Source organism: Ulvibacterium sp. (assembly GCF_965248315.1).
GTDB lineage: Bacteria > Bacteroidota > Bacteroidia > Flavobacteriales > Flavobacteriaceae > Ulvibacterium.
Genome location: NZ_CBDFIX010000002.1, coordinates 175,515 through 636,887 on the forward strand (window position 1 = coordinate 175,515; position 461,373 = coordinate 636,887).

At 41.3% G+C, this 461,373-nt stretch carries 421 protein-coding genes, 1 tRNA gene and 2 pseudogenes (2 of these 424 running past the window's edge); 223 read left to right on the top strand and 201 right to left on the bottom strand.

Annotation, left to right across the window (positions count from 1 at the left end; genetic code table 11):
* Together ACP2AF_RS02285 and ACP2AF_RS02290 are read left to right on the top strand one after the other, a co-directional pair.
* On the top strand, positions 1–174 hold the final stretch of the coding sequence (locus tag ACP2AF_RS02285; RefSeq protein ID WP_425234624.1) for an NAD(P)-dependent oxidoreductase. It extends 711 nt beyond the left edge of the window; the window shows 174 of its 885 coding nt (coding positions 712–885); the start codon falls outside the window, past its left edge; its stop codon occupies positions 172–174.
* Positions 175–184: 10 nt separating this feature from the next.
* Positions 185–958, top strand: coding sequence for a hypothetical protein (locus ACP2AF_RS02290; protein WP_425234625.1), 774 nt, complete (start codon positions 185–187; stop codon positions 956–958).
* A gap of 51 nt (positions 959–1,009) precedes the next feature.
* Here ACP2AF_RS02290 and ACP2AF_RS02295 read toward each other — a convergent pair whose 3' ends face one another.
* On the bottom strand, positions 1,010–2,062 hold the full coding sequence (locus ACP2AF_RS02295) for an N-acetylmuramoyl-L-alanine amidase family protein (protein WP_425234626.1): 1,053 nt from the start codon (positions 2,060–2,062) through the stop codon (positions 1,010–1,012).
* 309 nt (positions 2,063–2,371) lie between these two features.
* Between ACP2AF_RS02295 and gap the strand changes: the two genes are divergently transcribed.
* The 3 genes from gap to ACP2AF_RS02310 all read left to right on the top strand — a co-directional run bounded on the left by gap (position 2,372) and on the right by ACP2AF_RS02310 (position 4,938).
* Positions 2,372–3,364 carry a type I glyceraldehyde-3-phosphate dehydrogenase gene (gene gap, locus ACP2AF_RS02300; RefSeq protein WP_425234627.1) on the top strand — a complete coding sequence of 331 codons (993 nt, stop codon included), beginning with the start codon at positions 2,372–2,374 and terminating at the stop codon, positions 3,362–3,364.
* A gap of 139 nt (positions 3,365–3,503) precedes the next feature.
* Positions 3,504–4,691, top strand: a complete 1,188-nt coding sequence (locus ACP2AF_RS02305; RefSeq protein WP_425234628.1) for a cation:proton antiporter — start codon at positions 3,504–3,506, stop codon at positions 4,689–4,691.
* Entirely contained in the window at positions 4,684–4,938 is a 255-nt protein-coding gene (locus tag ACP2AF_RS02310) for a glutaredoxin family protein (RefSeq protein ID WP_425234629.1), read from the top strand. The genes ACP2AF_RS02305 and ACP2AF_RS02310 overlap by 8 nt, the downstream gene beginning before the upstream one ends.
* A 20-nt stretch (positions 4,939–4,958) precedes the next feature.
* Here the strand turns inward: ACP2AF_RS02310 and ACP2AF_RS02315 are convergent, their stop codons facing one another.
* From ACP2AF_RS02315 to ACP2AF_RS02330, 4 genes are all read right to left on the bottom strand, one after another.
* Entirely contained in the window at positions 4,959–6,227 is a 1,269-nt protein-coding gene (locus ACP2AF_RS02315) for a POTRA domain-containing protein (RefSeq protein ID WP_425234630.1), read from the bottom strand.
* 109 nt (positions 6,228–6,336) lie between these two features.
* Complete coding sequence (locus ACP2AF_RS02320) at positions 6,337–7,338, bottom strand: glycoside hydrolase family 113 (protein WP_425234631.1); 1,002 nt, start codon at positions 7,336–7,338, stop codon at positions 6,337–6,339.
* 49 nt (positions 7,339–7,387) lie between these two features.
* Positions 7,388–8,260 carry a hypothetical protein gene (locus ACP2AF_RS02325; RefSeq protein ID WP_425234632.1) on the bottom strand — a complete coding sequence of 291 codons (873 nt, stop codon included), beginning with the start codon at positions 8,258–8,260 and terminating at the stop codon, positions 7,388–7,390.
* 85 nt (positions 8,261–8,345) lie between these two features.
* Entirely contained in the window at positions 8,346–9,062 is a 717-nt protein-coding gene (locus ACP2AF_RS02330) for a DUF547 domain-containing protein (RefSeq protein ID WP_425234633.1), read from the bottom strand.
* Positions 9,063–9,298: 236 nt separating this feature from the next.
* Here ACP2AF_RS02330 and ACP2AF_RS02335 point away from each other — a divergent pair, with 236 nt between their 5' ends.
* The 19 genes from ACP2AF_RS02335 to ACP2AF_RS02425 all read left to right on the top strand — a co-directional run bounded on the left by ACP2AF_RS02335 (position 9,299) and on the right by ACP2AF_RS02425 (position 29,082).
* A complete protein-coding gene (locus tag ACP2AF_RS02335; protein ID WP_425234634.1) occupies positions 9,299–10,645 on the top strand; it encodes an NAD(P)/FAD-dependent oxidoreductase in 1,347 nt (448 codons plus the stop codon).
* Between the two features lie 74 nt (positions 10,646–10,719).
* The gene (locus tag ACP2AF_RS02340; RefSeq protein WP_425234635.1) at positions 10,720–12,303 is read left to right on the top strand and encodes a 4Fe-4S binding protein; all 1,584 of its coding nucleotides are present in this window, start codon (positions 10,720–10,722) and stop codon (positions 12,301–12,303) included.
* 6 nt (positions 12,304–12,309) lie between these two features.
* Complete coding sequence (locus ACP2AF_RS02345) at positions 12,310–12,795, top strand: toxin-antitoxin system YwqK family antitoxin (protein WP_425234636.1); 486 nt, start codon at positions 12,310–12,312, stop codon at positions 12,793–12,795.
* Positions 12,795–13,484, top strand: coding sequence for a glycosyltransferase family 2 protein (locus tag ACP2AF_RS02350; protein WP_425234637.1), 690 nt, complete (start codon positions 12,795–12,797; stop codon positions 13,482–13,484). Before ACP2AF_RS02345 ends, ACP2AF_RS02350 begins: the two co-directional genes overlap by 1 nt.
* A gap of 1 nt (position 13,485) precedes the next feature.
* Positions 13,486–14,970, top strand: a complete 1,485-nt coding sequence (locus tag ACP2AF_RS02355; RefSeq protein WP_425234638.1) for a cellulose synthase family protein — start codon at positions 13,486–13,488, stop codon at positions 14,968–14,970.
* A 265-nt stretch (positions 14,971–15,235) separates the two neighbouring features.
* A complete protein-coding gene (locus ACP2AF_RS02360; RefSeq protein ID WP_425234639.1) occupies positions 15,236–16,612 on the top strand; it encodes a mannosyltransferase in 1,377 nt (458 codons plus the stop codon).
* Positions 16,613–16,817: 205 nt separating this feature from the next.
* On the top strand, positions 16,818–17,438 hold the full coding sequence (locus ACP2AF_RS02365) for a GNAT family N-acetyltransferase (RefSeq protein WP_425234640.1): 621 nt from the start codon (positions 16,818–16,820) through the stop codon (positions 17,436–17,438).
* On the top strand, positions 17,435–18,625 hold the full coding sequence (argG, locus tag ACP2AF_RS02370) for an argininosuccinate synthase (protein ID WP_425234641.1): 1,191 nt from the start codon (positions 17,435–17,437) through the stop codon (positions 18,623–18,625). Before ACP2AF_RS02365 ends, argG begins: the two co-directional genes overlap by 4 nt.
* The gene (gene argC, locus ACP2AF_RS02375; protein WP_425234642.1) at positions 18,618–19,592 is read left to right on the top strand and encodes an N-acetyl-gamma-glutamyl-phosphate reductase; all 975 of its coding nucleotides are present in this window, start codon (positions 18,618–18,620) and stop codon (positions 19,590–19,592) included. The genes argG and argC overlap by 8 nt, the downstream gene beginning before the upstream one ends.
* A gap of 53 nt (positions 19,593–19,645) precedes the next feature.
* On the top strand, positions 19,646–20,446 hold the full coding sequence (gene proC, locus ACP2AF_RS02380) for a pyrroline-5-carboxylate reductase (RefSeq protein WP_425234643.1): 801 nt from the start codon (positions 19,646–19,648) through the stop codon (positions 20,444–20,446).
* A gap of 117 nt (positions 20,447–20,563) precedes the next feature.
* Positions 20,564–21,691 carry an aspartate aminotransferase family protein gene (locus ACP2AF_RS02385; protein ID WP_425234644.1) on the top strand — a complete coding sequence of 376 codons (1,128 nt, stop codon included), beginning with the start codon at positions 20,564–20,566 and terminating at the stop codon, positions 21,689–21,691.
* On the top strand, positions 21,688–22,884 hold the full coding sequence (locus tag ACP2AF_RS02390; protein WP_425234645.1) for a glutamate-5-semialdehyde dehydrogenase: 1,197 nt from the start codon (positions 21,688–21,690) through the stop codon (positions 22,882–22,884). The genes ACP2AF_RS02385 and ACP2AF_RS02390 overlap by 4 nt, the downstream gene beginning before the upstream one ends.
* 15 nt (positions 22,885–22,899) lie before the next feature.
* Positions 22,900–23,664 carry a glutamate 5-kinase gene (proB, locus tag ACP2AF_RS02395; RefSeq protein WP_425234646.1) on the top strand — a complete coding sequence of 255 codons (765 nt, stop codon included), beginning with the start codon at positions 22,900–22,902 and terminating at the stop codon, positions 23,662–23,664.
* The gene (locus ACP2AF_RS02400) at positions 23,661–24,599 is read left to right on the top strand and encodes an acetylornithine carbamoyltransferase (RefSeq protein WP_425234647.1); all 939 of its coding nucleotides are present in this window, start codon (positions 23,661–23,663) and stop codon (positions 24,597–24,599) included. Before proB ends, ACP2AF_RS02400 begins: the two co-directional genes overlap by 4 nt.
* Before the next feature lie 10 nt (positions 24,600–24,609).
* Positions 24,610–25,359 (top strand): SDR family NAD(P)-dependent oxidoreductase, encoded by a 750-nt coding sequence (locus ACP2AF_RS02405; RefSeq protein WP_425234648.1) that lies wholly within the window; start codon positions 24,610–24,612, stop codon positions 25,357–25,359.
* 14 nt (positions 25,360–25,373) lie between these two features.
* Positions 25,374–26,153 carry an acetylglutamate kinase gene (argB, locus tag ACP2AF_RS02410; RefSeq protein ID WP_425234649.1) on the top strand — a complete coding sequence of 260 codons (780 nt, stop codon included), beginning with the start codon at positions 25,374–25,376 and terminating at the stop codon, positions 26,151–26,153.
* Between the two features lie 2 nt (positions 26,154–26,155).
* Entirely contained in the window at positions 26,156–27,223 is a 1,068-nt protein-coding gene (locus ACP2AF_RS02415) for a M20 family metallo-hydrolase (protein ID WP_425234650.1), read from the top strand.
* Positions 27,224–27,305: 82 nt separating this feature from the next.
* Positions 27,306–28,586, top strand: coding sequence for an argininosuccinate lyase (argH, locus tag ACP2AF_RS02420; RefSeq protein ID WP_425234651.1), 1,281 nt, complete (start codon positions 27,306–27,308; stop codon positions 28,584–28,586).
* Between the two features lie 139 nt (positions 28,587–28,725).
* A complete protein-coding gene (locus ACP2AF_RS02425) occupies positions 28,726–29,082 on the top strand; it encodes an endonuclease domain-containing protein (RefSeq protein WP_425234652.1) in 357 nt (118 codons plus the stop codon).
* Positions 29,083–29,228: 146 nt separating this feature from the next.
* On the opposite strand, the gene ACP2AF_RS02430 is transcribed toward ACP2AF_RS02425, so the two are convergent.
* The 5 genes from ACP2AF_RS02430 to ACP2AF_RS02450 all read right to left on the bottom strand — a co-directional run bounded on the left by ACP2AF_RS02430 (position 29,229) and on the right by ACP2AF_RS02450 (position 34,279).
* Positions 29,229–30,074: a pseudouridine synthase gene (locus ACP2AF_RS02430; RefSeq protein ID WP_425234653.1), complete on the bottom strand. Its 846-nt coding sequence runs from the start codon at positions 30,072–30,074 to the stop codon at positions 29,229–29,231.
* An 88-nt stretch (positions 30,075–30,162) separates the two neighbouring features.
* Positions 30,163–31,122, bottom strand: a complete 960-nt coding sequence (locus ACP2AF_RS02435; RefSeq protein WP_425234654.1) for a carbon-nitrogen hydrolase family protein — start codon at positions 31,120–31,122, stop codon at positions 30,163–30,165.
* Positions 31,119–32,024 (bottom strand): geranylgeranylglycerol-phosphate geranylgeranyltransferase, encoded by a 906-nt coding sequence (locus ACP2AF_RS02440; RefSeq protein WP_425234655.1) that lies wholly within the window; start codon positions 32,022–32,024, stop codon positions 31,119–31,121. Before ACP2AF_RS02440 ends, ACP2AF_RS02435 begins: the two co-directional genes overlap by 4 nt.
* A gap of 62 nt (positions 32,025–32,086) precedes the next feature.
* On the bottom strand, positions 32,087–33,025 hold the full coding sequence (locus tag ACP2AF_RS02445; protein WP_425234656.1) for a mevalonate kinase family protein: 939 nt from the start codon (positions 33,023–33,025) through the stop codon (positions 32,087–32,089).
* A gap of 153 nt (positions 33,026–33,178) precedes the next feature.
* A complete protein-coding gene (locus ACP2AF_RS02450) occupies positions 33,179–34,279 on the bottom strand; it encodes a diphosphomevalonate/mevalonate 3,5-bisphosphate decarboxylase family protein (protein ID WP_425238001.1) in 1,101 nt (366 codons plus the stop codon).
* Positions 34,280–34,371: 92 nt separating this feature from the next.
* Between ACP2AF_RS02450 and ACP2AF_RS02455 the strand changes: the two genes are divergently transcribed.
* Positions 34,372–34,845 carry a TspO/MBR family protein gene (locus ACP2AF_RS02455; RefSeq protein ID WP_425234657.1) on the top strand — a complete coding sequence of 158 codons (474 nt, stop codon included), beginning with the start codon at positions 34,372–34,374 and terminating at the stop codon, positions 34,843–34,845.
* Positions 34,846–34,984: 139 nt separating this feature from the next.
* On the opposite strand, the gene ACP2AF_RS02460 is transcribed toward ACP2AF_RS02455, so the two are convergent.
* From ACP2AF_RS02460 to ACP2AF_RS02470, 3 genes are read right to left on the bottom strand one after another with little or no spacing between them, the layout of a single operon-like run.
* Positions 34,985–35,527, bottom strand: a complete 543-nt coding sequence (locus ACP2AF_RS02460; protein WP_425234658.1) for a DUF1697 domain-containing protein — start codon at positions 35,525–35,527, stop codon at positions 34,985–34,987.
* Between the two features lie 4 nt (positions 35,528–35,531).
* A complete protein-coding gene (locus ACP2AF_RS02465; protein WP_425234659.1) occupies positions 35,532–36,809 on the bottom strand; it encodes an NAD(P)/FAD-dependent oxidoreductase in 1,278 nt (425 codons plus the stop codon).
* Entirely contained in the window at positions 36,809–37,564 is a 756-nt protein-coding gene (locus ACP2AF_RS02470; protein ID WP_425234660.1) for a glycerophosphodiester phosphodiesterase, read from the bottom strand. Before ACP2AF_RS02470 ends, ACP2AF_RS02465 begins: the two co-directional genes overlap by 1 nt.
* A 193-nt stretch (positions 37,565–37,757) precedes the next feature.
* Between ACP2AF_RS02470 and ACP2AF_RS02475 the strand changes: the two genes are divergently transcribed.
* On the top strand, positions 37,758–38,174 hold the full coding sequence (locus ACP2AF_RS02475) for a hypothetical protein (protein ID WP_425234661.1): 417 nt from the start codon (positions 37,758–37,760) through the stop codon (positions 38,172–38,174).
* A gap of 61 nt (positions 38,175–38,235) precedes the next feature.
* Here ACP2AF_RS02475 and ACP2AF_RS02480 read toward each other — a convergent pair whose 3' ends face one another.
* From ACP2AF_RS02480 to ACP2AF_RS02495, 4 genes and pseudogenes are all read right to left on the bottom strand, one after another.
* The gene (locus tag ACP2AF_RS02480; protein WP_425234662.1) at positions 38,236–40,101 is read right to left on the bottom strand and encodes an alpha-amylase family glycosyl hydrolase; all 1,866 of its coding nucleotides are present in this window, start codon (positions 40,099–40,101) and stop codon (positions 38,236–38,238) included.
* 146 nt (positions 40,102–40,247) lie between these two features.
* Positions 40,248–42,569 carry a glycoside hydrolase family 65 protein gene (locus ACP2AF_RS02485; RefSeq protein ID WP_425234663.1) on the bottom strand — a complete coding sequence of 774 codons (2,322 nt, stop codon included), beginning with the start codon at positions 42,567–42,569 and terminating at the stop codon, positions 40,248–40,250.
* Between the two features lie 119 nt (positions 42,570–42,688).
* Positions 42,689–43,363 (bottom strand): annotated as a pseudogene (pgmB, locus tag ACP2AF_RS02490) (beta-phosphoglucomutase).
* Between the two features lie 102 nt (positions 43,364–43,465).
* A complete protein-coding gene (locus tag ACP2AF_RS02495) occupies positions 43,466–44,503 on the bottom strand; it encodes a LacI family DNA-binding transcriptional regulator (protein WP_425234664.1) in 1,038 nt (345 codons plus the stop codon).
* Positions 44,504–44,854: 351 nt separating this feature from the next.
* Here ACP2AF_RS02495 and ACP2AF_RS02500 point away from each other — a divergent pair, with 351 nt between their 5' ends.
* The 7 genes from ACP2AF_RS02500 (at position 44,855) to ACP2AF_RS02530 (ending at position 61,530) form a co-directional block, all read left to right on the top strand.
* Positions 44,855–47,875: a SusC/RagA family TonB-linked outer membrane protein gene (locus ACP2AF_RS02500; protein WP_425234665.1), complete on the top strand. Its 3,021-nt coding sequence runs from the start codon at positions 44,855–44,857 to the stop codon at positions 47,873–47,875.
* Positions 47,876–47,885: 10 nt separating this feature from the next.
* On the top strand, positions 47,886–49,475 hold the full coding sequence (locus ACP2AF_RS02505) for a RagB/SusD family nutrient uptake outer membrane protein (protein ID WP_425234666.1): 1,590 nt from the start codon (positions 47,886–47,888) through the stop codon (positions 49,473–49,475).
* A gap of 253 nt (positions 49,476–49,728) precedes the next feature.
* Complete coding sequence (locus tag ACP2AF_RS02510) at positions 49,729–53,052, top strand: VCBS repeat-containing protein (RefSeq protein WP_425234667.1); 3,324 nt, start codon at positions 49,729–49,731, stop codon at positions 53,050–53,052.
* Positions 53,030–53,623, top strand: coding sequence for a hypothetical protein (locus ACP2AF_RS02515; RefSeq protein WP_425234668.1), 594 nt, complete (start codon positions 53,030–53,032; stop codon positions 53,621–53,623). The genes ACP2AF_RS02510 and ACP2AF_RS02515 overlap by 23 nt, the downstream gene beginning before the upstream one ends.
* Positions 53,592–56,930 carry a VCBS repeat-containing protein gene (locus tag ACP2AF_RS02520; RefSeq protein ID WP_425234669.1) on the top strand — a complete coding sequence of 1,113 codons (3,339 nt, stop codon included), beginning with the start codon at positions 53,592–53,594 and terminating at the stop codon, positions 56,928–56,930. Before ACP2AF_RS02515 ends, ACP2AF_RS02520 begins: the two co-directional genes overlap by 32 nt.
* 3 nt (positions 56,931–56,933) lie before the next feature.
* On the top strand, positions 56,934–60,215 hold the full coding sequence (locus ACP2AF_RS02525) for an FG-GAP-like repeat-containing protein (RefSeq protein ID WP_425234670.1): 3,282 nt from the start codon (positions 56,934–56,936) through the stop codon (positions 60,213–60,215).
* 109 nt (positions 60,216–60,324) lie between these two features.
* Positions 60,325–61,530 carry a hypothetical protein gene (locus ACP2AF_RS02530; protein WP_425234671.1) on the top strand — a complete coding sequence of 402 codons (1,206 nt, stop codon included), beginning with the start codon at positions 60,325–60,327 and terminating at the stop codon, positions 61,528–61,530.
* A 3-nt stretch (positions 61,531–61,533) separates the two neighbouring features.
* Here ACP2AF_RS02530 and ACP2AF_RS02535 read toward each other — a convergent pair whose 3' ends face one another.
* The 4 genes from ACP2AF_RS02535 to ACP2AF_RS02550 all read right to left on the bottom strand — a co-directional run bounded on the left by ACP2AF_RS02535 (position 61,534) and on the right by ACP2AF_RS02550 (position 68,078).
* Positions 61,534–63,339 (bottom strand): hypothetical protein, encoded by a 1,806-nt coding sequence (locus ACP2AF_RS02535; protein WP_425234672.1) that lies wholly within the window; start codon positions 63,337–63,339, stop codon positions 61,534–61,536.
* A gap of 10 nt (positions 63,340–63,349) precedes the next feature.
* A complete protein-coding gene (locus ACP2AF_RS02540) occupies positions 63,350–64,495 on the bottom strand; it encodes a DUF4249 domain-containing protein (protein WP_425234673.1) in 1,146 nt (381 codons plus the stop codon).
* 62 nt (positions 64,496–64,557) lie between these two features.
* On the bottom strand, positions 64,558–67,320 hold the full coding sequence (locus ACP2AF_RS02545) for a TonB-dependent receptor (protein WP_425234674.1): 2,763 nt from the start codon (positions 67,318–67,320) through the stop codon (positions 64,558–64,560).
* Entirely contained in the window at positions 67,317–68,078 is a 762-nt protein-coding gene (locus ACP2AF_RS02550) for a hypothetical protein (protein ID WP_425234675.1), read from the bottom strand. The genes ACP2AF_RS02545 and ACP2AF_RS02550 overlap by 4 nt, the downstream gene beginning before the upstream one ends.
* A gap of 267 nt (positions 68,079–68,345) precedes the next feature.
* Here ACP2AF_RS02550 and ACP2AF_RS02555 point away from each other — a divergent pair, with 267 nt between their 5' ends.
* The 5 genes from ACP2AF_RS02555 (at position 68,346) to ACP2AF_RS02575 (ending at position 75,517) form a co-directional block, all read left to right on the top strand.
* Positions 68,346–69,830 (top strand): xylulokinase, encoded by a 1,485-nt coding sequence (locus ACP2AF_RS02555; protein ID WP_425234676.1) that lies wholly within the window; start codon positions 68,346–68,348, stop codon positions 69,828–69,830.
* 3 nt (positions 69,831–69,833) lie between these two features.
* Positions 69,834–71,159: a xylose isomerase gene (gene xylA / locus ACP2AF_RS02560; RefSeq protein ID WP_425234677.1), complete on the top strand. Its 1,326-nt coding sequence runs from the start codon at positions 69,834–69,836 to the stop codon at positions 71,157–71,159.
* Between the two features lie 201 nt (positions 71,160–71,360).
* Positions 71,361–73,013, top strand: a complete 1,653-nt coding sequence (locus tag ACP2AF_RS02565) for a sodium/sugar symporter (RefSeq protein WP_425234678.1) — start codon at positions 71,361–71,363, stop codon at positions 73,011–73,013.
* A gap of 307 nt (positions 73,014–73,320) precedes the next feature.
* Positions 73,321–74,673 (top strand): vanadium-dependent haloperoxidase, encoded by a 1,353-nt coding sequence (locus ACP2AF_RS02570; protein WP_425234679.1) that lies wholly within the window; start codon positions 73,321–73,323, stop codon positions 74,671–74,673.
* Positions 74,666–75,517: a hypothetical protein gene (locus ACP2AF_RS02575; protein ID WP_425234680.1), complete on the top strand. Its 852-nt coding sequence runs from the start codon at positions 74,666–74,668 to the stop codon at positions 75,515–75,517. The genes ACP2AF_RS02570 and ACP2AF_RS02575 overlap by 8 nt, the downstream gene beginning before the upstream one ends.
* A gap of 7 nt (positions 75,518–75,524) precedes the next feature.
* Here ACP2AF_RS02575 and ACP2AF_RS02580 read toward each other — a convergent pair whose 3' ends face one another.
* Positions 75,525–78,248, bottom strand: a complete 2,724-nt coding sequence (locus tag ACP2AF_RS02580; RefSeq protein WP_425234681.1) for a ShlB/FhaC/HecB family hemolysin secretion/activation protein — start codon at positions 78,246–78,248, stop codon at positions 75,525–75,527.
* Between the two features lie 12 nt (positions 78,249–78,260).
* Entirely contained in the window at positions 78,261–79,235 is a 975-nt protein-coding gene (locus ACP2AF_RS02585; protein WP_425234682.1) for a metallophosphoesterase, read from the bottom strand.
* 57 nt (positions 79,236–79,292) lie between these two features.
* Here ACP2AF_RS02585 and ACP2AF_RS02590 point away from each other — a divergent pair, with 57 nt between their 5' ends.
* Entirely contained in the window at positions 79,293–80,498 is a 1,206-nt protein-coding gene (locus tag ACP2AF_RS02590; RefSeq protein WP_425234683.1) for a Pycsar system effector family protein, read from the top strand.
* Here the strand turns inward: ACP2AF_RS02590 and ACP2AF_RS02595 are convergent.
* Positions 80,495–82,876, bottom strand: a complete 2,382-nt coding sequence (locus tag ACP2AF_RS02595) for a GAF domain-containing protein (RefSeq protein WP_425234684.1) — start codon at positions 82,874–82,876, stop codon at positions 80,495–80,497. The genes ACP2AF_RS02590 and ACP2AF_RS02595 overlap by 4 nt on opposite strands.
* Before the next feature lie 114 nt (positions 82,877–82,990).
* On the opposite strand from ACP2AF_RS02595, the gene ACP2AF_RS02600 reads away from it, so the two are divergent.
* On the top strand, positions 82,991–83,887 hold the full coding sequence (locus tag ACP2AF_RS02600; RefSeq protein ID WP_425234685.1) for a metallophosphoesterase: 897 nt from the start codon (positions 82,991–82,993) through the stop codon (positions 83,885–83,887).
* A 21-nt stretch (positions 83,888–83,908) separates the two neighbouring features.
* On the opposite strand, the gene ACP2AF_RS02605 is transcribed toward ACP2AF_RS02600, so the two are convergent.
* The 3 genes from ACP2AF_RS02605 to ACP2AF_RS02615 form a co-directional block, all read right to left on the bottom strand.
* Positions 83,909–84,637, bottom strand: coding sequence for an energy transducer TonB (locus ACP2AF_RS02605; RefSeq protein WP_425234686.1), 729 nt, complete (start codon positions 84,635–84,637; stop codon positions 83,909–83,911).
* 397 nt (positions 84,638–85,034) lie between these two features.
* Entirely contained in the window at positions 85,035–86,684 is a 1,650-nt protein-coding gene (locus ACP2AF_RS02610; RefSeq protein WP_425234687.1) for a Gfo/Idh/MocA family protein, read from the bottom strand.
* Positions 86,681–87,175 (bottom strand): DoxX family protein, encoded by a 495-nt coding sequence (locus ACP2AF_RS02615; RefSeq protein WP_425234688.1) that lies wholly within the window; start codon positions 87,173–87,175, stop codon positions 86,681–86,683. Before ACP2AF_RS02615 ends, ACP2AF_RS02610 begins: the two co-directional genes overlap by 4 nt.
* 314 nt (positions 87,176–87,489) lie before the next feature.
* On the opposite strand from ACP2AF_RS02615, the gene ACP2AF_RS02620 reads away from it, so the two are divergent.
* The 4 genes from ACP2AF_RS02620 to ACP2AF_RS02635 all read left to right on the top strand — a co-directional run bounded on the left by ACP2AF_RS02620 (position 87,490) and on the right by ACP2AF_RS02635 (position 91,312).
* Entirely contained in the window at positions 87,490–88,332 is an 843-nt protein-coding gene (locus ACP2AF_RS02620; RefSeq protein WP_425234689.1) for an alpha/beta hydrolase, read from the top strand.
* A gap of 22 nt (positions 88,333–88,354) precedes the next feature.
* Entirely contained in the window at positions 88,355–89,767 is a 1,413-nt protein-coding gene (locus ACP2AF_RS02625; RefSeq protein WP_425234690.1) for a BNR-4 repeat-containing protein, read from the top strand.
* 78 nt (positions 89,768–89,845) lie between these two features.
* Complete coding sequence (locus ACP2AF_RS02630) at positions 89,846–90,589, top strand: SGNH/GDSL hydrolase family protein (protein ID WP_425234691.1); 744 nt, start codon at positions 89,846–89,848, stop codon at positions 90,587–90,589.
* A gap of 66 nt (positions 90,590–90,655) precedes the next feature.
* Complete coding sequence (locus tag ACP2AF_RS02635; RefSeq protein ID WP_282162103.1) at positions 90,656–91,312, top strand: hypothetical protein; 657 nt, start codon at positions 90,656–90,658, stop codon at positions 91,310–91,312.
* A gap of 123 nt (positions 91,313–91,435) precedes the next feature.
* Here ACP2AF_RS02635 and ACP2AF_RS02640 read toward each other — a convergent pair whose 3' ends face one another.
* Entirely contained in the window at positions 91,436–93,622 is a 2,187-nt protein-coding gene (locus ACP2AF_RS02640; protein WP_425234692.1) for an acylase, read from the bottom strand.
* 230 nt (positions 93,623–93,852) lie between these two features.
* Between ACP2AF_RS02640 and ACP2AF_RS02645 the strand changes: the two genes are divergently transcribed.
* From ACP2AF_RS02645 to ACP2AF_RS02780, 28 genes are all read left to right on the top strand, one after another.
* A complete protein-coding gene (locus ACP2AF_RS02645; protein ID WP_425234693.1) occupies positions 93,853–94,302 on the top strand; it encodes a SoxR reducing system RseC family protein in 450 nt (149 codons plus the stop codon).
* A 4-nt stretch (positions 94,303–94,306) separates the two neighbouring features.
* Positions 94,307–95,197 (top strand): Fe-S cluster domain-containing protein, encoded by an 891-nt coding sequence (locus ACP2AF_RS02650; protein ID WP_425234694.1) that lies wholly within the window; start codon positions 94,307–94,309, stop codon positions 95,195–95,197.
* Positions 95,190–96,518, top strand: a complete 1,329-nt coding sequence (rsxC, locus tag ACP2AF_RS02655) for an electron transport complex subunit RsxC (RefSeq protein WP_425234695.1) — start codon at positions 95,190–95,192, stop codon at positions 96,516–96,518. Before ACP2AF_RS02650 ends, rsxC begins: the two co-directional genes overlap by 8 nt.
* A 6-nt stretch (positions 96,519–96,524) precedes the next feature.
* Positions 96,525–97,535 (top strand): RnfABCDGE type electron transport complex subunit D, encoded by a 1,011-nt coding sequence (locus ACP2AF_RS02660; protein ID WP_425234696.1) that lies wholly within the window; start codon positions 96,525–96,527, stop codon positions 97,533–97,535.
* 2 nt (positions 97,536–97,537) lie between these two features.
* On the top strand, positions 97,538–98,137 hold the full coding sequence (locus tag ACP2AF_RS02665; protein ID WP_425234697.1) for an RnfABCDGE type electron transport complex subunit G: 600 nt from the start codon (positions 97,538–97,540) through the stop codon (positions 98,135–98,137).
* A 315-nt stretch (positions 98,138–98,452) separates the two neighbouring features.
* Positions 98,453–99,058, top strand: coding sequence for an RnfABCDGE type electron transport complex subunit E (locus tag ACP2AF_RS02670; RefSeq protein WP_425234698.1), 606 nt, complete (start codon positions 98,453–98,455; stop codon positions 99,056–99,058).
* A 2-nt stretch (positions 99,059–99,060) separates the two neighbouring features.
* Positions 99,061–99,636 (top strand): electron transport complex protein RnfA, encoded by a 576-nt coding sequence (locus ACP2AF_RS02675; RefSeq protein WP_425234699.1) that lies wholly within the window; start codon positions 99,061–99,063, stop codon positions 99,634–99,636.
* A 137-nt stretch (positions 99,637–99,773) separates the two neighbouring features.
* Positions 99,774–100,235: a mobile mystery protein A gene (locus ACP2AF_RS02680; RefSeq protein ID WP_425234700.1), complete on the top strand. Its 462-nt coding sequence runs from the start codon at positions 99,774–99,776 to the stop codon at positions 100,233–100,235.
* Positions 100,226–100,822, top strand: a complete 597-nt coding sequence (locus ACP2AF_RS02685; protein WP_425234701.1) for a mobile mystery protein B — start codon at positions 100,226–100,228, stop codon at positions 100,820–100,822. Before ACP2AF_RS02680 ends, ACP2AF_RS02685 begins: the two co-directional genes overlap by 10 nt.
* A 35-nt stretch (positions 100,823–100,857) precedes the next feature.
* Positions 100,858–101,022 (top strand): Rnf-Nqr domain containing protein, encoded by a 165-nt coding sequence (locus tag ACP2AF_RS02690; protein ID WP_425234702.1) that lies wholly within the window; start codon positions 100,858–100,860, stop codon positions 101,020–101,022.
* Positions 101,023–101,166: 144 nt separating this feature from the next.
* Positions 101,167–101,724: a hypothetical protein gene (locus ACP2AF_RS02695; RefSeq protein WP_425234703.1), complete on the top strand. Its 558-nt coding sequence runs from the start codon at positions 101,167–101,169 to the stop codon at positions 101,722–101,724.
* Between the two features lie 52 nt (positions 101,725–101,776).
* A protein-coding gene (locus tag ACP2AF_RS02700; protein ID WP_425234704.1) for an IS3 family transposase occupies positions 101,777–102,915 on the top strand; the annotation gives its coding sequence in 2 pieces (ribosomal slippage) (positions 101,777–102,038 and positions 102,038–102,915; 1,140 coding nt in all).
* A 542-nt stretch (positions 102,916–103,457) separates the two neighbouring features.
* Positions 103,458–104,330, top strand: coding sequence for a hypothetical protein (locus tag ACP2AF_RS02705; protein ID WP_425234705.1), 873 nt, complete (start codon positions 103,458–103,460; stop codon positions 104,328–104,330).
* Between the two features lie 201 nt (positions 104,331–104,531).
* Positions 104,532–105,644 carry a DUF2891 domain-containing protein gene (locus ACP2AF_RS02710; RefSeq protein WP_425234706.1) on the top strand — a complete coding sequence of 371 codons (1,113 nt, stop codon included), beginning with the start codon at positions 104,532–104,534 and terminating at the stop codon, positions 105,642–105,644.
* Between the two features lie 113 nt (positions 105,645–105,757).
* On the top strand, positions 105,758–107,386 hold the full coding sequence (locus tag ACP2AF_RS02715; RefSeq protein WP_425234707.1) for an FAD-dependent oxidoreductase: 1,629 nt from the start codon (positions 105,758–105,760) through the stop codon (positions 107,384–107,386).
* A gap of 149 nt (positions 107,387–107,535) precedes the next feature.
* On the top strand, positions 107,536–107,964 hold the full coding sequence (locus tag ACP2AF_RS02720; RefSeq protein WP_425234708.1) for a hypothetical protein: 429 nt from the start codon (positions 107,536–107,538) through the stop codon (positions 107,962–107,964).
* Between the two features lie 155 nt (positions 107,965–108,119).
* On the top strand, positions 108,120–109,022 hold the full coding sequence (locus ACP2AF_RS02725) for a carboxylesterase family protein (RefSeq protein WP_425234709.1): 903 nt from the start codon (positions 108,120–108,122) through the stop codon (positions 109,020–109,022).
* Between the two features lie 97 nt (positions 109,023–109,119).
* Positions 109,120–109,695, top strand: a complete 576-nt coding sequence (locus ACP2AF_RS02730; protein WP_120710439.1) for a Crp/Fnr family transcriptional regulator — start codon at positions 109,120–109,122, stop codon at positions 109,693–109,695.
* Between the two features lie 74 nt (positions 109,696–109,769).
* Entirely contained in the window at positions 109,770–110,570 is an 801-nt protein-coding gene (locus ACP2AF_RS02735; protein ID WP_425234710.1) for a type 1 glutamine amidotransferase domain-containing protein, read from the top strand.
* A 524-nt stretch (positions 110,571–111,094) separates the two neighbouring features.
* A complete protein-coding gene (locus tag ACP2AF_RS02740) occupies positions 111,095–112,300 on the top strand; it encodes an FG-GAP repeat domain-containing protein (protein WP_425234711.1) in 1,206 nt (401 codons plus the stop codon).
* Between the two features lie 180 nt (positions 112,301–112,480).
* Positions 112,481–113,248 carry a class I SAM-dependent methyltransferase gene (locus ACP2AF_RS02745; RefSeq protein ID WP_425234712.1) on the top strand — a complete coding sequence of 256 codons (768 nt, stop codon included), beginning with the start codon at positions 112,481–112,483 and terminating at the stop codon, positions 113,246–113,248.
* A gap of 43 nt (positions 113,249–113,291) precedes the next feature.
* On the top strand, positions 113,292–113,831 hold the full coding sequence (locus tag ACP2AF_RS02750) for a GNAT family N-acetyltransferase (protein ID WP_425234713.1): 540 nt from the start codon (positions 113,292–113,294) through the stop codon (positions 113,829–113,831).
* A gap of 11 nt (positions 113,832–113,842) precedes the next feature.
* Positions 113,843–115,042, top strand: coding sequence for a DUF3500 domain-containing protein (locus tag ACP2AF_RS02755; RefSeq protein WP_425234714.1), 1,200 nt, complete (start codon positions 113,843–113,845; stop codon positions 115,040–115,042).
* A 74-nt stretch (positions 115,043–115,116) separates the two neighbouring features.
* On the top strand, positions 115,117–115,551 hold the full coding sequence (locus ACP2AF_RS02760) for a cupin domain-containing protein (protein WP_425234715.1): 435 nt from the start codon (positions 115,117–115,119) through the stop codon (positions 115,549–115,551).
* 23 nt (positions 115,552–115,574) lie between these two features.
* Positions 115,575–115,940 carry a DUF1801 domain-containing protein gene (locus tag ACP2AF_RS02765; RefSeq protein WP_425234716.1) on the top strand — a complete coding sequence of 122 codons (366 nt, stop codon included), beginning with the start codon at positions 115,575–115,577 and terminating at the stop codon, positions 115,938–115,940.
* Between the two features lie 173 nt (positions 115,941–116,113).
* On the top strand, positions 116,114–117,457 hold the full coding sequence (locus ACP2AF_RS02770) for an FAD-dependent oxidoreductase (RefSeq protein WP_425234717.1): 1,344 nt from the start codon (positions 116,114–116,116) through the stop codon (positions 117,455–117,457).
* A 105-nt stretch (positions 117,458–117,562) separates the two neighbouring features.
* Positions 117,563–118,006, top strand: coding sequence for a hypothetical protein (locus ACP2AF_RS02775; protein ID WP_425234718.1), 444 nt, complete (start codon positions 117,563–117,565; stop codon positions 118,004–118,006).
* Between the two features lie 35 nt (positions 118,007–118,041).
* Entirely contained in the window at positions 118,042–118,614 is a 573-nt protein-coding gene (locus ACP2AF_RS02780) for a YdeI/OmpD-associated family protein (RefSeq protein ID WP_425234719.1), read from the top strand.
* A gap of 76 nt (positions 118,615–118,690) precedes the next feature.
* Here ACP2AF_RS02780 and ACP2AF_RS02785 read toward each other — a convergent pair whose 3' ends face one another.
* Positions 118,691–119,704 (bottom strand): 2-oxoacid:ferredoxin oxidoreductase subunit beta, encoded by a 1,014-nt coding sequence (locus tag ACP2AF_RS02785; protein WP_425234720.1) that lies wholly within the window; start codon positions 119,702–119,704, stop codon positions 118,691–118,693.
* A 2-nt stretch (positions 119,705–119,706) separates the two neighbouring features.
* Entirely contained in the window at positions 119,707–121,578 is a 1,872-nt protein-coding gene (locus ACP2AF_RS02790; protein ID WP_425234721.1) for a 2-oxoacid:acceptor oxidoreductase subunit alpha, read from the bottom strand.
* A 136-nt stretch (positions 121,579–121,714) separates the two neighbouring features.
* Between ACP2AF_RS02790 and ACP2AF_RS02795 the strand changes: the two genes are divergently transcribed.
* From ACP2AF_RS02795 to ACP2AF_RS02810, 4 genes are all read left to right on the top strand, one after another.
* Positions 121,715–122,068 carry a 4Fe-4S binding protein gene (locus ACP2AF_RS02795; protein ID WP_425234722.1) on the top strand — a complete coding sequence of 118 codons (354 nt, stop codon included), beginning with the start codon at positions 121,715–121,717 and terminating at the stop codon, positions 122,066–122,068.
* Positions 122,069–122,362: 294 nt separating this feature from the next.
* Positions 122,363–125,893, top strand: coding sequence for a pyruvate:ferredoxin (flavodoxin) oxidoreductase (nifJ, locus tag ACP2AF_RS02800; RefSeq protein WP_425234723.1), 3,531 nt, complete (start codon positions 122,363–122,365; stop codon positions 125,891–125,893).
* A 40-nt stretch (positions 125,894–125,933) separates the two neighbouring features.
* Positions 125,934–126,311, top strand: a complete 378-nt coding sequence (locus ACP2AF_RS02805) for a HEPN domain-containing protein (protein WP_425234724.1) — start codon at positions 125,934–125,936, stop codon at positions 126,309–126,311.
* Positions 126,312–126,483: 172 nt separating this feature from the next.
* Complete coding sequence (locus tag ACP2AF_RS02810) at positions 126,484–128,223, top strand: ABC transporter ATP-binding protein (RefSeq protein WP_425234725.1); 1,740 nt, start codon at positions 126,484–126,486, stop codon at positions 128,221–128,223.
* A 49-nt stretch (positions 128,224–128,272) separates the two neighbouring features.
* Here ACP2AF_RS02810 and ACP2AF_RS02815 read toward each other — a convergent pair whose 3' ends face one another.
* From ACP2AF_RS02815 to ACP2AF_RS02855, 9 genes are all read right to left on the bottom strand, one after another.
* Entirely contained in the window at positions 128,273–128,605 is a 333-nt protein-coding gene (locus ACP2AF_RS02815) for a 2Fe-2S iron-sulfur cluster-binding protein (protein ID WP_425234726.1), read from the bottom strand.
* A gap of 190 nt (positions 128,606–128,795) precedes the next feature.
* Positions 128,796–129,035: a NifU family protein gene (locus tag ACP2AF_RS02820; RefSeq protein WP_282162071.1), complete on the bottom strand. Its 240-nt coding sequence runs from the start codon at positions 129,033–129,035 to the stop codon at positions 128,796–128,798.
* A complete protein-coding gene (locus ACP2AF_RS02825; protein WP_425234727.1) occupies positions 129,032–130,177 on the bottom strand; it encodes a P-loop NTPase in 1,146 nt (381 codons plus the stop codon). The genes ACP2AF_RS02820 and ACP2AF_RS02825 overlap by 4 nt, the downstream gene beginning before the upstream one ends.
* Positions 130,178–130,309: 132 nt before the next feature.
* Complete coding sequence (locus tag ACP2AF_RS02830; RefSeq protein ID WP_425234728.1) at positions 130,310–130,858, bottom strand: LacI family DNA-binding transcriptional regulator; 549 nt, start codon at positions 130,856–130,858, stop codon at positions 130,310–130,312.
* Positions 130,859–131,156: 298 nt separating this feature from the next.
* The gene (locus ACP2AF_RS02835; protein ID WP_425234729.1) at positions 131,157–131,501 is read right to left on the bottom strand and encodes an MGMT family protein; all 345 of its coding nucleotides are present in this window, start codon (positions 131,499–131,501) and stop codon (positions 131,157–131,159) included.
* Positions 131,491–132,126: a LysE family transporter gene (locus tag ACP2AF_RS02840; protein WP_425234730.1), complete on the bottom strand. Its 636-nt coding sequence runs from the start codon at positions 132,124–132,126 to the stop codon at positions 131,491–131,493. The genes ACP2AF_RS02835 and ACP2AF_RS02840 overlap by 11 nt, the downstream gene beginning before the upstream one ends.
* 3 nt (positions 132,127–132,129) lie before the next feature.
* Complete coding sequence (trmB, locus tag ACP2AF_RS02845; RefSeq protein ID WP_425234731.1) at positions 132,130–132,798, bottom strand: tRNA (guanosine(46)-N7)-methyltransferase TrmB; 669 nt, start codon at positions 132,796–132,798, stop codon at positions 132,130–132,132.
* Between the two features lie 178 nt (positions 132,799–132,976).
* Positions 132,977–134,041, bottom strand: coding sequence for a sensor histidine kinase (locus ACP2AF_RS02850; RefSeq protein WP_425234732.1), 1,065 nt, complete (start codon positions 134,039–134,041; stop codon positions 132,977–132,979).
* Positions 134,041–134,730: a response regulator transcription factor gene (locus tag ACP2AF_RS02855; RefSeq protein ID WP_425234733.1), complete on the bottom strand. Its 690-nt coding sequence runs from the start codon at positions 134,728–134,730 to the stop codon at positions 134,041–134,043. The genes ACP2AF_RS02850 and ACP2AF_RS02855 overlap by 1 nt, the downstream gene beginning before the upstream one ends.
* A gap of 288 nt (positions 134,731–135,018) precedes the next feature.
* Between ACP2AF_RS02855 and ACP2AF_RS02860 the strand changes: the two genes are divergently transcribed.
* The 5 genes from ACP2AF_RS02860 (at position 135,019) to ACP2AF_RS02880 (ending at position 143,242) form a co-directional block, all read left to right on the top strand.
* Positions 135,019–137,931 carry a TonB-dependent receptor domain-containing protein gene (locus tag ACP2AF_RS02860; RefSeq protein WP_425234734.1) on the top strand — a complete coding sequence of 971 codons (2,913 nt, stop codon included), beginning with the start codon at positions 135,019–135,021 and terminating at the stop codon, positions 137,929–137,931.
* 37 nt (positions 137,932–137,968) lie between these two features.
* Positions 137,969–141,013, top strand: coding sequence for a beta strand repeat-containing protein (locus ACP2AF_RS02865; RefSeq protein ID WP_425234735.1), 3,045 nt, complete (start codon positions 137,969–137,971; stop codon positions 141,011–141,013).
* Positions 141,014–141,295: 282 nt separating this feature from the next.
* Positions 141,296–141,604 (top strand): T9SS type A sorting domain-containing protein, encoded by a 309-nt coding sequence (locus ACP2AF_RS02870; RefSeq protein ID WP_425234736.1) that lies wholly within the window; start codon positions 141,296–141,298, stop codon positions 141,602–141,604.
* A 239-nt stretch (positions 141,605–141,843) separates the two neighbouring features.
* Positions 141,844–142,167 carry a T9SS type A sorting domain-containing protein gene (locus tag ACP2AF_RS02875; RefSeq protein WP_425234737.1) on the top strand — a complete coding sequence of 108 codons (324 nt, stop codon included), beginning with the start codon at positions 141,844–141,846 and terminating at the stop codon, positions 142,165–142,167.
* Between the two features lie 94 nt (positions 142,168–142,261).
* Positions 142,262–143,242: an acyl transferase gene (locus tag ACP2AF_RS02880; RefSeq protein WP_425238002.1), complete on the top strand. Its 981-nt coding sequence runs from the start codon at positions 142,262–142,264 to the stop codon at positions 143,240–143,242.
* A gap of 5 nt (positions 143,243–143,247) precedes the next feature.
* On the opposite strand, the gene ACP2AF_RS02885 is transcribed toward ACP2AF_RS02880, so the two are convergent.
* Together ACP2AF_RS02885 and tyrS are read right to left on the bottom strand one after the other, a co-directional pair.
* Positions 143,248–143,601 carry a hypothetical protein gene (locus ACP2AF_RS02885; protein ID WP_425234738.1) on the bottom strand — a complete coding sequence of 118 codons (354 nt, stop codon included), beginning with the start codon at positions 143,599–143,601 and terminating at the stop codon, positions 143,248–143,250.
* A gap of 66 nt (positions 143,602–143,667) precedes the next feature.
* The gene (tyrS, locus tag ACP2AF_RS02890; protein ID WP_425234739.1) at positions 143,668–144,963 is read right to left on the bottom strand and encodes a tyrosine--tRNA ligase; all 1,296 of its coding nucleotides are present in this window, start codon (positions 144,961–144,963) and stop codon (positions 143,668–143,670) included.
* Between the two features lie 104 nt (positions 144,964–145,067).
* On the opposite strand from tyrS, the gene ACP2AF_RS02895 reads away from it, so the two are divergent.
* The gene (locus tag ACP2AF_RS02895) at positions 145,068–146,075 is read left to right on the top strand and encodes an NAD-dependent epimerase/dehydratase family protein (RefSeq protein WP_425234740.1); all 1,008 of its coding nucleotides are present in this window, start codon (positions 145,068–145,070) and stop codon (positions 146,073–146,075) included.
* On the opposite strand, the gene ACP2AF_RS02900 is transcribed toward ACP2AF_RS02895, so the two are convergent.
* The 3 genes from ACP2AF_RS02900 to ACP2AF_RS02910 are packed head-to-tail and all read right to left on the bottom strand — an operon-like array spanning position 146,056 to position 148,550.
* On the bottom strand, positions 146,056–146,484 hold the full coding sequence (locus tag ACP2AF_RS02900) for a DUF4296 domain-containing protein (protein WP_425234741.1): 429 nt from the start codon (positions 146,482–146,484) through the stop codon (positions 146,056–146,058). The two genes, ACP2AF_RS02895 and ACP2AF_RS02900, sit on opposite strands and share 20 nt — an antisense overlap.
* 1 nt (position 146,485) lies before the next feature.
* Complete coding sequence (locus ACP2AF_RS02905; RefSeq protein WP_425234742.1) at positions 146,486–147,820, bottom strand: dihydroorotase; 1,335 nt, start codon at positions 147,818–147,820, stop codon at positions 146,486–146,488.
* A 1-nt stretch (position 147,821) separates the two neighbouring features.
* Entirely contained in the window at positions 147,822–148,550 is a 729-nt protein-coding gene (locus ACP2AF_RS02910) for a polyprenol monophosphomannose synthase (protein WP_425234743.1), read from the bottom strand.
* Positions 148,551–148,680: 130 nt separating this feature from the next.
* On the opposite strand from ACP2AF_RS02910, the gene ACP2AF_RS02915 reads away from it, so the two are divergent.
* The 3 genes from ACP2AF_RS02915 to ACP2AF_RS02925 are packed head-to-tail and all read left to right on the top strand — an operon-like array spanning position 148,681 to position 151,757.
* Positions 148,681–150,348 carry an ArnT family glycosyltransferase gene (locus ACP2AF_RS02915; protein ID WP_425234744.1) on the top strand — a complete coding sequence of 556 codons (1,668 nt, stop codon included), beginning with the start codon at positions 148,681–148,683 and terminating at the stop codon, positions 150,346–150,348.
* Entirely contained in the window at positions 150,348–151,004 is a 657-nt protein-coding gene (locus ACP2AF_RS02920) for a DUF4271 domain-containing protein (protein WP_425234745.1), read from the top strand. Before ACP2AF_RS02915 ends, ACP2AF_RS02920 begins: the two co-directional genes overlap by 1 nt.
* 6 nt (positions 151,005–151,010) lie before the next feature.
* Positions 151,011–151,757, top strand: coding sequence for a uroporphyrinogen-III synthase (locus ACP2AF_RS02925; RefSeq protein WP_120710403.1), 747 nt, complete (start codon positions 151,011–151,013; stop codon positions 151,755–151,757).
* A 74-nt stretch (positions 151,758–151,831) separates the two neighbouring features.
* Here ACP2AF_RS02925 and pckA read toward each other — a convergent pair whose 3' ends face one another.
* Together pckA and ACP2AF_RS02935 are read right to left on the bottom strand one after the other, a co-directional pair.
* The gene (pckA, locus tag ACP2AF_RS02930; RefSeq protein ID WP_425238003.1) at positions 151,832–153,442 is read right to left on the bottom strand and encodes a phosphoenolpyruvate carboxykinase (ATP); all 1,611 of its coding nucleotides are present in this window, start codon (positions 153,440–153,442) and stop codon (positions 151,832–151,834) included.
* A 36-nt stretch (positions 153,443–153,478) separates the two neighbouring features.
* On the bottom strand, positions 153,479–153,865 hold the full coding sequence (locus ACP2AF_RS02935) for a DUF423 domain-containing protein (protein WP_425234746.1): 387 nt from the start codon (positions 153,863–153,865) through the stop codon (positions 153,479–153,481).
* A gap of 86 nt (positions 153,866–153,951) precedes the next feature.
* Here ACP2AF_RS02935 and ACP2AF_RS02940 point away from each other — a divergent pair, with 86 nt between their 5' ends.
* Positions 153,952–155,325: a saccharopine dehydrogenase family protein gene (locus ACP2AF_RS02940; RefSeq protein ID WP_425234747.1), complete on the top strand. Its 1,374-nt coding sequence runs from the start codon at positions 153,952–153,954 to the stop codon at positions 155,323–155,325.
* A gap of 125 nt (positions 155,326–155,450) precedes the next feature.
* Positions 155,451–155,921, top strand: a complete 471-nt coding sequence (locus tag ACP2AF_RS02945; RefSeq protein ID WP_425234748.1) for an Lrp/AsnC ligand binding domain-containing protein — start codon at positions 155,451–155,453, stop codon at positions 155,919–155,921.
* Here the strand turns inward: ACP2AF_RS02945 and ACP2AF_RS02950 are convergent.
* The 4 genes from ACP2AF_RS02950 to ACP2AF_RS02965 form a co-directional block, all read right to left on the bottom strand.
* Positions 155,918–156,349, bottom strand: a complete 432-nt coding sequence (locus ACP2AF_RS02950; RefSeq protein WP_425234749.1) for an N-acetyltransferase family protein — start codon at positions 156,347–156,349, stop codon at positions 155,918–155,920. The genes ACP2AF_RS02945 and ACP2AF_RS02950 overlap by 4 nt on opposite strands.
* A gap of 74 nt (positions 156,350–156,423) precedes the next feature.
* Positions 156,424–157,119, bottom strand: a complete 696-nt coding sequence (locus ACP2AF_RS02955) for a zinc metallopeptidase (RefSeq protein WP_425234750.1) — start codon at positions 157,117–157,119, stop codon at positions 156,424–156,426.
* A 159-nt stretch (positions 157,120–157,278) separates the two neighbouring features.
* Positions 157,279–157,533 (bottom strand): SemiSWEET family sugar transporter, encoded by a 255-nt coding sequence (locus ACP2AF_RS02960; protein ID WP_425234751.1) that lies wholly within the window; start codon positions 157,531–157,533, stop codon positions 157,279–157,281.
* Between the two features lie 67 nt (positions 157,534–157,600).
* Positions 157,601–160,702, bottom strand: a complete 3,102-nt coding sequence (locus tag ACP2AF_RS02965) for a leucine--tRNA ligase (RefSeq protein WP_425234752.1) — start codon at positions 160,700–160,702, stop codon at positions 157,601–157,603.
* A gap of 111 nt (positions 160,703–160,813) precedes the next feature.
* Between ACP2AF_RS02965 and ACP2AF_RS02970 the strand changes: the two genes are divergently transcribed.
* From ACP2AF_RS02970 to ACP2AF_RS02990, 5 genes are all read left to right on the top strand, one after another.
* Positions 160,814–161,692 (top strand): cell division protein FtsX, encoded by an 879-nt coding sequence (locus ACP2AF_RS02970; protein ID WP_425234753.1) that lies wholly within the window; start codon positions 160,814–160,816, stop codon positions 161,690–161,692.
* Between the two features lie 8 nt (positions 161,693–161,700).
* On the top strand, positions 161,701–161,970 hold the full coding sequence (locus tag ACP2AF_RS02975) for a DUF3098 domain-containing protein (RefSeq protein ID WP_425234754.1): 270 nt from the start codon (positions 161,701–161,703) through the stop codon (positions 161,968–161,970).
* 2 nt (positions 161,971–161,972) lie between these two features.
* Positions 161,973–162,767 (top strand): undecaprenyl-diphosphate phosphatase, encoded by a 795-nt coding sequence (locus tag ACP2AF_RS02980; RefSeq protein WP_425234755.1) that lies wholly within the window; start codon positions 161,973–161,975, stop codon positions 162,765–162,767.
* Between the two features lie 45 nt (positions 162,768–162,812).
* Positions 162,813–163,526: a tRNA pseudouridine(55) synthase TruB gene (gene truB, locus ACP2AF_RS02985; protein ID WP_425234756.1), complete on the top strand. Its 714-nt coding sequence runs from the start codon at positions 162,813–162,815 to the stop codon at positions 163,524–163,526.
* A 74-nt stretch (positions 163,527–163,600) separates the two neighbouring features.
* Positions 163,601–164,332: a hypothetical protein gene (locus tag ACP2AF_RS02990; protein ID WP_425234757.1), complete on the top strand. Its 732-nt coding sequence runs from the start codon at positions 163,601–163,603 to the stop codon at positions 164,330–164,332.
* Here the strand turns inward: ACP2AF_RS02990 and ACP2AF_RS02995 are convergent.
* From ACP2AF_RS02995 to ACP2AF_RS03025, 7 genes are all read right to left on the bottom strand, one after another.
* The gene (locus ACP2AF_RS02995) at positions 164,309–164,932 is read right to left on the bottom strand and encodes a thioredoxin family protein (RefSeq protein WP_425234758.1); all 624 of its coding nucleotides are present in this window, start codon (positions 164,930–164,932) and stop codon (positions 164,309–164,311) included. The two genes, ACP2AF_RS02990 and ACP2AF_RS02995, sit on opposite strands and share 24 nt — an antisense overlap.
* Before the next feature lie 188 nt (positions 164,933–165,120).
* Entirely contained in the window at positions 165,121–165,417 is a 297-nt protein-coding gene (locus tag ACP2AF_RS03000) for a hypothetical protein (protein WP_425234759.1), read from the bottom strand.
* 64 nt (positions 165,418–165,481) lie between these two features.
* Complete coding sequence (locus tag ACP2AF_RS03005) at positions 165,482–165,844, bottom strand: hypothetical protein (RefSeq protein WP_425234760.1); 363 nt, start codon at positions 165,842–165,844, stop codon at positions 165,482–165,484.
* Between the two features lie 223 nt (positions 165,845–166,067).
* Positions 166,068–167,438 carry a TolC family protein gene (locus ACP2AF_RS03010; protein ID WP_425234761.1) on the bottom strand — a complete coding sequence of 457 codons (1,371 nt, stop codon included), beginning with the start codon at positions 167,436–167,438 and terminating at the stop codon, positions 166,068–166,070.
* Between the two features lie 38 nt (positions 167,439–167,476).
* Entirely contained in the window at positions 167,477–168,832 is a 1,356-nt protein-coding gene (locus tag ACP2AF_RS03015; RefSeq protein ID WP_425234762.1) for an HlyD family secretion protein, read from the bottom strand.
* A 5-nt stretch (positions 168,833–168,837) separates the two neighbouring features.
* Complete coding sequence (locus tag ACP2AF_RS03020; protein WP_425234763.1) at positions 168,838–170,505, bottom strand: peptidase domain-containing ABC transporter; 1,668 nt, start codon at positions 170,503–170,505, stop codon at positions 168,838–168,840.
* A gap of 3 nt (positions 170,506–170,508) precedes the next feature.
* A complete protein-coding gene (locus ACP2AF_RS03025) occupies positions 170,509–171,183 on the bottom strand; it encodes a TetR/AcrR family transcriptional regulator (RefSeq protein ID WP_425234764.1) in 675 nt (224 codons plus the stop codon).
* A 156-nt stretch (positions 171,184–171,339) separates the two neighbouring features.
* Between ACP2AF_RS03025 and ACP2AF_RS03030 the strand changes: the two genes are divergently transcribed.
* Positions 171,340–171,735, top strand: coding sequence for a hypothetical protein (locus tag ACP2AF_RS03030; RefSeq protein WP_425234765.1), 396 nt, complete (start codon positions 171,340–171,342; stop codon positions 171,733–171,735).
* A 17-nt stretch (positions 171,736–171,752) separates the two neighbouring features.
* A complete protein-coding gene (locus ACP2AF_RS03035) occupies positions 171,753–172,142 on the top strand; it encodes a hypothetical protein (RefSeq protein ID WP_425234766.1) in 390 nt (129 codons plus the stop codon).
* 167 nt (positions 172,143–172,309) lie between these two features.
* On the opposite strand, the gene ACP2AF_RS03040 is transcribed toward ACP2AF_RS03035, so the two are convergent.
* Positions 172,310–173,233, bottom strand: a complete 924-nt coding sequence (locus ACP2AF_RS03040; protein WP_425234767.1) for a LysR family transcriptional regulator — start codon at positions 173,231–173,233, stop codon at positions 172,310–172,312.
* A 119-nt stretch (positions 173,234–173,352) separates the two neighbouring features.
* Here ACP2AF_RS03040 and ACP2AF_RS03045 point away from each other — a divergent pair, with 119 nt between their 5' ends.
* Genes ACP2AF_RS03045 through ACP2AF_RS03070 form a run of 6 tightly spaced genes read left to right on the top strand, consistent with a single transcriptional unit; the run spans position 173,353 to position 177,962 of the window.
* Positions 173,353–174,786: an NADP-dependent isocitrate dehydrogenase gene (locus tag ACP2AF_RS03045; protein ID WP_425234768.1), complete on the top strand. Its 1,434-nt coding sequence runs from the start codon at positions 173,353–173,355 to the stop codon at positions 174,784–174,786.
* Entirely contained in the window at positions 174,749–175,120 is a 372-nt protein-coding gene (locus ACP2AF_RS03050; protein WP_425234769.1) for a hypothetical protein, read from the top strand. Before ACP2AF_RS03045 ends, ACP2AF_RS03050 begins: the two co-directional genes overlap by 38 nt.
* A gap of 36 nt (positions 175,121–175,156) precedes the next feature.
* Entirely contained in the window at positions 175,157–176,119 is a 963-nt protein-coding gene (locus tag ACP2AF_RS03055) for a sodium-dependent bicarbonate transport family permease (RefSeq protein ID WP_425234770.1), read from the top strand.
* A 38-nt stretch (positions 176,120–176,157) separates the two neighbouring features.
* A complete protein-coding gene (locus ACP2AF_RS03060) occupies positions 176,158–176,721 on the top strand; it encodes a DNA-3-methyladenine glycosylase I (RefSeq protein ID WP_425234771.1) in 564 nt (187 codons plus the stop codon).
* A gap of 25 nt (positions 176,722–176,746) precedes the next feature.
* Positions 176,747–177,295 carry a hypothetical protein gene (locus ACP2AF_RS03065; protein ID WP_425234772.1) on the top strand — a complete coding sequence of 183 codons (549 nt, stop codon included), beginning with the start codon at positions 176,747–176,749 and terminating at the stop codon, positions 177,293–177,295.
* Between the two features lie 43 nt (positions 177,296–177,338).
* Complete coding sequence (locus ACP2AF_RS03070) at positions 177,339–177,962, top strand: DUF2490 domain-containing protein (protein ID WP_425234773.1); 624 nt, start codon at positions 177,339–177,341, stop codon at positions 177,960–177,962.
* Here ACP2AF_RS03070 and aat read toward each other — a convergent pair.
* The 5 genes from aat to ACP2AF_RS03095 all read right to left on the bottom strand — a co-directional run bounded on the left by aat (position 177,945) and on the right by ACP2AF_RS03095 (position 182,186).
* A complete protein-coding gene (gene aat, locus ACP2AF_RS03075) occupies positions 177,945–178,613 on the bottom strand; it encodes a leucyl/phenylalanyl-tRNA--protein transferase (protein WP_425234774.1) in 669 nt (222 codons plus the stop codon). The two genes, ACP2AF_RS03070 and aat, sit on opposite strands and share 18 nt — an antisense overlap.
* Positions 178,614–178,632: 19 nt before the next feature.
* Positions 178,633–180,012, bottom strand: a complete 1,380-nt coding sequence (locus tag ACP2AF_RS03080) for a short-chain fatty acid transporter (RefSeq protein WP_425234775.1) — start codon at positions 180,010–180,012, stop codon at positions 178,633–178,635.
* Positions 180,013–180,096: 84 nt separating this feature from the next.
* Complete coding sequence (locus ACP2AF_RS03085) at positions 180,097–180,474, bottom strand: DUF3127 domain-containing protein (protein ID WP_425234776.1); 378 nt, start codon at positions 180,472–180,474, stop codon at positions 180,097–180,099.
* Between the two features lie 39 nt (positions 180,475–180,513).
* Positions 180,514–181,338, bottom strand: a complete 825-nt coding sequence (locus ACP2AF_RS03090) for a hypothetical protein (protein WP_425234777.1) — start codon at positions 181,336–181,338, stop codon at positions 180,514–180,516.
* Positions 181,314–182,186 (bottom strand): flavin reductase family protein, encoded by an 873-nt coding sequence (locus tag ACP2AF_RS03095; RefSeq protein WP_425238004.1) that lies wholly within the window; start codon positions 182,184–182,186, stop codon positions 181,314–181,316. Before ACP2AF_RS03095 ends, ACP2AF_RS03090 begins: the two co-directional genes overlap by 25 nt.
* Positions 182,187–182,304: 118 nt before the next feature.
* Between ACP2AF_RS03095 and ACP2AF_RS03100 the strand changes: the two genes are divergently transcribed.
* Both ACP2AF_RS03100 and ACP2AF_RS03105 read left to right on the top strand, forming a co-directional pair.
* Complete coding sequence (locus ACP2AF_RS03100) at positions 182,305–183,453, top strand: sensor histidine kinase (RefSeq protein WP_425234778.1); 1,149 nt, start codon at positions 182,305–182,307, stop codon at positions 183,451–183,453.
* Positions 183,454–183,455: 2 nt separating this feature from the next.
* A complete protein-coding gene (locus tag ACP2AF_RS03105) occupies positions 183,456–183,812 on the top strand; it encodes a hypothetical protein (RefSeq protein ID WP_425234779.1) in 357 nt (118 codons plus the stop codon).
* Here ACP2AF_RS03105 and ACP2AF_RS03110 read toward each other — a convergent pair.
* Positions 183,802–184,191 carry an HIT family protein gene (locus tag ACP2AF_RS03110; protein ID WP_425234780.1) on the bottom strand — a complete coding sequence of 130 codons (390 nt, stop codon included), beginning with the start codon at positions 184,189–184,191 and terminating at the stop codon, positions 183,802–183,804. The two genes, ACP2AF_RS03105 and ACP2AF_RS03110, sit on opposite strands and share 11 nt — an antisense overlap.
* 33 nt (positions 184,192–184,224) lie before the next feature.
* Positions 184,225–184,701: a transcription elongation factor GreA gene (greA, locus tag ACP2AF_RS03115; protein WP_425234781.1), complete on the bottom strand. Its 477-nt coding sequence runs from the start codon at positions 184,699–184,701 to the stop codon at positions 184,225–184,227.
* Positions 184,702–184,835: 134 nt separating this feature from the next.
* On the opposite strand from greA, the gene ACP2AF_RS03120 reads away from it, so the two are divergent.
* The gene (locus tag ACP2AF_RS03120; RefSeq protein ID WP_425234782.1) at positions 184,836–185,273 is read left to right on the top strand and encodes a Rieske (2Fe-2S) protein; all 438 of its coding nucleotides are present in this window, start codon (positions 184,836–184,838) and stop codon (positions 185,271–185,273) included.
* A 9-nt stretch (positions 185,274–185,282) separates the two neighbouring features.
* Here the strand turns inward: ACP2AF_RS03120 and ACP2AF_RS03125 are convergent, their stop codons facing one another.
* Positions 185,283–186,275 (bottom strand): Gfo/Idh/MocA family protein, encoded by a 993-nt coding sequence (locus ACP2AF_RS03125; protein ID WP_425234783.1) that lies wholly within the window; start codon positions 186,273–186,275, stop codon positions 185,283–185,285.
* A 50-nt stretch (positions 186,276–186,325) separates the two neighbouring features.
* Positions 186,326–188,524, bottom strand: a complete 2,199-nt coding sequence (locus ACP2AF_RS03130; protein ID WP_425234784.1) for a TonB-dependent receptor — start codon at positions 188,522–188,524, stop codon at positions 186,326–186,328.
* A gap of 393 nt (positions 188,525–188,917) precedes the next feature.
* On the opposite strand from ACP2AF_RS03130, the gene ACP2AF_RS03135 reads away from it, so the two are divergent.
* On the top strand, positions 188,918–191,389 hold the full coding sequence (locus ACP2AF_RS03135; protein ID WP_425234785.1) for an ATP-binding response regulator: 2,472 nt from the start codon (positions 188,918–188,920) through the stop codon (positions 191,387–191,389).
* On the opposite strand, the gene ACP2AF_RS03140 is transcribed toward ACP2AF_RS03135, so the two are convergent.
* From ACP2AF_RS03140 to ACP2AF_RS03175, 8 genes are all read right to left on the bottom strand, one after another.
* On the bottom strand, positions 191,364–192,737 hold the full coding sequence (locus tag ACP2AF_RS03140) for a sigma-54-dependent transcriptional regulator (protein ID WP_425234786.1): 1,374 nt from the start codon (positions 192,735–192,737) through the stop codon (positions 191,364–191,366). The genes ACP2AF_RS03135 and ACP2AF_RS03140 overlap by 26 nt on opposite strands.
* A gap of 336 nt (positions 192,738–193,073) precedes the next feature.
* A complete protein-coding gene (locus ACP2AF_RS03145) occupies positions 193,074–193,376 on the bottom strand; it encodes a hypothetical protein (RefSeq protein ID WP_425234787.1) in 303 nt (100 codons plus the stop codon).
* 435 nt (positions 193,377–193,811) lie between these two features.
* Complete coding sequence (locus ACP2AF_RS03150; protein ID WP_425234788.1) at positions 193,812–194,132, bottom strand: hypothetical protein; 321 nt, start codon at positions 194,130–194,132, stop codon at positions 193,812–193,814.
* A gap of 221 nt (positions 194,133–194,353) precedes the next feature.
* Positions 194,354–195,904: a DUF4301 family protein gene (locus tag ACP2AF_RS03155; protein ID WP_425234789.1), complete on the bottom strand. Its 1,551-nt coding sequence runs from the start codon at positions 195,902–195,904 to the stop codon at positions 194,354–194,356.
* On the bottom strand, positions 195,901–196,464 hold the full coding sequence (locus tag ACP2AF_RS03160; RefSeq protein ID WP_425234790.1) for an AAA family ATPase: 564 nt from the start codon (positions 196,462–196,464) through the stop codon (positions 195,901–195,903). Before ACP2AF_RS03160 ends, ACP2AF_RS03155 begins: the two co-directional genes overlap by 4 nt.
* Positions 196,419–197,057 (bottom strand): nicotinamide riboside transporter PnuC, encoded by a 639-nt coding sequence (pnuC, locus tag ACP2AF_RS03165; protein ID WP_425234791.1) that lies wholly within the window; start codon positions 197,055–197,057, stop codon positions 196,419–196,421. The genes ACP2AF_RS03160 and pnuC overlap by 46 nt, the downstream gene beginning before the upstream one ends.
* Entirely contained in the window at positions 197,041–197,301 is a 261-nt protein-coding gene (locus ACP2AF_RS03170) for a thiamine-binding protein (protein ID WP_425234792.1), read from the bottom strand. Before ACP2AF_RS03170 ends, pnuC begins: the two co-directional genes overlap by 17 nt.
* Positions 197,302–197,345: 44 nt before the next feature.
* A complete protein-coding gene (locus tag ACP2AF_RS03175) occupies positions 197,346–197,975 on the bottom strand; it encodes a 4'-phosphopantetheinyl transferase family protein (RefSeq protein ID WP_425234793.1) in 630 nt (209 codons plus the stop codon).
* Positions 197,976–198,058: 83 nt separating this feature from the next.
* On the opposite strand from ACP2AF_RS03175, the gene ahcY reads away from it, so the two are divergent.
* The gene (gene ahcY, locus ACP2AF_RS03180; protein ID WP_425234794.1) at positions 198,059–199,375 is read left to right on the top strand and encodes an adenosylhomocysteinase; all 1,317 of its coding nucleotides are present in this window, start codon (positions 198,059–198,061) and stop codon (positions 199,373–199,375) included.
* 152 nt (positions 199,376–199,527) lie between these two features.
* Here ahcY and ACP2AF_RS03185 read toward each other — a convergent pair whose 3' ends face one another.
* The 3 genes from ACP2AF_RS03185 to ACP2AF_RS03195 all read right to left on the bottom strand — a co-directional run bounded on the left by ACP2AF_RS03185 (position 199,528) and on the right by ACP2AF_RS03195 (position 201,999).
* Positions 199,528–200,061: a hypothetical protein gene (locus ACP2AF_RS03185; protein ID WP_425234795.1), complete on the bottom strand. Its 534-nt coding sequence runs from the start codon at positions 200,059–200,061 to the stop codon at positions 199,528–199,530.
* Positions 200,062–200,165: 104 nt separating this feature from the next.
* A complete protein-coding gene (locus tag ACP2AF_RS03190; RefSeq protein WP_425234796.1) occupies positions 200,166–200,921 on the bottom strand; it encodes a LytR/AlgR family response regulator transcription factor in 756 nt (251 codons plus the stop codon).
* Between the two features lies 1 nt (position 200,922).
* Positions 200,923–201,999, bottom strand: a complete 1,077-nt coding sequence (locus tag ACP2AF_RS03195) for a sensor histidine kinase (RefSeq protein ID WP_425234797.1) — start codon at positions 201,997–201,999, stop codon at positions 200,923–200,925.
* Between the two features lie 246 nt (positions 202,000–202,245).
* Here ACP2AF_RS03195 and ACP2AF_RS03200 point away from each other — a divergent pair, with 246 nt between their 5' ends.
* Together ACP2AF_RS03200 and ACP2AF_RS03205 are read left to right on the top strand one after the other, a co-directional pair.
* A complete protein-coding gene (locus tag ACP2AF_RS03200) occupies positions 202,246–204,630 on the top strand; it encodes a TonB-dependent receptor (RefSeq protein ID WP_425234798.1) in 2,385 nt (794 codons plus the stop codon).
* A gap of 163 nt (positions 204,631–204,793) precedes the next feature.
* The gene (locus ACP2AF_RS03205) at positions 204,794–205,633 is read left to right on the top strand and encodes an SDR family NAD(P)-dependent oxidoreductase (protein ID WP_425234799.1); all 840 of its coding nucleotides are present in this window, start codon (positions 204,794–204,796) and stop codon (positions 205,631–205,633) included.
* Here ACP2AF_RS03205 and ACP2AF_RS03210 read toward each other — a convergent pair.
* From ACP2AF_RS03210 to ACP2AF_RS03235, 6 genes are all read right to left on the bottom strand, one after another.
* A complete protein-coding gene (locus ACP2AF_RS03210) occupies positions 205,619–206,629 on the bottom strand; it encodes a phytase (RefSeq protein ID WP_425234800.1) in 1,011 nt (336 codons plus the stop codon). The two genes, ACP2AF_RS03205 and ACP2AF_RS03210, sit on opposite strands and share 15 nt — an antisense overlap.
* A gap of 72 nt (positions 206,630–206,701) precedes the next feature.
* Complete coding sequence (locus ACP2AF_RS03215; RefSeq protein WP_425234801.1) at positions 206,702–209,566, bottom strand: TonB-dependent receptor; 2,865 nt, start codon at positions 209,564–209,566, stop codon at positions 206,702–206,704.
* 422 nt (positions 209,567–209,988) lie between these two features.
* Positions 209,989–211,584, bottom strand: a complete 1,596-nt coding sequence (locus tag ACP2AF_RS03220) for a tetratricopeptide repeat protein (RefSeq protein ID WP_425234802.1) — start codon at positions 211,582–211,584, stop codon at positions 209,989–209,991.
* Between the two features lie 131 nt (positions 211,585–211,715).
* Entirely contained in the window at positions 211,716–211,976 is a 261-nt protein-coding gene (gene rpmA, locus ACP2AF_RS03225; RefSeq protein WP_425234803.1) for a 50S ribosomal protein L27, read from the bottom strand.
* Between the two features lie 25 nt (positions 211,977–212,001).
* The gene (rplU, locus tag ACP2AF_RS03230) at positions 212,002–212,562 is read right to left on the bottom strand and encodes a 50S ribosomal protein L21 (protein ID WP_425234804.1); all 561 of its coding nucleotides are present in this window, start codon (positions 212,560–212,562) and stop codon (positions 212,002–212,004) included.
* A gap of 135 nt (positions 212,563–212,697) precedes the next feature.
* Positions 212,698–213,153, bottom strand: coding sequence for a DUF4199 domain-containing protein (locus ACP2AF_RS03235; RefSeq protein WP_425234805.1), 456 nt, complete (start codon positions 213,151–213,153; stop codon positions 212,698–212,700).
* 166 nt (positions 213,154–213,319) lie between these two features.
* On the opposite strand from ACP2AF_RS03235, the gene ACP2AF_RS03240 reads away from it, so the two are divergent.
* Positions 213,320–214,639 carry a M16 family metallopeptidase gene (locus tag ACP2AF_RS03240; RefSeq protein ID WP_425234806.1) on the top strand — a complete coding sequence of 440 codons (1,320 nt, stop codon included), beginning with the start codon at positions 213,320–213,322 and terminating at the stop codon, positions 214,637–214,639.
* A 1-nt stretch (position 214,640) separates the two neighbouring features.
* Positions 214,641–216,704: a M16 family metallopeptidase gene (locus ACP2AF_RS03245; RefSeq protein ID WP_425234807.1), complete on the top strand. Its 2,064-nt coding sequence runs from the start codon at positions 214,641–214,643 to the stop codon at positions 216,702–216,704.
* Between the two features lie 57 nt (positions 216,705–216,761).
* Here ACP2AF_RS03245 and ACP2AF_RS03250 read toward each other — a convergent pair whose 3' ends face one another.
* Positions 216,762–217,514, bottom strand: coding sequence for a head GIN domain-containing protein (locus ACP2AF_RS03250; RefSeq protein ID WP_425234808.1), 753 nt, complete (start codon positions 217,512–217,514; stop codon positions 216,762–216,764).
* 158 nt (positions 217,515–217,672) lie between these two features.
* On the opposite strand from ACP2AF_RS03250, the gene ACP2AF_RS03255 reads away from it, so the two are divergent.
* The 3 genes from ACP2AF_RS03255 to ACP2AF_RS03265 all read left to right on the top strand — a co-directional run bounded on the left by ACP2AF_RS03255 (position 217,673) and on the right by ACP2AF_RS03265 (position 219,677).
* The gene (locus ACP2AF_RS03255; protein WP_425234809.1) at positions 217,673–218,053 is read left to right on the top strand and encodes a hypothetical protein; all 381 of its coding nucleotides are present in this window, start codon (positions 217,673–217,675) and stop codon (positions 218,051–218,053) included.
* An 83-nt stretch (positions 218,054–218,136) separates the two neighbouring features.
* Positions 218,137–219,162 carry a transporter gene (locus ACP2AF_RS03260; protein ID WP_425234810.1) on the top strand — a complete coding sequence of 342 codons (1,026 nt, stop codon included), beginning with the start codon at positions 218,137–218,139 and terminating at the stop codon, positions 219,160–219,162.
* Positions 219,163–219,248: 86 nt separating this feature from the next.
* Positions 219,249–219,677: a hypothetical protein gene (locus ACP2AF_RS03265; protein ID WP_425234811.1), complete on the top strand. Its 429-nt coding sequence runs from the start codon at positions 219,249–219,251 to the stop codon at positions 219,675–219,677.
* 38 nt (positions 219,678–219,715) lie between these two features.
* Here ACP2AF_RS03265 and gldD read toward each other — a convergent pair whose 3' ends face one another.
* The 4 genes from gldD to mutY are packed head-to-tail and all read right to left on the bottom strand — an operon-like array spanning position 219,716 to position 223,162.
* Complete coding sequence (gene gldD, locus ACP2AF_RS03270; RefSeq protein ID WP_425234812.1) at positions 219,716–220,273, bottom strand: gliding motility lipoprotein GldD; 558 nt, start codon at positions 220,271–220,273, stop codon at positions 219,716–219,718.
* On the bottom strand, positions 220,263–221,591 hold the full coding sequence (locus ACP2AF_RS03275; RefSeq protein ID WP_425234813.1) for a gliding motility-associated protein GldE: 1,329 nt from the start codon (positions 221,589–221,591) through the stop codon (positions 220,263–220,265). Before ACP2AF_RS03275 ends, gldD begins: the two co-directional genes overlap by 11 nt.
* 25 nt (positions 221,592–221,616) lie before the next feature.
* Positions 221,617–222,087: a single-stranded DNA-binding protein gene (locus ACP2AF_RS03280; protein ID WP_425234814.1), complete on the bottom strand. Its 471-nt coding sequence runs from the start codon at positions 222,085–222,087 to the stop codon at positions 221,617–221,619.
* Between the two features lie 28 nt (positions 222,088–222,115).
* Positions 222,116–223,162, bottom strand: coding sequence for an A/G-specific adenine glycosylase (mutY, locus tag ACP2AF_RS03285; RefSeq protein WP_425234815.1), 1,047 nt, complete (start codon positions 223,160–223,162; stop codon positions 222,116–222,118).
* Positions 223,163–223,289: 127 nt separating this feature from the next.
* Here mutY and ACP2AF_RS03290 point away from each other — a divergent pair, with 127 nt between their 5' ends.
* From ACP2AF_RS03290 to ACP2AF_RS03300, 3 genes are all read left to right on the top strand, one after another.
* Entirely contained in the window at positions 223,290–223,580 is a 291-nt protein-coding gene (locus ACP2AF_RS03290; RefSeq protein ID WP_120710341.1) for an HU family DNA-binding protein, read from the top strand.
* Positions 223,581–223,839: 259 nt separating this feature from the next.
* Complete coding sequence (locus ACP2AF_RS03295) at positions 223,840–225,387, top strand: Rne/Rng family ribonuclease (RefSeq protein ID WP_425234816.1); 1,548 nt, start codon at positions 223,840–223,842, stop codon at positions 225,385–225,387.
* Positions 225,388–225,437: 50 nt separating this feature from the next.
* Entirely contained in the window at positions 225,438–225,923 is a 486-nt protein-coding gene (locus ACP2AF_RS03300; protein ID WP_425234817.1) for a regulatory protein RecX, read from the top strand.
* Positions 225,924–225,982: 59 nt separating this feature from the next.
* Here ACP2AF_RS03300 and ACP2AF_RS03305 read toward each other — a convergent pair whose 3' ends face one another.
* From ACP2AF_RS03305 to bioA, 6 genes are all read right to left on the bottom strand, one after another.
* The gene (locus tag ACP2AF_RS03305; RefSeq protein ID WP_425234818.1) at positions 225,983–226,792 is read right to left on the bottom strand and encodes a cupin-like domain-containing protein; all 810 of its coding nucleotides are present in this window, start codon (positions 226,790–226,792) and stop codon (positions 225,983–225,985) included.
* A gap of 129 nt (positions 226,793–226,921) precedes the next feature.
* A complete protein-coding gene (gene bioB, locus ACP2AF_RS03310) occupies positions 226,922–228,016 on the bottom strand; it encodes a biotin synthase BioB (RefSeq protein WP_425234819.1) in 1,095 nt (364 codons plus the stop codon).
* 245 nt (positions 228,017–228,261) lie between these two features.
* Entirely contained in the window at positions 228,262–229,704 is a 1,443-nt protein-coding gene (locus tag ACP2AF_RS03315; RefSeq protein WP_425234820.1) for a flotillin family protein, read from the bottom strand.
* A gap of 4 nt (positions 229,705–229,708) precedes the next feature.
* Entirely contained in the window at positions 229,709–230,290 is a 582-nt protein-coding gene (locus ACP2AF_RS03320; RefSeq protein WP_425234821.1) for a hypothetical protein, read from the bottom strand.
* Positions 230,291–230,354: 64 nt separating this feature from the next.
* Entirely contained in the window at positions 230,355–231,527 is a 1,173-nt protein-coding gene (locus tag ACP2AF_RS03325) for a beta-ketoacyl synthase N-terminal-like domain-containing protein (protein WP_425234822.1), read from the bottom strand.
* A gap of 14 nt (positions 231,528–231,541) precedes the next feature.
* Positions 231,542–232,816, bottom strand: a complete 1,275-nt coding sequence (gene bioA, locus ACP2AF_RS03330) for an adenosylmethionine--8-amino-7-oxononanoate transaminase (protein WP_425234823.1) — start codon at positions 232,814–232,816, stop codon at positions 231,542–231,544.
* Positions 232,817–232,875: 59 nt separating this feature from the next.
* Here bioA and ACP2AF_RS03335 point away from each other — a divergent pair, with 59 nt between their 5' ends.
* Entirely contained in the window at positions 232,876–234,363 is a 1,488-nt protein-coding gene (locus ACP2AF_RS03335) for an ArnT family glycosyltransferase (protein WP_425234824.1), read from the top strand.
* Here the strand turns inward: ACP2AF_RS03335 and bioD are convergent.
* Genes bioD through ACP2AF_RS03350 form a run of 3 tightly spaced genes read right to left on the bottom strand, consistent with a single transcriptional unit; the run spans position 234,355 to position 236,517 of the window.
* The gene (bioD, locus tag ACP2AF_RS03340) at positions 234,355–234,972 is read right to left on the bottom strand and encodes a dethiobiotin synthase (protein ID WP_425234825.1); all 618 of its coding nucleotides are present in this window, start codon (positions 234,970–234,972) and stop codon (positions 234,355–234,357) included. The two genes, ACP2AF_RS03335 and bioD, sit on opposite strands and share 9 nt — an antisense overlap.
* Positions 234,973–234,974: 2 nt before the next feature.
* On the bottom strand, positions 234,975–235,355 hold the full coding sequence (locus tag ACP2AF_RS03345) for a DUF2007 domain-containing protein (RefSeq protein ID WP_425234826.1): 381 nt from the start codon (positions 235,353–235,355) through the stop codon (positions 234,975–234,977).
* On the bottom strand, positions 235,348–236,517 hold the full coding sequence (locus ACP2AF_RS03350) for an aminotransferase class I/II-fold pyridoxal phosphate-dependent enzyme (RefSeq protein ID WP_425234827.1): 1,170 nt from the start codon (positions 236,515–236,517) through the stop codon (positions 235,348–235,350). Before ACP2AF_RS03350 ends, ACP2AF_RS03345 begins: the two co-directional genes overlap by 8 nt.
* 35 nt (positions 236,518–236,552) lie before the next feature.
* Here ACP2AF_RS03350 and ACP2AF_RS03355 point away from each other — a divergent pair, with 35 nt between their 5' ends.
* Positions 236,553–237,083, top strand: a complete 531-nt coding sequence (locus tag ACP2AF_RS03355) for a GNAT family N-acetyltransferase (RefSeq protein ID WP_425234828.1) — start codon at positions 236,553–236,555, stop codon at positions 237,081–237,083.
* A gap of 72 nt (positions 237,084–237,155) precedes the next feature.
* Here the strand turns inward: ACP2AF_RS03355 and ACP2AF_RS03360 are convergent, their stop codons facing one another.
* The 6 genes from ACP2AF_RS03360 to ACP2AF_RS03385 form a co-directional block, all read right to left on the bottom strand.
* On the bottom strand, positions 237,156–237,434 hold the full coding sequence (locus ACP2AF_RS03360) for a F0F1 ATP synthase subunit epsilon (protein WP_425234829.1): 279 nt from the start codon (positions 237,432–237,434) through the stop codon (positions 237,156–237,158).
* Between the two features lie 71 nt (positions 237,435–237,505).
* Positions 237,506–239,014 carry a F0F1 ATP synthase subunit beta gene (gene atpD / locus ACP2AF_RS03365; RefSeq protein WP_425234830.1) on the bottom strand — a complete coding sequence of 503 codons (1,509 nt, stop codon included), beginning with the start codon at positions 239,012–239,014 and terminating at the stop codon, positions 237,506–237,508.
* Positions 239,015–239,183: 169 nt separating this feature from the next.
* The gene (locus tag ACP2AF_RS03370; RefSeq protein ID WP_425234831.1) at positions 239,184–241,943 is read right to left on the bottom strand and encodes a TonB-dependent receptor; all 2,760 of its coding nucleotides are present in this window, start codon (positions 241,941–241,943) and stop codon (positions 239,184–239,186) included.
* Positions 241,944–242,142: 199 nt separating this feature from the next.
* Positions 242,143–243,990 (bottom strand): glutamine--fructose-6-phosphate transaminase (isomerizing), encoded by a 1,848-nt coding sequence (gene glmS / locus ACP2AF_RS03375; RefSeq protein ID WP_425234832.1) that lies wholly within the window; start codon positions 243,988–243,990, stop codon positions 242,143–242,145.
* Between the two features lie 173 nt (positions 243,991–244,163).
* Positions 244,164–246,059, bottom strand: a complete 1,896-nt coding sequence (locus tag ACP2AF_RS03380) for a DUF4270 family protein (protein WP_425234833.1) — start codon at positions 246,057–246,059, stop codon at positions 244,164–244,166.
* Positions 246,060–246,065: 6 nt separating this feature from the next.
* A complete protein-coding gene (locus tag ACP2AF_RS03385; protein ID WP_120710323.1) occupies positions 246,066–246,875 on the bottom strand; it encodes a glycogen/starch synthase in 810 nt (269 codons plus the stop codon).
* A gap of 104 nt (positions 246,876–246,979) precedes the next feature.
* Here ACP2AF_RS03385 and panC point away from each other — a divergent pair, with 104 nt between their 5' ends.
* The 5 genes from panC (at position 246,980) to radA (ending at position 251,840) form a co-directional block, all read left to right on the top strand.
* Complete coding sequence (panC, locus tag ACP2AF_RS03390) at positions 246,980–247,825, top strand: pantoate--beta-alanine ligase (protein ID WP_425234834.1); 846 nt, start codon at positions 246,980–246,982, stop codon at positions 247,823–247,825.
* A 13-nt stretch (positions 247,826–247,838) separates the two neighbouring features.
* Entirely contained in the window at positions 247,839–248,189 is a 351-nt protein-coding gene (gene panD / locus ACP2AF_RS03395; protein WP_425234835.1) for an aspartate 1-decarboxylase, read from the top strand.
* A 2-nt stretch (positions 248,190–248,191) separates the two neighbouring features.
* Positions 248,192–249,157, top strand: coding sequence for a lysylphosphatidylglycerol synthase transmembrane domain-containing protein (locus ACP2AF_RS03400; protein WP_425234836.1), 966 nt, complete (start codon positions 248,192–248,194; stop codon positions 249,155–249,157).
* A gap of 27 nt (positions 249,158–249,184) precedes the next feature.
* Positions 249,185–250,318, top strand: coding sequence for an alpha/beta hydrolase (locus ACP2AF_RS03405; protein WP_425234837.1), 1,134 nt, complete (start codon positions 249,185–249,187; stop codon positions 250,316–250,318).
* Positions 250,319–250,478: 160 nt separating this feature from the next.
* Positions 250,479–251,840, top strand: a complete 1,362-nt coding sequence (radA, locus tag ACP2AF_RS03410) for a DNA repair protein RadA (RefSeq protein ID WP_425234838.1) — start codon at positions 250,479–250,481, stop codon at positions 251,838–251,840.
* A 3-nt stretch (positions 251,841–251,843) separates the two neighbouring features.
* On the opposite strand, the gene ACP2AF_RS03415 is transcribed toward radA, so the two are convergent.
* Both ACP2AF_RS03415 and ACP2AF_RS03420 read right to left on the bottom strand, forming a co-directional pair.
* Positions 251,844–252,884, bottom strand: coding sequence for an NADP(H)-dependent aldo-keto reductase (locus tag ACP2AF_RS03415; RefSeq protein ID WP_425234839.1), 1,041 nt, complete (start codon positions 252,882–252,884; stop codon positions 251,844–251,846).
* Positions 252,885–252,953: 69 nt separating this feature from the next.
* Positions 252,954–253,718: an exodeoxyribonuclease III gene (locus tag ACP2AF_RS03420; protein WP_425234840.1), complete on the bottom strand. Its 765-nt coding sequence runs from the start codon at positions 253,716–253,718 to the stop codon at positions 252,954–252,956.
* 130 nt (positions 253,719–253,848) lie between these two features.
* Here ACP2AF_RS03420 and ACP2AF_RS03425 point away from each other — a divergent pair, with 130 nt between their 5' ends.
* The 6 genes from ACP2AF_RS03425 (at position 253,849) to ACP2AF_RS03450 (ending at position 261,667) form a co-directional block, all read left to right on the top strand.
* Positions 253,849–254,367, top strand: coding sequence for a hypothetical protein (locus tag ACP2AF_RS03425; RefSeq protein WP_425234841.1), 519 nt, complete (start codon positions 253,849–253,851; stop codon positions 254,365–254,367).
* A gap of 30 nt (positions 254,368–254,397) precedes the next feature.
* Complete coding sequence (locus ACP2AF_RS03430) at positions 254,398–256,476, top strand: TonB-dependent receptor family protein (RefSeq protein ID WP_425234842.1); 2,079 nt, start codon at positions 254,398–254,400, stop codon at positions 256,474–256,476.
* Between the two features lie 281 nt (positions 256,477–256,757).
* On the top strand, positions 256,758–257,756 hold the full coding sequence (locus ACP2AF_RS03435) for a LacI family DNA-binding transcriptional regulator (protein ID WP_425234843.1): 999 nt from the start codon (positions 256,758–256,760) through the stop codon (positions 257,754–257,756).
* Positions 257,753–258,739 carry a nucleoside hydrolase gene (locus tag ACP2AF_RS03440; RefSeq protein WP_425234844.1) on the top strand — a complete coding sequence of 329 codons (987 nt, stop codon included), beginning with the start codon at positions 257,753–257,755 and terminating at the stop codon, positions 258,737–258,739. The genes ACP2AF_RS03435 and ACP2AF_RS03440 overlap by 4 nt, the downstream gene beginning before the upstream one ends.
* Before the next feature lie 11 nt (positions 258,740–258,750).
* Positions 258,751–260,079, top strand: a complete 1,329-nt coding sequence (locus ACP2AF_RS03445; RefSeq protein ID WP_425234845.1) for a hypothetical protein — start codon at positions 258,751–258,753, stop codon at positions 260,077–260,079.
* A 10-nt stretch (positions 260,080–260,089) separates the two neighbouring features.
* Positions 260,090–261,667: a ThuA domain-containing protein gene (locus ACP2AF_RS03450; RefSeq protein WP_425234846.1), complete on the top strand. Its 1,578-nt coding sequence runs from the start codon at positions 260,090–260,092 to the stop codon at positions 261,665–261,667.
* Between the two features lie 116 nt (positions 261,668–261,783).
* Here ACP2AF_RS03450 and katG read toward each other — a convergent pair whose 3' ends face one another.
* The gene (gene katG / locus ACP2AF_RS03455; protein WP_425234847.1) at positions 261,784–264,006 is read right to left on the bottom strand and encodes a catalase/peroxidase HPI; all 2,223 of its coding nucleotides are present in this window, start codon (positions 264,004–264,006) and stop codon (positions 261,784–261,786) included.
* A 225-nt stretch (positions 264,007–264,231) separates the two neighbouring features.
* Between katG and ACP2AF_RS03460 the strand changes: the two genes are divergently transcribed.
* Both ACP2AF_RS03460 and ACP2AF_RS03465 read left to right on the top strand, forming a co-directional pair.
* Positions 264,232–264,834 carry a hypothetical protein gene (locus tag ACP2AF_RS03460; protein WP_425234848.1) on the top strand — a complete coding sequence of 201 codons (603 nt, stop codon included), beginning with the start codon at positions 264,232–264,234 and terminating at the stop codon, positions 264,832–264,834.
* 150 nt (positions 264,835–264,984) lie between these two features.
* A complete protein-coding gene (locus ACP2AF_RS03465; protein WP_425234849.1) occupies positions 264,985–265,764 on the top strand; it encodes a DUF6090 family protein in 780 nt (259 codons plus the stop codon).
* A gap of 87 nt (positions 265,765–265,851) precedes the next feature.
* Here the strand turns inward: ACP2AF_RS03465 and ACP2AF_RS03470 are convergent, their stop codons facing one another.
* On the bottom strand, positions 265,852–267,393 hold the full coding sequence (locus ACP2AF_RS03470) for a glycine--tRNA ligase (protein ID WP_425234850.1): 1,542 nt from the start codon (positions 267,391–267,393) through the stop codon (positions 265,852–265,854).
* Positions 267,394–267,430: 37 nt separating this feature from the next.
* On the bottom strand, positions 267,431–268,327 hold the full coding sequence (locus ACP2AF_RS03475; RefSeq protein WP_425234851.1) for a hypothetical protein: 897 nt from the start codon (positions 268,325–268,327) through the stop codon (positions 267,431–267,433).
* A gap of 38 nt (positions 268,328–268,365) precedes the next feature.
* On the opposite strand from ACP2AF_RS03475, the gene ACP2AF_RS03480 reads away from it, so the two are divergent.
* Both ACP2AF_RS03480 and ACP2AF_RS03485 read left to right on the top strand, forming a co-directional pair.
* Positions 268,366–269,070, top strand: a complete 705-nt coding sequence (locus tag ACP2AF_RS03480) for a ComF family protein (RefSeq protein ID WP_425234852.1) — start codon at positions 268,366–268,368, stop codon at positions 269,068–269,070.
* Between the two features lie 39 nt (positions 269,071–269,109).
* A complete protein-coding gene (locus tag ACP2AF_RS03485) occupies positions 269,110–270,726 on the top strand; it encodes an Ig-like domain-containing protein (RefSeq protein WP_425234853.1) in 1,617 nt (538 codons plus the stop codon).
* Here ACP2AF_RS03485 and ACP2AF_RS03490 read toward each other — a convergent pair.
* From ACP2AF_RS03490 to ACP2AF_RS03500, 3 genes are read right to left on the bottom strand one after another with little or no spacing between them, the layout of a single operon-like run.
* Positions 270,713–271,486: an amidohydrolase gene (locus ACP2AF_RS03490; protein ID WP_425234854.1), complete on the bottom strand. Its 774-nt coding sequence runs from the start codon at positions 271,484–271,486 to the stop codon at positions 270,713–270,715. The genes ACP2AF_RS03485 and ACP2AF_RS03490 overlap by 14 nt on opposite strands.
* 5 nt (positions 271,487–271,491) lie before the next feature.
* Positions 271,492–272,115, bottom strand: a complete 624-nt coding sequence (locus tag ACP2AF_RS03495; protein WP_425234855.1) for an NUDIX hydrolase — start codon at positions 272,113–272,115, stop codon at positions 271,492–271,494.
* Entirely contained in the window at positions 272,112–272,594 is a 483-nt protein-coding gene (locus ACP2AF_RS03500) for an ankyrin repeat domain-containing protein (RefSeq protein WP_425234856.1), read from the bottom strand. Before ACP2AF_RS03500 ends, ACP2AF_RS03495 begins: the two co-directional genes overlap by 4 nt.
* A gap of 231 nt (positions 272,595–272,825) precedes the next feature.
* Between ACP2AF_RS03500 and ACP2AF_RS03505 the strand changes: the two genes are divergently transcribed.
* From ACP2AF_RS03505 to ACP2AF_RS03515, 3 genes are all read left to right on the top strand, one after another.
* A complete protein-coding gene (locus tag ACP2AF_RS03505) occupies positions 272,826–275,021 on the top strand; it encodes a PAS domain-containing sensor histidine kinase (protein WP_425234857.1) in 2,196 nt (731 codons plus the stop codon).
* Positions 275,022–275,032: 11 nt separating this feature from the next.
* Entirely contained in the window at positions 275,033–275,443 is a 411-nt protein-coding gene (locus tag ACP2AF_RS03510) for a response regulator (protein ID WP_425234858.1), read from the top strand.
* 169 nt (positions 275,444–275,612) lie between these two features.
* Positions 275,613–276,218, top strand: a complete 606-nt coding sequence (locus ACP2AF_RS03515; protein ID WP_425234859.1) for a DinB family protein — start codon at positions 275,613–275,615, stop codon at positions 276,216–276,218.
* A gap of 102 nt (positions 276,219–276,320) precedes the next feature.
* Here the strand turns inward: ACP2AF_RS03515 and ACP2AF_RS03520 are convergent, their stop codons facing one another.
* Together ACP2AF_RS03520 and ACP2AF_RS03525 are read right to left on the bottom strand one after the other, a co-directional pair.
* Positions 276,321–277,673, bottom strand: coding sequence for a DUF5689 domain-containing protein (locus ACP2AF_RS03520; protein WP_425234860.1), 1,353 nt, complete (start codon positions 277,671–277,673; stop codon positions 276,321–276,323).
* 41 nt (positions 277,674–277,714) lie between these two features.
* A complete protein-coding gene (locus ACP2AF_RS03525; protein ID WP_425234861.1) occupies positions 277,715–280,405 on the bottom strand; it encodes a carboxypeptidase-like regulatory domain-containing protein in 2,691 nt (896 codons plus the stop codon).
* Between the two features lie 144 nt (positions 280,406–280,549).
* Between ACP2AF_RS03525 and ACP2AF_RS03530 the strand changes: the two genes are divergently transcribed.
* Positions 280,550–281,614: an endonuclease/exonuclease/phosphatase family protein gene (locus ACP2AF_RS03530; protein ID WP_425234862.1), complete on the top strand. Its 1,065-nt coding sequence runs from the start codon at positions 280,550–280,552 to the stop codon at positions 281,612–281,614.
* A gap of 19 nt (positions 281,615–281,633) precedes the next feature.
* Here ACP2AF_RS03530 and ACP2AF_RS03535 read toward each other — a convergent pair whose 3' ends face one another.
* The 10 genes from ACP2AF_RS03535 to uvrC all read right to left on the bottom strand — a co-directional run bounded on the left by ACP2AF_RS03535 (position 281,634) and on the right by uvrC (position 296,268).
* Positions 281,634–282,227 carry a 3-keto-disaccharide hydrolase gene (locus ACP2AF_RS03535; protein WP_425234863.1) on the bottom strand — a complete coding sequence of 198 codons (594 nt, stop codon included), beginning with the start codon at positions 282,225–282,227 and terminating at the stop codon, positions 281,634–281,636.
* Between the two features lie 145 nt (positions 282,228–282,372).
* Entirely contained in the window at positions 282,373–282,813 is a 441-nt protein-coding gene (locus ACP2AF_RS03540) for a hypothetical protein (protein ID WP_120710296.1), read from the bottom strand.
* 88 nt (positions 282,814–282,901) lie between these two features.
* A complete protein-coding gene (locus tag ACP2AF_RS03545) occupies positions 282,902–285,487 on the bottom strand; it encodes a TonB-dependent receptor (protein ID WP_425234864.1) in 2,586 nt (861 codons plus the stop codon).
* Positions 285,488–285,659: 172 nt separating this feature from the next.
* Positions 285,660–287,300, bottom strand: a complete 1,641-nt coding sequence (gene pgi / locus ACP2AF_RS03550) for a glucose-6-phosphate isomerase (RefSeq protein ID WP_425234865.1) — start codon at positions 287,298–287,300, stop codon at positions 285,660–285,662.
* 96 nt (positions 287,301–287,396) lie between these two features.
* Positions 287,397–288,680, bottom strand: coding sequence for a peptidoglycan DD-metalloendopeptidase family protein (locus ACP2AF_RS03555; protein WP_425234866.1), 1,284 nt, complete (start codon positions 288,678–288,680; stop codon positions 287,397–287,399).
* 1 nt (position 288,681) lies between these two features.
* Complete coding sequence (locus ACP2AF_RS03560) at positions 288,682–289,650, bottom strand: tryptophan 2,3-dioxygenase family protein (RefSeq protein ID WP_425234867.1); 969 nt, start codon at positions 289,648–289,650, stop codon at positions 288,682–288,684.
* Positions 289,651–289,658: 8 nt separating this feature from the next.
* The gene (locus ACP2AF_RS03565; RefSeq protein WP_425234868.1) at positions 289,659–290,438 is read right to left on the bottom strand and encodes a DUF3108 domain-containing protein; all 780 of its coding nucleotides are present in this window, start codon (positions 290,436–290,438) and stop codon (positions 289,659–289,661) included.
* Between the two features lie 319 nt (positions 290,439–290,757).
* The gene (gene hppD, locus ACP2AF_RS03570) at positions 290,758–291,900 is read right to left on the bottom strand and encodes a 4-hydroxyphenylpyruvate dioxygenase (protein WP_425234869.1); all 1,143 of its coding nucleotides are present in this window, start codon (positions 291,898–291,900) and stop codon (positions 290,758–290,760) included.
* A 293-nt stretch (positions 291,901–292,193) separates the two neighbouring features.
* Positions 292,194–294,458: a patatin-like phospholipase family protein gene (locus tag ACP2AF_RS03575; RefSeq protein ID WP_425234870.1), complete on the bottom strand. Its 2,265-nt coding sequence runs from the start codon at positions 294,456–294,458 to the stop codon at positions 292,194–292,196.
* Between the two features lie 22 nt (positions 294,459–294,480).
* Positions 294,481–296,268 carry an excinuclease ABC subunit UvrC gene (uvrC, locus tag ACP2AF_RS03580; protein WP_425234871.1) on the bottom strand — a complete coding sequence of 596 codons (1,788 nt, stop codon included), beginning with the start codon at positions 296,266–296,268 and terminating at the stop codon, positions 294,481–294,483.
* Between the two features lie 519 nt (positions 296,269–296,787).
* On the opposite strand from uvrC, the gene ACP2AF_RS03585 reads away from it, so the two are divergent.
* A complete protein-coding gene (locus ACP2AF_RS03585) occupies positions 296,788–297,357 on the top strand; it encodes a 5-formyltetrahydrofolate cyclo-ligase (protein ID WP_425234872.1) in 570 nt (189 codons plus the stop codon).
* Here the strand turns inward: ACP2AF_RS03585 and ACP2AF_RS03590 are convergent.
* The 3 genes from ACP2AF_RS03590 to ileS all read right to left on the bottom strand — a co-directional run bounded on the left by ACP2AF_RS03590 (position 297,354) and on the right by ileS (position 302,083).
* The gene (locus ACP2AF_RS03590) at positions 297,354–297,998 is read right to left on the bottom strand and encodes a lipoprotein signal peptidase (protein ID WP_425234873.1); all 645 of its coding nucleotides are present in this window, start codon (positions 297,996–297,998) and stop codon (positions 297,354–297,356) included. The genes ACP2AF_RS03585 and ACP2AF_RS03590 overlap by 4 nt on opposite strands.
* 294 nt (positions 297,999–298,292) lie before the next feature.
* The gene (locus ACP2AF_RS03595) at positions 298,293–298,676 is read right to left on the bottom strand and encodes a TraR/DksA family transcriptional regulator (protein WP_120710286.1); all 384 of its coding nucleotides are present in this window, start codon (positions 298,674–298,676) and stop codon (positions 298,293–298,295) included.
* 5 nt (positions 298,677–298,681) lie between these two features.
* Complete coding sequence (gene ileS, locus ACP2AF_RS03600; protein WP_425234874.1) at positions 298,682–302,083, bottom strand: isoleucine--tRNA ligase; 3,402 nt, start codon at positions 302,081–302,083, stop codon at positions 298,682–298,684.
* 188 nt (positions 302,084–302,271) lie between these two features.
* Between ileS and ACP2AF_RS03605 the strand changes: the two genes are divergently transcribed.
* Positions 302,272–302,613, top strand: a complete 342-nt coding sequence (locus ACP2AF_RS03605; protein WP_425234875.1) for a hypothetical protein — start codon at positions 302,272–302,274, stop codon at positions 302,611–302,613.
* 52 nt (positions 302,614–302,665) lie between these two features.
* Here the strand turns inward: ACP2AF_RS03605 and ACP2AF_RS03610 are convergent, their stop codons facing one another.
* The 4 genes from ACP2AF_RS03610 to ACP2AF_RS03625 all read right to left on the bottom strand — a co-directional run bounded on the left by ACP2AF_RS03610 (position 302,666) and on the right by ACP2AF_RS03625 (position 308,659).
* On the bottom strand, positions 302,666–305,095 hold the full coding sequence (locus ACP2AF_RS03610) for a TonB-dependent receptor plug domain-containing protein (RefSeq protein WP_425234876.1): 2,430 nt from the start codon (positions 305,093–305,095) through the stop codon (positions 302,666–302,668).
* A complete protein-coding gene (gene recO / locus ACP2AF_RS03615; RefSeq protein ID WP_425234877.1) occupies positions 305,079–305,798 on the bottom strand; it encodes a DNA repair protein RecO in 720 nt (239 codons plus the stop codon). Before recO ends, ACP2AF_RS03610 begins: the two co-directional genes overlap by 17 nt.
* 132 nt (positions 305,799–305,930) lie before the next feature.
* Positions 305,931–307,274 carry an NADP-specific glutamate dehydrogenase gene (gene gdhA / locus ACP2AF_RS03620; protein WP_425234878.1) on the bottom strand — a complete coding sequence of 448 codons (1,344 nt, stop codon included), beginning with the start codon at positions 307,272–307,274 and terminating at the stop codon, positions 305,931–305,933.
* A 227-nt stretch (positions 307,275–307,501) separates the two neighbouring features.
* Positions 307,502–308,659, bottom strand: coding sequence for a cystathionine gamma-synthase (locus ACP2AF_RS03625; protein ID WP_425234879.1), 1,158 nt, complete (start codon positions 308,657–308,659; stop codon positions 307,502–307,504).
* An 81-nt stretch (positions 308,660–308,740) separates the two neighbouring features.
* Here ACP2AF_RS03625 and ACP2AF_RS03630 point away from each other — a divergent pair, with 81 nt between their 5' ends.
* Positions 308,741–309,484 (top strand): DUF3298 and DUF4163 domain-containing protein, encoded by a 744-nt coding sequence (locus ACP2AF_RS03630; protein ID WP_425234880.1) that lies wholly within the window; start codon positions 308,741–308,743, stop codon positions 309,482–309,484.
* Between the two features lies 1 nt (position 309,485).
* On the opposite strand, the gene ACP2AF_RS03635 is transcribed toward ACP2AF_RS03630, so the two are convergent.
* A complete protein-coding gene (locus ACP2AF_RS03635) occupies positions 309,486–309,947 on the bottom strand; it encodes a DinB family protein (protein WP_425234881.1) in 462 nt (153 codons plus the stop codon).
* A 65-nt stretch (positions 309,948–310,012) separates the two neighbouring features.
* Between ACP2AF_RS03635 and ACP2AF_RS03640 the strand changes: the two genes are divergently transcribed.
* The 4 genes from ACP2AF_RS03640 to ACP2AF_RS03655 all read left to right on the top strand — a co-directional run bounded on the left by ACP2AF_RS03640 (position 310,013) and on the right by ACP2AF_RS03655 (position 312,639).
* Positions 310,013–310,333, top strand: coding sequence for an ArsR/SmtB family transcription factor (locus tag ACP2AF_RS03640; protein WP_425234882.1), 321 nt, complete (start codon positions 310,013–310,015; stop codon positions 310,331–310,333).
* Positions 310,334–310,544: 211 nt separating this feature from the next.
* Positions 310,545–311,243, top strand: a complete 699-nt coding sequence (locus tag ACP2AF_RS03645) for an aspartate/glutamate racemase family protein (protein WP_425234883.1) — start codon at positions 310,545–310,547, stop codon at positions 311,241–311,243.
* 149 nt (positions 311,244–311,392) lie between these two features.
* On the top strand, positions 311,393–311,746 hold the full coding sequence (locus ACP2AF_RS03650; RefSeq protein ID WP_425234884.1) for an arsenate reductase family protein: 354 nt from the start codon (positions 311,393–311,395) through the stop codon (positions 311,744–311,746).
* Entirely contained in the window at positions 311,743–312,639 is an 897-nt protein-coding gene (locus ACP2AF_RS03655; protein ID WP_425234885.1) for a DMT family transporter, read from the top strand. Before ACP2AF_RS03650 ends, ACP2AF_RS03655 begins: the two co-directional genes overlap by 4 nt.
* Before the next feature lie 23 nt (positions 312,640–312,662).
* Here the strand turns inward: ACP2AF_RS03655 and ACP2AF_RS03660 are convergent, their stop codons facing one another.
* The 5 genes from ACP2AF_RS03660 to ACP2AF_RS03680 form a co-directional block, all read right to left on the bottom strand.
* Positions 312,663–313,304, bottom strand: a complete 642-nt coding sequence (locus tag ACP2AF_RS03660) for a GntR family transcriptional regulator (RefSeq protein ID WP_425234886.1) — start codon at positions 313,302–313,304, stop codon at positions 312,663–312,665.
* Positions 313,305–313,428: 124 nt separating this feature from the next.
* On the bottom strand, positions 313,429–314,652 hold the full coding sequence (locus ACP2AF_RS03665) for a DUF763 domain-containing protein (protein ID WP_425234887.1): 1,224 nt from the start codon (positions 314,650–314,652) through the stop codon (positions 313,429–313,431).
* A gap of 62 nt (positions 314,653–314,714) precedes the next feature.
* Positions 314,715–315,188 (bottom strand): acyl-CoA thioesterase, encoded by a 474-nt coding sequence (locus ACP2AF_RS03670; RefSeq protein ID WP_425234888.1) that lies wholly within the window; start codon positions 315,186–315,188, stop codon positions 314,715–314,717.
* A gap of 243 nt (positions 315,189–315,431) precedes the next feature.
* The gene (locus ACP2AF_RS03675; RefSeq protein ID WP_425234889.1) at positions 315,432–315,911 is read right to left on the bottom strand and encodes a thioredoxin family protein; all 480 of its coding nucleotides are present in this window, start codon (positions 315,909–315,911) and stop codon (positions 315,432–315,434) included.
* Between the two features lie 88 nt (positions 315,912–315,999).
* Positions 316,000–318,354, bottom strand: a complete 2,355-nt coding sequence (locus ACP2AF_RS03680; protein WP_425234890.1) for a TonB-dependent receptor — start codon at positions 318,352–318,354, stop codon at positions 316,000–316,002.
* 357 nt (positions 318,355–318,711) lie between these two features.
* Between ACP2AF_RS03680 and ACP2AF_RS03685 the strand changes: the two genes are divergently transcribed.
* Positions 318,712–319,098 (top strand): Fur family transcriptional regulator, encoded by a 387-nt coding sequence (locus ACP2AF_RS03685; protein WP_425234891.1) that lies wholly within the window; start codon positions 318,712–318,714, stop codon positions 319,096–319,098.
* Between the two features lie 351 nt (positions 319,099–319,449).
* On the top strand, positions 319,450–319,968 hold the full coding sequence (dcd, locus tag ACP2AF_RS03690; RefSeq protein ID WP_425234892.1) for a dCTP deaminase: 519 nt from the start codon (positions 319,450–319,452) through the stop codon (positions 319,966–319,968).
* Between the two features lie 101 nt (positions 319,969–320,069).
* Here dcd and ACP2AF_RS03695 read toward each other — a convergent pair whose 3' ends face one another.
* Positions 320,070–321,956: a metallophosphoesterase gene (locus ACP2AF_RS03695; protein ID WP_425234893.1), complete on the bottom strand. Its 1,887-nt coding sequence runs from the start codon at positions 321,954–321,956 to the stop codon at positions 320,070–320,072.
* A gap of 513 nt (positions 321,957–322,469) precedes the next feature.
* Here ACP2AF_RS03695 and ACP2AF_RS03700 point away from each other — a divergent pair.
* The 7 genes from ACP2AF_RS03700 (at position 322,470) to ACP2AF_RS03730 (ending at position 329,689) form a co-directional block, all read left to right on the top strand.
* The gene (locus ACP2AF_RS03700) at positions 322,470–323,063 is read left to right on the top strand and encodes a DinB family protein (protein WP_425234894.1); all 594 of its coding nucleotides are present in this window, start codon (positions 322,470–322,472) and stop codon (positions 323,061–323,063) included.
* A gap of 98 nt (positions 323,064–323,161) precedes the next feature.
* Positions 323,162–323,875 carry a hypothetical protein gene (locus ACP2AF_RS03705; protein WP_425234895.1) on the top strand — a complete coding sequence of 238 codons (714 nt, stop codon included), beginning with the start codon at positions 323,162–323,164 and terminating at the stop codon, positions 323,873–323,875.
* Positions 323,876–324,622: 747 nt separating this feature from the next.
* Positions 324,623–326,026: a YfcC family protein gene (locus tag ACP2AF_RS03710; RefSeq protein ID WP_425234896.1), complete on the top strand. Its 1,404-nt coding sequence runs from the start codon at positions 324,623–324,625 to the stop codon at positions 326,024–326,026.
* 1 nt (position 326,027) lies between these two features.
* Entirely contained in the window at positions 326,028–327,194 is a 1,167-nt protein-coding gene (gene argE / locus ACP2AF_RS03715) for an acetylornithine deacetylase (RefSeq protein ID WP_425234897.1), read from the top strand.
* A gap of 103 nt (positions 327,195–327,297) precedes the next feature.
* Positions 327,298–328,575 carry a dipeptidase gene (locus ACP2AF_RS03720; protein WP_425234898.1) on the top strand — a complete coding sequence of 426 codons (1,278 nt, stop codon included), beginning with the start codon at positions 327,298–327,300 and terminating at the stop codon, positions 328,573–328,575.
* Positions 328,576–328,593: 18 nt separating this feature from the next.
* The gene (locus ACP2AF_RS03725; RefSeq protein ID WP_425234899.1) at positions 328,594–329,103 is read left to right on the top strand and encodes a DUF6702 family protein; all 510 of its coding nucleotides are present in this window, start codon (positions 328,594–328,596) and stop codon (positions 329,101–329,103) included.
* Between the two features lies 1 nt (position 329,104).
* Positions 329,105–329,689 (top strand): HupE/UreJ family protein, encoded by a 585-nt coding sequence (locus ACP2AF_RS03730; RefSeq protein WP_425234900.1) that lies wholly within the window; start codon positions 329,105–329,107, stop codon positions 329,687–329,689.
* 122 nt (positions 329,690–329,811) lie between these two features.
* On the opposite strand, the gene ACP2AF_RS03735 is transcribed toward ACP2AF_RS03730, so the two are convergent.
* Complete coding sequence (locus tag ACP2AF_RS03735) at positions 329,812–330,153, bottom strand: winged helix-turn-helix transcriptional regulator (RefSeq protein ID WP_425234901.1); 342 nt, start codon at positions 330,151–330,153, stop codon at positions 329,812–329,814.
* 89 nt (positions 330,154–330,242) lie between these two features.
* Between ACP2AF_RS03735 and ACP2AF_RS03740 the strand changes: the two genes are divergently transcribed.
* Both ACP2AF_RS03740 and ACP2AF_RS03745 read left to right on the top strand, forming a co-directional pair.
* Positions 330,243–330,656, top strand: coding sequence for a GNAT family N-acetyltransferase (locus ACP2AF_RS03740; RefSeq protein WP_425234902.1), 414 nt, complete (start codon positions 330,243–330,245; stop codon positions 330,654–330,656).
* Positions 330,657–330,696: 40 nt separating this feature from the next.
* Positions 330,697–331,860, top strand: a complete 1,164-nt coding sequence (locus ACP2AF_RS03745; protein WP_425234903.1) for a phosphatidylserine decarboxylase — start codon at positions 330,697–330,699, stop codon at positions 331,858–331,860.
* 158 nt (positions 331,861–332,018) lie between these two features.
* Here the strand turns inward: ACP2AF_RS03745 and ACP2AF_RS03750 are convergent, their stop codons facing one another.
* The 4 genes from ACP2AF_RS03750 to ACP2AF_RS03765 all read right to left on the bottom strand — a co-directional run bounded on the left by ACP2AF_RS03750 (position 332,019) and on the right by ACP2AF_RS03765 (position 333,995).
* On the bottom strand, positions 332,019–332,417 hold the full coding sequence (locus ACP2AF_RS03750; RefSeq protein WP_425234904.1) for a DoxX family protein: 399 nt from the start codon (positions 332,415–332,417) through the stop codon (positions 332,019–332,021).
* Positions 332,418–332,427: 10 nt separating this feature from the next.
* A complete protein-coding gene (locus ACP2AF_RS03755; protein WP_425234905.1) occupies positions 332,428–332,973 on the bottom strand; it encodes an NADPH-dependent FMN reductase in 546 nt (181 codons plus the stop codon).
* On the bottom strand, positions 332,966–333,454 hold the full coding sequence (locus tag ACP2AF_RS03760) for a hypothetical protein (protein WP_425234906.1): 489 nt from the start codon (positions 333,452–333,454) through the stop codon (positions 332,966–332,968). Before ACP2AF_RS03760 ends, ACP2AF_RS03755 begins: the two co-directional genes overlap by 8 nt.
* Before the next feature lie 67 nt (positions 333,455–333,521).
* On the bottom strand, positions 333,522–333,995 hold the full coding sequence (locus ACP2AF_RS03765) for a Crp/Fnr family transcriptional regulator (protein ID WP_425234907.1): 474 nt from the start codon (positions 333,993–333,995) through the stop codon (positions 333,522–333,524).
* Between the two features lie 264 nt (positions 333,996–334,259).
* On the opposite strand from ACP2AF_RS03765, the gene ACP2AF_RS03770 reads away from it, so the two are divergent.
* Entirely contained in the window at positions 334,260–334,481 is a 222-nt protein-coding gene (locus tag ACP2AF_RS03770; protein WP_425234908.1) for a hypothetical protein, read from the top strand.
* 147 nt (positions 334,482–334,628) lie between these two features.
* Here the strand turns inward: ACP2AF_RS03770 and ACP2AF_RS03775 are convergent, their stop codons facing one another.
* The 6 genes from ACP2AF_RS03775 to ACP2AF_RS03800 all read right to left on the bottom strand — a co-directional run bounded on the left by ACP2AF_RS03775 (position 334,629) and on the right by ACP2AF_RS03800 (position 342,355).
* A complete protein-coding gene (locus tag ACP2AF_RS03775; protein WP_425234909.1) occupies positions 334,629–336,245 on the bottom strand; it encodes a carboxylesterase/lipase family protein in 1,617 nt (538 codons plus the stop codon).
* 108 nt (positions 336,246–336,353) lie between these two features.
* Positions 336,354–336,653, bottom strand: coding sequence for an AtuA-related protein (locus tag ACP2AF_RS03780; protein WP_425234910.1), 300 nt, complete (start codon positions 336,651–336,653; stop codon positions 336,354–336,356).
* Between the two features lie 4 nt (positions 336,654–336,657).
* Entirely contained in the window at positions 336,658–337,989 is a 1,332-nt protein-coding gene (locus tag ACP2AF_RS03785) for an acyclic terpene utilization AtuA family protein (RefSeq protein ID WP_425234911.1), read from the bottom strand.
* Positions 337,990–337,992: 3 nt separating this feature from the next.
* Positions 337,993–339,276 carry a CitMHS family transporter gene (locus ACP2AF_RS03790; RefSeq protein WP_425234912.1) on the bottom strand — a complete coding sequence of 428 codons (1,284 nt, stop codon included), beginning with the start codon at positions 339,274–339,276 and terminating at the stop codon, positions 337,993–337,995.
* A gap of 3 nt (positions 339,277–339,279) precedes the next feature.
* The gene (locus ACP2AF_RS03795) at positions 339,280–340,314 is read right to left on the bottom strand and encodes an alpha/beta hydrolase (RefSeq protein ID WP_425234913.1); all 1,035 of its coding nucleotides are present in this window, start codon (positions 340,312–340,314) and stop codon (positions 339,280–339,282) included.
* Positions 340,315–340,423: 109 nt separating this feature from the next.
* Positions 340,424–342,355 (bottom strand): glycoside hydrolase family 3 protein, encoded by a 1,932-nt coding sequence (locus ACP2AF_RS03800; protein WP_425234914.1) that lies wholly within the window; start codon positions 342,353–342,355, stop codon positions 340,424–340,426.
* A gap of 90 nt (positions 342,356–342,445) precedes the next feature.
* On the opposite strand from ACP2AF_RS03800, the gene ACP2AF_RS03805 reads away from it, so the two are divergent.
* Complete coding sequence (locus tag ACP2AF_RS03805) at positions 342,446–343,222, top strand: NUDIX hydrolase (RefSeq protein WP_425234915.1); 777 nt, start codon at positions 342,446–342,448, stop codon at positions 343,220–343,222.
* An 85-nt stretch (positions 343,223–343,307) separates the two neighbouring features.
* Here the strand turns inward: ACP2AF_RS03805 and ACP2AF_RS03810 are convergent, their stop codons facing one another.
* Positions 343,308–344,741 carry a nucleoside hydrolase-like domain-containing protein gene (locus ACP2AF_RS03810; protein WP_425234916.1) on the bottom strand — a complete coding sequence of 478 codons (1,434 nt, stop codon included), beginning with the start codon at positions 344,739–344,741 and terminating at the stop codon, positions 343,308–343,310.
* A 998-nt stretch (positions 344,742–345,739) separates the two neighbouring features.
* Positions 345,740–346,828 (bottom strand): Gfo/Idh/MocA family protein, encoded by a 1,089-nt coding sequence (locus ACP2AF_RS03815; protein ID WP_425234917.1) that lies wholly within the window; start codon positions 346,826–346,828, stop codon positions 345,740–345,742.
* A 150-nt stretch (positions 346,829–346,978) separates the two neighbouring features.
* Between ACP2AF_RS03815 and ACP2AF_RS03820 the strand changes: the two genes are divergently transcribed.
* Positions 346,979–347,953 carry an NAD(P)H-dependent flavin oxidoreductase gene (locus ACP2AF_RS03820; RefSeq protein WP_425234918.1) on the top strand — a complete coding sequence of 325 codons (975 nt, stop codon included), beginning with the start codon at positions 346,979–346,981 and terminating at the stop codon, positions 347,951–347,953.
* A gap of 3 nt (positions 347,954–347,956) precedes the next feature.
* Here the strand turns inward: ACP2AF_RS03820 and ACP2AF_RS03825 are convergent, their stop codons facing one another.
* Together ACP2AF_RS03825 and ACP2AF_RS03830 are read right to left on the bottom strand one after the other, a co-directional pair.
* Complete coding sequence (locus ACP2AF_RS03825; RefSeq protein WP_425234919.1) at positions 347,957–349,615, bottom strand: FAD-dependent oxidoreductase; 1,659 nt, start codon at positions 349,613–349,615, stop codon at positions 347,957–347,959.
* Between the two features lie 6 nt (positions 349,616–349,621).
* Complete coding sequence (locus ACP2AF_RS03830; RefSeq protein WP_425234920.1) at positions 349,622–349,897, bottom strand: UBP-type zinc finger domain-containing protein; 276 nt, start codon at positions 349,895–349,897, stop codon at positions 349,622–349,624.
* Positions 349,898–350,031: 134 nt separating this feature from the next.
* Between ACP2AF_RS03830 and ACP2AF_RS03835 the strand changes: the two genes are divergently transcribed.
* The 4 genes from ACP2AF_RS03835 (at position 350,032) to ACP2AF_RS03850 (ending at position 352,950) form a co-directional block, all read left to right on the top strand.
* The gene (locus ACP2AF_RS03835) at positions 350,032–351,036 is read left to right on the top strand and encodes a bestrophin family protein (RefSeq protein ID WP_425234921.1); all 1,005 of its coding nucleotides are present in this window, start codon (positions 350,032–350,034) and stop codon (positions 351,034–351,036) included.
* Positions 351,036–351,998 carry a YheT family hydrolase gene (locus ACP2AF_RS03840; RefSeq protein ID WP_425234922.1) on the top strand — a complete coding sequence of 321 codons (963 nt, stop codon included), beginning with the start codon at positions 351,036–351,038 and terminating at the stop codon, positions 351,996–351,998. The genes ACP2AF_RS03835 and ACP2AF_RS03840 overlap by 1 nt, the downstream gene beginning before the upstream one ends.
* A 75-nt stretch (positions 351,999–352,073) precedes the next feature.
* Positions 352,074–352,556, top strand: a complete 483-nt coding sequence (locus ACP2AF_RS03845; protein WP_425234923.1) for a c-type cytochrome — start codon at positions 352,074–352,076, stop codon at positions 352,554–352,556.
* 256 nt (positions 352,557–352,812) lie between these two features.
* On the top strand, positions 352,813–352,950 hold the full coding sequence (locus ACP2AF_RS03850; RefSeq protein ID WP_425234924.1) for a hypothetical protein: 138 nt from the start codon (positions 352,813–352,815) through the stop codon (positions 352,948–352,950).
* 120 nt (positions 352,951–353,070) lie between these two features.
* Here the strand turns inward: ACP2AF_RS03850 and ACP2AF_RS03855 are convergent, their stop codons facing one another.
* Positions 353,071–354,300, bottom strand: coding sequence for an endonuclease/exonuclease/phosphatase family protein (locus tag ACP2AF_RS03855; RefSeq protein WP_425234925.1), 1,230 nt, complete (start codon positions 354,298–354,300; stop codon positions 353,071–353,073).
* Positions 354,301–354,564: 264 nt separating this feature from the next.
* On the opposite strand from ACP2AF_RS03855, the gene ACP2AF_RS03860 reads away from it, so the two are divergent.
* The 5 genes from ACP2AF_RS03860 (at position 354,565) to ACP2AF_RS03880 (ending at position 358,275) form a co-directional block, all read left to right on the top strand.
* Positions 354,565–355,302, top strand: coding sequence for an ATP-binding protein (locus ACP2AF_RS03860; RefSeq protein WP_425234926.1), 738 nt, complete (start codon positions 354,565–354,567; stop codon positions 355,300–355,302).
* Between the two features lie 18 nt (positions 355,303–355,320).
* Complete coding sequence (locus ACP2AF_RS03865; RefSeq protein WP_425234927.1) at positions 355,321–356,106, top strand: alpha/beta hydrolase family protein; 786 nt, start codon at positions 355,321–355,323, stop codon at positions 356,104–356,106.
* Positions 356,107–356,209: 103 nt separating this feature from the next.
* Positions 356,210–357,559, top strand: a complete 1,350-nt coding sequence (locus ACP2AF_RS03870) for an amidohydrolase family protein (RefSeq protein ID WP_425234928.1) — start codon at positions 356,210–356,212, stop codon at positions 357,557–357,559.
* 48 nt (positions 357,560–357,607) lie between these two features.
* Positions 357,608–358,033 (top strand): VOC family protein, encoded by a 426-nt coding sequence (locus tag ACP2AF_RS03875; RefSeq protein ID WP_425234929.1) that lies wholly within the window; start codon positions 357,608–357,610, stop codon positions 358,031–358,033.
* A gap of 92 nt (positions 358,034–358,125) precedes the next feature.
* Positions 358,126–358,275 (top strand): hypothetical protein, encoded by a 150-nt coding sequence (locus tag ACP2AF_RS03880; protein ID WP_425234930.1) that lies wholly within the window; start codon positions 358,126–358,128, stop codon positions 358,273–358,275.
* 41 nt (positions 358,276–358,316) lie between these two features.
* Here ACP2AF_RS03880 and ACP2AF_RS03885 read toward each other — a convergent pair whose 3' ends face one another.
* Complete coding sequence (locus ACP2AF_RS03885) at positions 358,317–359,849, bottom strand: SulP family inorganic anion transporter (protein ID WP_425234931.1); 1,533 nt, start codon at positions 359,847–359,849, stop codon at positions 358,317–358,319.
* 158 nt (positions 359,850–360,007) lie between these two features.
* Here ACP2AF_RS03885 and ACP2AF_RS03890 point away from each other — a divergent pair, with 158 nt between their 5' ends.
* Positions 360,008–360,364 (top strand): YciI family protein, encoded by a 357-nt coding sequence (locus ACP2AF_RS03890; protein ID WP_425234932.1) that lies wholly within the window; start codon positions 360,008–360,010, stop codon positions 360,362–360,364.
* Between the two features lie 13 nt (positions 360,365–360,377).
* Here ACP2AF_RS03890 and ACP2AF_RS03895 read toward each other — a convergent pair whose 3' ends face one another.
* The gene (locus tag ACP2AF_RS03895) at positions 360,378–361,352 is read right to left on the bottom strand and encodes a phytanoyl-CoA dioxygenase family protein (protein WP_425234933.1); all 975 of its coding nucleotides are present in this window, start codon (positions 361,350–361,352) and stop codon (positions 360,378–360,380) included.
* A 152-nt stretch (positions 361,353–361,504) separates the two neighbouring features.
* On the opposite strand from ACP2AF_RS03895, the gene ACP2AF_RS03900 reads away from it, so the two are divergent.
* A complete protein-coding gene (locus ACP2AF_RS03900) occupies positions 361,505–362,359 on the top strand; it encodes an AraC family transcriptional regulator (protein ID WP_425234934.1) in 855 nt (284 codons plus the stop codon).
* 67 nt (positions 362,360–362,426) lie between these two features.
* Here the strand turns inward: ACP2AF_RS03900 and ACP2AF_RS03905 are convergent, their stop codons facing one another.
* Positions 362,427–363,338 carry a nicotinic acid mononucleotide adenyltransferase gene (locus ACP2AF_RS03905; RefSeq protein WP_425234935.1) on the bottom strand — a complete coding sequence of 304 codons (912 nt, stop codon included), beginning with the start codon at positions 363,336–363,338 and terminating at the stop codon, positions 362,427–362,429.
* 147 nt (positions 363,339–363,485) lie between these two features.
* On the opposite strand from ACP2AF_RS03905, the gene ACP2AF_RS03910 reads away from it, so the two are divergent.
* Entirely contained in the window at positions 363,486–364,487 is a 1,002-nt protein-coding gene (locus tag ACP2AF_RS03910) for an NAD(P)H-dependent glycerol-3-phosphate dehydrogenase (RefSeq protein ID WP_425234936.1), read from the top strand.
* Positions 364,488–364,501: 14 nt separating this feature from the next.
* Here the strand turns inward: ACP2AF_RS03910 and ACP2AF_RS03915 are convergent, their stop codons facing one another.
* Positions 364,502–365,254, bottom strand: coding sequence for a LytR/AlgR family response regulator transcription factor (locus ACP2AF_RS03915; RefSeq protein ID WP_425234937.1), 753 nt, complete (start codon positions 365,252–365,254; stop codon positions 364,502–364,504).
* A 125-nt stretch (positions 365,255–365,379) separates the two neighbouring features.
* On the opposite strand from ACP2AF_RS03915, the gene ACP2AF_RS03920 reads away from it, so the two are divergent.
* Entirely contained in the window at positions 365,380–366,705 is a 1,326-nt protein-coding gene (locus ACP2AF_RS03920; RefSeq protein ID WP_425234938.1) for a serine aminopeptidase domain-containing protein, read from the top strand.
* On the opposite strand, the gene ACP2AF_RS03925 is transcribed toward ACP2AF_RS03920, so the two are convergent.
* From ACP2AF_RS03925 to ACP2AF_RS03940, 4 genes are all read right to left on the bottom strand, one after another.
* Positions 366,702–368,366, bottom strand: a complete 1,665-nt coding sequence (locus ACP2AF_RS03925; protein ID WP_425234939.1) for a glycerol-3-phosphate dehydrogenase/oxidase — start codon at positions 368,364–368,366, stop codon at positions 366,702–366,704. The genes ACP2AF_RS03920 and ACP2AF_RS03925 overlap by 4 nt on opposite strands.
* Positions 368,367–368,480: 114 nt before the next feature.
* Positions 368,481–369,959, bottom strand: a complete 1,479-nt coding sequence (gene glpK, locus ACP2AF_RS03930) for a glycerol kinase GlpK (protein WP_425234940.1) — start codon at positions 369,957–369,959, stop codon at positions 368,481–368,483.
* Positions 369,960–370,160: 201 nt separating this feature from the next.
* Complete coding sequence (locus ACP2AF_RS03935; protein WP_425234941.1) at positions 370,161–370,469, bottom strand: antibiotic biosynthesis monooxygenase family protein; 309 nt, start codon at positions 370,467–370,469, stop codon at positions 370,161–370,163.
* A 68-nt stretch (positions 370,470–370,537) separates the two neighbouring features.
* Complete coding sequence (locus ACP2AF_RS03940) at positions 370,538–370,894, bottom strand: hypothetical protein (protein WP_425234942.1); 357 nt, start codon at positions 370,892–370,894, stop codon at positions 370,538–370,540.
* Between the two features lie 83 nt (positions 370,895–370,977).
* Here ACP2AF_RS03940 and ACP2AF_RS03945 point away from each other — a divergent pair, with 83 nt between their 5' ends.
* The 5 genes from ACP2AF_RS03945 to ACP2AF_RS03965 all read left to right on the top strand — a co-directional run bounded on the left by ACP2AF_RS03945 (position 370,978) and on the right by ACP2AF_RS03965 (position 374,931).
* Positions 370,978–371,559 carry a CvpA family protein gene (locus tag ACP2AF_RS03945; protein ID WP_425234943.1) on the top strand — a complete coding sequence of 194 codons (582 nt, stop codon included), beginning with the start codon at positions 370,978–370,980 and terminating at the stop codon, positions 371,557–371,559.
* A gap of 195 nt (positions 371,560–371,754) precedes the next feature.
* Entirely contained in the window at positions 371,755–372,261 is a 507-nt protein-coding gene (locus ACP2AF_RS03950) for a CAP domain-containing protein (protein WP_425234944.1), read from the top strand.
* Between the two features lie 110 nt (positions 372,262–372,371).
* On the top strand, positions 372,372–372,911 hold the full coding sequence (locus tag ACP2AF_RS03955) for a 3-hydroxyanthranilate 3,4-dioxygenase (protein ID WP_425234945.1): 540 nt from the start codon (positions 372,372–372,374) through the stop codon (positions 372,909–372,911).
* A 3-nt stretch (positions 372,912–372,914) separates the two neighbouring features.
* Positions 372,915–373,277, top strand: a complete 363-nt coding sequence (locus ACP2AF_RS03960; protein WP_425234946.1) for a DUF1304 domain-containing protein — start codon at positions 372,915–372,917, stop codon at positions 373,275–373,277.
* A gap of 100 nt (positions 373,278–373,377) precedes the next feature.
* Complete coding sequence (locus tag ACP2AF_RS03965; RefSeq protein ID WP_425234947.1) at positions 373,378–374,931, top strand: aldehyde dehydrogenase family protein; 1,554 nt, start codon at positions 373,378–373,380, stop codon at positions 374,929–374,931.
* Between the two features lie 201 nt (positions 374,932–375,132).
* Here ACP2AF_RS03965 and ACP2AF_RS03970 read toward each other — a convergent pair whose 3' ends face one another.
* On the bottom strand, positions 375,133–375,267 hold the full coding sequence (locus ACP2AF_RS03970) for a hypothetical protein (RefSeq protein WP_425234948.1): 135 nt from the start codon (positions 375,265–375,267) through the stop codon (positions 375,133–375,135).
* Between the two features lie 755 nt (positions 375,268–376,022).
* Between ACP2AF_RS03970 and ACP2AF_RS03975 the strand changes: the two genes are divergently transcribed.
* A complete protein-coding gene (locus tag ACP2AF_RS03975; protein WP_425234949.1) occupies positions 376,023–376,526 on the top strand; it encodes a hypothetical protein in 504 nt (167 codons plus the stop codon).
* Positions 376,527–376,574: 48 nt separating this feature from the next.
* Here ACP2AF_RS03975 and ACP2AF_RS03980 read toward each other — a convergent pair whose 3' ends face one another.
* The 4 genes from ACP2AF_RS03980 to ACP2AF_RS03995 form a co-directional block, all read right to left on the bottom strand.
* Positions 376,575–377,570 (bottom strand): acyl-ACP desaturase, encoded by a 996-nt coding sequence (locus ACP2AF_RS03980; protein WP_425234950.1) that lies wholly within the window; start codon positions 377,568–377,570, stop codon positions 376,575–376,577.
* 61 nt (positions 377,571–377,631) lie between these two features.
* The gene (locus ACP2AF_RS03985; protein ID WP_425234951.1) at positions 377,632–378,366 is read right to left on the bottom strand and encodes a metallophosphoesterase; all 735 of its coding nucleotides are present in this window, start codon (positions 378,364–378,366) and stop codon (positions 377,632–377,634) included.
* The gene (locus ACP2AF_RS03990; RefSeq protein ID WP_425234952.1) at positions 378,363–379,445 is read right to left on the bottom strand and encodes a DNA helicase PriA; all 1,083 of its coding nucleotides are present in this window, start codon (positions 379,443–379,445) and stop codon (positions 378,363–378,365) included. Before ACP2AF_RS03990 ends, ACP2AF_RS03985 begins: the two co-directional genes overlap by 4 nt.
* Before the next feature lie 30 nt (positions 379,446–379,475).
* Positions 379,476–380,615 carry an SPFH domain-containing protein gene (locus tag ACP2AF_RS03995; RefSeq protein WP_425234953.1) on the bottom strand — a complete coding sequence of 380 codons (1,140 nt, stop codon included), beginning with the start codon at positions 380,613–380,615 and terminating at the stop codon, positions 379,476–379,478.
* Positions 380,616–380,976: 361 nt separating this feature from the next.
* On the opposite strand from ACP2AF_RS03995, the gene ACP2AF_RS04000 reads away from it, so the two are divergent.
* A complete protein-coding gene (locus ACP2AF_RS04000; RefSeq protein WP_425234954.1) occupies positions 380,977–383,526 on the top strand; it encodes an adenosylcobalamin-dependent ribonucleoside-diphosphate reductase in 2,550 nt (849 codons plus the stop codon).
* A gap of 171 nt (positions 383,527–383,697) precedes the next feature.
* Complete coding sequence (locus ACP2AF_RS04005) at positions 383,698–384,642, top strand: carbohydrate kinase family protein (RefSeq protein WP_425234955.1); 945 nt, start codon at positions 383,698–383,700, stop codon at positions 384,640–384,642.
* 46 nt (positions 384,643–384,688) lie between these two features.
* On the opposite strand, the gene ACP2AF_RS04010 is transcribed toward ACP2AF_RS04005, so the two are convergent.
* From ACP2AF_RS04010 to ACP2AF_RS04020, 3 genes are all read right to left on the bottom strand, one after another.
* Positions 384,689–385,825 carry an ATP-binding protein gene (locus ACP2AF_RS04010; RefSeq protein ID WP_425234956.1) on the bottom strand — a complete coding sequence of 379 codons (1,137 nt, stop codon included), beginning with the start codon at positions 385,823–385,825 and terminating at the stop codon, positions 384,689–384,691.
* A gap of 148 nt (positions 385,826–385,973) precedes the next feature.
* Positions 385,974–386,726: an SDR family NAD(P)-dependent oxidoreductase gene (locus ACP2AF_RS04015; protein WP_425234957.1), complete on the bottom strand. Its 753-nt coding sequence runs from the start codon at positions 386,724–386,726 to the stop codon at positions 385,974–385,976.
* A gap of 10 nt (positions 386,727–386,736) precedes the next feature.
* On the bottom strand, positions 386,737–387,612 hold the full coding sequence (locus tag ACP2AF_RS04020; protein WP_425234958.1) for an aldo/keto reductase: 876 nt from the start codon (positions 387,610–387,612) through the stop codon (positions 386,737–386,739).
* Positions 387,613–387,769: 157 nt separating this feature from the next.
* Here ACP2AF_RS04020 and ACP2AF_RS04025 point away from each other — a divergent pair, with 157 nt between their 5' ends.
* The 14 genes from ACP2AF_RS04025 (at position 387,770) to pheS (ending at position 403,590) form a co-directional block, all read left to right on the top strand.
* Complete coding sequence (locus ACP2AF_RS04025; protein ID WP_120710224.1) at positions 387,770–388,771, top strand: AAA family ATPase; 1,002 nt, start codon at positions 387,770–387,772, stop codon at positions 388,769–388,771.
* Between the two features lie 95 nt (positions 388,772–388,866).
* The gene (locus tag ACP2AF_RS04030; protein WP_425234959.1) at positions 388,867–389,733 is read left to right on the top strand and encodes a DUF58 domain-containing protein; all 867 of its coding nucleotides are present in this window, start codon (positions 388,867–388,869) and stop codon (positions 389,731–389,733) included.
* Positions 389,734–389,758: 25 nt separating this feature from the next.
* On the top strand, positions 389,759–391,396 hold the full coding sequence (locus ACP2AF_RS04035; protein ID WP_425234960.1) for a BatD family protein: 1,638 nt from the start codon (positions 389,759–389,761) through the stop codon (positions 391,394–391,396).
* Positions 391,397–392,395: a vWA domain-containing protein gene (locus ACP2AF_RS04040; RefSeq protein WP_425234961.1), complete on the top strand. Its 999-nt coding sequence runs from the start codon at positions 391,397–391,399 to the stop codon at positions 392,393–392,395.
* A 57-nt stretch (positions 392,396–392,452) separates the two neighbouring features.
* Positions 392,453–393,505, top strand: coding sequence for a vWA domain-containing protein (locus tag ACP2AF_RS04045; RefSeq protein ID WP_425234962.1), 1,053 nt, complete (start codon positions 392,453–392,455; stop codon positions 393,503–393,505).
* Between the two features lie 98 nt (positions 393,506–393,603).
* Positions 393,604–394,434 carry a tetratricopeptide repeat protein gene (locus ACP2AF_RS04050; protein ID WP_425234963.1) on the top strand — a complete coding sequence of 277 codons (831 nt, stop codon included), beginning with the start codon at positions 393,604–393,606 and terminating at the stop codon, positions 394,432–394,434.
* The gene (locus ACP2AF_RS04055; RefSeq protein WP_425234964.1) at positions 394,434–396,215 is read left to right on the top strand and encodes a BatD family protein; all 1,782 of its coding nucleotides are present in this window, start codon (positions 394,434–394,436) and stop codon (positions 396,213–396,215) included. The genes ACP2AF_RS04050 and ACP2AF_RS04055 overlap by 1 nt, the downstream gene beginning before the upstream one ends.
* Positions 396,216–396,220: 5 nt before the next feature.
* Complete coding sequence (locus ACP2AF_RS04060; RefSeq protein WP_425234965.1) at positions 396,221–396,979, top strand: tetratricopeptide repeat protein; 759 nt, start codon at positions 396,221–396,223, stop codon at positions 396,977–396,979.
* 59 nt (positions 396,980–397,038) lie between these two features.
* Positions 397,039–397,335, top strand: a complete 297-nt coding sequence (locus ACP2AF_RS04065) for a hypothetical protein (protein ID WP_425234966.1) — start codon at positions 397,039–397,041, stop codon at positions 397,333–397,335.
* Between the two features lie 81 nt (positions 397,336–397,416).
* A complete protein-coding gene (locus tag ACP2AF_RS04070) occupies positions 397,417–399,009 on the top strand; it encodes a SulP family inorganic anion transporter (RefSeq protein ID WP_425234967.1) in 1,593 nt (530 codons plus the stop codon).
* A 5-nt stretch (positions 399,010–399,014) separates the two neighbouring features.
* Positions 399,015–399,824 carry a universal stress protein gene (locus ACP2AF_RS04075; RefSeq protein WP_425234968.1) on the top strand — a complete coding sequence of 270 codons (810 nt, stop codon included), beginning with the start codon at positions 399,015–399,017 and terminating at the stop codon, positions 399,822–399,824.
* Positions 399,825–399,888: 64 nt separating this feature from the next.
* The gene (locus ACP2AF_RS04080; protein ID WP_425234969.1) at positions 399,889–400,518 is read left to right on the top strand and encodes a carbonic anhydrase family protein; all 630 of its coding nucleotides are present in this window, start codon (positions 399,889–399,891) and stop codon (positions 400,516–400,518) included.
* Positions 400,519–400,612: 94 nt separating this feature from the next.
* Positions 400,613–402,478 carry a SulP family inorganic anion transporter gene (locus ACP2AF_RS04085; protein ID WP_425234971.1) on the top strand — a complete coding sequence of 622 codons (1,866 nt, stop codon included), beginning with the start codon at positions 400,613–400,615 and terminating at the stop codon, positions 402,476–402,478.
* 92 nt (positions 402,479–402,570) lie between these two features.
* Positions 402,571–403,590 (top strand): phenylalanine--tRNA ligase subunit alpha, encoded by a 1,020-nt coding sequence (gene pheS, locus ACP2AF_RS04090; protein WP_425234972.1) that lies wholly within the window; start codon positions 402,571–402,573, stop codon positions 403,588–403,590.
* A 63-nt stretch (positions 403,591–403,653) separates the two neighbouring features.
* Here the strand turns inward: pheS and ACP2AF_RS04095 are convergent, their stop codons facing one another.
* From ACP2AF_RS04095 to ACP2AF_RS04105, 3 genes are all read right to left on the bottom strand, one after another.
* Complete coding sequence (locus ACP2AF_RS04095; protein WP_425234973.1) at positions 403,654–404,151, bottom strand: YciI family protein; 498 nt, start codon at positions 404,149–404,151, stop codon at positions 403,654–403,656.
* Positions 404,148–404,624, bottom strand: coding sequence for a CYTH domain-containing protein (locus ACP2AF_RS04100; RefSeq protein ID WP_425234974.1), 477 nt, complete (start codon positions 404,622–404,624; stop codon positions 404,148–404,150). Before ACP2AF_RS04100 ends, ACP2AF_RS04095 begins: the two co-directional genes overlap by 4 nt.
* Positions 404,625–404,726: 102 nt before the next feature.
* Entirely contained in the window at positions 404,727–405,671 is a 945-nt protein-coding gene (locus ACP2AF_RS04105) for an ROK family protein (protein ID WP_425234975.1), read from the bottom strand.
* A 482-nt stretch (positions 405,672–406,153) separates the two neighbouring features.
* On the opposite strand from ACP2AF_RS04105, the gene dinB reads away from it, so the two are divergent.
* The 3 genes from dinB (at position 406,154) to ACP2AF_RS04120 (ending at position 408,704) form a co-directional block, all read left to right on the top strand.
* On the top strand, positions 406,154–407,254 hold the full coding sequence (gene dinB / locus ACP2AF_RS04110; protein WP_425234976.1) for a DNA polymerase IV: 1,101 nt from the start codon (positions 406,154–406,156) through the stop codon (positions 407,252–407,254).
* 75 nt (positions 407,255–407,329) lie between these two features.
* Positions 407,330–407,893 carry a TetR/AcrR family transcriptional regulator gene (locus tag ACP2AF_RS04115; protein WP_425234977.1) on the top strand — a complete coding sequence of 188 codons (564 nt, stop codon included), beginning with the start codon at positions 407,330–407,332 and terminating at the stop codon, positions 407,891–407,893.
* Positions 407,894–407,954: 61 nt separating this feature from the next.
* The gene (locus tag ACP2AF_RS04120; protein WP_425234978.1) at positions 407,955–408,704 is read left to right on the top strand and encodes an SDR family NAD(P)-dependent oxidoreductase; all 750 of its coding nucleotides are present in this window, start codon (positions 407,955–407,957) and stop codon (positions 408,702–408,704) included.
* 67 nt (positions 408,705–408,771) lie between these two features.
* On the opposite strand, the gene ACP2AF_RS04125 is transcribed toward ACP2AF_RS04120, so the two are convergent.
* From ACP2AF_RS04125 to ACP2AF_RS04135, 3 genes are all read right to left on the bottom strand, one after another.
* Positions 408,772–409,161, bottom strand: a complete 390-nt coding sequence (locus ACP2AF_RS04125) for a cupredoxin domain-containing protein (protein WP_282161884.1) — start codon at positions 409,159–409,161, stop codon at positions 408,772–408,774.
* An 81-nt stretch (positions 409,162–409,242) separates the two neighbouring features.
* A complete protein-coding gene (locus ACP2AF_RS04130; RefSeq protein WP_425234979.1) occupies positions 409,243–409,791 on the bottom strand; it encodes a carboxymuconolactone decarboxylase family protein in 549 nt (182 codons plus the stop codon).
* Between the two features lie 306 nt (positions 409,792–410,097).
* Positions 410,098–410,946 carry a helix-turn-helix domain-containing protein gene (locus ACP2AF_RS04135; RefSeq protein WP_425234980.1) on the bottom strand — a complete coding sequence of 283 codons (849 nt, stop codon included), beginning with the start codon at positions 410,944–410,946 and terminating at the stop codon, positions 410,098–410,100.
* A 203-nt stretch (positions 410,947–411,149) separates the two neighbouring features.
* On the opposite strand from ACP2AF_RS04135, the gene ACP2AF_RS04140 reads away from it, so the two are divergent.
* Positions 411,150–411,671: a PAS domain-containing protein gene (locus ACP2AF_RS04140; protein ID WP_425234981.1), complete on the top strand. Its 522-nt coding sequence runs from the start codon at positions 411,150–411,152 to the stop codon at positions 411,669–411,671.
* A 74-nt stretch (positions 411,672–411,745) separates the two neighbouring features.
* Here the strand turns inward: ACP2AF_RS04140 and pyk are convergent, their stop codons facing one another.
* The 5 genes from pyk to ACP2AF_RS04165 all read right to left on the bottom strand — a co-directional run bounded on the left by pyk (position 411,746) and on the right by ACP2AF_RS04165 (position 416,118).
* Positions 411,746–413,188 (bottom strand): pyruvate kinase, encoded by a 1,443-nt coding sequence (gene pyk, locus ACP2AF_RS04145; protein ID WP_425234982.1) that lies wholly within the window; start codon positions 413,186–413,188, stop codon positions 411,746–411,748.
* A gap of 4 nt (positions 413,189–413,192) precedes the next feature.
* Complete coding sequence (locus ACP2AF_RS04150) at positions 413,193–413,657, bottom strand: IPExxxVDY family protein (protein ID WP_120710198.1); 465 nt, start codon at positions 413,655–413,657, stop codon at positions 413,193–413,195.
* Positions 413,658–413,751: 94 nt separating this feature from the next.
* A complete protein-coding gene (gene rnc, locus ACP2AF_RS04155; protein WP_425234983.1) occupies positions 413,752–414,492 on the bottom strand; it encodes a ribonuclease III in 741 nt (246 codons plus the stop codon).
* An 8-nt stretch (positions 414,493–414,500) separates the two neighbouring features.
* Positions 414,501–415,751: a beta-ketoacyl-ACP synthase II gene (fabF, locus tag ACP2AF_RS04160; protein ID WP_425234984.1), complete on the bottom strand. Its 1,251-nt coding sequence runs from the start codon at positions 415,749–415,751 to the stop codon at positions 414,501–414,503.
* A 133-nt stretch (positions 415,752–415,884) separates the two neighbouring features.
* Complete coding sequence (locus ACP2AF_RS04165; protein ID WP_047247024.1) at positions 415,885–416,118, bottom strand: acyl carrier protein; 234 nt, start codon at positions 416,116–416,118, stop codon at positions 415,885–415,887.
* 163 nt (positions 416,119–416,281) lie between these two features.
* Between ACP2AF_RS04165 and ACP2AF_RS04170 the strand changes: the two genes are divergently transcribed.
* The 4 genes from ACP2AF_RS04170 to ACP2AF_RS04185 all read left to right on the top strand — a co-directional run bounded on the left by ACP2AF_RS04170 (position 416,282) and on the right by ACP2AF_RS04185 (position 420,478).
* Complete coding sequence (locus ACP2AF_RS04170; RefSeq protein WP_425234985.1) at positions 416,282–416,851, top strand: phosphoribosylglycinamide formyltransferase; 570 nt, start codon at positions 416,282–416,284, stop codon at positions 416,849–416,851.
* Positions 416,851–417,486 carry a viroplasmin family protein gene (locus tag ACP2AF_RS04175; RefSeq protein WP_425234986.1) on the top strand — a complete coding sequence of 212 codons (636 nt, stop codon included), beginning with the start codon at positions 416,851–416,853 and terminating at the stop codon, positions 417,484–417,486. The genes ACP2AF_RS04170 and ACP2AF_RS04175 overlap by 1 nt, the downstream gene beginning before the upstream one ends.
* Before the next feature lie 122 nt (positions 417,487–417,608).
* Complete coding sequence (locus ACP2AF_RS04180; RefSeq protein ID WP_425234987.1) at positions 417,609–418,535, top strand: PfkB family carbohydrate kinase; 927 nt, start codon at positions 417,609–417,611, stop codon at positions 418,533–418,535.
* 44 nt (positions 418,536–418,579) lie between these two features.
* Complete coding sequence (locus ACP2AF_RS04185) at positions 418,580–420,478, top strand: amidophosphoribosyltransferase (RefSeq protein WP_425234988.1); 1,899 nt, start codon at positions 418,580–418,582, stop codon at positions 420,476–420,478.
* 894 nt (positions 420,479–421,372) lie between these two features.
* Here ACP2AF_RS04185 and ACP2AF_RS04190 read toward each other — a convergent pair.
* Complete coding sequence (locus tag ACP2AF_RS04190) at positions 421,373–421,981, bottom strand: superoxide dismutase (protein ID WP_425234989.1); 609 nt, start codon at positions 421,979–421,981, stop codon at positions 421,373–421,375.
* 115 nt (positions 421,982–422,096) lie between these two features.
* Here ACP2AF_RS04190 and ACP2AF_RS04195 point away from each other — a divergent pair, with 115 nt between their 5' ends.
* From ACP2AF_RS04195 to ACP2AF_RS04210, 4 genes are all read left to right on the top strand, one after another.
* Positions 422,097–425,189 carry a UvrD-helicase domain-containing protein gene (locus tag ACP2AF_RS04195; RefSeq protein ID WP_425234990.1) on the top strand — a complete coding sequence of 1,031 codons (3,093 nt, stop codon included), beginning with the start codon at positions 422,097–422,099 and terminating at the stop codon, positions 425,187–425,189.
* 12 nt (positions 425,190–425,201) lie between these two features.
* Positions 425,202–426,395, top strand: coding sequence for a glycine C-acetyltransferase (gene kbl / locus ACP2AF_RS04200; protein WP_425234991.1), 1,194 nt, complete (start codon positions 425,202–425,204; stop codon positions 426,393–426,395).
* A 113-nt stretch (positions 426,396–426,508) separates the two neighbouring features.
* The gene (locus tag ACP2AF_RS04205) at positions 426,509–427,849 is read left to right on the top strand and encodes an OmpA family protein (RefSeq protein ID WP_425234992.1); all 1,341 of its coding nucleotides are present in this window, start codon (positions 426,509–426,511) and stop codon (positions 427,847–427,849) included.
* Between the two features lie 73 nt (positions 427,850–427,922).
* On the top strand, positions 427,923–430,673 hold the full coding sequence (locus tag ACP2AF_RS04210; protein WP_425234993.1) for a PD-(D/E)XK nuclease family protein: 2,751 nt from the start codon (positions 427,923–427,925) through the stop codon (positions 430,671–430,673).
* Positions 430,674–430,675: 2 nt separating this feature from the next.
* On the opposite strand, the gene ACP2AF_RS04215 is transcribed toward ACP2AF_RS04210, so the two are convergent.
* From ACP2AF_RS04215 to ACP2AF_RS04225, 3 genes are all read right to left on the bottom strand, one after another.
* The gene (locus ACP2AF_RS04215; protein ID WP_425234994.1) at positions 430,676–431,389 is read right to left on the bottom strand and encodes an SDR family oxidoreductase; all 714 of its coding nucleotides are present in this window, start codon (positions 431,387–431,389) and stop codon (positions 430,676–430,678) included.
* A gap of 100 nt (positions 431,390–431,489) precedes the next feature.
* Positions 431,490–431,566 (bottom strand) — tRNA-Ala (locus ACP2AF_RS04220).
* Positions 431,567–431,618: 52 nt separating this feature from the next.
* Positions 431,619–432,416 (bottom strand): universal stress protein, encoded by a 798-nt coding sequence (locus ACP2AF_RS04225; RefSeq protein ID WP_425234995.1) that lies wholly within the window; start codon positions 432,414–432,416, stop codon positions 431,619–431,621.
* 50 nt (positions 432,417–432,466) lie between these two features.
* On the opposite strand from ACP2AF_RS04225, the gene ACP2AF_RS04230 reads away from it, so the two are divergent.
* From ACP2AF_RS04230 to ACP2AF_RS04260, 7 genes are all read left to right on the top strand, one after another.
* Positions 432,467–432,967 (top strand): GNAT family N-acetyltransferase, encoded by a 501-nt coding sequence (locus tag ACP2AF_RS04230; protein ID WP_425234996.1) that lies wholly within the window; start codon positions 432,467–432,469, stop codon positions 432,965–432,967.
* A 15-nt stretch (positions 432,968–432,982) separates the two neighbouring features.
* Entirely contained in the window at positions 432,983–434,317 is a 1,335-nt protein-coding gene (locus tag ACP2AF_RS04235) for an MATE family efflux transporter (RefSeq protein ID WP_425234997.1), read from the top strand.
* 21 nt (positions 434,318–434,338) lie between these two features.
* Entirely contained in the window at positions 434,339–435,106 is a 768-nt protein-coding gene (locus ACP2AF_RS04240) for an enoyl-CoA hydratase/isomerase family protein (RefSeq protein ID WP_425234998.1), read from the top strand.
* Positions 435,107–435,127: 21 nt separating this feature from the next.
* Positions 435,128–436,348 carry a PHP domain-containing protein gene (locus tag ACP2AF_RS04245; protein ID WP_425234999.1) on the top strand — a complete coding sequence of 407 codons (1,221 nt, stop codon included), beginning with the start codon at positions 435,128–435,130 and terminating at the stop codon, positions 436,346–436,348.
* 339 nt (positions 436,349–436,687) lie between these two features.
* The gene (locus ACP2AF_RS04250; protein WP_425235000.1) at positions 436,688–437,113 is read left to right on the top strand and encodes a hypothetical protein; all 426 of its coding nucleotides are present in this window, start codon (positions 436,688–436,690) and stop codon (positions 437,111–437,113) included.
* Positions 437,114–437,174: 61 nt separating this feature from the next.
* Positions 437,175–437,636 (top strand): 6-pyruvoyl trahydropterin synthase family protein, encoded by a 462-nt coding sequence (locus ACP2AF_RS04255; RefSeq protein ID WP_425235001.1) that lies wholly within the window; start codon positions 437,175–437,177, stop codon positions 437,634–437,636.
* Between the two features lie 39 nt (positions 437,637–437,675).
* The gene (locus tag ACP2AF_RS04260; protein WP_425235002.1) at positions 437,676–438,449 is read left to right on the top strand and encodes a UDP-2,3-diacylglucosamine diphosphatase; all 774 of its coding nucleotides are present in this window, start codon (positions 437,676–437,678) and stop codon (positions 438,447–438,449) included.
* 1 nt (position 438,450) lies between these two features.
* Here ACP2AF_RS04260 and recJ read toward each other — a convergent pair whose 3' ends face one another.
* From recJ to ACP2AF_RS04275, 3 genes are all read right to left on the bottom strand, one after another.
* Positions 438,451–440,142, bottom strand: a complete 1,692-nt coding sequence (recJ, locus tag ACP2AF_RS04265) for a single-stranded-DNA-specific exonuclease RecJ (RefSeq protein ID WP_425235003.1) — start codon at positions 440,140–440,142, stop codon at positions 438,451–438,453.
* Between the two features lie 230 nt (positions 440,143–440,372).
* Positions 440,373–440,720, bottom strand: coding sequence for a four helix bundle protein (locus ACP2AF_RS04270; RefSeq protein WP_425235004.1), 348 nt, complete (start codon positions 440,718–440,720; stop codon positions 440,373–440,375).
* A 35-nt stretch (positions 440,721–440,755) separates the two neighbouring features.
* Positions 440,756–441,181, bottom strand: coding sequence for an OsmC family protein (locus ACP2AF_RS04275; protein WP_425235005.1), 426 nt, complete (start codon positions 441,179–441,181; stop codon positions 440,756–440,758).
* Between the two features lie 115 nt (positions 441,182–441,296).
* Here ACP2AF_RS04275 and ACP2AF_RS04280 point away from each other — a divergent pair, with 115 nt between their 5' ends.
* The 3 genes from ACP2AF_RS04280 to ACP2AF_RS04290 are packed head-to-tail and all read left to right on the top strand — an operon-like array spanning position 441,297 to position 442,985.
* Positions 441,297–441,899, top strand: a complete 603-nt coding sequence (locus ACP2AF_RS04280; protein ID WP_425235006.1) for a carboxymuconolactone decarboxylase family protein — start codon at positions 441,297–441,299, stop codon at positions 441,897–441,899.
* Between the two features lie 21 nt (positions 441,900–441,920).
* On the top strand, positions 441,921–442,487 hold the full coding sequence (locus ACP2AF_RS04285; protein WP_425235007.1) for a Crp/Fnr family transcriptional regulator: 567 nt from the start codon (positions 441,921–441,923) through the stop codon (positions 442,485–442,487).
* A gap of 45 nt (positions 442,488–442,532) precedes the next feature.
* Positions 442,533–442,985, top strand: coding sequence for a DoxX family protein (locus ACP2AF_RS04290; protein WP_425235008.1), 453 nt, complete (start codon positions 442,533–442,535; stop codon positions 442,983–442,985).
* On the opposite strand, the gene ACP2AF_RS04295 is transcribed toward ACP2AF_RS04290, so the two are convergent.
* Positions 442,986–443,558, bottom strand: a complete 573-nt coding sequence (locus ACP2AF_RS04295; protein ID WP_425235009.1) for a uracil-DNA glycosylase family protein — start codon at positions 443,556–443,558, stop codon at positions 442,986–442,988. It abuts the gene before it with no gap.
* 138 nt (positions 443,559–443,696) lie between these two features.
* Here ACP2AF_RS04295 and ACP2AF_RS04300 point away from each other — a divergent pair, with 138 nt between their 5' ends.
* Positions 443,697–444,272, top strand: a complete 576-nt coding sequence (locus tag ACP2AF_RS04300; RefSeq protein WP_425235010.1) for a DinB family protein — start codon at positions 443,697–443,699, stop codon at positions 444,270–444,272.
* Between the two features lie 67 nt (positions 444,273–444,339).
* Positions 444,340–444,924 carry a Crp/Fnr family transcriptional regulator gene (locus ACP2AF_RS04305; protein ID WP_425235011.1) on the top strand — a complete coding sequence of 195 codons (585 nt, stop codon included), beginning with the start codon at positions 444,340–444,342 and terminating at the stop codon, positions 444,922–444,924.
* A 3-nt stretch (positions 444,925–444,927) separates the two neighbouring features.
* On the opposite strand, the gene rsmI is transcribed toward ACP2AF_RS04305, so the two are convergent.
* Complete coding sequence (gene rsmI, locus ACP2AF_RS04310; RefSeq protein WP_425235012.1) at positions 444,928–445,599, bottom strand: 16S rRNA (cytidine(1402)-2'-O)-methyltransferase; 672 nt, start codon at positions 445,597–445,599, stop codon at positions 444,928–444,930.
* A 74-nt stretch (positions 445,600–445,673) separates the two neighbouring features.
* On the bottom strand, positions 445,674–446,363 hold the full coding sequence (locus ACP2AF_RS04315; RefSeq protein WP_425235013.1) for a hypothetical protein: 690 nt from the start codon (positions 446,361–446,363) through the stop codon (positions 445,674–445,676).
* Positions 446,364–446,468: 105 nt separating this feature from the next.
* Here ACP2AF_RS04315 and ACP2AF_RS04320 point away from each other — a divergent pair, with 105 nt between their 5' ends.
* From ACP2AF_RS04320 to arfB, 7 genes and pseudogenes are all read left to right on the top strand, one after another.
* Positions 446,469–447,113, top strand: coding sequence for a thymidine kinase (locus tag ACP2AF_RS04320; protein WP_425235014.1), 645 nt, complete (start codon positions 446,469–446,471; stop codon positions 447,111–447,113).
* Positions 447,106–448,215 carry an alanine racemase gene (alr, locus tag ACP2AF_RS04325; protein WP_425235015.1) on the top strand — a complete coding sequence of 370 codons (1,110 nt, stop codon included), beginning with the start codon at positions 447,106–447,108 and terminating at the stop codon, positions 448,213–448,215. The genes ACP2AF_RS04320 and alr overlap by 8 nt, the downstream gene beginning before the upstream one ends.
* Positions 448,216–448,300: 85 nt before the next feature.
* The gene (mscL, locus tag ACP2AF_RS04330; RefSeq protein ID WP_425235016.1) at positions 448,301–448,705 is read left to right on the top strand and encodes a large conductance mechanosensitive channel protein MscL; all 405 of its coding nucleotides are present in this window, start codon (positions 448,301–448,303) and stop codon (positions 448,703–448,705) included.
* Between the two features lie 195 nt (positions 448,706–448,900).
* The gene (locus ACP2AF_RS04335) at positions 448,901–449,890 is read left to right on the top strand and encodes an aspartate-semialdehyde dehydrogenase (protein WP_425235017.1); all 990 of its coding nucleotides are present in this window, start codon (positions 448,901–448,903) and stop codon (positions 449,888–449,890) included.
* A gap of 138 nt (positions 449,891–450,028) precedes the next feature.
* Positions 450,029–452,178: pseudogene (locus ACP2AF_RS04340) on the top strand (prolyl oligopeptidase family serine peptidase).
* A gap of 87 nt (positions 452,179–452,265) precedes the next feature.
* Positions 452,266–453,240, top strand: a complete 975-nt coding sequence (locus tag ACP2AF_RS04345) for an ABC transporter ATP-binding protein (RefSeq protein WP_425235018.1) — start codon at positions 452,266–452,268, stop codon at positions 453,238–453,240.
* A gap of 5 nt (positions 453,241–453,245) precedes the next feature.
* The gene (gene arfB, locus ACP2AF_RS04350) at positions 453,246–453,650 is read left to right on the top strand and encodes an alternative ribosome rescue aminoacyl-tRNA hydrolase ArfB (protein ID WP_425235019.1); all 405 of its coding nucleotides are present in this window, start codon (positions 453,246–453,248) and stop codon (positions 453,648–453,650) included.
* 4 nt (positions 453,651–453,654) lie between these two features.
* Here arfB and ACP2AF_RS04355 read toward each other — a convergent pair whose 3' ends face one another.
* From ACP2AF_RS04355 to pdxA, 10 genes are all read right to left on the bottom strand, one after another.
* Entirely contained in the window at positions 453,655–454,026 is a 372-nt protein-coding gene (locus ACP2AF_RS04355) for a SnoaL-like domain-containing protein (protein ID WP_425235020.1), read from the bottom strand.
* 242 nt (positions 454,027–454,268) lie between these two features.
* Entirely contained in the window at positions 454,269–454,724 is a 456-nt protein-coding gene (locus tag ACP2AF_RS04360) for a 3-oxoacyl-ACP synthase (RefSeq protein ID WP_425235021.1), read from the bottom strand.
* Between the two features lie 71 nt (positions 454,725–454,795).
* On the bottom strand, positions 454,796–455,443 hold the full coding sequence (locus ACP2AF_RS04365) for a hypothetical protein (protein ID WP_425235022.1): 648 nt from the start codon (positions 455,441–455,443) through the stop codon (positions 454,796–454,798).
* Positions 455,444–455,722: 279 nt separating this feature from the next.
* The gene (locus ACP2AF_RS04370) at positions 455,723–456,835 is read right to left on the bottom strand and encodes an NAD(P)/FAD-dependent oxidoreductase (protein ID WP_425235023.1); all 1,113 of its coding nucleotides are present in this window, start codon (positions 456,833–456,835) and stop codon (positions 455,723–455,725) included.
* A 36-nt stretch (positions 456,836–456,871) separates the two neighbouring features.
* Entirely contained in the window at positions 456,872–458,224 is a 1,353-nt protein-coding gene (accC, locus tag ACP2AF_RS04375; RefSeq protein ID WP_425235024.1) for an acetyl-CoA carboxylase biotin carboxylase subunit, read from the bottom strand.
* A gap of 78 nt (positions 458,225–458,302) precedes the next feature.
* Positions 458,303–458,794 (bottom strand): acetyl-CoA carboxylase biotin carboxyl carrier protein, encoded by a 492-nt coding sequence (accB, locus tag ACP2AF_RS04380; protein ID WP_425235025.1) that lies wholly within the window; start codon positions 458,792–458,794, stop codon positions 458,303–458,305.
* An 18-nt stretch (positions 458,795–458,812) separates the two neighbouring features.
* The gene (locus ACP2AF_RS04385; RefSeq protein WP_425235026.1) at positions 458,813–459,808 is read right to left on the bottom strand and encodes a beta-ketoacyl-ACP synthase III; all 996 of its coding nucleotides are present in this window, start codon (positions 459,806–459,808) and stop codon (positions 458,813–458,815) included.
* Positions 459,809–460,091: 283 nt separating this feature from the next.
* Positions 460,092–460,289 carry a 50S ribosomal protein L32 gene (gene rpmF / locus ACP2AF_RS04390; RefSeq protein ID WP_425235027.1) on the bottom strand — a complete coding sequence of 66 codons (198 nt, stop codon included), beginning with the start codon at positions 460,287–460,289 and terminating at the stop codon, positions 460,092–460,094.
* An 8-nt stretch (positions 460,290–460,297) separates the two neighbouring features.
* Positions 460,298–460,828 (bottom strand): YceD family protein, encoded by a 531-nt coding sequence (locus ACP2AF_RS04395; protein WP_425235028.1) that lies wholly within the window; start codon positions 460,826–460,828, stop codon positions 460,298–460,300.
* Between the two features lie 162 nt (positions 460,829–460,990).
* A protein-coding gene (gene pdxA / locus ACP2AF_RS04400; protein WP_425235029.1) for a 4-hydroxythreonine-4-phosphate dehydrogenase PdxA crosses the window boundary here: on the bottom strand, positions 460,991–461,373 show its final stretch. 664 nt of this gene lie beyond the right edge of the window; only the last 383 of its 1,047 coding nucleotides appear in the window; its start codon lies off the right edge, out of view — the gene reads right to left on this strand; its stop codon occupies positions 460,991–460,993.

Genomic DNA, 461,373 nt, shown 5'->3' on the forward strand with positions numbered 1-461,373 from the left:
CAAAAAGATTTGCATTTGGCTTCGCTAACGGCCTACGAACTCAACGTAGCCATGCCTTCGCTCAACACCACTAAGGAAATCTTTGCCCAGGCCAAACAAAATGGATATGGGGAGAAAGATTTTTCGTCCATATACGACTACTTGAAAACTAACAACGCAAATGACAACTTTTAAATTTTTTCCAATGAAAGCAAAAACAGTTCTCACCTATTTTTTAATGATACTATTTGCCCTATCCACCAGAGCTCAGGACGCCAAACAATTAGTATCCGATATGATGGAAACCGTAGGCGGAAAAGCCAATTTTTATAAGTTGAAAAATGTAACCTATGATTATGAATACGTAAATCCTAAGGCTCCCATGACTTTGAAAAGTCATGAAACCTATATATTCCATAAAGAAAAATCGCATGCCGCTTATTCTGTAAATACGGTAACGGCCCCCAATGGCCAAAAGGTTGTTGAAGGTTATGATGGTACCAGCGCCTGGGTTACCATGGACGGAAAACTATCGGACAACGAGCAAGCCAATAACTTTGCCCGTTTTATGCGCAAAACCAATTACTATTGGTTTTCCATGTTCTTTAAACTATTGGACGATGGGGTAAACCATGAGTATTTGGGCTCGAAAACGGTAAACGGAAAGGCCTATGACAAGGTCAAAATCACTTTTGGCAACAACGTGGGCGACGCACAAGACATTTATGTGCTATTCATCAATAAGAAAACCAAGTTGGTAGACCAGTTCCTATTTACGGTGATGAGCTTTCAAATGGCCGAACCGCAGCTAATGGTCATGGAATATGAAACAATCGATGGCATTCAAATTGGCAGTAAAAGAAAGTATATAGAGGCTGATTGGGAAGGCAATATAAAGGGGAAGCGCTGGGTAACTACCAATTGGACAAACATCGCCTTCGATACGGATGTGGATACAACCTTATTTGAGCGACCGTAAGATTACAACAAATACCTGTCCGGTTGTTTGGGGCCGGATAGGTCTTTTTGGTTATTCCCCCTCATAATCCAGCAAAATGCCTTCGGAAATCCATTTGGCCAGCGCTTGCCTGTTATCGGGATCCAAAATTCTGCGCTGGTCCTTTTTATTACGGATATTACCGATTTCGATATAGGCCATGGCTGGGTGTGTTTTCTTTACCATGTACAACGAAGTGCGGTCCCCAAAAGTACCGGAATAGGTGCGATTCGGCTGGAACTTCTTATACTTTGCCTGAAATGTGGTATGGATACTCTCCGCAAGCTTCTTTCCATTTTTGCTCTTCTCGTGGTGATAGAAAAACACATCGATGTTCTGTCCCTTACTACGACTATCCACGTGGGTTACAATCAAACGCTGGTATTTTCCCTTGTTTTTTAAATACAGTTTGTTAACGGCTTCTACGCGTTGTTTCAATCGGGCCACCTGGTTCAACGGAATGGTCTCTTTGGGATAATTCACCTCGTCCCTATCGATTTCCAGAATACGATCATCCCGGATGCCATCATCGGGATCACGTATAATAATGTGTACCGTTGCCCCATGCGCTATTAATTCCCTGGCCAACCTAAGGGTAATATCATAGGCGTACTCATCCTCGGCAATCGACTTCCCCCGATACACGGCCATGGCCCCGGGATCAGGCCCCCCATGGCCGGAAACCAAATAATAGACTGTTCCTTTTAAACGTTCACTTTTGGGAAGTACCAAGGCATATTTCTTACCAAAGATGGAATACTCCTTCCCTTTGATTTCCTTAATTTTTGTAGATTGCTTTTGTATGGAATCCACAACCGATACCGTATCCATAGGTAGTTGAGGAATTTTATAGCTTCTCCCTTCATACAAATGAACACTGTCCCGCAGGTTATCCATGTTTAACGCGATAAAATCGTCATAGGCTTCATAAGGATTCATGCCTTGTTTTCGTAACAGGGAAAGAATCCCGTCCCCTTTTTGGGCCACAATGGTAGGTAGGGAATCTTGGCCATAGACACAAAGAATCCCCCCGCACAAAATGAACAACAAGGGAAGAAGACCATATCGTTTCGTAAGGAAAATCATCACTATTTTACCTTTTCCAAATAAAAAAATCAAAAACAATGCCTAAAAAGGCCGACACTTTACAAAATTAAACAACGTAAAATGCCTTGAAACTGCAAGAAGAAAGATTTGTCAACGATTTATTTAACAACACTACTGTAAATCCTAGTTTGAAAATATAGACTAATTGCATTGAAGATATCCCTTTCAAATTCCTTAACCATTTCATTGCATTCCAAGCTTTGAAACAAGAACACATTCCTGTAATTTATCTCCTGTTTTTCTGACTAAAGGTCTAGAAAAAAACATACTAATCCTAAGAACATAAAAATGAGAATTGCAATTAATGGTATGGGGCGCATAGGTCGTGCCGCCCTAAAGATTATCAACGAAACCCCGGGACTCGAGGTTGTGGCGGTAAATGACATCGTTCCCATAGAAAACACGGCCTATTTATTAAAATACGACACAGTTTATGGAGTTTACGAAAAAGAAGTTTCGCACAAGGGCGATGTACTCGTAGTTGATGGGCAGCAAATCCAGTATACATCCATCAGGACTCCTGAAGAACTTCCCTGGGCAGCGCAAAAGGTAGATTTGGTAATCGAGAGCACAGGGGTCTTTACCCTGGGCGAGGATGCCGAAAGGCACATTAGGGCCGGGGCCAAAACGGTAGTCATATCGGCGCCGACAAAAAGTACTGACACCCCAACGGTGGTCCATGGCGTAAATTCACAGGATGGAAGTACCAATGTATTTTCATGTGCCAGTTGTACCACAAACAATATCAGTCCCGTTGTAGAGGTATTGGGCAGAAGGATAGGCATCAAAAAAGCCATTATGACCACGGTGCACGCCTATACCGCATCACAGGGTATTGTGGATGCCCCATCCAAAAAGAACTTTAGGATGGGAAGGGCTGGTGCCCAAAACTTGATCCCGACAACCACAGGAGCTGCCATAGCCACAACAAAGGCATTACCGGAATATGCCGGAAAGTTTGATGGGGTAGCTATTCGGGTTCCTGTTCCGGTAGGTTCCATTTCGGATATGGTCTTCGTAACGGAAAGACCGGTCACCGCAGAAGAGGTCAATCAAATTCTAGAGGAAGAAGCAAAAACGGAGCGTTATAGGCACGTTTTGGATACAACCACAGATCCCATAGTGTCTTCTGACATCATTAAAAGTCCCTATGCCTCTACCGTAGATTTAAGCATGACCCGTGTTGTGGATGGCGACTTGCTAAAGGTAATGACCTGGTATGACAATGAATGGGGGTTTACCAATCAGATGATCCGTCAAATTTTGGAACTAAAAGATTGATGCAATATGCTAAAAAAGCCGGCCTAGGCCGGCTTTTTGTCACCAACGTAATATAGTGTCGCTTATATTTGTGTTTTACGCCCTTTTTGAACTGTAGACGATTCTCATTCTGGGCAATACACCAAATTGATCGGTATATATGCAACATCATATTCTTATTAATATCTGTGCCATTTTTGGGGTGGCCACAGCTGTAATCATTATTTGTAAATTTCTCAAGGTACGTTATATCATCGGTTATTTGATTACCGGTGTACTTCTAAGCCCCAATACCAGCAAGTATTTCGCCGACATGGAAGAGGTGGAAGTCTATGCCGAAATCGGTATTATTCTACTATTGTTTACCGTGGGTCTCGAATTTTCGTTCACCAACCTAAAACGGATTAAAAATTATGTGCTTATTGGTGGAGCCTCACAGGTGTTTTTTACCATTATCCTTACCTCGATATTGATTTGGGCCTTAATGCGACCTTCTGTGGAGGAGAGTATTTTCTGGGGGTTTTTATATGCTTTGAGCAGTACCGCAATTGTGGTAAAGGTACTTCAGGACAATAACAAGATCAATACCCCACATGGGAAATTTATACTGGCCATTTTACTATTTCAGGATATTATGATAGTTCCCCTGATGTTGTTTACCCCCATTTTGGCAGGGGCTGGTGGAAATGTAGGCGAGGAGTTGTTATGGCTATCCGGCAAGTTGATTCTTATGGGAGGAATATCCTACGTTCTGGCCCAATTTGTCATTCCTTTCTTTTTAAAAACGGTAATGAAAATCCAAAGTCAAGAGGTGTTTTTAATCGCGACGGTGTTTATTGTGACGGGAATTGCTTTGCTTACGGAAGAGCTGGGGCTATCCCTGGCGTTGGGCGCATTTATAGCAGGACTCATCATAGCGGAAACCGACTATAACCGAATGGCCATTTCCTGTTTTTTGCCCTTTAGATATGTATTTATGAGCTTTTTCTTTATTTCCATGGGAATGTTGTTGGACTATCAGATTTTTTTAACCGATACCTTGTGGATTATCTTCTGGTTCTTCTTTGCCCTTTTGGTCAAGGCCGTAGCCGGCATATTGGCGGTAAAGGTCATGAAACTGGAATGGAAGACCGCAATTGCAGTTGGGTTTTCCATTGCGCAGATCGGGGAATTTTCATTTGTCCTGGCGCAGAGTGGTCTAGAGTATGAGTTGATCAGCCAGAACAACTACCAAATATTCCTCGCGGTCTCCATCTTGTTGATGTCATTTACACCATTTATCGTGTCCAATGCGGAAAAGATTCCCCAATTGATATCGAACCCTTTAAAACTTAAATCCGATGCCTGATCTAAAACTCTACGGGGCCGATTGGTGTATGAAATCGGCGAATCTTAGAAATTATTTACAATCCATTTGGGTTGAATTTGAGGACTTCAATGTAGAGACCAACGCGGAAGCCGAAGAAACCGTACGTGCCTTGTATAATGGCGCATTAAAGTTTCCAACGGTGACCTATGGAACGGAATTCCTTAAAAACCCTACTACCGGTGAGCTGAAAACGTTTTTGGAAGAACATGGGTTGCTGGATCCTTAAGGCCAAGCACCGTAGTCCCATCAAAAATACTGTCCAATACCAAAGACCACCCCCCGGGAAGCTTCCTTGGTAATCCCATACCCATAATCAATTCTAAAAATAGCATTGAAAATACGTTTGTGGATAAAGCGAAGTCCTACCCCAGGGTAAATCCGGATGTTCTGATTGTCCCCAAAATCGCTAAAATCGCCTCCAGGATTTCGCCAAGAGCCCCCATCGATAAAGACATTGCTTTGAAGTACAAACCAGTCCTTGTCTATCAATGTATGTCTGTACTCAGTGTTGAGCACAATAGCTCCGGTACCTCGATCAATGATGTTTCCTACTCCTCTAATATTCAAATTATTATCTACGGTAAATGGAGCGAAAGGCGTATTCACATTACTGGCCAATCCCAAACGTAGGCGGTTGGCCCAGTTGCCCCTTTCGCCCACCCTATGGAAATACACAAAATCATTGAACCCAATCAAAAACTCGGGAAGGTTAATATCCGTACTACCCACATATTGAAAGTTAAGCGTACTTCTAAACCCGGATAAATATTGGTAATAGTATTGTACGTTGTCAAAATTATAAATGAGTTTGAATAAATGCTTGTCCACCGTAAGAGCCTGTGGCACTTCAGGGCTTGTTGCGCCAAAAAGATATTCGTAATCCTCCGTAAACAGACTAAACCCCAATTCCAAACGATGCTTAAAATTGGGTTCGTAGAGTCCCAAGATTTCAAAACCCTTATTGTTGTATCGATAATCGGCGGTATCGTCCTCGAAAAAAACAGGCTCCTGGGTGGTAAAATTGTTATAATTGAAGGCCAACCCAAACCTTTTGCTAAAAAGGTAGGGAGCCCTAAAACTTAATCCATAGGAACTAAAAATATCGTACTGATAGAATCCGCCCAAGGTAATGTTCCGTCCCAAAAAATTAAATTCCTGCAATCCAATCCGAAAGGCAAATTCATCATTGGTAGAGGTATATACATTGGCAAATGGAATCAATGTAAAGTTTTCCCTTATGTTATAGAAAACATTGTGTCTACCATCGTCCGAAGAAAAAACCTGATAATAGGCATGAGATACAGAGGGCAAGCGTTTTAAGCGGGTCATATCCCGCTCCATCGTTACTGAATCCAAAACCATCCCCGGTCGTAAGGCAATCAATTTTTTGATAAAATCCGGCTTGATCCGTTTTGTTCCCTGAATCTTTACATCGGCCACAATATTTTCTTGTGCATAGGCTGAGGTAAGTACAAAAAAAAGCCAAAGTAAGGGAAACCGGACCCTAAGTCTCATGCAGCCAGTGTTTATAACGCAAAAGTAGGGAATCAGTGTCCCAAAAATATCACAATATCAGGTTTTCAGAATTAATTTGTGAGCGAACAAAATCCTTGAAATATATAGCCTAATACATTTTGTAAAAGTCCCGAAGCACAATTTGGGCAGGTTTATTCTGTGGTGTAAAACGGTTGTCCTTTCCTCCACCGACTTCCTTGTGCCTAATGAACCATTTCCACACATAGCCCCCGGCGAACCAATCCTCCTCCCAAAATTCTTCTAGAATGGCCTTGGTAGCATTCACCTGTGCCTCCAAATTGACCTTTTCCTCATTGTGATCCACCAACCAAGGTTTTTTGGCCGTATAGTCCATACTCCGATATCCATACTCCGTAAATAAAACGGATTTTTGCTTTTGATCAGCTAGCCCAGAGATGGCTGTTTTCCATCTTTTCCATCCTTGTTTCAACTGCTCAATGGTAGGGGATTTTTCTTCTGAAAGCGGAAAATAGGCGTCGATACCAATATAATCCAATTGCTCCCAAAAAGGAACTCTTGGATATTCATCCCAATTGGCGGCGTAGGTGAGTTTGCCGGAATATTCCTCTCTAATTTCACCGATTAGCTTTTTCCAATAATCCGGTCGATTTTTTACAAATTGCTCCAACTCTGTCCCAATGCAAAAAATAGATACTTGGGTCTCTTCCGCCAACTTGGCGTAACTTAGGATAAATTTTTTATAGGATGCTTCCAATGTTTTCCAATCCTCCTCCGATTTCATTTTTAGGGTACCTGTATATTCCCCGCGCCAAATCCAGATTTGAGGCTTGAGCATTATCTTTACCCCATTCTTTTTCAACAATCCAATATACTGTTTAGCACCCAGTTTGGTTTCTCCGAACCATTGCCGGTCCGTATCAAAAATCACTTCGGGCGAATGTATGTCCCTTGTAAAAGCAAAAGGCATGACAGCAGCATGGTTGGCGTTAATCTTCAGTACTTCCTCTACATGTTCCTGGGCCACCTCCTCCCGGGAGGCCACAAAACTTACCCCATTTATTTTTTCCTTAATCTGACTTGAACAGGAAAACTGGAGAAAACACAAAAAAAGAAGTCCTAATTTTTTCATCAAAAGATGGCATTAAGACTTCTAAAATACGGTATTTACCGCAATGTGTTTAAAAAATGGCCCGCAATCCTATGTTAAAGGTCTCTCCCAAGCCAGTATCGCTACCTCTAACAAAGTTGGTGTACAGAAGTTCCACGTTAAGCGCATCGGTAAGTTGATATTTTGCCCCTCCCCCCAAGGCCGTAAAGTCTTGTGAAAAATCACTCCCCAAATCCAACAACTGTGAGTGTTGAGCCAGAACCAGGACCGTAAACTTACTACTTGGAAAATAGCTTAGAAAAACACCGGGGGTAAGCCTTAGGCTATTATTGGCAAAACTTTTATCGGCATCACCAAAGTTGAGCTCGGAATTGATCTCGGAAAAAATCTGCCATCCGTTTCCGGGAAAGGTATAATCATAAAACAAGCGGTTTTGCCATATAAACCCATTTTGGTCCAAGAACACCCCATTTTCTACTTCATTATCCACTAAAGGAATAAAAAAGGAGCTCTGGATACTGAAATTACTGACCGAGGCTATGGGCACAAATTTGACCGAAGGAGCAATGGAGGTAAACCCGGAACGTGCCGAACCTTCCTCCCCATCAAACTGAAAAACCTCCAAGGCTCCCCGGCCTCCAACGACATTGGAACGGAATTCAAATATGGCCCCAACATTCCATCTTTTATTCTGTCCTACACCGGTGTAAACTTCCAAAGTAGAGGTAAAGAACGTATTTCTTGGGATATCACCCGTAAATGTATCCTCAGTTTCCGTGTAAAGATTGTTGAACCACTTAAGGTCCCATTGTCCCTTCCCAATCAATTTTGAAGGGGTATATTGTTGAATATTGCTCTGTTGTGGCGGGTCATCTTGGGCAAATGTCGCCAAAGAGATAGTTGCCAGTGCCAATAAGGCAACCCATTTTTTAATTGATTTCATAACGATTGTTTTTAATTTATGGAATAGTTATTTCTGGGCGAATTTGTTGTTCGCTTGAATACGTATATAAATTGATGGATATTATTTATTGAATTTCGTTCAATGTCCAATCATAGGGATAGTAGGATATTTTTGCCTTCTCCGGCAGCTTTTCCATCCGATAGGTATCGATGAAATCCGAAAGCTTTTGTCCATTTCGGGTGAAGTCTCCCTTATACCATTCAAAAATCTGAGAGATCTTAACCTTGTTTTTGTTTACCCTGATAAAATTGGGATCATTCAAAGCTTTCTTGGTCTGTTGCCCCAATTGGGAATCCAACTTGGATGGCAAATACGCCTCGGCTATAATTGGCGGACACCCCAGGCCGGCACATACCAAGACAAAGTGAAAACGTGGTTCCGAGGGAAAGTTACCCCGTAACAGTTTGTTCTCCATATCATTTAAGGTAATGTTCTTACCTCCTATGTTGCGTTCGGATTTATCAAAAAACCCGGGAATGTCCAAAGGCGATTTTAGTGGGTAATTTTCAACAATACCTTTAATAACATGTAAATTGTATCCATTGATCCAAAAGGCTTGATAAATATCGGACTGATCCTTGGAAATAGATATTCCTTCGGCCATTTTTAGTAGTGTATCAAGTTGTGAAGGGTCTTTTTTAAGTTTTTTATAATCTACCCTTCCATTCTGTACATATTCTTTGAAGAATACATCGGCCTCGGAAAAAAAAGCTGTGGTAGTTTGAGCCAGGGCCACAATGGTTGAAAGCGTAAAAATCGATATTAAGACTAAGCGTTTCATAGAATCAATTTTGTTAATGCAATGTTGGCGCTTAGGTCGGTGCGTTTTTAACATCCCTACAAAGAACCCCAAATTTTATGATTTATTTAAGGATTTGACTCACAAAGGCTTGCATGTTCGAAATGGCCATCCCATCCTTACAAATAGGGTTCGTATTTAAACTCTTTCTAAATTAATACTACCGATTAAGTTCTTATTTTTAGAAACGACCTAACTCGCAAATCCAATACAATCCTATGGAGCATATTGTAATTATTGGCAACGGAATTTCCGGTGTTACGGCTGCAAGGCATATCCGAAAAAAATCCGATAAAAGAATCACCATAGTTTCTACGGAGACAGACTATTTCTTTTCCCGTACCGCGCTCATGTATGTATATATGGGCCATATGAAGTTTGAGCATACCCAGCCCTATGAAAATTGGTTTTGGGAGAAGAATCGGATACATCTGGTAAAAGGTTATGTGGAAAAGGTAGATCATGCAAGCAAGAACTTGGTATTAAAAACCGGGGAGGACATTGCTTATGATAAACTTATTATTGCTACAGGATCTAAGCCCAATAAATTTGGCTGGCCGGGACAGGATCTTAAGGGCGTTCAGGGACTGTATTCCAAACAAGATTTGGATGCACTGGAAGTGAGTGCCCCAAATAAGGATGTTTGCAAGCGTGCTGTAATTGTAGGTGGTGGTCTTATCGGAATAGAATTGGCTGAAATGCTGCGCTCAAGGGATATTCCGGTTACTTTTTTGGTAAGGGAAACTAGCTTTTGGAACGGGGTACTTCCCAAAGGGGAATCTCAAATGCTTAATGAACATATTGCAGAACATCATATAGATCTGCGTTTGGAGACAAACCTCGTCGAGATACTCGCGGACGAAAATGGAAATGCCAGGGCCGTTACCACGGACAAAGGAAATACCATAGAATGTAATTTGGTAGGGCTTACTGCGGGAGTATCTCCTAATATCGAGTTCTTAAGGGATTCAGGAATTGAATTGGGCAGGGGTGTAAAGGTCAATCGCTATTTGGAGACCAACATTGCCGATGTTTACGCCATCGGAGATTGTGCCGAACAGCATGAGGCCATCGGGAACCGGAGACCCATAGAGGCCGTTTGGTATACAGGTCGGATGATGGGGGAAACGGTGGCTCAGACCATTTGTGGCAATAAAACGCAATACAGTCCCGGGCATTGGTTCAATTCCGCCAAATTTCTGGACATTGAATACCAGACGTATGGTTGGGTATTTAGTGAGAGAGGAATGAAGGAATATGAACAGCATTTTCACTGGAGACATTCACAGGAGAAAATTTGCATCACTATTGCATTTCATAAGGAAACCGGAATGTTTTTAGGCATCAATACCTTCGGGATTCGCATGCGACATGAGATTTTTGATAGGTGGCTCACCGAAAAACGTAATGTGGATTACGCGATGGAACATCTAGCCGATGCAAATTTCGATCCTGAATTTTATGCCAATTATGAACAGGAAATAATATCCAAGTTCAATTCGGATTTTGGAAAATCAATAGCGTCAAAAAAGAAAAGTTTAAAACGAATATTCGCGATGGGTTGATTGTTTTTGGTGAACGATTGGCCATTAAGCCGACGCGTCCCAAAAACCCAACTATAAATTAAGCAACAACACATATGAGCACTTACGATAAAAGCATGGCCCTTACAGGACAACCGCCAAAGGCACTGAACACAGGCCAAAAATTGGCAACCCTTTTAGGAATGTCAGGATTGGGCATTCTTGTCCTTACCCTATTCAATATAGATTTTCCCAATAAAGGATTGTGGTTGACCATTTCCCTGTCCGCAATATTTATTGGGGTGTTTTGGTTTTCCCAGGCGGCTTATGCCAATAAGCTCAAAGGCATTAAAAATGATGGTGTATGGTTTAAATCGGTCTCAAGCAGGGGGCTTTGGGGCTGGATGGCCGGAATTGCCCTTACAGGCTTTTATATAGTTCTTTATTTTTATCCGCAGTATTTGGGGCTGGTAAAAGATGGAGAGAATACCGGGGTTATTGCTTTATTTGATCCTTTGAGTAAATTGTTAAGCGGTAACCCGGCAAGTCAATGGTTTGTTTATGGTACGCTGTATACTGTGGCCATTTTGGCTTTCGGCATTAAGTTCATCTGGAAATACCGTCACAACCGGTATGAAAAAATTAGAACCATAAGCGTTATGTTCTTCCAGACCGCTTTTGCCTTTCTTATTCCCGAGATCATGGCAAGGCTCAATGGAAATATTCCGTATTACGATCTAAAGAATATGTGGCCGCTTAACTACTATAATTTTGAGCGGTACCGTATAAATGGCTTTATAGATTCAGGAGACATCGGCATGGCCATGCTTATTTTTGGAATACTTTCAATTTTTGTGATTTCCCCCATTTTGACCTTTAAATATGGAAAACGTTGGTATTGCTCCTGGGTTTGTGGTTGTGGCGCATTGGCTGAGACTGCCGGAGACTCTTTTCGGCACCTGAGCGACAAATCCAAGATGGCTTGGAAAGTAGAGCGTTGGGTGGTACATAGCGTTGTGGTTTTTGTAACCCTTATGACCACTGCCGTAATCTACTCATATCTAGGCAACGATACCAGTAAATATTGGCTGACCAAAAGTGTTTTCCTAAGCGGTGTGGCATTGATATTGACCGCGGTATTCGTCTGGGTGATGTTCTATAAACGGGAACAACTGCAAAAAGATGCCAAATATGGTGCCATCGGTTATTTTGTTATTATTATGGCATTGATCGGGCTTCATTTTTTCAGTGGTGACGGAAACATTTTTCTTTTCAAATCCGAAACCCTTCGTAAAACCTATGGTTTTTTGATTGGAAGTATCTTCTCTGGGGTTATTGGCACTGGGTTTTATCCCATTTTTGGAAATCGGGTCTGGTGCCGTTTCGGTTGCCCTATGGCCGCAATTTTGGGCTTTCAGCAAAGATTGTTCTCAAGGTTTAGAATAACCACCAACGGAGGACAGTGCATTTCCTGCGGTAACTGCTCCACCTATTGTGAAATGGGCATCGATGTTCGGGCTTATGCCCAAAAAGGAGAGAACATCGTGCGTTCCAGTTGCGTAGGTTGTGGTATTTGCTCCGCGGTATGTCCCAGAGGTGTGCTAAAGTTGGAAAACGGACCACAGAAGGGCCGTATCAATCCTACCGAGGTTTTACTAGGCAACGATGTGGATTTAATGGATTTGGTAAATCAAAAATAAAGTGTCATGCTTGCCAAGTTCGTCGTTTTAACTTCTATTATCTTCATATTCGGGAACACCACCAAAACTACCTCCCTATATCACAAAGAGTATTATGAAACCGGGGAAATAAAATCAGAAGGCTGGTTGGAGAATGATGAGAAAACAGGTTATTGGAAGTTTTACCATTCCAACGGGAGGCTTTCCGAAGAAGGACATTACAAAAACGATAAGAAGGAAAAATACTGGTATTTCTACACTAAAAATAACATTAGAAGAAAAGAAGGGCATTATAAGAACGGAAAAAAGGCCGGTTGGTGGTTGTTTTATGACCAAAAAGGAAAAATAGACCATAAATGCCAGCTAAGCAACGGAAGGAAAAATGGATATTGTCTTAAATATAAAAACGAAAAGTTAGCCTCAGCGGAAAAGTATAAAAACGGTGAAAAAATTAAAGAATGGTTTGATTTTAGTAGTTTTAATCGCGAAAACAAACTTTCCGATTTACGCTAATGACCAATATTAAGGTTATCATCCCTGCCTTCAACGAAGCTGATTCCATTACTCAGGTAATTTCTAAAATCCCAGATACAGTTTCCGAGGTTATTGTAGTCAGTAATAATTCCACGGACGATACCATTAAAAATGCCAAAAAAGCGGGCGCTACTGTTCTTTCTGAAAGCCGAAAAGGCTATGGTTATGCCTGTTTGTGCGGAATGGACTATGTGGCAAAGCAATCCAAACGACCTGATATTATCGTATTTATCGACGGAGACTATTCCGATTACCCGGAAGAACTGGATAAATTAGTGGTTCCTATTCTAGAAAAAGATATCGATTTTGTAATAGGTGCGCGGGTTAAACGACTTAGGGAAGAGGGCAGTATGACACCACAACAAGTTTTCGGCAATTGGCTGGCTACCTTCCTGATGAAATTGCTCTTTAGGGCAACATTTACGGACCTTGGACCGTTTAGGGCTATAAAGTATGATAAGTTATTAACACTGGAAATGGAGGACAAGACCTATGGTTGGACAGTGGAAATGCAGCTAAAGGCTCTAAAAAAGAAATTAACATATGTCGAAGTACCAGTACGTTACAAGAAAAGAATCGGAGTTTCCAAAGTATCAGGTACCGTAAAAGGTAGTATATTTGCGGGCGTAAAAATATTGGGTTGGATATTTAAGTATAGCATTAAATAATATGGGACTAGTAATTGCTTACATCATTATCACCATTTACAGTATCGCACTGTTGTTGATTTTCTTCTACAGCTTGGCCCAGTTGAATCTTCTGGTCAATTATTTAGGGCATAAGAAGCGGAACCAGGAAGCCCCAAAATTCAATCTTCTAGATCCCCGGGAGATTCCATTTGTTACCATACAACTTCCCATATATAATGAAGAATACGTTGTGGAACGTCTGTTGGAGAACATTGCAAAAATCGAATACCCCAAAAGCAAGTTGGAAATTCAGGTTTTGGATGATTCCACGGATGATTCGGTCAACGAAACAGCTGCCAGGATAAGTGCACTTCAAGAAACCGGATTGGACATCCAGCATATACGTCGGGAGAACCGAGAGGGTTTTAAGGCTGGAGCTTTAAAGGAAGGATTAAAAATTGCCAAAGGCGATTTTATTGCCATATTCGATGCGGACTTTCTTCCTTCAGGGGATTGGCTTAAAAAAACCGTAGTTTACTTCAAGGACCGCGAAATAGGAGTAGTACAGACCCGTTGGGGACACATTAACCGGGATTATTCTACACTTACACGCATTCAAGCTTTTGCCTTGGATGCCCACTTTACTTTAGAACAAGTAGGACGTAATGCAAAAGGGCATTTCATCAATTTCAATGGCACTGCCGGCATTTGGCGAAAGGAATGTATTTTGGATGCCGGAAACTGGGAAGGTGATACCCTGACCGAAGATTTGGATTTAAGTTACCGTGCCCAATTAAAAAATTGGAAATTTAAATATTTGGAAGATGTGGAGACTCCGGCAGAGCTTCCGGTGGTTATTAGTGCAGCCCGTTCACAGCAATTTCGTTGGAACAAGGGTGGTGCCGAAAACTTTAGAAAATCCGTCTGGAGTGTTATTTCCGCTAAGAACATTTCATTAAAAACAAAATTTCATGGTGTGATGCACTTGTTGAACAGCTCCATGTTCCTATGTGTCTTTTTAGTATCCATATTGAGTATTCCCACAATGTATATCAAAGAGATATTCCCCCAGTTTGATTGGGTATTTTCTGTTTTAAGCTTCTTTGTATTAAGTACAGTAATCCTATTCATCTGTTATTGGTTTACCTACAAAAGCATTCAGGGAAGCAGCTTTGATAATTTTGTGGACTATATAAAACTGTTCTTTACCTTCTTCTCCGTGGCACTTGGATTTTCGTTACACAATTCCATGGCCGTTTTGGAAGGACACATGGGCAAACGAAGTGAATTTGTACGTACGCCCAAATTTAATATCAATAGCATTGCCGATAGCTGGAAGGGCAACAAATACCTTGCAAAAAAATTATCCCCCAATATGATTTTGGAATTTGCCCTAATGGTCTACTTCCTATTCGGCATGTACAGCGCAATTCCCTTAAATGATTTTGGGCTCTTCCCATTTCATTTCATGCTCTTCTTGGGCTTCGGATTCGTCTTTTTTAAATCGCTTACGGCAAAGGCTTAAAACCCGCCACCCTTAAAACTTTTGTAGCCCATAATTTTTGGGATTACTAGCTTCCTCAATTCGATTTATCAATAATCCACGTTTTGAGCATATCAATTCCCAAAACCAGGGGAGTTTTTAAGCATTGGTCTTCACACAAAAACGTTACAAGGTCAACTGGAACTAAAAATCTCAAAAGCGCAAACTAAACTTCCCACAGAGTTTAAACATTCAATTTTATTCCCTAATTTTCGGTGTTTTGCAACAACCGAACAGCCAAGCTTCCATGCCCAACCAAATCATTACATATTGGAAACTCCATAAAGTGCCCATTGTACTGGCCTTGCTGAGTTTGGCTCTTTACTATACGTTCGCGCACCATCTGGTGCGTTCGGACTTCATGAAGCTCCTTACACTTTTTGCTGCGCTGTTCTTCCTGTCCTTTAAACTTATTCAATTCGAAAAATGGAATTTTAAGTTCCTCCTCACAGTCGGCATATTGTTTCGCTTGATTTTCCTATGGGCCGAGCCCAATTTGTCCCAGGATTTTTACCGTTTTATTTGGGATGGGCAATTGGTGGGCCATATGCTCAATCCATATTTGGAAGTTCCTGACACACTTATAGGTCAAAAAGATCTGGCCGTTGCCAATGCCAAGGAACTACATCAAGGAATGGGTGGCCTAAGTGCACGGCACTTTAGCAACTACCCTCCCCTGAATCAGCTTATTTTTGCTTTGGCCGCTCTTTTGGGAGGCAAAAGTATCTTGGGTTCGGTTATGGTGATGAGGATGGCAATCATTTTGTCCGATGTTGGTGTTTTCTATTTCGGACGAAAACTGCTCAAGAATTTAAACCGCTCTCCACATCTTATATTTTGGTATTTTTTAAATCCCCTTGTTATCATAGAGCTTACTGGAAATCTCCACTTTGAGGGTGTGATGCTTTTCTTTTTCGTTTGGGCCCTATATTTGCTTTCTGTCGGAAAATGGATATGGGCCACTATTCCCTATGCCCTTTCTATCTCGGTAAAATTGGTGCCCTTGCTATTCCTACCCCTATTTCTAAAACATTTGGGATTAAAAAAAGGTATTTCGTTTTATGGACTAATTGCAGTAACAACAGTCATTTTACTTGCCCCATTTTATACTTCGGAATTCTTTGCCCACTATTCCGATTCCGTTGGTCTTTGGTTTTCCAATTTCGAATTCAATGCCGGACTTTACAATGGAATAAAATTGGTGGCGGTACAATTTTTTGATGCCAAACCTTGGGAATTGGTAAAGGTTTATGGAAAAATTACACCCGTGGCCATAATTGTCATAGCGCTTCTATTTACCTTCTTGGCCAACAACCAAAAACTACAAGTTCTCGTTACTAGTATGTTATGGATTTTGGGATGTTATTACCTGCTCTCCACAACCGTGCATCCTTGGTATTTGGTTTTTTTGGTCTTCTTGGTCATTTTTACCGAATATCGCTTTGCTCTGGTATGGTCCGCAGTGGCCATATTAAGCTATTTTGCCTATTCCAAGACCCAATTCAAGGAAAACTTATGGTTACTTGCGATCGAATATTTTGCGGTATATGGATTTTTGGCTTACGAAATATTCAAGCTTAATGGGATAAAACAGATTTTCCACAAAAATTCATCGGTGAATTAGACAGTTTCAATATTATTTGTACATTTGATTCTCTTATGAACGAACACACATACATAGTAGAAATCAAGGGCCTTACAGCTCAAGCACGTCCGTTCTTTCCACGCCGTCGCCCGTAAGGGTGCAAATAGACTATGGAAATAGGTGAGTCCATTTCCGCAAAATCCAACAATCATTTTTCTAATATTTATGTTTTAACCGAATAGCAATGGAAATTGTTATTGCGAACGCATCACATTTTAAATACGCACAAATTATAAGCGATACCATATCGGAATCCGCCCAGGTGCGAGGTACAGGCATTGCCAAACGAACCCCCGAATATATTATAAAACGCCTGGAAAACGGGAATGCGGTAATCGCATTGGATGGGGTAAAATTTGCCGGCTTTTGTTATATAGAAGTCTGGGGCGATAAGAATTTTGTGGCGAATTCAGGGCTCATAGTACATCCTGATTATCGAAATCAAGGGCTTGCCAAGACCATCAAAAAGGAAATTTTTGAACTTTCGAGAAAGAAATTTCCCGAGGCCAAGATATTTGGAATTACAACGGGTTTGGCCGTAATGAAAATGAATTATGAACTGGGCTACAAGCCGGTGACCTTCTCTGAACTTACCGATGATCCCGATTTCTGGAAAGGTTGCCAAACCTGTAAGAATTTTGACATCCTCACCCGGACCGAACAAAAAATGTGTCTCTGTACCGGGATGTTATATGACGCCTCGGCTGACCAGAAACCCTCGAAAAAGGAAAAAGTAAATAGCAAGGCATTTAAACGATTAAAAAGTATAAAGGAGCAATTGTTCCTTAAAAAGAAGCAAAAATGAAAAAGTTAGTTTTAGCCTATAGCGGCGGATTGGACACTTCCTACTGTGCCAAGTATCTATCCAAAGAAAAAGGTTTTGAGGTACACGCGGTCAGTGTTAATACGGGCGGGTTTTCCAAGGAAGAGATAAAAAGTATTGAGGAAAAAGCTCTGGAACTCGGTGCTACCTCCTATACCTCCATTGATGCCGTCCAAACCTTCTACGAAAAAGTAGTGAAGTATCTCATTTTTGGGAATGTATTGAAGAACAACACCTACCCCCTATCCGTTAGTGCAGAACGGATCGTACAGGCCATAGAAATCGTAAAACACGCAAAAAAATTAGGTGCTAATTATATTGCACATGGCAGCACAGGTGCAGGAAATGATCAAGTGCGTTTTGATATGATCTTTCAGATCATGGCACCAGATATCGAAATCATAACCCCTATTCGGGACAACAAATTGGCACGAGAAACGGAAATTGAATATTTGAAACAAAATGGTGTGGATTATCCATGGGAAAAGGCCAAATATTCAATTAACAAAGGCCTTTGGGGTACTTCAGTGGGAGGTGACGAAACCCTTACCTCCAATAAACCCCTACCAGATTCTGCCTATCCGAGTCAACTACAGGAAAAAACTCCAGTAGAAGTAAAATTAACCTTTGAAAGGGGAGAATTGGTCGCCATTGATGGTCAACAGGATACTCCTGTAAACAATATCACAAAGTTGGAGGACATGGCATCAAAATATGCCATTGGGAGAGATATTCACGTGGGCGATACCATTATTGGCATCAAAGGTCGTGTAGGATTTGAAGCTCCAGCCTCGCTCATTATTATCAAAGCCCATCATCTGTTGGAAAAGCATACCTTAAGCAAGTGGCAACAATTCCAAAAAGAACAGCTAGGCAATTTTTATGGCATGCTTTTGCATGAAGGAAATTATTTAGACGAGGTAATGCGAAACATTGAAGCCTTCTTGACCGATACGCAGAAGAACGTTTCAGGTGATGTATTCATTTCCCTATATCCATTCCAATTTAGACTGAACGGAATTTCCTCTCAACACGATTTAATGAACGCCTCCTTTGGAAGTTACGGGGAGATGAACAAAGGCTGGACTGCAGATGACGCTAAAGGTTTTATTAAAATTCTTTCCAATTCCGGGAAAATAGCGAACCATGTAAACAAGGACTATGATTAAGGCAGGAATTATTGGTGGATCGGGCTATACCGGTGGTGAACTTATTCGAATTTTACTGAACCATCCCGAGATTGAAATTGATTTTATATACAGCACCACAAGGGCGGGCAAACAAGTTACAAACGCACATCCCGACCTACTGGGGTTGACCCAATTGGAGTTCACCGGCAAGGTAAACTTAGATGTTGATCTAGTTTTCCTATGTCTAGGTCATGGCAACTCTACCAAATTCCTAAAGGAGCATCAATTTTCCGAGGATACGAAAATCATAGACCTGAGCAATGATTTTAGATTACAGGCCGATGCCGTTTTGGATGGAAAGGAATTCGTATATGGCCTGCCCGAATTGAAGAAAGAAGAAATACAAAAAGCCAAATATATTGCCAATCCCGGCTGTTTTGCCACGGCCGTTCAATTGGCGCTTTTACCTATGGCGCAATCCGATTTTTTACAAAATGATGTTCATATCAACGCTATGACTGGAAGCACCGGAGCAGGCGTAAGTCCCTCTGCAACTTCCCATTTTAGTTGGCGCAACAATAACATAAGTTGGTACAAACCCTTTACCCATCAGCATTTGGGGGAAATTAATGAAAGTCTGAATTCCTTTGAAAATAGCGTTGGCGAATTGTTCTTTTTGCCCAACAGGGGCAATTTTACCAGAGGCATTTTGGCTACAGCCTATACCTCTTTTGAAGGAAGTGAAGCTGAAGCCATTGAACTTTATCAAAATTTTTATGCAGATGCAGTATTTACCCATGTCGCCTCAGACCCCATTCATTTAAAACAAGTGGTGAACACCAACCAATGTCATATCCATTTGCATAAGTATAAAAGTACACTTTTGATTACCTCGGCCATTGATAATTTACTAAAAGGAGCATCGGGCCAGGCCGTACAGAACATGAATTTAATGTTCGGTTTTCAGGAACCTTTGGGATTGCAGTTAAAAGCTGGCGTATTTTAATCCAAATTTGAGATGAGTTTGAACCAACCAATAAAAGAATAAATTCTAAAAGCATGAAAATAGCCATTATAGGAGCAGGAAATCTGGGGTTGTCCATAGCCAAGGGCGTGCTAAATACCAACGGCGCAACTACCATGTATCTTACCAAACGGAACACTGCAGAAATCAAGGATTATGAAAAGTATGGGAATGTCACCATCACAACCGATAATCGCGAGGCCGTTAAAAATTCGGACGTACTCATTTTGGCGGTACAGCCCAGCCAATTGGAGAAGATTTTAATGGACATTAAAGATCTTCTAACCGAGAACCACGTAGTCATATCTACAATTACGGGTTTTGGCATTTCCCAAATGGAAAGTATTATAGGTGAGGATAAGTATATTATCCGTAGCATGCCCAATACGGCCATTTCAGTGGGTCAGTCCATGACCTGTGTCTGTAGCAACGGAATGGGACAAAAACGAATCGATTTGGCCAAGGCCATCTTTAACCGTATGGGGCATACCATGGAGATTCCCGAAAAGCAAATGCAGGCCGCTACGGTAATCTGTGCCAGTGGCATCGCCTTTTGGATGCGCTTGATAAGGGCAACGACCCAGGGAGCCATTCAATTGGGTTTTGATGCCAAGGAGGCACAGGAACTGGCAATGCATACCTGCAATGGGGCAGCAAGCTTATTAATTGCATCCGGGAGCCACCCAGAAGCTGAGATAGACAAGGTGACCACTCCCAAGGGGTGTACCATACAGGGGCTTAATGAAATGGAACATCAAGGACTCAGTTCCTCGTTGATACAGGGCATTGTAGCTTCCTACGAAAAAATTAGCAGAATCAAGGAAGGACAACTTTGAAGTACGAGGTTTGAAATACAGAAACTAAAAAAACACAAATATCAAAATCAAATACCAAGGTATTCTTGACCAAGCCTTTATGAACCTGGATTTGAGTTTGAATTTGAACTTTATACTATGAAATTATTTGACGTATATCCGCTATATGAGGTTACTCCCGTTTCCGCCAAGGGAATTGTAGTAACGGATGACAAAGGTAAGGAGTATTTGGACTTTTATGGGGGGCATGCCGTGATTTCCATTGGGCACACACACCCCCATTATATAAAACGGCTTAAAAATCAATTGGATCAAATCGGGTTTTATAGCAATTCCATCAAAAATCCATTGCAAGAGGAATTGGCCGAAAAGCTAGGACGACTTTCAGGTTGCCCAGATTATAATTTGTTCATGTGCAACTCTGGTGCAGAGGCCAACGAAAATGCACTGAAAATGGCCTCCTTTCAAACCGGGAAATCCAGGGTCATAGCCTTTACCAATAGTTTTCACGGTAGGACCTCAGCGGCTGTGGCGGCAACGGACAACCCTAAAATCAACGCTCCGATAAATCAACAACAGAAAGTAACTTTTTTGTCTTTCGAAGATACGGAGGCCTTTAAAAAAGAAATCGAGAAAGGCGATGTATGTGCCGTAATTCTAGAGGCCATTCAAGGAGTTGGGGGGCTCGATGAACCTTCTACCCAATTTTATCAAACCATTGCCCAGCTCTGTAAAGAACATCATACGATATTGATTGCGGATGAAGTACAATCCGGTTTTGGACGTAGCGGAAAATTCTTTGCGTTTCAACATCATGGCATTCAACCGGACATCATAAGCATTGCCAAAGGTATGGGCAATGGGTTCCCTGTAGCGGGTATATTGATTCATGAAAATATAAAGGCATCCTATGGAATGCTGGGCACCACTTTTGGCGGTAATCATTTGGCTTGCGCCGCAACATTGGCCGTTCTGGAGGTATTGGAAAATGAAGAATTGTTGGAAAATGCAAGTGTTCTGGGGAAATATTTTACCGAAAAAGCCATGACCCTCCCCCAGGTAAAACGGGTAAAAGGCCAAGGACTAATGTTGGGCCTTGAATTTGATTTTGAAGTAGCCGACCTTAGAAAGCGATTGATTTTTAATCAACATATGTTTACAGGGGGCGCAAAGGATAGATTTGTACTTCGGTTTCTGCCTGCCCTTAACGTAACCCAAGAACATTTGGATATTTTTTTCAAAGCATTAAAAGCAGAACTGGAATGAGCTTAATTTTGGATATTGAAAAACGAAACGCCGTTTTGGCGACCATGGCAGACTTACTGAAGCAGGAAAGCGAAACCCTTCTTACGGCCAATGCAAAGGATATGGCCAGTTTTGCCGATGGGGATATCGCCATGCACGATCGGTTAAAGGTGAATGATACCAAGATAGGGGAAATGTTATTGTCCTTAAAGCAACTGGAAGAGTCCGATGATCCTTTGGGCATTGAACGTTATCGATTTACCCATGAAAATGGGATGCAGGTAAGCAATAAAACAGCACCTTTTGGGACCGTCCTAATCATTTATGAGTCTCGTCCGGATGTCACCATCGAAGCGGCGGGAATTGCTTTTAAATCCGGAAACCGGATTTTATTAAAGGGAGGTAAGGAGTCCCTGAACAGTAACTTGGTTTTGGTCGATCTATGGCACAAGGCATTGAAGCAAAACGGGGCAGATACAAATTGGGTGGATTATTTACAATTTGATAGAACCCAGACGCAGGCCTTTTTGGAAAACCCCACCCAAAATGTAGATTTGATCGTTCCCCGTGGCGGTGAAAGATTAATCGCTTTTGTAAAACAACATGCCACCTGTCCGGTAATCGTAAGTGGTAGGGGCAATAATTTTGTATACATACACAAGGATGCAGATTTGGATATGGCCATGGACATCATTATCAATGCCAAGACAACAAAAATATCCGCATGCAATGCTTTGGACAAAGTCCTCATCAACGCTGAACTTCCGAACAGGGAAGTATTTATAAAGCAATTGCTCATTGCCTTGGGGAAAAGCGATGTGGAAATTCTAGGCGATGATCATCTTGCCCAATTTGAAGGGGTTTCTAAAATTGAGAACGAGTCCATTTGGCATGAGGAGTTTCTTGATTACAAAATAGTTCTGGGCGAAGTACCTCATCTTGAAGAAGGAATCATCAAGATAAATCGCTATAGTGGTGGACATTCGGCTTCAATCATTACCCAGAGTAATGAGGAGGCCGAAATCTTTATGAATAGTGTGGATTCCGCAGCGGTTTATCACAACGCATCCACCCGTTTTACGGATGGGGGACAATTTGGACTGGGAGGCGAGCTCGCCATTAGCACGGACAAGTTACACCAAAGAGGCCCGATCGGCTTACAACACCTTGTGTCCAATAAATGGTATGTACGAGGTAACGGACAAATACGATAGCGTAAAAAGAAGACTATGGGCAAAAAGCGAATCCTATTAAAAATAGGGACCAATACCTTGACCAAGGAAACCAATCAGATTTCCCGTGGAAAAGTGGAGGATATCGGGAGGCAAATAGCAACTTTAAAGGATGATTATGAATTCATTGTCGTGAGTTCAGGAGCCATTGCCGCGGCCAAACAATTCGTGAAATTGGAGCACAATGGAGCGGAAATTAATGTAAAACAGGCTTTGGCTGCTATTGGTCAACCTCACTTAATGCGAATCTTTCAGGAGAATTTTAGGGAGTTGGGGCTATTTACCTCACAATGTTTGTTATCGTATTCGGATTTTGAAAATCCGGATGCCAAGGCCAATATCAAAAACACTATAAACGTATTGGTATCCAATAACTTTATTCCCATAATCAATGAAAATGACACGGTAGCCGCAGACGAGATCCAATTTGGCGATAATGATAAATTGGCCGCTTTAACGGCGGCGTTACTTCAGGTAGATCTGCTCATTATCGCTACCAACACCAATGGCATCTATACCAAAGTATCCTTGGAAAATGATACTCCGGAGACCATAGCTTCCGTATCCGGAATCGGTACTTTAAAACAGGAAATCAGCACGTTAAAATCGACACACGGCACTGGTGGTATGCATTCAAAAATAGAAGCGGCCACCATAGCACAGCATTCGGGCATCGAGACTTGGATCGTAAACGGACTAAAGGACAATTTTATAACGGATTCCTTAAAAGGAATCGGAAACTTTACCAAAATTAAACAATGAGACATTTCCTTTCCATAACTGAAATCGATTCCCTTTCCAGTCTAGTGTCCGAGGCAAGGACCCTGAAAAAAAGCCCTTTCGCGTCCAAGGACTTGGGTAGGAACAAGACTCTTGGATTGTTGTTCTTCAACAACAGTCTTAGGACACGTTTAAGCACCCAAAAAGCGGCTTTGAATTTGGGAATGGATGTAATGGTCATGAATTTTGGGAAAGAAGGATGGGCACTGGAATATCAAGATGGTACTATTATGGATCAAGGGACTTCCGAGCACATCAAGGAAGCGGCCCAAGTAGTTTCCCAATACTGTGATGTAGTTGCCATTAGAGCTTTTGCCGGTCTAAAGGACAAGGAGAAGGATGAAGCGGAATTGGTCCTGAACGGGTTTGCAGCCTATGCCTCGGTTCCCATACTAAATATGGAAAGCTCCTTAGGGCACCCCTTACAGGCTTTGGCGGATGCCATTACCCTGGCCGAACACAGTAAGATTGCTAAACCCAAGGTGGTACTTTCATGGGCACCACACCCCAAGGCCTTACCCCACGCAGTAGCCAATTCCTTTGTAGAAATGATGCGGCAACAACAAGCGGAATTCATTATAACGCATCCCAAAGGTTATGAATTAAATCCAGCAATTACGGATGGTGTCCAAATAGAATACGATCAAAACAAAGCTTTGAAGGATGCCGATTTCGTGTATGTTAAGAATTGGAGCAGTTATTTGGAATATGGGCGGGTATTACAACAAGGTCCGGACTGGATGATTACCCAGGAAAAACTGGGTAAGGCAAAATTTATGCATTGCCTTCCGGTGCGGAGGAATGTGGTAGTGGAAGATGCGGTTTTGGACGGCCATCAGTCCTTGGTCGTAGAACAGGCCAATAATAGAACTTATTCGGCACAAATCGTTTTGAAAAAAATTCTGGAAGAAATTTAAGGAATAAAAAATGCCACATAAACTACAGGACAAAGTCTGTATCATTACCGGGGCCACAAGCGGAATGGGGAAATCCATAGCAGAGACCTTTTCTGAAGAAGGGGCAAAACTTGTTCTTTCAGGGCGGAATACGGAAAGAGGAAATGCATTGGCCACAGAGCTCAAGGAAGCTGTTTTCATCCCAGGTGATGTAAGTGAGCCTCCCTATAATGAAAAATTGGTGCAGGCTGCCATTAATAATTTCGGAAAATTGGATGTGCTTTCCATCAATGCGGGAATTCTGGGCTTGGGCAATGTGGTTGAACTGGATTTGGCAGAATGGCAAAAAACGTTGGACACCAATCTTAGCGCTATTTTTTACTTATCCAAATACGCCATTCCCCATTTGTTAAAAGGAGAGGGCAATATACTAATCAATTCCTCCATTGCGGCCTTCAAAAGCTTTCCCAATCACCCAGCTTATTGTGCTTCAAAAGCCGCATCATTGGCCTTAATGAAACAAATGGCCGTTGAATATGGGCCTAAAATTAGGGTCAATGCTATTTGTCCCGGACCGGTAGATACCCCATTATTGTGGGATTCGGCCAAGGCTTTTGAAGACCCCGAAACTGCTGTGGAAAATGCCGGCAAGACTACCCTTTTGAATCGATTGGGTACTCCTGAGGATATTTCAAAATTGGCCCTTTTCCTGGTTTCCGAGGATTCTTCCTGGATTACGGGCAGTGCAATGACTATTGATGGAGGCATTCTAAATACTTAACTTGAATCGAGAATATGAAATCCAAACTGGCGATCGTAAAAATTGGGGGTAATGTCATAGAAAACAAGGAAGAACTTTCCGCTTTTCTAAACCTGTTCGCCAAAATGGAGGGTCCTAAAATCTTGGTACACGGAGGCGGAAAGAAAGCGACCCAGATCCTAAAAAAAATGGGGATAACCCCAAAAATGGCCGGAGGAAGGAGAATCACCGATGCAGAAAGTCTAGAGGTGGTTACCATGGTGTATGGAGGTCTTACCAATAAAACGATTGTGGCACAACTTCAGGCATTGGCCTGTAATGCCATTGGGCTAAGTGGTGCGGATGCCGATGCAATCCGTGCACATAAAAGACCTGTAAAGAATATCGATTATGGTTTTGCAGGGGATGTGGATGATGTAAATACCGAGTCGATTTCAAATTTGTTAATCTCGGGGTTTGTTCCCGTTTTCTGTGCGCTTACCCATAATGGCAAAGGGCAGTTGTTGAATACCAATGCCGATACCATTGCTTCGGAAATTGCCATAGGAATGGGCCATGGCTATGAGACTACCCTTTACTATTGCTTTGAAAAGAAGGGCGTACTGTCGGATATGGCCGACGACAATTCGGTTATTAAAACCATTGATTCCAAAACCTATATGGAGTTGCGGGAAAAAGACATTATTTCCGAGGGTATGTTGCCCAAACTGGAAAATTGCTTTCATGCACTTCAAAAGAATGTTTATAAAGTCTGTATTGGTGATATTTCTATGATCGATTCGGAACCTGATCTTTATACTACCTTAACCTTATAAATATGGAGATATCCAAACTTACCGAAAAAGCAATAGCCCTATTAATGAAGTTGATATCCATTCCTTCTTTTTCAGGAGAGGAGGAAGGTACGGCTTCCGCATTGGAAGCTTGGTTTACCTCTTTTACTATTCCTTTTGAACGTGATAACAATAACGTTTACGCAAAAAATAAACATTGGGATAATTCTAAGCCCACTTTGCTCTTGAACTCCCACCACGATACCGTAAAACCAAATTCTGCCTATACCAAAGATCCTTTCCACGCCCATATAGAAAATGGAAAATTATACGGGCTGGGTAGCAATGATGCCGGAGGAGCTTTGGTCTCATTGTTGGCAACGTTTGCTTATTTCTATTCCATGGAAGGACTGTCCCACAATCTTTTGATGGTCGCCTCGGCGGAGGAAGAAAATGCGGGGCAAAATAGTTTACGGGGATTACTTCCCAATCTTCCCAAAATTGATGTAGCCATTGTTGGTGAGCCCACCTTAATGGATCTGGCCATTGCAGAAAAAGGCTTGGTAGTTTTCGATGCATCCATCCAAGGAACCCCGTCCCATGCCGCACACCCCAACGACAACAACTCAATTTACAATACCATCCCAGTATTGGAATGGTTTAAAAATTATAGGTTCAAAAAAGTTTCTGACGCTCTGGGTGAGACGAAAATGACGGTAACCCAGATCAATGCTGGAAATCAGCATAATGTTGTTCCAGGCCATGTAGACCTGGTCATTGATGTTCGGGTCAACGATGCCTATAGCAATCAGGAAATCGCAGATATTCTGATTAAGGAAGCTCCTTGTGAACTTAAGCCACGTTCATTGCGCTTAAATTCCTCGGCAATTGATAAAAACCACCCTTTGGTACAATCGGGAGTTGCGTTGGGACGGAAAACCTATGGTTCGCCTACCTTGTCCGATCAAGCGGCATTAAGCTGTCAATCCATGAAATTGGGCCCTGGTGATAGTACGCGTTCCCATTCGGCGGATGAATTTATTTATGTACAGGAAATTGAGGAAGGAATTGACCTGTATATTCAAATTTTGGAAGGATTTTTAAGAAACTAAACTCAAATACAAGTATCAAATACAAAATACAAGAAAACTGTATTTGAACTTGACGTTTGAACTTGAATTTGATACTTTAAATATGAAACTCTGGGATAAAGGTTTTAGTACCGATAAGAAAATAGACCTATTCACTGTAGGCAATGATCGGGAATTGGATTTGGTATTGGCAAAGTACGACGTTATTGCCTCCAAGGCCCATGCCAAGATGCTGGGCAAAATAGGGCTGTTGACCGATACGGAAACGAAAGCACTGATTACTGAACTGGATACCATTGCAAAAACTATTGAAGAGGGTTCCTTTACAATCGAGGATTCCTTTGAGGATATGCATTCCAAAATTGAATTTTTACTCACCGAAAAACTGGGGGATACCGGAAAAAAAATCCATACGGCCCGATCTCGAAACGATCAGGTTTTGGTAGCCATGCATCTCTATCTGAAGGATGAACTTACCACGATTAAAGGTCAGACTAAGGTGTTATTCAACCTTTTATTAGATCTGGCCGAAAAACACAAGGAAGTTTTGTTGCCGGGCTATACACACTTGCAGATTGCCATGCCTTCTTCTTTTGGACTTTGGTTTTCCGCCTACGCAGAAACGCTGATCGACGATCTGTATTTTATTGAGGCCGCCTACAAAATAGTTGATCAAAATCCGTTGGGGAGTGCCGCGGGCTATGGTAGTTCTTTTCCTCTAGATCGAAGTTTTACCACAGAAGAAATGGGTTTTGAAACCTTAAAGTACAATGTGGTGGCTGCCCAAATGGGTCGAGGAAAAGTAGAAAAAGCCACTGCTTTTGGTATAGCGAGCATCGCCTCTACCCTGTCCAAATTGGCCATGGACATTTGTCTATACATGAGCCAAAATTTTGACTTCATTTCTTTTCCGGATGAATTGACGACGGGAAGCAGTATTATGCCGCACAAAAAAAATCCGGATGTCTTTGAGTTGGTACGGGCCAAATGCAATAAGATTCAGGCCATTCCCAATCAACTGGCCCTAGTTATCAATAATTTGCCCAGTGGGTATCATAGGGACCTGCAATTGGTTAAGGAAATCACAGTTCCGGCCGTACAGGATACGAAGGCTTGTCTTGAGATATTGACATTTAGCTTAAAGGAAATCAACGTCAATACCCATATTCTGGAAGACCCCAAGTATGACTACCTCTTTAGTGTGGACACCCTAAATGAACTGGTACAGGACGGAATGCCCTTTCGAGACGCCTACAAAAAGATGGGGCAAGAAATTGAATCGGGAAACTTCAAACCCAAACGGGACATTTCGCATTCCCATGAAGGTAGTTTAGGGAATTTGTGTTTGGAGGAAATCCGGGCGAAGATGGAAAAAATCCTGTAACCAAATAGCCTAAACTCCTTTCCCTAGTTCGGCAAAGCACTGACGGAAAGGGTGGAAAAACCATCCCTTCCGTCTTCCAAATCATGGATTTGGAATCCACCTTCCCTTGATTAAGGGAAGGAACCGTAAAACTTGTAATTTGAAGAAGCATAATAAACCAGAGCTAAGGAATCGTCGCAAGGAACTAAGGCAAAATCTGACCCTTGCCGAAGCTTTTCTTTGGAAATATTTGCAACACAAAAAATTAGCCGGTCGCAAGTTTAGACGTCAACATAGTATTGGCAATTATATCGTTGACTTTTATTGTGCCTCGGAAAGGCTCATTGTTGAGCTTGATGGAGAAGTTCATAATAATTCCGTCGCAGCGGAAAAAGACGAAAAAAGAACGAAATATCTGGAAAACCTAAACTACAGGGTCATCCGATTTGAGAACAAAATGGTCTTTGATCATTTGACTTCAGTACTCCAGGAAATACAGGATAATTTCAAAAAATAAAGGTAAGAGCTCCTTTCCCTGGTTAGGGAAAGGTGTCAGTGCTTTGCGCTGACGGAAAGGGTGGAAAAACCATCCCTTCCGTCTTCCAAATCATGGATTTGGAATCCACCTTCCCTTAATCAAGGGAAGGAGCCCCAATTAAGTACTCATTTAATCATCCCCAAATTAATTACCTCTTGCTCTGTTAAATACCGCCAATGCCCCCTAGGTAAATCCTTTTTGGTCAAAGGGCCATAGATTACCCTATCCAATTTTACAATTTCATAGCCCAGTTCCTCAAAAATCCGGTGTACAATATTGTTGCGTGTACTGAAGATTTCAATACCTACCTGATTTTTAGGAGCATTCTCCACAAAACTGATATCATGTACCCGTACGATTTTTTCATCTATGGTCATTCCCTCCTGTATCTTCTTTAAGTCAATACTTCGCAGGTTTTTATTCAATTCTACATGATAAATTTTACGGAGTCCATTTTTGGGACTATTCAAACGCAAGGTCAGATCAGTGTCGTTGGTGAACAATAAAAGTCCGGTGGTTTCCTTCTGTAATTTTCCGACAGGTAAAAGCTCCGATTTTGAGGCATTGGAGATAAGTCCCAATACCGTCCGCTTTCCTTTTTCATTTCGGGTAGTGACCGTAAAATCCTTCGGTTTGTTCAGCAGCACATATTCTTTTTTGACTGGATTAAGCAAACGGCCATCAAAACGTACCTCATCACTTAATCGTACTTTATGGCCCATTTCAGTAATAGGTTTTCCGTTTACGGTAACATTTCCAGAAGCAATGTAAACATCCGCTTCCCTACGGGTACATACCCCCGAGTTGGCCACATATTTGTTTAAACGGATTAAATCCGGATTTATAGGTTGTCTTTGCGAACCGTTCTTTTTGATAGGTGCACTAACTCTTGGCTTGCTTTTCTTTTTATTTGTCCATCCCTGTTTACTACTTTGAGATTTTCTACCTCTATTGAAATCCGATTGGCCCATAAACTCTAATTTGGGCAAAGGTAGTGCTTTCCTCTACTATTCGTTACAGATACAATGAAGTAATCTATCCATAAAAAGTCGTTTGTCTTTATGAAGTATTCCTGTCCCTAAACACTACTGCAGATTGTCTTTCCCTATTCACAATCAATTTGGTTACATCCGGGCGGGAGTAATGCCCTGATGGGTCAAAATTCTGGCGTTCCTCATATACCCGGTTAAAATCCAAGGTTTCAATTATAAGGCCCTCTATACGTAAAACGGGTTCAACAATCCAGTCTCCATTAGGGGCGGCAATGCAAGAGCCACCATTGGCCAAGATTTCTGGAGCCTTTTCCAGTATTTTTTCAAGATGGGGTGTACGTTCGGGAAAATCTTTCCTCCCCATCAAAGAAGAGACACTAATTACATAACTTCTGGATTCCCTTGCAATAAAACGTGTTATATCCTTTGTATTATGATCATTACCCGGCCAAACCGCAATGTGCAAATTTTCACCTTGTGCATATAGTGCCGTTCTGGGCAGGGGCATCCAATTCTCCCAACAATTGAGCCCGCCTACGGTAAATTGCTTCAACGGATGTACTTGCAGTCCATTACCATCACCCGGAGCCCAGGTTAAACGCTCATCATAGGTGGGCTGTAATTTTCTATGTACGGATTTGATCTCTCCTTGGGCATCAATGTAGACCAAGGAACAGTATAGACTATGACCACCACGATCTTTGGCCCGCTCTATTACCCCTAAATATAGAGACATGTGATTATCCTTGGCCAATTTACAAATAGACCCTAACTCCTCCATTTGAACGGCATTTCTCATGTAATGGGCATGCAGTTCCTTGTTCACCTTGGAATCCCAAGTGGCACCATCGGTCAATGCCAACCAAAAAGGGTATCCCGGTAGCAGAGCTTCACCAAAAATCAGTAATTCTACCTGTTCTTTTGCAGCCTGTAGAATGGTTTGCTCAACTTTTTGAAGAGTTGCCTCCTTATCCAACCAAATAGGAGCAATCTGGGCCATGGCAACTTTCAAAAGGTTGTCTATCATAAAATCCGGTTTAATACAAGGTCAATATCTATGAGCAATATACTGAAGACACCAGCAATAATAATAAATTTCAGGATGTTATGAAGCCCAACATAATGCAGCTTGGTTTTTGCTCTCCATAGCATTCCCAAAAACAGAATCATCAGAAATATAGAGCCGATGAAGTAGAGATACATATATCCGACATCAAAAAAATAGATAAGTAAAATAGCAGGTAACAAGGTAAGCAAGATCAAAATACTAATTAGAGCCTTGGAAACCCTTGTTCCGTATAAAATGGGAATGGTACGGTAATTCTGGGCTACATCACCAGCCATATTCTCCAAATCCTTGATCATTTCACGAGCCAGAATCAATAGAAAGAGGAACATGGCATGGACAAAAATACTAGCTTCAAAATTTTTGTAATACACAAATACCACAAAAAATGGAGCTATGGCCAAAGTCGCCGAAACGAAATTACCTATAAACGGCACCCGTTTTAGTTTGTGGGAATAAAACCAAATACCAAAAATATAGGCAGAAAAAAAGAATACCGCTCTAAATGAAACATAGCTTGCCGCAAATACGGCCAAAAAATTAAGCACAAAATAAGTGGTCAACTTAAATCGTTGGCTTACCAAACGATCCAGCATACTTTTCCTTGGTTTGTTGATAAGGTCTTTCTCGGCATCATAAAAGTTGTTTATGATATAGCCTGAAGCGATGACCAATGCAGAGGCCAGAACGATGGCAAAAAGATTGAAATCAAAAATAACTTTGCGCAAAGGGAGGTCCGGGGATAAAATATAAATCGAGGCCAAGTACTGGGCCAGCCCTATCATTAAAATGTTGTAACCCCGCACAACGGAGAACAAACTCAATAACTTTAATAGTAAGAGCTTGTTTCGTCTATTAAGCATGTTTTGGGATTTTGCACTAAACCAGCGCCAAAATATCGTATGGAATCCGAATAAATTTGGTACTAGAAGTTGTATACCACTTCCAAATTGTAACCTTTCAAAGCTTTTTTAGCCTTCTCTATATCTTGGGTAAAGCCCAAGATATAACCACCACCACCTGAACCACAAAGCTTTAAATAATAGGCATTGGTCTCAATTCCCTGTTTCCAAAGTTGATGGAATTTGGCCGGAATCATGGGTTTAAAATTGTCCAAGACTACATGGGACAATTGCTTTAGGTTTTTAAAAAGGGATTTTACGTTCCCATTGATAAAATCCTCCACACAGGCATCCGTATGTTTTATAAATTGGTTCTTAAGCATATTCCTAAAACCTTCCTGCTTCATTTTCTCCATGAACAACTGTACCATAGGCGCGGTCTCGCCTGTAGAACCACTGTCCAAGAGAAACACAGCTCCTTTGCCCTTTTTGTTTTGTGAAGGAATACTGGTCGATTCTATATTGTCTTTTGAATTTATCAGGATTGGAAGACTCAAATAACTATTCAGGGGATCAAGGCCGGATGATTTACCATGAAAAAATGACTCCATTTTTCCAAATATGGTCTTCAATTTCAACAGCTTTTCCCTAGTTAGGTTCTCCAAAACTGTAATCTTATGTTCTGCGTATTTGTCATAAATGGCCGCAACCAAAGCCCCGCTGCTACCTACACCATAGCCTTGGGGGATAGAACTATCAAAATACATTCCCGCATTTACATCGTTCTTCAACGCATCAAAATTAAAGGAAACCAGGTCAGGGCTATTTTTGGTCACCATCTCCAAATAACCTGTAAACTCTCTAAGGTTCTGATTGGATTCCTTGGCGGTTACAGATGGATTATCATCCGTCTTTAGAGCACCTTTAAAGAAGTTATAAGGAATGGAAAGCCCTTTGGAATCCTTTATAATGCCATATTCCCCAAAAAGGAGAATCTTGGAATAAAACAGCGGTCCTTTCATTTAGTAACTTAAATAATGAATGTTTAACATCACAAATTATCTTTTTTTGTTCAGTCAAATCTTCATAAAGATAAACATTATCAACTATGAAATCAAAACTCCTCGTCTTTACGACGTTATCCGTCGTTAAAGAACGTTGTTTATCAATATTAATTATCCATTGGCGGTTTTTAATTTTTTCGCACCAAATCCAATTCGATCACAAATATACTGCTCCTTTTCACAAAATACAATCAGCTCATTTTTAATAAATTGATGGACTTTTTCTTTTTCAAATTCGGGATATAACACATGGACATTGGCTCCGGCATCCAATGTAAAGCATAGATGACTTTTGGATTTCTTTCTAAACTCCCATATTTTATTGATGATTTCCAACGTATTGGGCTTCATCAACACAAAATAAGGTTCACTGGTCATCATCATAGCATGTAAGGTTAAAGCCTCGCTTTCCACGATATTGATAAATTCCTTCAGATTTCCATCAGCAAAAATCGGTTTCAGCTTGGCTATATTTTGATGTGCTTGTTCAAAACGTTGAACAGCGTAGGGGTGACCTTGCATCAAATTGTGTCCTACAGTACTGCTCACCTGTTTTTTACCCTTGTCTACCAGCAAAATGGTATCATGATAGTTTTTGAAAACCTTGTGTACCTCAAACGGATATAGTATTCCATATATATCCGAACTTCCTTGAACCTCCGAATGCGCACCCCATTGAATAAGGTCTCCCTCAATACTCCTACAAGCACTTCCCGACCCCAACCTGGCCAGAAAGGAAGCTTTTTGATACAAGAAATTCGTATCCATTTCAGGGTCAAGTTGTTTTTCCAGGTCCATAAGGCAAAGAGAGAGGGCCGCCATTCCACTTGCAGATGAAGCTATCCCACTGCTATGGGGAAAGGAATTAGAGGTTTCTATTTTAAAGTGATAGTCCTTCAAAAAAGGGAGATAGTACTCAGTACGCTTAAAAAATGACTCTATTTTAGGTCTAAAATCATCTTTGGGCCTACCTTCAAAAAAAAGCTCGAAGGAAAAACCTGATCCTTCACTGTCTTTGTTTTTTATATAGGAAAGTGTGGTAGTCGTGCTACAGGCATCCAATGTAAAACTCAGGGAAGGGTTGGCAGGAATCTGATTTTCCTTCTTACCCCAATATTTTACCAAAGCGATGTTACTAGGTGCTTTCCATGTTACCTTCCCCCTCTCACTCTGAGAAGTATAACCTTTGGGAACAAAGTCGTTTTCTATCACGGACATCTTGTTTTGCGCAAAGATAGTTTTTAGCCTCCTTTCAACATGGGCAATTAAAATAAATCGCTATTTTAGGGGAATACCCAACTAAATTGAAAAGAAAACTAGTACATATTGGTATAGCCGTTTGTGCTTGCCTTGTGATTGGCTTCCTATCCAGCTTTGCCACCCAAAGTTCGGTAAACGACTGGTACCTCACCTTGGAAAAACCTAGCTTCAATCCCCCCAATTGGATTTTTGCCCCGGTTTGGACCCTGTTATACGTTCTAATGGGCATTGCAGCAGGACTTGTATGGGCCAAAGGGCTTCATCATCTTTGGGTGAAAACGGCATTGTACCATTTTGGATTTCAATTGTTGCTTAACGGTGCATGGAGTATTGTCTTCTTCGGATTGAAAAATCCTTTTTGGGCCTTGATCGTGATTTTGTCCTTGCTCATTCTATTGGCCCTTACCATAAGGTGGTTTAAAGTAGTAAGTAAATTAGCAGCATATTTATTAATTCCCTACTTCTTATGGGTGTGTTTCGCTACTTTGCTGAATTATAAAATTTGGGAATTGAACTGATGTCCGGTGCTTCGACTACGCTCTGCACGACAAGTCCGATGTCCGATGTCCGATGTCCGATGTCCGATGTCTGATAAAAGTAAAAACCTGGATTTGGAAAATGCTAAAAGCCCTTTTGTTTGTCCTAAACTTCCTAGGTTTACCCTTTTACCATCTCCAACAATTTCAACATAGTTCTATAATTTCTGGTTGTGGCCTGTACCTTCAATTTTCTCTCAAGAAGGTTATTGTCCAATTTTGCTTTGCCGTAGCCATTTTTGCACCATAGATAAACACAACTATCGGTAATCCTAAATTCTTGATTTTCAAACGTCTCTTGTGCAAGAGATTCCACAAGGATTTGTTCAGGAACACTTTTCAACAATACGAAATAGAGTCGGTTACCTTCCAAGGTTATTGCATCCTTAAAAGGATTTTCTTTAACTATCCTTTCCAAATCAGTTTTGGATTTAACCAAAATAGGTACATCAAATCCAAAATGTTCCCGAATTTCATCTCCAATTATATCTTCCAAGTTTCGGATACTTGCATCTTTGGCTTGAAGAACAATATTGCCGCTCTGGATATAAGTAGCTACATTTTGAAAACCGAGTTTTTCAAGCAGCGTTCGTAAAGCGTCCATTTTCATTTTCTTTTGGCCGCTAACATTTATACCCCGCAATAAGATGATATAAGTATACATTGGTTTATTTACCTATAATTCCCTGGGCCGCAATAAAAGCTCCGGTCCAAGCATTTTGAAAGTTGAATCCACCTGTAATGGCATCCACGTTTATCACTTCTCCAGCGAAATAAAGATTGGGCAAAACTTTGCTTTCAAAGGTTTTAAAATTGATTTCTTTTAAGTCTATCCCTCCGGCAGTCACAAACTCTTCCTTAAAGGTACTCTTTCCTTCGACCAAAAACTCGCATTCGGTGAGTTGTTCCGCCAACAGTTGCAATTGTTTCTTGGAAGCATCGGCCCATTTGGTATCACCATTTAATCCGGACGCTCTTACCAAATTAGTCCACAGGCGACGGGGAATATCCACGGCCTTTGTACGAAGTACGGTCTTTTTTGCTTCCATATCCTTAATTTCCAGCAATAAAGGTAGCACAGCGCCTTTATGATAATCGGGCAACCAATTGACCCTGATTCTAAATCGATAACCATATTCATTTAAAATCCTTGCCCCCCAAGCCGATAATTTCAAGATGGCTGGGCCGCTCATTCCCCAATGAGTAATCAATAAAGGGCCCTCAGAAACCAAAAGAGCCTCATCCGATACCTCGCTGCTCAGTTTTATTGTGATTTTCGGGTTAAATGTTCTTTTCAATAGCTCTACCTTGGCGTAGGTACTGACACCGGGTATGCCGGAAATGCGCTCATCCTTTATATTGAATGTAAAAAGCGAGGGTACGGCAGGTTCCAAAGTATGTCCCAAGTTTTCCAATAACTTCCATATTTTAGGATTACTCCCAGTGGCTACAAGTATTCTTTTAGATGTATACTTTCCTTTTATGGTGGTTACCTCCCAAGCTTTTTCGTCATTCTCTAAATTAAGGGGTACTATATCGGTCACTGCACTATGTTTCAACACTTTTACTCCCAAACGTTCCGTTTCTCTTTGAAAAAACTCAATGATGGTTTGTGAGGAATCCGTTATGGGAAACATTCGGCCATCCGGTTCAATTTTCAATTGGATACCTCTTTCCTCAAAAAAAGCTACCGTATCTCCCGTACCATGTTTGTGAAAGGGCCCCAGTAGTTCTTTACTTCCACGGGGATAGCTATTTACCAGTTCATTAGGGTCGAACTCCGCATGGGTTACATTGCACCTGCCCCCACCCGAAACCTTTACTTTGGAAAGTACCTCTTTTCCCTTTTCCAGGATAACGATTTTTAAGTCAGGAGCAGATTCCGCAATTTGGATGGCGGCATAGAACCCGGCAGCTCCACCACCTATAATGATAACGTCATACATTAATTTACGCGCTCTGGATAATTGGTTATAATTCCATCGACACCTATTTGTTTCATTCTAGCAATGTCTTCAGGTTCGTTAACGGTCCAAGGATAGACCTTGAAGCCCGCATTTTGGATTTCCTTGGTAATTTCAAGATTCAATTCCCGATAATTGGGGTTAATGGCCTCAGCATTCAATTCTTTGGCAATAGGTAGGCCATCCAATGGATTATCCGAGGTAAGTATGGCTATGGGGATTCTCGAATTGAGTTCACGCGTTCTTTTGAGCTCACCCCAACGAAAGCTGGATATGATAAAATTATCCAGCACCCATTCTTTTTGTTCTACATAGTGATTGACTATAGCATTTACCGAATCGGCCGTATCCGCTCCTTTTAACTCTATATTTAAGCGGACTTTGTTGTTGATAATTTCCAAAACATCGTGTAACAAGGGAATTTTATGATTGCCTTGGACTATAAGCTTTCCAAGCTCTTCTATTTCGTATTCCTCGATATTGCCTCCTCCATTCGTAAGACGATTTACCGTGTCGTCATGGAACACAACGGTCTCGCCACTAGTAATTTTGAATACATCTATTTCAATCATGTCAACACCTAGATCCAGGGCCTTTTGTATGGAAGCTAGGGTGTTTTCAGTCTCATGGCCCATAGCTCCCCTATGGCCAATGACCAACGGCTCTTTCATATCATTGCAACTTTGTAGTACAATTATCAACACCAATATCGCGATAAATCGGCTACCATTTTTCATAAACCTCCTTTTGGCACAAATATACTACCGTACACTTAGAATCCATAAAAAGAATCCTAAGGAAAAAGCAAAAATGACTTCTTGAAAATACTGGTAAATCACACAAAATCAATTACATAAACAGCATTTAATACTTCCTATTTCAGATTTTTCAATATATTTAGTGTACAACAACCAATTAAAAATCAAAATTATGTTTACAAAAACTAATTTAATTTCGACGATTGTAGCCGCTATATGGTCCTTCATGGGCGGCTTTCTGTTCTGGGGTATTTTAGCGGAAGATTTCATGAACAACCATTTGGGTACGGCCACCGGTGTTGGCAAGGAAATGCCTGATTTTGGACTTTTGGCCTTTGGTTGCCTTGTCCAAGCCTTTGCCTTTTCCAGCATCTTTAGGAATTGGGGTTCTGATAGTTATTCTCCAATGGACGGTCTAAAGTATGGCATTTGGGCAGGTATTTTAGTAGGATTTGGGGATGGACTTATCAATCATGCCACCACCAACTTTCTGGACATGACCGGATCTTTGGTAAACGGATTTATCTATATTGTTTTCTATGCCGTTATGGGGCTTTTGGTAGGTTTGATCTACAAAAAAGTGAAATAGCTGAATATTTACTTCTTACAAACGTAAAGGTCTCTTAAGGAGGCCTTTATTGATTGCAAAATCATTCAACTCTAAAGATATAAGATTGCAACGGGTCTAGTGAAACGTCCAATTTACCTATCCCGTCCACTACTTTTAGGGTATGGGTACTTCCGTACAACATATCAATAACTTCATGGCCTCCCTCTTCCAAGTCCCATTCTTGAACAATTTCCGACGGAATTTTAAGCTGAAAAACACGGGAATCGTGAGCCTCAAAATTTGAAACTACAATCAGTCTTTCGGAATCGGACCATCTTACATAGGACAATACTCTATGGTCATATCCTTCCGAGTTTTCCTTGTTATAGAAATGGATATCCTGATATTCGCCCATAAGGGCTGTGCTATTAATGGTAAAGTTTAGCAATCTTTTGTAAAAATCGCGCAATGCACGCTCATCTTCCGATAATTGTCCTCCGTCAAATTTTTTGTCGTTTACCCAACGTTGGTGGTGGGGCACTCCGATGTAATCAAAAATAGAGGTCCGTGTAGGACTGCCAAAGCCCGCATTTTCCTGGGCGGGCTCACCAACTTCCTGACCAAAGTAAATCATTAGGGGCGCCGAAGTCATTGTTGCGGACACGACCATGGCCGGTCTTCCTTTTTGAGCATCTCCGGCAAAATCGGGGCTGGCGATACGCTGTTCATCATGGTTTTCAAGAAAATGCAATAAATGGTGCGCTATATCGGCCGTTCCTTTTTTTACTACCGGAATATGATCCGTCCAACCATGGCCCTGCATAATATGCTTGAGCGAGTCATACATCTCTACCTTGTCATAGAGATAATCCATCTTCCCTTTATGGATATAATCGCGATACAATTGCGGATTGTATACTTCCGCCAGTAGAAATGCGTCCGGATTTCTAACTTTAATATGACTGTTCATATAGCTCCAAAATTCGACTGGAACCATTTCGGCCATATCAAATCGAAATCCATCAACGCCCATATCCAGCCAATATAGGGCAATGTCCTTAAACTTCACCCAAGAATCCGGAACGTCCTTATCCTTCCAAAATTGAAAATGTGCCGTATGGTCTTTGGATCCAAAATCCTGCGGCAGTACATCAAAATCATAAGATCCATCCGGGCGTACGCCATAATTAATTTTAATGGTCTCATACCAATCATTAAAATGGGGCTGGGCCAACCGTGAGCCATTTCCAGTCCATTTGGCAGGAACTTCCTCAAAATGCCCATCAGCCAATGGATGATAATCGCCACCTAGAGGCAGGTATCCATTTTCCCATCTTGGGGCCTTAAAAACACTGTCAGGTATGTAATAAAAATTATTGTTGCGCTTGTATTCCAACGAGGTGTCATCTGAAACTCCAAAAGGCTCTGACCCCTCAGGTGTAGACCTACCTTCATAATTGCGGGCTACATGGTTGGGAACAATATCGATCAACAACTTAAGCCCAGCTTTATGCGTACGATTGATCAGTGCCTTGAACTCTTCCAACCGCTTTTCTGGATTTTCCGCCAGATCGGGATTTACATTGTAATAGTCCTTTACGGCGTAGGGTGATCCAGCGCGACCTTTTACCACGTCAGGGTCGTCATTTGATATGTTGTATTTCTTATAATCTGTCGCCAAGGCGTGGTGGGGAATACCGGTATACCATATATGGGTTACTCCCAAGTCTTTGATTTCTTTCAACGCCCGTTCCGTAAAATCTCTGAACTTGCCCACACCGTTTTCTTCCAAAGTACCCCAAGGTTTGTTATTGGTGCTTGTATTGCCAAACAGACGTGTAAAAACCTGGTAGACTACCTCCTTTTTTGTTTCTGTCTTTTCCTGGTGCATATGCTCTGGCTGTTTTTGCTCATGCTTGCAGCCCCACCCCATAAAAACCAGGATAAGGATCAAACAATTTTTCATGTGTTTAAAATTTTTAACCAACTGAAAATAAGCTGTCTTAAAATTTAAGAACCCGTGCAACCCTGCATGCGGCAGGCGGGCACTCGTTGCACTCGTTCTCTCATGAATTTATTTTAATCGTACACAGAGTGTAGTTATTGTGAGTTTTAAACAAGTTGATTTTCGAAAGTGGTTTCGGTATTAGGTGAGACTACCAATCGCTCCCCGTTAACGCGAAGGGACATGTCTTCCTTACCTTCCAAAACAAATTTGACTTCCTTTTTGGTTATGGTAACCTTAAGAATTCGATGCCTAAAGTTGATTTTGAAGGAATACCCTTCCCATTGTTTCGGTATCCGAGGCGTGAAGGACAATTTGTCGTCTACAATCCGCATCCCACCAAAACCTTCCACGATACTCATCCAAGTACCCGCCATTGAGGTAATATGGAGGCCTTCCTTCACCTCTTTGTTATAATCGTCCAAATCTAGACGTGATGTCCGAAGATAAAATTGGTACGCCTGTTCCATACGATTCAATTTGGCTGCCTGAATACTATGTACACAAGGGGATAAGGAGGATTCATGTACGGTAAAAGGTTCGTAAAAATCGAAATGCTTTTCGAGCTCTTCCGAGGTAAATTGATCTTCAAAAAGGTAAAATCCCTGAAGTGTATCGGCCTGTTTAATGTAAGGGGATCTTAAAATTCGGTCCCAACTCCATTTTTGATTGATAGGTCTTTGGGACTTGGGCAACTCGGCAACCGTAATCAACTCCTTGTCCAAGAACCCATCTTGCTGAAGAAAAATTCCGTGCTCTTCGGAATATGGAAAGTACATGTTCTTTGCCACCAGTTCCCATTCGTCGGTTTCCGCATCCTTTAACTTGGTAAGGCCAATTATCCTATCATAATCATCCGGGTATCCTTCCTTTACCTTTTGTAATTGTTCCAGGGTATAGTTGATACACCATCTGGCAATATAATTGGTATACCAATTATTATTAACATTATTCTCATATTCGTTTGGCCCGGTTACGCCTAATATTACATACTTTTGTTTTTGTTCGGAAAAATTAGCGCGCTGGTGCCAAAAACGTGCAATGCCAATCAAAACTTCCAATCCCATTTCGGGAATATAACTATAGTCTCCGGTAAAGCGGAAATAATTATAAATGGCAAAGGCTATGGCTCCGTTCCTATGGATTTCCTCAAAGGTTATTTCCCATTCATTGTGGCATTCCTCACCGTTCATAGTAACCATGGGATAAAGGGCCGCTCCATCACTAAACCCTAATTTTTGGGCATTCTCAATAGCCTTCTCCAGATGATTATATCTGTATTGTAAAAGATTACGGGCTACTTTCTGATCTTTTGTAGCCATATAAAAAGGGATACAATAGGCCTCCGTATCCCAATAGGTACTTCCGCCATACTTTTCACCGGTGAATCCCTTTGGACCTATGTTTAGGCGCGAATCCGTACCGAGATAGGTCTGGTTCAAATGAAAAATATTGAATCGTATGCCCTGTTGTGCTTTTATATCCCCCGAAATGGTAATGTCGCTCATTTCCCATATTTTGAACCAAGCCTTCCTTTGCTTATCCAATAATGCCTCAAACCCTAGATCAGTAGCCTTTTTCAAAACACGCTTGGACGCTTGGACCAATTCCTCAGGTTTATGGTTTGTAGAAACAGTATATCCCCCAAACTTAACCAGGGATGCACTTTCCCCTTTTTTTACTTCTTGAACGTATTCATGACCTACCCAGAGTTCCTTCTTAACTTCCAACGGAGCAAAATCTACTTTTTTTCCTTCGTGGTACAGCTGTGCTTCCATAAAGGTACAGGTAGCAAAATGGGTCTTCATGGTATGTGCTTCGATAAAAGCCTGATTGCCTTCGGATACAACATTCGTAGTATTCCAGAACTTATCGTCCCAATTGCTATCCTCATTGGTAATGCCACTATCCAAATATGGATTGAAGGTAATCTTCAGGTCATTGTCAATAGGGGAAATTTCAAATTTTATGGCCCCCACCTCGTCCAAGTCAAGGCTTAGAAATCGCGTGACTTTTACATCTATAGTTTCATCACCGGAGGTTACTGCCCTAAAAGACCTTTGGTACCAACCCTCCTGCATATTAAGTTCCCTACGGAAATCATCTACCTTTTTACAAGTATTCAAATCAAAAGGCTCCCCATTTAGAAGTACATTTATCCCGATCCAATTGGGGGCATTCAATACTTTTGCAAAATATTCGGGATACCCGTTTTTCCACCAACCGACCCGGGTCTTGTCCGGATAATAGACACCGGCAATATAACTTCCCTGAAAAGTAGGGCCCGAATAGTGTTCCTCAAAATTGGCACGCTGCCCCATAGCCCCGTTTCCTATACTGAACAAACTTTCGGATGCCTTTACATTTTCCTTATCAAACCCTTCCTCTATGATAGACCATTCATTTGGTCTAATATAATCTTGATTCATTTTTTACATTCTTTTCCTATTTGTTATTGGGTATGTAGCATGAAATTTAAACAGTTCAGGGGGAATTGTCCATTATCTAAAGTGCAACCCGTATAATTTGGACCGATAAACTTAGCTAGTTAATCATTGTTTGATGCTCCTTCCAACAAGGTGTTTAAAAAATCATCATCAATTTCTGTGAAATCGATAAAATTGAATTTGGCATTGGAAAGTATTTCGGCATCTCCAATACCAATACTAATCATTCCTGCACTGTTCGCAGCCTCTATTCCTGCCAAGGCGTCCTCAAACACCACACAATGTTCTGGTTTTGTGCCCAATTTTTCGGAAGCTATGATAAAAACCTCAGGATCGGGCTTTGCCTTGGATACTTCATTGCCATCCACAATCGTATCAAAATACGATAATAAGTTTACTTTTTCCAAAATAGGTTTGGCATTTTTACTTGCAGACCCAAGGGCCATAGGAATATTATTGGTCTTTAGGAATTGTAAGACCTTAGGAACATTGGGCAATATTTCGGTTTCGTCCATAGTGTCTATATAAGCCAAGTAATCCTCATTTTTCTCTAGAAGCCAGGCATTGAACTGTTCCTCCGAAGCTTCTACACCGCCCATTTCCAAAAGGATTTCCAAACATCTTTTGCGGCTTACCCCTTTAAAACGCTCATTATCCTACTTGGTAAATTCTATACCTAACTCGTCCGCCAAATTCTTCCATGCCAAATAGTGATACTTAGCTGTGTCTACGATTACACCATCCAAATCGAAGATAAATCCAGGGGTATTGTTCATGGGTTTAGTTTTTTAGTTGGTTGCTAAAATAACTTAGAAGTTTGGTTCTGGGTTTATTCGGCACATGAAGTTTACGTAATTTTAGCGTATAAAAGATTGCCATTAGCCATTTATGGTGGAATCCCTTTCTATTAAGGTTGCTTCAATAACCTTGGTTTGGAATACCTCCTCTTCATCATCTTCATTTTCCTGCTCCACCCGTTCTATTAACATTTTTGCTGCTATTTCCCCCATTTGCTGTCCATGTTGTGCCACTGTAGTTAAGGTAGGGCTCGCATATTTGGAGAGTATTCCATCGGTAAATCCGATAAAAGAGATATCCTTGGGAATTTTTAACCCCATGTCCTGTGCCACCCGCATACAATGGACCGCAAACATTTCATTAACGCAAAATGCAGCATCCACTTTCTCTTTTTCAAAAAAAGCTTGGATGGGCACTTTGTCCATGCCCAAATAGGTATAGGGTAATTTTATAATGAGACTTTCATCAATTGCCTTATTTCTTTCCTCCAATGCATCAAAATAACCCCTTGCGCGTTTATTACTTACGTTTAGGTAGTTGTCCGTTGTCACCAGGGCGATTCTCTTTCTTCCCTGATCCAGAAGTTTGTCTACCGCTTGCCTTGCAATTTCCCTATCGTTTATCAAAACCTTGTCACAAGCCACCTCATCTGCAATACGATCAAAAAGTACTAATGGAATACCTTGTTCCGTAACCTCCTTTAAATGATTGTAGTCGTTTTTAAGTTGGGTCTCTGCAGACAAGGCCATTATAAAACCGTCCACACTACCGTTGGCCAATAGCTCCATATTAATGACTTCCTTATCGAAGGATTCGTCGGAAACGCATACGATTACATTGTATCCTTTTTGATTGGCATATTGCTCTATCCCTCTAAAGACCGTTGTAAAAAAATGGTGGACAATCTCCGGAATAATAACGCCAATATTCTTCGTACGCTTATTCTTAAGGCTAATGGCCACATTATTGGGCTTGTAGTTATAAAGCTTTGCAAAGGCCTGGACTTTCTCTTTGGTATCCCTGCTTATCTCCTCGCTATTTTTTAAGGCCTTCGAGACCGTGGAAATGGAAACCTCCAGTTCCCGGGCAATATGCTTAAGTGTAATTTTTCGTTTCAAAATGCAGCTTTAATTCCGTTAAAAAAAGAAAAATAATCATTAAAGATGCAACTCTTAAAGAAATGTTATTTTTTAACAATAACATCTTGGAAATAGACTTATTCTTAAAAACAGGGCAAAAAACAAAATATGCTATATTTGACAAAAATTGCGGTTTTATCACTATTTTTGGTCAATACTACGAATAGTATAATTTAACAAAGCATTATTTAAGATTGTAATATTTTAAAAAAGTTATTAACACGAAACCGTTTTCGTAGGGCTTGATTTTGTTATGATAGGATATTAACAACTATTTTACATATTTTTAACTTTCGATTATAAATTAACTCAACTTAAAATTAGCTATTTATGAAGATTACGCTATTAAGAAGCCTTGTAATGGCTGGGGCACTTTTGTGCTTTGGTTTATCGCAGGCACAGGAAGTATCCGGTACGGTTTCCGATGCCGTTGGTCCCTTACCCGGGGCCAGTGTCGTGGTAAAGGGAACGACCAACGGTACACAGACCGATTTTGACGGTAATTATACCATAGACGGATTGGATGATGATGCAATTTTGGTCTTTAGCTATATAGGCTATAGCAACCAAGAAATTCCCGTTGCCGGGCAAACTACCATTGAGGTAGTTCTACAAGAAGATGCCCAAGCATTGGATGAGGTGGTCATTGTAGGTTATGGTAGCCAGGCAAAAAAGGAGATTACCTCTTCGGTGGTCAGTGTCAGTACCGAAGACTTTAACCAGGGGGTCGTCCAAGAGCCGACCCAGTTGTTACAAGGTAAGGTTGCCGGTCTAAGTGTGGTAAACCGGGGTGGAAATCCTAACCAAGAACCCGTTATCCGGTTAAGGGGTATCTCCACGGTTGGGGGTAACCAACAACCTTTGGTCGTCATTGACGGTATCCTGGGAGGTTCCCTGAATAGTGTGGATCCCGCGGATATTGAGAACATTACCGTATTAAAGGATGGTTCTGCTGCGGCTATCTATGGTTCCCGAGGTTCTGCCGGGGTAATCGTGGTCACTACCAAAAGAGGAAAGGCCGGGCAACCTTTGCGGGTTTCCTATAATGGTCAGCTTGGAGTCTCTACCATAGCCAATCAAATCGAGATTATGGATCGTGGTGAGTTTTTGGCCGTAGGTGGTAATGATTTGGGCAGTGATACCGATTGGAGGGATGAAGTTACCCAAACGGGAATTGCCCAAGTTCATAATATAGCAGCCTCCGGTGGAGGGGAAAGCTTTAATTACAGGGTAGCTGCAAACATTAGGGATACCGATAATATCCTAATTAACTCCGGATTTCAGCAATTTAACTTCCGTACCAATTTTACGGGATTATTATTCGATGACAAATTAAAAATTGACGTTAATGCCGCCTTTACGCAACGGGATTCGCAAATCGGCTTTAACGAGGCTTTGCGTTATGCCACCAGTTACAACCCAACGGCTCCCGTTTTTGGAGATGATGCACCTTTCCCTTTTAACTCTGCCCAATTTGGAGGGTACTTTGAGACCTTAGGGCTCTTTGACAGTTTCAACCCGGTAGCCATAGCGGAACTGAATCGCAATGACCGCTTTGCCACTACTTTGAACTATGGGGTAAATTTGAATTATCGAGTTACGGACAACCTTACGGTAAACCTAAATTATGCGGCTCAGAATATTAAAGAGGATGCCAACATATACTACCCAACCACAGGATATTGGAGAGGTAATGCCTTAAGCCCTACCCGTAGGGGGCGTGCCGATTTTGGGAATTCGGAACGTCGGTTTAGACTTCTGGAAGGTTATGCAGCCTATACCAATAGCTTTGCGGATAAATTTAATTTTACAGTCACGGCGGGATATTCCTTTCAGGAAAACGATTTCAACTATAACTACTTTCAAATCGGAGATTTTCCTGCAGGGGTCGATTTTGATTTCAGCAACAATATCAATGCCGCCCAGGACCTTTTGGAAGCGGGTCGTATTGAAGCTGATAGCGGAAGAGAGGATGGCGATCGTATCATCCGTTTCTTTGGTCGCTTGAACATGACCTATGATGATGCCATCTATTTTGATGCCTCCATTAGCCGTGAGGGATCAAGTCGCTTTGGTACCGAAAATCAATGGGGTATCTTCCCTGCCGTTGGTGCCGGGGCCGATTTAAATAAGTACTTGGAATTGCCCAATGTCAATTTGCTAAAGGTCCGTGCCGGTTGGGGACTTACGGGAGCCATCCCACCAGCGGTTGGTTTGTACCAACAGATATTCAATGTACAGAATGGGGCTGATGGACAAAGTGGCGCTGCCACTACCCAAGACAATGGGCGAGCCGCCAATCCCGATTTAAAATGGGAAGAAAAATCGGAGTTCAACTTTGGGGTAGAATTTGCGATGGACCGCTTTGGGGCCACAGCGGATTACTTTATACGGGATATTCGGGACTTCGTGACTTTTGCCAATGTGGATGCTGCCGAGAACAACGGGTTTGATCGGCGTTGGCAGAATTCTGGGCAACTAGGGGTTACAGGTTTTGAGCTATCTGCCAATTATGATGTGATTCGGAATGATAAATTGACCTATAACACGGGGGTAATCTTTACCCATAACAAGAATACTTTGGAGGAGAATCCCCAAGGTGATCAAGTGGATGGAAACCTAGGAGCCCCTGGGCAAAACAATACTAATGTTATTCGTATTAAGGAAGGTGAGGAAGTTGGCCAAATTTGGGGTCCTGTATTCTCTGGAAATGTGGATGCCAATGGTACACCTATCTTATTGGACATCAACGGCGATGGGGAACTGGTGACTGGTCAAGGTAGTGCCTTGGATGATAACGCGGATTTCCGAGTACTGGGGAACGGTATTCCCGATTTTGAAATCGGTTGGACCAACCAAGTAACCTTCGGAAACTGGGACGCCAATGTTTTCTTTAGGGCGGTCGTTGGTCATAGTCTGGTCAATAGTTTCCGTGCCTTCTATGAGCCTATTATCGGTTCCCAGGCCTCTTATAACTTTGTAAATACCAAATTGCAACGGGATGATATTAGAACTGCCCAGTTTAGTGACTATTATGTAGAAAAAGCTGATTTCCTACGTTTGGACAATATGTCCATAGGCTATAACTTTGACCTCAAGGAAACCAGTTACATCAAAGGGTTACGGTTGTCCTTGGCAGCACAGAACCTTTTTACCATCACTGGTTATAGCGGTGTAGACCCAGAGCCTTCCTTACAAGATGGTGGTTTGCCTGCAGGTGAACTTCTAGGGGATGATCCTGATGATCAGATTGATGAAATACAGGCTAATCCATTAATTGCAGGGATAGAGCGACGGGAAGCGTATTTTACCTCAACGACCATAACCATTGGATTGAATGTTAACTTTTAAAAAAAATACTATGAAACGAATCTTTAAATTAACACTGGTCAGTACGGTATTCATTGCCTTCTCCTGTACGGATCTCGATGACGAATTGGAGGATACCCTCACGGAGGAATTTTCTGTGGATGGAATAGACACCAGCGGAGGAGGAGGAGATGGAGGACCCCTCTTATCTGCCTTTGCGAGATTGCGCGCAGGTGGTGCGGGGAATTCTGGGCATTTCGCTTTACAGGGTGTGCCTGGAGATGATATGGCGGTACCTCAAAAAGGAGGTGACTGGTTTGATGGTGGTATTTGGATCGACTTACACCGTCATACCTGGAATGCAGCGAATGACCGTATCAACGAAGGTTGGAACGATGCTTATGGTGGTATCGGTGAATGTAATATTGCTTTGGATGGTGGTACATTAGATGCCAATCAGACTGCTCAATTAAGAGCTCTGCGCGCTTACTTTTACTACAGATTGTTGGATTTATACGGAAGGGTAAAACTTATTACCACCGCAGGTGGGGATGCCCCCCAGTCCGATCGTGGTGCAGTCTTTGATTTCGTAGAGAGCGAATTGTTGGCTGCTTTAGGTATTTCAGCGGTTACGGCAAGTATGGATCTTTCCGCAAGTGCATTGACTACAGATGTAAATCCTTATCGAATCAACCAATTTGCAGCTCTTGGGCTTTTGGCCAAACTGTATTTGAATGCCGAAGTATACACGGGAACCCCCCGTTATGAAGAAGCGGATTGGGCGGCCACTTATGTAATAGATAACGGCCCGTACCAGTTATGTGCCGCCGGATGTACTACTGCTAACCGGGCCAAGCGACCAGATGTGGAGACCGATCCAGAAACTTTGGAAGGATATGCCGCAATATTTGCCACCGACAATGAAAGTAATCCGGAAATCATTTTTTCCATAGAGTATGCTTCTGTAGGAGGGGGTGGAATGAACTTTGCCCAAATGACCCTGCATGGCCCAAGCCAGTTAACATTTGGTCTGGATGCTGCCCCTTGGAACGGCTTTGTGACACTTGAAGAATTTTATAACAGCTATGAGGCTGGAGATTTACGTAAAGAGGCCAACTTTTTGGTAGGACCACAGACCGATTTCTCCGGAAATCCGTTAATCGACTTTGCCGCTGACGACGACGACCTTCAAGTAAATTATACTCCGGCAATTAATGAATTGGAACCCAATGCATTGCGACAAGGCGGAGCCCGAATGAAGAAGTTCAGTTTTGAAGTTTTAGGTAGACAGGATATGAACAATGACTATCCCATACTTAGACTTGGAGATATCCACTTGATGCGTGGCGAAGCTAGGGCTCGAGCCGCAGGGGACTGGAATCTTTCCTTGCCCGATGTAAATGCGATACGAACAAGAGCAGGAGTTTCTACTTTGGGAAGTATTGATGCTGACGAATTCTTGGCCGAGCGAGGTCGGGAAATGTTCCAAGAATCCAGCCGAAGGACCGATTTGATTCGCTTTGGTAAATTCCAGGATTCCTGGTGGGAAAAAACCAATGCTGACGCATTTAGAAATTTGTTCCCGATTCCTGTAAATCAAATCAATGCAGCACCAGATTTGACGCAGAATCCAGGGTATTAATATCAACTGGGATTATTTATAAGTTTAAGGGTTGTTCTTTATGGGCAACCCTTTTTGCTAAAACCTTTTTTCATTAGTCCAAATACGTAAAATAAATTGGGTATAACTTGCCTTGCATACCATAGGCATGCAAACCGACAGGCAGGCCTACTCCGACCTTCTATCGGAATCCATGGTTTATACACCTTTGGATGCGTATCTTTGCAGAACCATTTTTTTCCAGTTTTAAGCCTTTAAAGAGCGTGTTTATTAGATGAGGCAGTTTATAATATTCGGAATCCTTTTGTTATTTATCTCTTGTGGGAATGAAGACCAAAAGTCAGAAGTAGAGACTCCTCTATTTGTGCTTAAGGACACAACCATTGGAATTTCCTTTGAAAATACATTGATCTACGACGAGGAATTTAACCCATACTTGTACCGTAATTTTTACAATGGTGGAGGGGTGGCCATCGGGGACATCAATAATGATGGGTTGGAGGATATCTATTTTACCGGGAATATGGTAGATAATAGATTATTTTTAAATAAGGGCAACTGGCAATTTGAGGACATTACTGAAAACGCAGGTGTCGCCTGTCCTGGTGTTTGGTCTACAGGAGCTACGTTTGTGGATGTAAATGGCGATGGTCTTCTAGATTTGTATGTCTGCAAATCCGGAAAGCCGGAAGGCAGCAATAGACATAACGAACTTTTTATAAACAGGGGTACAACAGACCTGCCCGACGGTCAGGCGGGATCAGGACAGGTAACCTTTATCGAATCTTCCAAAAAGTATGGGTTGGATATTGAGGGGCTCTCCGTACACGCCGCTTTTTTTGATTACGATAAGGATGGGGATTTGGATGCCTATATCCTGAACAATTCGCTTCGTTCCGTGGGTGCATTTGACTTGATTAAAGACCAACGGACCATTCCCGATGAAAGTGGTAGCGGAAACAAATTTCTTAGAAACGACAATGGAGTTTTTACCGAAATTACTGAGGAAGTTGGAATTTATAGTAGTAAGATAGGGTTTGGCTTAGGAATTACCTTGGGCGATTTCAACCAGGACAATTGGACGGATATTTTTATATCCAATGATTTTTTTGAAAGAGACTATCTCTATATCAATGATACATTAGGAGGGTTCACAGAAGAGTTGGAAAACTATTTTCAATCCATCTCCATGGGTTCTATGGGTGCGGACATGGCCGATTTGGACAACGACCTTCTGTCCGAACTCATTGTTACCGAAATGTTGCCCGAAAATCTTGAGCGCCAAAAAACCAAGACTCTTTTTGAATCCTGGGACAAATATACCATGGCTCGAGAACAAGGCTATTTTCATCAATTCCCTCGTAATACCCTTCAAAAAAACCTTGGAGGCGAACAGTTTTTGGAAACTGGAAGATTGGCGGGTGTATCCGGTTCCGAATGGAGCTGGGGAGCCCTTTTATTTGACATGGACAACAATGGCCTAAGGGATGTCTTTATCAGTAACGGCATTTATAAGGATTTGCTAGATCGCGACTATTTGGCCTATCAGGCTAATGAGGAGGCCATAAAAAACAGAATTCAAAAAAATGAAAAAAATGTAATAACCACCTTAATCGACGCCATTCCTTCCCAAGCCGTGCCAAATGCCGTCTATGCCAATCAGGGAAATCTAAAATTCCAAAAAACTAGCTATGAATGGGGCTTGGGCACTCCTAGTTTTAGCAATGGAAGTGCCTATGGCGATTTGGACAACGATGGCGACTTGGACTTAGTGATAAACAATGTGAACATGCCTTCCTTTGTATATGAGAACACCACAGATACGCTCGCGAACAGAAGCATTACCTTAAAACTAATGGATTCCACCGGTCGCATGCCAGTAATTGGTACAAAAGCCACCATCAAATATGGGAACGACCAATATGCCCATGGCGAAAATTACGTGTCAAGGGGTTTTCAAAGCAGCGTTCCGTACGGCGTCCATTTTGGAGTCGGAAACAAGGAAAAAGTAGATTCCCTTTGGATCCAATGGCCCGATGGAAAAATTTCAACGTATACGAATCTTGCCACCAATAAAGCATACTCTTTTAAGCAGCCCGTACATCTTGGAATGTATCCGCCAACACCTTCTTTTGATGCTATAGCTCCAACAATACTAGAAGAAGTTTCGCCATTTTTCGATTTTAAACATAAGGAAAACAATTATGTAGACTTCAACAATGAACGGTTACTTACCCAGATGAGCAGTAACGAGGGCCCGGCCTTTGCCAAGGCCGATATCAACAAAGATGGAAAGCTTGATTTTTTCGTAGGAGGTGCTAAAAATCAAACGGGAAGGCTATTCATTTCCTCCCGAACAGGATATCACCAAATGGATGCCCCTTTTGGAGAGGACTCCAATTCCGAGGATACGGATGCTTTATTTTTTGATGGTGATAATGATGGAGATTTAGACCTTTATGTCTGTCATGGCGGTAAGGCTTTTTCGCCCTATTCCGTAGCCCTCAATGATGCCTACTATAAAAATAATGAGGGTGCCTTTGTCAAATCCAAAACTAGCCTTCAATTTCCAAAGACCCTAAGCTCGTCCACGGTGGCGGCTTCGGACTATGACCAGGATGGGGATATGGATCTTTTTGTTGGGGAACGCTATAAAACCAATCTCTATGGATTGCCGGGTACCGGTTATCTTCTCGAGAACAATGGGAAAGGGGAATTCACAACCTTAGAGGAAGAAGGTTTCATCAATTTAGGCATGATTACCAATGCCCATTGGAGCGACCTGAACAATGACGGTTGGGAGGACCTTGTAGTACTTGGCGAATGGATGCCCGTAAAGATTTTCTTGAATGAAAAAGGCAAATTAGTAGATAAGACCGAAGCATACGGAATGGGAGATTCTTCCGGGCTCTGGACATCCTTGGAAGTGGCCGATATTGACCGTGACGGGGATATGGATATCGTTGCCGGAAATATTGGACAAAATAGTTTTTTAAGACCAAATATGAAGATGTTTGTCCATGACTTTGATGGCAATGGATTTCAAGAACAGATCATATGTCAGTTTTCAAATGGCAAGTATTATCCCATTGCGGATAAAGATGAGTTAATCTCCCAAATACCGGATCTCAAGAAAAAATTGCTGTATTATAAGGATTATGCCAAGGCAGATATCTCTTCCATATTCACGAAAGAGCAACTAAAAAACGCTATCTCTTTTGATCTTAAAATGATTGAAAGTACTGTTTTCATTCATGAAAATGAAAAGTATTTCCCCACAAGACTCCCAAGTGAAATTCAATATGCCCCGGTATACACAATCACGTCTACCGATATAAATGAAGACGGCCATATCGATCTTTTCTTTGGAGGCAATCAATATTTGGTCAAACCTCAGTTTGGAAGGTATGATGCTTCAACAGGATGGGCTATCTTTGGACCCTATACCAATACTAACAATCCTCCCGAAGTGTTTCCGTTGAGAATCAAAGGACAGATTAGAAATCTAGAATGGATAGACACGGGCACTAAAAAAGTGTTAATAGCTTCGATAAATAATGGAAAAACCAGATTTTATGAGTTCAAAAATGATCGCTAAAGTATTTGGCACTTTCATTTTCATGGTACTTATGGGTTGCTCCGAAAGTAAGTACACAAGTATGGTAAAAAAGGAACTTGCCAGTGGCGTAATCCACGACTCCCTTTTTCTTGGGCTTCGGTTGGGGCAAACCCGGAAGGATTTTTTTGAAATCTGTTGGAATTTGAATCGAGAGAAAAAGGTGACCCACAGCGAAATTTTCCCATTTGTCAAATACCCTTTGCCTAAAAAGACAACGTCCGATCCAGAAAAGGACATGACTATGCTCTTCTATGGCGATTTTGATGAAGGAAAGACCATTATGACCGGAATGAAACTTCAATTCTATTATGACGCTTGGGCGATATGGAGCAAACCCTTACAATCCGATCAATTGCTTTTAGCGGTCAAGGACTCCTTGGAAAAATGGTATCCCGGAAATGATTTTATTCGGGTTTCCCTCAAAAAGGACTCGACCGAGTTATTGGTAAAGGTGGACGGAAACCGTAGGATAACCATTAAACCTTTGGATGACAACCGAATAGTAAAGGCTAAAATAGATGACCTTAGATATGTTTTGGATAAGGAATAAAAAAAACGCTTCAACAGGAAAATTTGCACAATTGGGCATAGTACCGATGCTATTATGTATTATAACATCTTGTACCTCGGAAACTGCTATTAAGAATCAAACCGAGCCAAAAAAAGTTTTTCAATTGCTTGATGAATCTGTTACAGGTATCGATTTTACCAACAAACTAGCTTATGACAATGAGTTCAACGTTTACAAATACCGTAATTATTACAACGGTGGCGGTGTTGCTATTGGGGACATTAACAATGATAGCCTTCCGGATATTTATTTTATCGCCAATCAAGAAAAGAACCGACTCTTTCTGAACAAAGGGAATTTTAAATTCGAGGACATCACGGATCGATCTATGGTAGGAGGAACAAAACCTTGGTCTACAGGAGTAGCAATGGTAGATATTAATGCAGATGGTTATCTTGATATCTATGTCTGCAATTCCGGTGATTTAAATGGGGAAAATAAACAAAATGAACTTTTTATAAATCAAGGAGATACAACCTTCAAGGAAATGGCCGCCGAATACAATTTAGATGACAAAGGCTTTTCCACACATGCCTCATTTTTTGATTACGACAAGGATGGGGATTTGGATGCCTATATCCTGAATAACTCCTATAAGGCCATTGGAGGTTTTGATCTAAAGCTGAACCAACGGAATAAAAGGGACGTTCTAGGGGGCGATAAATTAATGGAGAACATAGACGGTAAGTTTGTGGATGTAAGTGAAAAGGCCGGTATCTATGGTAGCGTTATAGGTTTTGGTTTAGGGGTTACCGTCGGTGATGTAAATAATGACGGATGGGAAGACATTTACGTATCCAATGATTTTTTTGAACGGGATTACCTCTACATCAATAATCAGGATGGTACATTTTCCGAGCAGCTCGAAAATCAGATTACGGCTACAAGTGTAGCTTCCATGGGTGCGGATATGGCAGACATTAACAATGATGGTCACAACGATATTTTTGTCACCGAGATGCTTCCTTCGGACTATGATCGCCTTAAAACGGTAACTACTTTTGAGGATTGGAACAAATACCAATTGAACCTCAAAAGCGGGTATTACCACCAGTTCACAAGAAACACCTTTCAACTGAACAATGCTAACAATTCGTTTAGCGAAATTGGGCGGTTAAGTGGTGTCGAGGCTTCCGACTGGAGTTGGGGCGCCCTTATATTTGATATGGACCATGACGGTTTTAAGGATCTGTTTATAGCGAATGGGGTTTATAGAGACCTTACTGATCAGGACTACCTCCTATACCTTTCCAACGAGGAAATTTTAAAATCTATGATCAGCAATGATACTATCAATTATGCAAAGTTGATAGAGATCATTCCCTCCAACAAAGTGAAAAACCATGCCTATAAAAATTTAGGTAAACTTAATTTCGAGATTTACGAGCAATCAGGTCTATTACAAGAGAGCTTTTCAAATGGAGCAGCCTATGGGGATCTGGATAATGATGGGGATCTGGATCTGGTAGTGAACAATCTCAATATGGAGTCCTTTGTCTATCAAAATACCACTATGGATTCTGGACAGGTACATTATCTCAAATTTGACTTAAAAGGGGAAAATAAAAATACAAATGCCATCGGTTCAAAAATAAAAATCGAACCTTATTCCATTGCAATAGAAAACCAGCCGGTACGTGGTTTTCAATCGAGTATGGATATTCGTACCAATATTGGGCTAAAGACCGATGACCCTGTTGCCGTTACCATAACCTGGCCTTCGGGCAAGATTACCAAGCTGAATGATGTTAATGTTAATCAAACTTTGACGCTTTATGAAAAGGAGGCTGGAACAATAGAAAGAAAAAACACGGAAGCTGTTAAGAAGATATTCGAAAAATTGGATTGGGATAACGGCTACGAGCATCGTGAAAATCGTTTCGTGGATTTTGATAGGGATCGTTTGCTCAACCACATGTGGAGCACGGAAGGGCCAAAGGTTTCCATGGCCGACGTAAACAAAGATGGCCGAAAAGATTTGTTCATTGGCGGATCTAAGGGCAACCCGGCTACATTATTCCTAGGAACCCAGGATAAACCAATCCAAAAAATAACCAATGATTTTGATAAGAACAGTGAATCCGAAGACATGGGCAGTTTATTCTTCGATGCGGACAACGATGGGGATCTAGATCTCTATGTATGCAGTGGTGGTATTGAGTATTCCCAGTTTTCGGCTGATTTCTCAGACCGTCTTTATTTGAACGATGGTGCCGGAACTTTTACCCTATCCAAACAACAACTTCCCGTTAAGGGATCATTCCATAGTACTTCCATTGTACGGGCTGCAGACGTGGACGGTGATGGAGATCAGGACCTCTTTGTGGGCGAACGGATAATTCCCCTTAAATATGGTTCGCCTTGTTCGGGGTTTTTACTCCAAAATGATGGTCAGGGAAACTTCACGGAGGTTACTGGTCAACAAGCCCCGGAACTGGAGGGAATAGGGATGATTACCGATGCCCAATTCCAAGATTTGGATGCCGATGGTGATCAAGATCTAATAGTAATCGGTGAATTTATGGGAATTGAACTATTAGTAAATGAAAAAGGAAGGTTTAGTAGAAAAGCCAATAACAAGCTTGCAGATTTAAAGGGATGGTGGAACACCATTCACTCAGCAGATTTGGACAATGATGGGGATATGGATTTCATATTGGGCAACCATGGTCTTAATAGCCGATTCGAGGCAAGTGCTGAAAATCCGATAACCCTATACTCCAAGGATTTTGATGGCAACGGCTTTACAGACCCCATTCTTACTTTCCGTAGGGACGATGGAAAAGATTACCCCTATGCACTTCGACATAACTTAATAGAACAGATGAAAGTCCTCAACAAGAAATTTCCCAACTACCAATCCTTTAAAAATGCATCCATTACAGACATGTTCTCACCTCAAGAAATGGAGGGGGCCTACCGTTTGGAGGCGAACATTCTTTCATCCGTAGTATTAACAAATGAAGGGGATTTCAATTTCAAGGTTCAGGAACTCCCCATAGAGGCGCAGTTTTCGACTACTTATGCGATCACAACCCATGACTTTGACAAGGACGGAGATCAAGATATTGTTCTGGGAGGAAACCTATACAACGTAAAACCCGAAGTGGGTCGGTATGACGCCTCCTACGGTGTTTATTTGGAAAACTTGGGAGCCATGAAATTTATAAATCGGGAGAGCGGAAACGGTTTTAACGTAAAGGGAGAAATCCGTGATATGGTGATAGATGGTCAACAACTCATTGTCGCTAGAAATAGGGACTCTTTGGTTCTTTTTAAATTTTAAGACATGAGATACGCACTAGGTGTTTTCGTCATAACTTTCCTACTTTTAGTGGGTTGCTCGGAAACTAAAAAAGAGGTTCCTACCGAAAGAGCGGCGATTTATTTCCACAGCGTTCCCTCGGACAGTAGCGGTGTGGATTTTTCAAATAATCTGCACCATAATGATGACCTTAATATCATTGAATATCTCTACTACTACAATGGAGGTGGGGTGGCCATCGGCGATATAAACAATGATGGTCTAGAGGATATCTATCTGTCCGCAAACCAAACTCCGGACAGGCTCTACCTAAATCTAGGAAATCTAAAGTTCAAGGATATAACCGAAGAAGCGGGCATGGTATTGGACTCAACTTGGTCTACCGGTGTGACTATGGAAGATATCAATAATGATGGATTTCTAGATATTTACGTTTCTAAAGTCGGAGATTATAAAAATCTTAAAGCACATAATTTGCTCTATATCAATAATGGCAATAATTCCTTTACGGAATCGTCGTCTCAATATGGTCTTGATTTTTCAGGGTTTTCCACTCAGGCTTCTTTTTTTGATTACGACAACGATGGTGACATGGATATGTACCTGATGAACCACTCCATCCACACCCCCAGAAGTTATGGCAACATAAGCATTCGGCAACAAAAGGATTCACTTGCCGGCGACCGATTCTTCGAAAATACTTTGAATGAAGGCAAGGCAAACTTCATTGATGTCACAGATGAATCGGGCATCTACAGCAGTGCCTTAGGATATGGATTGGCCATTACTACTGCTGATATCAACAAAGACGGTTTCATGGACATTTATATAGGCAACGACTTTCATGAGGACGATTATCTTTATATCAACCAAGGAGATAGAACTTTTAAGGAATCAAGGGATGCATCTCTAAACCATACCGCCCGATTTACAATGGGCGTGGATATAGCCGACATAAACAATGATCTGCTTCCTGATATTTTCACCTTGGACATGATGCCTTTTGATCATGAAATTTTCTTGAAATCCGGAGGAGAAGATTCCGATAAAGTAAGCCAAATCAAAAATAATTTTGGTTTCGGCACCCAATATGCGAGAAATACACTTCAGCTAAACAGGGATAACCAATCTTTCTCTGACATAGCTTTGATGACGGAAACCTACGCCACAGATTGGAGTTGGTCCCCATTGATCCAGGATTTTGATAATGATGGCCTTTTGGACATTTACGTAACCAATGGCATTTACAAACGCCCCAATGACCTCAACTACATCAATTATCTGAGCAATGTAGATTTTGCGAAATATGACCAGACCAAGCAAAATGAAATTGAGAAAAAGTTGATTTACCAAATGCCCACCATTAATATCCCCAATGTACTTTTTCGCAATAAAGGGATCTTGGAATTTGAAAGGCTTACCAACGCATCCGGACTCCAACCTTCGTATTCCAACGGGGCAGCATATAGTGATTTGGATAACGACGGCGATCTGGATATTGTTGTCAATAATATTAATCAAAAGGCCTTTGTACTTGAAAATAGAAGCTCAAATCAAGCCAATAATAATTTCGTCTCATTTGAATTGAAGGGAGATGAAACATACAAAAACCCTTCTGGTTCAAAACTGTACCTCTATGCCAATGGCAAGACATTCTATAGAGAGCTTGCAACCACCAAGGGATTTCAATCCTCCTCTTCGCATAGATTGCATTTTGGGCTTGGGCCTACTAAAAAAATTGATTCCGTTAAGATTCAGTGGTTGGACGGAAAGGAACAGATAGAAATGGACCTGGTCATTAACCAACACCACACCATAGAAAGAAATGCCACGAGAACCCTCTTGGAAAATGAAAGCTCTAAGGATGAACCAGATAGCAAGGTTGCCACTTTTCCATATGTACATATTGAGAACAACTATCTGGATTATGAACGTGAGATATTAATCCCGGAAAAACTATCTTCGGAAGGGCCCTGCCTGCTCAAAGCGGATTTCAATGGCGATGGACGGGACGATATTTTTGTGGGATCATCAAAATATCAATCTCCTTCGCTTTTTATACAGCAAAGGAATGGGACCTTCTTAAAGGATAGAAAAAGTGAATTCATCAAGGACATTGAATATGAAGATGTAGACGCCACTGCTTTTGATTTGGATAATGATGGCGATTTGGATCTTTACGTGATGAGTGGAGGGAATGAAAAAGTAGAAGGTGATCCGTATCTGGAAGACCGTATCTATATCAATGATGGGAAAGGCACATTTAGCCGACTTAAAATCGATTTGATCAGGACCAATGGGGGAAGTGTATCTTCAGGAGATTTCAACGGGGATGGGTTTACGGACCTCTTTATCGGTAACCGTTCCATTCCCGGTGGATATGGTCTATCCCCAACTAGCTACATCCTGGAGAACAATGGCAAAGGTAGTTTTAGAGTAGTGGCACAGTCCAGTATGGGTATGATAACGGATAGTCAATGGGCCAACATAAATGATGACGATCTTTTGGACCTCGTGCTCGTTGGAGACTGGATGCCCATCACCATTCTTATAAACCAAGGGGATTCCAAGTTTGTGGATAAGACAAAAGCCTATGGTTTGAACAAGACTCACGGTATGTGGAATACAATATGGGTGACGGACTTGAATGGGGATGGCAAAAACGACATTTTAGGAGGTAATGCTGGCCTGAATATGAAGTTCAAGGCCTCACAGGAGCGCCCTTTAAAATTATATGTCGATGATTTTGACGAAAATACCCAACCAGATCCCATTATTTTTTATGATTTCTTTGGAGACTACGTACCCTTTGCCTCCAAAGACCGATTGGCCCAGCAACTTCCCTCCCTAAAGAAGCGATTTTTGGGTTATAAGGAGTTTTCAAAAATAAGTGCCATTACGGATTTGACAGGGTGGCAGGAAAAGGATATCCTAGAAACCAAAACCATATATGAACTTAAATCCATGGCCTTTATCCAAGAGGATAGTACATTTCAAGGTATATCCTTGCCTAAGGAGGCCCAAATGAGTAGCATTGAAGATTTTCTTGTGGATGCCCACCAAGGTGAAAACCAGAGCATAGTATTTGTGGGCAATTATCTGGACTATACCACGGAACTAGGTCAAAGCAGTTCAAATTCAGGAGGGATACTTACTTATGGGGAAGACGGCATATTCAACTTTACGGATTATTTGCCCTTACCCCCTGCTATAAATGCCAGACAGATACTAAAAATTGATGAGGATACATTTTTGGTGGTCTCAAATGATGGCCCAGCATACACTTTTAATCTAATAATGCCCTAGACCTATAAATTTTAAATATTTCAACTAAAAATAGGTACGCGCTTAATAGGAAAAGTGGTATCTTTTATTCACAGGAATTGTAAAACCGATACCCTTGTTCCCTTTTAAAATGTACATAGGACCCTATCTCCCAAAAAGTGTTTTTGTAGTACTATTTTTTTTTCTAATCATTTCATGTTCCGACGATAATCCAGTAGATGATAATGAAGTTGTCCTAACCTGTTTTGATGGTATCCTTAATGGGGATGAAATCACTGTGGACTGTGGAGGTGTATGTCCTGGTTTTTGCCCTTTGGAAAGTATAGGTATATTGGAAGGTGAACTTGTAAGCGACTTACAACTTGATCCAAGTGTGGAATATCGACTTACTGGCCCATATCTTATAAGGGACAAGGCAGGTTTATCCATTCCGGCAGGAACGGTAATCAAAGCGGATCCCGGAGTAGGTGCCTATATTGCAGTGGCCCAAGGCGGTATACTATTTGCGTTTGGACAGCCGGAAAACCCGGTGATCATCACTTCCGGTGCAGAAAATCCAGCGCCTGGTGATTGGGGAGGGATTATCATTTGTGGTAAAGCTCCAATTGACACCGGTGAGGTTGGCCGATCGGATATTATTGATATTTTTTATGGAGGCTCCGAGTTAGAGGATACATCCGGAGGGCTTAACTATTTACGAATTGAATATGCTGGTGCCGTAGCTGAAAATCAACAAAATTTTGACGGTATTGCCCTTTACGGAGTGGGTGCATTTACAAATGTCACCAATGTGCAGACCTATGAAAGTCTGGGAAACGGAATCCGGTTCATTGGGGGCAATGCAGATGCAGAAAGACTTGTCGTTACCAATGCCGCGGGAAATGGCATAGCCGTGACCAATGATTGGAGCGGGAATGGAGATTCCTGGTACTTGTCCGGTGTTTCCAAGGCCGGAATCCAAATTGCCAGCAATGAACTAGTAGAAAGTCCCAATCCCATTGTTACGGATACCATACGTAATATCAGTCTGGTGGGACCCACTTTTGAAGAAGGGTTGAACTATTCCGAAGCAGGGGGGAGTTATGTGCTCACCAACGTCCATACAACGGGCATGCAATTAGGAATCAATGTTGAAGGACCGGCGGCTTCAAATCAGATAGACCTAGGTAATCTACAAATCGATTCCATCCAATTTGATAATCCGGCAACAGATTTTGTTCCGACCAATTACACCGGTACCAATCCCGGATTTTATCAAGAAAATATGACTATAGGTGCTGGGAACGAAGCCCTAAAACCCGATTGGGCTAATGGTTGGACAAGAGGTTTGCAATAAGTTTCAATCCACATACATTGATTTTCGGATGGAAACTGGTCTGTTGTCATAAGTAAGCCCTTCCAAATGGATTTCAAACTCTCCGGTCACATCAGAGGTAAAAAAATCCAATTGGGTCTGTCCATCCCTCAAATTGAATTTTGGAATCCAAAGTAATTGTAAGCGATCATCTGGTAGACGGTATTTGGAATCCGCAGGATTTATTCCGTCATATTGTTGTACAAAGTATTTCTTGTTCGGTTGGGGCTTCATAATTTCTTCCATCAAAATTGCGCTATTCTTTTGAAACTGTTCATAACCATCACCCGCCTTGGTCCTTATAATCAGGGCACCCTGAAATACTTCGGGTCCAAAAACAAGTCTATGCCTCAATACGGTCATGGCTTCAATGGTACGGGCATCGAACTCCAGAAGGGCATTATTATCTTGTATTAGACAGCCATCCATTAGGATCAACGGAGGTAAATCCGCAACTTGGGTGTAATCGAACCCTTTTATACGTATGGCTTCATTGTCCCTGTCCACCCTTTTATGGGAAACATCCTTAATAATTTCCACAATGGTTTCACGTACCGTTTTAAAACGTACGTAATCGTCCAGTAGATACACTTCTTTTTCTTTGTTGTCCGAAAACTGTCTTAGTGGATTGGACAAGATAGAGTCCGGTCGAAATTGAAAATAGGAGTTTTCGATTTGATTATGAATACTTCGTTGTAGAATCTTCTCTCGCATTGATGAGTCAATCCTTATCCCCGCAAAAACCAATTTGGAATGGTCTAAAGGTTTCTGCTCCCTTAACCGAACCTCATATCCTTCCGAATTAACAGCCAAAACCTGTACAACAGCCTTCTCCCCAGAATGGTAACCGTCTATATTTAGATGAAAATTTCCCAATTCGTCAGTCTCTACTACTTCAAAAAAGTAGTCCTCCCCTGGAATGCATAGCGCAACCTTTAAATTCTGAATGGATCTGTTCTCTTGAAGTGCAATGACCTTACCCGAAAACAGTTCTCCGCGTAGTTCGGGGAGATAAATGGTATCTCCAATTGCGGCCAAAGGTTTTACGTTGGAAGCATGATTCTTTTCAAAAAAATCTAGCATTCCTGATTGTGCCGATGCCGGAAGACTATCCTTTTTTCTAACGGAAATGGAATAGTTGCCTTCTAAGGTTTCGCTCTGATCCTTATTGTGAAACAAAAGGGATACTTTTTCGCGTTTTTTAAATCTTTTGTCCGGAATCATTAGGCTTAAAGGTGATATGTTTGTAGGGGTAGCCTTATTTGCCAGGGAAACCGCTCCATTGTTTAATTGCAAGGGCTTCCCCTGGGAATTGAACTCTGAGGATACTAGTTTCCCTTGTACATCTTGATTGGCCATATAAGGGTTTATAATCGCAACATTACCCTGAAAAAAATCCGCTTGGTCCTGATTTCGCATCCAACTCGTATAGGCCACTAATGTATAACCTCCCGAAACGATATCGGTAGGTACGAAGAAATCGCCATGGCCAACCCCATTTTCCAATAAAATTTTATGTTTAAAAACGACTTTGCCTCCAGTGCCGATCAATTCCACATAAGCAATTTTGCTTAGCTTGCTTAAACCCCCGCTTCCACGCTCCAAACAATATACCTTGTAATAGAGATATTCGCCTGTTAAGAACAGAGAGGAATTTACATGGACAAAGATACCTTCTTGGGGAACGGTCTTAAAACCATTTATCTGATCATTTGTCTTTAGGGCAACCTGGCCCAGCCCTATGGCAGGGGTTGTAAACCATATCAATAAAATACATAATAAACGTTTCATGGGACAAAAATTATTCTATCCAAAAATCCGGCACCTTATTGCTGCCTAAAGCGGTACAATCCCCACATGCACTTGGGGTCATTAAGTAACCGCCTTGACTTGGGTCAAATTTATAAAGCACACTGTTACCCCGGTCCAATATTCCCTTGAGATCCTCTCCAGAAGCAGGGGAACCGGTGCATTCCTGAATGTAAGGAGGCAACTCCTCTCCTGGAAAAAAGTCCTCATAACTAAAGAATAACCGTTTTTCGTCTATGGCGGCAACCTCAAAAAACCCAGCAACATTCTCATCCTCATTATCCACCGAAAAGATATTCCCTGGCAAGAAGCCCGGTTGATCCTCGGTGAAAACACTATTAGGAGATTGTGATAACCCCTTAAGAGCCTCATAATAGTCAAATGCTTCCGGTGTCTGCACATATTGCCTAACCAAAATACTATAGCGGTGCGACAGGATATAATTGTTGCGATTGATAAATCTTACGGGGTAACGGCTCAATCTATCCTCGGAAAGATTTAAGGTGTTGACAACTTCAATAGTCTTTTCCCTATCCGTACCATAACAGGTCCGTTCTTCCCGCTCACGTAAAATTATTTCAAACACAGGGCCCGTGGAGAGCTGAATAACGAATACTACATCATTGGGGCCCCAAAGAGGTGCTATTATCTTAAAAGTTTCCTCATATTCGTATCTATAATAATTGGACTGCCGGGAGGGGTCAAAAGTATCCACGAAGATGCCCATGCCTTCTTCACCTTGATCATTGGTGGTCCGTTCCGCGTGCAATTCGTCTATTGTAGTAGTAGCTGTTGGCAGTTGCATGGTATCCGAGCGATAGGATCTACCATCATCTGTGGTTATGGATAGACTGTAGGTCTTGCCCATTTCCGCGGCGAACGGAGGGTTGGACAAATAGATTCCGGGCTCCTCTTCCTCAAATACAAACTGCCCCCCGTCCCCATCCTCAATGGTAACATTGGCATTTTCTTCGGCTTGGGGACCATCTTCATCAAAACGAAAAGACCGGGTCAAACGTACTTCCTGTCGCTTGTTTTCATTGGTAATCAGTGCATCGACCACCAAAACATCCTCAAAACCTTCAACGGTACCCTCAAAAGGTTCGGTACAACCATAGACCCATAATAGCACTGTCATACCTAAGAATGGTATAAATAGTTGTTTTTTATTTCTAATTGATGAATGCATCGATTATAAGTTCAAAATCTAAAATTATAGGTTATGGATGGTATCGGTATGGTGAAAATGGAGCTTTGTAGCGCTTCGATCTGTCCGTCCTGAGAAACAAAAAAAACAGAATATGGGTTATTCCTGCCCAAAACATTATAGACGGAAATTGTCCAGAAACTGTGGGCAAACTTCTTTATTTTATGGTTCCCCTCGATATTAATCCCTATATCCAAACGATAAAAGTCGGGAATCCGGAATTGGTTCCGTTCACTGTAAAGCACAAACTCGTTTCCGTTAAACTCATAGTTCCCAACAGGAAATGTAACCGGTCTTCCGGTTTGGTACACAAAATTACCGGAAAAACTAAATCGCCTAGTAAGCTTATAATTTAATACAAGGCTAACATCATGGGGCTTATCAAAATTCGACGGGAAAAATTCCCCGTCGTTTACGCGTTCCTGCGGAAATTCACTATCCAACTGAAAAAATGAACGGGAATAGGTGTATCCCAGCCAACCATTTAGTTTTCCCCGGTTCTTGCGAATCAATAATTCCACTCCATATGCTTTTCCCTTTCCTTGCAATACTTCGGTCTCTATATTCTCGTTGAGGAACAGTTGGGCTCCTGTCTTGAAGTCTATGATATTGTTCTGCCTTTTGTAAAAGCCTTCCAAACTAAGTTCATAATCCTTGATATTCTTATAAATCCCCAATGAAAACTGGTTGGCCTGTTGAGGTTCTATATTACGATCCGAAAGTTTCCAGGTATCCACGGGAGATACCGTGGTATTATTGGATAGGGTATGGATAAATTGATAGGTGTTGTTGAAGCTTGCCTTAATGGATAGGCTGTCATTTAAAAGATATCTTGCAGAGATACGGGCCTCTGGCCCACCATAGGTCTCAAAAATCTCATTGTTGTCAAAAGTTTCGGAGCCAGCCACATTGGCATCGGTCCTAGGTACTCCTTCCTGATATATTCGCTGTGTGGAAGGGCCCAATGCAGCGTAAAACGAATAACGCAGTCCTAAATCCAATTGCAATTTTTCATTGACCTTGTAATTATCCGATACAAAAAGGGCTGACTCCAACGCTCTTTCTTCGGGAACGGCCAACGGCAGTATGATATCATTGGAGCCTTTTGGGGCTATCTCCCCGGGAAGCACCGAATACAATTTTCCGGAAATTCCATAATCAATGGTATGGGATTCGTTAAGCAGATATTTCAATTGAAGCTTTAGCTCCGTCTCATCTATTTGAAATCCTTGCTCAAAGTTTCTATTTGTGCTCCCATCAAAATCGATATTGAATTTATATTGACTGTTATTCAACATCAAGGTTCCGGAACTTTTTTCGCTCAGTTTACGGTTCCACTGCAAGGAAAGCAAACGATTGCTATAGTCGAACAAGGAATCTGAAGTTATACTAAAGATATCCCTACTATAGTACGCAGTTGCCCTTAGTTCATTGTTATCATTGATTTTATGGTTGTACTTGGTTATAAAATCATAAAAGGAAGCCTGACTGTTATTCAGGTTCTCCTCGTCCAAGGAACGCAAAATCCAATCTGAATAAGCGCCACGTGCACCTACCATAAGTCCGGCCTTTTCCTGGGCCAAGGGAATCTCCACAACGGCATTTGAAGTCACCGGACCCACCGAAACCTCACCTTTAAATTTGGTGTTACTGGCATCCTTGCTACTAATGTCAAAAACCGATGACAACCTACCTCCAAACTCGGCGGGAATACTTCCTTTATAGATATTAAGATCATTTATGGCAAATGGGTTAAATGCCTGAAAAAAACCAAAGAAATGCGTAGGGTTATAAATTACTCCATTATCCAGGAGGATAAGATTTTGATCGGTCTTACCTCCCCTTACATTAAATCCTGCAGAACCTTCTCCTGCGGTGGATACCCCGGGAAGGGTAGTAGCAATCTTAAGCACATCCCGTTCACCTAGAACCAAGGGAACATTTTTTGAAGCTTCCGAACCGATACGTGTATTTCCTGTTGAAGTATCTTCAACATTCCGTGTGGCATCGGCGGCCACAACAACCTCGTCCAGTTGTTCAAAATTCTCCTCAAGGTTAAAGTTGAGCCTACCATTGTCATAAATGATTACATTTCTTTGCGAACTTTCTACGCCCATGGAACTGGTTTCCAATACATTCAATCCGGATGGCAATTCAATTTCATAAAAGCCGGTATTATCCGTTACCGCTCCGATATTCAGCCTCCTTACAACAATAGCTAGGTTGGCAATGGGTTCCCCCGTACTGGTGTTGGTAACATAACCTGAAAGGGTAAATTGGCCCTGTCGATTGGTTTTACGTTCCCTGCCTATTCGTATGGTTTCCAGAATCTTGTCCGGTCCATCATTTTGTTTTCCCAGGAGAATGGGTCCGGCCGAAACATTTTCCCGAGGTGTTTCTTCAATCTCTACCTTTGCCGGTTTGGTAAAGAACCCTTCTGGTAAATCTCCATAGATACTATTATTGCGAGTCAAAATAACTCGATTGTCCCTGGTAACAAAGAAATTGATTTGCGTATCCTGAAAAAGATCGGTTAGAATGGTTTCAACAGATTCATTTTCATAGCTCTTGTTTAAAGCCGTGCTATCCAGCCATTGTTCCGCATAATAAAATTGAAAATCCGTCTTTTGCTCTATTTCCGACAATAGCTCGGTAATTGATTTATTTTGGATTTCCAAGGATACCTTCCGCTCCTCCTCCTGACCCATTAAAAACGTGAAAAAAAGCAATAGCACTATGGTTGTTACGAATCTCATAGACTTCCTTTATCGCTTTGATTGGAGATTAAAGCCGATAAGTCTAACAAAATGGATTTCATATAGGCATCGGTATCCGATTTTCCTAAAGAAGCATAACGATTGCGCAGGGCCTTTACCTCCTTTTTGTACTTTGGAAAAATCCCGTTAAGGTCGTTGGCTTTTTTTAGGACGTAAAAATCCAGGCCTAGTCTTAAATAATAGGTGTAGCCATCCTTAAACTCATAGTACAGAACTTCTTCATCTGTCCTCTTGAATCGTTTCTTTCGATGTTTTTTGAACAAGCTTAGGGAGTCCTTTTCCAGTAGGATTTCGAAGAAACCGGAAATATTCTCTTTAGTTTCTTTTCCACTTAAATGTTTGAACTGATGTTGATCTATCTGAAATTCAGCTACTTTTTCCTTATCCAATACCGTGATAGGCAATCTGCTCAATTTTTCATTTTTAATGGATAGTTGATCAGTATACACATCATAGCGCAAATTTACCTCAAAATAGGGTTCACCATCATAGATTACCGAACCCAAAACAAAATAGGGTTCCTTAAAAAATTGATGTTCATCGTTAATGGCCCGAAACTCTTCGGCATAGGCTACGCCCTCAAATATTCCTGAATTGGTTTGCCCTATCATATCATCGAACCAAGCATATGTGGAAGGGTCTCCCTCGGATATTTGGCCAAAAATCAAACATGGTGACCATATACTAAAGAGTGCAAATAACAACTGAAGGAAATGAGTAGGGTACGTGATTTTCAAACCAGGGTTTTCCGGGATTTAGCGATTTTTTATTTTTCAATTAAGATAGGGGTTTTTCACAATTATTCATAGGACATATATAAAACCTGTACAATAAAATGGGCTATAGTTTCTGAAACAAGGTAAAAAGACAACCTTCTACTGCCATGCCGTATCCTAAATTCAAAATTGCAATATAATTATGCGCTAAACTTTTACAGATAAATTCCTAGGAATTTGCTACAACGAGTCTAAAATAATATCTTAAACCCCGCAAAAAAATGTGGTATGTACTCCATCGGATATGATATTGGAAGTTCTTCGATAAAGGCCGCCCTGGTAGCCACTGCATCCGGAAAAAGTTTGGATGTGGTCAGCGAACCCAAGGTTGAGATGGGCATGATAGCCTTAGAAAATGGCTGGGCGGAGCAACATCCAGACGATTGGTGGCAACATGTCTGCAATGCCACAAAAGCATTGCTCCAAAAACACAACCTAGATCCCAACGATGTTACCGGAATCGGCATTTCCTATCAAATGCATGGTCTTGTCGTTGTAGATGAAAATGGTATTCCACTACGAAATTCCATTATTTGGTGTGACAGTAGGGCAGTAAACATAGGGCAGAAAGCTTTTGACGCGTTGGGAAATGATAAATGCGCTTCCCAATTGTTAAATTCCCCGGCGAATTTTACGGCCTCCAAACTCAAATGGGTAAAGGACAATGAGCCGGAAGTTTACCAAAAGATATACAAGTTTATGCTTCCAGGTGATTATGTCGCCTATAAATTAAGTGGTGAAATCTGTTCTACCATTTCGGGCCTTTCAGAGGGTATATTCTGGGATTTCAAAAATAATGGCATAGCGGATTGGTTATTGGAACATTATGGGATTGACAAGAAAAAGGTCCCTGACCTGGCCGAAACATTTTCCGTTCAAGGCAAGGTCTCAAAGGAAGGCGCCGCCGCATCCGGTTTGGCACCGGGCACTCCTATCTTATATCGTGCTGGAGACCAACCCAACAATGCACTTTCCCTAAATGTCTTTAACCCTGGGGAAGTCGCAACGACGGGAGGAACCTCGGGGGTGGTGTATGCCATAACTGAAAATCTATCCGTAAAGGAGAGTTCAAGGGTGAATAATTTTGCCCATGTGAATTATACGGTCTCAAATCACAGAATAGGTAAATTGCTTTGTATCAATGGATCTGGGATACAGTACCGATGGCTTATGAACAACCTAGATGTTTCGGACTATTCGGAAATGAACGATTTGGCCGCTTCTGTCCCCATTGGATCGGACGGGGTGCTGATACATCCTTTTGGAAACGGTGCAGAGCGAATGTTGGACAACAAGACCTTGGGCACACAAATGTCCAACATAAATTTAAACAACCATTCCAAAGCGCATTTATGCAGGGCGGCTTTGGAAGGTATTGCATTTTCCTTCGTTTACGGCATGGAAATTATGGAATCCGATGGTATTCGCCCAACAGTAATTAGAGCTGGTAACGATAACCTCTTTCGATCGGATATTTTTTCAGAAACCATTGCTACCCTTATAGGGCAAGAAATTGAAATCTATGATACCACTGGCGCTATTGGTGCTGCCAGGGCTTGTGAACTTTATAAAGGCGATTTTAAAACCTTTGGAAAGAACATTATGGATAATGACTATCTCATGAAGTTTGAGCCTTCAAGAAATAGGTCGGAATATGAATCTGCTTACAACAAATGGAAACAACAACTAAAACTCTTAATCAATAATTCGTAAAACATGGCACTAATAGGAGAGAAGGAATATTTTAAAGGAATCGGGGAAATTAAATTTGAGGGTAAGGATTCCGATAATCCATTGGCATTCAAATACTACAATCCCGAACAGGTCATTGCGGGAAAGACGATGCGGGAACATTTTAAATTTGCCATAGCCTATTGGCATACCTTCTGTGGACAGGGGGCAGATCCCTTTGGACCGGGAACACAGAACTTTCCCTGGGACCAGCCTTCCGATGCGGTTGATGCGGCCAAGGCAAAAGCGGATGCCGCCTTTGAGTTTATCACTAAAATGGGTTTTGATTATTTCTGTTTTCACGATTTTGACCTGATCCAGGAAGCCTCCACATTTGCCGAATCGGAAAAAAGATTGGCCACAATTGTAGATTACATAAAAGGCAAAAAGGCCGAATCTGGGGTTAAGTTGTTATGGGGAACGGCAAATTGCTTTTCTAACCCCAGGTATATGAACGGTGCCTCTACCAATCCTGATTTTAATGTGTTGGCCCGCGCAGGAGGACAAATAAAACTGGCTTTGGACGCCACAATTGCACTGGATGGTGAGAATTATGTGTTCTGGGGCGGTCGTGAAGGGTATATGTCGCTCTTGAATACCGATATGAAACGGGAGCTGGACCATATGGGTCGCTTTTTGGGCATGGCCCGGGACTATGCCAGAAAACAGGGCTTTACAGGAACCTTCTTCATAGAACCTAAACCTATGGAGCCCATGAAACATCAATATGATTTTGATGCCGCCACCGTGGTAGGGTTTTTACATCAGCATGGGCTACAGGATGATTTTAAACTGAACATTGAGGTCAACCATGCCACCTTGGCAAGCCATACTTTCCAACACGAGCTGGAAATGGCCGCGGCCCATGGTATGTTGGGAAGTGTAGATGCCAACCGTGGCGATTATCAAAATGGATGGGATACCGATCAATTTCCAAATAACCTTACAGAGGTTACGGAAGCTATGTTAGTATTTTTGCAAGCCGGTGGGCTTCAAGGCGGAGGTGTTAATTTTGATGCCAAAATAAGAAGAAATTCCACAGATATGGAAGATGTATTCCATGCCCATATTGGTGGAGCAGACACCTTTGCCCGAGCCTTGATTACCGCGGATAAAATCATTTCCTCATCCCAATACACAACGCTCCGAAAAGAACGTTATGGTTCGTATGACTCCGGAAAAGGGAAAGATTTCGAAAATGGCAAATTAGAGTTCAAAGATTTATACGAAATCGCAAAAGAAAACGGAGAGCTTCAATTGCAAAGTGGTAAACAGGAATTATTCGAGAACATCATTAATCAATACATTTAAGAATTTCCTTTTGACCTTCTTTTATGTATAGAATTCTACAATGGCATGTACACGCAAAGTTTTATAAAACTTTGCGTGTCTTTGTTAAATCCATAATTTAAGGGCAAAGAATTTGAGAAATTCGATGGTTTTTTTAAGCAAAACAGTTACTTTGCTAGACCGTTACGGAATTTTTAGTACTAATAACCAGCCAATACAACTATGACTTCGTCTTTCGAATTTTGGGATTACTTCATTTTTATAGCCTATGCTTTTTTAATCCTTGGGGTGGGCCTCTGGGTATCCAGGGATAAAAAAGGACATCAAAAAAATGCAGAAGATTACTTTTTGGCCAGTAAATCGTTACCCTGGTGGGCTATTGGGGCTTCATTGATTGCCGCCAATATTTCGGCAGAACAGTTTATAGGCATGTCCGGTTCCGGTTTTGCCGTGGGATTGGCTATTGCCTCCTACGAGTGGATGGCCGCCATAACCTTGCTGATTGTAGGGAAGTATTTCTTACCGATCTTCATAGAAAAGGGATTATATACCATTCCTGAATTTGTAGAAAAACGATATTCTACCAACCTAAAGACCATCTTGGCCGTTTTTTGGATCGCACTTTATGTATTTGTGAATTTGGCTTCGGTATTGTATTTGGGATCTTTGGCTTTAGAGACTATTATGGGAATTCCTATGGTCTATGGTGTGATCGGTCTATCCCTATTTGCTGCGGCCTACTCCCTATATGGAGGTCTTTCCGCCGTCGCCTGGACCGATGTTATTCAGGTTATCTTCCTAGTACTGGGTGGGTTGGTAACCACCTATCTGGCATTAAATACAGTCTCTGATGGCAATGGCGTTTTGGCAGGACTTCAGACTGTTTATGAAGCTGTTCCCGAAAAATTTGTTATGATTTTGGACGAATCGAACCCAGAATATAAAAATCTTCCCGGTCTTGGCGTTTTGGTAGGTGGCCTATGGGTGGCCAACCTCTACTATTGGGGGTTCAACCAATATATTATCCAGCGGACACTTGCCGCCAAATCCTTACGCGAATCCCAAAAGGGAATTATTTTGGCCGCTTTTTTGAAAATTGTTATCCCCGTTATCGTTGTCGTACCTGGAATAGCTGCCTACGTAATGATAAATGATGCGGAAACCATGAATCGTCTAGGCGATGTGGCATTGAACAATGCACCTTCATTGGAGCAAGCGGATAAAGCTTATCCATGGCTGTTGCAATTCTTGCCCACAGGACTAAAAGGTGTGGCATTTGCGGCTTTGGCCGCTGCCGTGGTCTCTTCTCTGGCATCGATGTTAAATTCCACATCCACCATTTTTACCATGGATATCTATAGACAATATATCAACAAAAATGCTTCCGACAAGACAACTGTAAGGATTGGTAGGCTATCTGCCGCCGTTGCACTTGTTATTGCTTGTATAATGGCCCCCTTATTGGGAGGTATAGACCAAGCCTTTCAGTTTATCCAGGAATATACCGGCTTGGTAAGCCCGGGCATACTGGCGGTCTTCCTTTTAGGGTTGTTCTGGAAAAAAACAACGAACAAAGCAGCCATTATTGGCGCATTGGTCTCCATACCGATCGCTTTGTACTTCAAGGTTGCCCAGAACGGGTGGTCTTCCAGCCCATTTTTCGTGGACGTTCCGTTTATGGATCAAATGGGGTATACGGCCTTACTTACTATGTTGGTCATTATTGCGCTAAGCTTATTTCAAAACAAGGGAGAGGAGGACCCCAAAGGCATTTCGCTTACCAAGGGAGTCTTTAATACAAGCCCAAAATTCAATATTGGAGCCTTTGCAGCAATGATTATTATTGCTGCCATTTATGCTTTCTTTTGGAACTAAGTCATGATGCAAGTGTAACCTTGTTTTAATATAATCCAGGGTATTATTTTGCGCTCTTATCCATATAAGTTGCAATCCATTTTTGACAAAACAGAACCTTGTTCCCATAAAAATAGTTTATGTTAGTTTTGGCTTACTAGCCACGTTTTGATACGAATTGAAAATGACGTAATTTTGGGCACTAATTAGGTTTAAATCTTTCCCAATTGTTAATGAGGACATCTCGATAGGACAATCAAAAAACCAACCAGAGGTAGTGACAATCTCGCACCATAAGGAGCATTTATATAAAATAAAAAGTAGAAAAATGAAGAAGATATTGGCGATATGTGTTATTTCGGTGCTATGGGTTTCATGTGGCACAAAAAAGGAAGAACCCATAACCATAACCCCCGAAGAGTTGCATGCTTCGGTAGATAAGGTTACTGAGATTATGATTCATGATATTTTCTCCCCACCTGTCGCTAGCCGTATTTTTGCCTATCCAAATGTTGCAGCTTATGAAATTATGGTGTTGGGAAATGATGATTACCTTTCTTTAGCAGGGCAGTTAAAAGATCTGGATTCCATCCCCAAACCGGAAAAAGGCGTTACTATTAATTATCCATTGGCCGCCATGACCGCTCATATGGAATTGAACAAACGCCTTATTTTTTCCGAGGAAAGAATGGAAGTTTTTCGAGATAGCCTATATGGAATATGGGAAAATAAAAACCCTACTGTATTTAATGCCTCCAAGGCTTACGGATTAAAAGTGGCGGACCATATTGGGGCCTGGATGAATAAGGACAATTATGCCCAGACCCGTACTATGCCGAAATTTACGGTGGACACAGATGATCCTACGCGCTGGCAACCTACTCCCCCGGCCTATATGGATGGTATAGAGCCACATTGGAACAAAATTCGTCCCTTCGTCATTGATTCCGCCAGCCAGTTTAAGCCTACCCCGCCACCGCCTTTCTCTATGGAAGAAAGTTCGGATTTTTACAAGGAATTGAAAGAGGTCTATGATATAAGCTTGCAAATTACCGAAGAGGGAGATGAATCCGAGGAAATAGAAATCGCACAGTTTTGGGACTGTAATCCTTATGTTTCCGTTACTCGGGGCCATTTGATGTTCGCCACCAAAAAGATAACTCCGGGAGCCCATTGGATAGGCATCACCAAAATTGCCGCCCGAAAGACGGATAGTGATTTTAATAAAACGGTTTATGCGTACACCAAGGCGTCCATCGCTATGGCCGATGCCTTTATCAGTTGTTGGGACGAAAAGTACCGTAGTAACCTCATCCGTCCGGAAACTCTGATCAATCAGCACATAGATGATGATTGGAAGCCCGTACTTCAAACTCCTCCATTCCCGGAATATACCAGTGGACACAGTGTGGTATCAGGAGCTGCAGCTACAGCTTTGACCGATATTTTTGGTGATGATTTTGCGTTTGACGATGATACGGAAGTTCCTTATGGGCTTCCCGTAAGAAGTTTCAATTCATTTAACGAGGCGGCCGATGAAGCCGCCATTAGTCGAATGTACGGTGGTATCCACTATAGGGCGGCAGTACAGGTTGGCGTTAAACAAGGACGTGACCTAGGCAAGTTTGTACTTGACAACTTAAAGATGAAGGCAACCAAGGACTTGGCTGCAAATGATTAGGTTGCTACCTTTTATAGGTATTGTTTTTTTTGTGAGCTGCGTCAACTACGGCCAACTTACCTTTGTAACGAAGCTTCCCAAGAAGTTGAATGAAAATTCAGGAATCGCTACGTTTTCGGGTTCTACCATTTGGCTGATTGAGGATGGTGGCAATCCAGATGAAATCTATCAGGTAGACCTTAAGGGAAACCTCCTAAAAGAATTAAAGGTCAAAAATGCCAAAAATAAGGATTGGGAAGATTTGGCCGGAGACAAAGAAGGAAATCTCTACATAGGAGATTTCGGAAATAATTCAAATGAACGCAAAGATTTGGTTATCTACAAACTGCCCAACCCGGAAGTAGAGCCAGGTGATAAAATCGATGCGGAACAGATTAGATTCCACTACCCCGAACAAAAAAAGTTCCCTCCAAAAAAGGCAAGGAGGTATTATGATACAGAGGCTTTTTTTCATTCTGGCAATTTCCTTTATATCATTACCAAAAATAGAGCTGAGCCATTTCCTGGCACCGCATTACTGTACAAAGTACCCGACCATCCTGGGAAACATAAGGCCATTTTTATGGGCACTTTTAAAACTTGTGATGACTGGAAAACCTGCCAAATTACCTCAGCGGACATTTCTCCCGATGAAAAGACCATAGTACTCCTGAGCTATGGAAAACTATGGAAAATAACCAATTTTACGGACAATGATTTCCTGCAGGGAACTTCAATGGAAATTGATTTGGGTGCACGTTCCCAATTAGAGGCCGTAAGTTTTAAGAATGATTCCACGCTTTTAATTTCCGATGAGAAACGAGGGTCTACCGGAAGGAATTTGTATTCATTCCCCCTAAACTAATCAGCTCCTAGAAACCGAAACCTACACCAAAGGTAAACCGTGGACCATCCGCACTATTGAACAAAGCCGTTCGGAAAGAAAAAATATCGGCGGCATTGGCAAAAAATCCAAGACCATAGGAGGTATGCCATGTATCGGAGTCCTGGTCGGGCTGCCAGACCCTGCCATAATCAAACCCAGCGTACATGCCTAAGGCTGTAGGTACGATTCCGGTACGCATCTTGCGAAAACTAAATCGAATATCGGTATTTTGATAATAGGCCTTTTTGCCCGTAAATCTTTGATTCCGAAATCCTCGAAGCCCATCTACGCCCCCTATACTAGCGGCTTGGTAAAATTCATAGCCATCCCCAATATTGAAGTGGCCTTTCATTTTAGTTCCCAACACCAAACGACCGCTGGATACCAGTTTATAAGCTATGGTAAGACTTGGAACTATATATCCAAAACTTCCGGAATTGCTTACATTGCTTCGATATCCCGCCAGAAGCGACGTGGCCATGCCCAAAGTAGGGAACCCGGAATAATCCGCATTGCTAAAAGTATACTCCCCATCTACTCCCAAAAAACTATTTTCCGGGATCAAAACATTTTCATCGGCATATTCATTTATAAATCGGTTTTCTGTCTCTTCCACGTCTATGGTCTCATAGGTAGCCCCAAAGCGCACTTTAGCACCCAATTGTCCACGCCAGACCAAGGCAGGGGAAAATCGTAAAGTCTGCAATTTTACCCGATTGAAGTCCAGCTCCAAATCATCATCAAAATTGGGTGTATCGTTACCAAAACCAAAAAAGTTGACCGCGAAATTGGGACTTGTGAAACGTGCACCCAATTCCAAGTTCCAGTTTTCGAATATATGGGCAAATTCTCCCCGATACCCCAGCTCAAAACCGTTTGTGGCAAAATAGAATGCGGCATTTACCGTATGTTGCTGGGTAAACGGGTTCTGACGAAAACCATTGAAAGTGTAGGTATCCGTAAAACCTATTTTCACTCCGTCATCCGGATTAAAACCCATGGTAGGAATAAACTGGTTTGTACTGTTTCTAATCTTTAAAGGCCTATAGGTATTGGTTTCATAATCATTGGTCAATTTCACCTTTGCCCCACGTACTTCTTTTAGTGTATTTTTTTTGCTCTTGTGATCATAGATTGCAACCCGATTTCCATTTTTAATGTCATAAACATCATTGTTCTGACCGCCAATGAGCCGTAATCTTATCCTATTGTTGCTTTCACCGGTCACCTCAAAACGATCATCGTCATCCAAGCCATAAATCCAAAGTTCTTTGGTCGTTTGGGCAGAAAACGTTTTGTCGAAAAACAACCGGTCCTTCTTCCCATCGATAATGCGATATACCTTAACTTCCGTCTCGTTGGAACTGGTGCGTGTTATTTGAAACCAATCATCCTTATCCGTACCAATTATAGTTGCGTATTTGTTCATGACTTGGTAGTACTCCATTGCGGTTTCATCGATTTTAGCGACTCGGGACAGAAGTATCTGTTTTATCTTACTTATGGTTTCATCCCTTACTTCCTCCGGAAAATATTGAAATGCCTCGTCGATTACTTCGGCTGTAAGGTTATCCTTTATAAACTTCGCCTGATCCCTCCATTGCTGTGGATGGGTTTCGGTTAGTACCGCCATATCCAAAACGTAGGTTTTAGGAGACGAATTAAAACCCTGAACACTTCTGATTTCCTCCTTAAAACCTTCCATTAATCGTAGGCCCGGAATAATACGTGTGGCAAGGCCCATAAAGAGCCCGTCTCCCATTATGGAATAAGCCTGATCTCTGTCTCTGGGTACAGGTCTGTAAATGACCTTTCCTGTATCCTTATTCTTAAATTCAGCCCAGCGCCATTGATCCACATGACGGTCCCAATCCCCGATTGCCATGTCAAACAATCGGGCCCTTAGATACATTTCGCTATCAACCTCATATTTTTCGTCATCGCGAAGGTCTTCCAGCATAGCGTCCGTACTTTTAAGTTCGTCGGCATAACCATAACTCTTTAAATCCCCATGCCCATCGCCGGCATGTTCCTCTATCATATAAAGCTCATCCCCAAACTCTTCGTTAAACCCCTCCAAAGCATCCTGTTTTGGAATATAGTAAAGGACTGGATTGGTATGATAGATGTCAATGGCATCGGATAACGCACCTACGGTAAAAGGGGCATAGGGGTGGGAGCCGGTATAAAAATCCTCCAGTAATTCTACCGTAAAGGTATCCTCTAGATCATCGGTTATATATTGTTCTGTGAACACCATAGCCTGTAGATAAAGATCCGCCTGCTTGCGTAAGGCACGCATTACGTATTCTTTTCCATTTTTATGGCGTAACCGTAGCGATTTGGACTGATTACCACCTCCTTTCCTGACCGGTGCAAGTCCTCCTAAGAGTGTGTCCAAATCTACCGTAGGTGCGGCAACTTTGGTTGCGTAATATTTGCGATAGCGTTCTCCCCAAATAGTTTTGAAAAAACCGGATTTGTCAATTTCCTCTTCAGAATAAATGGAAGCCCTTACCGTATCGGGAAAAGTTTCCGGGTATGTTCCGGCAATAGGTTCTGTGTCCGGAGGTAGAACAGGGGAACCAAACAGAGGTTCCTCAGTACCATCATCTCCCACCCCATAATAAGTAACAAAGGACGAGCCGTCTTCAAAGACTTCCAAAATGGCATAGCCCATTCTCCCCGTAGAGAACTTGCTTCCGTTCAAAAGCCGTGTATTTCATTTCTTTGCACCGGAACCACTTACAATTTGGGGGAGCCCTTTTTCGACAATATATTGCAAGGTATGTTCATGGCCCGATGCAAATATGACCTTTTCTGAATATTGGGCCAAAGTTGTAATTCTATTTCTAAGCTCCCTATACCGTTTATTCTGTAAATCTTCCATAGAAGCTCCTGTGGTTTTCCTAAGCAAATTGGCCAAAGATCCCAAAAATGGTAGGGGAAAGTTGCCATTATCCGGATATAGTTGTTGGCGAAAGGAAAATTGTCCTCCGTGTGGCCCATAGCTGAAAATGGGGTGATGCAGTGCTATTAAAGTGGTACGTTGCCTATTATCCTTGATTTCATCTGCAAGTTCCAGCAAAAATTTATCCCTACTCTTAATATCACATTTATCGTTCATTTTGGGGTGCTTATCCCAATTGGTCAAATACCACTTGGTGTCTATGACGATAACTACCAAATCCTCGCTTATTTCAATGGTTTCTAAAGGACATCCATTTTCGGGAAGAAAGGGATCTTTCTGCTTCAGCTTTTCTTTTATGTAATCTTCTTGACGTTCCAGTCCTTCCAGACCTTCGTTATACCAATCGTGGTTGCCGGGAATAAAGAGCGGTCTGCCCTTATAATTTTGCAAGGTTCCCAACTGGGCGTCCATGTGATTCGCTGCCGTTTTATAGGATATAGCATCATCCTTTGGATCGGGCAATCCTGCCGGGTATATATTGTCCCCTAAAAATATAGCTGTGCTATTTTTATCCGCTTTGTCCAATCTGTTTTTAAACATCCGCAGCGCGGGGTTCATATCTCCCATGGGTGACAAACCGGCATCCCCGATTAAATAAAATGTATGGGATACTTGTTTATTGGTGGGGGTATTGGACAATCCCGTTCCCTCCAAATATTTCGTTTTATAGGTTGCACAGCTGCTAATGAAGAGCAGAAGCACGATTACTAAGTAATATTTCTTCATAAAAATGTTCTAGAAACTAAATTTTTGTAATTTGTGAAATCCATTAAATCCCTTGGTATGTCGGAAATTATTGAAAAAACTGAACATTTTGTAACCGATTTGTTGACCAATCAATTGGATTCCAAGTATCTGTACCACAACTTACGTCATACCCAACGAGTTGTTGAAAGCACACAAGAACTATTGAATTTTTACAACTTAAAAGATAAAGAAAATAATGCACTTGTTATCGCTGCATGGCTTCATGATACCGGATACACAAAAGGTACGGAGAACCATGAAGAGGCAAGTTGCTCCATAGCCAAGGAATTTTTGGAATCAGAAGGGTTTGATAACGGCTTAATACAGAATGTTTCCGCATTGATTATGGCCACAAAACGCTTTTATCAACCCAAAAACCTTTCCGAAGAAATAATTAGGGATGCGGATTCGTCCCATCTTGGACAAAAGAGCTATTTGGAAACCTCGGAATTACTTCGTGAGGAATTGGCAAAATTGGGCATAGCGAAATATTCGTTCAAGGAATGGCAAGAGGCCAATGTAAAAATGTTTCGGTCCGAGCATCGGTTTTATACGGACTACGCTAAAGAAAACTGGCAGGATCGTAAGGACAAAAATTTGGCGGATATTCTAAAAAACAAAAAAGAGGATAGAAAGCTTTTAAAAAAGGAACAACTTAAGGCACAACTTAAGAACCAGAGTCCGGAACGTGGCATACAGACACTGTTCAGGGTTACTATGCGTAATCATTTAAAATTAAGTGACATTGCGGACACCAAGGCCAATATATTGTTATCCGTTAATGCGATTATCATTTCGCTGGTCCTGGCCAATCTTATTCCCAAACTGGACAATCCCTCCAATGATTACCTGATTTATCCTACGGTTATTTTTATCATATTCAGTGTAATATCTATGATACTCTCAATTTTAGCCACGCGGCCCAACGTTACCCGTGGCGAGTTTACTAAAGAAGACGTGAAGGAGCAAAAGGTAAATCTTCTCTTTTTTGGAAACTTTCATAAAATGAAGCTTCCGGAATATGAGTGGGCCATTCAAGAATTGATCAAAGACCAAGTTTATGTATATAAGTCCCTGACGAAGGATCTTTATTTTTTAGGGAAGGTCTTGGATAAAAAATACCGGATTCTACGTTTAACCTATACCATTTTTATGATAGGAATGGTGCTCTCGGTAATTGCTTTTGGAATAGCCTTTAAATTTTTTGGGCCAGAAAGAGTTTTGGAGTTACCTCAACCTTAGGAGTTCAATTCTTCCATAAGGTCATCATAGGTATACGTTTTTTCGGATGCAGTTTTTGCGTCCTTGGTCTTGTATAAAATATTGGCTCTAATTGCCTTGAGACCTGATACCCCTTGTAAACCTTCCAACTCAACAATTTCTACCTTGCCATCAAAATAGCCTTTGGATTTTAAGTATTTGACATACCTTAAATATTCCAGCTCATCTTTCTTTTGAGAATATACGATGACCATTTTTCCGGGTTGCGTAAGACGTTCATTAGTGCCCTTTACAAATGATTTATCGATACGTTTTTTAATGATTTCATAGCGGGCATTGTACGTTCCATCTACATCAAACCGTTTTTCGTCCATACGAAAACGAATGGACAAAGAGGTATTATATACCAATATAAGCGAAGCTACATCCAACGGAACGGGAAGATGGGGCTTAAGATTGTAATGTGTATTTTCCATTTCGCACATTACCTGTAATTGCCACAATCTAAGGTTATTGAGATAAAGAGGGTCAAAATCCCGATCCCCTACAATGGAATCACCGATATACATATTGTGCTCTACACCATCCGTTTTATATCGCTCAAAATAATGTGGGAACATGGCCTGGGCGTCTTCCTGTTTCCTATCCATTACGGCTACCAGTTCCTGATTGATCTCCATCACCGTTTCATCATAGTTTCTACGATGGTCGTAGTAGGATTCGGTACCGGCATCAATCTTGGCCTCGTAAGCAGATATTAAATTCGCCAAGATGCCATCAGTTTGCTTCAAGTGGCTAAAAACAGGTACGATCTCCTCCTTTACAAAATTAAAAATCGCTTGTTCACTATTGGTATGGAGTACATCCCGTATGGCGTCTATATGATTGTTTACCCTGAACATCAGTTCTTCATAAATGGGTAATTTATTTAACTTGAAAGCCTCGGCCAAAACATCATTGATTTCAGAAAGCTGTATCATCAAATCCCTTTGAATAGCCATATTTCTGGCTTGAGAGGAATTCTTAATATCTATTTGACCGTATAGTGGGTGAACATCCTTAAAGACAATTTCCTTGAAAGAGGGTTGTCCTCCCTCCAAGTTATCCTTAATAAAATGTTTGGCCTCCTCCCTAAAACGCCAGTACACCGACTCATGAACCGAAGTACACTCATGCTGGATAATTGCGTCTATCAAATTCTCTTCCTCGGCTTTGGAGCGTTGCACCGCGGATACTATGTAAGGCATAACATCCTCCAACTTGGTGGCGTTGACACTATTGAGCTCGTTTACTTTTTTGGAAACCAATTCCAGCACTCCAAGTAACTTTCCATTTTCGGCAATGGGAGCAAAAATGGCACTTTTTATTCCTTGCTCCTTCAGATTTTTATAGGGATTAATGCCACCGGAGAGCTTGTAATATTTATCTACATTGGAAATAGCAAAATATTCATTGTCCTTCAATAATTTGCTGTAAGAGCCTTGGCATAAGGCGGCATCACAGGCCTCTATTTCAGAATCGTTTAAAATAAAACTGTTCATCCCCTTTCCATAGACTTTCTCGAACTGATTCGTTTCCGGATTGTAGGCCACGAACCCTACCCTGATCTTCGGAAGGTTGAAAAAAGATTGAAAGGTCTCCTGGAGCTCTTCCATAAAGTTATCGCTACCTCTTTTATCACTAGCGATAAGACCCGATTTTATTTCGGAAATGGAGTGCTCAACCGTTACATCGAACATGTTGGATATCACGAAGCCCTTGGATATAAAGCTATTGGGAGGGATTTTCTCCTTCCAAATTTCAGGATTATCAAAATTTTCCAATAGCTCGTCCACGTCGTCCTGGGTCAGATCCTTAGCTTTCTCCGTGGGATGTATTTCAAAAAAATCGGCATTATACAAAATCCGGTAATGACGCATTACCCCATTGGCATCCGGAATGTCATAGAAAAACGGTCTTTTGAAGTCTAAAGGAAAACCGTAATGGAAATTTAGGATAACAGTACAGGCAACAATGTACATTTGGTCTTCGGGCATATTCCGCATCTCAGGGACAAAATCCTTCCCCGCGTTTTCCAATATTTTTTGAAACCGTCTTGAGGAGTTAAAGACCACATTATCAAAAGGTATTGAACCCGCTTTGATTTCGTTGTCCGTTAGCACTTCGGAAAAGGCATCCTGTAGAATAATCCGTATAACCTTTTCATGTTTTTTTAAAAGGGAGACATCTGCAAATCCATCACGAAGTTCCGGATAGGGAGCCTGCGCCTCTAGGACACGTTTTGCCTTTGCAACCAAAAACTCGTCATCGCTTTCGAGCATAGCATCGTACTGCTTCAACAATTTGTTAAAACTGATCAGCTGGATAAAAGGCGACTCTACATTTCTGTTGTCCTTCATGCCCATATTAGTCGTTTAAGAGAAGGTAAAGTTACAAAAGAAAAAATGGAATATTGTTAACGTATTCTTTAAGCGTTTCATCGCTTTTTTTGGATATTTATAGAAAATATTAGAATGTCTTCCAATTTTCGGTTAACCAGAGCCTACCAAAATGCCAGAATCGTTCCTTTTGATGATAATTCCAAATTTATTCTTTTTAGTGATTGCCATAGGGGGGATAACAGTTTTGCGGATGATTTTGCGAACAACCGGAATATTTATTTCCATGCATTAAGGCATTACTTCAACGAGGGTTTTGAGTACTGTGAACTTGGTGACGGGGACGAGCTCTGGGAAAATATACATTTTGAATCCATCTTTGAGGCCCACAAAAATGTTTTTAAGCTGCTGCGCCAATTTCATCTGGAAAATCGCTTGCATATGATTTGGGGAAACCACGATATGGTCTATAAAGACCCTCAATATGTAAAGAAGCATTTGTCCAGTTATTTTGAACCTATTGATGATAAGGACAAGGAGCTTTTTGAGGGTATCACATATAATGAAGCCATCGTCCTAAAACATCGGGAAACCCAACAAGAACTTTTTTTGACCCACGGCCACCAAGCGGATTGGTGGAACTATACTTTTTGGCGTTGGGGCAGATTTTTGGTCCGTGTACTCTGGAAACCTTTGCAGGTATGGGGTATTGCAGATCCCACAAGCCCAGCAAAAAACTACAAGGAACTGCGAAAGGTAGAAAAAAGGATCAAAAAATGGATCCTACGGAACAAGTTGTTGATTACCATTGCCGGGCATACCCATAGACCACGTTTTCCCGAACCCGGTGACATTCCTTTTTTTAACGATGGTAGCTGTGTACACCCGAGAAGTATAACCGGAATTGAAATTGAGGATGGAAAAATAGCCCTTATAAAATGGCAAATTGCCACCCGTGAAGATGGCACTTTGCAAATTGTACGATTATTATTGGAAGGGCCCCAAAAGCTCGCCGATTATCAGATTGCTTAAGACTAGGGCCCTTCCATAAGGCTAGTTGGTTCGCAATACAAAGTTTACGGGGATACTATACGGAACTTTAACAGCTCGGCCTCTTTGCATACCCGGTGTCATTTGAGGAAGGGATGCTATAATACGGCTAGCTTCTTTTTCTAAATTGGAATCCGGACCACGTGTCCTTACACCGGTAATATAACCTTTGGTGTCTATGACAAACTGAACGAACACCCTACCTTGAATTCCAAGTTCAGCGGCAGTAGCTGGATACTTGAACTGCTTAATAACATGCTCCTGTATTTTCTTTTGGAAACAGGCCTTGCGCTCCTCATTCGTGGTCATATTCTCGCAACCAGGAAAAATGGGTACATTCTCTATGACGGCAAAGGGAACCGTAATCTCCTCTTCCTCCTCGCCAACGGCAACATCGTCAACCTCAATGGCTGTTTCAACTACGGTCTCTTGGTTTATCTCCGTACTTTCGATTACCGTTTCCTCTATTTCCTCGGTATCATCGACCACCTCAATAATTTCTGGCGCGGATGGGGGTGGAGGAGGTGGGGGTGTTTTGATCTGTTCCGTTTGTGGTACATTTTCCTTTATGTCATCCACCACGTTCATGGCTTCAGCGACATAATTATCGGTCTCATACGTCTTGTACTCCAGGGCCCTCCACGTAAGGAAAAGGACTATAGTAAGGCCTATTACGAAAAAAAGGCCGCTATCCTTATTTAAATCTGCTTTTGGGTTTTTTTTAGGTCTCATCTTAAAAAAATTTAGCGTTAAAAATAAATACAACCCATACTTTATAAAATCAGGTCAATCCAGGATAAATGTGCATTGGGTTTTTAAAAATTGCACTTTGGATAATGCCCTTATCCTAGAGAATGGTTCTTTTGTTTATTAGTATAAATGTAAAATCTTGAGCGCGGAAAAAACATGACAAATGTCATGTCCATAATTTTGATGGTGTTTTTTTGACAAATCGTTATTTATAGGTCTCTCAATCTAATAAATAATGACAATAATGTATTTTTTACATTCGGTCAATACAAAAGCAAGCAAAAACGATTTTTAAAACTTTGGAGGCAGAAACCAAAAAACCCCGATCAAATTGATCGGGGTTTTCTAGGAATAAAACAGTAGGGCCGCTATGAGACCTTTACCCTTCTATCTTATCCATCTCCATCTGTTGCATTTCCAAAAACTTCGGAATATTTTCGACCGTTGTATTGGCTAGAAGTGCCTGGTCAAAATCAATGCCTTCAATAGGTTTAAGTATCTCCTTTTCGCGATCCCATTCGATCCTTCTTCCCAATTTATAGGAAAGTCCTGCCATATGAGAGGCAATGGCTTCTTCAAAACCTTCGTCGATACCGCAACTTAGTTTACCTCCGTTCTTGGCGGCACTCAGCCATTCCCGCATGTGAAGGAATGTTGAATCTACACGAGCTCCGTTGATATAGGTCCACATAAGTCCTTTGTCCGCAAAATATTGTGAAGTCGCCGAAGCCACGGCATCCGGAGAGTTTGCTCCCGGATTGTACTGATAAATAGGTACGTTCGGACTCATTTTACCTTCTTCGATCATATCGGCATATCGCGTAGATCTACCATCTGGCCAAACTGTTAATCGGTTACCGAGCTCCATGGTGGCATCATGCCCCATAAGAATGGTTGGACGGTTAAAACCATTGCCCAGGGTGGCACTGTACACAAAGGTCATTCCTTTCTCTTTCCCCTCTTTTTGACTACTTCCTGTAGAGTAATTGGGAAATTCCATATTTACTTGCAATACGTCAGGTACGTTGCGTCCGTCGTTATGGGTATAGATTCCTCCGGAAGTCATTACCGAATCCGGGATTCCCATTTCCAAAACACAATTCAGACGATCATAATCGTGGGACAACAAGTCTCCGGAAAGTCCTGAACCGTAAGCCCACCATTTACGCCACCTAAAGAAGTGATTTTTATTGAAAGGAACCTTAGGAGCAGAGCCCAAGAACATATCCCAATCGATGGTTTGTGGACTGGCATCTTCATGAATATGATACATCCAGGCACCGTTGTCATCATTTCTGTTCGTATTCGTTTGAATCAAGGATACATGTCCAAGAGTCCCTTTATTGAGGATATCCTTGGCCGTCTGGAAACTTAAGGTCTGCCTGTGCTGATGCCCCACCTGCAAAACAGCTTTTGATTTCCTCGCCGCATCCCGCAATCGATAGGTCTCCTCAACGGTATGCGTCATGGGTTTTTCAATATACACATGTATGTTGTTTTCCAGGGCGTCTATGGCCATTGGCGCATGCCAATGATCTGGAGTTGCGATTACTACGGCATCTACTTCTCCACTGCGAATCATCTCCTGATGGGTACGATATCTCTTTATCTTGTTATCGTCCGTAGTAAAAGAATCCAAAGCAAGGTTTGCCCGATAATCAAAAATATCGCAAACTCCGGTTAATTTTACGTTCAGTTTTTCCTGTGCCATGAAATCCTTGAGGGCGGAGTGCTTTGGATTTTCCTCAGCGGCCAATTTCATATCCTCCTTCCATTTTTTGGTAGCAAAACCAAGTGCACGGCACAATTGCTGACCTCTAATACCAAAACCGATAATCCCCACCCGTACCGGGTCACCACCAATACCAGGTACTGCTTCCGGCAAGGAGGGTTGTATGTTTAATTGTTCCAATATGGCGGAACGTTCCTTTTTCTTTGAAACTGTATTGGCGGCACCTGCCCACCAAACAGCACCTAGTATCGGAATACCCCCTAGACCTTTAAGCGCGTCTCTTCTTGTCCATTTCATGATAATTCGGTTTTAGTTATTTCCTTATTTTTTTTGAGAATTCCACTCAATCCAAAAAACTGCCCTGTAGGAACTTGATAAAGTACAAAACAGGCCATGAGTTCTATAAGATTTTTATTTACAAACCAGTAACTTCCCTCAACATTTAATTGGGTAACCCATGGGAATGAGGGATGGGCAAGATAATATAAGGCCAATAGGAACATCCCGACCAAGGCTCCCCATTTCTCCCAGATTCCTAAAATTAGGGTAATCCCTACAAAAATCAAGGCCATTACATTCAACCAATCCGCGATGCCTATAAAGGAATCGTTGGTGATTGCCACAAAAAGTGGTCTAAAAGGTCCTTGCGCCGACGCCAAATACCCGAAGGAGGTCCAATCAGGATTATACAATTTAATAATCCCCTCATACAAAAAATGCCACCCGATAAAAAGTCGCAATAGTACGAGTCCATTTCTCAAATGTTTTTCATTTCGAATTGTTATCATACGATTAGATATTTTGGTTATACTAGTTTGTTCTGGAAATAAGCGTTAAAAGCTCAAAATACCAAGCCCCATAGTGTGCTGGATAATTTTCAAAGCTACGCCCGTATTGCTTGAGTTTTTATGATATTTATCATGTCCATAAATTTCGGACTAAATTTTTAAACAATTGCTATTCTTTCCTGTTTTTTAGAGGGTATCTCACAAAAAATAGGCAAAACTGACATTATTGTCACACATCCCTTTAAAAAAATAGAGGCTGCCTTGTTCGGATGGCATAAATCGCTAATTTTAAACCCAACATCAATATGCGGGATATGCTAAAAAAGTATTCAATTTTGGCGATTGTTTTTATGTCCTACCTTATTCCTTGTTCGGCCCAGAAAAAACTACTTTACAAACAAGTCGATACTACGCGATTATTCGTTGAAATCCATGCACCTGAAAATTTTAAGGCAAAGAACAAATATCCTGCCTTGGTCTTCTTTTTTGGAGGGGGATGGAAAGGTGGCGACCGCTACCACTTTTTGAATCATGCCCTGTACTTTTCGCAAAGGGGCCTTATCTGTTTCTTGGTGGATTACCGAACGGAGAGCAAGCACGGCACCACACCTTTTGAGTCATTGAAAGATGCTAAATCTTCCCTGAGGTTTATCCGTAAAAATGCCTCTGAATTTGGTGTTGATCCCTCAAAAATAATTGCGGCCGGAGGTTCTGCCGGTGGCCATTTGGCGGCTGCTACCGCATTGATCGAAAAGTATAACGAAAAAACCGATGACATGTCCATTAGCTGTGTTCCCAATGCTTTGGCACTTTTTAATCCGGTTATAGATAATGGTCCAGGAGGTTATGGGCATGAAAGAATCGGAACGGCCTACAAGGACTTTTCTCCGCTCCATAACATAAAAAAGGGAGCGCCGCCAACACTATTCTTTCTGGGCACCAACGACCAGCTTATTCCCGTGGAAACTGCACAATATTATAAAACCGTTATGGAAAAAGTAGGAAGCAATTGTATGCTGAAACTGTATGAAGGGGAAGGTCATGGGTTTTTTAACCATAGAAACCTTCATCTATACAAGGAAACGGTTTTGGAAACGGATCGATTTTTACAATCCTTGGGTTATTTGGAGCAAAACCCGGTAATTGAAATTGAATAGGCATAATGCTTTAATACAGCCAATGATATCACGCAGGTTTTCCATTTTTCTTACCGTATTTCTATTTTTTGGCAACCTGCTTCTCCCTCAGGACACCCTCGATTTAAGAAATACCAAAATAAATGGTTATCGCGGTATTTGGTTTGAACTGAACCAAAAATATGCCTATGGCGATAAATACTCGGGAGGTTTGGGCACCTATACCGCAAAACACATCCCATTGGCAGTCTATTCCCCAAAAGCCGACAAAACTTTTTTCGTTTACGGTGGCACGCCCAGTGAGGATAAAAGACATTTGCTTTGTATGATCGGTTCTTTTGACCACGAAACCTTGATGGTAAGCAAACCCACAGTGGTATATGACAAAATGAACGTGAACGACCCACATGACAATCCTGTAATTTACATGGGTGATGATGGCCATATTTGGGTATTTGTCAGTGGTCGTGGAACAAAACGCAAAGGCATTAAGTTGCGCAGTACGGAGCCCTTGTCCACCGAAAAGTTCGAAATCGTAGCCGAAGAGGAATTCACCTATCCGCAAGTATGGCATACGGATACGGGATTTTTTCATTTTTTCACCAAATACACCGGCGTCCGGGAACTCTATTTTGAAACCAGCACTAACGGAACGGAATGGTCCCCCACTCAAAAATTGGCTGGAATCCCTTCCGGGGAAAATAACCGTAGTGGGCATTATCAAGTCAGTAGTTCATTTAATGGAGGTAAAAAGGTGGCCACTTTTTTTAACCGTCATGCCAATGGACATCCTGATGCCCGGACAGATCTATACTACCTTCAAAGTGAGGACAATGGAAAAACCTGGGCCACGGTTCAGCGAGATACCCTTTTGCTTCCCGTTCATACTATCAACAGCCCTGCCAGAGTAATCGACTATGACTCTAAAAAGAAAAATGTATACTTAAAGGATATGCGGTTTGATCAAAACGGTCATCCTATCCTATTATATATAACCAGTAATGGCCACGAGCCCGGGCCCAAAAACGGGCCCTATGAATGGCGCATTACAAAGTGGACGGGCCAAAACTGGGAGACGACCGTAGTGGGCAGTTCCGATCATAATTATGACATGGGTAGTCTTTATCTAGAAAAGGATAACTGGAAAATAGTGGGCCCTACGGAATCGGGGGCCCAAAAGTATGGCACAGGTGGAGAGATTGCTGTCTGGATATCAAAGGATGAAGGGAAACATTGGAAAAAGGAAAAACAAATCACTAGTTCCAGTCCATGGAACCACTCCTATGTTCGAAGGCCCATAGGGGCAAAAGCACCCTTTCAATTCTTTTGGGCGAATGGAGACCCTCAAAAATTCGGTAAGTCCGAGCTTTTCTTTGGGGATTTCAACGGTACTATTTATAAATTACCTTATGCCATGAAAGCCAATACTGAAAAGCCCATAAGATTTCACAATTAATAAAAGTCATTTTTTATCCTCGCTCCTATTTCATTTGATTGGCGTAATTTCTATTTTTGATCTTAACCTTAGCTATTAATGGATAGAAGACGATTTTTAGCCCATTCCTCCATCGTTCTTATGGGCAGCTCCTTTTTGGGTTGCCTTTCCAATAGTAGACCTACGCTTAAAAAAAATCAAACCATTGGCTGTTTAGGGGATAGTATTACCTACGGGAACAAGGAGGGTTATGTGGAATTGTTGCAAAAACACTATACCACAAACCAGCCTGAAATGAACCTTAAATTCAGGAATTGGGGTAAAAGTAGTGAAACCGTTACCGGACTTACGGAAGAACACCATCCCGGTCCAAGACCCTACCTTTTTGAACGCTTGGATACCCTGATGGATAATGAGCCGGTGGATATCATAACCTTTTGTTATGGTATTAACTGTGGCATTTATGGTCCTCCTTCCCAAGCACTTTTTGATAGCTATAAAACCGGCATTTACACCTTTTTGGAAAAAATAAAACAAAGGAATATTACGGCCATACTTTTAACTCCTCCCCCTTTGGTCCTGGATGTTGCTCCTATTCCTCCCAACACGCGGGAAACCAGCTATGGGTATCGGAATCCATATCCAAAATACGATGAGGAAGTACTCCAGGAGTTTAAGAAAATTGTTTTGGATTTCCATCACGGATCGGTCATGGGTGTAGTGGACATTAACACCCCCCTATACAAAAATAGAGTAGATTGCTATGATACGGACCCTATTCATCCCAATACAAAAGGACACCGATTGATAGCCGATACGGTCATCGAATATTTTGGAATTTAACACCGCTTTAAGCCCCTATGGCAGGGTATTTGTTATCTTTATTTCGTATTTGTCGAGGATAGTACCATGCAGTTAAAACCGATTTTTGTACTGTGTTTCCTTGGGTTGGCTTCTTCTTTAATGTATGCCCAAACGGATATTCCTACCCAAAAACCACTGAAAATTGAAGCAGCGAACAAAATAGACCCCATTGGAAAGCCCAGTCAGGGCAGTATACTCAATATTCCTTCCATTATAGACGACAAGCCGGAATCAAACCTTATGGATTCCCTATCAAATAATCCGGTAAAAATGTTGCCGGATCGGGAACTGGTTCAAGCTGGGCATGGGATGAAAATAGATCCCAAAGTAGGCCCAAGAAAACCAAAGGAGGGTTCCAAGGAACATTTTGGGGATATGTACATGGGCGATGTAAAAAGTAACGGAAAATTTGTAGGTGTTATCTGCAGGGACCACGAATTCGTAGATGGTGATCGGGTAAAGATTTACCTGAACGACCAGGTGATAGACCCTAATGTATTACTTACCGGCTCCTTTAAAGGAGTAAACATAGACTTGCAAAAGGGGTTCAACAAATTGGATTTTGAAGCGCTAAACGTAGGTTCGTCACCTCCAAATACGGCACAGGTGGATGTATATGACGATCAAGGACAATTGATTTATTCCAATAAATGGTTACTTTCGGCCGGATCCAAAGCAACACTTATTATTACAAAGGAGTAGATCGGTCCACAGTTGGGAGTCAATCGCTTGCTTTGGTTAAAATTTCAAATCACAAATATCAAATTCCAGGGGCCCAATCTTCAAATCCAAGCATCTTCAAATTATCACATTAAACAACATATATCACTCCCTTGACCCAGGGGTATACGTTTCCTGCGCTCTTTTTAGCACGTCCTCTTTGTAATAGGCCACATCTTTCCATTCCACATTGGCATACGGCAATGCTTGATCACCAAAATGAAGTGAATTGGGGTCTCCACTTTGGCCCCCGGCCATGATACTTTTTGCCTTTACCGTATCCCCAAACTCAACAACGGCAACAAAACTGTTCCCTCGGGTACCGTAGATTTTTTTTGTGTTATTGTCATAACGTGCCCCGTATGCTGCCAAGGCACCCCATCTGCCCGAGGCAAAACCAATCGGAATACTGGGTTTGTCGTCATCAAAAGCCTGATAAATATCCCCATTCAGTCGTTGGTAGCGGTTAACCTCCCCCCAAGGTATGTTCCAAGTACCAAAATCCGTTGTTAAACGGTCCAGGACAGCGGTAAAAATGGATATCCGTTCCCCCTTTGGTGAGCTACTTCCGAAATAGTTTATTAACTCCATTCCGCCAAGCCCATTAGGGCGATTACCTTGTTCCAAATACAGCATACCGTAATAGTGCGCCAATGTCATGGCCACGGATTCCTTTGAAGTCGTATAATCCCATTCGCGAAGTACGTTTATGGCCGAAGCAAAGGCCTCGGTAGGTCGGGTGATGCCATCACTTGCTTCGATCAGGCCGGGAATCAATGCTTCAAAAGCGGGCAGATAGGGATCATGTGCCAATTTTATAAGGCTATCTAAAGTATATGCTTTTCTACCCTTTAGCAAGCCAATGGCATGGACCCCTCGAAAGTTTTCCCTATCCAGGGACATGTATTTGGGGTAGTTTTCTCGTTTTGGACTGTGTTCCAAAGCAGCGGTATAGGGTGTGGAATTACAGTTCTGTATCCAGCCATTCGCTGGATTGAGCACCAGTATGTTTTCATCAACCGTATGCAGTCCCTGCCAATCGGTTTTGGGGTCACTACCATCTACAGGTCGGGTATAATCAAAGTTCGTATCGCGTTTTGGAATAAAATTCCCATGAAAATAGGCAATATTGCCTTCCGCATCGGCATATACGGTATTATTGGAGGAGTTCGTCCGGATATCCATCATCTTTCGAAAACCTTCGTAGCCATCCTGTTTGGTACGGATATAGGACTGCTCCAGGGCCTTCACCGGTTCCCACATCATGGCAGTGGCCGTCCACAGCCCTTCCTCCATATGGGTTATGGGCCCATGATGGGTATGGTAGGCGGGAAATGACTTTTCTTTAATACCATCACCCTCCTTATATTTTAGGATGATTTCAGAAGTTTTTACGGGACGTAATTCCTCACCATATTGATAAAGCAACTTATCATCCATCTTAACCACACTTTCCTTAAACTCGTCCAGCACATCAGTATAGGTACTGGTATGCATCCATCCGGTCTTTTCATTGAAGCCCTGATATACAAAAAACTGGCCCCAGGTAACTGCCCCGTACGCATCAAGTCCTTCTTCACTGACCACATGAACCTCTCCCCGAAAATAAAATGAGGTATGCGGATTGATCAATAACAGGGGATTCCCGGATTGGGTCAACGCTCCGGATATGGCAATCCCATTGGACCCCTGGGGCTCGGCCATCGCCTCCTTTTCATTCATCTCCAATTCCTCTACTTCTGGAATTTCCATACTACTTTCATAGAACGCCTTGATTTCTTCAGTGGAAATCCGTTCAATATCGCCACCAATGGAGCCTTCACTAAAATACATGGGCATCCAAGGTTCAAAGCGCGTCAGCAATCTGGGCTTCACCTTAGGATGGGTATGCAAATAATAATTGATCCCGTCAGCAAAGGCATTACAGAGTTTTTTTAGCCATTCGGGACTTTTCTCATAGTTCGCCTTGGCCTCTTCCTCAGTCATAAACAACTTGGCCCTTAGATCGCTGTATAAAGCCTCTTTGCCCTCCACCTCGGCCAGCCGGCCTGTGGCCCAGATATAGTTTTGTTCCACCCGGTTAAAGTCGTCCTCACATTGCGCATAAAGCAGTCCAAAAACCGCATCGGCATCCGTTTTTCCATAAATATGGGGCACGCCAAAGTCATCACGAATAATACTGATATTCTCGGCTTGGACCTGCCATTGCGCTACTTCGGGATCAATTGTGGTTCCAGTTTTACAAGAAGCCATCCCCACAAAACAAAGAATAAATAGAAGTTGGTATTTCATTCCGCAAGATTTGGGATGAAAATAAATGTCTTATCCGTGAAATACTAATTATAGTGTAAAAAAAATCGAGGCTGTTGGCACTTGCACACCATACGCTTATTTCGTGATTCCCCAAAGACGTACTGCTTGTTCCGGTTTTCTAACGTATTGATTAGCAATCAACTATTCTCACACCCAATACCTGACATATGTCATAAAATAGGTGGGGCATTTCTTCTATTTTTACCCTAATGCAGCTAAAGCATGTAATGATGAATACGGCACCGACGGCGAACGATACATTTATTCATTTTGGGAAGATATCCAGAATTGAGCGGAATTCACTTACCGTTTCCTTGGACGAAAACGTCCATTGCGAGTCCTGTCGCGCCAAAGGTACCTGTGGAATTGCAGATTCAGGATCCAAGGAAGTGGTAGTTCCCAAATCCAAAGAGGCCTTTTCGATGAATGAGCCCGTAGCCGTGGTCCTTAAAAAGGAAACCGGCCTTAAGGCTGTCTTTTGGGCCTATTTATTTCCCTTTGTTTTGGTGATAGCCACCTTATGGATCGCTTCGGGATTTTTACAGGAATGGATGGCCGGGCTATTGTCGCTCTTGATCTTGGGCCCCTATTACCTATTCCTTTATTTGCTGAAGGACGTGTTTACTGAGGCCTTCAAAATTTCAATCCTAAAAGTGTAATAGCATGACGTACTCCATAATCTATAGCGTTCTTTTACTGGTATCCCTAGGGGTAACGGCCGCCATGGTGCTTTATGTCGTGTCCAAAAAGTTTTATGTATATGAAAACCCCTTGATCGCCAAAGTGGAAGATTTGCTCCCAGCCGCCAATTGTGCCGGATGCGGTTCTCCCGGATGCAAGGCTTTTGCCGAAAAATTGGTGGATACGGATGATATATCCGATCTGTTCTGCCCTGTAGGGGGAAATGATGTCATGCAATTGGTTTCCGAGGCTTTGGGCAAGGAAGTGGCAGAAAAAGACCCCACGGTTGCCGTAGTACGCTGTCAGGGTGCTTGTGATGTACGTCCTAGGACCAGTGAATTTCAAGGGCCAAAATCCTGCGCGATATCCGCCTTGATCTACAGTGGTGAAACGGATTGCCAGTATGGATGTTTGGGCGATGGGGACTGTGTAGCGGTCTGTAAGTTCGATGCCATGTATATGGACGAATCCACCGGCCTACCCGTGGTCATCACCGATAAATGTACCTCCTGCGGTATATGTGCCGAGGCCTGCCCCCGTGATATTATAGAAATGCGACCCAAGCACAAACGGGACCTTAAAATTTATGTGGGATGCCTCAACGAGGACAAGGGCGGCATTGCCAGAAAAGCATGTTCCGTGGCCTGTATCGGGTGTTCCAAGTGTTTTGATATCTGTCCCAAGGAAGCCATTACCATGGTGAACAATCTCGCCTATATTGATCCGGAGTATTGCACCCTTTGTAGAAAATGCGTGCCGGTCTGCCCTACCGATTCCATCATTGAGACCAATTTCCCCAAGAAAAAGGTAAAAAAAGTAGAAGTTGACCAAGGAGCGGAAGTGAAATCGGTTAATCTGGTAGACCATGCTTAAGACCTTCCCAAAAGGAGGTATTCATCCTCCAGAGAACAAGTTGACCTCATCCAAGCCGATACAACGATTGCCCGTGCCCAAAGTAGTCTATGTACCCATAGCACAGCATATAGGAATCCCCGCTGAAATTATTGTGGATAGAAAGGATAAGGTGGAAATAGGTCAGGTCATTGCCAAATCAGGCGGATTTGTCTCTTCGAACATCCATTCCCCTGTGGCCGGGACCGTTACCAAATTGGATATGATCGTGGACAGTACAGGCTACAAAAAGCAATGTATCGTCATCCGGACGGATGCCAAGAACCAGTCCAATTTTGAGGAAACCGAGTATCCGTTAAAAATGGAAATCGCCTTGGAACCCCAGGAAATAGTGCAACGCATTTCCGACTATGGCATCGTTGGACTAGGGGGTGCCACCTTCCCTTCCCATGTAAAATTGAATGTAAAGGCGGATAAAAAAATCGATTGTCTGGTCATCAACGGCGTGGAATGCGAACCGTACTTAACGGCGGACCATAGATTGATGTTGGAAAAGGGCGAGGAAATCCTGATGGGCATCAAAATCCTGATGCATGCCCTAAACGTTCCCCGGGCAATCATCGGCATTGAAAACAACAAACGAGATGCCATTGAAACCTTTAAAAAACTGACCTTACAAGAACCCAAGGTACAAGTGGCCGCCCTACAGGTGAAATATCCACAGGGCGGGGAAAAACAATTGGTACGGGCGCTGTTAAAGCGGGAAGTTCCCAAAAATGGACTGCCCTTGGATGTGGGTGTAATCGTGCATAATGTGGGTACCATTTTCGCCATTTACCAGGCAGTACAACATGACGTTCCTTTGATCGAACGCGTGGTAACCGTTACGGGCAAGAAAATGGAGAAGGCCTCCAACTTTTGGGTAAAGATAGGGACACCTATAAAAGACCTGATTACCGAAGTAGGCGGTATGCCGGCGGGAACTCGTAAAATTGTCAATGGCGGCCCTATGATGGGGAAGGCCCTAAAGAATACGGATGTACCGGTGACCAAGGGCACTTCGGGCATATTGGTCATTTCGGAGGATGAGGCAAGCCGGGGCGAGACCAAACCCTGTATCCGCTGTGGCGAATGCGTATCGGTATGCCCCATGGGATTGGAACCCCACTTATTGATGAACCTATCGGAAAAAGGGATGTTCGAAAATGCCGGCCAGGAGGACATCCTTACCTGTATAGAATGTGGTTCGTGTAGCTATGTATGCCCTTCGCACAGACCGTTGCTGGATTACATCCGATTTGGAAAAAGTATTGTCAAAAAGTTGGACGTCTCAAAGAATTAAGAATATATGGATAGCCCTCCTATTGTTATTTCCGCCTCACCCCATGTACATTCCGAACGGACTTCCAAGCGCATCATGTATGATGTGGTCATTGCTATGGTCCCTGCTTTTTTGGTCTCGCTGTATGTGTTCGGGATCCATGCGTTTATTGCCACGGCAACGGCCATTGTTTCCTGCCTATTGTTCGAATATCTAATACAGAAGTACCTTTTAAAGACGGAAATCACCATAGCCGACGGCTCTGCCTTGATCACAGGAATTTTGTTGGCTTTCAACTTACCGGCCGGTTTACCGATTTGGATGATCATCGTCGGTAGTTTGGTAGCCATAGGCATTGCCAAACTGTCCTTTGGGGGCCTGGGGTACAATATCTTTAATCCCGCATTGGTGGGCCGGGTGTTCCTCCTGGTCTCCTTTCCGGTACAGATGACGCTATGGCCCACCGCCGTGGAAAACAACACTACTATTGCGGATGCTGTTACCGGGGCCACCACCTTGGGCATCATAAAGGACGGATTGCAATTTGGTGAAACCATGACGGAACTGAGTGCCCAACTTCCCTCCCATCTCAATCTGTTTTTGGGGATTACCGGTGGATCTCTAGGTGAAATGTCCGCCTTGGCCCTACTATTGGGCGGTTTGTACCTCATCGCACGAAAAGTGATTACGTGGCACATTCCGGCAACCGTATTGGGTACTATGGCCTTGATGACCGGAATTTTCTGGTGGGCCAATCCGCAACACTATGCCAATCCCTTGATCCATATCTTGTCCGGAGGTGCCATCCTGGGGGCCTTTTATATGGCGACCGATCTGGTGACCAGTCCGGTAACCAAAAAAGGGATGGTCATCTTTGCCATAGGTATCGGGATAATCACGGTGGTCATTCGGTTGTTCGGATCCTATCCGGAAGGGATATCCTTTGCCATTTTGATCATGAACGCCTTTGTACCCCTGATCAACAAATATTTTAAGCCGCGTAGATTCGGTTCCAAAATAAAGGCCAAAATCGTATGACGATGCAGAAAAAAGAATCGACTTTCCTCAATATGGTACTGTCCCTTTTGGTCATCACCTTGGCAGCGGGATTCTCCCTGGGCTACGTAAACGACATTACGTTGATTCCGAAGGCCAAGGCCAAATTGGCGAAAAAGGTCAATGCTCTTAAAACGGTACTGCCTGAATTTGACAATGATGCGGTTTCGGAAGTCGTAGTCGTTAAACCGGAATCCGTAAGAGATAGTATTGAAATCTATCCGGCTTTTCAAAATGGGGAATTCGTCGGGGCTGCGGTAACCGGATCCTCGGAAAAAGGCTATAGTGGCCTTATACGGATTATGGTAGGTTTTACCCCGGATGGCCATATATACAACATCTCCGTTTTGGAACAAAAGGAAACCCCGGGACTGGGCACAAAGATGAAGGGCGAAAAGTTCCTACGGCAATTTCGGGACAAAGACCCAAGCCACTACGATTTAAAAGTAGAGAAAGATGGAGGCGAGGTCGATGCGCTGACGGGAGCCACCATCACCACCCGAGCCTTTACGGAAGCCACACAATTGGCGTATGACGTTTTTATGGAACAGAAAGGACAATGGACAGTCAATAGTGATCAATAAACAGTGGACAATGAACAATGATAAGTTATAAGTGTTTAGTGTTTAGTGTTTAGTGTTTAGTGTTTAGTGTTTAGTGTTTAGTGTTTAGTGTTTAGTAAAAAGTAATAAGTAATTGGTTGATAGTTGGCGCAAAGCGCTGAAGTGGTAAGTGGTAAGTGGTAAGTGGTAAGTGGTAAGTGGTAAGTGGTAAGTGGTAAGTAAATAAGCAATAATTCAATAACCAGTAAACAATAACTCAATAACATAGTAACTCAATAACATAGTAACTCAATAACTAACAACCAGCAAAAGACAACCAACAACTAACTAAGAACAATGAGCAAAACACTCGATCAAAAGCAGAACTTTTTAAAGGGTATCATCAAGGAGAACCCGGTCTTTGTAATGCTCTTGGGGATGTGTCCCGCCCTGGGGGTAACCTCATCGGCCTTTAACGGACTGGGAATGGGGGTGGCTACCTTGTTCGTTTTGTTGATGTCCAATGTGGTGGTTTCCCTGATCAAATCGCAAATACCCAACAAGGTGCGGATTCCGGCCTTTATCATTATCATCGCTTCCTTTGTGACGGTAGTGGAGATGGTGTTGGAGGCCTATATCCCCTTTTTATATGAGCAGTTGGGCATCTTTATCCCCTTGATCGTGGTGAACTGTTTGATCTTGGGCAGGGCCGAGGCCTTTGCTTCCAAGAACAAGCTGTTCTCCTCCGTTTTGGATGCGCTGGGCATGGGCTTGGGCTTTACCATTGCCCTTACGGCCTTAGGGGCCACGCGCGAAATCCTGGGGAGCGGTAGTATTTTTGATATCAAATTTGTAGGTGAGGATGCCAATACCTTTATCCTGTTCATTTTGCCTCCTGGAGCCTTTATAGCCCTGGCGTATTTAGCTGTATTGTTCCAAAGATTAACCCCTAAAACTTCCTAGGTATGGACTATCTGGTTATCCTTATCGCGGCCGTATTCGTCAACAATATTGTACTCTCCCAGTTTTTGGGGATATGCCCTTTTTTAGGGGTCTCCAACCGGATATCTACCTCGGTGGGGATGTCCGGAGCCGTACTCTTTGTGATGACCATTGCCACTACTGTGACCTATTTGTTGCACCAATATATTCTGATGCCTTCCGGACTGGATTATTTGCGGACCATTACCTTTATTCTGGTTATCGCCGCCTTGGTACAGATGGTAGAAATTATGTTGAAAAAGGTAAGTCCACCGCTTTACCAGGCCCTAGGGGTCTTCCTGCCCTTGATCACTACCAACTGTGCGGTTTTGGGTGTGGCCATCCTGGCCCTGGGGTTGGAGAACGGGAGTTTGCTAAAAGCGGTATTCTTTGCGTTGTCCCATGCCATAGGATTTTCCCTGGCCTTGGTCGTCTTTGCCAGTATCCGCGAATTCTTGGAACTGGCCGATCTCCCCGAGGGGATGAAGGGCGTTCCCATTAACCTATTGGTGGCCGGACTCTTATCCCTGGCCTTTTTGGGGTTTGCGGGTTTGGTGTAAGACTAAAGGGAATCCCTAAACCGAACAGATAGTTTTAATTATTTATTTTTTGTAAACTTAAATATTGACAATTTTATATATTTGTAAATCTAATAGTTTACATTTTATTATATTTGTAAACTTAAATCGTTACAAAAATGAGAAGCAAGCGAAAACTTTTGATTGAACAACTGGACCAAAAGCTCCAACCATTTCTAGAAACTAGAGTGGTCATAGTCCCGGAAAGGGGATGGATAAATACAATTAGAACAACATTAAATATGACGCTGGCTCAACTTGGTGCCAAGCTTACTATCACTAGGCAAGGTGTTAAAAGGATTGAGGAAAGTGAGGGCAATGGTACAATAACCCTCAATTCTTTAAAGGAAGTAGCCCATGCCTTGGATCTGAAATTAGTTTATGCCTTGGTCCCAAAAAATGGGACTATTGACGATTTGATAGCAGCAAAAGCTGAAAAACTGGCTCAAAAAATAGTATTGCGGACCAATCAAAATATGAAACTGGAAGGCCAAGGAATAGGAGATGATAAAATAAGCAAAACTATAAGAGACCTTGCCCATGAAATAAAAAGAGAGATACGAAGATCTTTATGGGATTAGAATTACAATACACGGCCGGACAAACCCCTATAGATGAGGAAGAAAAGGAAGGCTTAAAAATAAAATCCATTACAACCCAAGGAGAGTTGGATGAATTTGAGCAACTGAACATTGAGAAAGCGGTTGAATGGACTATCCATGCCAATTTAAAGTCCGAAAAAATACTAACAGAAAAATTTATAAAAGACTTGCATAAAAGAATGTACGGGGACGTTTGGAAATGGGCAGGGGAATTTAGAAAGTCTGAAAAGAACATTGGGATAAAATGGACTCTAATCGGAGTCGAATTAAAGAAATTGCTGGACAATACCAAATATTGGATTGAAAATGACACCTTTTCTCCAGAAGAAATTGCGATTCGATTTAAACATCAAATAGTCTCCATTCACTGTTTTCCTAATGGAAACGGAAGACATTCCAGAATGGTGGCGGATATTATGATGGAATCTATCTTTGGGAAAGCGGTATTTACTTGGCATCGATCAAATATGATCAAAACGGACAAAATAAGGAAAGCGTATATAGATGCCCTCAGAAAGGCCGATAAGGGAAATATTAAACCCCTAATTGAGTTTGCAAAAATCTAAAAGGTAGAACATCACAATGGCCAATCTACAATATTATGGGACTGGAGAGTGGCATCCTGTTAAAGGTCGCGGTCTTTGCCAGTATCCGGGAATTTTTGGAACTGGCCGATCTCCCCGAAGGAATGAAGGGCGTGCCCATTAATCTCTTGGTGGCCGGACTCCTATCCCTGGCCTTTTTGGGATTTGCAGGCTTGGTGTAGGAATACTATTTATAGACTCGTTAAAAAATAGTACATTGGGTTAATAACGGAATGGATATGATTACAGATCCTATTCGCCTAAAATAGTTATTGATCATATACAATTGTTAGGCTACATATTTCAAAACCCTAAAAATAATTTGAATGCATTCTGGATTAGGACCTTATGAAACGCTTTTGAAAATTGACATTATTGATTTTCAAGACTATGTAGGTTTGGAGCATTTTGGAATAAGAAAACTTACATATCAGGAACAATGTAATTTGTTTGATTTAGAAAGTTTTGACCTGAGAGAAAATAAAGAAGTTAGGAACTGGCGACCAAAACCAGAGGAGAAAAAAAGAAATCAATTAAAATACATTGACGGCTACAGCAGACAGGACTGGGAGGAATTAATTGGTAGTGAATATTATTTAAACTGTAACTCGGTTGAAGAAGTACCACTAATTCTAGATGCTTTTAGGCTTTCTAAATCGGGTTATATAGTCGCCACTTTTAGTAAAAGTAGAAATTACGAATCCGTTCATTTTCACTACCCGCGTTTCATAAAGGTTGCTCGAGAAGGTTTAATGAAAATAACTGTTGAGGAACTTTCCAAAGTCGAAAAATTATATCTAGAACTGAAGAAAGTAACTAATAAAAAGATTAAACTAAATCTAGAAAGATATAAAAATGGACCAGAGACATGTAGCCTTCCCTAAAAATAGGACAGTTTAAAATTCGAAAATAGTAACTTTAAATTTTAACTGTCAGATGAAAAAAAGCAAGTTTACCGAGAGCCAGATTATCAAGGCACTCAAAGAGAACGAACAGGGCCGCAAGGTCGGGGACATATCCCGTGAGATGGGCATCGATACCAGCACCTTTTATTATTGGAGAAAGAAGTATGGTGGCATGGAAGTGGCCCATATGAAGCGCCTTAAAGAGCTTGAGGAGGAGAACCGCAAGCTTAAGCAGATGTACGCCGACGTAAGTCTGGACGTCCGCATGCTCAAGGACGTGCTGTCAAAAAAGTTCTAGGGCCTTCCGACAAGAAGCACCGCGCGAAATACCTACAAGAGGCCTATTCGGTAAGCGTATCACGTTCCTGTCAGGTTCTGGAACTTGCCCGTTCGATGTGGTACCACCACAACAGGAAGGATGACACGGAAGTTGTCGGAGCGTTATCCAGACTGGCGGAAGAACTGCCCACCAGGGGCTTTGAGGTGTATTACAAGCGGCTTCGTCGCGAAGGCCATAAATGGAACCGCAAACGGGTCTTGCGGGTATATAGGTCGATGAACCTGAAACTCAGGCGCAAACACAAGAAACGTTTGCCCGCAAGGACAAAGAACCCATTGGAGGCCCCGATGGATCTCAATGAGGTGTGGAGCATGGACTTTATGGCCGATGTGCTGTCCGATGGCAGGAAGATCAGGGTGTTCAATGTAATGGACGATTGCAACCGTGAGGTGCTTGCCATGGATGTGGGGCTGAACTACCCGGCAAAAAAAGTGGTGGAGACATTAAGCCATTTGGAGGAAGAAATGGGCCTTCCCAAAACGATCCGTTGCGATAACGGTCCGGAGTTCATTTCCAAGACCTTGGCCGATTGGTGCAAGAAGAAAAGAATCGAGCTCAGGTTCATCCAACCGGGAAAGCCCGTACAGAACGCATTTATGGAACGATTGAACCGACATTATCGCGAAGATGTACTCGATGCATATTGGTTCAATGACCTGCACCAGATAAGGACATTGACCAACGAATGGATGGAGAACTACAATACAAAGCACCCGCACTCGGCATTGGACGATATGCCACCAAGGGAATACAAAGACCGTTTCGGGGAAGAATTCTTCCCCGAAACCAACATAATTAATGAAAAATTATTGAATTTAGAGTTGTCCTAAAAAGGGTAAGGCTACAGACATACCATCATTCTTTTATAGATTTAGTTGGTGTTTTAGAATCACTTCTAACTGGTAATGATAACGGAGAATTGAAATTTCGATTTTCGTTGTACGTAAATCACATTCTAAAAAACAAAATAAAATCAGATATAGAAATTAGCTTTAAATCCGCCAAGGAGTTATACGATATACGTTCTAGTTTAGCGCATTCAGGAGAATCAAAAAAATTCTCACCTGAACGTTATCTTTTATTAAATGAAATAACTCGTGAAATTTTAGTTTGGCATATTTATAATCCAAACTACGTGATTGAACCTGATTTTCTAAAAACATTGTTTGAAGAGCGGGACGAAATAAATACGTAGCCTAAAAAAACCTAAACGTAATGAGGACTTTAGGGCTAAATCGAAAGGTCTGTTTATATTTATTAAGTCGCTAAATCTTATGGATTTAGCTTCGTGCGCAGACAGAAACGAAAAGTTTCCTTGCCTCCGAACTACGCTTAACCCAACAGTTGGCTACAATTAGATTAATTCATTTAGTTGCAAAAAAACAAATCATATATTGAGAGTGCTGATTTGGAATTGGAAATGAAACGAGTCAATAAGAATTTCCAATCAATCAGCAATAATCTGATAGCTATCGGAATGGATTATAAGTATTATATGGATTCTAATTTTACGGACAATAAAATCTATGAATTTAGGGACAATATACTTTATCGACTGAGGGCAACCAGACTACATGTGAATATCGCCGTAAGTATGCTAAAGTCTTTGGACAATGAACTTTCAGATATTTTCAAAAAAGAAAATGGTCAATTGCATATGCAAAGGCATTTTGATATAAGGAAATCGGATATATCAGCACTATTTGATAGTACAGTATTTCACATAATTTCTGCCTTCGACTATCTAAGTAATTTAGTGGCATTTCTAAGTCTTAAAAATCACAAAAAACTAAAGTGGAACGAGCTATCACAGTCGGTAAGGGATCCGAAAAATGAATTGTACAATTCAACTTTCAGTAAACTTATTGACCAACTTGATCGGACCTTTGTTGGTAGACTTTATAAACATAGGTCTTATTTAATCCATACTGGAAAAGAAGGTGAAAGAAACTCTCTTTCAATCGAATTAATAAAGGGAAAAGTCAAAACAAAAATCATAGCCTCTAATAGCTTCAACAAAAACTTTAGCGAACTTAGAAAACTTAGTAAAGAAAATGATTTGTCAATATCATATATTCTGTTTTGGCTTTTGGACAAAACCACAGACTCAATAATTGACATTCAATTCGGATTGAAGGAATTTATGGAAAAAAATAAAAGGGTTGAAAAACCTTTTATGTTTATGAAAGGACCGAATAATGAAGTTTTGCCTGTTTCATCAAATTATTGGAGTAAAAAAGAATAACTGTAGCCAATAATGGCTATAACCCATGGCTTATCGCTTCGTCATTTTTTTCCTAACTTGAATTAACCAAAAAATGTCTGGCACTGGGCACGGAGTCATAGCCGGGCCTTAGTAAGCCGTTAGTTAATCCCCTGATGTTAAACTTTGGTAAAGGATTAGCTAGTAGTAAAAAAACATTTATAAACGATTGACCCAAAAACAATGAAGCATAGATTTCTCCTCCTAAGTAGCATAGGTATTTTATTAGGTTCCTGTATTGTTGAAATACAAAAAGAAAACCCTTCAACACCACCGGTCAAGAATACAAAAAAAATAGAGCTGGACCTCAAAGAGGTCAACCGGCTTATGGAATTACCGCTGGGCTGTATTCAAAATCCACTTCCCTACAAGTCAGGACTAGTAGTAGCAAAGGAAAGCGATTTGGCCATGCCTATAGATCATCATCCCGCTTTCTATGGTTGCTTTGACTGGCATTCCGCGGTACATGGTCATTGGTCATTGGTGTATTTGTTAAAAAACTTCCCCGACCTCGCCAAAAAAGAAGAAGCGATCCAAATGCTTGATGAAAATCTTACGGCCCAAAACATCGAGAAGGAAGTGGCATATTTTTCATTGAATCGGGAAAGCAAATCTTTCGAAAGATTGTATGGTTGGGCTTGGTTGCTCAAACTTCAAGAAGAGCTGTTCACCTGGGACCATCCCTTAGCCCAAAAGTGGTACAATAACCTAAAACCACTGGAAGATTACATTTCAAAGGCCTACGTCGAATATCTTCCAAAATTGGTTTACCCTATCCGGGTAGGTACGCATACGAATACGGCTTTTGGGATCAGTTTTGCCTATGACTACGCACAAACCGTTGGAAATAAAACTTTGGCCGACGCCATTAAAAAAGCGGCGATCCGATTCTACAGTACGGACAAGAATTGCCCAATTACTTGGGAACCCAGTGGACATGATTTCCTCTCACCTTGTTTGCAAGAAATTGACATTATGCGCAAAGTGCTCTCGGAGGAAGAATTCAAGAAGTGGTCCAAAGCGTTTTTACCGGCTTTATTCAATCAAAAATTATCGTTATCTCCTGGGCAAGTAAAAGATCGTTCCGATGGTCATTTGGTCCATTTGGATGGTGTAAATTTCTCAAGGGCTTGGTGTCTCTACCCATTGAAAGACAATAACAATGCCTACAATTTAGCAAACGAGCATTTGGAGTATTCCCTTTCCAAAATAACGGATGGAGATTACGCAGGACAACATTGGCTAGGCTCATTCGCATTGTATGCCTTCAAAACGAAAATAGAAGCGCAGCAATAACCTAAGGAGATACAAGAATTCATCAATGAAGAAAGAAAAACCTCGGCCAACAAATGCTAAATTGCATTAAAACACAGATAGGCCAAACATTGGCAACTACAAAACCACAACCCTTGAAATATTATCTGGTCATAACCCTCTGCTTGTGCTGTTGTATGGGCTTTTCAAAGCCTGATCAAGACATCATCACCAAAGATATCTGCATCCTTGGTGGCAGCGAAGCGGGGTTTACCGCTGCTATACAAGCAGCACGACTTGGAAAAAGCGTTGTGCTCATTGAACCGACCGGGCACCCTGGCGGTATGGTCGTTGAAGGATTGGGTAAGGACATTCGGTTCGGGAGTGCCCGCGTTATTGGCGGTATAGCCCGTGAATTTTACATCAAGGTAGAGCAACACTATTGTCTGGAGGCAGACTTTGAGGATCCTTCATGGTACTCCAAATATGAACCTTTCGTGGCGGAGCGAACTATCGAAGCAATGCTCGCGAAAGAGAAAAATATCCAAATCATACGAAAAACCAGGATACAGGAAAAAAACGGCATCAAAAAGGATGGCAAAAAAATAACCAAGATAATCTTGGAAAATGGTTTGGAAATCAAGGCCCAAGTCTTTATCGATGCTTCAATTGAAGGGCACTTGATCCACTTTGCCGGAATTACCACCGAAACGATTCGCGAAGGAAACGCCAAGTATACCGAAACACTGAATGGTATACAGGAAAGAAATACGTTTCGGCAGTTCCAGATAAAGGTGGATCCCTATTTGATCGAAGGCGACCCCAGCAGTGGATTGATTGAGACCGTGCAACCCGGAGTGTTGGGAACCCATGGGGATGCGAGCAAATTCATTCAGGGCTTTTGTTATCGCATGTGCCTCACCAAAGATCCGGAGAACCTAATCCCGATTGAAAAACCGGAAAATTATAATTCCGATACCTATGAAATCTACAAGCGCTATTTGAAAAAGGGAGGAACACTTTTCGCGCCTTACCCCAACAGACATAACGGAAAAACAGATGTCGGTAGTTGGCATGACCTTTCAGCCAACCTTTATGGTAAAAACTGGAAATACCCTTCCGGGGACTATAAAACCCAGGACAGTATCGTTCAATATCATCGCGACTTTACCCTAGGATTGATTTGGTTTTTGCAAAATGACCCAGGCGTAGATACCGTTACTAGGGAAAAATGGCAGGGTTGGGGATTGCCCAAAGATGAATTTTTGGATAATGGCCATTGGCCAAGACGATTATATATCCGAAGTGCCCGGCGAATGGTTTCCGACTATGTGATTACGGAATACGATACCCATATCAATAACCGCGATACCATTTCCGACCCTGTAGCTATTGCCTGGTGGCCACCGGATATGCACCATGCCAGACGAATTGTAAAAGATGGGTACGTCTATAACGAAGGTTTTACGCATGTAGGGGGCAGTAAAAGTTGGAAACCTTTTGGAATATCGTTCAAGGCCACCGTTCCAAAAAAAAGTGAGTGTACCAACCTCCTTACCCCTACCTGTCTTTCCTCAAGCTATGTGGGTTATGGAAGTATTCGAATTGTACCTACTTTTATGGTGTTGGGGCAAAGCACGGGTGCCATTGCCTCACTTGCGATCGATAAAAAAATGGATGTCCAAGATGTTCCTTATGGATTACTCCAAGAAGTATTGAAGGCGCATCATCAGATTTTGGAGATCCCGGAAAGTTGGCTTGAAATCATCTCTTCTAACAATTAAATGTTTGGGTTTTCATATTAAGGGTCAACCACAATTCTTTTATCCTATTGTTTGAATTTTAAGCCAAGTAAGGTTGATTGGCCGCCTCATTTTGTTTAATTTAATTTGCTGAAAGCATCCACCAATTAACCTGCATTACCCCAAGAAAAATGCCCCAAAAGTTTATTACCGTTACCCTGGTCTTGTTAACATATATATCCTTATCCGCGCAGGAATTTACAGAGCCCGAAAAGGAGCGATTTATCGAGTTAGAGATCGATTACGCAAAATTGCTCAATACCGACCCGGATTATGGAGCCGATTTACGTAAAGTCTTGGAACAAGACCGCAAGTACCGCACCAATAAAACCGTGGGAATGGTAATAGGTGGAGTTGGAGTTGTCACAACGGCAGGAGGTCTATTGTTTTTGGCAACTAGAAACAGAGGAAATGGATTATCCAAAACGATTATAGGTCGTGGAATGACAGCCTTGGGTGCCGTTGAATTGGGATTCTCTATGTCAATACTCTCCTTTTCCAAAAAAAAGAAAAAAGAAAGGGACCAAATACTATCGGAATTCGATTGGGAAGGGGATTAAAAAATAAATTGAAAAAAGAAGAGGCAGACTCAATCAATCTGATTTTAGCATGGCTGACCTCTAAGGTTTATTTTTTACTTTTAGTGTATTCGGTAAAAAAATTGAGAGATAATTTGATTAATATTTCTATGCCATATGCCGCTGAGACCAACAAAATGAAGAAAACAATATTTGTATTGACTGCCACATTGCTGGTTTGCCAAATTTCCTTTGGGCAATCGGAGGATTTCAAGGTGTACAATGACCTTTCCTACTTGAACAAGGAATCGGTTTCCAATGACAGTCTTCAAAGATTGAACTTGGTCTTGCCCTCAAATAAGGAGAACTATCCGTTATTGATATGGATAGGTGGGGGTGCTTGGTCCTATGGGGATAGACATCAAGAAATGGATCTAGCCAAAAAGTTCGCTGCACAGGGAATTGCCGTAGCAAGTATTGGACATCGATTAAGTCCGGCCACATGGCGCGATTCAACTTTGGATAAAGGAATTCAGCATCCAAAACACATTGAAGATGTGGCCACTGCTGTTAAATGGTTGCACGATAATGCCGATACCTATGGCTATGATAAAGAAAGCTTTGTTGTAGGGGGATATTCCTCTGGGGCACATTTATCTGCATTGCTAAGTTTGGACAATACCTATTTAAACCAAGTAGGGCTTTCTACAGAACTGTTCAAAGGGGTAATCCCGATTTCGGGAACCTATGATATCGTTGATTACCATAATGTATTTTTGAACGGAGGTAGGCCAGAACTGGCCAAGCTACATGTTGAAGCTGTTTTCGGGAACACGGACAAGGACTTTAAAAACGCCTCGCCCATAACCTACCTTAAAAATTTATCGATTCCTATGCTGCTCATCAGCGACAATACTTTGTACAATTACACAAAGCTTTTTGAGGAAAAAATACGTGAAACGGAGTTTAGGGATATGCAAGTTTTATATAGCTATGATCTATCGCATGGCGAATTGTGGAAAAATTTATCATTTTCAGAAAGAAGTATCTATAGGTCGGTAATCGTAAACTTCATCGAAACACTATTTGGAAATGGATAACGGCACACTCCATAAGGTTGTCTACTTTTAGTGTGCACGTAAAAGATCTATAGATTATATGATCTGTATGCCTATGTTACGAGTAATTGATTAAAAAATGAAGAATCCTTTTTTACAAGAAATATTTGATCCAACCATATTTTCTTCAGAAGAGCTGAAAATTCTTGGTCCCAAATTCAAAAAAATAACTTTGAAGAAAGGTGATGTTTTGTTGAGGAGTGGAGAAAAAGTTTCATATACACACTATGTCCATATAGGCTGTTTAAGATGCTACTTTATTGATGAATTTGGTAAAGATCACACCTTGCAGTTTGCTATCAAAGATTGGTGGATTAGTGATTACACTGCTTTTTTCTCGGGGACCAAGGCCATGATGAATATTGAATGTATTAAAGATACTACGCTATATAGGTTGTCTAGAAAAAATATGGAACAATTGTATCTTGATATTCCGGCTTTTGAGACCTTTTTTAGAAAAAAACTGGAAAAGAGAATGGAAGCCTTTCACAGAAGAACCCTTAATAATTTAGCGTTTCCTGCTAAAGATAGGTACTTATCTTTTGTCAAAACTTACCCTAGGATAGAACAACAAGTCAAAAACTACCACATAGCTTCATACTTGGGAATTACAACTGAGAGCCTTAGTAGAATCAGAAAAGAAATCGCTCAGTAATCGTTTCTTACCATACATCAATTTTCTTGAGAGGTGTATAGCTCAATTTTGTAGTGTAATTAAATCATTATAAAATGAAAAAAGCACTCATTGCATTATTAAGTTCTGCTTTTCTTTTCTCTTGTGGGAATAAGACAAAAGGAAGTACGGTTTCAAATCAAGAAAAAAATACCAAACAAGAAAAAAGAGAAACAATGAAAAGGATTTTGTTCGTAATTACAAGTCATGATAAATTGGGCACTACAGGCGACAAAACTGGGGTTTGGCTTGAAGAGTTTACTGGCCCATATTACTTTTTAAAGGATAAAGGCGTTGCTATTACGCTAGCCTCACCCAAAGGTGGCAAACCTCCTATTGACCCTAAAAGTGAATTACCAGACTTCCAGACTTCTTCCACTAAAAGGTTCAATGAAGATAAGGAAGCGCAGAACGTGTTTTCTAAAACCATTAAATTGGAAACCGCCAAGCAAACGGATTATGATGCTGTTTTCTACACTGGTGGGTACGGTCCATTATGGGATTTAGCCGATAATGAAAAATCAATAGCTTTAATAGAAGCTTTCTACAATAGCAATAAGCCAGTAGCTTCTGTTTGTCATGGTCCAGCCATCTTTAAGAACACCAAGGATTTAGAGGATAAACCACTTGTAGCTGGAAAAAAGGTAACGGCATATTCAAATTCTGAAGAGGCAGCAATTGATTTTACGAATGTTGTCCCGTTTTCGGTAGAAGACGTGTTAAAGGAAAATGGCGGAATTTATTCGAAAGGGGCCGATTGGAATCCTTATGCAGTTGAGGACGGGTTATTGGTTACCGGTCAAAATCCTGCTTCTTCCGAGTTGGTAGCTGAACTTCTACTGGAAAAACTGAATTAATATCATTCATTAAAAAAAATAAAGCCACATAATGGGAAATACAATTTTAACAAGCCATTAAAGCAGCGGGATAGGAAAAGTAATTACCCTTAATTTTCACAAAAAGGCTGGAATGTGATTGCCGCAATGCGCAAACCTAAAGCAGGGCAAGACCTTATACCTAATGAAAGTCTTGTCCTAGAGACTCTTGATGTTAAAAAAAGGAAACGATTGAACAAGCCATCGCAATGGTATCGCCAAATTTGGAAAAATTGATGTCTTTTTAAAGAACGCCGAATATGGGGCGACCGGAACACTGGAAGCTGCCACAACCGATCAAGTCAGAGGACAGTATAATGTTACCTTTTTTGGGGCAATTGATTGAATAAAGTCAATTCTTCCTTATTTTAAGAAAAACAAAAGAGGAACAATTATAAATTAGGACAGCTTAAAACGCATATTTCTGAATTTTAAGCTAAATCGGGTTGATTGGCTACCGCAATTTGTTTAATTTGATTCACTAAATAACTAACGCTCTTTAAACCATGAAAAAACCATCTTTTACGGTAATCCTCGCTTTTGGTATGTTTTTATCATTTCAACTTTTGCATGCGCAAATAGATTTTTCAAAACATGTGCTGGTAAATGGCACAGCCGATAAATGGTGGGCCAGGAGTCATGCCGATGTGAACAATGATGGGCTTCTGGATTTTTTTGTAATCCATAACAATGCTAACGGAGGAGCCCTTCTGTGGTATGAGACCGTACCCGGTTACGGGGAATCCAAAAAACATCTTATTGCGGAAACCGGCCCCGAAGGAAAAAAGTTTGCTGCCGGCGACCTGGCATCGGGCGATATTGACAATGACGGGGATATTGATGTCCTAGGTCCTGTGAGCCCCGGTGAATGGGGCGGTTCCAGCGAACCGCTTACCCTATACTGGTATGAAAATCCGGGTTGGGAAGCACATAAAATTGCGGTATTCCCCTCTTTTGTCAAAGACTTTGATTTGGAAGACCTTAATGGTGATGGAAAACTGGATGTAGTGGGTACTACCCATCACTCGCGCAGATTGTTCGTATATCGTCAAGACAATCCCGATCGCTGGAGCAAAGCCACCGAAGTGTATGTAGAACACCTCCATGAAGGGCAACATGTTGGGGATGTGGACGGGGATGGGGATCTGGATGTCGTGTCCACCGCATTTTGGTTTAAAAATCCGGGAGGCGATATGACCGGTATTTGGTCGGTAAAATCCATTGACCCCTATTGGAACAGTGATGATGGGTATGATTGGATCCATAATTCCACAAAAATTTTCTGTGCGGACATCGATGAGGACCAACGCGATGAAGTCTTTATCTCCTGTTCCGAAAAATTCCGTACGCGCGTGGCCTGGTACGACCTCAACCCCGAATGTGGTGACCAATGGGTAAAACATGAGATAGGAACCAACGCCTTTGCACACACTTTACAGGTGGGCGATATGGATAACGATGGCGACTTGGACGTACTATCGGGCAACAACGGAGATCAAGGGTACCCTGAGGCAAGTCCCGTAATCCTTTATTTGCAAGGGGAAGGAGAAGCTGATTGGGAGATTTGGCAGCAGCAAATATTGACCATGGAGGGCGCCTATAATTCCTATATAGGCGATGTTGAAGGCGATGGTGACCTGGATTTTTTCCGATATGATGGCCATGAAGGAAAGTCTTATGAACTCTGGCTCAACAAAACGGTAGATAAGTAAGAGCTCCCCTGCTGTTAGGTGTTGCTGTTTTGAACCTGTTTTTCGAGGGCCATCTTTCCCAAGTTTTGTATCCCTCTGACCAAATCAATGGGCCGAATTGTTTACTTTTAAAGTATCCCTAAACGATATATGGCTTGTATAAGCCGTATTTTCCCGTTAGTCGGCATCAAAACATACGTTATGATTGAAATTGATAATCCGGCATTTAATTATGATAAATACGGACAGCAGTATTCCGGTCATAGACGGACAGACCCAAGAATAGCTGAATTTGTTTTTAAAGAATTGGATGAATCAACCACCATTCTTAATGTTGGAGCCGGTTCAGGGTCATACGAACCGGATAATACATATGTGGTAGCTGTTGAACCTTCAATAGTTATGCGTAAGCAAAGAATTGCAAATAATAAAGTCCCTGCGATTAATGCAAAAGCGGATGCCTTACCCTTTGACGACAATTCTTTTGATACCTCCATGGCCATGGTTACCGTTCATCATTGGCCGGATATAAAAAAAGGATTAAGCGAGCTTAAAAGAGTTTCAAAGAAAAAGGTGGTTATTATGACTTTCGATCCGGATTGCCTAAATGATTTTTGGAACGCCGAATATTTCCCCGAAGTCATTGAAATAGAAAAAAAGAGATACCCTACAAACGATTTCATTATGAAGTGTCTTGGTGGAAACTGTACGAGTATTCCGATTCCCATTCCTTTCGATTGTGTAGATGGATTTCAGGAGGCTTTTTATGGTCGCCCAGAAGCATTTTTAAGCAAGGAGTTACGATTAAATCAATCTGCTTGGGGATTCCTGCCTGATGGAATGGAAGAGAAAATCGTCAAAAGACTGGCTGATGATCTAGAGTCGGGGAATTGGGATAAAAAATATGGTAACCATAGGGAGTTAAAAGAATTTACTTGTGCATTAAAGTTAATTGTGGCTAAGTATTAACACAACTCATGGACCAGATGAATTTGCTTACTAAAAAAGAGGTTTGGGTTATTTGATCGAAACGGAAAGGTTGGGGCTTCGGAAACTTACCCAAGAGGATGCCCTACCGCTTTATGAAATATTAAGTGATGCCGAGATAATGCAATATTATCCGGCACCCTACACCGTGGATGCGGTAAAAGATTGGATAGGTCGAAGTATGGACAGTTACCAAAAAAATGGATTTGGACTATGGGCCGTCATCCTAAAGGAATCAAATAGATTCATAGGGCAATGTGGCATTAGTTTGCAAAATATAGATGGGGTATACGTCCCGGAAATTGGCTACCACATCCATAAATTGTACTGGAACCAGGGCTATGCCACTGAAGCCGCCAAGGAATCTCTTGCGTACGGGTTTCAAAACCTGGGCCTTGAAAGCATCTTTATTCATACCTATATTAAAAATAGTCCCGCACAACGTATCGCAGAAAAAGTCGGGATGAAAAAAGTGAAGGAATATGACAAGCACTTTAGCGCTCACAATCTGATTTGGAGACTCGTAGTCTATGAAATGACCAAGAAGGAATCCATGCCCGCCTAATACGAAACCTTATGAAAAAAATAGTATATCTGTTGACTCTTGGATCAATCGCCCTAGGTTGCAAAGAACAAAAACAGCCTACCGAATCACAAAAAGAGACTACTGAATCAAGGCAGCTCAGTCCGTTTGAAAAAATGGAGGAAGAAAGTCTAAAAACCGAATTTATCGGTATTGCAACTTCCCAAGGCATGGATAAGGACTTATTTCCCATCACATCAACCGGGGTTACCACGCTTCCCATAAAACTGGCGGGTGAGGAATTCTTAAAATCCCTTGGCCCAAAACAATTGGAAAAAACACAATTTGATATCCAGGACGATGAATGGCGCAAATGGTGCAATGTGGACAATGGCATCTATACACGCCAAGGCATAAGTCTTAAGGAAATGAATCAGGAGCAGCGAAAGTTGGCTTTTAATCTGATGCAAAGTGCATTGAGCGCAAAAGGATTGCAATTGAGCAAGGACATCATGAAAACGGACCAAACACTCCGTGAATTGAACAACGGTAACCCTATTTATGATGAAGAGCTCTATTTCTTTACCATTATGGGAAACCCGTCCTTGACCGAACCTTGGGGCTGGCAAATAGACGGACACCATTTGGTCATAAACTATTTCATCCTCGGAGACCAGGTAGTAATGACCCCGACCTTTATGGGGGGCGAACCGATAATAACGACTTCGGGAAAATACAAAGGCAATACCCTCTTTCAGGATGAGCAAAATTTGGGTCTAAAGTTTATGCAATCCCTCCCCGTGGAACTACAAAAAGAAGCCACCATGTCTACCGAAAAAGTGGATAATGATATCCGGGCTGAGGCATTTTCGGATAATGCTATTGTGGATTTTCAGGGATTGCCCGTAAGCCAAATGTCCGAAGAACAAAAAGAGCAGTTGTTGGACTTGGCCTATCAATACATTTCAAATATGCGGGAAGGACATGCCCAGGTAAAGATGGAAGACATCAAAAAGCATATGAATGAAACCTACTTTGCCTGGATCGGAAAAACGGATGAAAATGCCGTATTCTATTATCGTATCCACAGTCCCGTTGTTCTTATAGAATTTGATCATCAAGGACCTATAGGTATACGAGGAAATGGAAGACAACCCACAAGAAATCATATCCACACCATAGTAAGAACCCCCAATGGAAATGACTATGGCAAAGATTATTTAAGGCAGCATTTGGCAAAGCACCATCATTAAACAACAGCTATCGATATTGGTCATTCCTATCGGGGGCCGAAAGCTCAAATGCAAACAAATACAATACATAAAATATGAAGGAAAAAGAAATCATACGGAACGGGGAAGGTGAGAACTATAACTATTCCCAGGACCACTGCTTCATTAAGCTTTCTTCCCACAGGACCAATGGGGAACTGAGCTTTGTTGAGGACACCTTAAAACCAGGGTTCTATTTGGGGCGACATCACCATAAGATAATGACGGAGGTCTTTTACATCCTTGAGGGAGAAGTGGAACTCATTTTTGATGATGAGTCGATTACGGCAGGGCCAGGAGATACCCTAACCGTTCCACCCCATGTTTGGCATGCGGCACGATGCGAAAAGGGAGGCAAAATGCTTACCATATTCAAAAATGGCCAGTTCGACCTGTATCTGGAAAAACTATCAAAGCTGTCCGATAGTGATTTTGCCGACGCGGAACTTATGAAATCCATTTCCGCTGAATTTGATATCTACGAGGAATAAGCTAAATTTTAACTAAAAAAACCATGGCCCATAGAAATCCAGAAGTCGATGAATACCTCAAGAAGAAAAATCATCCCTTAGAGGCCGAAATCCAAAGAGTTCGGGAAATTATTTTACATACCCATCCCGATATCGAGGAAACCATAAAATGGAGTAGCCCCACCTTTATGTATAAGGGGAATATGGCCTCATACTTTATGAATGCCAAGAAACATGTAAGCCTAATGTTCCATAAAGGAGCGCTGATCAACGATACTACCGGACTGCTTCAGGGTGACGGTAAGGAAGCAAGGACGGCGAAATTTGGAAGTATGGAGGACATAGAAAACCGCAAAAAGGATTTGGAGAGCGTGGTACTGGCATGGATAAAAATGCGGGATGATTCATGACAAAAGCATCCCGTAGTGTATAAGTTGTATCGACGTAATAATTGATACAAACCTCTAGCGGGATTATAAAAAACAACAAACGCCCAACACTATAAACTCTTCATCCCAACATTTAATAATTTAATAATCCTTTCTTCTTAAAAGAATTATAAAAATTTATGTTCTTTTAGAAAATGGATACAAAATACGTGATCATTGGTGGCAGCGATGCAGGAATCAGTGCCGCACTGCGGATAAAGGAACTTGATGCAAATGCCAAAGTCCAGATGTTCCTGGCCGATGAGTATCCCAACTACAGTATTTGTGGGATTCCCTTTTATCTGAGTAGGGAGATTACCAATTGGAAAACACTGGCCCACCGTACGCGACAGGATATTTTAAACCAAGATATTGAAATATTCAGCAGCCATTGGGTGTCCCATATTGACCCCATCAAAAAGACCATCTTCGCAAATAACCAAACCTTTGCATACGATAAACTCTTAATAGGAACGGGGGCTAAATCCATTACTCCCCCCATAGAGGGTCTGAACAGCAAAGGAGTCTTTACCCTACGCTGGATTGGGGAAATGCTGGAAATTGACCAGTTCATCGAAAAGGAAAACGTAAAAAAAGTCACTATCGTAGGTGGCGGCTATATCGGGGTTGAAATGGCAGATGCCTTGCATCTAAGAGGATTGGAAGTCGATTTGGTCGAGTTTCTGCCCACTGTGCTACAAACACTGGATGAGTCTTTTGGAAATAGTGTTGGTGAGGAACTCTCCAGACATGGTGTTAATTTACATACCGATACCAAAATAGACTCCATTGAAGCAATTGAAAACGGCTTACTGGTCAACGGATCTAATAACTACCAGAATACATGTGGATTGGTATTGGTAGTGGTCGGTGCATCCCCTAACACTACCTTGGCAAAGTCCGCGGGAATCCAAACAAATGAAAAAGGGACCATCATCACCAATCAAATGATGGAAACCAATATAGCCGATATTTATGCCGGTGGTGACTGTGTTGAAACCTTCCATGCCCTTCTTGGACAAAATGTATATCTCCCACTCGGCACTACAGCACATAAACAGGGGCGCATAGCAGGAGAAAATATGACAGGCAGGAAAACCGCATATAAGGGGTCACTTGGTTCCCAGGTAGTAAAGATATTTGATTTGGTGGCTGGTAGGACAGGGCTTCATGACCGTGATTGCCAGCGCTTCGGTTTACTCCATAAGACCATAGAATCCGTACATTGGGATCACAAGTCCTATTATCCCGGAGCAAAAAAGATGAGCATTAGGATTACGGGAAATCCTGAGAACGGACTGCTGTTGGGAGCCCAAATACTGGGATCAAGGAAATCGGAAATAGCCAAGCGTATTGATATCATAGCTGCGGCCATTCAGAACAAATACACGGTGGATGAACTCAATGATCTTGATTTAAGCTATACGCCTCCACTTAGTAGCCCGTGGGATCCGGTTCAAATGGCAGCCCAAACTTGGGTGAAATTACAACATGTCTAAAGAGGCCAACAACACGAGGCATCCAAGATGAAAACCTTAACTTTACATCAATGAGGCCAACAAAATGCTTCGGTCGACTTTTAAATGTTGTAAAAGACAAGTGTCATGGGCGATACTGCCTGGAAATTTGAACATTCGGTCGAATGCAATTCCGACAAATCCTTTGCATGGGCCTTTTGGGCCAATGTATCCAATTGGCAGCGCCTGGAAGGAAAAGCAGTGGAATGGATAAAGCTCAAGGGGCCTTTTGCCGTAGGGACTTCAGGCGCCACAAAAACTCCGGGGCAGGAACCCTATATTTGGAAAATAACACAGCTTGATCCTGAACACTCCGCTACCATCGAAATGCCCTTGGATGGCGCCGTGTTTTGCAACGTCATGATTATGGAATCTATAGGTCCTAATCACACCCGAATTACCCAACGCTTGAGTTTGACCGGTATAAAGGCCGTTGATTTTGCCGAGGGCATGCAAACTTTTGAGACAAGCGCCCCCCAGGGCTTGGCCAAATTGGCAAAGGCCATTGAATCCGTTTATAATACAGTCTGATTTCCAAAACTATGTGCTAACTTGAAAGCGGTTCTATGAAAATGGAGAAATTGGAAACCCTTTACCTTACCGAAAGAAAAGCATGGCGGGAATGGCTCCGGAAAAGCTTTGACAAAAAAAGCGAAATCTGGTTGGTGTATCCTAAAAAGTCCACCGGAAAACCTAGAATTGAATACAATACCGCCGTGGAAGAGGCTCTGTGTTTTGGATGGATCGATAGTACCGTTAAATCCCTCGATGCAGACCATACCCTACAGCGGTTTACCCAAAGACGACCTAAAAGCAGCTATTCCCAAGCCAACAAAGAGCGATTGAAATGGTTGTACAAGGAAAATAAGATTCATTTTTCAGTCAAGGAAAGCATCCAGGCCATAATTGATCAGAAATTTGAGTTTCCGGCGGATATATTGCACGAAATACGAAAGAATCGCAAGGCCTGGGAAAACTATCAAAAATTTTCAGACCCGTACAAGAGAATACGAATCGCCTATATTGATAGTGCCCGAAAACGCCCGGAGGAGTTTAAAAAACGATTGTTGAATTTCGTGGCCAAAACACAGGAAAACAAATTCATAAAGGGGTTTGGCGGAATTGACAAGTATTACTAAGAAAGTAAAGTTCCCAACAACGGGATATCACCAATTTGAACAGCACTACCCGATTACCACCACCAAGCCTTTCAATTTAGTTTACTTCATAGGTTTCCCCCGAAAAGAAAAGGTCGTTTACCTGGGTAAAATTGGAGTTGGCCTTTACCTGTTCCGTCAGTGTATCTTCCCGTTCTTCCAGGGTAACATCATCAAAACTCCGAATAATTCCGGTAACTAAGGGATAGGACAAGCGTACTAACATTTGATGTAATGTAGAATCCTGAGCCTTGGCATCATGTACCAAAATATCTTCCTGAGTAATCCCGTTCTCCCCCAAAGTAACGACTTCCAATTGCAATCCGTTAAGGACCACCCCTTTATCCTTGTCTTTCCCAAAGATCATCGGTTTGCCATGCTCCACGAACAACTGTTGGTCCTCCCGAACCTTTCTATCCGTAAAATGGGAGAAGCAGCCATCATTAAAAATGGGGCAGTTCTGCAATACTTCGATCAGGGAAGTCCCTTTAAAACTTTCAGCGGCGATGAACAAATCCGTCATCTCCTTAGGTGTATTCCCCCCTACCCGGGCAAAAAACCGGGCCCGGGCACCTAATGCCAGTTCACCCGTGGAAAATGGGGGTTGCGTATTCCCATGCGGGGATGATTTTGTCTTTTGTCCCACCAAGGAGGTCGGTGAAAACTGTCCCTTGGTCAACCCATAAATCTCATTATTGAACAAAATCATATTCAAATTTATATTCCTACGAAGAATATGAATTAGGTGATTTCCCCCAATGGCCATACTGTCTCCATCTCCGGTAATAACCCATACGCTCAGTTGTGGATTGGCTAGTTTCACCCCTGTTGCTATGGCCGGGGCCCGTCCATGAATACTGTGCATACCGTACGTATCCATGTAATAGGGGAAACGGGAGGAACAACCAATGCCCGATATGAAGACCACGTCTTCTTTTTTAACACCGATTTCCGGAAGTGCCTTTTGCATGGCCCTTAAGATTACATAGTCATCACAACCCGGGCACCAACGCACCTCCTGATCGCTTGCAAAATCCTTGAACGTATATTTCTTTGGAGCAGCTGTTTCCATAATTATTGTATAAGTTGTTTAAACTTCTGAATCAGTTCATCGTTGCCAAAAGGCAACCCCTGGACCTTGTTGAACTGCAAAAACTTAAATTCGTCAAAATTGGTGCGCAGTACTTTCGCAAATTGGCCATTGTTCAATTCACAGACCACGATTTTATCAAACTTTTTAAGGACTTCTCCTGCATTTCGGGGCAATGGATTAATGTAGTTAAAATGGGCCAGGCCGATATCCGTATGACCTTCGCCATGCAATTGCTTCACGGCCGTATGTAGGGAGCCATAAGTGCCCCCCCAACCGATGACCAGCAGATTGCCTGAATCACTAAATTCGGTTTCCAATTCCGGAATAAAATCTTTGACCCGTTTTACTTTCTCAGATCGTATTTTGGTCATGTAGCCATGGTTCTCCGGTACATAGGACACGTTTCCGGTAACGCGATCTTTTTCCAAACCGCCAATGCGATGTTCCAAGCCTTCTGTTCCTGGTATGGCCCAATTCCGCGCCAAGGTGCCATCATCCCTGTCATAAGGATGCCAATTTTCTTTTACTTCTTGCACCTTATTGCTTTTAATCTCTGGCATTTCGGCTATGGTCTTTATTTTCCATGGGGCCGACCCATTAGCGATATAACCATCCGTCAACAAAACTACAGGGGTCATATGCTCCAAAGTCAATTTTGCGGCTTCATAGGCAAAGTCGAAACAATTGGCCGGAGTACTGGCGGCAATCACAATGACCGGACTTTCTCCGTTGCGACCATACATGGCCTGCAAAAGGTCCGATTGTTCCGTTTTTGTTGGTAACCCAGTGGAGGGGCCACCCCGTTGCACATTGACTACTACCAAAGGGAGTTCTATCATCATGGCCAGACCCAAAGCTTCCCCCTTAAGCGCCAAACCCGGGCCGGAAGTTGTGGTAATGGCCAAGTTTCCCGCAAAGGATGCCCCAATTGCTGAAGAAATCCCTGCAATTTCGTCCTCTGCTTGCAGTGTCTTCACACCAAAATGCTTATGTTTTACCAATTCATGCAGAATATCGGAAGCCGGAGTAATGGGATACGACCCCAGAAACAAATTTAAACCGGCCTTCTCAGCTGCCGCTAAAAACCCCCAGGCGGTGGCTGTATTGCCCAATAATATACGATACGTACCCGCTGGCATTTTGGCAGGGGCAATGGTATATGCATTGGGAATAAGTTCCAAGGTCTCGGCAAAATAGTATCCGGATTTAAGTACCTTGGTATTCGCCTCGGCAATCAAAGGTTTATTCTTGAACTTGCGATTTAGAAATTCGATGGTATGTTTTGGGGAACGATGGTACATCCAATATACCATACCTAAGGCGAACATATTCTTGCTTCGCACAATGCTTTTGTTGTCCAAGCCTTGGAGTTCCTTAAGAGCCTCTTTGGTCAATGAAGTCATGGCCACTTCTATGACCCTATAATTTTCCAAGCTGCCATCTTCCAAGGGATTGGTTTCGTACCTTGCCTTTTCCAGGTTCTTTCGGGTAAAGGCATCCGTATCCACAATAATGGTATGGCCGGGCTTTACCGCATAGAGATTGGTCTTTAGGCCGGCAGGATTCATGGCCACCAATAAATCTACATTGTCCCCAGGCGTATTTACTGCGATACTGCCGATATGGACCTGAAAACCCGAAACGCCGTACAGACTTCCCTGGGGAGCTCTAATTTCGGCTGGAAAGTTGGGAAAGGTGGCCACATCATTGCCGAACATGGCCGAAGTATCCGAAAACTGTGTTCCGGTCAATTGCATACCATCTCCAGAGTCACCAACAAAACGGACCACAACCGCTTCCAAAACTTTATTTTCCTGGTCCGCATATTCAAATATAAGAGGCTTTTTGGCCATATAAAAAAACAAAAAGAGGTTAGTAAATAGCGCTCAAAAATAATCTCGCCCTTTTCCCGTAAATATGATTTTTATCATTAATTACCCATGAGTATAGCCCTAAATTTACACATCTTAATGCTAAAAACAGAGAAAAATGGCTATCATTATAACAGACGAATGCATTAACTGTGATGCCTGTATTTCAGAATGTCCGAATACGGCGATTTACGAACCTGATCAAGAGTGGTCCTACGCGGATGAAACCGAATTGAATGGCATGGTCACCTTGCCCTCCAATGGAGAAGAGGTGGATGCCGATATCGAAAACGAACCCATATCCGAGGAGTTTTATTTTATAGTACCGGATAAGTGTACGGAATGTGAAGGATTTCATGATGAGCCACAATGTGCCTCTGTTTGCCCAGTGGACTGCTGTGTGCCCGATGACAGTCATGTTGAAACGGAAGAACAACTGTTGGCAAAGAAGGCCTGGTTGTATAATGAATAACTTCTTTGTTAAAGGTGTCTTTCAATTTTTGCCATCCAAAGTTTTAACGCTCTAGTTAATCAACATGTTGTCATAAAACCACCATCGATTTGATAGTTTCGATGGTGGTTTTTTGTTGCCCCCTATATCTGGACATTTCAATCGTTTTCCTGATAAATATCATGTTATGAGAGTACTACGCTCAGTATTTTTATAGAAATTATTAGGAATCCGTACCAGCAACAAAGGTGTATCGTCTATCATGAAGTACTTCACTTTTTACATAATCTGGTATGGTAATACAAGCTATCCAAGATGAAAAAAGAATTCCCAAAACTCATTTGCGATGCGAATGAAGCCGTCGCAAGAATTGCCCACAAGACCAATGAAGTTTGCGCCATTTATCCCATTACCCCCGCTTCCCCTATGGGCGAACATGTAGATGTGTTCAGTTCCAATGGAGAAAAGAATGTTTGGGACAACGTACCCCGAATCGTTGAAATGCAGAGTGAGGGCGGTGCTTCCGGGGCCGTACACGGGTCTTTGCAGGCCGGTGCCTTAACGACTACGTTTACGGCTTCCCAGGGATTGCTATTGATGATTCCTAATATGTTTAAGATTGCCGGAGAATTGCTTCCTAACGTTATCCATGTAGCGGCAAGGACCGTAGCCACACATGCGCTTTCCATTTTTGGAGATCATTCCGATGTCATGGCTGCCAGGCAGACCGGATTCTCCATGCTGTTTGGAGGTTCTGTACAAGAGGCTATGGATTTCGCATTGATTGCCCAAGTAGCTACATTAAAATCGAGAGTACCTTTTTTAAACATTTTTGACGGTTTTAGAACTTCCCATGAAATATCCAAGATCGACGCCATACCCGACGACATCATAAAAGCCATGATGCCCGAGGATGAAATCATGGCCCATAAAAAACGGTCGTTAGACCCAGACCATCCGGTTGTGCGGGGAACATCCCAAAACCCGGATGTATTTTTCCAAGCTAGGGAAGCTTCCAATGTCTATTATGACAAGGTACCGGGAATCGTTCAGGATACGATGGACGAATTCTACAGGCACACCGGTCGCAGGTATAGTTTGTTCTATTATGTAGGCCACCCAGAAGCCGAAAAAATCATCGTTATTATGGGTTCCGGCCAAGGTCCGGTTCTGGAAGTTGTGGACACTATGGTAGAAAACGGAGAAAAAGTTGGAGCCATTATCATACGCTTATTTAGACCGTTCTCCATAAAACACTTTATTGATGTGCTTCCAAAAACGGTAAAAAAAGTAGCTGTTTTGGATAGGACCAAGGAACCCGGAAGCACAGGAGAACCCTTATATCTGGATATCGTTACCGCTTTTGCTGAAAGTGATAGGGCAATGCCTACCATAATAGGAGGACGGTTTGGATTGTCTTCCAAGGAATTTGATCCGGCCATGGTAAAGGCAGTCTATGATGAGTTGGATAAATCAGTCCCCAAAAAGCATTTTACCATTGGTATTAATGATGATGTTTCTTATACAAGTTTAGATATAGGAAAACGGTTTAAAACCGCCAAGGAAACCTTCAACTGTATGTTCTATGGCCTAGGCTCAGATGGTACCGTGGGTGCCAACAAGAATTCGATTAAAATTATTGGGGAAACCACAGATAATTACGTACAGGGGTATTTTGTATACGATTCCAAAAAAGCTGGGGCACAGACCATATCGCATTTACGTTTTGGTCCAGAACCTATTTATTCGTCCTATTTGATTCATAAGGCCAATTTTATTGCCTGTCATCAATTCAATTTTATTGAAAAATACGACCTGCTGAGAAACATAAAAAAAGGTGGAACTTTCTTATTGAACGCACCATACTCAAAGGATGAGATATGGGGAAAATTACCTGAAAAATTACAGCAGGATATTGTTGAAAACGAATTGGAATTCTACGTGGTAGACGCAACCAAGGTGGCCCACGAGGCAAAATTGGGCAAACGTACCAATACGGTCCTACAAACCTGCTTCTTTGCCATCTCCGGCGTCTTGCCCAAGAAAGAGGCTATTGAAAGGATTAAAAATGCCATTGTAAAATCGTACTCCCACAAGGGGGACAAGATTGTACAAATGAACTTCAATGCCGTTGATAAATCATTGGAAAATCTGCAAAAGGTAGACTATCCGAAAAAGATAACGAACAAGTGGGCCCTTAAACCGATGATGACCGGTACGGAAGACCCATTTGTAAAGGATATCTTGGGTAAAATATTGGCTGGAAAAGGAGATGAACTTCCGGTCAGTGCCTTCCCGGTTGACGGTACTTTCCCAACGGGTACTTCCCAATATGAAAAAAGAGGGATAGCCGATTACATTCCCGTTTGGGACGATACGGATTTATGTACACAATGCAATAAGTGTGTTGCCATTTGCCCCCATGCCGCTATACGCGCCAAAGTAGTCCCCAATGCAGATTTGGCCAATGCGCCTGCCGGTTTAAAAGCAGTACCTGCAAAGGGAAGGCCTTTTAACAAAGAAACGGAATCCTATATCCTTCAGGTTTCGCCCGAGGATTGTACGGGCTGTGACCTTTGCGTTGCCGTTTGCCCTGCGGAGAGCAAGGAAATAGAGGATTTCAAATCCATCAACATGCATAAGAAAATCGATGTTGAATCCGTGGAGGACAAGAACTGGGACTATTTCATTAATCTTCCCGATTACGACCGTACCGCATTGCAGATAACCAATGTAAAAGGTTCCCAGTTTTTGGAGCCGCTCTTTGAGTTCTCTGGGGCCTGTTCCGGTTGTGGGGAAACACCCTACATCAAAATGTTGACCCAATTATATGGAGACAGCATTATGATAGCCAACGCAACCGGATGTTCCTCTATTTACGGTGGTAACTTGCCTACTACTCCGTATAAGACCAATGAGGCGGGCAGAGGTCCGGCTTGGGCCAATTCGCTCTTTGAGGATAATGCGGAATTTGGTTTTGGTATGAAATTGGCCTTGAGCAAAAAACAAGAGATTGCAATCAATTTGCTGAAATCGTTGGAGTCCTTGGTAGGTGCTGAACTGGTTGAGAAGATTTTAAATAATCCTGAAGAGAACGAGACACAGCGCAAAGAGAAATTCCAGCATTTGGACGAACTCAAAAAAATCTTGGATAACAGTGATGACTCCAATGCCAAAAAGCTAAACAAGCTTACCGAATATCTTAGGAGGAAATCGGTGTGGATTTTGGGCGGCGATGGTTGGGCCTATGATATAGGATATGGTGGTGTAGATCATGTATTGGCTTCCGGTGAAGATATTAATATCATGGTACTGGATACCGAGGTATACTCCAATACGGGTGGTCAAACCTCCAAAGCGACTCCTTTGGGCGCAAGTGCAAAGTTTTCGGTATCCGGTAAGCGGACCAGCAAAAAGAGTTTGGCTTTACAGGCCGTATCCTACGAAAACGTATATGTGGCGCAGGTTGCCATGGGAGCAAAGGACATGCAGACTTTGAAAGCCATCGAGGAAGCTGAGGCCTATCCAGGACCATCGTTAATTGTTGCCTACTCCCATTGCGGGGAGCACGGTTATGACCTTAAAGATGGAGCCTTTCAACAGCAGAAAGCGGTAGAGACCGGGTATTGGCCCTTGTTCCGCTTTGATCCCTCCAAGCCCAAAGGCAAAAAGTTCAGATTGGATTCCAAGGAACCTAGCTCACCCCTCACCGATTTCATGTACAATGAAACTCGATTTACAAGAGTGGCCAAGGAAAACGCAGAATTAGGAGAAGCCTTATTGCAACAAGCCCAGGAAGAGGTGGAAACGCGATGGGAACGATTGGAACTCTACAGAAATATGTAACGTATACCAAGGTTAAAGTCTATTATTAAAATTCTTGAAGATGGAAGATAAGGCCCGCAAATTATTTGAAGAAGCGATAGAAAAATTGAGAGAGGCCAATGATGAGTTATGTAGGCCGGAAGAGGATGTAGTTACCTCTTTGGTCTGCAGTAATTCCCAATTTGCCATTCAGAATTATTTAAAGGGGTTTCTTCTCCTCAACGGATCCATTCCTGCAAATGATGAATCTATTGATCGTTTGTACGAGCAGTGTAGAACGATCAATAAGAACTTTGAAGAGGTAAATTTGTCCGGTTTTGAATGTAATGAACATAAGGAGGATTCCAGATTCGGCAATGAATCCTCACAATATAGCCGATGTTTTGATATCGCCGATAGTCTGGATACATTTTTGAGGCGGGAAAGAATTATTAGTTAGAAAGCGCAACAATTTTCCTTGCCTTTAAGGGTCGGTTTGAACAAGTTCAAATCGGCCCTTTGATTTTTTGAGACGATCGGTTTGCGACAAATGAAACGAATCACCGTCACGAATCGAAATCTCCATCTTTTTCAATTAACTTTGCTGCCTCCACTTCAGAACAAGTAGTATAATGGCAGACAAAAAAGTAAGTGTCCTAAAGGCCTTTAGAACAATTATTTGGCCCAGAAGAAAGCTGGTTTTTTTAGGCCTGTTACTCATAGTTATCAGCAGGGCGGCCAGTTTTGTAGCACCTATTTCCCTACGCTATTTTTTGGACGATATCGTCCCCAATAAAAATTATGATCTACTGAAAATTCTGGTCATTGTGGTCATTCTGTCGTTTTTGGTCCAAGCGGTGATGTCCTTTCTTTTGACCAAAGTATTAAGCATACAGGCACAATACATGATATCGGAACTACGGGCCCAAGTTCAAAAACAAGTGCTCTCCCTGCCTATTCGGTTTTTTGACAATACCAAATCAGGGGCCTTGGTCTCCCGTATTATGAGCGATGTTGAGGGCGTACGTAATCTCATCGGTACCGGTCTGGTGCAACTGGTAGGAGGTACCATAACCGCTGTGGTTTCCCTAGTTTTATTATTACGGATCAGTCCAACCATGACCCTATTGACCTTCATTCCCCTAATTCTTTTCGCGTTTATTGCATTAAAGGCTTTTAAGATTATACGACCGGTCTTTAGAGATCGGGGTAAAATCAATGCCGAGGTAAAGGGTCGCCTAACGGAAACATTAGGTGGCATACGCGTCATTAAAGGATTCAATGCCGAAGCACAAGAGGCCGAAGTCTTTGAAGGCGGTGTAAGAAGGTTGTACGAAAACGTAAAAAAGAGTTTGACCGCAACCGCTATCATGACCAGTTCGTCCACTTTTCTGTTGGGATTGGCAACCACGGGAATAATGATGGGTTTTGGAGGTTATAAAATGATGCAAGGTGAACTGAGTACGGGGGAATATTTTGAGTTTACTTTCTTGCTGGCCCTAATGGTGGCTCCTATAGTTCAGATGAGCAATATAGGAAGCCAACTCACAGAAGCATTGGCAGGTTTGGACCGTACCGAAGAATTAATGAACGAGTCCGCCGAGGCCGATAACTCCGAGCGTACCCTAAAACTCTCCGATATTGTTGGCCATATGGTCTTTGATAAAGTCTCTTTTGCCTATGAAGAGGACAAGGAGGTATTGCACGAGGTAAGCTTTAAGGCTGCTGCCGGTGAGGTCATTGCATTGGTGGGGAGTTCGGGTTCCGGTAAATCTACAATTGCGGGTTTGGCGGCAAGCTTTTTGAATCCGGACTCAGGTACCATTACCATTGATGGTGATGATATGTCCAAAGTTGATTTAACGAGTTTTCGTCAGTTTTTAGGCGTGGTACTTCAGGACGACTTCCTTTTCGAGGGTACTATTAAGGAGAACATTCTGTTTCCCAGACCAAACGCCAGTGAGCAAGAATTGGAAAAGGCGGTAGAAGCTGCCTATGTGAATGAATTCACCAATCGCTTTGAGGACGGTCTTGATACCTTAATTGGTGAACGTGGGGTAAAGTTATCGGGTGGGCAGCGACAGCGCATTGCTATTGCCAGGGCTATTTTGGCAAATCCAAAAATCTTGATTTTGGACGAGGCCACATCAAGTTTGGATACCGAAAGTGAAGCTTTGATACAAAAAAGTCTGGCCGAGCTTACCAAAGGGCGAACAACATTTGTTATCGCACACAGGCTAAGTACCATTCGAAAAGCAGATCAAATTTTGGTCATTGAAAACGGGCGTATTGCGGAACGGGGAACCCATGAGGAATTGATCGCCTCAGAGGGTCGATACTATAACTTGTTCACCTATCAGGCAAGGATTTAGAGCGAGACCTGTCAGGTTTTTGAAACCTGACAGGTCTGATTCTTAGTTCTTATGATTCTGCCGGAGCCAGTTCTACCTCCAGCCCTTCCAAGTCTTCCACAATGCGTATCTGGCACCCCAAACGACTATTGTCCTCAACATAAAAGGCCTCCGCCAACATAGCGTCCTCCTCGTAGGATTTTTCAGGAAGCTCATGTTCGGACTTTACATAGCACTGGCAGGAAGCACACATAGCCATGCCTCCACAAACACCGATAGTACCTTCCGGGGCCAATTCGTACGAACGTACCAACTCCATAAGGTTCATGTTCATATCGGTTGGGGCATCGACCTCGTGAAGAACCCCGTCCCTGTCCGTAATCTTAATTTTTATATCCGACATCTATCCGGGTATCTTTAGAATTCATCCTTTCTTCTTTAATCTAAAAAAGAAGATGCAAAAATACGGTTTTCTGGATATTTGTCGGGTAAACTCCCAGAGTTTACAAGTTAGCTTTAAAACAATGGGAAAAGAATTAGTGAAATTGGGCGGTTAACCTATCTATTTCCAAAGGTGATCATCAAAAAAACACTTAGCTTAAATTAATGACCTCCTCAATTTGTGGCGCATGCTTTTTAATGGTCATCTCTACACCACTTTTCAAGGTCATTTGATTGACACTACATCCCACACAATTGCCCTGCAAACGGACTTTGACGGATTTGTCGTCATCAATTGAAATTAAAGAAATATCGCCGCCATCACTTTGCAAAAAGGGGCGAATTTCCTCCAATGCTTTTTCTACGTTTGATTTTAGTTCCTCGGATGTCATACTTTCTTGCCTTTAACTGCAGCACAACCTGCCATTGTCGTAATCTTGATAGCTTCCGTTGGGGGAAGGCTTTTGTTTCTATGTACCAGCTCCTGCACAACGTTCTTGGTGAGTTCCTCAAAGGCCTGTTCCACAGGAGTGGCCGTTTGCAATGCCGCAGGGCGGCCTACATCACCCGCTTCACGAATGCTCTGGACCAATGGAATTTCTCCCAAGAAAGGGACATCCAAATCCTGTGCTAAATTTTTGGCCCCTTCCCTACCAAAGATATAATATTTATTCTCAGGTAGCTCGGCCGGTGTAAAATAGGCCATATTTTCCACAATACCCAAAACAGGAACATTAATGGAATCCTGTTGGAACATGGCTACACCTTTTTTTGCATCTGCCAATGCAACTTCCTGGGGTGTGCTCACCACTACGGCACCGGTGACCGGCATGGATTGCATAATGCTTAAATGTATATCGCCCGTTCCCGGAGGCAGGTCCAACAACATAAAATCCAGCTCTCCCCAATGGGCATCGAATATCATTTGGTTTAATGCCTTGGAGGCCATGGGTCCCCGCCAAATGACGGCCTGATTGGGTTGGGTAAAAAAACCGATAGATAAAAGTTTTACCCCATAATTCTCAACGGGCTTCATTTTCGATTTTCCGTTAACGGTAATCGCCAACGGTTTTTCATGGGCTACATCGAACATAATGGGCATGGACGGTCCATAAATATCCGCATCCAACAAACCTACCTTAAAGCCCATCTTGGAAAGGGTTACCGCTAAGTTTGCCGTAACTGTAGATTTACCTACACCTCCTTTGCCCGAAGCCACAGCTATGATATTTTGGATGCCTGGAATGGGTTTGCCCTTTATTTCATTGACTTTGGGTTTGGTAGGAGCGTCTACTTTGATATTGATCTTTATCTTGGCCTTTTCATATACCTCCCTATGGATAATCTTTAGGATTTCTACTTCGGTCTTTTTTCGAGCTTGTAGACTAGGATTCTTAATGGAAATATCTACTTCAACCTCATCCCCAAAAATTTGTATATTGGTTACCGCACCACTTTCCACCATATTTTGTCCCTCCCCCGGCACCGTGATTTTTTCAAGTGCCTCTAGAACTGCTTTTTTATCGATTTTCATGTAAAATCCTCCTTGTATTTATGTAAAAAGATACCTAACAAAGATACGTCTTACACGTGAGATTTAGAAGGAGATGGATTGAAAATGAAGATGTAACGATAGAATTCGGTTATTGGGGATTTTGTTCATTTCTTACAACATTCTGGCTAGTTTTTTAAAAACCTCTTTTCCCATGTTTTTAGTAGTATTTGGAGAACCATTGTTATGTAACCAATCCGAGAAATTTATCTTTATACTCGGTAGGGAATCTTCCAAGATTTGATTTACATAATCGATTTCGCAACTGGAAGCGAACCGCTCATTGGTAACAATGATCAGGCCATCTATACTACCGTCAAAAAACATGCGAATTGACCTTCTCTTTTGCGATAGGTTGTTTTTGGATTGATATACCACCAATCGATACTTTTTTCGCACTGCTTCTTCCTCGATCCCTTCCATTAAATGGGCATACTGCGTTTTGGAGAACTCTGGAATAATCAGACCAATGGTATGCGCTTTTTTGGACTTTAACGCCTTGGCAAAGCTATTGGGCTTATAATTATAGGCATCGGCAATCTTTTGAATCTTACGTTTCGTTTTTTCGCTGACCTCCCGGCTGTTGTTCAGTGCTTTGGAAACTGTGGATTTGGAGTAGCCTGACAAATAGGCTATTTGCTTAATATTGATTTCGGATTTCATTTGACGCCTATACTACGCTTTAAATAATTATCATCTTATTTCAAGTGAGTTATAGCCATTCCCACTGCCAAAAATGTCTTCGCCCTTGAGCACAAAGTCGATTTACTTTTCTAATAGACTTGCCACCTTATCGGGTTGTTACACGTAGTTTGTCATTTTCTATGCATTTAACAAAATCTTCAGAAAGCGGATGAAGTTTTAACACACATAAAGTAAGAAAAGAAATGTTATTGATAAATTTCCTGCGCCCGAGGAAGTGGGAAGAAGTTGGTCAGCTTTAAAGGAGCTAAAATACAACTCAGGTTTCTGTACCGAGTTCCTTAAAAGGATCCCAAAAGTGTTTTTCAAAATCCACAATTTGATTCTCCAATACTTTGATGCCTTCATTTTCCAATAGCTGCTGCATAAGGTTGATTCCGTCAAAATGATGCTTTCCGGTAAGAAGGCCTGTTTTGTTTACTACTCTATGGGCGGGTACATCGGACATATTGCCCGCACCGTTCATTGCCCACCCTACCATACGTGCACTCCGAGCCGCCCCCAAATATTTGGCAATCGCCCCATATGAGGTAACTCTTCCAAAAGGAATCTGACGGGCCACTTCGTACACTTTTTGGAAAAAATTTTTATTTTCAGTTTTCACGGGCTAAAATTCGAATGAGGGTAATAATCAATAGGACAACCATTAAGGCACTTAAGATGTAATTTGAATTTTTAGAAAATTGACTGGTCCTTGATTCTAATTTATTGAAATATATGGTATACATATACAATACGGAAAAGGTTCCCGACCCCACCGCCAAAATAAAGGTAACTATATCCCAGATTTCAAATTTTATCCAGCCACTGGCGTTCCACATAATATTTACCCCACTATAATAGGGAATGGTCAATAAATTTAATGCCGCCAACCCCATACCTTTAAAAAAGCTGTTTTTTTTGCTGACTTTTACCAGCTTTGGTGCTTTCTTTTTATTTCGTCGGGCAGCTATGTAAAAATAAACAGCAAAAAAGGCGAATACCCCAACGGCAATGTCCATCAAAACCTCTACGACACCAGGGTTTTTGTTTAGGAATTTTGAGATGAGTACGGCAATGTATGCCTGAAGCATAATCATACTGGAAACCCCTGTACTGAATATAATACCGTTCAATTTTCCCTTTTCCACACTGGTCTTTGCAGCGTTCATATTCAATAGCCCAGGAGGTACCGTGGCCATGAAAGCAGCCGAAAATGTGGCAAAAAAAAGAATGAGCAAGTGTTGCATAGGTTAATTTATCCTAAATTGGATATAGGTAATGGGTTTTCCTTCTTCCAGATATTGCGCTTCATAGAAGGTCTGTATAGCCAAAACCTCGGATGGGCTACCTTCGTTTTTATAAACATCATGATTGGCATAAACAATTTGCTGACCGGTTCCATGAAGTAGCCCCAAAGTGTAGCCATGTAAAAATGCACTATCGGTCTTGAGGTGTATTGTTCCGTTAGGCTTAAGTATTTTACGGTATTTTTCCAAAAAGTCCAAATTGGTCATTCGGTGTTTGGTACGTTTATATTTAATTTGTGGATCGGGAAAAGTAATCCAGATCTCCGAAACTTCATCTTCCGCAAATAGTTCATCGATCAGCTCGATCTGGGTTCTTAGGAAGGCCACATTCTCCAAGTTATCCTGTAAGGCGGTTTTGGCTCCTCTCCAAAGGCGGGCTCCTTTAATATCGATACCAATAAAATTCTTATCCTTCTCAAGACGCGCAAGACCGATAGTATATTCTCCTTTGCCACACCCTAGTTCCAAAACGATGGGACTGTTATTACCGAAATGGGATTGCCAATTACCTTTGAGGGAAAATCCAGTTTTTATTTCTTCCCTATTGGGTTGAAGCACATTTTTGAACGTCTCATTTTCTCTAAATCGCTTCAGCTTGTTTTTGCTGCCCACGGCTGCCAAAATTTAATGATATAGCAAAGCTAAGGAAATCTTTACTGCTTAAAGACTTTGTTTCCTGAAACCGGTAAGCCCAGTGTTAAAAAGAATTTTTGTAATTCATTTACATGAAACGAAGTTCTGGAAAAGCTACTGTTTGCAATTCCATACAAGGTCTAAAACAATTTAATATTCAAGTGGATTGTGCCTCTGTTTTTGAGGCTTTTTCCAGGGTAAAAGAAAATTCGGAACCTACTTCCTCTACACTTTCAACATAGATTTTTTCGTCATGGGCCTCAATAATATGTTTTACTATGGAAAGGCCCAATCCAGAACCACCTTCACTTCTACTGCCACTTTGGTCCACACGATAAAAACGTTCAAACAAACGGGGGATATGCTTTTGCGGAATCCCTTCACCATTATCGGTCACCCTGATGATTACCTTGTTTTTGATAAGATTTTCCACGCTCACCTCGGAAGTACCATCGGTATGGCCATACTTAATGGAGTTGACCAAAAGATTGGTCAAAACTTGCTGGATTTTTTCCTCATCGGCATATACATAAATAGGCTCGGGATATTCCATATCAAAAGTAAGGGTAATCTTTTTTTTGGCGGCTTTCATTTCCAGCAGATCAAAAACGTTATGGATAAGTTCTATGATATCAAAGTCTTCCCGTTCCAAATTAAGGTCCCCTACTTCTAATTTGGTTATCAAATCCAAATCCTTAATGATGTAGATAAGTCGTTCCACGGCTTTATTGGCCCGCTGCAAATACTTCTTCCGGATGCTTTTGTCATCCATAGCCCCATCCAGCAGGGTAAGTATATAACCTTGAACGGTAAAAAGAGGAGTCTTCAATTCGTGTGAAACATTCCCCAAAAAATCTTTCCGGTACTCCTCCCGGATTTTTAATGTATCTATTTCAATTTTCTTGTCCTGGGCAAACTTTTCGATTTCGGCCGTAAGCGTCCGCATGTCTGTATTAATTGGCCCAGAGGTAAAGGAAGAGGAATCCAAAAGCGCCACATCATCATAAATCTTTTTAATCCTCCTATATATGAACTTCTCTATTCTAATCTGAAGAATGGCAAAAGAACTGATAAAAATCAAAAATGAAAAAATGACAATGATAGGCCAGTCCAGAATCTGTAGAAAATATAAAAGACCACCTAAAAGCAAAGAAGACAATAGGGTAATCAAGGCTGCAGACCTAAAAGCGAACCTATATGACCTCTTAAGCTGAATGGCCATTACTGTAGAACAAACTTATAGCCTACTCCCTTAACCGTCTTAAAATGATTTTCCCCAATTTTTTCTCGAAGCTTACGAATATGCACATCAATGGTACGGCCACCTACAACCACTTCATTGCCCCATACCTTGTCCAGAATTACCTCCCTTTTAAAAACCTTGCTGGGCTTTGAAGTCAACAGTGCCAAGAGTTCAAATTCCTTCCGTGGAAGTACAATTTCCTTACCGTTGTTCACAATTTTGTATTCCTCCCTATTAATAACAATGTTGCCCACCTTAACGATATCCTCTTGTGGATCCGCATCTTCCTTTAACCTACGTAGTAGCGCCTTTACCTTACTTACAAGAACCTTGGGTTTTATGGGCTTTGTAATATAATCATCGGCACCGGCATCAAAACCGGCCACTTGGGAGTAATCCTCACCTCGGGCAGTGAGAAAGGTAATAATGGTATTTTCAAGACCAGAGGTACTGCGCATGATTTCGCATGCTTCTATACCGTCCATTTCCGGCATCATTACATCCAAAATAATGAGATGCGGTAATTTTTTTTTCGCCTTGGCCACACCTTCTACCCCATTTTTTGCGGTAAAAACTTGGTAGCCTTCAGAAGAAAGGTTATAACTAACGATTTCCAGAATATCTGGCTCATCGTCCACTAAAAGTATTCTAATGTCTTTTTTTTTCATCTCTTGGCTTTTGTTTCAATAAATCAATAGCCCATCAACACTGGCATGGACGGGTCATTTGCCTTTGTATGGGTTTCGAGATAATTCGCCTTTTGCTTTGGCTTATTTCATCGCTTTTAAATGGTTAATCCACCAAATGTAAAGATAATAGGATTATCCCGAAACGGCTTAACGTTCATTTAATATAGTAACATTTACATAACATTATTGCAATAAAGGTTTAACATGGACGTAACTCGACTTTTACAGCACCTCGCGTTCTTTGCGCCGTAACCAAATTATGACTGAATGCGATATTTTATAGTGTGTCTTTGCCTTTTTGGAACCATGCTTACAGAAGCCCAAGACACCGGTAGTATTGTCGGCAAACTTACTGACAAAGAGCTAAATAACGAGCCCCTTGCTTTTGCCAATGTACTTCTTAAGGGAACTACAAAAGGAACTACTTCAGATTTTGACGGACTTTATGAAATTTCAGGTCTAGACCCTGGTACATACACCATTGTTTTTAGCTATTTGGGCTATGAAACGGTGGAGATTCCCAACATCGTGGTTGAAGCTGGTAAAGTGACCAACGTGGATGTTCCTATGAGCGCTTCCGAAGGTATGACCTTGGATGAGGTAGTAGTGGTCACAGTGGCTCGAAAGGATTCCGAGACCGCTCTTCTTCTTGATCAAAAAAGAGCCATAGAAATCAAGGAAAGTATAGGTGCGATCGAACTGGGTAACTTAGGTATTTCCGACGTGAAATCAGCCGCCACAAAAATTTCCGGGGTTACGGAAAGTGAAGCCTCCGGTGACGTTTTTGTAAGAGGGCTTGGAGACCGATATTTGGTGACAACTTTTAACGGTCTGCCCATTCCATCGGATGACATCGAAAAAAAGAATATTGATTTAGGGCTTTTCCCTACTCGAATAATACAGAACGTTAGTATTAGCAAGACCTATTCCGCATCGGCTTCAGCCGACCAGGCCTCAGGCAATATCAACATTGCTTCCCGAGAATTGACGGGCACAGGGGAATTAGAGGTTGGTGTTTCTAGTGGTGCCAATACAAATGCTGTTGGTGACGGAAACTCGGATGGCGGCTTTAAGGTCACTGCAAATTATGACGATACCACGTTAGGCTTTTATGATACTGATGTTAACATTTTTGATCAACTTACCAGGCAGTCATGGGACGCCAGTACGGTAGATTCCCCTATTAATCTTGGCTTTAACATCAGTGGGGGTAAGTCATTCTTTGATAACAAATTTAAAGTCTTTGCCACGGCATCCAACTCTAGGTCTCATAAATATCTATCTCCAGGTGTATTTAAAATATGGGATCAGGTTACCGTAACGGATTCCATTACCGATTTTAACCAATGGGAAACGGAATATGTGAGTAACGGTATGTTGGATCTTACCTTTCAAAACGAAAAGCATATTGTAAAGACCGTTACCCTATTCGTAAACACCTTGAAAGATATTGTGGCCGAGGGAGGGAGAAACGGTTTTGGAAATATTCAGGAAGAAACCATTGGTAATTTCTCGGATTTCGTCCGTGACCAAAACACAAAACAAACCCGATTGTTTGTCCAACAACTGATCGGTAATCATAAGCTCGGCGAAAAAAATGTATTGGATTGGGCCGTAAGTTATAACAAGTTGGATGCAGATGAACCCAATCGAATACGGAATGTGGTAAACTTTACGGCCGAAACAGGTCAGGTAATTCTTTTTGAGAATAGTGGTTTTGAATCCAGAAAGCTTTCTCAATTTATAGATGATGAGGAATACAATGGGTTTATTAAGGATAGGTGGACCTTCATAGATGAGGAAACCAAGACCTTCTATATGGATTTGGGTATCAATTACAGAAGAAAGACCCGGGATTTTGAATCTACCTTTTACGGTGTCGCCAATGTAGATGACAATAGGGCCAGCTCCACCTCATTGGATGATTTAGATCAAATCTTTACAGTGGCCAACTTTCAGAACAATTTACTAGAAATACTTTCCTTTCAATCCAATGTTGATGGTGAGGTAAAAGATGAATACAGTGGAGAATATGAGTCCAGGGCGGCCTTTGCACAATTTAATGTAGGCTTCGGTAAGTGGAATATTAATGCCGGTCTGCGGGTGCAACAGGACGATATTGTCGTGGATTATGACGTGAACAATGCACCCGGTGGGGATGTCGGAACCGTTACCCGGGATTATTCCAATTTCTATCCCAGTCTTAATATGAAGTACTCCATCAACGATGAGCATGCGATTCGATTTGCTGCAAGTCGAAGTATTACCTTGCCGGAATTCAAGGAAATTGCGCCGTTCCGATATATCTCACCAACTGGTCAACAGGTTTTTGGAACCGTTGGCGAGGATGCCGTAGAGGCTTCATTTTCCAACAATTTTGATTTAAAGTGGGAATTCTTTCCTACCAGAGGTCAACTAATTTCAACATCCTTATTTTATAAGGCTATAGAAGATCCTATCAACAAAGTACGCGCCAGGGGTTCGGATGGTGCGCTGTTTACTTTTAGGAATACCGGGGACAAAGCTACGGTTTATGGTATAGAACTGGAGTCAAAAATCGATTTGATCAAACCAAAAACAAATGACGAGGACGGCAGTCCCATAGGACCGGAATTAAGTTGGGTCCTAAATGTAAGTAGGATGTGGCATGAGCAGGATTTGTTAGAGATACGAGCCGAGGACAATCCCGATATTATCGCCGAGACTTTTAGATACGGCACCAATAAAGAGGCAGGACTCCAAGGGGCATCGGATTGGATAGCCAACTCAAGCCTTAACCTTGAGACCTCCGGGGACAATAAATTCGTAGCCAACCTTTCAGCAAGTTATGCTTCCGATAAGGTATTCGCCCTGGGCTTTGCCCGAAGCCAAAATGATTGGGACACCCGTTATAACGATGCCATTGTTGAAAAAGGTTTTGTGGTATTGAATAGCAGGGTTAGCAAGGAATTCGGAGAGCACTTTGAAGTCTCACTTACCGGGCAGAACCTTTTAAATCCTTTCATTAAACAAACCATTGATGTTCTATCCTCTGCAAGTAGGGCAGAACTTGAGGCCTTCTCCGATAATAGGGAGGAGCGATTGGGGCCCAATGCGCCAAGAAGGGAGATTTTTACGGATGAGGTGCGATCATACAAAATAGGCCGAATTTTCAATTTGGGCCTTACATACAGATTTTAACACTATTAATTATGATTAATTTAAAACAACAATGATTATGAAAACGAAAATCTCTAGATTATTGATGATGTTCATTGCAGCTTCGGCTCTTATTCTGGCTGCGGGTTGTAGCGATGATGACGATGGACCAACCTCTTCCTGTACGGATGGGATACAAAATGGCAGTGAGACCGGAGTAGATTGTGGCGGTACTTGTCCAAACGCATGTGAAGCCGAACCTACCTGTACCGATGGTGTGCAAAATGGTGATGAAGAAGGTGTAGATTGTGGTGGTTCTTGTGACCCATGTGTAGAATCCATAGAGTTGACAGGTGATCAAACGGAAGATCTGACCTTGGATCCCACAAGTACCTATACACTTAGGAATACATTTAGTGTTAAGTCTGGTGCTACTTTGACCATTCCTGCCGGTACAACAATTACCGCTGAAGTAGAAACTGGAGATGAAACCAATACCTATATCGTAATTGAGCAAGGTGCCTCTATTGATATCCAAGGTACCATGGCCGATCCTGTAATCATGACTTCTGCAAATGGAACGCCAGGAGATTGGGGTGGCCTTGTTATCGCTGGTGAAGCTAGCACTACGGAAGGTGTGGATGCCACAGCGGAAGTAGGCGGTATCATTTATGGTGGTACGGATGATACGGATAACTCAGGAAGTATTGAATATTTGATTATCAACTACGCCGGAGCACAAATCGATTCCGAGTCTCAGTATAATGGTCTTTCCTTGTATGCTGTTGGTTCCGGTACAACCATTGAAAATGTAGCCATATTGAACGGTACGGATGATGGTGTTGAGTTCTTTGGTGGAACAGTATCCGCGTCCAACTTCTATTTGGAAAACAATGAGGATGATGCCATTGACTGGACTGAAGGTTGGAACGGTACATTAACCAACTCCTATGTGGTTCATACAGGTTCTTTCTCTACCGTGGTAGAAGCAGACGGTGAAAACGAGAATCCTTCTTTGGTCAACCTTACCGCAGTAAGTACTTCAGACCAAGCAGAGCAAGTAGCCTTACAATTCAAAAAGGAATCAGGAGCCACCATTACCGGCTTGTCCTTGAGCGGATATACTACTTCTGTTTTGATGAGCGATGCCGGTCCTTTGGCCAATGTTCAGATCGAAGGCGCCGATGCGAATCCAAGCCTGTCCTATGTAGGGCCTCCGACTGTTGATGTTGGTATGTTCGCCTGGGTTAATTCCGCAATCATAGTTGAGAGCAATGTTTTGACCGGTTCCATCGGTTCAGATTTGACATTGGATCCAACTACAGATTATTTCTTGGAAGGCAACTTAAGCGTTGAAGCAGGTGCTACTTTGACTATTCCTGCCGGTACTAGAATCGTTGCCGATGTTGAAGTGGGCGAAGAGACCAATACTTATATCGTTGTGCAACAAGGGGGAGCTATTGATATCCAAGGTACCCCTGGTGCTCCTGTGATCATGACTTCCTCCAATGAGGAGCCCGGTGACTGGGGTGGTCTTGTAATTGCAGGTGAAGCCAGCACTACTGAAGGTGTAGACGCTACTGCAGAGGTAGGTGGTATCATCTATGGTGGTACGGACGATGGAGATAGTTCCGGTAATATCGATTACCTAATCATCAACTATGCCGGTGCATCAATAGATTCAGAATCTCAATATAACGGACTTTCTCTTTACGCCGTTGGTTCTGGAACAACTATCGATAACGTGGCCATATTGAATGGTACGGATGACGGTGTGGAATTCTTCGGAGGTACGGTGTCTGCATCCAACTTCTATTTGGAAAACAACGAGGATGATGCCATCGACTGGACCGAAGGTTGGAACGGAACTTTAACCAACGCCTACGTATTCCATTCCGGTGCTTTCTCTACTGTGGTAGAGGCTGACGGTGAGAACGAGAATCCATCTTTGGTTAATTTGACTGCAGTGAGTACTTCCTCCCAAGCAGAGCAAGTAGCCTTACAATTCAAAAAAGAATCCGGCGCAACCATTACCGGTCTTTCCTTGAGTGGTTACACTACTTCTGTTTTGATGAGCGACGCCGGTCCTTTGACCAACGTCCAAATAGAAGGTGCAGATGCAAATCCAGCACTTACCTATGAAGCTCCCGCTACTGTTGATATAAATGACTTCATGTGGGCCACTGGAAATTCCGAAGCTCAGTCTGCCGTTCTTACAGGTTCTGTTATGTCCAATACTACTTTGGATTCCGATATTACTTATTTCCTAAATCAATCCTTAAGTGTTGAGAGTGGAGCCACGCTTACGATTCCTGCCGGCACCACTATTGTTGCCGATGTTGAGAGTGGAGATGAGACCAATACCTATATCGTTGTTCAGCAAGGTGGATCCATTGATATCCAAGGTACGGCTAGTAACCCCGTAGTTATGACTTCTACCAATCAAGAGCCCGGTGATTGGGGAGGTCTCGTAATTGCCGGTGAGGCCAGCACTACTGAAGGTGTAGACGCTACTGCAGAGGTAGGTGGTATTATCTATGGAGGTACGGATGATACGGATAACTCCGGAAGCATCAATTACCTTATCATTAACTACGCCGGTGCACAAATTGACTCTGAGTCACAGTATAATGGTCTCTCCCTTTATGCAGTTGGTTCTGGAACAAGCATCACTAATGTCGCTATCCTGAACGGTACGGACGATGGTGTAGAGTTCTTTGGTGGAACTGTTTCCGCTTCCAATTTCTATTTGGAGAATAACGAGGATGATGCCATAGACTGGACGGAAGGTTGGAACGGTACCTTGACCGACGCATATGTTGTACACACCGGGGCTTTCTCTACCGTAGTAGAGGCTGATGGTGAGAACGAGAATCCATCTTTGGTTAATTTGACCGCTGTAAGTACATCTGCCCAGGTTGAGCAAGTGGCCCTACAGTTCAAGAAGGAGTCCGGGGCAACTATCACCGGTCTTTCCTTGAGTGGATACACAACTTCTGTTTTAATGAGCGATGCTGGTCCTTTGACCAACGTCCAAATCGAAGGTGCAGACGCAAATCCTGCTTTGGCTTACGATGCAGCAGCTACAGTTGATGTTGCAACATTTGCTTGGGCTACGAACTAAGTTCTAGAAATTAGAAAATAGATTGCGAAAAATTCTAAAAGCCCCGCCATTAATGGCGGGGCTTTTTATTTTTACCTAAAACTGGTTTGCAAAAATTTTAAAAGTTAGGGAAGGGAAAAGATAGGGTTGGTTCATTCTATAAATTCGTGAAAATTATAACAAAGCCCATAAATCGCCGGCTTTGTGCATTTCATCGAATTTTTCCTAGGATTACAGCCCTCAAAAGGTCATCATATATCATAATTCCTATATTTGTGGTACGCCATTTGTTACCCATACTTTATGAAGCACCTTTACTTCGTCTTTTTTTTATTTTTCATTTCCATCGGCTATTCGCAAGATGCCAAGACCAATGGGGACATAGACGGGTTTACGCTTTATCCCAACCCTGTAACACAAGGCAAGGTTTATATTACTACTACGGAAAATGCCCCGAAGAAAATTTTGATTTTTGATGTCCTGGGAACCAAAGTGTTACAGACCACTCTATTGGGGAATGAATTGAATTTGTCCGATTTGGATGCGGGAGTATATGTTCTACGTGTCTTTGAAAGAAATAAGGTAGCCACCCGCAAGCTTATCGTTAAATAGATCTATTTTTTTGACACTGATCGATACCGATTAACCATCAAAAAAAGGAGGTTAAATCTTTTTGCATCAGTACTTTCCCGATATGTTTCTTAATTTTTGAATTCGATAATAGGTAGAAAAAATCCGATGAACGGTTTGTCTCGTTTTATTCACCTACAATTTATCGAATTTCACAACATTTTCACCGGATACGTAGTCCCTTTCTGTATCTTTATGCTGTTGATCCCAAATCAATACTTATGCAAAAAATCTACTTTGGCATTTTTATGCTATTTGCTATTTCCGTATACGGTCAGGAAGTCGTTGGTACTCCTCTTGCCTCCACCGCGGAAAATTCCACCTTCAAGCTATATCCCAACCCGGCTCTTGATGATGTGGTATATATTACTACACCAAGAAATCTCAATAAGGAAATTGCCGTTTATGACGTTTTTGGGGAAGTTGTCCTAACGGACAGAATACGATCTAACGCCCTTAATATTTCCAAATTGGTCTCGGGGGTGTATGTGTTACAGGTTACCGAAAATAACAAGACCATGACAAGAAAGCTTGTCGTGAAATAATCGATATTGAAAATAAGAAAGAAAGGGACCCGATCATGGGTCCCTTTTTTTATGCTTTGGCCTTATCCCCTTACCTTTGCCCCTCCAAGAGCCCATGATAGATACCAATAAAATATTAGAGATAAAGTCAAAATTGGAGTTTGAACGCCTCGCATGGCAAATATTCAATTTTCAGTACAGCAACAATGCCGTTTACCATGAATTCTGTGATTATTTGGAAAAAACTCCGGATCAATTGAGAGGTATAGAAGAAATACCTTTTATGCCTATCGAGTTTTTTAGAACTAAAAAAATTGTCTCTTCAAGAAGTAATCCACAAATCATATTTACCAGTAGCGGAACTACTGATACCCGAACCAGTAGGCACCATATTATCGATACTTCACTATACACCAAAAGCTACCGGACTGCTTTTGGACATTTTTATGGGGACATTACCAAATATTGCATTTTGGCATTACTCCCATCCTACTTGGAAAGAGAAGGCTCCTCATTAATTTATATGGCCAAAGACCTTATTGAACAAAGCCATCACCCGGATAGCGGTTTTTATCTCAACGATATGCAAGGTCTTAAAAAAAAGTTGGTTCACCTTGATGCCCAAGAAAGCCAAACCCTGTTATTAGGGGTTTCTTTTGCCTTAATGGATTTGGCGGAAAAACATAAATTTTCTTTAAAAAACACCATTATTATGGAAACCGGGGGGATGAAAGGCAGGAGAAAGGAAGTGGTCCGCGAAGCATTGCACAGTATCCTTAAAAGAGGGTTCGGTGTAAGCCAAATCCATTCCGAGTACGGAATGACGGAGCTATTGTCCCAAGCCTATTCCCAAGGCAATGGTCTTTTTAAAACCCCGCCATGGATGAAGGTCTTTATTCGGGATCCGGAAGATCCACTATCACCCCAAATGGATGGGAAGACTGGAGGAATAAACATCATAGACCTGGCCAATATACATTCCTGTTCCTTTATTGCCACCCAAGATTTAGGAAAGCGGTACGCGGATGGGAGTTTTGAGGTTTTGGGTCGTTTTGACCATTCGGATATCCGGGGGTGTAATTTAATGGTATTGTAGAAGCATCATTCCCTCTTCCATAAATCCCCGTTATCGCTACGCTGTAAGGTTTGTGAATCGATGATGCTAAAATGAAAGTGAAGTGCAAAGCTAGAGGTTGGCTCTTGTTCCAAAAAAACTTCATCGTCTTCCACCCTGTAATTGAATCGATATGCCGTATCTCCACCGTCAAAACGTATATTGGCCCTGGAGGCATCAAGGAAATGAACAAATTCCATACAAGTTTGTTCCTCGGTACAATCCGGAATTTCATGGACAAAACGGCCTACAAGGGGATTCGCACAACAATTATCTTCATCACACGAAATAAAAAATCCCAAAAGCAAAAAAAGGGATAATACATATCCAACCGACTTCATTTCAATTGGTATTGTTTATAGTAACAAGATACAAAAACCGAAAAAAGTTGGTTTTATGAAGTGGATTTAATCGACAACCAGAACAAAATAATTCTTCTTCCCCCTTTGCAATAGGATAAATTTTTCATTGATAAGGTCAGAAGCGGTTATCAGATAATCTTCCTTGATCTTTTCTTTGTTTACTGAAATGGAATTCTGTTTTAGCTCCCTTCTGGCCTCGCTATTGGAACCCAAAAAACTAGTTTTGGCGGAAAGTGCCCCGATCATATCCAATCCATTTTCCAAATCTTTTTTGGAAATAAGGGATTGGGGAACTCCTTCAAAAACATCCAAAAAGGTCTTCTCGTCCAGTTGTTTTAAATCTTGTGAAGTGGATTTCCCAAAAAGAATCTGACTGGCTTTTATGGCATTATCCAAGTCTTCCTGGGAGTGCACCATGGTCGTTATCTCTTCGGCCAAACGCCGCTGTACTATTCTTAAATGGGGTGCCTCACGGTGTTCATCGATCAAACCTTCAATATCCGTTTTGGAAAGAAAAGTGAAGATCTTAATGTATTTTTCCGCATCCTCATCGGAAGTGTTCAACCAATATTGGTAAAATTTATAAGGTGAGGTCCTATGGGCATCCAACCATATATTGCCTCCTTCGGTCTTTCCAAATTTAGTGCCATCTGCCTTTGTTATTAGAGGGCAGGTCAGGGCATAACCCTTTCCACCCGCTATTCTACGTATAAGCTCCGTTCCGGTAGTAATGTTGCCCCACTGGTCACTTCCACCCATTTGAAGCGTACAATTGTGATTTTGATATAGGTACAAAAAATCATAGCCTTGTACCAATTGATAGGTGAACTCTGTGAAGGACATCCCCTCATTGGATTCCGCTGAAAGTCTTTTTTTTACGGAATCCTTGGCAATCATATAGTTTACCGTAATATGCTTGCCTACATCACGGATGAAATCCAAAAATGAAAAATCCTTCATCCAATCGTAATTATTGACCAGTACAGCCGCATTGTCGGACTCACTATCAAAATCAAGAAATCGTGCTAATTGTGCTTTTAAGGCTTCCTCATTAAGACGCAATGTGGCCTCATCCAACAAGTTTCGCTCGGTAGACTTTCCAGAGGGATCTCCTATCATTCCGGTTGCTCCACCAACCAAGGCATACGGTTTATGACCGGCCAATTGAAAGTGTCTTAGCATCATTACACCGACCAAATGACCTATGTGCAACGAATCTGCAGTTGGATCTATCCCTACATAAGCAGATTGCATTCCTCCTAACAGATGTTCTTCCGTATCGGGCATAACATCGTGCAGCATTCCCCGCCATTCCAATTCCGACACAAAGTTCGTAGCCATGTTAACTATCTTTTACAATTCGCTGCAAATATAAAAGGAAATCCAATGGTTTCGGATTTTTGATAAAGCCAAATTAATCCATGCCAAATACGTAACTTTGGGTCATGGTTTTGGTAACGGGAGGTACTGGAATGGTAGGGGCGCACTTGCTGCTTCACTTGTTGCAGAAAAATATCCCGATTAAGGCAATCCGCAGACCGAACAGTAATCTTCAAAACGTTAAAAAAGTCTTTGCCTATTATACCGAAAACGCTGACAATCTCTTTCAACAAATAAAATGGATAGAGGCAGACCTTAATGATATTCCTGCTTTGGAAACGGCGTTTAAGGATGTAGCATATGTATACCATGCGGCGGCATTGATATCTTTTAATCCGGGCGATTATAAAAGGTTATATAAAATAAATACAAAAGGTACCGCCAATATTGTTAACCTGTGTATTGAAAAAGGAATTAAGAAGCTTTGCTATGTAAGTACGATAGGGACTATAGGAAAAAGTCCGGAAGGGGCCATGGCAACCGAGGAAAACGAATGGTCCGAACAGGAGGTCAATGTCTATGCCCTTACCAAATACCTGGCAGAAATGGAGGTTTGGAGAGGTTCCCAAGAAGGTCTGCCCGTTGTAATCCTGAATCCCGGAGTAATTATAGGACCTGGTTTTTGGGACAACGGTACCGGAGATCTATTTACCACTGCAAATAAGGGATATAAATATTACCCTCCGGGAGGTACAGGTTTTATTTCCGTTCATGATGTAATACATATCATGGTAACCCTGATGAACTCCGAGATAAGTAACGAAAGATTCATTACAGTAGCCAAAAATTTGACTTTCAAGGAAATTCTGCAGCAAATGGCAGAGGCCTTGGGAAGACGGAAACCGAAAAAAGAATTGAAACCATGGCAATTGGAGATAGGGAGATGGTTTGATTGGCTTAGAAACCTATTTACGGGCCAAGGAAGACGAATTACAAGAAACGCTATTCAGTCCCTAAAACACCGTGAATTGTATAGCAGTGAAAAAATAAAAATCCAATTAAATCTCAATTTTGAACCTCTTGACGATACCATTAAATTTTGTTGTGCCAAGTTTAAGGAAGAGAATCCTTGACCTTTTTGGGTTCTTTTTTCTTTAAGGCCCTCCTTTTTTCCATTTCAATGGCCTTTAAACTATCACTGATTTTATTGGCCTCTTGGAGCACTTTCTTTTCTTTTTCCAGATTTGCTTCTACTTCTTTATAAATGGCTTCATACTCCGAGGGAAGGGAGGCGTAATAGGTATCGCTTTTAACAAACCGTGCGCTATCTATATTGTATTTCTTGAAGATATATTCCGTAGGTTCAATATTATGTTTCCTCAGAATAGATACATTGGTGTTCTTGGCTGCATTTATCACCGCTAAATCCTTAAGGATGGCAACCATTTGATCTTTTGGAATCAAATCTTTTGGTTTTTCCATCAACTGTTCGCCACATGAGGCAAGAAAAACAATCAAAATAAAACATACTATTCGTCCCATACTATCGCTCAAAAGTTAATCGCCTAGCATTTCTTTTTGCCGAAAACTTCCCGTTCTCATAAGCCAAATGTCCGTTTACAAAGGTATGGGATATTTTGGAAGAAAAAGTGGAACCTTCAAAGGGGGACCATCCACATTTGTATAAAATTGTATCCTTGGATACGGTCCAAGGGTTATTGAGGTTTACTAGGACCAAATCTGCAAAATAACCTTCCCTAACGAATCCGCGCCGTTCTATCTGAAACAAGATAGCTGGATTATGACACATTTTTTCCACTACGCTTTCCAAGGAAATGCTTCCTTCCTTATACTTTTCCAAGATAGCGGGCAACGCGTGTTGTACCAATGGCCCTCCCGAGGGAGCTTTGGTATATACGTTATCCTTTTCCTGTAAGGTATGAGGCGCATGGTCTGTGGCTATTACATCTATACGGTCGTCCAAAAGTGCTTCCCAAAGTTGCTTTCTATCCATTGCTGTCTTTACGGCGGGGTTCCATTTGATCAAGGTGCCCTTATCCTTATAGTCCGTATCCGAAAACCAAAGATGGTGTATGCAGACTTCAGCCGTTATTTTTTTCTCCTTTAAAGGAATGTCATTTCGGAACAATTGGGTTTCCTTACCGGTGGATAAATGGAATACATGTAGTCTGGCACCTGTTTTTTTGGCCAATGCAATGGCCTTTGAAGAAGAAAGGTAACAGGCCTCTTCACTACGTATGCTTGGATGGAATTGTACGGGTATATCTTCTCCGTATTGTTCCTTGTATTGGGCCAGGTTCCTTTGTATTGTTCCTTCATCCTCACAGTGTGCAGAAATTACCATTTCGGTATTCCTAAAAATCTTTTCAATTACAGCCTCGTTATCCACCAGCATGTTTCCCGTTGAAGAACCGAGGAACAACTTTATTCCGGAACAGGCATTTTTATCCAATCGCTTTATTTCTTCCAAGTTATCATTGGTTCCCCCAAAAGGAAAGGAATAATTGGCATAGGAAGTATTGGCGGCCATAGCAAATTTTTCTTCCAGTCTTTCTATGGTAACGGTTTGTGGATTTGTATTGGGCTGTTCCATAAAAGTAGTAATGCCTCCGGCAATGGCGGCCCTACTTTCAGAAGCAATATTTCCCTTATGGGTGAGCCCCGGTTCCCTAAAATGAACTTGATCATCTATGATTCCGGGTAAAAGATATTTGCCTTGGGCATCTACGGTATCTGCATTTACATCCGTGATATCCCGCCCTATCTTAAGAATAAGATCATCTTTGATCAATACATCGCTCTCAAATATCTTATTTTCGTTAACGATCTTGGCATTTTTGATTAATTGCCTACTCATTTTAAAATCTGTTTTTTTGAAAAAGACTGCGCATTTTCATCATAAACACTCCAAAAATAGCCTCTCCAATAATGGAAGAACTCATTTTTGATTTCCCTTTTTCACGGTCTCTAAATATTATGGAAACTTCCTCTATTTTATATCCTTTGAGATATGCCCTAAACTTCATTTCAATTTGAAAAGCATATCCAATGAACCGTACCGAATCCAAATTTAGATTTTCCAGTACATAGCGTTTGTAGCATACAAACCCAGCTGTGGGATCATGGACGCGCATACCGGTCACCATCTTCACGTAAAAAGAAGCTCCATATGATAATAACACTCTGTACAAGGGCCAGTTTACAACATTAACCCCTTTTTTATAACGAGAGCCTACCGCCACATCAGCTTCATTTTTGCAAGCCCGGAGTAGTCTTTTTAAGTCTGTCGGGTTATGGGAGAAATCGGCATCCATCTCAAAAATATAATCATACTTTCTTGCAATGGCCCATTTAAACCCATGAATATAGGCAGTTCCCAGGCCAGATTTTTCTTTTCTCACCTCCAAGAACAGACTTTTAGGAAACTCCCCTTGCATTTTTTTCACCATGGATGATGTTCCATCCGGGGAATTATCGTCTACGATAAGTATATGAAAATTGGTATCCAATACAAAAACAGCTCGGATTATGGCCTCAACGTTTTCGATTTCGTTGTAAGTGGGAATAATAACGAGGCTGTCCGACATGGATAGGATAGGATTTGCACAAAAATAGTGTTTTCGATAGAGTGTAAAAACGACTTGACCCTAATTGTGTTTTGTTCCAAGGTTTGGATGATGCTCAGAATTTGTAATTTTGACCAAACTAAGCTTTTACATGCCATTCAAACTACCTAAACTTTTTCTATTACTTTTAGGAATAATTTTAGTACTCAACCTATTCCAGGCCCACTTTACGGAACTTATTTTTGATGAAGCTTATTACTGGCACTATGCCCAAAATATGGCCTGGGGGTATTTTGACCACCCCCCTATGGTGGCTTTACTGGTGAAGATCAGTAGCTTTTTTTTTAAGGGCGAGCTTGGCATTCGGTTTATGGGTTGCATATTATCGGTCGCAACTATTATAGTGCTCTGGTTACTGGTAGATGGTGATGAAAAACGGAAGTATATTCCCCAATTCTTTGTATTGGTATTTTCCATGACCCTACTGAATGCTTACGGGTTCTTTACCTTGCCAGATACACCTTTGTTATTTTTCACAGCTTTGTTTTTACTGATTTATAAAAGATTTATTCAAAACCCATCCTATCTGTGGGGCGTTGTTTTGGGCGTCGTTATGGCCGCTTTGATGTACAGTAAGTATCATGCCGTTTTGGTTATCCTTTTTGTGCTATTGTCCAATCTAAGATTAGTGACCAACAGGTTTGCATGGTTGGCGGTAATTGTTGCCTTGTTTTGCTATATCCCCCATTTTGTATGGTTATATGAAAACGACTTTGTTTCCATTAAGTATCATTTATATGAAAGACCCAATGGGGCCTATGATTTTGAAAAGTATACCTTGGGATTCCTAATTAATTTGGTGGCCATTTTTGGATTGACCTTCCCTTGGATTTACAAGGCCCTTTTTAAAACAAAATCATCCGACCTTTTTGTAAAGGCATTGCTTTATCTTACCTATGGAGTACTACTTTTTTTCTTTCTCTCCAGTTTTAATAGAAGGGTACAGACGCAATGGATCATTGTGGTTTCCATTCCTATGGCCGTCCTTGTCTTCCAACGGATGTTGACGGATGCCCCTATTAGAAAATGGATCTATAGAACTGGTACAGTCACTATTTTGATTTTATTATTCTTGCGAATTGGCCTCATATACAAACCCTTTTTTCCCATTTATTATGAAACCCATGGCAACAGGCAGTGGGTAAGTGAGTTGAAATCGGAAATAGGCGATATCCCGGTAATCTTTGAAAATTCGTATCGTAACGCGCCTATGTATGCCTTTTATTCTGGGAACCCTACATTTTCCTTAAACAATTATATGTACCGAAGAAATCAATACTCCATAGATGATTCAGAGGGAAAAATACAGGGCAAGAAAGTCCTTTATGTTTCCAAATACATGAAAAAGGGGGATCTTTCCTTTACTAAGGTAGATGGGGCTCACTACAATGCCAAGTATATTTCAAATTTTGAATCTTTCCGAAAATTAGAAGTCATTGCTGAACAAAGAGTCCACAATTTGAATGATGGCAAGGAACATTTCTTCAAAGTTTACAACCCCTATGATATTGAAATTGACCTTAAAAAACTTAAATTTAGTATAGCCTACCTCAATGATTATAAACAGGTAAAGGATCTTAAACCCTTACCGGCCCATCCGTTACCGGAAAATATTTCATCGCTAAAACCCAATGATACTATAAATTTTACGTTTAAGTTTCCAAAACCCAAAATTGAAAATCCCGGTTATTTTAGAATCGGCATTTCAGAAAACAACCTACCCTATGGTCTCAACGGGAAAAATATGAAGCTGGAGTAATGGAACCTATTTTTAGAAACACAACCACCGTAGACTGGATAACCCTCCTGCTATTTGGAAGCCTATTGCTCATTGTAGTGGCCAAAAGTCTTTTTTATGGGAGGTTTCTAAATTTCGTCATCTTACCTTTTAATAACAAATACATCTTCATGTATAATAAGAAGGAAAAGTTGATGAATTGGTTCCATGTTTTTTTTACGCTCTTTCAAATCATCAATTTTTCCCTGTTCATTTTCCTTACATCTAAAATTTTATTGCAACAGGAAGGCGGCTCTTATCCGTTTATATACCCTATCATACTTGGAGGATTGGTATTGTTCATTCTTCTAAAGCTATTTTTACAGTTGGGCAACGGTTTCGTTTTTGGAGTCAATAAGGTTGTTGGCGAACTCATTTTTAAGAAGTTATCCTACTTAAACTATAGCAGTATGGTCATGTTCCTGGCCAATGTGGTTCTCGTTTATATTTTTAAGGATTCCGAGGTTGTAGTTTATCTATCCATTTTCTTAATTCTTTCGATAAATGCAATTGGCTGGATTACAGTGTTGAAGAATCATCAAAAATTCATTACTGCTAATTTTTTCTATTTTATTTTGTACCTTTGCGCTCTCGAAATTGCGCCGTTCATCATCATTGGAAGTTATCTAAAAGACTAGGTTTATATGAAAGTAAAGACGATTTTGGTTTCCCAGCCGGAGCCGAAAATGGAAAACTCCCCATACTCAAAACTTATTGACAAGGAAAAAGTAAAGGTAGATTTCAGGCCATTTATTCATGTGGAAGGGGTTGATGCAAAGAGTGTTCGTCGTCAAAAAATAGACCTAAAAAATTATACGGCCATTATACTTACCAGCCGTAATGCCGTAGACCATTTTTTCAGGATAGCGGAGGAAATGCGATTTAAGGTGCCGGACACTATGAAGTACTTCTGCCAGTCCGAGGCCGTAGCCTATTACCTGCAAAAATATGTGGTATATCGCAAGCGTAAAATTTATGTAGGCAAGAGAATTTTTAATGAGCTGGTTCCTCTTTTCAAAAAATATAAAGAAGAAAAATTTCTACTCCCTTCTTCGGATACCCTTAAACCAGCCGTTCCTGAAGCTCTGGACAAGGTAGGAATCGATTGGACCCGAGGAATTTTCTATAAGACAGTAATCAGTGACTTATCGGATCTTCGTGACGTTTACTATGATGTCCTGGTATTTTTTAGTCCTTCCGGAATAGAGTCCCTATTAAAGAATTTTCCCGATTTTGAACAGAACGATACGCGTATCGCAGTCTTTGGAAACTCTACCGTTAAAGCGGCCACCGATGCCGGTCTTCGCATAGACATTAAAGCCCCGACCCCGGAAACACCTTCCATGACCATGGCTTTGCAGAAGTATATTACTACGGTAAACAAAAAGTAAAAGGCCTTTTTAAAAAAATTTGAGGCTTATTTGCGATTCCTTTTTGAACTCTGGATATTCATATTCAGATTTTTTTAAAAGGCATATCGCTGTGGCCCTCCTCGCCGTATTTCCTCACTCGCATGGGACTCAAATTTCTTGAAGTTTTCACGGAATGCATTCGTTAATTTAAAAGCGGTCTTGTAATAGGCTTCGTCATTATTCCAGGTTGCACGAGGGCTGAGAACGCTGGTAGGAACCCCCGGACATCGTCTTGGTTGTGCCACACCGAACACAGAATGGATGTGATAAGTATCATAGGTATACAACCCCAAATCACCGTTTAAAACAGCATGAATCATGGCCCGGGTATATTTTAATTTCATCCGCGTACCCACACCGTAGGATCCACCGGTCCATCCCGTATTCACCAACCAAACGTTTACACCGGCCTCCGTCATTTTCCTACTTAACATTTCGGCATATTTTGCCGGATGCAAGGGCATAAAGGGAGCCCCAAAACAAGCAGAAAAGGAGGGGATAGGTTCTACCACACCAGCTTCGGTTCCGGCTACCTTGGCGGTATATCCAGAAATGAAGTGATATGCCGCCTGGCTAGGGGTCAGTTTTGAAATAGGTGGAAGTACACCAAAAGCATCCGCTGTTAAAAAAAAGATGTTCTTGGGGTTATGGCCGATGGATGGCCGCTGAACATTTTCAATATGATACAGGGGATAGCTCACACGGGTGTTCTGTGTAATGGAAACATCCGAAAAATCTACTTCTCCCTTATCATTCATAACCACATTTTCCAGGATTGCTCCTTTTTTAATGGCTCCAAAGATTTCCGGTTCACTTTCTTGAGAAAGATCAATTACCTTGGCATAGCATCCTCCTTCAAAATTGAACACGGCATTTTCATTATTCCAACCATGTTCATCGTCACCGATCAATTTTCGGGTGGCATCTGTGGACAAGGTCGTCTTCCCGGTTCCCGATAGCCCAAAGAAAATAGCGGTATCCCTCTTTTTTCCAACATTGGCAGAACAGTGCATGGGTAACGTATTCTTATATACTGGAAGTATAAAATTGAGCGCAGAAAAAATTCCTTTCTTAATCTCTCCTGTGTAACCCGTTCCTCCTATTAAAGCAATTTTTCGGGAAAAATTCAATATAGCAAAGTTGTGTTGTCGCGTACCATCTTCTTCTGCAATAGCCCTAAATCCCGGTGCATTGATTACCGTCCATTGCGGTTCAAAATTCTTCAATTCCTCCTGGGTAGGTCGGATGAACATATTATATACAAACTGGTTGGACCATGGATATTCCGTAATTACCCGAATATCCATTCGGTAGTTGGCATCGGCGCACGCATAGCAATCGCGCACGTAGAGTTCCTTGTGGTTCAAATAAGCGATGACCTTATTGTAGAGCTTATCAAAAGCGGAAGATTCAAAAGGCATATTGATACCACCCCACCAAATTTTATCCGAAGTGATACTGTCCTTTACGATGAATCGATCGTTGGGCGACCTTCCCGTAAACTCCCCGGTGTTTACCGCCAAAGCTCCCGATGAGGCTTCCCTTCCCATATTCTTGTCCAAGGCAATCCTATGAAGACTTGAAGGGCTTAGCTGATATTTTATGTTAGTATGGGTAATTCCATAATTTTTAAGGGAAATAGATGCTGAATTAAGTTTCGACATATCCATTCAAACCAATATTTTATTATTAAAAGTCGTCTATTTTAAACTCTTGAAACCGTGATAGCCCAAAAGTATCCACCCCAAAATAAAAAAGGTGCCGCCTATCGGGGTCAAAAATGCAATCGCCTTAAAATCAAAACTTGTTAAACTGTTTGTTGCCAGGGCATATATAGAGAAGGAAAATAGAATAACTCCTATAAGGACACAATAAAACACCCATTTCTTCTTTTGCTCCGGAATCTTATATACATTCGCTAATATCAATAAAAAAAGAGCGTGGTACATTTGATATTTTACCCCGGTCTCAAAAGTTTTGATGGCATTAACATCCACTAACTTTCCCAGACCATGTGCCCCAAAGGCGCCCAGTAGCACCGTGAGTAATCCTAAAACCGCTCCCGTTAAAAAAATTGTTCTGTTCATAACTTCATTAGTCATTTTTTTTATAAATGTAACAAATTGATACCTTAGTATTTCGTTCCAATTGCAAAACTAACGATGTAAAACCTATGTTGCGAAAAATATTGATTATCGGTGCGGGAAAATCCACTGCCTTTCTTTTGGACTACCTTTTGGAAAAAGCGGTCTCCCAAAAGTTACATATCACCATTGGTGACCTGAACCCTGATAGCATTTCCAAATCTGTAAAGGAACATCCTTCCTGTACCATAATACAACTCGATATTTTCAGGGAAGACGATAGAAAAAGGGTCATAGAAGATTCTGATATTGTAGTTTCCATGCTCCCCGCTCGCATGCATAACAATGTGGCCAAGGATTGTCTCGCCTTTGGAAAACATTTGGTAACGGCCTCCTATATTAGTCCGGAAATTCGGGAGTTGCATAAAAAGGTTAAGGAAAAGGGCTTGGTCTTCATGAACGAAATAGGCCTAGATCCAGGAATAGATCATATGAGTGCTATGCAAGTCATAGATCGAATTAGGCAAAAAGGAGGAAAAATGTTATTGTTCGAATCCTTTACCGGAGGGTTGGTAGCACCGGAGAGCGATACCAATCTCTGGAACTACAAGTTTACCTGGAATCCGAGAAATGTAGTATTGGCCGGACAAGGTGGCGCGGCGAAATTCATCCAAGAAGGTACGTACAAATATATTCCTTATCATAAACTTTTTAGACGAACGGAGTTCTTTGAGATAGAAGGGTACGGGCGTTTTGAAGGTTATGCCAACCGGGATTCCCTGGATTATCGGAAAGCCTATGGACTGGAAGATGTACTAACCCTCTATAGAGGTACTATGCGCAGGGTGGGATTTTCCAAAGCATGGAACATGTTCGTTCAGTTAGGAATGACCGACGATAGCTATACCATAGAAAACTCCAAAGGCATGTCCTATCGCGAATTTGTTAATCTGTTTCTACCTTATTCTCCGACAGATTCAGTGGAGCTTAAATTACGGCATTATTTAAAGATAGATCAGGATGATAGCATTTGGGGGAAATTATTGGAGTTGGATTTTTTTAGTGCGAAAAAGACCATCTCCCTGAAGAATGCAACTCCCGCACAGGTGCTTCAAAAAATTCTGGAAGATAGTTGGACCTTGACCAAAGACGACAAGGATATGATCGTTATGTACCATAAATTTGGCTATGAGCTATCTGGAAAAAAGCGACAAATAGATGCCAACATGGTGGTAATCGGAGAAAATCATAGTCACACCGCAATGGCCAAAACAGTGGGGCTTCCCGTAGCTATAGCCACACTTTTGATATTGAACAAAGAAATAAAGACCCCAGGGGTACAGATTCCTATTAGCAAGGAAATCTATGAACCCATTCTTTCTGAACTCAGCACATTAGGTGTCATTTTTAAGGAATTTGAGGTGCCCTACCTAGGGTACAATCCGGATTCCGTGGCAAGTTAGGGCTTCTGCCTTTTGATGATTTATCCATAGCATTACTTTCTCTTTTTTGTAGAAGATTAAATGCTTCAGGAGGTTATCTATTTATACAGGTTTCGTAATTTTATCTTCAAATTGAAACATATATCATGAAATCCAATAACGAAAAAGTGAAAATAGACGGTATCGACAAGAAAATTCTAAGATTTCTTATGCAAGATGCTCGCAAACCCATTTTAGAAATTGCGCGAAATATTGGTATTTCCGGTGCTGCCATACACCAACGACTACGGAAATTGGAGGCTTCCAAACTATTGGCGGGATCTAAATTTGTCATCAATCCCAAAGTTATGGGGTACACCACCATGGCCTACATTGGTATATATTTGGACAAGGCGATGAGCAATCCGGTAGCTGTTAAACAATTAGAAAAAATACCGGAAGTTTTGGAATGTCATTATACTACAGGAAACTGGTCCATCCTCATAAAGGTACTTTGCCGGGACAATGAACATTTAATGTATGTTCTCAATAGGGAAATACAACGAATTGAAGGTGTCTCAAGAACGGAAACCTTTATTTCCTTGGCTCAACAAATCGACCGGCAAATTTCGATTTAATATTTAAATTCGATAAGTACAATGGGCTCTTTCTCTGGAATACCTCCAGCCGCCAAATATGCCTTTTGAGCTGCAATGTTAGATTTTTCTGTTGCCACCCAAGCTTCCTTGCACCCTAATTTGCGACCGTATTCCACCAAAAAACTTGCCAATTTACGGCCGATACCCTTATTCTGAAATTCGTCCAAAACCGAAACTTCATTAACAAAAAGATGAGGGTCTTTATCGGGATGAACATAATGCAATCCCGAGGCCATCCCTACTACTACCTCTCCCGAACAGGCCAAGACCAAATGATGTCTTTTGTCCTCCAAAAATTCAATGGTGCGATTTGGTTTGATAGGATAGTCGAACAACCGATCTCCAACGCTTTCCAGAGCAGGTAAATCATCAATTGTGGCGAGTCGTATGGTTATATTATCTTCCATAATCCTTTGTATAAAAAAACCTGCCAAGTTCATTGTACAAGGCAGGTTCTTATTTTTAAATTATCCCATGGAAATCAATCCCTGCCACCAAAAACTTGTAATCCCCAGTAGACCAATGTAGCCAGGGAACCAAGAGCGGCTACCAAATATGTACGGGCCGCCCACTTTAGGGCATCTTCGGAACCTTTATATTCCTGTTGAGTAACCATATTCTTTTGTCGTAACCATACCAAAGCCCTTTTACTGGCATCGTACTCCACAGGCAAGGTAACAAAACTGAACAATGTGGCCATAGCCATCATAACCAATCCAGCTACGGCAACCCAGTATCCGAGGCCCACTCCAGCAGCTGCACCTAACATTAAACCTCCGAAAACCACCCACATGGACATGCCGGAGGTAACACTGACTACGGGAACCAATTGAGAACGCAACGTCAACCACTCATAGGCCTGGGCATGTTGCACCGCATGGCCACATTCATGTGCGGCGACAGCGGCTGCCGCAGCATTGCGTTGGCTATAGACCCCTTCGCTTAAATTAACGGTTTTGTTCTTTGGGTTGTAATGATCGGTAAGCATGCCGGCGGTTGAGATTACCTTTACATCACGGATACCATGATCCGCCAACATTTTTTCTGCGATCTCCGCCCCACTCATTCCATTCTGCAAGTGCACTTTGGAGTAGTGCTTGAACTTGCTTTTAAGTTTTGCACTTACCAACCAGCTTACCAAAGCAATGGCTCCAATTAATATATAATATCCCATCATAACCTTTCAATTTTAAATATTTGTATTAAAGTTAAAAAGATTCCCCTATTCACGGAAATGACTTTTTTCTTTATTGAGCAAAAACCCCGCCAAGATACCCAAAAGGTGTTATGGACATGGACTGGGTGACAAATCCTGACAAAATGTACGCTAAATTGATTACTTGTGTTGTATTTTCAACAAAACCACCAAAAATGCCAAAACCACTGTAATCCCATTCGCCAGCATTATAGAAATGCTATCTAGGTAAATGCCATAGATAAACCAAAGCACGGTACCTAGTATGATAACCAAGTACATGGATAGGGAAACGTCCTTGGTGGATTTATATCGCCATGCTTTATAAACTTGTGGCACAAAGGCAGATGTTGTACAAGTGGCCGCAACAAGTCCAATGATTTCAATATGATTCATGGTCATTTTTATAACAAATTCAGATGGAATGATCCATGAATAAAGGATTCAGTACAAAAGCATTTCCTTATCCCACGATATTCACAATCTTTCCAGGTACTACGATGACTTTTTTTGGCGTACGGCCCTGCAATTGATGTTGCGTCTTTTCATGGGACATCACCATTTTCTCAATTTCTTCCTTTCCCATATCCAGAGGTAGTTCCAAGGTAAAGCGCATTTTCCCGTTAAAGGAAATGGGATATTCCTTACTACTCTCCACTAAATAGTGCTCTTCAAATTTTGGAAATGGTGCATAGCAAATGGTTTCGGTATGGCCCAGTCCATGCCAAAGCTCCTCTGCTATATGCGGGGCATAGGGCGATATCAAAATGGCCAGCGGTTCCAAGATTTTACGGCTTGTACATTTTTGGGACGAAAGTTCATTAACGCAGATCATAAAGGTAGAGACCGAAGTATTGAAGCTAAAGTTCTCGATATCCTCTTCTACTTTTTTGATGGTTTTATGAAGGGTCTTTAGGTTTTCCTTGGAAGGTTCACTGTCCGAAACCGAAAATGTACCTTCAGTACCGGAATGGTACAACCGCCACAATTTCTTTAAAAAGGAATGTACCCCGGTAATCCCTGCCGTATTCCAAGGTTTGGATTGTTCCAAGGGGCCCAAAAACATTTCGTATAGGCGAAGGCTATCCGCACCATATTCCTCACAGATTTCATCGGGATTGACTACATTGTATTTCGACTTGGACATTTTTTCAACTTCCCTAAAGACCTCAAAACTTCCATCTTCTTCATAAACAAATTGAGCATTTTTTAATTCTTCGTGCCTCTTATCTTTTTTGAATTTTTCAACATTTAAAACATCGGATGTTGATACTTGATCTATATCTACTCTCCTAGTCCTAACAGGAAATATATCTCTCATCCAGTCTATCGAAACTAAACCTAGCTTTTCAACCTTATTTTTTAAGTCGTTATAAACCGATAATATTTTATCGAATGTTTCTCCATCAATTCCATAGAGTTCAAGGTATCTATTCTTTTCTTTACTAGTCTTCCACCACAAATCCGACAGTATATTAAGATACTTTTTTATGAATCTAGCTCTGGATTTACTTAGAATCAAGTTCCCATAACCAGTACCAACATGGACTTCACCTTTATCCAAATACATTCCTGCATAAACATAAACAAAAGCACTTGTTCCGGTAATCATCCCCTGATTGATCAATTTCTTGGCATATTCATCCACAGGCACCAATCCCTTGTCGAACATAAACTTCTGCCAAAACCGGGAGTACAGTAAATGACCTGTAGCATGTTCACTTCCTCCAATATATAGATCCACATCTTGCCAGTAGTTGATCGCTTCCTGAGAAAAAATTTCATCGCTATTAAGTGGATCCATATAACGGTTAAAGTACTGGGAGCTCCCGGCCCAACCCGGCATGGTATTTAGTTCCAACGGAAATACGGCTTTATGGTCAATTAAATCATTTCCGACCACTGTATTGGTCTTCATATTCCAGGCCCAATCAACAGCATTGCCCAAAGGCGGCTCCCCAGTTTCCGTGGGGAGGTATTTTTCTACTTCAGGCAATTCCAAGGGGAGGTATTTTTCTCCGATTATTTGAGGAATCCCTTCTGCATCATAATAGACCGGAAAAGGTTCTCCCCAATACCGCTGACGGCTAAAAACGGCATCACGCAATCGATAATTCACTTTGCCCTTCCCCGCTCCGATTTTTTCAAGTTCCGCAATGATTTTCTTGGTCGCCTTGGTGTAGCTTAGTCCGTTGAGAAAATCCGAATTGGCAATAATGGTCTTTTCCTTATCGGCAAAGGCCTCCTCCGAGATGTCCACACCTTCAAAAATATTGGGAATAGGAATGCCAAAATGCTTTGCAAAGTCATAATCGCGTTGATCCCCGCAAGGTACGGACATCACAGCTCCGGTTCCATAACCGGCCAGTACATAGTCCCCAATCCAAACGGGAATAGGCTCCTTGGTAAAGGGATGTTCGGCAAAGGCTCCCGTGAAAGCCCCGGTAATGGATTTAACATCTGCCATCCGATCGCGTTCAGAGCGTTTGGCCGTAGCCTCCACATAGGCTTCCACTTCAGCTTTTTGTTCCAGAGTGGTTATTTTGGATACCAATTCATGTTCAGGTGCCAAGGTCATAAAGCTCGCCCCAAAAATGGTGTCAGGTCTTGTAGTAAAAACTTCAATAAAATTTTCACCCTTCACAGTTTCAGATTCAGGGTTTAAAGCGCTATCCAATGTTGGACCTTTAACTTTGAATTTTACACTCGCACCTTCCGATCGCCCAATCCAATTGGTTTGCGAATCCTTAAGGGGCTGTGGCCAATCAATTTTTTCAAGTCCATCCAACAATCGTTGGGCATAGGCAGTGATGCGCATACTCCACTGCGTCATCTTTTTTCGGATAACGGGGTGACCTCCTCGTTCCGAAACTCCATTTACGATTTCATCGTTGGCTAGAACAGTTCCCAAAGCTGGACACCAGTTGACCTCGGTATCCGCTAAATACGTCAGTCTATATTTGAGTAGTATTTCCTGTTTTTCCTTGGATGTAAAAGCGGCCCAATCCGATGCCGAAAATTGAGGGGTGTCCTCATCACAAGATGCGTTCACGTTCGTATTGCCGTCCTTTTCAAATGATGCGATCAAATTGGCAATATCTTCAGCCTTATCCGTGTCTGTATTGTACCATGAATTAAACAACCGAGTAAAAATCCATTGTGTCCATTTGTAATACTTAGGATCCGAAGTGCGTACTTCCCGGCTCCAATCAAAAGAGAAACCCAGTTTGTCCAATTGCTCCCTATATCGCTTAATGTTGGTTTCTGTGGTTATTGCCGGATGCTGCCCGGTCTGGATGGCATACTGCTCCGCAGGCAACCCAAAGGAGTCATAGCCCATAGGGTGCAGAACATTAAACCCTTTGTGACGCTTATACCGCGCATAAATATCACTGGCGATATAACCTAAGGGATGACCAACATGCAATCCTGAGCCCGAAGGATAAGGAAACATATCCAAAACATAGAACTTTTCTTTTTCAGAATCACCCTTGGCCTTAAAGGTTCCGTGTTTCGCCCAATATCCCTGCCACTTGGCCTCAATTTCCTTGAAATTGTATTTCATATTTCAGTTTTAGACCTGTCAAGTTATAGAAACCTAACAGGTCTGATGTGTATGGGCAAAAATAAGTTTATTCAATTTACTTTCCTATTTTTACACCATTGATAAATAGCTATGGGCAAATCCTTTGAACAGTACCAAAGACGTAAGCTGATCTCCTCTTATTTTTCCGTGGTATTGAGTATTGGCTTGGTATTATTTCTGTTGGGAGTTCTTGGACTCTTGGTGCTCAACACCAATAAAATGGCAAATCATTTTAAAGAACAAATTACTTTGTCCGTATTCTTAAAAGATAACGCCAAGGAAGTAGAAATAGATCAACTGCAAAAAAGTTTGGCCATGGCGGAATACACCAAATCCGCCACCTATGTTACCAAGGAGGAGGCTGCAGAAAACCATAGTGAGGAGATTGGGGAAAATTTCTTGGACTTTTTAGGTTATAATCCACTCAAAAATTCGATTGATGTAAACCTCAACGCAGACTTTGTTTCGCCGCTTCAAATAGAAGAAATAGCGGCAGAACTTACCGCAAAAAATTATGTGGATGAAGTAAGTTACGACGAACCGTTGGTAGGTCTTTTAAGCGAAAATGTGAAAAGGGTCAGTTTCTGGATTTTAGTTGCCAGTGCTATTTTTACCTTTATAGCCGTTCTGCTCATTAATAGTTCCATACGATTGTCCATTTACTCCAAACGATTTATTATCAAAACAATGCAAATGGTAGGGGCTACCAAAACCTTTATTCGAAGACCCTTTATATGGACCAATATAAAATTGGGAATGTTGGGAGCGCTATTGGCACTCATAGTTTTGATTATAGCTTTGTTCTACTTGGACAAAAACTTTCCAGAACTAGGACTTTTTAGGGACAGCCCAATGTTGATAGGACTCTTTGGCAGTGTTTTTGTCCTTGGAATTTTTATTTCGTTTATCAGCACCTATTTTGCAACACAACGTTTTCTAAATCTTAAAACGGACGAATTATATTATTAAATTTGCGTATGGCCAAAAATCAGAAGAGTAAAGCAGCACAACCACCGAAGCCGGAATTTATTTTTCAACGAAAAAACTACCTGTTTATGTTCATAGGGATAGCTTTCATTGCGCTGGGCTTCATTTTAATGAGTGGAGGAGGAAGCGATGACCCCAATGTTTTTAATGAGGATATCTACAATTTTAGACGCATACGTTTGGCCCCCACCCTTGTGCTTATTGGACTGGGAATAGAAGTGTATGCCATTTTGTTGAATCCGCATAAGAAGCGAAACTAATTTTGGACACACTTGATGCTATAATCCTAGGTATTATTCAAGGATTAACAGAATTTCTACCGGTATCCTCCAGTGGCCACTTGGAATTGGGCAAGGCCATATTGGGGGACAACTCCATCCCGGAAGAAAGCCTTCTCTTTACCGTGGTGCTCCATTTCGCCACGGCATTGAGCACGATTGTGGTCTTTAGAAAGGATGTCTGGGAAATTTTAGCCGGTCTTTTCAAATTTAAGTGGAACGAGGAAACCCAATTCTCACTTAAAATAATTGTCTCGATGCTACCTGCCACCTTTGTTGGCCTTTTTTTTGAAGAGAAATTAGAGGCCTTTTTCGGAGGTGACATCCAATTTGTGGGTTTTATGTTGTTGATTACGGCCGTTTTGCTCTATTTTGCCGATAAGGCCAAGGATACCAACAAAATAGTTAATTTCCCAAAGGCCTTTATCGTTGGTCTTTCCCAAGCCGTTGCCATGCTTCCTGGAATTTCAAGAAGCGGTGCGACCATTGCCACTTCGGTATTGCTTGGAGTGGACAAAACGAAGGCTGCCCGGTTTTCTTTTCTAATGGTAGTTCCTTTGATTTTTGGTAAAATGGCCAAGGACATCATGAGCGGGGAACTTAATTTCCAAAGCGAAAATGTCATGGCCATGGGCGTAGGCTTTGTTGCGGCTTTCATTGCAGGTTTAGCGGCATGTACCTGGATGATTCAATTGGTAAGGAATAGTAAACTCACCTATTTTGCAATATATTGCCTAATCGTTGGTCTTCTGGCAATTGGGTACAGTTTTTGGGGTTGAATACATAAATTCTCATTGTTGTAAAGACTCCAAATAAATCTTAAAATGGACATCCTTAGCAAAGAAGATTTTTTAAATGGGCAGCTTCTTTTAATCGATAAGCCCTTAGGGTGGTCTTCTTTCCAAGCGGTGAACAAAATTAAATGGGCCATACGGAAAAAGTTCGGCCTTAAAAAGATAAAGGTTGGGCATGCGGGGACACTAGATCCCTTGGCGACAGGACTCTTATTGATCTGTACCGGAAAATTCACCAAGAAAATCGAAACTTTGCAAGGTCAAGAAAAAGAATATATTGGGGCTATTACTCTTGGGGCCATCACCCCGTCCTATGATTTGGAAACTGAAATAGACAAGGTTTTCCCGATCGATCATGTATCCGAGGAAGCAATCCATTTGGCATTGAATAAATTTACTGGTGAAATTGAGCAACGCCCGCCTGTATTTTCTGCCTTGAAAAAAGATGGGAAACGGCTCTACGAATATGCAAGGGATGGCAAGGAAGTAAAAATAAATAAAAGAAAAGTCGTCATTTCCGAGTTTGAGATCAGAGTTATTGACTTACCCATATTGGAATTTCGAGTGGTCTGTAGCAAGGGCACATATATTCGCTCCTTAGCCCATGATTTTGGTAAGGCGTTGAATTCCGGCGGATATTTGTCAAGCCTAAGAAGAACCAAAATAGGGGATTACAACGTAAATAAAGCCGTTGACCCAGTTGTTTTTAGCGAAAAGCTTCTTGGAAACAATGACTTAAAATAGGTTATTTTGTAGGGATTGGTATCCCCGTTCAACGAAAATTTAAAATATTTTAAAGAAATATCGGTTATAGCGTTATGGATCTAAACCGCCAGCAATTATCCTTTATCATCACCTTTTTCACTATGGCCATTTTAGTGTTGGGGCTTTACAACATCCATTTGGGGCAACAGCAAGCGGAGGAATATGTGGTAGAGATGATACTGGATCAAGAGGTTTTGGAAGAATTGATCAAGGAGGAAGAAAAAAAATTAGAGGAGTTGCAGGAGGCCGACCCTATAAAAAGTCACATGGCTTTTAACGAAAATGAAAAACCCAGTTATGGGAACCCAGAACCTCTTAAAACGTTGGAGGAACTTATGGAGGAGCAAAAAGCGGCCACTGATGCAGAAGACCCCTCGGATTTGCTATCGGATTCCGATTATGTAGAACGCGTAAAGGAACTGGCAAAAAAAAGAGAGGAACAAAAACAGTTATTAGGAGAGAAAGAGGCCCAAAAAAAAGAGTTTACTAACAATCTGGCCAAAAGAAGAACTTCCGTTTCCTATTCCTTGGTAGGACGTAACAATTATAAACTTCCACCACCAATTTACACTTGCATAGAAGGTGGAAAGGTAGTCATCAATATTAAAGTAGATGCACTAGGCAATGTTATTGAAGCTCACTTTAATGCAAAAAGCTCAGGTACTTCCAATGGGTGTTTGGTTGACAATGCCATTACCTATGCACTAAAGGCAAAGTTCAACTCTTCTTCAAAAACGAATCAAAAAGGTACGATTACCTATTTATTTCAAGGGAAGGTTCGCTAGAATATCTTTTAAGGTGGTGACTCCTTTGTCCTTATTGTACCACATCTGCAAATCTTGTTTGAACTCCGAGGTAAGTGCTCCAAATGTTTCCTTGAATTCCTGAACCATTTCAGTGGCCGTGCTGGGTCTTGGACCCCAATCGCCCAATACATTTCCAGTGGCATTCTCAATAATAATCAGTTTAGGGATTGAAAGGGTACCTTGGGTCAAGAAATGGTTCATTAGCTCTAGATTTTCATCACGGAGTAAAATCTTTAGGGAGACATTGGGGTTCAATTCCGATATCTTGTTCATAACAGGCAGCGTAGGGGCGGCATCACCACACCAGCTTTCAGTAAGTACCAGAAATGTAATTTCCTTTCCAATCTCCAAAATTCTGTTCGTACTTTCTTCATCTATCTTCACAGTTTTGTCAAAACGCTTCATACGTTTATCGTTAAGTACAGTATAGTTGGCAAGGGCTTCTGTCTGCTTTGGACCTGTAGATTTCCCTTCAGCTGCTAACTGACTTACTTTGGCCCGATATTCCTTATAAGAAATGGCCCTGGGTAAACTTTCCTGAATTAATTCCTGTGCGATTTTGTACATAACTGTTTCCATAAAAGCTTTGTTTAAGAGAACAAAATTACTGGTCTCATTATTTTGAAATAGTAACTTGGGTTACATTGGTAGATAAAAAGAAACAATACTTACAAACCCAATTTCGTGCTTTTCAAAAACATTAAAAAGCAAAAGGCCCTCGATTAATTGGAGAGCCTTTGTAGGTTGTTACCTTCTTTTTCATCGTGTTATGGGAAAAGAATATTCGGTCCCGAATCCAAGTCTGTTTCTTCCTCGCATTCCAAATAAATAATATCGTCCAACTCTAAGACCATTCCATAATACGGATCAAAATTTTCGGGCAAATATACATACGGGTCAAAATTCAAGTTTATGGGTTCATCATCTTCAATGTAATCTATCGTATTTATGTCCAAATTGGCATTAAGTGGTGGAGTATTGCTCATTTGTCCGTTTATTCCGATTACCCAAAACAAACTAGTTATTAATGCCAGTGACAATTTTTTATAGTTATTCTTAATCATAGTCAATTATAAATTATAGTATATAAAGTGTTATTGAAATAGTTTTAAGTAGATTTCGTAAGGTCTATCCAAGAAGTTCCTTAGCCTTTATGCTTTTTGAAATATCGGCAAAGAGTTTTGTAGTGTTTTCGGAAAAGGCCTTGTCATCGGTTCTGGACAACGCGGCTATAGTGCTGCCGTCTTTCATTTTTAAAATGCTTACCACCTGAACCTCCGTTCCACGGAACTGTAATAATTCCTTTAAGTCCGATAACTTATGTCTGTCAAAATGTAAGGACGCGTAAATGAACTCATAATATAAGTTAGAGGGCCTGCCTAACTTAAATAGCATTCCAGGCCTAATCGGAATTTCTTCATTATCAGTGGTGGTTCTTGTTCGATCGTTCTTATCGTATTCGGGAAAGGGTAGTATTATTTCCTTTTTCATTCATTCGGTTTTTAAATGTTTGTAAGCTACCGATTCATGTTATAAACCTTATCTGTGATTCTATTTTGCTCACTTTAATAATACTACAAAGGTAAACATCCACGCTTTTTTTTGAAAGTAATACTAAGTTAAACACAAGTTAAACTTTCAATATATAATAGTAATACTATTAATATGGGTTTATATTTACCCCTCCAAAGTCAAAAGAGCGTTTTATTTGCTATTACAGGTTTTCCGGATTCACAGCAAGGCTGTTGAATAGTTTGGCCTTGGCCGTGAAGTATTTATTTTGTACTTCGTTCTGTTTTAATTCAGCATCAATCAGACTACTTTCACGGGAATTGATAAGAAATAAGGAGCTCTCACCAAAGCTAAATTTACGTTCCTCCGCGGTCAACAAGGTTTCATAATCATTGACAATATCATCTATTAATACGTTTTGCGAATCAAAGGATTCCAATTCCCGATAAATACCCAGTATCTTGTTCTGTATCTGTACTTCAGCATTATCCCGTTCAAATTCAGCATCCTGTAGTTTAAATTTTGCCAATTTTAAATCTCCACGTTCTTTTCTTAAAAACAATGGGAGTCTAAAGGTTACACCTCCTTTGTACTCTTCTGGTTCAAAGGAGTTGATAAGCTCAGGGGTTTCGGTCAAAAAGTTATACTCTAAATCTATTTGGGGTAACAGTCTGTTCGTTTTCAGTCGTTTATCAACTCTTAAGCCGTCAATTTTAAAATCCAAAGATTTCAATTTGGGATGGTTCTGCAAGGTAAAACTATCCAGAGGCTTGCCCAGAATCTCTAAAGTAACATCAATATCCTCCTCAACATAGATATCCGGGATTACATTGGGCTGTATCTCTACTGGAATATTATCGTTCAACCATAAAAAGTTGGATAGGTCTAATGCCGCTTTTATCATCCTCACTTTGGCCTGTTCCAGGCCCAGGGCCCTATTTTGAACGGCGATTTTGGCCTCTACAGTGTCTATTGAAGCAATGTCACCAGCCAGGGCACTTTTTCTAATGCCCTCAAAACGTATTTGGGCATTGGTCAAAAAATTTCGAAATATCTCAGTATCCTTGTAGGCCTGCAACCAATCAAAATAGGCCAAGGAAGCTTCAAACAAAATCTGGTTTACCAAAAGATCCCGATCCGCCCTTGTCTGCTCCCTAAAGAATTTGGCCTGTTTAAGCGTAGCCATACGCTCATTTATCCAAGAACCTCTTCCCAAGGAAACAGATACTCCGGCACTATAAAGTCCGTCGGTAGGTACGGATAAGGAGGGATCTAGAAACTCCCCATCGTTCTGCTCAAAATTTCCTTTTAGTTCTATCCCGTACCAGGTAGGAATTTTGAAAGTCGCATTAAGCTCATCGTAATATTCAATCCCCTTGAACTCCTTTCGGTCATAGTCCACCTCAATTTTTGGATCAAAACCGCCACGGGCCTTCATAAGATTGGCCTGTCCAATACCGATGTTCAACTCTGCCTGTTTGGCCACGGGATGATACTTTTTAACATACCCCAAGTACTCCTTGAAATTCAGCACCAAGGTATCCACATCCTGACCATGCAGAACCGATGTCATGCACATGACGATAAGAAAAAAAATATGCCTCCCCATATCTATTTTTTATCGGCATTGGCCATCTTAGCACTTTCCGGTTGATAGTAATTTGGAGGAAATCCGTTGAGCTGTCGCCATAACTCAAACCAAATAGGCACATCTTCTAGAAGTGCAATGGTGTTGGCTCCGGAACCTACCCTCAAATCTTTTGGCCATGGGTGATCCTCAACATCGGGTGCCAAAAGAACGCGATATTTACCGTTGTCACTGATAAACGTTTCAATGGCCACAACGACGCCGCCATAGGTTCCATAAGACAGATTGGGCCATCCACTAAAGATAATTACGGGCCAACCATCAAACTGTATCCGAACTTTTTCGCCTAAATGCATTAAGGGTAGGTCTATGGGCCTAACGAAGGTCTCCACAGCCATTTCATAGTCGGCAGGCATAATCCCAACCAACTGGTCGCCTTCCTTAAAGGTTTCTCCAATCCCGGATTGTATGGCCTTATTTATGAAGCCGGTTTGGGGTGCCCGAATATAATAGAGATCGTTGCGTATCTCATAGTTGGTAAATTCATTCTCCAGTTTGGTGACTTGTGCTTCGGAATCAAACTGGTTTGATTGGGCGGTGAACTTATCGCTCTGTGCCTTGGCAATTTTATCGGCATATTCCGCCTTGACCCGGGTAATCTCCACTTCCGCATTAATTACTTCGTTCTTACTGGCCAACAATTTATTTTCTTGGGAAATAAGTTTGGCCTGGGTCTCTTGTTGTTTTAGGCGCTTTTCCTCCACATCGGTAACGGCCTTTAAGCCCTCACTCTCCAATTGTGAGGTACGGTCAAATTGACGATTTGCTATAGTAATATTGGTTTTAGCAGCCTCAAGGTCAATACTATCGCTTTGTACTTTTAGCTTTGCCTGCAACAGTTTGTTCCTTGCTTGTTCCAATTTTAACCTGAGTTCCTTTTCAAGTGCGGCAATTTGGTTGTCCAGGGCCTTCACTTTCTCTTGATATGAGAGCACCGACATAGACTTGGCCTTAATTTGCTGTCCAGTTCTTTCTACCAGCATTGGATCAAAATATTCGTTCTTGATTTCCGAAATGTGCAGTATAGTATCCCCTTTTTGAACAAAATCACCTTCCTTGACGTACCACCTCTCAATCCTACCTGGAATAGGGGATTGAATGGTCTGGGGCCTTTGATCCGGGGTCAATGTGGTGAGATAGCCATCACCCGTGACGTTCTGGGTCCAGGGTAAAAACAAGATGACTATAAAAGCTACCGCAAATCCCGTTAGGAACCTATTAAAGTGTTTGTAATGCCTTTTATGGAAAACTTTTTCCGTGGATTTGTATCCCTCTAAATCCACGTTCTTGTTTACACTGTTTCTTGAGATATTCAACATAGAATCTATTTTTCGCTAGTTATTTTACCTTTTTCCAAAGTGAGGATACGACCACATCGATCAATCCATTTTGGGTTTTGGCTCACTACCATTAAAGCCCATGGACTATCCTTATGGGTAAGGAAATCCATAATGCGAGTAGCCTCTTTTTCATCAAATTGATCCAAGGGATCTTTAAGAATAATCAATTCAGGTTTCCTTACAATGCTCCGTGCCAAAACTATTTTTTTGGAAATAGTATAGGAAATCTGTTTCCCCTCCGGATAAATAATGGTCTTTAGCCCTTGGGGCTGTTCCTTTACAAACTGGGTTAGCCCAGCCTTTTCCAAAGCCCAATAAATATCCTCCATAGGAACGTCATCATCCCCAAATGTTATGTTCTCCAAGATTGTACCCTCAAAGGGCGACTCTTCTGTTAGTGATTGACCCAAGTGGGCACGGTAATAGTTGAGATTCAGCCCCCTCAAAGACACATTATTAATAAAAATATCGCCTTCATCCGGTTCAATAATACCTGCAATAAGTCGTAGCAAGGTAGCCTTCCCGGAACCATTGGGCCCCTGTAACAAAATGGTACAGTTTGGAGTTATGGTAAGGGAAACATCGTCTATGATCTTTCTATTGGTCCCGGGTGCTTTAAAGGTAACCCTGTCCAATTCCACGGTAAACCCTTCATGCTCCTTGAAAGGCTCTTCCCCTTGTTGTGGTTCCAACTCCTTGTCTACTACCTGACCTAACTTTTCTAGAGAAGTAAGGACATCATAAAAGGATTCCAAACCTAGGATAAGTTTCTCCACAGAGGCAATAACCAATAGGATAATGATTTCCGCTGCCACAAACTGGCCAATGTTCATTTCCTGGTTCAATACCAATAGGCCGCCTATTAAAAGTAAACCAGCGGTTACCAATACCTTAAACCCGATCATCTGAATAAATTGGAGTACCAATATCCTAAAGTGGCTCTCCCTGGCTTCTAGGTAACCGTCTACAAGGTCATCGCTTTTCCGAAGGGCGTGATTGGTCCTCCCGGAAAGTTTAAAGCTAATAATGGAACGGGCTACCTCTTGTATCCAATGGGCTACCTTGTATTTGTTTTTGGACTCGTCCAAACTAGTTTCCAAACCCCTTTGAATGGTATACTTAAATACGATATAAATCAATACTATTAATAGTATCCCGTAAATAATGAAGAAGGGATGGTAAAAGGAAAGCAGCAATAATCCAAAGATAATCTGAAGTAAAGCCGTTGGAAAATCCACTAAAAGTTTGGATAAACCTTTTTGAACGTTGAGCGTATCAAAAAAGCGATTGGCCAATTCAGGAGGGTAAAAATTCCGCAACTCGCTCATTCTTATTTTGGGAAATCTGTAGGTAAATTCAAAGGAGGCGCGCGTAAATATTTTTTGCTGGATATTTTCAATGATCCTAATCTGCATCAATTGTAGTATCCCGGCAAAGGCGACGCCCAAAGTAACCAGTATAACCAGTATGATCCAGGAGGTACTCACTTGGGCTCCTTGAATAAGGTTAATAATAGCCTGAATACCCAAAGGCAAGGTAAGGGTCACAAGTCCCGCAAAGATGGCATAATAGAAAATTTGAAGTACGTCCTTTCTATCCAGTTTTAGTAGGCCTACCAAGCGCTGCCATGCCGTCAAAATCTTTTTTGCCATGTATTAAGCTTTTAAGGATTTGAACACTAAATCAATGAAATACTGGGTAGGGGTTATGTCTTCATTGCAGTCCGTTAGGGACGAAAAGTGTTCTTTTAGGAAATATTGGTGCAAGGACCCTTCAATAATGGTACTTGCAAGGCTGGATGGGTAAGGATAACCGGAATCCAGGGCTTTTATCATATTGCTTATGCGATTTATCAACCTCTTATAGATAACGAAGTACCCTTCCTTATTTTCTTCATCAACCTCTTTGGTCAAATAGGATTTTGAATATTCATTGATTACGATCTTGTTCAATATAACTTCGTTGATATGCGAAAAGGCGGAATCTTCCTTGGTTTCACGGGTCATAATCTCTATCGCCTTGGTAAGTTTGTCCTTCATATCGGGAATACTATTGGTAGAAAACACCAATTGATACTCCAACCACCCCCAATACCATGAAGTAAGGTATAATAGAAGTTTATGTTTATTCTCAAAATACCTATAAATAGAGCTTTCATTGGATCCGATCCTGGCACCTAATTTTCTGAATGTGAAACTTTCGAACCCCATCTCGTGTATCATTAGAATACTCTCTTCCACTATTCTTTTTCCCAAATCCGAAGATTCCGGATCCTTGATAAAAATTTTTTCGTTAATCCCAATTTTCAAAGATTGCATTAGATGCTCCATAACTGTCCTTGTTTACCATTATTTGGCAAATATAATAGTATTACTATCATATTTTAATAGTTTAACAACTATTTAACGGAAGTATCACTTCCATGTTTAGAAGTATTGTTATATTTGTAATTAGTAGGGCGTAAAACTGATAATATCACAATAAAAATGAAATTTTTTGTAACTTTTATGGGAATTATCGCCTCGTTTTTTATAGGGAGTGCACAACAAACGGGTTTGTTGGTATTGGACGATTATCAGAAAATTGAGACCTCCTATGCCTCCACCATACATGAAATACAACTTCCAGCAGAGGAAGTTATGGCCATCATGGGCGGTCTGGACGATTGGGACGGGATGAACAATTACTTCAACATATTTGGAAGTAAACTAATCGTTGAACGTATGGATCTGAACAGTGATGGATCCAAGCAACTTACGCTAAGACGTGAGGATGGTAGGGATTTTTATAATTTATTTCAGACCATCACGGCAAAATTGGTTCCTATTTCGGTGGAAAACAACACGGGTAGTCCATACCCTAAAATAGATAATACACAATAACCTAAATTCAATATAATATGAAAACAGTAGTATTCTCCCTCGTATTTATGCTCGCAGGTTTTACAACCATGGCACAGGACACTAGTGATTTGGTTGAAATTGGCGATGTAATGAGCATTAACGTTCCGGAAAATGGAAGTTTTGCGCATATTCATTTTCCTCGAAAAAACCTTATTATAAAAAGAGGTGGTATAGCGGACATGAAAAGCGTCCATGGCAACAAAGTAGTGGTGACGGACATTAAGACAAAAGGGAACGGAAATACCGTAGTCGCCTTAAAACGTAAAAATGGTCGAAAATTTTTCAAATTTCTTCCATCTGTAAAAGCCGATCTGGAAAGTGCACTGGCCAAAGGCGAACTAAAAATTGCCGATTCCTCCCAAAAGGATGAAATTGCCAGAAGGTAAATAGTATATAATTTTGTTCTCTCAGAGCACCGGCCCATTCACAATCGTATTCGCTAGACGGTTTTGGTCCCATGGCCGGTGCCTCTATTTACAAAGGTTACAGTAGGTGGGGAAAAGTGAACTATCCGGAGGGTAAGTTAAATCCCAATAACCGGGGAGAATAAACACTAATAATCCCCGAACCAATTGAATTTCTCATCAATAATTTTGGCTTTGGCCTCTTCAATATGTCCCAAAAAAGCCTTTGCCGCCGGTGAGAGGTTTTTAGAACTTAACCAAACTAAGTTCCATGTTGTTATTATGGGCAACCCCTTTACCGGAATAATTTGAAGGTCTCCATTGTTAAGTTCGTTCTTAATTCCTATTAACGGCATTATGGAGCTTCCCAAACCGGCAAGTACGGCCTGCTTCACCGCTTCATTGGAAGTAAGTTCCATCTTCTTACGTATAGAAAACCGATTTCGAGTTATGAAATTTTCCATAGCCCCCCGAGTCGCCGAACCCTGTTCCCTAAATATCAAAGGGAGCTCCTCAAAAAGTTTCTTCCCATCTTTACTATTTTTTAGCGACATTCCAGATGGACCAACAAAAAAAAGCTTGTTCTCCATAAGTTCCACGCGATCTATTTTCATTTTTTTGGGGAGAACGGATACCAAGGCAAAATCCACCTCGTTTTGTGCCAAACTTTCGACCACTTTGGTTTTGTTCGTTACATCCATAATCAGATCAATTCCTGGATGCTCCTTCATAAATTCGGAAAGAAAATAAGGAATAACATATTTACCGGTGGACACTACCGAAATTTTCATTCGGCCCGCCAGTTGTCCTTCGTGGAACAAAGTCTTATAATTTATGGCATATACTTCGTTAAGAATTTTTTCTGCGGCCTCTGCTATTTCCCTTCCGAAATCCGTAATGAACAATTTACGACCAACCACCTCTGTAAGGGGAATGGAGAACTGATCTTGAAAGTTCTTAAGTTGAATGGAAACTGCAGGTTGCGTAAGATGAAGTTCCTCCGAAGCTTTTGTAATACTTTGTGTTTCAGATATTTTAAGAAATATTTTGAGTTGATGCAACGTATAATTCATAATAATTTTTAATATAATTCATAATAAATATAAATATTAATTTATTAATAATGGTGTTATTTTTGCTGCCGATAAATAATATTCAAATAATCGAAAATTTCGAAATCCTTAGAAAACGTATGGACAAAATTACAGTAGCAAAAGGTGATGGCATTGGGCCGGAAATCATGGACGCAACCTTGGATATACTCCTAAACGCGGGTGCCCAATTGGAGATAGATGAAATTGAAATTGGCGAGCAAGTGTATCTCGCCGGCAATACCGCAGGCATAGCTCCAGAATCTTGGGAAAGTATCCGTAGGAACAAAGTTTTCCTAAAAGCGCCCATAACCACACCACAGGGTGGAGGTTATAAAAGTCTAAATGTTACTACAAGGAAGTCTTTGGGACTGTATGCCAATGTACGTCCATGCAAAAGTCTGCATCCTTTTATAAGTACCAAGCATCCGGATATGGATGTGGTCATTATTCGTGAGAATGAAGAAGACCTTTATGCCGGCATAGAGCATCAACAAACGGACGAGGTAGTCCAATGCCTAAAGTTGATAAGTCGCCCAGGCTGCGAAAAAATAGTTCGTTATGCTTTTGAATTTGCAAAAAAGTACCATCGGAAAAAGGTCACTTGTTTTACCAAGGACAATATTATGAAGCAAACGGATGGTCTTTTTCATAAAGTGTTCGATGAAATCGCCGTAGAATATCCGGAAATAGAGAACGAACATTGGATCGTAGATATAGGTGCCGCTAAGATGGCGGATACCCCAGAGTTGTTCGATGTAATCGTAATGCCCAATCTTTACGGGGATGTCCTCTCCGATGTTGCGGCCCAGATAACCGGTTCCGTAGGTTTGGCGGGTTCTTCCAATATAGGTGAAGAATGCGCCATGTTCGAGGCCATCCATGGTTCGGCACCACGTAGGGCGGGTCAAAACCTGGCCAATCCTTCCGGTCTATTACAGGGAGCTATAATGATGCTGAATCACCTGGGGCAGACGGATATTGCCGAGAAGGTTCAAAATGCTTGGCTATGTACCATGGAAGAAGGTATTCATACATATGATATATACAAAGAAGGGACAAGCACGAAAAAAGTAGGCACCAAAGAATTTGCGGAAGCTGTAATTGCCAATCTGGGCAAGACACCAGAGACCCTAGCCAAGGTAAGCTATGAAAAAGGCGCTCCCTTGAATTTGCCCAAATATAAGCGTAAGCCTCTAGCGGATAAGGTACTGGTTGGCGTAGATCTCTTTGTACATTGGCCCGGTTTCGACGCCAATGAAATTGGGCCAATATTGCAGAAACTGGATAACGAAAAAGTAAAATTGACCATGATTACCAATAGGGGCATAAAAGTGTGGCCCCGTGGTTTTAAAGAAACTTTTTGTACCGACCACTGGCGATGCAGGTTCTCCGCGGAGTCCGAGCCAATGGAAAAGGATGAAATTGTTAGGCTTATGGGCGATGCCATAAAGCATAATATCGATGTCATCAAAACTGAAAACCTTTATCAATTTGATGGAAAGCAAGCTTTTTCGTTGGGCCAAGGGCAATAGTAACAAATGTGGCAAACCTCATCCTCGGGAAGAACAAGGAGTTCCCCCGGGGGGTGAGGGTACCATAAAATTGGTACAAGGCGTTTTCTCACCTGTAGAGGCTGCTGATGTACTTTTATCCCTGATTAACGATAAAATTAAGTTTCATACCGTCCAAGCACTCAACTTGCAAAAAGGCTATCAAGAAGACATCTCGCATTCCGAAGAACGTATCAAGGAATTGAAGGAAGCAAAAAACATGGTAAAAGATCTTGTTATAAAAGCCCATAAAGAAGGTATGAAAGTTGAAATAAGCAGCCCCATAAAAATCAAGCTTACGAAATTACACTCTTAAACCCTGTATTTAGGGCCATAACCAACAACCTGTTAAATGGATTTACATCTATTGGTAGATAATCTTACCAACCCCGCACTGCTCTTTTTCTTTTTGGGAATCATAGCGGTACAGCTCAAAAGCGACTTGGAAATTCCGCCTAATTCCGCAAAATTCATTTCACTTTATCTCATGTTCTCCATTGGCTTCAAAGGTGGGCTTGAGCTTTCACACAGTGATTTGGATATGGAAATATTATGGTCCCTGCTTTTTGGGGTGTTTCTGGCCCTTTTCGTCCCAATATTTACGTACTTTATCTTGCGTAGAAAGTTTAATGTTGCCAACTCAGGGGCCATTGCGGCTGCCTACGGCTCGGTTAGTGCCGTAACCTTTGTCACGGCAGTGTCTTTTTTGGAAATCGAACAAATAGAGTTTGGAGGGCATATGGTAGCCGTTATGGCTTTGATGGAGGCACCTTCCATTATTATTGGAGTTCTATTAATGGCGTATTTTCAAAAAGACCAAAAAGGTAGTGTAAAACTTAATGGGGTTTTACATCATTCACTCACAAATGGCAGCGTACTTCTTATCATGGGCAGTTTGGTCATTGGGTTTTTGGCCAGTGATCAACAGGCAAGGGGTATAGAACCCTTTACAACTGATATTTTTAAAGGGTTTTTAGCGGTGTTCTTATTGGACATGGGCATTAGCAGTGGGAAAAAACTAAACGATTTTCTTAAAAAGGGATGGTTCGCTTTTTTCTTTGCCATCATTATACCGCTAATAAATGGTTGTACGGTTGCCGTAGTAAGTTCAATCTTTACGGAAAGCGTGGGCAATCGGTTCCTATTTGCCATTTTGGCCGCAAGTGCTTCCTATATTGCGGTTCCGGCGGCAATGCGCTTAGCGGCACCAAAAGCCAATCCCAGCCTATACTTGCCCATGGCACTTGCCATTACATTCCCATTCAATATTACCTTGGGGATGCCCCTTTACCTTTATATCGTCCAAACCTTTTGATCTAATCCCTATCTTTGATTTAAAGTTATTCAACCTTTATGGAAAGACATAGATGTGGCTGGTGCTTAGGAGATGACCTGTATGAAGCCTATCATGATTACGAATGGGGCGTTCCTGTAAAAGACGACGAAACCTTATTCGAATTCTTGATTCTGGAGACTTTCCAAGCCGGATTGAGCTGGATTACCATCCTTAGGAAACGTGAAAATTTCAGAAAGGCCTTTGATAATTTTGATTACAAGAAGATAGCGGCATATGACCAAAGTAAAATCGATACGCTTTTACAGGATCCGGGAATTGTACGCAACAAGTTAAAAGTAAATGCCACTGTTTCCAATGCAAAAGCCTTTATGGAGGTGCAACGGGAATTTGGAACTTTTAGTAATTATATCTGGGGGTTTGTGGATGGCAAGCCCATTAAAAATGCCTTAAAAACCTATAAGGATGCCCCCGCAAACACTAAACTTTCCGATACCATTAGTAAAGATTTAAAGAAAAGGGGATTCAAATTTGTGGGCAGCACCGTGGTCTATGCCCATATGCAGGCCACAGGAATGGTAAATGATCATGAAATACAATGTTTTAGGTACCATGAGGTTTAGCATCTTATTCTTATTTGTCCTATTTATGGTCTGTTTTCCTAGTTACGGGCAAAACAAATACGAAAGGGAGTTTCGTATTCTTAAAAAACAATTTCCGGAAAAAGCATTGCATTATATATCCGAAGAAATACAAGGAGCAAAAAGGGTACGATTTTACAAGGAAATTGATAGTACCAAAATCAGTTTTGAGGCCAAGTTCAAAAAGGATAAGCTTAACTATAGTATTGAGTTTGATGAAAATGGAAAACTGGAGGATATAGAAATTATCGTGAAGCAGATAGACATTCCAGAAGCAAGTTGGGCAAATATCCAGAACTACCTTAGCACCACTTTTAAAAAATCGAAAATCCGAAAGATACAGCAGCAATATCCCGTTACGGACAGTGAATCCCCAGAAACTACTATTAAAAATGCGTTTCAAAACCTATTGCTTCCTTCCCTAAACTATGAACTTATTGTGAGCGCAAAAAAAGAACGGGAATACGAACAATTTGAAATTCTCTTTGACGCTGAAGGAAATCTACGAAAGTTAAGAAAATCGCTTCCGCCCAACTATGACCATGTACTCTATTAAAACAATATGCAGAAGCCTTTTCCTGCTATTGTTTCAATCCGTAATGGCACAAAACTTTACAGGTTATTGGGAGCCAGAAGTTGCGCTAAATTATAAAGTCGGAACCAATTATTCGCACAACTTTTCACTAGATATGCGCAACTATACCTACCAGATGGAGGATTTACAGTTACGTACCCGCCATGTAGATATTGCCCATTTTTCCAAATTGGATATTGGGCATGGGCAAAGTTTGGCAATTGGAGCACAGTATAGATTTAGAGAAGTTTTTGAGGATGAAGAGCAAAACGAACTTCGGTTCACCCAACAGTATAATATTACCTATCAAAGGGGCAATATTAGATTTGGAGACCGTTTACGAACGGAACAGCGGATAAGATCAGGTCTGACCATCCACCGATTTCGATACCGATTTGCCCTGGACTTTGCATTACAAGGTGAAAAGTTGGATGTGGGTGAGCCCTATTTTGTTGCTTCCACTGAAAGTCTACTCAGTGTGACCAGAGGCAACGGACCAGAATGGGACCAAAGGATAACCACAAATATTGGTTGGCTGTTGAACGGCCATACTAAGTTCCAGACAGGTCTGGAGTACCGTTTCGAGGACTATACCCAAAAAACAGAGAATATACTTTTTCTCTTCTCTTCCCTAATTTTTTCCCTGTAGAAAATTGATGAATTGCGAACGAGGCATTTCTTCAGCTCCCAAACTTTCCAAGTGGTTGGTATGTAGTTGACAATCGATTAGGTTATAATTTTTTGAGGCCAGTTCCTGTGCCAAATGTATAAACGCAAATTTGGAAGCGTTATCCACAATACTGAACATGCTTTCCCCACAGAAAACATGTCCAAGGTCTACGCCATATAAGCCCCCCACCAAAGTTCCTTTTTCCCAAACCTCATAAGACTTGGCGTATCCCCTTTTATGGAGTTCCGTATAAGCGGACACCATATCGTTGGTAATCCAGGTACCTTGTTGATTTGCCCGCTTTACCGTTGCACATTGGTGGAGCACTTCTTCAAAACAGGTGTTTTTGGTCAATTGAAATCGCCCGCTGTTCAACACCTTGCGCATACTTTTGGAAATCTTGATCTTCTCCGGGAAAAGTATCATCCTTGGATCGGGACTCCACCACAAAATCAAGGAGTCCTCATTGAACCATGGGAAGATGCCACTTTGGTACGCCAATAAAAGTCGTTCAGGAGATAAATCGCCTCCCACGGCAAGAAGTCCTTCAGAATTGGCATTCTCTAGAGAAGGAAATTCCAATCGCTCCGTAAGAAAGAACAAGGGGTTATGTTCCCTATCCTTTTGCATAGCAAATTTTATTTCAAATTTACGCAAAAATGAGCAGTCCCGAAACATAGATACCACTGCCGGCTAGCATAAAAATTAGGGTATAGGGTAATATTTCCTTTGCCTTAAGCTTGGTTATGCCTAATAATGGCAAGGCCCAAAAGGGTTGTAACATATTGGTAACCTGGTCACCATATGCCAGGGCCATAATTGCTTTGGGTAAAGGCACGTTCAACCGCAACGCCGATTCTATGACCAATGGCCCTTGCACTGCCCATTGTCCCCCACCGCTAGGCACAAAAACATTGACCAGCCCTGCACTGAAAAATGTAAATATTGGAAATGTGATTTCATTGGAAATGGATACAAAAAAGTTGGAAATTCCATGGATCATTCCACTACTGGCCATAACTCCCATGATACCGAAATACAAAGGAAATTGAATCAAGATTCCTGCCGTGTCTCCGATGGCCGATTCCACGGCATGTAAAAAACTTCGGAAGCTCCCATGTAAAATCAATGCGAGGCCCAACATAAAAAAATTGAGCATATTGGGCGTTATGTTCAAAGTTTTAAAAAGGGGTAGATATTGAAAGGTAAAGGCAATCAAAATCAAGGTTCCAAAGGTTATTGACAATCCTTTGGAATGATCCAGCCTTTCGGCTCCCTTTGGTTTCTTATCCGATACGGTAAGGAACCGATAAACAGGTAAATCCAAATTCGTGGGTTTCGTGATTCTTCCCAATCTTAAGGCAACAAGGGAAACAGTTACAAATACAGCAACAAAAATAATTAGGTTCCAACTACTGAAAACGGTCTGGGATGTAGAAAGAGTATTGGGTAGGCTCGCAAGAATATGTGAATTGGATAGGTTTTCCATCAAGCTTTTCAAATGTCCTGCTTCGGATACCTTTATTGGTGCCGAACCGCTAATTCCTCCATGCCAAACCATTAGGCCAACATAACCGCATGCCCCGATCAAAGGATAATTTATGGGAATGCCATTCTTTTGGGCATGTTCCCCTACTTTTCGGGCCAAAATTGCGCCAAAAATAAGACCAAGGCCCCAATTGAAAAAAGAGATCAACATAGTAGGTAATGCTACCCATAGGGCCGCATTGGCCGAGTTCGTAACATACCTTGTCAACCAAAGAATAACGCGTTCCAAAGGTTTACTCAGTACCAAAACATGCCCCAAGACCAAAATGAGCATCATCTGATAGGCAAATACCAAAAGTCCATTGTTCCAAATACCATTCTCCCAATAGGCAAGTATCACAACCAAATGATTTTGGTTTGATGTATTTTCGGTAAATCCCAAAGCCAACACAATGGTCAATAATGTCAGCAATACAGCAATGGCAAAGGGCGAGGGCAAGTATTTTCGAAAAATACGTTCAATGGTACCAGTGAAGTTCATTAGCTGAAAGTAGGTAAAATGAAGAGAAAATAAAAGACCGGCCAAGTTTTCACCTGGCCGGTCTTAATAGTATTGAAGTGAACCTTAAAATGGTAAATCGTCATGATCTTCCTCATTGAGATTGTCCGCCGGCTCAAAAGCCTCCATAGGAGGTACCGGAGGCATTTCAGGAGTACTTTCCTCAGATAGTAAACTTTCAATACGCCATCCTTGTATGGAATTGAAATATTTTACCTCACCCTGGGGATTGGTCCATTCCCGTCCCCGAATGTTAATACTAATCTTTACTGGTTGGCCCACATTAAAACTATTTAGCAAGTCGGTCTTGTCCTGAACGAATTCTACCAAAATATGTTGAGGGTATTGTTCTTCTGTAGTAACTACCACTTCCCTTTTTCTAAAACCGTTATTGCCAAAGGTCTTTGTTTCACCTACCATCTTAATCTTTCCTTGTATTTCCATAATTTCTATCGTTTATATTGTGTCTCTTTTTATTAAAGCCTATTGCGGAATTCCCATGAGGTAGGTTCCTTTCTTCTTGCCTTTTTCATTTTTGGCATATCCTTTTTCCCAAGTATAATTATCCTTTTTCAGCCCCTCAAGTAATTTGTCCAGATCTACAAAGGTATACATTCTGGGTAACGAAGCTTGCCCATCCCATGCATAGCATATAGGAATAATGGGTATTACATACGTAAACACAAGCTGTTTCCAGGTCAAAGGTCTTACAAATGGAGTCATGAAAAGAACCATAACCATAAGTATAGTAAGGCTAATGGGTAGCAATACCCACCAAACCAACAATGGAATATTATTCTCCCCCAACTCATAGATCAATAGCGGTTGGCGGTTTTCCTGGGCTGACTTCAATATTTTTCCAGCTTCCTTGGGTGGCATGTGATGAAAACTGTTGACCATGGTTTTTAGCCCTTCCGGAGCGGTAGCTATATCGGTAGCATCTACCGGATTTTCATAATAGCTTATCCCTACTTCGGGAGTATTGTTAAATCTTTGGATAAACTTTTTGTTGGGGTACAAATCCGTCATTATCAATTCTACATTTTCCAAGCCTTGTTTTCCGCGTAGAATTTTAAATACTTGGGGCATTGCACCCCCCGAACCTGAACCCATATCCACAATGCGGGATATTTTTTTATTTTCCAATATATCCGCAATCAAACTGGCCAACACCTCCGGTGTCCCCATCATACTTTGTAAAACTACTATTAGATTGGTCATGCAGTTTCTAAGCCAATTGGGAAACCAGCTAAAATCCTCAAATTCGAATAGTTGAATCCGTTTCAAAGGGCCAATAAAATTTTCCATGCGGAAAGTACATCATTTTTATTTAAATATTCCTGGGCCATTACATGTAGTTTATTACTATTTTGGTCACCCAAAATGGATTGTAACTCTACATTACCTTGTTTAAAATCAGCTACTTCCTCAACAGAAGGAATCTGTTGTACATTTCCCAACTTGCCCAAATCATTTCCGGTAAGTATTTCACTCAACCGAATATTCTCTGGAATCTGATCTACTCCAATACCCAAGGTTGAAAGGGGCTTGGGAACCTCAAAAAGTCCGGCTATCGCCCTAGTGTACCAATTGCCCCCCATACGTGCGACCTGATCTATCTTGTATGGGTCAATATTTTCGTTTTCATCCAAAATTGAGGCATCTATATGAATTTTCACTATTTCGGAAAAGATGAGATTTCCAGCTCCGCCTTCCTTGCCCAGAGGTTCTACCTTATTTACTTTACACTCAAACTGTACCGGCGATTCAGCCACTCGATAGGGCCCTACCATATCGGATTCCAACATGGTGAGGCCTGCCTTAATAAACTCGTTCTCTCCTTCGGCATATTCGGTACTGGCCAAGGACATTTGCTGCACCATAGTATAGTTTACAATGTTGATGACCACTTCCCGTACTTTCAGAACATTTTCCAATGTATGCTTGGTGGTATTGTCCCTAACCCTACGGGCCGGTGAAAAAATCAAAATCGGGGGGTTGGCACTAAATACATTAAAAAAACTGAACGGGGACAAATTTGGCCTCCCTTTATCATCTTTTGTGCTAGCAAAGGCAATAGGCCTAGGACCCACTGCTCCCAGTAAATAGTGATGTAATCGATTTGTAGAAACCTCTCCTGGAAGTATGGAAACCATTTCTGCCATTGCCTTACAAATGTAGCCAATTTACCTCCTATTTAAAACAGGTGTTCAAAGTCTTTGCACACCATAGTTTGTCAAATTGCGTTATCTTTAAATATAATAAGTCCATTGGATGAATTTTAATCCGAAAAAGAGAACGCCCAACCTCATTTTGTTGGTTTCCGCATTTGTAATCGTGAGTTTGATCCTGTGGAATACCAACAGTTTTTTCAAGAAATTTAAGGAGGAAGAACGATCTAAGATGGAAATTTGGGCCACCGCCCAATCCGAACTTCTACAGTCCTCGGAGGACATGGATCTGGGCAACCTTACCATTAAAGTGCTACAAAACAATTCCTCTACACCCATGATCCTGGTAAACAAGGATGGTTCCATTAAAACGAACAATATGCCAGAGGACATGGTCAACGATTCATTGTACCTTCAGGGAAAGATAAAAAAGTTTCAGAATGAAAACACCCCAATTTTCATAGACCAACAAGGAGAACATCTGGCAACTTTGTATTACGGGAATTCTGAAGTGTTGAACAAATTGAAATACTATCCGATAGCCTTACTGCTCATCATCTTTTTGTTCGCAGCCGTTATATTCTTCTTCTTTAAGACGAACAAAGCCTCTGAGCAAAATAAGCTCTGGGCGGGTATGGCCAAAGAAACGGCACACCAGATAGGCACCCCTCTTTCCTCCCTTTTGGGATGGAACGAGTTGTTAAAGAATGAAAGTATAAATCCTGATATCACCCTGGAAATTGAAAAGGACATATCCCGACTGGAAACCATTACAGAACGTTTTTCCAAAATAGGTTCCTTACCGGAATTAAAACCCCATGATATTGTTAAAGAGACTAAGGATGCATTTGAGTACTTGAAGCTGAGGAGCTCTAAACTTATCCATTTTTCATTTGATACCAAAGTAGATAATATATCCGTTCTTTTAAATCCTTCTCTTTATAATTGGACCATAGAGAATCTGGTAAAGAATGGCATTGATGCCATGAAGGGCCGTGGGAATATAGCTTTGGAGATTATACCCGATGGTAAATATGTAAACATATTGGTTGCGGATACGGGTCATGGTATTCCAAAAAGCGATTACCAGACCATTTTTAATCCTGGTGTGACCTCCAAAAAAAGAGGCTGGGGGTTAGGCCTATCACTTGTTAAAAGAATTGTGGAAGAATATCACAAAGGAAAAATTAGAGTCCTTTCTTCCAATAAAGAGGGCACCATAATGCAGATATCCTTAAGAGTAAACCAGTAATTATGTCAAAGGAAAAGTTAGTGATCATAAAGGAAGCGGATATAACCAACAATTGCCCGGAATGTTTTAATCAGGATATGAAAATCACTTTTTTTCAAAAACACACCTATGGTAAATTACTCCACCGGACTACCAATGAGGTTACCCACCAAATCAAATGTAAAAAATGTAATTCCATAATCTATCCAGTAAACTGGACGGACGATATTGAAAAAATCTTCGATTACTATCAAAAAATGGCGACTCCACATAAAGCCTCGATACAGTTTACATCGCTATTCTATATACTACTACTGCTATTGGCCGTGTTGATAGGGGCAAGCGTATATCTATACATGGAAGGGGGCATCACATTTTAGAGCGAATGCTTTTCGCTATGGCTTCAAATTCTCCCGGGGTCAAGGCTATCTTGTTTTGAAAAGTGGCATCCCTCATCCCCTGCAAGGGAATTAAATGCACATGTACATGGGGTACTTCCAACCCGATTACGGTAAGCCCTACTCTTTTACAATCTATTGCAGCTTCAATGGCCTTGCCTACTTTTCTAGAAAATGCCATAAGGCCTATATAGGTCTCTTTATCCAAATCCATAATTTTGTCCACTTCCTTTTTGGGAACACAAAGTGTATGCCCTTTGGAGTTAGGGTTGATGTCCAAAAAAGCAAAATAGTCCTCGTCCTCGGCTATCTTGTAACTGGGAATCTCTCCCTTGATAATCTTGGTGAAAATGCTGGACATATATTGTGACGTTGAGACTTGTAAGGTTCTATATTAATCTCTGGTAATCTCCAGAATATCAAATTTTAAGGTGCCGTTGGGTACGGTAATCTCTGCGGTATCGCCTACCTCCTTACCCAATAGTCCTTTGCCAATAGGAGAGCTTACAGATATCTTTCCGGTTTTCAAATCCGCCTCGCTTTCGGCCACCAAGGTATACTTCATCTCCATACCATTTGCCTGGTTCTTTAATTTTACAGTGGACAGCACCAACACTTTGGACGTATCCAATTGTGATTCATCTATCAACCTTGCATTGGCCAAAGTTTCCTCTAATTTGGATATTTTAAGTTCCAATAATCCTTGAGCTTCCTTGGCCGCATCGTATTCGGCATTTTCCGATAAATCCCCTTTATCCCTGGCCTCGGCAATGGCTTGCGACGCCTTGGGACGTTCCACGTCTTTGAGATTGCTCAGCTCTTCTCTCAATTTTTTAAGTCCCTCTGCTGTATAGTAAGATACGCTACTCATAACCTCATCGTTTATTAAATAGGAAAATCCTCTACTTAGACCGCGATGTACCCGGCTTTTTTAGAGAGGATTTAACGCAAAGATACATATTTTTTGTTCAACTTTGTGCTGATTATTAAAATGGACCTGACACTATGATGCGCATTTGGAGCATTGTTTTTATAGCATTTTTACTTTCTTGTGACAATGACCGCACTAATAGGAATCCTTTCTTACAGGAAATCGGTTTTCGATTTGACGTTAATTTGAACCTTCCCTTGTATAGTCCCTTGACCAATGTGGGAAACGCAGTTTATATAGGCACCCAGGGTGTAGGAATACGGGGGGTTTTCGTTATCAATGCGGGCTTTGACCAATTTAGGGCATTTGAAGCCAATTGCCCCAATCATGCCCCAAATAATTGTTCTACCATGGAATTGGACGGGCAAACGGCTACGTGCCCATGTGACGACTTCGAATATAGCTTGTTTACAGGACAGCAATTGAACAGACCGGATGATGGCAATCGGTATTACGACATGTTGGAATATCGTGCTTCCTTTAATGGAAATAGCGTTATCATTTCCAATTGAATATTAACTTCATAACACCCCTAGAATCTTATCCATTACCCAACTGGTATGCAATCCTGAACTCCCCAAGGAAGGATGTACATATCCATCCAATAAATGGCTTTTCATATTAGCCACATGATATTGTTGAATATGTTTAGGATTGCTTATTTCCAAGGTTTCCTTCCCTCGTCCGTTCTCCATTTCCAATGGATTATCATGAAAGATAGAGAATGAAATCTTCCCCTCGTCACCGATTATTTCAACCGAATCTTCATGGCCATAACTCCCAAAATTCCAATTTCCATAGCCAGTTATACCACTTTCATGTTCCCAGCAAGCGGTTATGGCATCCTTGGCCGAATATAATCCCTGTTGGTTCAAAGCCAATCCCTTGGCCTCCGCAATTGGCCCCAATAGATAGCAAAACAAATCCAAACCATGACTTGCCAAATCATCGAAATACCCTCCCGGGGCAATTTTGGCATCGGTGCGCCAATTGTACATAGTACTTTTATCCAAATCAGAAGCCGGCTTTAAGAGCTGCCTCTTGATAGTTCTTACTGTACCGATCTTTTTACTATCCAACCAATCCTTGATCTTCTCAAATCTTGGAAGTGATCTTCTGTAGTAGGCAATGAACAACGGAATCTTTTTTTCTTGGAAAGCCCTATAGATTTCCAAACTATCCGCATAGGAGGGCGCCATAGGTTTTTCAATGCAACAGGGTTTTCCTACTGCGGCCACTTTGAGCGCATAGTATTTATGAGAATCGGGAGGGGTGGCGATATATACGGCATCAATTTCATTATCTGAAATAAGGTCATCGGCATCCGGGTAAAATTTGGGAACACCGTGCCGTTGGGCGTAATCCTTTCCCTTTTCCACATCCCGTCGCATTACGGCGACCAGTTCAAAACCTTCCGTATTTTGATATGCCGGTCCACTTTTAATCTCCGTTACATCTCCACAACCAATAATACCCCAACGGATAGTTTTCATATCGATTTTAGTATTGGACATCTCGTCTCTGTTATAATAGCTCTCAACAAATGTACACGTTTATGAACAGTTTAAAACCGCACCGTGGCACCTAACAAAAAATTAATCCCTGCCTGTGGGTAAAATCCAGCACCCTCAAATGTAGTAATGCTTCCCGAGGAGTCATCATCGAAAGTGAAAAAATAACCATTGGAGACAATGTCCTGATCAAAGATATTGTTCACTAGCCCGGAGAAGGTAATGCTCTTGAGAAAGGTATTTACTTCCCAAATATATTGGATGTTCAAGTCGGTTTGCGAATATGCCTTAAGCACGGAGACATCACTATCAATATTGCCCATGTACTGTTTGCCAACATACTTAGTCAATGCAGAGATAAGCCATTGTTCCGAAGGGGCAAAACCCACCTGATTTCCGATGACCAAATTCGGTGAGTAGGCAATATTGGTATTGCCCAAATCTTGCAGAATGCCATCTCGCTGAAACACGAAATCAAGGTTCTTATTTGTGCTCAAGGCTACGTTTGGCCTCAACCAAAACTTGTCCCCAATTTGAACATTGGCATCTATTTCCAGTCCCAAACGATAGCTGTCCCCTACGTTTGCCCGCAAAGGTGCACCTACGTCATTGAGTTCACCGGTAAGTACCAATTGATCTTTATAGCGCATGTAATAGACATTTGTATTCAGCTGAATATCCGGAGAAACATAGCGCCAACCCAATTCAAAATCATTGAGTTTTTCGGGTCTGGGATTACCATTTTCATAATCGTTTCGATTGGGTTCCCTATTGGCCCTAGCATAGGAAAAATAGAAGTTGTTGTTTCGGTCCAAATCATAGGTCAACCCCACTTTAGGGTTGAAAAAGTTAAAGGTATCATCAACAAGTCCGGTTTCCTCTCCGTTGGCTTCATACTTGACCCTCCGGAATTGCATATCCCCGAAAAGACTCCACTTTTGGTTTAGTTTATAGTTGGCTTTTGCAAAAGTGTTAAAATCCGTCTTAACGGAGGTATCATCATAATACCTGTCGCGAATTTCACTGTTAGAAGCAAAACGGGCCCAAATGACCTCTCCAAAATGATCTCCCTCGTATTTGTTCCATCCTCCACCAAGGATTACATCCCATTTATTCTTCTTATGATTCACGGAAAATACGGTCCCATAAAAGTCATTATCCAACCAACGCCTTCGAATCAAATCTGTCGTATTCACTTCTTCGCCATTGACCGTTAGTGGTTCGAATCCATAAGTGGCAAAATCATCGTCTTCCCTAAACTGCTCAAAGAATCCCCTTCCGCGTGTATAGTGCAGTGCAATATTGGTACTCCAATTTTCGGAAATACTTTCGTTCCAAAGCAGTTGTGCATGATCTTGTTTATAATTATCAACCTCATTTTCATAAAACTGGGTATTGCCGTCTTCATCGGTATACATCCCTGCCGGATTAAATGTTCTATTCGCTCGTAACGTCTCGGCATCAATACCGAACCAAGATTGATAGGTAATTTCATGACCACCAAAAAGTAGTGCCTTAATTAGGGTGTTATCATCTTTGAAGGCACCTTGTAAAAAATAGGAATCGAGTTCTGCCGAGGCCCTATCCACATAGCCATCCGAGGTAATTCTGGATAAGCGCCCTGAAATTTCAACCCTATCGTTCAACAGTCCCGAACTAAACTTAATGTTGTTCCGTAGTGTAGCAAAACTTCCTATTGAACTGGAAATTTGCCCATAGGCCTCTTCGGAAAACCCATCGGTCAAGAGGTTTAAGCTCGCACCGAAGGCTCCTGCTCCGTTCGTAGAAGTTCCTACTCCCCTTTGCAATTGCAAGCTTTCTGTGGAGGAGGCAAAATCCGGCATGTTTACCCAAAAGGTTCCCTGTGATTCCGCATCATTATAGGGAATGCCATTAATAGTAACATTGACCCGTGTTGCATCACTTCCCCTAACACGTATTCCGGTATAGCCAACACCGGCTCCGGCATCGGAAGTGGTGACTACGGAAGGTAGAAAATTCATTAATATGGGGATGTCCTGTCCCAAATTTCTAGGAGCGATTTCCTCCTTTTTCAAATTGGAAAAAGTAACCGGTGTTTCCTTGGTTACGCGAATTGCCGAAACAAAGACCTCATCCAAAGTTATTTTCTTTCCTTCCAAGGAGTCTGTTGGGTTTTGCTGGGCCGAAACGACTACAACCAGTCCAAAAAAAGCCCATGATGTGAACACAATTTTCATGTGATTCCCGATACTGTTTTTGAAGGGTCGCATGCAACCGCTATTTCCGAAAGCGGCGGTAGATAAAAATTTAGAATAAAGCAGTTTCATCCGTACTAAAAAATTAGCGACGAATAAAAGGGGTTGTTATTCTGTGTTAAACTTGATTTTTTGCTCAATTAAGAACGCTAGAAATTCCAAAAAGCGACTCGCGCATTCCTTGGCAGCATTACCCGCCCAGGTTCATTGGGTATAATCTCAGCTTATCCTGAACTTATTAAGGATCTTTCCCTTAAAATTCGATCAGGAGTTCGCACCCCTTTGAGATGGAACAAACTTACAACTCAAACTACACATATCATAATCTTTGGAACAATTAACTTCATATTATAAACCCTAACGCCAGTTTATACGTATTTATAGTATCTATGGGCATTACGCAGGTATATGGACAAATCCAAGAATAGATTTACGTTTAAAGTGGCCATCAGTTATTTGATGCTATGTTTTCTTGCCTTGGGAGCAGGATACTTTATCTATTCGGAGATACAGGTCTTGGTAAATAACGAAACCTCTGCCCAAAGCGATACCAGGTTATTACGGACAGGTTCCTTGGTCACCCAAATTTACGAAGCGGAAAGTCTGTCCAAATTGGCATTGCAGACCAAGACCAAAAAGAATTTTAATGCGTACGCCCAAAAAATCGATTCTGTTTTTATTGAAATAGATTCCCTTAAACAACTCGCCATAGACCCCTCCCAAAAAGCGAAATTGGATAGTGTAAAGTTGTTGCTGGAACAAAAGGTAGCCAATAGCAATGAACTCCATAGTTTAAGGGTAAAAAACGAGAATAACCGCTCAATAGACAATGTACTGGAGGAGTTTCGGAAAATGGAGGCCTCGTTCGGAAAACTTACGGTGTACAATTTTGAAAAGAATCCTGAGAAACTCTCACCTTATAAACGAAAGGTATTGGAAGATTGGGTCTCCTATCTAAACGAGAACATTCCTGCCGATACTTCTTCCATTCCAGACTCCAAAAAAATTGATTCTGTTCTTAACGCTTCTAAAGCTCTTTTGGCCGAGGCTAAAATGAAAGATGCAAAAACACAACGCTTCCTAGCCCAAAAGGAAAATGAAATTAACCGTACGGACCTAGAGCTATCACAACAACTGCGTAATATTGTTTCCGCATTGGAGCAGGAAGTAATATTTAATACCTATAATGATAATCTAAAAAAGCAATCCGCCCTCCGGAGGAGTATTCGTTTGGCCAGTTTGGCTGCTCTATTGGGCTTTATTGTTGTAGGTATTTTTACTTTTTTGATCAACCGCGATTTTTGGAAGGTACAAACCTACAGGCAGAAATTGGAAAAAGAGAAAAAATATTCCGAGTCTTTATTAAAAAGCAGGGAACAATTAATTTCTACCGTAAGCCATGATCTACGCACCCCTTTGAACACTATACAAGGATATGCAGAACTCATGGAAAGCACAAATCTAACCCAGAAACAAGAAGGATATCTAAGGAACATAGCTTCCTCAACTGGTTATGTAGGTAATCTGGTAAATGATCTTCTGGATTTTTCAAAATTGGAAGCAGGCAAATTAAAGACCGAAAAAATACCCTTTGTACCTGCGTATCTTATCCGGGAAACTGCCGAAAACCTTCAGGAGCTTTATTCTAGCAAAAAACTAAAATTACATATAGAAATAGATGCTTCACTGCAAAAAACAGTATTAGGGGATCCGTTCCGGCTGCGCCAAATACTGACCAATCTTATTGGAAATGCCTTTAAGTTTACCGAAAAGGGTCATATAAAGGTTATAGCAAGTACCCTTAAGGGTCCTAAAAAAGAAACGGTAGCGAATATAGCCATTACGGATACAGGCATTGGAATTCCGAAAGAAAAACAAGGGCTTATTTTTAAGGAATTTACACAGGCCGATGCAGATACCGAAAAAAAATTCGGAGGTTATGGCCTAGGACTTACCATATCCAAAAAATTAACGGAATTGCTCAACGGTTCGTTGAACCTGGAAAGTAAGGTAGGTCAGGGGAGCACCTTTACACTTAAACTACCGCTGCAAATAACGCAACAAAAATTAAGTTCCGTAGGGCGAAGAATTCCTGATTTGGCAGCCAACCTTAGTATACTGATAATCGACGACGATACCGCTCTTTTAAGCATGTTACGTGAGCTTATGGAAAGTATGGGAATCACTACCCAAATCTTTACCAACTTTCAATTTGTACAAGAGGATTCTCCTTTGACTTACGATTTGGTATTAACGGACATACAAATGCCAAAGGCTAATGGTTTTGAAGTCTTGAAAAAACTGAAGTCGGGTCAATACCAACATTATAAGGACCAACCTATTATTGCTATGACGGGCAGAAGGGATTTTGAACTGGAAACCTATACTTCCAAAGGGTTTAATCAAGTTCTACAAAAACCTTTCTCCAGAAATGAACTTATAGCTGTTTTGAAGTCAATGGGCATGGAGACCAAAAAAGTCCCCGACGCAAAGACCAAAAGTCCTGCCAAAGAAGAAAAGTTTCAACGGTATAGCTTGGATATTGTTCATTCCTTTTTAGGAAAAAACGAAGATGCCATTTCTGAAGTATTACACACCTTTTTAAGGGATACACAAGCCAACATGGGGCTATTGGCAGAAACTATCAAAGTCCAGGACTATGCTCAAATCAATCATTTTGCTCATCGTATGTTGCCTATGTTCAGGCAGCTTAGAGTGGAAAATTGTGTGCCCTTATTGGAGCGACTGGAAGTAGCTACCCAGGATTCAATGAACGCCAGTGCCCTTCTTCATGATTTGCAGCAGCTAAAGAAAAATGTACAACTTTTGACCTCTGAAATGGAAAGTAGGTGGGTTATAAGTCCAAGTTATAGTGATTGATTTTGTTGTAGAGTGTCTTCCTGGTAACCTGCAATAATTTAGCAGCCTTTGACTTATTGAAATTGGTCTTTTTCAATGCTTTGATGATACGATCTTTCTCAAAATCGGATTTAGAGAAATTTTCGGGCTTTGTTGTGTTATGGTAGTTTGATTGTAAAACTTCCTTGGGAAGTGTTTCTATCTTCACCTCATCACCTATTGTTAAAAGCACGGCTCTTTTGACTATATTTTGAAGTTCCCTTAAGTTTCCTGGCCAATGGTATTGTTGAAAGGCCTCCCACACTTCTGCCGAGAAACCATGAACCTCTTTATTCAAATTTTCATTGGCCTTTGCCAAAAAATGGTCCGCAAACAAAATCAAATCTTCAATTCTTTCTTCCAAGGATGGAATTTGAATGGAAAACTCATTTAACCTATGATACAGATCCTCTCTAAAGCTTCCCTCCTGTACAGCTAGCATCAAATCTTCGTTTGTAGCCGTTATGATACGCACGTCCACATGGATTTCCTTGGTGCTACCTACACGTTTTATCTTCCGTTCCTGTAGAGCTCTCAATAATTGGATTTGATTTTCATAGGAAAGATTCCCTACCTCATCCAGGAACAAGGTACCTCCATTAGCTGCTTCAAAGTTTCCAGTTTTGTCCTCGATAGCTCCCGTAAAGCTTCCCTTTATATGACCAAAAAATTCACTTGCAGCCAACTCTTTTGGGATGGCCCCACAGTCTACGGCAACAAAGTTATAATCCTTGCGCTTGCTGTTTTTGTGTATTGCCTTGGCAGTAACTTCTTTGCCCGTTCCACTATCACCTGTTATTAACACGGACATGTCCGTAGGTCCTACCAATTTAATATAATCATCCAATTTTTTGGAAGCATCGCTAACCCCTAAAATTGTCTTTTCAGGCAGATTCCCTTTAGGTTTCAAAGGTGCATTCTTTTGTTTGGGTTTTTGCACGCTCGGAGTATCATGGATAACTTCGGATGGTTTTGCCCTTAAGGCATTTTCAATAATCATGATGATTTCCTCTGGGGTAAATGGCTTGGAAATGTAATCGTAAGCACCTTGTTTCATGGCCTTAACCGCTGTGCCCACTTCCGCATAGCCCGTCATTAGAATAACGGGGGTCTGGGGTTTTACTTTCTTAATATCGGCCAATAACTGTATCCCATCATAATCGGGCAAACGCAAATCCGTCAAAATAACATCAAAATCAGTGACTTTAAACTTTTTCTTGGCATCCGAGGCATGGTAACAAATATCCGCATCATAGCCTCTTTTAATCAAAAACTTCTGTAGCATTTGACAAAAGGCGGAATCGTCTTCAATGATCAAGATGTTTGGCATAAAAAATTCTTGTGCTATATGTACGTAAAAATAGCATAAGAAAGCTGTTTGCCTTTTAAAATTATCATAAATAATGAATGACATTAAGAGGCAAAACCATTGGCTTAACTTTGCCTAGCTGCTCTTTTGAAACACGTTATTTCATAAGTAGAATCCCTTTATTCGGGAGATTAATCCATCAACTTTCTATTTTTAGACTACAGATTGAAATATATTGTTAGAAGAAAAAAATCCGCTTACTCTGCAGGGTGAGTTAGTTCAAATAGAAAGGGGTCGTACAATGACGACCCCTTTCCGACCAAACCAACTTGATACAAAACAAATAACTCAAGTTATTTACATTTCGATCCAGTTACCATTTTCGTCAGCATACAAAGTTCCTGAGGTTCCATCTTCCAAAGAAACTTCCAGTTTATATTGTTGTGCTTCGTTAACGTAAGCCTTGTCTATAGTAGCAGTAGGGTAATTTTTGGCCACTGCAGCGGTTACCGCCTCTGGCAATTCGCTAGCTGAGATTTCCGAAAAATCATCTTGAGCGGCAACGGCTTCGGTTGCATCAACTTGGACTTCATCCGTATCTTGGGCGAAAGCAGTTAGACTTCCGAGAGACAATGCTAAAACAAAAACTAATTTTTTCATGATTTTCAAATTTTAATACTATTACTAATTAAATACGAACTATGTATAGAAAATATGGTACCAGAAACTTGGTAAAATTTAAATAGTTCATTATCAATAAATTAAAAAGAAATAGAATTACTCTAAGGTGTGTAATTTTGGGTACTTGGTATTTGAACCGTGTAAATTATACACGCAGAGGTATCATATTCCAAATGCAATTTATGAATGAAAAAAATCTTGAATTGAAAGGAATAATCCGTTGTGTTATTAACTAGTATTAGATGTAGTGCAACTGACTTTTGCAGGATTACGACTATCCACTACATATACGGCTATGCGCTAATGATAATTTGTATGTATATCCAATAAAAATCCCCGGGGATAAAGCCGGGGATTTTAAAACCAAACTAAGCGATATATTAATTAACTCTATGGATATAATACGTGTTTAAATTACATCTCTAGCCAATTGCCTTCGGCATCAGCATATAACTCAACTTGCTCACCGTCTTCTTTGGTTACTTCAAGTTTATATTGAGACTGCTCGTTCATATAAGCTTTTGCTACTGAAGCCCCAGGATGTGCGGCTTCCAAAGCTTGTGTGATAGCTTCTGGCAGCTCTTCCAAAGCCACTTCGTTAAAACCATCTTGAGCCTCAACAGCTTCAGCTGCAACTTCTTCCAAATTTGCAGTTGCTTCTTCCATTACTTCTTCTTGTGCAAAAGCAGTCATTGTGCCCAAGGCCATTACTGCAACTAACATTACTTTTTTCATTTTCTTGTGTTTAAATTATAGTATTTGTTCTGTTAATTGCCATAAGTAAGGAGAAAACGGTGCCAATGTTGTTTTTTTGCCTGAAACTGTTTTAATCAATTGAAAAACAACACTTTAATCAAATCGTTGTTCTTGATATGACTGTATAGGGATGTGTAAAAAACCAAGAAAAGTGTATAAGATTTACACACATTTTCCATATCCATTTTTATCAAAGCTGTTTAACGGGCGTTACTTACCTGATGTGAAGGTTTTAATAGGTCGTTTACCGTCTTTACCGGGTTGAAGGTAGACAAAGGCACTTCCACGAATATGGTATTCCAAAAGGCCATAGCGCCATTCCAGAGGCCTGGAAGCTCTAAGGCTTTTAATTCCCTGCCTTCCTTTGTTTTTCCTGTTATAAATCCCTGTTTTGGGTCTATAAAATTCAGCAAATTATATTTTGTCCCCTTATAATCTTTGATGCCACAGACTAAATCCACAGGATTAAAATGAGTGGAGTTCCTAAAAATGGAAACTTGGGTGCTATTATTCATATCAACTTGGGCGGATTCCACAATCTGTAAAGAGATCGTATCATGTCTATCCCGAATCCAGAACGGGCCACCTCCCGGTTCTCCTTCATTTTTAACCATACCGCAAACACGTATAGGTCGGTTTATTTTATCCTTTATTATCTCAACTTGTTCCGTTATATCCAAGCTTGGAAAACTATTGGAAAATTTGACATTTAGTCGATTGGTCAAAAATTTCTCGATTTCCCTCAATTTTTCGTTTTCTAAGGGGTCTCCATCCAGCAGTCTAGCATATTCAAACGCCTTTTGTTGAACCTCCAATAAAACTCCTGCCAATGTTTTTTTACTGTCCGATACTTCTTCCAAAACTTCTGGAACAACTACGTTATCAATATTTTTAATAAATATGACATCGGCATCTTGTTCGTTCAAATTTTCAATCAACGCCCCATGTCCGCCAGGTCTGAACAACAATGAACCATCATTATCGCGAAATGGGTTATTTTCCATATCTACAGCTATGGTATCGGTAGAAGGTTTTTGATAAGAATACTCGACCTGATAGAAAGTGTTTGTCTTGGCAGAAACCCGTTCCTTGACCGAATCGAATTCCTTTTTGAACATTTCTTCATGCTGCGGGGAAATTGTGAAATGCAGATTTGCTTTCTGCTCGGTCTTGGCATACTTGGACGCTTCAATCAGATGCTCCTCAAAAGGTGTGGCCACATTTTCCCCATATTTATGAAAAGGTAGAAGACCTTTGGGATAAAAGCCATAATTCAAGGTATTTTCGGACATCATTTCCTTAACGAACAAGTATAATTCTTTTCCTCTAGTACTTGCCTTTTCGGATATTCTATTCTGCACCAGATTATAAAATGGAAAATCCGATAGACCTTTCCAAAACTGCCTAAGGTCGGCATCATTTGTTCGCCTAAGATAATCCTCTAAACTTTCACGGTCAGGGTCATATGCATCCAAAAAATTGAACAAAGCCTTAAACATTCTTGAAGCTGCCCCGGAGGCAGGAACAAATTTTAGTAAGGAAAGAGGCCCGCTGTACTCTTCAAAATAGCGAACCATTCGGGTCTGTTCATCTTCCGAAAACTTTAAAATCCCATCATCTACCAAAGCTGCTTTTTCCAACCTCACAAAAGGAATTCCTTCTTTAAAAGTTCCGATTTGTCTTTGTACAATTTCCTTTGTAATACCTTTACTTTCCAGTTGTTGCAAATCCCTTTCCGAAAGCTGTATCATTTATCAATTAAATTATTTATGTGTTCTATGGCCGTTGACAACCGTGTTTCCTCATTTCCTTTTAGGATTACAAAATTACGGTTATATTTTTCCAAAGTATCCTTAAAATACGCAAACATTCGTTCCCTTTCGTTGGGCTTGTCCCTAAGGTCATCGCCTACCCAAGGAATGTCTATATAGGTAAGGAAATAAAGATGATACGAATTTTTCAATGCATATTCTTCCAGTAACGAATTACAATGCCCAACATAATATGCTTCGGAATATACTTTGGTTTCCAACAAATCGGTATCACAAACAAGAACTTTTGTTGCTTTTTTGGTCAGTTCGTTTTCTAACCTCATTTGACCTTCGGCTATGGGTAACAAGTCCTTAGGCTCACAGACCTTTTGCTCACTGTTCCATTTATTTTGCAGATATTCTCGGGCATATTCCGGTACCCATACGGTATTGTAATGCCTTGCCAGCTGTTTAGCCAGAGTGGTCTTCCCTGTTGATTCCGGTCCGAACAGAACTACCTTAACAACGTCTGAGGGCTTTTGTTTAAGTCTTTCTTCCATGAGAAATAACCGAAAATGGCAATTATGGTTAAAATGAAAAACAGTATCGAACTAAAGATAAGTCCTTTGTACAAATAGAGCGGAACGGTGATGATGTCACCAATAATCAAATATATCCAATTTTCCAGCTTCTTTTTGGCCATAAGCCACATCCCTACGAAAAAAAATGCCGTTGTAAGTATATCCGTATATGCCGTCCAAGTATTAAACCTATCCGTAGCCGAGTAGATAATAGCCACAAAAACAATAGCCGCTGCAAAAAGCAGGACTGACCATTTCTTCTCTTTTGTCGTTGTTAAGGTGACTGGTATGAAGTGGGTTCCGTCCACTTTTCTGGTCCAGGCAAACCAACCTATTATACTCATGGCGAAATAGTAGGCGTTTATGAGCATATCGCCCAAGAGGCCATAAACCCATAATATATAAACTGCTATTCCAGTGCCTATTATTCCCGTGGGAAAAACCAATATATTTCCCCGTTTGGAATATATAACGCTTAACAGTCCAAAAAAAGCACTTATCAATTCCAGGACAACAATATGGATGGGTGTGTCCTGATATTGCGAAAAAATCCAATCAAAAATGAGGTTCATACTCGCTTCGGTCGGATTTTACGATTTTTATATACATCAGACCCTTGTCCATCATCTCAAAAGCTGTCTTGATTTCGGTATGCAGCAAAGTCATTACAGTCTCGTAGTCTCCAAATACTTGGGTACTTAATGGATTCTCTAAAATGGTAAGCCCGGAAGCCCTAAGTTTTTTTATGAAGTTGATGATGTGCTCCTCAAAATCGTCCTGTAAAGGGGAAAAGGTAAGTTCAACGGAAATGTGCATAGTTCAGTGCTAGGAAAGTTTAAGAAACATAAATCACAAACTTATCAACTTTTTAGCGCATAAACGCAGCTAAAACCCTCAAATTCCAAAAAATGGACATTATATTGAGATAAATTTCCGTGATATAAAACTTCCGCCTTTGTACAATTATCCGCAAATGAAAAATCCTTTACGTCTATATGGTGCAAAAAACTGATTCCTCGATCAGAACATATTTTATAAAGGGATTCCTTCGCTCCCCAGACAATGGTAAGCTTCCGTACCAAGGCTTCCGAATTGGCTATGGTCCGATATTCCTCAATAGGCGTAAACTTATGGGCAATACGTAATATTTTGTCCCTTTGCCTTTCTATATCAATCCCTACTTCAATGGAGTCGCTAACTATAATTCCGGTAAAATGGCCGGAATGGGTAATAGAAATTTTTCTGCCATCAACAAGATGAGGCTTCCCCGCGGTATCATAGTACAAATCTGCATCTACATATCCTGCCTCCGCCATTAAATGTCGAATACTCAGAAAACCCCTTCGGTGCAGCTCGGATTTCATACCGTCTATCCGTTTTTGACAATGAGGGGTCAATTCGATTCCTTTGGATAGCTCGGCTTCCGATTCTTGAATCTTCCAAACATAAACGGATATCGATGAATTTACACGTATAGTCTTATAAAGCATGCTATTCCATAGGATATTTGTAACTTTGCAACCGCAAAAAGGAAGATTTCCTGTTTAATCTAAAGTAATAAATAAAAATTAGTATGAGCACCAAAACCGTTTCTTATGTACCATATAAGGTAAAAGATATTTCACTTGCCGATTGGGGAAGGAAAGAGATTGAATTGGCAGAAGCCGAAATGCCCGGTTTAATGTCCCTTAGGGAAGAATACAAAGACGAACAACCTCTAAAAGGAGCGCGAATCGCAGGGTGTCTACACATGACCATACAAACCGCGGTATTGATTGAAACTTTAACGGCACTGGGTGCAGAGGTAACCTGGAGTTCCTGTAATATTTTCTCTACTCAGGATCATGCTGCGGCAGCCATAGCTGCTGCGGGTATTCCCGTTTATGCTTGGAAAGGCATGAATGAAGAAGAGTTTGATTGGTGTATAGAACAGACCCTTTTCTTTGGCGAAGATAGAAAACCCCTGAACATGATTTTGGATGACGGGGGTGACCTTACCAACATGGTTTTGGACCAATATCCTGAATTGACCGATGGTATTAAAGGACTTTCCGAGGAAACTACTACAGGAGTACACCGATTGTACGAGCGTTTCAAAAATGGGGTTTTGCCCATGCCTGCCATCAATGTGAACGATTCCGTCACCAAATCCAAATTTGATAACAAATATGGGTGTCGCGAAAGTGCAGTGGATGCCATACGCAGGGCGACGGATACCATGTTGGCCGGAAAACGCGTAGTTGTTGCAGGATATGGTGATGTGGGTAAAGGTACGGCCGCATCTTTTAAAGGAGCTGGTTCCATAGTAACCGTTACTGAAATTGATCCCATTTGTGCCCTACAAGCCTGTATGGATGGTTTTGAAGTAAAGAAATTAGAGACGGTAATTGGCAATGCCGATGTTGTTATTACTACCACAGGGAACAAGGATATCATCCGAGCGGAACACTTTGAAGCCTTGAAGGACAAAGCTATTGTTTGTAACATTGGCCACTTTGATAATGAAATTGATATGGCCTGGTTGAACAAAAATCATGGAAACACCAGAGATGAAATCAAGCCTCAAGTAGATAAGTACACCATAGACGGAAAAGACATTATTGTTTTGGCCGAAGGACGGTTGGTGAATCTGGGCTGTGCCACGGGGCACCCTAGCTTTGTAATGAGCAACTCCTTTACCAACCAAACATTGGCACAAATAGAGCTTTGGAACAATAGTGATAAGTATGAAAACCAGGTATATATGCTGCCCAAACATTTGGATGAAAAAGTAGCGGCCCTACATCTTTCTCGTTTGGGTGCCGAGCTCACAGACCTAAAACCCGATCAGGCAGAATATATCGGGGTTGCAGTACAAGGGCCGTTTAAGCCGGAGTACTATAGATATTAGATTAAGACCGCTTAAAAGGTTTCATTTTAAAGTTAAAAACAAAAGGCCCTTGCAATATTGCAAGGGCCTTTTTACAATTATTTCATAACGTCTTAAGCTATTAAAAGCTTCCAAAGACAAAGACTCTTTTTGCCCGGATAAATTCGAAAAGTTTAAAATGGGCTATACCCAAACTTTTGCCCTCCAACGGAAGCATCTGCCATAAGTCCGGCTTTGGGCAAGGCGAATACGGCAACTCCATCTACATATTTCGCATTTACTGCAACCCCAGATTTTAAGGCAACTGCCGAGGCCGAGGCTTCAAAGGCAAATTTACCCTCTTTAAACCGATCCAAATCCACATCGGTCTCAAAAAAGATTACCTCGATAATGGACTGTCCACCAGCTTGGAAGCCTACGTTTATTTTTTTTAGATCGGCCATCCCTATAGCTTCGCCCCCTTTCTCATAAACCACTCCGTTTCCAGAAGCACCTCCAATGATAAAACCGCCCTTGCCTACATTAGGGAATATGACATAGCCTGCAGAATTATCAAAAAAGGTCTCCAAACCAGAGCTGGTCTTTAAAAGACTTTTTTTGGCCTTAACGGCATCTTTCATAATTTTCTGATCCTTAGCGTTCTGAGCCCCCAGACTCCCGACAAGAAAAAGAAAAAGTACAACGGGAATTAATTTAAATTTTCTCATATATTATGCTGTATTTATGACTGCAAGTTACTTTTTTTAAAGGGTGGTTGTTCGGGATTAACAGAAAATTAAAACATCAATCCATACAATAGCCGGATAAGAAACTACATATCCAACCACCGCTTAAAATTGGTGGTACGCTCCCGGGACACAATGACCTGACTTTCCTCCTTGGGCAATAGTTTCAGTAGTAATCTACTGTTAAAATAGGAGTGGATTTCAATTACTGCCTTCACGGAAACCATAAACTTTCTATTGATTCGAAAGAACTGGACTGGATTTAAAATCTCTTCAAGTTGATCGATGGAATACTCAATAGGAAAGGACTGGTTGGTATGGGTATATAGATAAATAAGCCCTTCATGTGATTTGAAATAGGCAATCTCCCCGACATCAAAAGAGCGAAACTGGTTGCCCACCTTTACCATAAAACGGTGCTTGTATTCTTTTTGGAATATCTGCTTCAGATGTTCCAAATGATCCATTGGGGATATTCCGTTCTTGGTCGAATTCTTATGGAACTTTTCCAATGCCTTTTTGAGTTCATCCTTTACTATGGGTTTTAACAAATAGTCCACTCCATTATACTTAAAACCCCGAATGGCATATTCGTTGTAGGCGGTAGTAAAAATTACCGGAGGATGCTCCTGGAGGTGGTCCAAAACATCAAATCCATAACCGTCGTTCAATTGAATGTCCAAGAAAATCAAATCGGGCAATGTATTGTTTGAGAACCATGACACGCTATTCTCAACTGAAGTTAAGTTACCCACTATTTCTATTTCCGGAGATAGTTCCCGTATCAATTGCCCCAATCTTTTAGAAGCAAATTCCTCGTCCTCTATGATAACCGCCCTCATTTTACGAAATCGAAATTAAGCTTGTTTCACTGTTGGCCTTGTCCAACAAAGGAATAATAACCTCAAAAAAGTCGGTTTCCTCCCTTATCAATACTTGCTTATTGGTGTAGTAGGAATAGCGTCTTTTAATATTGTTTAATCCCAATTGGGTCGTTTGTTCCCTTAGTTTCCGTTTTCTAAGGTTGTTACGCACTACCAGCGCGTCCTCTCCAATGTTGGAGATTTGAATTTCCAAAGGTTTTTCCTTGCTGTAGTAATTGTGCTTTAACGAATTTTCAACTAACATCTGCAAGGACAAAGTTGGTATCCAATAGTCCTCCTCTGGAACCGTGATATTCATTTTAATACTAACAGCATCTTTATGGCGAACATTCATCATAAAAACAAAAGCGTCCAAAAAATTCAACTCCTTTTGTAAACTCACCAAATCCTGCTCGCGGTTGTCCAAAATATAACGGTAACTTGATGCCAACCGGGTAACAAAATCAGAGGCCAAGTCCCTGTCTTCATACATTAGCGAGGTAAGTGTATTAAGGCTATTAAATAGAAAATGAGGACTAATTTGATTTTTTAACGAAGAATACTTTGAAACCATCATCTCACGTTGCAAATCTTCCATCAGTTTTTCCATTTCTTCCTTTTGTTTCATAGTAAAGTAGAACAGGTTAATAAAAATGACCGTAGAAGCAATTAATGCGGCCCTAAGTACGTTTGCCCTAAATTCCAATAACGGATCTTCACAGACAATACCGATATCTTCCTTAAACGGGAAAAGGGCCAAATAATAGATGACCATACTCAATGGAAGCAATAAGGCCATCGTCTTGAAAAAAATTGTTACGCTGTTCCTTATGTTTAGCTTTCCCTTTCTAAGCTGCTTTTTTATCAGCCAATCGTTGTGCTCCCAGGTAACCATAAAAAATAGGAAGGCTGTACTGTAATAGAACAGGCTGGTAGGGGTAAAAAAGGTGAGTAGCCCACCCTCCTCATGTTCCACGGTGAGCTTAATGAGTGCAAATACCACATTGACCACCATCCATCGAAAAAGAAATTTTCTAATTGTCTTTTTACTGAGCATTTTCGTACAAATTCAATTTTAAAGATACAGAAGTCCTAGGTAACCCTATTTACAGCAAGATACAACGGTCAAATTTCATCTTGAACCGTCTATATTTCATTTGAGTCGTAAAATGGTCTTATGAAAGTCCCTTATTCGATTCAAATACGGAATCCGACCCTACAAATGAAAAAATCGCAACATACCAAGTTTGATTAGGGTTCGGTACCGGCACTTGAACATCTTTGCCTAAAAACTAAGAATGTCATGAAAAAACCTCTTGTAATTTTTCTCTTTTTCCTGGTTTGTTGCGCATACGCCCAAGTAGGGGTCGTCAAAGGAATTGTTTTGGACAAACAGTCGGAAAGCCCCTTGGAGGGAGCCACTATAGAACTTCTAGATGCTGAAATGGCAACTGGAGTCATTACCGACCTTGATGGCCGGTTTGTTCTAAAGAACGTACCGATAGGGCGACAAGTCCTGCGCATAAGTTATATAGGTTATGAAAGTACTACGATTCCCAATGTTGAAGTAACTACAGGAAAGGATGTATTTCTTACGATTGCCCTTTTGGAATCCTTTAATCAATTGGATGAAATTGTATTGACCTCGGATACCAACAAGGATAAACCTTTGAACAAGCTGGCCACGGTTTCCGCAAGACAGTTTGGTGTAGAGGAAGTGACCCGATTTTCCGGGGGACGTAGCGATGTAGGCCGGTTGGCCGCTAACTTTGCAGGGGTTTCGGCTCCGGACGATAGCCGCAACGATATCGTAATCCGCGGAAATTCACCTACTGGATTACTTTGGCGTTTAGAGGGCGTTCCGATACCAAGTCCTAACCACTATTCTACCTTGGGTACGACCGGAGGGCCCGTTTCTGCGCTAAACCCAAACCTTTTAAAAAATTCCGATTTCATTACTTCGGCCTTCCCTGCAGAGTATGGTAATGCCATTGGAGGTGTATTTGATTTGGGGTTCAGAAAGGGAAACGCGGATGATTATGAATACACTTTGCAATCTGGAATTTTTACGGGCGTGGAAGCCATGGCCGAGGGGCCCATGGGAAAGAATAACGGCTCCTTTTTGGTAGCCGCACGTTATTCCTTGGTGGGCTTATTGGGCATAGGCGCCGGGGGTACCGCAGCAACACCAAATTACAATGACATTTCTTTCAATCTCGATTTTGGCAGGGGAAAACTCGGTAATTTCTCACTTTTTGGCATCATAGGAAATTCCGACATCGAATTTCTAGGGGATGATATCGATGAGGACGACCTCTTTGCGGCCGAGGATGAAAACACCTTTGTAGAATCCCGTTTCGGGGTCGTAGGATTGAAGCATCGTTTGAGTCTTGGGAACAATTCCTTTCTCCGGACCATTGTTTCAGGTTCTTATTCAGGCAATGATTTTAAGGTAGACCGATTCATTGAAAAAAATACACCCCAAGAACGCCTTATCCGCTATACCGAAGCCGATAATACCGAGACGAGACTCACATTTTCTACATTGTTCAATTCAAAAGTGAACAACAAACTTACCCTGCGTACTGGGATTCTCATAGAAAACTATGGGATAGAGAGTTTGCTTTTGGACAGAAACGAACAAGCGGACGGCAATGGCGATGGCGACCCGGATCTAGTAAATTTTAGGGATATCGACGAAAATTTAAGCATTCTGCAACCTTATCTTCAAGGACAACTTCGGCTTACTGAAAAATTAACGCTGAATGCCGGGTTACATTCCCAGTACAGCACCTTGAACAAGCAATTTGTGGTGGCGCCAAGAGCGGCGGTCAACTATAATTTTCTTCCCAGCCACAATATCAATTTGGGGTATGGGCTACATCACCAGCCCGTTCCATTACCCTTGCTTTTCTTAAACGAAAACGTAGGTGGTGAACTGGTGCAGACCAATAGAGACCTGGATTATGTACAAAGCAGCCATTATGTATTGGGCTACAACGTAAAGTTATCAAATAGCTGGCGGGCAAAAGTAGAAGTCTATTACCAGGATATCGAAAAGGCTGCGGTAGAGGCCTTCCCATCAAGTTATTCCACCCTAACGGAAGGGGCAGATTTTGGATTTGAAAATGATCGTGTATCCTTGGTCAATGAAGGTACGGGCTTTAACCAAGGTATTGAACTGACCTTAGAAAAATTCTTTAGCAAAGGATATTACGGATTGTTGACCGGCTCATTTTTTGAAAGCAGATATGAAGGAAGCGATGGTATTGAACGCAATACGCCGTTCAACAATGGGTATGTAGTCAATTTGCTGGCGGGAAAGGAATTCAAGACAGGACCTTCGGGAAAAAATGTATGGTTCGTGGATACAAGATTAACAACTTCTGGAGGTCGCTATTTCACTCCGGTAGACCTGGAAGCCTCACAGCAGGCCGGTTTTGAAATCCTACAAGAGGATAGGGCCTTCAGTGAACAATACGACGGTTACTTTCGGTGGGACGTAAAGTTTGGACTGAAGATCAATAGCCGGAACAAGAAAAGTTCCCATCAATTCTATTTTGACCTCCAAAATGTTACGGCCAATGAGAACATTTTTGTGCGTAGGTACAATCGTTTGACCAATCAGGTAGATCAAGTGGATCAAATTGGTTTCTTTCCTGATTTCGGATACAAATTTCAATTCTAAAAGATTCAGCTCCTAAATTAATACTCTCATCATGAAGAAAGAAAAAGATTACCGTGGAACCCCGATCAATAAGAAGTTGGAGCGACTTCTGGAAAAAAAATCCATTTACAGGTTCCAAAAACTAATCTGGTGGGGGTGGGAAACCACATAATATAAAGAAGATATGCGATTTTCAAATCATTTAAAGCAGCGCTTGATCGATAGATATGGCCCTTGGACTTTGGTAACCGGTGCCTCGTCCGGTATTGGGAAAGAGCTTGCAGAAAGACTTGCGGAAGCTGGATTAAACATAGTACTCACAGGAAGGAATGAAGAAGTACTTCGGGATTTTGGTGACGTATTGGAGGAAAAATACAAAATAATCGCAGAAGTCATTATAGCCGATATTGCATCCACAACGGATATTTATTCGCTAATAGAAGGGGTAGGTGAGCTTCCTATTGCGCTTTTTGTGGCCTCTGCCGGTTTTGGTACTTCCGGACAATTCGTTCATTCCCCTTTGGAGCAGGAAACACGTATGCTAAAAGTAAACACGTTGGCCCTGCTGATGCTTACCCATTATTTTGCCCGCAAATTTGCTGAACAGAAAAAGGGGGGCATTATCTTGATGAGTTCTATTGTTAGTTTCCAGGGTGTCCCTAATGCAGCCCATTATGCCGCTACAAAAGCCTATGTGCAATCTATTGGTGAAGGACTCCACTATGAATTGAAACCTTACAATGTTGATGTACTCACTGCAGCTCCCGGACCTGTAAACAGTGGATTTGCCGCTGTGGCCCAAATGGAGCTGGGAAATGCTTTAAAACCTTCGGATGTTGGAATTCCCATCTTAAGGGCCTTGGGCAGAAAATCGACGGTTTTTCCAGGTAGACTAACCAAAATCCTGATATTTGGATTACGAACGGTACCCCGTTGGGGTAAAATACGGATTATGAAATTGGTCATGGGCGGGATGACAAAACATCAAACCTCAAAAGCAGAAAAACGTTCATTTGTCAATTAATCGCCCTAAATCATAAAAGTAAAAATCCTTTTCCTCGTTCATAGCCACAAAAAGTCCATTCGGGAAAGTAGCATTCAAGGGTACAGTCACTACATCGCAACCATCCGTTGCTACCGTGGTCAGATTCACCGCTTTTATAAAGGTGTGGTCCTTTCTAGAGAAAATGTTGAACTCCCCTTGTTGCTGGTTGGAAACAATGAGGTAACCCTCTCCATTGGCATAGGTAGCCAAGGCTATACCCTCAATGTCCTCCAAAAAATATTCCCCCCCAAAACAATTTAACTCATTATCGTCCTCATCAGGTTCCGCATAGTACTTACGAATGCACACGCCTTCATCCGAATAGTAGACAAATCCATTTTTATCGTCCACTGCAATGGCCTCAATTTCCTTTTGCCCGCTGAACTCTCCGAACTTCCGTACCAAGTTGGCGTTTACCCCCATACTGTCCGCTGATAATTCATATTGATAGAGATACTTATCGGCCGGCCCTGTTTTTCTACCAACTATGGCATATATGGTAGAATCTTTAGGGGACTTGTAAAGCCCAATGCCCATAGGTAGTCTTCGCTCAAAATCGGATTCATCTTCAAAAACTGGGAACCCTCCCCCATCTAGGGGCTCCATGTCCGGTACTGAGAATAAACGAATTTGTTGTTTTTCCCTTTCCGTAAAAGCCAGAATATCCACCTCCGTTGAATCATTTAATCGAAATCCATATTCCACATCCACATTATTTGGTCTACGAATATTGCGAATGGTCTTTTCTTCAATGATTTTTCCATCTAGACTATAGGCATAAATGGCTCCGTTCGTCTCCTTGTCGGTTCCAAAAACAATACTTTTTGAGGCGTCTTCCGGATTGATCCAAATCGCCGGATCATCCGTATCGTTTATGGCTTTTTCCGTAATAACATCCGGTTTTATGGGCGGTAAACTGTTTCGGTTACAGGCAACCACCAACAGATAGGGAAGTATGTATAAAATGCTTTTCATTCCTAGTAAAATTAAGATTGTTCAAATACCCTCTTTATAAGAGGCGGTTTTTGAGATTGTGCTTGGAAGGGGCTATTTTTTGAACAGGTCATACTTTAATCCGAATGTAAATCTAGGCCCATAGTACTCTACCTGTTGGGTGCGTTCACTTACTCCTTGGAAAAAACGCAAGGGCTGATCGGTAATATTGTTCAGATCTGCATAAATCCGTAATCTGTTGTTGAAGGCATAACTGGAATTGAAATCCAGAAAAAACTGTTGGTCATAGTACCGGTCCTCAAAAGCATTTCCTCCCAACTCATCCACATAGGAATCAGAAAAGTTGGCAGATAACCTGGCACTAAAACGTTTTCCTGCGTAACCCAAGGAAGCATTGAACATGTTAGGTGCCGTATTGGGCAGGTCCATATCGGTACGTTCATCCCCATCTTCGTTACGGATACCGTCCGCACTTGAAGTGAGATGGGTATAGTTCAAAAAGATATTGAAGTTTCGGGCAAATCCGGGCAAGAAATCCAACTGGCGTTGAAATGAAAACTCTACTCCAAAGATAGAGGCTTGATCCCCATTCAACGGTTGAAAAACATCAAAACCTTCTGTTCCTGGCCCAAAAGAATCATCCGGTGCCTCGGAAATAAAGGTGTAAATAAAATCGTCGATGCTCTTATAGAACAATCCTCCGGAAATTATACCGATACTCTCCATATAGTGCTCCGCCATCAAGTCGAAGTTCATGGAAGTGGTAGGGTCCAAATCCGCATTTCCAAGGACGATCTCATCGTCCGCATTAACGATTTCAGCCCGGGGAATAAGGTCCTCATAATTAGGACGTGCCAAGGTATTGGTCCATGCCAATCGCAAAATGGTGTTGTTTGTAAAATCATACTTAAAATGAATCCCCGGCAGAACGTTGGTATATGAATTTTCCCCTCTTACTTCTTCTGAAATTATGTCATCTTCCGTGAAGGTAATACGAAAGCCATCGGACTCCAATTGAGTGTTCTCCACCCGTACCCCGGCCAAAACACTTAGCTTATTCGATAGCTTTTGATTCATCATTACATAGCCAGCTATGACATCCTCACGAATGTCGAAATTTCCTGGCAAGAACTCTTCGACAACCGATTCGCCATTATTTTCGTTCAAATCCAAGCGGCCCAACCATACCGGATCGGGGTAAAGGCCGGCAGCATATTGTCCCCCGGCCAAAAAATCCGAATCTGTTTTGTTCACAACAGGAATATCGGACATAAGTCCAAAAGTATCTTCCAAATCACCATAATCGAAGAAGTTATTATCACGGGTCTTGTTCTTAAACCTTCCCCTAGCCCCAAATTTTAAGGTTCCATCGCCCTTGCCAAAGATATCCGCGGGCAGCTCAACATTGAGAAAAAGGTTAATATCGTCCTCATCGGTGTATTGGGTCTCATTGGTAATCTCATCGAACTCAAAAATGGATCGATCATTGGTATTCGCAGGATCTTCTGCGGTCATAATAGGGAATTCAGGGTCGCTATTGTCATTATTGACAATGTACTCCGTTTTATATTGTGCATAGCGTTCGTCCAAACGTTCCTCGGAAGCCTTGGCGTAGGAGGCCATCCAATCGATCTTGGCCTTGCCCCACAAATGATTTCCCCCCAGCGAATAGTTTTGCATCCGTTGGTCTTCCAACCGGGTATTTTGATTGCGGTCATCATCAATACCCCCTTTGGTCTCCCGCGCCACTTCGGCAGGGAAGCGTGTGGGCGTATTGTTGGTCAGGGTAAAATCGCCCTCAGGAACTTCATCCCAATCCAGCAACTCCGAAGCGACTACGTAACGGTTTTCCCGATCGTCCCTCCAGTTGTACATGGTCTTCAGGTAAATAGAGTTGTTCGCATTGAACTGGTAATCCAGATTAACAGAAAAGCTGCGTCGCACCCGCTGTACCAAATAAGTGCGTTGTTCAAAAACTTTTGTATACGGGTTCACATCTATTTCCTCCTCCTCACCGGCAGCGTTGGCGAAGGCAAATTCATTGTCCCATTCTGCTTCAACATTGTCTGATCCAAAGTCATTATCCTGAATCACAGCACCCAACATCCATCCAAACTTGCCATTCTTGCTGCGGTCTCCCAAAAGGAATGCACCATTGAGGTTCCTGGTATTGGTAATAAAATTAATCCCGGAGCCCAAAGTAGTGGAGAGTCTAAATCCCTGTGGGGCGCTACGCGTTACCAAGTTTATGGAACCCCCAAGGGCATCACCATCCATATCCGGGGTAACTGCCTTGTTCACCTCTATGGTCTGAATCATATCGGAAGGTATCAGGTCCATCTGTATATTTCGGTTATCCCCTTCTGCGGAGGGGATACGGCTACCGTTCAAGGTCACCGAATTAAGCTGTGGCGAAAGTCCCCTAATAATAACATCCCTGGCCTCACCTTGATCCACTTGCATGGTAATCCCCGGAATACGTTTAACGGCGTCTCCGATATTGGCATCCGGAAATTTCCCGATCTGATCCGTGGAAACCACATTGGTAATATTCAGGTTGGTCCGTTGGGTGTTCAAGGCCTTGGCCTGACCACTAAGCCCTTGTGCGGCCACTTCCACCTCGTCCAATTGATAGTTGGTAGGGATCAGTTCCACTACAATACTTGCCGTTTCACCATCGGTGACCGTAACTTCTTGGTCAACATCGGCATATCCGATATAGGTAATCTGTACATTGTAGTTTCCTCCCGGAACATCCACAAGGGTAAATCTTCCGTCAAAATCGGATACAGTTCCTTTATTCAACGACGCTATAAAAATGTTGGCGCCAGAGACGTAAATACCGTTTTCGTCGGAAATTGTACCCTGAATGTTCCCGGATTGTGCTGTGCTTTCCGCTACTCCCAAAAAGACAAATAGCGTTACAAAAAGTAGTTTTAACAGGTTAATCGCCTTCATTGTTTCTTGAATTAAGTTTTACTCCAAAGCTATAGCGATCAAGTGGTTAGCGCATTTTTTAAAGGGCAACAAAAGGGAAACAAAACAAACTATTGGGGTAAACAAGAAGGCAACAATCATGATTATTTTACATTGCTTTAACGCGGGCCTTAATAACGGGTGGTCTATGATGGAAAAAAGATGACAGAAAACAAAGTACAACGTAGAAAACCCAAATTCCAAACAACAAACGGCAAACTGCCACGGCCACTATAAGTGCAAGTGTAAATTCAAAAATCAACCCCAATACAATCACAAGCAATTCGGAAAAAACCAGGGCTTCGTAAATCCATTTCCAAATTGATACAATTTTCAAATTTCCATGTTGGACCATTTCTAAATCCCAAACAAAAAACCATAAACAACAAACCGTAAACAACTAACTAAAGCTCGACCATGAAATTCACCAGCTCTTCCTTTTGATCTATGGGCAACTTTTTACGTAGACGATATCGGGCTACCCGAACACTATCCGGAGTGACCCTTAGGATAGAGGCAATTTCCTTTGAGGTAAGGTTCAATCGTAACAACATCCCCAGTCTCATCTCGGCCGGAGAAAGGTTGCTTTCCGAAAGAGAGGAAAGCTTTTTGATAAAGTCTGGATGAATCTCCTTAAAAAAATTCATGAACTCGTCCCATTCGTGCTCTTGTTGTAGATTAAAGTCGATTTCCTTGGCCAAATCCTTTATCTTGATACTGGAATCCATATTTTTCCGGGATGCAATATTTCGCAGGGTATTGGACAAATCGAGTAGGATTTTGTTCTTTTGGGATAAATGCAGGCTATATCTCGAGAGTGCCGCGGTCTTCAATTTAATCTCCCGTTGCAAGTTCTTTTCCTCATATTCTTTTTTTTCCAATTCCGCCTTTAACGTCCTTTGCCTATATTCCTGTAACTTCAATTTGGCCTTTCGTTTTCTTCCCATATAGCTATAAAGGATGGTCAAAATGGCCGCTATGGCAAAAAGGGCTACCCATAGTAGGTTTTGATTGGCCCGGTTTACCTTGTTCTGTTCTTTTAATAGTTGAATCTCCGCTTCCTTTTTGTTGGTTTCATAAATGGCCTGTAAGACGTTGAGCTGATTGGTGTTGTGTGCTTGAAGCCACGCTTTGTTGTACTTTTCGGCTTCTATAAGATGCTTATGTGCTTCTTTGTAATTCCCAATCAATGCATAGGCTTTGGACAGGTCTTTGTTGGCACTTTCCAGTTGATGGTAGTCATGGATTCTATCTGCCACCAAAAGTGCCTTTTGAGTATACTCAATAGATTGGATATAGTCTCCTTGTTTACGATATGTATCGCCCAAGTTATTGAGCACATTGGCCTCTTCACGAGTGCCTTTGTCCCTTAAATATCCATAGGATTTGGCAAAATATTCGTAGGCGCGGTCATACTGGCCCAAATCCTCGTAGATACTACCAATATTTTCGTTCACCATTGATATACCGTTAACATCCTCCAATTTTATGAATAATGACAAGCTTTCTTTTTGGTAGTTCAATGCCTGCAAATATTCTCCCTGTTTTTCATAACATGAGCCTAAAAGGCCTTTTGAAACAGCTTGTCCTTGTACGTAGCCCAAATTCTCCGAACTTCGAAGACTCTCATCGAAAAACTGCTTGGCCAGTTCAAATTTGTTCAGGGAAAGATGCACTTTTCCAATACTATTGTTCAATATGGCATAGAGTGTATCATTTGCATCGGAATCGACAAATTCGATGGCCTTATTATATTGGTCCACAGCTTCGGAATACACTCCGGTTTGACGATAGAATTCTCCTAATTGAAGATGGCCATGGGCAATCTTTTCCTGGGACGGCTGCTTTTTAACCTTTTCCAAATTCGCCTTAAGCATAAAAAAGGTTGAATCCAATTGCCTATAGAAGGAGGGTGAACCTGTTTCCATTTGGCCACTGCAAAGGGATATCGATACCAACAGCAAGGAAAAGCGAAAAAAATCAAAAAGGGTCGGGGTCATTAGATAGCTTTTGAAGGCCGAAGTATATCATTTACAATAACTATTGCATTATTATAGGGTTATTAAAACTTTAAAATAAAAAACCCTCACTATTCAGTAAGGGTTAATTCTATAACGACTGGTAAAGGTTTTTAAGCTTCAAACGGCTCTATGGAAACATAGGATTTTCCACCTGCCTTCTTTTCAAATTTAACCAGGCCATCTACTTTGGCATGTAAAGTATGGTCCTTGCCAGCATATACGTTTTCACCGGGATTGTGTTTGGTACCGCGTTGTCTAACGATAATATTTCCAGCAATGGCAGCTTGACCACCATAAATCTTTACGCCTAAGCGTTTCGATTCTGATTCCCTACCGTTTTTTGAACTACCTACACCTTTTTTATGTGCCATGATCTATCGTTTTTTAGTTCGTTTCTTATTTTTCCAATGCCGCTATCAAATCGGCTTTCTTCATTGAGGAATACCCCGTAATATCCTTCGCTTTGGCCATTTCTTTGAGTTCGGCCACTGTTTTCTTGCTCAAGTCTTCAACCGCTTTGGGTGCTGGCTTGGGCTTAGCGGTCTCCTTCACCGGAGCGGCTTTTGGAGCTTCTTTTTTTACTTCGGCCTTCTTGGCGGCAGGCTTTTCCTCCTTCGCCTTTTCAGCAGTAGCTTTTTTAGCCCCTTTGGCAATAATACTTTCCACAACAATCTCCGTAAGGTATTGTCTATGGCCGTTTTTCTTACGATATCCCTTGCGTCTTTTCTTTTTGAAGACGATTACTTTATCACCTTTTAGGTGCTTAACGACTTTAGCCTCAACAGCGGCTCCGTCTATAGCCGGGGCGCCAACAGTTACGTTCTTACCGTCATCCAAAAGAAGTACATTGTTAAAGGTAACCTTTTTGCCTTCTTCCGTTTGCAAACGGTGAACATACACTTTTTGGTCTTTTGCAACTTTAAATTGCTGCCCTGCCATCTCTACAATTGCGTACATAGCGTGTATATTGATTTTAATTTAATAGTCCTCATTTTGGACTCTCCTCCCCTAAAAATCCACCTTTGGATTTTTTTATAGGCGGGTGCAAATATAGGGGTAATTCGCTAATCCACAAGTGATTTTAAGGAGTTTTTAAACCGATTTATTTTTGGGGTTATTGCTTGTCTTGAAAAGCTGCATAAAAGAAAGCGTAAGTACTAAAGAAGTAGCAAAACCCATAACAGCGACCGTAAGGAAAACTATACCCTCAAAATTGCGATAGTCCTTGGCCCATGCCGTGGAAAGCTCATTTAAAAACTCGACGTTGAGCTCGGTAGAATACAATGCAAAAAACAAAGTGAAAATTAAGGTAGCCACGCACCCCGTAATCAAGCCAGCGGTAAAACCTTTTCCATAATTGAATCCCTCCTTGTCCCTTAACCTAAAAAACTTAATGGCTTCATAAATTCCAAAACCCGTAATCACCCCATTAAAAAGACTATAGAATACATTAATGTGTAGATTGAAGAGCGATAGCATGAGGAAATAGGCAATAAGGCAACCACTTGTGGCCACACCAAATCTAATGGGCAAAGCAAACTCCTTCATTTCCCATGTTTTTATATTAATCTAAAAATACAAAATATGTTAGAAATTCTTGTTAAAGCGTAGCTAGGATCTTACTCAATCCCTTAAAAAAATTAAATTCGTGTAACAAAGAGTTTTCATTCACTACTTATTTAAAAGGATATACGGACGCAACCTTCTTAAAAATATGAAAAAGCTACCTCTCTTTTTACTTCTATCCATTCTACTGGTTTTCAGCAGTAACGCTCAGGAAGTTTCTTTTGAAGAATACGACCTCAGTAATGGACTACACGTAATCCTCCATCAGGATAATACGGCCCCTATTGTTGTGACTTCAATGGTTTATCATGTTGGGGCCAAAGACGAAGACCCCGAACGCACGGGATTTGCGCACTTTTTTGAACATCTTCTTTTTGAGGGAACCAAAAACATCGGCCGTGGGGAATGGGATAAAATAGTTTCCTCTAAAGGAGGAAGAAACAATGCCAATACCAATGATGACCGTACCTATTATTATGAAGTTTTCCCTTCCAATGCTTTGGAAACAGGCCTTTGGTTGGAATCCGAGCGGCTGCTGCACCCCGTAATCGAACAGGTGGGCGTGGACACCCAAAACGAAGTGGTGAAAGAGGAAAAAAGACAGCGTGTGGATAACCGTCCTTACGGAAATTTACTTGCGGAAATAAAGAAAAACCTTTTTGTAGAGCACCCCTACCGTTGGACTACCATTGGTTCCATGGAGCATCTGGATGCGGCCACCCTAGAAGAGTTTATCGCTTTTAACAAGAAATTCTATGTCCCGAACAATGCCGCTTTGATCGTAGCAGGCGATATCGACGTCCCATCAACGAAAAAAATGATCCAGGACTATTTTGGACCTATTCCCAAAGGCTCCAAAATCGAGCGCAGTTCCCCTAAGGAAAAACCGATTACACAGGAATTTAAGGCAACGGCCCATGACGCCAATATCCAAATACCGGCAGTAGTGGCCTGTTATAGAACACCTTCCTTTACAACAAGGGATGCCAGGGTGTTGGATATGATATCCACATATTTAAGTAATGGGAACAGTTCCAAATTGTATAAAAAACTGGTGGATGACAAAAAAATGGCCCTTGCCGTACAGGCGGTAAACTTAAGTCAAGAGGATTACGGTATTTACGCCATTTTGGCCCTTCCCTTGGGGGAGACCCCTTTAGATGCTTTAGTTGTGGAATTTGACCAGGAGATTCAAAAATTGCAGGCAGAACTCATTTCGGAAAAGGACCATCAAAAACTGTTGAACCAGTTTGAAAATCAATTTGTGAACTCCAACGCGACTCTCGAAGGAGTTGCAGCTTCCTTAGCCGAATATTATCTACTCTATGGGGATACCAACCTTATTAATTCCGAAATAGACTTGTATCGTTCCATAACCCGGGAAGAAATTAGGGACATTGCCAAAAAATACCTGGGCTCAAATCAACGCTTATTACTGGAGTATTTACCGAAAACGGAAAACCAATAAGATGAAAAAATCCATTTTATCACTGTTTTTATTGATTACATGCGCTTTAACAGCGCAACTGGACAGAAGCAAGGAACCAGAGATAGGACCTATTCCCGAAATCAATTTAGGCGTTCCCCAAACTTTTAAATTGGACAATGGTCTGCAGGTTATCGTTGTTGAAAACCATAAACTCCCTAGGGTCTCCTATACGTTGGCCATAGACAACCCTCCCTATGTGGAAGGTGAAATAGCTGGCGTAAGTCAGTTGACCGGCAGCTTATTGGGCAAAGGCTCTACCAATATGGATAAGGATACCTACAACGAAGAAGTGGACTATATGGGCGCATCAATTACTTTTAGTTCTATTGGGGCCTCTGCTTCCGGTCTATCCAAATACGCGGATCGAATTTTGGAACTGCTTGCCGATGCGGCACTTAATCCCAATTTTACGACGGAAGAACTGGAAAAGGAACGAAACATTCTTTTGGATGCCCTTAAATCCGGGGAAAAAAGTGTGGCCACCGCAGCAAGAAGGGTAGAAAGTGCATTGGCATACGGGGTGAACCATCCGTATGGGGAATTTATGACCCAAGAAAGTGTAAAACGGGTTACCCTTGAGCAAGTGGCATCCAATTATCGTAACTATTTTGTTCCTAAAAACGCTTATTTAGCCATAATAGGTGATGTGGATTTCGAGAAGACCAAAGAAAAAGTTACTGAACTTTTTCAATTATGGCGAAAGGCCAGTCCACCTGTTTTTACACTCGCTGAACCAAAAAATGTACAGTACACCCAAATAAATTTTGTGGATATGCCCAATGCGGTACAGTCTGAAATTGCTGTACAAAATGTGATAGATTTAAAAATGGGGGATAAAGACTACTTTCCCTCGTTATTGGCCAATAATATCCTAGGCGGTGGTATGCGCAGCTACCTAAATGCCAGTCTTCGTGAGGACAAGGGGTATACCTATGGCGCTAGATCAAATATTGGGGCGGATAGATATGTCTCCCGCTTTCGTGCCGGAGCCAGTGTACGAAATGCGGTTACGGACAGTGCCGTAACGGTATTTCTGGACCAATTAAATCGGATTAGAAATGAAAAGGTGGTTGCCGAGGAAATCGAAATCTCCAAAGCCGAATATATGGGGGAATTTGTCATGGCCTTGGAACGACCGGAAACCATTGCGCGTTATGCCCTTAATATTCTGACCGAAGATTTACCCGAGGATTTTTACACCACCTACTTGGAAAAAATTAATGCGGTAACGGCGGAACAAATCCAAGAAGCCGCCCAAAAATTCATTGCCTTGAACAATTTCCGAATCGTGGTTACGGGAAAGGGAAGCGAAGTTGCCGAGAATTTGGAAAAGATACCCTTCAATGGAAAGAATATTCCCGTAAAGTATTTTGACAAATACGCAAACGCAACGGAAACACCGGATTATAGTGCCAAAATACCAGATGGCATTACGGCCAATGATGTTATCCATAAATATCTCAGTGCCTTGGGTGGAAAGGAAAAACTGGAAGGGGTACAATCTTATGCCTTAATGGCAGAGGCAGAAATGCAAGGGGCAAAATTGAATCTTGAACTGAAAAAAACGGCCAAGAACCAATTTATGCAAGATGTTAAGGTGATGGGTAATTCCATGAGCAAGCAGGTCCTCGACGGTGATATGGGCTATATGGTGATGCAAGGTCAACGCAAGGATTTGGGAGAAGCGGAATTGAAGAAGGTAAAAGAAGAGTCCGCTCCTTTTCCGGAGCTCAACTACTTAAACAATAATGTTGTTCTGGAAGGTATCGAAACCATTGAAGGTAAGAAAGCCTATAAATTGAGAATAAACGATGAAAAATCAATTTTCTATGATATGGAAAGTGGCCTTAAGTTACAAGAGGTCAATACTACGGAAATGCAAGGGCAGAAAATGCAACAAACTTTGATCTATGATGATTACAAAGAAGTATCCGGCATAAAATTCCCTTTCAAATTAACCCAATCCATGGGGCCTCAAAGTATGGAGTTTTTGGTACAGGAAATAAAAGTGAATGAGGGGGTCTCAGATGCGGATTTTGAATAAAAAATGAACACGGACAGGGTTTAAACCTTGTCCGTGCCCTCTTCAATTAAATAAACACTAACCAATCTTGCGGATAGTAGCCTCGCCAACAACGATGCCTCTATCTATTTTTGGACTGCCTTCATAGGTAATATGGGTTTCCCCATAGCAAGTAACTTTAAGCCTGTCCGCTACGTTAACCCTAAAATCACTTTCGCCATAGGCCAATATCTTGGTGTCCTCATTGTCAATGCCCAAGGTATTTACCTTGCTTTCACCGTAAGCCGTAAACTTTTGATAACCCACAGTTCCCTTTTGAACTTCGAGGTAGCTCTCTCCATAGATAGTGACCTTGAGCTTTTCCAAGTCAACATCGGAGAGGTATACTTGTGATTCGCCATAAATTCGCAATGTAAAATCTTTTTGGTCTATTGTGCTATCGCAACGTATTATTTCTTCGCCTCGAACGGACAGGGTTTCCAAACTTTTATAAGTGATTATCGCCTTTACCTCGGCTCCCTCGTAATAGGCCCTACTCATATTGTACCCGTTTCCACTGACCTTTTCATTTCTATCCAATGTTTTGGCACCATCCAGATAGATACGTAAAGTCTTGCCTTCGACCTCCACATTGATTTCCTCTTCGGACACGTTGGCGTATTCAAAATACACGGATTCCTTGTCTCCTTCAACTAAGGTTGCGCTGATATAAGGACTAAGGATAATCTTATCAAAAGAGTCTACCGCCAAGGTTTTGGTCTGGGCATTCATTTGGAACACTCCAAGGGCTAAAAAAGTAAGGATCAAATTGTACAAAGTATTTTTTTTCATCTCCATAGGTTTTATTGTTGTTTCTTCCAGTATATGAAAGACTATATGTGGAATAAATTGTTACAGTTATTGACCAAAAATTTCCAAGTGCTATTAGGTAAATTTTCATGACGAAAAACAGTCTAAAACGTTTTCATCGCCTAACTTTGCAAAAATAAATGGACTTGAAAGTTTTTTGGGCGTCTTTTTTTATTTTCCTCTATGTCTTGGCTATGCTCCGTCCTGTATTCCCTTTGTTTGAATATATAGTAGATCAAGATTACATTGCCGAATTTCTTTGTATTAATAAGGACAAGGTAGAAATGCAATGTAATGGAAAGTGCTACCTTATGCAAAGACTCAACGAACAGAACGAAGAGAAAAAACAGAATCTCCCAAAAATAGCCATGGAAGAATATCCCATAGGTTTTATTGATGTTCTCGCCATCCCTGCACAAAAGATTGAAATTACCCGAAGTACCTCAGCCCTTTATTACAGTAATAACTACAGTTTTCTATTTAGCGACTCCAGCTTTCGCCCGCCTAGCTTTGGCGTTTAGTTTTTCTTTTTTTGTAGGTCCAAATCTGATTGAAGCTCATGGACCTGCCAACTATCTATTTCCAAAAATTTAAAAATACATACGTGAAAGTTTATATCTCTACCATCTTAGCGATGGTAACACTAGCGCTTTGTGCCCAAGAAACAAATAGTACCAACATTGAAAAATGGTCCGCGGGCAGACCGGATGGACATGCTCCTATCCCGATAATGGGGGATCACATGCACGGTAAGGGTGAATGGATGTTCAGCTACCGATACATGTATATGAATATGGAGGATTTAAAGCAGGGGAGCGATGATGCCTCTTTTGATGATGCCTTGGCCAATTATATGGTGACCCCTACCCAAATGCCTATGAATATGCATATGCTAGGTGCTATGTATGCCCCAAGTGATAAGCTCACTTTAATGGTTATGTTCAATTACCTGTCCATGGAAATGGACCACGTTACCCGAATGGGCGGCATGTTCACTACTGAAGCTTCGGGATTGGGTGACATCCAAGTTTCCGGACTCTACAAGTTCTTCAATAAGAATAGGCAAACGATGCATGCCCAATTGGGATTTTCCATCCCTAGCGGTAGCATTACGGAAAGTGATGTTACACCGGCATCTTTACCTAATGCGGTGGAACTGCCTTATCCCATGCAAATTGGAAGCGGCACTTTTGATACAAATTTAGCACTGACTTATCTCTGCCAAGGAAACATTCTATCTTATGGAGGTCAATTAAGAGGTATTTTCCGCTTTGGGGAAAATGATAGAGGATACCGTTATGGAAACCGCTTTAGCTTAAACAATTGGTTGGCCGCAAAAGCAACGGATTGGTTAAGCTTTTCGCTGCGCTTAGAAGGACTGTTGGTAGGTGAAATAGATGGGATGGATCCCAACCTAAATCCTATGATGGTCATAACAGCGGATACCGATAATTCCGGTGGGAACTATTTGAATTCCGGGATAGGATTTAACACTTATGTTCCAAATGGACCTTTAAAAAACCTTCGAATAGGTTTTGAATATGCCCTCCCCTTGTACCAAGATTTAAACGGAATACAATTGAAGAGCAGGGAAACCTTGACGTTGGGGCTACAGTATGCATTCAAGTAACTAGAATTTAACCAATGAAAACCATTTCTGTCTGGGTTTCCCTGTGGTTTCCATGACAGGAATGGTTTATATTTGTAAAAAACAAAATGAGAAGAACAGTTTTTTTATTTGCCGTTTTGGTAGTTGCAGTATCATGCAAAGAGGATAAAAAATCAATGGCAAACCCAAATACGGCGCAGATGGAAAAGGTAATGGCTATCCATGACGAAGTAATGCCTAAAATGGGCACTATAGGGAAATTGGTAGCGGAATTAAAACCTAAAGTGGATTCAACGGAAATGGGAATGGAATATGAAAAGGCAATGAAAGACCTACAAGCTTCACATCAAAGTATGATGGACTGGATGAGAGGTTTTGGAGACCGTTTTGATTCCGATGAAATCCTTAACGGAAAAGCGCTTACGGAACAAAAGCAAAAGTGGTTGGATGAGGAGGAAGTAAAAGTTAGAGCTTTAAAGGAGGAAATAAATTCCAGCATAGAGGGTGCGCAAGCAGTGCTTAAAAAGCAAGACTGACCAAACGCCAAAGGCCTCAACCTAAATTGGTCTTTAGGCTACTCTTTCCATCTTAGGGTTTCCATTATTCTTCGAATATCCTTCTGTAGATAGGCCGCTGCCGGATAAATGGAATCATAGTTGGGTTTTGCATAAAAATATAGTGATCCCGTGACAAAATGCGAGGTACTGTCCGTAACATAAAATTGAGCTTGGGATGCCGCATTGCCACTAACTTCATAGAACGTTCCAAAAACCCGTTCCTCAGGATTCAAGAACTCCTTGGCCTCTATACCATCTGCCTTGACCACATGTTCATAAGACAGTTTTTGGGCATCCGAAAGCAACTTCTCCAAGTTATCATTTACCTCTTTATAGGTGATAAAAATGGAACCTTTAATTCTTGGATAATCTAGTGTGAGTGAATTGTTCCCTTCGTCTTTTAATCGGGCCATGGTATTGTATTGGAATTGGAAATTCTTTGTTTCCAAATTCTCTGTTTTAAAATCCGGATACTCCAATCGCAACATGGCCTTGGGCCTGGGAATAATGTTCTCCTTACAACCCATTCCCAAGAGAATAATTATAAAAGCCAAAAAAATAAATCTATTTCTCATGGGGAAGTGTAACCTTTATTTGTTTCAATCGTTTTTTATCCAAGCTTTCAACTACAAATTGGTAGTCTCTAAAAAGAACCTTTTCTCCTTTCTTGGGGAAACTTCCTGCTATCTCCAATACAAAACCGGCTATGGTTTCGGACTCTCCCTTATTCTCCTCAAAAAGTTCCTCATTGCCTATTTTGATTACCCGAAAAAAATCCTTTAAGGTGGTCTTCCCCTCAAAAACATAGTTGTGATCATCCAATTTGGAAAACACCAAATCCTCATCATCAAATTCATCACTGATATCTCCAACAATCTCTTCAATGATATCTTCCAGGGTTACAATACCCGAAGTGCCTCCATATTCATCCACAACAATGGCCAAATGGTTCTTCTTATCTTGGAATTCTAGCAAAAGATCATCCAATTTCTTGTTTTCCGGCACAAAATAAGGTTCACGTATCAAGGATATCCAATTGAAGTTTTTCCGGTCTATATAGGGCAACAAATCTTTTACATAAAGTACTCCCAACACATTGTCCATATGCTCCGAAAAAACGGGGATACGGGAATACCCGTTCTTCTTTATTTCCTCAAGGACTTCGGGAAACTTCATCTCCTCGCTCAGGGCGAATATATCGATACGCGGACGCATAACCTGTTTGGTATCCGTATTGCCAAACGATACGATGCCCTGTAGTATTTTTTGTTCTTCCTTGGTCGTATCACCTTCCGAAGTAAGTTCCAAGGCCTGGGAGAGATGATCCACACTCAAATTGGACTTTTGTTTGCCCAATTTATTATACAAAAAAATTGTGCCTGATCGCATGGGAAAGCTCAATGGTGAGAAAAGAAAATCGAGCACCTTGAGCGGATAAGCCATAAAATATGAAAATTTCATCCGGTTTCTATTGGCATAAACCTTGGGTAGGATTTCACCGAACATTAAGATCAAGAAGGTAGCCACAATAACCTCCAACAAAAAACGCACAGAAATAAAGCCCAGCCAAACTTGGTCTATAGTAGAGAAAAGTGTATCCCCAATACTATTGAACAAAAGCACTATCCCTATGTTTATGGTGTTGTTAGCAATAAGAATGGTCGCCAATAGCTTTTTAGGACGCTCCAACAGACGAACAATTATGGTGCCCTTGCCCGTTTTATTCTCTCCAATTTCATTTATATCCGTTTGGGAGAGTCCAAAAAGGGCCACTTCCGCGCCTGAAATTAGAGCGGAACAGATTAGCAAGACTATAAGAATACCAAACTTCAGTGCCAATGCACCATCAAAAACTACAGAACTAAGAAATAAACTATGGGGGTCAGGGTCCAACAGTCACAATTTTATTTTGAATTTCCTAGAAAGGGAGGTCGTCTTCCGGTTCCGGCTCACTCACATGAGCGGTATTTTCAACGGGCTTTGTTCCGGGGTTGCCGGAAATTGGTCTTTGTTCCTGAGGAGTATTGGATTGTGCATTGGACATACTTTCGCTTTTAGTGGAAAGAAAGGTGAAATCCTGGACCTGTATTTCCGTAGAATACCGGGTATTACCATCTTCACCTTGCCATTGGCGCGTTTTTAATCGACCTTCCACATATATTTTATCTCCTTTACTCAAGTATTTTTCGCAAATCTCAGCAGCCTTGTTCCGAACAACAATATTATGCCATTCCGTATTGGTCACCTTTTCTCCGGTTTGTCTATTGGTGTATGTCTCGTTGGTGGCAATTGGAAACCTCCCTATGCAACCCCCTCCTTCAAAATAGTGCATTTTAACTTCATCGCCCAAATGCCCTATCAACATTACTTTATTCAATGTTCCACTCATGCTCTTGTAATATGTTTTTTGATTGAAATCAAAAATACGAATTTTTGAATGCTTTTATGAAATCCGAAATTAAAACCGGAACGGGATAACTTTCCAAGTCTTCCAATGAAATACCGTTCTTAAGTTCAACTTTACTCTCTATGATCCAAAATCTTGTATATAGATGTTGGTGTGAAAGTTTGTGCACTATCAATGATTCATTATACAAAAGTAATCGAAAGGAATCATCATCGGTTACCATTTCCTTTAACTTCTTCCTAACCTCTTTATCGTTTAATTCGTTTTCCGACTCCAAAAGAGGGAATTCCCAAAGGTTTTGCCATATTCCTTTTCCCCTTCGCTGATTCAATATCGTTTTATTATTTGGGTCCAGCCATACCAGATAATTGAAATTTCTTTTTCTAACCTTGGTTTTGTTTTCTTTTATGGGTAGTGTTTGTACTAAGTTCTTTTCCAATGCCACGCAGCTCTCGTTTAATGGGCAAAGCAGGCAATATGGTTTTTTGGGAGCACATTGTATGGCCCCGAATTCCATAATCCCCTGATTATAGTCCCTAATATTTTTCCGGTCCATGACTTCCCCGGCCAACTGCTTAAAATATTTTACCCCTTTTGTACTGTTGATGGGCATGGCTACCCCGAAATGACGTGCAAGGACGCGATATACGTTTCCATCCACCACGGGCTGAGGCTCATCAAAACAAATGGAAGCTATGGCACTGGCCGTATAATCCCCAACACCCTTAAGCTTTAAAAGTTCATTATAGGAATTAGGGAAATGACCATCATACTCGCTTACCACGATCTTAGCCGTCGCATGCAGATTGCGCGCTCTGGAATAATACCCTAATCCCTGCCAGAGTTTCAAAACCCTTTCTTCTGATGCATTGGCCAAATCTTGTACATTGGGAAAATTTTCAATGAATTTTAAATAATAGGGTTTCCCTTGTACTACACGGGTTTGTTGAAGAATGATTTCCGAAAGCCAAATTTTATAGGGATCCCGTGTACTTCTCCAAGGCAAGCTTCGTTTATTTTCTGAATACCAATGAAGGATTTTTTGGGAAAAAGACATCTATGCAAATACTAATGTGCAAAAGTAGCTGTTTATATACTTAAAATTAGCTCGTTAAGGGGAAAGATTCAATTTAATTTATATATTTGCAAGCCGAAAAAACATACTGAAAATCTAATTATTAAAGATGACGAAAGCGGAAATTGTTGCGAAAATCTCAGACAAACTGGGAATTGAAAAGGGAGATGTCCAAGCCACTGTAGAATCCTTTATGGAAGAAGTGAAATCCTCGTTGGAAAGTGGGGACAATGTTTACTTGAGAGGTTTTGGAAGTTTTATTATCAAGACTAGAGCCGAAAAAACAGGCAGAAATATCTCCAAAAATACCACTATTAAGATACCGGCCCACAACATTCCGGCATTCAAGCCCGCCAAGGTTTTTGTAGAAGGGGTTAAAAGTAACGTTCAAGTTAAATAACATATTCAATTAAAAGGAGAACTTTATGCCGAGTGGTAAAAAACGAAAAAGACATAAGGTTGCTACCCATAAACGCAAAAAGCGGAGGAGAGCAAACCGACACAAGAAAAAGTAGTTTTTGCAACTACTTTTTCATTTTAATACGTTCATTGACATAGAAATTCCCAAAAGAATTTCGACGGGTTTGTACAACCTGTTTTAATAATTGTTCAATCAGCATATCCGCTATTTTGTAAGGATGTGCTATAAATAAAATCAGGTGAATAGAGAATTAATCGTAAGATCTAGTTCCGATGCCGTCGATTTTGCCCTGTTAAAGGATGGAAAGCTCACCGAATTGCACAAAGAAGAGGACAACAACGATTTTTCCGTTGGAGACATCTTTTTAGCCAAGGTGCGTAAGCCCGTAACCGGCCTCAATGCCGCATTTGTAAATGTAGGTTATGAAAAGGATGCATTTTTGCACTACCATGACCTGGGTCCGCAGCTCTCTTCCATGCTAAAGTTTATCAAAAAGGTAAGCACTGGAAAACTAAGAGACTTCTCCCTCAAAAACTTTCCATTTGAAAAGGACATTGACAAACATGGTAGCATAAACGATGTTATCAAAGCCAATCAATCCTTGTTGGTGCAAATTGTTAAGGAGCCTATTTCCACCAAAGGCCCAAGGATAAGTTCCGAACTTTCCATAGCCGGACGATATCTGGTAATGGTTCCTTTCTCCGATCGTGTTTCCGTCTCTCAAAAGATAGGGAGCAACGAGGAAAAGGATAGGCTTAAGAGGCTTGTAAAGAGCATTAAGCCCAAAGGTTTCGGGGTTATAATCCGCACAGTGGCAGAAGGCAAAAAAGTGGCAGAACTGGACAAAGATTTAGAAAACTTGCTGAACAAATGGTCGGCAATGTGTAAAAAATTGTACAGAGCGCGAACACCCTCAAAAGTATTGGTAGAACTCAATAGGGCCTCAAGTATACTGCGGGATGTTTTCAATGATTCCTTTACAGGAATACATGTTGATGACGAAACGCTCTACGGACAAATTCAGGATTACGTACAGGAAATTGCATCAGGAAAGGAATCCATTGTAAAGCTCTATAATTCGTCCGTTCCCATTTTCGAAAAATTTGGAATAGAACGGCAAATTAAAACTTCCTTTGGCAGAACGGCCTCTATGAGTAAAGGAGCTTATCTGATCATAGAGCATACGGAAGCTTTGCACGTCATTGACGTGAACAGTGGCAACCGATCTAACAAAGCCAAAAATCAGGAGGATACGGCCTTGGAGGTAAACCTTTTGGCTGCTTCGGAAATTGCAAGACAACTACGTTTGCGAGATATGGGTGGCATAATTGTGGTAGACTTCATTGACATGGTAAAGGCCCCGCATAGACGCAAGCTTTTTGACCATCTAAGAGACGAAATGAAGGACGACAGGGCCAAGCATAAGATTTTGCCTCCTAGTAAATTTGGTCTTGTCCAAATAACAAGGCAACGCGTAAGGCCGGAAATGAATATCAAGACTACCGAGGAAAATCCCAATGGCAGTGGTCAAGAGGTTGAAGCCCCGATAGTTTTGATAGACAGGATAAATTCCGATTTGGAAAAACTTCTGAAAGGGCCGGCAAAGGATAACAGCATTACGCTGAATATTCATCCATTTATTGCTGCATACCTTTCCAAAGGTTTTCCATCCATCCGTTCCAAGTGGTTCTTGGAACACAAAAAATGGATAAAAATACAACCGAGAGATGCTTATACGTACCTAGAGTATCGTTTTAAAAATAAAGACGGTAAAACCATTTATTAAAAAAGCGACCCCAGTTTGGGGTCGCTTTTTTTGTTTGCTATTTTTGTTCAATGCCTTTTAGCCATGCCAATACCCTATCCGAAGCTACCAAAAAAATAGAGCGTTATTGTGCCTACCGGGAGCGCTGTCATAAAGAAGTGGTATCCAAATTAAAAGAAATGCATATGATTCCCGAGGCCATAGACCAAATTGTGGCTCACTTGATCTCAGAGAACTACCTCAACGAGGAACGTTTTGCGAAAAGCTTTGCCCGAGGAAAGTTTATCATAAAAAAATGGGGAAGAAACCGTATCATAAGAGAACTGAAACTGCGCAATATTTCCAGGTACAATATACAAACGGCACTCCAGGAAATTGATGAGGAGGACTATCAAAAAACCTTGGATACCTTAGCAAAAAAAAGGGCAGGACAGTTGACTGGAAAAAGTATTCAGGAAAAACAGAAAAAACTGGCAGATTACCTGCTCTATCGAGGTTGGGAGAACCAGCTTGTTTATGATAAGATCCAAACCTTGTTAAAAGAACATCACCTTTAACATTTGGCAGAGAATTCATTCAACCAAAGTTTAACCCTATTTAAAAATTGCATCGGAACTTATATACGAATGCGCTTGTTAGTCTCATGAATGGCTTCTTCATTCTTCCAATCTATCCACTTTTGACCTTTAAGCTTGCGCATTAAGCCATCATAATGGCGCATTATGAGGATGTTGTAAATAGCCCTAGAAACATTCCTGGGGTTACGCGCCATAGCCCTTAGGCTCATAGAAAATCCAGGGGTGAGATATTTCATGTAATGCCAATATCCCTCAGGCATATAAAGCACTTCGCCGTGATTTAAACTTGTCCTATAACCCGTCGCATGTTTCAAGGCCGGCCATTTTTCAAAATCTGGATTGGAAAAATCAATGCTTTCATGCGTAATCAAGGAATGTGGAATTTTATAGAGATACTTGGTTTCCTTCCTTGAAAAAAGGATACAGTCCTTTTGACCTTCAAAGTGAAAATGGAAGATATTGGCCAAATCTATATCATAATGCATAAAGGTATGGGAATCCCTTCCGCCGAAAAAAAGCATGGGCAGACCTTTCATGAATCGAAGCCCCAAGTCGGGATAATCGAAGTCATCCTGAAGTTCAGGAATCTCCTTTAGGATATTCCAAAGAAAAATGCGGTACTTCGTAGGCGTTGTTTTCAATAAGTCAATATAATCCGACATATTCATCCGTGCATGCGGCTCGTTAAATCCGTCTTTGTGATGCACGGGCCTGTCATCATATAAAGGAACTATCTTATCCCTTGCAACCTTCCGCATATACTCCAGATTCCATTTGGAATACGCGGGCCAGCCAAGTGTACATTCCTCAATGACAACCGGTTTTTGGGGTTTAAAATAGGTTTCCATAAACTCTTTTTTGGTAAGAGTTTTAGCTCTGGGGATGTCCTTTAATTCCAACGGTATTCAGGTTATTTAAACATCAAAGGTAAAAAACCTTACAAAATGCTTTCCTAAAATTAACCTTTGATTAAGAGACTACTGGGGAATTTTTGACTTCGCTTTTGCAGCTTCATTACGTTCAATGGTATGTCCGGGACGTGTCCATTTAGGCTTTTCGCCCAAGCCCTGTAGCATTGAATCCGAGGCCTCAACGGTCTCTGGCTGATTATGCTTTTCAAAGGGTTTCTGACTGTTGAGTCCAAGCAAGGCGAACATTTCCATATCCTCGTTTACATCCGGGTTTGGTGTGGTCAAGAGTTTATCTCCGGCAAAAATTGAATTGGCCCCGGCAAAGAAACAAAGTGCCTGCCCTTCCCTACTCATTTGGGTACGGCCCGCCGAAAGTCGCACTTGGGTCTCGGGCATTACAATTCGCGTGGCGGCAACCATACGTACCATATCCCAAATGGCCACTGGTTCTATATCCTCCATAGGAGTCCCTTCCACAGCCACCAATGCGTTTATGGGTACGGATTCCGGTTGAGGGTTTAAAGAAGACAACGCAACGAGCATCCCGGCACGATCCTCCAATTTTTCCCCCATACCAATAATACCCCCGCTACATACCGTAACATTACTTTTTCTAACATTATCTATAGTCTCTAAACGGTCTTCAAAGGCACGTGTTGAGATGACGTCTTTATAGTAATCTTCAGAAGTATCTAAATTATGGTTGTAGGCGTACAGTCCGGCTTCCGCTAAACGTTTGGCTTGGTTTTCGGTAAGCATCCCCAAAGTACAACAGACTTCCATATCCAATTTGTTGATGGTACGCACCATTTCCAGCACTTGATCAAATTCAGGACCGTCCTTTACATTTCGCCACGCGGCTCCCATACAAACCCTTGAGCTTCCGGATTCCTTTGCCCGTAATGCCTGTGCCTTAACATGGGAAACGGACATAAGGTCATTCTTCTCAATATCCGTATGGTATCTAGCCGCTTGGGGACAATACCCACAATCCTCGGAACATCCGCCAGTTTTGATGGACAATAAAGTGGAAACTTGTACTGTATTGGGGTCGTGGTGTCTTCTATGTACCGTTGCCGCTTCATACAGCAATTCCATTAGCGGTTTGTTGTATATATTTAGAATTTCTTCCTTGGTCCAGTCATGTCTAGTATTGTTCATAACATTGAATTATATCCGAATCAAAATTAGCGAATTAAAATAAGCTGCTAAGGAACAACATCGGCATTGGCTAAAATATGATATTTGTTTGTTTTTTGGTCATCCTTTATTCAAAGAATTTAAGTGTATACCATATTCATGATGACCAAGCCAACTACATATTTAACCCCAAAGGTTTTCTAACTTTTGAGGTCCTTCCTGGAGCTATACCAATTTCATGATCTAGTCCAAGTAAATCCTAACATTTATTCCGTATCCTTGGTGTTTTTTTTTGGCTTTGTATTATTCTCTGTTTCAGAGGAGACTTCTTCACTATCCAGGGCTTTTCCCTTTAAATATTCAGGAAGCTGCATACCCGCCATATTGAACATCTCTTGTAATGGAGGCACGGACTTATACATACTAGAAATGAAGTTAGCTGTTGAGCCCTTACCATCGGTAGTCTTGGCCCCCGAGTCCCATACAGTAACCTTATCGATTTTAATATTCTTTATCGCCTCGGCCTGGGTTTTGACCAACTCTGGAAGCTTATCCGCTATCAATAAGAGTACCGCATCCTTTGGATCATTACCAGCCGCCTTTACTATTTCATCCAAACCTTGAGCTTGTTTGGTCAATACTTCAAAAAGCCCTTGAGCTTCTGCCTGTGCCTTAAACAAAATAGCATCCGCTTCTCCACGGGCTTGTCGACGTATCTTCTCCGCTTCGGCCTCGGCATCAATCTCGACTTTCTTTTTATCAATTTCAGCAGGTACGACGATATCTGCAATCTGCGAAGAGCGTTCGCGCTCTGCCCTTGCTATTTCTGCATCTTTTTCGGCCGCATAGGATTCTTCCAATGCCTTGGCCGATTGTACCTTTTCAGCGGCAATGGCCGTGCGCTCGGCTTCTGCTTCACGTTGCCGTCGTAACGAATCGGAATTGGCCACATCTATTTTAGCTATATTCTCCCCTTCAACGGCCTGGGCATTTGCAGCGGCTACCTGAGTACGCTCATCTTGCAGGGCATTGGCTTCACCAATGGAACCATCCCTATTCTTTTCCGCTACTGACTTACGAGCCGCATTTATGGCATGGGCCGCAGCTTCTTTCCCCAGTGCTTCGATATAACCGGATTCATCAACAATGTCGGTAATATTTACATTAATTAATTTAAGCCCGACTTTCTTCAATTCCGACTCTACACTTTGTGAAATGTTAGTCAAGAATTTATCCCTATCCGAGTTAATCTCTTCAATATCCATTGAAGCTACAACCAAACGTAATTGTCCAAAGATAATTTCCTGGGCCAATTCCTGAATTTCATTTTGGCCAAGACCCAAAAGACGTTCGGCAGCATTCTGCATAATTCCAGGCTCGGTAGAAATACCAATGGTAAAACGTGAGGGTACGTTAACACGAATATTTTGTTTACTCAATGCATTTACCAAACTCACTTCAATAGAAATTGGAGTTAAATCCAAAAACTGATAGTCCTGGATAACCGGCCAGATAAATGCAGCGCCACCATGAATACATTTGGCCGAACTGCCGCCACCCACTTTTCCGTAAACGACAAGGATACGATCAGACGGACAGCGTTTATACCTTCGGATGAAGGAGATGATAATTATAAAAAAGAACAGAATGGCAAAGCCAATAGCTAATAAAGAGGCACTACCTCCCAATTGTAACGGTAATAGAAGCATATGGTTATTTATTTAATAGTTCAACAATTAGCAAACCGTTTTCCGTGATAGCCTTAACACGTACGACGTTACCTAAAACGAGATCTTTTTTCTCATCGGTAAGTGCCTCCAATTCTCGTAAAGTACCTTGAACGGTAATACTTACCTTGCCAATTTTGGAGCGGCCGGCACCGATGGTCAGATATACTTCACCAACTTGATTTAAAGCACTTTTCAACCTCAAGGTTCCGCTACTCTGTAGTTTTCCCAGATAATAAAAGAGTGAGGCCATGGCAAGCATCATCAATAATCCGCAGATTACCGAAATTAAAACAGTAAGCCCTTTAGATAAACCCTCATCAAGACAAGCGATTCCAGACCAACCGAAAATGGTCAAAAAACCCATCAAATTTTTAAAAGATAAGAATTGGAACCCAATGCCATGATCACCTTCCACATCGGCATCCACATCGCCAGCATCCATATCTTCAGCATCACCGCCCAGCAAAGTAAGAATAAGAAGGATAATCAAAATTGTCGAAGCAATGAGGGCAACGACCCAATAAATTTTTTCAAATAAAGTCAGAGCTGCAAACCATTCTTCCATATACTTTAAGTTTTCTTGTTAAGAATTATTAAGATAGTACCTTTTTCAAAATTAGGAAGGTATCTTAAATTGAAAGTAAAATACTTACTGCGTTTCCGCCAAATCCGACAGAATTAACCATTACTTTTCGAATCTTTGAAGGTATCTTGAAATCTTCGGCGAAGGGTACTCTTATAACTTCTTGATGTTGCAACATTAATATGGCCATTTCAATACTCAACATACCTGAAGCTCCAAAAGTGTGGCCTACTATCCACTTATTGGTAGTTAAAAAAGGTGTTTTGTTACAAAAAACCTTCTTAATAGCCTTATATTCTGACAAATCTCCCTTAATTGTTCCAGGTGTGTGCATCACGATTACGTCAACGTATTCCGGGTCTAAATCATTTAAAGCCATTTCCATGGATCGCTGAAAACAAAGTGCATCACTTGAAATGGAAACATAATGTTCCAAAGGTTCCGTAGCATATCCGATTCCTTCTATAATCGCCAACGAATTATGACGAATGCCTTTTTCCAAACAAGCAACAGAGGCCCCTTCGCCCAATACCATTGAATTTTTATTTTTCTCCAAATCCAAGGCTCTACATGGATAAAAAGTACGCTCGGTAGTTGCTTGGCCATTGGCATATATTTTTAATGCTTTCATTTGGGCCAAAGTAAATGGGGTTAGAGGTGCCTCACTCCCTCCTACCAAAAACCTATCGACCATACCGCTATTGATCCAGGCCATCCCGTTCAACACTGCATGTAGGGCGGTAGAACAAGTAATGGAATGTGAAATTTCAGGGCCTTTGGTTTTTAAATCGTGGGCTATCCAAGAAGAAATATTACCCAAAGTAGTTGTAGGTGAAGAAAGTGGGGAAACTTTGCCGGTTTCCCTAAAGTTCTCATGATGCTTTTCAAAAAGTGTCGTTGCCCCCCGGGAAGACCCTATATTAATACCAAAATTATCTCCTTGTTTCCATCCAGCTCTTTTTATGGCTTGTCTAGAAACATACAAGGCATATAGCACGGTATCATCCAGGTTTTCGTATTTGGCATTGGAACTTCTTAGGGAATTAATGGCGTGTTTTGCTTTTTGTGATAGGGGAGCCATCCAGTCCTTATGATTGCCCAAACTTCTTTTTTCAAAAAGAGGTTTCCCCTGCCGGTAACTGTCCCGGACATCTTCAGTTGATTTTCCCAAGGAAGAAATGGAAGAAATTGCAGTTATGGTAATAGGTTGTTCTGGCATAGCTTCAACGGAATTCAAATACTATCCAAAGCACTTTTTATAGTACTATAAACCTTATCCAACTGTTCATCCAAAATAACGTAAGGCGCCAAAATGTAAATAGTGTTTCCGAGAGGACGCAAAAATACACCTTTATCCATAAAGGATTGGAAGAGTTTGTCCCTAAGATTACCATAGCGCTCCGTTTGTACATTTAAATCCAATGCGAAAATAGTACCACATTGCCGGATAGCAGCTACTTGGTGATGACTCTTGATTTGTTGGCCAAAATCTTCATGTGATTTTATAATACGTTGGATATTATTTTGAATTTCTTCAGAGCATAATAACTCGATTCCGGCCAAAGCTGCGGTACAGGCCAAAGGGTTGGCTGTATAGGTGTGCCCATGGAATAAGCCTTTGGTTATCTCATTACTGTAAAATGCGTCATAAACCTTTCTAGAACAACTGGTAATGGCCATGGGCATTAATCCAGCGGTCAAGGCCTTGGATAGGCAAATAATATCGGGGGCAGTCGTCAACTGATCTGATGCAAAATAGGTTCCCGTCTTCCCGAATCCCGTCATTACTTCATCTGCAATGGTCAACACTTCATTCTGCTGTAACAGCTCAAGAATGCGGTCCAACCCCACTGCATCATGTGTTTTCATTGCGGCGGCACCCTGTACAAGCGGTTCATATATAAAACCCGCTATATCTTTTTGTTTTAGCCGTATTTTCAGATTTGATAGAAGGCTCTCAATATTGTCTTTTGTGGGAACTGGAATTCGCTCCACATCAATAAAAAAATCCTCAAAAGGGCCATTGTAAACCGATAGCCCGGAAACGGACATTGCACCAAAGGTATCCCCATGGAATCCTTCTTCAAAAGCCAAAAGCACCTTCCTTTTGTCGCCTTTGTTGAAATGGTATTGCAGTGCCATTTTTATCCCGATTTCAACAGCTGTGGACCCGTTATCGGAAAAGAAAATTTTTTCTTGGTTCTGCGGTAAAATCTTGATCAGTTCCTCTGATAATTCTATGGCGGGTTCATGTGTAAAACCACTGAATACCACTTGGTCCAACCGATGCATCTGTTTTTGTACCCTTTCCAGGATAAAGTCATTGCAATGCCCATACATACAGGTATACCAAGAGGCAATACCATCAATATACTCTTTGCCATTTTCATCGTACAAAATTGCTCCCTTGGCCCTTACAATTCCTAAAGTATTAGGATGGGTCTTGTGCTGGGTAAGTGGATGCCAAATGTGTTTCCGGTCTCGTTTGGAGAGATTTTTAGCTGTCATTGAATTTGATAAATCGCCTTTTTATCTATCTTGCGGTGATGGGAATCAACCCCAATCGGATGCTACGCAAAGTTATAACATCTCTTACTCCTAAATACCATAAACTCAAAGACAAATCTGTTTTTATTTTGCTGTTTGGAACTTCGTTTTTTATACGGTTCCCGTTTTTCTTTCGGGACTATATAGATCGTGACGAAAGCACCTTTATTCTTATGGGACAATCTTGGGTAGATGGCTATTTACCTTATATAGAACTTTGGGATTTAAAACCACCCATCACCTACCTCTTTTTTGCCAGTAGTATCTATGTTTTTGGGAAGAGTTTTTTGGCCATCCGTTTTTTGGGTACCTTATTGGTGGCCATTACGGCTTTTTTTACCTACAAAATCGGGAAAGAGATAAGTTCCAAAAAGTTGGGTTTTTGGGCGGCAATGTTGTGCGTTGTCCTACAAAGTCTTTTTGGAAGTTTGCAAGGTGTAATGTCCGAGCACATTTGTATGGCCTTTTTTATGCCGGGGCTCTACCTACTTATAACGCGGGAAAAACTATTTTGGGCAGGGCTATCGGGAATCCTTATGGGGCTCGCTATAATGACCAAATTGAACATGGCTTATGTTGTGCTGCTACTAGGGATATACTTTCTTTATCGTTATATAAAAAGAAGGGAGTATCCCAAGGGAATTCAATTCTCTTTTTTCTTTGCTGGTGGAATTGTTATGGTGATATTCCTCAACATATTGCCCTACATTATTACAGGCAACCCAGAAGCTTGGTGGAAATCGGTTATCCTTGCGCCATTGGAATACACGGATGCACGGCGGTATTCCATCCTTAAGATGGCACCTACATTCCTTCTTATCGGCATCTTTTTCTACTGTTCCTGGAAAAAGAAGCTGTTAAACTTTAGGGCCGTAGCCATCGAAATTTTGGTAATTGCCGTTTTAGGCATACTACTTTCCTTTATCAAAGGTGGAAGAATCAATAGTCACTATTTAATACAGCTACATCCGGTATTGATAGTTCTGGTAAGTATAGCAGCAGGTAAAATCTCCATATTTCAAAAATTCGATTATAGACCCTATCTATTCTTTTTAACATTGATGTTGCCTTTAGAAAGCTATTTGGAATACTATTCCGTTGTGAGGAACAAAATGGAACGTGGCACCTTCTTTAATGGCGAGGGGTTTACCGTACCTCACTATATTATTAATAATCAAATGGATACTCAAAATATTCTTTTTCTGGGCTATCACATAGGCTATTGGGTACTGGACGTAAAACCACCCACAAAAGCCGCCACACATCCCAGCAATATCTGTAGGGACGAATTATTTCCTTTTTACGATAATCCAAGAAGCTCATCTTTGCAGGAACTGCAACATATACTTGAGGAAATACAACCTAAGACCATCGTTGTGCGGAAAAATAGATTGGTGTTCGACAAAAAGGAAGTTGAAGAAAACGAATATATTGATGCCTACCTAAAGAAGCATTATGAGGTTTTCGCTACGGTTGACAAAGCGGAAGTACTTAAACGTCTACAATGATTCCAGGATATGTTGGAATTTATCGGCATACTTTTTAATGGTTTCTTTATCAAAATCGGTTTCTTCTTCGATCCTGCCGATTAAGGATACCCCCGTCTTATGAAGTATTATATTTTCTGTATGTGGATTGGCATCCCCGCTAAAAATTACTGAAACCTCATATCCCTTTTGTTGCAACCAACGAATGGTCAACAACGAATGATTGATACTTCCCAAATAATGTCGCGAAACCACCACTACCTTATAATTAGGCATTATGATATCTAAAACCGTATCTTCTTCATTTAAGGGAACCAGTAAGCCTCCCGCACCTTCAATAATTAAATGATTATCTGTTTCCGGCTCAACGATATGTTGCCTATCGATTCGGATACCATCTATTTCGGCAGCTGCATGGGGACTCATTGGAGACGTTAGTTCATAACTACTTTGATGGACTACACTTTTGGTATTGGAAATAAGTTGATGGATTTTGTGGCTATCGGTATTATCCAATTCCCCTGCCTGAACCGGTTTCCAGTAGTCTGCCTCTAAGGCTTCCACAATTATGGCCGAAGCAATGGTTTTTCCTACATCGGTGGATATTCCGGTAACAAATATTCTCTGCATTCTCAAGGTTTTGTAATCATGCCACAATTTAGGCATTTGTACTTTCTTTTTTCAAAAAAAGGAAAGAGTTTGTGGAAAAGACCTTTACTTTCATAGTAAGTTTCCGATTTTTGGGCCTTACAATTGGGACAAATAACAGGATTTCCATATTTATCCAAAGCATAAGAACGAATTTCATCATAAATAGCCATGGCCCTTTCTTTATCCCTACTGTATACTTGTATCCTAACCCCACCAATGGCACTGCTTATCAATGGATCGGAATTCAGGGTATTTTCATCCTTTAGAAAAACAGGGACGCCCTCCGATTCCAATTTACCTTTCAATACTTGAACATCCGCAGGGAATTCAAAGGAGGCCAACGTGTAAAATTTCTCAGCCATTACTTCTTAAATTATGGGATAGTATTTCCAAACACTTCTTAATTTCCTTCTTGGTGTTGAAACTATGTAAACAGAAACGAAGCCTTTCCTTTCCTTTCGGAACGGTTGGGGAAAAAATGGGTCTCACGTCAAAGCCAGTATCTTGCATTTTTTTTGCAATTGACTTCACCAGATGATTCCCAGGTAATATACAACATTGAATCGCCGAATGGCTCGGAATAAAGAGAGGATTAAGCCCGTTCATATGTACCATATCCTTAAAATAAACAATATTCTTGACTAGTCTTTGTCTGGCATCAGCTCCTTTAGAAGATCCCAAATGATTGTATGCCACAATAATCGTTGCTATTGAATGCGGTGGCAAGGCCGTAGTATAGATAAAGCTTCGGGCAAAATTTACCAAATAATGCTTTAGTTCACTGCTCCCTAGGATTGCCGCACCGTGACAACCCAAGGCCTTCCCAAATGTAATAATACGTGCAAATAGTTCATTCTGAAGTCCCAGTTCATCAACTTTACCTTTGCCCATTTCTCCAAAAACACCTATTGCATGTGCCTCATCAACAACGAGATTAAATCCGTTTTGGATACAAAATTCCGAAAATCTTTTCAAATCCGGGGAGTCTCCGTCCATAGAGAAGACCGATTCCGTAACGACATAAATCTGCGATTCATTAATACTTTGCGAACGCTTGATTTTACATTTACTTCTTAAGTCCTCCAGATTATTATGCTTGAACTTATAACTTTTGGCATTACCCATTTTGATACCGTCCCGGATACTGGCATGAATAAGCTCATCATAAAAAACAAAATCACCACGCTGGGGAATCGAGCTAAAAAATCCTATATTGGCGTCATAGCCAGAACTAAAGACCAGTGCGGAGGACACCTCATGAAATTTTGCCAGGTTTTCCTCTAATTCCGTATACAATTTGTGATTCCCGGAAAGTAAACGAGATCCTGTAGCACCATTTGACGCCGCTCCCATTTTTTTAAGGAGCTGAAAAGCCTTTGAAAAAATGGTCTTATCCCTGGCAAAACCCAAATAATCATTGGAGGTAAAATCCACCAAGTCCAAAGGTGCCGTTAAGTTTCTAATGAAGCTTTCTTCCTTTCTTTCTAAAAGTTTCGCCTTTAATTTCAGGGGAAGTTTGACCATACTCAAATTTACTACCTTTATTAAAACTTTTGGATATGGTCATCTACAAAAGGACTTCAGAAGAAGATGAACTGATTCAAATTTTAGGGCTCCAAAGGCAGAACTTACCCGTATCCTTGTCAATGGAAGAAAAGTATAGGGAAGGCTTTGTAACGGTATCCCATTCCTTTGACCAATTAAAGGAGATGCATCAGGTCTGCCCCCACATCATTGCAAAAGACAAGAATAGGGTAATTGGTTATGCCCTATGTATGCATCCCATGTTTGCTAAAACCGTGCCTGTTTTGAGACCGATGTTCCACGAAATCGAGACTATGGTTTCTAGAGATGAGAAGTATATGGTCATGGGGCAAATATGCATTCATAAGGCTTATCGAAAAAAGGGTGTTTTCCGAAAATTGTACCAAACAATGAAAACAGAATTGTCCCCGGAGTATCCAACTATCATTACCGAAGTGGATACAAAGAACCAACGTTCCTTAAAAGCACATTATGCAGTTGGTTTTAAAGATCTAAAAAGGTATCATTCTGTCAATCAGGAATGGCAACTGATTTCACTTAACTAAAAACTTTCTTCGTTTTAGAAGGCCAATTTAGTGAAGTTCTTAGGCAAAGGAACGAACTAGTCCCTTAGTCCCTTAATCCGCCAGAACGATAATCTTATTATCCTTCATTTCTACGGTACCGCTGGTAATGGGAAGGATAGTTTTGCCTGTGGCGTCTTTGGTAAACTTATCTTGATAGGACTCATCGATCACTACATTGCCATCAACTTTTACATGCCCTTGTTGTAACAATGAAACGATAGGCGCATGATCCGTCAACATCTGGAATTCACCGTTGATGCCCGGTACAGTTACCGAAACGACTTCTCCGGCGAACAAAGTAGCTTCAGGTGATACTATTTCTAAATACATAAAGTGTAAATCTCAAATTACAAATATCAAATCCCATGTTGGAATTTGGGATTTACCGAGCAAAGCCCGGTTTATGCTTCGGCCAGCATTTTCTCACCTGCTTCAATAGCCTCTTCAATGGTTCCCTTAAGGTTAAAGGCCGACTCCGGTAGATGATCCAATTCACCATCCATAATCATATTAAAGCCTTTTATGGTATCTTTTATATCCACCAAAACCCCTGGTGTACCTGTAAACTGTTCTGCTACGTGGAACGGTTGTGACAAGAAACGCTGTACACGTCTTGCCCTGCCCACGGCCAGTTTATCTTCCTCGGAAAGTTCCTCCATTCCCAAAATAGCAATGATATCCTGAAGCTCCTTATAGCGCTGTAATAACTCCTTTACCCTTTGGGCACAAGCATAGTGCTCTTTTCCCAAAATTTCAGCGGTCAAAATCCTGGAGGTAGAGTCCAAAGGATCCACAGCTGGATAAATTCCCAATTCCGCAATCTTACGGGACAATACCGTTGTGGCGTCCAAGTGGGCAAATGTCGTGGCCGGAGCTGGATCTGTTAAGTCATCCGCTGGTACATAAACAGCTTGTACGGATGTAATGGAGCCTCTTTTTGTAGAGGTAATCCTTTCCTGCATGGCTCCCATCTCTGTGGCCAACGTGGGCTGGTAACCTACTGCCGAGGGCATACGTCCCAATAGGGCGGAAACCTCGGAACCAGCTTGGGTAAATCGGAAAATATTGTCAACAAAGAAAAGTACATCCTTTCCTTGGCCTTCCCCTGCACCATCACGGAAATACTCGGCAATGGTCAACCCGGAAAGAGCAACACGGGCACGGGCTCCTGGAGGTTCGTTCATTTGACCAAAAACAAAGGTAGCCTTAGACTCTTTCATTGCTTTTTTGTCTACCTTGGACAAATCCCATCCTCCTTCTTCCATGGAATGTAGAAAGTCATCCCCATATTTTATAATGCCAGATTCCAACATTTCGCGAAGCAAATCGTTTCCTTCCCTGGTTCGTTCCCCGACCCCTGCAAAAACGGAAAGCCCGCCATGCCCTTTGGCTATATTATTGATCAATTCCTGAATCAGTACTGTTTTTCCGACTCCTGCACCACCGAATAATCCAATTTTACCTCCCTTGGCGTAGGGTTCAATCAAATCGATTACCTTGATTCCAGTAAAAAGAACTTCAGTAGAAGTGGAAAGGTCTTCAAATTTGGGTGCTTCACGGTGAATGGGCAGACCGTTCTTTCCTTCCTTGGGCAAATCTCCTATACCATCTATCGCGTCCCCAATTACATTGAACAAACGCCCGTAAACATCTTCGCCTATGGGCATCTGAATGGCATTTCCCGTAGCAAGGACCTCGGTACCCCTACTCAATCCATCAGTAGAATCCATAGAAATGGATCTAACGGTATTTTCCCCGATATGAGATTGTACCTCCAAAACCAGTTTAGATCCGTCCTGGTTATCAATTTCCAAGGAATCGTAAATTTTGGGGAGATCTGATCCTGATTCAAATTCAACGTCCACTACTGGACCTATGATCTGGGAAACTTTACCTGTAATTTTTGACATTACTTTTATGTTTATGCATTAGGGTTAAAGATGGCTGTACAGGGCCTATGTTTTTCAGGCTGCAAAGATATGGTATTCCGTTTTTAATTGAAAACTTCTTCTTATTCTTTTTTAATCAAAAAAAGGGCGTCCGCAGACACCCTTTTTATACCTTATATTTTATTCTATATTATGGGTTAATAGTCCAAGAAAGGTAATAGATAGATCCAACGAGCCCTGTTCCCACAGCAGTGAAATATTCGTTCGCCAAGAGGTTGGAACCGCCAATTTTGAAAACCGATTTTATTTTTGGTATTGAATAATTGATTTGGGCATCCAAAACGGTATATGCAGGTACATCCCCATCCGCAAAGGAAGCCTGCCAGAAAAAGGCATCGCTCCATCTATAATTTACATTGAATCCAAAATTTTTGAACAACTCCTCGTTTCCAAAAGAAGCCTTTACTTTATGTTTGGGCGTATTAAAGCCAGGTCTAAAGTCCGGGTCGGAAGCTTCGTCAAAATCAAAATCCGCAAAAGTGTAATTCACTCCCAAATCAAAATCGCCGAGAATTCTCGTATTCACCCCTACAGTAGCACCATATGAGTTTACATCTGCCGTGGAATTGGTATAGGCCTGAAATTCCTGACTATCGCCATTTCTTATTTCGGCTGCGGCCGCTTGCAAGTTGGTTTCGTCCTTGGAGAACGTCACAATTACCCTTTCGGTGGCTATGAAATCCTGAAATGTATTGTAATACCCGCTTAAATCAATGGTGAATTTTCCGATCTGCCCGCGATACCCTAATTCGAAGGCGGAAATTTGTTCTGGCGTTATGGGATCAGGATTACCTGCTTCCAATAATGAGGTATCGGTAAAATTAGAAGCTCTAAAGGCATTTACAGAGGTTTTTGAAAAAGAGTTTTCATAGGTGTCCCTAGGCACAAAAACTCCAGTATTTCCTGTATTGCTATTGGCTACAGAAAATGTACGTTTTTCCAAATTGTCCGGTGCCGAACCTACTAAGATTACATTCCCTAAATTCAACCCAATAAACAAGTCCTGGGTGGTGGGGTTCCGAAAGCCAGTTTGAAAGGAGGCTCGGAAGTTATGGTTTCTTTTGGATCCGGCGGTATAGGCCAATGAGGCTCTTGGGGACAGGAAACCATCAAAAAATTCATTCTTGTCATATCGTATAGAGCCGGTGAACTTTAGTCTTTCGTCCAAAAATTGTTTTTGAATCTGCGTGTATAATCCAAATTCCTGATATGGTATGGAACCATCCAAATCCGTAAAGATCGTTCCTTGCGAATTGAGTACATACTCCCGAAAAGAGCCGCCGATCTGAATATCGGCAAAATCCTTGGTCAAATGGCTAAAATTGTAATTGGCATCTATATGGCTCAGCTTTGTATTATCTATAAACCGTGACCCAGTAGCCAGGTCCCCATCTGAAATTACAGCGTTGAATGCGCTTTGAAATTGGGGAGTTCCGGGAACCAATCTTCCGGTATCCGCAGCCTGTCTTGCAGCCGCATGGGCCGCTTCGTCATCTAAAAGCACCCCGGTCCCTACGCCTAATTTAGCCCCGGCAAATGCTGCCACATAGTCCCCGAACCACTGAGCATTGGACTTCCATCTATTATTGACATTTATTCCCGTAAAACGCATATCATAGGAATTGCCAGCATTTTCCGAGGTAATGTATCCTCTTACAAAAAAGTTGTTGTTCTTGAACTCTAACTTATGTTGTTGCAGTCTGAAGTCATCAATATAGTATCTACTAGCTCCATGGAAAATCGTGGAACCGCGACCTATCCTACCATTATATATAATCTCAAAATCGTCTCCGAATGGCCTATAGTGCAGTGCACCATCAAACTTTACACTTTGGGCACCATAATCGGTCAAATCCTGTTCCGCATAACCGGTCCTGGAAACCACGGCCGAACCTAAGGTTCCGGATGGAAATCCCGTGGCGGCATCAAAATCAATGGGTGCCGCAACCTCATCACCAAAAACATTCAATCCGTTATACGCCGGGTTACTTCTGTTTGCCCCAGGAATACTTAAATCTTCTTCATTTACCGCAAACCAGTCCGTACCTTCTAAAATGGAGAAATTGGCCTTTACCGCAAATTTATCGTTAAATGCATGGGCAACCCTTACACCGACATCATAGTACGAATTGTTCCCAGCCGCTTCCTGAGCGGTCCATCCAGTTTTGCCATAAACGCTTATTCCTTGAAAATCAAAAGGACTCTTACTTCTCATGAACAGGATACCATTGAAGGCATTAGCCCCATATAATGCTGAAGAAGCTCCTGGTAATATCTCTACACTTTGCACATCCAACTCGTTCATTCCCACCAAATTTCCCAAAGCAAAATTCAACGCGGGGGAAGAATTGTCCATACCATCGACTAATTGTACAAACCTTGAATTATCCACTGCAGCAAAACCTCTAGTATTCAGGGATTGGAAAGTTAAGCTACTGGTATTGATATCCACACCTTTTAAATTTTCAAGTCCACCATAAAATGAGGCTGCCGAAGCATTTTTAATATCCTTTATTCCAAAACGCTCCACTGATACGGGGGATTCGAAAATACGTTCCGGGGTTCTGGAAGCGGAGATGACCACCTCATCCAAAAAGGTCTGGGTCTCGGAAAGTACAATGGTCAACGTCTGGTTATTTTCCGTAATGTTTGTGGACTCATCGGAATATCCTAAGCTCGTAATTCTTAACTGAAAAGGGGGGATTTCCGATGTTTCCAAAGTAAAAAACCCATCAAAATCCGTGACGGTGCCTATTGTCTTGTCAACAATAACCACATTGGCTCCAGGTATGGGTTGATCGTTCTCATCTACCACTTTTCCATTCACCGTTGTTTGTGAGAAACCAACCGTCACAAGCATCAGCATGGATAACAATAGTGTTGTTCTCATGTTAACTTTGAGTTAAATTAGTTTGTAAGGCAAGATACAGATTTTTACAAAGGAACAATCATAAAATGGAAAAAATTATGCATGCATAGTATAATAATTATAAAAAAGGATTGGAAAAATTAGGTAATCAATAATTTGAAAAGAAAAAAGCCACGGAAGTTGTCCGTGGCCTTTTTTTAGATATTCTTTTTTAAATCCATCATTCAACAGTAACGGATTTCGCCAAATTACGTGGTTGATCTACATTACAATCTCGCATGACGGCTATATGGTAGGACAAAAGTTGTAAGGGTATTGTAGTCAACAATGGTGTGAGGCTTTCTACGGTTTCCGGAATCTCTACTACATGATCCGCCAATTCCGTAACCTGCTCATCGCCTTCAGTTACGACGGCGATAATCTTCCCCTTTCTTGATTTTATTTCTTGGATATTACTTACCACTTTTTCATAATGCCCCTTGTTCGTGGCAATCACAATTACAGGCATTTGCTCATCGATCAGGGCAATAGGACCGTGTTTCATTTCAGCGGCAGGATAGCCTTCTGCATGTATATAACTTATCTCCTTTAGCTTTAAAGCTCCTTCAAGAGCTACCGGAAAGTTATACCCTCTGCCTAGATAAAGGCAGTTACTGGAATCCTTGTAGACATCCGCTATAATTTCAATCAATGGATTGGATTCCAAGGCTATTTGTACTTTGGCAGGAATATTTTCCAATTCCGCCAAATACTCATGAAATTTTGATTCTGAAAATTCTCCTTTTTCCTTACCTAACTTAAGGGCCATTAAAGTTAGGATGGTAATTTGAGTGGTGAAAGCCTTGGTCGAGGCTACTCCTATTTCAGGTCCGGCATGAGTATAAGCTCCTGCATCGGTTTCCCTGGCAATGGACGACCCCACAACATTGCATACTCCAAAGACAAAAGCACCCTTTTCCTTGGCCAGCTTAATCGCTGCAAGGGTATCTGCCGTTTCACCGGATTGTGATATGGCAATGAGTACATCCTTATCCGTAATTACGGGATTGCGATATCGAAACTCCGATGCGTATTCCACCTCGACCGGCACTCTGGCCAAATCCTCAAAAATATACTCTGCCACCAAACCGGCATGCCAAGAAGTTCCGCAAGCAACAATTATTATCCTATTGGCATTGACAAATTTTTCCAGATGTTGATCTATTCCTGCCATACGTATAATTCCCTGATCTGCAAGAAGTCTTCCTCTATAGGTATCTAAAATAGCGTGAGGTTGTTCATAAATCTCCTTTAACATAAAATGGTCATAGCCCCCTTTTTCAATTTGCTCCAAGTTTAGTTGCAGCTCCAATATCTTAGGATAGGCAATGGCATCGTCCTCGATCTTACGTAATTTGATTTCCTTGCCCAATCGTACAATAGCCATCTCCTGATCTTCCAGATATACAGCATTATTGGTAAACTCTATAAAGGGAGAGGCATCCGAAGCAATAAAGAACTCATTATCGCCAATTCCTATAGCCAAAGGACTACCCAACTTGGCCACTACAATCTCATCCGGCTTTTGTTTGTCAAAAACCGCAATAGCATAAGCTCCTACCACCTGATTCAATGCAATTTGCACTGCCTGTCCCAGTTTAACGGCTTCGGTCTTTTTTACCTCTTCAATAAGATTAACTAAAACTTCGGTGTCCGTATCCGATTTAAAGGTGTAGCCCCTTTTGGTCAATTCCTTTTTAATGGATTCGTAATTCTCGATTATCCCGTTGTGGATGATTACCAAATCCCCTGAGTTGGAATAGTGGGGGTGGGAATTTACATCATTGGGGACCCCATGAGTAGCCCACCGAGTATGCCCTACACCTAGGTGACCAGCCAAGGAAATAGTATTTTTTGCCTTATTTTTAAGGTCTTCGACCTTACCCTTGGTTTTAGAAAGATTTATGGAAGTGCCGTCATACAAAGCAATGCCCGCACTATCATATCCTCTATATTCCAAACGTTGCAAACCCTTTACAATAATGGGATATGCGTCCCGGTGTCCTATATAACCAACTATTCCACACATAATAAAAAAGGTATTTAATAAGATTATTTTGAGTATGGGGCAAATCTAATGCTACATCATTAAACATTACCACTTTTTGGATATAAAACGTATAATCTCTTTATGTGGTATGAAACGAAAGAAAATATTGCTCGCTTAAAATAGAATTATGGTATTGTGGTAAGTCATTGATATTAATCGGTTTCCGTATAGAAAATCTCAAGTTTCAATTTCTTGTCTTCATCGCCAGGGCCAACTGCGCTGCCAAAAAGGACTGTCCCCAATGGGCTTAATGTGGATGCAAATGGAAGATCTCTTTCTTCATTGGTCAACATTGCGTTTCTTGTTGCACTGGATCTAATATCCGAGGTTATGGCAAGTGCCAAGGTTGCATTGGTAGAATCCCGGAGCACTAGATCATTGATGTAGTCGGTAATTTTTAATTTATATCTGGATCCTTTATTGTTCGATTCCACGACCAACCTTCCATCATAACTCTCGTTCACAGCTGCCACCAATATCTGTCCTGTCCTGGAATCTACAAGCCTCTGTGCGCCTGACAAATATACGGGAACATTGGTCTCGGCATTGTATAAGTATAACCGTGGGGGTTCTGTTGCCTCTCCTGCCGCATCCAAAGTTTGTCGATCCACATAAAAAACAAGACTAGCCTCGTTTATTATCCAATTATTAGCCTTTATTTGGTTTAAGATTTCTTCCCCATTTCCCTCTTCAAAAAGATTTATTTCAGTAAAAGATCCCGAACCTCCCTTTAAATAAATCCTAGAAGCATTTTCCTGAACATCCAAAGCATCTGTTATTTGAGGTGGAAAGGCTTCGTTAATAAATGTGTTGACCGCATTGCCATTTATTCCTCCTGTTGCCAACCGCGTAACCAAATCGATGGAGAAAGTACTTTCCCTTATTTCCCGAACATCGTCCGAAACATCATCTGTTGTTCCATTGATATCTATTGCTTCATATTCATATACGATGTCCAAGGAAACATTGGGGTCCGTAAGATCCAACAAAACCATAACATCATCCGAAACCGGGGTTATTGAAAAATGAAGGCCCCTTAAAAATTCATTGAAGTTAGGCTGACTCAACAATTCGGAACTTCCTTCCTTATCCAAAATATTCTCCTGAAAGAAATCAGGATCTAACGAAATTCTTATTCCCGGGTCTAAACGCTCAAATTGTTCGGATTCATCCACATCCTCCGTAGTTTCGTCGTCTTCCATAGGAATCAATATATGTTCATTGCTGACGGTTATCTCTCCATCGAAAATAACATCGGACACAAAAGAGGGTGAAAATCGCTGGGTAGAAAAGTATTCTTGAGATTCCTGAAAATTAGTGTTGGGATCTAAATCCCTCAAGAAAAAAGTAGACCGTTCTATCTTTAAATTAAAAGATACTGGAGTTTCATTATCATATAGCTGACCATTGACATAAATACTGTCCAGCTCGAATCTTTTTGGAAACTGGTTGGCCAAGGTAGACGTATCTTCTCCATCATTGATACTATCCCCATCTGTATCAACATTCAAAGGGTCCGTTCCATTGGCCCTTTCCTGATTGTCGTTAACGCCGTCTCCATCCGAGTCACTATTAGGGTCATCCGGATCGACATCAAACTCGTCGTCCACTCCATCCAAGTCCCGATCCCGCTGTTCATCCCCTGCCCTTAAATAAGGAATATATAGAATGACTTCCTTTACAGTTTCATTTTCAGGTATCTGTGTGGCGGATGAGCTATCTGGGTTATCCTCTGTCTCTTGGGTAAATATCCCAAAAGTAGGGTTTGTAGAAGGTAGTATTAGTTGAGAGGTTATACGCGCTTCGGTCTTTCCATAAACCGGGTCATTGAAAATGCCCAACTGATATAGGGGTAGTTTATTGGTCCGTGTCGCCACTATCTTTTTGTTAAAAGCGAAGACATCATAAACGGCCTTATCCGTCGTAAAGGGCTCACCCCCAATAACGTCCGCACCTATAGTGGTCAAATCTTCTTCACAAGCAATGGAAACTAACACAAGTAAAGCCCCTGCAACGGCAGAAAATTTAAATCTTTTCAAAAAAGTCATTTAGGATTACTTTAAAACTTGTGTGTTATAAAAATTATCATATGCTTCTTCAAATTCTTGCAAGGAAACATAAGGTAACACGGGTTTTTGAAGGTTGGAAATGTGGTTCAACAAATCTTCTGGAATTTCTTCCGCGGCTAAAATAACGGCATCCGAATAATCTACCGCCACTTTTAACAAATTATTATAGTTGGGAGTTTCCAAAGCATTGATATTCTCTTCTGGTACTCCATCAAAGGTAATTTTATTGATCATGCTCTCATCCAATTTACCTTCGAAACTTCTGCCATAGACAGATGTTACTATTTTACTATCCGCAAATAGAGGTTCATCGGCATAGTACTCCCTAAGATAAAGGGGCAACAAAGAAGCCATCCAACCATGAACATGGATAATGTCCGGGGACCAATTCAGTTTCTTAACGGTCTCCACCACCCCTTTGGCAAAGAATATAGCGCGTTGGTCATTGTCGGGAAAAAGATTGCCGTCCTCATCCGAAAAGGTGGATTTTCGCTTAAAATATTCGTCATTGTCAATAAAGTACACCTGAATCCTCTCCCTTGGAATGGAAGCCACCTTAATGATCAAAGGCATATCCATATCATTGATTACAAGGTTCATACCGGACAAACGTATCACTTCGTGCAATTGGTGTCTACGCTCATTGATATTGCCGTACCTTGGCATGAAAATCCGTATTTGGCCACCTTTACTGTTGACCATCCTTGGCGCTTCGTAAGACATTAGGGAAACTTCGTTCTCTGGCAGGTAGGGGACTAATTCTGAAGATACGAACAATATCTTTTTACCATTCATAAAAGTTGTATTTTATTTATCGGACAAGCGTGGCCGCAAAATTACAAAAATTATGCAGATTAGCCGTAATTATAGTAAGTTTGCTGGCTTTTAGCACAAAGACGATGCTAGTAATCAAAACTGAAAAAGAGCTCAAATCGCATCTTTCGTCATTTGGCAACGAGGAGTCTCTCGGGCTTGTCCCAACGATGGGAGCTTTGCACCATGGCCATGTTTCGCTGGTTCGTAGAGCGATTTCCGAAAACAACAAAACCGTTGTTAGTATTTTTATTAATCCCACCCAATTCAATAACCAGGAAGACTTAGAAAAGTATCCTCAAAGTTTAATTGCGGACATCGATATTTTGAAAAGACTTTCTAATAAAATCACCGTCTTTGCACCCTCCGTAGAGGAGATGTATCCAAACGGGGTTGGCTCTACATCATATAAGTTCGATGGCCTGGACCAAGTGATGGAAGGAGCTTTTAGGGAAGGTCATTTTAATGGGGTAGGCACCGTGGTGGAAACCTTATTGAAACTTATAAAGCCGGATAAAGCCTACTTTGGGGAAAAGGACTTTCAACAATTACAAATTATAAGAAAACTGGTGGAGAGCAAGGATATCCCGGTGGACATAATAGGCTGTCCTATTGTCAGGGAACCCAATGGACTTGCCATGAGCTCACGGAATAAAAGGCTCTCACCGACCCTAAGAAAAGAAGCTGGTCTTATCTATAAAACATTGGAGACTGCCAAAAAGAAATTTGGCACGGAAAGTGCTAAATCCATAATGGATTGGGTGAAAGATCAATTTAAAGGACATCCATCTTTAAAGTTGGAATATGTTGAAATAGTGGATGTGGAAACTTTAATGCCCATCAAAAGAAAACAGGATAATATAAAATACAGGGCCTTTATGGCCGTTTATGCCAACGACATTCGGCTCATAGATAACATAGCCCTGAATTAACTAACTTTGTCAAATGCAAATAGAAGTTGTAAAATCCAAGATTCATCGTGTAAAGGTCACTGGTGCCGACCTTAATTACATAGGGAGTATTACCATTGATGAAGACCTTATGGATGCTGCAAATATCATCCGTGGTGAAAAAGTTCAGATTGTTAACAATAACAATGGGGAACGTTTGGAAACCTATGCTATTCCAGGACCGCGAGGTAGTGGTGAACTTACTTTAAATGGTGCTGCGGCACGAAAGGTCGCCGTTGGGGATGTATTGATATTGATCACCTATGCTTGGATGGGCTTGGATGAGGCCAAAAACTTTAATCCGGCATTGATCTTCCCTAATGAGGCGAACAATCTGTTAAACTAATCTTGAACAATAAGCTAAAAAAAATACTAAAAACCATACTCCCGATATCCTTGGGAGTTTTTTTGGTCTGGTATTCTTATACCAGCACTTCACCAGAAGACAGACAACAGATTATCCTACATATACAGGAAGCTAATATGTTCTGGGTAGGCCTATCCATATTTATAGGTATTGTGAGCCATGTTTCCAGGGCAATACGTTGGAACTATTTGCTAGAACCCTTGGGGTATCGACCAAAAATCATCAATAATGTTTTTATCATATTAATCTCCTACTTTGCCAATTTGTTGATCATACGTTCTGGTGAGATTTTACGGGCTACCGCCCTGAACACCTATGAGAACGTTCCCTTTGAAAAGGGTTTTGGCACTATAGTTACCGAACGGGTTATAGACGTGATTATGTTGCTTTTGGTGATTCTTGCCGCATTTTTGTTCCAGGCCGAAATAATATTAGGAATCCTTGAAGAAAATGGGATAGGCCTGGTGGGCTCAATTGGGCTGATCGGGGCCGGTATACTGGGACTTGTTATCTCTATCAGGGTCATTAGAAAATCCACTTCCGCTTTTGCTATGAGAATCAAGGCTTTTTTGAAAGGCCTTTTGGATGGGATTTTAAGTATTTTTAAAATGAAGCAGAAGGGGCGCTTTATATTTCATACTATACTTATCTGGGCTTGTTATATCGGCATGTTCTGGGTCATAAAATTTACGGTCCCTGAAACTGAAAATCTTTCTTTAGGAGCGCTTTTGGTAGCCTTTGTTGCAGGAGCCTTTGCGATGGCCACCACCAATGGCGGTTTGGGTCTTTTCCCCATTGTAGTAACCGCAGCCTTGTCCTTTTTCGGAATAAGTAAAACCTCCGGGGATGCCTATGGGTGGATCATGTGGACGGCACAAAACCTTATGATCGTTATTTTTGGTGCAATATCTTTTCTGGTATTACCGTTATGGAACAGAAACCGGTAATCTGTCCTACGGACCAAAAAGCACCCTATGCAACGTTTAATTCTTACGCTTACCCTACTTTTATGCCTTGGCGTCAATGCCCAGGTGACAAAAGAGATTTTTGAATCCTTTAAACTCCAAGAAAGAAGAGATGTTTCCTACTATTTTCCAGAAAACCTCTCGGAAGAAAAAAAATATCCGCTCATTGTGGTATTGGATGGGGATTATCTATTCGATCAAGTAGTCGCCACCGCTAAATTCTATAGTACTTTTCAAGGTATGCCAGAATCCATTGTTGTAGGTATTCATCAAAGTAAGGACGACTTACGCTGGGAAGATTGTGCTTTTGAGGAAAATACCGGACTTCCAACGGAAAAGGGGAAAAAGTTCTTTGAATTCTTAGGTATGGAAATAATTCCCTATTTGGATTTGAACTATAATACTGCTCCTTTCAAAATGATCGTAGGTTATGATATTACGGCGAATTTTGAAAACTATTGGCTTTTTAAAGAAAATTCACTTTTCAATGCCTACATAAGCATCTCACCTTCATTGGCCCCTGAAATGGAAACCAGGGTCCCGGAGCGCTTGAATGCCCTAAAGCAGAAGATATTCTATCATCTTATCGTTGAGGGAAAGACGGATGAAACGATACTCCAAATGGACAGGGCACTTAAGGTCATAGACAAGGAGTCTTTCCACTATTTTTTTGACCAATATCCCGAAGCTAACGAAGTTTCCATAGCTACATATGGCCTTGGAAAGGCATGGGATCGTACTTTTAACATATTTAAACCGATTAGCCCACAGGAATACAAGCAAAAGATATTGACTTCGGATGAACCGGTCTACCAATATCTGGAGGACAAATACAATATGATAGAGGACCTTTTTGGGTTCCGCAAATTCGTGGAACTCAATGACGTCATGGCCATTTATGCCGGAACCCGAAAGAAGGAAGACCTGGAGTCCTTAAAATCCCTCTCAGATCTTTGTAAAAAAGAATTTCCCGATACCATGTTAGGTTTTTATTTTGAAGGCGAATACTATGAGCAACTAGGCGAGCCTAAAAAGGCACTGCGTACCTTTGAAAAAGCCTTCGGCATGGACGAAATAGACTTCCTTACCAAGGAAATGGCATTGGAGAAAATTGATGCGCTCAAGGCGGATTTCGGATATTAAACAGTTCATGGTTTCCAGTTCAAAATTGAGCTATGTTTGAGTGATTCATAGTCAGGGCCCGTTCAATCTGAAAATTTCCAATACGAATCCGAATCGCATCTATAAAAACAATCGTTTTCAAACTTCTTGCTACCTTTAGGGCCAATCTAAACTCCCTTGGATGGCCAAGACAAAAACTGCCTATTTCTGTCAAAATTGTGGTGCCCAATACGCTAAATGGGTAGGGCAATGCACCTCCTGCAAGCAATGGAATACCGTTGTGGAGGAAGTCATTCAAAAAGAGGAGAAAAGTGGTTGGAAAACAAGCAGGGGTTCTAGGGAAAAAATCCCCAAACCTTTACGGGTCAGTGAAATAAATACAGAGCGTGAGCTTCGCCTAGATGTATATGACCAAGAATTCAATAGGGTATTGGGCGGCGGACTAGTCCCTGGTTCCATGGTACTTTTAGGCGGAGAGCCTGGTGTGGGCAAAAGTACTTTGTTGCTTCAAATAGCCCTAAAACTTCCCTACAAAACGCTCTATGTCTCCGGGGAGGAAAGCCAAAAACAGATTAAGATGCGAGCGGACCGTATCCATCCGGATACTGAGAACTGCTTTATTCTAACCGAGACCAAAACCCAACATATTTTTCAGCAGATCGAAGCCCTGGAACCGGATATTGTGGTCATCGATTCAATACAGACCTTGCATTCGGATTATATTGAATCCGCTGCTGGCAGCATTTCACAGATTCGTGAATGTACTGCGGAACTCATCAAATTTGCCAAGGAAACAAATACCCCTGTTGTCCTTATTGGTCATATCACCAAAGACGGTTCTATTGCAGGTCCCAAGATTCTGGAACATATGGTAGATACGGTACTTCAATTTGAAGGCGATCGAAATTATGTATATCGCATACTTAGAGCTTTAAAGAATAGGTTTGGTTCCACGGCGGAACTGGGTATTTACGAAATGCAGGGAAATGGTCTTAGGGAAGTGAACAACCCGTCGGAAATCTTGATTTCAAAAAATGACGAGGGACTTAGTGGTACGGCCATTGCCTCTACTGTAGAGGGCATGCGGCCTTTGCTCATTGAAATTCAGGCTCTTGTAAGTACCGCAGTCTATGGTACGCCCCAACGTTCCAATACGGGATATAATGCAAAACGTTTAAACATGCTTTTGGCGGTCCTGGAAAAACGTGCCGGTTTTAAATTGGGTGCCAAAGATGTCTTTTTAAACATTACCGGAGGTATTTCCGTAGATGATCCGGCCATAGATTTGGCCGTAATTGCGGCCATTCTTTCCAGTAACATTGATATTCCTATAGAAAAAGGTATTTGTTTCGCCGCAGAAATTGGTTTGGCCGGGGAAATACGACCTGTGCAGCGAGTGGAACAGCGTATTTTGGAAGCCGAAAAATTGGGCTTTTCTACGATTTATGTTTCCAAACGTAACAAAATTGGCTTGAAAAATACCCAAATCGAAATCCAATTAGTTTCTAAAATCGAGGATGTAATAAGCCGATTGTTCGGGTAATATTTAAGGTGCCGGATTCGGGATGGCATTATGGATTTCCTCAATACCCTCAAGAACCGAATCACTCAATTCCACATCAATACTGGCCACATTCTCTTCCAATTGCCGCATAGAAGTGGCCCCGATAATATTACTGGTCAAAAAAGGTCTTGTGTTTACAAAAGCCAAGGCCATCTGCGCCATGGACAAGTCGTTGTCCTGGGCCAACTTATGATATCTTTCCGTGGCCCTCACTGCAGTTTCTGCACTGTAGCGAGTGTAATTAGGGAAAAGGGTAATCCTTGAAGTTGCAGGTTGCATCCCGCCCAAATATTTTCCGCTCAAAGTACCAAAACCCAAAGGGGAATACGCCAATAAGCCTATTTTCTCCCGATGAGAAACTTCTGCATTGCCCACTTCGAACAAACGGTTCAACAAACTATAAGGGTTTTGTATGGTAATCATTCTGGGTAAACTGGGATGTACCTTGCTTTCCTCCAGGTAGCGCATAACGCCCCAGGGCGTTTCGTTGGAAAGTCCCACATGACGAATTTTTCCTTCTCGGATCAAATCACGTAAGGTTTCCAATACCTGGTGAATATTATCCTTCCAATGATCAGTTACATCATAGGCGTATCCCCTTTTGCCAAAATAGTTGGTATTTCGATCCGGCCAATGCAATTGATAAAGATCTATATAATCGGTTTGCAAGCGTTTTAAACTTCCTTCCACAGCCTCTGTAATGGATTTCCTAGTAAATCCAGTCGTCCGAATAAATTTGGTGAATTCCGCTTTTCCGGCAATCTTACTGGCCAAAACAATTTTATCCCGGTTACCGGACTTTTTAAACCATGTACCAATGATTTTCTCGGTATCCGCATGCCGGTCCGCATGTGGAGGTATTGGGTATAATTCAGCGGTATCAAAAAAGTTGATGCCTTGATCAAAAGCATAGTCCATTTGTTCATGTCCCTCGGCTTCCGTATTCTGCTTGCCCCAGGTCATGGTACCTAAACAAATTTTACTGACTTCAATATCGGTGTGCGGTAAGTTGGTATATTTCATCCTAAGTTCGGCGGTTTTTTTAAAAGGCCAAATTTACAAATTAAAATGCCTTTGAAGTTTAACTAACTATCAATTTTCCAACTCCACAAGAATTGGGCAATGGTCGCTATGTTTCGCTTCGGATAGAATAACGGAACGTTTAAGCCGATTTCCCAACGGTTCGCTTACCATACCATAATCCAACCGCCACCCTTTATTGTTGTTTCGGGCATTGGCCCGGTAACTCCACCAAGTATAGTTATGAGGCTCTTTGTTAAAATGACGGAAGCTATCAATAAATCCACTATCCATGAAATTACCAATCCATTCCCTTTCTACAGGTAAAAAACCGGATACATTTTTATTTCGTACAGGGTCGTGAATATCAATGGCCTGATGACAAATGTTATAATCTCCAAGAATAACCAAATTCGGATATTCTTTTTTTAGTTCATCAATATAGCCCTGAAAATCGGCCATGTATTGAAGCTTATGCTCCAAACGGGCCAAATTGGTTCCGGAAGGAAGATACAAGCTCATAATCGAAGTTCCGTTGTAATCCACCCTAAGGTTTCTTCCTTCAAAATCCATGTAGTCTATTCCGGTACCAAATTCCACATGATCCGGCTTTTGTTTGGATAAAATAGCCACTCCACTATAGCCTTTCTTTTGGGCACTGAACCAATAATTATGGGAATAGCCGGCTTTTTCAAAGAGCTCCAGGTCCAGTTGGTCTTCCTGAGCTTTTATTTCCTGTAGACAGACCACATCGGGGTCTACCGTATTCAACCATTCCAAAAAACCTTTGTTTAAAGCGGCCCGAATACCATTTACGTTATACGAAACTATTTTCATGTATGTAATATTTGAATCGAAATTAAGGAATGTTACAGGAAATCCATAGTACCATTGCCAGCTAATATGCCTTTAATTACATTTTTGGAACGCGATTTGATTTACTTCCAATATCCTTTAGCTTTGACACATGAAAAATTTAATTCTTCCCATTCTTTTTCTAAGCTTTCATTTTATAAATGCCCAGGCCTATCCCCGATTAGGTAATGACCATGAAATAAAGTTCAATATTGGACTTTTTTTGGCCACGACCACGGCCGAAGGTTCCTATGAATATTTCCTAAATGAGGACGTTAGTATAGGCGGCACCATATATTTTGATGGCGATGCCGAGGATTACAATGGCAATTTTGGAATTGGACCTAATTTTAGGGCATATTTTGGTTTTGCTCCTAGAAGTGGCTTTTTTGCAGAGGCCTTTGGATTGTATTACACCGGTGAGGATGAAGTGAATTCAGACAACTTAGGCATTCGTAATAACGATTATAGTACCTTGGCCCTTGGTTTTGGTATTGGTAATAAGTGGGTTACCCGCAGCCAACGTTTTAGTTTGGAGGTGAGCGGAGGGCTTGGAAGGAACGTGAATCCGGAGGACTTTCAGGATTCCTTCATGTATAGGGCGGGACTATCCGTTGGATTTCGATTTTAATCCCTAATTTTAAAGCTTGATTCAAATTGAATGAAGGCACCCTTTTTATTTCCCGTACTTTTATTGTTTCCTTTCATTATCAGGGCACAGGAACCGGCCCAAAAAGATAGTATAACCCGCTTGGATGAAGTAGTCCTTACGGACAGTGTCCGAGTTAAAAATGCTGTCGGAATTGTACCCTCTCGTGTCATAGGCCCTGAAGTCTTTCAAAACTACAGTCCTATCGATGCCGTTTCGGCCATTAACCAAATCCCCGGGGTCTACATCCTTTCCGGAGCATTGAATACCAATAGGATAACCATCCGTGGTGTGGGTGCACGGACTCCCTTTGGCACTGACAAACTACGATTGTACTATAACGATATCCCGGTTACCAATGGTACCGGTTTTTCCACTATTGAGGCATTTGATTTGGAAAACCTTGCCGCCATTGAGGTCATAAAGGGTCCTAAAGGAGTTGCTTTTGGAACCAATTTAGGTGGGGCCATAATACTCGATTCCAGGGAACGAAAGGAAGAATCCACCGAATTCCGGAACAACTTTACCGTAGGTTCCTATGCACTCCTTAAAAACAACCTGTCTTTTCTACATAAGGAAGGGAAATTGTCCCTAGGCTTTCATTACGGCCATATGGAAACAGATGGTTACCGAGATAACAATCGGTTTGAGAGGGACGGCTTTCTTTTGAACACTTCTGTGAAAATCAGTAAAAAAAATACCATTTCACTATTGGTGAACCATATTGATTATACAGCTCAGATTCCGAGTTCCTTGAGTCAAACGGCTTTTGATGAGGACCCGACCCAAGCTGCCTTTACTTGGGCTGCCTCCCAAGGCTTTGAAACCAACAACTATACGCTGTTGGGCTTGTCCTTGAATCATAAGTTCTCGGACAAGCTAGAAAACAATACAAGTATCTTCTATACCTATTTGGATCATTTTGAGCCCAGGCCTTTCAATATTTTGGATGAGTTTACCAATGGCTATGGTTTCCGAACAAGATTTTCGGGAAGTTTCAGTCTTGGAGGGCAAAACGCTCAATACACTTTCGGTGGCGAATTGTACAAGGATGAATATCATTGGGGTACATTTGAGAATCTATATCAAGAGAATAATGGCAATGGAAGTCTGCAAGGAAATAGACTGAGTGACAATACCGAGTTTAGAAGGCAATTTAATGGGTTCGGTGCCTTGACCGTTCCAATAGGCAATAGATTTATAGCCCAGGCGGGCCTAAATATCAATAAGACCAAGTACGATTTTCGGGACTTGTTCAATTCAGGTGCCCAAAATACAAGTGCGGAACGCAATTTTAAGGTTATCGTGATGCCAAGCCTTAATCTGGACTATTCGTTTGCATCTGGTCAAAAGGTATATGCCAATATAAGTCGCGGGTTCTCCAACCCAAGTTTGGAAGAAACACTGACTCCGGACGGGGTCATTAATCCGGATATTGCCCAAGAGACGGGGACAAATTATGAGGTAGGGACATTACTCTCCCTGGCAAACAAAAAGTTAACTATGGATGTCGCCCTGTATCGGATGGATATTAAAAACCTATTAGTGGCCCAAAGAGTAGGAGATGACCAGTTTGTGGGAAGGAATGCCGGCCAAACCAAACATCAGGGACTGGATCTGGAAATGAGCTATGATTGGGAGGTTTCCCAAAAACTTCGAATTTCACCCTTCGTAAATTATACTTTTAGCGACCATAGCTTTGTGGATTTTGTGGATGGGGAAAACGATTTCTCGGGAAATCCATTGACAGGAGTACCCAAACATCGTATCAATTCGGGGTTAAGGCTACAATGGGGCGGATTCTATTGGAATACTACCCACCAATTTGTGGATGAAATTTCGCTTAGGGATGAAAACACTTTGTATAGTGATAGTTTCAATGTTTTTAATTCAAGATTAGGATATCGTACAACACTCTTCCAAAAACTGACCCTTGGACTGGATTTTGGTATAAACAATCTCGCAAACACAAAATATGCTCAATCCGTTTTGATCAATGCCGGTAGTTTTGGTGGCAACGAACCGCGCTATTTTTATCCCGGGGATGACCGAAATGTTTATGGTGGTATTAGACTTAGCTATTTCTTGTGATAATACAAATTCCCTTGAAACTACATTAATATCCCTTTAAAAGCCCTCAGTAAAAGGCTAATTCAAACCTATGAAAAGGCTCGTAATCCAGCCTCTTTAAGGTCAACAAGTTTCAATGACCCCTTCAAAAACGAACACTTCAAATTCTAAGGTAACAGCAACATTTGAGTGTTTAAAAAGTAGTATTTGATTCTCTTATTTTTTGTTGATTTCATCATTTATAAAAAATTTCTATATTTGCACAATCGATTGCGCAATCTTTACGATTTAAGCGTACAATTATGACCATAAAGGAGTTGGCACAAGAATTGGATATTTCTACTACTACGGTTTCGCGTGTTCTTACTGGTCAAGAAAAAAAATACCGGATTAGTCCAAAAACCGCCCTAAGAGTAAGGAACGGTGCTAGGAAACACAAATTTGAACCCAATCAAATCGCCCGTAATTTAAGACTACAGGAAACTAATACTATCGGGTTGATCATCCCGGATATCAGCAATCCCTTTTTTGCCAACCTTGCACGAACGGTGGAAATAGAGCTTCGAAAACGGGACAAAATGATTTTGTTATGTGATACCAAAGATGAGACCCTCTTGGAAGAGGAGTCCCTAAACCTCCTTTTGGGCAGAAAAGTTGATGGTCTTTTGGTGGCACCCGTGGGTAAAAAATGTGATCATTTCATTAAGAACTCCAAAATTCCCTTGGTGTTGATCGATCGTTATTTCAAGGACCAAACCATTCCCTTTGTCACCGCGGACAACTTCCAAAGTGCTTATTTCGCAACCGAGTTCTTAATCCATAAGGGGCATCAAAATATCGCTTGTATCCAAGGGCTAGGATATACTTCGGTAAATGAGAATAGGATTCTTGGGTATAGCCAGGCAATGGAGGACCATAAGATCCCAACTAGATTTACCCAGATTTCAGGTTCTGGTTATAGTATCGAAAACGGTTATGAATCCACTAAAGAATTGCTACAGAAAAAGAATCGTCCAACGGCAATCTTCGCCTTGAACAACCAAATTGCCCTTGGGGCCATGAAGGCCATTAAAGAGGCTGGTTTGCATATTCCAGAAGATATTTCGCTAATCGCCTTCGATGAACAACCCTATTTTGAATTGCTATCCCCAGCCCTTACGGCCATAAAACAACCCATGCAGGGCATTGGTAAGGTTGCCGTAGAGACCTTGTTCAGGCTCATGGCCGGGGAAAACGTAAAAAACCAAATGCTGGCACCCAATTTTATTGAACGGGAGTCTGTAAAATCCATATCATTATGAAAACCAGTTTTCCACTTTGTGTCTTTGTATTATTTTGGGTGACGGGGACTTTTTCCCAGACCAAGATTATTTTTGATACCGATTTCGGGGGCGATGCGGATGATCTGGGCGCATTGGCCATGCTCAATCACTTTCAAAACAAAGGAGAGATCGACCTTCTGGCGGTAATGTGTTGGAATGTGGAAAAGTATGCCGTAAGCGCTATTGATGCTGTGAACACCTACTATGGCAATCCGGATATTCCCATTGGGTTAAGAAAGGATAATCCCCACGAAACACCTTGGAACCATAGTAAAGTTATTGCTGACAACCTAGAGCATGACGTTACGCATAACAATGCTCCAGAGGCCACGGCGCTATATCGAGAATTACTAAGCGCAAGCGAAGATCAAAGTATAATTTTGATTACCGTGGGGCCTTTGATGAACATTAGAAAACTAATCGATTCAAAGCCCGATGCCTTCTCCCCTCTTGACGGCTCGGAATTGATTCATGCCAAGGTCAAGGAATTTGTAATCATGGGAGGCAATTTTCCAACTAGCAAGGATGAATGGAATTTTAATGGGGACATGCCCGGAATCACAAAGTATGTACTGGAAAACCTCACCTTGCCTATTACCTTCTCCGGTGCGGAGTTGGGTTCTGCAATAAAAACAGGCGAAGTATTCAATGACCTTCCCAAAGACACTCCGCTTTACCTCGGTTTCTTTCATTTCAGCAAACATGCCCCGTGGATGAATCATTTGTTCAAAGGAAAAATAATCGACAATGCCACCTTTGATCAAACCGCAGTTTTGTATGCGGTCCGAAACGGTTTGGGAAACTATTGGCACAAAGTTTCGGATGGCATTTGCGTTGCGGATGATACAGGTGGCAATATCTGGAAGTCAGTAACAAATTCTAATCACTCCTATCTAGTACTTGACAAGGACATTCCTCAAATGGAAAAAGAACTAGAGGCCTTTATGCTAGGGGATTTCTAAAAGCCACTCTTATGAAAAATATCATTTTTTTAGCCGTCCTAACACTCATTTCCTTGGAGCTAACTGCCCAGGAAAAAGTAATCTTGGATACAGACCCTTCCTTTGATCCGGACGATGTAGGTTGTATTGCCATGCTTCAGACCATGGCTACCCAGGGGGAATGCAACATCTTGGCCATTATTAATTCCACCGATCAAAAAGAATCTGCCTTGTGTATTAGCTCTATCAATTATTTCTATAATAGAAAGGCCATTCCCGTAGGCGATTACAAGGGCTATGCCAAAAAAATACACGCCACGGAAAACACCTATGACTATCATATCGCCAAAGACTATCCCCGGGAATTAATGAATTGGGAGGATTCCCATGACGGTGTAAAATTGTATCGTGAAATTTTGGAAAGTGCCAAAGACAACAGTATCACAGTGGTTATTATTGGAACTATGCATAATTTTTATGGTTTACTACAATCCGGCCCGGACGAATATAGCGACAAGACCGGTTTGGAACTGGTAAAGAACAAAGTAAAGCTCGTGGCCACTATGGGCGGCAACTTCCTCAATAATAAAGGCCTGGATCGAACCAATTGGGGCGGGGCGGATGCATTGTGCTCCTATACGGACTGGTCCTGTCTGCGGGAAGAACGAAATCGGATGTGCCGTTATGTCATCGAGAATTGCCCGGCGCCTTTTATGGCCTCCGGTTGGGAAAATGGAAACGGGGACTACCACAATGCGAACAACGGCAACGTCATTACCGGGCAAGGGTTGAAGAAATTGCCGAAAAATCATATTGTCCGTAAAAGCTATGAACGTCACTTTGAATATCGCGGAGGTGCGGATGATATTTCGCGGCATAGCAATGATCAGTGTGCCCTGCATTATGCGATTAGAGGTGAGTCCAATAACTATACGGCATATACCAATGGTAAGATTACCCTATCCAAAAATGGCGAATGCTTATGGGATCCAAACATTAACCGAAAACAGGGACATATTCAGAAAAATCGGGAAGATGATGCTATAGCAGCTGAAATCGAGGCATTGATGATGGGTGCAGTTCCTGATTTGGACACATCCCCACCGACTGCGCCCAAGAACATCAAATTTCTTGAAAAAGACGGTGCATTTAATCTGCAATGGGAAGCTTCCACCGATCCCACTAAAGGCAGTTGGGTAGTAGCGTACAACATCTATAGCGACGGACAGTTGATACGCCAGGTATATGGAACCAAATTTGGAGCAATTGCCAAAAGCGGAAAGACCGTAGATTATGAAATACGCGCGTTAAATGCAAGTGGCACCGAAAGTGAGGCGGACGTTTTTTCAGTTAAACCATAACATCTGGTTCATGAACAAATTTGTTCTACCTGCCCTATTCATCTTTACCACGAATATTTTGTGCGCACAGGCGACTATCCGAATACTCAATTTTCAGGGGGACAGCGGATACCAGCACGATTCAAAGGACGAGGCAATTGAACTGGTGGAATCGTTAGGCAGGAAAAATGGATGGGAAGTATTTACCACTTCTGATGCCACCGCTTTGAACGAATCTCAACTTTCAAAAATAGATGTTGTCATCTTTAACAACAATTGTGGTACGGAAAGTGCTGTTTTCTCAACATCTCAGGGACAGGCCCTACAGAATTTCATAAGAAAAGGGGGAGGTTTTATGGGTATTCATTGCGCAGGTGCCATCTGGCATGAGGAAAAAGAATTCCAAGCTTGGTATGAACAACTTATCGGAACACGATTGGTGGGTCATCCCGAAGTTCAAAATGCGACCTTGATCGTTGAGAATTTAGATCATAACAGCACAAGCCATCTTCCCAAACAATGGCAAGTAAAGGACGAATGGCATTATTTTTCATCCAATCCTCGAGGCAGAGTCAACGTACTTCTATCTTTGGATGAGAATTCATATAAAGCGGATTCCAGTTTAAAAATGGGCGACCATCCCTTTACCTGGTACCACTATTTTGATGGAGGCCGGTCTTTTTTTACCTCTTTGGGCCATACCGTGGAGATTTATCAAAATGCCGATTATCAAAGACTTATTGAAGGAGGCATCCTATGGACGGCGGCTATGTCAACAGATGAAAAAGAACCCGCACTTGACGGTTTGATTCTTGATCTGGACGCAGACCTAAATGTGGTCACCAATGAAAAGGAAGAGGTGCTGAAGTGGACCAACAGAGTGGTCAACGGCCAAGCCCAAGATTTTACCCCCAATGGTTACGGTATTAGAATTGCCGATCCAGGATCCGGAAGGCCAACGCTTAAAAGGGACATTCAGGAAATAAAAGGCCATAATGCCATAGTATTTGAAGAGGATGAACTTATAAATGGAAAAGAGGATGCTTTCGATTACTTATTAACAGGAAGCGGCTATACCTGGTTTACGGTACTAAAACCCTATAAAACACAAAGTAGTGAGGAACAGACAGCGTTTGGGCTACATCGATTAAAGGATGTGAATTCATTTTTAGGGAACTTGAGAAATGGGGGCAACTATGAAGGATTATGGGGCAGCCTGAATGACGATCTTACGGTGTGGTGTGGTTCACGCAACGGTATCACTTTTGGACGTTTTGACCAGAACAATCCAAAAATCACAGGAATACAACTACAATCGGACAAGTATTATGTAATCGGTGCAAGAATGGGATCCGGTACAGGTGAGGTTGATATAGAACTTTTTGTAAATAAAGTGGAGCCTGCGGCATCTGGAAGGTATCCCGTAAATGTCCACGCCAATCCCTCTAAATTGGCCATTGGTACGGAAAGGGATGCTACCAACCATCCCGGGTCGGAGTCCTTTGATGGGGAAATTGCACGTCTATTGATCTATGAAAGGCCTTTGGATGATTCCGAAATGGCCCATGTACTAGGCTATCTAAAGTCGAGATATGGCCTAACCGATTAGCCTCTCATCAGTAATGGAATTGCCATTTAATTTAGGTCCCAGCCATTTTATGGTGATATCAAAAAAAACATCCCGCCGAGTGGCGGGATGCTTTTTAGGTATGGGATTCAATTCTGCTAATTCAAATCAAATCGGTCCAAGTTCATCACCTTGTCCCAAGCCGCCACAAAATCCTTAACAAATTTTTTCTGGGCATCTTCACAACCATAGACCTCGGCAATGGCCCTAAGTTCTGTGTTGGATCCAAAAATAAGGTCCACGCGGGATGCGGTCCATTTCAATTCCCCACTTTTTCGGTCACGTCCTTCAAATACTTCTTCATCCTCTGAAACTGCTTTCCAAGCGGTATTCAAGTCGAGTAGATTTACAAAGAAGTCATTCGTCAGCGTTTCTGGCTTATGGGTAAATACACCGTTATGGGACTTGTCAAAATTGGTATCCAATACACGCATTCCACCAACCAAAACACTCATTTCGGGTACGGTCAGTGTCATCAACTGGGCCTTGTCCACCAGCAATTCCTCCGTAGCAACGGAAAACTTGGTCCTAGCATAGTTACGGAATCCGTCCGCTTGCGGCTCTAGCACTTCAAAGGATTCAGCGTCAGTCTGCTCTGCACTGGCGTCGGTTCGTCCGGGAGCAAAGGGTACGGAGATAGCCTCACCAGCATTCTCAGCAGCTTTTTCTACACCGGCACACCCCCCTAGAACAATCAAATCTGCCAGGGAAACTTTTTTGCCTTCGGATTGTGAACTATTAAATGTAGCTTGAATCCCTTCCAATACTTCCAATACTTTGGCCAATTGGGCTGGATTGTTCACCTTCCAATCCTTTTGGGGTGCCAAACGTATACGGGCCCCATTGGCCCCACCTCGGAAATCGGAGCCACGGAAAGTTGATGCCGAGGCCCAAGCTGTGGAAACCAATTGCGAAATGGACAAACCAGAATTCAAAATTTTCGCTTTGAGGTCAGCAATGTCATTTGCATCGATCAATTCGTAATCAACCGCGGGTACTGGATCTTGCCATATCAATTCTTCTTGTGGCACTTCCGGGCCTAAATAACGGGAAACCGGTCCCATGTCCCTATGGGTCAACTTAAACCAAGCCTTTGCATAGGCATCGGCGAATTCCTCAGGATTCTCATAGAAATGCTTCGAAATCTTTTCATAGTCCGGATCCATACGCAAGGCCAAATCCGTGGTCAACATAAAGGGAGCATGTTTTTTCTCTGAATCATGGGCATCCGGTACGGTGCCCGCACCAGCGCCATCCTTAGGTTTCCATTGGTGTGCTCCCGCTGGGCTTTTGGTCAATTCCCATTCGTAGCCAAAAAGATTCTCAAAAAACTTATGACTCCACTTTGTAGGGGTATTGGTCCATGCGCCTTCCAAACCACTGGTTATGGTATCCGAACCTACTCCGGTTCCGAAATTATTCTTCCAGCCCATACTCTGCATTTCAATGGAAGCCCCAGCTGGTTCTGCCTCTACATATTCCGCATCACTAGCGGCACCGTGCGTTTTACCAAAGGTGTGGCCTCCGGCAATCAAGGCTACAGTTTCATAATCGTTCATGGCCATGCGACCAAAAGTCTCGCGAATATCATGTGCAGCGGCCACTGGATCCGGATTGGCATTAGGTCCTTCGGGGTTTACATAGATCAATCCCATATGTGCTGCCCCTAAGGGGTTTTCTAATTCGCCTTCCTCAGAGTACCGAGCTTTGTTTCCCAACCATTCGGCCTCCGAACCCCAGTAAATATCTTCTTCGGGTTGCCAAATATCCTCACGGCCTCCGGCGAAACCGTACATGGGCAAGCCCATAGACTCATGGGCCACATTACCTGTAAGAATCAACAAATCCGCCCAGGATATTTTCTTCCCATATTTCTGTTTTATAGGCCAAAGTAATAGACGCGCCTTGTCCAAATTGGCGTTGTCCGGCCAACTGTTCAAAGGGGCAAAACGTTGGGCCCCGGTTCCCCCACCACCACGACCATCGGCGATACGATAGGTGCCGGCGGCATGCCAGGCCATACGGATAAAAAACGGCCCGTAGTGCCCATAATCAGCTGGCCACCAATCCTGGCTATTGGTCATTAAATCCGTAAGGTCTTTTTTTACAGCTGCCAAATCCAACGATTTGAATTCCTCGGCATAGTCGAAATCTTCATCCATGGGATCTGCTAAATTGGAATGTTGCCGTAGGATGTTTAGGTTTAGGGAGTTGGGCCACCAGTCGCGGTTGGTGGTACCTCCACCAGCAGCTTGGTTCAACTCTCCATTTAAAAATGGGCATTTACTTATGTCGCCCTGACCATTGTGTGTAGAATCCATCTCTAATTTTATTTTTAAGTGGTTATGTTCCTATTTCTTTCTAAAAGTAGGATTCTTATCCTTACAATTCGGAATGCCGTTATTTTTTTGCGTTATGCGGATATTAAGAATTGTTATGGCCCGATACAAAGCACACAGAATACGGTTTGGTTTTTGATTATCTTAGTTCTCCGTATAAGAGATTTATAGATTATTGACAATCTACACTCCTATGTTGTGCAGCATATGAAGAAACGTAGAAAATATCGAGGAAAAAGTAATGGTTTTGGATTTGTTTTCCCAATACTGAGCATTATTGGAATTGGATCTGTCATCGTGTTTTCTTCTTTCTATGAAAAAAGTTGGACTTATAACTGGAACGGTATTCGTCAACAAATTAGGGACAGTGTTAAAGTTGCCGAACGTGGTTGGGTTTCTAGTGGTACCATTGGGCCTGGTGCCCGGACACCAAAACAACTAGGAAGGAGGATCTGGCTAATGAATAACGCAACTGTACCTGAACTTTTAAAACTTACCGAATATCCAGACGGAACAATCAAAACCATTGCCTATGAGGGGTTGATAAGAAAACCAGGTTCTATAGACAAGGCCGAACTTATAATTGGGGCAATTGCGGACACTGAATATCCCATTTATTTTAAAACTGGCTGTGAGGCTTTCCAAATGAATATTGGTGAATATTTAGTTGACTTTGTTCTGTTTATTGATGATACTGACAATAGCCCGCCGCCACCAATTGAATTTATAAACCAATTTAGACTTTCTGAAGCGGAACAAGAAAAAATACTCATTGCTCATAGAAAAACCCCAAGCTTATGGAAAAAATAATACGTTACACAACAAGGGCTATAATTCAGCTTGGTAAAGAACTTAAATGAAACTAAAAACTAAACATGCGGCTGATTTCTCTGGCGGAACGATTCTAACGCCGAAATCATAGCTGGGGCTTTGTGCTTTACTATCAGAAACCGCTAACCAATGATAAAACTCTTTAGAAAAATTAGACGTGGTTTGCTTAAAGAAAACCAGCCTAACCGGCAGGTAGGCAATTTCAATAAATATCTTTTATATGCTGTCGGTGAAATAGTACTTGTAGTTATAGGAATTTTATTGGCCCTACAGATCAACAATTGGAACGAATCCCGAAAACGAAATATTGAAGAAGAAAAGTTGCTTACCGCACTTACTGAGGATTTTAATGAAAACAAAATTAGACTGGAAGAAGCCATTAGCAAGGAAATGGACATGGTTAGAATGAGCAAATCCCTCATTAAAGTGATGCAATCCGACCAAAAAAAGATACATCCGGATTCTATTCGGTTTTGGGTTACTTCAGGAGCCAAGTCTTGGTGGAAAACCGAATTTGTGACTGGGACGTACGATGCCATGGTCAGTTCCGGCAATATCAATATTCTGGAAAACGATAAGCTAAAAAGGGTTCTTTCCCAATTTTCAGCGGATATTGATTCTGGGTTTGAAGACCATTATGAATCAATGCATTATTTGATCGAAATGAATAAAATATCGGCAGAAATGGCCCCTGCATTGATTCATGGCATCCAACGCGAAGAGCTGGGCGTAACCACGGACAGTAAGGATATGAACCTATATGTACAGAAGCTTTTGAACAATGAGGCTTATCTTGGGTTGTTGATTTCAAAAACGTGGCTGGAAACGCTTAGAATCCATTATCAGCAGAAACTACAAGGTTATATTGATGAAATACTTTCGATCTGTAAATCGGAACTTGCTGAATAAATAAAGTACTACACTTATACGCGCAATTGAAGTGGGCGACTACGAGATCTATATATGCCATTAGGAAAGAGTTTCGAAGTAGGGCTATTATATCTTCTGCAACCACTCCCGCATATCCACTTCTTTGGCGATAATGGATTTTACCTCGGCCAATTTAATACGCTGCTGTTCCATGGTATCGCGGTGGCGTAGGGTTACCGTATCATCTTCCAAGGTTTGGTGGTCTACAGTAATACAGAATGGGGTGCCGGCGGCATCCTGTCTTCGATATCTGCGCCCTACGGCATCTTTTTCGTCATAGACCACATTGAAATCCCATTTTAAATCTGAGATGATCTTGCGGGCAATTTCCGGCAAACCATCTTTTTTTACCAATGGGAGTACCGCAGCCTTGGTAGGGGCCAATACGGCGGGCAGCCTTAATACCGTCCGGGTAGTACCATTTTCCAGTTCCTCTTCCTGTAGGGAATGGCTGAACACGGAAAGGAACATACGATCTAACCCTATGGAGGTTTCTATCACGTAGGGAACATAGCTCTCCCGAGTATCGTTATCGAAATATTGTAATTTTTTGTTTGAATATTTCTCATGACTGCCTAAATCGAAATCGGTTCGGGAATGGATACCTTCCAATTCCTTGAATCCGAAAGGAAAACGAAACTCAATATCTGCAGCGGCATCTGCGTAATGGGCCAATTTTTCGTGGTTATGAAAGCGATAGTTCTCCTCTCCCATCCCCAGGGACAAATGCCATTTTAAGCGATTTTCCTTCCACTTTTCATACCATTCTTTTTGGGTGCCCGGTTTAATGAAAAACTGCATTTCCATTTGTTCGAATTCACGCATACGGAAAATGAACTGCCGTGCTACAATTTCATTACGAAAGGCCTTCCCGGTTTGTGCTATTCCAAACGGGATTTTCATCCGCCCTGTCTTCTGTACGTTCAAAAAGTTGACAAAGATACCTTGGGCGGTTTCCGGACGAAGATACAAATCGGTTGCCGTATCCGCGGAAGCACCCAACTTGGTTCCGAACATGAGATTGAACTGTTTTACATCCGTCCAATTTCTTGAGCCGGACATGGGACAGGCTATTTCCAATTCTTCAATGAGCTTTTTTACATCTGCCAGATCTTCTTTCTCCAAAGATTTACCCAAACGTTTTAATATAGTCGTAGCCTGCTCCTGATAATCCACCACGCGTTGGTTGGTGGCCAAAAATTGTTTCTTATCAAATTTATCTCCAAAACGTTTGGCCGCCTTGGCAACCTCCTTTTCAATTTTGGTCTCAATTTTGGCGACATATTCCTCTACCAAAACATCGGCGCGATACCTTTTTTTTGAATCCTTGTTGTCTATTAAGGGGTCATTAAAAGCATCAACGTGACCAGAAGCCTTCCAGGTGGTAGGGTGCATAAAAATGGCAGCATCCAGACCGACGATGTTTTCATTGAGCTGCACCATGGCCTTCCACCAGTACTCCCGTATATTCTTTTTGAGTTCCACGCCATTCTGGGCGTAGTCATAAACGGCGCTCAGGCCATCATATATTTCGCTGGACTGAAATACATAGCCGTATTCCTTAGCATGGGAGATTACCCTTCTTAAATCGTCATCTTGTTTTGCCATTCGGCAAAAATAGAATATTACCCTAAAAAAGTGCTAATTATTTCAATTGAAATTCAGAAGAGGCCAGAAGGCGTTCATCTTCGAAGACATTTAAGGTATAGGTACCCCCTTCCAAGGATCCTTCGGGCAGCGTTATAAAGTCGCAGATATTTTTCTGTTCCCCTGTAAAGACAACTTCCACACGCTTGCTGTAAATATTCCCGTTTACGGAAATGGTATTGGCATTATCCTCGATGACGCCCATGTTGGGGCCCAAAAACTGGAAGTAGATGACCTTTTCGGTATTTATGATATTGGGATCTGCCATAATGGTAACACAACCCCGGAGTTTTTCTATAGTAGAAGCTTTATTGGTACGTATAGGTTTCCCGCTCCTTAATCGAAAGCCAATTCCCTCTGAACCTCTTAATGTTAAATACCTTTTGCTTTTGAGCTCCTTATTCAATTCTTGGATCTTTCTTCGCTGTAAGGCTTCCGCTTCCGCCAAAGAATTGCTTTTATTCCTTAATTCCTCTATTTGTTTTCGCGTTTCCTCATACTTATCGGATAGCAACATATTGTTGTATCTCAGGAAGTTGTTCTTAAGCTTTAGGCTATCGTTCTTGGCCTCCAATCTGCGAAGTTCCGTCTTGTATTCCCTTAATTTATCCACGGTGAAATTCAACCTTCCCACCGAGTCCAATAACTGTTGTACGCGATATCTGGAATCCTGTAATTCAATTTCATTGACTTCGTTAAGCGCGGAAAGCCTATCCACATCCGCCTTCATTAAGGTAAGGTCCTTTACCAGAAGCTCCTTTTCTTGCTCCAAAAAATCAATTTGGCTTTGGGATTGGGCATAGCTGTAATAAAAGGCAATAAGAATGCCTATGATTACCGCCGCAAGTGCAGTAAGGATTATTTTATAATTGAATTTATTATCTTGACCATCCATCAGAGCAAGTAAGCTTTAGTAGGTTAAAGTAATAAGATTTGTTACGCTCCAAGCTATCAAATATAATAAATGATATAAACACCCTCCTATTGCCCAAGGTCTGTTTTGGATGTAATGCACATTTATCAGGCGGAGAACAACATCTGTGTACAGTTTGTCGAAACCAAATACCACTCACCGAATACACCTTTAACGCCGAAAATGCCGTTGACCGTATCTTTTATGGCAGAATTAACATAAAAAAGGCCAGTTCTTTTTTGTTTTTTTCGGAAACGGGCATTGTAAAAAATCTAATCCACCATCTAAAATATCGAAACCAGGAGCAAATAGGGGATTTCCTGGGCGATTGGTATGGCCAAGCCTTAAAGGAAGACCTCCTTAATAAGACCATCCATGCCGTTGTCCCGGTTCCGCTTCATAAGAAGAAACTACACCAACGTGGATACAATCAGGTGGCCCTTTTCGCAAGAAAAATTGCCCATCACCTCAACGCGGAATACATAGATCATGTGCTCGTTAAAACATCCAATACCAAGACTCAGACCCAAAAAGGAAGAATAGCAAGATGGCAGGGAAATAAAGCACTTTATACCCTTACCTGTACATCCGAACTCGAAAATAAAAATGTGCTTCTGGTTGATGACGTTATCACCACTGGGGCTACAATGGAACTCTGTGCCAAGGCCCTTAAAGAGGCTAAAGGCATTAACATTTATCTAACCAGCATCGCCGTTGTACCCTAATGAAATAAATTGTTTCTTTGTTGCGCTATATTATCCCCAATGTTACGACGCATATTGGCTTGTATTTTTTTGTTCTTTGGCATTGCCGCTTTATGGCAGTGCGCAAGAAGGGGCAATCCTACTGGAGGTCCCAAGGATGAAGACCCTCCTGTATTGTTACGGGCCGAGCCCGAGAATATGACCATCAACTTTGATGCAAATGAAATAAAGCTTTATTTTGATGAATATGTGAAGTTGGAGGATGTTCAAGAACAACTCATTGTTTCTCCCCCCCTAAAGTATCTCCCGGAAATATCCCCGCAGGGCGGGGCGGACAAGGTAGTGGAAATAAAATTCAAGGATACCCTAAAGGAAAATACGACCTACACCCTAAATTTTGGGCAGAGTATTACGGATAACAACGAAGGAAATCCGAACAGCTTTCTGACCTATGTATTCTCTACGGGCGATTATATTGATTCTTTAACGGTATTAGGTGTTGTAAAGGACGCCTTTAATAGAAAAGCCGATGAATTTATAAGTGTAATGCTCTACGAATTGGACACCGCCTACACCGATTCAACTATATATCAAAGGCCTCCCAATTATATTACCAATACGCTGGATAGTGCCGTAATCTTTACTTTAAAAAATTTAAAAGAGGGCAAATATGCCTTGTTCGGCCTAAAGGATGAGGGGAAAAACAATCTTTTTGATCAAAATGTGGACAAGATCGCTTTTATCCAGGATACCGTTATCCTACCTACGGATTCTACATACTTGCTTAACATGTTCAAGGAAATACCAAATTATAGCAGTTCCGTACCAAGCTACGCGGCACGGAACAAAATACTTTTTGGATATTATGGTGATGGGAAGGATGTTCGTATTGACCTTCTAAGCGACCTGCCGGATACCGTTAGAACCAAGGTCTTAAAGGATGGGGACAAAGACACCCTCAATTTTTGGTTTACACCCTTTGAAATGGATTCCCTTATCTTCACCGTAACCAACGAAACCCTAAAGGTTATAGATACCTTCACCGTGAAAAGCCGAAAGGTAGGAATTGATTCCCTGACCCTAAATCCCAATCAACGGGGATCTCTAGGATTCAATGAGCCTTTTTACATAGATGCCAATACGCCGCTTGTAACCATCGATACTATACAAATGAGCATGATGAAAAAGGATTCAACCGCGTTATTGTTCACGGCAAAATTGGACAGCATTGAAAACAAGGTTGATTTTGATTTTGAGGTGGAACCCAATGAAAGTTATGCTTTGACGATGTTGCCAGGGGCAATCACCGATTTCTTTGGGCAAACGAACGATACCTTGAGCTATAACCTTTCTACCAAAAGTTTGGCCGATTATGGAAACCTTAGGTTTACGATTACTGCCGATAGCTTGGCATACCCCTTAATTGTACAATTGACGGACGAAAAGGGCAAGGCAAAACGTGAAATCTATGCCCCAAAACCACAGATTTTCGAATTTAATGCCCTGGAACCATCCAAATACCTTGTCCGTATCATTTTTGATGCAAATGGTAACCAAAAATGGGATACCGGAAATTATCTTCAAAGAATTCAACCGGAAAAAGTAACCTACTATCCGGATGTAATTGAAGTCCGGGCAAATTGGGAATTGGAGCAGACTTTTATCATTCCAGAATAAAACGGTCCCTATCGTCAAGAAACTTTAGCTTGTCCCTCGTAGATTTAATATGTTCCTTGCATAAAGTAACTTGAAGTACCGCTTCCTTTTCCGAAAACATCAATTGTTCCCCTAAACAATTGTACACGGCTGAATGGCCTATATATTCATGGCCGGTTTCATCTTGCCCAATCCTGTTCACCCCGATACAATAGGCCATATTTTCTATGGCACGCGCCTTTAAGAGGGTATCCCAGGCCGTAATTCGAGGTTTGGGCCAATTGGCAACATAGATAAGTGCATCATAATTTTCTGTATTCCGACTCCATACCGGGAACCGAAGGTCATAACAGATCAAAGGATATAACCGGAACCCCTTGTACTCCACCAGAACTTTCTTTTCTCCGGCATTATAAACCTTATCCTCTCCCGCAAGGGTAAAGGTGTGTCTTTTATCATAAATTGCCAACCCGCCACCAGGTTCTACAAAATATAAACGATTAAAGTATCTGCCATCCTCTTGGACTATGATACTCCCCACTATGGCCACATTTTTTTTGGCAGCTTGCCGTTGCATCCATTTCACCGTTTGTATTCCTTCGTTAGCATCAATGCTTTCAGGATGCATGGTAAATCCTGTAGTGAACATTTCGGGGAGAATAATTAGATCCACCTGGCCCGAAATAGTTTCGATTTTTTTCGAGAACAATTTTCTGTTTCGTTCGGGATCTTCCCAAAACAAAGGGGATTGCACTAAGGCGATTGTCAGTTCTTTTGCCATTTTAATTAGTCAAAATATACTACATGATCATCATCCATAACCATCTTGTGTAGCTGTTCCAATTGACTTTTGAGAATTCTATCCTCTGACAATTCTGGAAGCTTATCTATGGGGAAGAATCCGACGTCCTTAATATCGAAACTAGGCTTTAGCGCTCCGCCACAAATGGTACAAAGAAAATTCAACTTATAAATATAAAAGGGCTGTGGAGGATGTGGATGGCATTTTTTATCATAAACGGCCAACAACCGAACTACATTGGTCTTAAACCCAGTTTCTTCCACGATTTCCTTTACCACTACTTCTGATGGTGAATACCCCACATCTGCCCACCCCCCGGGAATGGTCCATTTGTCATCCTCACTTTCTTTGACCATAAGAATTTCCTTTGCATCATTTAATACAAAACCCCGCACATCCACTTTTGGTGTCGGATAGTCCTCTACGGGCATATAGAAGTTTTGTAAAACGGGAAGCGGACAATCGGCCATAGTCGCCAACAGTTTTAGACTTATCTCCTTTAGTTCCTCGTATCGTTCCCTGTCGTACTCGTTTTCCACATAGACTAGACCAGTATCGGACAATGCCTGTATGCGTTTTACCAGATTGAGCTGATCGGAACGTTTCATTGCGATGTGTTTTCCAACAAATCTACCAATTTGTTCATTCCCTGCATCTTGGCATTATCCAAAGCTGTGTGGCCCCTGTTATCCTTCATGGAGGCGTCCGCCCCTTGGGCCAGCAGCATCTCGGCAATCTCTTTTTGATTAAAGGTGGCGGCATAAATAAGACAAGTGCCCCCCATGGCATTTTGTCGATTTATATCTGCACCTCTTTCTATCAATTTTTTGGCCACAGCAGTAAAACCCTTGAAACACACCCCCATTAAGGCTGTATTTCCCGAAGCATCCTCAGCGTTAATCTTTGCACCTTGATCCAATAACAAATCAATAATTTCATTTTGATCATAGTAGGTGGCCAAAATCAAAGGAGTGGAACCTCTTTGATCCTTACTATTGACCAAATCTGGATGTGAAACTATCATTTTAGTCACCGCATCCAGATTACCATTTCGTATTTGGTTAAAAAAAATATCCGTGTTTTCCATGGGAACTAAATGTATAAAAAAACTATCAGATCCATTAAAAGATTCGAGGTAGAAAATTAAGCAAAATCATGTTCCAAATTATACCTCTTTGTAAAACGATTCCATAATCCACGGCTCAATTCCAGTACTCCCCTTCTCATAAAAATAACTATTTATAATTCTGACAATTTTTATGTAATTTCTTACGTTATTGAAATAAATTGTATTTTTAACCAACCAAACATCGTTAATTTGGAAACACTACCCATAAACTTCCTCATTAAAGATTCCCCTGCTTCTGTAGCCATTGTAGACTCCAATATGCACTTCATAAGTCATTCCAAAACATGGCTGGAAGAATTCGCCAATGGTCAATCCTCTATTATTGGCCAGTCCTATTATGATGTAATTCCTGATATTCCCGAAGAACTAAAAAGAATACACAAGGAGTGCCTTAAGGGAAAGTCCGATATGAATACGGGCTATAAATTAATACATTCCAACGGTGCCGTTCAATGGCTCAAATGGAAGATTAACGCCTGGAGGGAAGAAGATGAAACGGTCGGTGGACTAATTATAGTTCAGGAGGACATCACCGAAGAAAAAAGAAGCCAAGAGTTATTGATGAAGGCCAAGAGTGTCGCGCGCATTGGGGGCTGGGAGGTAGACCTGATATCCAACAAGGTGTACTGGACCCAGGTTACACGGGAGATCCACGAAGTAGGCGAGGATTATGTCCCTAATCTGGAGGAGGGTATCAATTTTTACAAGCAAGGAAAATCCCGCGATACGATAACCCTTTTGGTCAGTAGGGCCATGAAGGATGGTACACCATGGGATACCGAACTTCAAATCGTCACTGCGAAAGGTAAAGAGCTCTGGGTAAGGGCCAAAGGGGAGGCAGAAATTGTAAATGGTAAGTGTATCCGAATTTATGGAACATTCCAGGATATTGACGAAAGAAAGAGGGCCATATTGGAATACCAAAAGGTATCGGATAGATTGGCTATTGCCACCGGTGCGGCCAAAATAGGAATTTGGGACTATAATGTTGTGGACAACATATTGGTTTGGGACGACAATATGTATGATCTATATGACGTAGATCAGAAGGATTTTATCGGTGCCGTTGAAGCCTGGGAAGCTTGTGTACACCCTGATGATAAGGAAAGGAGTTTAAGGGAATTGGAAATGGCCCTAGCGGGAACAAAGGAATTCAATACCGAATTTCGTGTAATTCGATCCAATGGCGAAATCAAGCATATTAAGGCGAAATCTACCATAAAAAGGGACAAAGAGGGCAATCCCCTACGTATGATAGGTGCCAATTGGGATATTACCAAATTAAAGAATACCCAGTTGGAATTACTTCGCAGCCAAGAATCCTTTGAAGGCGCCTTCGAAAATTCTGCGGTGGGTATGGCCATCGTAGGACTTAACGGAAACTGGATACAGGTGAACAAAAGCCTTTGCAAAAGCTTGGGTTACCGGAAATCCGAACTTTTGAGGCTTACCTTTCAGGATATCACCCACCCGGACGACCTCGACATCGATTTAAAACTGCTGCGCAAACTTATTGATGGCAAACGAAAAAGCTATCAAATTGAAAAACGCTATTTTCATAAAAATGGTAGCATCGTTTCCGCCGTGCTTACCGTAACTGCCGTAAAGAACATTAAAGGTGAGTTGTCTCATTTCATCTCTCAAGTTGTGGATATTTCCTCCCGGATAGAGGTTCAGGACAAATTGACAAAATTGTTGGACGTTACCAGTGAACAGAATGATAGCCTGCTGAATTTTGCCCATATTGTTTCCCATAATCTTAGGTCACATTCCAGTAATCTTTCAATGTTGACCGGTTTCTTGCATAAAGAAGAAAACAAGGAAGAACAAAGAAATTTAATAGGCATGTTATCGGATGCCTCCGAAAGTCTCAATGAAACGGTTCTTCATTTAAATGATGTAGTACAAGTAAAGGCAGGAACATTGGAAGAAATGACCCCTGTTAATCTTTTTAAGACCATAAAGGATGTAGAGAAGAACTTGGGTGTGTTGCTACGGGAAAAAAAGGCGCGTTGTTCCATTGACGTGCCGACTACTCTAGACATTATTGGAATACCTGCCTATTTGGATAGTATTTTTCTAAACCTGTTTACCAATAGTATCAAATACAGTTCGCCCGAAAGGGATCTCCGCCTTAAAATTTCTGTATCAAAAATAGATGATATGGTACAGGTCGCCTTTTCGGACAACGGTCTGGGTATAGATTTGGAAAAGCATGGGGACAAACTTTTTGGCATGTACAAAACTTTTCACAAACATAAGGACGCCAAAGGGATAGGGCTATTCATCACCAAAAACCAAATAGAGGCCATGGATGGGAGAATTGAGGTTGAAAGTAAAGTTGGCATCGGTACAACTTTCAAGATATTTTTTCAAATAAACTAAAAAAGAACGCTATGATGGAATTAAAAAAAATTCAAAGTACTTGTATTATCGATGATGATCCAATCTTTATCTATGGAACTAGAAGAATTATGAAGGAGGTCGATTTTTGTGATAACATTTTGGTATTCAATAATGGCCAGGATGCCATAGAGGGTCTAAAGGAACTGATCGACAAAGGGGAAGACCTTCCTGAAGTACTATTTCTAGATTTGAACATGCCTATCATGAACGGTTGGGAGTTTTTGGAGGATTTTGTAAAAATTCCGAACCCCGACGGCAAAAAGGTTACCATTTACATCATTAGCTCGTCCGTAGATCCCAGGGACCTGGAGCGGATACGCAATTACAAGATGGTAAACAATTATATTCTTAAACCGTTATCACCACAGGATCTGGAAAATGTGCTACAAGATGTAGCTTAGTCTTTTTCGGACCAATACCTTTTCATTGTTTTCCTCAAAATGGGCTAACTTGTTTATTAGTCCAAAGATTGTACCTACCCTTATTTTACCATAATTGTCCAAAAAAGACCTGTCCTATTCGTCCTTGCCATAGTAAGGAAGATAATAACCCTCTAAAAAGTAAGGTAAAATGAAAAAAATAGTAGTACCTATACTGGTATTCGCCTTGGTAGGTTTTGGTCTAACATCTCCAGGACTTACGGATACTGATCGAGAAATGGCAATCAAGGAATTGACCAAAACCCATAAGCATTTGAAACATACGGTCAAAGGACTCAGTAATCAACAAATGAATTTTAAACCTTCTCCGGAATCATGGTCCGTCGCCGAGTGTGTGGAACATTTGGCCATTTCAGAAAATGCGTTCCATGGGATGTTACAGGCTGCCCTAAAGACCCCAGCCGACCCTTCCAAACGGGATTCGGTGAAATTGACAGATCAACAACTGTTGGGTATTATTACCGATAGAAGCAAAAAGGTGAAAACCCGGGAGGAATTTGAGCCTAAAGGAAAAATCGGTTCATTCCAGGAAGTTTTGAAGGCTTTTGACTCCAAGCGAAAAGAGCATATTATGTATGTTAAGAATACCGAGGATGACCTACGCAATCATTACGGGCAATTGCCTTTTGGCACTATAGATGGCTTACAGATCATCATTTTTATGAGTGGCCATACCGAGCGACACGTTAAACAAATGGAAGAGGTGATCGCCCATACGGATTTTCCAAAAGAATAATTGGGCCAAATGGCTCTTGCCAATATGAAGTGAAGCAATCCATTTATTATAAATTGTCATGACTGCAACCCGGATTGCTTCGCTTTACCAAAAATGGAACTATCAATCCCTTATTCCAGGACTAAAATCTTGGGGAGCATTTTGAGCTTGGTCAATGGTTCCCGACTCGCCAGAATCATTGTAAATCGTCCATTCGCTAAATGTATACATTGGATTTCCATTTAAAATATTTAGGTTACGAACCGCACGCCCATCCTCAAATTCATGATTGGTCCCGGTACCATCTTCTCCTATTACCCCAAAAACATCCATAACAACCCCAAAGGGGTCTACCAATTCCAAATTGTCATCGCCATTGGAATCCGCGGGACTGTTCGTCCTTACACCAAAATCGGGAATAGAGCCATATACTCTTTCAAATTCCTCTGCATTTGGAGAAATTACCAAGGTGCTCAACGCTTCAATGTTAAGTTCGGATAAATCCAAGGATGAACTAACCTCTGTATTGGCATTGGTATAGCGGCGTAATGTCCACCCTTTTAAACTTAAGGCTTCAGTGTGGGAATTGTACAATTCCACAAAACGAGCCCCTATGTTATTATCAGGATCCGCCAGTTCTGAAATAAAAATTTGGGTGGATGTAAACTCATCTACCAAATCTTCACAGCGTTGCTGGTTAAAATCAATATCGTTCAAATCACGGACAATCAATTTGAACCCATCCTTATCCTCGATCAAAATCCCTGTGATGCTCCCGTTACCTTCGGGAAGTGTTTCGGCCTGAAAATCGGAAAAACCGCTGTTTAATACGATAAGTTCTCGATCACTGCAAGTAATCAAGGTCCGTTCGGTTTCCTCTCGTTCAACGGCAAAGGGCAGGCCTAGCTCTTCTTCCAAAAATTCTACATCTTCAATAGTAACCAATGTGTTTGCTAGGGCATTGTCTACAGCATCCACAGTGCCTAAAGTAGGCAGCAGTTGAACAATTTCATCACAGGAAACAAAAACGTGGTTTCCTATAGCCACAGCGGGCAATCGACCAACGGATACATTCCCAAAGGCGATAAAGGTTCCCCCTAATTTGAATACTTCCTTACTCTTTCCCAGGTAAAGTCCTTTGAGTTTGATAAAGATTTTACTGCCAACAGGATAGAATACATGTGAATCCCTCAGGTCAATCTCTATCTGTAATCCTCCGGTAGGGCTTGTTGGGCTATCCTGGAAATGGAGCACACTGAAAAAGTTACCGGCCTTATCCGATGATATGACATAGCCCTCAATGACCCAGTCCTCCAAGATCTGGATGGTCTTGTCTACATATAAATTCTTTACTTGAGCATAGGTCACATTGGCCGTTAAATCTAAGGAGCATGTACTTTTGGGAGGGTCAAAATTTTGATCTTTTACGCATGAGGATACCAAAATTAAAATCAAGGATAGGATGGCTTTTTTCATCTTTTTTGTTCCCTATTATCCAAGGGAAAGTTTTTTGGTTCTTAAAAACTAAAGGCGAGGTTTAAAAAATAGGTGCGTCCATAACCATACCAGTATTTAGGGGCAAACGAGGGTGTACCACTTAGATTATCCTGTTGCAACTGTCCGAAATTACCGTTCCTACTCTGCTCATAGCCCCCAGTCCTAAAAACGGTATCAAATAGATTGTTAATGCTCACAAAAACACTGATATATTTTCCTTTTTTTAACCAGGATTTCCCTCCCACCATATTCAATAGGTAAAAACTATCCAAAGGGCTTTGTGCCAATAGTTTGTTCACATTCTCTTCCGTTGCTTCCGGAAAAGGTTCCCCGGTTTCAGGGTCAAAGAAGAAGCTTTGTGTTCGGGTTATCTTTGAAATATTTGCATAGTTGTTGGTAAGATAATTGGTGGTCGCCGCAATCCACCAATATTTTGGGGCCCTGTATTCTATGCCAAGAGCATAGGCCTGTTGTGGACCTTGGGCCAATTTATAGTCCTTAATATCTGCCGCGCCAAGGTCTACATTCCCTTCAGCATTTATCAAATCTTCCTCGGCACCGGCAGTATCAAAATTAATGGACACTAACGGATTGTTGGTATATAGTTGTTTTCCTATGGAAGCTACTGCCGTAAGTTTTACATCAGACGATATTTGGTATTCCAGACCCAATTCAACCCCCATATGCAATTGATCTAATTCCGTTGTAACTTCCTGAACAAAATCCGAACCCACCCCGGCATCTACAAAAAAGAAATTAATGTCCGTTATATTCCGGAATCGGGTGTAAAATCCAGTAAGCCTTCCGGTTAGTTTAGGGAGTCTTATAAAGTAATTCAAATCCATGGTAGATATGGTCTCGCTTAAAGTATTTGGAACCGTTTCATTGTTTTCCCTTGGATTGATGAACACGTTCTGCAAAACTGGTGGGCGCATCACATACCCTCCGTGAACGGTTACCCAATGTCTTCCTGTAATTTTATAGTCTAATCCCCCTTTGATGCCGTAATTTGAAAATTTTACTTCATCGCTTTTGCCCAACGAGTTTTCGGGAAAACGTTCATTTAGAAACAAACCCTCTCGTTGGTAGCCTATACTATTGTAAGTTCCTGCCAAAAAAGCATTCCACTTTTTGTGATTGAATTTGAATTGTGCAAACGCCTCGAATCGATTCGCATCCATTCGATAGTGATAATTGAACCTATCACCCTCTCCTTTGTTCAAAGTACCATTTACGTCATTTTCTGTATCTGAAAAAGGGTCGATATCCGTATGGAAATCAGCACCCAAGAGATCTTGGATTTGAGCATAGTTATCTGAGGTTAGAATTCTGTATGTGGCCCCAAAATCCATCTTGAACTTATGGTTGATTTTTAAATTCCCAATGGAATTGAAAACGAGTTGCTTGTCGTCTGCGGTATCATTATAGAGGACATAGGTTGCCATTTCGGCCGTGTTTCCCATATAAAGCTTAGGCCAATTGATTTGAGAGTTTTCCAAAAATCCCTCCTTGGCGAGATTGGCACTTATAAAATTGGCTCCTATGGGACTGTTCACATAAAAACTGGGTAAATAGCGATAATAGGTCGGATCCGGATTAGGGCCATTGTAATATCCTAATCTGCCTCTGGCATTGGTTCCGAATTGATACGACACTCCAGTATTTAACCGAAATTTGTTGGACTCATAATAGTGGTTCAATAGCACTAAAGGTTCTGCGATTTTCCGTTCCCGAGAGTTCCTGATTTCTCCATTTTGTTCTCCCCAATAGGGATTATAGCGCTTCCCCGCCAATTCAAAAACCTCTTCCGTTATGGCAGAGGACCGACCGCGACGATTGGAAGCCAAAATAGCGGTTAGATTAATAGTATTCCTCGTATTGAAATGATATTCCAAAGCCCCGAAAAGAGAATAGGCGTCATATAAAGTACCCTCAATATATCCCTCCTTGGCCCATCTTCTGGAGGCCGAAATTGTATAGGCCAGTCCATTTTCCTTTAGACCGGAATTGTAGGTTGCCATTAACCGGCCGGCATAGGTTCTATTGGAGAACGAGGACGACAATCGTGTTCCGGCTCGCAATCCAGAGGGCCTGGTGTCAATATTGGTGTTTCCTAGAATACCTCCAAAAGTATATTCGGAAGCTGACAAACCATTGGTGAATTCCTGATTTCGGGTTACATCGTTTAAGCCGCCCCAATTATTCCATTGTGGACGACCATCAAAGAATTTATTCATGGGAATTCCGTTGATGAGTACTTGGCCATTCTGTGAATCATAACCACGTACACGAAAGAATGCCTGGCCGAAATCGAAGGCGGCCCGGTTAAGAAATACATCCCGCGTGGCCTGTAAAAATCCAATAGAAACTGTACTTATCCCATCATCTACCAATTCGGAATCGGTTAAGGTAATCAAGTTGTCCGTTTGCTCTAGAGTGATATCACTTTCCAGATAGATAATACCCAAATCCAATTGGTCATCAACAGGGGTGATGGGGATTCTTTGAGTTATAAAATCCACTGCGGAAATATTTAGGATTGCATCGCTCTTTAAAGGGATTTCCAACTGGAACCTTCCCAGTTCATCTGTTTTAGACTTAAAGGCCGTTCCTTCTATGTGTACTATGGCGCCAATTATAGGGGTTTTAATACGTTCATTGAGTACACTTCCACTTATACTATAGGTTTCTTGTCCCAAAAGGGTAGTCATAAATGGAAGCATATAAAGAAACAAGACGCACCGGAACATTTTACTGATTATTTACTATGTTCAATTATAAGTTGATTTTATTTTTTATAAATTGAGTGAATTTTCCTATAAATATAGTATATTTTCTACTTATAAAATCTACCTATGAAGTTCTCAGTCTTGTTTCCATGTTTGATCATAGCCATTTCTGGGTTTTCCCAGCAATCGAAGGAATACCTGATAAGAACCATTGCTTTTTACAATGTGGAAAATCTGTTCGATACCAAAAACGATTCCTTAATTTTTGATGATGACCGTACACCGAACGGAAAAGATCGTTGGACAACGGAACGCTATCGTAAAAAATTAAGGAACATCTCTAAAGTGATGGCTAAAATAGGAGCCGATGTCACTAAAACATCTCCTGATCTTATCGGCCTCTGCGAAGTGGAGAACAAACAGGTGCTACAAGATTTAATCCATCAACCTGCACTTTTGGAAAAGGGTTATGGTATCGTTCATTTTGACTCCCCAGATGAGCGTGGTATTGATGTGGCCCTACTTTACAAGAAATCCGTATTTATCCCAAGTTCTTTTGAAAGTCATCGATTATTACTATTTAATACGGACGACAAAAGAAATTACACCCGGGACCAATTGGTAGTAGGCGGCCTTCTGGACAATGAAAAAATTCATTTTATCATAAATCACTGGCCATCTAGAAGTGGAGGCGAGAGCCGCAGTAAGCCCAATCGTATTGCAGCCGCCCAACTGAACAAGCGTATTATAGATTCCCTTATCCGCTTAGATGCCAATTCTAAGATTATCAGTATGGGAGATCTTAACGACGACCCCATAGACGAAAGCCTTAAGAAAATTTTAAAAACCAAGGGAGTCCTAAAAAAGTTGGACGCCGGGGAACTTTTTAATCCCATGGAAAAAATGTATAAGAAGGGAATTGGCTCTTTGGCCTATAGGGATAAATGGAACTTGTTCGATCAGATTTTTTTTACGCCAAACCTGGTGAATTCCAATGAGGCCACCTATCAGTTTTGGAGGGCTGGGGTTTTCAGTCCTTCTTATCTAACTACACAAAAAGGGCCTTATAAAGGCTACCCCTTCCGAACCTATGCTGGCGGTAATTATACAGGAGGGTATAGTGACCACTTTCCGGTGTATTTGTATTTGATAAAGGCTACTTCCGATACTCTCAATGGGGAAGAGCCATAATGCCCAAAGGGTCCTTGGTTCAATCCAATTCAGTAATCTGGATGTTCCGCCAGTTAACTTTAATGCCGCCGCCATCATGGATCTGTAGGGCAACGGATCCTTCTCCCTTTCCTATTTTTTCATCGGAAAAGCTTACCATTTCCGTGCCATTGAGCCAAGAGGTGAGTTTATCGCCTTCCAAACGTATTTTCATCGTGTTCCATTCTCCCATTTTAAGGGCCTTGTCCTTCTCCGGGTCAGGCTTTATCAACCACCCACGACCATAGGATTCGTAAACACCTCCCGTATCATGGCCGGGAGGGGCCACTTCTACTTGCCAACCACTGATTTTAGTCCCATCAATGGTAGAACGGATAAAAACACCACTATTACCGTTGGCCTCTTGCCTAAACTCCAAGGTCAATTCAAAATTCTTATAATGTTCATCCGTGGCCAAGTATCCATATCCTTTGTCAGGACCGCTTTCACAAATTAAAAGGCCGTCCGCCACATACCATTTTTCAGTACCATAAATGGTCCAGCCATCCAGATTTTCTCCATTGAAAAGTGATTTTTGTTGGGCAAGACCAAAAGTGGATACCAAAATTACTAGTAGAAATGTTACTCTTGTCATTGTATGATTGTATTTCTTTATTAATTATTTACGTGAATCTTCTTTGAATTTACTTTTTTTGAACCTCTACGTCTACTCAGCTATTCAACGATTATACCTCACTTTGCCTTTTGACCACGCTCAAGAAAGTGGCGGAAGCGAAAGCTTAATTGAACCATTGTCCCCAAGGGATACGACTTAGAATCAAAATCAATCCCAGCCCATAGAAAATAGCGATGCTTTTGAACTTCTTTTTTCCTTCCATAAATTTTTTATGCCGGGACCATCCTATGGTAATCAATACGATAGCCACAATATTTATAAAAGGGTGTTCCACGGCCAATAAACGTGCTGCTGAATTCAATCCGCCCATGCCCAAGGCCTGAATTGCCTTTAGTCCGCTTGGGGAAACAAAAAACAACAAGAGACCGACCAACAATTGGATATGGGATAAAATCAATGCGAAAAGGCTTAGCCGAAGATCTTTTTGTGGATAGAACATTTTGTTTCCCAACCAACCCATTAGGGCGTTGGCTACCGCCAAAAAAAGAACGGCCAGTACCACATAGGCCAAATAGGAATGCAGAATTTGTATGGTTTCGTACATCATGTTGATTTTAGCTTTCTAAAATACGAATTCTTTGGCATTAAAAAACCCCAACAGTACTGTTGGGGTTTAAAGGCATTTTTTTTCTTTAGAAATTATACCGTAAACTTAAGTTCCAGGTTCTTCCTATTCCCAGATAATATCCGAAGGAATCTCTCTGGTTTATGTAATCCGCATCAAAAACATTGAAAACATTTCCTCTAAGGACCATTTCATCTGAGCCTCCCAAACTGAAGCTATATGTAGCCCCAGCATCTACCAACGTATAAGCAGGCAATCTCTCCGATTGGAATACCTGGTCGCTAAGGGATGCATTTATAACGTCCTCTACATCCACAAAACCATAGAATTCCGTAAAAATATTTATGTCCGTATCAAACGAAAAACCTTCACAGATATCTACGTCTATTCCCGCACCAGTAGAAACTTGTGGGGCCTGTCCAATTTTTGTTCCTGTTAAATCTACACTCCCACGAGCAATAAGTTCTGCCGTTTCATTATTTTCCGTTATAAATGGGGTAGTGCCGTCATATTCCCAGTTCCCTATAGATCCACGCCATTTCAGCAAAAATGTTGTAGAAGGCCTATATCGAACATCCAATTCCGCTCCCTTATGAACTTGTGCTATATCAGTATAACGTGTCCGAATCTCCACGTCTTCCCCATTAATTTCCCGCTGTCCAAAATCCTGAAGGAATCTGTTTCCCCAAGTTGTGTAATACAGATTGAAATTTATTGTGAAGTCGCTTGTGGTAAGTCGATAACCGCCTTCTATACCTGTAATTTCCTCATTATCCACCTCCGGTTCCACGATTTCGTTAGAATATCGAATATTAGTAAAAATGTTGTCCAAAAAGGCTTGCCTGGAATATTGTCCAATATTCGCAAAAATGATATGTTTGGAATCAAAAGTATACGATAAACCTCCTTTCATGGTATAGCCAAATCGGTTTAACTTTTCGGATTCTCCCAACCCATCGCCAAAACCGGATAACCTCCCATCTCTTTGATAATTTTGATTGGACACGGCTCCTTGGACGAAAGCAGAGAAAGTATCATTGGAATACTCTGCTTGCCCGAATACGCCTTGGTAATTTATATTTTCAGAGTAATCAAATTCATAACGCTGATCCGGGTCTGCGAAATTGAAAAGGGCGGCCCAGGGATCTGCCTCAAATGTCTCGGAAATAATATAATCATCCGGTCTATCCGACCTGCGATTATCATTATAACCTTCCAAACCCAGTTTATCCACCAATTGTCTCCAGTGATCTCCCCTATAGAATCTAAAGTCAGCTCCAACGTTCAACGCCCAATTTTCATTCGGGTTGAATTCAAGATTGGTCAACGCACCGTACCAATTATGATTATTTACAGAAGCCCTTAGAACACCTGCATTTCCAAAAGATCCTATCCCATCCGGATTTTCAGCAATATTGTTGTCAACAATGGCATCAAAATCAACTTGGCCGTCTTCCCGAAAAAAACGGGTACCCCTGCCCAAGGGACCGGTACCTCCTCCACGTCCCCAAGAAGCGTATAGTACTGTTGAGAGTACAGTTTCTTCGTTAAGGGTCCAATCCCAGTTCAAATTGGCCACAGGTTTATGATAGTAATTTCTTCTAAAAGTGAACTGTTCCCCTCTTAGGAACCCGGCATTGTCGTTGTACTTTTCGCCAAACTCCTCATACTCCTCCAAATCCTTGGAAAAATTGTTCCCGTGAAATTGAGGTGCACCGGTAATCAAGAAATTAAAATTATGAGAATCGTTGGGTTGAAAGCCTACTCCTATAAAATAGGTCTGTCCCTGTCCAAAAGTACCCCCGGCCCATTTTCTATGACCTTGCCAATGATCCAGTAATATGGAATAGGCCCATTTTCCCTTTAATCCAGAATCGTAGCTTGCTGTTGTCTTACCATAACTGTCGTTTCCGGTCATAACGCGGACAAAACCGCCCTCTTTCCGTCCGGTGGCCTTGGACACTATGTTAATAGTGCCTCCCACAGAAGAAATGGCCAATTTGGAAGAGCCCAAACCTCTTTGTACCTGCACTGCATTAGCCACGTCTGCCATTCCGGACCAGTTTGACCAGAATACCCGTCCATCCTCTACACTGTTGATGGGTTGCCCGTTCAAAAGAACCGCTGTATTGGTCTGATCAAATCCCCTTACGAATATCTGTGAATCGCCGAAACCGCCAGCTTGACTGGATACATATACGTTGGGTGTGTTTTTCATAGTTTCTGGAAATTCCACATTACCCACTCCTTTAGTTTGGATTTCAGCGGCCGGAATACTGGAAACGGCAATTGGCGTTTGTCTATCCCTGGCAAGGTCTATTATTCCGGAGCCTACCACAACTACTCCTTCCAACTCTTCAGCATCAGGAGATAGAACAATCTGACCCAAATTACCTGGACCATTAAAGGTTGCCCTTGTGGTGATAAATCCCAAATATGATATGACCAATATCCCCGAATCCTTTGTAGTTTCAATAGCAAAATTTCCATCAAAATCCGTGGTGGTACCATTGCTAGTACCCAGTATCAAAATATTCGCCCCTGGAAGCGGACTTCCCAAATCCGCATCCAGTACTGTGCCGGTAAGCGTAGTCTGTGAAAATGCAATTGACACCATTAAAAATGTCATCGTCGCTAGATACATTTTTCTCATTTTTCGTAGTGTTTAGTAGTTCTCGTATTTGCCGCAAAAATGCTTTATTTTTAGGTTTTTTGTATTTAGGCACCATTAAAATAGTTAAGGCAAATTTAACATAAATTAAGCAAATTAAGTGCTGAAAAACAATAAGTTACACTCTGTTTTAGAGAAATGAGAAAATGTCTTTTTAACTCTTAAAAACTTGTAAAAGATGTAAGGTTGAAGCATCATGACCCCCAATATCGGAATCATTGATATCATTTAGTATGGTACCTGCCAATTGCTTGCCCAATTCAACGCCCCATTGATCGTAACTGAAGATATTCCATACAATACCCTGGACAAAAATTTTGTGCTCGTATAACGCTATAAGTGCTCCCAGGCTTTTTGGTGTTAAGCGGTCTATGAGTATGGTATTTGTTGGTTTATTGCCCTCAAACACCTTGTAGGGAACCAATTTTTCCATTGCAGTTCTGGAAAGTCCTTTGGACTCCAATTCCAATTGAACTTCTTTTTCTGTCTTACCATTCATAAGGGCTTCGGTCTGGGCAAAAAAATTGGCCATTAGTTTATGATGATGGTCGGTATCCCCGTAAAGTGATTTCTTAAAGCCAATGAAATCCGTAGGAATTAATTTAGTGCCTTGATGTATTAACTGAAAGAACGCATGTTGGGAATTTGTACCAGGCTCTCCCCAAATAATCGTACCGGTTTGGTACTGGGTTCTATTCCCAATTCGGTCTACACTTTTACCATTACTCTCCATAATGCCTTGCTGTAGGTACGCAGAAAATCTAGAGAGATATTGGGTATAAGGAATAATCGCCTCGGTCTCGGCACCGTAAAAATTATTGTACCAGATACTTAACAAAGCCAATATTACGGGAATATTCTTTTCGAATTCAGTTGTTTTAAAGTGCTGGTCCATACTATTTGCACCCTCTAAAAGAGCATCAAAGTTTTTAAAACCAACAGCCAGTGCAATGGAAAGCCCCACCGCACTCCACAATGAAAATCTCCCTCCGACCCAATCCCACATGGGGAATACATTTTCATCCGCAATACCAAATTCGCTTATGGCTTTGGTATTGGTAGACACTGCAGCAAAATGTAGGGCAATATCTTTTTGGGTGGCATGTTGCAGGAACCACTTTTTTATGGTCATGGCATTGCTCAGGGTCTCTTGTGTGGTAAACGTCTTGGAAACTACAACAAAAAGTGTCGTTTCGGGGTTCACCTCCTTTAAAATCTCATGAACATGGTCCCCATCCACATTGCTGACAAAATGTGTCCTGAGTTGATTCTTATAAAACCGCAGCGCTTCGGTGACCATGGCAGGACCCAAATCCGATCCGCCAATACCAATGTTTACTACATCGGTAAAAGGTTTTCCGGTAAAGCCTTTTTTGTCACCAGAAATTACAGCATCGGTAAATACCTTAATCTGTTCCTTAACCTTATAAACTTCCGGAATCACATTTTTCCCTTCTACCAATATACTATCATCTTCCTTGGCGCGAAGAGCGGTATGCAAAACGGCACGACCTTCCGTTCGGTTTATTAAATCTCCCTTAAAATATTTGTCTATGGCGTCCTTTAGGCCTACTTCTTCCGCCAGTTGTAGCAAAAGCCGTAATGTTTCCCCGGTAATCCTGTTCTTGGAAAAATCGACTAGAAAATCTTCCCACTTAAGCGTAAAGCAGTCTACTCTATCCTTACCATCTTTAGCAAAAAATTCTTTTAAATGAATCCCTTTGGTCTCGTCAAAATGTTGTTCTAGTTTTTTCCAAGCGGCTGTTGTGGTAGGGTCAATATTTTGTAACGGCATTTGCAGGCTTATCTTAGGTTTATGAATTATTTCTGTAACCTTCCAAAAATAAACATAATCCCGGGACTTCGGGAAAAACCTACCCGTGAAAAAATCCTATTGGTTCAAGGTAATCAAATCTTCATCCGAATCGGTAGGCTCCGGAAATTGGATACAGTCCAATTGATTCTTTTTAGGAGTGATATAAGTGTAGTAGTCCGGTCGCAATGCTTCGGCCAAGGGCTCCGCCTTGGGAAGTTCTTCACGTAATGGATCCACTTGTCTCCCATTCTTCCAAAAACGATAACAAACATGGGGGCCACTAGTATTCCCCGTCATACCGACCCATCCAATAACATCGCCCTGGCGGACAAATTCGCCTCTTTTTACCTTTTGTTTCTTCATATGGAGGTATTGGGTGGAGTAGGTGCCGTTGTGCCGTATTTTTACATATTTTCCATTGCCTCCTCTCCGGGTAGATTCCGTTACCGTACCATCTGCTGTGGCCATGATAGGCGTTCCGATAGGTGCGGCATAATCTGTTCCCAGGTGGGGTCTTATTTTATTGCCATAATAGCGAATCCTTCTTTTTAGGTTATACCGTGAAGATATTCTACTGAATTTTACAGGTGCCCTTAAAAACGTTCTCCTTAGATTATTGGCTTCCTCGTCAAAATATTCGATTATGCTTTTTAGGGAGTCGTTCTCATAAGCAAAGGCATAAATGGGTTTCCCATTATGCTCAAAGTAGGCTGCTTCTATAGGTTCGCAACCAGCATAAATAGAATCATTGATGTACTTTTCCTTGTAAAGTACCTTAAATTTATCTCCTTTTTGAAGTCTAAAGAAATCTATGGTCCAAGCGTATATTTCGGAAAGACTATTGGTTACGTTATAGTCTATTCCCTGATTTAAAATAGCCTCGGACAATGAGGTCTCTATTACACCGGAAGCTTCCCGCTGCACATACTTCACTTCTTTTTTATCCTTATAGGCGACCACACTATCCCTTAGGTCCACTACGGTATAGTTTATACGATCGTTCTCATAAATGAAAACCTGCGCCGCTTCCGTAGTATCCTTGGATTTTAAAATGAAGTAAGGTTTACCAACACGTATCTTGCGCACATCAAAGGTATCCCTGAATTCTTGGGATATCTTGGCAATTTTTGGGTAGTCTACCTTATGCTGCAACATGAGTTCCCCAAAGCTATCGCCCCTTTTTACGGTATCTTGCTGTACCTTGAAATTGGAAAGGTCAAAACCGAATTTTTTAATAGCCGCGGGAGCTTCTACAATGGCTACCTCAATGTTATCCATATCCGTTCGTTCCAACGGTTTATCGTCCTTACAAGATGTCAATATGGCAAATAACAATACTACGCCCCCAAGTATTCGCATTCTATTTTTGGATTTTCTCTGGGTTAAAGATATGGTCTACCCATTGCTTCCCCCAATTTTTTAACTCTTGATTTGTGTACAATTTCGGAAAAAATACAACTTTTTGAAAACTTGGTGGTAAATACTCTTTCCAGTTGGTACCGCCTGTAGCTTCTACCTGCCCCTTTTCACTTCCGAGATACCGGTAGGCGGAACCCATATGCATCAAAGGCCAGTTGATGTTTGCATTCATGTCCAATGTCTTTAACGCTTTAACCAGCTCTTTATTATGCCGCTTCTCTTCCGGCATTTGTAGGTACTTATGGTAGATGGTAGTATTCTTTAATTGCTTGGCAGTCCGTATTAATCTTGGGGTATATCTATATTCAAACTGCTTTAGGGTGAGTGTCTTTTCGCCGGTGGTGAAATCTGTGGCGCCTTTCTTCCAATAGATATGCTCATACAGTTCTTCTATGGTGTTTTTTGAGGAAAAACGGTCCCTTTCGGTATGGTGTACTAGATTTTCCATGGGGGTGGAATAAAGCTCGATCATCCTATATTGTGCAGATTGAAACCCACTGGAAGGCAACAAGGCCATTCTATATTGAAGGAACTGTTCTTTTTCCATTCCTTTGATCATAATACTGAAAGAAGAGATAAGAGCCTTATAGTAGCTATTTATCCTTTTGGCCTTTTCAATAAAAAAGTCTAAATTTTGTGCTTTATCATCTACCAGTTGTTTCTGTTCATGAAGTATCAATTTAAAATACAGCTCGGTAATCTGGTGATACATGATGAAAATCTCCTCATCCGGAAAATAGGTGCGAGGTACTTGTAGACTAAGTAAAGTATCCAAATGAATGTAGTCCCAATACGTTAGGTAGCGTTGATAAAGAAGGCCATCCAAATAGGAGCTTAAGTCTTGTCCGGAATCTTTATATTTTTCTTCTAATTTGGAGATTTGGGATGCAATCTTCTCCTTTTTCTTCATTGATTTGGCTAATCCATTATTATTTTGAACTGATGTTTAAGTCCATTGTATCCATCCAAATCCGCCTTTATGGAACCTACGGCCAAATCTGCTTTTATGCGTACCGGTATCCGATTCTTATCGGTAGATACCCAAAGTGAAAGACTTTCCTGCTCTTTGAACACGCGACCGGACTGCACGTATGGTCTAAATTTATGACATTCCACTTTTCCATATTTTGTCTTTAAGACTTCCTTTCCCAGGTATTTGAGCCTGAAATTAAAAATCCCATCATCATCATATAGCATTTTTAAAGTTATCGCCTCACCTTCTACCAAGTCCTTTGTATTATAGTTGTTCCTGAGGTAGTAAAATGCGGAAATAAGATCCTGGATACTGTCTTGGAGTGTAAAATTAAGTTTTTTCTTGTTCTTTTTATCGTTGAGGATGGCTTTGTCGTTATCATGATCAAAAATTATCTCCACATCTTTTTTGTATCCTCCCTCATTAATCTTACGGATAAATCTGTAGGGCCTGCCATCTTCCTGACCAAAATAGCTTTCGTAGGTGTCATCGACCTTAAAAAAAATACTAGCGAATCCTGTGGTACGTCCTTTCCCAACCACATGATATACTGGCACCCCATCTATATTGTCCGATTTGACCTGAAGGGTGGCGTAACTGGCATTTAACCATCCATAGTGCATTCGGAACTTTAACCATTCACCCGGCTTAAAAGCCGACGCGTTATCCTGGGCCCCAACACCAAGGCTTAAGGAAAGAAAAAGGAGTATGTAAAATTTTCTCATAGCCGTTTAATATGGTAAAATTACTAAAAGCCAAGTTAACCCTTGAACTACATAACCATTACTTAAACAAAATTTATTCCAAAGTATTGTGCAGAAAAAAAGCCCTGACGTTCGCGTCAGGGCTTTCCTAAATAACCAACCAAACTTTAAATTATGAAAAACCAATACTTAAAGTTGTAAGGGAACCACCCCTTACACCAACAAATTTAATACATCATATTTATGTAGTAAACGGTTTTAACGTACTTTAACTATTCTCTTAACAATTATTAATATGGTCCTAGGCAAATTGGGAAATCATTAAGAGTAAATCAAGAATTTAAAGGGTTCCTCTTGATTTCTGCTCTCTTTCTATAGCCTCAAAAAGTGCCTTAAAATTTCCTTTTCCGAATGACTTTGCCCCTTTGCGCTGTATAATCTCTATAAACATGGTTGGCCTATCCAGTATGGGTTTGGTGAATATTTGCAGTAGATAGCCTTCATCATCCCTATCCACCAATATCCCCAGGTCCCGTAAAGGGGCAAGGTCTTCATCTATTTCCCCGACCCTATCCAAAACATCTTCGTAATAACTTGCTGGGACGGTCAAAAATTCTACTCCTCTATTGCGTAACGAGGCAACCGTCTGAATAATATTATTGGTCGCCATGGCCATATGTTGAACTCCGGCACCATTGTAAAACTCAATGTATTCTTCGATTTGTGATTTTTTTCGACCATCGGCAGGCTCGTTAATAGGAAATTTTATCCTTCCATTTCCATTGCTCATCACCTTGCTCATTAGAGCGGTGTATTCCGTGGAAATATCGGTATCATCAAAAGAGACCAGCTGGGCAAAGCCCATAACCTCTGCATAAAACTTGCACCATTTGCTCATTTCATTCCAGCCCACATTGCCCACCATATGATCAATATATTTTAAGCCTGTGTCTTTTGGTGAATAATGAGGTTTCCAGGGCCTGTAACCTGGCATAAACGTCCCTTGGTAACCTTTCCGTTCAACAAAGACGTGAACGGTTTCACCATAGGTATGGATACCGGAGAGCACAACCTGTCCATGTTCGTCCTTAAGTATCTTGGGCTCAAGATAAGCCTTGGCGCCTCTTTTTACAGTTTCCCTATAACTCTTGGTAGCATCATCTACCCATAAGGCGATTACTTTTACACCATCTCCATGAGCGTCCAAATGGTGGTTTATTTCCCCACCCGACTTTAAAGGTGATGTGAGGACCAACCTAATCTTGTCCTGTTGGAGCACATAGGAAACTTTAGTTTTCAATCCGGTTTCAAGACCGGCGTAGGCCAAAGGTTGAAACCCCCAAGCGGACATATAGTAATGGGCAGCTTGTTTTGCATTACCCACATAGAGCTCTACATAATCGGTCCCCAACAAGGGTAAGAAATCTCCCGCTTCCGGATTTTCCTTCGGCAGTTGTAATGAAGTGTTATCTAAAGTTGACATGATTTTTTTATTGAATTGATTGAAAATACTAGATATTAGGATAAAAAGCACTGCTCGGAATAACAAACAATGTGCTTGGTTTCACCGAAGCAAAATATGAGTTACCTGCTTACCACATGGCCCTAAGATGGGACGTAATATCAATCCTTGACTTTCTCACTGTCTCAATAAAAAGCTATGGCAAATATCGGGAAAAAGAAGTAAATACTGTGTTAAGGTATTGTTTGTATTTTACTCAAAGAAACGTTTCCGAAATACTCCTCCGTGCATTTTCCCATGCGTTGTTTTTAGTACTAGAACCAGTGGCCTACACTAAAAAAGATATTACTAGTGCCTCCCTCGGGAGACCATGAATACATTACTTGTACCGGACCTAAAAAGGATTCCCAACCATAACTAATCCCATATCCGGAAAAACTTGGTGCCGTAAACCACTCTCCCAATCTAAAAATATCATCTTGTACATTGGCAAAATTTGCCGTAAACATTAGATGGTTTTTCCGGGCAAATTCCCAATCGATCCTAGCATAGGATTTTACAAAACTATTCCCCGGCAAACTCAAGAAATCATACCCGACGAATGGTATAAAATTGTTGATCATATCCGTGCCGAACCCTCCAAGGACAAAATCAAAAGAAGTTACATTGGACGTTCCCAGTTTAAACCCTCCTTCGGATTCAATGTTCAAGGATAGATTTTTTAAAATAGGAAAGGCACCTCCCAATCTGGCCTGGGCTATTGAGAACTCCTTGAAGTTGTCATTGAAGTCCGAAGAAAAAACATAAAAATGAAAATCTCCATTAAAGAATAGACCCTTTGACGGAAAATATTTGTCATCATAGGTGTCCAATGTCAGTTGACCAAAGGCGCTATAAAAATTGCTCTTTTCAAAAAAGGTTCGCTCGCCGGATGACCTTACGGCAATCAGTGCTTCGGTTGTCGGAACATTGCCCAGGGTCCTTGTGCTATATTTCAAGAATTTATGTTCTATGCCCGTCGTAAAGGCAAACTCTTCCCTTAGCACGGTCTGTACATAAACTTGATTGGTAACGTCGGTGATGTCCAGATTTATACTGTTTATATTTGGGTCATTTGGCACATCAAAGTTCCCACTGATCAAATCATAGTCTACTTCTTTTTCAAATGCATTGAACCTGGAGTTGATTCCAAAACTCCAATAGGTACCCTTGTCAATATAGTATTCAAAATTGTATCGTACATTGTCTCCAAGAATCAGATCAAACGAGGCGAGGTCATCCTTGGCCAAAAGCCTTTTTTTGGTCAAATTGATTATAGCGGCACTTTTATACAGATCGTCATAATGAGCTCCCAGGCGTAACAATGTCCTGTTCGGATCTTCATCCAAATTTAAAATAAGGTCCTCACCAATACCATTGGAGGTAAGCCTGTAACGTATTGTCTTAAAATTCCCGGTAGCAGACAAATTACTAATGCCCTGTTGAAACTTTTCAAACTTTAGTTCTTCCCCAAGATCAAATCTTAACTTTCCCTTTACATAACCTCTCGAATAATTGTCATTGTTACCTGAAATGACCAGTCTGTTCACAATGAGCTTGTCGTTGAGCCCTAAGGAATTTACGGTCTTTTTGGAACTATTTTGATTTATGGAAAGTTCCTTTAATTCTACATATTTTTCCCGGGCGGCAATTTCACCTTCATCTATGATGTTCTCACGTTCACCAAAATCGATTACGGAGAAGTCTTCCATTTCGGGTTTTATGTAGATATCGGTCCTGCCGGATTTTTCCCCCATATCCTTTACGGTTCTAAAATTGTTTATCTGCAAAAGAATTTCTGTCGCGGAAAGCAATTCCTCCCTATCGGATAGGCCATGCTGAACATCTACCCCGATAATGATATTGGCACCCATGTTCCTAACCTCATCTATTGGATAATTGTTTACCACGCCTCCATCTATCAATATTCTGTCATCAACCGTTGCGGGTTCAAAAAGTGAAGGTAGTGCACCACTTGCCATAACAGCTTCGGGCAAATAGCCCTTATTTAGCAATACTTCTTCCCCTGTTTCGGCATTGGTGGCTATGCATAGAAAGGGAATGGGCAATTTAGAAAAATCCTTAACGTCCCTTACGTGATACAGCAGCCTCACCAATTCATTATAGATGTTCTGTCCACCGGAATACGCTGGAGGAACGGAAACTTTAAAATTGTTAAAAGGCAGGGTAATGGCATATCTTTCCGAATCCTCCTTTTCATAAAAAGTCTTGGCATCCCTGGGAAGATTGTCCCGAATCAAATTCGTAAAATCAATTGACCTAAATATGGAATCGAGTTCAGTGGCTGAATAACCTGCTGCATACAGAGCCCCAACAATGGCCCCCATACTGGTGCCACCAATATAATCCACCTGCACTCCAGCTTCTTCTACTACCTTCAATGCCCCAATATGCGCCATCCCCTTAGCACCTCCACCACTTAGTACTAAACCCACCTTTACTTTATCCTCAGCCGAATTTTGAGCCGTTAGTAGTAAGGAAAATAAGAAAGTGAATACTATTACAACAGGTCTTGGCATCATTTAAAGTTAGTTGCCCATATCAGTGAAATGCTTCATAAATTTTCTTGGCTTTGGCAATTCCCACGGTTTTTGCCAAATTATCGATTGAGGCTTCCTTAATCCGTTTTACGGATTTAAAATTCCTCAACAGTTCTTGGGCGGTTTTATCCCCAATGCCCGCTATACCCACAAGTTCGGAGTCAATCGCCGATTTGCTCCGTTTATTTCTGTGAAAGGTAATTCCAAAACGGTGCGCCTCGTTCCTAAGTTGCTGAATAATCCTTAAGCTTTCCGATTTTTTATCCAAATACATCGGAACGGGATCTTCGGGAAAATAAATTTCCTCCAACCGCTTGGCTATACCGATAATGGCGATTTTTCCCCTAATACCCAAAATATCCAAACTTTTGAGCGCCGAGGATAGTTGTCCCTTACCCCCATCTATAATAATTAATTGGGGCAATTCAGCTTCTTCTGCCAACAGCCTTTTATATCTTCTAAATACCACTTCTTCCATAGAAGCAAAATCATCAGGACCTTTTACGGTCTTGATATTGTAATGTCTGTATTCCTTTTTGGATGGCTTGCCATTTCTAAAAACCACACAAGCCGCAACCGGATTGCTTCCCTGAATATTGCTATTATCAAAACATTCAATATATCTAGGTTCCTTACCCAGCCTAAGGTCTTTCCGCATTTGCGACATAATCCGATTCGTATGCCTATCCGGATCTAATATCTTGATTTGCTTAAACCTTTCCTGTCTGAAAAATTTGGCATTGCGTTCCGAAAGTTCCAGGATTTTTCTCTTATCACCGAGTTTGGGAATTGTGACTTTTAAGTGGGGTTCCACAATTACCTCGAACGGAAGGTATAATTCCTTCGATTCGGATTTGAATCTTTGACGTATCTCAACTATGGCCAATTGTAAAAGATCTACATCCCTTTCATTGAGCTTCTTTTTTAGCTCCATGGTATGGGATCTTACAATAGATCCATGGGAAAGCTGCAAAAAATTCACATAGCCAAACGCTTCGTCAGAAATAATGGAAAATACATCTACATTATTAATTTTTGGGTTTACTATCGTAGATTTTACTTGATAATTTTCCAATACCTGAACTTTATCCTTAATGCGCTGGGCCTCCTCAAACTTCATTTCATCCGCCAAGACCTTCATCTGTTTTTTGAAATACTGAATGGAGGATTTAAAATTGCCTTTTATGATCTCTCGGATATCATCAATTTGTCTGTGGTATTCTTCGGAACTTTGTAATCCTACACAAGGCCCTTTACAATTGCCCAAATGATATTCCAGGCACAACTTATACTTACCTGCAGCTATCTTTTCCTGAGAAAGGTCATAGTTACAGGTACGCAATGGATAAACACTTTTAACTAGGTCCAACAATGTCCTTACTGTACCCATGCTTGTATATGGGCCGTAGTATTCCGACCCATCTTTGATGAGTTTCCTTGTAGGGAATATTCTTGGAAAACGTTCTTTTTTGATGCATATCCAGGGATAGGACTTGTCGTCCTTTAGCATTACGTTGTATCGTGGTCTGTATTTCTTAATTAGGTTGTTCTCCAATAATAACGCATCGGATTCCGTGGGAACGACTATATGTTTTATCCGGTTTATTTTCTTTACCAGCACCCGGGTCTTTCCATATTCATGATTCTTGGTAAAATAAGAGGTTACCCGTTTTTTTAAGTTTTTAGCCTTGCCCACATAAAGCATCTTCTCATCGGAATCGAAAAACTGATAAACCCCTGGATTATTGGGCAGGGTACTTAGTTGTATTTGGATGGGTACCTGGGGCATATTTTGACGTAGGATCGCGTTTCTTTGACAAAGTTAAATTACTTTGTTTTATTGAAAGGTGAGGGAGTTTTTAATTTTTTTAACTCCGTCAAAAGAATTGACTTGTTATGTACAATCTATTCACTATGATAGATCTTGCTTTTCGAAACGGAAATAATCTATGGACGATATACGGCACTGAATATTTTTACATTCTCCATAGCCCAATATTTTATAAGTATCTTTAAATCAGAATCTTATATTCATTTTTCATTTAACTTTAAGTTATGAGGCTTTTATTAAAATGTTAAAAATTGCCTAAAAATGTGCATTTCATCGATAAAAAAGTGCATTTGATGGGTCGAATACGTTTTTTTTTAACTACATTTAAAGCACAAAATCAGTGAATGCATGGACAGTTATCTTATTACCTTGGGCACCTACTTAATATTGATGCTTTTCTTTAAGGTTTATTTTGCAGTAGCCACAAAGGACTAATCCTCCTTCTTTCCACACTCGTAGATGTCTTAATCAACCCCAATGTTGAAAAAAGATTTACGAAAGCAATATTCCAAATTAAGGGAAGACATTTCCGTTCCATCGCTAATTAACTCCAGTTTACATATTTCCAATAAACTTCTGCAGCTGCCTATATGGTCATTTGATTATTACCACATGTTTTTGTCAATTTCAGAGAAAAAGGAAATCGACACCTCTTTTACACTTTCCATTCTTCAGGGTAGGAATAAAAATGTTGTGGTTCCTAAAGTGGATTCCAATGGTAAGCTCTTGAACTGCTTATTATCCGATAAAACAAAATTCAAAAAAAGCACTTGGCAGATTCCAGAACCTGTGCAATGTAATGAAATTGCGTCAAAATTGATAGATGTAGTTTTTATCCCACTTTTGGCCTTTGATATCAAGGGGAATCGTGTAGGGTACGGAAAAGGGTTTTATGATGGGTTTTTGAAAGAATGCCGACCAGACGTCATAAAAGTGGGGGTTTCTTTATTTGAAGCAGAAAATAGCATTACCGATGTTAGTATGGAAGACGTCCCCTTAAACTATTGCGTTACCCCGGAAAAAGTCTACACATTTCCCCTTTCCTAAGCCTCTTCCGAAGGTCTTGTCCCTTCTTCTTTTTTTCCAAAAGCCTTTTTATTGAAGACCAATAATATTCCCACGCCAGTGCTTATGGCCGTGTCTGCAATGTTGAATACAGGCTCAAAGAAGCGGAAGCTGTTTCCCCCAAGGTAGGGTACCCATTCCGGCCATGTGGTGTTGATCATGGGAAAATACAGCATGTCCACCACTTTACCGTAGAAAAGACTTCCATAAGGTTCGTTAGAAAACAAAGTAGCTACTTCACCTGTACTATCGTTGAATAAAATACCGTAGAATACAGAATCGATAATATTTCCCAAGGCTCCGGCAAAAATCAAGGAAACCGCCAAAATCAAAGTTCTCGAAGAATTCTTCTGAATGGTATCATAGAGCCAGTACCCGATTCCCGCTACGGCGAATAATCTAAAAACGGTCAAGATCAATTTTCCTATGGATTCGGAAATCGGCAAAAAATCACTCAGTTTTGCACCCCAAGCCGCTCCAGAATTTTCAATGAACAATATCTTAAACCAACTAAGAACATCGACAGACTCTCCAAGTACAAAATGGGTTTTGATATAAACCTTGCTAAGCTGATCTATTATCAAAACTATCGATATAAGTAAGAGGGATTTTTTTAAGCTCATCGGTTACTTTGCCGTTCGAGTGGGCAAAAATAGTTATATTATTTGATTTTCTTGGGATAGATGTTGCCCGTGACCACGTTCATTTGGCTTTTATCCTTTTTAAGATACTTTCCGAAAACCGCTAACATCGACTTAAAGAGAAAGCATATCGAAATCAACTATCCAAAAGAACAAAAGATGGGATATGGACGGTGAAAAATTAGGCAGTCCACATGTGCTTTGTTCATATGCTGAAAACCAAAAACCTATGACGTCCAATGAACTATACAGGTCTTTCTCCTTGTTCTAGGCCAATTACTTCTGCATATTCTTTGCCTCTATGCTCAACGTGGCATGGGGCACAAGCTTTAATCTTTCCTTATTGATAAGCTTACCGGTTACCCTACAAATACCATACGTTTTGTTCTCAATACGCAGAAGGGCATTCTTAAGGTCTCGGATAAACTTCTCCTGTCTAATGGCCAATTGGGTATTGGCCTCTTTGCTCATTGTTTGCGAGCCTTCTTCAAAAGCCTTAAAGGTAGGTGAAGTGTCATCCGTACCATTGTCACCATCGTTCATATAGGAACTCTTTAAAAGATCCAAATGGCTTTGGGCTTTTTCTATTTTTTCTTCTATCAGTGCCTTGAATTCTCCCAAATCCTTGTCAGAATATCTAATTTTTAAATCCTGTGCCATATCCTTTAGTGTTTTTCGATCAATAATTTTGTATTTATTTCGTCAAAGGTCACTTCCGTGCCCTTTTCAAGTATTTCCTCAAAATCCAGTTCTGCTGTCAAGGTCTCTGTCTTGATGTAGCTTAAATTGCTTTCCACCGCTTTTTCGACCAATCCATCCTTTAGGATTTTTATATCGATTTTATCGGTAACCTCAAAACCGGATTCTTTACGCAAGTTTTGTATACGGTTTACCAATTCCCTAGCGATACCCTCTTTTTTGAGTTCATCGTCTATGGTTACGTCCAAGGCTACCGTCAATGCGCCGGAACTGGCCACAAGCCAGCCTTCTATATCTTGCGAGGAAATCTCTACATCCTCTAACTGTAATTTAATGATTTTATTTTCAATGTCAAGGGATATTTCGCCTTCCTGTTCAATTTTTTGGATATCCTCTTGTCCCAAATTGGCAATGGACTGGGCAATGCGTTTCATATCTTTTCCAAATCTGGGGCCCAAGATTTTGAAATTCGGTTTAATTTGCTTCACAAGGATGCCGGAAGCATCATCCAATAGTTCTATTTCCTTTACATTTACTTCCGATTTTATCAGATCGGACACTGCTTCTATTTCATGTTTTTGTTTTTCGTCCAAAATCGGAATCATAATTCTTTGAAGCGGTTGACGCACCTTAATCCTTTGTTTTTGACGAATAGAAAGCACTAGGGAAGATATATTCTGGGCTTTTTCCATTTTACTTTCCAACACTTCATCAATCAGTGCAGCATCAAATACTGGAAAATTAGCCAAATGAACACTTTCAAAAGCCTCTTTACGTGTGGCGGCCGTTAAATCCTTGTACAAACGATCCATAAAAAATGGGGCTACGGGTGCCGATAATTTAACTATGGTTTCCAAACAGGTATACAAGGTTTGATAGGCCGAAATCTTATCTTTTTGATAATCTCCCTTCCAAAAGCGTCTTCTACAAAGACGAACATACCAATTGCTCAAATTCTCCTGAACATATTCTGATATGGCCCGGGTGGCCCGGGTGGGCTCGTAAGCAGCATAGGCCTCATCAACAATTTTGATCAAGGAGTTCAATTCCGAAAGAATCCATCGGTCTATCTCGGGGCGTTCATGTAAAGGTATTTCCTTTTCCGAATAATCGAATTGGTCTATATTAGCATAAAGTGCAAAAAAAGAATAGGTATTGTAAAGCGTACCAAAAAACTTGAATTTCACCTCTTCAACGCCCTTCATGTCAAATTTAAGGTTGTCCCACGGATTGGCATTGGAAATCATGTACCAGCGTGTGGCATCGGGGCCGTGTTCTTCCATCGTCTTAAAAGGGTCGACCGCGTTACCAAATCGCTTGGACATCTTTTTCCCGTTCTTATCCAAAACCAGTCCATTGGATACTACATTCTTGTAGGCCACCGAATCAAAAACCATAGTAGCTATTGCATGTAAGGTGTAAAACCACCCCCTGGTTTGATCTACACCTTCGGCGATGAAATCTGCCGGGAAAGTCTCGCCCTTATTAACCCATTGGGCTTTCTCAAAGGGGTAATGCCATTGCGCATAGGGCATTGAACCACTATCGAACCAAACATCGATCAAATCACTTTCCCGCTTCATGGCGTTGCCCGATGTAGAAACTAGAATAATTTGATCTACTATGTTTTTATGGAGATCTATTTTCTCATAATTTTCCTCGGACATATCTCCAACGATAAAATCATTGAAAAGATCTTTCTCCATCAATCCGGCTTCAACGGATTTCGTCATTTCCAACTTCAACTGTTCTACTGAACCAATGATAATCTCTTCGCTACCATCCTCCGTCCGCCAAATAGGAAGTGGAATTCCCCAATAGCGCGATCTGGATAGGTTCCAGTCATTGGCGTTGGCCAGCCAGTTGCCGAACCTACCCTCCCCTGTGGCCTTGGGCTTCCAATTGATTTGCTGGTTCAACTCGTACATCCTGTCCTTTATCTCGGTGACCTTAATGAACCAAGAATCCAAGGGATAATAGAGTATCGGTTTGTCCGTCCGCCAACAATTGGGATAGCTATGCACATACTTCTCTACCTTAAAGGCCTTGTTTTCCTCTTTGAGCTTAATGGCAATCTCAACGTCTACAGATTTTTCGGGAGCGGTACCTTCCTCATAGTATTCGTTCTTTACATATTTACCTGCGAGCTCTCCCATTTCGGGACGAAACCGTCCCTGTAGGTCTACCAAGGGAACCGGGTTTTTGTTTTTGTCCAGAACCAGCATTGGAGGAACCGGGGGTTCCGCTTTTTGGGCCACTTGCATATCATCCGCACCAAAAGTAGGGGCCGTATGTACAATCCCGGTACCATCTTCCGTAGTGACGAAATCCCCGGCAATGACCCGAAAGGCATTTTCCGGGTTTTGATAAGGAAGGGCATAATCCAACAATTGTTCATATCCAATGCCTACTAAATCTTTCCCTTTGGTTTCGGCCAATATGGAATACGGAATCTTCTTATCCCCTTTTGAGAAATTGACGAAGTCGCTTTCATCTTTAGTTTCAAAAAACTTCCCTCCAAACAGTTTTCCTACCAATCCTTTGGCCAAAACCACATGGATGGGCTCAAAAGTGTACTGATTAAATGTTTTGACCAATACGTAATCGATTTTTGGTCCTACGGTAAGGGCTGTATTGGAAGGCAACGTCCAAGGTGTAGTCGTCCATGCCAAAAAATAAACGTCTTCCTCAATATTCTTAAAAAAGTCCGGAAGGGTCTCTCTTTTTGTCTTAAACTGTGCAACTACAGTAGTATCCGTAATATCCTGGTACGTACCGGGCTGGTTGAGCTCATGTGAGCTCAATCCGGTCCCTGCCTTAGGGGAATAAGGCTGAATGGTGTATCCTTTATAGATAAGTCCCTTATCATAAATCTGCTTCAACAACCACCATACAGATTCCATATATTTGGATTTATAGGTGATATAGGGATTGTCCATATCCACCCAATACCCTATTCTTTCGGTCATCTCGTTCCATACATCCGTATATCGCAAGACTGCTTTTTTACAGGCGGCGTTGTAGTCTTCGATCGTGATTTTTTTACCAATATCCTCCTTGGTAATACCCAATTCCTTTTCAACACCTAATTCAACAGGCAGACCGTGAGTATCCCAACCGGCTTTTCGTTTTACCTGAAAGCCTTTCATTGTTTGGTAGCGTGGAAAGATATCCTTTATGGTACGTGCCATTACGTGGTGAATTCCGGGCATACCATTAGCAGACGGAGGTCCTTCGTAAAACACATAACTTGGCTTCCCTTCCCTGGACGAAACACTCTTTTCGAAGATATGGTTCTCTTTCCAGTAGTCCAGAACTTCCTTGGCCACTTGTGGCAAATCCAACCCTTTATATTCAACAAACTTCATAATGGTCCTTACCTATACTACAAATTGAGGCTGCAAAATTAAGAATTTTGATTGGATTAAGTGACTGGTAACCTTATGAAAAACAGGCGCGGACACTGCCTAAATCCCGTTTGTTAAAACTTTGGCGTCCATGTAACCTATTTTACCGTATATCAATACATCATTAACTATTAAACAAACATATAAACATGAAAAAGCTAATTGTAAATTCAATTTTGATGCTGGCCCTAAGTTTTTCCTTTGTATCCTGCAGAGAAACTACGGATAAGGCCAAGGATGCGGCCGAACAAGCCGGAGAGGCTCTGGAAGAAACCAGCGAAGATCTTAAGGAAATGAGCGAAGACATGATGGAAAAGACCAAAGAGGTTGGAGAGGACGTTAAAGAAAGTGCGGAGGATGCCGCGGATAGTGTAAAAGAGGCCGGTGAAAACGCTTTGGACAAAGCCAAGGAAGCTGGGGAAGATGTAAAGGATGCGGCCAAGGATGCAGCTAATAAGGTAAAGGATGCCGTAGATGGTGATTCCAAATAAATCCTTGGTACAAAGATTACTAAACCCTGACCCATGGTCGGGGTTTTTTTATTTAAAAGCGATACCCAAGGCCTAGAACAAAGTTTATACCGGGAGCACTTATTCCCGAGGAATAGGAGCGGTATCGCTGGTCGGTCAAGTTTTCCAAGTTTAGGGAAGCCTTTATGGCATCGGATACGGAAAACTGAGAACGAAAATTTAAAGTATACCAGGAAGGTGAAAACGGATTTCCATCGGAATCCGCTGCATAGATATAGGCTTTATTACGTTCAGATGGAGCTAGGTCTTCAAAGGCAATTTCTCCATTGTAGTTTAAAAAAAGGTCTGTACGCAATCTTTGGTTTTTCCAAATAACATGAAAATCGCCAAATGTTGGTGCCACATGCCGGGCGGGTGAATCCGTGCCATCCGCTTCTTCTTCTATCCCTTCCGTTATTGTGAGATTTGACATGATGGACCAATGGTCCGACAAAAATGCCTCTAGCCCCAATTCAAATCCATAAACATAGGCCTTGGCCGCGTTCTGTATTGCCTGGACATTGCTTAGTTCCCCGTTATAGGTTATCTGGGATTGTCCATTAAATTGGTAATCCCTTCGTACCAAGGCATCTACTAGATACGTATAAAAAGTAGCTCCTTTTAGAACTACCTTATCATCAAAATTCTTTTGTATCCCCAGTTCGGTATTGTAGGCATACTCCGGTTCCAAATCAGGATTAGGAACTACCACAGATCCAGGTTCGGAGTCAAATACTTTTCCTACGTCATCAATATTGGGGGCCCTAAAACCTGTTGATCCGTTCCAGGTTATCTGTAGATTGGCCCTTGGAAACCAGCTAAAGCCCAGACTTCCGGTAAGGGCACCGGTACTTAAATCTGCCGTATCAAAGGGAAATTGGTAAAAGGTCTTGTCAAAAACGGCATCTACCCATACATGGCTATATCGTAGTCCAGAGAGTAAGGTAAAGTTTGGTTTGGCCTTATACTCCCCGTTGATATATCCCGCGGCGGTCTGCCAAGTAGATCCATCCGGATAGCGGGAGGCCGCATTGGATAGTGTATTCGTATCAATATTCCTTTGGCTGCCATCGGAATTCACTTTATTAAAGATATACCCTGCACCATAGTAAAGCCTTAGGTCTCCAATTTTCTTGTTCTCAAAATCGATATTGGCCGATATTGCATCTACGCTTTCCTTTGTTGTGAATCGAATGGGTTCTTCAAAGTCCCTATTATTTCTACTTTCCTCAAAACGCTGATAGGCAGCGGTTATTTTTAGTCCATCATAGAACTTATTCTGTCCTTTTTTGTCGATTTGTAAATTCCCCATGAACCACTTTTGTGGGCCATAGAACCACTCCGCCGATTGAAATTCGTTTCCACTGTTTCCTGGACGTATCAAGCGATCATATCTTGCATAATCCGAGGTTTCGGAATAATGAAGCCCTAAGTTGTAGTCCCATATTTTATTGGGTCTAAAGGCAATTTTCTGCATCAGGTTAATTTGATTATACCCTGTCGATATCTGTTCCCTAGGATTTTGATTGGCGACTACCCTGTCCTCACCATTGCGTGTAGTTACGTAACTCCGCCTTAAATAAGAATCTGGGCCGTGGGAACCCATTTGTAGATTTCCAAAGTCATTAAAGGAAGTACTTGTTAAGAAGGCCCACTTCTGTTTTCCAAAAGTTATGTCCGCATGAAAGGTATTTTCCAAATTGGCAGAAGAAAATCGGTAATAGGCGTTTCCCGAAAGAGAAGTACTGTCCGATTCCCCAAAAACCGGTTTCTTGGTATAAAAGTTCATGACCCCCCCTATGGCATCGCTACCATAAATTACCGATCCCGGACCAAATAGCACCTCCGTATTTTTTATATTGAACGGATCAATTGAAATAATGTTCTGAATATTGCCCCCCCTAAAAATGGCGTTGTTCATTCGTACCCCATCCACCGAAAGCAATAATCTATTCGTAGCAAAACCCCGTATCATTGGACTACCCCCGCCCAACTGGCTCTTCTGTACAAAAATTTTTCCACTGTTTTGTAAAAGATCTGCTGAAGTTTGTGGATTTACTTGGGCGATTTGTCTAGAATTTATGGAGACTATTTTTTGGGGAACGTCTTTTTTCTGCTGTTCCCATTTGGAAATGGACATGACCACTTCGTCCAATTGTTCCGCCCTAATGGTTAGATAAACTCTGCCTCCTCGTCTTAAAATTTGCGCCTTAGTAACCTTCCTTACCTCATAGCTTAAATGTTTAAAGGTGATACGCTCGTGCCGATCAAAAATAGTAAGGTCGCACTTCCCGTTATTGTCGGACAGCGCGGTCTTGGATTTGTCCAAGTTATAAACAGCAACATTCAGAACGGGTCCCCTAGTATCCATATCCAAAATGCTGATTTCTTGAGCGGATATAAAACAGGATAGCAAAAGACTACATATGAAGGTTATTCTTTGCATACTAGCGGAATACTTCATTTAGAACGGCAAGCGATTTGGGCCTTCGAAACCCCTGTAAATGTAATTCATAATACAGGACAAGGGATTTTAGGAGTTCTTGTCGGTCGGTTTTGTTCATTTTGATCGTATGTATCCCATCAAAATTTATGCCCAAAAACTGTTTGAAGTACTCCAAATTTTTGTCTGTCAAATTGGGGTGAAGCAATGGCATTTTTGTAAACTCCCCTTCCAGAAGATCAAAATAAGCCTCATGGGCATAAGATGTATCAGGATAGAAGCCTAAATATTTCGTCAAATCCAATAAAAAAAATAGATGAAAGTTGAAGATTTCCTGATGCGTATCCAACCACTGCATGGAAGCTTCCAAAAAATGAAAAAGTCCTTTATTAGGTTCTTCCTCATAGATACTGTTCCCCAGCATTTCCGCTAAGAAAAGGGTCATGGAATTCTTGGCAATATCCGTATGTAATGTTTGGTATGGGTAATAAACCTTGACTTCTCGAATGCTTTCCAGGGTTCCTTTGTTCTTATGGTTGGCCACCAATTCCAATTGGGTCAAAGGCTGAAAATAGGCGGATTTCAATTTCCCCTTTTTGGATGCCAGCACTCCTTTTAGCAAATAGGATTTTATCCCATCTGACAGGGTATAGGCCTTGACAATCAAGCTAGTATCTCCATATTTAATGGAAGATAAAACTATGGCCTTGGTGGTTACTTGCATCGGTTTTGGTTAGGTTACGGTAAAGATAATCGGAAAAAAAATGAAGTTCGATAAATATAAATATATAAGACCTGTCAGATTTTTGGAAACCTGGCAGGTCTTATTTCGATTTCGAACGTCTAGCCGTTTACCTTAAATCACTCCCTGGGCCAACATGGCATCGGCAACTTTTACAAAGCCGGCAATATTTGCTCCTTTTACATAGTTACAATAACCGTCCGCTTCTATACCATGCTCAATGCAGGAATCATGGATATCCTTCATTATCCCTTTTAACCTTTCGTCCACCTCTTCCCGTGTCCAACTGATACGTAGGGAGTTTTGGGACATTTCCAATCCTGAAGTCGCTACGCCACCAGCGTTGGAGGCCTTACCAGGTGCAAATAGGATTTTGGCATCCTGAAAGGTATGTACAGCTTCCAAAGTGGAAGGCATATTAGCCCCTTCTGCCACACAAATGCACCCATTTTCAATCAAAGTTGTAGCATCTTCCCCGTTAAGCTCATTTTGCGTGGCACAAGGCAATGCAATATCGCAGGGCACTTCCCAAGGTGTTTTCCCTTTGTGATATTCAGCAGAGGGATATTGGTCCACATATTCGGAAATTCTTCCCCGTTTGTTGTTCTTCAGGTCCATTACAAAGGCTAATTTCTCCTCATCTATGCCCTCTTTATCATAGATATATCCACCAGAATCCGAAAGCGTAACCACTTTACCTCCTAGCTGTAATGTTTTTTCCGCGGCATACTGGGCCACATTACCGGAGCCGGAGATGACCACCGTCTTCCCATCAATATCATCATTTTTGGTAAGCAACATATCCTGCGCAAAATATACCGTTCCATAACCCGTTGCCTCAGGGCGTATTTTTGATCCTCCCCAAGATAACCCCTTTCCAGTCAGCACCCCGGTAAACTCGTTTTGAATTCTTTTGTACATCCCAAAAAGAAATCCAATTTCACGAGCCCCAACGCCAATATCCCCGGCAGGGATATCCGTAAATGGACCTATATGCCTAAAGAGCTCCGCCATAAAGGCATGGCAAAACCGCATAACCTCATCATCCGATTTACCTTTGGGGTCAAAATCAGACCCTCCTTTTCCACCTCCCATGGGCAAGGTGGTAAGACTATTTTTGAAGACCTGTTCAAAAGCCAAAAACTTTAGAATACTGGCATTTACCGTGGGATGAAAACGAAGTCCCCCTTTATATGGCCCTATGGCCGAATTCATTTGTATGCGGTATCCTCGGTTAACATGTATTTCCCCATCATCGTCCACCCAAGCAACCCGAAAAGAAATCAAACGCTCAGGTTCTACCATACGCAACAAAATGTTCTTTCCGTTATATATCTCATTATCCGCTATATATGGAATAACTGTATCAGCAACTTCCTGTACCGCTTGTAGGAATTCCGGCTCATGACCATTCCGGGATCTCACCTCGTCCATAAAGGCTTTTATTTTTTCTTTCATAAACTTATATGTTCACAGATTATTGATGAAAATAAAATTACTGGGCGAAATTATGATATTTCGATAATTTAAACCTTCTTTTTTCTAAAATTTGATAATTTATTTACCTCATATCACTTTCTTGCTAACTTTCCCACTCGCCATTAAGTGAGCACAATGTGGGTATTTTGTACCCCTTTTTTAAGGGAAATTTAGTCCCCTTCCTATTTACGAGAAAAAATAGAGCGTTACTGGACTATAGCTTGCTGCAAATCTGCAATCAAATCGTCGACATCCTCAATACCTACGCTTAACCGGATCAAAGCATCCACAACCCCACTTTTCTCCCGTTCTTCCTTGGGGATACTGGCATGGGTCATACTTGCTGGGTGACCGGCCAAACTTTCTACCCCTCCCAAAGATTCGGCCAATGTAAATACTTGAAGTCTTTCCACTATCTTAATGGCATCGGCATAATTGCTTCCTTTGGTCACAAAGGATACCATTCCGCCAAAATCCTTCATCTGGTTCTTGGCAATTTCGTGGTTGGGATGATCCACAAAACCAGGCCAATATACTTTTTCAATTTTAGGATGATCTTTTAAAAATTCTGCAATCGCCCTACCATTCTCACAATGGCGTTGCATACGCACGTGTAAAGTTTTTATCCCCCTAAGTACCAAAAAACTGTCCATAGGTCCGCAAACGGCACCACTGGCATTTTGAAGAAAATAGAGTCTATCCGCCAATTCCTTTTCCTTGACCACCAAGGCACCTACCACAACATCACTATGACCTCCCAGGTACTTAGTTGCCGAGTGCATAACGATATCTGCACCGAGATCTAGAGGTTGTTGTAGATAAGGTGTAGCAAAAGTATTATCTACAGCCAGCAAAAGGCCATGTTTTTTGGCCAAAAGGGAAACCGCTTTTATATCAATAACATTCATCATTGGGTTGGTCGGGGTCTCCACCCAAATAAGCTTCGTCCTATCGTTGATATATTGTTCAATCGTGTTGGCATCTTGCATCCCTATAAAATGAAACGTAATACCGTACTTTTCAAAAACTTGCTTGAACAAACGGTAACTTCCCCCATAGAGGTCATTTGTGGAAACTACCTCGTCCCCAGGGTTTAATAATTTAATGACGGCATCCATAGCCGACAGTCCACTTGCAAAGGCCAATCCATATTTTCCATTTTCTATACTCGCCAAGGAATTCTCCAATGCGGTCCGAGTGGGGTTGGCACTACGGGAATACTCATAGCCTTGATGCCCTCCCGGAGTGGTCTGCGCATAGGTTGAGGTTTGATATATAGGAGGCATTACGGCGCCATAGGCCTTGTCCGGTTCTTGCCCTCCATGAATGGTCTTACTATTGAACTTTAATTTTTTTTCGCTCATATTATATAATTATCGGTGCAAATGTATCGTTATCTTTGGAAGCATACAATTACACCCCAAACATTGAAACGATAACATTACATGAGACCTATATTTAGCTTTATCTGCCTATTTGTATTGCTTGTAAGTTGTAAAAATCAGGATAAACTAACATTTGAACCCTTTATTTTACATGGTGATGCATGTGCGGACTGCCCCGAAGTATCCGTTTCTTACCCAAAGGCCTTGGAAAATACCAAATTGGCATCTACCATCAATACAGCTTTGGAAGAGGAAACTATTTCCATTCTAAATTTTGATGAGGACATAGCGGCATCTACTCCTGAAGAGGCCATCAAATCCTTTAAAAATGGCTACCTAGAGCTTAAAAGACTCTACTCTGATGAAACCATAGGTTGGGAAGCCAAAATCGAGGGCAATGTGATTTATGAAGATAATGTCCTTTTAACCGTGGAACTTGATTCTTATATATTCACGGGAGGTGCCCACGGTTATAGCTCAAAGCAGTTCTTGAATTTTGACAAAACTAAAGGGAAAGAGCTTGAAAACCGGCAGCTTTTTATAAATCAAGATGAATTTGAACGTTTCGCGGAAATCAAATTCAGGGAGCAGGAAAAAATTCCTATGGACAAGTCTATCAACCATACCGGATTCATGTTCGAGAAGGATTCCTTCCATCTTCCGGAAAACATTGGCTTCACCGAGAAAGGCATACAACTACGTTATAATCCGTATGAAGTTGCCTCATATGCAGATGGCCCATTGGAATTGACCCTTCCTTATGAGGAGGTAAAAAAATTCTTGGCTAGGAGAGGCAAGTCCTAATTCAATTTACCAGGGCTTTTCGCAATGAAAGGATAGCACCAAGATGTAATCCTTCATGAAAGACATTAAAAGCGACAGCATCGGCCACTTCCCTTAAGGTTACTTTTGCACTGGTGGTATATTCGTTAAACTCTTTAAAGATTCCTTTGTTAAAGTCCTCTTCCGTCCGCTCTATTGTGGAGAGCAAAAAGGAGGCTATCATTTTAATCTCCTCGTCGGTTGTGGTACCATCGGGTATGGTTCCTTTTCTGAATTTGTCCACGAGTTCCTGCGGAACAAGCATGGGCCTATTGCTTAAGTTATATACCAATAACTGCTGGGTGACCGCTACGTGGGCAATGTTCCACCAAATGTTGTTCCGATAACCCTTTGGAATCTTTAGCAAGATGTCCCTTGGTGTATTTTCCAAAATGTTGAGTAGGTTTTTTCGATTTTGCAAGGTGATATTGAATAGTTTCTCCAAAATATGAGGTTTTAAAAGAATTGATTCGAAAAAATTAACATATCTATTATTCTAGATATATAAATATGTCGTATCTTTGTCCCATGGACATCGTCGAAATTAGTAAAGTATTATCAAACGAGACCCGGGTGAACATCTTAAAATGGCTGAAAGATCCAGAATCGAATTTTCCGCCACACCAAGATATCGATCATTTTGACGATGGTGTTTGCGTTGGTTTCATTCAGGACAAAACAGGATTATCACAATCCACCACCTCAACATATCTTACGTCTATGCAAAATGCGGATTTAATTATCCCAACAAGACATGGAAAATGGACCTATTATAGAAGAAATGAAAAAGTAATCGAAGCCTATATCTGCACTTTAAGTAAAGAACTTTAGTATTTTTTTAGAAACTCAAATCGATAATTAGCGAAATATAAATATGTTAAACCTTGGCAAGCAACAACATGAGAAATAAAATGGAATGCACGCTTCCTGATTACGACTATTATTCGGAGAAAAGAAGTGATAAAACAATTCGCCTTATTAAAAAATGGCTATTATCGGTAACCATTGATGGGGCCTTAGAAATGTCCAAAACAAAATAACTATGAAAACAATAGGATTAATTGGGGGTATGAGTTGGGAATCCTCGAAGATATATTATGAGTATACCAATTCGATTGTCAAGGAACGTCTAGGGGGTTCCCATTCGGCAAAGAGCATTATGACCTCCGTTGATTTTTCGGAAATCGAAGAACTTACCTTTCAGGGAAACTGGAATAAAATCGGTGATCTTATGGCCAATCATGCCGTTAAGCTGGAGAAGGCCGGTGCGGACATGACCTTACTTTGTACCAATACGATCCATTTGGTAAGCGACCGTATAACCCAGTCTACGGCCATTCCTTTTTTGCATATTGCCGATGCAGCCGGTGAGGTGATCCAGGCTACAGGCCTAAAAAAGGTGGCTTTGTTAGGCACAAAGTTTACCATGGAAAAGGATTTCTATACCAAGATTTTACAGGATAAATACCATTTAAAGATAATCATTCCATCTGAAGAGGAAAGGCAAATTGTCCATAACACTATTTACAACGAGCTGGTCAAGGGCAAATTTGCCGAGGCCTCAAAGCAGGTTTGTATCCAAATCATTGAAGACCTCATTACAAAAGGAGCGGAAGGTGTTATCCTAGGCTGTACAGAATTACCTTTGTTGATTTCGGAATCTGACGTAGCAATCCCAACATTTAATACCACCCTAATCCATGCACAAAAAGCAGTGGATTTTGCGTTGGCGAATTCCTAGATTACTATTGGAAGGTGTAGACTATCTTATTAGAAATTGGTTTCTTTGCAATCTATTGGACTTATAAGGTCAATTTGGATTTCTTTCAGCTTGATCTATCCATTGGATAGAGGTTCAAATCTATCATTTGTTAATCAAAAATGTATTCCATGCGGAAAATATACCACCTAAGCACATGCACTACCTGCCAACGTATTCTCAAAGAGTTGGGACCCTTGGACGGAATAGCGTTACAGGACATAAAAACGGAGTCCATAACCCCTGCACAATTGGAAGAAATGCATAAGCTATCCAGCAGTTATGAGGCTTTGTTTAGCCGTAGGGCCATGCTTTTTCGCCAGCGCAATCTTGGGGAGAAAAACCTCACCGAAAACGACTATAAGGATTTAATTTTGGATCATTACACTTTTTTGAAGCGTCCGGTAATTTTGATAGATGACCAGATTTTTATTGGAAACAGCAAAAAGGTGGTCGAGGCTGCCAAAGCAGCTTTACACTCTTGACCAAACGAACTCTCGCCATATTAGCCGCCGTAGGTGCCACAACTATCTATGGCCTTAACCATACCATTGCCAAAGGAGCAATGCCCCACTATATACAACCTTTTGCTTTCATTATGTTCCGTGTTGTAGGGGCGGCCATCTTGTTTTGGGCAATTTCAATTTTTGGCCCTAAGGAGAAAATTGAAAAAAAGGATTATTTACGAATGTTGGTCTGCGCTGTTCTGGGCATGGGTGTAAATATGTTGGTCTTTTTTAAGGGGCTGGCCCTATCAACACCCATCAACAGTGCCGTGTTAATCACGATTACACCTATAATTGTGTTGATATTATCGGCTTTGCTCATCAAGGAAAAAATCCTCCCCCAAAAAGTTTTGGGTATTGCCATTGGTCTTCTTGGCGCCCTTGGACTTATTGTATTTGGTTCCGAGATTCGGCAGGATGCGCCTAATATTCCTTTGGGCAACTTTTTAATTTTTATGAACTCGGTTTTCTATGGCTCCTATCTTATTGTGGCAAAAATATTGATCGCCAAATACCATCCATTTACCTTTATGAAATGGCTATTTACGCTTGGAATCCTTATTTGTCTGCCTTTTGGGTATACCGAAGTCACCCAAATCGATTGGGCCAACTTGCCTTTTGACGCGATCTGGCGCATAGCCTTTGTAGTGGTAGGAACCACTTTCTGTACCTATCTCTTTAATATTTTTGCGCTGACACAATTAAAGGCGTCTACCTTGAGTGCCTTTGTATATGTACAACCGCTTATTGGAATTCTATATGCCGTGGCTACAGGAAAAGACAGTTTAACGACCCTAAAAATAGCAGCGGCCTGTTTGGTACTTTTGGGTGTCTATTTGGCCAGCAGAAAACCGAGGCCACAATCGAATTAAATAGGTTTATTCTTCCAAGTATCTTAAAAAAAAGGCATTTGTCCTTTTTTACAAATCAATTGCTTTGATTTGTCCAAGTGGTCCTTTATCAGATTTTCGGCCAGGTCGGCATCGCGGTAACGGACGGCCGAAACAATATCCAAATGTTCCTCCAAGGTCTCCTGTGGCGGGCGCACCAATCCAATCATATCGATACAAACCAAGAGGTTCCCCTTCTGGAACAGGTTGTATAAAAATTCGTTTCCACAGTTTTTTATAAGGGATTTATGAAATTCACTATCCGCTCTTTGATAGGCTTCGGTATCGATATTTCCCCTTTCGAAGGGTAATAACAAACTTCGTAACCGGTCTATTTCAGATTGGGCCGCCCTTTGGGTAAACAATCGGGTCGCCATACTTTCCAAGGCTATGCGACAATCATAGATTTCAATGATTTCCGTAGCGCTGAATTCCCTGACGATGACCCCTCTACGCGGTATGGATTTAATCAATGATTCGGCTTCGAGCATCTGCAAGGCGGAACGTAAAGGGGTTCTACTAATGCCCAGTTTGTCGGCCAATTGTTCCTGGACGATTTTTTGGCCCGGCAACAATTTTTTGGAAACAATCATTTTTTTGACCTTCTTATAGGCCTGTTTGCTCAATTCATCTGCAGTAATGCGCATACTTCAAAAATACTAAATTTTGTATACGGTATACAAAATTTAAGCTATAATTGTTTTGTTTCACCACACTAAGATTGTGGTGGAAGCTTAAATGGAAATGATACTTTATAAAATGAAAAGCGTTCTATTCGTCCTTGTTGGCATCAAATAAATTCAGCTGGAGGCTGCTTTTTGGCCTAGCAAACCCATAAATGCTTCGCCCCCCATATTTATAGGATTCCTCTTTTTCCTTTTTGACCAAAGCCTCAAAATTCGCATTCGGTTGAAAACCCTTTTCAGCCTTTTGGGCCAAATCCGTAAGTTTATGAATAGCCTTAATTTTATCCGTATTACCGATTTTTGCATGTTGGACCGCGTCCTTCAGACCGGCAATGGTTTCATCATATACTTTGGCGGGTACCGGAAATGGAGTGGCGTCCTTGCCTCCATGGGCAAAGGCAAAACGGGCGGGATCCGAAAATCGCGATGGTGTCCCATGGATAATTTCACTTACCAAGGTCAATGATTGTAAGGTTCGAGGGCCCATCCCTTTGAGTAACAAAAGCTCTTCAAATGTTTTTGTTTCATTCTCCTGCGCCAACCAGAGGATACTGCCTAAACGTTTTAGGTCTACGTCCTTTGCTTGGACTTCATGGTATGTGGGTACAAATAGATGTGGTAATTCCTTCAATATCCTGTCAGGGTGTTCCTTGGAAACATCCATGACAGACTTTCGGGTAGCCCTGGCCTCCTTGTGTACCAAGTTTAGAATAGAACCCTGATTTTTTCCGCATATGGCTGTATGCGGTTCCTCCACAAAAGAGTTCAGGTTTCCGGAATGCCAATGATACCTTCGTGCCATACCATTTGAGTTGTGCATTCCCTGTTGGATTACGGACCATTTACCCGTATCGCTTACCACAAAATTGTGTAAGTAAAGGTTAAAACCATCCTGTAAGGCGGTGTTATCCACCTTGGCACTTAGCTTGCTACATTGGGCCAAATGATTACCATCCAATCCAGTTTTATAGCCTACTTCTAGAAGTTCTTTTGGAGTGTGGAGGGATTTCTTCCCTTTTCCACCACATATGTAGATTCCCAATTCCTTTGAAACAGGATTGACTGCCTGCTTTAATGCACGCATAACGGCAGTGGTTACCCCAGAGGAGTTCCAGTCCATTCCAATGACCGTTCCAAAACTCTGAAACCAAAAGGGATTTGCCAACCGCTCCAGAAAATCGTCCTTTCCATTTTGGATAATAATGGCCTCTACAAGAGGTAAGGTAAGTTGTTTCATCCTGCTAAAGAGCCATGGTGGAATGGCCCCGCCATGCAATGCCAAATCTGCCGTACCCGAGCGCTGCATCATAGTTATGGAATATCACCAAATATATGGAATTTTTCCAATATTTGATCAACTCCAAGAGATGATTAAAGATCCTGCGGCGTCTTGGCAAATTTTCGGGTATCCTCTTTTGTAAGAATTCGAAAGTCTTTTGGTTTTTCCGTTGAATTGAATACTTGAAGTAACTCCTGGGGAAGACCAATCAGTTTTCGGGTTTCCAAGCTCGTCCATGCCCCCATCATCTCACAATAGGCCACATTTCTTCCCTTGGCATCATAAAAATTATGGTGGAACTCGAAGAATTTTCCATCCTCGCTCATCCCCATCACTTCCAGCGAGACGCGTATGGGTTTTCCGGGAAAAACCTCCTTGAAATAATACATGTGCTCATAAAAAACGACCGGGCCAATTTGATACTTTGCCATCATCCTTTGGTCAAAATCCAGTTCCATGAGATAACTCATACGGGCATGGCTCATAAAATTGATATAGGCGCTATTGGCCAAGTGTCTATTGGCATCAACATCGCTCCAACGAACTTCGAATTCCTTTAGGTACATTTTTTCAACTTTTGTTATGCATGCATAAAAGTTTCAAAAATACATCCTTTTAGAAAAACAAAAACATAGCTTACGTTAATTTTACCGTTTCAACCGTTTTAGGAGTTTCATTGAAGTCCTCTTAGTAAGGATTGAATATGCCAAAGTGGTGTTCCGTTATCGCCACACTTGTAGATATGCTCTTTAGGAACGATTGTTGATCCGTCCATGATACTTACCTTGGTGCCTCCGGTTTCATCCTACTTAATCCTCCAAAGCTTCTAGCATTTGCTTTGGGGAAAGGTATTCGAAATATCTTTCGGTCACTTCAAATTTTTTATTGAGAACAACTATAGCGGGAAGGGAAAAAGGGTAGTTTTCGCGAGAGGCTAGAAGCAAAGGAATGTCATGGGTCGGGTTTCTTTTCTTTCTCAATTGTTTGTTTACAAAAGTCTCCCCCCCAAATACGATCGTGTCCGTTGTCTCGGCGTTCATTTTTACGGCGTAATAATCGCTGTTCAATTTGGAAATCACCTTAGAATCCTTGAAAGCAGCCTTATCCATCTTTTTGCAGTAAGCGCACCAGTCAGCGTAAAAATCTATAAAAACCCTCTTTGGCTTTACGGAAAGTGAGTCTTCCAACTGCTCAAAACTGAGCCAGTCGATATGATTTTCCTGTGCCCCCGCCCAAAAAGAAAAAAGCAGCATCGTACGGCAAATAAAACCAATTAATCTATATTTCATCATATCTTGATAAAAGTCACCTCTACTTTGGGGCTTTAAAGAATTTGGATATGCTGGCCATTGTCCTTCTAAAAAGCCAATCCCGCCATCAATGCAATTTACCAAACTTTAACCCTAAAAAGAAAGCCCTTGGCGCATCGGGGCCATAAATATAGTCGGAGTCCCGTGTGGGGCCGGTTTCAAAATCGTCCTGATAGCTATTGAAAAGGTTGGTAACCCCTCCTGAAACGGTAACCATAAAGGAATCGCTGAAATCGAAGTGTTTTTCCAATTTAATGTTCAGGTCAAAAAACGCATTGACCTCGTTCAACTCCAAAAACCCTGTATCACTAATTACCCTTGGCACTGTCATTCCTCCCGTATATGTACCCGTAACATCTATATTAAAGGCTTCACTGGGAATCCAGGTTGTATTTAGATATCCGTAAAAGTTTGGAACGCGTACAAACTCGTCGATGATGATATCGCTTTCACCAGGTGTACCATCACTTTCAAAAAGGATTTGGGGTTCGTCCCATTCGGTCCTTTGTAGTGTACCTCCCAGTTGAAAGCGCCATTCCGGATCCGGGGAAACCCCTAGCTCAAAATTGGAGCCAAACACCCGTGCTCCCTCCCCGTTTCGTACTTCCTCGAGGATGGAGCCATTTCCCAAAACGGCACCTGTGCTTACCAGGGTAAAAGGGTCTTCCAATGTAGTATAGAAACCTTCTGCCAAAAAGTCTATTTGTAATAAATCTACCGCTTTGGAATAATTCAAAGAAGCTGTAAATGCATTCGAAAACTCGGTGTCCAAGTCATCGGATAGGATGACAAATTGTGGCTCCCCACCTACACTGGAAATGTGCAGGTCCTCATTAAAGGTCTGGGGGGCTCTGAATCCCCGCGCATAGCCACCTCGTAAGCGTATTCCCTCGGAAATTTGATACGACAGGGTGAGTCTGGGAGAAAGTGCAGTCTGGCTCAAATCCAATCCCCTTTCAATACCGCCAATGGCATAATCCCCGTCAACGTTTACATTATCCAATCTTGCCCCTATCAATGCCGTGAAATGGCCTGTGGGTTTCCATTCGTATTGGGCATAACCTCCCAAGGAATTGACACTTTGGTCGACCAGCCGGTTGTAACCAGGAATCTGGTCTTCAGTGGTGCTATAAATATATTCGGCACCCGCCGTAAGTACATCGTTGTTTTGAAACGCCTTGGTGAACTGGAAACCGTTGACCCAGGCCAGGTCTTGGGTGGTTCCAAAAGCATTATTGGCCAATAGACTGTCTTGTCGGGTGCGTGCCCCGCCCAATCCCCCGTAGTAACTGTCGCGATTCGTGTAGGAAGCTGAAGTGTACACTTGTATTTTACGGGTGTCGTCCTTGCTGTTTACTTCATAATCCGCACCCCCAATAAACGTATCATGGTCGAGTTCCTCGGTAATATCAGTAAATTGTGGTGCTAGGTCCAGACGGTCGCCGCCACGTCGGTACTCCCGAATCGCGTTTAGGTTTATGGATAACCTGCTTCTATCCGAAGGCTTTACAAAAGCTTTGGCCCCTACCGTGGTATTCCGCAGTTCCACCAATTCCGTAAAGCCATCATCGTTGGCATCGTAGGCCTCCCTATTTCGGTAGGCTCCGAAAATAGTAACCCCACTGTTGAGGTCATCGGCCACTATAGAGCCGTTGAAGTTAAGAATACGGTCCAGGGCATTCCCGTCTATCAGGGCCATATTGCTCCCGATTTCCCAAGTGTTCAAAACGGGATCTTTGGTAATGATATTGACGGTGCCAGCTATAGCATTGGAGCCATAAAGGGCTGAACCTCCACTACGCACGACCTCAACACGTTCAATGATATTGGTGGGAATCTGTTCCAACCCATAAACTCCCAAAAGTGAAGTAAATATGGGCCGACTGTTGAGCAGTATTTGGGTATAGGCACCATCCAAGCCGTTTAGGCGTACTTGTGTAAACCCGCAGTTCTGGCAGTTGGTCTCCACTCTTACGCCCGGTGCAAAATTGAGACCCTCGGCTACAGTAATGGATTGTGTGGCGGTCAACAACCGTGGTTTTAAGGAGGACACTACAACAGGGGCATTCCTTCGTTCCACTCGATTTCTAGTAGCGCTAATGACCACCTCTTCCAGACCCAGAACATCTTCCAAGAGCTCAAAATCAACTTCTTGGCCCATATTTGCCACAACGGTCAATTCCCTGTCTTGGGTCCGGAAGCCCTGTGCCTGTATCACAAGGGTAATACTACCAGTCGGTACATCCAAACGATAGTTGCCGTCAACATCGGCATTGGTCCCTGCGGTACCACCCTTAACGTAGACGCTGGCAAAAGGTACAGGTTGCCCATTGCTCATAACACTACCTGATATAGTGGTCTTATCATTTTGGGCCGAAAGTATGGAAGTCAATAAAAGAAGGAGGAAACATATATTTTTCATAGGGGCAATACTCGTTTTGTCGGCAATTTTAATACGATTAATTTTAAATAACGTTAACTAATTATAAATAATTATCATATAGTCATAGGGTCGAATAAGGTGTAGGAAGTATCTTTTTATTCCAGTGCATAAGCCCTTGGTACCGGACTAATAAAGACAATTTCATTCTTTCGGTCGACAAAAGTTTTATCCCATTCCGATTCAATTTGCTTTTGATTTTCTCGATTTTCGGGTCTCCAGCCCTATGTATGCACCAATGTAAAAGTTGAGGTTTATTCCTTGACTGCTTAATGCAACTAGGTTGCAAAAATAAATGATTTACTTGTAAATGCAACCGTATTGCAATAAATTTGTGCGATGGGAATATTCAGAAAGACAAAATCGGTGGATGCCTTGCTTAACCTGATCGAGCAGACCGACCAAGCCGTATCCGTGGTTGAACTAGTGAATAAGCTTCGCTCAAAAATGAACAAAACCACAGTGTACCGGATTCTTAATCGATTGGAAGATGCTGGTACGCTTCATTCCTTTATAGGAAGGGATGGATTGAAATGGTATGCCAGGTGCAATGGATGTTCATCTTCACATCACGTTGACGCCCATCCTCATTTTCAATGTCAGGATTGTGGAAAAACCGTGTGCCTACCAATGGATGTTCCGGTTCCGACCGTTCCAAACCACAAAATTGAATCCGTCTCGCTCTTGTTGATAGGTAGTTGTGAAGATTGTATTTCTTCGTATTGACGCAATCAATAAAAAGATAGTGTAGTTCTTACAAAATTCCATGCGTTCAGGTGATGTTAAAAAGTGGCGGCATTATCAGGTTTTTTTAATTCATGATATTCCTTAAAACGTGTATCGGAAGAACGCGATGAAAAAGTCCCCTGGCCTGCCATACAAGTGGTAGAGGGTTTCATGATCTGGGTAAATCGGGCACTTTTCCCGGGCAAAAATAAGGCTAGACTGGCAACGGTCCGCCAAGGGTAACATAGAAAAAGCCTTGAACAGCTTGGAATGGAACAAGAACAGCGTCCTTGGGTCGTAGGCTTGGAAAAGGAAAGGATTATGGTTTTTTTACTAATTTAAAAAGCGATAATGATATTAAGTGGTTCGGAAATAGCGGCTCGCATGGGCAAGGATATTAGCATAGAGCCTTATGATCCCGCACAACTTAACCCCAATAGTTATAACCTGCGGCTTCATGAGGAATTGCTGGTATATGATGCTCCCGTGCTGGATATGAAACTGGAAAACAAGGTGTCCAAGCTAACCATCCCGCCCACCGGCCTACGTCTAGATCCCGGCAAGCTCTATTTAGGCCGTACACTGGAGTATACCCGTTCCGATAAGCTAGTACCTATGCTCGAAGGCAGAAGCAGCATTGGTAGGCTAGGTATGTTTGTACATGTAACCGCGGGCTTTGGCGATGTAGGTTTTAAGGGGTATTGGACATTGGAGATATTTGTGGTGCAACCGCTGATCATTTATCCCGATGTGGAGGTTTGTCAAATCTATTACCACCATATAGATGGTACTTATACCACCTATAAAAATGGGAAATATCAAAACAATACCGGCATACAGCCAAGCAAACTCTATCAGGATTTCAAATAGAAAGCACGATCAATGGTATATTTACGAATAAGAAAACCATACTTTGGAACCAGTATTCCGGGAACTATTCCCGAAGTTTTTTACCAGGCCTTAGAGATACCTTAGTCATGAAACAAACTTGTTGTTGAAAATACCCGCTTTTCGCCGTTTTCAAGTAAACCCGTTTCCAAACTATGTCCATGATGATTGTCAAAATAACGGACTTCGATCCTGTGATATCCCTTTTCCAGATAGATACCGCCCTCTACCAACCGCATGGAGTGATCACCGTCATTATCCACAACCAGAATATCATCGACCAACAATTGAGAGCCATCATCCGAACGGGTAAAAAAGTGATACACCCTACTGCGTTCAGCGTAATAATATCCGCTGAACACCAAGCCCCAAGAATCTTCCCGTTTGTTTAACCCCGTAATGTCAAAATCTTTGACCTTGCCCTCTGCCAAAACAGGAAGGGTCTTAAAATCGGGCAATTTTTCCCACTCGCCTTCATAATATCTATATAAGATTCCCTGTTTTAGTTTCCCGGTTTTCTGTGCCTTTGATACGGGTACATGTACGATATTTTTGGTCAATACCCTACTTGTTTTTCCGTTTTGGTCAACCGCAATAGCCTTTAAAACGGTGGTTTTATAAATTCGTACGGGCTTGGTGTACTTGGTAGATCGGGTTGTGGGCCGGCTTCCATCAAGCGTATAAAAGATTTCCAGATTATCAAAACCTCCTTCCAACGAAAACGAAGTTTGCTCAAAGAACTCGCTTTCCGCAGCTTTTATAATCGGGGCCGGTGGTTGGACCACAACTGTATTGTCTTTTTTGGTCAGCTGAAAAGTATCGAACAAACGGCCTTCTATATCAATGGCTTTAAAGATGACTGTTTTGTTGAAAATGGTAAACGTACAATAGTGATAAACGGGACGTTGCTCCAAACTGAACCAATTTCGTGTGGGTGCGAATCCTTCAATTGGACCTCCGGCTCCACCTGAGTTTATATAGACCACCCCGTTCTCCTGATCGACCATGTTATCCTTTATAGGCCAGGTTCGCTCATACATATGCACATGGCCGTATAAGCAAAAATCTACCCCGTATAACTCGTATAAGGGAACAAGGTCACGGATGGCCACCACACCATAGGTGGATAACCCGATATACGTATCTCCATTATCATTTTCTTCCGAACTATAAGGCGGATGATGGTGCATTGTGATTTTCCAAGTAGCGGTCGATTTTGCCAAAGCCTGTTCCAGCCAGTTATATTGTTTCGAATTTTCAGAAACATCGCGATTGGTATCGATTACAAAAAACTCAGCATTGCCATAAGTAAAGGAGTAATAATACTCCGGCTTGGGGTTTGCCATGTACTGATAATAGTATTCCGAATCATTTTCGTGATTTCCCAGGGCCGTGTACATGGGAATGCGACTCATTAACTGGTGCCCTTCCGGCAAGAATTGCTCAGTCCAATCGGTAACCCTTAGCCCATTGTCGACCAAATCTCCCACATGGACCACAAAATTAGGCCTACTATTCCATACCCTTTCCGAAATTCGCCTCCATACAATCGTGTCCTTTACCTTTCTTTGATTCCTTTGGGAATCGCCGACCAAAGCGAAGGAAAAGGCGGTGTTTTCCTTTACATTGGTTTTAAAGGTAGATACCTGGCTCGATAGGGTATTTCCGTTTTTGGATGTAATGTCGACCTTCCAGAAATAGTTGGTTTCAGTTTCCAAACCAACAAGTTCTACTTCATGCATTGTTTTAAGGCCCTTGCCCGAAACGCTTAACGATAAATTAGGGGCTTTTGCCTCGGCCAATGCATTTCCATAGCGAACAACGGCCTTTGTGGGTTGTTCGGTTTCAAATAGAATACGTATGCTCGTTTTGGTCGAATATTGAAGATAGGGCCTAACCTTGAACTCTTGGGCACCTAGTTTAGGAAACAATATCCCTAAAACAAAGATTACAGCTAGCTTTTTTTTCATTGATCAATAGGGTTTACCAAATTTAGGATATACGAAGGAAAATCTACTATTTGTAAATTTTATTTACTAATACTAAACATTATTATAATGTAAATGATGAGGACAAAGTCTATCTTGGAGCCTCCAAAAAATGTAAAGAGGGTGTGCGGGAGGCTATAAAAAATACAAGCACACTTGCAGCACTAAATTGCAGGCACCAGTACAAGTAATAATGCTCTTATCGTTTTGCCAAACTGAAAAACCCTTTTTTTATTTTACTTAGGTCATTTTTTAAAGATAATGCAACTCAATTGCATTTATGTGCATTTTCGTATATTTTTACAACAGGTACCGTATTAATACATTTCTTTGGAAATGATATGTTTACAAGTGCTCATCTGGTCAGAATTTGATACATTTTTAGCTATATGCCCAGAACTTGATCTAGAAAATGGATGAAGGGCTATCATAGCTATGGCTTGCTGAAAGGGCTTATGTTCTGGAATAAAATTTAAATTTTCACTCAAATTTAATATGAACCGTACTGGTTTCCTTAAGAATATTTTTGGTTTAGGCCTTCTCTCGATCTGGGGCTGTCGAATAGACAACAGCAAAGTTAAATCCTCTGCTTTCGTAGGGAATGCGGAATCCCTGGAAGAACAAAAGTCCATTGAAGCTCTCAGGAAAGAACTGAAAACGGCTTGGCTTCGATCCGAAATCATGACAATGACCAATGTCGGGCAAATGCCTCCTGATTTTTTTACTTTTAAATATACCGATGAAGTGATGACTTTTTCAGAGCAATGGCGGCACTGTATCGTCTATACCTGTGGACAGTTGTCGGGACGTGCTGGCCTCAAAAACCCTTATGAGAATATAAAGCTACCCGTACAAATGACCAAAGACCATGTTACCGAAGAACTTAAAAAGATGTACGCTTTTGTAAGGCAATCCATTGAGGCTCTTTCGGCCGAAAAGCTACTCTCCGATTGTAATTTTGCCGGTGATACAATACCCATCTGGCGCTTATTCTATGCCATGGAAAATCACATTATCCATCATCGGGGACAATGCGTGGTATACTTGCGCCTCAAAGGTATAATCCCTAAAGGATTCTATGGATGGTAATGAACAGATCGGCTGATTGTCATCCCACGGGATTTTATGAGGGAATGTAGATTTTGTTAGATTGATAATCTTAAAATAAATGTTTAAACTCTTTAATTATGTTACAAAGAAAATTTGATGAAATAGTAAAGTCCCATTTTCCCAATGCCATGGACGCGAAGGACACATCCATTCATTACCTTGGGAAAATGCAAATTGAACACAAAATCGACATCTCTAAAGTATTGATGGCCACCTCCGTGTGTTCAGATGATATTAACGTTCCTTCCACAACGTTCTTTAATGTATTGTTCGGCCCATTTATTATGGGAGGATTGGGAGGCCTGCCTTTTGCAGGACAAACCGGCATGACGGCTTTTGCCCATCACATTCCGGATGAAGGTAGTGCATTTATATTTTATGGTCCCCATATAGGGATTACGTTGGAAGGGGGTTTGGGCAAGATGTACAGACCACGACAAGAGCAGACCGGCAACTCTTGTGGTGCCCTTATGTTGGCATTGAGCCGAATTCAGAACGGGAACTATAGACCGGTATTGAACGAGGATGACTATCAACAAATGAAGCTTGAGGAAAGCCTGCTGCCCTTCCGGGAACAAATATTGGGAAGCGAAAACATTGAGAAAGGAATTACGGAAGCAACTTATGAGATTATCGATAAAAAGATCCATGATCATATAAAGTCATGCAAGGATGAATTCCATGTTGATAAAGTTACCCTGTTGGGTGGAATCATCATTAACACGGACTATGGATTGGATGATTACTTTGACGCTAAAAACTTTGAGGTTATTGATGTCAAAAGCCTCTGATATGAGTCGATGAATTTCGGCACTATACGGTTTATTGCCCATTGAAAATTACTGTTTTACTGCTTTAGGCACTTTTTGGGTAAAGGTCGAATAGATATAGATCAAAGCTAAAATGTTTGGATTAAAAAATTGACCATAACCATTTTTTCTTTGATCTTAAAACCACGGTATTGAATTAATGCACAGTCACTTATACTTCATTTGCCCTACGGACCATATCGAACCTATTATCAATAGTTCATTTGGACATAGAAGCTACTATTACACTTCACTTGGTAATTCTGTTGCATTCGATGATGATACCATTAAGCAAATAGAGCATTTAGTCTTAAAACATAACATTAGAGAGATTTCTTTTGTTTTGTCAAATACTAATGTGATTTTCCTTGATGCTTTGGGAAATCGGAATTTCTCAGAGATAAGCGGGTTAGACAACTTCTATAATGAAGTGATAAGTCAAAAGGAATATTCCGCAGGGTCAGGGCTAAAATGTAATCGTAAATTCTTAGTTCTTTCTTATTATTTAAATTATAAAATAAGGGAATTGTGGCATGAATTAAATTATCCGATCATTAATCAAGTTAAAATAATCGGTAAAATTTATGATAAAAAGAGAAATGTATTTGATGAAATATACTCGGATTTGATTTGTAGGGATTATATTAGTTTAAATTAACACGAACTATCATAATCCCATAATGAATTGATTCTCGAACTGAAAAATTCATGGATGTCCTTTAGCGACAAATGAGTATATCAAATTATAAAGATCAATCTTTTTTTAATCGCATACCACATGCCATAACCTTGTTGTTTGCCATAATTATCCTGGTGACCCTGTTGAGCTATATGCTACCAGCCGGGACCTATGAACGGATTTTGGTTGATGGCCGAAGTACGGTGGTTCCCAATTCATATAGGACTATTCCTGCCACACCTATTGGATTATTGGATATGTTCAAAGCCATACCCTTGGGCTTTAAGGCTGCGGTAGAAATTATTTTTGTCGTTTTTGCGGGGGGCATCATGTTTGGCTTTATGGAAAAGTCAAAAGCTGTTGAGAATGCCGTTGGCACACTTGTGAAAAATTTGGGTTTAAAACACAAACACCTCATTATTGTCATCATGACATTTATTTATGGTTTGCTCGGTCTTGCCGTGGGTTATGAAAACAATATTGCCATGGTTCCCATAGCGGCAGTCCTGAGTCTGGCACTAGGCGGCGATTTAATTCTGGCGGCAGGTATTTCGGTAGGGGCCATGACCATAGGATTTGGGTTATCGCCAATTAATCCATACACAGTAGGTACCGGTCATAAAATTGCCGAGCTGCCTTTGTTTTCAGGAGCCTTACTTCGCAGCGTGCTTTGTTTTGTAGCATTATCTATTATGGCCTTTTACAATGTGAGATATTTCAAAAAGATTTCTTTAAATCCAGAAAAGAGTTTAGGTAGAGGTCTTGATATAAGCGAATTGACCTTATCAAAACCACTTCAGGAATATCGAATGAGCGGAAACAGTTGGATGGTCATTTCTCTATTTATCGCGGGTCTTTTGACTATTATATACGGGGTCTTCAACTTGAATTGGTACATTAATGAGCTTTCTGCAGTATTCTTGATCATCGCCCTTCTTTGTGGCCTGGTTTCAAAAATGAGTGCCACGAATATGAGCGAAACCGTATTAAAGGCGGTTGCGCTGTCTGCGCCGGGGGGCTTTATGGTAGGCTATGCAACATCCATTAAAGTTCTTATGGAAATGGGAAACGTTGGCGACACCATTTCATATCAGCTCTCCATCTGGTTACAGGATTTACCTCTATATGCCTCGGCCATTTGCATGTCGATCTCCCAAAGTGCAATCAACTTTTTTATCCCATCGGGAAGTGGACAGGCATTGGCCACCTTACCCGTAATGCTTCCCTTAGGGGAATCCCTTGGTCTTACCAGACAAATTAGCATTCTGGCATTTCAGATAGGTGATGGACTATCCAACCTTGTTAACCCAACCTTAGGGGGACTTATCGCCATGCTCAGTATGTGTCGTGTACCTATCGATCGGTGGATTCGCTTTATTTTTCCCGTTTTGATCAGTGTACTCTTCATCGCTTTTTTGGCCTTGATTTTTGCAGTTGCCACAAACTATAGTTGATATGACCGTTAAGTACATTCTTGAAAAGCTTGTTTCATTTCCTGTATTGGGGGGTGAGAGCAATTTAAGCATCATTCATTGGATAAAAGAATATATTGAATCTTATGGTATTGATGTAAACTTGTTGCCCAATGAAAAAGGGGATAAAGCTTCATTACATTGTCGGATTGGACCCAGTATCGATGGCGGTGTTATTCTTTCCGGTCACACAGATGTAGTACCGGTTGAAGGTCAGGAGTGGACCACCGATCCCTTTAAGCTTACGGACAAAGGTGACGGAAAACTTTATGGCAGGGGGGCTTGTGACATGAAGGGGTTTGTAGCCTGTTGTTTGGCCGTACTGCCCCAATTGGTTAAGGCTAACTTGAAAAAACCGATATATTTTGCTTTTTCCTATGACGAGGAGGTGGGCTGTTTAGCCGGACCCGAATTGGCTCGAGCGGTCAAGACCCATTACAAAGAAATCCCCAAATATGCCATTATTGGAGAACCCTCTTTGATGGAACCTATTGTCGGGCAGAAGGGCATTTACATTCTTGAGACCTACGTAAATGGTTCCGCCGGGCATAGTAGTCGCATAAAACAAGAGGTAAGTGCCATTCACGAATCAATGCGGTTGATCCTTTGGCTTGAGAATAAAATGAATCGATTGATTGCCGACAAACGATTGGATAAACGTTTTAGTCCACCCTACTCAACCATTCATATTGGTTTGGTCGAAGGGGGCATTGCTCCTAATGTAATCGCTGATAAGGCTCATTTTTATTGGGATTTACGGACCATTCCGAAGGATGATATTGTAGCCATTGTCAATGAATTTGAAGCCTATTGTGCCGAACGGAAAGAAAAATTACAGAACATCTTTTCCGATTTTTCAATAAGAACCATTGAAAATCACCCCCCTGTTCCCCATCTAGACACCAAAGCCGATGATGATATAGTCCATTTAATCAAAAGAATAACAGGGAATTCCAAACTGAACACGGTTGCCTATGCAGCCGAAGCCGGTCAGTTTGCGAATGAAGGCTTTCATACAGCAATTTGTGGGCCGGGATCTATTGCACAAGCCCATAGAGCCGATGAATATATCGCCCATGAACAATTGGAAAAGGGAATGGAAATGTTGGAAAAGCTGATCCAAGAATTATCTTCCGACCACTTTCGCTAAGTATCCGGGAATTTAAAGCTCTCCCAAGTGCGGCAACCAAAGCTTCCCTTGATTCATTTAATATTGTACATTTAACTATTCTCAATTGTTTAAGCTGGAATACATGTTTAAGACTTCTCAAAGATATCCCGTTTTTTTCCTTTTGTTACTTCTAATAAGTGGCTGCAAGGAAAAATCCACTTCGACCGATCCAAAAATCGAGGAAGACGAATTGACACAAAAAGCGCTTGAAATTCATAAGCGCGTACTCACTCTCGATACCCATGCGGATACGCCTGGACGTATGATTGAGCCGGGTTTTGATATGGCGGAACGACATGATCCCCGGGAAACTGGCTCAAAGGTAGACTATCCACGGATGATCGAAGGCGGTTTGGACGCTATCTTTTTTGCCGCCTTTGTCGCACAGGATATCCGTGATGACGATGGTAACACCCGCGCCAAGACCCTATGTCTTCAAATGATAGATTCGATCGTGGCTTCTACCCAAAAAAATTTAGACATCGTAGGATTGGCCCTCAACCCTGAAGATGCATATACTATGGAAAAGGCCGGTAAGCGCGCGATCTACATAGGTATCGAAAATGGTTACCCCATCGGAAAGGATCTCTCCAATGTAGCTCTGTATTTTGATAGAGGTGTACGCTATATCACCTTGGTACATTCATCAAACAATGATTTGGCAGATTCCGCTACCGATTCGAATGGATCCGAGCATGGTGGTATTAGTGCATTTGGAAGCGCGGTAGTCCGGGAGATGAATCGCCTAGGCATCATGGTAGATGTTTCCCATGGTAACGACAGTGTATTTTACGATGCAATTTCCATGTCCAAGGCACCGATCATTGCCAGCCACTCCAACGCCCGGTCCATAACCGATCACCCACGCAATATGACCGATGAAATGTTGGAGCTAATGGCGAAAAATGGAGGCGTGGTACAACTTACAATGTTGGCGGACTATCTACGGGAAGCCCCACCGAACAAAAGGTTGGACTCCGCATTGGCAGCACTCCGTGACAAGATGAAACCTATTGAAGACATGACCCTGGAAGAACGAAACGCAATGCGAAAATCTACACAGGAACTCAATGAGAGATACCCCGATCCTGCGGCAACCGTAAAACATGTGGTCGATCATATTGATCATATCGTCAAGGTGGCCGGAATCGATCATGTGGGAATTGGTTGCGATTTTGACGGAGGCGGAGGAATTGAAGGGGTTTTTGATGCCAGCGAAGTAATGAACATCACCATTGAACTGGTAAGACGTGGGTATACCGAAGAACAGATTCGAAAAATCTGGGGAGGAAATTTGATTCGTGTCTTCAAAGAAGTCCAAGCTGTTGCAAAACGGATACAGTCCGAAGAAAAGTCCTGAGTCCTAAATTTTAAGGTAGTGTTTAGATTGCTATTTGTGATACTAACCCTGGGATTGTCCACATCAATTGAGGACCATCCTTTAAGGTTGTCCTTATGTGAAATAGAGTATACCTCCAGTAAACAAATCTTGAGCATCAACCTAAAACTATTCTTAACCGATGTCAACGAAGCTATACTCTTTGATCCTTACAGCAAGGAACTTGCCTTTTGCCAACCTAATGAGTCGGCACAGGCGAATAAAATGCTGATGAACTACGTCAACCAATTTTTTTATGTCAAGACAAACAGAAAATTGGTAGCTCTGAAAATAAAAAGCAAAAAATTAAGCGGTGATGGAGAGAACACTGCCCTGTGGATCTACTTTGAGCATCAACAATCATCTCCATTGACATCTTTGGAAATCAAAAATGCCGTTTTCACGGATTTGTTCTTTGATCAAAACAACATCGTCTACGTCCATGTCAACGGAAAATCCAAAAGTCTGATGCTCAACAAAAAAACATCCGTTCACCAATTGAAATTCTGATATGCATCCCTTTGAATTTTACTTGAAGTTAGGTTTTGAACATATTTCAAACCTGGCCGGCTATGATCACATACTCTTCCTCGTAGTACTTTGTGCTATCTACCGAATCCAACAATGGAAAAACATTCTCATTTTGGTGACCGCTTTTACGATAGGTCACAGCGTTACCTTGGCCCTTGTATCCTTGGAAATTATTACAATCCCCTCCAACATTATCAAATTTCTTATACCAGCTACTATATTCGTAACCGCCCTCCACAATGTAATTGGTACAAATCTGACCGAAAAGTCCTCAAGAATGGGTCGAAACTATAGTATGGCGTTATTCTTTGGGTTTGTACACGGTATGGATTTTTCCAACTATTTCAGGGCGCTGATAATGGACCCTTCCGATATTGCGGTACCCTTGTTGGGCTTTAATCTGGGAATTGAACTTGGACAACTATTGGTCGTATTTTTTGTTGTTGGGGTTGCCTTTCTCTTTCTCAATGTCATCGGAGTGAAACATCGTGATTGGAATGTCTTTATTTCGGGGGCAGCGGCAGGTATGTCCCTAATTTCGATGCTGGACAATAAGTTTTGGTAAACACTTCTCAAAGATAAAAAGCAGGGTAATACCAACTAAACACCAATATTGTATTCTTTGAGGTCTCACATAACACCTTAATTTACAAGAAACACCAAAAGAATTCTGAGAAAAGAAGTATTTCAATTATCCCTATCCTCAAAGTTTTTGGCCCAAGTATGCCTGGCCCACCCACCCAGAGGTTCTATCAACTCATACAACTCTTTGCCATGCTGGGTAAGGGTATATCCATCCACTGTCCGTTCGATGAGATACGATTCACGAAGCTCCTTTAGGCGTTTATTCAAAGTAGTTGGGGAAATGGACTCACAATACTCCTGAAGTCTTCTAAATGTACTTGGTCCCTGGTACAAATGCCAAACGATGCCCATGGCCCAGTTACGGCCCAGTAAATCCAGTAAAGCCATAATGGGCTGACCCGTTTTGGATCCCCTTACGGGTTTCCCCGGAGTAGGTATCTTCATATTTACTACATATTTTGTAGCAAAACTACAAAAAAAGTAGTAGCTTGCCAATCAAAATTCCCCTTCTTTTCAATTAAAGTATTTTTCAAATGCAGACCTATACCACAAAGACAAACCATTTGACCGTTCCGGAGTATCAATCCCTTCGCAATACCACCTTATGGAAATTGTTACCGGATCATCAGGTAAAGAAAGCCTTAGACAATGATCTGTACTCGGTTTCCGTGTACAAAGAGGATATGATTATTGGAATGGGCAGGGTAATAGGAGATGGTGCTATCTATTTCTACATTCAGGACGTCATCGTTAGGCCTGAATACAAAGGAAAGGGCATTGGACGGCTCATTATGCAAAACATTGAACAATATCTTGCAGAGCGATTTGAAACCTATGTATTTGTGGGACTCATGGCCGCCCAAGACTCCCAAGGGTTCTATCAAGAATTAGGATATCACAAAAGGAAAGATGATAGTCCCGGTATGTATAAAATCCTTAAGGAATAGTGAAAACATAAAGGCTTGCAAGTTACTAAAACAACCTGGTATGAAAGCTAAAGTTCTTATTTGTATGCTTACTTTTTTATTGTGCGTCATTTCATCCCGTTCACAAAATGATTGTGCCCCTGTCCTGAATTTGAAGGAATTGTATGTTTCCGATGCATCTTTTCGGAATGTCATAAAGGATATGTTCGCCAACCTACGGGACACGCCCGATGGAACACCAAATCCATGGAAGGGCAAAAATATCGACGACCTCTATGATTTCTTGAACGAATGGTTCTATTTTCTACCCAATACCAAAAACGGACTGGACAAAATCATTGAATTTTCCATGCTGTATTACCATAATCCCTATGGAATAAAGTTCATTCTGAAAGAGCCGGGTTATAGTTGGAGCCTGAAATTTATCGAAGAAAGGGGAAGGTATATGGACAGCCCCGAGTCCGCAAAGATCATTGACACATGGTTGGAGGACAAATCCATAGACCATGATGATTTTGTAATGCCCCTGGAAGGTTTCAAATCCTTCAACGCGTTCTTTACGCGTGAGTTGAAACCGGGAGCCCGCAAAATTGAGGCTTTTGACAACAACGCTGTTTTGGTGTCTCCCGCGGACGGTGTCATCAATATGATCAATAATGATCTTAAGTTGAAGACCCAAATCCCTACAAAGGGCCGTATGACACTCAATCTTAATGCCTTGTTGGCGGATTCAAAATATGCTAAAGAATTTGTGGGAGGAACCGCACTGGCGGTATTCCTGAAACCCGACAACTATCATCACTACCATGCTCCCATATCGGGCACCGTGGTGGAGGCCAGGGAAGAAGTTGGAGACAGATTGTTCGGGATGCCCGATATTCCGGATATCATAAACAATGGGAATATTGCCTACAACAAGGATTATAGTGTTTTTGAAAATTTTAGGCACGGTTACTTGGTCATAAAGACCGAACAATATGGATACATGGGCATGGTTCCCATAGGTTTACAGACTATAGGTTCCGTTGTATTTGAAGAGCGGTTACAACATGTTGACGCTATAAGACCTGTGAAAATTTACAAAGGAGACAAAGTGGGTTACTTTGCCTATGGCGGTTCTACCATCCTCCTTATTTTTCAAAAAGGGGTATTTAGTGCTATGAGCGTGCAGCAGGGACAGCGAATAGGTTCATTACAATCCAAAAAAAGCACCCTACGACATTAGTGACCACCTTTGTGAAATGATTCCTATTGAAAGGACTTTTGGACCTAATGTGTTCCGTAAAAGGTTCTATTTTTGAATATGGAATATGCTCAAAAAGAATTGGTGCCAAGGTAGCAACAGTTGGATAATCATTAGAGCTAGTCATTACAAGTATAATATCATTTCAACATAGACGGTTTTCTTAGAATAGTTCCAGCGTATAAGAGCACTGCGGTGACGATACCTACTAGAGGTGCAGGTGGTGCCCCTTGTTCTACGTGTGTCCCCGCTGCCACTTCGGCGACTATGACGCCACCAACGAAAGCACATAGTAAATAGAACCCTAGCTTTTGGGTTTTAGGAATCCAATAAAGAGCCAACAATATTAACTCCAATATACCGACAAACATCAATTTATCTCCCCAATTGGGCACGTTATTCATTCGTTCTACAATATCAGCTTCTTGAATTACCTTTAGAATTCCGGCCATAAAAATTTGAACGCTAAATAGAATAGAAAGGCCGTACCCTATTATTTTCTGTGTTTTACTGATCGTTTCTTCGTGAAATTTTGCCATTTTCTTGTTTTTAGTTGTTAATTAAATGAGTTTGAAATTTTTCTAATGCCGCATCAAATAATTCTATCTGTTTGGGCTCAACAATTTGTCCGTCTCTGAAAAAGTGGTTAAAAGAAGGGAGATGAAAACTTGATATGATGTTTGCACCAAAGAGAGGGAAGAGATATTTTGATACCTTCATTACATAAGATCCTTCGCGCCTGCTTGGACTAGTACCGATAAGAAACATTGGCTTGTTGTGCCAAATTTTTGGGTTACCCATGCGTGACATCCAATCCCAAAGATTTTTAAAAGCAGAAGTGTAAAGTCCGTTGTACTCAGCCAGGGAAATGATGACGCCATCGGCTTCTTGAATAAACTGAGAAAACCGAATGGCATTTGCAGGAACTCCCGTTTCTCTTTCAAGGTCAATAGAATAGATAGGCAGTTCAAAATTATTTAGGTCGAGAACCGTTATTTCAACCCCATTTATTTGGTCTGCGGTATACTCGGCAAGCTTCTTGTTTATAGAGTTTTTGCTGTTTGAAGCCCCAAATGCAATTATTTTTTTAGTCATTTTGATTGATTTTTGCTTTCTGCGTTAAGCCGATTATGATAAGGGTAACTAAACTCACACAAACAAAAATTGTCCTAACGGTGTGATAAAAATCCCAATCATCAAATGTACTTAAGGCCTCTTGTGCCTCAAGTGCACCAGATTGTAATGCAGGATTATAAATCCCACCATATAATCCAAAGTTGAATCCTTGGCAAATCAATAGTGTAATAAGCGTAATTAACCAAAGTACCTTACCATTACTTTCCTTTCGGTTTTTAATAAAGGCGTATACCATCGTAATGATGGAAAGGATATGAAGAGGCACCATGATGTTTGAAAAACGGGTAAAGGGACCTGACCACCAAGATTGAATTTCGGTGCCGGATAACTCTTGCCAATAGGGGACTAAGGCGATGGCAATAAAGGTATAAATGAAAGTGATCGCGCCTACAAATGTGAATGCAAAAATATAAGCAGTGTAGTTTTTTTTAGTAGTCATTTTACTCCTCTTTTTAGAGCAAATGTCTACCAATCAATATGGTTGTGCATTAAGGTATCATAAGAAATCACTTGGCTTGGTTTTTATACCAATCTTTTTTTGCGGCACTTAGGCTTTCGGGAGTTACCCCCAGATAAGATGCAATCATTTTTTGGGGCACTCTCTGTACGATATCCGAATAGGTTTCTACAAAATGTTGGTACCTTTCTATGGCAGAGGAACTCATTAACATTATTACCCTCTTTTGGAGCACATTAATTCTGTTTATTAGGGATTCGATGTTGGAAGAATTTTCAATTTTCTTTTCAAAGACTAAGATTTGGGAGTCCTCCAAAGCTTCGATGAATAAATCACAGGGTAAATCCGGTTTTACACTATCAGCAATGGTCCAGCCCTCTGGAGCAAACATAAAAATATGCTCTCTACCTTTTTTATCAATGGAATAGCTTCTCAATAAACCTGATTTTACAGCATAGATTTTAGAATTAAGCGCTCCACTATGTTGTAAAATTTGTCCTTTAGGAACTTTAATTTCCTGCAATTCGATGGATTTTTTAGATGTAGTTCGGCAAAAACAGACGATTTTTGATCATCTATCCAAGATACTAATTATACATAAATCCACGTATACAAGCTTTTGGTTCCTGCAGAACATCTTTTTGTTGAAGATTAATTGCATTTATTGAATAATTTCATGTAAAAAGCTAAACAATTACAATACGTTTGTCCTACAATACCTTCCATTGACGACACTAGAAAAAACTTCCGCCAACGGCTCCGGCTCGCATGTAGCCCAAAATTTACCGTGGAACATAAAGATAGCCATACCGTGGTAAGCAATGAGAACGGCAGCACCTTGGGATATAATGTCAATTCAGGGGTGTCATTACTCACGGTAGACCGATTTGCCTTTAATGACCTTAACAAAAATGGCATTTTTGATGTTTACGAAGATTACCGTAAATTGAAACGACCAAAGACCTGGCATCAAAATGAATGTCGAGCATATTGCCAGATTGATGCTTAACACCTCTCATCAATCCATTCCCTCTAGTGGTCGAAGGTCTTCGAACTACAATGACTAATGGTTTACCGAGATTGGTACTAAACCGAATGATCTTTCCAATAAACAAAAGAATTTCTTGACCAATAACAACTTGAAGCATGAGGCTATCTACTTTCCAGAACTCTCAATATCTAGTATTTCTTTATCATGATGGTATCTAATCTCACAGTCATAGTCAAAAAACATTGTCACACCATTTTTCTTAGTATATGGGTTCCAATTAGGTAAGTCATCATGTCCGGGATTGCCAGTATGAGCAAAATTAATCCAGGACAGACTCATTTTATTTGCAAGTATTTGGGCGTTTTTTCCACTGCCGATCATATTTTCACTTCGCGCAATGTTATCAAAAACAAAAGGTAATTCCATACAGTGAAAAGCCTTATACTTTCCACCAAGGACAGGAGACTTCCAGGAGAAAAAATACATATAAACTGGTGCGCCGTTTAAAAGTGTACTCTTAATATTAGCCTGGTGGACCGCACCCGGACGAAAAATCAAGTCTACATCCATTAAATCACTAGGTTTGGTATCATTTGGGTATGCCTGCTTGACAGCTTTTATATAAGCTTCTGTTTTATCTCCTTTCTGTTGTTGAATAAAACCTTTTACCTGTTCTTCAGTTGCGTTCGACATCCCCGCAAATGCAGATACCGGAAATTCATTCTTAACCGTACCAATAAGAAGTGGAATGTTTTTGGATAATTCCATGGCTTCTTTTGAAAAAACATCATAGGGGATCAAGTCAGAATCAATACTTGGAAACCAATCTAGCCCAAATCCGAAACCTGGAATTGGAACACCATCTTCTTTCATTTTGTTCTCAACAGTTTTTAAAGCCTTTCGACCTGCTTTTTGTAATGCTTTATAGGGTATTGTTTTAAGGCTGTCCACCTCATTATCGGTTAAGTGTAACTCTTTCAGTACTTCTTCTGTTATCTTTTGGGTGGTTTCTTTTTTTAACAACGCCCACTTGAATGCCCCCGACTGGTTTATGGCTTTATGAAAAAGCCCTTTGGCAGATGGCATTGCCATTAGGTTATTGACCTTTGCTCCACCACCCGATTGACCAAAAATTGTAACATTATTTGGGTCGCCTCCAAAATTGCCAATATTCTCTTGCACCCATTCCAGGGCAGTGCGAATATCCAATATACTGTGGTTTGCAGAATACTTGTACGCTGAACCGTATTTGGAAAGGTCTAGAAACCCAAGAATATTTAATCTATGGTTGATTGACACTACAACGACATCTCCTTTTTTTGAAAGGTTTTCGCCATGATACGATGGCAATTCTTGCGAAGACCCTGTTTTATATCCGCCTCCATGAATCCAAAACATTACAGGTCTTTTCTTGTCATCAGAAATACTTGGTGTCCATATATTTAAAGCCAAACAATCTTCGCCTTGAGACCCTAAATCATGATCAAAGAAGAACTTCATTTCATCATTTAATGGGGTGTCAGGGTCTTCTAACGGGGCTACAGGGCCATAATTCAATGAGCTTCTTATGCCTTCCCAGGACTCTACTCTTGTCGGGGCTTCAAATCTTTTTGCCGTGGCATACGGGATTCCTTTATAAGTGAATATCCCATTTCGAATAAGTCCACGTACCTTTCCTGAAGTGGTTTCCGCAATGGCTATATTATCGCCAGTCTGTAATTGACCGAATCCTTCAAAATTGAATAGTATTAAAAGTAAAATAAAGGTGACAAGATGTTTCATTGCTCTGATTTTTTTGTTAAATGATGTTTTAATAAGTAGTTATGGTAGGAATTTTTTATCGGTTTGAAATCTAAATTCTTCAGTGAACATCGAGATTTTAAAAGTATATTAAATGGTCATTTGTAGGAAAAAAGAGCTAAGCGATTTACCGTGCTTATCTAATGAAGTTGAACTTGTAACACCCCCATCCAAAGCATTGAACAATACAAAATTCAAAGCACCCAATTGCGGCAGTTCATAGCGCTCAACATTTCCTTTTATTTTATTTCCAAGCCATTGTTTTACACGTTCTTCGGTTACTTTTTCTTTAATTAGACCGTAATCTGATTTGTTGAAAACAATCAAAGATATGTTGCTAATATTTCCCTTATCTCCGCTTCTCGAATGTGCAATTTCCCAAAGTTTCATTTAGCTATGTTTTTGAATAAACGACCTGTGTTTTTACTTCCGATTTGGGTACCAGCACAGAAACAACAGAAATGACTTCTTCTACTTTTTGTGTTGCCCCACCACCTCCAGAGGGTCCATTTGTATAGAGGGTTTCAACTTCTCTACCTATTTTTTTGGCCTCTTCAATGGATTTTGCCCTGCCCGAGACTCGTAGTCTTACCTCATTAACATCTTTATGTTGCTCTTTTAATGGAGAAATTGAGTTCAGGCCTATTAGGTCAAATCGTAAATCTTTAAAATTGAGTTTTTCCAATCTTTTTTGAACTATTGCAATGCCGAGTTTAGCTCGTTCTATACATTGTATACCTCCATAACTAATTTGTCCTTCGCCATAATAACCATTGAGGTAACCTACACTTACTTTGTATGTTTCAGTTGCTTCTTTACCTGTTGCATTCCTAAATTTTACAACGTCTTTTTCAGTCGGCTCAAATTTCACCGATGAAAAGTCGGCAATACAGTCAGGGGTAAGATAATTGGCCGGGTCGTGTATTTCGTATAGTAGTTGCTCAGTACAGGTGGCTGTGTTGATCATTCCTCCTGTGCCATCTACTTTAGTGATGTACCCTGAACCCATTTCATCTATTTCTACAAAGGGAAAACCTATATCCCAAAGATCTGGTACCTTTTTTTTGTTGGGGTCGGCAAAATATCCACCACTTACCTGACCGGCGCATTCCAATAAATGACCTACCAATGTTCCTTTTCCCAATTTATCATAATCTTTTATGTTCCAATTAAACTCATGTATCATCGGAGCTAAAAATAATGAGGGGTCGGCAACTCTTCCTGTTATTATGAAATCAGCATCATTTTTTAAAGCCTGTACAATACCTTCTGAGCCTAAATAAGCATTGGCAGAAATAATTTTATCCTCAATAGTTGAAAGTGGGTCTCCCGTCTCACTAATTTGAAGGCTAGGGTGTTTTTTTACAAAATCGAATACGTCATCACCCAAAACTGCCGCTACCTTAATCCCTCTAACACCTTCTTTTTTTGCCAATTCGCAAATTACATTCATTGCTGAAATGGGATTCGCTGCCCCCATATTAGTAATTACTTTTACCTTGTTTTTGTAGGCTAATGGCAACACTTGTTCCATACGATATTCAAGGAGATGATTATAACCTTTTTGCGGATTGTTTTTTTTCTCTTTTTGGGCCAAGGCTATGGTTCTTTCTGCAAGGCATTCAAAGCTGATATAGTCCAAGTTACCATGTTCGATTAATGCGAGTGCCGGTTCTAGTCGATCACCACTGTATCCTGCTCCACTACCTATTCTTATTTTTTTCATCTATCAAAAAGTTATTGCCCCTACCATTAGAGATACAATCAAGATAATTATAGTCACTAAAAAAGCGAGGGGAATAGTCTTCCTTTGATGGTCTCCAAGATCGACCCCCGTTAATCCTATTAATAGAAATGTCGCACCGGTCAACGGGCTCACAGGAAACCCGGTCGTCATTTGGCCAATTATTGCTGCTCGTCCTACTTCAATCGAATCCCCACCAAAATGAGTGGCGGTGGTCGACAATAATGGTAAAATGCCAAAGTAAAAGGAGTCTGGATCAAACAATAAACTGGCCGGCATAGAAACTACCCCTGTTATTACCGGAAGGTGATTGCCAACCGATTCAGGTAGGTAAGTTACCGCAACTTCAGCCATGGCTTCAATCATTCCGGATCCTTTTAAAATACCTGTAAAACAGCCCGCTGCAAAAAGTATGCTCGCCATCAACATAGCTGATTTTGCATGAGCATTAATTCGTTCGGCCTGTTGCCTTAGATTGGGATAATTAATACTGATGGCAATGGTAAAGGCAATAATAAAAATCACATGAGGAGGTGCTACTCCCGAAAGCAAAGTAGCAACTGCCATGAGTATTAGTAAAATATTGATCCAAAACAATTTTGGCCTTTCCAATTCTGGGTCATGTGTTTCTTGATCTTTAATGGAAATTAAAGATATATCACCCACCTGTCTCTCTGTTCTACCTAAAATAAAGGCTATTATCAAAACAGAAATTAAACCTACAGAAACTGGAACCAACAAAGGGTTAAATAATTCCGAAACCGAGATATCAAGAGCAGTGGCCGCCCTAATTGTTGGGCCGCCCCAAGGTAGAATGTTCATAGTACCTGCTGCCAATGCAACGACGCATGCAAGAGTGGATCGTTTCATTTTTAATTTATCATACATTGGTATAAAAGCGGGTACGGTAATTAAAAAAGTCACTGCTCCAGAACCATCTAAATGTACAATCATGGCCAGAAGAGCAGTAGCAACTGCAACTCTTGCGGGATCATTGCCTGCAATTCTCAGCAATCTATTAACAATTGGACGAAAGGTTCCTGCATCCATAAGAATGCCAAAAAACAAAATGGCAAAAATGAACATGACACCTGTAGTGGCAATGGACTTAATCCCCTCTGTCATAAAATCTATAATTTCTAGTCCCAGACCTCCAATAAGACCGGTAACTATGGGCACTATTATTAACGCTACTACAGGTGATGCCTTTTTGGCCATGACCAAATACAGCAATAAAACAATTGTTAAAAGACCAAGAATCGCTAACATTGACTACTCAAATTCTAGATATTCATCAAAAAAAGGTAAAACTTGTTGAGGTATTCGCCCTTGCTTTGTATAAATATCACTTACATGCGTACCGATATATTCCTCTGCAAAATGGGTAATGCCAACATTTTCCAGTCGCTGGCTAAACATATCACATTGAATTGTGAATCGATCACCGGCATTTCTTCCCCAGTCCATTTTTATCGCTTTCAATTTTTGCAGATTTCCCAGATAATCATCAATCATGTGTAAAGGCATATTATCGTACCACTTTTGTAACACATCCTGATGAACGGTTAGTTCGCCTTCATTGTATTCAAAAGGCAGATCACAGTAAAAAGGAGGTTTACTTGGGTTGGGTGACCAAGACCTGCCAAAAGCAACCATTACACCACCAAAGTAGGTTTTTTTAAGTTCTTCAATAGTATTTATCGAAGACATCTCCTTGAAGGTATTACTGTTCGGCCCATATTCTCTTACTATTGTCAAAGCGCCAGGACTTATTGCGTAAACACTGCTGAACACTTCGGGGTGGTGCATAACAATTTTAAGCGCACCATAGCCTCCCATGCTATGTCCGGTAATTCCACGGCTTTCTTTTTTGGGGATTGTTCGATAGTTCTTGTCAACATGGGAAACGAAGTCATGAACTGTGAAGTCTTCCCAATTTCCAAAGACGCCAGAATTGCTGTAAAAACTGCCCCCATAGGTAGTTTTCTGATCAGATATCACCCATATAAAAGGTCGTATGCGATTAGAATTGATGGCATGATCCAACACTTCCTGTATACCGGGAATAACATGATTCCCGGTAAACCCATGAAGAAAATACACCACGGGATAACGTTGGTCACTTTTATCATAACCCGGTGGAAGGTAAACAGAAATCGCTCGGGTCGGATTTTCGCCCATTTTATTTTCCAGGTGTTCGGAGTAAATAGAGTCCAATACAATTACCCCCTTTTTAACTTGTGCTTGTCCGTAAGAATCTGTTACATATCCTCCAATAAGTAGCAAAAAAACCAGTATTTTTTTCATTTGTCTTTATTTTTAAATGAACCAAAAAAGATTACCTCCACTCTTAAACCTTTATTACTTTTATTCGCTGTTAGCAAGCGCTGAAAGTATTGCCATATATTGACTTTGTTCAATTGGACTCATAGGACAATCCAAAACCGAATTTGAACAATGGATTTTTGCTGTCATACGGCATATCTGTTTTTTGATTTTCTACCGCTTGCATAGAAGTAGGTAACTCGAAAGGTAACTTACCCTGAGGAGCAGTATTTCCGAAAAGAACTTCACAAACCGATTTGTCACTTGCCCCATAATTAGCAATAAGAGCTGTTGCTGCATTAGCGATTTGAGGAATGACGGCAGGTCTATCTAAATAAATATCAACTACGGTTGGCACTTTATTTAGTAAATCTAAAATTCGCTGTTTCTCATCGCCTTTAAAATCTAAATCGCCATGATGAAAACCTTTTGCAAAAGGAACATTAGTTTCGGCAGGATACCAAGGCGTATTTAATCTGATAATCGCAAAATCGGCCGCTTCAGGCGTCGCAACTACTTCGGCATAATTCGCTACCGTCGTACTGTCTATATTTTCAACATATAATTTGAATTTCTTTTGTTCCAATGGCAAAGTTGAGTTATCATTTTTGAGAAGCGTCATGGAGATTTTTTGTGTTTTCTCTCCCAAAGCCCTTGATGCTTCTGAGCCAACGATTTCATCGACCTTTGATTCATCTACAAAAGGATTATCAAACAAACCCAACTCGAATTTTTGTTTTAACAAACGCTTTATGGAAACATCAATGCGTTCTTCAGTCAATTTTCCTTCATTGACCAATTGAACAATTAACTCAGGTCTATTTTCACCGCCAAATTGGTCACAACCTGCTTCAATAATTTTCAATGCGCGGTCAGCAGCACTTAAATCTTCTACACCCCAAGCCCTTGCTTTCCAAACCACATCGGGCCCCATAGGTCTATCGGTGATTAAGCCCCAATCTGTACAAACAACACCATCGTATTTATATTTTTCTCTCAATAAAGTGGTAATAATCGTTTTGTTATAAGCCATAGCTACGTTCTCGTCTGTTTGGTCGGTTGGTATGCCATAGTAAGGCATGATAGCGGCCGTATTGACTTCAAAAGCAGCTTCAAAAGGAATAAGATGGTAGTCAAAATTATCTCCTGGATATATTTGTCCTTTCTGAAATGAAAAATGCGGGTCTAAACCTTCTTTTTGTGGTCCACCGCCTGGAAAGTGTTTCGTCATACAAGCCACGCCATTACTCAACACTTCTCCTTGCAAACCACGAATATAAGGTTTGACCAATCGAGCCGTTAAAGCCGCATCTTCGCTGAAGTTGCCGTTAATTCTTGACCAACGAGGTTCAGTAGCCAAGTCGATTTGAGGATGCAAGGCCTCCCTGATACCGACAGCCAAATATTCTTCACGGACAATATTCGCAAATTCCGACACTAAGTCTTCATCGCCGATAGCGCCAAAACCCGGCATTTCGCAAAATTGGGCAAAACCTTTTGCACTCATTGAAAAAATCGTATTACTAAAGTGATGTCTTGGGTCAGAAGCAATTGTAATTGGAATACCTAACCTTGTTTTTTCAGCAACTTGCTGGGCATTGTTGTACCATTTGGCAAAAATATTTGGGTCAGAAGGAATGCTCCAAATATTAAAATGTGTCATTTTTAGGTTGTTCATATTTTCAACAACGGAAGCCATTCGTGACGCAGGACCTTCAAGCCCTTCATTGCCATCGGGTTTTCCGTCAGCACTAACAGGCGCACCATTAATGAACATCATACCTGCTTTTTCTTCTAATGTCATTTGACTTAAAAGATCTTCAATTCGATCCTCTATCTTGGCTCCAGAGTCTTCATATATATCCAATAAACTATTGTTGTTTAGATCTCTAAATTCGTTTCCATTAATCTTCACTACAACCTCTGATGAACTTATAACCAATGGGTCTAGTTTAGTGACTGTTTTGGACTGGCAGCTTGACAATAAGATTACTGCGATAGAAATGAATACGGTTGTTTTCATAATTTTTTAGTTATTTTGTCGTTATGACATATTACAAATTTAAATTAATTTGTCATATTGACAAAACATAATTCTTAGTTCATTATACCAATGAATAAAAACAAATCATTTTTTGATCAAATTGAAGATTTTGTACCATCAATATCCATGGATTGTGTGGTATTTGGCTATCACAATAAAGGACTACACCTTCTTCTTCTCAGATATAAAAAAACCAGTACATGGGCATTGCCAGGTGGATTTCTTCCTAGGAAATCTACAATGGAAGATGCAGTGATTGATCTTCTATTTCAAAGAACTGGTGTGGAAAAAATTTTTTTACAACAGTTTCATACGTTCAGTTCTGTGGAAAGAGGATGGATCGATAGAGATAGCCAAAATTTTGAGATAATTAGATCTTTGTGGCCGCAAGAGCACAGGCAGAAATTAACAAAATGGTTTGAGCAACGTTTTATTTCCACCGCGTTCATGGCATTAGTGGATGCTTCCATAGTGAATCCAACTCCAGATGAAATCAGCGATGAATGCAAATGGGTTTCACTGAATGAGCTACCTGATCTAGCCATTGATCACCGACAAATAATCGAAGAAGCCCAAAGACAATTGCGGCAAAAAATAAATTACCTTCCTTTAGGAAGATCATTACTTCCTTACAAGTTCACTATGTATGATCTGCAATTAATCTATGAAGCCATATTAGGTGAAGAGTTGGATAGGGGGAACTTTCAAAGAAAGATGATGAAGCTCAACTTTCTTGATCGGCATGAAAAGTTAATGACAGGGGCATCTAACAAAGCACCTTATCTGTACTCTTTAAATGATAAGGTATACGATCGGCTTATTAAAGATGGGATTGGATTCGGTTAATGATTGCCAACACTCTGGCCAAACGCATTGGCAGCAAATAGCAGCTATTGAAAATTTGACTTTTGATAGCAACCGTGTTCATTCTTTACTCAGGATCAATATTTAAAATCACCCTTTTATATCTTGATAGTGAGGGACTACCTTTATCAGTAACTTTCAGTATTATATGAATCGTTGCTGGCGTACTTACTTTAGGTGCCACAACATTTAATATGTTCGAGTTTTCTGGTTGACCGAGTTTGAACTCTCCTTTAAAAGTACCTGCTTCAGGATATAGAAACCATAAAAAGCTAAGACTATCGCCGTCTGGATCTGTTGAATTCGATGCGTTCAACTGGAAACTATCTCCTGATTTAATTTGAATAATATCTTTATGATTTAAAACTGGGGCAGGTGGGTGATTTGCGTTGGCAAATGAATGTGTACACCAATCCATTCGAGCGGCAAAATCATTTTGAAAATCATCTCTCCAGCGCCATAAAGTAGTTTTAAATCCCGTAAAGTTATTTGTATCTAGTTTTATCGTTCGACCATATTCATTTGGAACATACGGAGTATAACTGTCTATTGCATTTGTCCAAATTGGGCGAGTCTCGGGTACACATTTTACGATTGAATGGCCTTCTTTGACTTTTGAAAAGTCAGGAATAAATAATTCATAGCGACCTCCCCAGCCTCCCCAATTAGGATTTTCAGAATTGTTTAGACCATTAGGTATTAAGGAAAGGAAAGCAGGAGTATCGCCTTCTACTGACCAGGCTACATCAGGATAGATAGCCCCGAGCGGTCCATGATTCTGCTGAATGTTTTCTGCAATCCAACTATTACCAATCTTGGAATGATCTATTCCTTTGATATAGCTTGCGCTAATTCCCGTCCAAGTGGCATTGCCATAATCATCTCCTGGGCTAACAATGTAAAACAAATGTGGAAAATTATTCCTTATCCATATTCCGCTATCATCTTGGTCAGAAATAGCATAGACACGTAATTTGGAAATTAAACGTTCAGCTTCCTTTTCGTTTTTGGTTTTTTTAATGTTATACAATGCTTGTGCAAGTGTATTACTACCTCCCCAAATTGAAATCCAAAGTGGACGTTCATCTTCTTTTTCAAGTATCTTAATTATCCAATCGGACCCCTCTGAGTCCATTCCTTCCCCAACACCTTCCATCCCATATTTAGGTAACCCTTCTTTTACCAACGCGTATAATTTTTCTGTTTGCGGAAATTCAGAATGGTGTTTTAATAGATTTGGGTGTATTTTTTCGTAAGCATTTAGAACTTTTGAAATCGATTCAGGATTGACTCTGTCGGTCATCCAACATGAGGTGGTAGCTATTATGCCCTCTATGTCTATTTCATTTGAGTATAATAAAAAGCGGACTAATGATTGTGTGTCATCTGGGTCAGCTTCAATATCGGTTAACACGACCACCCTTTTTTTATCAACTTGTTGACCAGAAGTAGAACTAATAATCAACAAAAAAAAGGACACAAACAAAAAGACTTTCATCATATTAATTTATTTCTGGAAAATTATGATTTTTTTTTATAGTTACAGCTAACGTTCTGCTAAACGTAGTTCCTGGATTTTGATGGAAATATAGTGAAATCACTTTAAAATATGTGATGGTAAACGGGCTACCGCTTTATACTATTGCGTACCACCGTACCAGTGCGCTCAGCGGACGAGCGGTATTCGATTTTGTGGTCTCAGCTATGTTTAGTTGTGTAAGTTAGCACTTTTCGTTGAAGATTTACAATTGAGAATGACTTTACAAATAAGTAAATGAAATATGACAACACCCTAATAATATAGGATATCGACATGAAAAGTTATTTAGAATTAGGATTCGTTTGTGTAGCAGATGAGGGGAAAATATGGGTCTCCCAACCTCTGAAGAAGATAATAATATATGTCGTTTAAGGCACTTCTTCTGTCGGTTACAGATTCTTGCAATCAGGCACGCTTGAGGCATCTGAAGCGTTGGAGATATTTGATAAATGGTCATTTTATCATCATATCAGGACAGCCTCGGTTTGTGTAAGTATGGTTTTACTCATTGTTATAGGTAACCGACCAAAATCGGGAGTAATTCACCCCAATTAATCATACCTATTAAACCAAATTTCCCCTTCTTTTATAAACTATATTATTTTTTATTGTTGGTAATTCTTTGTCTTGTAGAAAGAAGTAAAACAATGGACAAAATAGCACGGCGCCTAAAACGAATAGTATCTATTTCGGATAGTAACTTAGTCATCATTTTAGATAAACTCGACGAACAATACTTCTCAAAAAAAGAACAATATCTATGAATCCGGTTTTTCTATAAATTCCATCCTATTAAACCGCCAATTTATGAGAATCTTTTTTGACAGTATAAGTCTTTTATCAAAAGTGTCCTATTCTTGGTCTCTTTTAATAGTTTCGTTAATTTACCTTTTACGGGACCTTCCAATACACTTCACAAAAGGCGGATTTTGTAAAGCGTTTGTTTTTTAAATTGTCATTTACAACAGTTTTACAGGTTTTCCGGTTCTGGCCGATTCATTGATGGCCTCTACAATAATGATATCCTTCATACCATCCTCCCCGGGCACCAGTACGTCGGTGTTGTTTAAAATGGCCAGAGCATCGTCGTCCATCTGTTTTGCTTGCTGGTTTTCAATATAGGTGTCCAAAAGTGTCCCGTCACTAGCCTTACCTTTTACTCCTCTGTAGGATTGAAAGGGTTGTAGTTTATACCAACCCTTTTCACAATCGGCCCGTAGGATATTGATACTCCTTGATGCCGTGGTTTGTCCATTGGCCTTGATCCCGTTCGGGAAATCAATCTCAAAAACACTCGTTTCCGGCACCTCCTTATAGACCTCCGGCCGAGTATTCTCATGATGTCCCTTTACGGAAATTGGTTCTATTCCCGTGGTATAACGCATGGCATTTATCACATAGACCCCAACATCATAGAGTAGTCCCCCTCCCAACTCCGCATCCATTCGCCAGTTATTCGGGGGATTAATGATATTGAACCCTACTTCAGCTTTTACTTTTTCAATATTGCCGAACGGTTTGGTTTTCGCCCATTGTATAAGCCGTTGTGTATTGGGTTCATGTTGCATGCGATATCCAATGGATAGTTTCACCTTATTTTTTGCACAGGCCTCAATAATCGATTGACATTCCGATGCCGTTTTGGCCATGGGTTTTTCGCACCACACATGCTTTCCCGAGTTGGCCGCTTTTATCGCATATTCGGCATGTAGTCCGGTAGGTAATACAATATAGATAACATCTATATCCGGATTATTGGCAATTCGGCCCATGTTTTGATAATTGTACACATTCTTATCAGGGATATCATACCGTTCTTGCCAAACCGGAACTTTCTCGGGACTACCGGTAACAATCCCTGTGAGTTGGCAATGCTCAGTAAGTTGTAAGGCCGGGGCCAGTATCCTTGTGCTATAATTTCCAAGGCCTACTAGACATACCCCCAATTTTTCCTTTTTGTGATTTAGCGTAAAGGCATATTGCGGTAATATCCCGACTCCTCCGAGAAATAGACCTGATTTTTTTAGAAATTCCCTTCTTTTTTGCATGTTACGAAATCATTGGATGTCCCCTAAATTTAGTTACAAGCACGAGAACACCCTTTCCTTTTTAGACAACTTTATGAGTTTCTTGGGCCTCCTTTGCATATGAACCGAATTGAGCGTAGTTTTAAGGACAATAGCTAAAACTCTTGCCTTATGTCATTAAAGCCCAATTTTATCCATGACCTATCACTTCCTGCCGTAGCCGCTCCAATGTTCTTAATCTCAGGGCCTAAATTGGTCATTGAGTGTTGTAAAAATGGTATTGTTGGCACTTTTCCTGCACTCAATCAACGTACCAGCGAAGGCTTCGAGGAATGGTTATTGGAAATAAAATCGGAACTCCAAAAGTTCGAAAAAGAAACAGGCAAGAAACCCGCTCCTTTTGGAGTGAATCTTATTGTACACCCTACGAATCCTAGATTGGAAGCCGATCTAAAACTCTGTGTGAAGCATAAGGTCCCTTTGATCATTACGTCATTGGGAGCCGTTAGCCAAGTTGTGGATGCCGTACATAGTTATGGCGGATTGGTATTCCATGATATCATTAAAAAAAGACATGGGGAAAAGGCCGCACAAGCCGGGGTTGACGGACTCATATTGGTAGCTGCAGGTGCCGGGGGGCATGCGGGCACTATAAACCCCATGACGCTAGTGGCCGAAATAAAGGCATTTTTTCACGGAACTATTGTTCTCTCTGGCTGTATTAGTAGCGGAAGAGATATTGCTTCTGCCCTACAAATGGGGGCAGACTTGGCCTATATGGGTACCCGGTTTATTAATACCCAAGAAAGTGAGGCCCCGGAAGCATATCGAAAAATGATTATTGAAGCGGGAGCCAGTGATGTGGTCTATACCGCTGCCATTTCCGGAGTACACGCCAATTTTTTGGGAGCTAGTTTAAAGGCTGCTGGTTTAAGCGATGCCGATTTAAAAAAGGATACTAAAATAGATTTTGGAAAGGAATTGGATACAGAGGCAAAGGCCTGGAAAACCATATGGTCCGCCGGACAAGGTGCTGCCACCGTAAACAACTCACCTCCAGTATCGGAATTGGTAAATACCTTAAAATCGGAATTTAAATCGGCGATTGAGGAACAAGCTAAAGTTTTGGAAACCTATCCTAAATAAATACTACGCCTCAACGGACTCCCTCGCATTATTGGATTCTACCAAAAACTGATGTACTTGGCTTACTGCCATGGAGCCTTCTCCTACTGCCGAAGCTACCCGTTTTACAGAACCCTTTCGTACATCCCCAACAGCAAAGAAACCGGGAATACTGGTTTCCAAGGACTGTGGTTTTCGCTTTCTGAAAATATCACATCGGTATAAATCCTTTTCTGCAATTCCGGGACCGGTGCAGATAAATCCTCTTTCATCGGTAGCTACAAGTCCTTTTAGCCAATCCGTGCAAGGTTTGGCGCCAATGAACGTAAAAAGATTGGTGATGTTCTTTTTTGTTCTTTGCCCATCCTTCGTTTCCAAAACCAGGGATTCCAGATAGTGCTCCCCATGGAGTTCCTTGACCTGGGTATTCAATTGCACATGAATATTCGGGGCCGCTTCTATCCGTTGAACCAGGTAGTCGCTCATCTTTGCCCCCAAATCGCCTCCCCTCAAGATTACATGTACTTCCTTGGCATGTTCGGCCAAAAAAAGTGCCGCCTGGCCTGCTGAATTACCGCCTCCGACAACGCCTACCAATTCATCCTTACAAGCGGAAATATTCATCCCTGTTGCGGAATAATAAACACCACTGCCTTCGTACTTTTCAATATTTTCAATAGGTAGTTGCGTATAATTGGCTCCAGTAGCAGCCATAATGGCTTTTGTTTTTATGGCTTTGCCATTAGTGGCATAGAGTATAAAATGTTCCCCGGTATGCTCAATCCTTTCCGCTTTATGTGGAATAGAGATATTACAGCCAAATTTCTGAGCCTGAACATAGGCTTTATTGGCCAGATCATTTCCTGAAATACCTGTTGGAAACCCAAGATAGTTTTCTATTTTGGAGCTTTTCCCCGCTTGTCCACCGGGAGCATTACTGTCTATGGTAACAACACTAAGCCCTTCTGAGGCAGCATATACGCTTGCCGCCAACCCGGCAGGTCCCGCTCCGATTACCAGCAAATCAAAAACCTTATCCTCAAAATCCATGAGAACCCCGGCATAGCGGGCCAGCTGATCTAAGGATGTCTTTTGACAAATGGCACCATCACTCGCAATAAACAAAGGAAGGTCTTTTTCGGAGAGATTAAAGTTTTGCAGCAATTCCCTTGCTTCTTCGGACACATCCACGTCCAAGAAGTTATGCCAGATATGGTTTTTTTCCATAAAATCACGCAGGGCATAGGTATGTTTGGAATTACCCGACCCCACCAGTTTCATACCGCCGGTAAATTCGCTGAGTACCGTATTCTGCCTTTCCAAAAAAGCATTGAGCAGTACATCACTTATATCACTATGCTTGGCAATGGCCTCCTTAAGGCGTTGAGGTTTAACACGTAATAGGGTTGTCCCGGATTTTGCAATGGCATGAAACTGTGCCGCCCTGTTAGAGAGCATTCCGCTATCACCAGAAAACTCATTTTTACCATGGGCAACGATGACGTAATTATCATTATAGGGATCTTCAATGGAAACCGTTCCATCCAAAACCGCAAAAAAGTCATATTGCAAATCGCCCAAGGAGAACACACGTGTGTCCTTGTCATAGGATTCAATGGTACCGTATTCTTTTAAAATATTGATTTGACGTTGGGTCAATTCTGGAAAACGAGGGTCGTTCATAGGTCTTTAATATCTAGCAATTTGTTCGTGGACATAACACCACATCCATTTTTCGTTAGGCTCTGCAGAAATGATAACCGGGTGTTCATGCAAGGCCGCATGCTTACTTGCATGTTTATTTGGCGAACTATCGCAGCACAAGGTAATCCCACAGCTTTGACACGTACGCAAATGTACCCAGGAATCACCTGTCTTACTACATTCCTCGCACGCATAATCACGGGATTTCCTTACTGTTTCAATTGCCTGTATGTGTTCACATTTTTTTAATCGCAAAGCCATAACTTAAAATTACAATAAACTTTACAATCCATTTTTATGGGAACATCAATTATGAAAGTTTTAAGTATTTTTAGCCAATACTTTATCCTGGACCTGTGCAGGAAGTTTACTTTCACTCCTTAATCTAGACCAAAATGTATATCAAACGAAATATTAGCTGGAGCATAATTCTGAGGTATGCCTGGAAAAATCTGATTTTCTTCACCTTATGGGCGGCTATCATTTTTTCTGCCTATTATTATTTAGGATGGAAGCATTTGGATATCCCCTTTCAACCTTTGACCGTGATCGGCGTTGCCGTAGCCTTCTATATCGGTTTTAAGAACAGCCAAAGCTATGATCGTTTTTGGGAAGCCCGGAAGATTTGGGGCGGTATCGTCAACTATTCGCGTACGTGGGCGAATAATGTATTGAGTTTTGTTGAGGACGACCATGAGACCAAACGTATTCTTATCTATAGACATATCGCCTGGATCAATGCTCTACGTACCCAATTACGGCAACCCACAAGTTTTTCCATTAAAGAAAATAAGTCGGTTGAAAAACTGTTTAAACGACATGGGGAGCGAAATCCTGTTTGTTCGGTTTTGGATAATTTTTTAAGTCCGGAGGAAGATGAGAAATTGGAAAATCGGAAAAACGTGGCCACGCACCTCATAAAAAATCAGGGACTTCACTTAAAACAACTGCTAAAGGAAAGGAAAATTACAGAGTTCGACAAACTGATTTTCCATAATACCTTGGAAGAATTGTATAACTTACAGGGAAGGTGCGAACGTATAAAGAACACCCCCTTTCCAAGACAGTATGCCTATTTCAGCACCCTATTTACTTGGATTTTTGTGCTGTTGCTTCCTTTTGGATTGCTTTCTATTTTTGAAGGTGAAATCAAGGAAATACGCACAGATTTGCAACAACAGCTTTTTCTTGGGTTTATGATTCCGTTCTCTGTTTTAATCTCTTGGATATTTACCACCATGGAAAAGATAGGCAGCAATAGTGAAGACCCTTTTGAGGGGCGCATCAATGATGTGCCCATGACAGCACTTTGCCGGACTATTGAAATTGATCTACGTGACATGTTGGATGAAAAGGATTTACCTAAAAAAGTACAGCCCAAGGATAACATTCTCTATTAATGCCTTTTGTATCGTCCAACTATAGCCCGCCCTTTGTATTTAGAAACGGGCATTTCTCTACCATTTATTCGGGATTGGTACGCAGGGTAAACGGATTGGTCCAAGAACGTGAACGATTGGAATTGCCCGACGGGGATTTTTTGGATTTGGATTGGAGCTATTGCCACAACCCCTCGAGTGGAGTTGCCATTCTCTTACATGGTCTGGAAGGCCATGGCCAACGGCCCTATATAACGGGAAGTGCCAAGTATTTTAATCAGAAAGGTTATGACGCCTGTGCGGTAAATTTTCGAGGTTGTAGCGGGGACACCAATAGGATGTATCGATCTTATCATTCCGGGTCTACCGAAGATCTAGATGCCGTAATACACCACATTCTCCATACGAGAAAGTATTCCGAAATATATATTAAAGGTATAAGTCTTGGTGGCAATTTGGCCTTGAAATATGTGGGCGAGAGAAATGAAATTCCTGAAGAAATCAAAGGAGTAATCGGTATTTCCGTCCCCTGTGACCTGCATAGCTCCCTTAAAGAATTACTGAAACCAAAGAACTACCTCTATGCCGAACGTTTTAGAAGACATTTAACGGATAAGTTGAAACTAAAGCTTCCCCTTTTTCCTAAAAAGATTTCTAAGGAGGATATCAAAAAAATAAAAACACTGAAGGATTTTGATGATATTTACACCAGTAGGGCGCATGGATTTACCAACGCCTTGGATTACTATCAAAAATGTAGTTGCCTTCAATTTCTTCCAAATATCAAAATTCCGGCATTGGTCATCAATGCCCAAAACGACTCCTTTTTAGGACCGGAGTGCTTCCCGTTTAAAGAAGCCAAAGACAATCCCAAACTCTATTTGGAGGTTCCAAAATATGGTGGCCATGTTGGTTTTTATAAAAGCACCAATATTTATCATAATGAAACAAGAGCAATAAAATTTGTTGAAGAGGTCATTTAAGCCTTGCTATTTTATATATTAGTAGCCCTAAAGTAACAGATGCCGATAAGGATTCGGCAATAAAATTTGGTATAAATGAAAAAAGTACTCATGTTTTTGGCCTTAGGAGGCCTTATTGTCGGTTGTGGAGGAAAGGAAAAAAAAGAAGAGAGCGGAGGTTTTGAAATGAAACGCTCCAAAACGGAGGAAAAAGCCGCGGATACATCCGAGGGTGTTCCTGTGGATATGGACAATGATGGTGTAGGTCCCTTTAAGGATATTTCTTTCCCCGATGAGGTAGATGCAGAATTGGCGAGCGCCGGAGAAGCCAAGTATAGCTCCATTTGTGTGGCCTGCCATATGGCCGAACAACGCATGATCGGCCCTGCGCTTAAAGGGGTGTACGAAAGACGAAGTCCTGCATGGGTCATGAATATGATCATTAATCCGGATGTGATGCTCAAAGAAGATCCCATTGCCAAGGCACTTCTTAAGGAATACAACAATGCCATAATGCTAAACCAAAATCTGACCGAAGACGAGACTCGCGCCGTAGCCGAGTATTTAAGGACATTATAGCGCGTTTCCAAAATTTAATTTTGCCGTTATCTCTAAGTAATCTTGGGATAGCGGCATTTTTTGTGTAACCGTATAGACAGGATAAAGCAAGGAAATCGCAAGGTGAAAATCATAATGTACCTGGCTCAGGCGTAGAGAACCAGCACTTTTCATAAAACAGTTTTAAGAAACCTAAGTCTTTTTTTAACAAAATTTTATCATCTTATCCAGACTGCGGACGTCTTTATAATTGACGGACCAATTAAAGCAGTTCATTATGAAAGAGGACGTATCAGTTTTTGAAAAGAAAAAACCCGCCGAGAAAAAAAGTCATGGTATGCGTAAGGATATTACGCTAAAGTATTGGTTGGGATGGTCCGGTGGTTATGGCAGTTCCAAAATCGAAAAAACCTAAACTATTCGAGAACATCGTAAATACCGCCTTCCCTGGAAATTGACGTGTAGTTTAAAATAAAAAGCCTGATGCAATTTAGTATCAGGCTTTTCTATTTTTTAGACCTTGGCAAACTACAGATTAAAGTTCCAAATCCACCCAAACCAATTTATGATCGGAAGCAGCATTCAACTCATTCTGCTCATCTGCCTCGGTGGGCCAAAACACGCCGGAATCTACAACTTTCAAGTTTGCGGATGGGAGAACATAGTCCACGCGCAAGTTCCCAGGATTGGTGTCGCCAAAATCCCCGGTATCATAGGCAGGGTCCCCAATATGGGTGTCATTTATTTCCCCTTGTACAATACTGGCCTCGGTACCTCCTTCGCTAGAAGGCACCCTATTTCCTGTTAATACACTCTGGTTTATTCTGGAATTGCTTTCAAATATCCCAATGGGGTCGTTTGTGGCATCCCCGTCAAAGGTGTCCGCATTCATATCCCCCATCACCACAAAATGCGATCCATAGGCCAACCCTCCGGTAAATCCATTATCATCATAAATGTAGCTCTCGTCATTGATGTAATCACTGATGAACCGTATTTCATCATGGTTCCTTGTACCGTTCCGATCTTCGGGCCCATCGAATACCGGTGGGGTGGGGTGAGCAATCAAGGCGTGAACAACTTTACTTTCGGTAACTTGAATAGGGATGTCCACATGATTTTTAGAAGATAACCGAAATACGGCCAAAGCTTCTTCGGAATAGTATTGACTATTGTCCTCATTTACGGGCAATAGTGCTTCTGGCATATCTTTCCATAGGAATTGTTGAAATGTACGAATATTCTCTTTCTGGATTTTGTATTTGGATAGTATCACAAACGCAAACTGGCCAGGAAAGAATCCAAATCCATAGGTGTCTCCGGGAATGGAAACCTCACCATTACCATCCAAATCTACCTCGGCCAAAACCCCTGTATTGGATGATACGGAATAGGCGAATTCGTACGTAACCGCATCCGCACCGTTTTGGCTTATCCCCAAGTAGTTTTTTTGAAAGAGATCAAGTGCTTCGCCATTCGGATCGTAATCAAACTCCAAAAGAGCAACAACATCCGGGTACTGTCTCTGTATAACTTCCGCTACCAATTTGGCTTGTGGGTTATCCGGTGTGGATAAATCCGAAATCAGTTCTCCTTCGTTGGATCGATTCAAGGAGGCATTGTAACTGGCAAATCGTACTTTAACATCATCATCGTCCCCTCCTCCTGGGTGACCTATGAAGTCATCCTTAATACAGGAAGTAACAAGAATTAAGGAAAAAAGGAAAAGAAACTTTGTTCTAGATAATAACTTTTGGGTTTTCATGTTGGAAGTAATTTTGATTAGGATTAAATCTTTAACAGTCTTTTACCTCCTAAATGTAGTTGCTGCGTCTTAAGTACAAATGAACCCAGCGTAAAGATATTGTCCTATTTTTTTGGCGAATGTTAACTTTAGGTTCTTAGATGTATTGCGTAGGGATGCATCATAAAAAAACAGAATGATGGAATAGTTTCGTTGCAAAATATCTGTTTTTTTATATGACCGGTTCCCCGTAATTTTAGACGACCTATTTTTACGAGTTACATTGTGCTAAAAAATTCAAAAACCTATTTTAACTGGAGCACTGGAAAGGATGCTGCACTGGCATTATACCATCTTCAAAATGGTAAAAAGCATCACATAGATAGGTTGCTTACAACTATAAACAGTCATCACGACCGGGTTTCCATGCACGGACTGAGAAGGGAACTATTGACGGAACAAATAAAAGAAATTGGTCTTCCCCTTACCGTCATAGAGCTGCCTGAAGAACCTACTATGGAAGTTTACGATACCGCTATGGAACGTGTGATCGGGAAACTACATTCTGAAGGATATACGCATTGTGGTTTTGGCGATATTTTTTTGGAGGAACTAAGAGCTTATAGGGAAACCAAATTAAGGCCTTATGACATACAATGTTGTTTCCCACTATGGCAGAGAAATACGAAGGAACTGATAACCGAATTTTTGGATTTAGGTTTTAGGGCTATCATTATTGCCATAAACGCCGAGTTGTTGGATGTTTCCTTTGCCGGAAGGGAAATCGATAAAAATTTCCTAAAGGACTTACCGGCAAATGTTGACCCCTGTGGTGAAAATGGTGAATTTCATACCTTTTGTTTCGACGGACCCATCTTTACAAATCCTGTGGAGTTTACTTTAGGTGAAAAAGTCTTTAGAGAATATAAAAGGCCAAAAAATCAAGATACTGGTATCGTCGGCAATTCCATGGGTTTCTGGTTTTCTGACCTTCTCCCGATCGAAAAAAGGCAAAACAACTAATCTATTGCACTACCGAAAATGAAACTATCGTTGTTTTCCTGTATGCTATTCATCCTCAGCATAAGCTCGTGTACAGAGGATAAGGTGTTTGCAGAATATGAAATTAAAGAGTTTTCATTTCAGGGACATAAGGCAAAAATTGTATTCCCGCATACAAAAAACGAGAATGGTTTCTGGATCTGGAGGGCCAGGTTTTGGGGTGTTGAACCGCAGGTGGACACGGCACTCCTGGAAAAAGGGTTTCATGTTGCCTACGTTGATGTCGCCGACCTGTTCGGAAATGAGGAAGCTGTTACTCTATGGAACGATTATTATACTTTCATTACCAAAAAATACGATCTAAATCAAAAAGTAGTTTTGGAAGGATTAAGTAGGGGCGGATTAATCGTTTACAGTTGGGCATCCCGAAACACCGAAAAAGTAGCGTGTATTTATGCCGATGCGCCTGTTTGTGATATCAAAAGTTGGCCCGGAGGTCTATTTGCGGGAATTGGAAGTCCCAAAGATTGGGAAACTTGTTTGCAGGCCCATGGTTTGGATGAAAATTCAGTTATGGCTTTTGAAGGGAGTCCAATACATACCTGCGTAAATCTTGCTAAGGCCCAAGTGCCGGTACTGCATGTTTTTGGGGATGCCGATGAGGTAGTGCCCCATTTCGAAAATACGGAAGTATTGGCCAAGAATTTTGAGGAGGCCGGTGGAAAAATTAAATTGATCCGCAAGGAAGGTGTGGGCCATCATCCCCATAGTTTGGAGGACCCCACACCAATTGTTGACTTCATTATAAACCATACGATTAAATAAGCTACGGTAAATCCCCAAGAAGATAGCGCACTCCAAGGCAGAAAAATCTATTGTATATTTAAGGTGCTAAGAATTAGGTATTAACCATTCGTTGCGGCCAATTATGAAATATATATATATCGTAATCCTGCTTTTCCTTTCAACGTGTGCGCCAGAAGAGGATTCTACATTTGATCTGGTTATTTCCAATGTGAATCTCATTGATGGTACAGGGTCTAACCTCCAAAAAAATGTAAACATAGGCATCAAAGGAAATAGAATCATGGCCATTGGTGCAAAAGAACTTGTTCAAAAAGCCAATGTAATTGAGGGTAGCGGAAAATTTCTAATTCCAGGATTGTTTGATTGTCATGTACATACGGGATCCTATGAAAAGGATTTTCCCAAGTTCATCCATTTTGGGGTGACCTCCATATTCATAACTGGGGGTGGTATATGCACCAATAGTTATTACAAGGAAATGCGAGATATGGGAAATCAGGATACCTTGCCTGCTCCCAAGGTTTTTCATACCAGTCAACATTTTACAATGGAGGGGAGACATCCCGTAAAAACCTATGGGTCCAGTCTGTGGCGAGAAGGGAAGACGGTTTTCTTTCTTCGGGACACGCTACAAATTGAACAATTGGTGAAAGAAGTCGCACAACAACCTATTCAGGGGATTAAACTCACCATAGAAGACGGGCCTCACCCTCCCCTAGTAGAACGGATGCCACAGGAGTTCATCAATAAAGTACAAAAGGAAGCGGACAAAAATGGGTTGGAGGTATTTGTACATGTTAGCGACAATGTTGAGCTGCAAATGGCTATCGATGCCAATATTCGAAATATTGTCCATTTTACGGGGGTAGATCTCGATTTTCAAAGAGATGATGCGCTCGTAAACAAAATATACCGCGATAGTATTTCTTGGGTGACTACTTTAATGCTGGACAAAAGTTTTTTGTATCCCCTACATCCTGAATGGATCGAGGAACAAAAAATACAGGAGGTCTATGATAAGGGTTATTTAATGGGTATGGAAAATCCTGGCTTTATATTTCGTGCTAAGGATTATGTTGACTTTATGAGCGATTATCTAAAAACTGAAAATATTGAACTCAGCGAGGTTATTACGTTTCAAGTTGAAGATATCCAAGAGCTTTATAAGAATGGTGTGAACATGGTACTGGGCACGGACACGGGAAATGCCTTTATTCTACCGGGATACAGTTTACATGAAGAAATGCAACTTCTTGAAATGGGGGGTATGGATCCGGTGGATATTATTAAAATGGGAACCCTGAATGCCGCAACTATGATGAGGGCCGCTGATAGCCTTGGTTCTATTGAAACAGGTAAAATTGCAAATATGGTCCTGTTGAATAAGAACCCCTTGGATGCTATAAAAAATAGCTTGGAAATACATACCGTGATAAAAAATGGTGTGGTTCAACAAAGAATTGTAGATTAAATTTGCGATCCCAAATCGTCTAATTGACAAAACTAATTCATCCCTAAAATGGATTTTAAGATTGATTTTTTAGATCATGTGGCTATTCGGGTCAAGGATATTAATGCCGCTGCGGATTGGTACGAAAAAGTACTTGGGTTAAAACGGTACAAGCTTCCGGAGTGGGGGTCTTTCCCAATCTTCATGCTAGCAGGCAAATCCGGTATCGCTTTGTTCCCGGCCAACGAACAACATAGCGTACTTGATGCGAATTCAAAAAATGTTAAAATAGATCATTTTGCCTTTAATGTAACCCGGGACAATTTTGAAAAGGCAAAAAAGAAATATGATGCATTGAATCTAAAGTACGAATTTCAAGACCATCATTATTTTTACTCCATCTATACCAAAGACCCTGATGGGCACACCGTAGAGCTCACTACCTTGGTGGTTGATGAAGATGCTTTTTATTCCAAACTCCCCGATACGGATTAACCGTCAAATTCCAGAGTTTTTTGAAAAATTTTGTCCTGTTTCATCAAATTAAATCGTCTTAGGATAAATGAACCGTTTCAAAACGATGCATTATGAAAGACTTGACGATTAATTTAGATAATGGGACCGACCTAGAGTTCAAGTCCTTCCAAAAACAAATTTCATTGAAAAACTGGGTAGGATGGGCCGGTGGTTATGGCATATCGCGCAAGGCAAGCAACACGACAAAAAAGAGGGGGTAATCGTTCCTAGGTTTCCTCCAACACTCTTTCCATCAATTCTTTTATTGAATTTTATCCACCACCACTTTATAGGTTGGATCTTCTAAAACATTCACTTCTATAATATCATCCGCATTTTGCAACAAGCGGATACAATCCCTGCTTAAATGCCGCAAGTGAACTTTTTTACCGACTTTTTGATACCGTTCCGTAATCTTGTTTAAAGCTTCAATAGCGGACATATCCACCACCCGGCTTTCCCTAAAGTCAATAATCACTTCGTTGGGATCATTGAGTACATCAAATTTTGATGCAAACAAGGTAGTGGAACCAAAAAATAGAGGGCCATAAATTTCATAGTGTTTTACTCCCTCATCATCAGTATATTTTCGCGCACGAATGCGTTTGGCATTGTCCCAAGCAAAGACCAAGGCCGAAATAATAACCCCGACCAACACTGCCAACGCCAGATTATGGAGGAAAACGGTAACCAAGGTGACCAGTACCATCACTAGAACATCCGATTTTGGCATCCGCCGGAAAGTGCGTAAGCTAGCCCATTCAAAAGTGCCCAAGGCAACCATAATCATAAGTCCTGTTAAAGCGGCCATGGGAACACGTTCAATGAGTCGGGCGCCGAACATAATGAACACCAAAAGCATTACTGCGGCCACAATCCCCGAAAGTCTTGCCCTGGCCCCGTTGGAGGTGTTGATCAAACTTTGTCCGATCATAGCACACCCGCCCATTCCGGAAAAGAACCCGGAAAGAATATTGGCGGTACCCTGTGCAACGGCCTCTTTATTACCGCGGCCTCTAGTTTCCGTAATCTCGTCAACGATATTTAAGGTTAACAGGCTTTCTATCAGGCCTACTCCGGCTACTACCGCAGCGTAGGGAAAAATAATTTGTAACGTCTCAAATGAAAATGGAATTTCCGGTATATGAAAAGGGGGAAACCCACCTTTTATGGAAGCAATATCCCCAATGGTCCTAGTATCAATATCAAAAAAGACTACGATACCAAAAATGGTGAGAATAGCCACTAATGAGGATGGCATCACCTTGCTTAGCCTTGGAAGTCCCCAAATAATAAACATTGTTAGCAATACCAATCCCAACAAAATATATAGCGGGGTACCTGTAAGCCAGTGGCCCTCCGTATCCTGGAATTGTACCAATTGAGACATGAAGATGATGATGGCCAAACCGTTTACGAAACCAAAAATAACAGGATGAGGTACCAAACGCATCAATTTACCTAATCGAAGGAATCCTGCTGCCATTTGAAGAAGACCGGCCAATATGACTGTGGCAAAGACGTATTCTACCCCAAAATCCTTGGCCAAGGAAACGATAACAACAGCTACGGCCCCAGTAGCCCCGGAAATCATTCCAGGACGACCTCCCAGAATTGATGTGACCAATCCCATGACAAACGCAGCATACAATCCTGTTAATGGGGACAAGCCAGCGATAAGGGCAAAGGCAATGGCCTCTGGTACCAAAGCCAAGGCTACGGTAAGACCCGAAAGGATTTCCGTTTTGTAATTTACCTCCTGTGAAAAATCAAAAAGATTTAGATATTTCTTCAAACCTTATGAATTTAAGGCCGCAAAAATAAGGTTAATTATACTTCCTCCGCAGGTTTTACATTTTTATATTGAAGTTTTGATTTATTTTTAAAGAACTATTTTAAGATTACTCCCAATATTGGGAATACAATAATCCGCTTCTGAAAATATCAACGATAATGAAAAAGGCTCTTATCTTTCTATCCTTATTGGTCTTTCCATTTTTAAACTATTCACAGGAGAACGAAGACAATTACTTTGTTGCACTGTATACTCTGGGGGATAGTTGGGATTCCAGTAAATCCCCTGGAGAACAGACCCATTTTAAGGAACACTCGGCGCATCTCTCCAAATTAAGGTCGGACAGTATTATCGTTATTGGGGCGAGGTATAGTGATACCGGGATGCTTATCCTAAAAAGCAAAAATTTGGCCGAAGCCAAAAGTTTGCTCTTGGAGGATATTGCTGTGCAGAATAATTTATTTCGTGTTGAAATCCATCCCTTTCAACCTTTTTACAGAGGTAGTTTGGAGTAATCCAAAATAAGGATTACCAATTTTTAAGCCCTAACAATCGCTCCCCGAGTGGCGATAATTTAGCGGTTTCGTATTTGGTCTGTTCCCAATTTCTTGGATCACCCGGAAATGCATAACCTTCGGGGGCCACCCTATTTTTCCACGAATTGATACGCCATTCCCGTAGTGCCGTATTGTCTTCCTCTGCGGGCATCATGGAAATGTATTGGGCAATACGTACTTTGTCCTTGGATTTATTGGGTCGTATGCCATGAGGTTCTGTACTATTGAAGATTAATAGGTCGCCTGCTTCCATCTTTACCTTTACAATTTTGTCCTCCAAATCCGAAATATCGGGTTGGAATCTATCCCGGTCCTCCGGTTGGGTAAGTTTCCAACTATCGTAATTTCTATAGAGCCAGGGGATACATTGAAATCCTCCCATGTTTTCGTCCGTTTGATCGGCCAGGGCCAATACGCCCTGTACATTCTGTGGTCTGGTTTCCGGGTCGTAATCCCAATGGATGAAACCCTTTTTATCCACTCCGGGCGGCAAAGGAAAATTGAGATTGGCCCGATCTATGGTCACCCAAAGTCTTTCCGTACCCCAAACATCTACAAAGGCATCATAGACGCGTTGAGCCTGACGGTTGTTCCATAAATGTTGATTATTATAGACCTCAACCATTCCCGTACCGGTTAATTCCTTCATTTGCATTTCGACCCTAGCAGGGGCATACCAAGTTTCCGGATTATTTGAATCTTTTTCATCAAACTCCCATATAAAGTCTGCCGTAGCTTTTGCCTGCTCCTCGGGAATCGCATTTTTTATAACGATATAACCGTTGTGTATCCAAAATTGCCAATCCTCTTCACTTAAAACGCGTAAAGGTTTTCCATTGGATCTGTCGCTTAGTTTGATTTTACTGCTTGTGGCCGTGGATGGATTTCCTGGAATTTCTTCATGGGCCTTATTGGCCATTTCCATCTTTGTTTTTGTCTGTTGCATGATATATATGTTTAGTTATGTAACTTAATTGATAGGGTAAAACTACTTCGGTTCATTTCAAAAATCCACCTTCATATTGACCATTATTTGAACTATATTGATTTTTTAATTGCCAAAATCACTTAAACAGGGCAATTTTGTTATATTTAAGGATGAAAATCCAGCTGGAAGACATTCGTTCAGATTCCAAAAGTCCATTTCGACTGTTGCACGATCCCAAGTTGAACCATCTTTTCTACTGGCATTTTCATCCGGAGTTTGAGTTGGTCTATATAGAAGGGGCCAGTGCAACCCGACATGTAGGTGACCACATTTCACAGTTTACGAATAACGATCTGGTATTGATCGGGTCCAATATTCCCCATCTTAATTTTGATCATGGGGTTACTACTTCCTACAGAAAAGAAGTGTTGCACATAAAACCTTCGTTCAAAAAGTCCATAACAGCCCAAATGCCCGAGCTGCAATCCTTGGACCGTCTTATGGAGCTTTCAAAGTATGGGCTGGCCTTTACCGGTGCCACTAAAGCGGAAGCTGGTAAACGGATGAAGAGACTTCATTTGTTGGATTCTTTCGAGTTTTTTATGGAAATCCTTTCCATTCTTAGGTTCCTAGCAGGAAGTAAGGAGTTTGAATTGCTCCATAGCAAACCTTTTGTTAATAGGTACAGCCATAAGGAACAGGCACGAATTCGTGAAATCTACGCCTTGATAGATGAGCGCTATCAAAATAAAATACCGTTGGAGGAGGTTGCCTCTCTCTGCAATTTAAGCAAACCGGCCTTTTGTCGTTATTTTAAGAAAACTACGGGAACTACTTTTACCAATTTTTTAAACCAATACCGCATCAGTCAGGCAAAACGGTTATTGCTAATTGGCAAAAACATCAGTGAAACCTGCTATGAATGTGGATTTGAAAGCCTTTCCTATTTTAATCGCATTTTCAAAAAGGTAACGCAAGAAAATCCCTCGGAATTTAAACAAAGGCACATAACGCGGTCTTCATAAAAAAACCGCCCCAAATCCACACATTGGGACTGGAGCGATTCCTAACTAAATAACCAACCAAAAATCTTTATTTATTTCTTTTGCGTTTTACCTTCATAACCGGATTGGAGGTTTTGGTTCTCTTTTTAGCTTCAGAGCCTTTACCAGATTTTAAGTATTGCTGGTACCCTCTTCCACGGAACTCATATATGGTTCCGCTATCCGGGTGATACAATTCAATTGTACTATCATTGATAACGTACAACTCAAAGTAATCATTGCCCATAAAGTCGTAAGCGAGTGTTAAAGTTTTGAGCGTTTCATCGTTTTCTACGTCATACAACTGATAATCTCCTTCAAAATCCCATTGAAGATTCGAAACTGGTGTTCCTACAGCATCAAGCGAAGACCGAAAAAAGTTCGGTAGAAACTGTAAAAAGTTTTCATCGTCAAAATCATTGATAGCTCCTTCCTCGCTGGTGTATACTTTTTCCCAAGCATCATACTCCTGTATAAAGTAGTTGATATTGTCATAAAAGACCAGGTCATAGTCAAAATTGTTTCGCTGGTATCCCCTCAGTAAATAAGAGGTATTAGAACGACCATCGTACAACTCAATAGCATTTCCATTTACGGCAAAGACTTCCAAAAGCCACGGTCCGTCCACATCATGATCTATTTCTATCGCACCCCGCAAAGTGGAATAATACCCAACGTCTATTCCCAGGCCATTTCCCGTCTTACCTATCCCCACAATATTATTGTTGGCATATACTACCCCATCTTCAAAAGAAATGGTAAAGGCTCTTTGCAGGAAAGGAACTTCGCCATTGCCGCGGGTTTGGTTGATATCTACATACCAGAGGTCATACGATTGTAAAACCAAATCTGTATTAAGAGCGGAATCCTCTATAAATTCATCCTCTACGATTACTTCCGTATAACAGGAACTCATTAAAGTTCCTATTAGCACTATTCCAAAAAGTAGTTTTGCTTTCATAACCTATGGTATTACAATTTGATTAATACTAAACAATCCCTGTGCCAAATTTTTTAACCATTTGATAATCAATGCTTAAGGGAAAGGCTTTTATTTTAGGTATTTTTGGCCCGTACATTAAAACCTACTTGGTCCAAAAAAAGATACATGGATAAAGACTTGAAATTCGCCGTACTCGGTGGAGGAAGTTGGGCCACGGCCCTTATAAAAATGCTCACCGAAAACTTGGATAACGTTATTTGGTATATGCGAAACCCGGATGCGATCGGATACATTAAGATCCAAGGACACAACCCTAATTATCTATCCTCGGTAGCATTAGACCTAGACAAGCTACAATTGACCAATACCATTGATACGGCCGTATCTGAAGCGGATATCCTAATATTTGCCATCCCTTCTGCCTTTCTGGAAAGTGAGTTGCTAAAATTAACAGTTCCCATAACGGATAAGATTATTTTTTCAGCGATAAAAGGTATTGTTCCCGAGACCGGATTAATCGTTGGAGAACATTTTAATGAAAAATACCGTATCCCATTTGAGAATATAGGGGTCATCACCGGGCCCTGCCATGCGGAAGAAGTAGCCCTAGAGCGACTTTCTTACTTGACCATAGCTTGCGCGGATGGGAAGAAGGCGAAACTGATAGCCAAAAATCTCAATAGCCATTATATCAAAACCAAGATTACCAAAGATATTATCGGTACGGAATATGCGGCCATGCTCAAGAACATTTATGCCGTTGCGGCCGGAATTGCACATGGACTCGGCTATGGCGATAATTTTCAGAGTGTCCTTATGAGCAATGCCATCCGCGAAATGAAACGCTTTACAAAACGTATTCACAATATTGATCGTAATATTAATGAATCAGCATATTTGGGAGACCTTTTGGTCACAGGCTATTCTATCTTTAGTCGTAATCGAATGTTCGGCAATATGATCGGTAAGGGCTATACCGTAAAAAGTGCCATGATGGAGATGAATATGGTAGCGGAGGGATATTACGCGACCAAGAGTACCTACGAAATTAAATCAAAACTTAAAAAGAAGGTAAAGACCCCTATTATCGATGCTGTTTATGAAGTGCTTTACGAAGGGAAAAATGCCAAAAAATCCTTTAAGGCCTTGACCAACAAATTGAACTAATTTCGTTGTAGTCTTTAACCTAAAAGCAAGTCATCATTTGTACTGCTTCCCCTGGGAATAAACTGATTTTGTACCTCTACCGAATTTAGGTCATAGGATTTTATATGGTCCTTGTTTACAATATAAGATCTATGTATTCTTCTAAAGTTCTTGGGAAGGGTGGATAGCGTATTTTTTACACTTCCATAGACCGTTATTTTGGAATTGTCCAAAAGGTGATAGGTTACATAATTGCCCAGACCTTCTATATATACAATGTGGCCCGTAGAGACCCGATGAATTCTTCGGTTGGCTTTTAGCTCAAGCATCTTTTCGTTGTTCTGCTCATTCCTTTCCCGTTCTATTACCCATAATTGAAAAAGCTTCACCCCCATTACGAACAAAACCGTGGTATTGATAAGGACCATGGCCCGTATGAACATCCTAAAACTAAATAGGCCCGTGCTAAAGTCATTGAGCAACAGTTCTTCATAGAAAAGATGAATAAATACCCTTTGGAGCATTCCAGCAGATAACAAAATAATCGCATAACCCACTAAAAACCGGGTATACCTACGCTTTAAAAGGAATTTAGGCAACAAAAAGTAAATGGTTGCATATACCGCCAAAATACGGATGGGCAGTAAAACAAATTCCAAATAAAAGGATGCCATATATCCCTCCTGGCCCGCCCAAAGTAATCCAAACAGAATGTAATATGCCACCCAAAACAGGATATGTGTAGCTATTCTGGAGTTAAACAGGTAGAAATCGTGTGTGCTTTTCATCTTCCTAAAAAATTAAAATCATGCGTAGACCTCTTTTCACATAAAAAGAACAGGGAAACGTATAATTCATAGGAATTTTAAAGTTAGGCAATCTAATTTTAAAGAAACCTTAAAATCGTATTGCCATGAAAATTGATGCTAAAAAACCGGAGTTACTCCTTATTCTTTTTCTATTTACCGGCGGCTTGTTGAGTGCACAAAATTTGGGGAGAAGGGCACTATGGCAGGCAAAGATAACTCCATCGGAAGGAGGGCCAGGTGTAACAGTACAATCGCTTCAAAAGAATAGCCCTTTGGAAAGGGAAGGGTTTTTGCCAGGAGACCGGTTAATCCGAGTAAATGGGATTTCTATTTTGGACAAAGAAATCTGGAGCAATATTTTCTATGGACTTCGAGGAGATATGCCTATAAAAATAGAGGCGGTAAGAAACGGTTCACTAATTAAGAAAGAGGTGCGTTTTGATCCTCTTGAAATGGAGTCACATAAGGATCTGGAGACTTTTTACGAGGAGGTCACCAGTAGCTATGGCATTACACAGAGGACCATAATTACCAAACCGCAGAAAAGAGGGAAGCAACCTGCCATAATATTAATCGGTGGCCTTAGTTGTTCGAGTATTGAAACCTATCCCGGAAGAAAAGGAAACTGGGTACAAACCATTACCGATTTGGTAGAAAAATCAGAAATGGTGGTCATGCGCATAGAAAAACCTGGCGTTGGAGATAGTGATGGAGATTGTGGCCAATCCGATTTTCTTATGGATCTTGAGGGGTACCGGGCGGCCATCCAAAGTTTAAAATCCAAACCCTACGTGAACGCCGATAAGATTGTGGTCTATGGTTCTAGCATGGGAAGCGCACTCGCTCCTTTGTTGGCCAATGAGTTCAATTTGGCCGGGGTAATTTCGGACGGGACTTTTTTTAAGACATGGTTTGAGCACATGCTTGAAATTGAACGTAGGATTTTACAGTTTCAAGGGAATACGGAAGCAGAAATCGTAGAAAAAATGAACAACTATTTCATTCCCTTATACCATGGGATGCTCATTGATAAGAAAACCTATCAAGAAGTCGTAAACGCATATCCTGCCTTGGCCGAACTCAACTACCATGGCCCGGCACATATGTACGGGAGACCAGTGAGTTACTATCAACAACTACAGGATTTCAATTTGGCCGGTCAATGGGAAAAACTTAAGGTTCCCGTACGAATATTGAGAGGAACCAATGATTGGATCATGTCTGCCTTTGATAATCAAATGATATTGGAAGTCTTGAAAAGAAATGGGCATTCTAATCACGAATTGTTGGAGTATCCCGGATTGGATCACTGGAACACCATACATGAAACGGCCAAGGATTCCTTTGAGGGTAAAGAAGGAAAATGGGATGAAGGGACTATTCTGGCCATCATAGAATGGGCACAGGAAATGGTAGGCTTACAACCTTAGACCCGCTCTAGACTAAAATTTGAATGCTCTTCAATCTCATGCAAAAGCTCCTCTTTCCATGCCAGGATTTGAACATCATCCACCTTAAAAATCAGTTTAAATTCCTCTAGAACAAGCTCCATGAGATTACGTACACTATCAATATCAAAATATAACCTGCCAGTCCTACGGATGAAAAAATCCATAGGATTTTGGACCATTTCATATTGAATACCAAAACGAAGCTCGGCCTTGGCCATTTTTACCCGATTATCCTTATCCTTCAGTTCGGCATAAGTATCTAAAATCGTCTCTGTTTGTTTCCCATAATTGGTCACCAAAAACCACGCATCGTGAGCCGTGAACCCATCTTCTTTTATACGGTTATGTATTTCAGAAATATACTTTTTCACATGCTTGAACTTTTTAAAGCCCACATTGCCACATAGAGGAATAGTATCCGTGGAGCACTCCTCGACTTCGGTATTGTGGTCCTCTTCCAGTTTTTTAGCGATTCGGTTAACAGCACGTTCAGCCATTTTTCGGTATCCCGTCAACTTTCCACCGGCGATACTGATGAGACCGGTGTCCGAGGTAAATATCTCATCCTTTCTTGAAAGCTCCGAGGCCGATTTACCTTCTTCATGAATCAAAGGACGTAAGCCTGCCCAAGAGGAGATAATATCGTCCATTTCCAAATTAATGCTCGGGAACATATTGTTGACCGCCGATATCAAATAAATAGCATCGGCCAAATCCGTGCGAACGTTATCCTTGTCCTTGTTGAAGTTGGTATCCGTAGTTCCTATATAGGTTATTTTTCCCCGAGGAATGGCAAACATCATGCGTCCGTCTGGAATATCAAAATAAACGGATTGTTTTACAGGAAGTTTTTCATGTGGAAATACCAGATGGACGCCCTTGGTCAAATGCAACTGTTTTCCTTTTTTGGAATTGTTCATCCCACGAAGTTCATCTACCCAAGGGCCTGCTGCATTGATTACATATTTCGATCTGATATCGAATTCTTTTCCCGAAATACCATCCTTAATTTTTACCCCCGAAACCTGATTATCGGCATATAAGAAGTCCGCGACTTCTGCATAGTTTAAGGCCATTGCCCCAAATTGAAGACTTGTCTTTATATTTTCAATGGTAAGGCGCGCATCATCGGTTCTATACTCGGCATAATAGCCTGCCCCATTCAGTATCTTTTTGGGTAACAGGGGCTCTAATTTTAAAGCTTCCTTTTTCTCAAGCATCTTCCGCTTGTCATCACCAGAGACCTGCGCCAAAATATCGTAAACCTTTAATCCGATGGAAGTCAACCATTTCCCATAAGAGCCATTTTCGATCAAGGGCAGCAACATCTTTTCCGGAAGTACCAAATGTGGTGCTAATTTATGGACAATGGCCCGTTCCGAACCTACTTCCTTCACCAGCCAAAAATCGAATTGTTTCAGATAGCGCAAACCCCCGTGAATCAATTTTGTGGATTTACTACTTGTCCCCGAGGCAAAATCCCCCTTTTCCACCAGAGCGACCTTCAACCCTCGTGAAGCTGCATCCAAAGCAATACCACCTCCTGTAATGCCTCCTCCAATTACAACTAAATCAAATTGGCCCTTGGATAGGTTTCCAACGGTGTTTGTTCTATCTAGATTTGAGAATTTTATGTTCATGTTGAACTTGTTTCAATATTTTATAATGATCTAAACTCTTAGCAAAATGAAGTATTTAAGTACTATCACATCCCAGAGTTTCGTTTTCCAAAAGATAAATTCAGTTGATGGTATTTACCCTTCCCAACCCTTGGTGCGATCTACGGCCTTTTGCCAATTTTTATACAATCGCTTTCGTTTTACACGATCAAAAGTGGGCTGAAAAACACGGTCTATGGGTCGGCTTTGATCAATATCTTCCTGTGTCCAAAGCCCTACATGAATTCCCGCCAAAAATGCAGCACCCATGGCGGTGGATTCAATAACTTCTGGACGATGCACCTCGGTGTCCAAAATATCGGCCTGGAATTGCATCAGATAATTATTGGCACAAGCCCCGCCATCTACTCTAAGGTTTTCCAATTGAATTCCGGAATCATCCTCCATGGCCTTAAGGATATCCTTGGTCTGATAGGCCAAAGACTCCAAGGTCGCTTTTGCCAAGTGCGCCTTTCCCGTATCACGAGTCAATCCAAATATGGCACCCCGGGCATACATATCCCAATAGGGTGCCCCGAGGCCGGCAAAAGCAGGTACGACATAGACCGAACTTTCTCCCTCAATGGAATTGGCCAATGCTTCCGTTTCCTTGGCATCCTTGATTAACTCCAATCCGTCACGCAGCCATTGTATGGCCGCACCAGCTATGAAGATACTTCCTTCCAAAGCGTAGTTCACTTTGCCATCCAATCCGTAAGCGACGGTAGTTAAGAGTCCATTTTTCGAAAATTGTGGGTTTTCTCCAGTGTTCATCAACATAAAACAACCGGTACCATACGTGTTTTTTGCAGTTCCCTTTTTAAAACAGCCTTGGCCAAAAAGTGCGGCCTGTTGATCTCCCGCAATTCCAGCGATCGGAATCTGCACCCCATCAATTTCATAATCCCCAAAGTGGTGTGCCGATGGCTGTACATCGGGCAACATATTTTTTGGGATTCCCAAGGCGTTCAATAGTTTATCATCCCATTTTAAATTTACAATGTCATAGATCATGGTCCTAGAGGCATTGGTATAATCCGTAACATGATTTTTCTTGTTCGTCATGTTCCATATCAACCAGGTATCTACCGTACCCATGAGTAAATCACCGTTTTCGGCCTTCGCTTTGGCACCGGCAACGTTATCCAAAATCCATTTGACCTTGGTTCCGGAAAAATAGGAATCGATGACAAGACCGGTAGTCTTTCGGACATGCTCGGTGTAACCGTCATTTTTCAAATCTTCACAGATATCAGCCGTACGCTTGTCTTGCCAAACAATAGCATTGTACACCGGTTCCCCAGTATTCCTGTCCCAGACCATGGTCGTCTCACGCTGATTGGTAATACCTATGGCCTTAATATCAGAAGCAACTACATTTTCTTTTTGTATCAATTCGCTGAGTACCCCAATCTGGGATTCCAGAATTTCCATGGGATCATGTTCTACCCATCCCGATTTTGGAAAAATCTGTCTGAACTCCTTTTGTACCATCCCCTTTATTTTACCTTCTTTATCAACGAGTAGGGCCCGTGAACTGGTAGTTCCTTGATCTAGCGAAATGATATACTCCATATTGTGGTTATTTTATTGCTCCAAGCCTAAAAAAGTAGCATAATGTAGCATAGAAAAGATATATAAATATACTTGTTTAAAAATGAATGGCAAAGGGATACAAACACTCTATCGTTGTAGTAAGGAAACTTTAAATATGGACATCCCATCTCCTGAATTTAAACTGTTACCAGAGCTAAAATTTTGTTTGCTTCAAGAAGCTTACCTAGAGAAATCATACGTTCGTTCCACCTTGCAAATACGTACTTTGTACCATTTGTACCAATCTTGGATTCCCCTTTCTTGTGCAAACTGATGATCGGTCTGGGTCTTCCAATCGGCGATGGATTTTAAGGTTTTCCAATAACTCACAGAGATACCTACTTCGCTCCTTGCACTTTCAAATCCCAAAAACCCTGGCTGTTTTTTGGCAAGGCTTTCCATTCGTTCGGCCATTTCCGTATAGCCGCTATCATTTTCGGTCAGGGTTGAAGTAAAGATTACGGCATAATAGGGAGTGTATTTTAACATTTGATATGATGTTTTTAGGTTTCCCTTTTTTGAGTTAGACAGTCAATCCATTTGGGGCACCCGATAGGTCAATTTATATAGGATTTCTCTACAAAATAATTGACTATGGCCTCTTTCATTAATACAGATTGCTCGCCAGCCTTTAAAGGCGGCAATGTCTCCTTTATGGTATAATGAGGCCAGCCGTCCTCGTCAAAGAAATCGAATTCATAGTACCCATAAGGTTCCAATAACCGACAGATGGCGATGTGCATTAAATTAAGCTTTTCATCTTTTTTGTAAATCCTGTGATATTGTCCCAACTCCTGTACACCGATCAAGTAAATTATGGCATCCAATTCCAAAAGATCCCCATCGGCAAATTGGGTAGAAAGTTTTTCCACAAGTACTCCCCAGCGTTCCTTAAGTTGTAAATCCCTTGACATTCGTATTTCGCGTTCGCTTCTTAGAAATTAGAGAAGATAAAGGTACAAATCAAAAATGTTACTTTTGTCAAAACATTTCCGGTATGGGTTTCTTGGACATTGTTTTGGGACTATTATTACTTTGGGGGCTTTGGAAGGGTCTTAAAAATGGCCTTTTTCTAGAAATAGCTTCTATAATTGCCCTCGTCGCCGGAATTTTCGGAGCAATCCACTTTTCTTACTATGCAGGCGATTATCTCTCCCAAAACATGGAATGGGATGAACGTTATATCAACATAGCTGCCTTTATAATTACTTTTATTGCCATTGTTCTGGTTGTACATATAGCGGGAAAATTCCTGACCAAGATTGCGGATTTTGCCATGTTGGGCCTACTGAACAAAATTGCCGGAGGAATTTTTGGAGCGCTAAAAGTGGCCGTAATACTGGGGGCCCTTCTTGTTTTTTTTGAACGGGTCAATTCTTCTTCGGGCTTTGTTAAAAAAGAAACTTTAGAAAACTCCATACTTTATGAGCCCATTAAGGAAATTGGGGCTTTCGTTTTCTCAAAAGTTTTAAAGGGAAATTCGACGGATGAGGCGGAGCCAGAACAACATCAGGTAGTATATGATAGCCTTCCATTGATGTCACAAATTTCAATGTCCAAGGGTGATGGTAGATTCTAAAATTACCGACATAGGTTAAAAAGTGTCTTTCATCGAAAAAAGAGCTTTTAAGAAAGTTGATTTGGATAATTTTATCTATCATTATCCCGTTGAATCTTCCCCGTTCAACTTTCATTTCCGCTTTATATCGGGAATAACACCCCAACTTATTCAGACCTACTTGCGAGAATACCTACTTACAATTTAGAACATTGTATGAAATTGAAGTTGAACTCTGTACGCAGAGAGGTCGGTTATACCTTTTTGGTATGTTTTGTATGGGTACTTATGGCCTGTACCAAGGAAGCCCAGGACTCTACTGAAATACCGGATATCCCTGAAGCGGAAAATGCTGTTGAGGTAGAGCAGGAACTTATGGGTGTAGTTAACGACCATAGAATATCCTTGGGCTATTCTTCGCTACAATATAGTCCTATAGCCCATGATTATGCCAATAAGCATAATGACTATATGATAGCTCAGGGCGATTTGAGCCACGATAATTTTAGTGCACGGGCATCCGGTATTGCTTCTGAGGTTAAAGCGGAATACGTAGCTGAAAATGTGGCCAAGGACTATGACACCGCTGAGGAAGCTTTCCAGGGATGGTTAAATAGTAGTAGCCATAAAAAGACCATGGAAGACGAGTTTACCCATACCGCGGTAAGTGTAAAAAAAGATGCCAACGGTAACTTCTACTTCACTCAGCTCTTCTACCGTTAGCTTTCCGATAAAGCCAAAATCTTTTCTTAAATTTGATGTAATCAGTGGATGGTTGTCCGTTCCAATACGCAGATAACCTTTAGACAATCATACACTATCAACAAAGAAATATGGCAATCCCACCTCCCTTTAACCTCAACAAATGGATCGAGGAAAATAGAGATACCCTGAAACCTCCTGTGGGCAACAGAAATTTATATAAAGATGCTGGAGATTATATAGTTATGATAGTTGCCGGTCCCAATGCCAGGAAGGATTATCACTATAATGAGACCGAGGAGCTTTTTTACCAGTTAGAGGGAAATATCGAAGTTCATATTCAAGAAAATGGAGCGAAGAAGACATTCAAGTTAGGACCAGGGGATATGTACCTACATCCAGCCAAAATACCCCATTCCCCAGTGCGACACAAAGGGTCCATTGGTCTAGTAGTGGAACGCAAACGAGCAGATATGAATGTAGATGACGGACTCCTATGGTTTTGCGATAATTGCAATCATAAGCTCTATGAAGCCTATTTTACCCTAAAGGATATTGAAAAAGACTTTTTGGCCCATTTCAAATATTTTTATGGCTCCGAAGAATTACGCACGTGTTCCAATTGTGGTACCGTGATGCCTGTAGATGAACGGTTTATCTCCAAGGACTAGATTATGGAAATAATAATCAAGATATTAATCGGTTTGGTTGCCCTTCTCCATCTTTATTTTTTATGGTTCGAGATGTTCGCCTGGACCACCCGGGGCAGAAAGATATTCCGCAATTTCCCCCCTGAACTTTTTGAACCCACCAAACCCCTGGCCGCAAACCAAGGACTGTACAACGGTTTTTTGGCCGCCGGACTGATATGGACGTTCTTCATTGAAAATAAGGTTTGGGCAGATAGCATATCCCTCTTCTTTTTGGGATGTGTTTCCATAGCCGGAATTTATGGTGCATTGACCGCAGATAAAAAAATATTCTTTGTACAGGCTTTACCAGCTCTGGTGGCAATCCTACTAATCTTTGTGAAATAATTTAAGTACTACTAACATTAACCCTTTCTAAGACAGGAAAACGGTTAATATTCGTAGCTTTGTCAAAATTCTAACAATCCACGCTTAAAAAGTTATAAAAATGTCTATAGTTGCAACTGATTTTGGGATACAGACCGCCTTGGATGAATTAGGTATCCAGGACGTAAATATGGGAACCTCAACCGGTTCCAAGAATTTTGGTTCGGGAGAACTTATAGCTTCCTATTCCCCTGTTGATGGTGTATTAATTGGAAATGTAAAAAGTACTACCAAAGAGGATTATGAGAAAGTTATAAATACTGCTGAAGTAGCTTTTAAATCTTGGCGTAAAATCCCGGCCCCGCAACGTGGGGAAATTGTTCGACAATTTGGTGAAAAACTACGACAACTAAAAGAGCCCCTGGGAAAATTGGTATCCTATGAAATGGGCAAAAGCTATCAGGAAGGCTTGGGCGAGGTACAGGAAATGATAGATATCTGCGATTTTGCGGTGGGACTTTCCAGACAATTGAATGGCCTCACTATGCATTCGGAGCGTCCAGGGCACCGCATGTACGAGCAATACCATCCATTGGGTGTAGTAGGCATTATCTCCGCTTTTAATTTCCCGGTAGCCGTTTGGGCATGGAATACAGCCTTGGCCTGGGTTTGTGGCGATGTATGTGTCTGGAAGCCTTCGGAAAAAACACCTTTATGTGGTGTTGCCTGTCAAAAAATTATCGCTGAAGTACTTAAAGAAAATGATTTGCCTGAAGGAATTTCCTGCTTGATCAATGGAGATTACAAAGTAGGAGAGTTCATTACAACTGATAAAAGAGTTCCCTTAATTTCGGCCACAGGATCTATTCGAATGGGGAAAATTGTGGCCCAAGCGGTCGCTGCAAGATTGGGAAAATCGCTATTGGAACTAGGAGGAAACAACGCAATTATCGTTACTCCCGATGCAGATATAAAAATGACCGTTATCGGAGCGGTATTTGGAGCCGTGGGAACCTGTGGACAGCGGTGTACTTCTACCCGAAGGTTAATCATTCATGAATCCGTTTACGACCAGGTAAAAAATGCGGTAGTCGACGCCTATAAGCAGTTACGTATCGGAAATCCTTTGGATCAAAACAAACACGTTGGCCCATTGATAGATACTGATGCTGTGGAAATGTATAAAAAGGCTTTGGAACAGGTTGTTACAGAAGGTGGAAAGTTAGTAGTGGATGGCGGTATTCTTGAAGGTGAGGGCTATGAGAGTGGTTGCTATGTAAAGCCAGCCATTGCGGAAGCCAAGAACGATTTTGAAATTGTTCAACATGAAACCTTTGCGCCAATTTTGTATCTGCTAAAATATTCCGGAGACGTAGAAAATGCCATTGCCATTCAGAATGGTGTAGTCCAAGGGCTTTCATCCGCAATAATGACAACCAACCTTAGGGAAGCCGAGAGGTTTCTTTCAGCATCAGGAAGCGATTGTGGTATTGCCAATGTAAACATCGGCACCTCTGGTGCAGAGATTGGGGGCGCTTTTGGAGGGGAGAAAGAAACTGGTGGTGGTCGGGAAAGTGGTTCGGATGCCTGGAAGGTTTATATGAGAAGGCAGACAAATACCATTAATTTCTCCGATCAATTACCTTTGGCCCAAGGAATAACATTCGAACTATAAAAACTCTTTTATTCTCTCGCCTGTGGACGGGGATTAAGGTATATCATTTGATTGGCAAAAGAAAAATCCCGCTGACCCTTCAGCTCCTTCATTCGTTATAGGCGAACTGGCTCAAAGGGTCAGCGGGATTAAAGACACGTACTAAACTAATTCAAACATTTACTTTTGGCCAAACAGTTGTGCCAAATTAGTCAGCTAGGCTCATATAACTGATTTATTTTCAGGTTCTACCGGTTTGGGCTCTTTTATGTTCCAGCTTCCGTGCAATAAGGATTGTAGACCTAGAACAACGAACATACACAGAAAGGTGGCTAATTTTACGATTTCAGTTTTCATATCCATAAGGTTATTTGCCTTTTATATAAAATTACTTCACGAACATTTAAATTCCCCACAATATTGTACATATTACCCAACTTTCTGTATAATCCTATCATTATCGGTTAAAGTTGGTAGATTTTGGATACTGGGAATAAAGGAGTATTCCCTTCCAAATAATAAACCCGCTAAATCCAAGTCTGGAACTGTAGCGGGTTTAAAAACCAAACTAACTAACTCAACGTATTCTTAAAACCCTACCCCAATGCCAGAACCTTGTTGGGAGAGGTAGGGTTGCATTGCATTGCTTTACTTTTAGCAAATCTCCCAAATATTTTCACCACTATCACCTTACTTTATATAAGTGGTCGAAAAAAACGTGTGGTTTGATTCGAAATGAACATATCTTGTAATCCTTGTCGTACTGACCCTTAGGATTTACTTAAAGCATTTTAACATTTTTTAGTATTTTTTTAATACATTGTAGTCCAAACACTTAAATACACATTGACTATGACAAGGAGAACAACAAACCTCTTAGGAATCATTATTACAATTCTGGCAGGCATTTGGTATTTTATGATGCTCTGCAGCGAATGTAGCCCCATTCTTTAGACTAAGGTACTAAAGGGCGAATGGTCATTACATACAGACGCCGCTTCCAAAATATAGCATGCTCCCCCGATAGTCGCTAGACATTCATTAAGGAGAAGTAAAAACCATGGAACGGTAATTATCGTAAATTAAGTCATTAACCATAAATTATTAAGAATATGGATTTTTCAACTATGAACATCTGGTGCCTGTTAATCCCCTTACTTGTAGGGGTATTATGTGCCTTTTTTGGTTATCTTATTGGAAAGGGAAAGGACAATTCCAAGGAAATCCAAGCTTTGCAGGCAAGCAATGCAAAACTAAAGTCAGATCTGAACGATTGTAATAACAAATTAAAGGAAGCCCATACGCCCGCTCCCATTCCCTTTAATGCAGCCAAGGCAAAGGCTGTTTTTGGAAAAACCATTAAGCAGGACGATCTTAAACTAGTAGAAGGCATTGGTCCCAAAATAATGCAAATGTTCCAGGATGCCGGCATAAAGACTTGGAAGGATTTATCCGAAACACCGGTGGCCCGCTGCAAGGAAATTCTCGAAACGGGTGGCGAACGCTATAAAGTCCATGACCCTGCTTCTTGGCCCATGCAAGCAAAAATGGCATACGAAGGCAAGTGGAAGGAGCTATTTAAGTGGCAGGAAGAACACGATCACGGAAAGCTATAATCACTTCAAAAAAAGAGCACAAAAAAATCCCGCGTTGGCGGGATTTTTTTAAAGTGTTCCATTTGCCTCTACCCATTTAAATCGGTATTGGTCTTCAGGAAATTTCATACGTTCTTGAATACGCTGTAATCTTTCGGGTAATTTCATGAGATAGTCCCTGGCCCGTTGTGCATCATCTGAAAGTCCGCGCACAGAATCAATTTGCCAATACGAATTCAGTTTCTTAAGAATCTCTATGTAGTCCATTGCAGTGTAGACTCCCAAACGTTGGGCACAATTTGAAAAATTTTCAAAGGCTTCACCTATCACCCCCCCGGACTCCCTTAAAAAATGGGCCGGCATTACTATTTTCTTCTTCATCATGTCTGTAAAGGCCAACATCATTCCGCTGGGATCTTCACCAAAAATGGTCTTTACAAATTCGCGATAGGCCAAATGGTGGCGCATCTCATCCCCGGCAATAATCGTACACATCTTTCCCAATAAAGCATTACCTTTTTTCTTGGCCATTTGACCAACTCTTTTATGGGAAATATTGGTAGCTAATTCCTGAAAGGTAGTATATACAAAATTCTTATAGGGATCTCTATCCGTACCAATATCAAAACCGTCACTGATCAAATGTTGGGTGGTTATCTCTACCTCGCGCATGTTAACTCTTCCTGAGAGATACAAGTATTTGTTCAGAACATCTCCGTGACGGTTTTCTTCGGCGGTCCAAGCTCTTACCCATTTGGACCATCCGTTTCCGCCTTCTTCATGTTGATTTATACCTTCAACATCCATTAACCAGGATTCATAAGTGGGCAAGGCCTCCTCGGTAATGGTATCCGCTACCATGGTCACCCAAAAATCATACCCCAATTCCTTGGATTCTTCACGTAATTGTTCAATGTCATCCTGAAAATTGTCGTTTTGGGAATCCGGTAAAAAATCAGAAGGTTGCCATATCTCTTCTATAGGAATTAAAAAAGAATCCATAAATCCCTCTACCTGTGGCTCTATGGCCTGCATTACCTCCAACCTAATATTCTTTTCGGGCATATTCTACTTTTTTGTAAAGATCGTTATAAAATACGGAACTGGGTGGTTTAACGAGGGATTTTCAATTACGGCCATTCTCATTCGGATATAATTCATGTACGGGATCGCTCTGCCAGATTCTTTTGGTATCCACATCCAAGGCCGTAAGCGGGCCCTTAAATGCCGCTCCTGTGTCAATGTTCCAAACATTGGCTGCCTTTTGCGGCTCAACGGCCTTAATTTTGGAAATAGGGGTATGCCCAATGTATATTTCATGATAATGGGTCAATCTTTTGGGATAGGCCGGGTCATCTTTTGTTAGCTTAGGATTAAGGGATCTGGCCAATTCCCATAAGGTGCGGTCCCAATAATAGGTTTGTTTAAAATATTCGTATTCAATACCCTTCAAATTCGTAAAGCCTGCGTGTAAAAAAAGTCTGTTTCTTGTATCCAAATGGAAGTTTTTCAGGTTTTGATAGAACTTTATGTGGGTATTCCTGGTTTCGGTATCCGTTTTTTGATAAGACGCCATGGTGGCCCTCCCGCCGTGTTGTAGCCACAGCGGATTATCGCCCCCATCTACAAGCCAATCATAACAAAGCTCATCATGATTACCTCTCAAAAAGATGCAATCGTGGGTCTTTGAAAGCTGTATCAAAAAATTCACAGTTTCAGCGGCTGTGCTCCATCCGTCTACATAGTCTCCCAAAAAGATCAATCTATCCTTAGAAGTCACCTCGGTCCTTTCCAAAACCTGTTCCAAAGCCTTTAACGCGGAATGTATATCCCCAATGACCAGTGTTCTCCTTGTACTCATTGTGCAAAAATCGCAATAATGGCGATGATGACAAGGATAAAAAGCACCAAAAAGAAGATTTTCCAAAATGAATATGGTCTTGTCCCGCTCAAAACTCCGCTCTGCCCATTTACATAGAAGTGATATTCCTTACCGTTATATCTGTAAGAACTTATATAGACCGGGAGCAAAATATGTTTAAAGGTTTCTTCGGAGAGTTTTATATCCGCGTGATGGATACGTTGGGTATCTCCACCAATATCCCTCCGAATCCAGTTGTAGGCAATTTCTTTGGCCTTTTGAAAAGATTGATGGTGTCCTTCCTTTAAGGAAACGGTATACTTTTCGGTAACAAAGCCCGATAAATATTTTGAATTGAAGGTTGTGAGTTCCTTGAGGTTCCAAAAGGCAATTTTGGCCGGGATGTCCCTTCTTTTTTTCTGGGAAGCGTTAATCAATATATCGTCTACAAAGCCTTTTACATTGCCCGATGCATGAGACCATCGTGTCTTTCTTACCTTTTGGGTACGTGTCCCATTTTTGGTGCGTATCCTTCTGGTTTCATAATAATAATCGCCACGTTGGCCTTGATATGAGGCAAAGAGATCGGCATCAAAAGTCCAATAGGGTACGTAAAGTCCATGGAGCCCTTCAGGATTTAAAGCAGCTCTCTTCAATTTGTTCGGAGCGAACCAGAGCGAACCTACCCATTTCTTAAAGATATTTCGCGCTTTAACAGCGTCCAATTGAAATGGCACCAGTGCCCCTGGCAAAATCCAGCCTTCCTTTTCAATATCCTCCCGTATCAGGGGTTCCCCACAATACACACAATCCAGGGATTTATAATTCTCCTCAACATGTTGGTTAGCCCCACAGTTTTTGCAATGCAGCAGTTCTATGGTTTCCGTATAGGCATTTTCCCCAACCACTTTTAGATAATGTTGAAGTTCCAGTTCCTCAAAACTGCTTTTGGCCTGTTCTATGAATTCTTCATAGCCACAATACTCACATTTCAATTGATGTGATCCGGGCTTAAACTTTAGCTCCGCACCGCAATTGGCACAGGCTTTTTTAAATTCCGATTTTTGGGTTTCTTCCATGAAGGGGATTTGTCATTCCCAACAAAAGGTTTATTCTGTTGGTAAAGGTGGAGGGGTGGCACCTCCCAAGAATCCTTTAAGTTCCTCAACATCCTTCAAAGCGGCCCATTGTTGCATTCCGGGTTTCCAAATCAAGGAATCCCTATTAATAGCCCTGGCAGCAAAGAGTTCCTTTAACCTATCAAAAGAAACAGAGCCCATTTGTTGTCCATTTACCGCATAATGATAAAGTATTTGCGCAGGCATAGGTGGAGGAACTGCCGTACCCTGAACAGCTTGACTGCCAAAAGGTTGTTGTACGGCCTGTGGGTTCATCATGTTCCCCATTTGCTGTGCAAGGACAAAACCCATACCCATGCCCATACCGGCACCGGCAGTACCTCCTTCGTTCTTGGCGGCGGCCTCCATGGCTTTTGCCGCCTTAAATTGGGAAAGTTTGGCCATGTCCAATTTGTCCAAACGGCTGTATTCAAAAATCTCCTTTTTGAGCTCCTCGGGCATGGATACATTCTCAATATAAAACTTCTCCAACTCAATCCCCACACGCTGAAATTCCGGTTGCATTACCTCCTGGCAAGTTTCGGAAAGTTCACTGGTGTTCGCAGCATATAATTCTACAGGGAGATTGGCTTCCCCAACCGTATCCGTAAAACGGGTTACGATTAAGCTTTTTAAATGTTCGTTTACCTCATAGTTGGTAAAATGGCCATCGGTTCCAACAACATCGATTACAAATTTGCCTGGGTCGTTTATTCGAAAACTATAGGTTCCAAAAGCGCGAATCTCAACAAGACCGAATCGTTCGTCACTCAGCATAAATGGATTTTTTGTACCCCATTTCTCATCTGTAAACAAACGGGTGTTTACAAAATACACTTCGGCCTTGAACGGACTATCAAATCCATACTTCCAGCCCTTAAGTGTAGTGAGTATGGGCAAGTTCTTCGTATTTAGGGTATAAGTGCCTGGGGTGAAGACATCTGCCAATTGGCCTTCATTCACAAAGACCGCTGTCTGGCCCTCTCGTACAATTAATTTTGCATTGTTCTTTATTTCGTTCTGGTAACGCTCAAAACGATGTACAATGGTATCATTAGTATTGTCCAACCACTCTATTATGTCTATAAATTCATGGCTGAGTTTTTTCTTTATTTCGTTGAAAAGATCCATATTTTAAAGGTTTCAAAATTTTTAAGAAGGTACAGATTTCCTACAAACGTACAAAGTGTAAAATAAAACAAACTCCGCTTTTGGAACAAACTCAAAACAACAGCTTCGGTAGGTGGGCCAATACGCCAAACATCTACATAATTCTCCATACCATCGACTAGCGAATAATACATCCCAAAACTTTAGAATTTAATTTTTTTGTCAACTTTTTGCTGTTGATAAATTTTTATTGTATTGATTTTCAATTTATTAAATACCTTTTTTTGTACACTTTATGACTTTTATCAGTTTTCGATTATTTCTCTTTTGAGTAATTTTACACACAATTGTTCAATTATTCCTAACCCTTATTATATCACAAATGCAATTAAAAACTGTGGAAACCCCTCAGAAAAACTACACCCAGCAGGAAGCTTTTGAGGCTTCCCTAAGTTATTTCAACAATGATGACCTCGCCGCAAGGGTTTGGGTAAACAAATATGCCCTAAAAGATTCCCAAGGCAACATTTACGAACGGACTCCTGACGATATGCACCGAAGGATCGCCAAGGAAATTTCACGTGTAGAAGCAAAATATCCAAACCCATTAAACGAAGAAGAAATTTATGGCCTTATCCGAGGTTTTAAATACATTGTACCTCAGGGAAGCCCCATGGCCGGAATTGGCAATCCGTTTCAGATAGCCTCCCTTTCCAACTGTTTTGTAGTGGGAAACGATGGTGATTCCGATTCTTACGGTGGAGTGCTCAAAATAGATCAGGAACAAGTGCAGTTAATGAAACGTCGTGGAGGAGTTGGCCACGACCTTTCCCATATTAGGCCCAAAGGCTCACCGGTAAAGAATTCAGCATTAACTTCTACGGGGCTGGTCCCTTTTATGGAGCGGTATTCCAATTCCACACGGGAAGTAGCACAAGATGGCAGACGGGGGGCATTGATGCTATCGGTATCCATAAACCATCCTGATGCCGAGGATTTCATTGATGCCAAAATGGAGCAGGGCAAAGTAACCGGGGCCAATGTATCGGTACGCATGGACAATGCCTTTATGCAGGCTGTGGAAAAGGATTCTGAATATGTTCAAAAGTTTCCAGTACACTCGGCTGAACCAAAAGCGTTCAAAAAAATAACGGCCAAGCAAGTATGGAATAAGATTGTTCACAATGCGTGGCAGTCCGCTGAACCGGGAATATTATTTTGGGACACCATTATAAGGGAATCGGTACCAGATTGTTATGCGGATTTGGGCTATAGAACAGTTTCCACCAATCCTTGTGGTGAAATTCCACTTTGTCCTTATGATTCCTGTCGCCTTTTGGCCATAAACCTTTTCTCATACGTAGAAGAGCCATTTACGGAAAAGGCCCGTTTCAATTTTGAACTGTTTAAAAAGCATGTAGCTGCCGCACAGCGGATTATGGACGACATTATTGATCTGGAGTTGGAAAAGGTAGATCGTATCTTAGCTAAAATAGACGCTGACCCGGAATTGGAAGAAACCAAGGCCGTAGAGCGTAATCTTTGGATGAAAATTCGTGAAAAGGCAAAAGAAGGCCGCCGTACCGGAATAGGCATCACTGCAGAAGGCGACATGCTTGCCGCACTAGGGCTACGGTATGGTAGCGAAGAAGCCAATGCATTTTCTATCTCTGTACACAAATCCCTTGCTTTGGAGGCTTACCGTTCATCCGTTTATTTGGCCAAGGATCGCGGTGCCTTTGGGATTTTTGATGCCGATCGGGAAAAGCAAAACCCGTTTATCCTGCGGTTAAAGGAGGCCGATGAAAAACTGTATTACGAAATGCTGGAACACGGACGAAGAAATATTGCCTTATTGACCATAGCTCCAACAGGCACTACCAGTTTAATGACCCAGACTACCTCCGGGATAGAGCCGGTATTTCTCCCGGTCTACAAACGACGTAGAAAAGTAAACCCCAACGATAATGACGTTCGGGTAGATTTTGTGGACGAGGTCGGGGACTCTTGGGAAGAATACCTTGTTTTCCACCACCGTTTCAAACAATGGATGGAAGTTAACGGTATTGATACCCAAAAGAACTATGATCAGGAACAAATCGATGCCTTAGTCAAAAAATCGCCCTATTACAAAGCTACTTCCAATGATGTGGACTGGTTGAGCAAAGTGCGATTACAAGGTTCCGTACAGAAATGGGTGGACCATTCCATAAGCGTAACCATTAATCTCCCCAACGATGTATCAGAAGAGTTGGTAGGCCAACTCTATTTGGAAGCATGGCGCGAAGGTTGCAAAGGTGTTACGGTATACCGGGACGGCTCACGGTCCGGGGTCCTCATTTCCAACAGCGAGAAAAAGGAGGAGGAAGAGACCTTAAGCCCTTTTCCTACCAAACGTCCCCAAACACTGGAAGCGGATGTGGTCCGATTTCAAAACAACAAGGAAAAGTGGATTGCCTTTATAGGTCTAATAGAAGAAAGGCCCTATGAAATCTTTACAGGTCTTGCCGATGATGAGGACGGCATATTACTTCCCCGTTGGGTAGAGGATGGCCTCATCATTAAAAACAGAAATGAGGACGGCACCTCACGTTATGATTTCCAATATAAAAACAAACGAGGTTACAAAACCACTATTGAAGGTCTTTCCTATAAGTTCAACCCGGAATACTGGAATTACGCCAAACTAATTTCCGGCACACTACGCCATGGCATGGCGATAGAAAAAGTTGTGGACTTGATCAATAGCCTACAATTGGATAGTGAACAGATAAATACTTGGAAAAATGGTGTGGCCAGGGCCCTAAAACGTTATGTGGCCGATGGCGCCATGGCCAAAGGACAAAAATGCGATAATTGTAAATCTACAAACCTTGTCTATCAGGAAGGTTGTCTTACCTGTAAGGATTGTGGGTCTTCCAAATGTGGTTGACCAATATCCACATATAAAAACAAAAAGCGTATTTTACTTGAATATGCGCTTTTTATTTTGGAACAATTACAGGTCAGGATATTGATGGTTTATATTTTAACTTGAAAATCCTACTAAATCTTTGGGCCAAGCGACCGTTTGTCATTACCTTGGGTCTTCCAATTGACTACGATGAAATCCATTTACTGTATCGGGGAACTTTTAATCGATTTTGTGGCGGAAGGTCAGGGTAATGACCTGTCCAAAGCAAATACCTTTGTCAAAAAGCCTGGGGGCGCCCCGGCAAATGTGGCCTGTGCCATCTCCAAATTAGGTGGGAAAAGTAAGTTTATTGGTAGCGTAGGCCGAGATCCTTTTGGAACATTTTTGTTACACGTGCTTAAGGAAAATAATGTAGATGTTTCTTTGGCACAACGCAGTAAAACTTTCACCACATTGGCCTTTGTATCCCTAGCCGAGGATGGGGAACGCGATTTTGTTTTTAGCCGTGGAGCCGATAAAAAACTGAAATACGACTCTTCGGTTAAAAAAGGGTTCAAAGGAAATATGGTTCATCTCGGAGCTGCAACCGCTCTACTAGGCGGTGGCTTGGAAGAAGCTTATGGGCGCTATTTTTTTGATGCACTCACCCAGGATTCCTTTATCAGCTTTGACCCAAATTACAGAGGAGACCTGTGGCGTGATGACGAAGCAACCTTCGTTAAAAAATGTATGCCTTTCATAGAAAAATCGCACCTATGCAAATTTAGCCTGGAAGAAGCACGGCTACTGTCCGGACAAACGGATTTGGAGGCCTGTTGCGATTTTTTGCATGAAGTTGGTACCCAAGTTATTACCATAACCCTAGGAGGTGAAGGCACGCTTTTAAGCACCAATAGTTTAAAGAAAACCATCCCCAGTATTTCCGTAACTCCGTTAGATACCACAGGAGCCGGTGATGCCTTTATCGGTTGCCTTTTATATCAGATTTCTACTTTAGATAAGGCTTTGGCGGTTTTAGACGATTTTGACGTATTGACAAAAATGGTCGAAAAGGCCAATGTGGCGGGGGCAATTACTACCACAGGCTTTGGGGCCATCCCCTCGCTGCCCACTTACGGTCAGGTTTTTAATTGATAATTAAACAATCCTCGAAAGTTTGAGAAATAATCTTTAGACAAAATCAGCTATACCTTACTTTTCTCAAAATACGTAGGGATTCCTTTAGAGAACGATAAATTTTTTCGTCTTGTTTTTTTAGTAAGGGGCGGGCAGCCTCCATTTTTTCCTTGGCCTCCTCAAACCCATTGAGATAACAGATCAAATAGGTGTCGGGCAGATGTTTTAAATCGATTTCCTCGGATGGTTTTAAACTGCTGTTCCGTTCTATTTTCTGAAGTAGCGCATTGTTTGTATTATAGATATGGAAGAGTGTCTTTTTATTATACTGTGGCGGCTCAAAAACAAGGTCGCTTTGAATTTGATAGGTGCCATTTTCCTCAAAGGTGATAACCACTTTCTCCAAAGGGTAGTACGTTTGTTTTTTACCTAGCCCCAATTGTACGTACTCCATGGTGGTAAAGGAGTTTTCGTCATAGGCAAGGGTCACCTCATCGAAAATGGAGTAAAACAACTTCACTTGTTCGTTGATCAATTCAATGTCCACCCTGGAATAATATGTTTTACGGTTTACTTTTTTTTTGTTTCCTGCCCAGCAAACCACAAACTGTTCCTTAAAAACCTTGTAATCACTCTCCAAATCTTTATGCCTGTAATTGATGAAATCAATGACCCCGTCCAAAGTAAGCTCAATATTATTGCGGGCATGCTGTTCTATAGTAGCCACGGCTTCCGAATTGATATTCTTTAGCTCAATGTCGAAGGCTTTGGGAAGGCTTATGCTTCCCTCGCGGAAAAAAACCGCTCCCCCATAATATTTCCAAATATTCCGTCGGAGTGCGCACACCTTGCCGTTGGATTTAATCGTTACCAGCCCTACCACTTTGTCTTCGGGCAAGTGCGGAAAGGGAATGTTTTCATAGGAAATTAGGGGCGGATTATCCAAATAGGCATTGACCAGGTTTTGGATCTTACTATCATCAAAAAAATCGACCCCAACAATTTTGTTGTCCTCGTCCTCTACCCCAATGACGATAAAGGAATTATTCTTGGGGTTACTATTGGCCAGTGCACAGACATGTTTTAGAAACTTGGCCTTGCCCTCTCTTTGACCAATATCGATAATACGCTTTTTGTCATAAAAACTGTTCTCGTCATTATGGGCGAGAAGGTTTTTTACCAAAAGACGTTTGTTGATCACGTTACCGTTAAGGTTTAAGGTTTAAGGTTTAAGGTTTAAGGTTTAAGGTTTAAGGTTTAAGGTTTAAGGTTTAAGGTTTAAGGTTTAAGGTTTAAGGTTTAAGAAATTAAACATGTTTCAAATATAAAAAGCAACCCACAACTCGAAATTATTTTTTATTCCAAATAGTGGCAGAAGCCTGTGCCGTTGGGGTAACAACAAGATCTGGAATATTAACATGGGCCGGCCTGGTGACTACAAAAAGTATTGTTTCGGCAATATCCATGGGGGTCAGGGGATCAAACCCTTTATATACATTGTCCGCCCTTTCATCATCTCCTTTAAACCGCACATTGCTAAACTCCGTTTCCGCCGCTCCCGGATTTACTGCACCTACCCGTATTCCGTGGGGATTCAAATCGATTCGCATACTCTGATTTAGGGCATCTACGGCATATTTACTGGCACAATACACATTGCCTTTGGGATACACTTCTTTTCCGGCAATGGATCCAATATTTATGATATGCCCAGATTTTCTTTCGACCATTTGCGGCATTACCGCTTTGGACACATAGAGCAGCCCCTTCACATTAATATCCAGCATGGCATCCCAATCGTCAATACTGCCTTGGTCAATGGTGTCCAAACCATGGGCGTTACCTGCATTATTAATAAGAATATCTATTTTTGCAAAATCCTTGGGCAATGAACCTATAGCATCAAAAACCGCCTTTCTTTCCCTAACATCAAAACTAAGGATATGCACTTTCGTTTTGTGCCCTAATTCTTTCTCTAGTTTCTCCAAACGCTCTCTGCGTCTCCCACATAGTATAAGACGAAATCCCTTTTCCGCAAAAAGTTCTGCCGTAGCTTTTCCGATACCGCTTGTGGCACCTGTTATCAGTACTGTTTTATCCATAATTTAAATTTTAAGGCACCTTATGTCCTTGACTTGCTTCCAAAAGTATAAACCAATCCTCTAAATCCAATTGTATTTCACTGGCCTTATGGGCATCTTCCAATCTCTTCTTTTTTGTGGTACCGACCACGGGATGTACATTAGCAGGATGGGCCATAATCCATGCCAATAGCAATTGGTCTTCAGTGGCACTATATTTTTCCAGCATGGACATCACTGCACTTTTTATGCGTTCCGTTTGGTCGTTTGTCTCTTTAAAATAACTTCCCAGTGGACTCCATGACATCGCCATTCTTTGGTTGGCCAAGCAATCATCCAAAGTACTATCATACATTACCCTTTCGGCGGTAAGCGAAAACTCAACTTGATTTGCCGAAACCGGAATGCGGGTTTCCAGTATTGCAATTTGCGCGGGCGTGAAATTAGACACACCAAATTCCTTGATCTTACCTTCTTTTTTAAGTTTACCTATGGCGTCTGCTATCTCATCCGGATGCATTAATGGACTTGGCCTGTGTAGCAAAAAAAGATCTACATAGTCTGTACGCAGATTTTTTAGCGATTGCTCGGCCGACCATATGATATACTCGGATGAATAGTCGTAGTGCTTTATCCGGTTCCTTCTTGCATCACAAACATATTGGATACCGCATTTGGTAATAAGCTGTATTTTATTCCGGATAATTCCACTTTTAGCGAAGCCCTGTCCGAAATCGGTTTCATTGGTATATCCGCCATAAATATCAGCGTGGTCAAAGGTAGTTATTCCAACTTCTAGACAATGGTGTATTAAATCGGCTATTTCATTCTTTGAAAGTTGTTTCCCCCATTGGCCCCAGGTCATGGCCCCCGCTATAATACGGGAATTCTTGGTCGTATTTTTCATAAGCGATGAAATTAAAAAGAAATCCCTAAATACTTCATAAAACTTGGGGGTTTACGTAATTTTTAACCAATCGTTAACAGGCAATGAATAAATAAATTTTCAATTTGCGCCATGCTTTAAAACCAACCTATTGATAAACAATTACTAATAAAGCTTTATGGAAGAAAATGCTACCGTAGATATCGGCGCTGTGAACGAGAAAATTGCCCAGGAAAGTGCCTTTATAGACCTATTGCTATTAGAAATGAACAAGGTAATCGTTGGCCAAAAACATATGGTAGAACGATTGCTTATCGGACTTTTGGGACAGGGTCATATTCTTTTGGAAGGTGTTCCCGGGCTGGCCAAGACCTTGGCCATAAATACTTTGGCCAAAGCGGTAAAGGGAAGTTTTAGCCGCGTACAGTTTACTCCCGATCTTTTACCGGCGGATGTGGTAGGAACCCTAATCTACAACATGAAGGAGAATGACTTCTCCATTAAAAAAGGTCCAATTTTTGCAAATTTTGTACTAGCGGATGAAATAAACCGTGCTCCGGCCAAAGTACAATCCGCACTTTTGGAAGCCATGCAAGAAAAACAGGTTACCATAGGAGATGAGACCTTTGTACTGGACAAGCCTTTTTTGGTAATGGCAACACAAAACCCAGTGGAACAAGAGGGTACCTATCCGTTACCCGAAGCGCAAGTAGACCGTTTTATGTTAAAAACGGTAATCGATTATCCAAAAATGAACGAGGAACAATTGATTATGCGCCAAAACTTGGCGGGTGCGTACGATGCCGTTAACCCTGTAGTTACCTTAAAACAAATACTTAGCGCTCAAAAAGCAGTACGCGAGGTCTACATGGATGAAAAAATCGAAAGATACATTCTTGACCTTGTGTTTGCCACTCGGTACCCTGAAAAATATGGTTTAGAAAACCTTAAACCATTAATCAGTTTTGGCGCTTCACCAAGAGGAAGTATAAATCTGGGCAATGCTGCCAAATGCTTTGCCTTTATTAAGCGCCGGGGCTATGTGGTTCCCGAAGACGTGCGGGCCGTGGTGCATGATGTTTTACGTCATCGTATCGGTATTACATACGAGGCCGAGGCCGAGAATATCACTTCCGAAGAAATCATCAACAAGATCGTAAACGAGGTCGAAGTACCCTAACTAGCTGACAGCTTGCAGTTGCAGTTGGTGATATTTCTGAAAACTTCCCTTATAGCGACTGCTTTCTGCCAACTTATTTATGGCTAACTGGAGAAATGGATACCAAGGAATTACTTAAAAAGGTTCGCAAGATAGAGATAAAGACACGTCGTCTTTCCGACCATATCTTTGGTGGGGAGTACCACTCTACCTTTAAGGGCCGCGGTATGACCTTTAGCGAAGTACGGCAGTATCAATTCGGGGACGATGTTAGGAGCATTGACTGGAACGTGACCGCGCGATATAATGAACCTTTTGTAAAGGTATTTGAGGAGGAACGTGAATTGACCATGATGCTTATGGTAGATGTGAGTGGTTCGGAATTGTTCGGAACCACCAATCAATTCAAAAAAGGAATTATTACCGAGATTTCCGCCACTTTAGCCTTTTCGGCCCTTCAGAACAATGATAAGGTGGGCTTAATACTTTTCTCCGATGAGGTAGAACTTTTTATTCCTCCCAAAAAAGGAAAGAGCCATGTGCTCCGGATTATACGGGAATTGTTGGAATTTAAACCGGGAAGTAATAGGACCAACATTGCCGAAGCTTTGAAATACTTGTCCAATGTGTTAAAGAAAAAGGCAATTGTATTTGTACTATCGGATTTCATGGCGGACGATTATGAAAGAACCTTGAAGATTACGGGCAACAAACATGATGTGACCGGTATTCGAGTCTACGACGAGCGCGAAGAGCACATTCCCAATCTTGGGATGGTTCAAATGGAGGACGCCGAGACGGGTGCCGTTTCCTTGATCAATACGCAGTCCAAAAAAGTACGGGCGGCCTATGGTACATATCACAAGGAACGTGTAGAGTATTTTAAGGAAACCTTTACCAAATCCGGTTGTGGTATTTTAAGCTGTCGGGTAGATGAAAGCTACGTAAAGAAATTATTAGGCTACTTCAAAAGAAGAGGGTAAGGAAATGAAAAATGAAAAATTACATATGAAGAATTGTACATCGCACTTGCTGCGATGCTTTTTTCTTTGGTTCGTTTTTGTTTTCTCCCTTAGCGGCTTTTCTCAAACTGATCCAAAGGTCGGTTCCGAAATAGATACGACCTCGATTAAAATCGGGGAACAGATTCGGTTTACCGTTACCGTTGAAGCGGATACAATGGCTCAAGTCATTTTTCCGGAAGGGCAGACCTTCTCGCCCTTGGAGACCGTTGAGGCCTTTGAAACGGATACTACTAAGAAAAAAAATCGATTTACCCTGCAAAAGACATATGCGCTCACCCAATTTGATTCAGGTTCCTACAAACTTCCGGCCCAGCGCATAGAAATTAATGGCAAAGGTTATTTTACGGATTCCTTACGTATTGAAGTGGCCACAGTTCCGGTAGATACCGTAGCACAAAAAATGTACGACATCAAAGAATTGATGGTCGTGGAAAAAAACAATGCCCGCTTCTGGAAAATACTTATGATCGTCCTCTTGATATTGGTAGTGCTTGGTGGGCTTGTCTATTGGTTCATATTTCGCAAGAAACCATTGACCGAAGCCGAAAAAGAAGCTTTGTTGCCTCCGTATGACAGGGCTCTTTTGGAGTTGAAACGCTTGGAGAATTCCAAATACCTCATTCAGGACGAATACAAACAATACTACTCGGAATTGACCAATATCGTTCGGTCCTATTTGGAAGAAGATGTTCATGTCACCGCTTTGGAAAGTACAACGGATGAGCTTATTACAAAGTTGGAGATGTTGAAGGATGCCGGGGAGTTGAAAATAGACAATGATACCTTAGGGCATTTCAAAAAAATACTACAGACTGCCGATCTGGTCAAATTTGCTCGTTCAAAACCTCCTACCTCTGTAGCTGAGCAGGATAGAAAATCCATTGAGCAAATTGTCATAAAAACCCATGATGCACTCCCTGAACCTACTGAGGAAGAACTTATGGAGCAAGAAGAATACCAAGAAGAACTTGCCCGTAAGGCGTATCGCAAAAAGTGGATCTTAGCCGGTGGCATGGCTTTAGGGGCACTATTGATTTCCATAGCTTCCCTATCCGCTTTTTATGGCCCAAAATACGTTTGGGACACCGTTACAAGGCATCCTTCAAAAAAACTTTTGGAAGGTGAATGGATATCCAGCTCGTATGGATACCCTCCCATAAATTTGGAAGCTCCAAAAGTATTGGTCCGTCAAAAAACCAAGATTCCACCCGAAGCCAAGGACAAAGTTAAAGAGTTACAGACCTTTGCCTACAGAGATGAGGATGCGCTTTTTACCATAGCTGCCACTTCCACGAGCTTTACGCAACCTGCGGAACCAGAATTTGAAAAGACCATTGAACAGCTGATCAAAAACTTTGAGCGTAATGGCGCAAAAAATATAATCACCAAACAGGAAGAATTTACCACTATCAGCGGAATTAAAGGAATAAAGACCTATGGAAGCGGAAAATTCAAGGTCCCGGAATCCGAGGATTTGGTGAAGGGCGAATATGTAATTCTAAGTTTTGGGGGTAAAGGCTTTCAACAGCAGATTCTCCTAACTTGGTTGGATGATGATACCTATGCTCAAGAAATTGTGGATAGGGTATTAAAAACACTGGAAGTAAAAACAGAGGTATAGATGTTAGACAATGTGTCCTTTGCGAATCCCGAGTTTTTTTGGTTGCTCTCACTGCTTCCTTTGGCTCTTTTATGGTACTTTTTTAGACGAAAGCAACAGGTTGCCTCCCTAAAAATTTCCAGTATTAAGGGCTTCACGGTACATAGTATATTGCCTAAGTTAAGGCCTGCGCTTTTCGCCCTTCGTCTACTTGCGCTGGCCGCCATTATAGTTGCTATGGCACGCCCCCAAACCGAGGATATATCCACAAGAACCAAAACAACAAAAGGTATAGACATTGTCATGGCCATAGATGTTTCCTCAAGCATGTTGGCAAGGGACTTAAAACCAAATCGGCTTTCGGCCCTAAAGGAAGTGGCGGCGGATTTTATCAGAGAACGGCCCAATGATCGAATAGGCTTGGTAGCTTATGCCGGCGAGGGATATACCAAGACGCCCATTACCAGTGATAAATCCATAGTCTTAAGTGCATTGCGCGAAATTACTTATGGACAACTAAATGATGGAACTGCCATTGGTATGGGACTGGCTACGGCGGTAAATCGCCTAAAAGAGAGTAAGGCCATAAGCAAAGTGATTATATTGCTAACGGACGGGGTGAACAACTCCGGATTTATCGAGCCACAGACAGCTGCCGAGCTTGCCATAGAGTTTGGTATAAAAGCATATACCATAGGTTTGGGAACCAATGGCAATGCCTTGTCTCCAATTGCGTATAATTCGGATGGTTCATTTAGATATGGTATGCGTCAAGTGGAAATTGATGAAGACTTGCTCAATACTATTGCCAAGGCCACTGGGGGAAAATACTTTCGGGCCACCAACAACGAAAAGCTAGAGGCCATTTATGACGAAATCAACAAATTGGAAAAAACCGAAATAGAAGAGTTCAAATATTATAGGTACGAAGAAAAATTTAGGCCATGGGTTCTTTTGGCAGGGGCATTGCTTATAATGGAATGGATTTTACGAAATACCCTTTTTAGAAGCTTTATCTAGTAGTTGCAGGACCCGTCAGGTTTTTGAAACCTTTCGGTCTAAGCAGAATAATAAAAAATGATTCAGTTAGACGAAAAAATATACTTTTATCTCTTGTTCATCATTCCGGTGATGATCGTTCTATTCCTTATGCTGCAATTCTGGAAAAAAAGAACCCAGAAAAAATTTGCGGATCTGTCCTTGTTAAAACGATTGACCCCGGAAAAGTCAGACTTCAAGTCATACTTAAAATTATTGCTGTTCACCTTTGGCATCTCCTTTTTGGCTCTGGGGCTAGTGAACCCTAAAATTGGTTCAAAATTGGAGACCGTAAAGCGGGAAGGTGTGGATATCGTTTTTGCTGTCGATGTATCCAAGAGCATGTTGGCGGAGGACATTGCCCCAAACCGTTTGGAGAAATCCAAGCGGTTGGTATCCGAAATCATCAACCAATTGGCAAGTGACCGTATAGGTATTATAGCCTATGCAGGGCAGGCCTTTCCCCAATTGCCTATCACCACGGATTACGGTGCTGCAAAAATGTTCCTGCAAAATATGAACACGGATATGCTTACTTCCCAGGGAACGGCCATCAATGAAGCCATAGAGTTAGCCACTACCTATTACGATGATGACGAACAGACCAATAGGGTTTTGTTCATTATTTCCGACGGTGAGGACCATTCCGAGAATTCTACCCTGGAAGCGGTTGAGGAGGCCGTTGAAGAAGGCATACGTATTTTTACCATCGGGGTTGGTAAAGATAAAGGTGCCCCTATCCCCCTTAAGCGAAAAGGGGTTGTAGAAAGTTTAAAAAAAGATGCTCAGGGAGAGGTGGTCATCACCAAATTAAACGAAGAGATTTTGGAAGAGATATCGGATGAAGGCAACGGCGAATATATTAACGGTTCCAATACGGAAGAAGCTGTGGAATTTATTAGGGAACAATTGAACCAAATGGACAAGACCGAATTCGAAGCCAAACAATTTGCGGAATTCAAGGATCAATTTCAATGGTTTTTAGGGGCTGGATTGTTATTTTTATTTTTGGACATCTTTGTACTGGACAGAAAAACGAGATGGCTTAAAAAGTTGAATTTGTTCAATGAAAATGAAGAAGAACCAAGGTAACATGGTTCCAAAGCACTATTAAAGTTTTCTAAATCATAGGTTCTATGTTCTTTTTTCTGCTTTTTTTTATTTAATAAAAGTGAATATATAAAGTTATTATGAAGCATTTTTTGTCACATGTGTTTTTAGTTTTGGGAATGTTTTCCTTTGCCCAAGAGGAAAAACAAATTGATGAGAATGCCCTAAATGAATCTAAAAACCTTACTTGGGAAGCCAATAAAGAGCTTTCCGAAAATGATTTCATTACCGCAGAGGTAGATTATAGAAAGGCCATCTCCAAGAGCGATAAAAATGTAGCAGCGCCCTATAATTTAGGCAATGCTTACTATAACAAAGAAACGTATAGCGAAGCTTTTGGGCGTTTTAAACAAGCTGGGGAAGTTGCGGAAAACAAACCGGACAAACATAGGGCCTATCACAATATGGGTAATGTGTTCATGAAACGTAAAGAATACCAAAAAGCAGTGGAAGCTTATAAGGAAGCCTTACGGAACGACCCAACCGATGAGGAAACCCGTTACAATTTAGCCCTGGCCAAAGAACTTTTGAAAAAGGAGCAGGAGCAAAACGACCAGAATCAGGACAACAAAGATCAACAAGATCAGAATCAGGACAATAAGGACGAAGGGGACGATAAAGAAAAGAATAAAGATCAAGAACAGAAAGACCAGGATGATAAGGGAGACGAGGGTGATGAAAAAAAGGAAGATAATAAAGAAGGTGACGGGGAGAATAAGGAGGAACAAAAAAAACAGCCCGACCAAGGAGATAAGCCCGAAGAACAGCAACAACCACGTCCCAGTCAATTGAGCAAACAACAAGTACAAAACCTGTTGGAAGCTATGCAGAACGAGGAGAAAAAAGTACAGGAAAAAATTGACGCCAAAAAGGTAAAAGGCGCCAAAGTGAAAAATGAAAAGGATTGGTAATGCCCAAAAACTTTAAACATATTTCATTTTTATTTTTTTTAAGTGCAGTCTTTGTTGTACAAGGCCAGGATAAGGATGCAGTAACTTTTGAAATGATTCTCAGCAAGGAAAAATTGGGAATCAACGAGCGCTTGCGTGTAGACTTCAAAATGAACAAAGATGGGGACAACTTCAATCCGCCTGATTTTGAGGATTTTAGGGTGCTCATGGGGCCGTCCCAATCTATAAGCTCCTCTTGGATCAATGGTAAACGGAGTTATTCCAAAACCTATTCCTATACCTTGGCACCAACGGCTCGGGGAAAGTTTACGATAAAACAAGCTACCATTATAATTGATGGCAAAACCTATAAATCACTTCCAAAGCAAGTTGAAGTAACGGCTGCCGTGGACAAACCCAGCGATCAGATGACCGTTGATGATATTGCCGATGAGAGTTTGTTTTTGGTAGCAGAGGTTTCCAAGACCAGTCCATATCTAAATGAACCCCTAAGCGTTGTCTACAAATTATATTTTAGTTCCACAATCGGTATTACCAACTACAGACCGTTGGATAATCCAAAATATAACAACTTCTGGAGTCAGGATATTCCGGTTTCCAGGCCTGTACCACAAAATGGGACCTACAAAGGAAAAGCCTTTAGATATGTAGTACTGAAAAGAGTGGTGCTCTATCCGCAAAAGGTAGGCAAATTGGAGATTGAACCCCTATCTTTGGAAGTTTCCTTGGAAGTGCCTACAAATAAACGTGGTTTCTTTGGGGACCGTATTTACTCACAGGCCAACAAGAACGTTTCGGCGGGGAGACGCACCATAAATGCGAAAGAGCTACCTGTTGAAGGGAGACCTGCAGATTTTAGCGGTGCCGTCGGAAGCTTTGATTTTTCAGTATCTACCAGTAAGACCAAACTGAATGCCTCGGAATCCCTACAAGCCAAAGTAGAGGTCAGTGGAAAGGGAAATCTAAAACTGTTCCAATTACCCGAACCCGACCTCCCTAGCTCATTGGAAGTATATGAACCAGAATTTGACGAAAAGGTTCGTACCACGCTTTCCGGAATGCAGGGTAAGGTTAGTAACAACTACATAATAGTCCCCTCGTTTAAAGGTAAATATCCCATTCCGAGCATTTCCTTTAGTTATTTTGATCCCAAGACCGAAAAATATAGAAGACTGGATTCGGATGAAATACTTATTGATGTCATTCAAGGTCCGACCGGTATAGCTGCCGGAAATATTGGGGTCGTTGGAACAAATAAACAAAACGTTATCGCTACAGGAAGTCAGTTTAACTTTATAAAACTTAAACCCGATCTAAAGGTCATTGGCACTGATTATTTTTTTGGGTCCACACGCTTTTACCTCTGGTTATTATTACCCCTTTTATTGATTCCCTCCGCGGTGATTTTTGGAAAAAAACGTGAGGCCATAGCAAGCGATGTTATTGGGAATAGGATAAAAAGTAGAAATAAGTTGGCAAAAAAATATCTTTCCAAAGCCAAAAAGGAATTAGGAAACAAAGATGATTTTTATATTGCCCTTGAAAAAGCTTTGCATCATTATTTAAAAGCCAAGCTTAAAATAGAGACCTCGGAATTCAGTAAGGATAAAATAGAGGCTTTGTTAGCTCAAAAAAATGTGGATGAAACCACCAAGGACGGCTTTATTGGACTACTCACAAACTGTGAAATGGCTCGTTACAGCCCTTTCTCGGATGTACAGATGCACCAGGATTATAATAAGGCCAGCGAAGTAATCTCATATTTGGACAAACAATTATAATGCGGATGAAAAGATGGGCAAGCCTAATACTACTATGGACCGGTCTTTGGTCATATGCACAAAATGAGGCCATTTTCGAGCAAGCCACATCAGCCTATAATGATGGAGATTACGAGAAGGCCATAAACCATTATTTGGAAATTTTGGATAATGGGGAACACTCGGCGTCGCTTTATTTTAACCTGGGCAATTCATATTACAAAATCAATCAAATTGCACCCAGCATATATTACTATGAAAAAGCACTGCTTTTAAAGCCCAATGACCCGGAAATACGGAATAATCTCGCCTATGCCCAAAACATGACGTTGGACGCAATTGAGAAAATGCCACAAACAGGATTTTCAAAAATTTATGGCAAGATAACCGGATTTTTGTCCTTTGATCAATGGGCTATCTCTGCGGTTGTATTTACAATTCTCTTTGTTGCCCTGTACATAGCATTCTTTTATTTTAGATACGCGTCCCGTAAGCGCATCGCTTTTATCTCTGGTATAATTTCTCTTATCGTTGCCCTAATTTCCATGGTCTTTGCCTTTGTTCAATACAATGATTTCAGGAAGGATAGGCCTGCTATCGTATTTTCGGAGGAAGTAATCATAAAATCAGAACCGAACAACAGAAGCCAAGAAGTATTTACTTTACATGAAGGGACAAAAATCCATGTCCTGGATTCCCTTAACGAATGGAAAAAGATACGTATTGAGGATGGGAAAACGGGATGGCTCATGGATACGGACATTAAGATGCTCAAGGATTTTTAAACTTTCCTTAACAATCTAGCAATAGCATTACTATTATATTTGTCTTAACGACCACCAAGATGAAGATTTTTGCCCGTACACTAATGCTTTCCATATGGCTATTTGGCATACTCATGCCAAGTGTGGTTACCTTAACCGGAGATGACTCGGTAATCGTTATCAACCTAAATGAGGAAGAGCAACAGGAAGGCACTAAAAAAATACAGGCCGAAGAGGATATTATAAACGACAAGCCCTATAATTTTTCTTCGCTAATGGCACAATCAGAAACATGGACGGCCCGGACGCACAATTCCTTGGGCCCTAATGATTTTAACTTGGAAATTCTCCTCCCTCCTCCTGAACGCAAGAACTAAAATTTCTTCTTTCAGCATATTACATTTAATACCTAATAACCGGTCTTCGATATGTATTGAGGACACAACATCTTAAAGAACATGTTCAATCATCTAAAAAATGACTTGCCCGCCAGTATTGTAGTTTTTTTTGTGGCCATTCCTCTTTGTCTTGGTATTGCCCTGGCGAGTGGAGCACCCTTATTTTCAGGTCTTATTGCGGGTATTATAGGTGGTACGGTAGTTGGTGCCTTAAGCGGATCCCAAATTGGAGTAAGTGGTCCTGCGGCCGGTTTGGCGGCTATTGTTCTTACGGCCATAGGCGCTTTGGGCGGTTTTGAGAATTTTTTGCTCGCCGTAGTACTCGGTGGGTTCATTCAGTTGGTCTTCGGGTTTTTGAAGGCGGGTATCATAGGTTATTATTTCCCTTCTTCAGTTATTAAGGGTATGCTTACGGGTATCGGGATTATTATAATACTAAAACAAATTCCTCATTTTTTTGGTTACGACCCCGACCCAGAGGGCGATTTTGCCTTTTTCCAGGTGGATGGGAAAAATACTTTTTCCGAAATTTTCGATACTTTCAACAATATTAGCCCTGGAGCTACATTAATTGCCATTATAGGGCTTTTTATCTTAATACTTTGGGACAATGTCCTTTCCAAAAAAGGTAAATTTTTCAAGTTAGTACAGGGGCCTCTGGTGGCCGTTGTAACAGGAATAGTTTTTTATATACTGACCAAGGACAGTGAAATCTGGGGAATAGCTACGGATCATTTGGTAAGTGTTCCCGTGCCCGAGGATGCCTCGTCCTTTCTGGCGCAGTTCAGTTTTCCGAATTTTGGTGAAATCGGAAATCCAGAGATATGGGTAACCGCATTCACCATAGCATTGGTTGCCAGTCTGGAAACCCTGCTATGTGTAGAAGCCACGGATAGATTGGATCCCGAAAAAAGGGTTACACCCACCAATAGGGAATTGTTGGCCCAGGGTACAGGTAATATCCTTTCGGGAATGATCGGCGGTTTACCTATTACACAGGTTATCGTAAGAAGTTCCGCCAACATACAATCTGGCGGAAAAACAAAAATGTCCGCAATAATACATGGTCTTTTGTTATTGGTTTCGGTGATACTAATTCCTAGATTGCTTAATATGATTCCGCTTTCGGTATTGGCCGCAATTCTTTTTATTGTAGGCTACAAGCTGGCAAAACCTGCGTTGTTTAAAAAGATGTACAATTTGGGTTGGAAACAGTCGATTCCATTTTTTGTAACCGTATTGGGTATCATATTTACCGACTTGCTTGTGGGAATTGGTCTTGGGCTAGGCGTGGGTATCGTGGTTATTTTATTAAAAAGCTATCAAAATTCACATTTTCTACATATTGAGGATAAGAGTAATGGAAAACACAAGATTAAAATGACCCTTGCCGAGGAAGTTACATTCTTCAACAAAGGGGCTATCCTAAAAGAGTTGGACAGCCTGCCAAGGGATACCTATTTAGAGATAAATCTTCTTAACACCAGATACCTGGACAATGACATTATTGAAATTTTGGAAGATTTTGCATTCAAGGCCAAGGAAAGGAATATTGACATAAAGTTGGTCTCAAAACGAGGCACAGTAGAAAACCCCTCCAGTTTTATCGAATTCTTTGAAAGAAGACCAAAGTCAAACTTAAGTTTGAGCTGAACGTCATGAAAAAAAAACAGTATAAAATCGTCGTTCTCTCGGATTTGACCAAGTCTTCGGCCACAATACTAAAGAGTGCCGTTAGCATCGCCAAGATGATCAATGGACGAATAGAAGTGTTTTCCGTAAAAAAACCTACCGATATTGTAAAGATGGACAATCAATTATCGGCCATGCGAACCATTAATAGTGAACACAAGACCATAAATAAGAAAATGCGAAATCTTGCGGATTCTCTTTCCGAAGCGTACGATATACGCATTACCTATTCGTTCGGGTTCGGGAATGTAAAAAACGAAATCGAAGAGTATCTTATAGATCAAAAGCCGGATTTGGTTATATTGGGCAAGAGAAAATCGAAAACGTTCAACCTTATGGGTGATGGTATTACGGATTTCATCTTAAATCGGCACAGTGGGGCAATAATGATTGTACCTCATATTAAGCCGCTAGAACCCAATAAAGAAGTTACCTTGGGGATGTTAAATAACCCGGACCCTTCTAATAATCTTGAGTTTGCGGAAGATTTAATGCAGTACGCCCATAAACCCTTAAAATCGTTTACAATTGTAAAGAACACCTCATCACCCTCTAAACAACCTTTACCAGAGAACCGGAAGACAATTGAATACGTTTTTGAGTATAGCGACAATATTATCAAAAACTTTTCCACTTATCTGTCCAAAAACAATATTAATCTATTATGTATGGATAGATTAACGAAGCATTCCAGTACAACAAGTCATCTAACGACTTCCGATGTTAAAGAAGTAATGGGAAAATTGAATGTTTCACTTTTAATATCGGGTGAGTAAAAACCTAAGCATAACAATTGAGCTTAATAAACAAATAAAGCGCAATTTTTAAAACCACATTATTATGAAAGCGCATACGAAGGAAACACAATCGGCCATTTCACCAGATTCGGCCATATCCTTGTTAAGAGAAGGCAATAAGAGATTTTTAGAAAACAAGAAGGCGAATCGCGATTTGTTGGAGCAGGTTCGGGATACAGCTTCTGGGCAATATCCATTTGCCACGATCCTAAGCTGTATCGATTCAAGGGTGTCGGCGGAATTGATCTTTGATCAAGGCGTCGGAGATATATTCAGTGCCCGCGTAGCGGGAAATATAGTTAATGAAGATGTTCTGGGCAGTATAGAATTTGCCTGCAAACTAGCAGGTACAAAGGTAGTCGTCATCTTGGGCCATACCGCTTGCGGTGCTGTTAAGGGGGCCTGTGATGATGCCAAAATGGGCAACCTTACAATTCTTTTGAACAAAATAAAGCCTGCTGTTAAAGCAGTAACAGAACCTGCCGAGGCCGACCTTCGCAGTTCAAAGAACTTGGGCTTCGTAAATGAAGTAGCCGAAAAAAACGTACAACTGACCCTTGAAAATACCCGTAGGATGAGTCCTATCTTGAGGGAAATGGAGGAAAATGGAGAGATAAAGATAGTAGGGGCAATGTACGATGTGCTCAATGGAAAGGTGACGTTTATAGCTTAGAAATAATGTTGTTAGGGGCAAGCCAGCACTTGAGTGTTGGCTTTTTATTTATAAAAAAATTCTACCTTGGCCGTTCCAAAAGCTAGGTGTATTTATGAAAAAACTATTTGTTAATCTTAAGGGTGACCTTTTTGGTGGAATAACTGCTGGAATTGTTGCCTTGCCCTTGGCCTTGGCGTTTGGTGTAAGCTCGGGCCTTGGTCCAAGCGCCGGACTTTATGGTGCGATTTTCATTAGTTTTTTTGCCGCTCTTTTTGGGGGTACAAACACACAAATATCTGGACCTACAGCCCCGATGACCGCCGTAAGCATGGTCATAATCGCAAATATAATTGCGGTCTATGACGGTAGCGTAGAAAAAGCATTACCTGCTATTTTAACGGTATTCTTGCTAGCGGGACTTATGCAGATCGGGCTTGGATTATTAGGGATAGGCCGTTATATTAGGTACATTCCTTATCCAGTGGTATCCGGATTCATGACCGCTATTGGGGTAATCATTATCATAACCCAAATACTTCCGGCCTTGGGGTACTACCCCAGGGAAGATATGGCATGGGTAACTCCTTTTAAGCCAGAGGCAGAGGAGCTCATCTTGGAAAATATCTTAAGGGAAGAAGCTGGTGAAGGTATTTTGGTGTTGGAAGATTTCAAGGAAACCATTGCAAGATCGGGCGAAGTTACCGAAGAAACTATCTTGGAAGAGGCTAAAACATTGGCTGCAAAGGAAGCCTCGGGGGTTATTGGTGCCATCAAAGTAACACCAAAGGCCATAAAAAATATAAATTGGTTAGAGTTGTCTTTGACATTGATAACCATTGTAATTATTTATGGTTTTAAGCGCATCACTACTGCCATTCCAAGTACCCTAGTTGCCTTATTACTGGTTTCTGGTGTAGCTTATGTACTTGGTTTGGATTATAGACCTATTGAAAGAATCCCGGAAGGGTTTCCCATTCCAAATTGGGAGGTTTTCACAGGGTTTAAATTTGGGGCCATTAGTCCGTATATTTTTACCGCGCTCACTTTGGCCCTATTGGGAGCAATAGATTCCTTGTTGACCTCGGTAGTCGCTGACAATATGACCAAAACCAAACATAAACCCAACAAGGAATTGGTTGGGCAAGGCATAGGAAATTCCATAGCTGCTATTTTTGGAGGGCTTCCAGGAGCTGGTGCCACAATTCGGACCGTTGTAAATATCAACTCCGGTGGGCAAACCAGACTTTCCGGGATGGTTGCCGCAGTGTTACTATTGATCGTTCTATTGGCTATGGGGCCCATTGCCTCTCAGATTCCAGCGGCAGTTTTAGCTGGAATTTTAATTACCGTAGGCATTGCCGTAATGGACTATAAAGGTTTAAGAGCTATTCCTAATTTGCCCAAGGATATTAAGATAGGTCCTTTAAAATTAAGTTCAGAAGTGGTCATAATGCTTGTGGTATTGGTTTTATCCACTTTTTGGAATTTAGTCTATGCCGTAGGAATTGGTTTGGTTATCGCATCGCTTACGTTCATGAAAAAGATAGGTGATCTTACCGCCGAACGTTCTGACATAAAATCCTTGGAAAAAGAGAAAGCTTGGGCCGATGAAAGTAGTTTTCCCAGAAACCTTCAAGAGGAAGTATTCATAAAGCATATCAAAGGACCTTTGTTTTTTGGTTCGACAAATGATTTTCAACTATTGGCCGATCAGATTCCGGAAACGGCATCCTATGTAATCATCCGGTTGGACAGAATGCAATATATGGATCAGTCCGGTCTCTATGCCATGGAAGATGTATTACAGGAACTTAACAAGAACAAGGTCACTGTTCTTTTTGTCGATTTGCAGCAACAGCCAAGGTACATGATGGAGCGTATTGATATCATTCCTGACTTTATCCCCGAAGAACAAATATTCGACAACTTTAAGGAATGTAACGCTTGGATAAAACAGCATGTACAGGACATCTATTGATTCATAGTGCATTTTAAAGCACGGTTTTTATTTGCCTCGTACCCCATTTGCTATCCATAAAATCTTAATTTTGCATTTCTAGTCCAAAAAAAATGATCGATAAAATCAAGGAACAGATTGAAGAAGTCGAAAAGTTTACGACAGATTCAAAAGAAGCCATTGAAGCTTTTAGAATAAAATACTTGGGCAAAAAAGGATTGTTGAACGATTTCTTTGCTGAATTCAAGAATGTCCCCAATGCACAAAAAAAAGAATTTGGACAAACTGTAAATACGCTAAAACAGGTCGCCACGGAAAAAGTAAATACCCTAAAGGAAGCGTTGGAAAACAAGCAGGAGGAAAAAGGTATTTACGGGGATCTTACTCGGCCAGGGGAGCCCATTCCACTTGGCGCACGCCACCCCATATCCATTGTTAAAAATCAAATCATAGAGATTTTTTCAAGAATAGGCTTCAACGTTTCCGAAGGTCCGGAAATTGAGGATGATTGGCACAATTTCACCGCTCTGAATCTTCCTGAATACCATCCGGCAAGGGATATGCAGGATACATTTTTCATCCAGACCGATCCAGACATTCTTTTACGGACCCACACCTCGTCCGTACAGGTACGTTACATGGAAAACAACAAACCTCCCATTCGGACTATCTCCCCGGGAAGAGTCTATAGAAACGAAGCTATTTCGGCTCGCTCACATTGTTTTTTCCACCAAGTGGAGGGATTATATATTGATAAGGACGTGTCCTTTGCGGACTTAAAACAGACATTACAATTTTTCACGACAGAACTATTCGGAAAGTCCAAAATACGGCTACGTCCCTCCTATTTCCCATTTACCGAACCCAGTGCAGAGGTAGATGTATATTGGGGCCTGGAAACGGAAACCGATTATCGAATGACCAAGGGAACGGGCTGGTTGGAGATTATGGGTTGTGGGATGGTAGATCCGAATGTACTGGATAATTGTGGTATTGATTCCAAGGAATACTCAGGTTTTGCCTTTGGGATGGGAATTGATAGAATTGCCCTTTTACTCTATCAAATTTCCGATATTCGCTTATTAAGCGAGAATGACATACGTTTTTTGGAGCAGTTTAAGAGTGCGCTATAAATTGTTCTACCTTCACACCACAACACCTGTCTTTCTAAATACATATTATTTTTTGCAATACCCTTATCGTAGAGGAAAGCCCTTGGCCGCCCACCACGGATGCATTTCAATGACCAATCGTCCGGATTTTACCATAGGGTCCATATTGGCCAAGCTATCGGCAATCTCCAGGGTAGGGGTGTTATAAATGGTAATCCCGCGGATTTCTCCATCATCTCCAAAAGGACCCGAAATATCCGCATGTCCCTCTTCATACATCTTTCCTAAATGGGCCAAATGTAGCGTTTGCAAGCTGTCCATCTCCTCCTTGTTGGATGAACGATTGGGTCCCCGTTTTAAAAAGGCGATAAAATATTGTTGCATGATGACCGTGTCCTTGGTTTCTTCATCTACATAATCAAAGATTTTATATCCCTTGTCAGTCAGCTCCTCCTTGATTTCCCTTGTGGACCTTTTTATCTTTTCCTCTACAGGTTCAGTAGTTTCATTAGGAGCTTCGGCCTTCCCCTTACAAGCACCAAGTAGTATGAGAACAAAGAGCACTACAGCGTATTTTTTCATTTCTCCCAAGTATTAAAAGGTTGTTTGCTTAATTGTGAATTATAGTATCTTATCTCTCCGGTAACCTCTTTTCCGAGCCATTCCGGTATTTCAAAGATGTCTTTTTCGTTCTGTAATTCAATCTCCGCCATTACCAATCCGGCATTCTCTCCATGAAACTCATCCACCTCAAAAAAATGGCTTCCGGAAGGAATCTTGTATCGGGTTTTTTCCAATATCCTTGGTTCACATAAAAGTATAAGCTCCTCGGCTTCCTTCAGTGTAATTTCCTTTTCCCATTCAAAACGGGAAGTTCCGGTTTCATTGGAAAGTCCTTTTACGGTCAAGTATCCAAAATCACCATCGATTCGAACACGTACCGTACGTTCTGGATGGGTATTTAAAAAACCTTGGACTAATCTTGTTGAGGTAGTAGCCTTTTTCTTAAAAGCATCCGATTTAACCAGGAATTTTCGTTCTATCTCTAGTGCCATGGAACATCCGTGATTTCCTAAAAATAATCAAATCCAATGGGCTATGGAAAAGTTGGCCTACATTCTTGTCCTGGATCACTTTTAAGTGATTCCATTTTAGTGCTAAATATTGGGCAGATCATTTTTTACTTGATTCCAGAAATGAATATTGAACAACTGGGCACTACCCAGTATCGCAGCATCCTCCATGAGCAAGGATATTTCAAAATTAATGTTGAGTCCTGCACTTTGTATTCTGGATTTTAGCGTAGGCAGGAAAAATCTACTGGCATGGGAAATATTGCCCCCTAGGACCAATAATTGGGGGCGGAATTTTTGAATAAAAGGTATCATAAACTCGGCCATATTGGCACCGAATTCCTCAAAAACAATTTGTGTATGAATATTGTTGGCCTCTGCAATTTCCTTTACCCCTTTTACTTTTTCCAAGGAAAGTTCTTGATATCGTTTTATGCACCATCGCGTAGAGAAATAATCATCTCCAATGCCATTTCTAAAGGGTTTGTCCCATAAACATCCATCCTTGGGGACCTCGGTATGGTTCACTTGGGGAATTCCATCCTTAACAAATGCCGAACCAAAACCTGTGCCCAAGGTAATTACGATAATTTTAGGATATTGTTTCGCACTTACCTGGGTGGCGACCCCAACACCAAAGGAAGTAGCATCATTGAGAAATCTGAAATTCACGTTTTCGCTATCCAGATATCGTATCAACTCCTTGGGAACGGATACCCCATACATATTGGTGTATTTGTCATTTTCTCCTTCATAAAGGGCAATACCTCTGTCATAATCAAAGGGCCCGGGAATTGCAAAACCTATATTCACGTTTTTTTTATCAGGAATACGGGAAATGGTCTTGTTAATAGCAGTACTCCAAGTTTCCAATACCACCTCCTTTGTAGCCTTATTATCCACTTTAACGCTAAAGGTCGTTCCAGGCAGAATCCGTAGTTTCTTTAAGTTTACCGCGGCGCTTACAATATGGCTTCCCCCGACATCTACTCCAATGGCAATTTCATTTTTCATTTCTATTTTTTTCATCTCCTTCTGTACTATTTTCCCGTGCCCGTTAGATATTCGTAATCCAGAATATGTGCGTCCCAACAAAAATAAGATAAGGATTATAAATTCTTGTACTCCTTCGATTCTCTAATTTACCATGACTCTACAAAAGTTCATATGGCTTGCCACCCTCTTTGTGTTGTTTGAAACTTTATAAAGTTTTACCACTAGGGATTGCTTAAAGCACCTAAGATTCCATTGACAACCTAATAGCATTAAGCTATAGCCTTTTATGAATAATGGATTCCAACTACCAATATCTTTTATAGCCCATTCCATACCATATGCCTTTAACGTTCTGTAAAATTGTTTCCATCTATTTGGACATAAACTGTCCAAAATCACCCCTACTTTTTGGCCAATTAGTTTTTGCATGGCTAAACCGAACAAGCTAACTGCCCATAGGTTCTATGACCATCTTTAATTGTTGACTTTAACCAAGAGACCCTTAATTTTGTGATATGCCCGAGGAAATCTCTTTGCGAAAAATAATCCATGTTGATATGGATGCTTTTTATGCTTCCGTGGAGCAATTGGATAATCCAGAGCTTAAGGGAAAACCTATTGCCGTTGGCGGAAGTTCCCGAAGAGGCGTTGTGGCAGCGGCCAGTTACGAAGCTCGTAAATTTGGCGTCCGTAGCGCAATGAGCAGTGTATTGGCTAAACGGAATTGTCCAGAACTCATTTTTGTAAAAGCCCGATTCGATCGATACAAGGAAATCTCAAATAGTATCCGTACCATCTTTTTTGAATATACGGACTTGGTAGAGCCGCTTTCCTTAGATGAGGCCTATTTGGATGTTACCCACAATAAAAAGGGGAATCCGTCCGCCACCTTGATCGCCCAAGAAATCCGCCAACGAATCCTTGAGGAAACAGGTTTAACGGCATCAGCTGGAATATCCATAAACAAATTCATTGCTAAGGTGGCCAGTGATATAAACAAGCCCAATGGTCAAAAGACCATAAATCCGGAGGAGGTCATTCAATTTTTAGAGGATTTGGAGATCCGAAAGTTTTACGGGGTAGGCAAGGTTACCGCAGAGAAAATGTATAAGTTGGGAATTTTTACAGGCAAGGACCTCAAACAGAAAACACTGGAGTTTTTGGATTCAAACTTTGGAAAAAGTGGAAGTCACTACTACCATGTGGTACGCGGAATCCATACTAGTGAGGTTAAGCCGCACCGTATTCCAAAATCGGTAGGAGCGGAACGCACTTTTAGCGAAAACCTGAGTAGCGAAATCTTTATGTTGGAGCGCCTGGAACATATTGCAGATGAACTGGAACGAAGGTTAAAGAAATCCAATATCGCAGGAAAAACCATAACGCTGAAAATAAAATATAGCGATTTTACCCTTCAGACCCGTAGCAAAACACTTCCTTATTTCATCGCAGATAAGATATTGATTCTTGAAATGGCAAAAGAATTACTGTATCAGGAGGAGTTACAGAATTCCGTACGCCTATTGGGCATCTCACTGGCAAATCTGAATACGGAAGACAAAAAAGCCGAGCCCAGGGAAAATTCGGTTTCCATACAGTTAAAGTTTGATTTTTAATTGATTATAGACTTTTACTAATAAACATTTTGGCAAAAACAGACAGACTTGTTCATTTTTTAATATATTTGACCTGTGAAGCATTCGGAAATAAAACAACATATTATTAACACGGCATCCGACCTGTTCTATGCCAATGGCTACAACGCTACGGGTATAAATGAAATTATAGCCAAGGCAGGCATTGCCAAGGCAACCTTATACAATCATTTTAGAACCAAAGACGACATCTGCATCGCTTATCTAAAATACAAACACACCTATTTCATGGTAGCTTTGCGTAATTACATTGAAGGGAAACCCAAAGGGAAATTCCAACTATTGGGAATTTTCGACTTCTTAAAGGAGTTTTATCGGGAAGCTTCTTTTAACGGTTGTTGGTGTATAAGAACGGTTGCAGAAATCCCAGCGGAAAATGTGGAAATCCGAAATGAAATTCAAAATCAGAAACAAGAGTTGTTGACCTTTTTAAGGGAAGTTGTTACCAACAACATTCAAAATCTTTCAAATGCCGAGGCCGAAAAAATAACCAATGGATTATATCTATTATATGAAAGTGCCGTTAGCGAAAGCCACTTACACCAAAGTGATTGGCCGATTTATTCGGCAAGGGACGTCGGAGCTCAATTGATAGCTTAAAAAAAATTTAATTTTAACCAGACAGACTTGTCTGTCTATTACTAATCCTATATAAATATATATGATGTCAAATTTTCAAAACAAAACAGCAATTGTAGTCGGTGGTACCAGCGGTATAGGCCAAGCGACCACCAAAATCCTAGTCCAAGCAGGGGCTATTGTGCATGTAGTTGGCCGTAGTGCCGATATACTCTCAGGCACCAAAGGTATTGTTCCCCACAAAGTGGATATAACCAATGTAGAAGAAGTAGATACGTTGGTTGCCAAAATAGATGAAATGCCTGGCCTGGACTATTTGGTAAATGCATCTGGAGTGTTCGGCCCCAAACCCTTTTTGGAACACAACAAAGCGGATTACGATTCCTATCTTAATCTAAACAAAGGGTTTTTCTTTATTACCCAAGCTGCTGCCAAGAAGATGAAAGCCACTGGCGGGGGCTCAATTGTTAATGTGGGTTCCATGTGGGCGAAACAATCCGTTAAGGCAACACCATCATCGGCCTATTCCATGCAAAAAGCAGGCCTTCATAGTCTTACCCAACATTTGGCCATGGAACTGGCGGATAATCAGATACGGGTTAACGCTGTTTCCCCAGCAGTAGTGCAAACACCGGTATATGACTCGGTTTTCGGAAGTCGTGAAAAAGCGGAAAAGGCTTTGGAAGGATTTAATGGTTTCCATCCGATAGGCAGAAATGGCAAGGCAGAAGATGTAGCCAAAGTAATTATCTTTTTGCTCTCGGACGATGCGGCCTGGGTAACTGGAGCCATTTGGGACACCGATGGCGGGGTAATGGCAGGTAGAAATTAATACAGTAAAAAGGCCCGATAAGTTTTTAAAAACCTATCGGGCCTACACCACTTAAACCAAACCTAAATTATTGCACAATTAATGTGTTATCCGTTGCTGTTGGGTTCATCGGACAGAAATATACATACTCTCCTTTTTCCAGGACCGTAGGATTGGATTGTTGTTTTTCACCTGTTTTTACTACCTCGGTCACATAGGCAGTCTTGATATGATTTTCGGGTTTGCTAACGTCCATCCCTTTTTTCACCAAAACAAAACCCACATCATGCCCTACTCCCTTATTGGATATTTCAAAGACATAGGTACCCGCCGGAACGGACAATTGCTTTTGGGTGAATTCCCCTGGAGTTTGTTCCAAAGCAATTGTTTTTGTGGACTCTTTCATCATTTTGTCTTGGGCGGTCATTGAAAATACCAAGCCGATTGCAAATACTACTGTCGTGATTACTTTTTTCATGATTTTTGTTTTTTTCATTCCCAAAAAGGGAATCTTTTGATTATACTTCGTTTTTTATTCAATATTATTTATGCTCTAAACTTATGCTCCTACTGCTTCAAGTGGTCTAGCAACTGGAAAATCCACAGGTACTTGAGTGGTTTTATGCAAATAGTTGCTGATTGTCTTATCACCGACCAAGACAATGGTATCGATTAAGTTTTCTTTAGTCCAGCCTGCATTCAAGAAATTTTCGACGACTTCTTCGTCCGTACCACCCCTATTCTCAGTGATGTTTTTGGCCAAACGGGCCAAAGCATCCAATTTATTGTCGAATGAAGCGTATCCAGCCCTTAGCTCAAGAATCTGCTCATCCGTAAATCCGTTCATCTTTCCAATGGCCGTATGGGCAGATAAACAATAGATACAATTGTTTACTTCGCTGACCGCTAGATTAACCACCTCTTTTTCTTTGGACTTTAAGGAAGTCTTTGCATTTTGTAATGCCAAATAGTTGCCCAATGCATTTTCTGAATGTGCATAGGTAGCGTAGAGGTTAGGTACAAAGCCTACGGCTTTTTCCAAGTTGTCAAAAATTGCCTGATTATTGGCACTTATTTCTTCTCTTTTAGGTACATTAAATGTGCTCATGATTTTACATTTTTAGGTCACTCTCCAGGAATGACGGTTATTACTTATTTATCTAGTATTAAATTTGTTTAAGGGATTTCTCCGTATCACAATAGAAATCGTGATGCTGCTTTTGTTCACAGTGCGTTTTCGCATTTATCGTATTCAGTACAGGTTTTTTAGGCTGACGGAATATTTCAATAAGATTGAAAAGGGAAGTCTGTTTGCTGATCATCTTTCGCTGTTTTTTAATTACATTACAAAGATGCGACGTAAAAAGGGGGTGGGGTTAGGAAGAATTGCCCGGCTGCTTGTAGAAATTTCCCTTTATAGAGAAATCGTGTTTGTTTCCCTATACTTCGTTGGAGACTGACCTATCATTTTTTTGAAGAACCGGCTAAAATGGGCAGGGTCGTTAAACCCGAGTTCATAGGCAATCTCTTGATTCTGCTTATCCGTAAAATTGATAAGTCGTTTGGCTTCCAAGGCCAAACGATCCAAAATAATCTGTTGGGGCGATTTTTGATTGTAGATGGCAAACAAATTGGACAATGTCTTCGGAGATTTGTACAGCATGTCCGCATAATCGCTCACCTTTCTTTTGGTTTTATAATGGGTATCCACCAACACGTTAAATTTGCGGACCACATCAATCTGCTCGTTATCCAATTTTTTGACAATATGTTGTTCCTTGGCCAAACGGGTACAAATAATTATCAAACGTTTCAACAACATCTGAAGCATATCGCCCTGAATATTATCTGGCGTGGAAAATTCCTCAACAAACACCTGGTACAACAAATTAAATTTAGGTTTCTGATCATCCGGAATGGAAATTATGGGGATGTCCTGTGTGCCAAAGAACAAAATTCCATTACAGGAAACCTCTTTATCATGATCCCGGATACAATAGAACTCCCGATTAAAAAGAAAAGCGGTAATTGGAATTTCTGCTTTTTCATAGGAAACGTGTTGAAGATATGTTGTTGTCATCAATTGATTAGGAAGGAGTTCAAAAGCAATTCCATCTACCTCAACGGTAACAGGGTTCTCGTTCATGTTCCATAGAACATTAATATTCCCGGTACGGACCGAAAACTGATCTTTTGTATGCTTAATATCATTAGTCAGTCCAAAAAGCGAACCGATTTTAGGGTCATGAAACTCAAACTTCATCCTTTGATTTTGTGCGATAATGCACTGTTAGTCCCTTTTTTTTGTTCATCCTTACGAGAGCTAAAGTGCTTTAAAAGAAGTATTTATTAAACAAAAATGTTAATGGGGCCCATAAATTTTTAACCCTTAAAGGGTTTTTGTAGTATTGATTTGAAATTGTTCTTTATCGGTTTTAAGATAAGGTATTTAAGCATTACTTAAACATGGACGAAATCAAAAATTACGATGCGGCGGCGCATAAGTTCTATAACTCTCAAGTTATATCCAGTCTACCGCTAATTTCATGGGACTTCCATGCTACACATTTCCAAAAAGTCTGTAAGGACCATGCGGATGTGTTCCAACTTAAAAAGCTGGCCCAAATCAATAAGTGGTCAACCCCTTTGGAATTGGATGACAAATTGATACAAGAGGATTATGTTATCGTGGTGACCGATAGCCATTTAAAAATTGTGCACGCCACCCAAAACATCCTGGAAATGAATGGATATATGCCTAAGGAAATTATAGGTAAAAAACCTAAAATGTTCCAAGGTAAGGATACGTGTATGCAAACCTCTGAGGAAATAAGACTGGCGGTAAGACAACGAAAACCGTTTGAGGCCGTAGTGCTAAATTATAGAAAAAATGGTTCTTCGTATAAATGCTGGATCAAAGGGGAACCCATATATAATATATACGGTGAAGTAGTGAACTTCATTGCATATGAAAAAGAAGTTGCCTAAGTGTAGTTCTGTTCAAATAAAAACCCCAGGACAGGTTCCCTGGGGTTTTTTCTTTTTTATAACCATCGTTTCACTTAAAAACTACACGTTTCAATTTCGGTAACCCGCAATGTATTTACCATTCCTTTGTCCTTAATGGGCATGGCCGCCAAACTAATGAGCATGTCCCCGGTATCCAAAAATCCTTTTTGACAGGCAATTTTGTTTACATCTTCTATGGTCTCGTCCGTAGACACATACTTATCATAATAGAACGCCTTTACCCCCCATAGTAAATTCAACTGGGTCAAGATTCGCTCGTTGGAGGTAAAGACCAGTATATGGGCACCAGGTCGCCAAGCAGAAATCTGAAAGGCGGTGTATCCACTGTTGGTCAAGGTAGAAATAGCCTTAGCCTTTATCTCATTGGCCATAATCGCCGCATGGTAGCAGACAGATTTTGTAATATATCGTTTTGTGCGGATATGTGGTGGCTCCTGAGGTACTTGTATAAGTTCCGATCCTTCCACACTCTGCAATATGCTGGACATCTTTTGAATTACCTGAACGGGATAGTTTCCCACAGAGGTTTCACCGGAAAGCATTACCGCATCCGCCCCGTCCATAACGGAATTGGCCACATCGTTCACTTCCGCCCGGGTCGGGGTAAGGCTGGTTATCATGGTCTCCATCATCTGGGTTGCAATGATTACCGGAATCCGTGCTCGCTTGGCCCGTAAAACTAATTGTTTCTGTATTAATGGAACTTCTTGGGCCGGCACTTCCACCCCAAGATCACCCCTGGCCACCATTAGGCCGTCGCAGTAGGAAACAATTTTATCAATATTCTCTACCGCTTCCGGTTTTTCGATTTTAGCAATAATCGGGATTTTGTGTTCGGAATGTTCCTTAATCAAATTTTGAAGGTCAATTAAATCCTGGCTAAAACGAACGAACGAAAGTGCTATCCAATCTACCTCCTGTGATACAGCAAAAATGGCATCTTTAATGTCTTTCTCGGTAAGCGCGGGAAGGGAGATGTTCGTATTCGGCAAATTCACTCCTTTTTTGGATTTTAACGGCCCGCCTTGAACCACTTTCGCCTTTACCTCATCTTTTCTGTTTGATGATAGAACCTCAAAAATCAATTTCCCGTCGTCCAACAAAATCCGTTCCCCGGGATTCACATCTTTTGGAAAAGTCTCATAGTTCATGTACACTCTTTCCATAGTGCCTTCAAAAGGCTTTCCGGTAACAAAAGTAATTTCGTCTCCCGGCGCAACTACTACTTCACCGGCCATAACCCCTACCCTAAGTTTTGGGCCCTGTAAATCCCCAAGTATGGATATGTTGGTGTGAAGCTCTTTGTTCAGTTCCCTTATCATTTGAATACGTTCCTTAACGTCCTTATAATCGGCGTGGGAAAAGTTTATCCTGAAGACATCTACGCCGGCTTCGATCATTTTTTTAAGTACTTCCTTTTTGCTCGTTGCCGGACCTAGAGTGGCTACTATCTTTGTCTTTTTCTTTCCTGGCATTCCCTTAAAAGATTAAGTTCTTTTTAGATTTTAATTTATCGGCCTCTATGGTATAAGCTGCCATTATCTGTGGTATTGTATTCAAAATCCGAACGATGTTAGCCCCCAAATCAATATCTTCCTGTTCAATTTTAAGAAAGTAATCCACTTCTTTATATTCTGGTAAAAAGTGGTAGGTAACAACGGAGGTTTCGTCTTCAAAAAGATTATCCCTTGTCATACTCTCTTCTATTAAGCTACTGTTATTGATTAAATTCCAATATCCATCGTTGACCCGGTCCTTCCACTCAAAAAACGGGAAAGATATATGCTCCATGGTTTCCAGGTCTTTAGAGGTTCTTCTAAAATTGGACTTCAAATGAAAATTTAATTTATATACAAGGGCATAGTCTTCCAAACTGCTATGAACCGCTATTAGTTCGAAGGAATCCTCACATAAATCTTCTGTAATTCTATGTACTGCTACCATGGGTGTACAAAACGTAAATATAGGATTAATAACGAATACAGCCTAAGCTGGGGAAGGCAAAGAATTTTTTAAAAAAGAGATTTTGATTTTTCAATTAGTTCCGGTTCTCCATTTTATCCTGTAAGGCGTAATACGCTCTTTTTGAAGCTCTTTCTTCAGCCTTTTTTTTTGATGTGGCCCTAGCTTTTGCCATTACCCTTCCATCAATGGATAGTTTAACCGCAAAATGTTTTAACGCATCGTTGCCAGTATCTTCATAAACATTATAATTAAAGGTCTTTTTTTGCTTTTGGCACCACTCAATAACAAGGCTTTTATAACTTATTACCTTTCCTTCCAATTGTTCAATATCAACATAAGGCTCAATAACTCTATCATTTATAAACTTTTCACAATATTTGTAGCCCCTGTCCAAATAAATAGCTCCTACCAAAGCTTCAAAAACATTCCCATGAATATTGTCTCCAAAATGGGACTTTGGAATCCTGCTTTCAACAAATTTTATAAGATTCAGATCCTTTCCCAATTCGTTGAGGTGTTTTCTACTTACTATTTTTGAGCGCATTTTTGTGAGATATCCTTCATCACCTCCCGGAACCTCATTATATAGATACTTTGAAATTATGGTTCCCAACATGGCATCGCCCAGAAACTCCAAACGTTCATAGTTCAGGGGGTTCCCATTTTCATCCTTTCTGTTAATGGATCTATGTAGAAAGGCCTTTTTGTATACCTCCAGCTTCTTGGGCTTAAATCCTAAAATTTTTGTTATCCCCAAAAAAAAATCCCCATCCTCTTTGGAATGGGAATTGAATATATTGGAACGAAAATTCATCTCGGAATTTAACTGATTTTTTTAAATACCACACAGGCATTATGACCTCCAAATCCGAAGGTATTGCTCATAGCCACATTTACCTCTCGCTTTTGGGCTTTGTTCAATGTTAAATTTAGTTTTGGGTCTATATTTTCATCTATAACGCTATGATTTATAGTCGGGGGAACCATACTATTCTCCATAGCCAGGATGGACGCAATAGCTTCTATGGCCCCGGCCGCACCCAACAAATGGCCCGTCATGGACTTTGTTGAATTGATATTTATGTTTGGCGCATGTTCCCCAAATATCTCCGAGATGGCTTTAAGTTCGGCCACATCTCCCAAGGGCGTGGATGTCCCGTGGGTATTTATAGCGTCTATTTCATCGATTTTAAGACCGGCATCATTAAGACAATTCTGCATAACCTTTACCACCCCTATTCCATCGGGATGTGGGGCGGTCATATGATAGGCATCACTGGATAGCCCTCCTCCAACGAGTTCAGCATATATTTTTGCTCCTCGGGCCTTCGCATGTTCATATTCCTCGAGAACAAGCGCTCCAGCTCCCTCGCCCAATACAAAACCATCCCTGGTTGCATCAAAAGGCCTAGAGGCAGTTTCCGGGCTATCGTTTCTAGTAGATAGGGCATGCATAGCACCAAATCCACCCATACCGGCAATGGTTACGGCAGCTTCGCTTCCTCCAGTAACTATTACATCACAATACCCCAAACGAATATAGTTAAGGGCATCTATCATAGCATTCGCCGAAGAAGCACATGCGGATACCGTCGTATAATTAGGTCCCATAAATCCATGCTTTATGGAGATGTTCCCAGGTGCTATATCCGCAATCATTTTTGGAATGAAAAAGGGGTTGAACCTTGGTGTACCGTCACCGGCGGCAAAGTTCATCACTTCATTTTGAAAGGTTTCCAAGCCTCCTATTCCAGCTCCCCAAACTACTCCGACACGAAATTTATCTACCGCATCCAAATCCAATTTTGAGTCGCTTATAGCTTCATCCGAAGAAACAATGGCATACTGTGAAAAACGATCTAGTTTACGTGCCTCTTTCCTATCGAAAAAGTCTTCTGGCTTATATCCTTTAAGTTCACAGGCGAATTTAGTCTTGAACTTTTCAGTGTCATAATAGGTAACCGGTGCCGAACCGCTCTTGCCATTCACCAAGCCCTCCCAATACTCCTTTATATTGTTGCCGATAGGTGTCAACGCACCCAATCCGGTAACCACAACTCGCTTTAATTGCATTGAACCAAATTTTTGTTTTTAGGAAATGGTCGGGATTTCCCCAATCCGTAAGCAAATCGTAAATTAAAAAAATTATCCATGCGATAGATTTACCACATGGATAATTTCAAATCTTGTTCAAAAAATCATACGATTACTTCGCTTCTTCTATATAGCTTATGGCCTGACCGACCGTTGCAATATTTTCAGCCTGATCGTCAGGGATTTGAATGTCAAATTCTTTTTCGAATTCCATAATTAACTCAACAGTATCCAATGAATCCGCCCCTAAGTCGTTGGTAAAGCTAGCCTCGGATACCACTTCATTTTCATCAACTCCCAATTTATCGACGATGATAGCTTTTACTCTTGATGCAATGTCTGACATAATAATATCGGTTTTAAAAATTTAAATTGTTGGCAAAAATAAAAAACTTTGGTGTAATAATGCCATTTGTGCCCAAAATGTCTCGTAATTTAAGAAATTTAGATACAAGAATGGTATTTTAGCCCGTAAATAAGCACATCACTTTCTAACGCTAACTTACCCCATGAAAAATATAGTCCTATTTGCCTCGGGTTCCGGTTCAAATGTGGAAAACATTGTACAATATTTTGAATCCAATACGGAGGTTACCATAACGGCAGTTCTTTCCAATAATAAGGATGCCAAGGTTTTGGAAAGATGTAATAAACTAAATATTAGCGCATTGTATTTTAATAAGACTTCTTTTTATGAAAAAGGTCTAGTTCGTAAAATTCTTAGGACATTAAGTCCAGATCTTATTGTATTGGCCGGATTTTTATGGAAGATGCCACAGGACTTGATTCAAGATTTTCCAGATAGAATTATTAACATTCACCCTGCCCTGTTGCCCAAATATGGAGGAAAAGGTATGTACGGCAATCATGTTCATCAGGCGGTCAAAGACAATATGGAGACCGAAACCGGGATAACGATACATTTTGTAAACGAAAATTATGATGAAGGCGCCATCATCTATCAGGCCACGACCAACATATCACCCGAAAATACGATCCAGGCCATAGCTAACAAGGTACAAGCACTGGAGTACGAATACTTTCCAAGAATCATTGAGAAACTTCTGAATGAAGGGTAATGGCCAAAAAAAAGAAATTTTATACGGTCTGGAAAGGGAAAAGACCAGGTATCTACACTAGTTGGGAAGAGTGTAAAGATGCCATATCGGGTTATAAGGGCGCGCAATACAAATCCTTTCCCAGCTTAAAGGCTGCCCAAGATGCCTATAATGATAGTTATGAGGAACATAAAGGTAAAAAGAAGGATAGTCCAGGATTAACCCCACAACAACTTCTTAAAATTGGAAATCCCAATTACCACTCCATTTCTGTTGACGCAGCATCCAGCGGTAACCCAGGGGTTATGGAATACCAAGGCGTGGATACCAAAACCGGTAAAAAACTATTCAGACAAGGTCCTTTTGTGGAAGGAACCAACAACATTGGGGAATTTTTGGCCATTGTACATGGGTTGGCGTTTTTAAAGGATCGTAGAAGTAATCGCCTCATTTACTCGGACTCCAGAACCGCAATCAGTTGGGTTAGGAAAAAAAGCTGTAACACCCAATTGAAAGAGACCGAAAAGAACAAACCCCTTTTTGACCTTATCCGCCGTGCGGTTTCCTGGTTGAAAAGTAACTCCTACAGCACTCCTATTGTAAAATGGGAAACCAAGGCTTGGGGCGAAATCCCAGCTGATTTTGGTAGGAAGTAAGGCCCTTCCCACATTCCAAAAGATTAGTGCCATCCATTTGAAGAGTTTTAATAACTTGATTTGTCACATACTCGCTATTGGCATTTCAAAACTGTATATTTGCAGCAAATTTTAAATGTTAAATGGGTAAACTTCTAATTGTTGGCACAGTCGCCTTTGATGCCATTGAAACACCATTCGGGAAAACTGACAAAATCTTAGGCGGAGCGGCAACCTTCATTGGCTTGGCGGCATCACAGTTTAATGTAGACTCGGCCATTGTATCCGTAGTAGGCGATGATATGCCCCAAGAATACCTGGATATGCTTTCCGGAAGAGGTATTGACCTTTCAGGACTGGAAATTGTTAAGGGCGGAAAGACGTTTTATTGGAAAGGCAAGTATCATAATGACCTTAACGCCAGGGATACCCTGATAACGGAGTTAAATACATTAGCTGATTTTAATCCTATTGTCCCCAACGATTACAAGAATTCTGAGGTTGTCATGTTGGGCAATCTGCACCCTAATATCCAAATCAGCGTAATAAACCAAATGACAAAACGACCAAATCTAATCATTTTGGATACGATGAATTTTTGGATGGACAATGCATTGCAAGAATTATTGGAAGCAATTAAAATGATCGATGTCCTCACTATTAACGATGAGGAGGCCAGACAACTTACAAGCGAACACTCTTTGGTAAAGGCAGCGGAGGAAATACAGAAAATGGGCCCAAAGTATGTGGTCATAAAAAAGGGAGAACATGGTGCTCTCCTGTTCTATAAGGACAATGTGTTTTATGCCCCCGCCCTTCCACTGGAGGAGGTTTTTGATCCTACGGGGGCCGGTGACACCTTTGCAGGAGGATTTTCAGGCTACCTTGCCGCGACAGGAAATACTTCCTTCAATAGTATTAAAAATGCCGTTATCCATGGTTCCAATCTAGCTTCGTTCTGCGTAGAACGTTTTGGAACGGAACGGATGCGGGACTTGGAAAAGGCGGAGGTGAGCAAAAGGTTACATCAATTTAAAGCCTTGACACAATTTGAAATCGAATTACAATGAGTACATGCCCTGATAAATCGGGGCTTTTTTAATTTAAAAGTAAAATGAGCGACGCCATCAAACATGAGTGCGGAATTTCCGTAATACGCCTGTTGAAGCCCTTGGAATACTATCATAAAAAATACGGTACGGCCTTTTATGGTGTAAACAAAATGTACCTAATGATGGAGAAGCAACATAACCGAGGGCAAGATGGGGCAGGTTTTGCCAGTATTAAGTTGGATATGGCTGCCGGGGAAAGGTATATGAGCAGGGTTCGGTCCATAGAACAGCAGCCCATACAGGATATCTTTGCGCAAATTACAGATCGTATTAATTCGGCTTTCAAAGCACATCCCGAAGAGGTGGATAACGTGGCTTGGCAAAAAAAGAACATTCCCTATGTAGGGGAACTTTTGTTGGGCCATGTGCGTTATGGAACTTTTGGCAAGAACAGCATAGAAAGCGTACATCCTTTTTTGAGGCAGAATAACTGGATGCACCGTAATCTCATAGTCGCAGGGAATTTCAACATGACCAATGTACATGAGTTATTTGATAATTTGGTGCAATTGGGACAGCATCCCAAGGAAATGGCGGATACGATTACCGTTATGGAAAAAATAGGTCACTTTTTGGATGATGCCGTTGCCAAGCTTTATAAACAAATTAAAAAAGAGGGATATACAAAACAGGAGGCCTCTCCGTTAATCGCTGAACGATTACGAGTTTCCAAGATTTTAAAACGTGCCGCAAAAAATTGGGATGGTGGTTACGCCATGGCAGGGTTGTTAGGCCATGGGGATGCATTTGTATTGAGAGATCCCGCGGGAATTCGTCCTACCTATTATTATAGAGATGATGAAGTTGTGGTGGTAGCATCGGAGCGGCCCGCCATACAGACCGTCTTCAACGTAAGTTATGAAGATGTGAAGGAGCTTGAACCTGGGCATGCCATTATTATAAAAAAGAACGGAGTTTCCGACATAAAGGAAATACTTGAACCAACAGAAAGAAAAGCCTGTTCTTTTGAACGCATTTATTTTTCTAGGGGAAGTGATAAGGAAATATACCAAGAACGCAAAGAATTAGGAAAAAAAATCTTCCCACAAATTTTGACCGCCATTGACGGGAATATCAAAAAAACGGTATTCTCCTATATACCAAATACTGCCGAAACCTCATTTTTGGGAATGGTTAAAGAAGCCCAAAACTATCTTAACAAAAAAAAGGAAGAACAAATTTTATCCATAGGCAGCAAAATAACAAGTGAGCAGCTACATGAAATTTTAGAAGTAAGGCCAAGAATCGAGAAAGTTGCAATCAAGGACGCAAAGTTAAGGACCTTTATTACCCAGGACAGTAGCCGAGACGATCTCGTAACCCACGTCTATGACATCACCTACGGTTCGGTCGAAAAAGGGGATAACCTTGTTATTATAGATGATAGCATTGTGAGGGGCACAACTTTAAAGAAGAGTATCCTAAGAATCTTAGATCGTTTATCTCCCAAAAAAATAATTGTGGTTTCTTCAGCCCCTCAAATCCGGTATCCCGATTGTTATGGAATCGATATGGCAAAATTAGAGGATTTTATTGCCTTTCGCGCCGCGTTGGCACTACATAATGAACATGGCAGCTACTCTGTTGTAGAAGATATATATAGGAAATGTGTTGATCAATTACAAACCAAGGATAAGGATGTCATCAATTACGTGAAAGAATTCTATGCGCCATTTACGGCTGAAGAGATATCCTATAAGATTGGGCAACTGCTAAGCCCAAAAGATATTAGGTCCGAAGTACAGATTATATACCAGACTATTGAAAGCCTACACGAAGCTTGCCCCAAAAATTTGGGTGATTGGTATTTCACCGGCAACTATCCCACTCCAGGAGGAAATAGGGTAGTAAATAAGGCATTTATCAACTTTTTTGAAGGCAAGAACCAAAGAGCTTACTAAGTGCATTTATCGATGAAACGCACAAATTTGTGCGTTTCATCGATCATTGTTGCCTTTCGTCGGGTTTATGGCCTATAAGGAGTACAGCCAACCTATTTTAGGTCTGCCATAGCATAAGTAGGTTAAGTTCATGGTAAGATTTGGGGCAAAAAAGGTGGAGGCTTCTCCACCTTTTTTATTTTTGCTAAATGTATTTTGTATTCCTTTTCCTCCTATTTAATAGGACAATAACCCCTGCGAAGTATTTCAACCAAGGATAAGGGCGTTCATCCAAAACCTTTTTCAAAATAGAATCCTTGCACTATGTTTGGAGGACCATAGCATAAGTAGGTTAAGTTCATGGTAAGATTTGGGGAAAAAGGCGGAGCTGAGCTCCGCCTTTTTATTTACACCCAAATTTTTAATCGTATTTCTTTTCTCACAGTATTTAATAAAACAATGTGCTTTAGGAGGCATTTCAACCAAGGATAAGGGCGTTCATCCAAAACCTTTTTCAAAATAGAATCCTTGCACTATGTTTGGAGGACCATAGCATAAGTAGGTTAAGTTCATGGTAAGATTTGGGGAAAAATGGCGGAGCTGAGCTCCGCCATTTTTATTGCTGAAAGTCAAGTATTTAACAAGGTTTAACCCACTTTTATCTGTATTAATCCATGTTCTTTCAGTTTAAATCCCTTAAAATTTCTTAAAATTTCTTTTTTATTTCCCACAATACCAGTAATTTAGTATTGCCATAGCATAAGTAGGTTAAGTTTATGGTAAGATTTGGGACGAAAAGGGTGGAGGCTTCTCCACCCTTTTCTATTTTAAAAAAGACATAAAAAAATCCCGCGAAAACGCGGGATTCCATAACTTAGGATTATCTCCAACTCTTAATCAATCTAATGTCATCCGCTAACTATTGGACGTATACAGCTCGCTTACTTTTTCCCAATTGATCACATTAAAAAACGCATTGATATAATCAGGTCTTCTGTTTTGATAATTTAAATAATAGGCATGCTCCCAAACATCCAATCCTAAAATAGGATAACCATCACAGCCCGCTTCCGGCATTAACGGATTATCTTGGTTAGGGGTGGAGCAAACCTTCAACTCTCCTCCCGGATGTACACATAGCCAAGCCCAGCCCGATCCAAACCTTGATCCCGCAGCACCGCTAAATTCGTCCTTAAAGCCATCAAAAGAACCAAAGGCACTATCTATCGCGTTCGCCAATTCCCCGGAAGGAGCTCCTCCTCCATTGGGCGACATAATTTCCCAAAACAACGCATGGTTATAATATCCTCCGCCATTATTTCGAACAGCTGAATTGGACATGTCCAATTCTCCAAGAATGTCCTCAATACTCTTATTTTCAAGATTACTCCCCGCTATCGCCCCGTTCAATTTTGTAGTATAACCATTATGGTGTTTTGTATGATGGATTTCCATGGTCCTGGCATCAATATGTGGTTCCAATGCATCGTAGGCATAAGGTAATTTAGGTAATTCAAAAGCCATTTTTTATAGTGTTTTTAGTTAATAAATATTGCAACTCAAATTTACATTTTTTAACAAACATATTCCCATAATTATTTGTTAAGAACCATTTCAGATTCCTTATTTTGCAATTGGAATGTCTAATACTTCTTTCAAAATATACAACGCTTCGGCAGGGTCTGGCAAAACATATACTCTTACAAGGGAGTATTTAAAAATTGCCCTTTCCTCACCCAAAAGTTTCAAGAAGATTTTAGCCATTACATTTACCAACAAAGCGGTTAACGAAATGAAAAACCGTATTTTGGACAACCTATTTGATTTTAGTCGTACAACGGATATAAAAAAGGCAACCTCATTGTTTCTGGATGTTATGGGCGACCTGAAATTAAATCAAGAGATCTTACGAAATCGTTCAAGGCTCACACTTAAGGACATACTTCATAATTATGCCTTTTTTGATGTTTCTACTATAGATAAATTCACACACCGTTTGATTCGGACTTTCGCGCGAGATTTAAAATTGCCCCAGAATTTTGAGGTAGTTTTGGACAACGACATTGTCCTGAGTGAGGCGGTAGATCGTCTTATTGCCAAAGCAGGAAGCGAGAAACAATTGACCCAGGTGCTTATTGAATTTGCACTTGAAAAAATAGATGATAACAAGAGTTGGGATATAGCCTTCGACCTTAATAAAGTAGGAACACTTCTGTTTAACGAGACCCACGCCTATTACATTAAAAATTTGGAAAACAGAACCCTGGAAGATTTTACGGCGTTAAAAAAACATATTCGTTCTGAAATCAAATCACTGGAAGAGAAGGCGTTGTTATTGGCATACGATGCTTTGGAAGTAATCAATGCTTCAGGATTGGAAGCCCATGACTTTCCAAGGGAAACGCTGCCCAATCATTTTAAAAAAATCCGCGCATCGGAGTTTAATCTTTACAAGCTCTACAACAATAGGTTGGAAGACTCCCTTTCGAAGGGAAAAATATTGAAGTCTGGCATTGAACTTCCCTCACCGGAATTTGCTACAAATCTTCTTACAATATATCTAGAAATAAAAGAAATCCTACACCATAGGGCGTTTCTAAGAAACATTTACGCAAACATAGTTCCCCTTACCTTGCTAAATGCCATTCATCGGGAAGTGAAAAACCTCCAAACGGAACGTGATCAATTGTCCATTTCGGAGTTTAATTCCATAATATCCAAGGAAATTAAAAATCAGCCGGCCCCTTTTATCTATGAACGCTTGGGAGAAAAGTATCGCCATTACTTTATTGATGAATTCCAGGACACCTCAGAAATGCAATGGAACAACCTTACCCCTCTTATAGACAATGCCCTGGCTAGTGAAAGCGGATCTCTCTTCTTGGTAGGGGACGCCAAACAGGCCATATACCGTTGGCGGGGAGGTAAAGCGGAACAGTTTCTGAACCTTATGAATTTAACCGTCAATCCGTTTGTCGTTTCTCCAACTCTAGAGACTCTCCCAAAAAATTACCGCAGTTTTGAGGAAATTGTAAAGTTCAACAACTCCTTTTTTAAAAGCACAAGCCCTTTCCTTAACAACAAAATGTATAACGTCCTATTTGAAAAGGGCAACGAACAGGAGTTCAATTCACAAAATGAAGGCTTGGTCAAAATCACTTTTTTGGAAAATGGAGTAGACCGGAACCCTGACGAGTTGTATTGTCATAAAGTTTTTGAACACATTGGGGAATTATTGGAAAAGGAATATCGATTTGAGGATATCTGTATTCTTACCCGTAAAAGAAAGCATGGGATTCTTTTGTCGGACTTTTTAATGCGCCAAAATATTCCTATTGTCTCGTCAGAAACCCTATTGCTCAAAAAAAGTCCTAAAGTAGATTTTCTCATAAACCTTCTTACCTACGTCAATCAACCAGGGGATTTGGAAACGAGTTTTGAAATTTTAAATTTTCTAGCCGGCGACATACCTGGGAAACATTCCTTTATAGTAACTCATTTAGAAAATCCCATATCCCTATTTCAAGAGAAACACGATTTTAATCTGGAGGAGTTGAATCGACTATCGGTTTACGATAGCTTGGAATACGCCATAAGGCAGTTTCGCCTAGCAGAAAAATCGGATGCCTATTTGGTGAATCTATTGGATTTTGCTTTGGAAACAGAGCATAAGGAAGAAGGTAGTATATCGGCTTTTTTATCACATTGGGAAAAGAAGAAGGAAAAGTTAAGCATAACAGCCCCCACAGCTTACAATGCGGTACAGATAATGACCATACATAAGGTCAAAGGACTGGAATTCCCCATTGTAATTTTTCCATATGCCAATTCCAATATATATGAAGAGATAGACCCCAAACTATGGCTGTCTGTTAAAAGGGATCGCTATAACGGGTTTTCAGAGGTTTTGATCAGTAAGAAAAAAGAAATGGGCGGATACAGTAAAATGGCCGCTGAATTATTCAATGAGGAACAATATAAATTGGAATTAGATGCCTTTAATATATTATATGTAGCCCTTACCCGTGCCATTAAGGGCTTATATATTATCTCTGAAAAGGATTTCACTTCAAAAGGCGACTATAAAACGGATAGGTATTCGGGGCTATTTATCCATTTTTTAAGGGAAAAAGGAATATGGCAGGAAAACAATTCCCAATATCAATTTGGTACCCTACCTTCACCATCGCCCAAAAGTAGCCCTCAATATTTGGAAGAGACTATCCCTTACACCTATTCACACAAAGATAGGACAGGTTTTCAAATCTTATCCAAATCTGGTATGCTATGGGACACGGAAAGAGAAGCAGCCATTTTAAGAGGGAACCTTATACATTATATATTAGGCAAAATTGAAACATCGGAGGATGTGGAAATTTCTTTTGATCATTTGATCCAAAATGGGGACATTGAAGAGAACGAAACCAATTTGTTGAAAGGCATAATCCATAAGATCATCTACCACCCAAAATTGCGAGACTATTACAGCAAGGGAAACATCATAAAGAACGAGAAGGATATCATTTCAAAAGATGGTATAATTTTGAGGCCGGATAGAGTGGTGCTTAAGGGTAACAAAGCCACCATAATAGATTATAAAACCGGAAAGAAGAATCCTAAGCATCATGAACAACTATATATGTATGCGGATACCTTGGAGCTTATGGGATATGATATAGAAAATAAAATCATTGTATACATTGAAAAAGAAATAAACCCAGAATTCATTTAGAAACCAATACCTATGTACGGAAAGATAAAAGAATACTTAAGCGAAGAATTGAATGCTATAAAGGAGGCAGGGCTCTTTAAGGAAGAACGTATTATTACCACACCTCAAGATGCAATAATCAAAATTTCCACCGGGGAGGAAGTCATTAATTTTTGTGCCAACAACTATCTTGGGCTATCGTCCCATCCGGAAGTAATTAAGGCCGCCAAAGAAACTTTGGATTCGCATGGTTTTGGGATGTCGTCAGTACGTTTTATTTGTGGCACCCAAGACATTCACAAAGAGTTGGAACGTAAAATAGCACAATTCTATGGTGCCGAAGATACCATATTATACGCGGCAGCCTTTGATGCCAACGGCGGAGTCTTTGAGCCCCTGCTCACCGCAGAGGACGCTATTATCTCAGATTCCCTCAACCATGCCTCAATAATAGATGGTGTTCGTCTTTGTAAGGCAATGCGATATAGGTACGCCAATAGTGACATGAACGACTTGGAGAAACAGTTGAAACAGGCCAATACGGATGGAGCTCGATTTAAAATTATTGTAACGGATGGCGTGTTTTCTATGGATGGGCTCTTGGCTCCTTTGGATGAGATTTGTGATTTGGCGGATAAATATGATGCTCTAGTAATGATAGATGAATGCCATGCAGCAGGTTTTATAGGTGAAAAAGGTAGAGGGACCTTAGAGGAGAAAGGGGTGATAAATCGTATCGATATCATTACCGGCACCCTTGGGAAGGCCCTTGGTGGTGCCATGGGTGGTTATACAACGGGAAAAAAGGAGATAATTGAAATGCTGAGGCAACGGTCCCGGCCCTATCTTTTTTCAAATTCCCTGGCACCTGCTATTGTGGGTGCCTCCATAAAAGTCTTTGAGATGTTGGAAAAGGATACTTCATTGCGCGATAAACTTCAAAGGAATACCGAATATTTCAAGAAAGGGATGAAAGAGGCAGGTTTTGATATCATAGATGGAGATTCCGCTATAGTACCGGTAATGCTCTATGATGCCAAACTATCCCAACAAATGGCAAACATGTTACTAGAGAAAGGAATCTACGTTATTGGTTTCTTTTACCCAGTGGTACCCAAGGGGCGTGCAAGAATTAGGGTGCAATTATCCGCAGCCCACGAAATGGAACATTTGGATCGGGCACTTGCCGCATTTAAGGAGGTTGGAGAGGTATTAAAAATCGTTTAAAGGTGTTATTTTTTCTATAAACTGCGTTAAAAAAAATAGAAAATTGATTTTGTTAATAATATTTAACAACTTACATTTGCAGCTAATAAACACTTAAACTTAAAATTTTGAACATGAAACATCTTAGCAAATTATTGGTTGTTGCCCTACTTGCAGTAGGATTCAACAGCATACAAGCGCAAGACGAGAATAACCCTTGGCAGGTTCAGTTTGGGGTAAATGCCATAGACGTATATCCAACTGGTGATGTAAGTTCCTTTGGCAATGAGTTCTTCAATGCGAACGATCACTGGAATGTCCTTCCATCTATCTCCTACGTAGGTGTATCCAAGTCGGTAGGTAGCGGGTTTTCCGTTGGAGCTAGAGGTTCCTTGAACAAAATTAGCAAGTTTGGGGATACTAGGGTAGATGATCTCTCTCACTATGCGATTGATGGTACCATAAAATATGCCTTTTCTCCAAACACTTTCATAGACCCCTTCATTGAAGTTGGCGGTGGTTATACCTGGGTAGACGAAATAGGTGCCGGTACTGCAAATGGTGGTGTAGGTATCAATTTCTGGTTCACGGAAAATTTGGGCCTTACTGTTCAAACACAGTATAAGCATGCATTTGAGGATTATGGAGTTACTCACTGGCAGCATTTGGCCGGTATTTCCGTTAAATTCGGAGGAACCGATACAGATGGTGATGGTATATACGATAAAGACGATGCCTGTCCAGAAGTTGCAGGTCTTGAGGCTTTCAACGGTTGTCCCGATGCTGATGGAGATGGAATAGAAGATAGCAAGGATAGCTGTCCTAATGAAGCTGGATCTAAAGAAATGAACGGTTGTCCCGATGCTGACGGAGATGGAATTGCCGATAAAGATGATGCTTGTCCTAACGAAGCAGGTCTTGCGGCCTTAGCCGGTTGTCCCGATGCTGACGGTGACGGTGTTGCCGATAAGGATGATGAGTGTCCTAATGAGGCTGGTCCTGCTGAAAACAAAGGATGCCCATGGCCAGATAAAGATGGTGACGGTGTGTTGGACAAAGATGATCAATGTCCTGATGTTGCCGGTACCGTAGCCAACCAAGGCTGTCCTGAAGTAACCGAAGAAGTTCAAAAGCAATTGAACGACTACGCTAGAACTATCTTGTTCGATACAGGTAAAGCTAGTATAAAAGCTGAATCTACTTCCGTAATGGTTGATATTATTCAAATTTTGAACGAGTATCCTAATGCCAAGTTTACTGTTGAAGGACATACTGATAGTGTAGGTAGTGCTAAATTGAACCAAGGTCTATCAGAAAAAAGAGCACTTTCCGTAAAAGAGTTCTTGGTAGAAAAAGGTATTGATGAGTTCAGATTGTCAGCCATTGGTTATGGAGAAGACAAGCCAATAGCTACTAATAATACTAGAGCTGGTAGAAAGCAAAACAGAAGGGTAGAGATTAACTTAGTAAAATAAGCTCTCCAAAGTACTGAGATAAATTAAGTTAAAAGCCCTGACAATTATGTCAGGGCTTTTTTTATTTTTAGCTATGCAGAGTTTTTTGGAAGAAGTCATTAATGAGATATGGCAGAAGCACGGTACCTTTGAAAATATTGTTTTCGTACTTCCCAGCAAACGGGCCGGAACCTTTCTAAAACATAGTATAGCAACAACAAGTAATAAGCCGCTTTTCGTTCCGGAAATATATAGCATTGAGGACTTTATCCAAAAGATTTCCGGCCTCACTTCCATTAAGTCCACACAACAGCTCTTTGAACTTTATAGTGCCTATAAAAAAAGTTCGTATCCGAATAAAGACGACTTTTTCGCCTTTTCTAAATGGGGAAGGACCTTGCTCCAAGATTTTAATGAAATAGACCGCTACATAATTAACACGGAAGAACTGTTTTCCAGTTTATCCGAAATTCAGAGATTAAACCAGTGGTCATTGGGTGCGGAAAAAACCAAAATCATGAAGGAATATCTCAAGTTTTGGGATGGCTTGCAGGAACTTTATGATGTATTTAACTCAACATTATTGGAAAAAGGGCTCGGCCATCAAGGATTAATATATAGACAGGCTTGTGAACGGTTGGATGACTATGTTAACGCCATTGGGCACCAAGCACATATTTTCATAGGATTCAATGCCCTAAATACAGCAGAGAGCCAGATTATCCAAAAAATTCTTTCGACCACTAAGTCCGATATTTATTGGGATCTAGATACTTACTTTTTAAATGACCCCGTACATGATGCTAGTCATTTTATTAGGTATCATCTTCGAAAGTGGCCCTATTTCCAGAACAACGCTCCAAAAGGCATCGGAACGAACTACAACTCCAAAAAGAAAATTCAAATCATAGGTGTTCCTAAAAATGTAGCCCAAGCCAAATACGTAGGACAGCTTTTAAACGAATTGAATAAACCAGTCTCAAACGGATTAAAGAATACGGCGGTTGTGCTTTCGGACGAGACCCTCCTCAACCCTTTATTAAACTCTATTCCCCAAGAAATTGAGCGCGTAAATATCACGATGGGCTATCCTTTGCAAAAAACATTGGTCGCAACTTTGTTCTCACAGCTCTTGAATCTTAATATCCATAGGACCAATACAGGATGGTACTATCAGGATGTTCTGGATTTGCTCTCCCATCCCTATATTCAAAAGGCATTGGGTCAGGATATAAATGGCAATGTGGTTTCCTTGCCCGAAGAATTAAAGAAAAAAAACTGGGCCTATCTGGATACAAATAAAATCACATCGGTATTAGGCACAAAAAAAGATGTGGTTTCCTATCTATTTTCACATGACACACCTACCCCGGAAGAGTTTATAAAGCACTGTTTGGCCATTATTAAACTTTTAAAGGACAGCTTGTACAACTCCAATGAAAAGCTCATCCTGGAATACCTCTATAGGTTCTACAACCTTTTCAACCAAATATTGGGGATGCTGGCTAAATATGACTTCATAAAGGACTTAGAATCGCTTCAAGGCCTCTATCAAGATTTGTTATCAGTGGAAACCCTGGATTTTAAGGGCGAGCCCTTGGAAGGACTTCAGGTAATGGGAATGTTGGAAAGCCGAAATTTGGACTTTGAGAATGTAATCATTACTTCGGTCAATGAGGGTATTCTCCCTTCGGGTAAATCCAATAATTCCTTCATCCCCTTCGATCTTAAAGTATATCACGGTTTACCAACGTATAAGGAGAAGGATGCTGTTTATACCTATCATTTTTACAGATTGCTACAACGGGCAAAGCAAATTTTTATTCTATACAATACGGAACCGGATGTCCTTGAAGGAGGGGAAAGGAGTAGATTGATTATGCAACTTTTAACGGATGAACATAAAAAAGATGACATTCTTGAAAAAACAGCTGCCCCATTAGTAATGGCTCCTCCCAAAAACATAAATTCCATCATAAAGGATGATAACTTGCTAAATCTTATAAAAAGTCAGGCTAGCAGAGGATTCTCACCTACCTCCTTGAGTAATTACATTAGAAATCCCTTAGATTTTTACAAGAGAAACTTGCTCGGAATCAATGATGTAATGGAAGTTGAGGAAACCGTGGCCGCCAATACTTTTGGAACTATTATTCACGATACCTTAGAACATATCTACACCCCTTTTGTTGGCAAATATTTGTCTGCTCCACATCTCAAGGCGGCCATACCGAATATAGAAAGGTTAGTGAAACTCAACTTTGCGAAGAGCTATCCCGGCAGTGATATTACCAAAGGGAAGAATCTCATTGCCTTTAAGGTAATGGTAAGATACATTAACAACTTCATCAACCTTGAAATTGAACAACTAAATCATCATCAAATTAAAATTATTGCCTTAGAAATCAAGCTGAAAGCCCAACTTGACATCCCTAAAATCAGCTTTCCCGTAGTCTTAAAAGGAAAGCTAGATCGTGTAGATGAAATTGATGGTACTGTCCGAATTATCGATTATAAGACCGGGACGGTTATATCGTCGCAAGTAGAAATAACAACTTGGCAGAACATAATCGAAGATTATAAATATAGCAAGGCCTTTCAGTTACTGTGCTATTCCCTGCTTTATCACCAAAAAAATCCTTTGGACATGCTACAAGCCGGTATCATTTCATTTAAAAACCTAGGTGCCGGACTTCTTCAATTTGCCACCAAAGAAACCAAAAACAGTAGAAATAAGGATAGGAAAATCACCCAAAAAACCTTGGAGGTCTTTAGAATACAACTGGAAAAATTAGTATTTGAAATATGTAATCCCGATGTGCCTTTTATAGAAAAAGAGGTTTAATATTACTTTTTATCGGGTCTACTGGGCCTAACTTCAATTTTACTGGGTAATGTCCTCGGATGCATTTTAAGCAGGTCTAGAACCAATTCCCCAATATCTTCGGGTTGTATTTTCCATGAATCCTTTTCATCTGGTTCGTTGTTGTTAAAATGGGTAGCCACGGATCCCGGCATAATAGTGGATACCTTGATATCATATTTGCGTAAATCCAACATAGCGGCCTGGGTAAACCCGACCACCCCAAATTTAGTTGCGTTGTATCCGGCACCTGACGGGAAAAAATTGGTCCCGGCTAAACTGGCCAAGGTCATATAATAACCCTTTGACTTCTTCAATGCCTCTACCGACGCCTTCAATGTATGGAAGACACCATTGAGATTGGTATTTATCATCTGGTGCCAGTGTTCTTCGGACATTTCGTCCACAGGAGCAAAATGACCTACTCCGGCATTGGCCAGCACAATATCCAGCTGTCCCCAATGATTCAAGATCTTCTGTATGGCCCCCTCTTCGTCGCCATGTTTGGTTACATCGGATTGCAGGGCCAAAACGTTTTCTTCATTACCTAACCTTTTGGCGGCTTTTTGAACGGTTTCCAAGGTTCTTCCGCTAATGGCAACCCTTAAGCCTGCCGCAATCAACTTTTCGGCCACTCCATATCCTATTCCTTTTGAGCCTCCCGTAATATAGGCTACTCTATTTTTTAAATTCATCATCGAATTAATTTTCTGAAAAAATACCATTCCAACGATTAAAATGGCAATGGAAAGCGTTATTGTTTTCTTAAAAAACAAACCACCGCTAAAGCGGTGGTTTTGGTGGAGAATACCGGAGTCGAACCGGTGACCTCTTGCCTGCCAGGCAAGCGCTCTAGCCAGCTGAGCTAATCCCCCGAAATTTTAGGCCCCAAAGGAACTACTTTTTGAGAAAGTATCAAAATGCAAATCAATCTTTCTTAACGCTCAATACCAATACCGGAATAGGAACGGAAAATTCCGATTTCAAGATGGTATTCTTCTCCCACAATTTTTTGAAGAAGCCCCTCTTTCTTCTAAATACACAGAGCAAATCTGGATCCAAGGATTGAAAATGCTCCAAAACACCATGATAGGTGGTGGCATTCTCCGTAACGGTCAAGTTGGAGCAAATATCCATCAAAGCCGTATTTACTTGCAAATCCTCATCAGAATACCCCGGAGTCTTTACCAACAGCAAATTCACTTTAGACCTATGCTTCCTTTTTATCGCAATAAGCGGGTCCAAAATCCTGTTTCTTTTCAAAATTCCCGACTTAAAGGCAGTCATTATCCTTTTAAAGGGTTTGTATTGGGTTCCCTTGGGAATAATCAGGGTTGGAATGTCAGTTCTTTTAATGATACGTCCCGAAACATTGCCCAAATACAATTCTTCCTGAATATCAGAACTTCGCGGAGCGATAATAATAAAGTCAATGCCCAATTCCGAATCAATTTCCTTTATACCGTCAATTATATCCCCATTGTAAGTAACTATCTGTATGGAAATTCCCTTGGCATCTACCTTTGCCACAACTTCTTTTAGGCGTTCCTTGCCACTTTCGGCAACTTTTTCCTTAACATTTCCTAGACTACCTGCTTTGGTCTTTACATTGAAAGCCTCCATAACACAGATGTCAAAAGAAAACTTTACGGCGAAATCCACAGCGTATTGCAGTGTTTCATGAGAATCAGGAGAGGTGCCTATTGGCACCAGAATTTTGTCCATGTTCCTACTATTATGATTATTACTCTAAATTTACAACAAATAAAGCAACTGTGATAAGACGTGCAAAAATAGGGGAAATCCCTGAAATACTCGCCATAACCAAAGCCTGTGCCACTTATATGATAAAAAAGGGGATTTTCCAGTGGAATGAACACTACCCTTCCCAAAATGCATTTGAAAAGGATATTGAAAGGGGGGAGCTCTTTGTACTGCTATTGGATGGCTCTATAATAGGCACCATTGTAATCTCCACTCTGATGGACGAAGAGTATGTTCCCATAACATGGTTGTCTTCCAATAGGAACAATCTCTATATCCATAGGTTATCCGTACACCCAAAGTATCAAGGAAAGGGATATGCACAGCAACTCATGGATTTTGCTGAAAAATATGCCAAGACAAATAACTTCACTTCTGTACGTCTTGACACTTTTAGCCAAAATAAGCGCAATCAAAAATTCTATGAAACAAGGGGGTATCAAAAATTAGGGGATATTTACTTTCCAAAACAAAGTGAGCATCCTTTCCATTGTTATGAACTACTTCTCTAATTCTCGAACCTATCTTTGAAAACCGCAATTAGTTTTAAGACCATAAATAGGCTTGCAGTTCCAGCAACCATTGCCGGAATTGCCGAACCTATTTTATCAATAACGGACACTGCCATTGTGGGAAACATTCCTGTGGACGGACTGGAATCTTTAGCCGCGGCTGGTATTGTAGGGTCCTTTTTATCTATGCTAATCTGGGTCTTGGGACAAACGCGCAGCGCAATTTCGGCCCTTATAGCACAATATTTGGGTGCAGGGCGTTTGGAAGATATAAAAACCTTGCCTGCACAGGCCATCTATTTAAACATTACTCTCAGCATTCTTATTTTACTTTCAACAATCTTTTTGGTAGATGATATTTTTCGATTGTTAAACGCTTCAGGCAAGATATTGGAATACTGTATCTCCTATTATTCAATTCGGGTCTGGGGATTTCCTTTAACACTCTTCGTCTTCGCGGTAATAGGGATTTTTACAGGACTTCAAAACACCTTTTGGCCTATGTTGATCGCCATAACCGGAGCAATACTTAATATTGTACTGGACTTCATCCTGGTTTTTGGCATAGACGGTATTTTGGATCCACTTTATTTGGAAGGAGCGGCCTGGGCCAGTCTTATTGCCCAAGGCACAATGGCCCTAATGGCATTCGTCCTTTTGATTGCAAAAACGGATATTCATTTAAAACTTCAATTACCGATACACCCAGAACTGGGAAGGTTAATTGGTATGAGCCTAAATCTCTTTGTGCGGGCAATAGCCTTAAACGTTGCCCTAATCTTGGCCGTACGTGAGGCGACCAATTTGGGAGATAGATATATAGGGGCCCATACCATAGCCATCAATCTTTGGCTATTTTCCGCCTTCTTTATTGATGGATATGCAGCGGCCGGCAATATTATGGGAGGACGCCTTTTAGGGGCCAGGGATTATCATGGATTATGGAGATTGACCAAAAAAATTACCCAATATGGCCTCGCAGTTAGTTTCGTTCTGGTCCTTATCAGTTCTCTTTTTTATAAGCCCTTGGGTGATATTTTTTCCAATGACACAATTGTTCTTGAAACTTTTTACAGCGTCTTTTTTATAGTAATCATAGGGTTGCCCATAAATTCCATGGCATTTGTATTGGATGGTCTCTTCAAAGGGTTGGGAGAAATGAAATACTTGAGAAATGTTTTACTCCTTGCCACTTTTTTGGGCTTTGTCCCTATACTCTATTTAAGCAAGTATTTAGGTTGGGGGTTACATGGTATTTGGATCGCCCTTACCTTTTGGATGGTTATCCGCAGCGGGGCCTTGGTCGTCAAATTTTGGCAAAAGTTTCGGCCACTGGCGCAAAACAACTAATTTTAGGTAAAACAAAGCCATATGGGCACGAATAGGGAAAACGGGAGTCTATATACGAGGATAGATGGCAAAGTGGCCACAGTGGAATTTGGGCATCCTGCCGGAAATTCCTTTGTGGCCGAACTTTTAAATCGGCTGACCAATGAGTTGCATGCCCTTTCCGAAAATCAAAATATTTCCGTTGTCGTCCTAAAGTCGGAAGGTGATCGGGTTTTCTGTGGAGGGGCTTCCTTTAACGAACTGACCGCTATCACAAATATAGAAGAGGGAAGACTATTTTTTAGCGGATTTGCCCATGTAATCAATGCCATGCGCAGCTGTAAAAAGCCGATTATCGGTCGCGTTCAAGGCAAGACCGTAGGTGGGGGCGTAGGCCTAGCGGCGGCATGTGATTATGTTTTTGCCTCCGTTAACGCCTCCATCCGACTTTCTGAAATCTCTATTGGAATTGCCCCTCTGGTAATTGGACCGGTCGTGGAGCGAAAAATAGGAAAGGCTGCCATTGCAGAACTATCCTTCTCCCCTACTGAATGGAAAAATGCCTACTGGGCGAATGAAAAGGGGCTCTTCTCCAAAGTCTTTGATACCCCTGGGGAAATGGACAAAGAATTGGATTTTTCCGTAAGTCAGCTTGCGGGATATAATCCTGAAGCCCTTCAAGAATGGAAAAAAACGCTTTGGGAAGGAACCTCACATTGGGATAAATTATTACTGGAACGGGCAGCGATAACCGGAAAATTAGTGCTATCAGAATTTACAAAAAAAGCCTTGGCAAAATTTAAAAAATAACGGTAACCATCCATGAAAAGAATGCAAAAACAAAGAATTATCCCGATACTATTGCTGCTCCTTTTTATAACAAATGGTTGTAAAAAAGATAAAGCCACGCCAAAGGACAGTCCATCCCCAAAATGGTATAAGGGAAACCTACATACCCATTCCTATTGGAGTGATGGTGATGAATTTCCCGAAGTGATTTTGGATTGGTACAAAGCCAAGGATTATCAATTCATCGCCTTATCCGATCATAATATCTTGGCAGAAGGTGAAAAATGGATCGAGATTTCCGAGGATTCCCTTTATCAAAAAGCGTTTCAAAACTATTTGGAAAACTATGGATCCCATTGGGTGGAACATAAGATAGATTCAGGGCGAACTTTGGTCCGGTTAAAAACATACGAAGAGTATAAAGGACACGCCGAGGAAGAAGGTGAATTCCTGATTATCCCATCCGAAGAAATTACTGATAGTTTTGAGAACAAACCCCTGCATATGAATGCGACCAACATTCAAAACAAAATTGAACCCCAGGGCGGAAGCAGTGTGTTGCAAGTGCTACAGAACAACATTGACGAGGTAATCAAACAAAGACAAGAAACAGGAGTACCTATTATGCCCCACATAAACCATCCAAATTTTCACTATGCCATTGACCTCAACGATATGATAGCATTAAATGGGGAACGATTTTTTGAAGTATACAATGGGCATCCTATGGTTCACAATATGGGTGATTCGGTCCATATTTCAACAGAGGAAATGTGGGACCTCATTAATATTTCATACTTGGAAAAGAAAAAACCGCTACTTTACGGTTTGGCCACGGACGATTCCCATCATTATCATAAGAAAGGCAGTGAATGGAGCAATGCGGGACGGGGCTGGGTAATGGTGCAGACCGACTCTCTCACCGCTACTTCCTTGATTGACGCTATGGAATCGGGGGACTTTTATGCCAGTACGGGGGTGTCACTTAAAAAAGTGGAATATGCTAAAAACAAGTTATCTATTGAAGTATTGGAAGAAGAGGGAATAAACTATACCCTAACATTTATCGGTTGTAGAAAAGGAAAGTCACAACCGGAAGAGTTCGTTTCCACTAAAGGAACCAGGGGCGATTTTGAACTTACTGATGATATATTGTTTGTACGTTGTAAAATAATTTCGTCCAAATTGCAGGACAATCCTATTGAGAGTATTTTATATGAAATGGCGTGGACCCAACCGGTACTTAAAATGGATAACCCCTAAAAAATCGGAGGCACAGGGAGAGACATCAAAACGAGTCGCTCTGCAAAATTGGTGGATGGAAATTCCAATAATGCTTAAAATAGTACGTTCTATTTCTCAAAATTAATTTCTATGGATATTCTAAATTTTCTGAATGGTGATTTGGTCTTTCCGTTGCTGGCCCTTTTTGTAGTAATCGTTTATTTTGTAAACCGGGTCAGGACAAGAAGGAAGTTTAAGAGATAAAAGGGTAAAAGTTAAACCTCTATTTCCAATATCATCAAAAACCATTTTCTTCCCTACAAACACGCAACTTTTTATAAAATACATATCTATACTATAAAAAATGTTATGTATAAAATGCGCTTAATTTTTGTGTTGTTCTCCTTTTTAGTGCTTTTGGTGAATTGCTCTGACGATGATGATGATACGGTAATAGATTGCGAAAGGATAGGCTGTACGGAACAATTTGTAACGCTCACTGTTAATGTAAGGGACGCCTCTGGGGTTGTTATTCCCTTGGATGCTTTTGAGGTTATAATAACCGCAACCGGTGAAGATATTACCCGTGAAGTGTCTGGTCAGGAATTTGAAAACTTCCGGCAAAATGGAACCTATCCCCTCTTTGGGGATGAATTTGCAGAAAAATATAGAAATAAGACCGAAGTAATCAGTTTTAAGGGGTTCATAGAGGGTAAGCAAGTGGTAAATAACAGCTATAAAGTAGGGGCCGATTGTTGCCATGTGCTATTGATTGATGGTAATCCTAACATTACGGTAGATTAACCCATTTCCTAACACTGTTCTCTTTTCTAGAATTCCTACCTTTGTCCAATTAATTTAGGAGATGGGTAAAATACGTATCACGAAACAATTTACTTTTGAGATGGGCCATGCCCTTTATGGGCATGATGGTAAATGCCGAAATATTCACGGGCATAGTTATAAATTGTCGGTGACCGTTATAGGCGAACCCATTACGGATACTGCCCATGCAAAATTGGGAATGGTGATTGATTTTGGGGACCTAAAAAAAATCGTGAAGGAAGAGATTGTAGACCCTTTTGACCACGCTTCAGTTTTCAATAAAAACACGCCTCATGGAGAACTGGCCAAAATATTGGAAAACGAGGGGCACAAAGTAATACTTACCGATTACCAACCGACTAGTGAGAACATGGTTATTGATTTTGCAGAAAAAATAAAGTCGAGACTTCCAAAAGATATAAACCTTCATTCCTTAAAGCTTAGGGAAACCGAAACTGCCTTTGCGGAATGGTATGCCGAAGATAATGGCCTTCTCCCTTAACAAAGGCCGATTGGTGCTTTTTCCTATCTTTACAACCAAATGACTACCATAAACATTCCACAAGGCAAAAAAGTCTATTTTGCCAGTGACAACCATTTAGGTGCGCCTACACGGGAACAAAGTCTGCCCCGCGAAAAAAAATTTGTAGCTTGGTTGGACGAAGCAAAAAAAGATGCTGCCGCTATTTTTCTTTTGGGCGATCTGTTCGACTTTTGGATGGAATACAAGACCGTTGTTCCCAAAGGTTTTACCCGAACCCTGGGGAAATTGGCCGAATTATCGGACTCCGGAATCCCTATCTACTATTTTGTGGGTAATCATGACCTGTGGATGAACGGCTATTTTGAGGAAGAGCTCAATATTCCCGTTTTTCATAGGCCACAACAATTTAAGCTGAACGATACGTTGTTTTTTATTGGGCATGGAGACGGACTGGGCCCTGGGGATAAGGGCTTTAAGCGAATGAAAAAAGTGTTTACCAATCCTTTGGCCCAATGGTTCTTCCGCTGGTTGCATCCGGATTGGGGGGTTCGGATAGCCCAATACTTTTCGGTAAAGAACAAGTTGATTTCCGGTGACGAGGATACCAAATTCTTAGGTGAGGACAAGGAATGGTTGGTGCAATATGCCAAACGAAAACTGGAGCAAAGACATTATGACTACTTCGTTTTTGGTCATCGTCATCTCCCTTTGGAAATCGATTTAAATGGAAAATCGACCTATACCAATTTGGGAGATTGGATCTCATACTTTACCTATGGGATTTTTGATGGAGAAAAACTTACATTGGAGAAGTTTGAACAAGTGTCATAAATTATCCCCTCAAATCCCTCAATTTTAATTGCAAGCTCACCCTGCCCTGCCACTCGTTTTCATCCAATGAAAAAATGGCATCGAAGGATTTCTTATGGGCCGTTAGGGATAGCTTTTCGCCAAGGTTAAATCCTATGGCCCCAATGGGGCCCATACCATTTTGGACAAGGGATAATTTTAGATGCTTTTCATTTTCGCCTACCCCTTTGCCATAGCCCGTGTCATGAAGATTTTCCGTCATAAAGATCGGGGTCATATTGCCTGGTCCAAAAGGGGCAAACTGTTTGATAATCCGTAGCAGTTTGGGGGTGATATCCGTAAACTCTATTCGGGCATCCACTTTAATTTCCGGAGTAAGTAAATTAGGATCTATGGTTTCGGAAACCACTTTCTCAAATTGTTGTTTAAAAGCTTCGTATTGCCCTTCCAAAAGTGTGAGTCCAGCGGCATATTTATGACCTCCAAACTGTTCTATGCAATCGGAACACCCTTCTAAAGCGTTATACACGTCAAATCCCTTTACGGAACGCGCAGAGGCTGCCAGTTTATCCCCGCTTTTGGTAAAGACCAAGGTGGGGCGGTAGTAGGTTTCGGTCAGTCGGGAGGCAACAATCCCGATTACGCCTTTATGCCAGGTATCCTTATAGACTACCGATGTAAACTTTTCTTCCTCCTTGTTTTCCTTAATCTGTATAAGAGCCTCTTGGGTAATTTCTTGATCCAAATTTCTGCGATTCAGATTAAATTGCTCTATTTCTTTAGCAAACTTGCGAGCTTGCCCCAAATCAGTTTCGGTCAATAGATTTACCGCATGCTGCCCGTGCTTCATACGCCCGGCCGCATTGATCCGGGGTGCAATGATGAAGACCACATCGGTAATGGTCAGTTCTTCTTTTTTGATTTGATTGATAATGGCCCTAAAACCAATCCTTGGATTTAAATTGATGACCTGCAATCCGTAAAACGCCAGAACCCTGTTCTCTCCTGTAATGGGTACAATATCCGCACCAATGGCCGTAGCCACCAAATCGAGATATGGTACCAAGTCTTCTGTTGCCTGCCCATTCTTGGACGCCAAGGCCTGAATCAGTTTAAACCCTACCCCACACCCACAAAGTTCATCATAGGGATAATCACAGTCCTCCCTTTTAGGGTCAAGGATAGCAATGGCCTCCGGCAATACATTCCCGGGCCTATGATGGTCACAAATAATAAAATCGATTCCCTTTTCCTTGGCATAGGCTACCTTATCAATAGCTTTTACCCCACAGTCCAAGGCAATAATTAATGAAAAATCGTTGTCCTCGGCAAAATCGATACCTCGAAAAGAGACCCCATAGCCTTCGGTATATCTATCCGGAATATAAGTGGCTACATTGGGATAGTATTCCAACAAATAAGAAGATACCAATGCTACCGCGGTAGTGCCATCTACGTCATAATCCCCGAACACCAGAATGTTTTCGTTATGGGCTATGGCTTTTTCAATCCGGTCTACGGCCACATCCATATCCCTCATCAGAAATGGATCGTGTAAATGGGAAAGTTGTGGCCTAAAAAAACGCTTGGCTTCCTCATAATTGGTAATCCCACGTTGCAATAAAAGTTGGGTGATAAGACCATCCACCTGCAAGGCATCCGAAAGCCTTTGGATATCGTCTTGCTCGGGTTTGGGTTTCAAAGTCCAGCGCATGTCCTAAAATTCAAAAATAAAAGTCAAGCTCAAATAAAACTATTACGTTGGGTCAGGTTAAAGAGAAAGATAAGGCAATTATTTTGAAATATAGATTATAGTCTATGAAATTTTATTGTTTTCCCATATCTGCCAATACCATCGAAAACATTTCGGTTGGCGTTCCTACAACAAATCAAACCCAAATACAAAAACCAAAGTCAAGCTCAACTTCAAAGCTAAGCGAATAGCTAACCTTTATTTTTAATAATTGTGGCCATAATTCTTATCAATTGTTCAACTTCATCCAAAAGCTCCTCTATTTTCGAGCTATCAGCATAACCGATCTTTGCTAAAATCTTGAGATTAATTCGAGATTCCTTGAGCTCTTTCAGAGAGATTGCTGCCTTATTTTTAAAGTCTTTGTCCGATTGGGCCCCTTGCATTTCTCCAAAATTAAGTGCAGAACCACCCCCAGAGCGTAGAAGCTGATTGCCATAGTACTGACCGGTCAAATCATTGGGTATTGTCTTGCAAAACAGTGCTATCTCGGCCGCAAAATTCACCAATCTTTCTTCGAGGTCATAGGTTTTTAGCATCAAACTGTATTTGTATTTGTATTTTGTGTCTGACTTTATCTGTGAAATACCGTTTTTACTTCCAACTTTGCGAACTTTCTGAACATCTCCATAACACCGCAATATTTTTCAACGGAGAGTTCTACCGCTCGGTCCAGTTTTTTCTCGTTGAGATTATTCCCGTAAAAATGGTATTCTATAGTAACCTTATCGTAGTATTTGGGGTGCTCGTCCGTAAGGTTGGCAATGGTCTCGATTTGAAAATCATCTACCTCCAGTTTCATCTTTTTAAAAAGTCCCGCTACATCTAGTCCGGAGCATCCTGCTAAAGCAGAAAGCATCAAAGCCTTGGGGCGCAGTCCATCGCCTTCCCCGCCATCATCGGGACTTGCATCGATTTTTATATCATGCCCGGAAATATTATTACTTTCAAAGGCCATATTTCCCAGCCATTTGGTCGTGATATGATTTGTTGTGCCCATAAATTTTTGTTTATTGTAGGCTATAAAAGTACGACAAATAGATGCCTTTCAAAACATTCGATTATAAGGATTTTCTCGTTTCGCGTCTCCGTATTTTGTAACTTAAATTTAGTATATGCCCTTAGTAACCCCTCTTAATCCCAATCATGATATCGAGACCAAAAAACTGGCCGAATTCTTCAATGAAACGCTTGGTTTTTGTCCCAATTCCGTGTTGACCATGCAACATAGGCCGGCCATTTCCAAAGCCTTTATCAACCTGAACAAGGCCGTAATGGCCAATGAGGGTAGGGTAACCTCGGCCCTAAAACGAATGATTGCCTGGGTCAGTAGCAATGCCACAGGATGCCGTTACTGCCAAGCCCATGCTATACGTGCGGCCGAGCGCTATGGCGGGGAACAGGAACAATTGGACAATATTTGGGATTACCGGACCCATTCTGCCTTTTCCGAAGCCGAACGGGCCGCCCTCGATTTTTCCCTGGCCGCATCTCAAGTACCCAATACGGTAAATGCGGAAATCAAATCACGTTTATACGAACACTGGAACGAAGGGGAAATTGTGGAGATGTTGGGTGTTATTTCCCTGTTCGGGTATCTTAACCGATGGAACGACTCCATGGGTACCTCTATTGAGGACGGGGCCGTGGAAAGTGCCACACAGTATTTGGGAAAACACGGTTGGGAGAAAGGGAAACATGGTGGTGAAATGTATTAAAAATCTCTAGGAAATTTAAAAATGCAACACATTAGAGAACATCTGGAATCCTTTGCTCCCCTTTCCGATGATGATTGGTATGTTTTTAAATCCAAACTGGTCCTCCAAAATTATCCCAAAAACGGTATAATCCTCAAACAAGGAACGACGGAGAACTACTTGTCTTTTATAGAATCCGGTGTGGTACGGTTGTATATTCCAAAAATTGACAACGATCTCACTTTTGGCTTTGTCTTCGCCTCTAGTTTTGTGAGCGCCTATGATTCCTTTTTGACACAATCCCCTTGTAATTATCAAATCCAATCCATAACCCCTACGAAACTTTGGCGGATAAGTTATGCCGATTTACAAACGATATATAAAGAAACGGCCATCGGCAATGAGATTGGGCGAAAAAATGCGGAAACCCTATTTCTGATAAAATCCAAGCGCGAATTGGCACTCTTGAACAAATCGGCTAAAGAACGCTATTTGGAATTGTTTTCGGAACGGCCAGAACTGATTCGGGAAATTCCCTTGAAGTATATCGCCTCATATATTGGCATTACCCCACAGGCCCTGAGCCGAATTCGCCGGCAGATTTCTTAACCTAGGTTCATTGCACGGCATCTTTTTAATGGGAATCTTTGCCCTATGAAAACATTAATCGTCTTACTAGGAACTTTTCTTATTTCCCTAATCCTGATCAAGTTTATTAAAGGGCAGTTGTCCCTGGCTCTGGCAGCACAAATTGCCATGGCCGCAATGCTGGTATTTACGGCAATCGGCCATTTTGCCTTTACCCATGGAATGGCACAAATGCTCCCCGATTTCATTCCTGCAAAAAAAGAACTGGTCTACTTCACGGGTTTCATGGAAATTGGGTTCGCCATAGGTTTGCTTATGCCGAGATATAAGGTCACCGTAGCTTGGGTCCTAATCGTTTTCTTTATTTTGATTCTTCCGGCGAACATTAAAGCGGCCCTGGAGAACATCAATTACCAGACTGGGGAGCTCAATGGAAAAGGGATATCCTACTTGTGGTTTAGAATTCCATTGCAGTTGTTCTTTATCCTGTGGGTTTATTTCTCAACACTGAAGAAATAGTTATCTAAGTGCATCTTTTATTCGCCATTGCAATTCGGTGATAACTTCCTCTACAAACCATGGATTTTTGCTTAACCAAAATCGATTTCTGGGCGAAGGGTGGGGTAATACAAAATAATGTGGCAGATAGTTCTTATAGGCCCTCACCGTTTCGGTCAGATTCTTTTCCATTTTTTCGCCCAAATAATAGTGCTGCGCATATTGCCCGATCAGGATAACCAGTTGTAGGTTGGGCATTTGATCAAAGAGCGGAATATGCCATAGAGGAGCACACTCCGAACGTGGCGGCAAATCACCACTTTTCCCCTTTCCTGGATAGCAGAAACCCATAGGGATCAACGCAATTTTCTTTTCGTCATAGAACATGCCGTCCGTAACGCCCAACCAGTTTCGCAATTGCTTGCCGCTGGGATCGTCCCAGGGAACACCTGTCTTATGAACTTTGGTTCCGGGAGCCTGTCCGATTATCGCTATTCTAGATTCCGGATTTGCGGCAACAATAGGTCTTGGGCCCAAGGCCAAATGCGCCTTGCATACCTCGCAGTTCCGTATTTCCGTAAGTAAATCTTCCATGGATACTTTGTAAATTGTCGAAAGTCAAAAGGTAAACTAACAAAAAGAATCCTGGAACCTCCATCCCATTTCTTGATACAAATCAATTTTTCCGATTGGCAAAAGCCTCACTTTTGTACTATATAAAATCCATTATTCATGCCTACCTTATTAATTACTCCGGAAAATCAAATTCAACGCTTGAATCTATTGATGAAGAGCATAAACGAACTTCAGGAACTGGATATCTCAAAGTTGACTACCCCACCAAAACCTAAGGCTTGGAGTGTTTTGGAAATTATCGAACATTTAAGCATTGCGTATACATTTTATGTTGAAAAAATTGATGCCGCCCTGGCAAAGTCAACCGATCATAACTCGATGAATGAACCATTTAAGGCCAGGGCTTGGCAAAAAATCATAATCATGGGGCAACGTCCCAAGGATCGTAGGCGAAAGTGGAAAATGAAGACGTTACGAAAATTTGAACCGATTTTTTCCAACCATATGACCCATGAACAGATTCATACAGTGTTTGAAAAATTTAGCCGTTTATACAGCCATTTAAAACAAGCTATGCTTAGCAGTCGGCAAAAAGAGGTTTCCAAAACTAAAATTACCTCGGCTATAGGTCCTATAGTCACTTTTTATTTACCTGAATGTTTTGAGTTCTTATTGAGCCATGCAGAGCGACACCTTGTTCAAATTGAGGAAACCTTGGATTCATTATCCTAATTATTACTATAGTGCATAAATCCTATCGTAAACCTTATTTTTATAGTCCATACGTTATGCACCTTCTATGGACGATACGACATATCAAAAACTGAAACACTTTTTCCCACAGGTTCATTTGGGTTCGGAGAGCGAATCAAAATTCCGCTCTTTATGGGTTCCAAAATCCTTTAATCGCTCCGAACTCATTACCGAAGCGGGTAATACCGAGCGCTACTTTTATTTTGTATTGGAAGGGGTACAGGCCCTTTATATCCTAAATGAGAAAGGGGAGAAAGTAGTTTTGGGATTTTCGTATTCCGGGAGCCCTTCCGGTGTTTTCGATTCCTTTATTTATAAAACCTCTTCATTTACTTTTTTGGAGGCCCTAAAGCCTTCCAAAATGTTGGCCATCACCTGGGAAAATTATCAAAGTCTCTTTGAACTTGATCCGGATTTTCAGACTTGGGGGCATCATTTTTTTAGGGATATCCTTATGGGCCGATTGTATCGGGAAGCAGAGTTGCTTACCCTGTCCGCTGAAGAACGTTATATACAATTCATGCAGCGTTGTCCCAAGGAATTACAAGTAATTCCACAAAAATATTTAGCCTCTTACTTAAATATGAAACCGGAAACGTTTAGCCGACTTCGAAAATCCGCCCGCTACTAGACACTACTTTTTCCCCGCAACCACAATAACAATTTCGCCCTTGGGGGGCTTATCGGAATAATGTGCCAATACTTCAGCAGCAGTTCCCCTAATTGTTTCCTCATATATTTTGGTCAGTTCCCTGGAAACGGAAACAGGGCGGTCTTCTCCAAAATAGTCCACGAACTGGCCCAAGGTCTTGACCAATTTATGCGGCGATTCATAAAATACCATGGTTCGGGCTTCCTCGGCCAGAAGCTTTAATCGGGTCTGACGGCCTTTTTTTACTGGAAGAAAACCCTCAAAAACAAATTTATCATTAGGGAGTCCACTATTTACCAGTGCCGGTATAAAGGCGGTTGCGCCCGGAAGACATTCTACGGCGATATCATTTTCAATGCAGGTCCGAGTCAATAAAAACCCCGGATCCGAAATGGCCGGCGTACCAGCATCGGAAATTAGGGCAATGGTTTCGCCGGACACTATCCTCTTTACAATGGCATCCACCGTTCTGTGCTCATTGTGCATGTGATGGGACTGCATTGGAGTGGTAATTTCATAATGTTGCAAAAGCTTCCCGCTTGTCCGGGTATCCTCGGCCAGTATGATATCCGCCTTCTTTAGAATATTGATAGCCCTTAAGGTGATATCCTCCAGATGGCCTATCGGCGTAGGTACAATATAAAGCTTTCCCATTTTCGAAGAAATCAAAAGCCGGAAATTGATTTCACAACTTCCGGCATTTTATTTTGATGATTTTATAAGGGATTTTACGAAAACCTGCGTTGAATCAGTGCTATAAATCGCTCTTCATACTCCTCTTTTCCCGCCCAATTGTTGTAATCGGGTTTTACCATGTTGGTTATAAAGGAAATAGATCGCTCCTCAGAATCTATGGTATTTAACTGGGAGATAACCCTATTGAAATCCTCCGTACTTTCATTAAAAAGATGTTTCACAAAGGCCAATCGGTTGTTAAGGTCTACCTTAATGTCCGTATTCCCAAATTTGTCGTTTAGGGATTTTGGTCTAGTCTCTCGCTTTGCCCCATTCTCTTTGGGAGGCATAAAAAGCTCTTTATCGTTCTTCACATATTCCGGTTTTGCCATAAATTCGGCCAAAACCTCATCTACCGGTGCCTCACTGGGCATTTCCGAGACCATATCCTTTATAGTGTCTATTCCCGGGGTCATAATATCCTCACTATGTGGATTACTCTCTGGCACCGATGAATTGGCGTTCAGCACGGCATTTGCCATTTTTTCAAACTTGGACGCCATTGCGTTTTTTGAAACGTCTACTTCCACATCGTTCAGCTCATTTTCAATAAACTTTAATACGGCAAGTTTCTCATAAAGATTTTTGGCCGCTTCATAGAGGTCGGTGATTTCCCTTAAATCCCTGGAGGTAATGATGTCCGTAGACAGTTTCCGCAACTCCTCCTTCAGTTTTCGCTTCATTGCTTTTATTTTATCCTTTCGGAAAAGGTGTTCCTTTTTTAGTAATTTTAATGCTCCCTGTTAACAGGAACGAAGAAACCCCTTATTTTCGTCTAAAATTACAAAATGTTTCTCGAAAATACCGTTAATAACAAAGAACAATTCGGCTGGATAGAGGTCATCTGCGGCTCGATGTTTTCTGGTAAGACCGAGGAACTTATCCGCAGATTGAAGCGTGCAAAGTTTGCCAAGCTCAAGGTGGAAATATTTAAACCTATTGTGGACAATCGGTATCATGAGGATAAAGTAATTTCCCATGATGCCAATGAAATCCGCTCCACTCCCGTACCTGCAGCGGCAAACATTCGCATTTTGGCGGATACCTGTGATGTTATTGGTATTGACGAGGCCCAATTCTTTGATGATGAAATAGTTACGGTCTGTAACGATTTGGCCAACAAGGGTATTCGGGTGGTGGTAGCGGGGCTGGATATGGATTTTAAGGGAAACCCTTTTGGGCCAATGCCTGCCTTAATGGCCACTGCAGAATATGTTACCAAAGTACATGCAATCTGTACCCGTACGGGAAACTTGGCCAACTATAGTTTTCGAAAATCCAATAATGATAACTTGGTCATGCTTGGGGAGGTCGAGGAATATGAACCCCTAAGCAGGGCCGCTTTTTTTAAGGCAATGTTACGGGAAAAGGTAAAAAAGATGGATGTGGAGGTCGAAGAGCTCCCATCAAACTCCAAAAAACCTAATGCCTAAAACCAAAGAAACCATTCTTGAAATCGATTTGGGTGCGCTTGAGCACAATTATCGTTATTTGAAATCCAGATTGCGACCTGCCACAAAATTCTTGGCAGTAGTAAAAGCGTTCGCCTACGGTAGTGATGCCATAAAAATTGCCCAAAAGTTGGAAGGTCTGGGAGTCGACTATTTTGCAGTAGCTTATGTAAACGAAGGCGTGGCCTTGCGGGATGGAGGTATACAGGTTCCTATTCTAGTATTGCATCCACAGCCCTTAAATTTTGGAACGCTTATACAAAAAAATTTAGAGCCCAGTCTGTATTCCCCAAAAATTCTCAGGGAATTTCTTGAAGTCGCCAAAAAACATAATCAAAAGGATTATCCGGTACATATCAAATTCAATACAGGTCTAAATCGTCTAGGATTTTGGGAGAACGATGTAGATTACATTGTTGAACGATTGGTCGGACGAAATGAAATCAAAATAGTTTCTATTTTCTCCCATTTAGCGGCATCTGAGGATTTGGGGGAAGCAGCCTTTACCCATGGCCAAATCAATACGTTTCAAAAAATTGCCGCCAAGGTAGATGAAAAATTGGATTATTCACCTTTTAAACATCTACTGAATACTTCGGGTATCATCAATTACCCGGAATCCCAATGGGATATGGTCCGAAGCGGGATCGGTCTGTACGGTTATGGCAATGAAAGGAATATCGATGTACAATTGAGACCCGTAGCTTGCCTTAAGACTATTATTTCACAAATCCATAAAATAGAACCCAACGAAACTGTAGGATACAACAGGGCTTTTACGTCTGATGGATACCGGATAACGGCCACACTTCCTTTGGGGCACGCCGACGGGATAGGCAGGCAGTACGGCAATGGCAGTACTTGTGTAACGGTTCACGGAAAAAAAGCGCCCATAATTGGAAATGTCTGTATGGACATGATTATGGTAGACATTACCGGAATTGATTGTCGAGAAGGGGATGAGGTCATCATTTTTGGGAAAAATCCGACCGCCGAGGAATTTGCTTCTACAGCAAATACCATTTCCTATGAACTTTTAACGAGCATTTCCCATAGGGTAAAGCGTGTTTTCGTTGGTGATTGATTCGATAATTAACGTTTCGTTAACATTGTTTTTTTGGTTATATTGCGGACAAGCACAAACAAATAGTAACTAAAACACTAAAACCATGTGGAAAGAATTTAAGAATTTTATCATGACGGGAAACGTCATAGATTTAGCCGTAGCCGTTATATTGGCAGGAGCCGTTGGACTTGTCGTAAGCGGATTTGTCAATGACATTATGATGCCCATTGTGGGTCATTTTGCCGGCGGAATGGATTTTGCGGATATGAAAGTAATACTTTCTGAAGCTGTAATGGCGGCCGACGGAACTGTAGAAAAGCCAGAAAGTGCCATCCGCTATGGAGCTTGGATAAACACGATTATCAATCTGATCATTGTAGGTTTCGTTTTGTTCATGATCGTAAGATCATATAACAAAGTACGGGCTCCAAAGCCAAAACCCGCCCCATCCGGACCTACCCAAGAGGAACTCTTGGCCGAAATCCGGGATTTGCTAAAAAAGCAATAAACGATATCAAGCCTTATAAAGGCTAATCCGCTACATCACAATTAAAACCATTAACCCCTGCATAAACAGGGGTTTTTCTTTTACCAAAAGGAAGATTCGTTTTTATAACATTTTGTTATATTTTTTACATATACATGAATCTACTTGTACAGTCCCGGTTCTTGAAGTACATTTGCCTTTCCAAATTGACAGGTAATGAAAGTAGCTGTAGTAGGTGCCACGGGAATGGTTGGCGAGGTGATGTTAAAGGTATTGGCGGAACGAAATTTCCCCATAACCGAATTGTTATTGGTAGCTTCGGAACGCTCCGTAGGGAAAAAATTGACCTATAAAGGGGAGGAACATACGGTTATTGGACTTAACGAGGCCGTAATCGCAAAACCAGACATTGCCATTTTCTCAGCAGGTGGAGACACTTCTTTGGAATGGGCTCCAAAATTCGCAGAGGTCGGTACTACGGTTGTGGACAATTCTTCCGCTTGGCGTATGGATCCAACCAAAAAGTTGGTAGTTCCTGAAATCAATGCCCATGAATTGAGGGCAACGGACAAAATCATTGCCAACCCCAATTGTTCCACCATCCAAATGGTTATGGCACTCGCACCCTTGCACCAGAAGTATCGTATGAAACGGGTAGTGGTCTCTACCTATCAATCGGTATCGGGAACAGGTGTAAAAGCCGTAAAACAGTTGGAAAACGAAATGGCCGGTGTTGAGGGCGAAATGGCCTATCCCTACCCCATTAATAGAAATGCATTGCCACATTGCGATGTTTTTATGGAAAACGGGTACACCAAGGAAGAAATGAAACTGGCCCGCGAACCACAAAAAATATTGGATGACCGTACTTTCTCGGTAAGTGCTACAGCTGTACGTATACCCACCGCGGGAGGACATTCGGAATCCGTAAATGTAGAATTCGAGAACGATTTTGAACTTAATGAGGTTCGAAAGTTATTGAACGATACTCCAGGAGTTACGGTACAGGACAACCCGGATACCAATACCTATCCTATGCCCATTTACGCACATGATAAGGATGAGGTTTTTGTAGGTCGTATCCGTAGGGACGAAACCCAGCGCAATACATTGAACATGTGGATCGTATCCGACAACCTTAGAAAAGGAGCTGCGACCAATGCCGTCCAAATTGCAGAGTATTTAGTGGAAAATCAGCTGGTGTAGGCAACCCATCTGTAAATCGGTATGGTGTCCAAATTTTGCACACCTCTCATGAGCTCCCTAAAACAAAGTTAAATCTCTCTAAACGTATTGATTTCATACACTTTTGGGATATTTTTATAAGATTTAATCCCAGTTGATATGCGAAAAATCGGCATCTTTTTGCTAGTGCTTATCTTTGCTGCCTGTAAAACCAAGAAAGAAATCCGAGTATTGTGAATTATCCCGTCACCAAGAAAGTTGACACTGTAGATACTTATTTCGGAACGGAAGTAAAAGACCCTTACCGTTGGTTGGAAGACGACCGGAGTGAAGAAACCGAAGCTTGGGTAAAGACCCAGAACAAGGTTACTTTTGGCTATTTGGATGGCATTCCGTTTCGGGATGACCTTAAGAACCGTCTTGAAAAGCTCTGGAATTATGAAAAGCTGGGCTCCCCTTTTAAAGAAGGTGACTACACCTACTTCTATAAGAACGATGGCTTGCAGAATCAATATGTGGTCTATCGTAAAAAACAAGGGGATGAAGAAGAAGTTTTTCTAGACCCAAATACCTTTTCCGAAGATGGAACCACTTCTTTGATGAGCCTAAGTTTCACTAAAGATGGTTCAAAAGCAGCATACTTAATTTCCGAAGGGGGGAGCGACTGGCGTAAAGGGATTGTAATTAATACGGAGACCAAGGAAATTGTGGAGGATACCTTGATAGATATCAAATTCAGCAGTATTTCCTGGAAAGGTAATGACGGCTTTTTCTATTCCAGCTATGACAAGCCCCAAGGCAGTGAACTTTCCGCAAAAACGGACCAACATAAATTGTACTATCACAAATTGGGTACTCCGCAAGCTGAAGATAGAATTGTTTTTGGTGGAACATCAGAACAAAAACATCGTTATGTGGGCGGTTATCTATCCGAAGATGAGCGCTATCTTTTTATTTCCGCTTCGACCTCCACCTCGGGCAATAAACTGTACTTGAAGGATTTAAAAGACCCTGCTTCTAAATTGGTCACTATACTGGATGATACAGAATCAGATACCCATGTCATTGACAACGTTGGAACCAAATTGTATTTGGTCACTAACCGCAATGCCCCAAATAAAAAAATTGTGGCAACGGATGCTACCCATCCTGTTCCAGATAATTGGAAAGACTTCGTCCCGGAAACGAAAAATGTGTTGACCGCAGGGACCGGAGGCGGATATTTCTTTACCGCATATATGGTGGATGCCATCTCAAAGGTTTTACAATATGATTACGAAGGGAATCTGATTCGAGAAGTGGAGCTTCCTGGTGTTGGTAGTGCCGGTGGATTCGGAGGCAAGAAAGAAGACAGGGAGTTTTATTTTTCATTTACCAATTACAACACCCCAAGTTCTTCCTATAAATATAATGTGGATACAGGAAAATATAATCAATACTGGAAACCGGAAATTGATTTTGACCCCTCTAATTACGAGTCCAAACAAGTATTTTATACTTCAAAGGACGGTACTAAGGTGCCCATGATCATTACCCATAAAAAAGGAATTGAACGTAATGGGAAAAATCCGACTATCCTATATGGTTACGGCGGATTCAATATTAGCCTTACGCCTGCATTCAGCATTGTGAATGCAATTTGGATGGAACAGGGAGGTGTATACGCCGTGCCCAACCTTAGAGGTGGTGGCGAGTACGGGAAAAAGTGGCATATTGCCGGCACAAAAATGAAAAAGCAAAATGTATTTGATGATTTCATAGCAGCCGCTGAATATCTTATTGACAACAACTACACTTCCAAAGAATATTTGGCCATTAGAGGCGGTTCTAATGGAGGTCTTTTGGTCGGAGCGACCATGACGCAACGACCGGACCTTGTGCAGGTTGCGCTTCCGGCCGTTGGGGTCTTGGACATGCTACGCTATCATACATTTACAGCAGGTGCCGGATGGGCCTATGATTATGGCACAGCCCAGGATAGTAAGGAAATCTTCGCTTATTTAAAAGACTATTCCCCTTTACACAATATAGAGGAAAACACGGAATATCCAGCCACGCTAATTACCACTGGAGATCATGATGACCGCGTAGTCCCCGCCCATAGTTTTAAATTCGTGGCAGAGTTACAAAGAAAACAAACCGGGAAAAATCCTACCTTGATCCGGATAGAGATCAATGCAGGACATGGTGCAGGCACCCCAGTAAGCAAGACTATTGCACAGTATGCCGATATTTTTGGATTTACCCTTTACAATATGGGCTTTGAGGAACTGCCCAACCAAAACGTGCTTAAAGAATTTAAGGATTAATACGGGCGACTATCAATATTTTATCGGAAAATCCGTTTCTTAATTTAGGGCAGATTTTTGATTTTCCCCCTTAGAACGACACTTTATATGCTTCAAGTAGACCACGTTTCATTTGCCTATGACGAAACATCAGTGTTGGAGGACATAAACCTGAAAGTCTCCAAAGGCGAACATGTATCCATTATTGGGGAAAGTGGGTGTGGAAAAAGCACCTTGCTCAAAATCATCTACGGCTTGCTGCACATAAAGGTGGGCGAGGTCTATTGGGATGAAAACCAAATAATGGGCCCTTTGTATAATTTGGTCCCTGGCGAACCCTATATGAAATATCTGGCCCAAGATTTCGACCTGATGCCCTATACGACCGTTTTCGAAAATGTGAGCCAGTACCTTTCTGTTTTTGAGCCAGAGGAGCTTAAAGCCCGCACCGAGGAGCTTTTGGAAATGATAGAAATGGCCCACATGGCCCAAACTAAAGTGCGTTATTTAAGTGGAGGACAACAACAACGTGTAGCTTTGGCCAGAGTGTTAGCGCAACAGCCCCAAATTCTATTGCTGGATGAGCCCTTTGGCCATATCGATAATTTCAGGAAAAACACCTTGAGGAGGAATTTGTTCTCCTTTTTAAAAAAAGAAGGTATTACTGTTTTAACGGCAACCCATGATCATAATGATATGCTCCCCTTTGCCGATCGAGTAATTGTATTAAAAGACCGAAGAATTATCGCCAAGGATACACCAAAAAACTTGTACGAACATCCAAAAGACCTTTACATTGCCTCGTTATTCGGTGAGGCCAATAGAATTCCGATTAATGTTATTAAATCATATGCAGATACCAAACGACGCATTATTGTCTATGCCCATGAGTTCAAGGTTTCGGAAAAATCAGGTTTGGAAGTCATCGTAAAAGGATCGTACTATATGGGAGGGCATTATATGATAGTAGGAACCTATGAAGAACAAAACATTTACTTTAACCACCATTCTGCTTTGGAAGATGGAAAGAACGTTTTTCTGAATATTTCCATAGATACCATAAATCAGCGATTAAATATCTAGTCTTCATGGATAAGGGGCAACTTATAAAGGAACTTCAATTTAAGGCCGTTCGCAGTGGTGGTGCCGGTGGACAGCATGTGAACAAGGTTTCCACAAAAATTGAATTGACTTTTGATCTGGCAAACTCCTTTGCCTTTTTGGATACGGAAAAAGAACGTCTTCTAGATAAACTAAAGCCCAGATTAACCAACAATGGCCTATTGCTTTTACAATGTGATGAAACCCGTAGTCAGCACAGGAACAAGGAACTTATCGTCCTTCGTTTTTTTGACGTTATCGAGTCTGCACTGAAAACCCCTAAAAAAAGGAAAAGAACAAAGCCTTCCAAAAATTCGGTGGAAAAAAGGCTAAAGGCCAAAAAAATTACTTCGCAGAAAAAGGCGGGTCGCGGGAAACCCGCTTTGGAATAATTCTTTAACCCATGCTGGGCACCTCATAAAAATATTGGGCTTTCTGGATTTTTCCATCTTCAACTTGATACATGCATAATTCTTCCATGGCCCACCTACCTTGTTCCTTAAATGTAGCATCCATGGACATAGGAACTACAAAGTGATTTGCCGCTACAATCGGATCGCCAACGGAACCGTCGTGCATTTCCTCAATGGTTTCAGCCCATTCATTATAGGCGTCAACAATGTTTTCCTTACCCATAGTGACTTCATCCCCGGGCATTCCTGCCATTTCAATACTCACTGCATCATCAGCATAAAGATCATATGCTTCAACGTACTTTCCCTCCCTGCAAAGGCTTACCAATTTATCAGCAACTTCTTGTGTAGACATTTCTAAAATTTTTAATGTTTAATACTCTTAAATTTATAAAGAATAGAGGAACCTTGTTTTATATTATGGTTAAATAAGAATAAGATTCTGATTATGAATTCTAATATTGGTAACAGGCTATGAAACATTCGGTCGCCTCATCATGCCTAAAAAGCTATTCTTAACCTTTATGACCCTGCTTGGTGAATAAAGTAACACATTTGGGGTACAAATGAGGTTAAAAAATCATATGCCATATTGCACTATTTTATTTCTAAAATTTCGATTTTCTCTCCCTGGAAAACAACAACATCGCCAATACGCTTTCCAAACAACAGTTTTCCAATAGGCGTTCCCATGGAGATACAAAAAATGGATATATCCTTGTTTACATATACCCCTGCGGATATAGCCAAAAAATAATTCCCTTTTGAGGTAATTGCGCAACTACCAAGGCCTATGATTTGTATGTTTTCCTGTAAAAGCACCCTAGTCAAGACCAGCTTCATACCCTCGGCCTGTGCCAATTGATGGCCGAGTTTTTCACGTTCCAACTGCAGCATTGCCCTACCCGTTTCATGCTTGTCGCCAGCACTACTTTTGGTTTCCGAGGTCAATGCTTCCTGTATATCGACCATATTCTTCCGAACGCGTGCAATTCTATCTGTAACAAAAGTCTCGCAAAATTCGAACAAATCCTTTTTGGATATACCTGGCATTGAAGAAATAATTAGAAAATAGGAATGTCCAAATTTTATTCAATTTGGAGGAGTTTAGTAAATCTGAAGGCTTAATCCTCAAAATGATAGAGATCCGCCAATTTGTATATCAAAAGATTTACGATGGCTTTTTCGTCTTTGCCCGTATTGAACATTTGCTGGACCTCATCTCTGTTTTCATTTTTAAAGAATCGAAGATCGTCCGATCTGTATTCGCTTAAAATATTCCATGATTTAAGTCCCTTGAGCATTTTTTGGTGTGCAGCGTAACGCCGATTTACCAAATTGAGTTGCTTTTTGAACGTTTTGCTCCCTTTATTTCCCGCTTCGGATTTTTTGGCGTTCCAATCCTCATATTCTTTCTTTAGACGATAATCCGCCTTTTCGGCTTCGGCGATAATTTTAAAATACGCCCTGGAAACAAGGGTGCTGTATTTTTCCTCGAATGCCACTTCTTTTTCCATCAATGAGTTATAACTATCTCTCTTATCTATTCCCACATCTAGAATGCTTGTGTAAAAATCCATTTCTTCCTCAGGTTTTACAGTCCTATCCGCCAATAAGGAATTCTTCCAAGCTTCGGATTTTACCATTTCCTTCCATACCTTGTTATATTCCCTTTTAAAGTTCATTTTGGATGAGGAACACCCCATACAAAAGAACGCTAAGAGCATTACCATATAACTTAAACCAAATTTCCCCACAATACCATTTTTCATAAAATCATAGTTTTAGCATCCCATTTAATCCTTACCGCCGGTTGTTAAAAAATCGAGCGATATGGGTGGCTACCAAAGCAAATAGTGTGAATACCCCAGAGTAGGGGATACGAGTGTTCAGTTCATAAAAATTTTGGAATAAGCTTTGGGGAAGCTCATAAAAAAGTAAGCTTACCAATATAGGAAGAAAATATCACTTGCAAAGAAAAAACCAACGGCTTTATTGAGGTATCGCCAGAGCAAGAATATCAAAATTTGCTCTCTCATTACCACGGGGCTCTAGACTAGATCAGCCAACTTCTTCCCGATTAAACTGCCGATTGCGACCCCCATGCCCCCTAAACGAATGCCACAAGTTATGTTTTCCGAAACCTGTTTTACAATAGGCTTTTTTTCTTTACCCACTCCCATGATACCACTCCATCTTTGGTCTATTTCGAAGGAGGTGGTCGGGAGAATAACCTGTTCCAGAAGTTCTTGCAATCGATTTTGAATCAATTTGGTTTGACCGAAAACAACCGTTTTTTCTCCTTCTAAATCAAGGTTTCTACCCCCTCCCAATAGTATACGATTATCCATGTTCCGAAAATAATAATACCCTTCGTCCAAGTGAAATGTCCCTTTGATTGCAAGGTTTTGTACAGGTTTGGTAATCAACACTTGAGAGCGGGCGGGTTTTACATTTTCATTCAACAATTGGGATGCAAATCCATTGGTAGCTATAAACAATTTCCTTGCCTGGCATTCAAAAGCATCCGTTTGAAGCGATACTTTTCCCTGATTTTCCACAAAATCATTGACGGTTATTGAATTTAAGATAATAATGCCTTTTTGTTGTGCTAGTTGAAGGAGTCCCATCATCATCTTGCCGGTATCCAATTGTCCTTCAAAAACATGCCTGATATAGTGTTCCTTTATCTGTTTGAAATGAAAAGAATTTGGACAGGAGCTAAAAGGTTCAGCTCCAAAAATCGGTTTTAGAAAGTGATTGATTTCCGCTATGCGATCAAGGCAATTCTCATAAAGGGCCGTCTGTTCTTCCAAAAAGAGTTCATAACCACCGTTCTGTTGAAAATCGATTTGTTTCTCGCCCAAGGTGCTTCGGAGCAGCCGTATTCCTTTCCATCTTTGTGATACAAGATGAAATACCTCATCCTTGGAATGGGATCTTAGATCCGCCAGAATTTCCGAAAGACTACCAAAGCAAGCAAAACCGGCATTTTTAGTACTGGCACCTTGGGGCAAAACGCCTCTTTCAAATATTACAATCTTGGCTTTTGGGTGTTTTTCCCGCAATCGGATTGCGCAATTGAGTCCAACGATCCCACTTCCTACAATAGCAAAATCGATATGGGACAACCATGTTTTGTATTCCCAGTAACTGAGATTCATATCCGGAATTTGTAAGACCTATCAGATCTTGTCCGTTCATGCTTCGGACAGCGGTTCCATCTCAAAATCTTCCATAAACTTGGTGGTATAGTTTCCCGCTAAATAATCAGGATGTTCCATGAGCTGTCTATGGAATGGGATGGTAGTCTTGATGCCTTCTATTACAAATTCGTCCAAGGCACGTTTCATTTTGTTAATGGCCTCTTCACGGGTCTGCGCCGTGGTAATCAATTTAGCGATCATGGAGTCATAGTTTGGTGGAATTGCGTAACCGCTATACACATGGGTGTCCATTCTAACCCCATGACCTCCTGGTGTGTGCAAGGTGGTTATTCTCCCTGGAGAAGGTCTGAAATTGTTATAAGGGTCTTCAGCATTGATACGACATTCTATGGAATGTAGCTTTGGGATGTAGTTCTTACCTGAAATAGGTACGCCTCCGGCTACTAGAATCTGTTCCCGAATCAAATCATAATCCACAACCTGCTCCGTTATGGGGTGCTCCACCTGTATACGGGTATTCATTTCCATAAAATAGAAGTTGCGATGTTTGTCCACCAAAAATTCTACAGTACCGGCACCTTCATATTTAATGAATTCTGCTGCCTTTATAGCGGCTTTGCCCATTTCATCTCGTAGCTTATCCGTCATAAAGGGTGAAGGGGTCTCCTCGGTCAACTTTTGATGACGACGTTGAACGGAGCAATCCCTTTCTGAGAGGTGACAAGCCTTTCCATATTGGTCCCCTACTACTTGTATTTCGATATGGCGTGGTTCCTCTATCAGTTTTTCCATGTACATACCCCCATTTCCAAAGGCAGCAGTAGCCTCCTTAACAGCGCTTTCAAAGTTACTTTCCATTTGATCCTCGGACCAGATAGCGCGCATTCCCTTACCTCCGCCACCTGCAGTGGCCTTGATCATAACCGGGTAGCCCATCTTTTTGGCTATCTTTTTGGCATCGGCAACATCCTTTAAAAGGCCTTCAGAGCCAGGAATGGTAGGTACCCCAGCTTTTTTCATTGTAGCCTTGGCGGTTGCCTTGTCTCCCATTTGATCAATCTGTTCTCCAGAAGCACCTATAAATTTTATCTCATGTTCAGCGCAGATCTTTGAAAACTTTGAATTTTCGGACAAGAATCCATATCCAGGATGAATGGCATCCGCATTGGTAATCTCAGCAGCAGCAATAATATTGGGGATTTTTAAATAAGATTCGCTACTAGGGGCCGGGCCAATGCAGACCGCCTCATCCGCAAATCTAACATGTAGACTTTCCTCATCCGCTTTGGAATAGACCGCAACGGTCTTGATACCCATTTCTTTACATGTTCGGATAATCCTAAGGGCGATTTCCCCCCTATTTGCAATCAATACTTTTTTGAACATAATGCTACCAAATTTCAAATCTCAAATTCCAAATTCCAAAAAGATTTTGGTATTTGGAATTTGGCGTTGTGATTTAACCTAGGATGGATCTACCAAAAACAAGGGTTGATCAAATTCTACCGGTGAGGAATCCTCTACCAAAACCTTCACAATTTTACCGGATACTTCGGACTCTATATCATTAAAAAGCTTCATTGCTTCTATAACGCAGAGAACATCTCCTTTTGAGATGCTGGAACCTACCTCCACAAATGCCGGTTTGTCCGGCGAGGGTTTTCTGTAAAAGGTTCCGATAATCGGGGATTTTATAGTAATATATTTGGCATCCTCTTCCGGGGACTCTTTAGTGCTTGTTTCCGGGGATGGGACGGGAGTCTCCGCAGGAGCTTGCGGAATTGGTGCCAGCGGGGTTTGTGGGACGGGAATTTGTTGTACATAGGTCGTATCCGATCCAGATCCGACCGCTCCGGTACGAATGGTGATTTTTATATCATCTGTCTCAAGTTTTACTTCACTGGCACCGGATTTTGCCACGAATTTGATCAGGCTTTGAATTTCCTTGATATCCATTACATTTTAGTTTTAGTTTTAGTTATAGGCCCATTTTAAATAAATAGATCCCCAAGTGAAGCCTCCTCCAAAAGCGGCGAAAACTAAGTTATCGCCCTTTTTCAGTTGGTCTTCATAGTCTCTCAACAAAAGTGGAAGTGTCGCGGCGGTTGTATTGCCATAGCGCTGTATGTTCATCATCACCTTGGAACCGTCCAGACCCATTCTTTTTGCCGTTGCATCAATAATTCGTTTATTGGCTTGATGTGGAACCAACCATGATATGTCAGTATGGCTCAAATTATTCCGTTCCATGATTTTCACGGCCACATCGGCCATGTTCGACACGGCAAATTTAAAAACCGATTTTCCATCTTGATAAATGAAGTGCTTCCGATTCCTTACCGTTTCCTCAGAGGCTGGCAATAGTGACCCTCCCGCATCCATTCCTAAAAATTTTCTTCCTGAACCATCCGCCCTGAGATACTCGTCTTGTAGCCCAAGGTTTTCCGTGTTAGGTTCAAAGAGAACAGCTCCCGCACCATCTCCAAAAATAATACAGGTAGTTCTATCCGTATAGTCGATTATTGAAGACATTTTATCTGCTCCGATCAATAGAATTTTTTTATACCTGCCGGATTGGATATAGCTTGCTGCGGTGGACATTCCGAACAAAAAACTGGAACAGGCCGCCAACAAATCATAAGAAAAGGCGTTGGTGGCCCCAATTTCTGAGGCGACAAAGGCCGCGGTAGATGCAACCAGACTATCTGGCGTGGCTGTGGCTATCATAACCAAATCGATTTCCTTGGGATCCAAATTCCTCTTTTCCAAAAGGTTTTTTGCCGCCTTAATGGCCAGATAGGACGTTCCTTCTCCTTCCTCCGGTTTTAATATTCTCCTTTCCTTGATGCCGGTTCTAGTAACGATCCATTCATCATTGGTATCTACCATGCCTTCCAGCATTTTATTGGTCAATACAAAATTTGGAACGTAAGCTCCTACAGCTGTAATCGCTGCCGTCAATTTCCCCATCCTAAAGTTGATTTTGCATCAAAAACCTTTTAAAATGCATCAAAATTCGTGAAAAATACTGATTTTCTGCGACTTTTTTCAAATTAAAAGGATTTAGAGAGTCTGAAAATTATATGATTCGATTTTAATTGTGTCCGGCATCATATTACCGGGGACGTTGAAGTAATCTTTGCTACTGTCCTTCGTCCTTACACAAATGTGATTTTCATTTTTTAAAAACAAACGCCTACAAAAAAACCTGTCCTTATAGGGACAGGAATTTAAAAAATATCATTTTGCTTTATTAAGCCTCTGCTTCCTCGGTCTTGTCTACTAAAACCTGGCCTTTGTAATACAATTTGCCCTCATGCCAATGAGCCCTATGGTACAAGTGCATCTCTCCTGTTGTAGGATCCGTAGCCAAAGTAGGGGCGACAGCCTTATAATGGGTTCTTCTCTTATCCCTTCTAGTTCTGGATATTTTTCTTTTAGGATGTGCCATTTTATATCTTATTTATCCGTTAAAAACTTTTTTAATGCGTCCCAACGCGGGTCATTTTTCTCTGAATTCTCATTAATTTCTTTGGGCTCCAGTGCTTTGAGCCTATCTAGGGCATCAGATTTTAGAGTGCCGTCCAATACTCCCGGATGTATCCGTTTTTGAGGAACGGCAAGCACCAGCATTTCATAAATGTATTGCGCTATATTGATTTGATGTTCCCCATGGGGAATAATCAATATTTCATCATCCTCATCATTGAAATCCTCTCCGAACTTGACCACTAATTCCAATTCACCGGAAATTGGTTGATCATAAGGCTCGCTTGTTAAATCGCAATCTACATTTACTATCCCCTCTCCCCTTAAATGCAATTCTAGCATAGTACTCATTTTGTTCAGCTCTGCCAAGAAATCTATTCTGGCCTCGTTGAACTCTTCATACCCAAAAGAATCAAAGAACGTATTATCAATTGAATAGGTGAACCCGTGTTTTCCTTGCTTCAATCCAGAGAAAGGAATATTATATTCCTTATGCTTCATCGTACCAACACTTATTTTTGACCTATGCCCTTGATATGGGAATACCAAAACGTTTCCATTCTGGCGGGTGCAAAGATACTATTATTTTGATAAAAGCCAATATTTGACCCCCAAATGTTCAGGACGTCAACACCTTATAAAATTTGTTGGAAGACCGCTGATTTATCGCCTTACTTTTTGCTTTTGTAATGGATTCTCATTCAGCTCCTTGAATTCCGTTCTGTTCTTAAAAATTTGCAAGGCGGTAAATACCGCCTCCTTAAATGAGCTATAGTCAGCTTTGCCCTTTCCCGCAATCTCATAGGCCGTGCCATGATCGGGGGAGGTACGGACTTTTGAAAGACCTGCGGTATAATTGACCCCCTTGCCGAAGGAAAGTGTCTTGAAGGGAATTAATCCTTGATCGTGATAGGCCGCCAAAACGGCATCAAAGTTCTTATAGGAGTCCGAGCCAAAAAAACTATCTGCTGAATAGGGGCCAAAAATCAAGTGGCCCAAGTCTGACATTTCCTTAATGACGGGTTTCAAAACTTCATCATCTTCCT

Bases quoted from the DNA above. Each gene is read 5' to 3' on its own strand.
- ACP2AF_RS02290 (WP_425234625.1), top strand. From the start codon at position 185: ATGAAAGCAAAAACAGTTCTCACCTATTTTTTAATGATACTATTTGCC.
- ACP2AF_RS02295 (WP_425234626.1), bottom strand. From the start codon at position 2,062: ATGATTTTCCTTACGAAACGATATGGTCTTCTTCCCTTGTTGTTCATT.
- gap (WP_425234627.1), top strand. From the start codon at position 2,372: ATGAGAATTGCAATTAATGGTATGGGGCGCATAGGTCGTGCCGCCCTA.
- ACP2AF_RS02305 (WP_425234628.1), top strand. From the start codon at position 3,504: ATGCAACATCATATTCTTATTAATATCTGTGCCATTTTTGGGGTGGCC.
- ACP2AF_RS02310 (WP_425234629.1), top strand. From the start codon at position 4,684: ATGCCTGATCTAAAACTCTACGGGGCCGATTGGTGTATGAAATCGGCG.
- ACP2AF_RS02315 (WP_425234630.1), bottom strand. From the start codon at position 6,227: ATGAGACTTAGGGTCCGGTTTCCCTTACTTTGGCTTTTTTTTGTACTT.
- ACP2AF_RS02320 (WP_425234631.1), bottom strand. From the start codon at position 7,338: ATGAAAAAATTAGGACTTCTTTTTTTGTGTTTTCTCCAGTTTTCCTGT.
- ACP2AF_RS02325 (WP_425234632.1), bottom strand. From the start codon at position 8,260: ATGAAATCAATTAAAAAATGGGTTGCCTTATTGGCACTGGCAACTATC.
- ACP2AF_RS02330 (WP_425234633.1), bottom strand. From the start codon at position 9,062: ATGAAACGCTTAGTCTTAATATCGATTTTTACGCTTTCAACCATTGTG.
- ACP2AF_RS02335 (WP_425234634.1), top strand. From the start codon at position 9,299: ATGGAGCATATTGTAATTATTGGCAACGGAATTTCCGGTGTTACGGCT.
- ACP2AF_RS02340 (WP_425234635.1), top strand. From the start codon at position 10,720: ATGAGCACTTACGATAAAAGCATGGCCCTTACAGGACAACCGCCAAAG.
- ACP2AF_RS02345 (WP_425234636.1), top strand. From the start codon at position 12,310: ATGCTTGCCAAGTTCGTCGTTTTAACTTCTATTATCTTCATATTCGGG.
- ACP2AF_RS02350 (WP_425234637.1), top strand. From the start codon at position 12,795: ATGACCAATATTAAGGTTATCATCCCTGCCTTCAACGAAGCTGATTCC.
- ACP2AF_RS02355 (WP_425234638.1), top strand. From the start codon at position 13,486: ATGGGACTAGTAATTGCTTACATCATTATCACCATTTACAGTATCGCA.
- ACP2AF_RS02360 (WP_425234639.1), top strand. From the start codon at position 15,236: ATGCCCAACCAAATCATTACATATTGGAAACTCCATAAAGTGCCCATT.
- ACP2AF_RS02365 (WP_425234640.1), top strand. From the start codon at position 16,818: ATGGAAATTGTTATTGCGAACGCATCACATTTTAAATACGCACAAATT.
- argG (WP_425234641.1), top strand. From the start codon at position 17,435: ATGAAAAAGTTAGTTTTAGCCTATAGCGGCGGATTGGACACTTCCTAC.
- argC (WP_425234642.1), top strand. From the start codon at position 18,618: ATGATTAAGGCAGGAATTATTGGTGGATCGGGCTATACCGGTGGTGAA.
- proC (WP_425234643.1), top strand. From the start codon at position 19,646: ATGAAAATAGCCATTATAGGAGCAGGAAATCTGGGGTTGTCCATAGCC.
- ACP2AF_RS02385 (WP_425234644.1), top strand. From the start codon at position 20,564: ATGAAATTATTTGACGTATATCCGCTATATGAGGTTACTCCCGTTTCC.
- ACP2AF_RS02390 (WP_425234645.1), top strand. From the start codon at position 21,688: ATGAGCTTAATTTTGGATATTGAAAAACGAAACGCCGTTTTGGCGACC.
- proB (WP_425234646.1), top strand. From the start codon at position 22,900: ATGGGCAAAAAGCGAATCCTATTAAAAATAGGGACCAATACCTTGACC.
- ACP2AF_RS02400 (WP_425234647.1), top strand. From the start codon at position 23,661: ATGAGACATTTCCTTTCCATAACTGAAATCGATTCCCTTTCCAGTCTA.
- ACP2AF_RS02405 (WP_425234648.1), top strand. From the start codon at position 24,610: ATGCCACATAAACTACAGGACAAAGTCTGTATCATTACCGGGGCCACA.
- argB (WP_425234649.1), top strand. From the start codon at position 25,374: ATGAAATCCAAACTGGCGATCGTAAAAATTGGGGGTAATGTCATAGAA.
- ACP2AF_RS02415 (WP_425234650.1), top strand. From the start codon at position 26,156: ATGGAGATATCCAAACTTACCGAAAAAGCAATAGCCCTATTAATGAAG.
- argH (WP_425234651.1), top strand. From the start codon at position 27,306: ATGAAACTCTGGGATAAAGGTTTTAGTACCGATAAGAAAATAGACCTA.
- ACP2AF_RS02430 (WP_425234653.1), bottom strand. From the start codon at position 30,074: ATGGGCCAATCGGATTTCAATAGAGGTAGAAAATCTCAAAGTAGTAAA.
- ACP2AF_RS02435 (WP_425234654.1), bottom strand. From the start codon at position 31,122: ATGATAGACAACCTTTTGAAAGTTGCCATGGCCCAGATTGCTCCTATT.
- ACP2AF_RS02440 (WP_425234655.1), bottom strand. From the start codon at position 32,024: ATGCTTAATAGACGAAACAAGCTCTTACTATTAAAGTTATTGAGTTTG.
- ACP2AF_RS02445 (WP_425234656.1), bottom strand. From the start codon at position 33,025: ATGAAAGGACCGCTGTTTTATTCCAAGATTCTCCTTTTTGGGGAATAT.
- ACP2AF_RS02460 (WP_425234658.1), bottom strand. From the start codon at position 35,527: ATGTATACTTATATCATCTTATTGCGGGGTATAAATGTTAGCGGCCAA.
- ACP2AF_RS02465 (WP_425234659.1), bottom strand. From the start codon at position 36,809: ATGTATGACGTTATCATTATAGGTGGTGGAGCTGCCGGGTTCTATGCC.
- ACP2AF_RS02470 (WP_425234660.1), bottom strand. From the start codon at position 37,564: ATGAAAAATGGTAGCCGATTTATCGCGATATTGGTGTTGATAATTGTA.
- ACP2AF_RS02475 (WP_425234661.1), top strand. From the start codon at position 37,758: ATGTTTACAAAAACTAATTTAATTTCGACGATTGTAGCCGCTATATGG.
- ACP2AF_RS02480 (WP_425234662.1), bottom strand. From the start codon at position 40,101: ATGAAAAATTGTTTGATCCTTATCCTGGTTTTTATGGGGTGGGGCTGC.
- ACP2AF_RS02485 (WP_425234663.1), bottom strand. From the start codon at position 42,569: ATGAATCAAGATTATATTAGACCAAATGAATGGTCTATCATAGAGGAA.
- ACP2AF_RS02500 (WP_425234665.1), top strand. From the start codon at position 44,855: ATGAAGATTACGCTATTAAGAAGCCTTGTAATGGCTGGGGCACTTTTG.
- ACP2AF_RS02505 (WP_425234666.1), top strand. From the start codon at position 47,886: ATGAAACGAATCTTTAAATTAACACTGGTCAGTACGGTATTCATTGCC.
- ACP2AF_RS02510 (WP_425234667.1), top strand. From the start codon at position 49,729: ATGAGGCAGTTTATAATATTCGGAATCCTTTTGTTATTTATCTCTTGT.
- ACP2AF_RS02515 (WP_425234668.1), top strand. From the start codon at position 53,030: ATGAGTTCAAAAATGATCGCTAAAGTATTTGGCACTTTCATTTTCATG.
- ACP2AF_RS02520 (WP_425234669.1), top strand. From the start codon at position 53,592: ATGACCTTAGATATGTTTTGGATAAGGAATAAAAAAAACGCTTCAACA.
- ACP2AF_RS02525 (WP_425234670.1), top strand. From the start codon at position 56,934: ATGAGATACGCACTAGGTGTTTTCGTCATAACTTTCCTACTTTTAGTG.
- ACP2AF_RS02530 (WP_425234671.1), top strand. From the start codon at position 60,325: ATGTACATAGGACCCTATCTCCCAAAAAGTGTTTTTGTAGTACTATTT.
- ACP2AF_RS02535 (WP_425234672.1), bottom strand. From the start codon at position 63,339: ATGAAACGTTTATTATGTATTTTATTGATATGGTTTACAACCCCTGCC.
- ACP2AF_RS02540 (WP_425234673.1), bottom strand. From the start codon at position 64,495: ATGACAGTGCTATTATGGGTCTATGGTTGTACCGAACCTTTTGAGGGT.
- ACP2AF_RS02545 (WP_425234674.1), bottom strand. From the start codon at position 67,320: ATGAGATTCGTAACAACCATAGTGCTATTGCTTTTTTTCACGTTTTTA.
- ACP2AF_RS02555 (WP_425234676.1), top strand. From the start codon at position 68,346: ATGTACTCCATCGGATATGATATTGGAAGTTCTTCGATAAAGGCCGCC.
- xylA (WP_425234677.1), top strand. From the start codon at position 69,834: ATGGCACTAATAGGAGAGAAGGAATATTTTAAAGGAATCGGGGAAATT.
- ACP2AF_RS02565 (WP_425234678.1), top strand. From the start codon at position 71,361: ATGACTTCGTCTTTCGAATTTTGGGATTACTTCATTTTTATAGCCTAT.
- ACP2AF_RS02570 (WP_425234679.1), top strand. From the start codon at position 73,321: ATGAAGAAGATATTGGCGATATGTGTTATTTCGGTGCTATGGGTTTCA.
- ACP2AF_RS02575 (WP_425234680.1), top strand. From the start codon at position 74,666: ATGATTAGGTTGCTACCTTTTATAGGTATTGTTTTTTTTGTGAGCTGC.
- ACP2AF_RS02585 (WP_425234682.1), bottom strand. From the start codon at position 79,235: ATGAAGAAATATTACTTAGTAATCGTGCTTCTGCTCTTCATTAGCAGC.
- ACP2AF_RS02590 (WP_425234683.1), top strand. From the start codon at position 79,293: ATGTCGGAAATTATTGAAAAAACTGAACATTTTGTAACCGATTTGTTG.
- ACP2AF_RS02595 (WP_425234684.1), bottom strand. From the start codon at position 82,876: ATGAAGGACAACAGAAATGTAGAGTCGCCTTTTATCCAGCTGATCAGT.
- ACP2AF_RS02600 (WP_425234685.1), top strand. From the start codon at position 82,991: ATGTCTTCCAATTTTCGGTTAACCAGAGCCTACCAAAATGCCAGAATC.
- ACP2AF_RS02605 (WP_425234686.1), bottom strand. From the start codon at position 84,637: ATGAGACCTAAAAAAAACCCAAAAGCAGATTTAAATAAGGATAGCGGC.
- ACP2AF_RS02610 (WP_425234687.1), bottom strand. From the start codon at position 86,684: ATGAAATGGACAAGAAGAGACGCGCTTAAAGGTCTAGGGGGTATTCCG.
- ACP2AF_RS02615 (WP_425234688.1), bottom strand. From the start codon at position 87,175: ATGATAACAATTCGAAATGAAAAACATTTGAGAAATGGACTCGTACTA.
- ACP2AF_RS02620 (WP_425234689.1), top strand. From the start codon at position 87,490: ATGCTAAAAAAGTATTCAATTTTGGCGATTGTTTTTATGTCCTACCTT.
- ACP2AF_RS02625 (WP_425234690.1), top strand. From the start codon at position 88,355: ATGATATCACGCAGGTTTTCCATTTTTCTTACCGTATTTCTATTTTTT.
- ACP2AF_RS02630 (WP_425234691.1), top strand. From the start codon at position 89,846: ATGGATAGAAGACGATTTTTAGCCCATTCCTCCATCGTTCTTATGGGC.
- ACP2AF_RS02635 (WP_282162103.1), top strand. From the start codon at position 90,656: ATGCAGTTAAAACCGATTTTTGTACTGTGTTTCCTTGGGTTGGCTTCT.
- ACP2AF_RS02640 (WP_425234692.1), bottom strand. From the start codon at position 93,622: ATGAAATACCAACTTCTATTTATTCTTTGTTTTGTGGGGATGGCTTCT.
- ACP2AF_RS02645 (WP_425234693.1), top strand. From the start codon at position 93,853: ATGCAGCTAAAGCATGTAATGATGAATACGGCACCGACGGCGAACGAT.
- ACP2AF_RS02650 (WP_425234694.1), top strand. From the start codon at position 94,307: ATGACGTACTCCATAATCTATAGCGTTCTTTTACTGGTATCCCTAGGG.
- rsxC (WP_425234695.1), top strand. From the start codon at position 95,190: ATGCTTAAGACCTTCCCAAAAGGAGGTATTCATCCTCCAGAGAACAAG.
- ACP2AF_RS02660 (WP_425234696.1), top strand. From the start codon at position 96,525: ATGGATAGCCCTCCTATTGTTATTTCCGCCTCACCCCATGTACATTCC.
- ACP2AF_RS02665 (WP_425234697.1), top strand. From the start codon at position 97,538: ATGCAGAAAAAAGAATCGACTTTCCTCAATATGGTACTGTCCCTTTTG.
- ACP2AF_RS02670 (WP_425234698.1), top strand. From the start codon at position 98,453: ATGAGCAAAACACTCGATCAAAAGCAGAACTTTTTAAAGGGTATCATC.
- ACP2AF_RS02675 (WP_425234699.1), top strand. From the start codon at position 99,061: ATGGACTATCTGGTTATCCTTATCGCGGCCGTATTCGTCAACAATATT.
- ACP2AF_RS02680 (WP_425234700.1), top strand. From the start codon at position 99,774: ATGAGAAGCAAGCGAAAACTTTTGATTGAACAACTGGACCAAAAGCTC.
- ACP2AF_RS02685 (WP_425234701.1), top strand. From the start codon at position 100,226: ATGGGATTAGAATTACAATACACGGCCGGACAAACCCCTATAGATGAG.
- ACP2AF_RS02690 (WP_425234702.1), top strand. From the start codon at position 100,858: ATGGGACTGGAGAGTGGCATCCTGTTAAAGGTCGCGGTCTTTGCCAGT.
- ACP2AF_RS02695 (WP_425234703.1), top strand. From the start codon at position 101,167: ATGCATTCTGGATTAGGACCTTATGAAACGCTTTTGAAAATTGACATT.
- ACP2AF_RS02710 (WP_425234706.1), top strand. From the start codon at position 104,532: ATGAAGCATAGATTTCTCCTCCTAAGTAGCATAGGTATTTTATTAGGT.
- ACP2AF_RS02720 (WP_425234708.1), top strand. From the start codon at position 107,536: ATGCCCCAAAAGTTTATTACCGTTACCCTGGTCTTGTTAACATATATA.
- ACP2AF_RS02725 (WP_425234709.1), top strand. From the start codon at position 108,120: ATGAAGAAAACAATATTTGTATTGACTGCCACATTGCTGGTTTGCCAA.
- ACP2AF_RS02730 (WP_120710439.1), top strand. From the start codon at position 109,120: ATGAAGAATCCTTTTTTACAAGAAATATTTGATCCAACCATATTTTCT.
- ACP2AF_RS02735 (WP_425234710.1), top strand. From the start codon at position 109,770: ATGAAAAAAGCACTCATTGCATTATTAAGTTCTGCTTTTCTTTTCTCT.
- ACP2AF_RS02740 (WP_425234711.1), top strand. From the start codon at position 111,095: ATGAAAAAACCATCTTTTACGGTAATCCTCGCTTTTGGTATGTTTTTA.
- ACP2AF_RS02745 (WP_425234712.1), top strand. From the start codon at position 112,481: ATGATTGAAATTGATAATCCGGCATTTAATTATGATAAATACGGACAG.
- ACP2AF_RS02755 (WP_425234714.1), top strand. From the start codon at position 113,843: ATGAAAAAAATAGTATATCTGTTGACTCTTGGATCAATCGCCCTAGGT.
- ACP2AF_RS02760 (WP_425234715.1), top strand. From the start codon at position 115,117: ATGAAGGAAAAAGAAATCATACGGAACGGGGAAGGTGAGAACTATAAC.
- ACP2AF_RS02765 (WP_425234716.1), top strand. From the start codon at position 115,575: ATGGCCCATAGAAATCCAGAAGTCGATGAATACCTCAAGAAGAAAAAT.
- ACP2AF_RS02770 (WP_425234717.1), top strand. From the start codon at position 116,114: ATGGATACAAAATACGTGATCATTGGTGGCAGCGATGCAGGAATCAGT.
- ACP2AF_RS02775 (WP_425234718.1), top strand. From the start codon at position 117,563: ATGGGCGATACTGCCTGGAAATTTGAACATTCGGTCGAATGCAATTCC.
- ACP2AF_RS02780 (WP_425234719.1), top strand. From the start codon at position 118,042: ATGAAAATGGAGAAATTGGAAACCCTTTACCTTACCGAAAGAAAAGCA.
- ACP2AF_RS02785 (WP_425234720.1), bottom strand. From the start codon at position 119,704: ATGGAAACAGCTGCTCCAAAGAAATATACGTTCAAGGATTTTGCAAGC.
- ACP2AF_RS02790 (WP_425234721.1), bottom strand. From the start codon at position 121,578: ATGGCCAAAAAGCCTCTTATATTTGAATATGCGGACCAGGAAAATAAA.
- ACP2AF_RS02795 (WP_425234722.1), top strand. From the start codon at position 121,715: ATGGCTATCATTATAACAGACGAATGCATTAACTGTGATGCCTGTATT.
- nifJ (WP_425234723.1), top strand. From the start codon at position 122,363: ATGAAAAAAGAATTCCCAAAACTCATTTGCGATGCGAATGAAGCCGTC.
- ACP2AF_RS02805 (WP_425234724.1), top strand. From the start codon at position 125,934: ATGGAAGATAAGGCCCGCAAATTATTTGAAGAAGCGATAGAAAAATTG.
- ACP2AF_RS02810 (WP_425234725.1), top strand. From the start codon at position 126,484: ATGGCAGACAAAAAAGTAAGTGTCCTAAAGGCCTTTAGAACAATTATT.
- ACP2AF_RS02815 (WP_425234726.1), bottom strand. From the start codon at position 128,605: ATGTCGGATATAAAAATTAAGATTACGGACAGGGACGGGGTTCTTCAC.
- ACP2AF_RS02820 (WP_282162071.1), bottom strand. From the start codon at position 129,035: ATGACATCCGAGGAACTAAAATCAAACGTAGAAAAAGCATTGGAGGAA.
- ACP2AF_RS02825 (WP_425234727.1), bottom strand. From the start codon at position 130,177: ATGAAAATCGATAAAAAAGCAGTTCTAGAGGCACTTGAAAAAATCACG.
- ACP2AF_RS02830 (WP_425234728.1), bottom strand. From the start codon at position 130,858: ATGAAATCCGAAATCAATATTAAGCAAATAGCCTATTTGTCAGGCTAC.
- ACP2AF_RS02840 (WP_425234730.1), bottom strand. From the start codon at position 132,126: ATGCAACACTTGCTCATTCTTTTTTTTGCCACATTTTCGGCTGCTTTC.
- ACP2AF_RS02850 (WP_425234732.1), bottom strand. From the start codon at position 134,041: ATGGCCATTCAGCTTAAGAGGTCATATAGGTTCGCTTTTAGGTCTGCA.
- ACP2AF_RS02855 (WP_425234733.1), bottom strand. From the start codon at position 134,730: ATGAAAAAAAAAGACATTAGAATACTTTTAGTGGACGATGAGCCAGAT.
- ACP2AF_RS02860 (WP_425234734.1), top strand. From the start codon at position 135,019: ATGCGATATTTTATAGTGTGTCTTTGCCTTTTTGGAACCATGCTTACA.
- ACP2AF_RS02865 (WP_425234735.1), top strand. From the start codon at position 137,969: ATGAAAACGAAAATCTCTAGATTATTGATGATGTTCATTGCAGCTTCG.
- ACP2AF_RS02870 (WP_425234736.1), top strand. From the start codon at position 141,296: ATGAAGCACCTTTACTTCGTCTTTTTTTTATTTTTCATTTCCATCGGC.
- ACP2AF_RS02875 (WP_425234737.1), top strand. From the start codon at position 141,844: ATGCAAAAAATCTACTTTGGCATTTTTATGCTATTTGCTATTTCCGTA.
- ACP2AF_RS02880 (WP_425238002.1), top strand. From the start codon at position 142,262: ATGATAGATACCAATAAAATATTAGAGATAAAGTCAAAATTGGAGTTT.
- ACP2AF_RS02885 (WP_425234738.1), bottom strand. From the start codon at position 143,601: ATGAAGTCGGTTGGATATGTATTATCCCTTTTTTTGCTTTTGGGATTT.
- tyrS (WP_425234739.1), bottom strand. From the start codon at position 144,963: ATGGCTACGAACTTTGTGTCGGAATTGGAATGGCGGGGAATGCTGCAC.
- ACP2AF_RS02895 (WP_425234740.1), top strand. From the start codon at position 145,068: ATGGTTTTGGTAACGGGAGGTACTGGAATGGTAGGGGCGCACTTGCTG.
- ACP2AF_RS02900 (WP_425234741.1), bottom strand. From the start codon at position 146,484: ATGGGACGAATAGTATGTTTTATTTTGATTGTTTTTCTTGCCTCATGT.
- ACP2AF_RS02905 (WP_425234742.1), bottom strand. From the start codon at position 147,820: ATGAGTAGGCAATTAATCAAAAATGCCAAGATCGTTAACGAAAATAAG.
- ACP2AF_RS02910 (WP_425234743.1), bottom strand. From the start codon at position 148,550: ATGTCGGACAGCCTCGTTATTATTCCCACTTACAACGAAATCGAAAAC.
- ACP2AF_RS02915 (WP_425234744.1), top strand. From the start codon at position 148,681: ATGCCATTCAAACTACCTAAACTTTTTCTATTACTTTTAGGAATAATT.
- ACP2AF_RS02920 (WP_425234745.1), top strand. From the start codon at position 150,348: ATGGAACCTATTTTTAGAAACACAACCACCGTAGACTGGATAACCCTC.
- ACP2AF_RS02925 (WP_120710403.1), top strand. From the start codon at position 151,011: ATGAAAGTAAAGACGATTTTGGTTTCCCAGCCGGAGCCGAAAATGGAA.
- pckA (WP_425238003.1), bottom strand. From the start codon at position 153,442: ATGTCGAAACTTAATTCAGCATCTATTTCCCTTAAAAATTATGGAATT.
- ACP2AF_RS02935 (WP_425234746.1), bottom strand. From the start codon at position 153,865: ATGAACAGAACAATTTTTTTAACGGGAGCGGTTTTAGGATTACTCACG.
- ACP2AF_RS02940 (WP_425234747.1), top strand. From the start codon at position 153,952: ATGTTGCGAAAAATATTGATTATCGGTGCGGGAAAATCCACTGCCTTT.
- ACP2AF_RS02945 (WP_425234748.1), top strand. From the start codon at position 155,451: ATGAAATCCAATAACGAAAAAGTGAAAATAGACGGTATCGACAAGAAA.
- ACP2AF_RS02950 (WP_425234749.1), bottom strand. From the start codon at position 156,349: ATGGAAGATAATATAACCATACGACTCGCCACAATTGATGATTTACCT.
- ACP2AF_RS02955 (WP_425234750.1), bottom strand. From the start codon at position 157,119: ATGATGGGATATTATATATTAATTGGAGCCATTGCTTTGGTAAGCTGG.
- ACP2AF_RS02960 (WP_425234751.1), bottom strand. From the start codon at position 157,533: ATGAATCATATTGAAATCATTGGACTTGTTGCGGCCACTTGTACAACA.
- ACP2AF_RS02965 (WP_425234752.1), bottom strand. From the start codon at position 160,702: ATGAAATACAATTTCAAGGAAATTGAGGCCAAGTGGCAGGGATATTGG.
- ACP2AF_RS02970 (WP_425234753.1), top strand. From the start codon at position 160,814: ATGGGCAAATCCTTTGAACAGTACCAAAGACGTAAGCTGATCTCCTCT.
- ACP2AF_RS02975 (WP_425234754.1), top strand. From the start codon at position 161,701: ATGGCCAAAAATCAGAAGAGTAAAGCAGCACAACCACCGAAGCCGGAA.
- truB (WP_425234756.1), top strand. From the start codon at position 162,813: ATGGACATCCTTAGCAAAGAAGATTTTTTAAATGGGCAGCTTCTTTTA.
- ACP2AF_RS02990 (WP_425234757.1), top strand. From the start codon at position 163,601: ATGGATCTAAACCGCCAGCAATTATCCTTTATCATCACCTTTTTCACT.
- ACP2AF_RS02995 (WP_425234758.1), bottom strand. From the start codon at position 164,932: ATGGAAACAGTTATGTACAAAATCGCACAGGAATTAATTCAGGAAAGT.
- ACP2AF_RS03000 (WP_425234759.1), bottom strand. From the start codon at position 165,417: ATGATTAAGAATAACTATAAAAAATTGTCACTGGCATTAATAACTAGT.
- ACP2AF_RS03005 (WP_425234760.1), bottom strand. From the start codon at position 165,844: ATGAAAAAGGAAATAATACTACCCTTTCCCGAATACGATAAGAACGAT.
- ACP2AF_RS03010 (WP_425234761.1), bottom strand. From the start codon at position 167,438: ATGACATCGGTTCTGCATGGTCAGGATGTGGATACCTTGGTGCTGAAT.
- ACP2AF_RS03015 (WP_425234762.1), bottom strand. From the start codon at position 168,832: ATGTTGAATATCTCAAGAAACAGTGTAAACAAGAACGTGGATTTAGAG.
- ACP2AF_RS03020 (WP_425234763.1), bottom strand. From the start codon at position 170,505: ATGGCAAAAAAGATTTTGACGGCATGGCAGCGCTTGGTAGGCCTACTA.
- ACP2AF_RS03025 (WP_425234764.1), bottom strand. From the start codon at position 171,183: ATGGAGCATCTAATGCAATCTTTGAAAATTGGGATTAACGAAAAAATT.
- ACP2AF_RS03030 (WP_425234765.1), top strand. From the start codon at position 171,340: ATGAAATTTTTTGTAACTTTTATGGGAATTATCGCCTCGTTTTTTATA.
- ACP2AF_RS03035 (WP_425234766.1), top strand. From the start codon at position 171,753: ATGAAAACAGTAGTATTCTCCCTCGTATTTATGCTCGCAGGTTTTACA.
- ACP2AF_RS03040 (WP_425234767.1), bottom strand. From the start codon at position 173,233: ATGAATTATACGTTGCATCAACTCAAAATATTTCTTAAAATATCTGAA.
- ACP2AF_RS03045 (WP_425234768.1), top strand. From the start codon at position 173,353: ATGGACAAAATTACAGTAGCAAAAGGTGATGGCATTGGGCCGGAAATC.
- ACP2AF_RS03050 (WP_425234769.1), top strand. From the start codon at position 174,749: ATGGAAAGCAAGCTTTTTCGTTGGGCCAAGGGCAATAGTAACAAATGT.
- ACP2AF_RS03055 (WP_425234770.1), top strand. From the start codon at position 175,157: ATGGATTTACATCTATTGGTAGATAATCTTACCAACCCCGCACTGCTC.
- ACP2AF_RS03060 (WP_425234771.1), top strand. From the start codon at position 176,158: ATGGAAAGACATAGATGTGGCTGGTGCTTAGGAGATGACCTGTATGAA.
- ACP2AF_RS03065 (WP_425234772.1), top strand. From the start codon at position 176,747: ATGGTCTGTTTTCCTAGTTACGGGCAAAACAAATACGAAAGGGAGTTT.
- ACP2AF_RS03070 (WP_425234773.1), top strand. From the start codon at position 177,339: ATGGCACAAAACTTTACAGGTTATTGGGAGCCAGAAGTTGCGCTAAAT.
- aat (WP_425234774.1), bottom strand. From the start codon at position 178,613: ATGCAAAAGGATAGGGAACATAACCCCTTGTTCTTTCTTACGGAGCGA.
- ACP2AF_RS03080 (WP_425234775.1), bottom strand. From the start codon at position 180,012: ATGAACTTCACTGGTACCATTGAACGTATTTTTCGAAAATACTTGCCC.
- ACP2AF_RS03085 (WP_425234776.1), bottom strand. From the start codon at position 180,474: ATGGAAATACAAGGAAAGATTAAGATGGTAGGTGAAACAAAGACCTTT.
- ACP2AF_RS03090 (WP_425234777.1), bottom strand. From the start codon at position 181,338: ATGGAAAATTTTATTGGCCCTTTGAAACGGATTCAACTATTCGAATTT.
- ACP2AF_RS03095 (WP_425238004.1), bottom strand. From the start codon at position 182,186: ATGGTTTCCATACTTCCAGGAGAGGTTTCTACAAATCGATTACATCAC.
- ACP2AF_RS03100 (WP_425234778.1), top strand. From the start codon at position 182,305: ATGAATTTTAATCCGAAAAAGAGAACGCCCAACCTCATTTTGTTGGTT.
- ACP2AF_RS03105 (WP_425234779.1), top strand. From the start codon at position 183,456: ATGTCAAAGGAAAAGTTAGTGATCATAAAGGAAGCGGATATAACCAAC.
- ACP2AF_RS03110 (WP_425234780.1), bottom strand. From the start codon at position 184,191: ATGTCCAGCATTTTCACCAAGATTATCAAGGGAGAGATTCCCAGTTAC.
- greA (WP_425234781.1), bottom strand. From the start codon at position 184,701: ATGAGTAGCGTATCTTACTATACAGCAGAGGGACTTAAAAAATTGAGA.
- ACP2AF_RS03120 (WP_425234782.1), top strand. From the start codon at position 184,836: ATGATGCGCATTTGGAGCATTGTTTTTATAGCATTTTTACTTTCTTGT.
- ACP2AF_RS03125 (WP_425234783.1), bottom strand. From the start codon at position 186,275: ATGTCCAATACTAAAATCGATATGAAAACTATCCGTTGGGGTATTATT.
- ACP2AF_RS03130 (WP_425234784.1), bottom strand. From the start codon at position 188,524: ATGCGACCCTTCAAAAACAGTATCGGGAATCACATGAAAATTGTGTTC.
- ACP2AF_RS03135 (WP_425234785.1), top strand. From the start codon at position 188,918: ATGGACAAATCCAAGAATAGATTTACGTTTAAAGTGGCCATCAGTTAT.
- ACP2AF_RS03140 (WP_425234786.1), bottom strand. From the start codon at position 192,737: ATGCCAAACATCTTGATCATTGAAGACGATTCCGCCTTTTGTCAAATG.
- ACP2AF_RS03145 (WP_425234787.1), bottom strand. From the start codon at position 193,376: ATGAAAAAATTAGTTTTTGTTTTAGCATTGTCTCTCGGAAGTCTAACT.
- ACP2AF_RS03150 (WP_425234788.1), bottom strand. From the start codon at position 194,132: ATGAAAAAAGTAATGTTAGTTGCAGTAATGGCCTTGGGCACAATGACT.
- ACP2AF_RS03155 (WP_425234789.1), bottom strand. From the start codon at position 195,904: ATGATACAGCTTTCGGAAAGGGATTTGCAACAACTGGAAAGTAAAGGT.
- ACP2AF_RS03160 (WP_425234790.1), bottom strand. From the start codon at position 196,464: ATGGAAGAAAGACTTAAACAAAAGCCCTCAGACGTTGTTAAGGTAGTT.
- pnuC (WP_425234791.1), bottom strand. From the start codon at position 197,057: ATGAACCTCATTTTTGATTGGATTTTTTCGCAATATCAGGACACACCC.
- ACP2AF_RS03170 (WP_425234792.1), bottom strand. From the start codon at position 197,301: ATGCACATTTCCGTTGAACTTACCTTTTCCCCTTTACAGGACGATTTT.
- ACP2AF_RS03175 (WP_425234793.1), bottom strand. From the start codon at position 197,975: ATGCTTTATAAGACTATACGTGTAAATTCATCGATATCCGTTTATGTT.
- ahcY (WP_425234794.1), top strand. From the start codon at position 198,059: ATGAGCACCAAAACCGTTTCTTATGTACCATATAAGGTAAAAGATATT.
- ACP2AF_RS03185 (WP_425234795.1), bottom strand. From the start codon at position 200,061: ATGAGAAAATTTAAATTAATTCCCGTTGTACTTTTTCTTTTTCTTGTC.
- ACP2AF_RS03190 (WP_425234796.1), bottom strand. From the start codon at position 200,921: ATGAGGGCGGTTATCATAGAGGACGAGGAATTTGCTTCTAAAAGATTG.
- ACP2AF_RS03195 (WP_425234797.1), bottom strand. From the start codon at position 201,999: ATGCTCAGTAAAAAGACAATTAGAAAATTTCTTTTTCGATGGATGGTG.
- ACP2AF_RS03200 (WP_425234798.1), top strand. From the start codon at position 202,246: ATGAAAAAACCTCTTGTAATTTTTCTCTTTTTCCTGGTTTGTTGCGCA.
- ACP2AF_RS03205 (WP_425234799.1), top strand. From the start codon at position 204,794: ATGCGATTTTCAAATCATTTAAAGCAGCGCTTGATCGATAGATATGGC.
- ACP2AF_RS03210 (WP_425234800.1), bottom strand. From the start codon at position 206,629: ATGAAAAGCATTTTATACATACTTCCCTATCTGTTGGTGGTTGCCTGT.
- ACP2AF_RS03215 (WP_425234801.1), bottom strand. From the start codon at position 209,566: ATGAAGGCGATTAACCTGTTAAAACTACTTTTTGTAACGCTATTTGTC.
- ACP2AF_RS03220 (WP_425234802.1), bottom strand. From the start codon at position 211,584: ATGACCCCGACCCTTTTTGATTTTTTTCGCTTTTCCTTGCTGTTGGTA.
- rpmA (WP_425234803.1), bottom strand. From the start codon at position 211,976: ATGGCACATAAAAAAGGTGTAGGTAGTTCAAAAAACGGTAGGGAATCA.
- rplU (WP_425234804.1), bottom strand. From the start codon at position 212,562: ATGTACGCAATTGTAGAGATGGCAGGGCAGCAATTTAAAGTTGCAAAA.
- ACP2AF_RS03235 (WP_425234805.1), bottom strand. From the start codon at position 213,153: ATGAAGGAGTTTGCTTTGCCCATTAGATTTGGTGTGGCCACAAGTGGT.
- ACP2AF_RS03240 (WP_425234806.1), top strand. From the start codon at position 213,320: ATGAAAAAGCTACCTCTCTTTTTACTTCTATCCATTCTACTGGTTTTC.
- ACP2AF_RS03245 (WP_425234807.1), top strand. From the start codon at position 214,641: ATGAAAAAATCCATTTTATCACTGTTTTTATTGATTACATGCGCTTTA.
- ACP2AF_RS03250 (WP_425234808.1), bottom strand. From the start codon at position 217,514: ATGAAAAAAAATACTTTGTACAATTTGATCCTTACTTTTTTAGCCCTT.
- ACP2AF_RS03255 (WP_425234809.1), top strand. From the start codon at position 217,673: ATGGACTTGAAAGTTTTTTGGGCGTCTTTTTTTATTTTCCTCTATGTC.
- ACP2AF_RS03265 (WP_425234811.1), top strand. From the start codon at position 219,249: ATGAGAAGAACAGTTTTTTTATTTGCCGTTTTGGTAGTTGCAGTATCA.
- gldD (WP_425234812.1), bottom strand. From the start codon at position 220,273: ATGAGAAATAGATTTATTTTTTTGGCTTTTATAATTATTCTCTTGGGA.
- ACP2AF_RS03280 (WP_425234814.1), bottom strand. From the start codon at position 222,087: ATGAGTGGAACATTGAATAAAGTAATGTTGATAGGGCATTTGGGCGAT.
- mutY (WP_425234815.1), bottom strand. From the start codon at position 223,162: ATGTCTTTTTCCCAAAAAATCCTTCATTGGTATTCAGAAAATAAACGA.
- ACP2AF_RS03290 (WP_120710341.1), top strand. From the start codon at position 223,290: ATGACGAAAGCGGAAATTGTTGCGAAAATCTCAGACAAACTGGGAATT.
- ACP2AF_RS03300 (WP_425234817.1), top strand. From the start codon at position 225,438: ATGCCTTTTAGCCATGCCAATACCCTATCCGAAGCTACCAAAAAAATA.
- ACP2AF_RS03305 (WP_425234818.1), bottom strand. From the start codon at position 226,792: ATGGAAACCTATTTTAAACCCCAAAAACCGGTTGTCATTGAGGAATGT.
- bioB (WP_425234819.1), bottom strand. From the start codon at position 228,016: ATGAACAATACTAGACATGACTGGACCAAGGAAGAAATTCTAAATATA.
- ACP2AF_RS03315 (WP_425234820.1), bottom strand. From the start codon at position 229,704: ATGCTTCTATTACCGTTACAATTGGGAGGTAGTGCCTCTTTATTAGCT.
- ACP2AF_RS03320 (WP_425234821.1), bottom strand. From the start codon at position 230,290: ATGGAAGAATGGTTTGCAGCTCTGACTTTATTTGAAAAAATTTATTGG.
- ACP2AF_RS03325 (WP_425234822.1), bottom strand. From the start codon at position 231,527: ATGCCAGAACAACCTATTACCATAACTGCAATTTCTTCCATTTCTTCC.
- bioA (WP_425234823.1), bottom strand. From the start codon at position 232,816: ATGACAGCTAAAAATCTCTCCAAACGAGACCGGAAACACATTTGGCAT.
- ACP2AF_RS03335 (WP_425234824.1), top strand. From the start codon at position 232,876: ATGCTACGCAAAGTTATAACATCTCTTACTCCTAAATACCATAAACTC.
- bioD (WP_425234825.1), bottom strand. From the start codon at position 234,972: ATGCAGAGAATATTTGTTACCGGAATATCCACCGATGTAGGAAAAACC.
- ACP2AF_RS03345 (WP_425234826.1), bottom strand. From the start codon at position 235,355: ATGGCTGAGAAATTTTACACGTTGGCCTCCTTTGAATTCCCTGCGGAT.
- ACP2AF_RS03350 (WP_425234827.1), bottom strand. From the start codon at position 236,517: ATGGTCAAACTTCCCCTGAAATTAAAGGCGAAACTTTTAGAAAGAAAG.
- ACP2AF_RS03355 (WP_425234828.1), top strand. From the start codon at position 236,553: ATGGTCATCTACAAAAGGACTTCAGAAGAAGATGAACTGATTCAAATT.
- ACP2AF_RS03360 (WP_425234829.1), bottom strand. From the start codon at position 237,434: ATGTATTTAGAAATAGTATCACCTGAAGCTACTTTGTTCGCCGGAGAA.
- atpD (WP_425234830.1), bottom strand. From the start codon at position 239,014: ATGTCAAAAATTACAGGTAAAGTTTCCCAGATCATAGGTCCAGTAGTG.
- ACP2AF_RS03370 (WP_425234831.1), bottom strand. From the start codon at position 241,943: ATGAGAACAACACTATTGTTATCCATGCTGATGCTTGTGACGGTTGGT.
- glmS (WP_425234832.1), bottom strand. From the start codon at position 243,990: ATGTGTGGAATAGTTGGTTATATAGGACACCGGGACGCATATCCCATT.
- ACP2AF_RS03380 (WP_425234833.1), bottom strand. From the start codon at position 246,059: ATGACTTTTTTGAAAAGATTTAAATTTTCTGCCGTTGCAGGGGCTTTA.
- ACP2AF_RS03385 (WP_120710323.1), bottom strand. From the start codon at position 246,875: ATGAATGGTAAAAAGATATTGTTCGTATCTTCAGAATTAGTCCCCTAC.
- panC (WP_425234834.1), top strand. From the start codon at position 246,980: ATGCTAGTAATCAAAACTGAAAAAGAGCTCAAATCGCATCTTTCGTCA.
- panD (WP_425234835.1), top strand. From the start codon at position 247,839: ATGCAAATAGAAGTTGTAAAATCCAAGATTCATCGTGTAAAGGTCACT.
- ACP2AF_RS03405 (WP_425234837.1), top strand. From the start codon at position 249,185: ATGCAACGTTTAATTCTTACGCTTACCCTACTTTTATGCCTTGGCGTC.
- radA (WP_425234838.1), top strand. From the start codon at position 250,479: ATGGCCAAGACAAAAACTGCCTATTTCTGTCAAAATTGTGGTGCCCAA.
- ACP2AF_RS03415 (WP_425234839.1), bottom strand. From the start codon at position 252,884: ATGAAATATACCAACTTACCGCACACCGATATTGAAGTCAGTAAAATT.
- ACP2AF_RS03420 (WP_425234840.1), bottom strand. From the start codon at position 253,718: ATGAAAATAGTTTCGTATAACGTAAATGGTATTCGGGCCGCTTTAAAC.
- ACP2AF_RS03425 (WP_425234841.1), top strand. From the start codon at position 253,849: ATGAAAAATTTAATTCTTCCCATTCTTTTTCTAAGCTTTCATTTTATA.
- ACP2AF_RS03430 (WP_425234842.1), top strand. From the start codon at position 254,398: ATGAAGGCACCCTTTTTATTTCCCGTACTTTTATTGTTTCCTTTCATT.
- ACP2AF_RS03435 (WP_425234843.1), top strand. From the start codon at position 256,758: ATGACCATAAAGGAGTTGGCACAAGAATTGGATATTTCTACTACTACG.
- ACP2AF_RS03440 (WP_425234844.1), top strand. From the start codon at position 257,753: ATGAAAACCAGTTTTCCACTTTGTGTCTTTGTATTATTTTGGGTGACG.
- ACP2AF_RS03445 (WP_425234845.1), top strand. From the start codon at position 258,751: ATGAAAAATATCATTTTTTTAGCCGTCCTAACACTCATTTCCTTGGAG.
- ACP2AF_RS03450 (WP_425234846.1), top strand. From the start codon at position 260,090: ATGAACAAATTTGTTCTACCTGCCCTATTCATCTTTACCACGAATATT.
- katG (WP_425234847.1), bottom strand. From the start codon at position 264,006: ATGGATTCTACACACAATGGTCAGGGCGACATAAGTAAATGCCCATTT.
- ACP2AF_RS03460 (WP_425234848.1), top strand. From the start codon at position 264,232: ATGAAGAAACGTAGAAAATATCGAGGAAAAAGTAATGGTTTTGGATTT.
- ACP2AF_RS03465 (WP_425234849.1), top strand. From the start codon at position 264,985: ATGATAAAACTCTTTAGAAAAATTAGACGTGGTTTGCTTAAAGAAAAC.
- ACP2AF_RS03470 (WP_425234850.1), bottom strand. From the start codon at position 267,393: ATGGCAAAACAAGATGACGATTTAAGAAGGGTAATCTCCCATGCTAAG.
- ACP2AF_RS03475 (WP_425234851.1), bottom strand. From the start codon at position 268,327: ATGGATGGTCAAGATAATAAATTCAATTATAAAATAATCCTTACTGCA.
- ACP2AF_RS03485 (WP_425234853.1), top strand. From the start codon at position 269,110: ATGTTACGACGCATATTGGCTTGTATTTTTTTGTTCTTTGGCATTGCC.
- ACP2AF_RS03490 (WP_425234854.1), bottom strand. From the start codon at position 271,486: ATGGCAAAAGAACTGACAATCGCCTTAGTGCAATCCCCTTTGTTTTGG.
- ACP2AF_RS03495 (WP_425234855.1), bottom strand. From the start codon at position 272,115: ATGAAACGTTCCGATCAGCTCAATCTGGTAAAACGCATACAGGCATTG.
- ACP2AF_RS03500 (WP_425234856.1), bottom strand. From the start codon at position 272,594: ATGGAAAACACGGATATTTTTTTTAACCAAATACGAAATGGTAATCTG.
- ACP2AF_RS03510 (WP_425234858.1), top strand. From the start codon at position 275,033: ATGATGGAATTAAAAAAAATTCAAAGTACTTGTATTATCGATGATGAT.
- ACP2AF_RS03515 (WP_425234859.1), top strand. From the start codon at position 275,613: ATGAAAAAAATAGTAGTACCTATACTGGTATTCGCCTTGGTAGGTTTT.
- ACP2AF_RS03520 (WP_425234860.1), bottom strand. From the start codon at position 277,673: ATGAAAAAAGCCATCCTATCCTTGATTTTAATTTTGGTATCCTCATGC.
- ACP2AF_RS03525 (WP_425234861.1), bottom strand. From the start codon at position 280,405: ATGACTACCCTTTTGGGACAAGAAACCTATAGTATAAGTGGAAGTGTA.
- ACP2AF_RS03530 (WP_425234862.1), top strand. From the start codon at position 280,550: ATGAAGTTCTCAGTCTTGTTTCCATGTTTGATCATAGCCATTTCTGGG.
- ACP2AF_RS03535 (WP_425234863.1), bottom strand. From the start codon at position 282,227: ATGACAAGAGTAACATTTCTACTAGTAATTTTGGTATCCACTTTTGGT.
- ACP2AF_RS03540 (WP_120710296.1), bottom strand. From the start codon at position 282,813: ATGTACGAAACCATACAAATTCTGCATTCCTATTTGGCCTATGTGGTA.
- ACP2AF_RS03545 (WP_425234864.1), bottom strand. From the start codon at position 285,487: ATGAGAAAAATGTATCTAGCGACGATGACATTTTTAATGGTGTCAATT.
- pgi (WP_425234865.1), bottom strand. From the start codon at position 287,300: ATGCCGTTACAAAATATTGACCCTACCACAACAGCCGCTTGGAAAAAA.
- ACP2AF_RS03555 (WP_425234866.1), bottom strand. From the start codon at position 288,680: ATGCGAATACTTGGGGGCGTAGTATTGTTATTTGCCATATTGACATCT.
- ACP2AF_RS03560 (WP_425234867.1), bottom strand. From the start codon at position 289,650: ATGAAGAAAAAGGAGAAGATTGCATCCCAAATCTCCAAATTAGAAGAA.
- ACP2AF_RS03565 (WP_425234868.1), bottom strand. From the start codon at position 290,438: ATGAGAAAATTTTACATACTCCTTTTTCTTTCCTTAAGCCTTGGTGTT.
- hppD (WP_425234869.1), bottom strand. From the start codon at position 291,900: ATGTCAACTTTAGATAACACTTCATTACAACTGCCGAAGGAAAATCCG.
- ACP2AF_RS03575 (WP_425234870.1), bottom strand. From the start codon at position 294,458: ATGCCAAGACCTGTTGTAATAGTATTCACTTTCTTATTTTCCTTACTA.
- uvrC (WP_425234871.1), bottom strand. From the start codon at position 296,268: ATGCCCCAGGTACCCATCCAAATACAACTAAGTACCCTGCCCAATAAT.
- ACP2AF_RS03585 (WP_425234872.1), top strand. From the start codon at position 296,788: ATGTTGAAAAAAGATTTACGAAAGCAATATTCCAAATTAAGGGAAGAC.
- ACP2AF_RS03590 (WP_425234873.1), bottom strand. From the start codon at position 297,998: ATGAGCTTAAAAAAATCCCTCTTACTTATATCGATAGTTTTGATAATA.
- ACP2AF_RS03595 (WP_120710286.1), bottom strand. From the start codon at position 298,676: ATGGCACAGGATTTAAAAATTAGATATTCTGACAAGGATTTGGGAGAA.
- ileS (WP_425234874.1), bottom strand. From the start codon at position 302,083: ATGAAGTTTGTTGAATATAAAGGGTTGGATTTGCCACAAGTGGCCAAG.
- ACP2AF_RS03605 (WP_425234875.1), top strand. From the start codon at position 302,272: ATGAAAAAGCTAATTGTAAATTCAATTTTGATGCTGGCCCTAAGTTTT.
- ACP2AF_RS03610 (WP_425234876.1), bottom strand. From the start codon at position 305,095: ATGAAGTATTCCGCTAGTATGCAAAGAATAACCTTCATATGTAGTCTT.
- recO (WP_425234877.1), bottom strand. From the start codon at position 305,798: ATGCAAGTAACCACCAAGGCCATAGTTTTATCTTCCATTAAATATGGA.
- gdhA (WP_425234878.1), bottom strand. From the start codon at position 307,274: ATGAAAGAAAAAATAAAAGCCTTTATGGACGAGGTGAGATCCCGGAAT.
- ACP2AF_RS03625 (WP_425234879.1), bottom strand. From the start codon at position 308,659: ATGAGCGAAAAAAAATTAAAGTTCAATAGTAAGACCATTCATGGAGGG.
- ACP2AF_RS03630 (WP_425234880.1), top strand. From the start codon at position 308,741: ATGAGACCTATATTTAGCTTTATCTGCCTATTTGTATTGCTTGTAAGT.
- ACP2AF_RS03640 (WP_425234882.1), top strand. From the start codon at position 310,013: ATGTCGTATCTTTGTCCCATGGACATCGTCGAAATTAGTAAAGTATTA.
- ACP2AF_RS03645 (WP_425234883.1), top strand. From the start codon at position 310,545: ATGAAAACAATAGGATTAATTGGGGGTATGAGTTGGGAATCCTCGAAG.
- ACP2AF_RS03650 (WP_425234884.1), top strand. From the start codon at position 311,393: ATGCGGAAAATATACCACCTAAGCACATGCACTACCTGCCAACGTATT.
- ACP2AF_RS03660 (WP_425234886.1), bottom strand. From the start codon at position 313,304: ATGCGCATTACTGCAGATGAATTGAGCAAACAGGCCTATAAGAAGGTC.
- ACP2AF_RS03665 (WP_425234887.1), bottom strand. From the start codon at position 314,652: ATGATGCAGCGCTCGGGTACGGCAGATTTGGCATTGCATGGCGGGGCC.
- ACP2AF_RS03670 (WP_425234888.1), bottom strand. From the start codon at position 315,188: ATGTACCTAAAGGAATTCGAAGTTCGTTGGAGCGATGTTGATGCCAAT.
- ACP2AF_RS03675 (WP_425234889.1), bottom strand. From the start codon at position 315,911: ATGAAATATAGATTAATTGGTTTTATTTGCCGTACGATGCTGCTTTTT.
- ACP2AF_RS03680 (WP_425234890.1), bottom strand. From the start codon at position 318,354: ATGAAAAATATATGTTTCCTCCTTCTTTTATTGACTTCCATACTTTCG.
- ACP2AF_RS03685 (WP_425234891.1), top strand. From the start codon at position 318,712: ATGGGAATATTCAGAAAGACAAAATCGGTGGATGCCTTGCTTAACCTG.
- dcd (WP_425234892.1), top strand. From the start codon at position 319,450: ATGATATTAAGTGGTTCGGAAATAGCGGCTCGCATGGGCAAGGATATT.
- ACP2AF_RS03695 (WP_425234893.1), bottom strand. From the start codon at position 321,956: ATGAAAAAAAAGCTAGCTGTAATCTTTGTTTTAGGGATATTGTTTCCT.
- ACP2AF_RS03700 (WP_425234894.1), top strand. From the start codon at position 322,470: ATGAACCGTACTGGTTTCCTTAAGAATATTTTTGGTTTAGGCCTTCTC.
- ACP2AF_RS03705 (WP_425234895.1), top strand. From the start codon at position 323,162: ATGTTACAAAGAAAATTTGATGAAATAGTAAAGTCCCATTTTCCCAAT.
- ACP2AF_RS03710 (WP_425234896.1), top strand. From the start codon at position 324,623: ATGAGTATATCAAATTATAAAGATCAATCTTTTTTTAATCGCATACCA.
- argE (WP_425234897.1), top strand. From the start codon at position 326,028: ATGACCGTTAAGTACATTCTTGAAAAGCTTGTTTCATTTCCTGTATTG.
- ACP2AF_RS03720 (WP_425234898.1), top strand. From the start codon at position 327,298: ATGTTTAAGACTTCTCAAAGATATCCCGTTTTTTTCCTTTTGTTACTT.
- ACP2AF_RS03730 (WP_425234900.1), top strand. From the start codon at position 329,105: ATGCATCCCTTTGAATTTTACTTGAAGTTAGGTTTTGAACATATTTCA.
- ACP2AF_RS03735 (WP_425234901.1), bottom strand. From the start codon at position 330,153: ATGAAGATACCTACTCCGGGGAAACCCGTAAGGGGATCCAAAACGGGT.
- ACP2AF_RS03740 (WP_425234902.1), top strand. From the start codon at position 330,243: ATGCAGACCTATACCACAAAGACAAACCATTTGACCGTTCCGGAGTAT.
- ACP2AF_RS03745 (WP_425234903.1), top strand. From the start codon at position 330,697: ATGAAAGCTAAAGTTCTTATTTGTATGCTTACTTTTTTATTGTGCGTC.
- ACP2AF_RS03750 (WP_425234904.1), bottom strand. From the start codon at position 332,417: ATGGCAAAATTTCACGAAGAAACGATCAGTAAAACACAGAAAATAATA.
- ACP2AF_RS03755 (WP_425234905.1), bottom strand. From the start codon at position 332,973: ATGACTAAAAAAATAATTGCATTTGGGGCTTCAAACAGCAAAAACTCT.
- ACP2AF_RS03760 (WP_425234906.1), bottom strand. From the start codon at position 333,454: ATGACTACTAAAAAAAACTACACTGCTTATATTTTTGCATTCACATTT.
- ACP2AF_RS03775 (WP_425234909.1), bottom strand. From the start codon at position 336,245: ATGAAACATCTTGTCACCTTTATTTTACTTTTAATACTATTCAATTTT.
- ACP2AF_RS03780 (WP_425234910.1), bottom strand. From the start codon at position 336,653: ATGAAACTTTGGGAAATTGCACATTCGAGAAGCGGAGATAAGGGAAAT.
- ACP2AF_RS03785 (WP_425234911.1), bottom strand. From the start codon at position 337,989: ATGAAAAAAATAAGAATAGGTAGTGGAGCAGGATACAGTGGTGATCGA.
- ACP2AF_RS03790 (WP_425234912.1), bottom strand. From the start codon at position 339,276: ATGTTAGCGATTCTTGGTCTTTTAACAATTGTTTTATTGCTGTATTTG.
- ACP2AF_RS03795 (WP_425234913.1), bottom strand. From the start codon at position 340,314: ATGAAAAAAATACTGGTTTTTTTGCTACTTATTGGAGGATATGTAACA.
- ACP2AF_RS03800 (WP_425234914.1), bottom strand. From the start codon at position 342,355: ATGAAAACAACCGTATTCATTTCTATCGCAGTAATCTTATTGTCAAGC.
- ACP2AF_RS03805 (WP_425234915.1), top strand. From the start codon at position 342,446: ATGAATAAAAACAAATCATTTTTTGATCAAATTGAAGATTTTGTACCA.
- ACP2AF_RS03810 (WP_425234916.1), bottom strand. From the start codon at position 344,741: ATGATGAAAGTCTTTTTGTTTGTGTCCTTTTTTTTGTTGATTATTAGT.
- ACP2AF_RS03815 (WP_425234917.1), bottom strand. From the start codon at position 346,828: ATGCAAAAAAGAAGGGAATTTCTAAAAAAATCAGGTCTATTTCTCGGA.
- ACP2AF_RS03820 (WP_425234918.1), top strand. From the start codon at position 346,979: ATGTCATTAAAGCCCAATTTTATCCATGACCTATCACTTCCTGCCGTA.
- ACP2AF_RS03825 (WP_425234919.1), bottom strand. From the start codon at position 349,615: ATGAACGACCCTCGTTTTCCAGAATTGACCCAACGTCAAATCAATATT.
- ACP2AF_RS03830 (WP_425234920.1), bottom strand. From the start codon at position 349,897: ATGGCTTTGCGATTAAAAAAATGTGAACACATACAGGCAATTGAAACA.
- ACP2AF_RS03835 (WP_425234921.1), top strand. From the start codon at position 350,032: ATGTATATCAAACGAAATATTAGCTGGAGCATAATTCTGAGGTATGCC.
- ACP2AF_RS03840 (WP_425234922.1), top strand. From the start codon at position 351,036: ATGCCTTTTGTATCGTCCAACTATAGCCCGCCCTTTGTATTTAGAAAC.
- ACP2AF_RS03845 (WP_425234923.1), top strand. From the start codon at position 352,074: ATGAAAAAAGTACTCATGTTTTTGGCCTTAGGAGGCCTTATTGTCGGT.
- ACP2AF_RS03850 (WP_425234924.1), top strand. From the start codon at position 352,813: ATGAAAGAGGACGTATCAGTTTTTGAAAAGAAAAAACCCGCCGAGAAA.
- ACP2AF_RS03855 (WP_425234925.1), bottom strand. From the start codon at position 354,300: ATGAAAACCCAAAAGTTATTATCTAGAACAAAGTTTCTTTTCCTTTTT.
- ACP2AF_RS03865 (WP_425234927.1), top strand. From the start codon at position 355,321: ATGAAACTATCGTTGTTTTCCTGTATGCTATTCATCCTCAGCATAAGC.
- ACP2AF_RS03870 (WP_425234928.1), top strand. From the start codon at position 356,210: ATGAAATATATATATATCGTAATCCTGCTTTTCCTTTCAACGTGTGCG.
- ACP2AF_RS03875 (WP_425234929.1), top strand. From the start codon at position 357,608: ATGGATTTTAAGATTGATTTTTTAGATCATGTGGCTATTCGGGTCAAG.
- ACP2AF_RS03880 (WP_425234930.1), top strand. From the start codon at position 358,126: ATGAAAGACTTGACGATTAATTTAGATAATGGGACCGACCTAGAGTTC.
- ACP2AF_RS03890 (WP_425234932.1), top strand. From the start codon at position 360,008: ATGAAAAAGGCTCTTATCTTTCTATCCTTATTGGTCTTTCCATTTTTA.
- ACP2AF_RS03895 (WP_425234933.1), bottom strand. From the start codon at position 361,352: ATGCAACAGACAAAAACAAAGATGGAAATGGCCAATAAGGCCCATGAA.
- ACP2AF_RS03900 (WP_425234934.1), top strand. From the start codon at position 361,505: ATGAAAATCCAGCTGGAAGACATTCGTTCAGATTCCAAAAGTCCATTT.
- ACP2AF_RS03905 (WP_425234935.1), bottom strand. From the start codon at position 363,338: ATGAAAGCAAAACTACTTTTTGGAATAGTGCTAATAGGAACTTTAATG.
- ACP2AF_RS03910 (WP_425234936.1), top strand. From the start codon at position 363,486: ATGGATAAAGACTTGAAATTCGCCGTACTCGGTGGAGGAAGTTGGGCC.
- ACP2AF_RS03915 (WP_425234937.1), bottom strand. From the start codon at position 365,254: ATGAAAAGCACACACGATTTCTACCTGTTTAACTCCAGAATAGCTACA.
- ACP2AF_RS03920 (WP_425234938.1), top strand. From the start codon at position 365,380: ATGAAAATTGATGCTAAAAAACCGGAGTTACTCCTTATTCTTTTTCTA.
- ACP2AF_RS03925 (WP_425234939.1), bottom strand. From the start codon at position 368,366: ATGAACATAAAATTCTCAAATCTAGATAGAACAAACACCGTTGGAAAC.
- glpK (WP_425234940.1), bottom strand. From the start codon at position 369,959: ATGGAGTATATCATTTCGCTAGATCAAGGAACTACCAGTTCACGGGCC.
- ACP2AF_RS03935 (WP_425234941.1), bottom strand. From the start codon at position 370,469: ATGTTAAAATACACTCCCTATTATGCCGTAATCTTTACTTCAACCCTG.
- ACP2AF_RS03940 (WP_425234942.1), bottom strand. From the start codon at position 370,894: ATGTCAAGGGATTTACAACTTAAGGAACGCTGGGGAGTACTTGTGGAA.
- ACP2AF_RS03945 (WP_425234943.1), top strand. From the start codon at position 370,978: ATGGGTTTCTTGGACATTGTTTTGGGACTATTATTACTTTGGGGGCTT.
- ACP2AF_RS03950 (WP_425234944.1), top strand. From the start codon at position 371,755: ATGAAATTGAAGTTGAACTCTGTACGCAGAGAGGTCGGTTATACCTTT.
- ACP2AF_RS03955 (WP_425234945.1), top strand. From the start codon at position 372,372: ATGGCAATCCCACCTCCCTTTAACCTCAACAAATGGATCGAGGAAAAT.
- ACP2AF_RS03960 (WP_425234946.1), top strand. From the start codon at position 372,915: ATGGAAATAATAATCAAGATATTAATCGGTTTGGTTGCCCTTCTCCAT.
- ACP2AF_RS03965 (WP_425234947.1), top strand. From the start codon at position 373,378: ATGTCTATAGTTGCAACTGATTTTGGGATACAGACCGCCTTGGATGAA.
- ACP2AF_RS03970 (WP_425234948.1), bottom strand. From the start codon at position 375,267: ATGAAAACTGAAATCGTAAAATTAGCCACCTTTCTGTGTATGTTCGTT.
- ACP2AF_RS03975 (WP_425234949.1), top strand. From the start codon at position 376,023: ATGGATTTTTCAACTATGAACATCTGGTGCCTGTTAATCCCCTTACTT.
- ACP2AF_RS03980 (WP_425234950.1), bottom strand. From the start codon at position 377,570: ATGCCCGAAAAGAATATTAGGTTGGAGGTAATGCAGGCCATAGAGCCA.
- ACP2AF_RS03985 (WP_425234951.1), bottom strand. From the start codon at position 378,366: ATGAGTACAAGGAGAACACTGGTCATTGGGGATATACATTCCGCGTTA.
- ACP2AF_RS03990 (WP_425234952.1), bottom strand. From the start codon at position 379,445: ATGGAAGAAACCCAAAAATCGGAATTTAAAAAAGCCTGTGCCAATTGC.
- ACP2AF_RS03995 (WP_425234953.1), bottom strand. From the start codon at position 380,615: ATGGATCTTTTCAACGAAATAAAGAAAAAACTCAGCCATGAATTTATA.
- ACP2AF_RS04000 (WP_425234954.1), top strand. From the start codon at position 380,977: ATGCAATTAAAAACTGTGGAAACCCCTCAGAAAAACTACACCCAGCAG.
- ACP2AF_RS04005 (WP_425234955.1), top strand. From the start codon at position 383,698: ATGAAATCCATTTACTGTATCGGGGAACTTTTAATCGATTTTGTGGCG.
- ACP2AF_RS04015 (WP_425234957.1), bottom strand. From the start codon at position 386,726: ATGGATAAAACAGTACTGATAACAGGTGCCACAAGCGGTATCGGAAAA.
- ACP2AF_RS04020 (WP_425234958.1), bottom strand. From the start codon at position 387,612: ATGAAAAATACGACCAAGAATTCCCGTATTATAGCGGGGGCCATGACC.
- ACP2AF_RS04025 (WP_120710224.1), top strand. From the start codon at position 387,770: ATGGAAGAAAATGCTACCGTAGATATCGGCGCTGTGAACGAGAAAATT.
- ACP2AF_RS04030 (WP_425234959.1), top strand. From the start codon at position 388,867: ATGGATACCAAGGAATTACTTAAAAAGGTTCGCAAGATAGAGATAAAG.
- ACP2AF_RS04035 (WP_425234960.1), top strand. From the start codon at position 389,759: ATGAAGAATTGTACATCGCACTTGCTGCGATGCTTTTTTCTTTGGTTC.
- ACP2AF_RS04040 (WP_425234961.1), top strand. From the start codon at position 391,397: ATGTTAGACAATGTGTCCTTTGCGAATCCCGAGTTTTTTTGGTTGCTC.
- ACP2AF_RS04045 (WP_425234962.1), top strand. From the start codon at position 392,453: ATGATTCAGTTAGACGAAAAAATATACTTTTATCTCTTGTTCATCATT.
- ACP2AF_RS04050 (WP_425234963.1), top strand. From the start codon at position 393,604: ATGAAGCATTTTTTGTCACATGTGTTTTTAGTTTTGGGAATGTTTTCC.
- ACP2AF_RS04055 (WP_425234964.1), top strand. From the start codon at position 394,434: ATGCCCAAAAACTTTAAACATATTTCATTTTTATTTTTTTTAAGTGCA.
- ACP2AF_RS04060 (WP_425234965.1), top strand. From the start codon at position 396,221: ATGAAAAGATGGGCAAGCCTAATACTACTATGGACCGGTCTTTGGTCA.
- ACP2AF_RS04065 (WP_425234966.1), top strand. From the start codon at position 397,039: ATGAAGATTTTTGCCCGTACACTAATGCTTTCCATATGGCTATTTGGC.
- ACP2AF_RS04070 (WP_425234967.1), top strand. From the start codon at position 397,417: ATGTTCAATCATCTAAAAAATGACTTGCCCGCCAGTATTGTAGTTTTT.
- ACP2AF_RS04075 (WP_425234968.1), top strand. From the start codon at position 399,015: ATGAAAAAAAAACAGTATAAAATCGTCGTTCTCTCGGATTTGACCAAG.
- ACP2AF_RS04080 (WP_425234969.1), top strand. From the start codon at position 399,889: ATGAAAGCGCATACGAAGGAAACACAATCGGCCATTTCACCAGATTCG.
- ACP2AF_RS04085 (WP_425234971.1), top strand. From the start codon at position 400,613: ATGAAAAAACTATTTGTTAATCTTAAGGGTGACCTTTTTGGTGGAATA.
- pheS (WP_425234972.1), top strand. From the start codon at position 402,571: ATGATCGATAAAATCAAGGAACAGATTGAAGAAGTCGAAAAGTTTACG.
- ACP2AF_RS04095 (WP_425234973.1), bottom strand. From the start codon at position 404,151: ATGAAAAAATACGCTGTAGTGCTCTTTGTTCTCATACTACTTGGTGCT.
- ACP2AF_RS04100 (WP_425234974.1), bottom strand. From the start codon at position 404,624: ATGGCACTAGAGATAGAACGAAAATTCCTGGTTAAATCGGATGCTTTT.
- ACP2AF_RS04105 (WP_425234975.1), bottom strand. From the start codon at position 405,671: ATGAAAAAAATAGAAATGAAAAATGAAATTGCCATTGGAGTAGATGTC.
- dinB (WP_425234976.1), top strand. From the start codon at position 406,154: ATGCCCGAGGAAATCTCTTTGCGAAAAATAATCCATGTTGATATGGAT.
- ACP2AF_RS04120 (WP_425234978.1), top strand. From the start codon at position 407,955: ATGATGTCAAATTTTCAAAACAAAACAGCAATTGTAGTCGGTGGTACC.
- ACP2AF_RS04125 (WP_282161884.1), bottom strand. From the start codon at position 409,161: ATGAAAAAAGTAATCACGACAGTAGTATTTGCAATCGGCTTGGTATTT.
- ACP2AF_RS04130 (WP_425234979.1), bottom strand. From the start codon at position 409,791: ATGAGCACATTTAATGTACCTAAAAGAGAAGAAATAAGTGCCAATAAT.
- ACP2AF_RS04135 (WP_425234980.1), bottom strand. From the start codon at position 410,946: ATGAAGTTTGAGTTTCATGACCCTAAAATCGGTTCGCTTTTTGGACTG.
- ACP2AF_RS04140 (WP_425234981.1), top strand. From the start codon at position 411,150: ATGGACGAAATCAAAAATTACGATGCGGCGGCGCATAAGTTCTATAAC.
- pyk (WP_425234982.1), bottom strand. From the start codon at position 413,188: ATGCCAGGAAAGAAAAAGACAAAGATAGTAGCCACTCTAGGTCCGGCA.
- ACP2AF_RS04150 (WP_120710198.1), bottom strand. From the start codon at position 413,657: ATGGTAGCAGTACATAGAATTACAGAAGATTTATGTGAGGATTCCTTC.
- rnc (WP_425234983.1), bottom strand. From the start codon at position 414,492: ATGAATTTTCGTTCCAATATATTCAATTCCCATTCCAAAGAGGATGGG.
- fabF (WP_425234984.1), bottom strand. From the start codon at position 415,751: ATGCAATTAAAGCGAGTTGTGGTTACCGGATTGGGTGCGTTGACACCT.
- ACP2AF_RS04165 (WP_047247024.1), bottom strand. From the start codon at position 416,118: ATGTCAGACATTGCATCAAGAGTAAAAGCTATCATCGTCGATAAATTG.
- ACP2AF_RS04170 (WP_425234985.1), top strand. From the start codon at position 416,282: ATGAAAAATATAGTCCTATTTGCCTCGGGTTCCGGTTCAAATGTGGAA.
- ACP2AF_RS04175 (WP_425234986.1), top strand. From the start codon at position 416,851: ATGGCCAAAAAAAAGAAATTTTATACGGTCTGGAAAGGGAAAAGACCA.
- ACP2AF_RS04180 (WP_425234987.1), top strand. From the start codon at position 417,609: ATGGGTAAACTTCTAATTGTTGGCACAGTCGCCTTTGATGCCATTGAA.
- ACP2AF_RS04185 (WP_425234988.1), top strand. From the start codon at position 418,580: ATGAGCGACGCCATCAAACATGAGTGCGGAATTTCCGTAATACGCCTG.
- ACP2AF_RS04190 (WP_425234989.1), bottom strand. From the start codon at position 421,981: ATGGCTTTTGAATTACCTAAATTACCTTATGCCTACGATGCATTGGAA.
- ACP2AF_RS04195 (WP_425234990.1), top strand. From the start codon at position 422,097: ATGTCTAATACTTCTTTCAAAATATACAACGCTTCGGCAGGGTCTGGC.
- kbl (WP_425234991.1), top strand. From the start codon at position 425,202: ATGTACGGAAAGATAAAAGAATACTTAAGCGAAGAATTGAATGCTATA.
- ACP2AF_RS04205 (WP_425234992.1), top strand. From the start codon at position 426,509: ATGAAACATCTTAGCAAATTATTGGTTGTTGCCCTACTTGCAGTAGGA.
- ACP2AF_RS04210 (WP_425234993.1), top strand. From the start codon at position 427,923: ATGCAGAGTTTTTTGGAAGAAGTCATTAATGAGATATGGCAGAAGCAC.
- ACP2AF_RS04215 (WP_425234994.1), bottom strand. From the start codon at position 431,389: ATGATGAATTTAAAAAATAGAGTAGCCTATATTACGGGAGGCTCAAAA.
- ACP2AF_RS04225 (WP_425234995.1), bottom strand. From the start codon at position 432,416: ATGGACAAAATTCTGGTGCCAATAGGCACCTCTCCTGATTCTCATGAA.
- ACP2AF_RS04240 (WP_425234998.1), top strand. From the start codon at position 434,339: ATGGGCACGAATAGGGAAAACGGGAGTCTATATACGAGGATAGATGGC.
- ACP2AF_RS04245 (WP_425234999.1), top strand. From the start codon at position 435,128: ATGCAAAAACAAAGAATTATCCCGATACTATTGCTGCTCCTTTTTATA.
- ACP2AF_RS04250 (WP_425235000.1), top strand. From the start codon at position 436,688: ATGCGCTTAATTTTTGTGTTGTTCTCCTTTTTAGTGCTTTTGGTGAAT.
- ACP2AF_RS04255 (WP_425235001.1), top strand. From the start codon at position 437,175: ATGGGTAAAATACGTATCACGAAACAATTTACTTTTGAGATGGGCCAT.
- ACP2AF_RS04260 (WP_425235002.1), top strand. From the start codon at position 437,676: ATGACTACCATAAACATTCCACAAGGCAAAAAAGTCTATTTTGCCAGT.
- recJ (WP_425235003.1), bottom strand. From the start codon at position 440,142: ATGCGCTGGACTTTGAAACCCAAACCCGAGCAAGACGATATCCAAAGG.
- ACP2AF_RS04270 (WP_425235004.1), bottom strand. From the start codon at position 440,720: ATGCTAAAAACCTATGACCTCGAAGAAAGATTGGTGAATTTTGCGGCC.
- ACP2AF_RS04275 (WP_425235005.1), bottom strand. From the start codon at position 441,181: ATGGGCACAACAAATCATATCACGACCAAATGGCTGGGAAATATGGCC.
- ACP2AF_RS04280 (WP_425235006.1), top strand. From the start codon at position 441,297: ATGCCCTTAGTAACCCCTCTTAATCCCAATCATGATATCGAGACCAAA.
- ACP2AF_RS04285 (WP_425235007.1), top strand. From the start codon at position 441,921: ATGCAACACATTAGAGAACATCTGGAATCCTTTGCTCCCCTTTCCGAT.
- ACP2AF_RS04290 (WP_425235008.1), top strand. From the start codon at position 442,533: ATGAAAACATTAATCGTCTTACTAGGAACTTTTCTTATTTCCCTAATC.
- ACP2AF_RS04295 (WP_425235009.1), bottom strand. From the start codon at position 443,558: ATGGAAGATTTACTTACGGAAATACGGAACTGCGAGGTATGCAAGGCG.
- ACP2AF_RS04300 (WP_425235010.1), top strand. From the start codon at position 443,697: ATGCCTACCTTATTAATTACTCCGGAAAATCAAATTCAACGCTTGAAT.
- ACP2AF_RS04305 (WP_425235011.1), top strand. From the start codon at position 444,340: ATGGACGATACGACATATCAAAAACTGAAACACTTTTTCCCACAGGTT.
- rsmI (WP_425235012.1), bottom strand. From the start codon at position 445,599: ATGGGAAAGCTTTATATTGTACCTACGCCGATAGGCCATCTGGAGGAT.
- ACP2AF_RS04315 (WP_425235013.1), bottom strand. From the start codon at position 446,363: ATGAAGCGAAAACTGAAGGAGGAGTTGCGGAAACTGTCTACGGACATC.
- ACP2AF_RS04320 (WP_425235014.1), top strand. From the start codon at position 446,469: ATGTTTCTCGAAAATACCGTTAATAACAAAGAACAATTCGGCTGGATA.
- alr (WP_425235015.1), top strand. From the start codon at position 447,106: ATGCCTAAAACCAAAGAAACCATTCTTGAAATCGATTTGGGTGCGCTT.
- mscL (WP_425235016.1), top strand. From the start codon at position 448,301: ATGTGGAAAGAATTTAAGAATTTTATCATGACGGGAAACGTCATAGAT.
- ACP2AF_RS04335 (WP_425235017.1), top strand. From the start codon at position 448,901: ATGAAAGTAGCTGTAGTAGGTGCCACGGGAATGGTTGGCGAGGTGATG.
- ACP2AF_RS04345 (WP_425235018.1), top strand. From the start codon at position 452,266: ATGCTTCAAGTAGACCACGTTTCATTTGCCTATGACGAAACATCAGTG.
- arfB (WP_425235019.1), top strand. From the start codon at position 453,246: ATGGATAAGGGGCAACTTATAAAGGAACTTCAATTTAAGGCCGTTCGC.
- ACP2AF_RS04355 (WP_425235020.1), bottom strand. From the start codon at position 454,026: ATGTCTACACAAGAAGTTGCTGATAAATTGGTAAGCCTTTGCAGGGAG.
- ACP2AF_RS04360 (WP_425235021.1), bottom strand. From the start codon at position 454,724: ATGCCAGGTATATCCAAAAAGGATTTGTTCGAATTTTGCGAGACTTTT.
- ACP2AF_RS04365 (WP_425235022.1), bottom strand. From the start codon at position 455,443: ATGAAAAATGGTATTGTGGGGAAATTTGGTTTAAGTTATATGGTAATG.
- ACP2AF_RS04370 (WP_425235023.1), bottom strand. From the start codon at position 456,835: ATGAATCTCAGTTACTGGGAATACAAAACATGGTTGTCCCATATCGAT.
- accC (WP_425235024.1), bottom strand. From the start codon at position 458,224: ATGTTCAAAAAAGTATTGATTGCAAATAGGGGGGAAATCGCCCTTAGG.
- accB (WP_425235025.1), bottom strand. From the start codon at position 458,794: ATGGATATCAAGGAAATTCAAAGCCTGATCAAATTCGTGGCAAAATCC.
- ACP2AF_RS04385 (WP_425235026.1), bottom strand. From the start codon at position 459,808: ATGGGGAAATTGACGGCAGCGATTACAGCTGTAGGAGCTTACGTTCCA.
- rpmF (WP_425235027.1), bottom strand. From the start codon at position 460,289: ATGGCACATCCTAAAAGAAAAATATCCAGAACTAGAAGGGATAAGAGA.
- ACP2AF_RS04395 (WP_425235028.1), bottom strand. From the start codon at position 460,828: ATGAAGCATAAGGAATATAATATTCCTTTCTCTGGATTGAAGCAAGGA.